A 395,932-nucleotide genomic window follows, 5' to 3' on the forward strand; every position below is an offset into this window, starting at 1 on the left:
CTGGTATCGGGATGGTTTGTTTTCTGTACAGGACGAAAGTTCCATGCTCGTCGCTGAAGCCGTTGCGCCGGAAGAAGACCAACTAGTATTGGATTGCTGCGCAGCTCCAGGTGGTAAAACAGCTCATATGGCTGAGAAAATGCATGATCGTGGTCGAATTATCGCTAACGATGTACATGCCCATAAGCGCCAGCTGATCCTGGATCAGGCGGAGCGTCTTGGTCTGAGTTGCATCGATGCTGTAACTGGAGATGCACTTGATTTGAACGAGCGGTATCCGGAAGCATCGTTTGACCGCATTTTGCTGGATGCACCATGTTCCGGCCTTGGTGTTATTCGACGCAAACCAGATGTGAAATGGACCAAATCCGTAGAAGATATCGAAGATATCGCCAGCTTGCAGCGTGTACTGCTTGATCGTGTTGCACCGTTGTTAAAACCAGGCGGTATTTTGGTTTATAGCACATGTACGATTGAGCCTGCTGAAAATGAGGATATGGTTGCAGATTTTTTGAATCGACATCCGGAATATCGTCCAGCAGAAGCATCCGTTTGGTCTGAATCGGAGACGGCAAACTTGAAGGTTGTAAACGGAGGCGTTCAGATTTTGCCACAATACGCTCACAGTGACGGATTTTTCATCGCACGGTTGACAAAAACAGCGGAATAACAGTTTAATAGAGCACGGAAGCATGGCCGCCGGGGGGAACTTCGGCGGATTTCTTTGTGATGGGACTTCGGCATAATGGTCAGGGAAATGTGATGACAGGGTGCGATGGCGGCATTGAGGTGTTATAATGCATGAAGTACAGATATCAAGGGTATACATGGATGTAACGTGGTCTTTGTGATAGAATAGGACGAATGGAACGAAAAGAAGGAAGCCAAACGAAAAGAAAAGAAGGAATAGGTGTGACAACAAAATGAAACCTTTTATATATGATTATTCTCTGGAACAGCTACAGCAATGGGCTGTTGAGAACGGGGAGCCGGCGTTTCGCGGTGGTCAAATCTTTGACTGGATTTATGTAAAACGCGTGAATGATTTCAGTGAAATGACAAATCTGTCCAAGCCATTGCGTGAAAAGTTGACAGAGCAATTTGAATTCGTAACACTTAAGGAAATTACAAAGTTTGAATCCAAGGATGGAACGGTTAAATTCCTCTTTGGTCTTCATGATGATCATGCCATTGAGACAGTAATCATGAAACATAACTACGGGAACAGCATCTGTGTAACCACACAGGTTGGATGTCGGATTGGTTGTACATTCTGTGCATCTACACTGGGTGGACTCAAGCGTAACCTTACGGCTGGGGAGATTGTTGCCCAGGTTGTGCAGGCTCAGAAAATTTTGGATGAACGCGGCGAGCGCGTAAGCAGCATTGTAATCATGGGTTCAGGTGAACCTTTCGAAAACTATGAAGCAACGATGACTTTCCTGCGCATTATGATCCATGAAAAAGGACTGAACATTGGTCAGCGCCATATCACGGTATCCACGAGCGGAATCGTTCCGAACATCTACAAGTTTGCAGATGAAGACACACAGATTAACCTCGCCATTTCGATCCATGCGCCGAATGATGCACTGCGTTCGAAATTGATGCCGGTTAACCGTCGTTTTCCTTTTGAAGATGTGATGGAGTCCCTCCGTTATTACCTGGCCAAAACAGGTCGGAGAATTACGTTTGAGTATGCACTTATTGGTGGCGTAAACGATCAGCCAGAGCATGCAGCAGAACTTGCAAGTGTGCTTAAAAACATGTTGTGCCACGTGAATCTGATTCCGGTTAACCATGTACCTGAACGCAAGTACGTAAGAACTTCGAGAAGCGACATCTTCAATTTTCAAAAGATTCTCTCGGAACAGGGTGTTAATGTAACCATTCGTCGTGAACAGGGACATGATATTGCTGCCGCTTGCGGTCAGCTTCGTGCAAAGCATATGGAGTTGAGGTGAGAACGTTTTGATCAAAACAGTTCATGTGAGCCATATCGGACGAGTGCGTTCGGTGAATGAAGATTCAGCCTGGATTCGTAATCTCGATACAGGATATATTCTGGGTATTGTTGCCGATGGCATGGGTGGACATCTTGCAGGGGATACGGCAAGCCGCTTGGCAGTGGAGACGTTGGTACAAGACTTGGGAACACTGGAGCCAGGTCTGTCGCATGCGTCTCTGTCTGCAGCTCTTAGCGATGCTATTTTGCATGCCAACGAAGTGATCTTCCGCACGGCATCCACAGATGACAAGTATCATAACATGGGAACAACGGTGGTTGCGGCATTATTGAACGATACGGAAGGTGTTATTGGACACATCGGGGATAGCAGAGCATACAAAATTGCGAACAAAGCTGTCATCCAGTTAACCGAGGACCATACACTGGTGAATGAATTGTTCAAAAATGGTCAGATCAGCAAAGAGGATGTGTCCCATCATCCACGTCGCAACGTTTTAACACGTGCGCTTGGAACAGATGCCGAGGTGAAGGTAGACCTGGATACGGTCAAGCTGGAGGAGGGCGAAGTTCTTCTCCTGTGCAGTGATGGCCTCAGTAACCTGGTCAGCAATGAGCAGATTATTCAGGTTGCCGGCAATCTGGAACTGGCATTGGAAGATCGCGCTGACCGACTGCTCCAGTTGGCTTTACTTGCTGGGGGAGACGACAACATCACGGTTGCCTTGTTTGAGTTGCAGAGGGATGGTTCCGTGGATACGGAAACGGGGTGTGAGTCATGATTGGGCACCAGCTAGGCGGACGCTATGAAGTGATTGAGCGTGTCGGCGGTGGCGGCATGGCTCTTGTGTACAAAGCACAGGATCTTCTGTTAAACCGGAATGTGGCGATTAAAGTTCTTAGACAACAGTTTGTGCATGACGAAGAGTTTATTCGCCGTTTCCGCAGGGAAGCACAATCGGCAGCATCGCTGTCTCATCCAAATGTAGTTAGCATTTATGACGTGGGGCAGGAAGATGACGTTCATTATATTGTCATGGAGTACGTGGAAGGCAAAAACCTGAATGAAATTATTAAAGAACGTGCGCCTCTGCAGGTGGACGAATCGGTGCGAATCGCTTCCCAGATTGCAGATGCTCTTGATCATGCACATCATAATCAAATCATTCATCGGGATATCAAACCCCACAATATATTAATTGGCCGGAATGGCCGAGTGAAAGTAACGGATTTCGGGATTGCCCGTGCGGTTACATCTACAACGATTACGCAGACGGGATCCGTAGTTGGTTCTGTACATTACTTCTCACCGGAGCATGCCAAAGGTATCGTTACTGGTGAGAAATCGGACTTATATTCTCTTGGGATCGTACTTTACCAAATGCTTACTGGGCAACTTCCGTTCCTGGGTGAAAGTCCAATCAGTGTGGCATTGAAGCATTTGCAGGAAGAGTTCGATGAACCACGCAAATTCAATCCATTGATTCCGCAAAGTGTGGAAAATGTCATCTTAAAATCCATGCGTAAAAATCCGCAGGAACGTTATCAGTCGGCCAAGGAAATGCAGACCGATCTGGAAACTTGCCTGATGCCGGAGAGACGTAACGAAACAAAGATTGATTTTCCGGATGAGGATGATATAGACCAGACTCGCGTTATGCCAGCGATCAAGCCTGAACCACGCGGAGTTACATCGACCGGTGCAATGCCTGTGATGGAGTCTGACGAAGAAACTGGCAAGGGTAAGGCAAAAGCGAAGAGCTGGAAGAAGCCAGCATTACTCATTTCATTAACCGTTCTTATTCTAATCGCCATGGTGGGTGTTGTATGGTATGTCAAGGGTATGCTGGTTGTACCTGAAGTAACCGTGCCTAACGTGATCACCCAGACGGAAGAAAAGGCTCGTGAAATGCTTGAGGAGAAAGGACTCGTCGTCAGTGATGAGGTCATTCGTCTGTACCAGGAAGGTGTTGAACCGGGTATTGTCTATGACCAGAGCAGAAAAGAAGGCGATGTTGTCAAAGAAGGTTCCGAGGTCCAGATCAGTGTTGGTGCAGAAAAAGAACTGGTGAAGATGATTGATGTCAAACAGGAGACTTATGATGAGGCTGTCAAGAAGCTGACTGCTCTTGGCATTAAGGAAGATCAGATTCAGCGGAAAGATGACTTTTCCAATGATGTGGCTTCAGGTTCTGTTATTTCCCAGACACCGGGTGTGAATGAGGAATTCGATCCTGCGATAGTTCAGATTGAGTTGACCGTAAGTAAAGGTACTGAAACGGTCAAAATGCCTGATCTAAAAAATCTTACCCGCAGTGAAGCCGAAGAAAAACTGAAGTCTGCTGGACTTGTACTTGCTCAGGTACAGGAAGAATCAAGTTATACGGTGGATCAGGGCAAAGTGACGCAGCAATGGCCTGTGGAAGCTGGCGCAGAGGTGAGTCCTGGCGATAAGATTACAATCTTTATCAGTACAGGGTATCCGCCTGAAGCGCTGAAATATCCTTTTAATATTAATGTATCACCCAAAGAAGAGGGCAAAAACAGTAAAATCCGTATCACATATGAAGACGCACGTGGCAAGAATCAGGAATGGGGAACTCGCACTGTGAACTCAACCCAGACCTTGACCATTCCACTTGTGCTGGCTCCGAATGAAAATGGGGCTGTGTCCGTATATCGTGATGGACAGTTCCTGGATACGTACCTTGTCTCCTACAGTGAAGCCAAAAACGGAACAGTGAATGTACCTTCCATTGATCCGGAACAAAGTACCCAGACGCCGCCAGAAAATGAGCCTGATCCAGGTGACGGCAGCGTTGATGAGGGCAGTGTTGATCCCAATCAGGAAGGTGAGCCTGACTCCACACCGGTGGATGGTGAAGGTGACAACGTAGATGAAGACACTTCTGCCATGAATAATGGTAAGGGGCACGGCAAGGAAAAAGAGAAGAAAAAGGAAGTCGTTAACGCATCAAGCCGTCCATAAGGGCGGCTTATGCTGGCGTCTGGAGTAAACGTACCACCATTTAAAGGAGGGCGACGGAGCTATGCCAGAAGGTATCATCGTTAAAGCGCTAAGCGGTTACTATTATGTCATGCCAGTGGAAGACAACGGGGTTCCTTCGGTTGAAGGTTCCGCCGTTCAATGTCGAGCCAGAGGTATCTTCAGAAAACGGGGAACATCACCGCTTGTAGGTGACCGCGTCAGCTACATGTTGACGGAGAACGGAGAAGGAACGGTAGATGAAATCCGGAAGCGTGAGACGGAACTCATCCGTCCTCCAGTGGCCAACGTAAGTTTGGCTGTTCTGTTATTCTCGGTGAAAGAACCGGATATGAACCTGAATCTGTTGGACAAGTTCCTTGTTCACATCGAGCAGGCTGGTCTGGATGCTCTGATTGTGCTGACCAAACAGGATCTGGCTGATCCAGCCAAAGACACGGTTGCTGAAGTAAAAGCATTGTATGAACAGGTTGGTTATGAAGTGATCTCCACAAGTTCACGTACCGGCGAGGGCAGTGAGCTGCTCAGAGATCGTCTCGCTGGTAAGATTAGCGTATTCTCTGGTCAATCCGGTGTAGGCAAGTCATCCATGTTAAATGCATTGATGCCCGGCCTGACGCTGGAGACGAGTGCAATCAGCATGCGTCTAGGACGAGGGAAACACACCACCAGGCACGTGGAGCTTATTCCATTGGACAATGGTGGGTTTGTTGCAGATACGCCAGGATTCAGCCAACTGGACTTTCTGGAGATCGGTGTGGAGGAACTCTCCACTTGTTTCCGGGAATTCGCCCAGTTTGCAGATCAGTGCAAGTTCCGAGGTTGTACCCATACACATGAACCCGGTTGTCGTGTGCTTGCGGCCAAGGAGGAAGGTCTAATCTCCGAAAGCCGATATCAGCACTATGTGCTGTTCCTGACCGAAATGAAAGATAAGAAGCGGAGGTATTAACATGATTAAGATTGCCCCATCGATATTATCAGCTGATTTTGCCCGCCTGGGTGCGGAAGTTGCAGAAGCCCAAGCAGCAGGAGGAGACTGGATTCATGTTGACGTTATGGACGGTCATTTTGTCCCTAATATTACGCTTGGACCTGCGATTGTGAAGGCGATCGCTCCACATACCAGTTTGCCGCTCGACGTGCACTTGATGATTGAGAATCCGGAGCGTTATGTTGAGGAATTTGCCAAAGCGGGTGCAGCGGTAATTACCGTTCATGCTGAGGCATGTGTGCATCTGCACCGGGTTATTCACCTGATCAAGGAGCAGGGAGTCAAGGCAGGAGTTGCCCTTAATCCGGGAACGCCAGCGTCTGCCATTCTCGAAGTTCTGGATGATGTGGATATGGTTCTAGTGATGACGGTGAATCCTGGATTTGGCGGACAGGCTTTCATCTCGGGAACCATGAACAAAATCAAGCAAATTCGTACCTGGTTGAACGAAAAGGGACGCCATGATGTACATATTGAAGTAGATGGCGGAATTGCAGCCGATACAGCCCCACTTGTGGTGGAAGCTGGAGCGGATGTGCTTGTTGCGGGGAGTGCCGTATTTGGCCGTGAGGATCGTGCTGCCGCGATTACTGAAATTCGCCGTAGCTACGGAGGCTGATCTATGACCCTCAAGGAGACACTGTGGACGATGGCTGCGAGTCTCGTGACGGGACTTGTGCTTGCTTTGTTTGCGGTTATTCAATCCCCGTTTAATGCCATAACGTCGTTAATCGGGGTGGGCGTTGTTATTATGTATTTCCGCAAATTTGATCGTACGGGACATCGGGTTACTTTTGTCATATTCAGCATACTGTATTATGTACTGAGTGTTTTCATGATCGCTGTCTATCAATATATTCCTGCCCAAACGTAAATGACCTGATCTTCGGGCTTGTCATTGTGGAATAGGGATCGATGGTTCCGCATAAATATGGTTACATGAGCAGGTTTCTCATGTAGCCTTTTTTGTCGTGTTTGAGGTAAAAAAGGCCTGAAGCATAGGATACGGCGGACGCATGAGCATGATGGGGAGGGTGAATTATGAAATTTTACACATTCAAACTGCCGAAGTTTTTGGGAGGGTTTGTAAAGGCGATTCTTAATACGTTTCAAAAGAACTGATCCGATTGATAAGGTAACAGGGAATACCGCCGCTTTGGCTCAGGCTTATCTGGAATTCGTACCTGCGAAGCGCCATGCGGCGGCCATTCACATGTTAACGAGCGTATTCAAGAATCCCTTTTTTGAATACCAAAAAAGCACCTGCAAGGAACAAGGTGCTTTTTGCTTACCCGATTTATAGTAGCTTTGCGTGATTATACGCGAGTCACTTTACCGGCTTTCAGTGCACGGGTGCTTACGTATACACGTTTTGGTTTGCCGTCAACGAGAATGCGGACCTTCTGAACGTTTACGCCCCAAGTACGACGGTTACGGTTGTTAGCGTGGGATACGTGGTTACCGGTGCCCGGTTTCTTACCTGTCACATAACATTTGCGAGACATAGATTACACCTCCTATCCTAAAATAACCAGTTGCCTTCAGAAACGAAAAGTCATTCCATAAGGACTAAATTGTTCTTCCTGATCATAAAGACCAGGCTTCAGTAGCTAATGGCGTTGTTTAAGCCGGCATGACCGGATCATTTCCATTACTTAACCTGCATAAAACAATACTTGAATATAATATCATAATCAAAAAAGCTTCGTCAACTGATCCAAAAACTTTATTTATTTCTCTTGTCTAATATAGTACAATGTTGAGTAGTCCATAATACAGTGGTGAACAGGCTGTTGCCGCGAGGAAGTCGGAGAATAAACCGTACCTAGAGGTCGGTGGTCTGCTTTTTGGCAACGCTGTGAGCTGCGGCATTCCATCTTTGGCACCAGTCTCCATGCGGCATTCATGCCGGCTCTTGATACCGGTGCATATCCGTATGCCCCGAAGTTAGGGTGCAGAGAGTGCAGGATATTGGTAGCCCGGCCGCCCAGACCGTTAATCCGGCTGACATGTTGTATTGTATGCCTGTGCCGGACAAGGTATGGACGAAGAATAACGCAGTCCGCGTTAGCGCATGAACAGACCAGACACATCTTGGTGCAAGGTGTTCGTGTATCAAGCTAGGAAGGGGAATTCTCACTTGAGTATACGTTCTTTAAATGGAACAGATTTCACCGCAATGGTACTCGCCGGAGCGGAACAACTTGGACAGCATGCAGAGCACGTCAATTCCCTGAATGTTTTCCCTGTGCCGGATGGTGACACGGGAACGAACATGAATTTGACAATGAGTGCAGGAGTTGCAGAGATTAAAAGAAAAAGTTCTGCCTCCATCGGAGAAGCTGCCGGTATTCTATCAAAAGGCCTGCTTATGGGCGCACGGGGGAATTCAGGAGTTATTCTGTCACAATTGTTCCGTGGTTTTAGTCGTTCAGCTGCTCCCTATGAGGAACTGAATACGCTCCAATTTGCAGCAGCCCTGCAGAACGGTGTTGACGCAGCTTACAAAGCAGTCGTAAAACCCGTTGAAGGGACCATTCTTACCGTAGCGAAGGAAGCGGCGAAACATGCCAATTACTACGCAAGACGGACGAATGATATTACTGAATTAATGAATGAAGTTTTGTTAAAAGCAAAAGAAGCACTGGCAATGACTCCGGAATTACTTCCTGTACTGAAACAGGTTGGTGTTGTGGATTCAGGTGGTCAGGGGCTTGTATATATCTACGAGGGCTTTATGGAAGTATTGCTGCAAAGTGACGGTGTGAATCGTACTTCGCTGAACAAAGAAGTAACCCCATCCGTGGCAGCATCTGCTTTGAAACCGGCTGCACCGACAGAAGTGGATATCAAGAAGCCTGCACAGCAGCAGGTGATTGCGCCGGAGATGCCTTTATCTGCTCAGGCGAGATTGGAAACGGAAGATATTGAATTCCTGTATGATATGGAATTCTTCATTAATCGTGAGCTTGGAGAGAACGCGGGAGTGGCATTTGATGATGAAGCATTCCGGAAAGCGTTGTCAGTTAATGGAGATTCGATCATTATCATTGCCGATGATGAGGTCATCAAAGTTCATGTCCATTCCAAAACACCAGGCGATGTGTTAAACCTGGCACTGCATTATGGGGAAATCACACAGATTCATATTCTGAATATGCGTGAACAGCATCGGGATCTTCTGACAGCAGGTATGGACATTGCTCCATCACCTGAATTGTTTGCAGAGATTCCACCTGAGGCAGCGCGCAGTATGGAAGAGGCCGTGCTTCCTGCAGATGAGATGGCACCGTATGGTTTTATTGCGGTATCGTCCGGTGACGGTATAGCAGAGATTTTCCAAAGTCTTGGCGTTGATGTTGTTCTGTCCGGTGGACAGACGATGAATCCGAGTACTGAAGATTTTGTAAAAGCCGTTCGTTCCATTGCTGCGGAGCAGGTATTTATACTCCCGAATAACTCGAATATTGTACTGGCTGCGGAGCAGGCACGTGAACTGCTTGAGGATGAGCGCCGAATTACGGTTATTCCAAGCAAGACCATTCCACAGGGAATGGCTGCTGCCTTTGCTTTCCAGGAAGATGAGTCTGCGGAAACGAACCGTGACCACATGTTGGAGGCAATCAGTCGGGTGCAGTCCGGTCAAGTGACTCATGCGGTTCGTGATACGCAATATGATGAATTGGATATCAAGGCGGGGCACTATATCGGTATTCATAACTCCAAGATTGTAGCGACGGATGAAGCCATGCTTCAAGCATGTGAAGGTCTGCTCAAACAGATGATGGAGAGCGGAGATGAAGTGGTGACGATCCTTGAAGGGGACGAAGCTGACCCTGAGGTAACTGCTGCCCTCGCTGCATGGCTTGAAGTACAGTATCCTGATGCTGAGGTAGAGGTCCATCGTGGAGGACAGCCTGTGTATTATTATTTGTTCTCCGTAGAGTCCTAATAAAGGTTGCTCAAAAAGTCATTTGTTGACTTTTTGAGCAGGTACTAATAGCACTCTAGCAAAGAGGAGGAGAGTCATGAGCCACAAGGTTGCGATAGTAACAGACAGTACGGCAGATATTCCAGAAGAACTCATCCGCAAATACGGGATTCATATTGTTCCGCTGCGCGTTCTGTTCGGTGAAGAGAACTATGCAGATGGCGTTGATCTGACTTCGGAACAGTTCTACGAAAAATTGAAGAAGAGTTCTGTGTTGCCTACAACTTCACAGCCCTCTCCAACCGATTTCATGAATGTATATCAAGCACTGCTTGATGAGAACCCTGAACGCCCGATTGTATCCATCCACCTGTCATCTGGCATGAGTGGTACCTACCAATCGGCGATGCTTGGAAAATCTTTGCTGGAGCGTGAGGGTGACATCACCGTGCTGGATTCGAAGTCAGCATCGTATGGATACGGTCTAATGGTAGTACAGGCTGCTGAACTTGCCGAACAGGGGAAGTCCTCAGTCGAAATCGCTGCTGCCATTGAAGGGATGCAACAATCTCGTAAATTGTTCTTTCTTGTGGATACTCTTGAGTATCTGCAAAAAGGCGGTCGAATTGGCAAAGCTTCAGCCATCTTGGGAACGCTGCTTAACATTAAGCCGATCCTGTCTATTGATGAAGAAGGCGTGATCTATGCAGTTGAGAAAGTCAGAGGTCATAAAAAAGCAATGGCACGCATTATTGAGCTGTTCCAGAAGGATCTTGCAGGCAAACGGGTTAACCTGGCGGTAGGTCATACCGCTGACCCGGGATCAGCAATCGCTTGTGCAGAGCAGCTGCGTGGTCATTTTACACTGAATGAAGTGATCTATACCAATATTGGAGCCGTAATCGGTAGCCATGTTGGACCTGGTGTCATTGCGATCTTTATGTGGCCTGTTCCGGAATGAGGGATTAGACATGAAATTGGAAGAAATATCAGTTAAGCAAATTAACGGCGTGAGTGCTCTCAAAGAGGGAGAGCTTCACGCCTTTGGCATCTCTACTGTTAAAGACTTGCTTGAATATTATCCGTTCCGTTATGAGGATTATCGTCTGCGTTCACTTAGTGAAGTGAAGGATGGGGACAAGATTACGGTCCAAGGACAGGTAATGGGTATTCCTGTATTACAACGATATGGTAAAAAGTCCCGTCTTACCTGTAAGATCATGACGGAAGAGTGGATGATTACAGCCACCTGGTTCAATCGCCATTTTCTTAAAGAACAGCTTACCCCCAATCGGGAGATTGTGATTACGGGAAAATGGGAACAAAAACGTATGCAGATGACAGTGACTGACTCGGAGTTCCCGGATAAAGGGGATGGGCGTTCAGGTACACTGCAACCTGTATATTCGGTAACCGGCAAGCTGACGCAACAATGGATGCGGAAAACGATCAATCAGGGATTAATTCAATTTGGAGATATGATTCCCGAGATTTTGCCCCAATCCTTGATGAACAAATACAGCTTGATGCCACGTAAACAGGCGATTGCGGGGATTCATCGTCCACAGGACAACCGGGAAGGCCAACAGGCCAGACAGCGGATGGTGTATGAAGAACTGTTTCTGTTCCAGTTGAAAATGCAGGCGTACCGTGCGCTCAACCGAAATCGCATGGATGGCGTGGTACATACAACGGACAATACAACGATTCGTGAGTTTGTACGGAGTTTACCATTTGAACTGACAGACGCTCAGAAAAAGGTCGAGCTTGAAATTCTGCATGATATGCGTTCGCCCTATGCAATGAATCGGTTATTGCAGGGTGATGTAGGATCGGGTAAAACGGTTATTGCGGCAATTGCGTTATACACAACTGTTCGATCCGGTTTCCAGGGGGCTTTGATGGTACCTACGGAGATTCTGGCGGAGCAGCATATGCGTTCACTGCAAAAGCTATTTGAACCGTTTGGGGTAACCGTAGGGCTGTTAACAGGCAGTGTAAATGGGCGTAAGCGTAAAGATCTGATCGCCTCGTTGCAAATGGGCATGATTGATATCGTGGTGGGGACACACGCCCTGATTCAGGAAGATGTTTTCTTCCGTGATCTGGGTCTTGTGGTGACGGACGAGCAGCACCGCTTCGGGGTGAATCAGCGCAGCGTTTTACGACGCAAAGGCTATAATCCGGATGTGTTAACGATGACGGCTACGCCCATTCCACGGACACTTGCGATTACGGCTTTTGGGGATATTGAGGTATCCACGATCTCAGAGCGTCCGAAAGGACGGATTCCAATCTCCACGTATTGGGTTAAACACGACATGATGGAGCGAGTGCTCGGGTTTATCTCCAGAGAAGTGGATCAGGGACGTCAGGCCTATCTGATCTGTCCCCTCATAGAAGAGTCGGAGAAGCTGGATGTGCAGAATGCGATTGATCTGCATGTGCAGATGCAGCAGAACTTTCCGAAATATCGCGTAGGTCTGCTGCACGGACGGATGACCGCTGCGGAGAAAGAAGAGATGATGCGTGAATTCTATAGCAATGATATTCAGTTGCTTGTCTCCACCACCGTGGTGGAGGTTGGGGTCGATGTGCCAAATGCCACGTTAATGGTCATTATGGATGCGGATCGTTTCGGTCTGTCCCAGCTGCATCAGCTTCGTGGTCGGGTGGGGCGTGGTGCCCATGCATCCTATTGTGTACTCATTGCGGATCCCAAGACAGAGGTCGGACAGGAACGCATGAAGGTCATGACGGAAACGGAGGATGGATTCGAGGTATCCCGGCGGGATCTGGACCTCCGGGGTCCGGGTGATTTCTTTGGTACAAAACAGAGCGGCTTGCCCGAGTTCCGTCTTGCCGACATGGTTGCCGATTTTGCTGTGCTCGAACAGGCCAGAGATGATGTATCCCAGTTGATTGAGGATGCGACCTTCTGGACCTCTATGGACTATACACCTCTGCGTGATTTCCTGCAGCAACAGCAAGTGTTCAAAGGTGATCTGATTGACTAAACCTTCCCAGGATAGCTGTTTTTTCGGTTGACCTTTGTAAAAAAAGACAAGTGTACAAGCCCTTCCGACATATGAATAAGAAGTGAGTTTATTCTTTGGGAGGTGCTGTACGTTTTGGGTTATCAACAATATGGAATTAGTCCGCAGCTGGTGGAGCGGATCAAATTAAAGATGAAAAATCCGGCTGTCAAAGAGCGTATCAAAAAGTTGATTGAGGGTGTGACCAAGTCTGATCTGCAAGATAAGGCTAAGGTCAGAAGGCTGGTCAAGTCTTCCGCAGTCATTATGAATGAGAATTTCTCTGCTGCACAGGAAGAGCAGTTTGTTGCGTTTGTGCTTGCACAGAAGATTGATCCAAACAATACGTTTCATTTGATTAAGCTGTGGGGGATGTTTAGGTAGGGATTCGATGTAATGTTGGGTGGGATAAAGAGAGTTGTTTACATGGGGGCACTACGAGTGCAGTACCATCTTCCGATCGCTGTTATCCCCGGATTTTCTGATTTACCCTTTCCAAGGGTAAAATCCGGTGATAAAGGCGAGCGCTTCGCTTCTTCAGATTGGTTCTGCACTCTCCGTTGTGGTGTAAACGAAAGTATTTTAGAAAGACCAAATTACATCGAATGATTGTATGGTAATATTAAGAAGGGGTGTTCCATGAAGTCATGTAGATGACATGATGGAACACCCTTTTTTTGTGTGGTGAAGAGCAGCAAGGATGAAGATAGTCTTAGTGCGCTTTCGATTGTGTTTATGTATTTTCATCTCTTGTACTCTTGCTTTTATCCTGTAAAGAGCTGATGAATATTAAAGTTATGATTAGAACTACAATGATAATGCTATTGGAAGGGAATTCTTTCAGAATGTAGTCCTGCACAAGTAAGATCAGGGTTGAGATAAATAAAATCAGTTGAAGGACAAGCCTTGTTGAGCGATCGGGTTGTTGACTTCGTCTGGAGACAGCATATAGGGTAACCCATATTAGACTAAGAAGAAAAAATGAACCCAGGAGTAAAATGGCAAGCATGCATAAACACCTTTCTGTAAATAAAATTCGTTAATAACTGGGATAACATGACAACTGATTAATTATATCACAGGAATTTCTGTATTTGTTGATTTTATGGAAATAGAAGGTGGTCGTTGACCTTTACATATGCCTCTTTTTATGATTTTCACAAGATGTACTTTGCTTTCCTCAAGAGTGAGCGGTAAACTGTTGCATACGAGATGTGTGTGAATCAGGCTTCATTTTATAGATGTTGTAATGGCATTACAATGAGACATATATTTATTTTGGAGAGATGTGGAGGAAGTACGATTGGAGATGTTTACGATGCTGCTGGGTTTATTTGAACGAGCGGCGCTGCTGATTATATTTTTATTCTTTCTGTCGAGGGTGCCGAGGTTCAGGCAGATTCTGCAAAAGGGGAATTTAAGGTGGCAGGAGTCTGTTGCGGTTACCTTGTTGTTCTGTGCTTTTGCCATCTTCGGGACGTATACGGGCATTAATGTTGAAGGTTCACTGGTGAATGTACGGATCATCGCCGTGTTATCGGGTGGTATTTTGTTTGGAGCGCCTGTGGGTATTATTACGGGGATAGTCTCCGGGTTGCATCGGTATTTGATCGATATGGATGGGGTCACAGCCATACCGTGTCTAATCACGAGTATCCTTGCAGGTCTGGTCTCCGGATATATACATAAGTATACGGCCAAGCCTAAGCGATGGATTATCGGTATTGGTGCCGGAATGATCTGCGAAGCGCTCACGATGTTATTCATCCTGCTATTTTCCTATCCCGATCCACTGGGTGCCGATATTGTTTCGAAGATTGCACTGCCCATGATCCTGGGTGAAGTTAATATTGGGCTGATTGTGCTCCTGGTGCAGAGTGTTGAAGGGGAAAAGGAAATGATTGCAGCCCGTCAGGCGAAGTTGGCACTGGAGATTGCGAACAAGACTTTGCCGTATTTCCGTTCCATCGATGAGGATTCTCTGCGCAAGATCTGCCATATTATTCAGGAGGATATTCAGGCTGATGCGGTTGCGATTACAGATACTCGGAATGTATTGGCTTATGTAGGATTTGGTGAGGAACGATATCATATTGGTAATGAAATTATAAGTGAGATGACCAAGAAGACGATCTCCAGCGGGGAGATTACAATCAGTAATGATGTCATTGATGAAAAAACACCGGATATCCACTCGCTGTTAATCATTCCGCTCAAAGAACGAGGAGACATTACAGGTGCACTCAAAATCTATTATCGCAAAGCGTACAAAATTACGTATCCTTTGCAAACGATGGCCGTAGGTCTGTCGCAGATCATCTCCACCCAGATGGAGGTATCACGGGTAGAAGAGATTAAGGCTGCTGCCAACAAAGCAGAGCTCCGCGCATTACAGACAACCATTCATCCGCATTTTCTGTTTAATGCGCTAAATGCAATTGCTTCGTCCATCCGAACCAAACCGGATCGTGCGCGGGAGCTGATTGTGAATCTATCCGGGTACATGCGTTACAATCTGGAGCTGTCGGATGAGTTAATCGATATTCATAAGGAACTGGAGCAAGTCCGAAATTATGTAGAGATTGAGAAAGCTCGCTTTGGCAGCCGACTTAACGTGATCTATGAGATTGATGAGGTCGCGGTGCATATTCCGAGTCTTGTTATCCAACCGCTCGTCGAAAATGCAATTATACATGGCATTCTCAAGGTGAAAGGACCCGGGACTGTTCGAATTCGGGTACAGGATTATCCGGAGTTTGTGCGAATCAGTGTCAGTGATACAGGAGCAGGTATTAGTGCAGATATTATTGAGCGCGTCTACCATGACCGTATGCCTGGTAACCAGATCGGGCTGTATAATGTGCATCGCCGGGTCAAGCTTATTTACGGACAAGGTGTAACCATTACACGGCTGGAACAAGGAACCGATATTTTATTTGATGTGCCCAAAGGAGATGTCGTAACAAGGTGATGATGGATCAATGAGAGCTCTTATTGTGGAAGACGAGATTCTGGCAAGCGAGGAATTAAATTATTTAATCCACGAACATAGTCAGATTGAAGTGGTGGATCGCCTTGAAGATGGGCTGGATGTACTGAAATTTTTGCAGGACCAAGAAGTTGACGTCATTTTCCTCGATATTAATATTCCCTCGCTGGACGGCATGATGCTGGCCCATCATATTGGGAAGTTTGCAACCAAACCCTATATTGTATTTACTACGGCGTATAAGGATCATGCAGCAGAAGCCTTTGAATTGGAGGCGTTCGATTATATTCTAAAGCCTTATGACGAGAAGAGAATCGCTGCGATGCTCCATAAGCTGGAGATGGCTTTCAAGCGTGATCATACGCCGATGGAGCAACATGTTGAGGATGGACAAGCCACAGCAGCGGACGAATCTGCTGCTATGCCGGGTGAACTGATACGGGATATGAATTCCCATACGGACAGAAGAATTAATCTGCTGCGGAATGACAATATTATTGTTACGGATACGGCAGATATCTACTATGCGGAAGCGCAGGAGAAAGTAACGAAGGTATATACCAAAAATGGGGAGTTCACCATGCCAGTGAGCATATCGGATTTTCACAGCCGTCTGCCTCAGGACACGTTCTTTCGCTGCCACCGTTCGTACGTTGTAAATCTGTCGCAAATCCGTGAAATCGTGCCTTGGTTCAACAATACGTATCTGCTCCGCCTGCGCGATCTGGAAGCCGAAGTACCCGTGAGTCGCGGGAAGGTCAAAGAATTCAGGCAACTCATGCGCATCTAGAAGCATTTCATTCCGCATCTGATGCAACTCATGCTCAAAACGGTGTAATGAATCCCCTTTCATGTATGATTAGCTTGTGAACGCATTCATGTATATGACATCGGCAAAGGGGAGATCACGATGAAAGCAGCAATTTCATCAGCTTCATCAACACCTGAAACAACATCTGCACCTACAAAAATGAACCGCTGGCTTATTGTTTTGGGGACCATCATTGTACAAATGGGTCTTGGAACCATCTATACTTGGAGTTTATTTAATCAACCGCTGTCTGACCGTTTCGGATGGGACGTCAGCTCGGTCGCGATAACTTTTTCAATTACCAGTTTTGCTTTGGCATTTGCCACATTGTTTGCAGGTCGGTTGCAGGAACGGTGGGGTCTTCAGCGCCTGATCCGTGTAGCCGGGGTTGTGCTTGGGCTGGGTCTTATTCTGAGTTCCCAAGTCACTTCGTTAACACTGCTGTACATTTTGGCTGGATTTGTTGTTGGTTTTGCAGATGGTACGGCGTACATTACGTCACTGTCTAATCTTATTAAATGGTTCCCTGAGCGTAAAGGTCTGATCTCGGGGATCTCGGTCGGCGCCTTTGGTACCGGCAGTCTATTGTTCAAATATGTGAACTCGGCATTGATTGGTTCCGTTGGTCCCGCTCAGGCATTTATGTATTGGGGCATTATCGTTCTGGTTCTGGTCGTTGCGGGATCATTCCTGATTCGTGAAGCTGTTGTTCGTGAACAGGCTCCAACAAGCAAGGAAGGGTCCAAACAAGTCGTAGCACGTCATGACTATACAGTGAAAGAGATGTTGCGTACAAAAGAAGCGTATATGCTGTTTGTTATTTTCTTCACGGCGTGTATGAGCGGCTTGTATCTGATCGGTATTGTCAAAGATATCGGTGTACAGCTTGCAGGTCTTGATGTAGCAACAGCTGCCAACGCAGTGGCCATGGTTGCGATCTTTAATACGGCAGGACGTATTATTCTCGGTGCGCTGTCGGATAAAGTAGGACGGATGAAAGTCATCGCTGGTGCGCTGCTGGTTACAGCCGTAGCTGTCATGACACTGAGTCTGGTTCCACTGACATTCGGGATTTTCTTCGCCTGTGTCGCGGCCGTTGCATTCTGCTTCGGTGGTAACATTACGGTATTCCCGGCGATTGTAGCTGATTACTTCGGACTGAAAAATCAGAGCAAAAACTATGGTGTGATCTATCAGGGATTTGGATTTGGTGCTTTGGCAGGATCATTCATCAGCGCCCTGCTGGGCGGATTCCATCTAACCTTCATTGTGATTGCTGTACTCTGCGCTGTTTCGTTGTTGCTCGCACTGATTATTACCCCTCCAGGTCAAGGTCGTCGTGCACGTCAACGTGAAAAACAGATGAACCTTAAGCCTTCATCACGAGCAAGCTAACAACATGCACCGGAAGTACGGAACAGAGAATATTTCTTCATCTTAAATAGCAAATTAAAAAACAAAGTAAACAAAGCGGTCTCAGTTGAGGCCGCTTTTTGGTATCTAGGGTATCAGATTGCCAGTCGGTTGACCTATTGGACGATCTGGTTGCCTGCAAGCGTGGTACCTTGTGTGCATTCCATCTTTCGCTTCTGTTATACTCTAGGTGAATTCAACAACACCAAGACCAAGTTATGTACCCCAGAGGAGGCATATCATGAAATTCATTAAATACACACAACCTGATTTTGATGATTATTATGCACTGGTATCCAATATGGAAGTGATGAAACAGATTACAGAACGTGTAATGCCGGAGCAAGAGGCGAGAACGCAATTCGAGTCCATGCTGGATTTTAATGAGCGTTCCACTTGTGGCCATTACCGGGTATTTAGTGAAGATGGTGCAGGTGTGGCGTATGCCAAATTGATTCCAGATCAAGAGGACCCGACCAGAGCAGAGATAGGGTACATGATCCTGCCTGAACATTGGGGCAAAGGCCAAGGCACGTCCATAGCGTCGCGGTTGATTATCCAGGCACAAGCCGCAGGCATTGGATCACTCTATGCCGTTATCGATCCGGCTAACGCTGCTTCCCGCCAGATCTTGACCAGACAGAACTTTGTATCCACCTGGACAGGTGATTACGATGGTCTTCCTGGTGAGATTATGGAGTTAGATCTTCAAATGAAGCGATAAAGAGGGCAGTCTGAGGGTAATCAGATAATATAAGGCATTTTGCATGAGATGGCTGGAAACGCATTACATCATGGGAGTTCACCCATGCACATTTCATGCAGGATGCACATATAGAGATGTGGAGGAGATGGCATATGAGCAATTCAACCATGGAACGTCTGAATGCGTTACTGCCGGAATGGCTGGAAACTAGTCGTCTGCATACCGGTCAGGGTAAGGTGGCTTCTTATATCCCGGAGCTTGTCAAAGCCTCTCAGGATGAGCTTGGTATACATATCATGGACGCCGAAGGGAACCATGTATCGGCAGGGGATTGTGGTGTCCCATTTACGATGCAAAGTATCTCCAAAGTATTTACCCTTATTCTGGCCCTGATGGATCATGGGGAAGAGGCCGTCTTCTTTAATGTAGGAAAAGAACCCACAGGCGACGATTACGATTCGATGATCAAGCTTGAATTGGTTGAACCCGGAATCCCGTTTAATCCTTTAATCAATGCGGGTGCAATTACGGTGTCCTCCCTCATTGCAGGTGACTGCAAGGAAGAGAAATCACGCCGCATTCTGGAGTTTTTCCGCAAACTGGCGAATAATGATCAGCTGGGCTATAACGAAGAGGTATTCCAGTCCGAATCGGAGAGCGGTCACCTGAATCGTTCACTTGGTTATTTCCTGAAGCATAATGGCGTGATCAAGGATGACGTGGAAGATGTACTTGCCGTGTATTTCCGTCATTGCTCCATTGAAGTCACCTGTGCCGATCTGGCACGGATGTCACTTGTTCTGGCTTATGATGGGACAGATCCGATTACGGGCAATGAACTTATTCCTCGCCGATATGTACAGATTGCCAAAACCTTCATGACGACCTGCGGGATGTACAATGCTTCAGGCGAATTTGCAATTGAGGTGGGATTGCCAGCCAAGAGTGGTGTATCCGGAGGCATATTGACCCTTGTACCCGGACAATTCGGCATAGGTCTAGTTGGCCCGGCGCTGAATCGCAAAGGGAACAGTATTGCCGGCGTGCATCTGCTCGAACGTCTGTCCAAGGAATTCGACTGGAGCTTTTTCTAGAAAGCTTTCTAAAAAAATAGAATCTACGATCATACGTAGCCGATGAATCACGTATCCGATATTTTGCTTCTTTTGAACGAAGTGAATGGTACGGATATGTCTCGTCGGCTGTTTTTGGTATTCATCAGAATGTGTAGGAAGGCAGTCCTGCATGGTAACGACCATGCTGCATCTATCATGGAACATCCACAACATCGAGGTGGGCATATACGCCCTCAGTGATTAATTCAGTCATTGGCTAGGGCCACATCTGTAATGAGGTTCATCTGAATATCCCGGGACCCATCTTCCATCAGTAGTCTGAGGGTACGGGCAGGACGGTCCAGCCGAAGCACCTGACCGGTGTAACGGATATCATCATGTTCGTGAAACAAGGCAATGGTGACCTTATCTCCAAGCATCATCGAGTTGCTGAGTAACCGGGACATTTCTTCCGCCGCCTGGGCATCCAGGGATGGGCGGGTGCGGGGAGCAAGTTGTTCCTGATGAAGAATGTAGGCTTCCCGGTGTTCGGGGAGCATCATGCGTGAGGACTCGAAGATACCGTTTTGCTGTAATTTTTTACTCATTTATAATGACCTCCAATTTTATGAGAACGTTCATGGGCTTGCGCGGACGAGCAGAGGGAGGATGCCCGCATAATGGCGGTATCTCCGTACCTGCGCTTGATATCATCTGTCGCACGTTCCAGTTCTCTTTTGCGTTCGCGGTCATCGAACCAGGACAGCTGCACTTCGGAATCGGGTACAAGTCCGGTCAGTGACACGCTGATGCGGCGGATGGGTAATCCGTCCCAATGGCGCAGGAACAGAGCTGCTGCTGCATCGTATACTTCATCCGTAATGTTGGTGGGTTCATTTACCTTCATCTGGCGGGAGAAACCGGTTGGCCGATCATAATCCTGTCCGCGACATCCAACTGAGACGACATGGCCCATGAGTGATTTGTCCCGGGAACGTCGACTGACGAGTTCCGCCAGTTCAAGCAGTACCACCTTGATATCTTCCCAGGAGTCATAGTCCCGGGGTAGCGTCATCTGATGTCCGATGCCCTGCTGCTGATGAGCATATGTCCCGGGTTTGACCGGGGAATCATCGATACCGCGGGCGATACGCCATAATACCTCGCCATTCACACCCCAACGTTCTCTCAGTCGGGATAGTGGAGTCTGGGCCAGATCACCGATCGTATGGACCCCCATCTTATAGAGATGCTGCGCCATGCGGGAACCGACCATGAACATGTCTCGGACGGGCTTCTTCCAGATGGTGGACGGCAGATCTTTGCGAGGCAGCGTGCAGATGCCACTGGGGACTTTTTTGGCATACAGGTCACAAGCCATTTTACTGACAACTTTGGTATCACTGATACCAATGCGAATGTACACACCCGTCTCATCCATCACTCTGGATTGAATGCTGCGTGCAATGGTCTCGGGACTGCCGAACAGATCCAGACTTCCGGTGACATCGAGAAACTGTTCATCAATACTATAGGGTTCTACCAAATCGGTGTAAGACTGAAGGATGCGCGTAATATGAAGGGACACCCGAATGTACTCGGCCATCCGCGGGCGAACGACAACAACATCCGGGCATTTGGCGAGTGCTTCACCCAGTCGTTCTGCTGTTGTAATTCCATAGGACTTGGCGAGTGGACAGGCCGCAAGAATAATCCCCGAACGGCGCGCCGGATCTCCCGCAACAACGAGGGGGCGGTCTTTGTATTCGGGATGTGCAGACTTCTCCACACTGGCATAGAATGACTGGCAGTCAGCCAGCATGATGACACGTCTGTCTTGGCGGGACATAAGACTTCTCTCCTTATTCGTGATGCTGGGCTCTTCTGTGAAGCGTCGACTATCTTCATTTCAATATCGATAATTAACAGTTTATTTACAGTATGGAACAAGTGTTCTTGTTTTATAAGCATATCCGACAATTCGAAATGCGGCAACCGGAATTATTTTGCAAATTGGACACAATTATGGGTTGGCTATATTAGAGGCAGTAATTAGGAAATAAGATGTGCTTTTTTACATTTAATGTGAGAGATCTGTGACCTCTGGGCGATGACCGGGCGTTCATTCAGCTTTTTGTAAAAGAGTTATAAATGGGCACAGTCCTATAGAGGGGGACTGATGTCCTTTTTTCATTTTCTGCATTTTTCAGAAAACCTTGATGTGACGCGGAATATCGCTGATGCGTTATCGGACTATAGTATCAATTTTGTAATCTTTATGGTTAATACTGTAAAAATGGCCGCAACTTTAAAAAGTGACTCGCGTTTAATGGGGTATGTGATCAAACGACAAACGTTGCCTGTACCCGCGTTGCACATAACAATAAAGGTTCCAGAATTGCAGGATCAGCAGGGTATTCAAACCATACAATTCCAGCAAATATTAGTGTTCGGGGATCACATGTATCCCGGAGGCGTCCCGGTACCAGTTGATGGTCCTTTTTACGAATCATGGGCAGAATGTTCCATTTCATGTTTGCTTCCATCAGCCTAGTTACAAATGCAGAGTCTTAGCGCTATAGTGAGAACTACACCGCTGACATCTCTACCAAGCGGACATCCGAAGCGGAATGATTCGTAAACTTCAGGTTGGACCATTCGCTGTTGAAGCAGGATGCATATTAGAGAGGTGAGCAATCTAACGACATGAGCAGACAAAGACGAAGACGCTGGTTATTAACGGTGTTGACAGGCGCAGTGGTGGTGACCGGTGGGATATTTGCCGGATGGCACTATATGCAACCCAAGCTCGTTACGTACACAGCGGAGAACGGCACGGAGATGAAATTCAAGACCGATGGAGACCGGTTCATGGAATATGGGTCGGATGGAACGTGGAGGGAGATGTTCGTCAAAGGTGTCAACCTGGGCGCAACTTCACCCGGACATTACCCGGGAGAATTCCCGCTGACCAAAGAGGATTACTTGCGATGGTTCCAGCAGATTGAGGATCTGGGCGCCAATGTAATCCGGGTATACACGGTTCACGAACCGATTTTCTACTCCGCATTGGTCGAATATAACCGCGGCCGGGAGCAACCGTTGTATTTTATACAGGGCATATGGTCACCTGAAGAAGAGTTGATTGAGAAGCAGGATGCCTATGCGGCCCATATTGAGCAGACGTTCAAACAGGAGATTGAAAAGGCAGTATCTGCTGTCTATGGCGATGCGGACATTCCTGCCAAGCAGGGAGAGTCCAGCGGCAAATACAAAACAAATGCAGGAAAATACTTGATGGCCTGGCATGTGGGGACGGAATGGGACCCGGCGATGGTAGACAACACGAACGCAAAACATGCGGACGTACCGCAGTACAAGGGAGCTTATTTCTCGGCAAGTCCAGAAGCGTCACCGTTCGAGAACTGGCTTGCAGAACTGCTGGATCATACGGCGGTTCTGGAGAAGAAGTATGGATGGGAACATCCGATGACCTTCACCAACTGGGTAACGACCGATGTGCTGGATCATCCCGGTGAGCCACTGTATGAAGAGGATCTTGTCAGTGTGGATGCTCGGCATATTCAGCCGGAGGCGTGGCAGGGAGGTTATTTTGCAGCTTACCATGTGTACCCGTATTACCCGGATCTGTTCCATATCGATAAAACACTTCAAACGATCAAGGATGAGAACGGGGAATACAACACGTACAAAAGTTATCTGCGCAAGCTAAAAGCCGAGTTTACCGATATGCCTGTAATGATTACAGAGTATGGCGTACCCTCTTCTCTAGGTATTTCCCATCTGGGTATGGGAGGACGAAATCAGGGTGGACATAACGAAGTAGAGCAGGGAGATATTGACGCGTCATTGACGCAGGATATCTATGATGAAGGATACTCGGGAGCGATTTTGTTCATGTGGCAGGATGAATGGTTCAAAAAAACATGGAACACCATGCCACTGGAAATCCCGGCTGATCGCCGTGCATATTGGCTGAACGTGCTGACAAACGAGAAGATGTTTGGTCTGCTTGCCATGGACCCGGGTAAACAGGAACAGTTGACCATCGACGGATCACTGGATGATTGGCAGGACCTGAAGGATGAAGAAGTCACCACCTGGCAGGGCCAAGTGGATGGCATTCAGGAAATGAAGATGACCCATGATGAAGCCTATCTGTATATTGGGCTGACCTTGGATCAACCTTTTGACCCGGATCAGACGGTGCTGCGAATTGGCACAGATACACTTGCTGGAGGCAGTCAGCCTGATACGTTACTCCCGGGCCGGACGCTCAGTGATGGTCTTGAGACAGTGATTACACTGGGACAGGAAAAGGAATCTCAGGTGGAGATCGCCAAGGACTATGACTTTAACCAGCGACTGTATGGCAAGGAAGGATACGACATGCTGCCAGATCAGCAGTCCGATTCCTCAGATCCGTTCCACCCATGGAATCTGGCCGTCAGCCTGAGGATGACACCGCCGGATACCCGATCTGCTCATCCATTCATGAATGAAAAGGTCGGAACATTAAAACGGGGGACGACGGCTCCCGGTCAGTCCGATACGGATTCATTAACGGCATGGCAGTATAACGGCAATCAGGTGGAGATGCGAATTCCCTGGATGCTGCTTGGGTTCGGTGATCCAAGTTCGCTGCAAGCGATCAACTATGGACCGCTCAAGAATGGACGTGAGTTTTCCACAGTTGCTGTGGAAGGTGTTACCCTCATTCCATGGTTAACGGACCGTGCCACGAAGAACATATCCTGGCCTGGGGGTGAACAGACGACACTGGACCTGAAGACATTGCCGGTATATAGCTGGCAGCCTTGGGAGCAGGTGCAGTATAGTGAGCGGCTGAAGCTAAGCTACGAAAAAATGAAGAAGAGCTACGGGAAAATTCCTAGTTTTCAGATCGAATAAATGAGTATAAAGGAGGACCTTTTCACATGTTTCCAAGTTTGGCTTTGGCCTATCTGTTTTTGTACATCTGTATCGCACTTGTTGTTGTAGGCGTCATTATATTGTTTGCCATGAAAATGTCCCACAATGGCAAACGACGCAAGACGGCGTTTTATGAATTGAAGCAGCGTGACTACTTCACCTATCTACAAACAGCCTTGACGGAGAATAGTCCACTCAAATTACCACCAGGCAAACTGGCTCCGCTGGAACGCAGAGTCATTCAGGACAGACTGATTGAATGGATTGACCAGTTCAAGGGTGAATATCGCGACAAATTAATTGCACTATGCCGTGAAGCAGGATTCGTAGAGCATGATCTGAAGGAATTGGGCCGTTTGCGTTACGGTCGCCAGATCGATGCGGCGTATCGCTTGGGTGGCATGCGTTGTCCCGAAGCCGTTCCGGGTTTGATGGAATTGTTGAAGGATGAGAAACCAGGCCCGATGGCGATTATGATTGGTCGTTCCATCTCCAGATGTACGACCCGACAAGGTGAACTGAAAGACATGCTGGCATTACTGTTAACCAAAGGTAAGTCCATTCACCATCTGGCAGCAGATATTCTGCTTGAAACGAGTCTGGATACAAGCAGAATTCTAATCGAATTGCTGGAAGATCGGAACCCTGATTTTGTCAAGGTCGGACTGGTTGCCATGTGGGGTCAGGCTGTACCTGAAGTGATGCCTGCACTCGACAGGCTGGTAGGCGCAGAACATCAGGATGTGCGTGCCGAAGCCGTGAAGCTGTATCTGAGCGCAAGTCCGGCGCTCCGGGATGAGACGATTCTGAAGCTGATCCAGGATACCGACCCGGAGGTTCGGGCCGAAGTGGTACAAGTGCTCGGTTCAAAACATGCATCTGGCAGCATTCCGTTGCTGCGCAAAGCGCTGCGGGATGAAGACTGGAGAGTTCGTTATAACAGTGCGGAGAGTCTGAGCAAGCTTGGCGAGCCGGGATTCGAAGCGCTGTGTCAGGCTGCGGTCCAAGGTACAGGTGCTGAGCGCGAGATTGCGATGCAGCAGATTGAGAGTACCATGCAGCACACGAGAACTGAGGACAGAGCTGTAGAGCAGATGATTGCACATAACAAAAAAAGACTGCTCTACGATCGCTATTTTGGCCCTGTACGCGAGAACAGAACCAGCAAAAAACGTACAGGTGTCGCTACGGTAGGAGGGGATTACACTGCTTAGGGATCTATTATTAATCTACGGCATGGTCGCAATCTACTATGTTGTTTTTGTAAATACGCTCTATTTTTCCATCTTGGCCTTATCATTCCGTAACATCTGGACGATCTTCCGGCGGTCGCATTATTCCAAATACAATACGTTGTCCGGCTCGGAGCTGGTGCCTTCGGTTTCCCTGCTGGTGCCGGCATACAATGAGGAACTGACAATTATTGAAAATGTAAACTGCCTGATGACGCTGAATTATCCAACATATGAAGTCATTGTTGTGAATGATGGCTCCAGTGATGCCACGCTCAAGATCCTGTTGGATGAATATCGTCTGAAGCCAGTACCCAATACAAAGATTCGGGGCAAGATTGCCTGTCAGAAAATTCGCGGGATCTACCATAATCCGGAGTTCCCTGATCTGTATGTCATTGACAAGGAAAATGGCGGTAAGGCCGATTCTCTCAATGCTGGGATCAACTTGTCTCATTATCCGCTGATCTCTTCCATCGATGCCGATTCGTTGCTGGAGAAGGACGCCCTGATCCGCATGGCACGCATGTATATGGAGAATCCGGAAGAGACAGTAGCCATCGGTGGAGATGTACGAATTGCCAATGGCTGCAAAATTGAAAACGGGGCAGTGCAGGATGTGTCGCTGCCACGCAAGATTTGGCCCATGTTCCAGTCGATTGAATATCTCAAAGCCTTCCTGGGCGGACGGATTGGCTGGAGTCACATGAACGGTCTGATCATTGTCTCCGGTGCCTTCGGCATGTTCCGTAAGGACGCTGTTATCGCTGTAGGTGGATATCGGGATGGTTATCCTGGGGAAGACATGAACATCATCATCAAGCTCCACCGTTATATGCTGGAAAACAAATTGAAGTATCGCGTTGCCTTCTGCCCTGAGGCCGTATGCTGGACACAGGCACCGGATTCCTACCGGATCTTGTCCAGTCAGCGCAAGCGCTGGGGCCGCGGGAATCTGAAGAACATGCTGGAGAATCGAGGCATGCTGTTCAATCCCAAATACAAAGTGATGGGTATGGTAACGATGCCGTATAATGTCATTTTTGAAGCACTGAACCCGTATTTCCGAATTACCGGACTGCTGGCTCTCGCTGGATACGTCCTTCTGGATATGACCCAGTGGCCGATCCTGCTCCTGTTCGGACTGTTGAACTTCGTGAGTGGTTATCTGCTGAGTGTAGGCGCACTTGTCCTGGAGGAGATTGCGTTCAAACGTTACAACAAACTCTCCGATCTGGTCAAAATGCTGGTCTACTCCGCGCTGAAATTCGTGGGTTACCATCAGCTGGGCGTACTGTGGAGATTGCAGGGACATATACAGTTCATGCAAAACAACAACTCATGGGGGACCATGACACGCCAAAGCTGGTCCGAGGATGAGAAAAAAACAAGCGAAGCTGCTTGAGCAAAGAGATCATGGTAAGTTGCAGCAATTTGTATAGATAATCGAGGAGAAGGGTGGAAAAGAACATGCCAAATACGGCGACATTGCAGCGTGAGGCTGCCGTTAATGTGTACCGAAGTGTAGAACAGGGATTGAAGGAAACGGGTGCCGAAACATGCGGCTTAATGTTCATCCATTGTGCAGGAAACACTCAACCTGAGCAGCAGGTCAGGACACATCTGGAGCAGACGAGCGAGTCTGCATTCCAGGTGTGGAAGGATGGGGCGACACAGGCGATTGCCGTCCTGCTGCCAGGCTTGTCACTGGATGAGGTTCATTATGAAGGGCTCCGGATCAAGCATGAGCTGCAAGAGACCCTCCCCGGTGCCGATCCACAGATTACACTGGCCAGTTTCCCGGAAGGGGAGTGCCCTTCGAAGGCAACCATTCAGCATATGGCTGAATCCTCGAAGCTCGTAGATTCATCGGAGATTCATATCTACACGCTGGACAATACGGCGGACGAGCCGGAACGTATTTTGATTGTGGACAATGATCCGACGGTACGTGAATTTCTTCAATTGCGACTGAAGATGCAGGGATACGAAACCTATGAAGCTGTCGATGGACTGGCTGCACTGGAGTTGATCGAGAAGGTCACACCAGACTTGGTGCTTACGGAGCTGAATCTGTATGGCATCGACGGTCTGCCGTTCATCCATCATATCCAGAACCTGGAGATGAAGCAGCCACCCAAAATTGTCGTGTTGACCGAGCAGCGTGTCGAGCAGACGATCAGTCAATGCTTTGCGCGCGGAGTGGATGATTACATGACCAAACCGTTCTCACCTGTAGAACTGGATGCCCGAATCAGACGCTGCCTGCATTAGAAGATAGATTAGAGCAACAGACAACCATCTATTTACTTGGATTTTAAGCACCACCAAATACACTACCCGGAGGGAATATCATGGAGAATCAACAATTCCACACATTACTGAATGCGATTGAAAATAAAGAAGCTGTACTCGGCGTTGTCGGGCTCGGTTACGTAGGACTTCCACTTGCTGTGGAAATGGTCAATCAGGGGTTCACGGTAATCGGAATTGATCTGGATGCGTCCAAAGTAGAAAGTATCTATCAAGGAGATTCCTATATTCACGATATTTCGTCTGATGAGTTGAAAAAAGTCATGCAAAGCGGTCGTTTCCAGCCAACGACAGATTACAGCATGCTGCGTGTGATCGACGCACTCAGTATCTGCGTACCAACACCGCTTAGTGAGAATCAGGACCCGGATACGTCTTATATCGAGACCGTTGTGGATCAGATCAAACTGCATATGAAACCAGGCATGCTGATTACGCTGGAGAGCACCACTTATCCGGGTACCACAGAAGAACTGATCCAGCAGCAGCTGGATAAGATCGGACAAGAAGCAGGTAAAGACTACTTCCTCTGCTTCTCGCCTGAACGTGTGGACCCGTCCAACGGACGTTTCACAACATTTAATACGCCAAAAGTGATCGGGGGCACGACCGAAGCATGCCTGAAACTTGGAACAGCGTTATATAGCAAATATGTAGAAACGGTAGTACCGGTATCTTCACCAAAAGTGGCGGAGATGTCCAAACTGCTGGAAAACACATTCCGCAGCGTGAACATTGCCTTTGTGAATGAAATGGCGATGATGTGCGACCGCATGGGCATCGATATCTGGGAAGTTATTGATGCTGCGGCGACGAAACCATTTGGTTTCATGCCATTCTATCCAGGCCCAGGCATCGGTGGACACTGCATTCCGCTGGATCCAATGTACCTGTCATGGAAGGCCAAAGGTTTCCGTTTCTATAGCAAATTCATTGAGCTGGCACAATCCACCAATGACAACATGCCATATTATGTGCTGAACAAAACGTCAACGATCCTGAACGAATACGCCAAATCCGTACGTAAATCCAATATTCTGCTCCTCGGTATGTCGTACAAACCGAATATTGCCGACCTGCGTGAATCACCAGGACTGGAAGTGTATGAACTGTTCAAGGAAAGTGGAGCTAATGTAAGCTACTACGATCCACATGCGGATTCCTTCCAGGACAAACATGGGGAGACCGTACACAGCGAAGTGTTCAATCTGGAGCAGTTCAAGAAGTACGATTGCATCGTGCTGATCACCAACCACAGCGATTTGCCTTACTTTGATATTGCCGAGATGGGTGTACCGATTCTGGATACACGTAATGCATTCCGTACGTACACACATCCGCATATCTACAAAATTGGTCACTCGGTACAGCATCCTGTGCTTGAACCAAGTGAAGCGTTGCTCGTCTGAGGAAATATATGAGGCAACGGGGCAAACTGGTGGGGATGGCGAAATGGGCCATTCTGGCTGTGGTGTTGTGCCTGCTGCTTCTGTCCTGGATGTTTAAGTGGTTCTCCACCGAGGAACACAAAGCGACCTGGCTGTGGGACGCGTCCATTATTGCAGAGCAGACGCCGGAGATTATTGCTTTTTCCAAAGAACAGGGCGTGGATACCATCTTCCTGCAAATCCAGGATGAGGTGCCTGATGCAACCTACCGCCAATTCATTGCGGCTGCAGGGAAGGCTGAGATTGCAGTGCATGGACTTAATGGTCATGCAGACTGGGCCTATGAAGAGAAGCGGGATGAAGGTCTTGCTTTTATCGAGCGAGTACAAGCATACAATGCAGCTTCGGCCAAGAATGAACGCTTCCAAGGCATTCAACTGGATGTAGAGCCGTATCAGCTGAAGCGTTGGGAGAACGAGGAGAGCAGCGTTATTGCAGAGTGGCAGAACAACATGAAGGCCTGGACAAAAGCTGGCGAGGAAGCCGGACTGTACATGAGCGCTGCCATTCCGTTCTGGCTTGATGCCCGCCAGTCGGCTGAAGGTGAGGGTACATTCAGTCGCTGGGTCATCTCCCACTTCGATGCGGTCGCCATTATGGCGTACCGGGACAGTGGGCAGCAGATGTATGATCTGTCCAAGGAAGAACTGGACGAAGCGGATGATCTCGGCAAAAAAGTCTGGATTGGAGCGGAACTCGCGGATACACACGAGGGGGATCATCTGACCTTTTTCCGTAAACCGGTTAGCAATATGAATGAAGAGATGGCAAAAGTGTTTGATTTGGGTTCCTCTCATTCCTCTTTTGCAGGTGTGGCTGTGCATCATTATGAAGCATGGTATGCCAAGGAGAATGGTATTCCGCTTGCGCGCAAGGATGAGAAGAAGGAATAGCATGAAGTCAACTTAAAAAGTTCCTGGTTTCGAGTACGTGCGTCAAGACTATAGTATAGAAGGAAGGCAAGTCCCGGTTAGATGGGGCTTGCCTTTTTTGGTGGTGGATTTATATACATTGAATTAAGAAAATGTACACTTGCCACTCCGATGACAGAACAACCTTCTGATCGCTGTTAACCCCAGATTTTTTTGATTCCTTTTATAAAGGGTAAATCCGGGGATAAAGGGGAGTTTATGCTTACGAAGCAGCTTCCACAGAAAGCTTTTAGCTCCGCTTCTTCAGGTTATTTCTGTCCTCTGCGTTCTCGTGTAAATGTTTAGTTCAATTTATATATGGGTTTTGCAGCAATTTAATGTGCAGGATATTAAACTCAGAAGTCCATTGCAATTTGGTAGAGGCGACATCTTACACAACCGCACACAAGGCGTGGTACACGAGACTGAAAAAAATAGACTGGGGAGCGAAAGTTCGCTCCCTCATTCTTTCGTGCTCTCCGCTGTACGATAGCGATTAGGTGGCAAGCCGACTTGCTTTTTGAACGCTTTGGAGAAGGAGAACAAGTCCGGGTAACCTACGGAATGAGCCACTTCGGTTAAGCTTAGCTGCGTCTGCACGAGCAGACGTTTGGCCTGATCCATTTTCAATTGCTGGATATATTGCACAGGGGACAGACCATAGGCTTTGCGGAACTGTTTGGCAAAATGGGTCCGATCCACACCCGCATGAGCAGACACACCTTCCACGGAGATGCCGCCTGCAAAATGAATGTCCATGTATTCCTTGCCTTTCTGAAGCCAGGGCGTGGCCGAATCTGGTTGCAACCCTTTGGTTGCAGGGGAACGGGCTATCCGGTCAAAGAGACTTAGAAACCGGGTGAGTCGTCCCAGATCACTTGCTCCATCCTGCGGTTTACGAACATCCTCCATGAACGAGCGCATGGCACTTGCAGTCTCAGGAGTCAATACACCTGAACGGTACGGTGAGTCGGGTGTAAGTCCGATTCGAGACAACAGCTCGGCTGCGTATGCGCCGTCAAATGCAATAAATATTTTCTGCAACGTATGCTCCGGGTCCGTCCAGTATTCATGCGTAACATGGGGAAACAGACAGAATGCATCCCTGGCCCGAAGGGCATGACGTTGTCCGTCCTGTATGAATGTACCTTCCCCCTCCAGCACAAACAGCAAATAATGATAAGGTGTGGTACGAGGTCCAATATGATAGTTGGTCTTGGCTATATTGCGGCCAATGCGAATAGGCCAGGCGCCACCAGCTTTCTCGAATTCAGATGGCGTGAAGAAAATAATATCCAAAAACTCATGGTGGTCCTCCTTCATGCTCTCGGTCATCAGGAACACCTCTTTAATGTATATAAGTATCGTTTTTAAATCCTAAAAGTTTCACTTATAACCTATTATACAGGTGGGTTTTATACATATTCAAGATCGGCAAGACCTAAATCGGAGAAAAGACCACAAAATGACAAAATGAAATTGCCGCGAAATGACATTGATCACAGACAAATCAATTGATATGATGTCCATACCTATTAAACCAAGTTAATTAATCGGCATTTGGAGCTTTCATACGAATAAAATGATCAGAAATTAGGCGCACTTTAAAAATAAGCTTCAAGAGATGCCAACGTAGTGGAGGGGACGAAATCGATTCTGAAGAAGCGAAGCGGTCGCCTGAAAGCTTTCTGAAAGAAAGCTACATCGGAAGCATAAGCTATCCTTGAATTTTTACCTTTAAAAAGGAGAATCAAAAAAATCTGGAGATAACAGTGATCGTAAGAACGATTCGTGACCGGAACGGACAAGTGGCAGAACAGTGAAACTATTTTCAACATGGGACTTTATTTATGTCATAGAAGGGATTGACTTTTGTGAGCGAACAGGAAGAAATGAAGTTTGGATGGTTTTTGCCTACAGCAGGAGATGGGAAGTATGTGGGGGTTGCCCCGGAGCGGGAGCCGAGTCTGGATTATCTGATCGATGTGGCACAGACGGCGGAGAAGGCAGGATTCGAATTTGTACTGATTCCGACAGGGGGAGCCTGTCTGGACGCATGGGTGGTTGGCTCGGCAGTAATGAGTCACACGAAGACATTGCGTCCCCTTGTCGCCATTCGTCCGGGTTTGGTTACACCGGTGCTTGCTGCACGCATGGGAGCGGCATTGGATCAGCTATCTGGTGGTCGCGCCATGATCAATGTGGTGACAGGCAGTTCTGTTCGCGATCTGGAGGAACTTGGCGATCCACTCGCACATGCGCATGATGAACGGTATGTGCGGGCGAGCGAGTATATGGAAGTCATGAAGCGTTCATGGACCCAATCGACGGGGCTGAATCTGACGGAATTTGCTGGAAGTGGCTCAAACTCTGGCACAGACGCAACCGGCGATTCCAATCCTGAATTCAACGGCCAGTATTACAACTTCAAAGGACCAATAGGCATGCCGGAGACGGTGCAAAATCCGCATCCACCATTCTATTTGGGAGGCAGTTCACCGATTGCCAAGAAGGTCGCTGTTGAGCATGCGGATACATTCCTCATGTGGGGTGAGCCTCATGACTGGATTCAGGAGCAGATCGAAGAGATTGAGGTCATTCGTCAGCAAGTGAAAGAGGAAACGGGACAGGATCGTCAGCTCCGTTACGGCATGCGTGCTCAGGTGCTCATTCGGGATACCGAAGAAGAAGCATGGGCAGCAGCTTGGGAGATTATTAGCAAAGTACCACCAGAAGCGATTGAGAAAGCCAAGGCTGCTTTTGCCGAGACGGATGCAACCAACCAACGCAGACAGAATGAGCTACGGGAACTGTCCGAGAAGCAGCAGTTTGTCGTAGGTCCCAACCTGTGGACAGGCTTGTCCGTTGTGCGTTCCGGCGGTGCGATCCTGATTGTGGGTACAGCAGAACAGGTCGCAGAGCGCTTGATGGAATATGGAGATCTCGGCGTTACAACGTTCATTCTGTCCGGTTACCCGCATCTGGAAGAGGCCGAAATCTTCGGACGAACCGTGATGCCAATCATTCGCGAGAAATGGAAAACAAGACAGAAGCAGCATTCCGTTACTACTAATTAAGTTACTGTTACTACTAACTAAATAGGTTCAACTAATCTTTTTATACGAAAACGGAGAGGACAGAAATAACGTGAAGAAGCGAAGCGTTCGCCTTTATCTCCGGATTTTTCCCTTTATAAAAGGAAATCAAATAAATCTGGGGATAACAGCGATCGGAAGGTTATTCTGTCATCGGAGTGCGTTCAGTATAAACATTCTTTAGTTAACATATCAATCACCCTCAGGAGGTCGTCTTTCATGAAAAAAAATAAAAAATTAATCCTGCCGCTCGTCAGTATGCTGGTGATGTCCATCCTGTTGTCAGCTTGCGGCGGCGGGGATAACGCATCATCTGGTGAGAAAGGCTCCTCAGGTTCAGGCAAGGTTACGATCAGCTTCATGCACTGGCGTGGGGAAGATGTGGAAGCACTCAACAAGACCATTGACACATTTGAAAAAGAAAATCCAAACATCAACGTGGAGATGCAGACACTGCCCTCCGATCAATATCAGTCCACCGTTCAATCCAAAATCAGTGACGGTTCGGTAGGAGATGTATTTGCTTCCTTCCCGGGTGCACAATTCGAAGCTTTCACCAAAGCAGGATTGTTCACGGATCTGAGCGGATCATCGTTCCTGTCGGCCTACAATCCGAAGCTGATTGAAGCAGGACAGCACGATGGCAAGCAATATGCGATCCCGTATCAACTCGTATATAACGATCCCATCTATAATGTAAAACTGTTTGAACAATACGGCTTGACGCCACCAACCGATTGGGAAGGCTTTCTGGCCCTTTGCCAGAAGCTGAAGGACAATGGCATCATTCCGATTGCCTTTGCCGGAGCGGACATTGGCCCAGGGCAGTTCATGAATACAATGGTGATGAACAACGCACCAAGTGACGACATTTTTACCAAAGTTGAAGCAGGCGAAGCCAAACTCACTGATGAGTTCTGGGTGAAAACATTGACACAAATCAAGGAACTGAACGATAAAGGTTACTTCCAGCAGGATGCACTGGGTACGAAGGACCCTGCGGCCGGCGCACTGTTTATTCAAGAGAAAGCAGCGATGCTGGCAAGTGGATCATATCAATTGGCTCAGAACAAGCAGCAGAATCCAAATTTGGAGCAAAAACTGCTTGCGCCAATTACGGTAAGTGCAGATCAAGCGAAGTATGAAGGGGTGCATACGACCACATTTATGCTCGCAGTGAACAGCAAGTCGAAACATCCGGAAGAAGCGAAGAAGTTCATCGAATTCCTGAGCAATCCCGAAGTAGCGAGCGAATACGCCAACCAGACGGGACAGAATGTAACGGTGAATGATGTGAAGTACGATACGCCTGAGCTTCAGGTAGCCGGAGAATGGGCAAGCAAAAAGACCGTGTTCCAGCCACGGTTCACCATCCTGAACGGAGATAATCAAAAAGCAGTAACCAACTCCATTCAAGCCGTGCTGAGCGGTACTTCTCCAGAAGAAGCAGCACAGCAGGCACAAGCGATCATTGATCAGCATATCGGGAAATAAACGATGAAAAACCGTCTTCAGCTATCCCTGTTTCTGATTCCCGGGTTGCTGCTGTACGTTGGATTGTTCGTATTTCCTACATTGACGGGGCTGTTCTACTCCTTTACGGATTGGGACGGGGTATCCCCGTCGTATGCATTTGTAGGGCTGGATAATTACAAGGACAGTCTCAGCAGCATCGTATTCCGCAAAGCCTTTGGCAATAACGTAGAGTTCATGTTAACAGTTGTTATTGCACAAACCTTTATTTCACTTGTACTGGCCCTGCTGCTGGTACGCAATACCAAAACACGCATTGTGCTTCGGGCATTGTATTTCCTGCCTGCAATTCTGTCCTCCGTATCGGTCGGGCTGATCTGGGCTTTCATGTATGATCCATCTATTGGGTTGATCAACTACGGACTGAATGAAGCCGGGATGAGCAATATCGCCCGTAACTGGATTGGTGATCCCAAGATCGCCATCTATTCCATCGCTGCGGTTCAAGTCTGGGCCCATGCCGGACAGATGATGATCGTATTCATCGCAGGTCTGCAAGGCATCCCGGCAGAACTGTATGAAGCGGCTCGCATGGACGGCGGCAGCAAATGGCAGGTATTCCGTACCGTGACCTGGCCACTGCTGGCACCTTCGGCAACGATTGTTGTGGCCTATACGACGATTCAGTCGTTCAAGGCATTTGACCTCATTTTCACCATGACGGACGGAGGCCCGAATTACGCAACTGAAATTTTGACCACATATATCTATCATACCGCCTTTGGCAGCTACTCATTTGGTCTGGCTTCTGCTGGTTCAATGATCTTCCTGGTGTTGCTCGCGCTCTTGACGCTGTTGCAGTTCAAGGCACTGCGTGCCGACCGGGTAAGCTATTGAGGTTAATGCTGGATCATTCATCCTGCAACCGGGGCAGAAGGGAGTTCACATGTTTTTAAAATGGTTCAATCGCCTGATCTTATTGGTGTACGCGCTGCTGATTCTGGTGCCGCTATACTTTGTATTCGTATCTTCGTTTAAAACAAGCAGCAACTTTTTCACCAGTCCATTCAGCTGGCCAGACCCGTTTACGTGGGATAACATCACTGGCATGTTCCGCAACCAGCCGATGTGGCAATATTTCGGGAACAGTCTGGTCGTGACACTTGGTACGGTTGCCATTGAGCTGCTGCTCAGCAGCATGATTGCTTATGCCATTGTCCGTTGGGGCGGCAGCGTAGGTAAAATCGTATTTGCGCTGTTCGTGGCAGGCCTAATTGTTCCTTCCCAGGTGAGCATGCTGCCAATCTATTCCCTCACGCGTACACTCGGGTGGTCGGACAGTCTGACGGGCCTGATTGTCGTATCTGCCGCAATGCTCATGCCTGTCTCTGTGTTCATGCTGACAGGTTTCATGCGCATGCTTAATTCGGATATTCTGGAAGCAGGCAGTATGGATGGAGCAAGCGAATGGAGACTCTACACGCGGATTGCACTGCCACTGGCTACACCTTCGCTGGCAGCAACGGCTACGTTCCTGCTCGTCATGGTCTGGAATGATCTGCTTATTCCAATGTTGATGCTCAGCAGTAAGTCCAAGCTCACTTTACCGCTCGCGCTTATGCAGTTCCGCGGGGAATACGTGACGAACTATCCGATGATGCTTACGGGTGTGCTGGTCACGGCCATTCCGATGATCGTGTTGTTCCTGCTACTCCAGCGATACTTTGTTGCAGGTCTGACAGCGGGTTCACTCAAGGGGTGAGGTATCGCAGAAATCGGAAGGAAAAGCTTATTTTGCATTGATTTCTGGAGCATTCTGCATAATAATGATCTAGTGTCAGAATGACTACATAGAGATCAAGGGAGCTATAAGTGATGAGCAAACTGGAAGTATTGCGGAATCCCAAGCAGCGCAAGCTGCTGTTCAGTGCCGGCATGAGCTGGCTGTTTGATGCGATGGAAGTTGGCATGATCTCCTTTATCGTGGCTGCACTTGCCAAGGAATGGAGTCTCAGTCCCGGACAAGTCGGCGTGCTTACGAGTATTAACTCCATCGGTATGGCACTCGGTGCTTTGCTTGCAGGTGCACTTGCGGACCGTTTTGGACGGAAAGCGATTCTGATGTGGACCTTGCTAATCTTTACGATTGCAAGTGGTCTATCTGCACTGGCGACTGGATTCGCCGTGTTGTGTGCACTGCGTCTGGTTGCGGGTATTGGACTGGGCGGAGAGTTGCCTGTAGCATCCACACTGGTATCGGAGTCGATGCCTACAGCGGAACGTGGACGTGCCGTTGTATTATTGGAAAGTTTCTGGGCTGGGGGCTGGATTGTATCGGCGCTCATTGCCAACTTTGTCATCCCGGAGTACGGATGGAGAATTGCCTTTGCCATCGGTGCACTTCCGGCGTTCTATGCACTGTATCTGCGTCGTGCCATTCAGGACCCGCCGCGCTACAAGAATCATACCAAGCTTCATAAAATCACGTTCCGCGAGAAAGTGGCTACCGTCTGGTCAGCACCACATCGCCGTACAACGTTGATGCTCTGGATTTTGTGGTTTACCGTCATTTTCTCTTATTATGGAATGTTCCTGTGGTTGCCTTCGGTTGTAATGGCAAAAGGATTTACGTTGGTTAAAAGCTTCCAATACGTGCTGATCATGACAATCGCACAGTTGCCAGGTTACTTCACCGCGGCGTACTTCATTGAACGTTACGGTCGCAAGTTTGTACTTGTGGTGTATCTTACGTTGACTGCGTGCAGTGCGATTGCATTCGGACTGGCAACAACGGAAGCGACGATCCTGGCCGCAGGAATCTGTCTGTCCTTCTTCAATCTGGGAGCCTGGGGTGGTCTGTACGCCTATAGCCCGGAATTGTATCCGACTTCTGTTCGTTCGACAGGTGTGGGGCTTGCCACATCCGTTGGCCGGATCGGTGGCGTACTTGCCCCATTAATGGTTGGTATGCTGGTTCAGCGTGAAGTGGCCATCAGCCTGATTTTCACGATTTTCTTCGTGACGATCCTCATTGGCGCTGCCGCTGTACTGTTCTGGGGCCGGGAAACGAAGGGGCAAGAACTTGCTGAGTAATTGTCAATAAATACAACGCAACTTTTGTACGGGTCTGCCTGCCTACGAAAATGAGGGCTGGATAAGCGGGATATGGTTGATACAAGAAGGGGCATGACCATGGTGTGACCATGGGCTCATGCCTCTTTTTGTTATGTTCAGCGTCGTTTTTTCACTGCGTCATCGGTCCGATAGACTTCATTTTTTCTATATCCTATAATGACACTCGGGATGTAGAGCCGTGAGGATTCAGGGGAAAGAAGTGGGATCTGGATTCAGAAAAGTGGAGGTAAATGGAATGATGAACAAGTATAAACAGATGGCAAAAATGAATGAAAAGATTCGTGCGAATAGCATAAATGGAAGTCGTAATAAAGTGATTGACATGGTGCGTGAACATATGAATAACGACATACATGTAGCGGACCGCGATAATAACAGTAATGGACGTAGTGAGATAAACGGAATGTATGATGTGTATGTTGTGGATGAAAGTAAACCCATGAAAGAGATGGAGGGCACCAATAATATGAATAACATGACGATTACGAGAAATATGGAGTATACAAGGAGCGAGAATACACGGATTAGAGCTGGTAATACGAATGAAGGATCTGATGCGCGGTCGATTGCTCACACTATGGAACCTATCACGGTCAGTCGGAAAATCACTCATGGGAAGGGGAGAACTGCTGGCAAAAGAGCAGGGCGGGTCAGCATGCTACTCGGTGCCTGCGCATTGACGCTGGGATTGACCGTGGCAGCGCCTTCTGCGGGAGCGCAGAAGCTGGAACAGGGCGTTCGCAGTGAGCATGTGCTGCAATTGCAGGAGCAATTGAGCGACTTGGGATACTTTGATGCCGGATTGACCGGATATTACGGAAAAATTACCAAAACCGCTGTCCGCAAGTTCCAGCAGGCACAGGGACTGAGTGCAGATGGCGTTGCAGGTCCCGCGACGCTGAACAGATTGAACAAAAAGGCCAAAGCCGAAGGCGAGACGCTACGCCAGTTGGCGAAGTTGATCCATGGTGAAGCGCGCGGGGAATCTTTTGAAGGGCAAGTCGCTGTAGGGGCTGTTGTCATGAATCGTGTGCATTCGGATTTATTCCCATCATCGATCTCGAAGGTCATTTTCCAGAAAGGGCAGTTCACGGCTATTGACGATGGACAGTTCAATACCAAGCCGACGGCGACTTCTTATAAGGCAGCACGCAAAGCATTAAATGGTGTTGATCCGACGAATGGAGCGCTGTATTATTACAATCCGAAGATTGCCACTTCGGTGTGGAGTAAGAGCAGGCCAACGCTTCTGACCATTGGGCAGCATGATTTTACGAGATGAGATAGTTTGAGTTATTAAATAGATCAAAGGCATCCTTTTAATAAAACAAGAAAACCCGGCTGTATGCTGCTTCTCTGCAGTTACGTGGCCGGGTTTAATAATTATTCTGTCGTGGAGAAATGGTATCTTAGCATTGAAGCAATTATAAGTTTAATATTACTTCTGAATCGTGAAAGGAATATTCAACGAAGTAGGCTCTACAATGGTTTCTCCAGTGTCATAGTCATAGATTCTATTAAAAACCAATTCAACGGATTCCAGCTTGTCAGGGTCATCGGTATATACCAAACCGTAATTCGTATTATCAATAACTACGCCATCATACTGATTATAGACATATGATTTTCTCATAAAATTGCGATTTGCGGAGATCGGCTTTCCCGTGTTTGGATGAACGGAGTTTAAGCCGTAAAAACCGATATTCTGATCCGTAGTATTTTCAACAGTGTAGAGAATATTAATATAAGTGATCTTGGAACCGATATCTTCTCGATTTAGAATGGAAATGTTTTTCTGTGAATCTTCAGGAATGTCACTGGCCTCTAATAATTGGGCATGAACAATATGAATGGTTAGTGGGCCACGTTCAAAACGTGTATTCAGGGGCACAGACTTTAGTAATTTCAGATTCCCGCCATAATCAAATATTCCTGTCTCTCCAGGTTTTGATAGTATCGGTGACACAACACTTTCAAATAGCTTGTTCTGAAGATTGCTGGCGGCCTGCTCGAATTGATCGAGTTCTGGCTCCCATCCCTTATAATTGCGTTCGGAGCGGAAAGGTTCTAAACCGGTTTCCATGACTTGTTCAGGGGAAGCATCCATAGGCTGTATTTGGTTGATTTCTAGTTGTGTAGAAGTTGCATAATTTGAGCTGCCTGAGCTGCCCAGAAGTGTGATAGCGAGCAGTAATTGAACAATAAACATAGGATGAGACACCCTTTCTCTCTAACAATATAATTAAATAAGATCATCAAGCCACCTAGTTGTTATCTGAAAATAACATGACCTGATATGGTATTCGTGGAATAGATTTACGGTCAAAGTAATAATAATCATAGCAAAATGGAGTATTGAGATAATGAGAATAACGACCTAACTTCAGGTAATAGAAGATTGACGAGTGGATATAGTGATTTAGATATAAGGAACCATGCGACAAAGTGGGGATTTCTGTTCGGTAAGGACCAGGGGCAGTTATGAGTGGATACATAGAACCATTTTAGAAGAATAACAATGAGATTTATCGGAGTAACAGATCGAACAGATTCTACAGGCTAGATCGATTGTGTTAGAATATAGGAATTATGGAAGTTGGAGGATTGCAGTGGGAATACATAATAAGTTAAGTGGAATTAGAGTCAAAAATCAATCAACTACTAAACAAAAAGCTCTCTCAATTGTAAGAGCGATAACGATCGGAGTAATTTTAGGTTTAGCAGCAAAGCTTGTGGATGCTCAGGGAGTTCACCCCGTATTTGACGCGATTGGTGGGCGTCTAGGTATTTGGATTTTTGTTGCCACACTTATATCTGTTTTTAGTCATTCGCCTAAATTAGCAGCAGTTAAGATATGCTCTTTTTTTGTTTCACTGCTAACCGTGTATTATCTATACACCGTGTTTTTTCTACATTTCGTTCCAATGAGAGAAATTGTTTTTTGGGGGATGTGTGCAGTAGTATCTCCAGTGTGCGCTTATGTGATGTGGTATGCACGTGGCAATGGATCTGTATCTAGTCTAGTTTTAGCTCTTCCACTCACAGCACTATTGTCCGAAGGGTATCAATTACGAGTCGCTTATTTGCCAGTGCATACTCATTATTATTTGATCCCAATACTTATGGGAATATATCTGATCATGGTCATTGTTTTACTATTTATTGTTCCTACGAGCAGACTTAAATTTTTTATTATACTACCAATATCTATAATGTTGTCTTTCATCATAATATATTTCAATGTTCTACGGCGGTTATTCGGTGGCTTGAATGGAGTGTTTTAAATCACTTTAGAGATTGTCAAACCAAGTGCCACATTTCCTCTGAGAACGATTTATAAGGGGTTTTCCAGCACGTAGGCATCTGGTCGTACACTACTGATCTCATTGTTAAATAGAAGGAGTGTCATATTTGAGAAAAAGATTATTTATAGGTTTATTATTGATTACAATAATCATTCTGGTGTTTTTTATGATGAAAGATCCGGTTCCCGTAGAAACTAGCAGGCATGTAAAATCTGTTGAACTAAAAGGTAATGTGTGCTTAGTTACCGTCAATAACCTTCAAAAGTCTACAGAGAGTACTCAAACAGAACATAAGTCATGCACAAATTTAAAAGAAGGAGATGCAATAAGCTACCAATCTCTAAATCAAGGTAAGTATTTACAGATCGTTTCAATTAATAAAGAACTAACAAGAGATCCTCTGTCAGGCTCAATAACTAAGAAGTTTGAGGAGGGTAGAAATATGTATATCTCCGTTGAATTACCTGGTGTAGGGGAAGAAATCTTCTTAATAGATAAATCGGACTGGAGAACAGTCAACATTAAATCGGATATTACTTTTTACTTGGATATTTGGGGACTTCCTATTCATTTAATTTAAGTCTATTGTCCAAACAATACATATCTGAAGACTCACCAGTTGCTGAAAGAAGGTATACGGCTACACAAAATGATAAAAGGGAGGTTTAGAAACATGGATAAAAGTACATTACTTGAACTCTCAAAGAAATTAGATTGTCAGTATGAAATAGGGATATGGTCCGAAACAATGGATTTTATGGAACGCCAAGAAAACGTTGAGAGTTTCTCTTTGTTTTTTAAAGAAGAACAATATAATTTGAGGATTCAGCTTAGAGAACTCAATAGAGTGACTACTAAAGAGATTTTCAATTCTTTAGTTCAATTTCTCCAATATAATTCAACGTTTTATGTAAGGGAAGATCACTTAGATGCTATACACTTTTATTTTCTTTCTTCAACAGATGCTTACAAAGCATTCATATTTCATGTTGTTATCAACTAATATTGTGAGACTAATATTACTTGAACTGGGGATGAGAAAAGATGAAACAATGGATGATCCATATAATACAACTTATATTATTAATTTCTTGTAGCACGAATGCTGAGGTAGACTCTGATAAAGAAAGAAGTAGTAATGGTTTGATTGGGGGAACAATGTATCAGGTTGAAAGCGATAAGTATTCCCATAATAATATTAGTATAGTTTATCCAAAGATAGTTGATTTTCCTAATAAAAAATATGTAGAGAATATTAATGTATTGATTGGAGAAGAAGCTAAGAGAATAATTAATCTATATCCACAAGAGAAAGATAACCTTGATATTAATTATCGAATTATGCTAAAAAGTAACGAATTAATTAGTATTCAATACTACGGTTCAGGATTTACTGAAGGAGCAGCCTATCCTTTGAATGTTTTTTACACATCGAATATTGATCTGAATAAAGGAACAAGAGTTAAATTAATGGATTTAATTGAGATTAACGAAGCTTTCGTAAAAGAGTTTAAGGAGGGAAAATACAAAAGTTATGATGGAAATTTAGATTTGTTTGATCATGGAGTCAATGAAGAAATCTTGAGTGGATATAATAGTGAAGATTTACTAAATTATCTTAAACACTCAGATGAATTGGATCAATTAAATGAATCAGGAACATTTAGCTATATTACTCCAGATTCTATTGGAATAAGTATTTCGATTCCACATGCGCTTGGCGATCATTTAGAAATGGAAATTAGTTTTTCGAATTTGATTAATAACATTAAAGAGGAAAATAAATTAATGTTGCAAAGTATAGGTGAGGAATAGAAAGAATATATAATTCTAACTACATGGGGGAATATGTCGAGGGACAAAATGTGGTCTTTTAAAATTCGCTAATTTAAATTTAAAGATAAGTAAGGTGTTCAAATATGATAATAAAATGTATCAATAAAGAAGGTAGTAATCTTGCAGAGAGCAGGATAACCTAAAGACTACACATCACTTTCACTTGTGATAGATAAGGAATATGTCGTATATTCAATGGCTGTGTGGGATACCTACCTCTATTATTTAATTAAACCCGATCATGAAGAGCCTGATTTGAATATTGATCCTGTGTGGTATCCCTATGAATGGTTTGAAATACTGGATCATACGATTCCTAAGATGTGGAGTTTTAGCCATAGTGCTCAAAGCGATGAAAATGACCTTTCATTATTATGGGGGTATAAGGAAATTGTAATAGATGATGAGCACGAACAAGGAATTATGGAGAGAAACAAGAAAGCTTTAGAAATATTTTATAGGCGAAAGATGGAAATGGATAAAGAAATGGAAGGATAATCGATTTCAGTTAAATGCGGATTACAATAGCCAAACAAGGAATATGAGGGATAACATAATGAGTAAATAAGAAAATCCTGAATTCATTGAAGAGTATAGAACTAGATGGGTAAGTGAGGGAGCTAACTGGTCTAGCTCATCGAAACCAAGAATATTGAGTTAGGATCTTGCAGTTCAGGTTTTTGATATATGAATAAAGTTGGGAGGATCATATGTGGACAAAACGAATATTATGGCTGAATTTATCATTAAAGGAAATCATTTCTAACCGAAGTTAATCACAGAACGGATTGGAATCGAACCATCTGGAACCTATATAAAATAGAGATTTGTATCGAAAGGAAACCTGTTGTTTTTTGGAGACGGACTATCAGGAATCTTTTGATATCAATCAGCAATTGAATCACATACTCAATCTTTTGGATCCACATATTGAAAAGTTAAAAACCTTGAGAATGAAGCATAGTTTGAATTTTCTGTTTAGCTTCTCGATCAGGATTATGCATAATGAGACCCCTGCGATTACTATCGAGCAAAAGGCAATCGGTATAGCCTATGACTTGAACGCAGAGTTTGATTTTGATTTGTATATTCTGTAGCAATGGAAACAAGTCATTATGAAAATACATACAGAGGACAATTATCCAATTATCAGACCTTGAGAGTGGTGTTCATTTTTTAAATAATCGCATGGAACTTGGAAAAATAATCAATCTTTGAATTATATTCATATACAGACAAAAGGGAAATGATTAAATGAATATTGGAGATATTGAGAAATTAGCGGATAGGTTACCTACAGAAGTTTTACTGTCTTTGTTCAGGAATGCTTTAAAAGATTTTGAAAATAAGATTCTTGATAAAAAAGTTTTTTTGTTAATCCTATCCGAATTAACAGATCGACAAATCATGACTTATGAGCTTTTAGAGGATAAAACTAGAAATGAGATGGATGTCTTAATGAGGAAGTTATGGAATACTAATTCCTACGAAGATGTAGACATCATACTCTCTATTGTTGTTAACCTTGGTTTAAAGAATTGTTTTATTAAAATTAAAGAGTCTATAAGTAAAGAAGATAATATAGATTTGATAATTTTAAACGAGATTAAAGAGACGATTATGGAGGTTGGAGATCATATTTCAAATCCGTACTATGACTTAGAAAGGTTTAAATCATCTAAAAGTGAGTTTTAGCTCATAAGATGGTAACCTGTGATATAAATTTATAGTTTTAATTTTGGGTCGTATCATTTCTCATTCGAAGATGCCATTAAACATTCTGATGGCTCTTTTTTTGTGACAGTAGGGCAGTTTATTTAGAATATGTGTACACCTACGGAGAGAGCAAATGGTACGAGTTACTTCTAATCTAAAATACTTAGATGAATTGATGATCCCTTTCTTGATAGGAATAACCGGGTACTTGACGTCACTCACTCACCATTTTCTTCATTACTTAACCTAATAGTACTTCAAGCGCTGAATATCATTGAAACCTAATACGAATTTACAAAGTATATATAAAGGAGGATATAATTAGTTGCTATTTATAAATTTGTACTCGGTTACATCCATAGAGGGGAGGACGAATATGCCATTTATTGGGGGAATCATTTTAATTTTTATCCTAGCATTTATTCTATGGGCATTAATGATCCCGCTATTCAATAAAATAGGTAGTAGAATTCTGAAGAAATACAATAAATTCAAACAAGAGGAGAATGTTGATGAAAAATTCAAAGACGTTTAGGGTAGGAGCGATCACGGTGGCATTGGTTATTATTGTGGGAGCGCTACTGGTGACCTTCTTTGTCACACGAATTCCTAACGGATATGTTGGGGTTGTCTATTCACCCAATGGAGGGGTAAAAGATAGTACACTGAGTCAAGGGTGGAAACTGGTTGGAGCGTTTGATAAAGTAACGAAATATCCGATCCGAATTCAAACGGTTGAATATAGAGACATTCAGATTGCAACTTCTGACGGGAAAAACATCACAATCGATTTTGCTTACAACTACCAGGTAGAGCCAAGTAAAGTATCTTCTATATTCAATACATTTGGGCCAATTAGCATTCAAGAAATAGAGGATACATATCTCAAAACACGTTTCCGTGACGCAGCTCGTAAAGGTATCTCCAAGTTTACAGTCATTGATGTGTATGGTGAAAAGTCATCTGAAGCTGGCGTCGATGTTCAACAACGTTTCTCTGATGACGTTAAAGAGTTAGGTTTTATTGTATCCAACGTTACTGTAGGTGTTCCTCAACCTGACGCCAAGACTCAGGAAGCCATCGATAAACGTGTCGAAGCTTCTCAAGAATTGGAACGCAAAACGACTGAACTTGAGATCGCCAAGAAAGAAGCAGAGCGCAAACGTGTAGAAGCGCAAGGTAATGCAGACAAACTATTGATTGAAGCAGAAGGTCAAGCTAAAGCCAATAAAGAGCTTCAACAATCCTTATCGAGTCAACTCGTTGAATATGAAACCATCAAGAAATGGGATGGAGCCCTTCCATATGTAAGTGGGTCCAACACGCCAATGATTCAATTGCCGACTACCAAAACAGAGCAAAATAGCGGCACAGGGAGCGTAACTCCCTAATTAGCGCTTGAAAATGCACTTAATACTTTCTCATCCAATTGAATTTATTGAATCTAATGAACAAGCCGGTCCAATTGTGGGCTGACTTGTTCATTTTTGAGTCTTTTTAAAGATACCGCAGGAGAAACTGTGAGCTTCACCATTGGATTCACTTAGCCAATCCTGTACAATGGATAACGACAATAACAACGGTAGATTAAGGATGGATCAGCACGATGAGAATTATCATATCACCCGCTAAAAAGATGAAGATCGATACCGATCTTATGGCTATCGCGCAGATGCCGCAATTTATAAATGAGTCAGAACAGCTATTGAGTTTGCTTCAAAAGTTATCCTATGACGAGCTTAAAGCGATGTGGAAGTGTAACGATGCAATCGCCGAACAGAACGTGGAGCGGATTCGAAATATGAATATAAAAGCAAATCTTACCCCAGCCATATATTCCTACGAGGGCATTCAGTATCAATATATGGCTCCGGGTGTTTTTCAACATGAGGAACTGGCGTATCTTAAGCAGCATTTACGCATATTATCCGGTTTTTATGGCATGTTGCGGCCTTTGGATGGGGTTACCCCTTATCGGTTGGAGATGCAGGGCAAGTTGCAAGGTCCTGGCTTCAAAACGCTCTATCAGTTCTGGGGTAGCAAATTGGCAGATCAGCTTCAAGCGGACAGCAACTGTATTCTGAATCTGGCTTCCAAAGAGTATAGCAAAAATATTTTGCCGTTTCTGAATGAGGAGACCCGGTTCATTACATGTGTATTTGGACAAATGGTCAATGGGAAGCTTGTTGAAAAGGCAACCCGGGCCAAAATGGCTAGAGGTGAGATGGTACGTTATATGGCAGAGCGTAAGATTACAGATGTGAAGGATGTAAAAAGCTTTGATCGGTTAGAGTTTGTTTTTTCAGAAGAGAAATCGGATGAGAGTACGTATGTGTTTATATATACAGAGGAAAAGTAGTTTGTATTATGTGAGCAGATTATAATGTTAAATGCTTTTTACTAAAAAGTCGCCATCCGGCGGCTTTTCTTGTATGCAGCAACCTTTTGAAAGATACTCTTACGAGCATCACTTACTACCGAAAATTGACTATTTAATCAGATTGATTCCAAATGTCATCGAAGTATAAAAGAAACAGTCCTTATCATTGAGGACTAAATTACTATTACCGCTTTATCATTTTTCTGGTCCTATGGTTTGCGCTTGGAACCATGATGCCGACCAGCGGTTACGCACTTTCGAATCCATGAACTTCCATAATAATGAACGAAAGTAGCCGTAGCGGTCTCAATACTTCTACGGAGGAGAGCGTAAAATATATTGTGTAAATAGAAAAAGGAAGACTCTTTCACAGCTTTCCCAAACCGATCTGGAGAAGTCTGTATCCGACGCATCTGATTGAATCGTTTAACAAGCAAATCAAGAAATACACGAACCGGAGAGAGCAATGTAATACTACTCTTACGAAAATAAATAAGGCTCATGGCCAAACACCATGAGCTAAACAAACCAAGTATAATCGAACGTAGCAGCTAGAAAAATGTTCTATAAGCAGAGCAATATCAGTGTGGAACTCCGCAGATATGCCGTTATTCACAGCGTGTTGTCCTTACATTTTTAAAGCAAATGTCCGCCAGACACTTCAATGTCCTGAGCTGTAACCCAGCCGAAATCATCGGACAATACATTCACAATGACCTTCGCAATATCTTCGGGTTGGCCTATTCTGCCAAATACAGATTGCTCAGCCAAAGGCTTGATGAATTCGGGATGCTTATCGAATACTCCATCGCCGAAATTGCTGTGCGTAGGACCGGGAGAAACGGCGTTGACCCGAATGTTGCGAGGTGCAAGTTCTTTGGCGATATAACGAGTCCATGTGGAGAAGGCTGCTTTTAACGAACCGTAGGCAGAGTAACCTGGGAATGATTGGTTTTTGGATGAACTTGTGGTATTAACGATGGCTCCAGCATCATCCATGAATTGCACGAGGTGTTGTGTTAGAAAAACCGGTCCTTTAAAGTTCGTATTAAGAATCTTATCGAAGTACTCTTCGCTCATCTCATTGAACATCATGGGTCCGCCAATACCTCCATTATTAACTAAGTAATCAAAAGTTGTTCTATCCCAAATGTCTTTGAGGCATTTCTTAACTTCCAGGGAGAAACCTTCGAATGTTGATACTTGCGTCAGATCCAACTTCAGTGCTGCAGCCCGAACTCCATTATTCTGCTCAACTTCCTTAACGACAGCTTCTGCCCGGTCCTTATAAGAATTGTATGTGAGAATCACGCTAATTCCGCGCTTGCCCAGTTCAAGAGCCGTCGCTTTACCAATGCCATTACTTCCACCTGTTACGATTGCAATTTTCATCATATCCACCCTTTCTTGTGATCGATCTGGACTTTATTGTAGTCTCCTCTGCTGAAATTATATAGATCTAATAAAACCTTATAATTGCCTAAAACCACCATGTTTAATTTTATGTAATTTTAATTTCCTTTGTTTTATATATAAGAAAAGCCTAAAAGTGCCGATTCATGTCGGTGTTGTGTTGAGGGATACAGAGTCGTCTGATAAAATAGGTGTATGAATAAAATTATGGATGAAATTATAGATTTAATGAAATATGCAGGTACTCGACCGATTGCAACGGAAGTGCCGGGGCTGAGTATGATTAAGGGAGATATACCCGCACATCAGCTTGCAGCGCTATACGAGCCGATGATTGGGTTTACGGTTCAAGGAACAAAGATTCTTTCAATCGGGGAGCGCAGTATTACCTTGGGGGGACCCTCATATTATGTTCTGCCGGTACATGTTCCCGCAACGGCGAGGGTATATCCAGACCCTAATGGCGGTCCTTACATGTCCCTTGGTCTTGCGTTGAATCAGAATGTCCTTCAAAGCTTATTAAGAGATCTGCCTGAAAATCTCATACCAACGTCATCGGAGCCGTTCGCAGCTTGTGAGATAGATATTGAATTTATGGAGGCATGGCTACGGTTATTGCGATTAACAAAGACAACAAGAGATATTCCAGCTCTTGCGCCGGCCTATGAACGCGAAATCCTATATCGTGTTCTGATGGGACCACAAGGGTGGTATCTGAGGCAACTGGGTATGCAGGAGAGTAATTTTTCGAAAATTTCTCAAATTGTAAAATGGTTTCGCGATCATTTTATGAGTCCAATAGACGTCGGCGAGATGGCAACCAAATCGGGTATGGCTATAAATACTTTTCACCGTCAGTTTAAAAGTGCAACAGGGTTAAGTCCTATTCAATTTCAAAAGCAATTAAGGCTGTTGGAGGCTAGAAACCTCATTGCATTTGAGGGTTATACAGTAGCCGGTGCCGCATATCAAGTTGGCTATCAGAGTACTTCACAGTTTAATAGAGAATACTCCCGTTTCTTCGGTTCATCTCCGGCTCGGGATACTAAGAAACTAAGGCTAATCGAAAGCGCGAGGGATTAGTTAGCTGCCTCTACTAACTTGATGGTAGTGGGGAAGCATATGGTGTACGAGAAAAGACGCAGGGATGTATATCCCTGCGCCTGATCAAGAATCAAATCCGTGTCCATCAATCCAGATTGGATAAGGGATTGAAGCCACTGCTTGTTTCCTCTGCTTTGTTCCACGCATCCTGGACTTCTTGAGACGCATTCTTCAAGGTCACCTGAGAAAATGTACTAACATAATTGTTAGCAGAAGAATGAGCTGTCACATCCAATTTAGGTGCGATTTGATTCGTATCCGAAGCTGATGAGCCTTTGGGCTTACTTCCCGTATTCCTCATGATAGAACCAGGATAGCCAATTCCTCCAATATTCAGATTACATCCTTCCTGTTAACGAACATTAATCCAAGCGGTCCACTGTGTTGGAATGTTAATGGAATAGACCGTACCTACAAATTGTCCTCCTGTGCTAGGTGCTTCATAAACCCAAGAATGGGCCCAAGCATCTACGACACGGTCACCGTCCAGATCAATAGCTTCAGACCAGTTGTTTGTCATTGTATTGCCGGCGAGTGTGCCGTAGTGACTGCTGTCATAACCGATCTGGAAAGTAATACACTGGATCCAAGCCCCGCCATGATCATTGGTCGTGGAGAGCGGGTTGTTATTAAAGCCGTAAATTTCTTGACCGCCATTAGGAGATACGACACCATATACATTAATGTGAGATACTTTCGGAGCAGGCGCAAACAGAACTGGACCACCCGCATTATCAGCCTTCTGCGATTCAAATTCAGCTTTAGCCGCTTTCACAGCTTCACGGAATTCTTTGGAATTAATAATTTCTTCCTTTGTCAACGGTTTGGCTTGAGTCACATCACCGTCTGCATAGGCAGCTACATTAAATGAAAGCACTAGAACAAGAATAAGAGCTAAACTAAACAATTTTCTCATAGCAATAAATTCCACCTTTCTTGTTATGGGTATTCTTTTACAAAAACATGCGGTTACGACAAATAGACCTGCTTGCAGATTAAAGCCTCGTGCCCTCCTCTCTTATGAAAATGGTAGAACTCTACAGGCTAGAAAACTCTATGAAGTAGGAATGTATATATAAAATGAATGCCTGCCAATGGTTATGTGTTGCAGACAAAATGTAAAACTCATTTATACGCATTGATATCTTAGCTATGATAGGCTTTGATACCCATCTTGAAAATATAAGATTCCAAAATAAATATTTAAATTGTAATATATTCCATTTATACAAACATATAGTACCCCTATCTATCACTTTAAGTCAAGTATTTCATTGTTTCTATTATTTATTAAATCATGCTGCTCATCGCAGTAAATTGCCATAGTATCCTTTAGTCGTCATATTGAAGGACAATCCTCAGGAACAATATATACCTACAAAGAGATCCTATGGGGCTGAAGGACGGATATAAATCATTCTGAGCGTAGATTCATGCAGTGAAATCAGGAGATTAGCCGGATGTAATTGCCATTAAACTTCTGCTAACATAGTTTTATCATATCTTAGATGAGCGGTGAAAGCGGATGAGTACGATTAAGGTGAATCCTGAGCAACTACATCATGTATCCAATCAGGTGGATCAGGCCAGACAACAGTTGGAGCATATTCGCAGTGATCTGACGAGACAGATCATGTTCGTTCAGATGATGTGGATGGGGGCGACGCAGGAGCGATTCTACTATGAGTTTGAACAGTCGCGTACTATATTGGATAAAGCACTGGAGAGTATGGTGGGCATCTCCAAGGAACTCAAGGAGATCGCTACTCGATTTGAGAATGTCGATGCTGAAAAGGTGAGTCTTGGAAGTGCTGTTGGCGCTGTGGGTGCGGGAGCAATGATGAAGACCTTGGGAAATGATGCGGGTACGGAGGATAAAGGCTACCGGATGGCGCAAGTCAATGTGTATGGGAAGCTGATGTGGATGCCTGTGAACGAGAATGGTGTTACGGATCAGGCTGCGCTCCAGGCATATAAGAAGGATCAGGGGCATTTGGATATCAATCGGATGCAAGCTACGGATGCTGAAGCGCCAGGAGAAGATATTTATGCGATGCAGATCAAAGCCTTTGAAAATGGAATTCATCCCTTCACAGGTGAGCCTGTATCCGATAAGTATGCTCAGATCATGTTGACTTCTCTGAAATTCAGCCAACTATTTATGGCATTTCAGATGGTTCGCGGGAGTATGCCGGGTGGCCAAGGGCCGTTTCGCGTACCTGCCTCTGATCCGGCTGTGGCGAAGATTAAAAAGAATCTGGAAGCGAGGAAAGCGAATGAGCAGAAGAAGGGTTCTGAGGGCAAGGGACAAGCAACTAAGACAGTAATAAGTGAACATGTAAGTGATGCGGAGAAATTGCAAAGGCCATATGCTCACCTAGTAAACGTTGATGGATTTAAGAGAGGTAGCAGACCTGGAGTATCTGGTGGTCATAATATGGACAAATTTAATGGGGCCTTACAAGAAGACGCAAATAAGTATGGACTGAGTGTTAAAAAGGATTATTTTATAGGTGAACCCAAGAAGCACAATGTCGAGGGGATCTACGAGGTGGAGTATCAAATTCCGTCCTTGAAACGAAGTGAATCAGATAAAAGTATTTTTGAACCGATAACGGACTCAAATGGAAATGTGCTTGGGAAGAGAGTGAATGATCCCAAAACAGTATATGATCCTAATATAATTTCTAATGAAAAAATGTATAATTGGGGAAAAGCAGCATTAGAGCCACAGATACAGGCTGGAAACGTGAAAAACGGGATAGTTAAAGGAGAACTAAATGGGCTGAAATTTGTGGGGTTCGTAGATGAAAAAGGGAACATAAAGAACTTTTACCCTGCTTTTTAATTAATATCGGAGGAGAGATATGATGTACAAAATTTTGACAACAAAAGCTGAAAAAGATAGATTAGTCGAATCTTATTTCTGGATTATTGATTTTCCGAGAGCTTTAACATACTTCGGAGATCATGAGAGACATGGTTATGGTTCAGGTCCACTGGAGGTACAATTTTCATCCTATCATATGCCAGAAGAGGAAGAGTATATTGGTGATCAGAAAGTGTGTTTTATTGGAGAGCCTCCAGCATACGATGAAGATGTAATGGCATTGATGGAGCATGATGAATTTTATAACTATTTGATGATTTACAGTGAGAAGTACGTGGAGGAGCACCCAGAAGCTAAACAGGATATTTATAATTTATTAGATGTGGTAAAAAAAAGATTGGGTTTACATTCTTAACTTACTAATTGTGAATCATATATCATTTGGAGGAACAACGAAAGTTCGTTTATCTTATATGTCCATAGTACTCATAGTCCAAGTATTGGCTGTACAGTTGGAAAGATATGCAAGCACTAAAAACGTTACCGTATGACCCCGATTGGTGTTATAAAAATCCGAAAGCTCTTCCCACCTGAATGTTGTGAGGAATGAGCTTTTTTTATGCAGAAAATAACCAAAGAAGATGATAGGACAGCAAATAAAGGTGCTGAATAAATTATTATGGGCTATATTGATATGATTATATCCTCTGTCCAATGTATTAAAAGATTGGAGATACGAACATGATTAAATATAGGTATACCATTGAATATAAAGAAGATTTCAACGAAGTTATCGTAGACTTAGGCATTGATTCATCTTTAAAAAATGGTTATCTGATTAGTAATTCTTTGGGCTCGGATATATTTGGAGACTTCGCAACGATCCAGGAAGAGATCGGAAACTTAATCGAATTACTGAAAGGGAAAATAACGTTATACGAAGGTGGAGGGAATGTGAACTTAATAAGATCTGACCAGTCTTTTACAACTTTTGAAGATATCTTTGCAGAAGAAGATGAAGAGGACAGTACATGTGAAATTGAGACGTTAGAATATGTAAAGATACTATTGTTATGGGCAAAAGAGATCTTTCAGTATAAAAGCCAGCGAGGCGTTATCTTAAAAGAAGAAGGGCAAGTAGCATTAGAGTGGTTAAACGAAAAATATATTGAGGTTTTAGTTTTGGGTCAAAAGATCGAGCGTATCAACAATTTGAAATTGATTGAATGAATGGTATGAACAATAGATCTGTAATATTTTGCGGAGAAAAGTGAAACTTTTCATTGCTCAAAAGTTACTGCAGTATAGCGAATTCGGAAAAACGTGTGCGAGTCAACGGTTAATACTATATCAAGTAAGTAATTAATAGATCCATTACATATACCTAGTTTGTTTCACTAAATGCGCGTAAGAACCAATTCATCTGCAATACTCAATGAGTTTCCCAATGGAATAACATCAAGAACGCGAAATTCACAATATAAGGAATATTAAAAGACAAAAAAGCCTAACCCCTCAGTATCTTGAACGAGGAATTTGGCTTATGGTCTTCAGCTTAAACAGTCGCGTCCGATGGGTGATTAAAATAATGATTTATTTATCCATGTATAATTAATGAATTTTAACATTTGCCCATTCATTTCAAATTCTTTATCACTAGTTTCTGTATGCTCGAATCCGTTTTGCTCTAAAACTTTTTGAGATGCTATATTGTTGGTGGTTGTTTTTGCCTTAACTTCTTTTATATCTAAATCAACTATTGTATTGAGTAATAATTTTAATGCTTTTTTAGCAACACCTTTTCCAGTGTGGTTTGTCCCACTCTATAGCCGAGAAATCCTATTTTATCGGAATTATCAATATCAATTAAATTTATTCTTCCAAGAATAGAGTTATTTTCGTCTTTTATTAAATAAAAAAAGGAGAGTCCTTTGACTTGTTCATCAAGCAGAGATTCATTCCTTACTTTAAAAACCTCAGGTATGTAATAATCATCTCCTCGAGACGGTACCATTTCCTCGAAAAAAATTCTGTTTTCAATTTCGAACTCATACAAGCTTTCAATATCTGTGTATTTTAACTTCTCAATTATTATATTCATGAACCCTTTCCTCCAATCAACTTTAATGCAAGATACTACGAATCTGCTTCTGTAAATTTAAATCTGCACCACGATTTCAATTTGTTCTAATTCCTCTTTTTGTATATGTTGAAAAATATTGAACTTAATGCAATTAAGTTTTTGTAAAGCAAGTATAACATTCCTGTTTCGCTATTTAACATTATTAGCGATTAATGGATATTAGAACTCCTAGTAAATTTGAGCAATTATTGGATGAACATTATGGAAACTTGGGCGCTGAAATGTGGGATTATATCAAGGGGCTTCTGGAACAAAACATGAGCAATTATATGAACGACGAATCTGCGGTTTTACAATTACCCGATGATGATGTACTGATTTCCCAATTGACTACAAGGAAATGGTCAATTACCAGTAAAGGGAAAATACTTCTTGAAAGCAAGAAGGACATGAAAATACGCGGTCTCAAGTCACCAGATAGAGCTGACGCATATGTTCTGACTTTTGGCGAATATTTAACAGAAGTCCCTCAGTGTCTATAATGCTTCCGACCATAGCAGGATTGTCATTAAAAAGATAAAGTTCTTTGGATCCTTGAGTAGGGTACTATAACTATAGAACAGAGATTGGTAGAAAAGCTGTCTTCTTACTAACCTAAAGAGAGGGCGGGGATTTTTCACATCCTCGCCCTTGCTGATATTGTTAAATTTACATTTCCTTATAAATTGTTCCTTTGTACTGTGCCTCCCAGTATGATCCATCGGGATAATTTACTTTTATAACAGTACTAGATCTAGTAAGAACACCACCATAATCGCCTTCATAATAAGTAGCTCTAAGTGGAACCATATCTTTTGTATAACTAGAAGTTGGGAATTTGAGAAAAACTTCCACTTCTCTTTGGAGTAATCCTTGGATCTCGATTTTAGGATGCAGAGAATTAGTTGACACTGAGTTTCCAGTCTCTAAAGCAAAGGCTGACAAGGGTAAAGTGCAGAATGCGGCAATAGCGGCTAATAAGATTTTTTTCTTCATTTTTTTCATCTCCTCATTTATTTTGGGTTACATTACAATTATACAATATATTTACATGTAAATATGTAACATATTTAACAATTTAATAGAATGGTATTTATTCTGATAAAAGTATTACTTCCACAGTATCCGGAAGTTGTTTATACGGGAATAAGGATACATGATACCGGTGAGTTGGGGTATGACAGATGGGTTGAATAAATTCATATCAGAAGAAGGACTTCCATATGAGGTTATTTCAATCATCAATGGATCATCTTCTTAGGATGAACATTATGGAAACCTAGGTGCTGAAATGTGGGCGTATATAAAGGGGCAACTGGAACAAAACATGAGCAATTATATGAAAAACGAGTGCGCAGTCTTACAATTACCCGATGATGATGTACTGACTTCTCAATTGACTACAAGAAAATGGTCAATGACCAGTAAGGGGAAAATACTACTTGAAAGTAAGAAGGATATGAAGAAGCGCGGATTAAAATCACCAGACAGAGCTGACGCTTACGTTCTCATGTTCGGTGAATATTTGCTGGGGGCACCTCAGTCTATAATGCTTCCGTCAATAAGTAGTGTGTCAATAAAAAGATAAACTGAAGATTAAATCTCCCAATCAAATAGTGGGGATAATAAAAAAAGAGCACAGCAGCACCTTCAAGGATTGTGGGATGCTTTGACCCCCGAAAGTGACGTTAAATTGACGATATGTTTGCAATCGAATGACCGTGAAACAGCTATACATTAGGCACATAGAGAGGTTAACCCCTCTCCGGTGTGCCTGCCCGTTATCGCAGCGGACTCGGCTGCGCTGTGGGAAGGCGTTTCCTTAGACGTGGATCGTCAAGGGTGCAGTGTGGGGATGGGGTTAGATTCCCCACAGCCGCTCCATCCGGGCGGGATATAAATACGGATACTTATATTATGGCCTACTGGCAGCAGTGGGGTTCAAGTCCTTGCAAGGCCAATGATCGTTTTTTTGTCTCATAGGTTATCTCTCTTTGATTGAGCCGTCCATGTTGGATGGTTTATTTTTTGTTGTACAAAAGGAGGAAAATGGTATATGTTGTCGAATCTTCAGTTGCAGATATCTTTTTGAAGAAAGGAAATAACAATGTGAAAAACTTTTTCCCAGGCTATTATAAACTTACCGATGATGAATTACATAAATTGTGGGAATATTGTAATTTTGTACTTGATGCTAATACTTTACTAAATCTTTTCAGGTATCCAAAAGAAACTAGTAATGTGATGTTAAAACTACTCGAAAGTATCAAAGAGAGGATTTGGATTCCTCATCAAGTAGCATTAGAATATCATAGACATTTGGAAGCAGTAATACACGAACAAAAAAACGAGTATGAAACACTTGAAAAAGAATGCATGTCAGAACTTCAAAAGCTTATATCTAAACTTAAAAAGTTACGACATTCTAACATAAGTACAAATTCTATGGTACAAACACTTGAACAAAGTAGTGCAATCATTCAAAAAGAGTTAGCAAACCAGCAAGAGAATCAACCAGATTTACAAGAGATTAAATTGAGAATTAACAATTTAATTGGAGAAAACGTTGGATTAGCATTTGATCAAGTTGAGTTGGATAAAATATTTGTAGAAGGATCTTATAGGTATGAACATAAACTGCCTCCTGGATATATGGATGGTAAGAAAAATTATTCCTATTTTCATAATGGTGTGAGCTACCAAGCTGCATACGGTGACTTGATTTTTTGGAAACAAATCCTAAGATATGCTGAAGAGAGTGAGGTAAACTCGATTATCTTAATAAGCGATGATAGAAAGGAGGATTGGATACTCGAAGTATCTGGTGAGAAAAAAGGAATCCATCCTTATTTGACGAATGAATTCAACAACCATAGTGGAGGTAAAACATTTAATTCATATAACTCTGTGCAGTTTATTAGTCAGGCTGAGAAATTTTTGGAGTTTGAGAGTAGTGCTACTGTAAGTGATGTCATAAAGGAAATAGAAACTGTTTATAAAAAAGAGGATTCTATTCAAGATAGCTTGAATTATTTTTCTAGCTTTTTTAAAAATAAAAATGATATACAAATACAGAATGTTAAAGATAGTGAAGCGCATTTTTTCAGTGATTTTATTGAGGTTAAATCGAGTGAGTCAAAAAAAGAAAATTCACATTTGTTTGAAATTCTCTTTCAATATAAAAATGAAAAGATCACACTAGGGGATTCTCTAACTAAATATTTTCCGACAGTTATAGAGCATGTTCTTAGTAGTGTTCTTCATGACTCCAATATAGTTGATTTTTCTTTTTCAGGTGATGAGATTTGTATTGCTGTGTTCTCAATGCCATATGATGTTAACGGATTAGGACTGCTTCTAGAAGATATAAATTCTAAACTTGAGAATTACTACCCTTCTGACTATGTTAAAGCATTACGTATATTCAAAAGAAGATAAATATATTTCTAGCCATTCATTAACGAATGGCTTTTTTATTGCAATAGAATAATTGTGTCTTTCCTAGAATGGGGAGAGGGTTCGGGTACGAATGACCCCGATATGTGACTATTTTGCGCCGAGAATCCCAATCGATTGTGAATATGAAGAGAGGGAATGAAGATGCCTAAATATGAGGCGTATGAGCTTATAAGGGGGTTACAGGAACAGTTACTCGCCGGATCAAGAGTAGATGCCGCCATTGCTAAAGATGGGATAATAGACATCCGTGTTGAGGAGAGAATTAAGCCTATTGGACTGAATTGGACGGTTGACATCTCCACCGATTGGAAGCTCGCGTTTCGTAGCAATCAAAGAGCCACCTGTACCCTGGTTTCGAAGATGCAACCCGGGCAATGCAATGATTGTGTATAGGGCAGATGGGATGGAGTAAAACAGTTCTGCTGTAGACCAGTTTGTCCCAAAGAGGTAAAATATCCCTTATGAGAATTTTACAAAAGAGAAGGGATGTTTTTTTAGTATGAGTTTCTTGAATGACAGAGCATTCATCGGTGCAATTATCGGTGCAATAGCATCACTTTTGGGTGGTTTTTTTGCATCAAAGTATCAATTAAAAAGAATGGAGAAGGCTGAAGATCTGAAACAGAAACAAAGGATCAAAGTAAGTTCTCAAATTATTTACGGAGATATTATTACCCTTGTGAAAGCAATGTTATATTATCGAAGAAAGGAGCATAAGATTGTCGGTTTTTATTTCGATTATTCCGCAGATTACTCCAACCATATTGATGTGTTAACAGAACGTATTGGCGGGGACAAAACCTACTTATTACGTAGAATATACGGTCATTTAGTTAACTTACACCATGCAACCATGGCCTCCACCATTAATTCAACGGAGATAAACCTACTTGCAAGTCCAGTTTACGAGGCGGCTTGCAAGTTGTTATATGGTAGCACGGGGAAATTTATAGGTCACACTGGCCATTTGTGGGAAACGCTAACTGAGGAGAATTACGATCATCTTACTGATGCGATGGAGCATAAAGTTAAAAATTTGATTGATGAGCTTGAGAAAATCAAATCTGAGTGCCTTTAATTAGGGCACTCTTTCTTTTGCTCTCATATGACGGAATATGAGCCGTTCTGAGCTTCTTAACATGAGAACGTCCGGGGGTTGGTTGCAGGGATCAGTCCTTTGGAGAGCGGAGAACAGCGTCTGAGTGAGTCTACGGATGCATATGATGGTCACCCAAACGTTGAAACCAACTCAACTCAAATGAGGGAGGTAATAAAATTTTTGTGTCGAATTATGGAAGATGGGAGGGATCTTTTTGGACATAGCAATAGTGGGTGCACTGGTATCAGGAGTGGTAGGGGTAGCAGGTGTTTTAATAGGTGGTATCTTGACCTATAAACTGAGTCACCGATCTGAGATGGTCTTGGTAAAAAAGAAGATCACAGTCGACAAGATTCAGGAAACGCAACGTGGCTTATATGTCATAGCCAGACAATTAGGACAATTGAATCTAGCTTTAAAAACAATCGAGAATAAAAGAATAAGTCAGGAAGAATTCCGAAAAATTTCTGATCAGGTTCAAGATGAGTGTGGCATCGTAATTCGTAATATACGTGTTAATGAAGTGTTTATTAAAGATTTTGTTAGCTTGATTGATGATCTTATAGATCAGACAAGTAAATTTAATGACCTAATCTATGATGCATATATTTATCCGGATAATCCAAATAAGAGAGATTATTACCCTGGACTATTAGAATACGAACATATAGAAACCTTGATTATGAAAGCAATGCTAACTGCTTTGGAGATAAAAGACAGTTTGGACAAGAAAATTGAAGCTGAATTGAAATAAGAAGCAACGAGAGGCGGCCTATGTGGGCCGTCTTTCATTTTTTATAAGCATTGGAGGTAGAAGTAATGAACATAAGAATCGTGCCGATCCATCAGATTGATGCTGCAGCCTACAACCCCCGCGTTGACCTTCAACCTGGGGATGTTGAATATGAGAAGTTTCGACGAAGCATAGAGGAATTCGGTTATGTTGAGCCCATCGTCTGGAACGAACGCACAGGAAACATGGTCGGTGGCCATCAACGGTATAAGATCCTGGTTTAATGAGCAAGGGCATACTGAGCTGCAGGTTTCTGTCGTGGATCTCGATGATCAACAGGAACGGCTTCTGAATATTGCTTTGAATAAAGTGCAGGTGATTGGGATGAAGATGCCCTATCTCAGTTACTTGTTAAGTTGCAGCAGGAAGGAGTGGACATTTCCTTGTCCGGGTTTGACGATGTGGACCTGAAACAGATGCTTGATGATATTGAGATCCCGAACTTTGAAGCAGGTACTTTCGAAGACCAAGGCGATTTGGGGGTATAGAGCTCAAAGCTTGTGACTTGTCCACACTGTGGGGAGGGATTTGAGCATGATTGATTTAAAGGTGGATTGGGCGACGTATGCAGCCGCAAAGTTTGCTTGCGAGAACTTCCACTATAGCCGAAGCTTACCTGCTGGAAAGTCGGTGAAGGTGGGAGCATGGGAGGGTGGCCAGTTCGTCGGTGTTGTTATATTCAGCCGTGGAGCGACTCAGAATATCGGTTCTCCATATGGCCTGACGCAGCGTGAATGCTGTGAGTTGACACGGGTTGCCTTAACCATGCATCAATCATTTGTATCGTAGATCCTTGCCAAAGCGATCCGGTTCTTGAAGGAGCAATCCCCCAATGTGGAGTTGATCGTCAGTTATGCCGACTTTGAGCAAAAGCATCACGGTGGGATCTATCAGGCGACGAACTGGATCTATGAGGGAAAGACGGACGGGGAGCATTATTTCATCATACGGGGCAAGAAGACACATCCCAAATCGATTCACAGTAAGTGCGGTACCAGTGGTCAACGCATCGATTGGATCCTTGGATGCCAATGCCGAATTGTACCGGACAGAGGGGAAGCACAAGTACCTGATGCCGTTGAACAAGAAGATGCTGCCAAAGATCATGCCTTTGCACAAACCGTACCCAAAATATAAAAGGGAAGATTCCTGTTTTCCAGGACGATGGAGATTCATTCGAAGTTTTGCGAAGCGGCGAACCCATTTTAGTTAGATTGATCTTTTAGAGAGAAGGAAAAGTTATATAGATCGACTGATGAAAACTATTAACATGCATTTAAACTTGTGTTATAATTTACCAAATATCTGAAAGGGATGAGAACTATGTAGTCGCATTAATTTTTGGTCCTCGAGCAAGATCTCCACCTTCTTCTTTGTATTAATAATGTAAGAAGAAATCAGGATGAAAATTGAGGAGGATCAGTATATGAGTAATTACATTTGGGCTGGAATGAAAGTTAGATTGCGTCCGGTATCACCAACAGACGGGGAAAAGTTTCATTTCAATGATCAAGATTCGGAGAATGCAAGATTATGTGACGAGTTACATTTTCCAAGGTCAGAAGAAGGTACAATCAGTTGGGCAGAGCATCAATCCAAAAACACTTCTCATGGCGACAACGTTTTTTTGGCTATAGAAACGCTTGATGGAACACTTATCGGGAGCATTTCTACAAACAGTTGTAATCTTCGATGTGGTACATTTAAATATGGAGTTTCGATATTCCGTGAGCATTGGCGCAAAGGTTATGCATCTGATGCTATTAAAACTATACTTAAGTACTACTTTGAGGAATTAGGATATGTGAAGGTGAACGCTCATGTGTATGCATTTAATGAGGGTTCTGTAGCATTGCATGAAAATCTAGGCTTCATTCAAGAGGGAAGAATAAGAAACATGATTTTTACAAAAGGACGGCACTATGACGAATATATCTATGGTCTAACTAATAAAGAATTCGATGAAATTCACACGTTAGGGAAGATATAGCAGTTCTTTGTACAGTTTCGTCAATTTGTTGGGCATGAATTCGGTACCATACCGTACTCTTGCCTTTTAGTTTTGTCTTAATGCGTTTGTTGTTGTAATAATCAATGTATTTGGATAGCTCTTGTTTAGAATGTGAGATATTTTCAAATTCCTTTACTTTAATTTCGACTCAATAAAAAACTAGCGGATTTTCCGCTAAATTCCCATCTCACCTCATCTCTTGAGTTACAATCTCCCTGAGGTGACCTTACCATGAAGGATAACATGTCAAACCTGATCGAGGATTTGTTTCACGGAAACCTGCGGTTGGACGAGTCAATTCATCCTGAACAAGCTGAGTATCAGGAGATCAATCGCCAGATATCGGACCTGATGCAGGACTACAAAACACAGCTTACGGGGAATGAATACGATGCCTTGGAACAACTGATCGACTTAATCGGACAATCCACGTCCATGTATGTGGAAGCCGCGTTTGAGCAAGGTTTTCGCACAGGCGGCAGACTGATGATTGAGGTTTTAGCTAAACCGTGAGTATTTACCTACTTCATAAGCCAGCGGCGGACAATACACAACAATTCAAAAATCCCCTCCTCCATTACCACCGCTTAGGCGGAATGGGGAAGGGGATTTTGCTTTTAAATTATTCTTATATCTTATTTACTTACATACTTACCGCGCACCAATATTCGTACCCGATGGCGTACCTGACCCAACTAAATCACTGCCGTTCGCAAGCTTCAGGAAATTGCCCAAGACAGGCGTTCCATCCGCGCTACGTGTTACCGAAGGCACGAGGGAGACAAAGTCGGCTGCGCTGGCGAGCAGGCCTTTGGCGTTCTCGCTTTTTTTGTTCTTCCACCAGACGTTGGTGCTGCTGACATCGGTTCCGCTTGTTTTGTCACTGGCGCCGCCTTGGAAGGACAGGTTGTTGGTGAAGATGTGGGTGCCTACATCAAAGGCAAAGTTGCTTTGCCCATTGTTCCAGGAGGTGTTATTTTTCATCTGGATCGAACCGGGATTGCTGTTGTAGGTGAAGCCGTGCTTTTTATTATTAAATGCAATGCTGTTCTCAACGATGTGATTCACGGCAATTTTCTCACCGCCCAGCTTGAAGCCGTTGCCATCGCTGTTGGAGGTGGAGGTGCCGTCTGATGTTGCCCCGTTCGCGTAGGCGATGCTGTTACGGATCGTGACCGCTCCAATGGCGCCTGTGTCCGTTTTGCTATACAGATCCCAGCCATCGTCCACGTTATAGGCCGCAATACAACCATCGAAGACATTGCCCGGGCCTACGGTCAGTTTGGCCGCAAAACCGTCTGCATCCTCGCCGTCATCCGGATCATAGTTGTTGTGGGAGTACGAACGAATCACTTCATTATATGCGGGCCATTCACTCTTGGCGGCTGTGGAAGCATAACGTCCCATTTGAATACCCGTATCCCGGTTGTGATGAGCTTCGATCTGCTCCAGGCGGTTGTAACTGCCCCCGATGAAGATGCCGTTATCGCCGGCACCCTTCACCTCAAGCCCTTTGACGAACCAGTAGTCTCCGAACATTTGCAGTCCACGATTGGTGGAAGCGAAGGCTTGAGCTGAGAAATCAAAGACCGGTTTTTCCGATCCATACGCCACCAGGTTTTTACGTTGACTCGATGTGCCGCTGTTGCCACGTTCAATGGTAATGGTCTGGGAGAAGTTATAGGTACCGCCGCGTAGATAGATCGTTTTGCCCGGTGCGATCTGGGTTAATGCGTTTACCAGTGACGTTGGACTGTTGATCGTACCCGGATTGCTGGCTGAGCCGTTAGGGGAGACATAGAGATCAACCGCAGCAAGTGTCATACTTGAGGTAGCGGAGGCTTCTGATGGGTTATTTTGCAAGCTGCTCTCGATCAGTTCCTCAGCACCTGCCGATCCACCTCCAATCAGTAAAAGAGGGAACGCGGCGCTCAGACAGATCTGGGCCATTTTCGATTTCAGTGAACGTTCGGATCGTACAGATGCATGAGTGGATGTGGATGGGAATAAATTCATTACGCAAACCTCCTTGGTTAATTGGAAATAGAATGAAGAGCATGTGGTAGACGAGTACCAGACCAAGATTAAAATGAAATAAGTCAGGCCCCTGGTCAGGTACAATCTCCAGGACACAGGTTTATGGTAAATGTTGTAAGAGTCATCATCAATAATCATCTGATCAGATGGAGTTATATGAAGGCAGGTCGGGCCTGGAAGCTTCCCATGCCTCTAATATCACTGGATTTATGTAATCTTCCTATTGGGTGATAGCTCTCATTTAACGAAGAATCATCTGAAATGAACGTAAAGAAACCCGCTTTTCCATCCTCAGAGCATCTGTTTTACCTTTGATCCACTCCTATGAACTTCATATAATTTAAAATAAATAACAACATACATCCTAAGTGAAGACTACACCCAAGTTAAATACGAAAAAGACCTGATCGTAGCTGCAACTGGCAACTTGACGATCAGGACGATGTTTAATTCTGGAATGCAATTTGCTTACTAAAAATACTCACCAAATATTTACACACATGCTTTAACCGTGTCAGGCTTATCAGTCTAAACGCGGTCCAGCTATCTTAATAACCATCCGTCTCACGACTGCGTTTCTCTGCTTGCTCCACGCTTGGTTCATGTTTCGGTTGGACTGTCGCACTATCATCGGTTGGTACAGAAGCCAATCCTTCAGAGACGCGCCGCCCGTAATCCGCATCAGCTTGGGTAAAATGTGAGATCATGCGCTCCCGGATATCCGGTTTGCATTGGGCCAATGCGCCGACCATGTTGCTGATCAGCTCATCCCGCTCCCAATCCTCGAATGCCCGATACGTATCACCTGCTTGTCCAAAGTCATTGGTACGCTCAATCTTCTCACGGACAAGTCGGCCTTCCACCAGTGGTTCATGTTCCTTGCCACGTGGGGCTGCTTCCTTTAAGCCACCAAGCGACGAAGGTTCGTAATTTACATGTGGATTCTGACCCGGCGCACGATCCACTTGATACTGCATCTGTCCGCCGCTCTGATTCGTGGCTACCCGATTTTTCGGTGCATTCACAGGCAGTTGCAGGTAGTTCGCACCCACCCGGTGACGCTGGGTATCCGAATAGGAGAAGGTGCGTCCTTGCAGCAGTTTGTCATCTGAGAAATCCAGCCCGTCCACCAATACACCTGTGCCAAATGCCGCTTGCTCCACTTCATTGAAATAGTCTTCGGGATTGCGATTCAACGTCATTTTGCCCACGGGTAGAAAAGGAAACTGATCCTGCGGCCACAGCTTGGTCGGGTCCAGCGGGTCGAAGTCCAGCTCCGGATGCTCGCCATCCTCCATCACTTGAACGCACAGTTCCCATTCGGGATAGTCCCCTTGTTCAATGGCATGATACAGATCCAGCGTAGCATGATTGAAATTCTGCCCTTGAATCTCGTTTGCATCTTTTTGCAGCAGGTTGCGAATGCCTTGATTGAGCGGTTCCCAGTGGTACTTGATGAGCACGCCTTTGCCGTCCTGGTTCACCCATTTGTATGTATTGACACCTGATCCTTGCATCTGGCGATAGTTGGCCGGAATACCCCAAGGGGAGAACAGGAACGTCACCATATGGGTCGCTTCAGGACTTAGCGAGACAAAATCGAAAAACCGCTCCATATCCTGTGCATTGGTCAACGGGTCTGGCTTGAAGGCATGTACCATATCCGGGAATTTGAGCGGGTCGCGAATGAAGAAGATTTTCAGGTTGTTACCGACGAGATCCCAGTTGCCATCTTCGGTATAGAATTTCACCGCAAAGCCGCGCGGGTCACGCAGCGTCTCGGGAGAATGCCCACCATGAATAACCGTTGAGAATCGAACGAATACGGGGGTTTCTTTTCCTTTTTCCTGAAACAGACGTGCACGTGTGTACTTCGATACCGGCTCATCACCAGCCGTTCCATACGCTTTAAATACGCCATGAGCGCCAGCCCCGCGGGCATGAACCACCCGTTCTGGAATACGTTCACGGTCGAAGTGAGTGATCTTTTCAAGAAAATGATAGTTCTCCAGCGTGGTCGGTCCACGGCTGCCCACCGTTCGTACGTTCTGGTTGTCTGTGATGGGGTGACCCTGACGGTCTGTTAATGTGTCTGCCGCTGTGTCTGAGGAATGCTCAGGTTGTGAAGACTGATGATCCATGGAGCACCGCCTTTCCTTATAGTGGATTCTTGTATATATTTTCCCTGTAGGCAGGTTCTATACATGGTGGCAACCAACGAACATCTATGCTACCTTTTGAAAAACCTATCCAATCGCCCCTCGAATTTCCTCGCAAAAAAAGCTTGTCACCAGCCTCGCCGCGTGCGATAATTAACTTTTGCCCTGCGGCCTTTTTTGAACGGAAAATGAAAGAGGACTGCGTCTAAGAATGGAGGCTGACCTAGGATTGTCTACACAACGTTATCCTTTTGCATATGATCCGGCTGAACCTTTTGTATCCCGTCTGGGAGAATGGGTTGCCGATGTTTTCTACGATATTTTGCCAGAGTCCGGCTTCGAGGTACGGGATGAACAGATTTTTATGGCGTACCAGCTCGAACGGGCCTATGGAGATAAAAAGACCATTATGGCGGAGGCCGGTGTCGGAACAGGCAAGACGTTAGTCTATCTGCTCTATGCGGTCTGTTATGCACGTTATACGGGCAAACCGGCTGTGATTGCTTGTGCCGATGAGTCCTTGATTGAACAGCTTGTGAAGCCTGGCGGGGATATTGCGAAGCTGGCTGCACATTTGGATCTGGAAGTGGACGCACGTCTGGGCAAATCCCCGGACCAATACGTCTGCCTGAACAAATTGAGTGCGGTGCGATTCGCGGATGAGGATGCGCCTGTTATTGAAGAAGTGCATGAGAGTCTGCCGGATTTTGTGAATACGCCAGGTACACTTCAGGCTTTCCATCCGTATGGTGACCGCAAACAGTATCCGCATCTGAATGATCGTCAGTGGAACAAAATCAACTGGGACCCGTTCCAGGATTGTTTTGTTTGTCCCAAAAGACAACGTTGCGGCCTGACGCTGTCGCGTGACCATTACCGTCGTTCCAAAGACATCATCATCTGTTCCCATGATTATTACATGGAGCATGTGTGGACCTATGATGCGCGCAAACGCGAGGGACAATTGCCACTGTTGCCTGACCACAGCTCAGTTGTATTTGATGAAGGACATTTGCTGGAAGAAGCAGCCCTGAACGCATTAAGCTACAAACTGAAACACCGCATCTTCGAGGAACTCGTGACTCGCCTGCTTGAAGGTGAGATTCGTGAATCCCTCGCGGAGCGTGTGGATGAAGCGATTGAGAGCAGTGAACGACTGTTTGCATTGCTGGATACGTATACGGTGGCGATTCCGGGATCGGAACGGAAAGAAGTTCGGGTAGAGCCGCCACTGCTGCGTGAGATTGAACGTCTGACGAGTGTGCTGGATGCGATCGGTGAGGAACTGGTATTTGAGAGTGGATTGTTCTCGCTGGATGGTTATCAGATGCGTGTCGTGGAAGAACATTTGGACATGATTCAGTCTGCACTTGCCTTGTTCCGCAAGGAAGATGGTTACATCTGTTGGGCGGAAGAGAGCGAGGATGAGACAACCTTATCGATCATGCCGCGTACCGTGAAGGAAATGCTGAACGAGCGGGTGTTCAACACAGGTATTCCAATCGTGTTCTCCTCTGCAACGTTATCTGTGGATAGTTCATTCCGTTATGTAGCGGACAGCCTGGGCATTGATGATTTTGTATCGTTCTCGGTGGCTTCCCCGTATGATTATGCGGACAAAATGAAGATGAAAATTACCAATGAAGCTGTACCGGGTCACCCGGAGAACGAAAATCGCATGCGTGATGCGGTGTCGTTACTCCAGGAGAGTGGAGGACGTGCGCTGATTCTGTTCCGTACGATGGAAGAACTACGGGCGTTCAAGCAGGACATCGTTCATGTACCTGAAGCAGAAGGTTTGCGCTTTATGTATGAGGGCGACCGGGAGATCAGTGATCTGATCGCGGCGTTCCAGCAGGATGAGGAAAGTGTGCTATGTTCCGTTAATCTGTGGGAAGGACTGGACGTTCCAGGCCCGTCATTATCCAATGTCATGATCTGGTCGCTTCCGTATCCACCACAGGATCCTGTCTTCAATGCAAAACGCAGTGCGTCGGCAGCACCATACGAAGAGATCGATCTTCCGTATATGCTCTTGCGTGTGAAGCAAGGTCTCGGACGTCTGATTCGGACAAGCACGGATTCCGGTTCCGCGGTCATTCTTGATGAATCGCTGTATACCAAAAAGGAAGCCAAAGACCGCATTGCGGCCCTTCTTCCTGAAGGTGTGGAATGGACAACCCTGACACACTAATTAGCTTACGTTAGATGTTCTTGCTTTATTTTTAATAGCAAAGTTTCTTACCCTAATAAGTTCTTGTTCTCTGCGGACTCACCATCCGTATGGGAGCAAGAGCTTATTTGTGTATTTTGATGGTTATTCCAATGGACAACTCTTCACTTTTTGTTAAAAAATACCCATGCTCAGATACCGTTCCCCGGTATCCGGCGCAATGCAGAGCACCCGGTGCCCCGGCCCCAGTTCCTTCGCGATGCGAAGGGAGGCCCACACCGAAGCCCCAGAGGAAGGGCCGAGCAACAGCCCTTCCCGGGCAGCAAGCTGCCGCATCGTATCCAGTGCGTCCTCATCGGACACCTGGATGATGGCATCCCACACGTCGGTATTCAGGATGTCCGGAATGAACCCCGGACTTGTACCGACGAGTTTGTGTGGTCCGGGCTCGCCACCGGACAACACCGGAGAACCTTTGGGCTCCACCGCATAGATGCGGATATCAGGCAACTGCTTGCGCAGTTCTTCCCCGGTTCCGGTAATGGTTCCGCCGGTTCCCGCCGTGGCAATAAAAGCATCCAGCTTGCCATCCATCTGCTGCATAATCTCGGGAGCGGTCGTGATCCGGTGAATATCCGGGTTCGCTTGATTCTCGAATTGCTGTGGAATGAAACTTCCCGGAATGTCCGCCTGAAGTTCTTTTGCTTTGCGAATCGCACCAGGCATCCGCTCCGCGGCAGGGGTGAGCACCACATCTGCGCCGTAGGCTTTCAGAATATTGATGCGTTCCTTGGACATATTGTCCGGCATGATCAGAATCGCTTTATATCCTTTGGCGGCGGCATTCATCGCAAGACCAATCCCGGTATTGCCACTGGTTGGTTCGATAATGGTAGCACCAGGGAGCAAGTGTCCCGCACGTTCAGCCTGAACGATCAGGTTATAAGCGGCACGGTCTTTGACGCTGCCGCTGGGGTTGAAGTATTCCAGCTTCACATATACATCAGCGGAGTCGCTGCCTGTGAGTCGGTTCAGTTTAACGGCAGGTGTCTGGCCGATCAGTTCGGTTACATCTGCCGCAATGCCTGTATGTGCGGGTGTTCCTTTAATCGAATGGGTATTCAAATCCATGAAGTACAACTCCTTGATTAATAAGACGTTGAGTGTATATCCGGTTGAAATTAATCTATGCCTTATTGGAATGGTTGGATATCTCTACTCCATCTTAATGAACACAACTGGCGACGGTCAACCCGTTTATTTGTCAAACCTGTTGTGTCAGATCCATCTGTAAATGGTAACTCAGCTCTTTTTTGACCTCATTACGTGCAAATGTCCAGAGCATATAGAACTGTTGCATGTATCCCCTGCACAAATATACGGTTTCAATGCCATCCTTTCCCCGCGTTTCCTCCAGAACTTTTACTCCACGGATTCTCATCTGTTTGCGCAGTTCCAGCATCTCCTTAAGTACTTCATTCTGAATGTGGGTGAGCGACAGAATATAGACCTCGGGCATTTTCAGAAGCAGCGTATCCAGCGTTCGAATATCCCGTTCCAGTACATCCAGCAAAAGCGTACGCACAACCATACCTTTGATCAGATGATGATCTTCGTCCGCAGGGGTTGGGGCAGAAGTGGAAGAGGCGGGCATATGTTCACTTCCTTAGTCATAAATATATCCTTCTAAACAGGAACAAATGTTCCTTTTATATTATAGTCAGCATAATCCTGAGTCATGCAGGTTTCAATCTGAAAATATTTACATTCTCTCTTTAAGGCAGTTTAAATTATATGAAAATCCTTGTGGAATAAGGCTCATAGGCAATTTTACCTTGTCGGAATACAGAACATAAGGGAGAATGTACTCCCCTTGTTTAGAGTTTGTTTATAGTAGCTCGTTATACTATCTTTAAAATTTCAATCCACAACGAAAGGAGTACTAATATTTAAAAAATACATATTTCAACGGATGTACGTCTGATGGGTATATGACCAAACTCGTTGAGTAGCTGGTGAGTAGATTTGTAAGGTTGAGACGGAGATGAAGTCGCGAGGGACAAGGATTTTATATGATGAGTGGAAGGACGATAGTGATGAATAAAAGATTACTGAGGTTTAAAAAAGTGCTAACCATGCTGATTGTAGCTGCATTAATTTTTGGAGGAATTCCAGGGTTTCAGGCGTTCGGTGTAGAACGTGCTTATGCGGCAAGTGGAACATGGGTGGATGTGGGAGGAGCTGGATTTACATCAGGGCAGGCGGAGAATATTACGTTGGTCTTTGATCGGGAAGGTACACCGTACACCATGTTTAAGGATGGAACCAAAGGCGGGAAAGCAACGGTTCTAAAATTCGTTTCTGGAGCATGGCAAACCGTAGGTCTTGCAGGTTTCTCTACGGGCGTGATCCATAACACCTCATCGCTCGCATTTGATTCTCATAATACTCCATACGCAGCTTATCAGGATGGGGATAATGATAGTAAAGCAACAGTTATGAAGTTCAACGGAACTCAGTGGGAGATTGTGGGTAGTGCTGGTTTTTCTGCAGGAGCGGCAGTTTACGTTACACTTGCTTTTAGTCCGGACGATACCCCTTACGTGGCTTATCGTGATCATGCTGCAGATACTAAAGTGACGGTTAAAAAATTAAATGGAAATCAGTGGGAGACCGTTGGAACTGCCGGCTTTACGACAGGTACTGCACTAGAGATGTCCAAACTTATTTTTGATGCTAACGGAATTCCATATTTTGCTTTTAAAGATTCAACCAATAATAAATTGACTGTCATGCAGTTTGCAGGTGGTTCATGGAAAAATGTGGGGAATGCAGCATTTACAGCAGACTCGGCATCATATCCTGCACTTGCATTTGCTCCGAACAATGTACCTTATGTTGCGTTTCAAGACGGTTCCAACAGTTATAAAGCAACTGTAATGAAACTGAATGGTAGCCAGTGGGAAGTGGTAGGGAACGTGGGCTTCTCAACAGGATCGACTTATAAACTGTCTTTAGCATTTGATCCCCAAGGCGTACCTTACACGGCTTTCAGAAATAGTGTGAACTATAGCATGGACCCGCAGGGTGTTATGATGAAGCTGGATGGCAATCAATGGACTATGGTTGGGGGCAAGCCATTTTCCGCAGGTCAAATAAACGAAACTTCACTTGCCTTTGGTCCAAATGGAATGCCCTATGTAGCTTATATAGACAACTCAAAAAGTAATAAGCTGACGGTCATGACACTCTCTACAGAACATTCAGTGACTTACAATGCCAATGGCGCAATCACTGGAAATGTCCCCGTGGACAACAATAAGTATCAAAAAGACGAAACAGTAACTGTACTAGATAACACTGGAGTGCTTGAAAAGGAAGATCATCAGTTCATCGGATGGAATACAGCGGCAGATGGTAGCGGAACCAGCTATAGCGCAGCAGATACATTCTTCATGAGCGATAGTGATGTGACATTGTATGCACAGTGGCAACCACTGTATGTAAATATTAGTTTTGAATCGAATGGCGGAACCGAGATTGACAATCAAAAGGTGAACTATAACAGCCCAGCAGTAAATCCTGATGCTCCTGAAAAAGCAGGTTATACGTTCTCGGGTTGGTATCAGGATAGCCAACTGCTTCAAGTTTTTGACTTCAATACGAACTTGACGCAAAATATTACGCTTTATGCGAAATGGATGTCATCTACAGCAACACTCTCCACCCTTACGGTAAGTTCAGGGCAGCTGACACCGGACTTTTCTGTAGATGAGCTTGATTATCGCGTAGATGTTGAATCTGACGTGACAAGTTTAGACCTCTCTCTAGGCAAAGCAAATGAAGAACAAATCGTACACGTAACAGGCGCTACAGGTGAAACCGTGACGGATGGGATATACACATACACAGTTACGGATCTGGTATACGGCTCAAACCTTGTTAACATTAATGTGCAAGCGGAGGACGGCACCAGTAACGACTATAAACTTAACATCAATCGAATGGACATCACCAATGCCAAATTGAGTGAAATAGCTCTACCTTCGATCACATTATCTCCGACATTCAATCCGGATGTGGAAATTTATGAAGCAACGGTCAATAGCTCCGTTGGTTCGACTGAAGTTAGCATTAAACCGGATCAAACTGGATCCACAGTGAAAATTAATGGTGTTAGTGGTAATAGTACAGTCGTGCAGTTAATCAGTGGCATCAATACAATTATTATTGAAGTGACTGCATTGGATGGAGTAAGCAAGAAAACATATACACTCAATATCAAGCGCAACAGTGATAGCTCAGGTGGATCGGGTGGCAATGGAAGCTCCGGGGGTTCCAGTTCTGGTGGAAGTGGTGCGGCTACACCAGTGACTACTCCCGTCGTAACTCCCCCAACTACAGGTGCTCAGGTACTCGTGAACGGTAAAACCGAGAATGCTGGAATTTTGACTACTACTGAAGTGAACGGACGAAAAGTTGTAACCCTTACAGTGGACGCAGTTCTCATTGGGCAGAAACTTCAAACCGAGGGCAACAAGGCTATCGTTACGATTCCCGTGACAGGTAATGCTCAAGCAGATCGGGTTATTGGTGAACTGACGGGCCAGACAGTCAAACTCATGGCTGACAAACAAGCCGTATTGGTGCTGCAAACGGATATTGCCTCATATACGTTGCCAGCACAACAGGTTAATATTGAGCAGCTCGCGCAGCAACTTGGCGTGGACTCTAACCATTCCTTGGAGAACATCAAGCTGCAAATTGAAATTTCACAGCCGACAGCAGCAGTCATACAGACAGCACAATCAGCAGCTCAGCAACAAGGATATACTCTTCTGGGATCACCAGTTGATTACAATGTAACAGCCACCTTCGATGGCAAGTCTGTGAGTGTGGATAAGTTTAATAGTTATGTATCGCGTACGATTGCATTGCCAGCGAACGTTGATCCTAACCAGATCACCACAGGTGTTGTCGTGGATGCAGAAGGAACTGTACGACATGTACCCACAAAAATTACACAGATCAATGGGGTATACCATGCACAGATTAATAGCTTAACCAACAGTGTGTATGCCGTTATCTGGCACCCGCATATGTTCACTGATGTGGCGCAACACTGGGCGGAGACCGAAGTAAATGATATGGGTTCACGAATGGTTATCGAGGGCATCACGGGCACAACCTTTGAACCGAACCGTGGAGTTACACGTGCAGAGTTCGCGGCCATCATGGTACGTGGATTAGGATTAAAACCTGGAGAACAGGTTAACTCTTTCCAAGACGTGAATGGAAGTGAATGGTATGCGGATGCTGTGAATACGGCGACTAGCTATGGATTAATCGATGGATATGAAGATGGAACATTCCGACCACAGACACAGATTACTCGTCAGGAAGCGATGGCAGTCATTGCACGAGCGATGTCAGTGACTGGAATGGAAACAGCCACATCTGCCGCGAACGTTCAGCAATGGTCTGATTATGCAGATGCTGAGCAGGTTGCAGTTTGGGCGAAAGAAGCAGTAGCATCCAGCATCTCCACTGGACTGGTGTCTGGACGTGGAAAAGATACCATTGCTCCGAATCAATCAATTACCCGTGCAGAAACAGCTGTAATTATACGCAGATTGCTTCAACAGTCCGGTCTGATTTAGATGGGTCCAGCTTATATGTGACGAATAAAACAGGCAGCGCGAGGTTATGCGTGGCCTGTTTTTCTTTTTTTGTTTACAGAACATATGTTCCTGTATTATAATTGGAAATAGCAAGTAGGGAAGAAGTAAGCTAATACATTCAACCTCGTCTTCTTGAATTTACTGAAAGTAACAATCGGGACAAGCCTGCTCCAAAATAAGGTATAATTTATGGGTTTTGCAGGAAACCTAAGGTCATAAACCAGATAAGTCTTATGCAATGCAGTTTTATTTTAGCGAAAATGAGCAACAAAAAAGCCCCTGCCTTGGGCGGGCGGGGCCTATGGAATACTGCCGATTCAGCGGCAATTGATGATGTGTTCAGAAATTAAGCAAGATATTGAGGTTTTTCGTAGAACGCCTCTTTTTCAAGGATGACCTTATAAGGTCTTTCCTTGCCCTTCAGGGAGGGCCCAATGGTAGTTAGCGGTACGGCCGGCTTGTGGAAACGATCTTCTTCCTTGGGTTCCGGAACCGGTCGTGATGATTCGGGCGCAGAACTGAGGCGTACCTTTTTTTCGCTGCCCCAGCGCTTGCTTATTTTTTTCGTTTCCGGTTTCATTCCGGTTCGCCTCCTAACAAATCGTTGATGGCGCTGAACAGTTGACGATTCTGTAGGTCAATCTGCTGAAATACCGCCTCATCCGCTTCAATATGTCCAATAATGTGAACAGTGATTACATACCTCTTGGCTACAGGATAGCATAGCAGATACTCTTTCTCAAGGTAATCATCATACAGGTTGATCTTGATTTTATTCTCCCGGTAAGAATCAATCACCAGGATGCGCTTGGGATCATCCGGTTGTTTGTCGTCGTTAGCGGACAAGTCATACTTTCTCCCCGGTTCTCCAACATTACCACATAATTGCTCAATATAACCACTGTCATCTGTACGGTATATGGCTGTGCCACGTACAGCAAATGGAGGATGAGAGACAAAGGCAGTACGAAGGGCATCGCTCATTCGCTCCAGCATCTTGGCATCTGCTTTGCGGGTACGCAGCAATTCCCTAAAGAACCGCAGCAACTTAAGCAGTTGTAACCGTGCTTCTCCCTCAGTGCGTTTATGCTTCTCAATGATGTTCTCCAATTCTGGATCACTCCAGCGTCCTTGTTCCTCAATACTGTCTGCGATTTTGGAACATGCCACGGACACGGCTGGTGCCCACTTTCCGTCAGAACGGATTTCATATACGAGTGGATTTAACCCCAGCAGATCTGTGGGCATACGCAATCCTTCGACCTTGGTTGTGTCCTTGATGTCTGTAATATCCTCCGGAAGAATGAAAAAAATACGTTTTCGTCCCAGACGACCCATAAACAGACCCATTTCCAGCATTGTATTATCCCGGACCGACGCGTAGTACTTCCCGCGAATTTTAGATATATCATCCGGATGAAAAATAAAAATGGCAAAGTCAGTTGTACGGACCTCTACTTCCAGATCGTCCATGGTGTAGCTGCTTGGATTAAAAACCCCGGAATACCAAGGGGTAACTTCGGCTGAAAAACGTAAGTTTTCGTGTACTGCGGCTGCAATCGGCTTCGCTTCCAGCGAGCAGCCAATAAAGACTCTTGGCTTTAACGTTTTCATCAATCCGCCTCGCTTAAACGGTAGTGGGATTCAATTGTTATATTATACCATAAACAGCAGAGTAAGTCTGGAAACGTCTGAACTGGACAAACAATAAGCCGATTACGTTTGCTATAGTGTATGTATGAAAGGAAAAGGATTCCTTTAAAAAGCGCAAGAAAATAAAAAAAGGCCCCAATTTGTCACAGTTGGGTGACTGACAGTTATTTTTGGAAGCTTTGGTCATAGAATAAAGGAGCAGGTTGCACCATTAGCAAGCATTGCTTAGCCTGGTGTCGCCGTATGACTGCTGGAGCAGTCCAGAGGCTGCTTTATGCCTGTTTTTGAGGGGTCCGCTGTTTAGACCCGGTCACGTTGGTGTTATATAATAGAAGAACAAGCAAGTTAGCTTTGGTGTTTAAACTGAATGAACTTGCAACTGCTGTAAGTTGGATTTACAATTTACACAGGAACGAAGAGTGCAGAACCCATCTGTGGAAGTGAAACGTTCGTCTGAAAGCTTTTTGAAAGAAGCCTGCTTCGAAAGCAAAAGCGATCGAAAGAGGGTACTGCAATTGAGTAGTAAGTGTACAATTAATGTTCAAGCTTATGCATTGTAATTATTTTTCAGTTTAACTAAGCACAGCTAACCACAACAGAACAGAAAGGATCAGGATACCATGAGTTCCCGAAGGACAATCTCCCCAAGGACGATCTGGAAACGTTACGATCTCTCATACACATAGCGCCCCTTGTAGAGTACATCAACCGGTTCAAAAAAACGGCTGACTCTGCGAAAGAGGGGATTGGAATGAATATTCGAAGGACGTACACGATGATTTCTTCCAGGCTTGCCTTTTGCAGGGTACGGTCGGTCTAAAAAACCAACCTACAAACTGCGAGGGAACCTGAATGAAGAGAACATCGTTAACCTTACAACACGTTAAAACAGAGGCGATCAAATTCGCCATTATGCTGCTCGGTACATTTATTTTAGCTTTTGCCTATTATCACATTAACTTTCAGAATCATTTATCGGAGGGCGGATTTGTTGGTCTGGCCCTGCTCGGAAAATACGCAACAGGTTTATCACCTGCCATCGGTATGTTGCTGCTCGACATTCCGGTTATGATTCTGGCCTGGTTCCTCAAAGGCTGGAAATTCATGATTCAGGCATTGCTTGGCGTCGGTGCATTTTCCCTATTCTATGACGGCTTTGAACGATACTCCACACTGGTATTGTCGTTTAACGGAAATCTGTGGATTCCGGCAGTCCTATCCGGTATATTGACAGGGGTAGGCGCGGGGATCGTGCTTCGATTCGGCGGAGCGACAGGCGGAGACGATATTCTCGCTGTGCTGGTTAGTCGCTGGAAGGGATGGAAGCTGGGAACAGTTTTCTTTGTCAGTGATGCTTTTGTATTGGGATTGTCGCTTTTCTTTCTTCCGGTAAAAGAAACTTTATATACGATTCTGGCCGTATGGATCGCCAGTAAAGTTATCACGTACGTTGTTAGTGTTCCGGCTCGCGGAACCGTGGCTACAACTTCGGCTGTGAAATTGCCGATGCCATCGGCTGCAGCCAAGGCAGTTAACGTTGCTGCTGTTTCACAACGGACTACGGTGGCTAGAGGGGTATCCCATTAACCATACGTTTCAGAATAACCACCAACCTGTATCGGGTTAAGATGGTTAACGTTTATACAAAAATCCCTTTTGACTGCTCTTCAGCAGCAAAAGGGATTTTGTTGTTTTTTGATTCATTCAAGACTTGATCGAAGAAGAGATCTGTCCATCCTGATTATGGATAATCGCTCGAATATTCTGTTTGCTACTGAGTTCTTTGGCCTTATCTACAGCCTCTGCCTTCGTATCGAATGTGGACAGATAGGTAGATTTTCCTTCTTCCTTGATGGCCCAGCCAGAGTCGGTAGGCACTACATGGATGTTGTCATGACTTTTGGACGAAGAAACAGGCTCAGAATGACGACGATCCGTGGAAGACGACTTTTTGTGGTCGGAATGATCGGAAGAAGATGTGGAGTCCGATTTCGAACTTTCCGGCACGGGATGATTTTCATCCCATTCTTCCGCCTTAGCTGTCGCTATGGCAATCGAGCGGCCTTCCTCATACCCGTCATCAAGCAGTGCATTGGCAATCTCAATGGCTTTGTGTCTGACACGTGGTTCCAGGTTCTTCATGGATACCGGATAATCCTGTTTATTCCAAGGCATATGAACTCCTCCTGTACAATAATGGATTAGTTGTATATTACCCTCTGAGGGGAGGGATAAACGATAAACAGGAAGGTGAGTAGGAGTGATTAACGATGATCCAGAAGGATCTCGTTCCTATACTTTTGCAAGCGGCAGGAGTATAATGCTGTCCAGGAAAGAAATAAGTTCAATAACAGGAAGATAAAGGAGTACATACATATGTTTAGTCTTAGTCTGGCAATCCCTATGTTGTTCACTATGCTGATTCATACCGCAGACAGCTTGTCGTATGCGCTCCGCCTTGGTGGTTTACGCACCCGCAGAATCGCGCTCGCCATTTCATTGGCAGGTATTTTGCTGCTGGTCTCTCGAACCTCGAATATGGCCCAGGGTCCAATGGTAGGTAATCTGGTGGATACCGCAACACGTGGAGCCAATCCACACTTTGCAGCACAGCTGCACTGGTTAATGGGTGCGGCAACAATTGGAACCGCATTAGCCATACTATGTTTCCCAACCATGGTTAAGCTGTCTTCGAGAATGGTCGTACATTTTGAACAAGCTGGTTCTATCCCTGCGATGGTTCGAGGTATGCTGAAGCGAAGCAAGATTAGAAATGCTGCATATTACATTACCCCGCCATCCTGGAAGATGGCCAAACGATTGGTACAGCATGGGATGCCAAGACGGTTAATGATGCTGAATGTAGCGGTAACCGCAATCTACACCACGGGTGTCCTGTCCAGTTTGTACGCAGCGTACCTTTATCCAGGGCAGGCTGTAGCTGCATCCCAATCGACCGGGTTAATTAACGGAATAGCGACTATTTTGCTAACCATCCTGATTGATCCGCGAATTTCCCTGCTCAGTGACCGATCATTACGTGGCGAGATCCGTTTGGATCGCATGAATCAGATTTATGGCTGCATGCTCGTATCTCGTTTATTCGGTACACTGTTGGCCCAGTTGTTATTAATTCCATTTGCGTACTGGATCGGTTGGGTTGTAAGTATGATGTGATAGAGGCTGGCCTTATCAGGAATGTATCCATACATCCCGAGGGCCAGTTTTTTTGTGAATTTTGGCTCAAAGTGATTCATAAAAAAGACAAAAAAACTCATTTTATATTGAAAATTTACATAATAAGTTATCAAAGTGCAAAATATTTAAAACAACAGTGGTATACTTGTTTAATATGGGTTATTATGAAATAGGCATTGGTTTTCACTTTAATTCCCAACATATAAGAATATTACATGATACATAATGTAACTATTCGGATAACTTCCAGTTTTTACCACAAAAAGGCAACCAGACGTCGTTCTCTTTGCTTCTCCTTTACAAGTCACTTATTCCAGGAATCAACCCTCTCATCAGATTTCACTAACATCGCAGTGAATATCACTTTGCGCATAACACAAAATAATGAACTTCATTAAACCGAACAGTCTGTTTTTTTGGGTCTTCAGGACCTGTATCCTCAACATAACTAAGAACAGAACGGCTATTTACATGGCGTTTTAGACCGAATAGTCAGTCTCCTAGCTTGTGAGTCATCCTTTTCTGGATGTTAATTCAATATTGGAGGGATATCTGCTTATGATCGTCATGATTGATAACTTTGATTCTTTCACGTATAACCTTGTGCAATACTTCGCTGATCTGGGTGAGAGCGTAAACGTGTATCGTAATGATGCCATTACGGTAAAAGAATTGGAAGAGATATCGCCGAATTATATCGTGATTTCTCCAGGGCCATCCAATCCATCTAACGCCGGAGTTTCTCTTGAAGTGATTCGATATTTTGCTGGGAAGATTCCAATTCTTGGTGTATGTCTTGGTCATCAGGCTATTGCTCAGGCATTTGGAGGAAAAGTGGAATCAGCAAAGCATCTTATGCACGGCAAAACCTCGGATATCTCGCATGATAACAAAACGTTATTTCAAGGAATGCCTGCCGTTCTGAACGTGGCAAGATATCACTCGCTTATTGTTAATCCTGATCTCCCGGAAGAATTGGAAGTCACCGCATGGTCCACCGATGGGGAAGTGATGGGACTCCGTCATAAGAAATGGAGTATAGAAGGAGTTCAGTTCCATCCGGAATCCATTATTACACCATCCGGCAAACAGATTCTGGCTAACTTTCTGCAGAACTGTTCTTACCAAAAGACGGAATCCGACTCAAGTTACGTTACGCTCTAAACTAACTTCTCAAGGAGGTATTCTTGAATGAATCAATCAGATGCCAATCCGTATATCTTATTTGATTTTGTAGGCGAGAATCGTTGTAAACAGCGCAAAATCTTCAGGAATCCTCTTGAAGTCATTAAAGCTACATCCATTGAAGAGGTAAAACCAGCATTGCGACAGATTCAGGACGCTGTGGATAAGGGATATTATGCAGTAGGTTATGTGTCCTATGAGGCTGCGCCAGCTTTCGATCCCGCTTTTCGAGTTCATTCAGATGTGGCTTTACCGCTCATATGGTTTGGTATTTTTGAAGGGTATGATACAGGTTATGCATCTTCATCTGATGAATATCGGATCTCAGGATGGGAACCAACGGTTACAGAGAAGACCTATCATCAGAATATACATAAAATTCACGAGGCCATCGCGCGGGGTGACACCTATCAGGTCAATTATACGATGCGTCTTCGATCGAAATATGAGGGTGACCCTTATGCTTTTTATACAAAGCTATGTGATGCTCAACAGGCCGATTACTCGGCCATGCTGCAACTCGGTGATATCAGTATTTTAAGTGCTTCACCTGAATTGTTTTTTAAAAAGAATGGAAATCAGCTGGAGACTCGTCCGATGAAAGGAACAGTGAAACGGGGATTCTATCAGGAACAGGACGACGAATTGGCTGACTGGCTGTATCAATCCCCAAAAAATCGGGCTGAAAATGTGATGATTACGGATTTACTCCGGAATGATCTTAGTGTTATTGCCGAGACGGGAAGTGTGCATGTCCCGAGACTTTTTAATATTGAAAAATATTATACTCTGTTTCAAATGACCTCTACCGTCACAGCAAATACCAGGTCGCACATACAGTTAGAGGATATGTTCTCAGCACTCTTTCCCTGTGGTTCCATCACTGGGGCACCGAAAATCAGCACAATGGACTTAATCTATGAACTGGAAGATACGCCAAGGGAGATCTATTGCGGATCGATTGGCATGTTGAGTCCGGATGGTTCATCGGTTTTTAATGTAGCGATTCGGACCGTATGGATTGATCATCAGCGAAATCAGGCTGAATACGGTGTGGGCGGAGGCATCACCTGGGATTCGACAGCTTCAGATGAATATGCAGAGGCCAAAACAAAAGCGTTAATGCTAACGGAACAAAAGCCATATTTTGAATTATTGGAATCGCTTCGATTGGAGAATGGGCAGTATTCCCTCCTGGATAGACACCTTGACCGGATGATGGATTCTGCATCCTATTTTAACTTTGAGGTGATTAGAGAGGATATTCATAACCAACTGACTGCTTATGCGAGCAAACATTCAACCGGTCTTCATAAAGTTAGAGTGTTGTTATCTCCTTTAGGACAAATTTCAGTTGAGAGCACGCCCCTTATTGAAACAAAAACAACACAAACGGTAGCTCTCGCGAAATCGCCAATTCTCTCCAGTCAGCGCTTCTTGTATCACAAGACCACGTATCGGAACATGTATGATGTTCATCGTATGGCGTGTGGAGATGGCTATGATGTTCTGCTGTGGAATGAGCATAGGGAACTTACTGAATTCACAACAGGAAATGTTGTCATTGAGCAACAGGGTAAAAAATATACTCCACCCAGAGATAGCGGATTATTAGCAGGCACATTACGAAATCAACTCCTGTATGACGGAGCTCTTGAGGAAAAGGTATTAACATACAGAGACATAATCGAAGCCACAAATATATGGCTCATCAATAGTGTCCGTGGGTGGATCCCTGTTGAAGTTTCACAGGAAAGTCTGGACCATTCGTTACATGAACTCACCATTACCTCAGGGCAGTGAAAGGAGAAACCGTTCGAATGTCATTTCATACTAGCCTCCAACGTTATATAAGACATGAGCTCCCGGTCCAACATCTTTCAATATCCATGCGGGCAATGACCTCTTCCGTGGCTTGGGATGAACATTGGAAACAACCGACTGCTTCCAGCGTATTGAAGAAGCAGGAACATTTCCAATATGGTCAGAGACCGAAGTTGTGGGATTCACAACCAACTCTTTCGGCAGGGGAGCCAGCAATTCTGATAGGCAAACCACTTGATTGTTCAGGATATCCTAAGACACTTCCTGAGGCTTTTGATCTGACCGTCAGGAATCATCCAAAGAAGAAATTATATTATAAGAAAGAAAATGGGGAAGTCCGAATATCAGATTATATGGAATTGTCTCAGGATGCTGAACGCATCCTTCAAGGACTGATTCAACAAGGTGTCCGGCCAGGGGAATCTGTCATTTTGCAAATTGAACGCATAGATCACTTAGTAACTGCACTCTGGGCTTGTATACTTGGCGGTATGAACCCAGCACCACTGAAGCCAGCTCTTCATTTGCCATCCGATCACGTGGAACATCACAAGCTGAAACAAGTGTGGAAGTTATTGAATTATCCACTCATTGTAGGAGATTCCGCGGGTACTTTCGAAGGGGCGGGCAAACGTGAAGAAACGGTAATTTCGGTAAATGAGCTGTTGCGGCATAACTGTTCCCAGGAAAGGCACATTAGTGAGCCCCATGCCCCTGTCCTAACCCTTTTTACATCAGGGACAACAGGTACTCCGAAGTGTGTCCGATATCATAATCACCAGATCCTTGCAAATATTTTAGGTATCAAACAACATCTGGGCCTGACCTCTGAAGAGGTTACCTTGAATTGGATGCCGCTCTATCATGCTGGTGGATTGTTAACCAATCATATCCTCGGAGTTGTGTTGGGCAGTGAGCAAGTGCTAAGTTCTGTTGAGCGTTTTTTGAATTCCCCCACTTCGTGGCTGGAAGATATAGAGGAACATCAAGTCACATTCACCTGGGCTCCTAATTTTGCCTATGCACAGATGAATCGGCATGAAGCCGTCCATGCCAGGCCATGGGACTTGTCATCTATTCGAATCATATTGAATGTAGGTCAGCCGATCTCGGCTCAGACAGGCAAAGAATTCCTTCATCAATTAGTTCCGTTTGGGCTAAGAACGGATAGCGTTGTTCCTGCATATGGCATGACTGAGTTTTCGGGCAGTCTCTGCTTCAGCAGAACGTTTGATCCTTCCGAGACAGGTGGAATTCAGCATATTGTTAAGGGGACGTTGGATAGCGAATTGATCTTTGCAGACTCCCCCAATACTGACGAAACAATAGCCTTTGTTGAGATCGGAGAGGTAATTCCCGGAATAAGTCTGCGTATAGTAAATGACCGCAATGTTCCGCTTCCCGAAGCTCATGTGGGGAGAGTTCAACTCAAAGGAGATTCAATTATAACGGAATACTTCAAGAACCAAGAAGCAACTAACAACGTGATTACGAACGATGGATGGTTCGAATCAGGGGATCTCGGTTTTGTTAAAGGTGGAATGTTGACATTAACAGGCAGAGAAAAAGATGTACTGATCATGAACGGCAAAAATCTATACAACTATGAGATTGAAGCCGTGATGAAGCAAGTATACGGTGTTGATGTTGACTACGTGGCTGCAGCAGGAATATCTGGTGGAGAGTCTGGCAATGATCAGCTGTTGTTATTTTATACACCTTGGAATGACGATGAAGGATTAAATCTGTTTGTCATTCAGGAGATGAGAGGAATCATATCGAGACAATTTGGCGTGAATCCGAGGTTTATTGTTCCAGTAAGCAAAAGGGAATTCCCTCGTACACCTACAGGTAAAATCCAGCGGTTACAACTTGTAGATCTACTACTCGATGGCCAATTTGATGAAACGCTCAACCGAATAGAATATATGCTGCATGAACGTCAGCAGGCTCAGATGATGATGGAAGAAGAGGTTGCAGCAACCTCTGTTGAACAGGCTGGTTGGGTACAAACAGAAGAAGATGATTCCGCGGGAGCACAGATCCAGCAGGGCAAGCTGTGCATTATTCACTACACATCAGAGCAGGATCATTGCCACGAGGCTTTGGTGTACACCAAAATACGTGAATATGTGAAGGACCATAATGTACTTTTTGACCGAATTGAAGTATACAGAAAACCTCATATAAGAGAAGGAGCATTGGCTTCTTCTAAGCACTATTCATTTCTAGAAAAGGCATTTCTATCGGTATTGGGATTGACCCAAGTGAGCAAGCATGATGATTTTTTCCTTCTTGGCGGGGACTCCCTTCGCATGACTCGTCTGCTCGCGATGATTGCTTCCGAGTATAAGGTGCGTATTCCGGTACAGCGTTTTTTCAGACAAGCAACCATCAATGCAATTCTTCAGGAATTGCAGAAAGCGGAACCGTTGAAGAGTCATATTCCTATCCCGGTACAGCAGCAACGAACAGCGAAACTTCCGCTTACATTGAAACAAAAAAGTCAATGGGTTCTGCACATGATTGCTCCAGAGAGCGCCTTTTATACCAATACTTTTTCAATTCACTTTACTGGTGTTTTTCATATATACAGACTTCAGAATGCTGTACAAGAACTGATTATGCGGCATGAGGCCTTGCGTGTTCGCTATGGTATTCAAGATGGGGAACCTTATCAATATGTTAAAGAGCTAGGATCTGAAATAGAAATTAGACGGATAGATCTTACTCAGCTTCAGGAAAATGAGAGGCATGTTGGAATCAGGATGGAGATTGATCGGGAAGCAAACTTGCGGTTTGACCTTGTGAACGATGCATGTCTTCGTATGTGTCTGATTGATTGCAGCCCGGACAAGCATATTCTGGTTGTGTCCATGCATCACATTATATCTGATGGCTGGTCAGTGGAGATTTTCACCAACGAATTGATGCAATTATATAACTCGGAGTTGGGAGATTCGCATCGAATGTTGTCTCCGCTTTCTGTCGCCTACTCGGATTACGTGCTGTGGCAATCCTCCATGGAGCAGGACAGTGATTCTCCTCTGTGGGAACTAAAAGAGTACTGGATCAATAAGCTAAACCGAACATTACCCATCATACAGGTACCATGTGATTTTCCATATCCTGAGGCCAGAACGTACAAAGGAAATACGATCGAACGTATCGTAGATTCCCAATTGACCTCCAGAACATTAGTGAAGGCAAATCGGTCAGGGGTTACACTCTTTATGCTCTTATTCGCCGTGTATGGCTACCTAATCCATCGTTTTAGCAGACAGTCCTATATTCCCATTGGTACCGTAATGTCCAACAGGACCTGTGCTGAGGTGGAGAATCTCATTGGATTTGTAGCGAATACCGTTATTTTACCCGTCGAGTTTAGTGATGATATGACGTTTGATGATCTGCTGGAACAAGTTAAAGGAATGTCCCTGGATGCTTATCAACATCAGGAAGTACCTATAGAAATGCTGCTACCTGACCTTTCGTATCATACAGCACCGGGATCAACACCGGGGTTTCAAGTCATGTTCACACTGCAAAATGAATTTACTCACCAATATCAGCTTCAGGACGTATCAGTACAGTTGATGATTGAAGCAGGAAGTACATCCAAGTATGACTTGATTCTACATGTATATGAACAGTCCGATATTCTTAGGCTGCGTATGGAATACAACACGGATTTGTACAGAATGGAAACCATCGAAAGGCTTCTTCAATTCTACATCACCATGCTGGAAGGGGTTGTTGAGCATTAAGCTGTCGAGTCTGAATAGATTGCCTGATACCGAGAGGCGTATACTTCTGGAGCAATTCAATGATACGAAGACCACATACCCGAGAGAAGCAACACTGATCAGTTTGTTTGAGGAACAGGCGAAACGATCTAGTGAACGGGTTGCCTTGCGCTATGAACATACGGAGATGACGTATGCATCATTAAATAATAAGGCCAACCGCTTGGCGTTATATCTTCGACAGCAAGGCGTGAAACCAAATCAGGTTGTAGGCATTTTGTTTTCACGTTCACCCGGAATGGTGATCAGCATTCTTGCCGTACTTAAGGCTGGTGGAGCTTACATGCCGATTGATCCCGAGTACCCGAAGGAACGTATTCAATACATGCTTGAAGATAGCAAAGCGCAATTCTGTATTACGGAAGAGCAGGAGTATCTGCCTGAAGAAATGTCGATTAAGCCAATTGTTCCAGACCTGCTGGATGACGATGGGAAAGAGGGCAACTACGTAACAAATCTGGAACAAGTGAATCGACCATCGGATTTGGCATACATCATCTACACATCAGGATCAACGGGTAAACCTAAAGGGGTCATGATTGAACATTCCAATGTGGTTAGGTTGCTTTTTAATGACCGAAACTTGTTTGACTTCACCAAAGAAGATGTGTGGACACTGTTCCATTCATTCTGTTTTGATTTTTCGGTATGGGAGATGTATGGGGCGTTATTGTATGGTGCCAGATTGATTGTAGTACCTCTGAATGTGACAAGGGAGCCAGCACAATTCTTATCATTACTACACAAGGAACAGGTCACCATTCTGAACCAAACGCCGACTGCCTTTTACCGAATTGCTAAACTGGAAGTACAGTCAGACTTGGATACACCGTTGGCTGTTCGAAAAGTAATCTTCGGTGGAGAAGCTCTTCAACCTATACAACTACTGGAATGGAAGAAGAAATATCCTCAAGCTCAACTCATTAATATGTATGGAATTACGGAAACAACGGTACATGTGACATATAAGGAAATGGAATGGGATGATATTCAAGGCAAAACAAGCAACATTGGGAAACCCATCCCTACGCTTCAAATTTATATTCTCGATGAACAGCGGGAATTGGTTCCGATCGGTGTGGAAGGGGAGATTTATGTTGGCGGTGAAGGCTTGGCTAGAGGATACCTGAACCGAGAAGAACTGACCGCCGAACGGTTTGTTCCCCATCCGTTTGCACCTTCGCAGCGGTTATATCGAACTGGAGATCTCGCCCGCTGGCAGATGAACGGTGAACTGGAATATTTGGGAAGGATCGATCACCAAGTGAAGATCAGAGGTTTCCGAATCGAGCTTGGTGAGATCGAAACCAGACTTTTGGAGATAGATGGAATACAGCAAGCAGTTGTCACGGTGAGGGAAGGGGACACAGGAGAGAGCGTTCTCTGTGCATATTATGTCTCCGAACGACTTCAGCAGAGCAAAGATTTACGAACAAGGCTGTCTCAACATCTGCCGCAGTTTATGCTGCCTGCTCATTATATTCAAATGAAGCGCCTGCCAATGAACCTGAGCAACAAAGTCGATATCAGAGCACTTCCTGCTCCTAGCGACAGTGTGAGTCCAATGGATGTTACCGATTTGATTATGCCAAGCCATGAACTGGAATGGCAGATGCTGAACATTTGGCAGGAGATGTTGGATAACCGCAATATGGGGGTAGAGTGTGATTACTTTGAGCTTGGCGGAGACTCCATTCGTGTAATTGAACTGATCAGCCGAATGAACAGAGAACTTGGACTTCATATCCAGATTGCTGATATGTACGATTATCCAACGATTCGTGAACTGGCTAGACATCGTGCTTCCCTTCATGCACCCGATAACGTTCGAAACGAGATTGAGATGGAGTTATTACAGATGCGTACAGAGTGGCTGGCTAACCCGACATTACGAGCCTTGTTACCCCCCAATGTGGAAGATGTGTATCCCATGAGCGATATTCAGCAGGGAATGGTGTTCCATTACATGAAAAATGAAGGTCTGGGTGTATATCACGATCAGTTTGTATATCAGATTCATAAGCATCGAATTCAGGCGCTGAATCTTCAAACAGTCATGAATGAACTCATAATCAGGCATCCCATTCTGCGTACTGGTTTCAATATTTCCGACTTTCCCGTACCTGTCCAATTTAGTTGTGAACGTATACATTTTGATATTAAGGAGGTTCTACTGGACAGTCTGGATAGCGAATCGATAGAACAGGAAATTCGGAATTATATGGAGCTTGACCGGAAGCGGCCATTTGATATCCAGCAAGCTCCGCTCTGGCGTCTGGTGATTTTCACCTCCCAGGAGGAGTCATATGTGGGGTGGATTTTTCATCATGCCATTCTGGATGGATGGAGCGTTGCCGTCTTTATGTCGGAATTACTGAATTTGTACGGTGCTCTCAAAGGAGGGGAAGTCAGTGCCTGATCCGTTAAAAACGAGCTACAAAGATTATGTTATAGATCAGATGGCCCAATCTAGAAATTCGTCCATTATGGAGTATTGGCGTGAAGAACTGGCGGATTATCGAAAATATTCATTCCCGGAACAGTCCGAGATTCATCATGGCAATTCAGTATCCAACTCAACAGTGACTCTCCTTCCATCGGAACTGTACAGTCAGTTAAAAGAAGCGGCACGTAATCAGCGTGTTACGGTTAAATCCTTGTGTCTGTCTGCATTCGTCACTTCATTATATATGTTGTCCTATGAGGATGATATCCTGATCGGGCTTGTCGAGAATGGACGTCCTGTCCATGAGGATGGAGCACGCATATTGGGCTGTTTCCTAAATACCGTTCCTATGCGCATGCAATTTGACTCTCTGGTGAAGTGGGGGGACATTACTCAAAATGTATATCATAAACAAACAGCACTCAAAAAGTATGGCCGGTTATCCCTTGTTCAGATTCTAAATGCAATTGGGGAGCAAAGTAGCCGAGAAAATCCACTATTTGATATCGCTTTTAACTATGTTGATTTTCATGTGTATGAGTCTGTGGAAAGAGGAATGTTTGAATTTAAGTCTTACAGCTATGAGAAAACAAACACTCTCCTTGATTTTAGTATTTCAGTAACTCTCGGTGAGTTGTCCGTCAAGATGGTGTCATCTTATCCAACAGCATTCACAGATCGGCTGCTTGACGTATATCTGAAGGTTCTTGGTTGCTTGATTGCCAAACCTGAACAGAAGATCGATACAGCCGATATTATCACGGAGGAAGAACAAACGTTACTCGAAACTTACAATGACACAACAGCCGAATATCCTTATGAGGCAACCGTTGTAGAACTGCTCGAGCAGCAAGTCATACAGCAATCTGAGCGAACCGCAATTGTCATGGGGGAGAAGCAGTTGTCATACCGAGAATTCGGTATGCGAGTGGATCAGTTTGCAATTCACTTGTTCGAATCTGGTGTTGAACCTGGACAGAATATTGGACTGATTTCAAGGCGGTCCATAGAAATGATAACGGCCATTTTCGCCATTTTGAAAGCAGGATGTACCTATATTCCGCTGGATCCGGAGTTCCCGACGGAGCGAATTCGTACCATACTTGCAGATAGTGATGTGGCTGTACTTGTTGCTGAGAAGGATCTGCTCATCAGCGACTATGAAGGCAAGCAGATCAACCTGATCAAGCAAGAACAGTTGCAGAGCGACTGCGAGCAGCAAGCTGTGGACATATTCACGAAATGCCACAGATCCGCTGAAGATGTGGCCTATATCATGTATACATCGGGGTCTACAGGTAAACCGAAGGGTGTACAAACGACACACCGTAACATTGTGAAGACCGTAATCAATAACGGTTTTATGGATATTCATGAAACGGACCGGATGTTGCAACTCTCCAACTATGCATTTGATGGTTCAACATATGAAATATTCGGTGCTTTACTTAACGGAGCTACGCTGGTGCTGATTCCCAAGGAAACCGTCCTCAACGTGTCGGAGCTTGCTGATACGCTGGAGCGTGAACGAATCACATCGGCTTTTATGACGGTTGTACTGTTCAATGCCGTTGTTGAGTGGGATGTTCAATGTTTGAAACATGTGAGAAGGCTTTTCTTTGGCGGAGAGGCTGGATCCAAAAAACATGTGGAGAAGGCTCTGCAGGCTTTGGGGAATGACCGGATTGCTAACGGATATGGTCCGACGGAAACGACCGTTTTTGCAGCGACTTATCTGGTCAATCAACGTTTGCTGGATTATAACACAGTTCCCATCGGAAGACCTGTTCACAATACCCAGGCTCATGTAATGAATCGAAAAGGACAACTTCAACCTGTTGGAGTACCTGGCGAGTTGTATATTTCCGGAGATGGACTTGCCCAAGGTTACCTGCATCAGGCTGAGTTAACCGAAGAACGCTTTGTAATCGGTTCTGCTGGAGAAAGAATGTACAGAACAGGCGACCTTGTTCGCTGGCTGCCGGATGGAAACCTCGAGTACATGGGAAGATTGGATCAGCAAGTGAAGATTCGTGGAAACCGGATTGAACTTGGCGAGATTGAGAGCAGGCTATCCAGGATTGAATCGATTCAGGATGCTGTGGTCATGACAGAGAAGGATGAGCAGGGACATACCTATTTATGCGCGTATATCGTCCCGAGTGATAACAAAACTCCTGTGTTGGACTGGAAAAAAGAGCTGAGGCAGACCCTGCCTGAATATATGGTTCCCAATACGTTCGTTACACTTGAAGCCTTTCCCATGACACTGAACGGTAAGCTCGATCGGAAGGCGCTTCCCAAGCCCACGAGAAGACAGACCAACCATTTCGTTGCTCCGGCTAATGTGTTTGAAGAGAAATTAGCTCGTATTTGGGAAGAGGTACTGGATATACAGAGCGTCGGAGTAGAGGAGCATTTCTTCGAAATTGGAGGACATTCACTTAAAGCTATGATGCTTGTGTCCAGAGTGCAGAAGGAAACTGGCGTAAAGGTTTCACTACAGGATGTATTCATCATGCCTACGATTCGGGAGATGGCCATGTGGATCATGGCAGCACGCTCGACAGACCAACCTGGAGAAGAACTTGTGCCCGTACCCTACAGGGACACGTACCCGGCATCTACTATCCAACAACGGATGTACATTGTTCAGCAAATGGAAAATGCAGGTGTAAGTTATAATATGCCTTTCCTGCTTCGGTTAAATGGCAAGCTGGATGTGAATGCCTTGGAGAGATCAATGCAGATGCTGATTCAGAGACATGAGGCATTGAGAACTTCATTCGAGTTACACCATGGTGAACTGCGGCAGCGTATTCACGGACCTGATCAAATATCTCTTGAACCGTTGCGCCTCGAAGAAGCTTCATTAGCAGAGACGGAGGAATCGGCTATCCAGTCGTTTGCTGAACAATTCATCCAGCCATTTGATCTGGGAGAAGCTCCTTTGTTCCGAAGAGGTTTACTTCGGATGAACGAGGAGTGTCATGTGCTAATGTTTGACCTACACCATATTATTTCGGATGCACGATCGATAGAGATTCTGATATCCGACTGGGTTCGGTTATATCAGGGGCAGTATCTTTTGGACCTGAGTGTGCAGTACAAGGATTATGCTGTCTGGGAACAGGAGAGATATCTTCAACAAGAGGCATATAACAAAAGTCAGGAGTACTGGTTGTCCTTGTACAAAATCGAAGTCCCTGTTCTTGAAATACCAACAGATCATCTGCGTTCGCCGATCCGCCGTTTTGAGGGAAGTCGTGTGAACTTAACGTTAGAGCCTACTCTCGTGAGACAATTAAAAGATGCGGCAATGAGCAATCAACAGACCTTATTTATGCTTATGATGGCATCCTATCAGATTCTGTTGTCCAAATATTCAGCTGCAGAAGATGTTACAGTGGGCACTCCTTTCACATGCAGAGATACCATCCAGCATGAACAAATGGTAGGCATGTTTGCCAATACGCTGGCACTTCGAAGTGAACCCAAGGCAGAACTGTCGGTAAGCGTATATCTGGAGAAGATAAGAGAAATTACGCTGGCAGCCTATCAATACGGCCGATATCCACTGGAAGACCTGATAGATCGCTTGTCACTGCCGTTTGATTCAAGTCGACATCCATTGTTCGACACGATGTTTATGTTACAGGATTCGGTAACAGCACAGATGCATATACCGGGACTTGAGGTCGAGTATGCAGAGTGGGATCATCATGCATCAAAATTTGACATGACATGGGTCTGCACATATTCCGAAGATGATATGACGTTATCGGTTGAATATCGAACGGATCTGTGGGAGTCACATACCGTAAAAGGGATGTTACAACATTATGTACATTTGTTGCAGCAGATCGTGGCTTTCCCGGAACTGAAAATCGGTGAACTGGAGCTTGTAACCGAATCTGATATTGCACAAATATATGAATGGAATAACAGCGATGCAGATTATCCCCAGAATGTTTCCGTGGCTGAGCTGTTTGAGCAGCAGGTTGAGCTCGGCAGCGCGAATCCGGCCGTCGTGATGGACGGGTACCGTGTTACGTATCGGGAGTTAAATGATCGCGTGAATCGTCTTGCACGATACCTTATTTCACATGGCGTTCAGCCTGGGCAACGTGTCGGGTTAATTATGGAGCGCTCCATTGAGGTCATTGTTGCAATGCTCGCCATTGTCAAGAGCGGAGCGGCGTACGTCCCTATTGATCCGAGCTTTCCAGCAGACAGGAAGACATTCATGTTGATGGATAGCGAGGCAAGGTGGTTGATTGCAGACCATCCTGATCAGATCCCCAACTATGAAGGTGAAGCTCTGATTTTTAATGAAAATATCTGGGCACACGAATCCAACCAGAATCCGGTTCATATCCGAAATAATGAAAATAACAGCGCATATGCCGAGTCTCCTGGACCGGAAGATCCCTTATATGTCATGTACACCTCTGGTTCCACCGGCACCCCCAAAGGGGTAATTACGACACACCGCAATGTGATCAAAACGGTAATTCATAATGGTTACGTGGATATCAGCCCTGAGGACCGCCTCCTACAGATATCTAATTATGCTTTTGACGGATCGACTTTCGACATCTATGGCGCCCTGTTACACGGTGCTGAACTAGTTCTTTTGAAACGCGAAGAGGTGCTGGATGGGAGTACACTCGCCACGGCCATTCGCAAACAACATATCACGATCGCTTTCATGACAACGGCACTATTTAACACACTGGTAGATCTGGATCCAGCATGCTTGAACGGGACTAGGAAAATTCTCTTTGGCGGTGAGAAAGTATCCAGGACACATGTCAAAAAGGCTGTTGATCTGCTTGGCAAGCATAGACTTGTACATGTATATGGCCCGACAGAAACGACGGTATTTGCCACATTTTACTCCATCGTATCTGGTGAATACATTCCAATTGGTCAGCCAACGAATAACACAAAAGTGTATGTGCTGAACCATGAAGGCAAGCGATTGCCTGTTGGTATTCCTGGCGAGTTGCATATAGGTGGACAAGGACTTGCCCAGGGATATTTGGGACAACCGGAGCTCACCCGTGACAAATTTATAGCTAGCCCATTTATTCCGGGAGAACGTCTATATCGGACTGGAGATTTGGTTAAATGGCTGCCGGATGGAAATCTGGAATTCATTGATCGAATTGACCAACAAGTGAAGATTCGTGGCAATCGGATCGAACTAGGGGAAGTAGAGGGACGCCTGCGTAAACTGTCAGGTATCCATGAAGCGATAGTGATGGCGGATCGTGACGATCAGGGTCATTCCTATCTGTGTGCGTACACATTACTTCAGGATGGAGAAGCCAAGCAGTCCTTTCAAGAACTGGTAACGATGTGGAAGCAGGAACTCAAGCAACAAATGCCGGAATATATGGTCCCAACCGTCTTTTCCATTTTGAATGAGATACCTCTTACTCCGAATGGAAAGATTGATCGGAAGAAACTTCCGAAGCCGACAATTGTACGAGGACAGCAATATGTTCCGGCAGAGAATCCGGTCCAACAGAGCTTGATTGAGATATGGGAAAGCGTTCTAGGCATTAAGAAGATAGGAATACAGGATCATTTCTTTGAATTGGGCGGACACTCTCTTAAAGCCATGTTACTAGTAGGCAAGATTCACCAGGAACTTGAAGTCAGACTTACCTTGCTGGATGTATTCCAGGCGCCAATTCTTGGGGACATGGCTGGATGGATTCAGAAGGCCGCTCGGAATCAGTATAGAGCCATTGAGCCGGCTCCGGTGATGCAGTCATATCCTGTTACATCGGTTCAGAAACAGATCTATTATGCCCAGCAATATGAAAACAGTGGAACAAGTTATAACATGCCGATGTTATTTGAAATCTCAGGAGCATTAGACACGGCTCGTCTGGAAGCATGTTTTAGACGGGTTATCGCACGTCATGAAGCCCTGCGGACATCATTCAATATGGAACATAGCGAATTAATTCAACGCATTCATTCGATAGATGAAGTGGATTGGAAGCTTGAAAGGTGGACTATGGATTCCTTGGAATCCTCGATCCAGGAATCTGATGGAACTGAAACAGATCCAATGTCTGGCGTGATGTCCACTTTTGTTAAGCCGTTTGATTTGGCCGTAGCACCGCTGATCAGGGCAAGTGTAATTGAATTCGATAGGGAACGGTATGTACTGGCCCTGGATACACATCACATTGTGTCTGACGGAGTATCTACTCATCGGATATATGATGAACTGTTTGATCTTTATCAGGTACGGGCACTTGATCCGATACGTGTTCAATACAAGGATTATGTAATGTGGAAGCAGAAACAGCAGACGAGCCGTACCTATGAGGAAGCACAGCAATTCTGGTTGGATCAGTACTCGGAATTTGAGAGTTCCGCAGAACTTCCAATGGATCGTGCACGTCCTGCCATCAGATCGTATCGGGGGGCATCCTATACATTTGGTTTGCCAAGTAAGAAGGTACAGGAATTGAAAAGAGCAGCTGCCGGTTACGGGGCTACTCCATTCATCCTTCTTTTATCGGTGTATGGCCTGATGTTATCTAAATATACGGGTGATGAGGACATCACCATAGGGGCACCGATTGCCGGACGAGAACATGTAGATGTGGAGCCCACTGTCGGGATGTTTGTAAACACGCTGCCTTTGAAGCTTAATCCAGCTGCTGATCTGACGGTTGGTGAATATATTCAGCATGTCAAAAAATATATGCTGGCAGTTCATGAACGTGGTATGTATTCTCTCAGTGATCTATTAGACAAACTACATTTTTCTTTTCAGCCGAACCGAAACCCCTTATTTGACACACTTTTTGTACTGCAGGATATGACGCTTCCCGCCAAAACACTTCAAGATATATCTGTTCGCAAATTGAACTGGCATGGACAGCAGGCCAAATTCGATATGTCCTGGGTATGGCATGAAGATGGGGATGAACTCGTGGCTGAGGTTGAATACAGTTCAGATTTATGGGATCGGGTTACCATCGAACAAATGACTCGTCATTATGTTTATTTGCTGGAACAACTATTGAATAGCATGGATACGAAACTGCGGGATCTGGAGCTGCTTACCCCGCTAGAACAAAAGTATTTTAGAGAGCTTAATAAAACGGATGCTGAATATCCAAGAGACTGGACTGTAACGGATGCATTTGAATCCATGGTATCAGAACAACCAGAACACGAGGCACTCCTGTACGGTACAGAGCGTGTGACTTATGGACAACTGAACGAACGCGTAAACCGGATGACGACATTACTCAAGCGACGTGGAATTAAGCCTGGTGACTACGTCGGACTGTTAACACATCGTAAACCGGAGATGATCATTGCCATCCTGGCGATATTAAAAGCAGGAGGAACGTATGTCCCTCTCGATCCCAAATTTCCTGAAGACCGGCTAACATACATTTTACGGGACAGTGGAGCACAGTGGCTCATCATGGAGCAGTATCAGACCCTTGATTCCTACACGGGAACAATCATCCCCCTGCTCGAACCGGAAGTTTATGCAGAGGGGAGTTCAATACAGACACCAATCTCCTATTCAGCAGAGCAGCCTGTCTATGTCATGTATACCTCAGGATCTACCGGGATGCCCAAAGGTGTGATAACGAGTCACCGCAATGTAGTGAAAACGTGTATCAATAACGGATTCGTTGAAATTGGGCGAGAGGATCGAATGTTACAATTGTCCAATTATGCATTTGATGGCGCCACATATGAAATTTTTGGAGCACTTCTAAATGGCGCAACACTCGTGCTTATGCCTGTTCAACATGTTCATGATGTGTCGTATCTTACACGCACATTGAGACAAGAGAGGATCACGAGTCTTTTCATGACAACCTCCCTGTTCAATACGGTAGTTGATTATGACGTAGACAGCCTGCGTGGTATGAGGAAACTGTTTATTGGCGGAGAAGCTGCCTCGGTGAATCATGTAATTAAAGCGTTGGATGTGCTGGGAGAACATCGGATTGTAAATGGTTATGGCCCGACGGAGACAACCGTATTTGCAGCAACGTATTCCATTGATGAGAGAGTAAGGGAAACCGGGCGTGTTCCCATTGGCCGAGCCATTCATAATACAAGACTTTATGTATTGAATACATGGGGCAAGCCCCAACCTGTGGGTGTTCCTGGAGAGTTGTACATCGGAGGCGAGGGTCTGGCTGCCGGATATCTGGGACAACCGGAGCTCACGGAAGAGAGATTTCTGGCCTGGCACATGGAAGGGGAAGATAGGGTCTATCGTACAGGAGACCTCGTAAGATGGTTAAAGGATGGCACCATTGAGTACTTGGGTAGATTGGATCAGCAAGTGAAAATCCGTGGAAATCGGATTGAGCTGGCAGAGATCGAGGAGCGCATCCTTGCTCTAAAAGAGGTCAACGAAACTGTAGTTACCGCATATCGTGATGACCAAGGACATTCCATGTTGGTAGCGTATGTTGTAATTGACCCTGCAAGTGTATTTGCCTTGAATGAAACGAAGAACAAACATCAAGCTGAGAACTGGAGAAGAATCTTAAAAGAAACACTTCCTGAGTATATGATTCCATCCATATTCATCGAGTTATCATCCTTACCGCTTACACGAAACGGGAAGCTGGACCGAAAAGTTCTGCCTAAACCTGACCTTGCTAGACTGTCTTCAAATTATGTGGCTCCCTCAACACCTACGGAGAAGGAACTGGCACAATTATGGACTGAAGTTCTGGATCTCACCCAAGCGGGCTTGCATGATCATTTCTTCGAAATGGGCGGGCACTCACTAAAAGCAATGGTTCTCTTAGCGAAGCTTCAGGAGAAATGGGCCATCCAATTAAGCATGCCGGATTTATTTAATGCTCCAACGCTGCAACAGATGGCCTCCTTGATTGACCAAGGGGACAAGCAGAATCATACTCGAATTCCGCGTGTCAAAGAACAAGACGATTATCCCGTGTCGTCGGCACAGAAGAGATTATATCTGGTGGAACAGTTCGAGGATACCGGGACAAGTTACAATATGCCCATGGTACTGAGGATGAACGGGAAACCTGATGTGATCCGGCTTGAGCTTGCGCTGAAAGGACTTATTCATCGGCATGAATCACTAAGAACCTCCTTCAGAATGGTTGATGGTGAGCTGCGACAGCACATTCATGACTTGAAGGACATGCATTGGGAATTGGAACTTAGAGCCGAACCTGAAACGCTTGCTGGTCTTGAGAGGAATGAACAGCTGGCTCGGTATATTGGCCCATTTGTCCGGCCCTTCGATCTGGGATGTGCACCCCTTATGAGAGCAGGATTATGTGTGCTTTCAGACATAGAATATGTGTTGGTCTTGGACATGCATCACATTGTTTCGGACGGAGTGACGACCGGAATTCTTTATCAGGATTTTATTCAGCTCTATCAGGGACATCCTCTTGATGAGATGACAGTTCAATATAAGGATTACACAGTGTGGATGAGTGAACAGAAGAGCAAGTCGGCCTACCTGATGAGTGAAGATTACTGGCTTAAGCGGTACGAGAAAGACATCACCGTGTTGGACATCCTCACAGAGGGTCGTCGCCCAAGTCGGCGACAATTCACAGGTTCTTCCCATACGATTGAACTGGGTCCTCAGCTGAGTGGCGCAGTGAAACAGTTGGCACAACAGACAGATGCAACACTCTTCATGGTCATGTTGGCAGCGTATAACATTCTTCTGTCCAAGTACACGGGGGAAAAAGATATTGTTGTGGGCATTCCGTTTGCGGGAAGGACTCATACGGATATCTCTTCCGTTGCAGGCATGTTCGTTAACACTTTGGCGCTGAGACAAGAATTGTGTGGTGATCTCCGGATTCACGAGTGGATCGGTCATGTGCGCAGGGACACGTTGCTGGCTTATGAACATGGGGAGTACCCATTGAATGAACTTATTGAGAAGCTGCAGATTACAAGAGATCCAGAGCGCAATCCGTTATTTGACACCATGTTTGTTCTACAGGATGCCAAGCCCCGGACGGTAGAACTGCAAGAGTTGCATATTGAACCTCTGGAGTGGACGAGTAACACTTCTAAATTCGATATGACTTGGGTAGTTCACGAGAATCAGGAATCTCTTAAACTGACCATAGAATATGCGACAGACCTTTACGAACATTCCCAGATGGAAAATATGGCGCTTCATTATGAGCATGTGTTAAGACAAATGTCCACCTCTCCGGACATATTACTGGACGAGATCAGGCTGATTACTCCTTCGGAAGAGCAGGAGATCCTGGGACAGTTCAACGACACTTACGCAGAGTATCCGCGTGATCGTACGATTAGCCAGCTGTTCGAAACCCAAGCGTCGCTTCGTCCCCATCATACGGCGTTGCACTTTTATGGGGAGACGTTAACCTACCAGGAGCTTCACCAGAAGGCTTGTCAGCTTGCCAGCTATCTTGAGCAGAGCGGCTTACGCCGTGGAGATGCTGTCGGCTTGTTGGCAGACCGTTCGATTGACATGATTGTGTCGATCTTGGGAATCTTGCGAGCAGGAGGCATATATGTTCCGCTGGATCCATCCTATCCGCAAGAGAGAATGATCTACATGCTGGAACACTGTAATGCAAGAATGCTCGTTGCTCCATCGGATAGACCTCTCCCTGGGTTCAAAGGGTTCGTGGTTCCACTGGAAGAGTCCAGTCGAACTCTATTGGAGAAAAACACATTATCTGTTCAATATGATGGTAATCCAACGACATTATCGGATGAAGCGACCATGCCAGCGTACATTATGTATACTTCGGGATCGACCGGATTACCGAAAGGTGTGGTCACTACACACCGAAATGTCATAAAGACTGCGATGAATAATGGATTTATCGATATCCGTGAACAGGATCGGATGTTACAGCTCTCCAATTATGCCTTTGACGGATCAACTTATGAGATCTTCGGTTCATTATTGAACGGGGCAACGCTTGTACTGATCAGCAGAGAGGACATGCTGGATATCAACAAGCTTTCCTCCATTATCAAGGGGCAGCGGATCACATCTGCCTTTGTCACTAGTGTACTGTTTAATGCGCTGGTCGATCATGATGTAACCTGTCTGCAACATGTGCATCGATTATTCGTCGGAGGAGAGGCACTTTCCAAATCTCATGTCATGCAAGCTCATCAATATCTGGGAGATGACCGGATCGCGAATGGGTATGGTCCGACCGAAACAACCGTTTTTGCAACGACATATAATGTTGGGCGTAATCTGGCAGGTCACGGTTCGGTTCCTATTGGAAGACCCATTCATAATACGAAAGCCTATGTACTCAATACGCAAGGCCATCTTTTACCTGTCGGTGTAGCCGGTGAACTGTACATTTCCGGTGATGGTGTAGCAGAGAAATATGTTGGGGATCTGGATCTGACGTTGAACAGGTTCATGGAAGATCCATTCTGTCCCGGTCAACGAATGTACCGGACAGGGGACAGAGTCCGCTGGATGCCTGATGGCTGTATAGAATTTCTTACACGGATCGATCATCAGGTCAAAATTCGCGGGCACCGAATTGAACCGGGAGAGATTGAGTCAAGGCTGATGCAGCATTCTGACGTACAGGAAGCGGTCGTTGTTCCTCGTCAGGACAGTACAGGACATTATCTGTGTGCTTATATCGTTTCAACGGAAGGATTCCAAGAAAAAGAGCTCAGAAAGTATGTTCAGCAGAGTTTGCCCGAATATATGGTGCCGTCGTATTTTGTACCGATTGCCAAGCTCCCGGTAACGCGTAACGGAAAGTTGGATCGAGGAGCCCTCCCGGCACCGGATCTGAACAGCATAAAAGGGGATTATCGTTCACCTGTATCTCAAGAAGAACAAATATTGGCCCAAGTCTGGTCAGAAGTACTGGGTGTGGAACGTGTGGGAATCGACGACAACTACTTTGTCCTCGGAGGAGATTCCATCAAATCCATACAGATTGCTTCAAGACTCACTCGTCATCAGCTCAGACTTCAGGTCAAGCATTTGATGCTGTATCCGACAATCGCGGAGTGTGCCGAGTTTTTGGAACCTTTGGAAACGAGGAAAGAGCAACGAGACATCATTGAAGGAGACATCCCTCTCACTCCAATTCAACAATGGTTCTTTGCACAGGGGTACAGCAACATGAATCATTGGAATCAATCCATGATGTTATACAACCGAGATGGGTGGGATACGGACACGGTAAATGAGGTGTTCCATAGACTTTGTGAGCATCACGATGCGCTACGTATCCAATTCGATATCCAGCCGGATGGTGTGGTACAGCGTGTTTCCCCAATAGACAAGGATAAGGATTTCCCTGTGGAAATACATGAAGTGGAAGCTGACTCTGATCATGCCCACCTTGAACGTCTTGCGACAGCGATTCAATCCAGGGTGAACCTGGGACATGACTTAATTCAGCTTGGTGTGTTCAGAACACCTGAAGGTGACCATCTGCTTATTGCAATGCATCACCTTATTATTGATGGTGTGTCATGGCGAATTCTGCTGGAAGATTTCCACTGCTTGTATCAGGCTATTCTCCTGGGTGACAAGACAGTGAGGTTGCCTGAGAAGACAGATTCCTATGCCTTCTGGAGTCGTGAACTCCAGAACTTAGCCACAGCGGAAGAGATGAAGCTCCAGCAAGCCTACTGGCACAAGCTATATCAGAAAGCACTACAGCTTCGCGATCATCACGATAAACCTGGTTTGCTCAAGCAAAGCAAAACAGTGACCTTGGAACTGGAACCTTACAGAACGAGCCAGCTATTGACTGAAGTTCATCGTGCGTATCACACCGAAGTTATGGATATTCTGTTGACGGCCCTCTCCATGACGTATGCAAAAGACATTGTTATCGATCTTGAAGGACACGGGAGAGAAGGCATACTGGACCATGTGAATACCACAAGGACCATAGGCTGGTTTACCACGATCTATCCTGTGCTTCTCCGTACAACTCATGAAGAACTTGGTGAAGCGCTGCGTCTTACAAAAGAAATGCTTCGTGGCATTCCTGACAAGGGAACCGGGTATTCAATCCTGAAATATCTGACTTCCGAGTTGAATTTGGAGGAGCCACCGTGTGATCCCGACATTGTCTTTAATTACCTGGGTCAATTTGGAGGAGACACACAAGGCGAGTCATTTATCATGTCATCCATGCCTATGGGCGAATTGATTAGTCCACTTAACCGAATGTCCCATTTCGAAGAGTGGAACTGTGTTGTTGATGAAGGGAAATTTCAACTAATCCTTCGTTATGATCCTTCAAGGTTGGATGAGAAAGAGGCTATGGAACAAGTAGCCAGCTATGGCTTGAATCTGGAGAAATTGATAGTGCACTGCCTGACTCGTGAAGCTGAGGAATATACACCCAGCGACTTTAGCGATGCAGACCTCACGTTGGATGAACTTGATGATATCTCGGATATCATTGGCAAGCTGTGAGTTTTCCGGAGATTCCTGAGAATGAGCAGGGGATCTCCGGTCTTCTTCGGCTATCTATAGATTTAAGGGGAGGACATAAGGGATGATGAACAAACCGGAAATTGCTGATATTTATCCATTATCTCCAATGCAAGAAGCACTGCTGTTTCATTCGCTTTACGACCAGGGAGATGTATATTTCGAGCAAATGATTTTTACGATTGAAGGATTCATCGATGTCAAGGCATTGGAACGCTCCATGAACAAAGTTATCGAGAGATATGATACGCTGCGGACGATCTTTATTCACGACAAAATCAACAAGCCAAGACAAATCGTGTTGCGAAACAGAAAAGTTAAATTGGAATACATTCAATTGACCGAGCCTGATCCTATAGAGCAACGGAAGATGATCCGGCAGATAGCGGAAGAAGATCGCCAGCGGTCTTTTGATTTGTCCAAAGATATCCTGCTACGCTTGCAAATGATCCAAACCGGCCCGGCGGCATACACGCTGATCTGGAGCAATCATCATATTCTTATTGATGGATGGTGCCTGGGTATCCTTTTTCAGGAGTGGTTCTCCCTCTACAAACAGGAGATTCACGGAATACCTGTACAACTTGATCGTGTTATTCCCTATAAACGATATATTAAATGGTTGGGTGAACAGCAGGAATTCAAAGCCAAAACCTATTGGAAGAATTATCTCGCTGGTTATGAGATCGGAGCGGACTTCCCTGCGGAAATAGCTTCGGGTTCAGCGGAACCACCGTTCATTCAGGAGATTACGTTTAATTTGGGCAAGGTGCTGACAGATCAATTAATGGATGTTAGCCGTAAATATCAGGTCACGATGAGCAGTCTTTTTCAGACATTATGGGGAGTAGTTCTTCAATACTACAGCAATTCGGACGATGTGGTTTTTGGAACCGTAGTGTCTGGAAGGTCGGCTACCATACCGAATGTGGAGAAAATTGTAGGTTTGTTCATTAACGCTGTACCCGTAAGAATAACGTCGAAGCATGAGAAACAGTCATTTGCTCAATTACTGAAAGAGACACACCAAAATGCCATTTTGTCCGAGGAGTTTAGCTATCTGTCTCTCGCTGAAGTGCAGGCGGAAGCAGGTCAGAATGGTCAGCTTTTTAATCATATCATGGTGTATGAAAACTACCCGTCCAGTGCCAGCATGTTTGATACCAAACAGTTCGAACTGGGATTTGATATTACTTCCATTGAAGCCTATGAGCATACCAATTATGATCTGAACATTTCCATAGGTCCAGGTGAGGAGATTCGGGTCAAGATCAATTACAACCAGCAGGTATATTCGGATTCTTTTATCGAGCGATTGTTTGTACACCTGAAGCAAGCCTGTCTAATCATCGCGCGAGAACCCGAGATAAGTGTTTCAGATATTCGTATCCTGACCCCGGAAGAAAACAATATGTTGGCGAAAGGAAACGAGACCACAGCAGACTATCCGAGGGACCAGTCCATTTCAGAATTATTTATTCGACAGGTAGAGTTATATCCTGATCATCCAGCGATTCAATTAGCTTACCAGACGTGGACTTATGCAGAACTCCATGCTCTGGTTGAAGATTGGGCCAAAGCTATACAATGGCATGGCATAAGGCCAGGAGACAAGGTAGGTCTGGTTGCCCGGAAATCCATGGAGATGATCGCAGGCATGTTGGCTATTATTCGGGCTGGCGCTGCCTATATTCCACTTGACCCCACATTTCCAGCCGAAAGATTGACCCATATGCTTCACGATAGTGGTGCACGATCCCTGCTTCGTTTCACTGAATTAGAATTGCCTAACTATGAGGGACATATCATAACCATGGATATGTTGATGATGCATGAGCGTTCATTCAACACAAACAATCACCAAGAGATTGATTTCTTATCGGGTCCACGGGATGCCGCGTACATTATCTATACTTCAGGTTCAACTGGAAAACCTAAGGGTGTAGTTGCAACTCATCAAAATATCATCAAGACTGTGCGAAATAATGGTTATGTGGAACTGAACTCCAAAGATCGGATTCTGCAAATTTCGAATTATGCTTTTGATGGGGCTACCTTCGATATATACGGGGCATTGTTGAATGGCTCGACGCTTGTACTGACTACTGAAGAACAGATGCAGAATGTAGCTTCGCTTGCCGATATGTTCACCAAGGAAAAGATTACGGTCGCTTTTATGACAACTGCGCTATTTAACACGATGGTGGATTGGAACCCGAGCTGTTTCAGCAAGGTAAGACATCTCCTGTTTGGCGGTGAGAAAGCTTCCATCAGGCATCTGAACAAAGCATTTGCTGTCTTGGGACCAGAACGATTATTGCACATGTATGGGCCGACAGAAACGACGGTATATGCGACATATTATCCAATTACGCTGCCTGATCTCGTACCCATAGGCAAACCAATCCACAACACGACTGCTTATGTTATGAACTCCAAACGTAATCCAATGCCTATTGGTGTGACTGGAGAATTATACATTGGCGGTGAAGGGTTGGCCAGTTACCTGAATGCTCCAGAATTGATGATGGAACGCTTTGTGGATAACCCATATGCTCCGGATGAGAAAATGTATAAAACTGGGGATTTGGTTAAACGTCTGCCTGATGGAAATTTGGAGTTTGTAGACCGTAAGGATCATCAGGTCAAAATCAGGGGTCACCGCATTGAGCTGGGAGAGGTGCAGGAGAAGATGAGGGCTCTTTCCGGAGTGGAAGATGTTCTTGTTACAACATGGCGGGATGCGCAGGGAAGTTCCAACTTAAGTGCATATATCATCCCTGTTCATTATGCAGATGCTCATGGCGAGCAGAATCAGCAAATTCAGGATTGGAAGATGGCGTTGAAAGCCCGCTTACCAGAATATATGATTCCTGCTGAATTTCAGATTCTCCGTGAATTCCCACTTAATTCTAATGGTAAAATCGATCGGAAAAACCTTCCTATTCCAAAGGTGATGGGTCAAACCAAAGATCAGCCACTGTCTGGAGATACCGAACAGAAGCTGGCTCAGATCTGGGAAGATATATTGGGCATTAAACCAGGTGCCGGGGATCACTTTTTTGAACTTGGGGGGCACTCGTTAAAAGCTATGATGCTGGTAGCCAAAATACATAAGGAGATGGACGTAAAACTTTCCTTGCATGAAGTGTTCCGTGCAGCAGTACTGCGGGACATGTCTGTATGCATTGAAAATTCTCGCAAAAGTGTATATAAGGCTATTCCTGCCGCGGAAAGACAGGACTCGTACCCGGTATCCGCATCGCAGAAAAGAGTGTATATTGCACAGCAGCTTGCTCCCTTGGAAACCAGTTATAATATGCCAATGGTACTGGAGATTGAAGGTAAGCTTAACCGGGATAAGCTTGAGAAGGCCTTCATACAGCTTATACAACGGCACGAGGTTCTAAGAACGCGTTTCATCTGGTCTGGTGAACACTTGCGGCAACTTATTCTGGAGCCTGCGGGATTAAACTGGAAGCTATTCGACTATGAAATGCAAGAACAACAAGTGGAGGTGCATCTCGGCAAGGATGCTATTGATGATAAGAAAACGATGATTGCCTCACATCTTGAAACATTTGTACAGCCATTTGATCTTTCAAGCGGTCCGTTGATCCGTGCAGCCCTTGCTGAAGTAACATCCGATCGAAGTCTCTTGTTCATTGATATTCATCACATCGTATCTGATGGTGTATCCACCGGAATCATTTATAAAGAACTGACCCGATTATACGAGGGTGAAGAGTTGTCACCCGTAAACTTACACTATAAAGACTACTCGGTATACGAACAGAATGAGCGAACAAGTCAGAGATATGAGGATAATCGGAATTACTGGTGTGCTCAATTCGAAGGTGAACTCCCGAGTACAGAGATTGTACCTGATTATATCAGGCCTTCCGTTCGATCTTATGAGGGGCATTCGATCTCATTTCAACTTGAATCTGAGCTCACGGATCGCCTAAAAAGTCTTGCTGCTAAGCATAAAACCACACTATATGTTGTCTTGCTGGCAGCCTATAATATCATGTTATCCAAATATACCGGAGAAGAGGATATTGTGGTCGGTTCACCCACAGCCGGAAGATATCACGAAGATGTTCAGCCTATGGTAGGCATGTTCGTCAATACGCTGGCTCTGCGTAATCAGGTCCCAGGTGAACTCACAGTGGATGAATTCATAGGTCGGGTGAAGTCCAATTTTGTTGAGGCGCAAGAGCATGGAGAGTTCCCTCTGGAGGACCTGCTTGAGCATCTTCAACTGTCAAGGGATCTTAGCCGGCATCCGTTGTTCGATACCCTCTTTGTACTGCAAAATATGGATATTCACCCAATCCAACTGACGGGGACTACATTTACTGCAGCAGAGTGGGACTGGAATCATGCCAAATTTGATATGACATGGGGATGCCAAGAGGATCGCCATGGCTTGAACTGGACAGTGGAGTATGCTTCCTCCATCTATAAAAAGTCAACCATTCTGAAGATGGTTGATCACTTCAAAAACATACTTGTACAAATGGGTGGTGCCCGCTTCATGAGGCTGAAGGAAATCCATTTGTTAACGAACGATGAGCAATCCGCTATGCTTGCTTGCAATGAAACTCAGGCAGAATACCCACGTCAATCCAGTATTTCGTCAGCAATCGAGGAGCAGGCTGCCAGAACTCCTGATCAGATTGCGGTCATGGATAAATATCAGAGTTTGACATACAGGGAATTCAACGAAGTGACAGATCTGTTTGCACGCGTACTGATGGAAAAAGGAATGAAGCAAGGAGATGTTGCAGGTCTGTTGACAGATCGTTCTCTGGGAATGATCATAGCTATTTTTGGGATTCTCAAGACAGGTGCTATGTATATTCCTATTGATCCTTCCTTTCCCGAAGAACGCAAGCGTTTCATTATGGAAGACAGCAAGGCCAATTGGCTGATCTCAGCCAATGAATTAACTCTAGCTGGATGTACAACACATCATCTGTCACTTGATGCAATACTTCAAGAGGCAGCAAGGACGAAGCAACAGTTCGGAAATTGGAAGTTGCCAGCAATCCCGCCGGAAGCAACAGCGTATATGATGTATACTTCGGGCTCGACGGGTAAACCCAAAGGGGTTATGACCAGTCATCGAAATATTATGAAGACAGCCATTCACAATGGCTTCAGTGAACTATCCCCTGCCGATCGGGTACTTCAAGTATCGAATTATGCATTCGATGGCTCAACCTATGAGATTTTTGGGGCACTATTAAACGGTGCATCACTCATATTACTCGCCAAACATACTTTACTTGATGCTGCCGAACTGGCCAGAACGATGGATGAACAACGAATTACGTCGGCCTTTATGACGACGACATTGTTCAATACCATGGTTGACTATGACGTTACGTGCTTCAAGCATGTGAGGAAACTGTTCTTTGGTGGAGAGAATGCATCGATTAAACATGTACTGAAAGCACTGGATTACTTGGGCGAGCATCGTGTTGTGAATGCATACGGACCGACAGAAACGACTGTTTTTGCTGCGACATATTCGGTTGAAAACAGTTTGCATCAACATACTCGGGTTCCCATCGGACGTCCGATACACAATACACGACTATATGTGCTTAATCGGTGGAGCCAATTGCAGCCTATAGGGGTTCCCGGTGAACTGTACATCGGGGGGGAAGGTGTATCAAACGGATATCTGAACCAGCCCGGTTTGACGGAAGAACGCTTTGTCCCAGACCCATTTGTCCCTGGAGAAACGATATATCGGACAGGAGATTTAGTGGTTTGGAGAGAGGATGGCCAACTGGAGTACTTGGCAAGAATGGACAATCAGATCAAAATTCGGGGCAACCGGATAGAACTCGGTGAGATTGAAACCAGATTGAAAGAAATTCCCTCCGTGAATGAAGCCGTGTTAATTGCACGCAAAGAGGAGCGTGGCGAGGGTTCCCTCCTTTGCGCATATGTAGTGCCCGAAGATCTTGCTGCGAAGCAGATGGACAGCTCCGGTCTGGTTTCTAAGTGGAAGGATGAATTGAGACATTCACTTCCGGAATATATGATTCCTGCATTTATTCTTATTGTGGACACCATACCGATGACATCCAATGGTAAGGTGAATCATGCTGCTCTTCCCAAGCCTTCGGCTAAATGGAAAACGACGGAGGTCATACGCCCTGAGAACCCGTATGAAGAGCGGTTGCAGCATATCTGGTCCGAAGTTCTCGGGAAGGATTTTCCGGGCATGTTGGAATCATTTCTCGATCTTGGAGGACACTCGCTTAAAGCGATGACCATGGTAGCCAAAATACACCAGATGTTTGATGTAAAGCTAAACCTTCAGGATATCTTCAGCCATCCTACCATTCGGGAGCAGGCAATGCTTATCCAGGGGAACGACAAGCTTCACAGGCATGTCTCCCTCCCTACTGTGAATCAGGATACAAGTTATAATGTGACTTCTGCTCAGAGAAGATTATATATCATTCAGCAAAATGAAAATATGGGTACCAGTTATAATATGCCCATGGTATTACGAATCGAAGGTCATCTGAATATTGAACGACTCGAAAACGCTCTGCTTCAGTTGATTGAGCGCCATGAGTCCTTACGAACCTCTTTCTTGGTGGAAGAAGATGAGGTTAGGCAACAGGTACACGCGCTGGACGAACTGGACTGGAAACTTACTATGACAGAAGTAAATAATGGCACATCACAATACGGGTCTTTAGATCATGACGAGGCGTCATGGGTTACATCATGTATTTTTCCTTTTGATTTGTCAGCTCCAAGCTTGTTTAGAGCTTATGTCCGCAAGCAATCGGATACGCAGCATCTATTATTGATGGATGTTCACCATATCGTTTCGGATGGGATATCAACAGCGATTATGTACGACGAGTTATTCAGAATATATGAAGATGAAGAGCTGCCGCTTCTGCAAAAACAGTATAAAGATTACGCTGCCTATGAGCAGCTACAGCGATCAACGGAAGCCTACAGTGCTGCTCGTGATTATTGGCATCGACTGTATGAGGGAGAGCTGCCGATATTGGACTTCCCTCTGGAGAATGTGCGTCCACGAGTACAGCGATATGAAGGAGCGCAGCATACATTCCTGCTGGGTGACGTTCTTGCGAAGCGCCTGACCGATCTCGCGGTGAGCCAGGATACAACCTTGTATGTACTGCTGTTAGCCGCATATTACATTCTGCTATCCAAGTATAGCGGACAGGAAGATATCATTGTGGGTACACCAATCGCAGGCAGAGATCATGTCGAAACGGCTTCCATGGTGGGGATGTTTGTTAAAACGTTGCCTTTGCGCAGCGAAATCAAGCCGGAACTTACGGTTGCAGGGTACATGGCATCATTGAAGCAGCGTGTACTGGATTGCTCCAATCATGCGCTGTACCCACTTGAAGAGCTGCTGGATCATCTGCAAATGGTCAGGGAGCCGAGTCGCCATCCCCTGTTTGAAACGTTATTTGTACTACAGAACATGAACATGGCTCAATTAAAGGCGGATCAGCTAAATATTGATCAGATGGAGACAACAACAGGGCGATCTAAGTATGAGATGACTTGGGCTGGACATGAGTTGAAAGAAGACATCTCCATGACGATTGAATATAATACCGACTTGTTTTCCCATGCTAGGATCCAACAAGTGTCTTCCCATTATGCGCATATTCTTGAACAGATGGTCAACGATCCCAATCTGAGTCTCAACGATATTGAATTGTGTACATTGGAAGAAAGCCTGTACTTTGAGAAGATTGAAGGACGAGTTGTTGAATATCCAAGAGAAGAAACAATACCAGTGCGGTTTGAAAAACAAGTGAGACAGCACGGAGATCGTCCTGCGTTGATCATGGGCTCCCTGAGCATGACCTATAGTGAGCTGGGTATGAATGTTAAACGGATGGCTGAAACGTTAAAACAGGAAGGGGTTCGTCCGGGAGACAGAGTCGGATTGTTAACGGACCGTTCTATGGGAATGATCGTATCCATTCTCGGCATTCTAAAATCCGGAGCCACATACGTTCCACTTGATCCGGGCTTTCCACAAGAGCGCATGGCCTTCATGCTTGAAGATAGCCAGGCACAAATGCTCATTGCTGAACAAGGTCGAGCAGTTCACAGCTTTTCTGGGAAAACGATGGTGTTAAATGAACAGTGGTGGAGTGGACCTTTTAATGAGGAGTTCGAGTCGGATCAAAAATCCCAACCGGATCATGCAGCTTATGTGATGTATACATCGGGTTCAACCGGGAAACCAAAAGGAGTCGTAACCACACATCGTAACATACTAAAAACTAGTATCCGGAATGGGTTCATTGACATGATGCCTACGGATCGGGTGCTGCAGTTGTCCAACTATGCTTTTGACGGATCGACTTATGACATTTTCGGAGCTTTGCTGAATGGTTCCGCGCTTATCTTGATTTCCAGAGAGGACATGCTGCATATTACAGAACTGGCCCGTACATTGGATGAGCAGCAAATTACAACTGTCTTCATGACGACGGCTTTGTTTAATACGCTGGTAGATTACGACTTGAGTTGTCTGAGACATGTGCGAAGACTGTTTTTTGGTGGGGAGCCCGGTTCCAGAAAACATGTCCTGAAGGCACTGGATTATCTTGGTCCCCATCGCATCATTAATTGTTACGGCCCAACGGAAACGACTGTTTTTGCAACAACATTTTCTGTGGACGAGAGTATGCGGGACAGAAGCAATGTGCCTATAGGCTGCCCAGTTCACAATACACAGGTATATGTGCTTAATCCGTGGGGAAAGAGACAGCCTATTGGGGTACCCGGAGAACTCTACATCGGGGGAGAAGGACTGGCACTGGGTTATTTGAATCAACCAGCATTGACGGAAGAGCGATTTGGTAAGAATCCGCTGAAGTCAGGAACAAGACTCTATCGTACAGGAGATTTGGTAAAGTGGTTACCTGATGGAAACTTGGAATTCCTGGATCGTTTGGATCAGCAGGTCAAAATTCGTGGCAATCGAGTGGAGCTGACAGAGGTCGAAAGCAGGCTTCTTGTATTGCCGGAAGTTAAAGAGGCGATGGTAACATCTGGACGGGATGAGCAAGGTCATTCCTTTCTCGCGGCATATATCGTTCCTCATTCGACATCTGAGTCCAGGCTGGCGGGTATTATTCGGGAACAGTTGCTTCACGATCTTCCAGATTATATGGTGCCTTCAACATACACCTTGCTTGACTCTTTTCCGCTTACCAGTAATGGCAAAGTGGATAAGAGAATGCTTCCGAATCCACAACCCCTGTTAACCGAAAGTTATGTTGCACCAACCAATCCGCTCGAAGCTGAACTGGCCGAAATTTGGACCAATGTTCTGGGGTTATCAAGAGTGGGCATTCGCGACCATTTCTTTGAACTTGGAGGACATTCTCTCAAGGCTATGTCTCTTATTGCCCAGATCCATAAAGCTTTTGATGTAAAGTTGACGGTACAGGATGTGTTTACCTACACTTCCGTGTTGGATCAGTCCAAGGTTATTCAAAAAGCTAGAGGGACCCATCGTTATGCATCGCTGCAGCCTGTGACGGTTCAAGATACCTATCCTGCTTCGTCGGCACAGAAGAGACTATTTTTCCTTCAGCATATGGATCAGCAGAGTACCAGCTACAACATGCCAATGATATTTGAAATTGAAGGTGAACTCTCTGCTGAGCGACTCGAGGAAGCATTTATCTCCCTGATCCATAGACATGAATCTTTGCGTACGTCTTTTGAACTTGTTCAAGGGGATCTCAGACAGCGTATATGGCCTGCAGCAGACTTGGAGTGGAGGATGGAGCGTGCACTGGCTGAACCGAAGGAAACAGCTACAGCTGATCCAAAGACGTACGTTCATTCGTTCATTCGCCCCTTCGATCTGACGGATCACAAGTCGCTTATTCGTGCAGGCTTGTTAAGTACTTCAGCAAATAAGCATATTCTGGTTGTGGATACTCACCATATTGTTTCTGATGGTACATCGACCGGTATTATCTTCAGTGAACTCTTTCAGTTGTATGAACAACAAAAGTTTGAGCCGCTTCCTGTTCAGTACAAGGAATATGCTGTCTGGGAACAGGAACAGAAGAACGCGGAAAACTATCGAAGCAGTGGCGAATACTGGCTAAATCAATTCCAAGGTGAACTCTCGGTGCTGAATCTTCCTTATGACAATTCCTATGGCAGAACGGATAGAGCTACTGGGGCACGAGTAGAGATGCAGCTTGGAGCCGAGCTGACTGAACAGCTGCAGATGCAGGCAGAAGAGAATAAAACAACGTTGTATACGGTAATGATGGCGGGCTATTCCATCCTGTTGTCCAAATATGTCGGACAGGAGGATATCATCATCGGAGTACCTACAGCCGGACGGGAACATGCAGATACTGCATCCGTGGTTGGCATGTTCGTGAATACTTTGGCATTGAGATTGAGGCCCGAGGGAGAGATTGAAGTACAGAGATACATTCAACAGGTTCACACCCAGTTGCTGCAGGGCTACGAACATGGGATGTATGCTCTTGAGGAGTTAATTGAACAGCTGGCGTTGCCCAGAGAACTGAACCGCCATCCACTATTTGATACGATGTTTGTGTTGCAGAACATGGAGCATTCATCACCTGAAGCGAGTTCGATCTCCATACGTCAGATGCCTTTTGAATCGAGTGAGCCCAAGTTCGATATGACATGGGGAAGTGTTGAGCACGCTGGAGGCCTGAGCCTAACTGTTGAATATAATGAAAATCTGTTCTCTTCGGAAACGATTGAGCGCATGATGCATCATTATGAACATATTTTGCAGCAAATGGTGATTCGCCCTTATGAGCACATCATGAAGATTGAGATGTGTACTCCGGAGGAAAGGCTGCACCTGGCAAGTCTCGAAGGAGAGATCGTAGATTACCCGAGGGAAGAAACGATAACACAGAGGTTTGAAAAGCAAGTGCTGCAATATGGGGATCGTCCATCCGTTGTAATGGGTACGGAGGAGATAACCTATGGAGAGTTGGAGATAAGGGCCAATCAGCTTGCAGAGATACTAAGACTGAAGGGAATCGCCTCGGGTGGCGTGGTAGGATTACTGGCTAATCGCTCCATAGGCATGATTGTATCCATTATGGGGATTTTGAAGGTGGGGGCTGTATACGTACCGCTTGATCCGACTTTCCCGGAAGACAGGTTAGCCTACATGCTGAGAGATAGCCAAGCCCAACTATTGATAACTGAAGTTAATCTGGGCGTACCTGATTTTCAGGGTCAAACGGTATTGCTAGACGAACGCTTATGGGGTGAAATGGCCAAGGAAAAGGTTATATCTGACCGGGTTGAAAGGTGGAATGCTGATTCACCTGCCTATGTCATGTACACTTCTGGATCGACTGGTGCACCCAAAGGAGTCGTCACCACACATCGGAATATTATGAGAACAAGTGTGAATAATGGGTTCATGGATATGGGGCCGGAAGACCGGGTTTTGCAGCTGTCCAACTATGCGTTCGATGGATCAACCTATGAAATATTTGGCGCATTGCTTAATGGGGCTGTTCTGGTGCTGATTCCCAGGGAGGACGTTGTACACACAGCTGAACTTGCCAGAACACTGAAAGAAGAGCGGATTTCCTCTGCTTTTATGACGGCTGCACTGTTCAATACCCTTGTGGATTATGATGTGACCAGTCTGACACATGTTCGCAAACTGTTTTTTGGCGGGGAAGCAGCCTCCCGAAGTCATGTTCTTAAGGCTCTGGATTATCTGGGTCCACACCGATTGGCTAACGGATACGGACCTACAGAAACGACCGTTTTTGCTGCAACCTATAATGTGGATGAAACGCTGAGAGATAGACGGAATGTACCTATTGGGCGTCCAGTTCACAATACCAAAGTCTACGTGCTTAACCGTTGGGGACAAAGACAGCCGATTGGTGTTCCAGGGGAACTCTATGTTGGTGGAGATGGTCTGGCCTTGGGATATCTCAATCAGCCTGCGCAGACATCAGAACGATTCATTGAAAGTGTTATTACACCTGGAGAGATCATTTATCGCACGGGTGATTTGGTCAGATGGTTGCCTGATGGAAATCTGGAATATTTGGATCGTCTGGATCAGCAAGTCAAAATTCGTGGCAATCGCATTGAACTTCCCGAAATCGAGGATCACTTGATATCACTACCTGAAGTGAGGGAGGCTGTAGTTGTTCCCAAACGGGACAAACAAGGCCATTCCTATCTTGTGGCCTACGTTGTACTGCAATGGGAAGAACAGACTGCACAGGAACAACTGGCTCATATCAGGCAAGAGTTAAGTTCAATGCTTCCACAGCATATGATCCCGTCTAGATTTGAGTTTCTGAATAATCTGCCGCGTAACTCCAATGGAAAAATAGATCGAAGAGCCCTGCCAGAGCCAGTCAATCAACTGACGAGAGGCTATTGTGCCCCCCAAAATGCGCTTGAACAGGATTTGGCATTGATCTGGGCAGAGGTACTTGGCATTGAACGTGCAGGTACAGAGGATCATTTCTTTGAAAACGGTGGACATTCACTGAAAGCCATGATGTTAAATACTCTTATCCAAGAGCAACTTCATATCCGGATAGATCTGCAGGATGTATTTAAGTATCCAACGATAAAGTTGTTGGCCGCTTACATCCAGCAGCAAGGAGCAGCCCTTTATCATGATGAATATGAGTCTATTCAGCCTGCACTTGAACAGAGCACCTATCCTGCAACACCTTATCAAGCTTACGGTTACGAAGCAAGCCAGGACAATAATCATTGGAATATGCCAATGGCATTTCATATCAAGGGAAGACTTCAGGCGAAGCAGCTGGAGAATAGTTTTAGGGCTCTGATTGAACGCCATGAAGCTCTGCGTACCTCATTGCACAATGAGGGAGGACAAGTGGTTCAGCGTATTCACCAAAGGACTCCTTTTGACCTGATTCAAGAGAACGTTGAGTCAGAGTCAGATAGAATACGTATCATGGAATCTTTTATTCAACCGTTCAATGCAGCTCGGCCACCACTTCTTCGTGCGAAGCTTCTCCATATGGGAGAAGAGGATCATGTGCTTCTGATGGATATGCATCACGCCATATCGGATGGTACATCCGTAGGCATTCTGATGCACGAATTGATTCAGCTCTATCAGGGGATAACGCTTCCGCTTGTCCAGTTACAATATAAAGATTATGCTGTTTGGCAAAAGGACAGGCTTGATCGGGGAGGATATGCAGAATCCCAAATCTTCTGGAAGGAAGTACTCCGCGGCTACCAACCTTTTACGGTAAATAGCGAACGTGTAAGTGACAAGGGCCTCACTTCTTATGTGGGAGATCAGATAGTTGTGAAGCTACCTGCAAGCCATCTCGCACAACTTAGAGAAAAGCTCCATGATTCAAGCTTAACGGACTACGCTATTTTATTTTCGGTATATCTGCTTACGTTGCATCAGAAGACGGAGAGTACGGACCTGATTGTAGGAACGTATGCATTTGGCAGAAGAAGACCTGAATTGCAGGACACGGTTGGGTTGTTTATTAATTCAATTCCCTTGCGAAATATAATATCAACAGGTGATACGTATCACCAATATCTTCTTAAGCTCCAGGCTAACCAAATAGATGCATTTGATCATCAGGATTATCCATTTGAAAAAATGATGGAAGATGCAGGTTTCTCCTCTGCACCTGATGGGGATTTGCTGTTTGATACCATGTTTAACCTTAACAATTTTGCTCAGCGCTCTGTAGAAACTTCTGAAATTCAGATTACTCCATTTAAGTATGAATGGAAGTTCAGTGAGTATGAGATCTATGTTACAGCTCAAAAAGTTGGAGAACATTTCAGTATCCACTTTGACTATCGGGTGGCAAGTTTCACCCGGAAGGATATGGAACATTTTACTAATCAGTATCTGAGGTTATTCGACCATATTGTGGAGAAGCCTCATATTCTTATTGATCATCTGAATCAGATGAACCATTGGAAAGATTCTGTGATACACTAATATAAACCATTCATAGGAGGAGAAAAACATGAGCAAATTTTTCAAATTCGGAGTTGTAAGGGACGAGGAAGTCCCCGAAGAGATCAATGAATTGGTGGAAGAAACAGAGAAACTGCCTGAGACGATTAGACAGGAATTAAGCGACGCTTTCAAAGAAGAAGATGAAGATTAAAACAAATAATTGTTAATAATTTTAGTTTTCATAATGTACCCTCTTGCAAATCTCAGGAAAATATGAGATATGTAAGAGGGTACATACATAAAGTGCATTGACGGAAAAATTTGGGTGTGATACTATTAGACTGAATGGTCAGTCTTTTGATGGAGGGGTCTTCAATCGAAGTCAAACGGAGAAAAGATGTTGCTCAGATCAAGAAAGATATCGCTCGTAACACCAAAGAGTTATTTGCACAAAAGGGATATAGTGCAACCTCTATGGAGGACATATGTACAATTAACAATCGAAGTAAAGGCAGTATATATTATCATTTCAAAAGTAAGGAAGAACTCTTCATGTATCTCATCAAACTCAATAACGAAGAGTGGATGGATTCATGGCTGGAAAAGGAACATCAGTATGAGACGTCCGTAGATAAATTGTATGGTCTTGCAGATCATTATGTTGACGATTTGGCGAATCCGCTCAATCATTCAATTAACGAGTTTGTCTCAGGTCAGGTGGTCAGTCAAGAGATGCTGGATGAGATGCTTTCCCTGATCCGAATTCCTTATATGACTTATGAGCGAATCATCTCGAAAGGGATTGAGGATGGCGAATTGAAACCTGAAGATCCACAAGACTTAATGCACATTATTAACGGTCTTTTTAACGGATTAAGCACACTTTATTATGAGAAGGATCTGACTGATATCAGACGACTCTACAAAAAAGGTATTGCCAGCATGCTAGTGGGCATCCAACAACTTCAACAATGAAAAGCTGATGTATAATCAGTTTTTCTTTTGAAAATTAATAAACCGGACAGTCGGTTTAAAGGGAGATGGAGAATGAGCACATTGTTCAGGAACAAAGCTTTTCTTATCGTTACGGGGTCTGATCTACTGCAAAATCTGGCTATATGGATACGGAATATGGCGATTCTCTATTATGTGATGGATCAAACCCAGGGCAACCCCATAGCGGTCTCGCTTATAACGGTCCTTGAGTACGCTCCGATTTTTGTTTTCTCCATCATTGGGGGTGCACTTGCTGATCGCTGGAATCCCAAACGTACAATGATATTGGGCGATATGCTCAGTGCATTATCCATTATCATGATTATTGCCGTCTTGTCTTCTGGTTATTGGCAGATTTTATATGTCGCCACTTTTGTATCCTCTATCGTTAGTCAGTTTTCACAGCCATCATCCGTGAAGATTGTGAAGCGAAATGTAGAAGAAGAGCATGTGCAGTCAGCAATTGCCATTACACAGAGTGGTCAATCTCTTTTCTTAATTCTCGGGCCTATCGTCGGAACTTTCATATATACCGTTATGGGGATTCAAACTTCGATGTATGCATTACTGATTCTGTTCATGACCTCCGCTATTCTTCTTACTTTTTTGCCGAAGGATTCCGTTCAGCGAGAAACGGACACCTCATTATTGGCGGATATCAAGGAGGGGTGGCAATATGTCGGGCAATCCCGTTCATTAAAAATGCTTAGTTTGGTATTCGTCTGTGTGGGACTCTCTTCAGGTCTTATCAGCCCACTTGAAATATTTCTGATCACCGAACGTTTGGGACTTGAGCAGACGTCATTACAGTTCCTGTCTGGTATATCTGGATTAGGTCTGTTAATCGGTGGGGGAATCGCTGCTGCTTTGAGTGGCAAGTTGAATCAAACGTTGACTTTAATGGTAGGGGTGCTGTGTCTGGCTGTAACCACGATGGGTGAAGTATTATCCAGTTGGTTCTGGCTGACTCTTGTGATAAGCTTCCTAAGCTCCATCAGTCTGGCTTTTATCAACGTCATTATCTCGACGTACTTAGTTACCCGGATTGATGAGCACTTGATTGGGAGAGTCAATGGTACCATTACACCATTATTTATGGGGGCCATGCTTATTGGATCTTCCATGGCAGGTGTACTCATGAATAACACATCCTTATTTATCGTCTATATCATCTCAGTTACCGTGATGATCTTGAGCATCCTTCCAGGTATGAGAATTCAATTTCGCAATGAGCAGACTGCTCCCGTGAACACATTGAATCCGGAAGTTGCTCATCAGGCAGTAGACTAGGAAATTGGAGGAAGTTCATGAATTGCATACATCTCATCTGCTTTCCTTATGCTGGGGGTTCATCCATGGTGTATTATCGCTGGCGTAATTACCTCCCTTCTCATATTCAGTTACATCTGGTTGAATTGTCCGGAAGAGGTCGAAGAATGAACGAACCTCTGTACACATCCATGGAACAGGCTGTGGAGGATGCCTATTTATCTATTCCATCCCACTTGTTCGAGGAGAAGATTGTTCTATTTGGATATAGTATGGGAAGCCTTATTGCTTATGAACTGGCTCATTACATCAAGGATAAACAGGGCAGAGATCCAGCGCATCTTTTTGTGGCTGCGAGAAAGGCTCCACATATAACCAATCATAAAAAAGCGATACATGCATTGCCTCACGATAAGTTTATACAGGAAATGCTTCAACTTGGCGGCATGTCACCAGAAGTATTCGAGAATAAAGAATTAGCGGAGATCTTCGTTCCCTTGCTCAGATCAGATCTGCAGATCGTTGAGAGCTACCAGTGGGCAGCGTCGAGAGCGCCGTTAAATACTGATATTACTGTTCTTGCGGGGGCTGATGACCTGATTCCCATGGAACACATGCATGCATGGAACCAAGTAACGAAAGGGAGTTGTACGCTAAGTGTCTATCCGGGGGACCACTTCTTTATTCATCAGCAATATAATCGGATCACGGAGCAGATCGCCCGTGTACTGAGCGAGTATCATGCATGACGAGAGCGTAAGCTTATCTGTTTAGTAAGGTGAAGTATTTTGCACCATAACTCAATCTCTATAAATAACAAAAAGCATGATCAAGTAGGGTCCCTATAACGTGAGTCTTTGACTATGGGGACTCCTACTTGTTTATTTAGAAAAGGAATGTATATGAGCATTTTGCATAAATCCAAAGAGTGACTTTTAATCAGCAAGATATAGATCGAAATGGTTCTATTCGTCTATAACTTCTAACCGGGAGCAAGTGGAATCGAATTATGCAAAATGCTGATATAAAAAGAGTAGCGGGATTAACCGCTACTCTGGTGTTAGATCTTAACTTATTGAAAAAGGACGGCGTACTCACCGTATCCTTCTTTTTGCAAGTCTTCTTTGGGTATAAAACGAAGTGCCGCAGAGTTGATGCAATAACGCATGCCACCTGCTTCGGCAGGACCATCGTTGAACAGGTGACCCAGGTGGGAATCACCCTCACGACTTCTCACTTCGGTACGAATCATGAAGTGGCTGAGATCGGTTTTTTCCTTGACGTTGTGGTCACGCAATGGACGTGTGAAGCTTGGCCAGCCGCAACCGGAATCGTATTTGTCAGTAGAACTGAACAATGGCTCGCCGGATACGATATCCACATAGATCCCGTCACCGTGGTGATCCCAGAATTCGTTATGGAATGCAGGCTCGGTCGCGCTGTTCTGCGTAACTTCATATTGAAGCGGCGTCAGACGCTCTTTCAGCCCGTCTTTGTCCACATTGCCAGACCAGTTGCGTTCGATGAAGTCTACGCGTCCAGAACCTTTGCTGTACCGTTTGTAGTGGGCAGGGTTCTTCCGGTGATAATTCTGGTGATGTTCCTCCGCTTCATAGAACGGTTTGGCTGGCAAAATCGGAGTGAAGATTGGTTTGTCAAAACGTCCGCTTTGTCCCAGCTCCGCTTTGGAAGCTTCCGCAAGCTGGCGCTGCTCTTCGCTATGATAGAAGATGGCCGTCTGATAGGAAGATCCGCGGTCATGGAATTGTCCGCCTGTATCCGTAGGATCAATCTGCTGCCAGAACAGTTCAACCAGTTTCTTATAAGGGAAGATGGCAGGGTCGAACGTAATTTGCACAGCCTCTACATGTCCCGTTGTCTCCGAGCAGACCTCTTCATATGTTGGATTCTCGGTATGTCCTCCTGTATAACCCGATACGATCTTGTGAATACCGGGCAGTTCTTCAAAGGGGGATACCATACACCAGAAGCATCCGCCTGCAAAAGTTGCTAACTCATGTGAATGTTTTTCCATGCTATAGTCACTCCATTTCTGATGAAGATTTAGTGCTCGTATTTGAGCTCCAGCAATCTACCATTTTATTAAAACTGGTTACCACAAGCATTGGGCTTGTTCTTCTATTATATCCTGAATTGGCAAGCCAACCAAGCGGGATTGAAAACAAAGCGGATCTGAATGGCTTGCGAATCCCATATTCAGGCTTTATTGCGTGACCGAAAGCGAAAGAAAAGCAATACGATAGTCATGACCACCAGATATCCCGCAAGGATGCCCAGGCTCAGCCAGATTGAGGTTTCAGCCTGTGCACCTGCATAGGCAAAAACAAAAATTGCGGGCATTTTGCCAATTGCTGTGGCGACCACGAAGATCCAGAATGGCGTATACGTTATACCTGCGTAGATATTAACGGCCATCTGAGGCACAACCGGCAACAGGCGCATCGACATGACACCCATGAACGGATGGGCTTCCATCCATGTGGTAAAACGGTTCAGACCCTTAATGCGTTCGAGGTACGATCTCGCCTGATGTCTGAAAATGGTCCTTGCTCCGCCATAGACAAGCATGGCAGCAAGTGTTGTGCCAAGCCAGCATATCCAGGCTGCTGTGGTCGTACCGTAACTGTAACCAAAGGCGATAATAACAAACTTATAAGGAATCACTGGCACAAGAGCAAACAATGTTGCCATGGCGAGTAACAGTGGGATGGACTGATGGAGATCGGTCCAGGCCAGCAGTTCATATCTGTAAATAAACGTGACTCCTGCAAGTAAAACATATAACAGAAGCCATAACCATTTTCGCAAAATCCCAAACGCTCCTTTCAGATCAGGCAGGTCTGGTCGTGTCCCGATCTGTACTGCTGTTCCTCATAAGTTTACCACGTTCGCCCATGGTCTGAACAATTCGTGCGAAGTCTGCTGCAATCACTGGCAAGTTGCTGTCCGAAGGGTTACACTATAGGACGTGGAAATATAGAACCGAACTGAAGGTGGAATGATCATCATGGAAACATCCCAACGTAAACGAATTGCAATTATCGGCCTCGGCGATATTGCACGTAAAGTATATTTGCCGCTGTTAACAGCTCATCCGAACGTGGAGATTGTAGGCATAATGAACCGATCTCCGGAGCCGGTCAAAGTCGCTCAGGAGGCGTATCGATTAGAAAGGGGAACAACGGATCTGAAAGAACTGTTGTCCTGGGACTTGGATGCGGTGTTTGTACATACAGCAACGGAAGCGCACTTTGACATTGTCATGCATTGTTTGGAACAGGGATTAGCCGTGTACGTAGACAAGCCGTTATCCTATACGCTTCGGGAGTCGGAAGAGATGACGGCTTTTGCGGAGGCACAAGGTCTGTTGCTGGCAGTGGGCTTCAACCGCAGATTCGCACCGATGTACCAAAAAGCGAAAGAATGGATGCAGGGTGGAAAAGGCTTCGACTCTCTGACAGTGACCAAACATCGTACAGGCATTCAGGATCGTCCTGCGGCAGAAACCATCTATGATGATCTCATCCATATGCTGGATCTGATGTTGTGGTATTCGGATCATAATGTGGAGTTGCTACATCAATGGATTCGGAAGAATGATCTGGACAGACTGCTGCATGCAACAGGAACGGCCAAGTTGGGCAGGACAGCCTACGGTCGATTCGATATGGTGCGTGAAGCTGGAGCAGATCTGGAGAAGATTGAATTGCACGGTGGTGGACGTTCTGTTGAAGTGGTGAATATGGACACGATCAGCTACATGGAACAGGGGAGTCTGGAAACCAAAGAAACGTTCGGGAGCTGGGACACCGTGTTAGCACGCAGAGGTTTTAGCGGAGCAGTTGACAATTTCCTGGCTTGTCTGGACTCGCCTGATGATTGCCTAATCAGTGCAAGTCATGTTATGGACAGTCATGAACTGGCTGAACAATTGATTCGCAAATAGTTGCAGAATACACATACGGAGGAATACAAGTCATGGATGAATATGAAAAGGAACGTAATAAACAGATCGAGGAAGCTGTTATTGAAACCTATAAGCAGGAAGAAGAGATGATGATCCTCGTATTTGCCCAGTGGTGTGTCAATAATGGTTTGGACCCGGAAGAGATGTACCGGCTAGCCTACCCGAATCAGCAGAGCAACGAGCGTTTGCAGCAGGTGCAGAAGCTGATTGTATCCAAGGAGGAAGCCGGTGAGATCCCGGATGATACGGTACTTGGCGTATTGTCCATGTTTGGCAATGAAGATCTGGCGATGGTTGTATCCGATGCCATAGCCGCGCGCAAATAAGTTCAACTTACGTATACTAGTATGATTACATCTGTTCCCGGTGAATGACGCGGAATTCCTTCGGGGACATGCCGAACCGGGAACGGAATACCCGATGAAAATAGGTATAGTTATTAAAGCCAGAAGACTCAGACACTTGCTCCAGGGTCATTGGACTGAAAATAATCCGTTCCCTGGCCATATTCAGCCGGACGTCAAGCGTGTATTGCATGATGCTTTTACCAAACGCTTCTTTAAAGAGATGAACACCCCGTGAGACACTGATGCCAATATGTGTTGCCACATCATCCAGCTTGAATAAAGAGGAAGCGTTTTCTTCAATGTAGTTCTTAATCTCATAAGCCACATAATTAGTGTTGGTTATCGTGGGATGCTCCGCGAGCAGACGATCCACTTCAAGACATAAAATCCGCATATAATAACTTGAGATTTCCGGATAAGGATTGGAGATGCGGCGCTGCTCCAGTACGAGCTGTCGAAACAGGACCAGGAGGCTTTCCGTCAGTTCAACTTTGATCCGGGTCGGCCGTTTGTGACGCTTCCACCACTCATCCACCCAGGAGCCATTAAAGAAGATGTGATAGTCGCCACTCTCCACCAGTCGTTCTCCCATCGGATTGGTTTCATTGTCTATTCTCAGCTCATAGGGCTCGTCAGGATCAAAAAGAAGCAGATCGCCCGCATCCACCAGGGACATGTCCCCTTCAATGCGTGCACGGCAACGTCCGTCTGTTTGCAGTCTTAACAGGTAGTTCTTCACCCCTTCAGGCTGTACCATAGCGTAGGGTTTACGATGAAATGAGAAGCCTGCTGTAAGAACTTGGCAGGAAGAATCTATAGGCATGGGCATACTCCTTGCAATTTGAAAATTATGACCAGATAGTTCATGTTTCGATCATATTATTCATTTTAATTGAACCTGAAAGGGAATACCATAGTATTAGATTTAAGGAACAGGAAACATCCAACTTAACTTATGTATCTCAACCATTCACACGCAGATTTTCACCATGCGTAAGGAGATGAACGTCACAGTGGAGAAAATGAAAGCAGGCATCATCGGGTGTGGTAACATCAGCGCCATCTACTTGGAAAATCTCAAAAACAACCCAGTCATTGAAGTGGTGGCTGTTGCGGATCTGATTCGTGAACGCGCTCAGGAACGGGCAGATGAATTTAATATCGCAAACGTTTACAATGTAGATGAGTTGCTGCAAAATAACGAAATTGAACTTGTGCTGAATCTTACGGTTCCTGGTAGTCATGCCATGACCGATCTGGCTGCACTCGAAGCAGGCAAACATGTGTATGCCGAGAAGCCGCTGGCAATTTCGCTTGAGGATGGTCGCAAGGTTGTTGAGCTGGCTGAGGAAAAGGGATTGTATGTGGGTTCTGCACCGGACACCTTCCTTGGTTCTGGCATACAGACAGCTCGTAAAGCCATTGAGGATGGGCTGATTGGCAAGCCAATTGCTGCGACTTCGTTCTTCATGGGTGGAGGACCAGAAGCTTGGCATCCTAATCCGGAGTTCTTTTATGTCGCAGGTGGTGGACCGATGTTTGATATGGGACCTTACTACCTGACCGCTCTGATTACGCTGCTTGGACCGATACGCAGAATCAGCGCCTCGGCAGGCATACAGATTGCAGATCGCAGAATTGGCTCCGGACCCAAGGAAGGTACAGCGCTGCAAGTAGAGACGCCTACCCATTTGGCAGGAACCATTGATTTCGCAGAAGGTGCCATTGCAACGATGATTACCAGTTTTGACATTCGCGGAGCTTCGGATCTGCCACGTATTGAAATCTACGGTACAGAGGGTACGCTGAGTGTACCTGACCCCAATTATTTTAACGGGGAAGTGAAGGTGCGCAGATACGGTCAAGACACTTGGGAGACGATCCAACCCGTCTTCGAAAGTGGACAAAACGAACGAGGCATCGGCGTAACCGAAATGGTCGAATCCATTCGTGCCGGACGCGAACACAAAGCCAGTGGCAAGCTTGCTTATCACGTACTGGAAGCCATGCATTCATTCCAGCGTTCTTCACTTGAAGGCAAGCACATACATCTGGAGAGCAGCTATGACGCTTTTGCAGTAACTCGCACAGTTCAGTCTGAGATTGAAACCGTGGAATCGCACTAGTACGAGTAACAATTCTCAATGCTTGTACTCTTTCGGGTGATGAAGAATAACCAGTATTCTTACGATCAATTTCAGGATAGAAACACTCTCGATTTTCCACACTAATCAAACAGGCATGTGATCTGAACGGTAATTGTATTAGTTCAATATTCATGAATTCAGCAATCATACGATATCTATTCCAGGGAGGAATCGCACTTGAAACTCGGCGTGTTTTTGGTACTATTCGGAGGACGTAAATTGGAGGATGCTCTTGATTATGTAGCATCCAAGGGATTAAAAGCGGTAGAGATCGGAACAGGCGGACATCCAGGCAATGCACACTGTAAGCCAGATGAGTTGTTAAGCAATCCTACAGCACTGAAAAACTTCAAAAATGCAGTGGAATCACGCGGTTTGACGATTAGTGCACTGAGCTGTCACGGTAACCCGCTTCATCCGCAAAAGGATATTGCCAAAGGATTTCACGATGATTTTGTCAAAACGGTAGAACTGGCTGAGAAACTGGAAGTGCCTGTAGTGAATACATTCTCCGGTTGTCCGGGAGACCATGAGGATGCCAAATATCCGAACTGGCCAGTTGCACCTTGGCCGAATGATTTCCAGGAGATCCTGAAGTGGCAATGGGAGAACAAAGTTATCCCGTATTGGACAGAGTGGGGTAAATTTGCAGCAGATCGTAACGTAAAAGTTGGATTGGAGCTGCACGGTGGATTCTCTGTTCATACACCAGCAACTTTGTTGAGACTGCGTGAAGCAGCAGGTGAAGTGATTGGAGCCAATCTGGATCCAAGTCACATGTGGTGGCAAGGTATTGATCCGGTTCAGGCCATTCACATCTTGGGACGTGAAGGAGCCATCCATCACTTCCATGCAAAAGATACAACGATTGATCCGGTAAACGTGAACAAACACGGTGTAACGGATATGCAGGACTATACCAATATGTTGGATCGGGCTTGGCAGTTCCGCTCGGTCGGTTATGGACATGATAACAAGACTTGGGCAGACATTATTAGTGCCTTGCGTCTGGTCGGATATGATTATGTAGTAAGTATTGAACACGAAGACGGTCTGATGTCGGTTGAAGAAGGATTCTCTAAAGCCGTGCAAAATCTCCAGCAAGTATTGATTGAAGAACCGCTGGGCGATATGTGGTGGGTTTAGAGCTACACTAGGGGGAAATTGAATATGATCAACGTCACCATTTGGAATGAATTTGTCCATGAGAAAATTCACGATGAAGTAAGGGAAGTCTACCCGGATGGTCTGCATCGAGCACTGGCTGACGGACTTGGCGGCGAAGGCTTTGCTATTCGTACAGCTACACTGGATCAGCCTGAACACGGATTAAGTGATGAAGTGCTGAATTCCACGGATGTGCTTATATGGTGGGGACATATGGCACATGATCGCGTAAGCGATGAGATCTCACAGAAGGTCGCGCAGCGAGTGCTGAACGGAATGGGAATGATTGTGCTCCATTCAGGTCACTTCTCCAAACCATTCAAAGCACTGATGGGAACCAGTTGCGATCTGAAATGGCGTGTAGCTGACGAGCAGGAAATTGTATGGTGTGTTAACCCGTCTCATCCGATTGCAGATGGCATTGAAGGCAAGATTATATTGGAAAAAGAAGAGATGTACGGTGAGTTCTTCGATATTCCAGTACCGGATGAACTGGTGTTTGTGAGCAACTTCCAGGGTGGAGAAGTATTCCGGAGTGGATGCACGTTCCGGCGTGGTGAAGGTAAAATCTTTTATTTCCGACCGGGTCATGAGACGTATCCGACCTATTACAAACCGGAAATATTGAGAGTAATCAGTAACGCAGTGAAATGGGCATATCCTGCCCGCAGCTTTAAGCCGGAATTTGGCAAGAGCGAACCTGTAAGACCATTTGGTGGCGTGCTGGTTTAATTCACTAACTCAATCGTGAAATGGAAATTATAAGTTATATTCAATAAGAACCCTTCTCCGAGTCAATGATGACTGTGGCAGTTGGGTTCTTTTTGGGTAAGATAGTACTATGGTGATGTTATACGATATTTCCCATGGTTACGACGCAGCGTGTAATGTATACTGGGATGTATGATCCATTTTGGATGTTATGCTTCTAAAATTTAAACTTTTTAGTTGCAGACGTTTTCTTTGAAGCTTAAATATGTTATTATGAAATATACTAACAAAATGTAAGTTGATTTGAGTGATCTCTAAAGAGGTGATTAATGTGGAAGGTCAAGACTTGCGGATGTGTCCGCGTTTTGAGACGGCGTTTTCTTTTTTGGGCAAGCGCTGGAATGGTTTAATTATTCAAACGTTGATGAGTGGTTCGAAGCGATTCAAGGATATCTCCAATCTGATCCCATCCATGAGTGATAAGATGTTATCCGAACGGATGAAAGATCTGGAGAGTGAAGGTATTCTGGTTCGTCACGTCTATCCCGAGACGCCGGTTCGTATTGAATATGAACTGACGGATAAAGGTAGAGCGCTCCAGCCTGTCATGAATCAAATTCAAGATTGGGCTGAGAAGTGGGTTGACTAACGTATAAGCAATATCACCCACTTTCGTTGCATGAATGACATAGACTCCTGATTTCCGTGGAAATCAGGGGTTTTTGTCTTAAGTATAACGTGGATTGGCGTTTTTCTCTTGGGCGGTGCACATGTTGTCATGAGTTGTAGTATAATCTATAGAAAATGGCCACAGACGGCCGGAGCGAAGGAGGCCCACTTGTCATGAGAGAAGAAAGCTTATCCCGTGAAGTACGCTACGGCAAGAAAGATATTGCAGAACTTGAGAGCGCATCCATTCAGGTCCATCTAATCTACAAAAAAGCTGCAGAGTTATTCAAGCGTACAGCATATTCCCGTTCGGTTAAGGATGATCTAGTCGAAGTGAATACACATTCTGTGAACAGCGATGGTCCGAGATTTGCTCCGGCGGTGCTGCAAAAATGGATTCAAACATCCAGGGGCTGGAAGTGTATCGGATGTGAATTGAGACAACCTGATTCAACGATGTCTCAGATGGAAGAAACAATCCATAAAAAGCGGTTGGTTCTGGATGTGGGAGAGGGTCGGTGGGTTCAGGCAGAAATGCTGATTCAGGCGGTTGTCTGGTCTCAATATGAGAAGATTCGAATGTTTGCACCATGGCTTGGTGATGAACCCTTTTATAGCGTTCAGGAACTGGATGTCATTGCCCGTTATATTGTACCAACCTATTTCTCGGAACGGCCTTTGCATGAGCAAGGGAAGGTATTCAAGGTACATCAACAGTATGGGCAGATTCCGTTGTATCAGGAGTATGTAGACGCACCTTCATGTTGCGTGCAGGTGGACGGTGGATTGCTTGAAGGGCGATTGCTGACAGGTGTATACGTGTCTGAGGAACAGTTCTTTGGACTTAATCCATATCTGAAAGATGGCGATGGAGGACGGACATACATGCAGGCTTGTGTCCAGTAACCGCATAAGCAATGAGATCTGAAAATTGATTAAGATTGGAGAGCCTGTGTGCAGGCTCTCTTTCTTGTACAAGCCCTATTTAGAGAGGACACCCTATAAAAGTAACGGCTTTGACACTTTTTTTTGCCGAAGGTTGTGCCATAATAGAGGTTATGGACAACAGGGTGAATGATTTTACGCAGGGTGGTGTTACCTACATGATGAAGAAAATCCCCGGTTACATAGGTGTATGTTTGCTCCTACTGGCGATCTTGGCTGGTTGTAGTGAGACACAGCCCTCTGAGCAGCCAATTGTCAAAGAGACAGAAACAGCGAATACAATTACAGTGGCTGTAGATGGCAGTACGTTTTTGCCTGATGCAACCAAGTCCATTAAGCGCGATTTTAGCGAGGGTTTGACACTCAAAAAAGCATTACTTAATAGCGGGCTGGTTGATTTTACGGCAGATGGCAAACGGATTCAATCCGTCGGTGAAGTGTCTCTGGATTCTTCGCTTAGCTGGGCTGTCAAATTGAATGGCAAGGATATTGAACAGGAAGATTGGGATATGGAGCTTCATGCCAAAGATGAAGTGATTATTTACGTGAAAGCCGCTGACAGTGGGGGAGATGGCGTTGCATATCAGACAACGTTACTCAAGGTTAGCGGTGGAAACATTATGCCAACCCTCAATCGTCAATATGCCGGAGTCTACGTTCAAGAGTGCACCGTTCGCGATGTGTTGAAGTCCAGCGGGATTGTAAGAATGTCGGAGAATAACAAATTCGTCGTTTCGGTCGAGAATGTCACACCTCGCATGAATGAGCGGTGGGTTATCATGGTGAATGACAAAGAATTAATGGAAAATGGGTTGGACATGAAATTGAATCCACGTGATGCGGTGAAGCTTGAATTGACCAATGCATCCTAAGTATACCAAGAAGCCCAATCTCTAATTAGAGAACTGGGCTTTTTGCATTTAAAATATATAAGCAACATCCGATCAGCATAATCAAATATTAAATACGACAGATCTCGTTCGGGCAAAGTTCACAGTGACAGATGCCTTGCAGCATCTTCAGATCTTTGATGACGATCATGCCGTTGTCATATTCGATTGCATCTTTCTTGCGCAGATCGCTTAACATGCGGTTTACACTTTCACGGGTAGCTCCAATCATATTGGACAGGTCCGTATGGGTAATTTTTTTGTGAATAATGACATGTTCTCCATGAGGCTCACCATACGAATTCGACAACCGAATGAGGGTGGAGCAGAGTGCCCCCGGTTTCCCATATAACATGAGATCCCGGAACTTGGTCTGTGTTAACCGGTGGTGGATGCCCATCCATTTCATAAAGTCTATCGCAAAGTCACAATGCTGGCAGATTAACATCTCCAGATCCTTATGCTCCAGTACACCGATTTCACTATCCTCTAATACTTCCGCTGAGAAGCTATGCTTAGAGCCAAAGAAGGGATCAGCCTGCCCGATCATATCACCGGATTGATACATGTACATGATCAGTTCCTTGCCTTCATCCGTGGATTTGGTGATCTGGGCACGACCCCGTTTCATATAATAAAGTTTGTCAGAGATGTCGCCTTCCCAGTACAGATGTGTACCTTCCGGATAAGTTCTATCTTTCATGGTAACCAGCAGATGGTTGAAATTCGCTTCCGAGAAACAGTTTGTATTACCGCGCTTTTCCAGTACAGTGGTTAGTTCTCTCATAAGTATCTCCCCTTTATGTCCATCGGACGACCTTCTGTAGTAAGCAGTAGCCTCCGAGGTTCGCCGCAAACCGTTGCCGTCCTGATCAGGGTCATCTCGGCCGGGAGGAAGGACGGTACAAATTGCGGTGGTTCAATTTTTAAGTTCAGTATATACCTAATCTTACCGTTTGAGGGGGAAGGAAAGGGGGCAAAAATGACAAAATTTCAAACATTGTGATTAAATTCACTTTTGATGGAGAGGATGAATTGTATAGCCCTATATTTTAAATAGGAAGCGAAAATGGTCTTATGAAGGACACTACAAAACTTAAATTAAATTTGTTATACTTTGTGAAAAAAATCACATATTTAACCTTTTACCCATGGTACGATGTGAATGTAAAGAAGAGAGACAAACCAATACGAACCTTTAGGAGGATGAGGGAGATGGCTGTAAAGAACGAAGTCGCCCCAGCAAAAGAACCGACAGCAGGTCAGTATATTCAAACGTTAATTGACAAAGCGAATAAAGCACACGCCGCATTCATGAAGATGGACCAGAAGCAGATTGACCGGATTGTGCAAGCAATGGCTCTTGCGGGGTTAGATAAACACATGATGCTCGCCAAGATGGCCGTAGAAGAAACAGGCCGCGGAGTATATGAGGATAAAATCACCAAAAATATATTTGCTACAGAATATGTGTATCATAGCATTAAATATGACAAAACGGTAGGAGTAATTGAAGATAATGAGTACGAAAGCTTCCAGAAAATTGCGGAGCCGGTTGGGATCATCATGGGGATCACCCCAGTAACGAACCCAACATCAACAACGATGTTTAAAGCACTGATCTCCATCAAGACACGTAACCCGATTATCTTTGGTTTCCATCCATCTGCACAGAATTGTAGCCGGGAAGCTGCCAAAATCCTGCGTGATGCAGCGGTGAAACATGGTGCACCAGCAGATTGTATTCAGTGGATTGATGATCCTTCCATGGATCGTACAAATGAACTGATGAATCACAATGATGTGGCTCTTATTCTGGCAACAGGCGGATCCGGCATGGTACGCGCAGCGTACAGCTGTGGTAAACCTGCACTGGGCGTAGGACCGGGTAACGTACCTTGCTTTATCGAGAAAAGCGCGGATATCAATCAGGCAGTAACGGATTTGATCCTGTCGAAGTCTTTCGACAACGGTATGATCTGTGCTTCCGAGCAAGCAGTCATCATTGAAGAACCAATCTTTGATCAAGTGAAGAAAAAAATGATCGCAAATGGCTGTTACTTTGTTAACAAAGATGAAGCAGCAAAATTGACGGCAGGTGCAATTAATGCTGAGAAATGTGCGGTGAATCCTGCGATTGTTGGTCAATCTGCGGTAAGCATTGCGAAGTTGTGCGGGATTGAAGTTCCGGCAGGCACCAAAATTCTTGTGGCCGAGATTGAAGGTGTAGGTACCAAATTCCCATTGTCGGCTGAGAAATTAAGTCCGGTACTGGCCTGTTACAAAGTTAAAACGGCAGCAGAGGGCATTGAGCGTGCAGCAGAAGTGGTTGCTTTTGGCGGCATGGGTCACTCCTCGGTTATCCACTCAACAAATGAAGAAGTGATCGGCAAATTCGCAGATCGTCTGCAAACCGGACGGATTATTGTGAACTCACCATCCACACACGGTGCCATCGGGGATATCTACAACACAAACATGCCATCGTTGACACTGGGATGCGGATCATACGGACGTAACTCGACTTCTTCCAACGTAACCGCTGTGAACTTAATCAATGTGAAAAGGGTGGCTCGCCGTACCGTGAATATGCAATGGTTCAAAGTGCCGAACAAAGTTTACTTCGAAAAAGGGGCAACGCAGTATCTTGCCAAAATGCCTGACATCACACGGGTCGCAATTATCACGGATGCCATGATGGTGAAACTTGGATATGTTGAAAAGGTAGAACACTATCTGCGTCAACGCCAAATGCCAGTAGCGATCGAAGTATTCTCTGATGTAGAGCCAGACCCATCCACAACAACGGTAGATCGCGGAACCGAAATGATGCGCCGCTTCCAGCCAGACTGCATTATTGCACTCGGCGGTGGATCACCGATGGATGCTGCGAAAGCGATGTGGTTGTTCTATGAATATCCGGACACGGACTTCAATGACCTGAAACAAAAATTCATGGATATCCGCAAACGGATCTACAAATATCCACGTCTCGGCGTAAAAGCGAAATTTGTAGCGATTCCAACGACATCCGGTACAGGTTCCGAAGTGACATCGTTCGCGGTTATCACAGATAAAAATCAAGGGAACACCAAATATCCGTTGGCCGACTATGAGCTGACACCGGACGTAGCCATTGTTGATCCGGAGTTTGTATACTCCCTGCCTAGAACAGCCGTTGCGGATACAGGTATGGACGTACTGACTCACGCAATTGAAGCTTATGTATCTGTTATGGCTAATGATTACACGGATGGACTCGCGATCAAAGCCATTCAACTGGTGTTCCAATACTTGGAGCAATCGGCACTGCAAGGTGACAAACTGGCGCGTGAGAAAATGCATAATGCTTCCACCATTGCCGGTATGGCGTTTGCCAATGCATTCTTGGGCATAAACCACAGCTTGGCGCACAAATGGGGCGGTCAGTATCACACCGCACACGGACGTACCAATGCAATCCTGATGCCGCACGTTATTCGTTACAACGCGAAAAAACCGACCAAATTTGCATCGTTCCCGAAATATTCGCACTTTGTAGCGGATGAGCGGTATGCCGAGATTGCCCGGATTCTGGGATTGCCTGCACGTACGACAGAAGAAGGCGTAACCAGTCTCATCAATGCCATTCGCAAACTGAACAAAACATTGGGCATTGAAGAATCGTTCCAGGAAATCGGATTTGATGCCAAAGACTTTGAAGCACATGTGGATTATCTGGCTGACCGTGCCTTCGAAGACCAATGTACAACCGCCAATCCGAAGTTGCCGCTGGTAACTGAACTGGCTGATGTATACCGCAACGCTTTCTACGGAAAGTTTGAATAACCTTAATTAGAACGAAGAGAATGCCTTACGGCAAGAAGATCAGGGTTCCCCGAGTGGGGAGCCCCGATTGCCGTCTTTCAAACCATAAAAAGAGGGCAGAAAAACAGAAGAGCGAAGCATCTGTTTTTCAGGAGTATTTTAAGATTTGGTTTGCTCCGAGCATAGAGGAGCAAAAGGGTTTTATAGAGGTTACACGGAATCCGTGATGTGGCCGTTTGAGCCAGATGTTCACACAACAGCAGAGGGACAGAAAAAACCTAAAAAGCGAAGCATGCGTCTTTAAAATAAATTTTGAACTTTATTGTTTTATCAGTTGAACTACACATGTACACGATAACGGAGAGGAGAGAAAAAACCTGAAGAAGCGGAGCGGTCGCCTTTATCAACGGATTTTCACCTTTGAAAAAGTGAATCAAAAAATCCGGGGATAACAGCGATCGGAAGGTTATTCTCTCCTTGTAGTGTCCAGTGTACACCACCTATGGTTCATTCTGCTTTTTTCAGCAAATTTAATTAATGAGCAACAATTGTAAGGTTGTTCTGACACGCAGTGATCCTGTGTAAAGATTCCGGTTCAATGGGACACAGCGCATGTGGAGTGAGTTAGTTCACTGACTTTGTGACAAAAATCACAGATGATGAAAGTGCCAAGTCGTATACTGAAAATGTAAGAAAAACATTCATACCGCGGTTCCGGTTCCCAAGTAGAGAGAACATGTTCCGGTTTATGTGAAACAATTCACATTAATCGCGGCTCTGGGCACACAATGCTACGAATGAAGCAAGATGTTATGTGTCCAGAAATCCAAATTAGTGGAGGGATTAAGATGTCGGTGATTGAAAAAGATGTCAAACAACAAACAGGCTGGAGAAACTTTACCAAAGGAACATGGACCAAATCCGTAGATGTGAATGATTTTCTGGCGCACAACTTGACTCCGTATTACGGCGATGAAGCATTTCTCGCAGGTGCAACCCAGAACACCAAAGAATTGTGGGATATCGTATCTGATCTGACCAAAAAAGAACGGGATAACGGTGGTGTCCTTGACGTTGATGTGAACACACCAGCGACGATTGTTTCACACCAACCAGGTTATCTGGATCAATCCAAAGAGCAGATTGTCGGTGTTCAGACCGATGCTCCGTTCAAACGTTCCATTCAACCAACAGGTGGAATCCGGATGATGATTGATGCATGTGAAGCATACGGCTTCGAATTGCCTCAAGGCGTCATTGATATATTTACTAACATTCGCAAAACACATAACCAGGGTGTATTCGATGCTTATACTTCCGACATGCGTGCAGCGCGTAAAGCAGGGATAATCACAGGTCTGCCAGATGCGTATGGCCGTGGCCGGATCATCGGTGACTATCGTCGTGTAGCTTTGTACGGAGTAGACTTCCTGATCCGTAACAAAAAAGGCGAATTGAACGCACTCGAAGTTGATGTCATTGACGAAGATGTCATTCGTCTGCGGGAAGAATTGTCCGAGCAGATTCGTGCATTGCAAGAATTGAAGCAATTGGGTGATATGCACGGGTTCGATATTTCCTTGCCAGCGACAACAGCAAAAGAAGCATTCCAATGGTTGTACTTCGGTTATCTTGCTGCCATCAAAGAACAGAACGGTGCTGCGATGTCCCTGGGACGTGTATCTTCTTTCCTGGATATCTACATTGAACGTGACCTGCAAGAAGGCCTTTTGTCCGAAGAACAGGCTCAGGAATTGGTTGACCATTTCGTAATGAAACTGCGGATTGTCAAATTCCTGCGTACACCGGACTACAACGAACTGTTCAGTGGAGATCCAACATGGGTGACGGAGTCCATCGGCGGTATGTCTGTGAATGGTGAAACACGCGTAACCAAAAACAGCTTCCGTTTCCTGCATACACTGCACAATCTGGGACCTGCACCAGAACCAAACCTGACTGTACTCTGGTCCACGAAACTCCCAGAAGCATTCAAAGATTATTGCAGCAAAGTATCCATTGAAACCAGTTCAATCCAGTATGAAAATGATGATCTGATGCGTCCAATCTACGGAGACGATTACGGTATTGCTTGCTGTGTATCGGCGATGAAGATCGGTAAACAAATGCAATTCTTCGGCGCTCGTGCCAACCTGGCCAAAGCTCTCTTGTACGCGATCAATGGTGGTCGTGACGAGAAATCCGGAGCACAGGTCGGACCTGAGTATCCTGCGATTACAAGCGAAGTGCTGGATTACAATGAGGTCATGAAACGTTTCAAACCAATGATGGAGTGGCTGGCGAAGCTGTACATGAACACCCTTAACGTCATTCACTACATGCACGACAAATATAGCTATGAGCGTATCGAAATGGCGTTGCATGACCGTGACATTGTACGTACGATGGCTTGTGGTATCGCGGGTCTGTCGGTTACAGCAGATTCACTGAGTGCAATCAAATATGCCAAAGTAAAACCAATTCGTAACGAACAAGGCATCGCTGTTGATTTCGAAATCGAAGGAGACTTCCCTTGTTACGGTAACAATGAAGATAGCGTAGACAGCATTGCTGTTGAACTGGTTGAGAGCTTCATGGGCATGATTCGCAAGCACAAAGCTTACCGTAACGCAATACCAACGCAATCCGTTCTGACGATCACTTCCAACGTGGTATATGGTAAGAAAACAGGGACTACACCGGATGGTCGTAAAGCGGGTGAACCATTTGCTCCAGGTGCGAACCCAATGCATGGTCGTGATAAAAAAGGTGCACTGGCATCCCTTGGCTCTGTAGCCAAATTGCCTTATGAACACAGTCTTGATGGTATTTCCAATACCTTCTCCATCGTGCCAAAAGCATTGGGTAAAGAGGAGACTACACGTAAATCCAATCTGACTGCGATGATGGACGGTTACTTTGGTCAAAACGCTCATCACCTGAACGTTAACGTATTTGATCGTCAGCAATTAATTGATGCGATGGATCACCCGGAAAATTATCCGCAACTGACTGTACGGGTATCCGGATATGCGGTTAACTTCATTAAACTGACTCGTGAACAACAGTTGGATGTTATCAACCGTACGTTCCACGGTTCGATGTAAGTGATTTGCAAGTAGAAGACCGCTAGAGCAAGGCATTCCAAATCATATTAAACGCACAGCGGATGCGGATACAGAAAGGAAGAGGCAGCATGGTTAACGGACATATTCATTCACTCGAAACTTTCGGGACGGTTGACGGCCCAGGCATCCGCTTTGTGCTTTTTATGCAAGGATGTCTACTGAAATGTCAGTATTGCCACAACCCTGATACATGGGCGCTGGATGGCGGAAAAGAAATGACACTTGAGGAGGTACTGGCTGAAATTGAGCCTTACCTATCCTACTACCGCAGCTCTGGAGGCGGACTTACGGTATCTGGCGGAGAACCAACGTTACAGGCCCACTTTGTAGGTGAAATCTTCAAAGAAGTGAAGCGCCGCTGGGGATTGCATACGACACTGGACAGCAACGGATTTAACGAACCGGAACGGATTCACGATCTGTTGGATCACACAGACCTGGTTCTGCTGGATCTCAAGCATATTGATGACGAGAAACATATCAAGCTGACAGGCAAATCCAATGAGAGAACGTTAAAAACGGCCAAGTGGTTATCGGAGCAAGGTCGGAAAATGTGGATACGCCACGTGTATGTGCCTGGTATTCATAACGAGGAAGAGGATCTGCTTAACCTCGGACGGTTTATTGGAACATTAAATGGCGTCGAGAAGTTCGAAATTCTTCCATACCATCAGATGGGGATCTACAAATGGGAAGCGCTCGGCAAAGTATATCCACTGGATGGTGTTCCTTCGCCAAGTGAAGAAGAAGTGGAGCGGGCGTATCGCCTGATCGAACAAGGTCGCCAGGAAACGGCTGGCGTGGCTTGTTCCGGTAAGTGATCAAAAGGTTGTTCTGTCATCGGAGTGGCAAGTGTAAATATTCTTGAGTTCAACGTATATACCAACCAAGCAGTCCTTGCGAACCTACTTCGCAGGGGCTGTTTTTGTTGCTCCTTAACATATGGCAAGGGTGATTATTGGTTCAGTGAAGGATTTTATCCCTCCATTGATGAATTGTCATCCTTACGATGTAAGCTCGGGCTTTTTATAATCAGAGTGTAAAGCCAAATGCTCAATATCTTGAGGAGGGTCAACCAGATGAAAAAAGGAATGACATTACTGCTTTCATTATTACTTATCACTTCATGGACTTTGGCGGGATGTGCAAGCTCAAGTAACGAGCCACAACAGGGCGCAGGCAATACACCAGTGGAGGAGACAAGTAAGGAACCGGTTGAGATGCTTCTCCGTCACACGCAGGTGGGAGCCGACAAACAGAAAAGACTGGCCATTCTGCAGGATGTTGTGGACAAAGTTGAAGGTGAGATACCCAATCTGACCTTTACGCTGGATGGCGTTGAATCCGATGTGAATCGCAAGGAGAAGCTTCGCGGGGAGATGGCGGCAGGTAACCCACCGGATATATTTGAACTGTTTGGTAGCCCGGATTCCAAAGTGTATGCCAAGGAAGGTATGCTGCTTGATCTGACCCCGATCCTGCAAGAACTGGGCATTCAGGACCAGTTTACATCCCTTGAACCGTTTACGTATGAAGGCAAAGTATACGGACTGCCGATTGGCGGTTCGGGCGAAGGTTTTTTCTATAATAAAGAGTATTTTGAACAAAAAGGATGGAAAGCGCCAACCACCATGGCTGAGCTGGATAATATACTGGCCGAGATCAAGGCTGATGGCAAAGTGCCGCTTGCTTCTGCATCCAAGGCAGGCTGGGTTCCGCTTATGTTAACGAACCACTTGTGGTCCCGCTATGCCGGGCCTGAGATTACCGCAAAGTTTGCAACAGGTGAAGCGAAGTGGACCGACCCGGGTGTTGTCCAAGGTTTTGCCAAACATAAGGAATGGGTGGATAAAGGTTATTTCAAAAAAGGTGAACTGGGCTTTGAGTATGCCGAATATACCACGCAATTTACAAGCGGAGAAGCGGTGTTGATGTATGACGGAACGTGGAAATCATCTGTATTCAAGGAAGGTCAGAGCGGTGAATCGCTCATTGGCAAGGTTGGATTCTTCAATATGCCTCCGGTAGAGAACGGCGCAGGCGATCAGACATCTTTGATGAGAGATGTGAACAATGGATACGGATTCTCGGCGGCAGTGGCGGATGACCCGCAGAAGCTGGAAGCCGTGAAAGCTTTTATCAAAAATTTTTACAATGAAGATATGCAGGTCCGTGGCCTTGTGGAAGATGGTGTGTTGCCTGCGATGAAGCTGGATGAGAAGGTGCTGACTGATAGCATTACCGATGATCTAATGAAAGAAATTGTGGCCGTGCTTAATGCGTCCCAGACGTCATTCCCGGCATTTGATGCACTCGTTCAGGCCGATGTGACGACAGAGATCAGCAATCTGCAAATCCAGAAGTTGATTGGTGGACAGACCACGCCAGAGAAAATGGCAGAAGAATTGCAAAAGGTGCAGGAGGAAGCGAACGCTTCCGTAGAATGAATCAATCCAAGCTGAAACTGCGATCGTTGAAGTGACTGAAGGAGGCTGACCATGAATACTTCACTCCGCAGCCCGTTAATCTATACGCTGTTTGTACTTCCGGCCTTAATTCTGTTTGTGATGTTCTTCCTATATCCCATTGGCAGCTCCTTATATTACAGTCTGACAAGTTGGAATGGGGTATCGACTGAGCCGCGTTTTGTGGGCTTATCCAACTATGTGAAGGCATTGACCGATGAACGATTTTGGATTTCCACACGGAATAATGGCTTTTTCATCGGATTTTCGGTACTGATTCAGGTACCCCTGATTGTCCTGTTTTCGCTTCTGATTGCCAATGTGAAAAGGCTAAAAGGTCTGTATAAAACAGCTGTTTTTTTACCATCCATCATGTCCACCGCCGTGATCGGTATCTTGTGGGGGTTCATCTATGAACCCAATATCGGACTGTTAAATAAAATTCTTCATGTGCTGGGCATCGATCCAATCTACTGGTTATCGGATAACCGATTTGCCATGTTGTCCATTTTGGTGACCAACGCCTGGCAGTGGACGGGGTTTTACATTGTCATGGTGCTGGCGGCCATACTGGCGATTCCCCGTGATCTGGATGAAGCAGCTGCAATCGATGGGGCAACGGCAGTGCAAAGAGCAATGCGAATTACGTTGCCGCTGATCCGGCCGATCATTTCAGTGGTGATCATGTTATCCATTGCAGGTGCCATGAAAGCAGCAGACATCGTGATTGTCATGACCAAAGGTGGGCCCGCTGGGTCCACCGAGGTTCTGGCCACATACATGATCAAATACGCGATTACCAACTTCAAATATGGCTATGGCAATACCATTGCAGTGCTGATCTTTGCTCTGACGCTTGTGCTCACCGCGGTGTATCAACTGCTGGTAGCGAGAAAGAGTGAGAAGGTGGAATATTGATGGCGAAAAACATAAAAAGCAGTATACCTCATGTGTTGTTAATGTTGTACTTGATTGCAATTTTGTTTCCCTTTTTATTTGTAATCTTCTCTTCCTTTAAGCAGGATAACAATGAAATTGCCCTGAATCCATTTGGTCTGCCTACAACATGGGAGTTTAACAATTACGTGGAGGCCTGGGTGAATGCAAAGATTGGCACGTATTTCTGGAACAGCCTGTACATATCGGTTTTGTCATCCGCATGTACGATTGTGCTCGGTGCCATGTTTGCTTTTGCCGTAACCCGGATGAGACACCGGAGATGGAGCCTGTTTCTGTACAGCCTGATTCTGGCGGGTATGCTTATTCCCAACAATGCACTCATGCTGCCGATCTATCTGCTTGTTCGCAAAATGGGCATATTGGATACACACCTGGCACTGATCGTGCCCTATGTGGCCAATGCGATCCCTTTTACCATTATTATACTGGCGGCTTTTATGCGTTCACTGCCTGGCGAAATTGAGGAAGCGGCGGTCATGGACGGCTTGAGGGCCCCGGGTATCTTTGCTAAAATAGTGATACCTCTTACGGTTCCGGCTATTGTTACCGTTTTTATCGTTAATTTCCTCGGCAACTGGAATGAATTTTTACTCGCCAACTATTTCTTATCCACCGATAAGTTGCGTACGCTGCCAGTGGGCATGGTCCAGTTTCGGGATCAATATCAGATGAACTATGCCCAGATGTCGGCAGGTATTGTATACAGTGTTGTACCTGTACTTGTGATCTACGCTATACTCCAGGAGAAGATTATTGAAGGCGTAACTGCAGGTGGTGTCAAAGGTTAATACCATGAACCAGTGGATAGGGAGAACGGGATATGAACTTGCGAATGAAGCTGGCCTTGGCATTTCTGCTGCTGATCATTGTACCGATGTGTGCGCTGGGCATTGGCATGTTTCTGGTCACATCACATACGATTGAGAAAAAATACAATCAACAGGCCGAATATGCGCTTCAGGCCATTAGTTACAATATCGAGAATGTATTTCAGCAGATTAATAATGTGACCGACAACGGGATAGCGACATCAGTTTTTCAAATGGCACTGAATGCCAAAGATCCGACCAAGCAGGATCTGGGAACCGGTAATCAGTTATCCCTGAATGCCAGCCAGCGCAATTTCCGTTCCCTTCTATATAATTATCCGTTCATCAGTTATGCCTTTTTATATGATTTGCGTTCGTCCGAGAACAATCAGATTGTCTCCATTTTCACCAAAGAAAATTTTCAAGCCCTTCCTTTTCAACAATTCAAAGTACATCCCTTATTCAATGAAATTCAGCAACTTAATGGCGTGCCCAAATGGCTTGCACCTTTGGAATATCCCGAATTAACCGGGGTAGAACCTGTCTTCACCCAGATCAGACTGGTCAAAGAACTCAGTTATTTTCAAAATATCGGCGTGCTTGTTGTTCAGATCAAAAAAGGAGAGATTGACCGGATTTTCCGTCACCTGCAAATCAGCGATTCGGCACAAGATACGTCTTTCCTGTTAATTAACGAAGAAGGGCTGATCGTCTATGATCCTGCGGGTCGGTATAACGGTGAGAACATGCAAAACCTTGGTGCTGAATCGGGCAGTTATGGTCCCGGCTTTAACAGCGTCAGAACGGTCTTTGACGGTAAGGAGAGCATCATTTCGCAATATCATCTGAAGAACTATAACTGGAGTCTCGTCAGTGTGACTTCATGGGAAGCCTTATCTGCGGAAACGAATGCCTTTGCAGGCTGGTCTGTCATTATTATTCTGTCGTGCCTGTTCGCCGCCATGATCTTTAATCTTTTTTTCATGAATCGTATTACGGGCAACATTGCTGTACTTGTAAGATTTATGCGTCGTGTGGATGATGGTGATTTTAATGCGAGGGTGGAAGGAAAAGGTTTTGACGAGATGCAGCTGCTTGCGCAAGGATTCAATGAGCTATTGGATCGTATCGGGGGATTATTCCGTCGTGTTCGTGCAGAGCAGGAGCAGAAGGCGCAGGCAGAACTACGTGTACTACAAGCCCAGATCAAACCCCATTTCCTGTTCAACACATTGGAATCAATCAATGGCTTGGCACTACGCGGTGAAGGGCGCAAAGTAAGCGAGATGGTGACCAGACTGGGCAATATGCTTCGGATCAGCATTCAGGATCAGGAGGAGATTCCGCTGGGTGAGGAAATAAGGCATTTGCAGAGTTATCTGGAGATTCAACAGTACAGGTTCAGTGATTTGTTCACCTATGAGATTGACATTCCACCCCATCTATACAGTTCAATTCTGCTCAAACTGACCCTCCAGCCTCTGGTGGAAAATAGCATTCAACATGGATTTGAGGGGATCACCTATCCAGGTGTACTGCGGATAAGCTCCTATGCAGAACGAGGTCAACTTGTGTTATGTGTTGAGGATAATGGGATCGGTATTCCCCAGGAAATGCTCGCACGATTTGAGTATATGGCAGCAGATCCGCCGGAAGATATGCTGGCGAAAGGGGCGGAATCATTATCGTCCATAACAGAACGCCGGGGATTGGGATTACGAAGTGTAGCAGATCGAATTCGTATTCAATATGGGGCCGGGTATGGCATATTTATATGTTCAGCACCGGGGTATGGCACAGTTATTCGATGCATCATTCCATTATATGAGCAGGAGGAAGCCGGATGAATCTGACTGCAATGCTGGTTGACGATGAGCTCCCGATTCTGGAGAATCTGAACTACATTTTACCCTGGGAAGAGATGGGGATTGAAATCACAGGTACTGCGAGAAGCGGGGCAGAGGCGTTGGGGAAAGTAACAGAAAGTCATCCGGACATTCTCTTGTGTGATATTCGGATGCCGTCCATGGATGGATTGGAACTCATTCGTTTGCTGCGAGAGCAGGGGGAAACGTGCGAGATTATTTTGCTGACCGGGTATCAGCAGTTTGAGTATGCTCGTACCGCTATTCAATATAACGTTCATGAATACATATGCAAGCCCATTGATTATTTGAATCTGGAACATAAACTGCGTGAGCTTGCCGGGCAGATCCAGAAGAGACGTCTGGAAAACGAATCACAACGTTATCGGAGCCAAGAGATGGAAAGCTGGATCAGACACAAACAGTTGATTGACCTGTTGCGAGGAGAGGCACCGTTGAAGATTGCCTATCCTGCTTCTGTTCCTGAATTTATAACAACTGCTGTAACGTATACGTTGCTACTTGTGGATGCGGTCGGATATTTTCGCCATTCTATCGGCTGGTCTGAGCTTCAACATGAGCGATGGCATGAGACCGTAAGTTCCAGACTTAGGGAAGTGGCAGAGAGAAGTGCGGGGAACTGTCAGATTCTTTCGACTCGCAAAGGTGAGTGGTGCATCCTGCTGGAGGCATCGGGTGAATGGCAACGTGGTTCAGAGGAACTGGCCCATCAACTGTGTCTCGAATTGAATGCGATATTATCCTTGGATTCAAGTTTGAAGGTCAGGGTTGTTCAAGATATTGTGCCCGTTAACCTGGAAAGTAAAATTCTGGAGCGATATCAGCATTGTCAAAAAATACTGATGTCCCATTCGGAGAGCGAAGACAGGGTGCTGAAGACGAGTTGTCCCGAAACCACCTTATCGTATGATCATACGGCCTCGAAAGGGGCTAACTCATGGATTACAAGAGAAGATATGGAGCTTGTTACTCGGTGGATTCGGCAAGGGAACAAGCAGGGGTTACGAGAAGTGTTGGATCGGCTTAAACAGCGAATGGGGAATTCAGAAGAATCCTTCAACAGGATAGATGAAACCAATTTTCGGTTTATGCTTGTACACATGCTTCGGGAACTGCGTGAAGTGCAGGCCATCGCTGAAGAACACGAAGTGAATTATTGGAATGCACTGCAAGGAGCGGTCTCCATGAGGGAGCTCCTTGAACTTGCAGAGGTCATCACCCATGCCTGTCAGAGCAAACAAACGCAGCCACGTCCTTCCGTATCGGAACTGATCCTGTCTGCATGTGAGTATATGGACGCACGACTGCAACAGGACTTGGGGATAGATGAAGTCTCCGATTGGCTCGGAATCAGCCCGGGATACTTCTGCCAGCTGTTTAAAACCCAAATGGGTGTTACTTTTGTGGAATACATGACCCAGAAACGGATGGAAAGTGCTGCTTTATTGTTGACTACAACCGAATGGAGCATTACAGCGATTGGGGAAGCAACAGGTTTCAAGGAGCGTCGTTACTTCTCCAAGGTGTTTCATAAACACTTTCACATGAAACCTTCCGAGTACAGACAGAGTAATCGAATGGGTTCGCAGTGACAAGGGAAACGAGAGGAGAGGTCGGATGAAACCCCTGTATGATCTGACGTTGGAGCAAAAGGTAGGCCAATTGTTGATGTGTGGATTTCATGGTCAGCACGCAGATGAACAGATTATTCACTTAATTCGTGACTATCACGTCGGGGGCGTCATTTATTTCCGGCGCAATGTCGAAAGTGTAGATCAATTGACACGGCTGTCCGCCGAACTGCAAGATCTGGCTGCCGAAGCGGGGGCCTTACCACTTATGATTTCGGTGGACCAGGAAGGTGGCATGGTTGCACGGATTGACAAAGAGGGAATGACTCAAGTACCGGGGAATATGGCACTTGGTGCGACAGGCAATCCGGAATATACCCTGACGTGTGCCCAAATTCTGGGGCGTGAGTTAAAAAACATCGGTATCGATATGAACCTTGCGCCAGTGATCGACGTGAATAACAACCCGCTGAACCCGGTCATCGGTGTACGTTCGTATGGTGAACATGCTGAAAGTGTGGCCGCTCATGGCGTAGCAGCCATCACCGGATATCAATTACAGGGCATAGCTGCTACTGCCAAACATTTTCCGGGACACGGAGATACCGCCGTAGATTCTCATCTGGGTATGGTTACGGTACCTCATGATCGAAACAGGCTGGAACGGATGGAGCTGCTACCGTTCCGCCGGGCGATTGAGGCCGGGGTCGATGCTATCATGACAGCTCATGTGATGTTCCCTTCGATTGAGCCCGAGCCCATTCCGGCAACGTTGTCGCATAAGGTGTTAACGGGCCTGCTACGTGAGGAAATGGGTTTTGAAGGCATTATTATTACAGATTGTCTTGAAATGCATGCAATATCCAAGCCATATGGGGTAGCTGAAGCTGCCGTTTGTGCTGTGGAAGCAGGAGCAGATCTGATTCTGGTGAGTCATACGTTGCAAGATCAGGTTGCTGCGCTGGAAGCCATTGTGGAAGCTGTTCGAACTGGACGGATCTCGGAAGAGGTTATTCATCAGGCGGTGGAACGCATTATGACATGGAAAAGAAAGCGCAGCGGTCAGCAGATGGATCATCTGGTTTCGTCGAAAACGAATGAAACGGTTGAAGCAGCAGCTGTTGAAACTGTTCATTGCGCTGAATCCACCAAACCCAGCGCTTCCAGCAATCGAAACGAATCGATGCTGTTCAAGATTGCTTCAAGCAGTATTACTATCGTTCATAATGATGGGCTGCTGCCGTTGGACCCGGAGAAGGACGTGTGTGTCATCTGGCCTGAAGTTGTGCAACGGACAGAGGTGGATGAACCATGGTCCCATACAGAATCACTTGGTATAGCGCTATCGCAGCTGCGAGGCAGCGTTCGTGAACACAACATTACAACTCAGCCCACTCATGCTGAAGCAGATCGGATATTGGCGGAAGTGTCGGAGAGTGAGCAGGTTATCGTATGTACGTACACATCGGCGGGCCAGCTTCCGAAAGGGCAACAGTATTTGGTTGAAAAGCTTAGTGAGAATCATTCGCTGATTGTCATTGCTCTGCGCAATCCATATGATCTGCTGGAGATTCCGAGGCCAGGAAGTTATGTATGTACGTATGAGAATACATCTACAGTCGTCAAGGCATTGTCCCATGTGTTAACCGGTGGACTGCAGCCAACGGGAAGTCTGCCTGTCCGTTTGTGCTAGACCTATTCAATCTATAAATCTCTCTGCGATATGGTGCTGATTGACCATATCACAGAGAGATTTTTTTGTTGGAAGTTGCGATTGGGTAATTTTGGGATCTGATGTCAAAAAGATAATTAATAGATAACTATTTTCATAGTATTTTCCTTCTATTAAAAGTTTACAATTCTCCTCTTAACTTTTTAGCAACTTTTCCCGGTCCGAAGCGTCTAATAATATGACTTTTTGAGGGGGATATTTATAAAATGGGAGCAGAAGGAGCCAAAGACAAAGAATGAATTTGAAGAAGAAATTGTCCATACTTACCGCTTTTGCTGTTTTTCAGGCGTTTGCAGTTATTCCTGCCAATGCACAATCAGCAGATCAGAGCGATACTACACCAGTGAATACAGCCAAAGTTAAATCCGTGGAGGTTGTGAAGAAAGAACAAACCATCGCGGAATCCGAAGTGAAATCCGGAACAAACACTCCAACATCAAATAATGAAACAACTGAAGAAGTGAATCCCGAAACCGAAACCAATGTTCCTACAGCAACAGAAGTAACTCCTGTTGATCCGGTAATGGAACCAACGGATGAAGAAGGTACAGCTGAGGAAACAACAGCACCTGAGCCAGTAGAAGTGGAGCAACCGTCTACAGGAAGTTCATCTGTTGCTGGAGGCGGGGGTGGAGACCTCACTCTTTATATGAACAGTAATAAAATGATGCAAGATGGCAAAACATATCTTGCCGGACAGCCCATGGCTGTTAAAAATGGTGTATCCTATGTAGCAATCCGTGCTCTCGTTGATCGGGTTGGCTATGATGTCAAATATGATAACACAACCAAAGAAACGATCATTATTAGTGGTGAAGATGAGCTGCGTTTTAAAACAAACAGCAAGATCTATACCGTTAATGGTGTGTCCAGAACGATGAAGGGCGCGGCTTATCAACAAAAAAATACATTCATGGTGCCGTTGACTTCAATTACACAGGCTCTGGACATTACGTATAAAGTCAATCAATCTGCCAAAACGGTTGTATTGAATCTGAGTACCAAACCAGTGGCAAGTTTCACGGTACAAAAAGAGGTCTTTGCCGGAGACCAGGTAACCTACACAACCAGATCCAGCTCTCCCAAGGGACTCAGCATTGTAGATGAGCGTTGGACAGGCCGTCAGGATACATTCGACCAACCAGGCGTATACACAGTAACCTATGCGGTCCAGGATTCAAGTGGTCAATGGAGTGATCCGTATTCGGTTACGATTAAGGTTGAAAGACCGAATCTGCCTCCTGTTGCGATGTTTACGACAGATAAAGAAGAATACAAAATGGGTGAGAAAATCACTTATATTGATCAAAGCACAGATGATGAGAACGCCATTGTAAAAACAGAATGGGATAACAATGCACTTGCATTCTTTGTTCCAGGACCAAAGACCGTAACGATTACAGTTACCGATAAACATGGTGCTAGCGATAGCTATACCAAGATGATCAATATTACGGGCGAAACGCTTTACAGTTTGACTGATTTCAATCAATTGTTTACACCCGTTGGTGAGAAGTTCACCTTTGATGGTGGCGGAGTACCGGCAATGGAGAAAGTTCCTTTCACGTATTATGATGAGCCGAGTTTGCTGATCCGCAGTAACAGTCCGGAAACGGTGAATACGGAAGGCATTGTGTACAAGGAATCCTCCTTTGGACAGACACGCTTCATGATTCACCATGTGAACAACACGGGCAAAAATGTGAAAATGTACGTTGTAGCGACTAACAATAATGCTTACACGGCGTCCATTGAACAACAAAACATGGGCTTTGCGGGACCGTCACCTTTTGCAACGGTAGCAGGAAAGCTGTCCATTGATCGTTGGTTCCAATCCATGCAGAATGGTACCGGACAAAAGAAAGTGTACATTCAGCCAGGAGAAAGCAAGCTGATTCTCAATGATCTGAGTGTACTCCCGATGAAACAGGGACAAGTCATCTCCTTGTATTCGGATGTATTCAGTGACTATGAACTGGATTACAACATTATCATGATTGAAGAAAACAAGGACCCGATGGAAGTGTTGTCGAGCCTGCCGGTTCTGGATCGTGATGGTGTTCACAACCGTGGTACCTATCCAAATGCAACACGAATCATTACGTATGATCAAGAAGTAGGGTCGAAGCCTTCACGTCTGCCACTTGGAGACAATGCAAGTGATCCGAACCTTGTGGGAACGGACCCTATGGCTTACACGGAAGCTTCCAACGCAGGTAACTTTGGTGTATTGTACAAAATTACATTGAATAATGTCGCTCCGCGCACGTTGATTTCATTCAACCCTCGTGGAGGCAGATACTCAGGTGTGGCACTCGTGAATGGACAGGTCGTTCAGATTTCCACAGGTAAATCTGTAACTGCACCTAATGAGCAAAGCGTTATGTATCGCACAGGTTCGTACGGCGAGAGTGTAACCATTCTCTTCTCGGCGGCACCAGGAAGTAACTTGCCTGTTAACCTGCTGTTCACGCCGCTTCCGGCTGAAAAGTAATATCATGAACATGCACGGACGGTTTGGAGTGAAAGCTTATATCATATATACCCGTTCACCCCAAAAGTCGCCCGAACGATTGATCATCTGAACCGTCAGGAAGGGACTCCATCCACATGCAATGTCATTAGCTCCAAGCTAAACGTAATGGCAATGCATGGGTATGGAGTCCTTTTTATGTGTTGTTGGAATGACCTAACCCGGTGGCTTCGTTGACTCTAATCGTAATTTGATGCATTATTAGATGTATACAGATGAGGCAAAATGCTCGTATGACAGGAGGTGCTTTAGATCATGCTGTCGACAGAACAGATTATTTCGACCATGTCCTCACAGGGGCTCCGCATTACCGATCAGCGGAAAACGCTGGCCCGGTTATTTGCCGAGTCCCCCGGGTATCTTACACCCAAGGACGTCTATGAATATATGGGTAAGACTTACAGCGGACTGAGTTTTGACACCGTATATAGAAACTTGCGGGTGATGCAGGAACTGGGTGTACTGGAACAGGTCATCTTCGAAGATGGCGTTAAATTCAAAGCACACTGTAGTGAAGATCATCATCACCATCATATGATCTGTCTGAAGTGTCAGAAGACATATCCTATTATTTTTTGCCCGATGCAGCTTGCGGATGCGCCTGAGCAATTTCAGGTTGTGGACCACAAGTTCGAGGTGTTTGGATACTGCAAGGACTGTGCTGAGCATGCTCCTGCCAAAGCAGCGTCGGGACATCATCACGCCCACGGGAAGCATTAACGATGAAGTTATCGCGCAGAATTGCTCAGGCACCTATTCGGGTGTACCGCAACTATATCTCTCCACTGACACCGCCAACATGTCGGTTCTATCCAAGCTGTTCGGCTTACGCCATGGAGGCGATTGAAGTGCACGGTGCGCTCAAAGGCTCGCTGCTAACAGCAAAACGTATTGCCAAATGCCACCCGTTTCATCCTGGTGGAGTGGATCTGGTACCACCAAAGGCGGAGAAGTCTACTCTGGTATCAGACTAACGTTATAACCGGAAGCATTCGGTGGCCTGGAGGCATGCCGGGATTGAACTTGAGGATGCTGTCCACTTGACAAAGGGGCCCGCATTTCAGTATATTTTTCCTATATGATTTCCAGTGAAGGGATAAGTACAGACACACCCCCAGTGCAGAGAGCCGGATGAGCTGAGAACCGGTCTGGGAGGAGGATGGAATATGGTCCCGGAGGAACCTCTTTCGAGCGTGCAGACAGTGATTTCAGAGCTGCTGTCGTAAGGCTGAGGCGTGATCCAGCGTTAATGGGCGGTCGAAGGACCGACAGAGCCTGTGTTTTGAGAAAAACATGGGGAATTTGGGTGGTAACACGTGAGAGCAACTCTCGTCCCATAGGGGCGGGAGTTTTTTGTGTTCTTTTTTAGTTGTTTTGGACGAACAGATCACATGAAGCAGGAACATTTGAAGGAGGAGAAGTCATTCATGGCTGACCAAAAAACATTTTATCTGACAACCCCGATCTATTATCCGAGTGACAAATTGCATATTGGGCATGCGTATACAACAGTGGCGGGAGATGCGATGGTTCGTTACAAGCGTTTACGCGGTTATGATGCTCATTATCTGACAGGAACCGATGAGCATGGACAGAAGATTGAGCGCAAGGCACAAGAGAAAGGACAGACACCACAAGCTTTTATCGACGATATCGTTGTGGGGATCAAGGAATTGTGGAACAAACTGGACATTTCCAATGACGATTTTATCCGTACAACCGAAGAGCGTCACAAAACCGTCGTTCAGGATATCTTTGACCGTTTGCTGAAACAGGGAGATATCTACAAAGGTGAGTATGAAGGCTGGTACAGCATTCCGGATGAGACGTATTACACAGAGACTCAACTGGTGGATGTAGAGAAAAATGAGAAGGGTGAGATTATCACGGCCAAGAGCCCAGATAGCGGACACCCGGTTGAATTGGTCAAAGAAGAATCCTACTTCTTCCGTATGAGCAAGTATGCTGATCGGCTGTTGAAATATTATGAAGAGAACCCGGGCTTTATCCAGCCGGAATCCCGTAAGAACGAGATGATTAACAACTTCATCAAGCCAGGTCTTGAAGATTTGGCCGTATCACGGACTACATTTGAATGGGGCGTCAAAGTTAAAGGCGATCCAAAACACGTAGTCTACGTGTGGATTGATGCGTTGTCCAACTATATTACAGCACTGGGCTACGGTTCATCCGATGCATCCCTGTATAACAAGTTCTGGCCTGCGGATGTGCATCTGGTAGGTAAAGAAATTGTTCGTTTCCATACGATTTACTGGCCAATTATGTTGATGGCATTGGATCTGCCTTTGCCGAAGAAAGTGTTTGCACATGGCTGGTTGTTGATGAAGGACGGCAAGATGTCCAAATCCAAAGGCAATGTTGTGGATCCGGTGACTCTGATTGACCGCTATGGTCTCGATGCACTTCGTTATTACCTGCTGCGTGAAGTACCGTTTGGTTCCGATGGTACATTTACACCAGAGAGCTTCGTTGAGCGTGTCAACTCCGACCTCGCGAACGATCTGGGTAACCTGTTGAACCGTACAGTTGCCATGGTAGACAAATATTTTGAAGGTAAAGCCCCTGCATTTGCTTCCAACGTAACTGAATTTGATGCTTCATTGGAAGAAGCAGGTCATGCCACGGTGGAAAAAGTGGAACAGGCGATGGAAAACCTGCAGTTTTCCGTAGCACTGACAGCGATCAGTCAGTTTGTCAGCCGCACCAATAAATATATTGATGAGACGCAGCCATGGGCGCTGGCTCGAGATGAAGCGAAACGTGATGAATTGGCATCCGTTATGGCTCACCTGATCGAAAGCTTGCGCATTGCTTCCATTTTGTTGCAACCGTTCCTGACGCGTGCTCCCCATAAAATCTGGGCACAGCTGGGTATTCAGGAAGGTGAACTTACGGCTTGGGATACAGCCAAGCAATGGGGACTGGTTCCGGCTGGAAACGCCTTGCAAAAAGGTGATCCAATCTTCCCGCGTTTGGATTCCGAACAGGAAATTGCTTATATCTCAGAAGCGATGACTGGCGGCCAAAAAGCAGCACAGCCTGAAACAAGTCAAGCAGATGCTGGAACTTCGGCAGCGGTTGAACCGGTAACTGCACCTGAAGGTACGGAAGAGATTGGTATTGACGATTTTGCCAAAGTTGAGCTGCGTGTGGCTCAAGTCATTTCCTGCGAACCTGTCAAAAAAGCGGATAAATTGTTGAAATTGCAGCTCGATCTGGGTTATGAGCAGCGCCAGGTTGTCTCAGGAATCGCGAAGTTTTATTCGCCAGAAGAAATGGTTGGACGCAAAGTCATCTGTGTGACTAACCTCAAACCGGTGAAACTTCGTGGTGAACTGTCTCAGGGGATGATCCTTGCAGCGTCCCATGGCGACCAGCTTACACTTGCTACAGTACCAGACAACATGCCTAATGGAGCACAAGTAAAATAAAATATAAATGAAGATATAAATACTGTCGTAACTATGACTCAAGGTGACCCGATGTAATTCGGGTCCTTTTTTTGTTGATATAATTCGCATCTGACGGGAAGAGAACAAGCATATACTGTTATGAACTCCGTACTTCAGGAAAGAATAATAGAACGGGATAGCTTGACAAGTAGGTTCAGGTTACCTATAATTCTTTCAGTAATGTTTACGATTAAGAGATGCGGAGTGAATCATAATGACATTTTATAAAGTGCAACATCAAGTTCAGGATAACCGGATAGGGAAGAAGAGCAAAAGAGGCAGCATGAAGGTACTGTGGACGGGTTTGCTTATTCTCACTTTGCTGGTATTGTCTGCGTGTGGGCAGGATAACTCCAATAGTGCAAAGATTGTGGAAGGCAAGGTTAACGTTGTGACGACATTTTATCCTGTATATGCTTTTACGACTGCCATCGGTGGTGAGGATGCCAATGTCATTAATCTGCTGCCAACAGGAGTAGAGCCACATGACTGGACTCCGAAGAGTCAGGATATTGTTAATACGTCCAAGGCACAGCTGTTTTTCTATAATGGTGCTGGACTGGAAGGATGGGTGCCCAATTTCCTGAAGTCGCTGAATGGCGATACTCAAGTGAAGTCTGTTGCCGTCAGCGAAGGGGTTACGTTGTTAACTGCTGAGGGTGATGATGGGCACGGTCACGGCGAAGAGCATGAAGACGAACATGCAGATGAACACACAGATGAGGCTACCAGTGAAGATGTCGCTGATCATCATATTGATCCGCATACGTGGGTTAGTCCGAAATCAGCCATGATCATGGCTGAAAACATCAAAAATAGTCTGGTCGAGGCAGATCCGGATCACAAAGCAGGTTACGAACAACGTTATGAAGCGCTTCGTACGAAGCTTGAGACGCTGGATCAGCGTTTTACAGATGAATTGGCTACCGTACCGAACAAGGAAATTGTTGTCTCGCACCAAGCGTTCGGCTACCTTGCGCGTGATTATGGATTAACCCAGCATGCCATTATGGGACTCTCCCCGGATGCTGAACCGACAGGACAGGATATTGTGAAACTTGCGAAACTGGTTAAAGATGAAGGCATTAAGTACATTTTCTTCGAAGAGCTGGTATCGGACAAATTGGCGAAAACATTGGCAAGTGAAGCAGGCGTGGAGACCATGGTCCTTAATCCGGTTGAGGGATTAACCAAGGAGCAGGCAACAAACGGGGATGATTATTTCACCCTGATGGAGAAAAATTTGCAAAATCTGCTGATCGCATTAAAATAAGATAGAATGAAGGATTCAGCTCAAAGAGTCTTTACCGTTCGCGGTGAAGGCTCTTAGGACGCTATGGATTCTTATATATAATGAAGGGCGGCTTTGCCATGCAGCAAATCATGCCACTATGTCATGATCCGATTATAGAGATCGAGAACCTATCATTTTCCTACGGGGACCAGCGAGTGATTGAGAATCTCAATTTTATGGCCCAGGAGCGGGACTTTGTCGGGATTATCGGTTCCAATGGGGCGGGTAAAACGACATTGCTGCGTATGTTGGTAGGACTTCTTCCTCCTGCGCAGGGAGATATCAAACTATTCGGACAGTCGATCCGCAGGTTCAAGGACTGGAACCGAATCGGGTATGTGCCACAAAAGAATGCATTTAACCCGTTGTTCCCTGCGACCGTTCGTGAAGTGGTCATGTCAGGTTTATACAATAACAAAAACATGTTCCGTCGTATGTCTCGCAAATGTCAGCAACAGTGCACGGATGCGATGCAGGTCATGCGGATCGAGGATCTTGCGAACAAACGAATTGGTCAATTGTCCGGCGGACAACAGCAGCGTGTATTTTTGGCACGGGCGCTTATTAATCACCCGGATCTGTTGATTCTGGATGAACCCACAGTAGGTATTGATGCTGAATCACAGGCCAGTTTCTTTGAACTGATTACGCATATGCATGAACATCACCGCATGACTTTTCTGATGGTGTCTCATGATATGGATCGGATGGAGAGTTATCTGGGTTCTGAAGCTGCGGTAACGAATGGCAAAATTAATTTCCATGTCCGTCATTCGCATGAGGTACAGGATTGTGCTGAGACCAATCTGCAACATACCACTGCACAGGTACGCTAGCCGTTTTTATGGCCCAATAGATTAGAGTAAGGCCGAAGGAGTCGTGTTTGTTTTGGAAATATTAATGAGTGATTTTTTTCAGCGTGCGCTGGCGGGAGGATTGTTAATTGGCATTACCGCTCCGTTAATCGGGCTGTTCCTGGTCTTACGTCGGTTATCCATGATCGGAGACACGTTGTCTCATGTGACCATTGCCGGCGTTGCACTTGGATTTCTGATTGAAGTGTATCCCATTGCGGTGGGCTTGATATTTGCCGTACTTGCTTCATTTGCGATAGAGAAATTGCGCAAAGCGTACAAGAGTTACGCCGAATTATCGATTGCCATTATCATGTCTGGTGGCGTGGCGCTGGCTTCCTTGTTCTTCACGCTGGGCAAAGGATATAATGCAGATGTCATGAGTTATTTGTTTGGCAGCATATATACATTAGACGCTACGGATCTGAAGCTGGTAGGTGTGGTTACGCTGATCGTGGTGATTGTAGTGGCATTGTTACATAAGGAATTTTTCCTGCTCAGCTTTGAGGAAGATGCGGCAGCAGTTACAGGGTTGCCAGTGAGAATTCTGAACATGTTAATCACTGTGATGACAGCACTTGTCATTAGCACGGCAATCAAGATTGTCGGTGCGCTTCTGGTGTCAGCACTATTGACCATTCCGGTAGCGGTCAGCCTATTGATGGCCAGAAGTTTCAAATCCGCCATTATTTTGTCCGTGATTATCGGCGAAATTGCCGTAGTTCTTGGACTGGTCGTAGCAGGCATCTGGAACCTCGCACCTGGAGCAACGATTGTATTATTGCTGATCATGATGCTGATTCTGACGATGATTGGAAAAAAAGGGTTCCGAGCCTGACGACGGAACGAGCAAGCACGTGAGCCCGGGGAAGGGAGACATCCGCTTCATGCCTGATGTTAATGTATGGATGGCTTTTGTAGCAGGTTTGGTCTCATTTATATCACCATGTTGTCTTCCGTTGTATCCGTCGTACCTCTCCTACATTACAGGTATGACGGTGCAACAATTGAAGGATGACCGAAATCAGCGAGAAGTCCGCTTTAAGACCATGACGCATACGCTGGCGTTTATTTTGGGTTTCTCGGCTGTATTTTATTCACTTGGGCTTGGTGCGGGACTGTTTGGCCAATTTTTCAATGATAACCGTGATTTGATCCGGCAATTGTCTGCGATTCTGATTATGCTTATGGGGTTATTTTTGCTTGGGGTGTTCAAGCCGCAGTTTCTGATGAAGGAACGCAAGCTAGACATGAAATGGAAACCAGCAGGTTATCTGGGCTCCTTTATATTTGGCATCGGTTTCTCAGCAGGCTGGTCGCCTTGTATTGGCCCTATTCTAACAGCGATCATTGCTATGGCAGCGAGTGAGCCCACAACCTGGCTGGCGCTGATTACAGGTTATACCGCAGGGTTTGCCATACCGTTCTTCGTTTTGGCCTTTTTCATCGGTTCGACACGCTGGATCTTACGGTATTCCAACGTCATGATGAAAATCGGGGGAGCATTAATGTTGTTCCTCGGGGTATTGCTTTTTACAGATCAGATGACCAAAATTACGATCTGGTTGCAGCAGATTACACCAGACTGGATGATTATTTAAACGCATGAAATGTTTTTGAATTTTATTATGTATGGATAGCAGGCTACATGAATTCAGAGTCTCTCTGGATCATGTAACCTGCTTTTTAATCGTTTGTTAGGAAAATTTATACCCGCATAACATTATGGACAGTCCCGTTTTTCGTTTAGGTGAAGTAATCAATATTGGCTAGCGGGAAATGTTCAAAGATGCGTTCCGTAATGAATTCGCGCAACGCATCCTGCTGGTCATCTTTATACACATACTTGTACTGGCCCCAGCGGCCCCATTTCATCTTGCGTTTCTCGATATCCATCTCCAGCTTGGTTTTAGGATATCGCTTTTCAATGGTCGCTTTGGCCGTTTTGGTAAAACGGTGCTGGATCATCTCAAACGTAAGATCCCTGGTTGCTTCCTCTGGAAGTGTATCTGCCAGCTTTTGTAACAGATCCGAATATCCTTCTTCCCAACCTTCATACCACATAATAGGAGCGATAATGAAGCCCAGGGGATAACCGGCATGTGCAATTTTACCAGCAGCTTCAATGCGTTCCTCAAACCTTGAAGTAGCCGGTTCAAAGTTTTTGATGACATAATCCGAATTAACACTAAACCGGATACGGGTATGACCGTTATGCTTAATGTTCAGCAACGGATCAACGTGATGATATTTGGTTACAAAGCGCAAGCGGCCATATTCTTCTTCCGCCATAAAGCGGATCAAGTCACTCAGATTATCCGTGATGTGCTCCAATCCTACGGGATCGGAAGTACAGGCCGCTTCAAAGCGCGTGATTTCAGGCGCGCGTTCATCGATGTATCCCTTGGCTGCCTGAATGATCTCTTCGGTATTGACGTAGACACGTACATAAGGTTTGGCGCCAAGTGTCGTTTGAAGATAACAATAATGGCAGTGCCCCATACAGCCTGTAGAGATGGGAATGGCATATTCCGCTGAAGGTTTCGACTGGTCAAACTTAAGTGTTTTACGCACACCGACGACCAGAGTACGTTTTGCCATCCGGTACTTTTCTTGTTCGGTTTCACCCGGCAAGTTTGTGATTCGGTTATGGGATGTGGTCATCTGATAAGGGATGTTTTTGGATGTCACCCATTCCATAATCCGTTTGCCTTTATCGTATTCCAACGCACCGGGTTCAAAATACACCAAATCGGGAATAAAGGGTTTAGTACCTTTTGCTTTACGAAGTGGCGGTGAGGCTACATTTGTACTCACGAAATCACTCCTTTCGATGCGAAACTTTGTTTAGTTTGCCTCGTTTGAGGAGAAGTCACGCCTGCCAATTACTTGTGTAACAGCACGCCCCGAACTGTGCAGGACTTGCCAATGCGTATTGATAACATGTATCATTATAAGATAGGGACCAGGCACGAATAGGGGCCGGTCAGAGAGAAAAGAGGGAAGCAGATGCCAACGCCCAGTATGGAAGATTATTTGGAGCGTATATACAAATTAATTGATGAAAAGGGCTATGCTCGTGTGTCTGATATAGCTGAAGGACTGGAAGTACATCCTTCATCGGTGACGAAGATGATCCAAAAGCTGGACAAAGACGAGTACCTGATCTATGAGAAGTACCGCGGATTGGTACTTACGCCAAAGGGCAAAAAGATGGGCAAACGTTTGATGGAGCGCCATCATCTGCTTGAGCAGTTTTTGACAACGATTGGTGTTCAGGAAGAGAATATCTATAATGATGTGGAAGGCATTGAACATCACCTGAGCTGGGACTCCATTACCTGTATTGAGTCTTTGGTAGAATACTTCCGTCAGGATGAGAGTCGGTTACGTGACCTCAAAAATCTTCAGGACGTCATGAGTAATACGGAGTCTTGATTTGCAGCAGTTAATTTAAATCGTAATATACAATGAATTGTACTTGTGATCAAAGGATGCTTCTTGCCGTTTCAATGGCAGGAAGCATTTTTTGGTTTGGTTTCACACCATAATTTGGTGATTATCGCAACTAAATAACCGCTAGGAGCGTCTATTAAACTAGTAGAATTTACCGCAAATTATAATGATTTTGGAGGACTGCACTAATGAATGTTCGTAAAGGATTGATGCTGCTGCTCATTTTTGTACTTGGATTACAGACAGCAGGTATGACGGCACAAGCCGCCGGGCAGAGGGAGATCGCTATTTTTCTGGACGGCAACCGCTTGGAATCGGATGTATCACCCTACATCTTGCCCAAAGTAAATGTAACAATGGTACCTCTACGTGTCATTAGCGAAGGACTGGGTGCGTCTGTGCTATGGTCTCAAGCTACTCGTACCGTGACCATCCAGAAATCTGATTCGGTCATTACGATGACAAGTGGACGCCAACAGGCGATCGTGGATAACACTGTGGTTGGTCTGGATGCATCGGTAGAATTAAAGCAAGGTCGGGTCATGGTACCTATTCGATTTGTCAGTGAGAACCTTGGCATTCGAGTGAATTGGAATCAGGCAGACCAGACCATTAATCTGTACACAGGAGACGAATCTGTCCCAACTCCTGAACCAACTCCGGCAACCCCGGCAGAGCCTGGAGGCACAGGCACTGTACCAGCATCTGAAGAGATGCGGGGAGCCTGGATCTCCACTGTGAATGGAGACTGGCCTTCATCCGGAGCCAAGGGGAATGCAGAGAAGCAAAAACAGGAATACACGAAACAGCTTGATACATTACAAGGCATGGGCATTAACGCTGTATTTGTCCAAGTGAGAGCCAACGGGGATGCGATCTATCCTTCTGGTCTGGTACCTTGGAACAGTGTGCTGACAGGAACACAGGGTAAAGATCCAGGCTATGATCCCCTTGCCTTCATGATTGAGGAAGCACACAAGCGGGGTCTGGAGTTTCATGCCTGGTTTAATCCGTTTAGAGCGACCAACTCAGCGAGTACAACGAACTTGGCTGCAAATCACATCTCCAAGCTTCATCCCGACTGGATTGTGAATGCATCTGGCAAAATGTACATTAACCCGGGTATCCCGGAAGCCAGACAGCATATTATTGATACAATCATGGAAGTGGTCAATCAGTATGATATTGATGGAGTACACCTGGATGATTATTTCTATCCATCCAATGTGACATTTAATGATGATGCAGCCTTCAAAACCTATAACACATTGAACACCAAAGACCGTGCTGAATGGCGTCGGGATAATATCAATCAGTTCGTCAAGCAGCTTGGACAGAGCATTCACCGCGTGAAAGCTAATGTTGAATATGGAATTAGTCCATTTGGTGTATGGCGTAACAAATCTGTTGATCTGACTGGCTCCGATACCAAAGCAGGAGTAACCGCGTATGATAGCATGAATGCAGATGTGCGGACATGGATTAACCAGGAGTGGATCGACTATGTCGCTCCTCAGGTGTATTGGAGTATGACACTTAGCGCAGCCAGATACGACAAAGTCGTGGACTGGTGGGCGAATGAAGTGGCTAACACAAATGTGAAATTGTATATCGGCCACTCTCCTTATAAGCTGGGTACACCGGAGATTGGCTGGCAGACCTCACAGGAGATCATCGATCAGTTGAACTACAACAAGAAGTATGGTTCGATCAAAGGGGACATTTTCTTTAGTTCACAGCACCTGACAAAGAACCCTCTCGGCGTGATTACCAAGTTGAAAGCCTACTATGGTCTATAAAACATTTTAACAATACAGTGATAAGACAAACCCTTGTTCTCATAGAGTGGCAGTAGAAATGTGGCTGCCTGGAGAACGGGGGTTTTTGGTGATGTTAATTAACGCGGTATTTGAAGGTGGAGGCGTCAAGGGAATTTCGCTTGCCGGTGCTGTGCAGGGTGCTCAAGATTGTGGCATTCAGTTCAATCGGGTGGCTGGCACATCATCTGGCTCCATTGTAGCTGCGCTGTTAGCGGCGGGTTACCGGGCCGAAGAGATGAAAGACATTATTGAGAAGACACCCTTTGTTTCATTGCTGCGTCGGTCCCCCATATTTAATACCCGATGGATCGGACCCGCAGCAAGGCTGTTCTTGAAGAAAGGACTGTATTCGGGAGAAGCGCTGGAATCATGGATTCGCAAGATGCTGGCACAGAAAGGGATTCGCACATTCGCTGACTTGCCGCAAGGCAAGTTGCTTATTACCGCATCCGATATATCCAATGGAACCATTTTGGTGCTGCCGGACGATATCCGGCGGTTTGGCATTGACCCTGCCAAGCTGGATGTGGCAAAAGCGGTTCGTATGAGTTGCAGTATTCCGTATTTTTTTGATCCGGTTGTCATACGCAAATCGCCAGTATTCTCCAAAGGCCTTTCTTTTCAAGATCAATTCGTATATGTAGTGGATGGTGGATTACTTAGCAATTTTCCGCTGTGGCTCTTCGATGGTGATCGTTCGGAACGAGGGGGAGACGTTATTCCGGTTGTCGGTTTCAAAATGGTGGGCAAGACGGAAGTGGAACCTGCCCGGATTAAAGGACCGCTAAGCATGCTTCAGGCCCTTGTGGAGACGATGCTTACAGCTCATGATGAACGCTACATTGAACAGATTAACCGATTTCGTACAGTGAAAATACCAACGCTTGGAATTAAACCAACGCAATTTCATTTATCGTTACAGGACAGCACGGCCTTATATCGATCAGGTGCTACGGCAGGGAGCGAATTTTTCAACGGGTGGAATATAAAAGTGTATGATGAACAGCTGGACAAACAAAGGAAAGAATTACGCAAAAAACAAGCAGAAGCTCCGCCTCTGATTCCAGTATAAACGTGAAAAAAAGCAATTCTCCGCATATTGGGAGAACTGCTTTTTTGTATATCAATAACTGTTAGTGGAATTTAGGTATATCTTCATCGCTTTTTCCTTTTTGTCCCTGAATCACTTGGAAAGGATAATCCTTGCGTTTCTTAGAAGAGCCGCTGCTTTTTCTGGCACTGGACTGTGCATTGACCTTAGCCATGGTTCGTGCCGATGGCTTGATCTTTGGTGATTTGGCTTTGTTTGCCCAGCGACGAGGCGGATATTTGTACAGCAGGAATACAGCTCCGAACACGACCAGAGGAATAATGATCCTGGATGGACTAGCATTTCCCAGCCAAGTCAAGACTCCAACAGCAGCTAGTGCGATGAACGTCCAAAATACGATTGCCTGCTTGTTCATATCATTCACCCTTTCACAGGATCGAGTGTTGCAACAGGTACTTCTGATGTAGCCGAGACATTGGCAAGCTTGGCATCCAACTCACGCATGCGGTTAAACGAAGCAATGGATACTTCTACCTGTTCGTTGGTTGGTTCTTTTGTTGTCAGCAATTGCAGCCACAATCCTGGATAGCCGAGATAACGCAGTACAGGAATATCACGTACGGAGTTTGTAAGTTTTAACAGTTCAAAAGAAATGCCTAGCACAACTGGCAATAACAACAGACGTTGGCCCATACGCTCCCAAAGGTTGTCGTATGTGAAGAGGGAGTACAGAAATACTCCAATAATGACAGTCAACATAATGAAGCTGCTTCCACAGCGGTAGTGCAACCGGCTGTACTTTTGCACGTTCTCCGGTGTCAGTTCTTCACCAGCTTCATGTGCGCTGATGACTTTGTGTTCCGCTCCATGATACTGGAAGAGACGTTTAATCATCGGCGTCTGTGAGATTAACCACAGATAGGCGAGTAACAGGATCAGCTTAATGCCGCCTTCCAGTAAATTATGCAAAAACTGATTGTCGAATGCATTTTTGAACAGAAAATTCTCGATTACAACAGGAAGCAATGTCAGCACAACTTTACCAAAAAGGAATGAAAGGATGGCTACGGCGGTCACACCAATGATCATGCTAAGACTCCAGCCCGAGCCTTCTTTCTCTTTTTGCTTGGCTTTCTCTTCCGGTTCCAGTTCATCATCAGCATAGGCGTCAGCAGAATAATTAAGATGTCTGCTACCTTTGACACTTGAATCTATAATGCTGACAATTCCGCGTAATAAAGGAATCCGCCGCAATTTGGTGACCCAGGACTTGTCTTGCTTGGGAACTTCCAGATACGTAATTTCGCCGTCTTTTCTGCGAACAGCTGTAACGTTGACATGTTTCCCACCAAACATTACGCCTTCAATGACAGCTTGCCCCCCATAGCTGACAGGCTTGGATTGTTGAGGCAAATTATTCACCTTCCTATTCTGTTCTAGGCCTTATCAATCAAAGGCAGTTTAATAACCCTATTGTATCGAATTTTACGACCAATTTCTAGTTTGTGAGTCAAACCTTGAAGGATGTTGTTAAGATTGTCCTGTTTTGAACATACTACCTCGTAGAATCAGACAGTAAATCCGGGGCATATTGCGGGATTATCAACTTAATATGAAGGAGAATATCAATGACAGAACGCAAGCATGAAGATACATCACATGATGAAGGTCAACGACCCAATGAGCGGCAGCAAAAAGACAAGGGCAGGCGAACTACCCAGAGGCAGGGTCAACCGCACTATTATACCAATCCATTTTCCTTTGCGTTGGAGCTTGGCTTCTTTGCCGGTTTTATATGGGGGGGGCTGCACTGGTTATTCTATCTGTTGCATTTTACAATTGTGCCGGTGGGATTTCTGGCCGAACCTTTTTTCAAACATGAATATATATATACAGCAGCAGGACATTTGACAGGATGGCTGTTTTTTATCGTTTTTTCCATCTTGGCATCCTTGCTTTATACGTTCACGATTAGAAAACTGAAAGGGCCTATACCTGGCATGGTGTATGGAATTGTCTGGTGGCTGGTTCTCTTTGTTCTGGTCGGGCCAAAACTGGGAATGATGAAGCCTTTGAACGTTTTAACGTGGGATTCGATCTTCACGGAACTCTGTTTCTTTTTGTTATGGGGGTTGTTCATTGGTTACACGGTAGCCATGGAGTACACGGATGAACGTAAACGCGAGCCGGAGCAAGCGGGGGCATAGCGCAAAAAAGCTTCTCAATCCGGCAATGGCTGTGTTAAAATAGCAGATGGTTATTTGCAGAGAGGGTGGAGCAGCGATGAAACGAATTATTGTGATCAATGGTCCGAACCTGAACATGCTTGGTGTACGTGAACCGGGCATCTATGGAACGCTTAGTCTGAAGGATATTGAGGACAAAATTCGCAGACAGGCTGATGAACTAGGCGTCTCCATCGCTTTTTATCAATCGAACCATGAAGGGGACATTATTGACCGCATTCATGCAGCTATGGGTGAAGCAGAAGGAATAATATTGAATGCCGGAGCATTTACCCATTACAGCTATGCTATCCGTGATGCAATCAATGCTGTAAAAATCCCTACGGTTGAAGTACATCTATCCAACATTCATGCACGAGAAGCGTTCAGACATCATTCAGTGATTGCAGCGGAAACAATCGGGCAGATTGCCGGATTTGGCGAAGTAAGCTATGAACTGGGATTGCTGGCTCTTGTGCGTCATCTGGACAAACAAACCTGAGCCGGGAACCCGGGAATGTGAGAGAAAGAAGGGTTACCGATGGAAAACAAACGAGTAAATAAGATGCGTGAAGCCATGCGTGAGCGTGAACTCAGAGCAATGCTGATTACAAACCCGATTAACCGTCGTTATATGACGGGCTTTACAGGTTCGGCGGGATATGTGCTGATTACGGAACAGGATGCTTTCTTGCTGACTGATTTCCGTTACATGGCTCAAGCGCCTCAGCAAGCCAAAGGATTCACCGTGGTGGAGCATGGAGCTAAACCGATGGATACGGTGCGTGAACTGCTTGCATCCGCGAATATCAAGGAAGTTGGCTTCGAGCAGGATAGTGTTACATTTGGCACGCATTCCGCTTATGCTGACGCACTTCAGTCTGTTGAACTGAAAGCAGTATCCGGGATCGTGGAACAACTTCGTATGTTCAAGGATGAAGAAGAGATCGCAGTTATGCAGAGAGCAGCAGATCTTGCAGATGCCACGTTCAGCCACGTTTTGCAGTTTGCAAAACCAGGCATGACGGAGCGTGAAGTGGATCTGGAGATGGAGTTTTTCATGCGCAAACATGGAGCAACGTCCTCTTCATTTGACACCATTGTAGCCTCGGGTGAACGTTCAGCCATGCCTCACGGTGTAGCGAGCAGCAAGGTCATCGGACAGAATGAGTTAATTACATTTGACTTTGGTGCACTTTTGGACGGATACTGTTCAGATCTGACACGTACCATTGCAACAGGTACACCTGTACCTGAACTGCGCAAAATTTATGACATTGTACTGGAAGCTCAGTTACATACGCTGGAGAACCTGAAACCGGGCATGACCGGACGGGAAGCAGATGCATTGGCTCGTGATATCATTGCAGGTCACGGATATGGAGATCAGTTCGGACATAGCACAGGCCACGGTCTGGGTATGGAAGTACATGAAGCTCCCCGCTTGTCCAAGCTTAGCGACGATGTATTGAAACCGGGTATGGTTGTTACCGTTGAACCGGGTATATATATTGACGGACTTGGCGGCGTGCGTATCGAGGATGACGTAGTGATTACCGAGACGGGTATTCATATTCTCACGAAGTCGGACAAGAAGTTCACCGTAATCGGCTAAATTACAGCCACCAGGGATATAAGACGATTTTTAATGTGTTATTTAAATTGAAAATAAGAAATTTCACCATAACGGAGAGTGCAGAACCGATCTGAAGAAGCGAAGCGTTCGCCTTTATCACCGGATTTTACCATTAATAATGGGATCAAAAAATCTGGGGATAACAGCGATCGGAGGATGGTGCTGAAATCGAAGTGAACGAGGTGGCCTTTCTAGGATTCATTTTACATATAACATTAACCCATCGTCTTATATCACCTACTTTTCAACCATATCAGGAGGGATTTTTTGTGATTTCAGTAAACGATTTTAAAACAGGCTTGACCGTGCAAGTAGACAACGATATCTATACCGTGCTTGATTTCCAACACGTTAAACCAGGTAAAGGTGCTGCCTTCGTACGCTCCAAATTGAAAAACCTTCGTAATGGTAACACGGTTGAAAAAACATTCCGTGCAGGCGAAACCATTGGCCGTGCCATCATCGAAAACCGCGGCGTATCCTACCTGTATGCAAGTGGTACAGAGCACACGTTCATGGATAACGAAACATATGATCAGTTCACATTGACTAGTGATCAACTGGAGTGGGAATTGAACTTCCTGAAAGAAAACATGGTCGTTAAGATCGTTAGCTACCAAGGTGAAATCCTCGGGATCGACTTGCCAACAAGCGTTGAGTTGAAAGTCATCGAGACTGAGCCAAGTGTTAAAGGTAACACTGCACAAGGTGCTACCAAAAATGCAAAAGTGGAAACAGGCTTGAACGTACAGGTTCCTTTGTTCATTAACGAAGGTGACGTTCTCCTGATTGACACACGTGAAGGTAAATACTCTTCCCGTGCGTAACTTTCACAAGCTGTAAGCTAATAAACGGTATTAACAACCCTTTGCCATTCCTTTGGCAGAGGGTTTTTTCGAAAAAAGATTAGCCTATCAGGCGCTTTCGTAATATACTGGGTTAAAGTCATTTCTCGTAGAGAATAATGACGATGGACATCAATTATGCATACTGCACAAGGTAGGGAGTGGATTTGCGTTGTCATTGTACGTCATGAAATTTGGGGGCAGCTCGGTCGGAGATACAGAACGCATGAAGCGTGTAGCCGGACGTGTTGTAGAAAAAGCTGATGAAGGACATCAGTGTGTAGTCGTGGTTTCGGCCATGGGGGATACAACAGATGATTTGATTGATCAGGCAAAACAACTGAATAGTGAGCTGCCTGCTCGTGAGATGGATATGTTATTGACAACAGGAGAACAGATTTCGATCTCTTTGTTATCGATGGCTATTCAAGCGCTTGGACGTAAGGCAGTATCATTTACAGGTTGGCAGGCGGGATTCCGCACAGAGCCGGTTCACGGAAAAGCACGTATTCATGATATTCAACCTGACCGTGTGAATGCAGCACTAGCCGAGGGCAATATTGTTATTGTTGCAGGTTTCCAGGGCATGACGGAAGACGGCGAGATCACAACGCTGGGGCGTGGTGGTTCGGATACAACAGCTGTAGCGCTGGCCGCAGCCATTAAAGCTGATGCGTGCGAGATCTATACGGATGTAGACGGAATCTATTCTACGGACCCGCGAATCGTCAAGGTTGCGCGCAAGCTGAAGGAAATATCGTACGACGAAATGCTGGAACTCGCTAATTTGGGAGCAGCGGTACTGCATCCGCGTGCAGTAGAGTACGCGAAGCATTCCGGTGTACCTTTAATTGTAAGATCCAGCTTTAACCATAATGAAGGAACGGTTGTGAAGGAGGAAGCAGCAATGGAACAAGGCGTAGTGGTTAGTGGCATTGCCTATGACAAAAACGTGGCTCGCATCAGTATTTTGGGTGTGCCGGATGTACCAGGAGTTCTGGCTGAAGTATTTGGTGCGCTTGCATCCAATCAGCTGGATGTGGACATTATCGTTCAGAGCGGAGTGATGGATGGCAAAGCGGACTTCTCGTTCTCTGTGGCACTGTCTGATCGTGAGAACGCATTACGTGTCATTGAAGGCCTTCACAGCCGTTTGCCTTACCGTGAGGTCACTTCAGAGGAGAACCTTGTTAAAATCTCCATTGTTGGCGCAGGTATGGTCAGTCACCCTGGTGTAGCTGCGAAGATGTTCAAAGTTATTTCCGCTGAAGGCGTGAGCATCAAGATGGTGAGTACTTCCGAGATCAAAGTATCTTGTGTCATTGATGGAGATAAGCTGCATGAGGTTATTAAGGCATTGCATACAGCATATGATCTCGACACTGCAGAGCAAGCTGTTATCGGCGGACCTCAAGATCGCAGATAAGGTGTTTCTGTGTATGTAAATTAGCAAAGGTGTACTGTTGCCAACGGGCAGCAGTACACCTTTTTTGGTTTTTTTCATAACCATTCTCACATCAACTTGAACATTTTTCCCCCACGTATCCCTTTATAAGGTTGCATACGGTTCCCTTCCCCCATCTCGGGAACACAATCCAGCAGGTTTAATTGAGAACAATACGAAATATCATGAATCCTGCCTAACTTTTCAAGCCTTCGTCCGCTAACAGATCTCTGCACCAGATCCGGGATGCTCTCCTGACTTTGGGATACCGCTTGATGAAGCAATATGCCGAGGTCGTTTAGTTGGAGGGGAGTAAAGGATTGACGCTGCAGTTCGTCAATGATACATCCAGCACACAAGCCGTCCTCCAGAGCAAATTCATCCTGGTTCCCCGCACATAACAGCAATACATCTCGTTGAAGTTCACATAGAACTGCTGCAACAGCCTGCACATTGAGTAATGAACCTGCGAATACATGTTTTCCCCTGGAAGCCTTGATCAAGGCCCGGGTTCCATCGGTTGTGGTAAGAATGATTGTTTTATCTGCAATGCCTGCGGTCATATATTCATAGGGTGAATTCCCCATCTCGAATCCGGTGATTTTTTTGTCAAAACGCTCCCCGCCTCGAATGCAATCTTTCACTTCCATTTGTTTGGCTTGTGGAACCGTCTCTACGGCAATCACAGCCGCAGCGTCATGCGCCAGAGCCGTAACAATCGTACTGGTCGTACACAATACATCAATGACCACTGCACTTCGCCCTGCAATATCAATGGTACGTACTTCATTCACATTGCCTATCACATCAACTCGCACTCCCCAACATCTCCTTTCTGTATCTGGGGATCGGTAGTTCAATTTTGAACCGGAATGGAACTGACCTATCTGCGATTAGTATATGCATGCACATATAGACGGGTGCCTAGAACAGAAGGTGGATCTATGGTTTCAACTCTCAACTGTATTCTGAAGAATTGATAGATTTCAGCGTCATAAATTAAATGTACAGGCATAAACTTGAGATATGAACAAGCGTCAGAAGTGTGAAGCAAATGATCTCAAGGTTGGAGGAGCCGACTCATGAAGGTGAACTGGAAGGAACTTTTTCCGGAACCAATCCGAACCATTCTCGGAAGAATGCCGCCCGCTCTATTGGAACAAGTGGAGGAAGTACGTATTCGTGAAGGCAGACCTCTGGAGATTAATGCAGACAACACATACCACTTCCTGACACCTCAAGGTTGTCCAACCGGGAATCCTGAAGAAGCGTATGTTCCTCAGAAAGAAGTGACGCACAGGTTGCTGGACCTGATCAGTAACCATTCACTCTATACATTGGAAGAGGAACTGCGCAAAGGGTTCATCACCATCCCAGGCGGACACCGAATTGGACTTGCTGGCCGAACGGTACTCAGCGGTGGGCGTGTCGAATACCTGCGCGACATCAACGGCTTTAACGTTCGGATAGCGCGTGAGGTACATGGAGTGGCTGATCGTATCCTTCCTTATCTTCTGGATATGAAGAGCGGACAGGTCCTGCACACATTGATCCTTTCGCCACCACAACAAGGGAAAACGACGTTGCTGCGAGATCTGGCGAGACAAATTAGCAGTGGTACAAAACTTACTGGGGGCAATGAACTGGTTCAAGGAATACGTCCGCGTCTGAAAGTGGGCATTGTGGATGAAAGGTCCGAAATCGCGGGTAGCTACAAAGGAGTACCTGGCTTCGACGTAGGTCCCCGCACAGATGTGATGGACGGTTGTCCAAAGGCTGAGGGCATGATGATGATGCTTCGCTCCATGTCGCCCGATGTCCTGATTGTGGATGAGATCGGTCGTCCGGAGGATGCAGAGGCGGTGATGGAAGCCCTGCATGCAGGAGTCTCTGTGATCGCGACTGCTCATGGCCGTGACCTATCGGAGTTGTCGGCCAGGCCCGCCCTCAGAACTTTAATTACGGAGCAGATGTTTCAACGATATGTCCAGCTGCAACGGACGAGCCGCGGCATGACCTTTCGGCTGGCTGATGGCAAAATGCGTGGATTGCAGCAGACCGGAGCAGGAGGTGAAGCCTTTGGTTAACATGCTTGGTGCAGTACTCATTCTGTTAGCCAGCACCCTCGCCGGTTTTTATAAGGCCAGACAGTATGCATTAAGACCGAGACAGTTGCGAGAACTCATTGCAGCCCTCCAGCGACTAATGACGGAGATTAACTATGGTCTCACTCCCCTTCCCGATGCCATGGGCAAGATGGGAGCCCAGACCAAAGAACCTGTAAAGACGCTGTTCCTTCATGCAGCCACACAGATGGAACCTCCCCATGGACTCACTGCCCGGGAAAGTCTTCAGTCAGGCGTGGATCTGGCGTGGGGAAGATCGGCCATGAAGGCTGACGAGCGGGAAGTCATGCTGCAATTAAGCTTCAGCCTTGGCACAAGTGACCGTCAGGATCAGACCAAACATATATCGTTAGCCATTCAACAACTAATGCATGAGGAATCCCGTGCCCAGGCCGATCAAATGAAATATGAACGAATGAGCCGAAGCCTCGGGATGCTTGTCGGAGCGTTAATCGTCATTCTGATCTTCTGAAATAGCCGGGATAGTGAGGTGCCAAGGTCATGAATTTAGAAGTGAACGCAATCTTTCAAATTGCGGGTATCGGGATCATCATTGCCATGATTCACACGGTACTGAAACAAATGGGAAAGGAAGATATGGCTCACTGGGTGACCGTAATCGGATTTGTCGTTGTATTGTTCATGGTGGTCCGTATGCTGGACAGCCTGCTACAAGAGATCAAATCGATATTTCTTTTTCAATGAAAAACGGTCATGAAGCCGGATGGTGGTGACCTGTGGAAATTATCCAAGTTGTAGGTTTGGCGCTCATCGCTACAGTGCTCATTCTGGTCATTAAGGAACAGAAACCGATGTTTGCCTTTCTGATTGCTGCTGCGACCGGCATTGTCATCTTCATGTTGTTAATTGGCAAGATCGGTGCAGTCATCGAAGTGTTGAAGCGGCTTGCCGAGAATTCAGGCATGGAAAGTATTTATCTGAAAACGGTGCTGAAAATTATTGGCATAGCGTACATTGCCGAATTTGGCGCACAGATTGTCAGGGATGCGGGCCAGGAGAGCATTGCGTCCAAGATTGAACTGGCTGGTAAGGTATTGATCCTAGTGCTTGCTATACCGATCATCAGCATTATTATCGAAACCGTCATGAAGCTGATGCCGGTGTAGAAGGGGCGTGCGGACTTCATATGAAATCAATGCATCATAAGCCGCAGTGGCGCCTTACGGTTGTGCTGATGCTCTGTTTTCTGTTTGGTATCCTGGGACAGGTTACTGCGACCTCGCCTTCCGGTGAGTGGATGAAGCAGCAGGCCGATCAGCTTCCCAAGGATCAGGTGGAGAAATACTGGGATCAACTGATGCAACAATACGGTGGTTTCTTCCCGGATGGGAAGACCCCTTCCTTTATGGATATGTTAATCCCCGGCAATGAAGGGTTCAGCCTGAAATCGGTATTTGTAGCGATAGGAACCTTCATGCTGCATGAAATTTTATATAATGGCAAGCTTCTGGTCACGATTGTGATGTTAAGTGTACTCAGCATGATTCTGGAGACTCTTCAGACCGCATTTGAGAAAAATAATATTAGCAAAATCGCCTATTCCATCTGTTATATGGTCATCATCATCATTGCAATCAACAGCTTCAGTGTGGCGATTGGATACGCCAAGGATGCCATAACCGGCATGATCAACTTCATGATGGCCATGGTTCCCTTGTTATTCACACTGCTTGCATCCATGGGGAATGTTATCACCGTCTCTGTGACACATCCACTCATCATTTTCATGATTCATCTGGTGAGTACATTGATTCACTTGCTGGTATTCCCGTTACTCTTCTTCTCAGCTGTTCTGCATCTCGTCAGTTCTTTGTCTGATAAGTACAAGCTGACACAGTTAGCAGACCTCCTGCGCAATATTAGTGTGGCACTGCTGGGTATCCTGCTGACGATGTTTTTGGGTGTAATCTCCGTTCAGGGAGCATCGGGATCGGTTGCGGATGGAGTCAGCCTGAAGGCCGCCAAATACATTGCAGGCAACTTTGTCCCTGTTGTGGGCAGAACATTTGCGGATGCGACGGATACGGTAATCACAGCTTCTCTACTTGTCAAAAATGCAATTGGACTCACCGGGGTGATCATCATTTTGTTTCTATGTGCCTTTCCGGCACTCAAGATCCTGGCTCTTGCCTTGATATACAACGTTACCGGTGCCATTATGCAACCGCTAGGAGACACCCCGATTGTAGGATGCCTGCAGGCCATCGGCAAGAGCATGATTTACGTATTTGCGGCGCTTGCAGCCGTCGGACTGATGTTTTTTCTGGCAATAACCATCCTGCTGACCGCAGGGAATCTGACTGTCATGATGCGCTGAATGTATGTTGGCAAGAAAGGGGATGGAAAGGATGGGGTGGCTGAGCAACTGGCTCCAGGAATTGATTATGATTGTTCTGCTGGCGACTTTCGTGGATATGCTGTTGCCCAATCGATCCATGGAACGTTATGTCAAGCTTGTGCTGAGCCTTCTCATCCTGCTGACCCTTTTATCACCCATAACCAAGCTGCTCAAAAGTGATCCGGTTGGCGAACTGAAACGGGCCATGTCTGCGATGGATGCTCCATCGGATGGCAATGCAACACTTGAACAGATTTTGGCTCAGGGCAAGCGGCTGCAAGCGGGTGAACAGGAACAATCCCTGCAATGGACAGCGAAAGAACTGGCTAACGTCATGAAAGGCCAGATTGAAGAAACAACAGGAGCAAGGGTTCAATCCGTAGAGGTACAGCTGGCGATGAGCAAATATGAAACCGAGATGGAAGCTGCCTCATCAGTCGAACTGCCAGTGATCCAGCGTGTGTTGGTCGAGATGGCAGGAGAGGGTGCTGAAGGAGAAGTGAAGTCAAGGCAACAAGGAGTCGCTGCCAATACACAACCCATATTCGGAACAGACACAGAAGCTGAGAAGAATGAAGCATCTGAAACATCTCAATTACAGCAGCCTATCCAGATCGGTCAGATTGAAGTGCCTGATGTACAGATTGATGTGAGTAAAGGGCAGCCTGATGAAAATGAAGCGTCTTCCGAGCCTGTTATACGTGATCAGGCAGATGAGACTAAGCAACAAGGTGAGACTTCCACAAGGTCCGAACATGCGGTGCAGATTATTACATTGTTGACTGAAAAGTGGGATGTTGATGCGAACAAAGTTCAAGTGAAAGAACCGAAAAGTGCTGAAGTTCTGTGAGAAGGAGGGTGTCCGATGAAGCAATGGTTCAAAAAGATGGAAACCTGGATGGGTGGCGGAGAGGGGGGAGCAAGGAGGAATCAAACCTTCCGCTGGCTGATTATCCTCGGTTTGATCGGCGTGGGAATCATGCTGTTCAATTCCTTCGTTAATGTCAAAAAAATTGATTCCGAAAATATCGGTCGGGAACCACCGGACCCGACAACATCCATGGCCTCCATACAGAGTGACCCGTCGGAACAGAATCCTTTCCAGGCGATCGAAATTGCATTTGAAGACAAAATCAAAGGTGTGCTGGAAAACATTGTTGGTGTGGGAACGGTTGATGTGATGGTTACCGTGGATTCCACAGAAGAACTGGTCGTTCAGCGAAATGTGAAAGATTCTCAGCAACTTACCGAAGAAACTGATGCTAGCGGGGGCAAGCGGCATATGACGCAATATACCCGTGATGGCGAGATCATTACGTACGAAGTTTCAGGGGATCAGACACCGATCGTGACCAAGAAGCTTAAACCGCAGATCCGTGGTGTGCTTGTGGTTGCGAGGGGTGCAGAGAACAAGGTTGTGAAGGACCTGATAACCGATGCTGTGGAAAAAGGACTGAATGTGGCAGCCTACCGGATCTCGGTTGTACCGCGCAAACAAGACTAATTTGGTTTGTTGAATCACATGATTCAATTCTCATAAGATTGAAGCCAATTTGAGGAGGAAGTTCTAATGAATAACAAACGTCAAACGGTATGGCTCGTTTCCATGCTGAGTCTGATGGTCATTTTGTCCGCGTATTATCTGTTCACTGAGGATTCCGGTCCAATCAACGCGCCAGTGGCTGATAGTCAGCAAGTCGATGGAATGAAGCAGGGGGAAGCGAAGGAGACGGCAGGCATTCTTGATCCTACAGAAGGTTTGGTTGTGAATGAAGTAGTGAATAGCGGCGAAGTTGAAAGTAATCCAAGTGCGTCTGGCGCTGTGGAAGAACCAGCGGCTACGGAAGGTAAAGAAGCTGGAAATACAGAGAAAACACCTGCTGTTGAACCAAGTGAGAATAAGGGTGAAGCAGGCAAAGAAACCGACAAAGGGGCAGCAGCTACACCGGAGACAGACGGTCAGGCGGCGGGCACTGCAACCAAGACAGATGAGGAAGTCCTCAAGGAAATGGAAGAGCAGAATACAGCCGCATCTGCGAGCAGCCAGTTCCAGAACTACCAATGGCAGCGTGAAGAGAGCAATAATCGTAAGTATGAGGAACTGATGACTGTGGCAGGTGACTTGAGTAAAACACCAGAGGAGAATGCCAAAGCAACGGAGCAGCTCCGTACACTGGAAGAAAAAGAAGCCAAAATCACAGGCATTGAGGAGACACTCTCCCAACAGTTCGCCAATGCGATCGTTCAAGAAGACGCCGACAAGTATAAAGTTGTGGTCCTTAGTGACAAACTGGATGTAAAACAGGCAGTATCGATTGTGGATCTGGTGATGAAAGAATTGGCGGTTTCACAGAACAAAATCAGTGTGCAATACGTCACAGAGCAGTAATCCAAATCATGGAAAAGCAGTCCCGGGAGCTGGTTCCACTCTCGGGCTCTTTCCATTTTTAATGATTATGATATAATACATAAAGCCATATGACCGTCCTAGTGAGACTGGCATGATGCCGAAGGAGTGAATAATGGAAATGTTTAAATTGAGTGAAATCAAAGAACTGATTAAACTGGTAGATGAAAGTTCCGTTCAAGAGTTGGAAATTGAAAATGAAGGATCACGGTTATCGATCCGCAAACCGGGCAAAACGGAGTATGTTCAGGCAGCTGCTGTGCAACCGCAAATGATTGCTGCTCCGCAAGTACAGCCGGCAGCAGTGGTAAGTGAAGCTGCACCGCAGGTCGATACTACAAGTCATTTACATAAAATTGTATCTCCTATGGTAGGTACTTTTTACAGAGCTTCCTCGCCGGAAGCGGGTCCTTTTGTGAGCGCAGGTGATAAAGTTGTTGAGAAAACAACGGTATGTATCATCGAAGCCATGAAGCTGATGAACGAGCTTGATGCTGACATCAAGGGAGAGATCGTTGAAGTGCTGGTTGAGAACGGACAGCTGGTCGAGTATGGGCAGCCCCTTTTCCTGGTGAAACCGGAATAACCGTTATAGCTGGTTAACAGCTAACCGCATGAGCTTCGAAGGAGGACAAAACGAAATGAAATTTCAAAAAATACTGATTGCGAACCGTGGAGAGATTGCGGTACGTATTATTCGTGCCTGCCGTGAAATCGGCATCTCAACGGTAGCCGTCTATTCGGAAGCGGACAAGGATTCTCTGCATGTTCGCCTTGCAGATGAGGCTTACTGTATCGGACCGACACTGTCCAAGGACAGTTATCTGAACTTCACCAACCTGATGAGTGTAGCTACTTTGACGGAATGTGATGCAATCCACCCTGGATACGGTTTTTTGGCTGAGAATGCTGACTTTGCAGAAATCTGTGGTTCCTGCAACATTACATTCATCGGGCCTTCACCCGAAGCCATTACCAAAATGGGAGACAAGGCTGTTGCCAAGCAGACGATGAAAGATGCAGGAGTGCCTGTTATTCCTGGATCAGACGGCCTTGTTGAAAATATGGATGAAGCCATCATGATTGCTAGAGATATCGGATATCCGATCATTATCAAAGCGACTGCTGGTGGCGGAGGTAAGGGAATTCGTATTGCCGAAGATGAAGAAACGCTGATTAAGCAGATTACCGCTGCTCAGCAGGAAGCACAAAAGGCATTTGGTAATGCAGGTGTGTATCTGGAGAAATTCCTGACAGGCATGAAACACGTGGAGATTCAGATCATTGCCGATAAACACGGAAATGCTGTGCATCTGGGCGAGCGTGATTGTTCTGTACAGCGTCGTCGCCAGAAACTAGTTGAAGAAGCGCCTTGTCCGATAATTAATGAAGAAGTGCGTACTTTAATGGGTGAAGCAGCAGTCCGGGCAGCCCTTGCAGTGGATTACTCGGGAGCGGGCACATTGGAGTTCCTGCTCAGCCCGAATGGCGAGTTCTATTTCATGGAGATGAATACACGTATTCAGGTAGAGCACCCGGTAACTGAGATGGTTACTGGCGTGGATCTGATCCGTGAGATGATCTCGGTAGCCGAAGGAAACCCACTCTCATTCCGTCAGGAAGATGTGGTTATCAATGGTTGGTCCATTGAATGTCGTATCAATGCAGAAGATCCGGACCGTAACTTTATGCCATCACCAGGCAAAATCGGATTCTACCTTGCACCAGGAGGTCCTGGTGTTCGTGTGGACAGTGCTGCTTATCCGGGTTATACCATTTCACCTTTTTATGACTCCATGATCGCAAAATTGATTGTGTGGGGAGCGAATCGAGAAGAGGCGATTGCCAAGATGAAGCGTGCGCTTGGGGAATTTGCGATTGAAGGCATATCTACAACCATTCCTTTCCATCAGAAATTGCTGGAGCACCCAACGTTCATTCGGGGTGACTTTGATATCAAATTTCTTGAGGAAAACGAGATTTAAAAGGTATATTGGGCTTGTTTGTCATAATGTAGCCCAAATGATATAGTATGTAATAATAAGAGCGCATGTCTCCTGCAAAGGATAAGCCCGCACCTCGCGGATGTTTGCAGGAGTTCCGGTAAAGCCGGACCGGAAGGGTTCTGAAGGTTGTATAACCTGAGTCCAGCGCCCTGACGGATGGCCGCAAACTTATCTCGCGAAAGGTGTGTTGAACAGTTATGAGTACACTACCGACTGAATTTGAACGAACGGATATCGGTGAAATCCAGATCGCACCTGAAGTTATTGAAGTGATTGCTGGATTGGCAACCCTTGAAGTGAAAGGTGTTGCAGGCATGAGTGGTGGATTCGCTGGCGGATTTGCTGAATTGCTTGGTCGCAAAAACCTTTCCAAAGGCGTTAAAGTTGAAGTGGGACAACGTGAAGCTGCAGTTGATGTTTCCGTAATTATTGAGTACGGATACCGTCTGCCACAGGTGGCTACGGAGATTCAACAGAACGTGAAACGTTCCATTGAGAACATGACAGGATTGAATGTGAATGAAGTGAATGTGCACATTCATGACGTTCAGTTCAAGAGCACCGAGAAAGTGGAAGAGATCGACCTGAACAGTCAACGTGTAAAATAAAAGAAGACAGATTCCCCCGGCATCTTCTGCCGGGGGTTATCCCCGTCTTGGACAGGTCTTCATGATAGCGAAAGCTAATTGACGATCTGATTTTTGCTAGTGAGCAGGTTAAGTCATGTTAGTGAGCAAGGGAGGCTGTGCAGTTCGTGGCTAAAATACTGGATCGGCTTCTGTTGTTTATATACAGCATAAGCGTTGGAGCAATATCGGCAGCCGTCATTCTTCTGATCAGCGGTGTGCTGCCTTACGAATTGAATTATCAGCAGGAACAAAACGTTATTGTTGCGTCGGTTATTGCAGCAGCGATTTTGTTTATCCTGAGTTTGCGGTTTTTCTACATCTCGGTTCGGCGTGAGCGTGCATCGTTGCCGTCTGTAGATCAACGTACTGAGTTTGGTGATGTACAGATTTCGATGGAGACGATTGAGAATCTCTGTTTGAAGGCGACTTCCCGTTTTCGGGGAGTACGTGATGTCAAGGCACGTATACGCGTGGTTGAGTCAGGACTGGAGATTATGATTCGTGCGGTAGTGGATGGCGAGACACCTATTCCTGCGCTGACTTCTGATCTGCAAAAGGCGATACATGATCATGTACAAGAGATTACGGGCATCCCGGTTTCTTTTGTCACGGTGTATATCGCTAATGTAACCCAGTCGCCTAACTACAAGAGTCGAGTGGAATGAGGTGAGTTTCACTGATGCTGTGGAAAGAGATTTGGGATAGTCACAGAGGCCGAATTACCGGAATTATCGGCGGCATCTTTTTTGGATTTCTTTATGTATGGATCGGTTTTTGGGATATGTTGTTCTTTGCACTCTTGGTGTTCATCGGTTATACGTTAGGCAGACGAAGCGATTCGAAGCTGGTTTCGTCCATTCCCTGGAGGGAGTGGGGACAATGGCTGGGCGATCGCTGGCGTCCGTTTAAGTGACCTACCTGAACCCTGCAATATGTTTCTTCCGAAAATAGAGCTGTAGTTTAGGTTGCCCGTTTTTTGGAGGAAACGTATTGCAGGTTTTTTTGTGAAAAGGGATAACAATAACAATACCGTGGAAGCCATTGGTCAATCCATTAAAGGATTTGATGAGATGGTTGCATGGATTATAAAATAAGCATGATGACGCTCCAAAAGGAGCGCTGCAGGAGGCAGGACATGAAAAGACGTTTGGCAAGGGAAATTGCAGTACAAAGTCTGTATCAGATGGAAATGAATGAGGTGGGTGCAGCAGAAGCTGTAAACATGTTGATCAATGAAGCCGCTGAAGATAATGAAACCGAAGTGGTTATCCGCGATGCAGATGTAATGCGTACTTATGTTACTGAGATGGTACAAGGCGCTTGGAACAATAAGGAAGCAATTGACGGATTGCTCGTGGATTATTTGAAAGGTTGGCAGATCAGCCGTCTTTCGCGTGTAGATCGCCAGATTCTACGACTGTCTACGTATGAAATGGTGTTCCGTGATGACATTCCGGCAAAGGTATCCGTCAATGAAGCGATTGAACTGTCCAAATATTTTGGTACAGAAGAATCCGGCAAGTTTGTCAATGGTGTACTTGGACGCATGATTCAGGAAGTTGACGCCATTAAAGCAAATTTGTCTTAAGTTATGATTAATTATAGTGTGTGTTCAAAAAGACCGGTTTTCGGTATCCTTCTTAATCAAAAGCGGGCTTTTTGAACAACCTCTAAATTTATATTCACATAAGGGAGAGAGAGTACAATGACAGCATCTATTATTAACGGTAAAGAAGTATCCCAAGAGATCCGCGCAAGCATGACAGCAGAAGTAAAACAGCTTAGCGAACAGGGGGTCATACCTGGTCTGGCTGTTGTGCTCGTCGGGGAAGATCCGGCATCCCAAGTATATGTGCGTAATAAAGAAAAAGCATGTCACGACCTCGGTTTCTACTCCGAAGTGCATCGCTTGGATGCAGATACGTCCCAAGAAGATCTGCTTGCGCTGGTGGACAAGCTGAACAATCAACAATCCATTAACGGAATCTTGGTTCAGCTCCCACTGCCGAAACATATCGAAGAGAAAGCGGTTATTGACGCAATTGCCGTGGATAAAGACGTAGACGGATTCCATCCAGTCAATGTTGGTAATCTCGTCATTGGAGACGATAGTCTGCTTCCATGTACCCCGGCGGGTGTCATTGAACTGATCAAGCGCACTGGATTGGAAATGTCCGGTAAACATGCGGTGGTTATCGGAAGAAGTAACATCGTTGGCAAACCGGTGTCGCTGTTGCTCCAACGTGAGAATGCAACAGTAACCATGTGTCACTCTCGTACTGCCAACATGAAAGAAATTACGCGTCAGGCGGATATTTTGGTGGTAGCCATCGGTCGTGCCAATTTTGTGGATGCTGATTTTGTAAAACCGGGTGCTGTGGTTATCGATGTTGGCATGAACCGTTTGGAGAATGGCAAACTGGCAGGAGACGTTGATTTCGAGAGTGTGAAAGAAGTTTCTGGTCCAATTACACCGGTTCCAGGTGGTGTTGGTCCGATGACAATCACAATGCTGATGCAAAATACATTGATCGCTGCCAAGCGCGCTCACGGATTGGCCTAGGGTTCTGTCTGTGGCAGATCAAAAGATCTACTCCATCAAAGACCTGAACCGATATATTCGAATGAAACTGGAATCGGATCAGGTCCTGTCGGACGTTTGGCTACGCGGGGAGATTTCGAACTTCACACATCACTCCAGCGGCCATATGTATTTTACATTGAAGGACAAGGACAGCCGGATTAAGTCGATTATGTTTGCTTCTCATAACCAGCGATTACCCTTTGTACCGAAGGAGGGTGCAAGGGTTATTGCCCGTGGTAATGTCTCGGTGTATGAACGGGATGGGCAGTATCAATTCTACGCTACCCATATGCAACCGGACGGGATCGGAAGTTTGTATCTGGCTTACGAACAGCTGAAGAAAAAGCTGGAGGATGAAGGGTTATTTTCACCTTCGCGCAAAAGAGAGATTCCGCGTTATCCACAGACCATCGGGGTTGTAACTTCACCGACGGGAGCAGCGGTACGGGACATCATGATTACACTCCAGCGTCGATATCCTTCTGCCAAAGTGGTTTTGTATCCTGTTCTGGTCCAAGGCAAAGGTGCTGCGCCTTCCATTGTTAAGGCGATTGGCAACTTGAACCGGATGGGAGAGGCCGATGTACTTATTGTTGGACGCGGAGGCGGTTCACTGGAGGAATTGTGGGCCTTCAATGAGGAGATTGTGGCAAGAGCAATAGTCGCTTCGGATATCCCAGTCATTTCTGCAGTTGGGCACGAAACGGACTTTACCATTGCCGATTTTGCAGCCGATTTGCGTGCGGCTACGCCAACAGCTGCTGCTGAGCTAGCTGTACCTAATCGAGCTGAGTTGCTCGATCAGATCGGACAACGTCAGCGCCAGTTACAACACAGCTTGCGTCAACGCGCTGTACATAATCGTGAACGGCTCGCAAGATTGCAGCGTTCGCCGGTACTTGTTCATCCAAGACGTACTTTGATGCAACACACGGAACGACTGGATATGATGCATCAGCGGTTATTGAGAACAGTGGATACGCGTATGAAATGGACGGGAGAGAAGCAGGAGCGTCTTCGGGCGGCACTGCAACGATTCAATCCTCGTGATCAGGTTAATGCAGCACGCCGAGAGAATGCGGCAGCACGCAGACAACTGGAACTTGCGATCAGATCCATAACCAGATCAAAGCAGCAACAGTGGAAATCATCAGTGCGGCATCTGGATGCGCTTAGCCCGCTTAAAGTCATGTCACGTGGATATAGCTTGGTCTATGACGAGCAGGAACAGCGATTGATCAAGTCAACGAAGGATGTACAACCTGGAGATTCGATTAAGATTAAATTAACAGACGGACAGCTGGACTGTCAGGTTTGGGGAATGAAGGAGGACGACAATACCCATGGCGAATGAACCGGAATTGAATTTTGAAGAAGCAATGGCGGCATTGGAAGACATCGTAGGTCAGCTTGAGCATGGTGATGTTCCGTTGGAACAGGCCATCGATCTGTTTCAACGCGGGATGAAACTTTCGCAACTTTGCGGTCTGAAGCTGGAACAAGTGGAACGTAAGATCGAGATGATCGTAGAAGAAGATGGAGAGCTTCGCAAGAAGCCTTTCGGAACTGCTGACGATGAGAGCGGTGAAGTCCATGAGTAATCGTCCTTCGTTTCAAGCATACCTCGAGGAGGTCACAGCTGAGGTGACAGAAGCGTTGAAACATACGCTTCCCGATCACTGGGATGTACCCCAATCGCTGACAGATGCGATGCAGTATTCACTTATGGCCGGAGGCAAACGCCTTCGTCCTCTTCTGGTCGTTGCTGCGGCGGAAGCCTTCGGTGCACAGCGTACAGCTGCAATGCCGGTAGCCTGCGCCGTGGAGATGGTTCATACGTACTCACTGATCCACGACGACCTGCCTGCTATGGATAATGATGATTATCGCAGGGGAAAATTAACGAATCATAAGGTTTATGGTGAAGCAACAGCCATACTGGCAGGCGATGCGCTGTTAACCCATGCTTTTTATAGTATTGTTCAAGCTGGACGCCGTAGTGGTGTGGCGGCAGATGCATTGCTGTCCATCGTAGAGGATATGTCCGAACTCGCTGGAGCAAGAGGTATGGTAGGCGGCCAAGTTGCGGATATGGAAGGCGAGCAAGGCATGACTGATCTTGCACAACTCCAATACATTCATTTACACAAAACGGGTGATTTGATTGTTTTCTCTCTCATAGCCGGAGCACGAATCGGAGGAGCAACGGAAGGACAATTGGAAGCCTTGCGTGTGTTTGGCCGTGATCTTGGCCTGGCGTTCCAGATTCAGGACGATATTCTCGACCTGACGGGCGACGAGCAGAAGATGGGCAAGAAAACACAAAGCGATGTGAATCAGCAGAAGGTAACGTACCCTTATTTTATTGGTATGGAGGCTTCTGTAAACGAAGTAAAATCTCTTACCCAATCTGCAAAAGACGCACTTGAAAGAGCCGAGTTACCTGATGCATCCCGATTGCTGGAGATTGCAGATTATCTGATGCGTCGTGACCATTAGATCTGACAGAACGGGCTGTTTCAAAACCTATACAACCGTGTAATAAATGTAATGTCCTTTTTCTGAGTGGATAGAAAAAGTCTGTCCCGAGTGGATGCGGGAATACATATGGAGAAGAATTCTAAATAACTTGCTGGCGAGAATGCTCGTTATCGGGAGTATAGTGCAGTAAATTATGATTCTTGTTCTTTTATGTTATAATGATTTAATGTTATTTGATTCATAATGTATATATCGATTTACAACAACTAAACAATCTAGGAAAGCGGGGAGATTCTCGTGCTGCTTCCACAAATTAAACAACCCAGTGATCTAAAGTCGATGTCTCAGGATGATCTTGCCCTTTTGTCGGCAGAGATCCGGCAGTTTCTGATTGAGAAACTGTCCGTTACAGGTGGGCATCTCGCACCCAACTTAGGCGTGGTTGAGCTCACGGTAGCCCTGCATTACTGCTATAACAGTCCAGCAGACAAAATGATTTTTGATGTAGGGCATCAGGCTTATGTGCACAAAGTTCTGACAGGGCGTATGGATCGCTTTGATACATTGCGTCAACATAACGGCCTGTGCGGTTTTGTTAAACGCAACGAAAGTGAACATGATGTATGGGAAGCTGGACACAGCAGCACTTCATTGTCCGCTGCGATGGGTATGGCTCTTGCACGTGATCTTAAGGGTGAGGACAACCAAGTTATCGCGATGATTGGTGATGGAGCGCTTACAGGTGGTATGGCTTTTGAGGCTCTGAATCATATCGGTCATGAGCAGAGAAAACTGATGGTTATTCTAAATGATAATGAAATGTCCATTGCTCCAAACGTTGGGGCCATGCATAAATATTTGAGCAAAATTCGTTCGGATCGTCATTATCTGAAAGCGAAAGATGATGTCGAGGGAATGCTTAAAAAAATTCCTGCAATTGGAGATCGGTTGGCCAAATCGGCAAGCTGGATCAAAGACAGTGTCAAATATATGATGGTACCAGGTGTTCTTTTTGAAGAACTGGGCTTCACGTATTTGGGACCGATTGATGGGCATGATATTCCCAAGTTGATCGAGACGTTTAAACAGGCGGATAACGTGGATGGTCCAGTCATGGTTCATGTCCTTACTACCAAGGGAAAAGGTTATCAGCCGGCAGAAGCCGATTCGCACAAGTGGCACGGGATTTCTCCGTACAAAATTGAATCCGGGCAAGTGCTGAAAGCAGTCGGAAAACCGATGTACACGGAAGTGTTTGGTCAAACATTGATTGATCTTGCGAAGCAGGATAAGCGGATCGTAGCGGTAACTCCCGCAATGCCTACCGGATCAGGTCTCATTCCTTTTAGTAAGGAATTTCCTGATCGCATGATTGACGTAGGGATAGCAGAACAGCATGCTGCGACCATGTGTGCTGCACTCGCTATGGAAGGTTTGAAGCCGGTCTTCGCTGTGTATTCCACATTTATGCAACGTGCATATGATCAGATTGTGCATGATATTTGTAGACATAACGCGAACGTGATGTTTGCCATTGACCGTGCCGGATTTGTTGGACCGGATGGGGAAACACATCAAGGGGTATACGATGTGGCATTCATGCGCCATATTCCAAATATCGTTCTGATGATGCCAAAAGACGAAAATGAATTGCGTCATATGATGAAGACGGCGCTTGATTATAATGAAGGTCCAATTGCTTACCGTTATCCACGAAACAATGTGGTCGGTGTACCTCTGGATGATGTACTTGTTCCGATTCCAATCGGATCATGGGAGCAACTGCGTCCATCGGAAGGTTATGCTGTCATCGCTTCAGGATCGATGGTGCAGCTTGCAGAAGAAGCAGCGGAGATGGTGAAGCGAGAAGGTATTACAGCAGGTGTAATCAACGCTCGCTTCCTCAAACCTCTTGACGAGCAAATGCTGCGAGATCTGGCTGTTCGAGGAACCAAATTGATTGTACTTGAAGAAGCATCCCAAGCAGGCAGCATGGGTAGTGCAGTTCTGGAGTTTTATGCAGAACAGGGACTGCATGATGTTCATGTACAATTAATGGGGATTCCGGATCGCTTCATTGAGCATGGCAGTATTAAGGAACAACGTGAGGAAGTGGGGCTTACCGTTGAGAATGTATGTGCTGAGCTGCGCAACATGGCTGTTCAATCATCTTACGGTATACCCAAAACACGTTTTCCTTCGTAAATTTACTTGATAGGAGAAAGACATGTCACTCCCGAAAGAACGAATTGATGTTCTGCTGGTTGAGCAGGGCTATTATGAAAGTCGTGAAAAGGCAAAAGCTGCAATCATGGCTGGACTGGTGTATGCCAATAATGAGCCGATCGAAAAGGCGGGCATGAAAATTCCAAGGGAAGCCGAGCTGAAAGTTAAAGGCTCGGTACATCCCTATGTCGGCAGAGGCGGATTGAAGCTCGAAAAAGCGATCCGCCACTTCGGCCTTGATATGAATGGACTGGTCATGCTCGACATTGGTTCATCCACCGGTGGATTTACGGATTGTGCACTACAACATGGCGCTTCTCACGTCTACGCGATTGATGTGGGTTATAATCAGCTTGACTGGTCTTTGCGTAATGATGAGCGGGTTACTGTTATGGAACGAACCAACTTTCGCTATGTGACTCCGGAAGATCTAACGGGACCCGTGCCGAACTTTGCGAGCATTGATGTGTCGTTCATTTCACTGCGAATCATTTTACCGCCACTCCTGGCTCTTTTGAAACAACCTGCAGATATCGTTGCATTGATTAAACCTCAATTTGAGGCAGGACGTGAAAAAGTAGGCAAGTCCGGTGTAGTACGTGATACGAAGGTACACAAGGATGTATTGCAGACGATGCTTCATTTTGCCAGTCAACTTGGTTTGCATCTGCAGAGTTTAACTTTTTCCCCGATAACCGGTGGAGAAGGTAATATAGAATTTCTCGCTCATTGGCGTCTGGAAGAACCAGAGGCAACACAACCAGAGAACGATCCAGCTTTACTTGATGCACTTGCGGAGCAAGTTGCCAAGGAAGCAGCTCATACATTTACGGGAAACTCATCATAAGATGGGTTTCTTTTCGCTGGAAAGGTGATTGGCGTAAAAAGGAAATCGTGAATGAACCTCGAATATGTCTTCGAGGTGAGCGATAATGGATGGTCAATATGACACAATCGTTATAGGTGTACTTGCTGTCTGTTTGATCTTGTGGCTGTTGTTCGGCTTGCGTAGTTGGGTGAACCGACCAATGCCGGTAAGCTTGTCTGGAATGCAATTAAATGTAAAGATTCAGGATTCCCCGGCATTGGACTTGCTTGAAGCACAGGGCTACGAAGTCATCGGTGGCAAGATGAAAGTCCCTCTGGCTTTTGAGGCCAATGAATCCGTTTATTACAGCAGATTATTTATTGATTATGTTGCAGAACGTGAGGATCTCAGATATCTGGTGAAAACGTCTCGTCGCAGACAGCCACTTGAAATGACCGGTCCTGCGCTAAGGGATCGTTTCCTCAATTATCTGTTGTTGTATCCTGGTTGTGAAGGATTGCTGTATGTTGACTTGGAGGATTCCGATATTAAGTTAATCAGGCTCATGGACTATCAGGAAGATGTGTATGATGGGGATGATCTGGATTAATATATAAGAATGAACATTGCAGGGCAAAGTCTGCGGCGAGTTACCATTGCTGCTTTATTGCAATACATTTAACTGGAGGCATGTATGAAAGGACAAAGGCACATCAAGATTCGTGAAATCATTAGTCAAAATGAAATTGAGACCCAGGATGATCTGGTTGAAGCACTGCGCAAATCAGGTTTTCAGGTGACTCAGGCGACGGTATCCCGGGATATCAAGGAGCTTCTGTTAATCAAGATTCCGATGGATGACGGAAGATACAAGTACTCTTTACCGACAGATCAACGATATAATCCGATTCAAAAGTTGAAGCGTGCACTCGTTGACAACTTCCTGCACATTGATCACACCAACAATTTGGTTGTGATGAAATGTTTGCCGGGGACAGCCAACTCCATTGCAGCTTTGCTTGATAATATTGAGTGGAATGAAGTCATGGGGACGATCTGTGGAGATGATACCATTCTGATTATCTGCCGGACTGAAGGTAACAGCGTGACCGTTATTGAACGCATCATGGGTTATATTGCTTAAAGTGCGTGTTCAAAAACATAATTTCTGAGTTAGTCATCCGGAGGTGTTTTTGCAGATGTTAGTTACGTTATCGATTCGGAATCTGGCTGTGGTGGAAGAAGTGGACGTTGTATTCCATCCGGGATTCCATGTACTTTCAGGGGAAACGGGTGCAGGGAAGTCGATTATTATAGATGCACTTGGCTTAATTGCCGGTGGACGAAGTTCAGCTGATCTGATCCGGTACGGATGTGAAAAGGCAGAGATGGAAGCCCTTTTTGAGATGGAACCAAGTCATCCGGTCTGGCAGACGTTAGAGAAGCTTGGTATCCATTGTGAGCCCGAAGAGCATTTGGTTATCCGGCGTGAGTTGAATACTCAGGGTAAGAGTACGTCCCGTATTAATGGGCAATTGGTCAATCTGACCATGCTGCGTGAAGTAGGCGAGAAGCTGATCAATATCCACGGACAACATGAACATCAGAGTTTGCTGCGCGCAGAGAGCCATCTGGGGCTTCTTGATACCTATGGCTCGGAAGTCATCGGACCTGTCAAAGCGAGGTACCAAGAGCGCTACAGCAAGTTTATCACGGCGGAAAAAGAACTGCGTGCGCTTCAGGAGTCCAGTCAGCGGGCATATCAACTCTTGGACATGTATCGCTTTCAGCTTGAGGAGATCGCAGCAGCAAGCCTTACACGAGGCGAGGATGAATTACTCGGGGAAGAACGGGTCAAACTATCCCATAGTGAGAAAATGATGGACAGTGTTGCTGGTGCATATGATCTGCTCAGTGGTCAACGCGGGCTTGAAGCTGTAAGCATTGCTCTTTCCAGAATTGAAGACATTTCTGGATATGATAGCAAAGGACTGCAACCAATTGTAGAGCAGCTGCAATCCGCATTTTATCAATTGGAAGATGCGACATTCCAGTTAAGGGATTACCGTGAGAAGATTGAATTTAATCCGGCAAGGCTGGAAGAAGTGGAGCAAAGGCTGAATCTGATTTCTGGCCTCAGACGGAAATACGGGGACAGTGTTGAACTTATTCTGAGTTATTATGATCAGATTAGCCATGAAACCGACCAACTGGAGAACAAGGACGAACGGCTGGAGAAATTGCGAGCTGAACGTGACAAAATGCTTAATCTTGTGATGGAGTCTGCTGAAGAACTCAGCAAGGTGCGTAAACAATGCGCCGAGGAACTTGCTGCACAGGTGGAAAGTGAGCTCAAGGATCTGCAGATGGAGCGAACCACACTGCGTGTTCAGATTACTCCATTCGAAGATCCTAAAGGCATTGAATGGAATGGACGCCGTATTCGTCTGAATCGTCAGGGTGCGGACAATGCGGAATTCCTGATCTCACCGAACCCGGGCGAGCCATTACGACCACTTGGCAAGATTGCTTCGGGTGGTGAATTGTCGAGAATGATGCTGGCGATGAAGAGTATCTTTGCGCGACATGACAGGATACCTGTGTTGATCTTTGATGAAGTTGATACCGGAGTTAGCGGTAGAGCAGCTCAATCGATTGCGGAAAAACTGTTCCGCTTGTCTTCAACTTGTCAGGTTTTCTCAATAACTCACTTACCACAAGTGGCTTGTATGGCAGATCATCAGTATCTCATTGAGAAACATGTCTATGATGGACGGACGATGACGCAGGTGGAATCGCTGTCAGACGAAGGCAGAGTGAAGGAATTGGCACGTATGCTGGGCGGCGTGGAAATTACAGAAAAAACGTTGCATCACGCACAGGAAATGCTGAATTTGGCGGAAGCCAAAAAAGGGTGAAACGAACGGCTGGCGTAATGATTGACAGTAATAAAAGCCTGGGGGCGAGGTTATCTTATAGGTACGCAATTGGCGACCACCTTTCGTCAAGCGAAAGAAGCAAAGGGAGTGTGACAGCCATTGAATTCCCCCCTCAGGAAGAAATTGCTAGGTCTTTTATTTGCCTTCTTTCTTTGTGTGATTAGCCAGGCGATTCAGCCTGTGCAAAGTTATGCTTCACTGCCGGATGAATTGCAGGTGTTTGCTGGCAGGCAAGCGGATGTCCGGCTCGCTGTACCTGCTGCTTCAAGCGCCGTTGTAGACCGTCCCGATATCGTTGGTTTGGATGATCAGGCAGCGATGCATGTTACCAGGCAACACCCTTTGCATCTTAACCCTCAACAGACGGGACATGCCAAATTAACGTTGAAGTTGTGGGGTAAAATTCCGGTCAAAACAGTCCATGTGAATGTGATACCGGATTTGCGTGTTGTACCCGGGGGTCAAACGATTGGCGTCAAAGTTAAATCGGCAGGCATTCTGGTGGTTGGTCATCATCTGGTCCATTCTGGGCAGGATGAGCGTGTATCGCCTGGAGAAAACGCAGGCATTAAGCTTGGAGATCTGATCACGCACATGGATGGTAAACGTCTTGATGGCGTGGCAGGTGTCTCTGAAGCCGTTGAACTTGCAGGTAAAAATAAAAAAGGTATTGATGTTGTGTTAAAACGTGGTAAGGAAACGGTTAAGACAAGATTGACTCCGGCGTATGACTCCGAGGATCAAGCGTGGAGGCTTGGTTTATACATTCGTGATTCTGCAGCCGGCGTTGGCACACTTACCTTCTATGCTCCCGATCAGGGCGTATACGGCGCACTGGGCCATGTCATCACAGATATGAACACACAAACATCTATTGTTGTGGGTAGTGGTCAGATTGTTCAGTCCAATGTGACGTCCATTTCAAAAAGTGAGACCGGTGATCCGGGTGAAAAACGTGCTCATTTCCTCAAGGAAAGCAAGATTTTGGGCAATATTGAACGTAATACGGCTTTTGGCATCTTTGGTAAAATGTCCGGAAATCCTGAGCACAGTCTCTATTCAAAAGGTATTCCCGTCGCTTTCTCTCATGAAGTCAAAGAAGGACCGGCCGAGATACTTACTGTAGTTGACGGTCAACAAGTTGAACGCTTCTCCATTGACATTGTCCATGTGGCAGATCAAACGGAGCCGGCAACGAAAGGTCTGGTACTTCGAATCACGGACCCGAAACTGCTGGATAAGACCGGAGGCATCGTTCAAGGGATGAGTGGCAGTCCCATTGTACAAAATGGTAAGTTGATCGGTGCAGTTACTCATGTATTCGTGAATGATCCGAAATCGGGTTACGGTTGCTTCATTGAATGGATGTTACAAGATGCTGGTGTGATGATGAAAAAGGAAAACACGAAGAACCTCAAGGCTGGATAAACAGCCCTGAGGTTCTTTTTTGTCGAACGGAAACATAATATATCGGATAATGAAATAAATTATTTATTATATAGGATCGAGAAAAAAAAATAAAGAAAAATAATTTTCGACAGGAGGAATTTAACTTGCTGTGTCGAAAATTTAACCTGTAAGGAAATGTACGAAACGATGTTTAATTTAAAGGAGGATACCGTTTTGCAAAAAAATGAGGTATTGCTGGCCGATGATAATCGTGAATTTACGAATTTGCTTGCCGAATATATATCTGAGCAGGAAGATATGGAAGTAACCGGTATTGCATACAATGGAGAAGAAGTACTGCAATTGCTGGAGCAAACTCGGGATGTACCGGATGTATTGATTCTGGATATTATCATGCCTCATCTGGACGGACTGGGTGTGCTTGAGCGCTTGCGCAACCTGAACCTGTCTCCACAGCCTAAAGTCATTATGCTTACGGCATTCGGACAAGAGAATATCACACAGCGTGCCGTGCAACTCGGAGCTTCCTATTACATTCTCAAGCCGTTTGACATGGAGGTGCTTGCGAATCGTGTGCGTCAACTGGTGGGAACACAGACCGCGATGTCCACAAGCAGCGGATCTTCCATGTTCATGAAATCCAATGTCGTGCCAATGGGCAAACACAAAAATCTGGATGCAAGCATTACGTCCATCATACATGAAATCGGTGTACCTGCGCATATTAAGGGATATCAGTATTTGCGCGAAGCCATCACGATGGTGTATAATAATATCGAAATTTTGGGAGCCATCACCAAAACACTGTATCCGGCGATTGCCGAAAAATTCAAAACCACGCCGTCCCGCGTCGAACGTGCCATCCGTCATGCCATTGAAGTGGCATGGACTCGCGGTAACATCGACAGCATCAGTCACTTGTTTGGCTACACGATCAACATCAGCAAGTCGAAACCGACGAACTCTGAGTTCATTGCGATGGTTGCAGACAAGCTGAGAATTGAACATAAGGTAAGCTGAACGGGTCAGGAGTAGTAAGCGGCGACTATAGTCTGGATTCAAATTTGATTCTAGCCAAATGGATTTATGGCGATCTATATCTGAATTTGTTCATTTCAGGCCGATAAACTTCTGTAATATAAGCCAACGAATACCGTCATTTATTGGATTTAAGATATCCAGTAACTGACGGTATTTTTGCATAACGCAAAAAAACAGATCATGTGAAAAAATTTTCTTTCATAAACTTTTACCTTCAGTTAACGCTTTTTCAAGTAGAAAGTGGTACGATGTGACCATTGACAAAGACCTACATATATATTTGGAAGGCTCGGATTAGATGCTACGAACAGAGGAGTAGAATAGTATGTTTACGCAAATGGGCGAGATTGCTGAACCAATTCCTGTAGTACAATCTGATACAAAATGTGATATCGTTTTTCATCTTTTCAAGTCCAACCCTAGTCTGGAAGGTATAGCTGTTATGGGGGAGAAGGGGGTGTCATTGATGATGCGGCCTCGTTTCTTTCAGCAGATTGGCACCCAGTATGGCTATAATCTCTATATGGGACGTCCTGTAGAACTGGTGATGAACACGCAGGCATTAGTCGTGGATTATTCGGAACAGATTACTGATGTCAGTGTCCTCGCCATGGACCGAGATGAAGGCGAAATATATGACCTTGTGCTGGTCACGTCAGGGGAACGTTTCTATGGAGCTGTGAGTATTCGACGTTTGCTGCTTGCTGTTGCTGATGTACGGGCTGAAATGGCGATATTTATGAACCCGCTGACTGGACTTCCAGGTAATCATATCATAAACGAAAGGCTTTCTCAGGCTCTTCAGATGGACCATTTTAGCGTACTGTACGTTGATCTCGATCAATTCAAATCCTACAATGATAGCTACGGCTTCAAAATGGGGGATCAGCTTATTCAGGCAACAGCTAACTTGCTTCGCAAGCTTTTTGTTCTTCCTGAAGCGTTTCTTGGACATATCGGTGGTGATGATTTTATTACAATCCTGAATCACCATGATTACCAACATATTAGTGAGGAAGTCATCTCAGGTTTTGAAGCAATGAAAAAGACGTTCTACAACGAACAGGATTGGCATCATCAATATGTTCTGGGGGAAGGACGTTCCGGGCTGAATCGGCCCATCCCTCTCGTGTCGGTATCGATCGCAGTTGTAACCAACAGCAAGCAACAATATGGAAACATAGATCAGATTATTGATGAGGCCACACGGATCAAAAAAAGTTGTAAAGCGATTGCTGGTAGCATCATCTGTGCAAATGATACCGTCAATAATCCGTGCTAGAAATAAAAATACACATACGATATTAAATAAATATACATTGATACGAGAACGCAGAGGACAGAGTGAACCTGAAGAAGTGGATCTGAAGCATTCTGTAAGAATGCTTCTTCGGAAGCTTAAGCTTCAACTTTATACCCATAACAGTAAAATACAGAAAACCGCTACGTATCAGGAATTAGTCACCTGTCATAGCGGTTTTTCTAGCATTGGATGCGTGCGGGTCAAAGGCTGTGTTTCGAAAAAAAACTTCAACCTCAATATGTATACATATAAGTTAGTTTAATTAGAGCGTGTCAGATTCGAATATCGACGGATGGATATGAGACGGCAGGAGATGCAGAAGCCGAATTTTGCGGGCCGTTTCCGGATTTCTGATCTGTGATTATACCATCAGATGAAATCTCCTTACTTTCCGTTTTCTTTCCTTCATTTACTTCCTGATCTTCTTCTCCAGATGTTGCAGAGATAGGAGTTTGTGCTGCCTCTTTAGGTGCGGGCTGATGGATCTCTTTCATTAGATCCCCAATCTTTTGATTGACCTTGCTCAACTGGGTGTTGATGTCCTGGACAACCTCTCGTTTTGCCTGAAAGACGGTGCGCTCTGCGTTTTCCAACATCATTGATTTGCCGGGATCGAGATCATTTTTAGGAGGATTAATCTCCAGAACAAGTCGGTCGAATCGGGTCTCTCCTTCAGTGGTCTGAATGGAGCCCTGCATGCGATCACGCAAACCGACCAGCTTACCCAATTGATCATAAGTCTGACTATGTTTGATTAGATGATCCAGTGAAGGGGCTTGTGTCTCATCGGTTGGTTTGGGGTGTTGCTGTTGAGTCTTTTCGGGCTGTCTTAATTTGTTTTTTTCCTGTAATTCCTCTGCTTTAATTTGGGCAATCTGGCTGTCGATCTGGGAGATGGAGCTTGTTAAGGATTTAATCCGCTGAGCTTTGGTTTTGGTATCCAATTCGTCATTAGTTTTTACCCCTTGCATTTCTTCATTGAGTCGGATCTTCTGCTGCATGAGTCCCTGAATTTCTTTATCCCGATTGGAGACTTGATTCCCGGGAGTGAAACTGCTTTTGGTTGCAGATGAGATTGAATTCATATCCTTTGTTCTCCTTCTCTCTTTATCATGGCTCTATTTACATATATCGGATGTTAAGAGAAGGATTTGAATAGTTTTTTTGTCTGATGCATTCATTTACGGCGGTTGTATTGCGTACTTCATCATAATAATTGATAATGGTTATCAATAAGTTAGTAGAGTATAGATACTATTTAAGTAGACGGAGATGGGTTAGCAAAATGTGGAATGATTATTATATCCTTTGGAACTATGCTGCGGTGAGCATAACAGATATCCGTTACATGGAACTCGGGGCATATGAAGAGATGAAATATAAATTTCCAACAAGTACCTTTATACTCACCATTCAGGGTGAAGCTGGAGTGACGATTGACAATCAAACGTATGAAGTGAGTCGCTTTTATGTTCTCCATGGGGGAAAAGGCAGTAAGTTGGTCATACAAGCAGGCGAATCTGGATTGCGCTTTTATTACTTGATGTACAAAGCAAACCTCCCTAATGGAGGGAGAAATGATCTGGGAAGGTTAATGGAGCGTGTGAATCCGTTCCAAATGAACTATGGCTTTACACCCGATATGCCAGCCATTTTATATGAGCAATTGAAGCAGATGCACTTTTTGTGGGATCAAAAGAACCCTATTCATCACTTTCAGGCCAAGAGTTTGTTCTATGCATTTGTGGAGCAGATTTCATCACAGATTCCTCGTGTGTCCAATCGCTATCCTAGTATTATGGATCAGGTCAGCAAAGTCATTGAAATTGTAGAGTCTTCCTACACCCAGCCCCTCACGCTTCATGCTTTGGCAGAAATGATTGGCACCAGCCCGAGAAGTTTGTCACGCAAGTTCAAGCAGTCAACTGGAACCAGTCCCATTGATTATCTGATTCAGTTTCGTTTGTTTAAAGCCAAAGAGATGTTGCTGCACACGGACGCCACGTTGGATGAGATTGCGGCTGGTATCGGTTACCCGGATGGATATTATTTGGGACGTATGTTCAAGAAACATACAGGTCTTTCTCCTTTGCAATTCAAAGAAAAGACCTCAGCATCCCTATATTGGCCTGATCTGACATCAGGCATGGCGCGAAATGACATTTTCAGAGGTGGAAGTGGAAGGTATGTTTATAATGATGGTGATAATCATTATCAATATAAGCATGGAGGGTCATTCAATATGAACAGACAGACAAGAACGGGAATGCTGCTGAGTATTCTACTAAGTCTTACATTACTGCTAAGTGCTTGCTCTACAGGAGTTGCCAGTAATTCAAGCGGGGATGCATCTGGAAGCAATAGTACTTCAGGTTCCACGAAGACAGTAACAGGGGAGAATGAAAGCAAAACATCGGAACCACGTACAATCTCAACAGTTAAAGGAGATATTACAATCCCCGCTGAACCTAAACGGATTGTGGTTGACTTGTATTTGGGAAGCCTAATTGCTCTGGGAATCAAACCTGTGGGTACACCCGAGTTGAACCTCAAGAATCCTTATTTTATCAAGTCACTTGAGGGTGTGGAAAATATTGGTGAATACGAAACCATCTCTCTCGAAAAGGTGTTGGAACTTGAGCCGGATCTGATTGTGACAGGTAATCCTGATTTATTTGATTCCTTTAGCAAAATTGCACCTACCTTGGTTATTCCATATGGCGAATTGAAAAACACCCACGAAGAGATTGCCTATTTTGGTGAAGTGCTGAATAAAGAAAAAGAAGCTGAGGCATGGTTAGTCGATTATGATGCAAGAATTGCAGATGCCAAGCAGCGCGTCGGTGAGGCTATTGATCCAGCAGCCGAAGTGTCGGTCATGCAGTTCAATGATAAAGGTCCGTTAGCTTTTGGTGATAATTTTGGTCGGGGAGGTCAGGCAGTCTACAGCGCGCTTCGTTTGAATCCTCCTGGAGATAAAAAAGAGATCTTAATGAAGGATCAACTGGTTGAAGTTTCATCGGAAGCGATTCCTGAGTTTGCCGGAGATTACATTATTTTAACAGCTGACAATTTGACTTTGGAAGAGTTGAAATTGAAACCGGTCTGGAGTTCACTGGATGCGGTTAAGAATGATCGTGTGTTTATCTGGAGCAAGGATCGTTCGTGGTACTTTGACCCGATTGCAACATTGGATCAAACAGAGGAATTGGCCGCGTGGTTTACGAAGATCTCTGAGCTAAAATAAGCGTAACAAGTGATTGATGAGATGAAATCCAATTCCACTCTAAAATACAGTTGATAATGAAAATTATTATCATTTATATAATGAAGGTATCAGTGAACCTCTGCTACGCATATGTTATTGGCTGTGTGGCAGAATGATGACCTTGTAAGGCCTTTGTTCCGGGTGAGGCTGGGATTGGAGAGTATTCGATGCAATTAGAAGAACAGATGAAATGCTGGAATCTTGCCGCTGTTAAGGTTCTGGATATACGCCGGATCGTTATGGAGGCAGGGGAACAACTGAGTTCCTATACACTTCCGGCAAATGGTTTTATATATACGATTCGAGGATCGGCTGTGCTTCAGTTAGATGGACAAACATACAAGGCAGAGCGATTTCATATGCTTCATGGGGCGAAAGGATCTTCACTGGATATCCAAACCCACGAAGATTTCGAATATATTTTGCTCTATTACAGAGCATTCCTTGCCTTTCCTAGTTATCGCCAAAAGTGGTTATTGGCACAGCCTGAGGTTGCACCGTTCTCATTGCAATATGGATTTACGCCAAATAGTCCACTTGGGCTGTTACGTTACCTCGATGAGCTTGAGGATGCATGGGCACAGTCTGAAAGTCTGGATCTGCTTCATACGAAAAGTTTATTTTACCAATTCATTCATGAAATGATGGTTCAGCTAACAGAGCAAGAGATCAAAACTGAGCTTGCTGACCCGGTGAAACAAACACTTCGTTACATACAGAAGCATTACAGGGAACAGGTCACGCTTGATTCTCTGGCTGAACAATTGAACTACAGCTCTCGTCATTTATCCATGCAATTCAAACGAAAAACGGGTTACAGCCCTATTGATTATTTAATTCAGACTCGAATCGCCAAGGCTCGTACTCTGCTTGTACGATCTGATGCAACACTGAGTGAAATTGCAGCAGAAGTGGGTTATTTGGATGTGTATTATTTTAGTCGTATCTTCAAAAAACATGTGGGAATCTCTCCGATCCAGTATCAACGAAAGATGAGAGAAGAAGGGAGAGCAGAGGATCGTCCATTGCAAATATCTGAATCGTCCATTGGCCGAAGATGGAAGTCGGGATATATTGATTATGAGAATCATTATCAATATATAGACGGAGGGTCCACACCAATGAAAAGAAGAAAAACAAGTTCAAATATGATTATGATTGCTTTATTGAGCATCACGATGCTGCTCTCAGCCTGCTCTTCAGGAACAATCTCACCAACAGCTGGCGAAGGAACGGGTGCCAGTTCGAATAACAGCAGTACGGCGATGTCATCAGATACAGGAAGCCAAACGAACAAAGACAATGAAACACGTACGGTCTCAACGATTAAGGGCGATGTGGTTGTTCCAGCAAATCCTAAACGGGTTGTTGTATTGTATCTCCAGGGGGATGTCGTCGCACTTGGAGTCAAGCCAATCGCTACCTCAGATGTATATGACGGGGCTGCATACAAGAGTGAGCTAGAGGGTGTAAACGCATTGGGTACCTGGTTTGAACCGAATCCTGAAGCTGTCATTGATCTTGATCCGGATCTGATTATTGTTCCTTCAGAAGAGACCTATATGTTATTAAAAGATATTGCACCTACGGTATATATTCCGTATGAGAAATTGACTACAGAAGAGAGACTTCATGATATAGCAAGTATCTTTGGCAAAGAGCAGGAAGCCAAGATGTTAATCACCAATCTCAACAACAAAGTCGAAGAGAGTAAAAAAACTCTTGCAGATGCAGGCATACTGGACAAAACGATCTCCATTGTAGAAGGTGGTTTGAAAGGTATGGTCATTGTAGAGAGCAAACAATTTGGGCGAGGATCTCAGGCGGTATATGAGTACTTGGAAATGAAAGCACCTGACGTTGTACAGAGCAAAATAGATGTGGTTTCTGACGAGGCCGGCTCCAATATCTCCATGGAAGTACTGCCTGATTATATCGGGGATTATGTGTTTCGTTCGGTGTATGAAGGGGCAGATAACTTGACGGATAATCCAATATGGAGCAGTATCCCAGCGATCAAGGAAGGTCGTCTAATTGAGATTGATTTTGATTTCTTTTACTATTCAGATATCTATTCAATCAATAAACAACTAGATTTTGTCGTTGAAAAGCTGTTGGCGGCTCCAAGAGCGCAATAGTAAAGAGCAGAGTTGTTCATAAAATTTTTGTACAAGAAATGTTTGTTTTTTAGCCATTGTATTTTGATAAGATTACCATTACACTAGGATTTAAGTGATAATGAGAATCGATATCAAATACTCGATGTTCTGGATCGAATTAACGGAGGTATTTTTAATATGAATCAGCAGTTGGAGCTTTATGATGTAACCATTATCGGCGGTGGCCCTGCGGGCATGTACTCTGCCTTTTATAGCGGCATGCGGGACATGAAGACCAAATTGATTGAGGCACGTGACAGATTGGGCGGTCGCATGTTATTTTATCCGGAGAAAATGATCTGGGATGTTGGGGGTGTGACGCCAATCCTCTGTGAGGATCTGATCAAACAATTGGAAGAACAGGCACGAACGTTCGAGCCGACGCTTGTTTTTGAACAACAGATCGAAGGATTCGAGCGTCAACCTGATGGCACAATTCTGTTAACATCTGCAACAGGTGAAAAGCACTGGACCCGTACCGTCATTTTGGCAATCGGATATGGTATATATAAAATGGCCAAGCTGGAGCTTGAAGGTGCAGACCGTTATGAGGTTAGCAATCTGCACTATACCGTGCAAGAACTGGAGCCATTCCGTGGTAAACGCGTGCTGATCTCGGGCGGAGGTGACTCTGCTGTAGACTGGGCGAATGAACTGGAAGCACTGGCTGAGCAAGTGACGGTTGTGCATCGTCGTGATCGTTTTGGCGGGTTGGAGCGTAATGTACTGCGTATGAAAGAATCCTCAGTAGATGTCCGTACACCTTATGCGGTAGAGACATTGCATAGTATGAGTGGCGATGTGATTGAACAGGTGACTATCTCACACGTGGACACAGGCGAAACTGAACTGCTTGAAGTCGATGCTGTCATTGTAAACCATGGCATGAAGAGTGACTTTGGTCCAATCCGGGATTGGGGACTTGATCTTGGTGAATGGCACGTCACTACAACGGAAAGATTACAAACTAATATTCCTGGTGTTTTTGCCGCAGGTGACTTTGTAGATTATGGAAGCAAACTGTATCTGATTGCGGGCACCTTTACGGATGCTGCCCTTGCGGTGAACAGTGCAAAGCTTTACATGGACCCTGAAGCGGAGAAAGTGGCTTATGTTTCTTCCCATAACAGCCGTTTTAAGGAGAAAAATAAAGCCCTTGGTGTTGTAGAAGAATAAAGATCTGCGATCGGTTATATTAAGATGACTTCGGGTTCATTCCGAAGTCATCTTTTTTGCATAAAATGGGTAATAAGAAGGCATAATTTTACCAGAAGCAAAGGCTGCCGAATTGTATATACACTACCAAATGTCTATAATAAGCCTGAGAAACATTAGAATAACAACTATATAAATTGAAATAATAATTTACACGATAACGGAGAGGACAGAAAAAATCTGGGGATAACAGCGATTGGAAGATTGTTCTGTCATCGTAGTGCCAGTGTAAATAAACTTTAATTCAACTTATATAGATACAATAACTAGATCAGAGTGGAGTGCAGCGTATGAAAAAGGGATCACAGCCACAACGAGGTTTCACCTTCATCCAGCGGTGGTTCAAACGATCTGATAAAAAAAAGATCAAATGGTCTGAAATATATCTCGCACTGGCAGGTGCGCTTCATCGCTTGTTGGTTGAAGGGCGGCGTGAACGTTCAGCAGCCAAACGGCTGCATCAGGACTTGCCCATTAACGTGTTGGGCGAGATGAAGCTAGAGCCAGGGGATATCGTATACACGCCAAGCTCGGAATCAACGTATTATGCCGGGCATATGGGCATTATTGGTCTCGACGGCAAAGTGTATCATGTGCACCCTTATGGGCCTGTATTTGCTGATTCATTAGAGTGGTATCTCACGCGGTTTTATGAAGGAGATCGCTTCATTGTATTCCGTTCCAGATTGAATGAGGCAGGTATGAAAGCAGCCGGTTGGGTACAGGACCATTACAAGCAGGTAAAATTCTACCGTTTGCAGACCAATCTTCGCAGTATTGAGCGTAATTACTGCTCCAAGTTTATATATCAGGCCTATCAGTTCACATCGGGACTGGATCTGTGGAGTCGCAAATTTACCCGAATGAATCAGGGGTATATCTACCCATTTCGAATTGAGCGCTCACCCGAACTGGACGTTCTGGGAACTTTTTATAAATAAGGCTGGAACCGACTAAAATGCTGTTCTTCCGAAAAAAAGGAAAGCAGGTTCTGTCGGTTTTTTTTATATGTGTAGAGATTAAAAACAGGAAAAACGCCCAAAACGTCGAATAGATTATGAGATAGGCATGTACAACTTGGAATCGTATACATAAAAAAGACGAGATGATTATTAGCCCAGAGCAAAAAAATGACTACGAAGTAGGCGAACAAGAAAGAGTGAAGCGAGATGAAATGGCCGGTCTTCTTACAACGATTCCGACAGAACAAAAACGTAGTGAAGTTATCGGACTATATCCCAAAAAAGGAAAGGAGGCACTACTGTTCCATATGCAAGAAAAACGTTAAATCGGTTGTGCATTACGCGGCTCCACAGGGAAATGTTTCAGGTGTATGCAGTTCTTGTAAGTCTTTGGCGGATGAACGAGGAATGTTCCCCATTTAATAAGAAGAGATGCGCTCAGGAAATAACAATTCTTTGATTTATGCGCGTTTTTGTAGTACATTAGCAAATGTATTCGAAGGAGGATTCTAATGTACTCAGGTAGACAAGACGATACTTTATACATCATGACCTACACCTTAAACAGCGGTATCAAGGGTACGGTTCCACTGTCTAATAAGCAGATTATTGAGTGGCTGGATTGCTACAGAAATGAGAAGCGCTTCGTGACCGAAATCGGCAAGGAGTTTTTTGGATTGAATGCAGGATTGGTAGCAGACTTCAAGGTTCAGAATCATTTATCAGACTATCAGCAGACCATAATGCCTACACAGCAGCAGGATAACCTGGAACGTTTGTCCAGTGCTTATAAATCAACCGAGTTATTAATGAAGATTGATTGTAAATGTGGCACGGCTTATGTGACGGAATCTCCATACAAACGCACAAAATGGTACTGCACAAAGTGTAAAGAGATTGTATTTTTGGATGCCAAAAAAGGAATGGTGGAAACGTCGCGTGGTGACGCTTACTACATGACCAACAAATATTTTGTTTCCCGTGACTAGCGGGAAGTGACTCTAGAAGCATCGCTGCGAAGCGGTGCTTTTTTGTACAATTGTTTGCTCTATAACAAAAAAGCCCCAGGGGGCCTTTTTGGAAGATATCAAAAATCTTTCAGCAATTATGATGAGCATTCAACTTTGTGAGGAGGAATGAAGCAGCAACGACAGCGTGGCTCGTAAGCTTCTGAATCGCCAATCATAACAACCGGGCCCAAAGTAACGGGCTCCCCATTGACGATACGTTGCGTAAAGGCTGCATCCGGGCTGCCGCATACCGCACAGAAAGCCGAGAGTTTCTCGATGTCATCTGCCATGGCAAGCAAACCGCCGACATATCCAAATTCCTTGCCACGGTAATCCATATTAAGTCCATCCACAATGACATGTTTGCCACAATACGCTAGCTCCGAGACCAGTTCCATAATGGCACTGCTGAAAAATTGTACTTCATCAAATGCAACAACATCAGCATCTATGGTTTGATTCATGATCATTTCTACGGATTCCGTGGTTAATTGCCGGGGAATGGAATGGGCAGGTAGTCGATAACCAATTCGGCTCACGATCTCGTCCTGGGCAAACCGATCATCCTCGGCTGGTTTGTAGGCTACCACCTTTTTACGGCCAAATTGAATTAATTTCTGACAACGGCGAATGAGCTCACCGGATTTTTCACTGAACATGGGTCCAGTAATTACGGTAATACGTCCTGTTTGCACGGTGCTGCTACTCCTCTCACATACGGGATTCTACAAAAAAAGCGACCATTACAGAGTACCACAAAATCTTTGGAAAGAGCCAGAACTAATCTGTGCAGCTTTGTGTTACTATATGGATTGTTAAGCCGTTGGTTCCGGCAGCTGTTAATAGGAGAGTTATGGGAAAGAGGTGTTTACGATGAGTGAAGCATTAACATCACTTCATGAGCGATATGAAAGTTTGAAAGAGCAGGCATTCCTGGATGAAGCAACGCAGGCATTATTTGCAGAACTGTTCGCAGAAGCGGAGCGACTGCAGGCAAGCAACCTGACGTTGCGCAGAACGATCTTGAAGTCTTCTTCCAAAGAATCACGTATGTCCACCAAACTGCGGGATGCCTTATACGAATGACCCGGAGATTACTCCGGGTCCTCTTCTGTCTTTAATTTGCGAGGGAATAGAATACCTGCTGTAATTCTGGCAATCATGGCAAAGGTGAGACCAATGCCTGCAAACATGTAGATTACGGTAAAGGCTTTGCTGAATCCGGTGGATGGCACAAATTCAGGATGTCCCACCGTAGTCAGGGTAACCGCACAGAAGTATAACGCATCGATCCAGTGCAGACCTTCAACACGAGTGTAAAACAAAGTGCCTGACAGCAACGTTGCTGCCGTTAACGCGAACAAAGCCAGAAACTTGGGGTCTTTGAACGCATGGAAAATGCCTTTGAGCAGTCGTTGTAACGTGATTAAAAATGATACCATGATGATCCATCCTGTCTATGTAAAGTAGGCGGTGTGTTATTTAAACACACAAAAAGCCCGGACTCATGGAGTCCTTCCGGGCGTCTCTGCTTTTTCGGGTACATTCTTGGAACGGAAACGGGGACCTACATAATTACGCTTGCGATCACGGAACAGGATCCAGCCTCCCAGAAAACTCATACCTGCGGCAAAAAGCACAAGTCCACCGCCAAAGGAAAGCCACTGGAACCCAGGTGAAATCAGTTCGTTCCCGTGTTCGGCATAATATAGGAACAGGGCATCTTTCATCATCAGAAAACCCTTCATTGCCATTAAACCGGGGATGACCAGAACAACAATCGCCATAAATCGTGCAAAGACCAATCTTGTATTCATGAGCATTATACCCTTTCTGCCAAAGTCGACATTAAATAAAGGTTACGCTTACAGATCATACCTCATTCCATCATAGCTTGGAATGCATAGGCTGTCCATGTGTGATTCTTTCAAACTTTGAGTTGACCGCTTAAGGAGAGTACAATGGCATATAGAAGGTATAAGTCAAACCATGATTCAAGCCATCATAAATGATATTGAAATTTGATTCATAGAGGAGAGCATGAGAGATGCCAATTACATGTGATGTTGCAATTCTTGGAGGAGGTACCGGTGGATATGTAGCCGCGATCCGGGCTGCACAGCTGGGGAAAAAGGTTGTTATCATTGAAAAGGACAAGCTTGGTGGAACCTGTCTGCATCGTGGGTGTATTCCGAGTAAAGCTTTGCTGAAAAGCGCGGAAGTATACGCCGAAATTCAGGAGAGCGAGACGTATGGTATCGAGACTAATGGAGCCACACTTGTATTTCCCAAAGTACAGGCGCGCAAGGATGCGATTGTGGAACAGCTTCATCAGGGCGTTCAATATTTGATGAAGAAAAATAAAATCCAGGTCGTACACGCGAACGGCCGCGTTATCGGACCTTCCATCTTCTCCCCGCAGAGCGGAGCAGTCGCTGTAGAGTTCGAAGATGGGGAAATGGATACGGTTGTGCCGACCAATCTCATTATTGCGACCGGTTCACGTCCACGCGTGCTGCCAGGCTTGGAACCGGATGGCAAGTTTATTATGAGCAGTGACGAAGCACTACGAATGGATGAGCTTCCTGTATCACTCATTATTGTCGGTGGTGGTGTGATTGGACTGGAGTGGGCATCCATGCTGAATGACTTTGGTGTAGACATCACGGTGGTGGAAGCAGCTGCTCATGTGCTGCCTGCCGAGGATGAGGATGTTGCCAGAGAAATGCAACGATTGCTAGGCAAGCGGGGTGTTCGTTTCCTGACAGGGGCCAAGGTTCTAACGGAAACGTATAGCACGGATGCAGAGGGTATCCAGATTGAGGTACAACTTGGTGACGATAAGCAGGAAACGCTGAAAGCGGAGAAAATGCTTGTCTCGGTTGGACGTCAGGCCAATGTCGAAAATATTGGACTCGAAAATACGGATATCAAACTGGAGCGTGGGTTCATCGCTGTAAACAAACAGTTACAGACCGGTGAAGGTCACATCTATGCCATTGGTGACTGCATCGGAGGTTTACAGCTAGCGCATGCCGCAAGTCATGAAGGCATTCTCGCTGTTAATCATCTGGCCGGCGAAACGGTACATGCTGTAGAATCCCATCGCATCCCGCGCTGTGTGTATACACGTCCGGAAGCAGCCAGCATCGGATTCACCGAGCGTGAAGCCAAAGAACGTGGCTTTGACACCAAAACAGGCAAGTTTCCGTTTCAGGCGATTGGTAAATCGCTCATTCATGGAAGCCGTGATGGATTCGTGAAGGTGATCGCAGATGCCAAGACGAATGATATATTGGGGGTACATATGATTGGCACTCATGTGACGGAATTGATCGCTGAGGCTTCTCTGGCTCAGATGCTGGATGCCACACCTTGGGAAGTCGGACAAACCATTCATCCGCACCCGTCTCTGTCGGAAATCATGGGTGAAGCCATGTTGGCGGTTGATGGAAAGGCCATTGGAATGTAAGCCAAACAGGCTTATGAGAAAGGTTCTTTCCTTTTTTGGGTAAAAGGGATTATAATAAGGTTAAGCCAAGTCTTAGTACCAGGTTATAAGATCGGGTAGTAAGAGTGGCACAGGCTCTGATTAAAAGGAGGTACCTCATATGAGTTCACAAGGTACTGCAGACGCGGTCCATCGGCATCAACAGCTGGGACTTAGCGATGGTGAAGTATTGGATATGTACAAATACATGCTGCTCGCACGCAAGTTTGACGAGCGTTGCTTGCTCTTGCAACGGGCTGGCAAAATTAACTTTCACGTATCCGGTGTAGGACAGGAAGCTGCGCAAGTAGGCGCCGCTTTTGGTCTGGATCGGGATCACGATTATTATTTACCTTATTACCGCGATTATGGCTTTGTACTCGCGGTAGGCATGACTCCGCGTGAGTTGATGCTGTCTGCTTTTGCAAAAGCGGAAGATCCGAATAGTGGCGGTCGGCAAATGCCGGGTCACTTCGGTCACAAAAAGCTGCGGATTGTGACGGGTTCCAGCCCGGTTACAACACAGGTTCCGCACGCTGTTGGGTTTGCGCTGGCTGCCAAAATGAAGAAGCAGGAATTTGTTTCTTTTGTTACGTTTGGTGAAGGATCAAGCAACCAGGGGGACTTCCACGAGGGAGCCAATTTTGCAGGTGTACACAAGTTGCCTGTCATAATTATGTGTGAGAACAATCAGTATGCGATTTCGGTTCCAATTCACAAGCAGCTTAGTGGTAAAATATCGGATCGTGCACTCGGTTACGGGTTCCCCGGACTGCGCGTAGATGGTAACGATGCGCTCGAAGTATACGCTGCTGTGAAGGAAGCACGTCAACGTGCCATAGCAGGCGAAGGACCTACACTGATTGAAGCAATGATGTATCGCCTCTCTCCTCACTCCACTTCTGACAATGATCTGGCTTACCGGACGAAGGAAGAAGTTGACGAGAACTGGAAGAAAGACGGCGTGCTTCGCATGAAGAACTATCTGATGGATTGCGGTATCTGGGACGAAGCCCGGGATGCGGATCTGGCTTCCCAGCTTGCGCTGGAAATGAAAGAAGCGACTGAATATGCAGACAACGCGCCATATCCGAAACCTGAGGACACTCTGACGCACGTTTATGCGGACAGCGAAGAAGGGGGACGGTAAGTATGGCAGTGATGGAATATATTGATGCAATCCGTCTCGCGATGAAAGAAGAGATGGAGCGGGATGAAAATGTTTTTATCCTCGGTGAAGACGTAGGGGTCAAAGGTGGTGTGTTCACCACGACCAAAGGGTTGCAGGATCAGTTTGGCGAAATGCGTGTCATGGACACACCGTTGTCCGAATCAGCTATTGCAGGTGTTGCCATTGGTGCAGCGATGTATGGCATGAAGCCGATTGCCGAGATGCAATATTCGGACTTCATGCTGCCGGCAACTAACCAGATCATTAGTGAAGCGGCCAAAATCCGCTATCGATCCAACAATGACTGGAGTTGTCCGATTGTCATCCGTGCGCCGATTGGTGGCGGAATCTTCGGTGGGTTGTATCACTCCCAATGTCCGGAATCGATTTTCTTTGGTACACCTGGTCTGAAAATTATAGCGCCCTACTCGGCATACGATGCCAAGGGACTACTTAAAGCGGCTATTCGCGACCCGGACCCGGTACTCTTTTTTGAAAATAAAAAATGCTATAAACTTATCAAGGAAGATGTGCCTGAAGATGATTACATCGTTCCAATTGGTAAAGCCAACGTACTTCGTGAGGGTGCGGATATTACGGTGATCGGCTACAGCCAGCCGCTGCATTTTGTCATGCAGGCTGCTGAGGAGCTGGAACGTGAAGAAGGCATTACAGCACACGTTCTGGATCTGCGCACATTGCAACCGTTGGATCGGGAAGCGATTATTGCTTCCGCTCGTCTAACAGGCAAGGTGCTGATTGTACACGAAGATAACAAAACGGGTGGTGTAGGTGCGGAAGTTGCCGCGATTATTAGCGAGGAATGTCTGTTTGAACTGGATGCACCGATTCAGCGTCTCTGCGGACCTGACGTGCCGGCCATGCCAATTAGCCCAACATTGGAGAAATTCTACATGCTGAGCAAGGACAAAGCCAAAGCAGCAATGCGTACACTTGCCGAGTTTTAATTTCGTTTTTTGGATCGTTTAAAAGTAAAGTTTGGAGTGATAATCAAATGGCTGAACGTATGAAATGGATCGAGGTCATAATGCCGCAATTGGCGGAATCGCTGGTCTCGGCTACCATAGGCAAATGGTTGAAAAAACCGGGAGACCGTGTGGAACAGTACGAGCCGATCTGTGAAGTAATCACCGATAAAGTCAATGCCGAAATTCCATCCACGGTGGATGGAATCATGGGAGACCTTTTGGTGGAAGAGGGCACAACGATTGCTGTTGGTGAAGCAATATGCCGCATGCAGGTCGCAGCTTCTGACGAAGAAGCGGCTGAGCAGGTAACACAAGTATCGCAGCAACAGGAGCAAGTGCAGCAACATGCAAGCCATACTCCTGTTGCCGCCTCAAATACAGCAGGACATGATCCCAACCAGCCGATGCGTAATCGGTATTCCCCGGCAGTTCAATCCTTGGCAGCAGAGCATGGCTTGAACTTGCAAAGCATCCAGGGTACTGGAGCAGGTGGTCGTATTACCCGCAAAGATGTGCTGGCATTTGTTGCACAGGGAGGTAACACAGCTGGATCATCTGCGTCTGCACAAGCATCATCTTCAGCGGCACAACATACAGCTTCTGGTGTGTCGTCTACTTCTCCATTCAGTGGAGTAAATCGTGGAAATGGAGAAATGGGTTTAACCGCTGGAGAAGCGATCTCAGCGTCCGATGCAGGTGTTCCTGTGAGACATTCAGGCATTCATCTAACCGAAAGCCCGAAAATTCCACAGATCGAAGTGGAAGGTGGCGGCCAGGGAAGATCGGAGTATTTCATCGATGTTACACCTGTGCGTAATGCCATAGCCCGGAACATGCGTCAAAGCGTATCGGAAATCCCGCATGCATGGACGATGATTGAAGTGGACGTAACAAATCTTGTGATGCTGCGCAATAAACTCAAGGATGAGTTCAAGCGTAAGGAAGGCATCAATCTGACATATCTGTCCTTCATGATGAAGGGAGTCGTTAACGCGATTAAAGACTATCCGATCATGAACTCGGTATGGGCAGTGGACAAAATTATCGTCAAACGGGACATTAATCTGTCCATGGCTGTAGGAACCGAAGATTCCGTGCTTACCCCCGTAATCAAACATGCCGATCAGCGAAATATTGCAGGTCTGGCCCGTGAAGTGGATGAACTGGCTCGCAAAACACGTGAAGGTACGTTGAAGCTGGACCATATGCAAGGTGGAACGTTCACGGTGAACAACACAGGTTCATTTGGTTCGATCTTGTCCCAGCCAATCATTAACTATCCGCAAGCAGCGATTCTTACATTCGAGTCGATTGTCAAGAAACCAGTCGTTATTAATGATATGATCGCTGTTCGTTCGATGGCTAACCTGTGTCTATCACTGGATCACCGAATCCTGGATGGTGTAATCAGCGGACGTTTCTTGCAACGTGTCAAAGAAAATCTTGAAGGATATACCATGGAGAGCAAGGTGTATTAAGTAAATAGTTGACGGGAAAGTGTATGTGCCGGAGGCCGTGCACTTTTCCTGCTGTTTATGGAAAAAGTGCTCATTTGTACATTGAACCTGAAGCAGAAGGGTGTGGGGAATCATGAGCAAGCCGCTGGATGTTGCATACATACCGATGCTTGATTATGAAGAGGCTTGGAACCGCCAGAAAGCGATTGTACAGCAATTGGACGAGGGCGAGGGAGCGGAGCAGATGCTGCTTTTACAGCACCCGCCAACGTATACGATCGGTTCACAAAATCATCCGGAGCATCTGCTTCTCAGTCCGGAAGAGTTGCGTGAGCAAGGGATTTCTTTGTTTCAAATTGACCGCGGCGGTGATATTACTTATCATGGTCCGGGCCAGTTGGTAGGTTACCCGTTATTGATTCTTGGACGGGATGAAGACTTGGATCTGCACGGATATTTACGGAAACTTGAGCAGGTACTTATGGATTATCTCGCAGACCAGGGCATCGAAGCCGGACGCAAAGAGGGTTACACGGGTGTGTGGATTGGCGATATGAAGATTGCCGCAATCGGCATCAAGTTTAATCGTTGCAAACACCGCCGCGGTTTCGTGACCAGTCACGGGTTTGCATTTAACATCAGCTCAGGCATTCAACATGCTGGTTTTCAGGGGATTGTTCCTTGTGGAATTGAGCAGTATGGCGTTACCTCACTGGAGGATATCACGGGCAACTCTTATACAGTGGAGCAGGTAGCACGCGAGATTGTTCCATACTTTAATCGCATTTTTCCATATCAAATCAATTGGGTCAGCGAAAAAGAAGCCCTTCAACGTCTGTAAACAGATCGTCGAAAGGCTTCGTGCTGCTATCCGAACAGTAACGGTTCGAGAGCGATGAAAAGGGTGGACCCGATCATGGCGATCAGCATGAGATAGATGATGATTTTGAACCATTTCTTTTTTTGCATGATGAGAGAACTCCTTTCAACATAAAGTAAACAAGCCATAGTAATTGTATTGTAACGTATCCACAAGAGGGAGGAAAGTCCTATGATTAAACAACAACGTGTTATCGATCAGTTCATGGAACTGGTGCAGATGGATAGTGAAACAAAAAATGAACAGAACATCTCGAAGGTTTTAAAAGAACAGTTTGCAGATCTTGGTCTTCATGTCTATGAGGACGACACCATGGAGCAAACCGGACATGGCGCGGGGAACCTCGTTATTACCTGGGAAGCCGAAGGAACAGATGGAGTTGCACCGATCTTTTTCACATGTCATATGGACACCGTAACGCCGGGACAGGGAATTAAGCCTGAACTGGGTGAAGATGGCTGGATTCGCAGTGATGGAACAACAATCCTGGGAGCAGATGACAAAGCAGGGATTGCGGCATTGTTCGAAGCGATTCGTGTGATCCAGGAAAACAAGATTCCTCATGGTAAAATTCAATTTGTCATTACAGTTGGTGAAGAGTCTGGACTGGTGGGTGCACGTGCCATGAATCCAAAGGATATCGATGCCGAGTTTGGTTATGCGCTTGACTCTAATGGAGCTGTAGGCACGATCTGTGTAGCTGCACCAGCCAGAGCTGAAATTCAAATGAGCATCTATGGGAAGTCCGCACATGCCGGCGTGAACCCGGAAGACGGGATCAGCGCCATTCAGGTTGCAGCCAAAGCAATTGCAGCGATGACACTGGGCAGAATTGATGATGAGACAACCGCGAACATTGGCAAATTCCAGGGTGGCTCAGCACTCAACGTGGTATGTGACTTTGTGCAGATTGAGGCGGAAGCCCGCAGTATTGTGCAGGAGAAAGTGGAACTGCAGGTTGCACAGATGCGTGACGCGTTGGAAACGACATGCCGCAAATACGGTGCAACGGCTGAATTCAGAAGTGAGATTCTGTATCCTGCATTTGGTTTCCATGATGAACACGAAGTTGTACAACTTGCACAGCGTGCCATCCGCAGTACTGGGCTGGAGACAAGTACATTTTCTTCCGGTGGTGGCAGTGATGCCAATATCTTTAATGGGTTCAACATTCCAACTGCGAACCTGGCGGTGGGGTATGAGGATATTCACACAACCAAAGAACGTATTCGTGCCGAAGATATTGTGAAGTTGTCCCAAGTGGTCGTGGCTATTATTCAGGAAACGGCAGCAAACAAGAAATAACGTGTACTTTTTAGACAAAAGTCCGAACCCGGTCTATATCGGATTCGGACTTTTTGCGAATTCATGTTATATTTCAAGGGAGAAGACTCGTTCATTTAGGGTCAAATTAAATGGATGGGTAAATGGATTAATGTCCCATTCATTTGCGTCCAGCGAGCAGATCAACTAACTTGGCATCCGGGCCCCACTCGCGCAACCATTGTTTGAGTATGAGCTGTACTTGCCGGGCTTGTCCTACCACGTGTACGGATTGAGGCGTCAAATAACTATTCATTGAAAGTCCCCCTGATTCGTTTATATTTGCTGTGAGAGTTCTATACGCTCACCATATGCCCAAAATCAGAGATTTATACATTAATCGAATATATAATCCAACGATATGGAGTTGAAGAACGAATGAAGCCAAACCAATCTGCCCAATCGATCCATGCAGCTCAACCTGCCAATCCAAAACTGGATGAAGTGACCGTATCCACCAAGCCAATCTTTGAGGGGAAAGTGATTTCACTTCAGGTCGACACTGTTAAACTGCCGAATGGCGAGACAGCTACACGTGAGATAATCCGGCACCCTGGAGCAGTAGCTGTACTCGCTCTGAATGGGGATCGCATGCTTGTAGTGGATCAGTATCGTCAGGCAATGGGACGCACCGAAGTGGAGATTCCTGCGGGAAAACTGGACCCGGGAGAAGAGCCGGAAGTTGCTGCCGCACGTGAATTGCGAGAAGAGACAGGATATGTGGCCAAGTCGCTGCGTCATTTGCGTTCATTCTACACCTCACCGGGGTTCGCTGATGAGATCATTCATCTTTACATCGCGGAAGAGTTGGAAGCCGGAGATATGGAACTGGACGAAGATGAATTCCTTGAAGTATCCGAGATTACACTGGAGGAAGCGTACGCTCTCATGGACGATAACCGGATTAGTGATGCCAAAACGATGATGGCTGTGTACGCGTGGGACATTTACAGAACGACAGGACGGTTCTAGGCATGCAAGAACAACTGGCAACGTCTGCGATGTGGGAGCCCTGTTATACCGACCTGCATATTCACATCGGACGAACCTCTCGTGGTGAGGCCGTGAAAATCAGCGGCAGTCGCGATCTGACATTTGAGAATATTGCCCGGGAAGCATCGGATCGCAAAGGAATTCATTTGCTTGGTGTGATTGATTGTCATTCTCCGGTTGTACAGATGGATATCGAGCAATTGCTGGAGAATGGCACCATGTCCGAGATTGAGGGAGGCGGTATTTCCTACCAGGACACGACCATTCTGCTGGGTACAGAGATCGAGCTGCGCGAGCCTGACATGCGTGAGTTCCATATGCTGGCGTACTTCCGTGATCTGAAAACGATGAAGTCCTTCACGGACTGGATGAAACGTTATATGAAAAATGTGAATCTCAGTTCTCAGCGGGTTTACGTCCCCGCCCTAGAGATGCAGTCTGAGATTAAGGCACGTGGTGGACTTATTGTGCCTGCACATGTGTTTACACCTCATAAAGGCATCTATGGCAGTACAGCCCCCCGTATGGGCGATGTGCTGGATACCCGTCTCGTGGATGCAGTCGAGCTCGGATTAAGCTCGGATTCATCCATGGCCAGTTATATTCGGGAGCTGGATCATGTCCCGTTCCTGACCAATTCGGATGCCCATTCCCTTGGTAAGATTGGACGGGAGTATAACGAACTGCAAGTTGCTGCCCCTTCTTTTGATGAATTCCGTATGGCACTCCAAGGAGAAGCCGGCAGGAGCATTGCTGCTAATTATGGACTGAATCCAAGGCTGGGCAAATATCACCGTACCTACTGTGCAGCATGTGGCAGTATTATGGACGATCAAGCGATGTCTGCAGAGCGCTGTCCTCACTGTGGCAGTGTGAAGTTGGTGCAGGGGGTGCTCGACCGCATTCTGACAATCTCTGATCGAGAGAATCCTCATGTCCCTGTAAACAGACCGGCCTATCATTATCAGGTACCACTGGAGTTCATACCCGGACTTGGCAAAGCCAAACTGCGCCAGTTACTGGACCATTTTGGTACGGAAATGAACATCCTTCATCGTACGCATGAGGAAGAACTTGCTGCGGTTGTTGGACCTGTGTTATCAGGCTTGATTGTTGCTGCACGGAACGGACAACTGGAGCTATCCTCCGGAGGTGGAGGAACGTACGGGAAGGTTGCATCTCAGGTGAGATTGTCAGAGTAGATCAGTGATCAAAAGGTTGTTCTGTCATCGTAGTGACCCATGTAAATTTTCATTATTTCTACTGATATAGCTTCACTTGACGTAGAGCCAATCTGGACAAGAAGTCATACAGGTGCATTCCGATTCATAAGAATGACTATGAGGATGTAACTGAGAATCCTTGCAGCATGATACCGGAAAGGGGACTCGTACCTGTATGCGCTCTTCCTACTTTACATTTAAAGGTCAGACTTCGTTATATGTATTCGTGGCTGTCTTGTTTCTGGTCGGCGTCATTTTTGGCGCGCTTATGGTGAACGCATTGTCTCTAGAGCAACGTCAGGATCTGGAGGGGTATCTTGGTAATTTCTTCATGACCGTGCAGCACAGTGCACAGGTGACTGAGACCGGGGCCTATTGGGACATCGCCATGCTTCATCTGAAATGGGTAGGTCTGATCTTTATTCTGGGTTTATCCGTCGTTGGACTGCCCGGTATACTGGTTCTGGATTTTCTGAAAGGTGTGCTCATTGGATTCACAGTGGGGTACCTGGTTGGGCAGTACTCCTGGAAAGGACTGCTGTTTGCACTGGTTTCCGTGGCACCGCATAATCTATTTGTCATTCCGATCCTCCTGATCTGCAGTGTGGCGGCGATGACGTTCTCGTTATACATCATTCGAAATCGTGTTTTGATGCAGCGAACACCTGGTCGACAAAGGCCCTTTGCTTCATATATCGTGTTAACTTTGGTCATGGCTGCACTACTGCTCGGCGTGGCGTCTTTTGAAACATGGGTTACACCTGCAATGATGCGCTGGGTCACGCCAATGTTACTACCGGCCTAACGTGCATTGCATAGTGTAAAATGTTGACTTTAATTACGCACTCCCCCTATAATGAAAAGAGTGGGTTAAGTTGCAGTGTGCAGTGATTTCCTAGGGGGAGGGAGAAAATGGAAGCACGGATTGATAAAATTAAGCAGCAACTACAGTCCCAAGGATATAAATTAACGCCCCAGCGGGAAGCCACCGTAAGAGTACTTCTTGAGAATGAAGAAGATCATCTGAGCGCAGAAGACGTATTCATGCTCGTTAAAGAAAAGGCTCCCGAAATCGGTCTGGCAACCGTGTACCGTACCCTCGAACTGCTGAGTGAGCTGCATGTTGTAGAGAAAATCAACTTCGGCGACGGTGTAGCGCGTTATGATCTGCGCGGAGATACATCCAAGCATCACCATCATCACTTAATCTGTGTTCAATGCGGAAGTATGGATGAAATACGTGAAGACTGGCTTGGACCGCTTGAAGAGCGTTTGGAGCGGGAATTCAACTTTTCGGTAGTAGATCACCGACTGGACTTTCATGGAATTTGTTATCGTTGCAAAGCTAAAAATGAACAGAAACCCAAAGATGAAGAATAACATAGCATATCTTCAAGCTCTCACCGGCGGTTTTGACGGGAGAGCTTTTTTGGCACCGGACATGATCTGGAGTTCACCTCGAATGGCATAAACTTGTGTTTATGGACATACCCTGATTCAAGGACATTACCGGATTTGAATCAGAAGGGGGATATACCCATGATTATATCAGTGCGGAGAGGGCTCCGTTTTATTCGATTTATTATATTTTTTGCTGCATTAGTTTATCTTTTCTATCATGTTCTGGATCTGTTCAATGGCTGGATCTCACCTGTGGACCAGTATCAGATGCCAACTGGCAATGCAATCAAAGTATTTCAGGAAACGGATTGGCCGGGTAATGGAGAAGGACGTCCTACGATGGCAGAGCGTCTCCGTTTGTTCTATTGGTACGGGGAGTAGCTTCGAACAGCCAGGGATGCAAATACGGGAGCAGTCTGCCAGAGCGGCAGATCTGTCAGTTGAGGAGCGTTGTACATGAAACAGACGATACACGCCTATGCCTTATACTTGGAAGATGATAAAGGGATGTCGAGCAGCACGCTTGAATCGTATCTCCGAGACGTGGACAAGTTCATTGAATTTGCAGATAAGGAATATGGCATACGTGAAGCCGATCAGGTCAGACGCACACATGTCGTCCTGTTTGCAGGTCAGCTCAAACAGGCAGGACGCGCCAATGCAACCATTGCCCGCAGCATCGTATCTCTGCGCTCCTACTTTCATTTTTTGATGCGGCGGGGGGATATTATACAGGACCCTACGTTTGATGTGGAAGCTCCCAAGGCGGACAAGACGCCACCACAGGTGTTAAGCATACAGGAGATTGAACAACTGCTGACAGCGCCTGATACTCGCTCACCACAGGGTGTAAGAGATCGAGCGATGCTTGAACTGTTATATGCGACAGGTATTCGGGTCTCAGAACTGATCGCGCTTGACATTCGGGATGTACAGCCAGGCATGCGCTTTATACGATGCGGTGGGGCGGGTAAGGAACGTATCCTTCCCATTGGTGCGCCTGCTGCACATTGGGCAAGTGTGTATTTGGAGGAATTCCGCAATAAGTTGCTCAAAACCGATTCGGACGAGCAGGCACTATTCGTGAATGTATCCGGCAGACGTCTAACCCGGCAGGGGTTCTGGAAGCTGCTCAAAAAAGCAGCAGTGGACGCGGGAATCTCGGAAGAAATCACGCCGCATACGCTGCGTCATTCGTTTGCGGCACACCTGATTGCGAATGGGGCGGATACACGTGCGGTTCAGGACATGCTGGGTCACGTGGAGCAGCCTGGACAACAATACGGCAATCACGGTCGTAAAACGATGAAAGAAATCTATGAAACCCATCATCCGAGGGCAAGATAGATTTTGACGCATGGCATTCACAAATAAATGCGGAACATTCGGCCGATTTAGGATAAAATAAATTGAATACATCTAAACGCCGTTATACATAAGCAGTTTGCATAAATTCGGATTGAATAGATTTTGCAAAATGCGTCTATAGACGGATCGTTTCAACTCAAGGAGGAACATACATCGCATGACAGCATTAAACCAACAAATGATTTCGGAAGCAGCATCTTATATTCAAAGCAAAAGCTCCATCAAGCCGGAAGTCGGTTTGATTTTGGGTTCAGGTCTTGGCGTACTGGCAGAACTGATTGAAGATGGTGTAAGCATCGCTTATCAGGATATTCCGCATTTTCCGGTGTCCACAGTAGAAGGACATGAAGGTGAACTATTGGTCGGAACCATTAAAGGTCGTCCAGTCGTGATGATGAAAGGCCGTTTCCACATGTACGAAGGATATGGTCCGGAATTGACAGCTTTCCCGGTACGGGTTATGAAAGAACTGGGTGTAAGTAGTCTGCTTGTAACCAATGCTGCGGGCGGCGTAAATACGTCGTATGAAGCTGGAGACTTGATGCTGATCTCTGATCACTTAAATCTCACAGGCAAAAATCCACTGATCGGACCAAATGACGCTGCACTGGGCGTGCGTTTTCCGGATCTGTCCGAAGCATATAGCCGCCGTTTGCGTGCGCTGGCGAAGGATACGGCCGCGTCACAAGGTTTTAACGTACGTGAAGGGGTATACGCAGGTATGCTTGGTCCGAACTACGAGACACCAGCAGAGATCAAAATGCTCCGTACATTGGGCGCAGACGCAGTGGGTATGTCCACTGTATCCGAAGTGATCGTGGCACGCCATGCAGGCTTGGAAGTACTTGGCATTTCCTGTATCAGCAACATGGCTGCCGGCATTCTGGACCAGCCACTGTCACATGATGAGGTGATGGAAACGACGGAGCGTGTTCGTGAGTCGTTCCTGGCGCTGGTATTGGCTGTAATTCCACAAATGTAAGCACGATTTGAGTAGATAAGGTTACCTCTTCGAATGAGAAATCATCGGGGGTAACCTTTTTTTGTTGTGTTAAACGTACGGTTATTCATTCATTGAGTGCATACGTTTTTTTTGCTTTGACCACAATTTCAATAAAAGTTCGGGAAATCATGCTTTACATGGAATAATTTACTGGAAACGGGCCGACAATGATTAGCAGTACATGCTTGGAACATGCAGTAAGCAAGTCATTTGAGGAGGTAACCTTGTGAAGAAAAGAATAATGGCATCGTTCATGACCCTTTGTATTCTGCTGTCCCTTTTGGCATCAACAGCATTGGCTGAAGAAACACCGAAGGCAGCGGGAGGAACGGATCTGGCCCCATCGGCACGTTCTGCGATCTTAATGGATGCAGACACCGGAACGGTCATTTATGAGAAAAACAGTCATGATCAGCTGCCTCCGGCGAGCATAACAAAGATTATGACCATGCTGCTTACGATCGAAGCGATCGACTCGGGCAAGCTGAAGCTGACGGACAAAGTAAGAACGAGTGAATATGCAGCTTCCATGGGCGGTTCGCAGATCTTTCTGGAGCCTGGGGAAGAAATGACAGTTGATGATATGTTAAAAGGGATCGCGATGGCTTCAGGCAATGATGCCTCAGTGGCTATGGCCGAGAAGATTGCTGGGTCGGAAGAAGCCTTTGTGCAGCTAATGAATGAGCGTGCGAAGGAGCTTGGCATGAAGGATACTCATTTTGCCAACTGTAACGGTCTTCCGGTTGATAATCATTATTCTTCTGCCCATGATATTGCCGTCATGAGCCGTGAACTGCTGAAACATTCCGGGATTACGAAGTACACCGGTGCCTATCAGGATTACCTTCGCAAAGATACGGAAAAGCCATTCTGGCTGGTGAATACGAACAAGCTGGTTCGTTTTTATCAAGGGGCAGACGGTTTGAAAACGGGTTACACGTCCGAAGCGAAATTCTGCCTGTCTGCAACGGCGTCCAAGGATGGACTGCGTGTCGTTTCCGTGGTACTTGGTGAACCAAATACCAAAACACGGAATAGCGAAGTGTCTTCGATGTTTGACTATGCCTTTAGTCAATATACGATGAAGGCTCTTTACAAGGCAGGGGATCTGCTGGGCAGTCTGAGAATCGAAAAAGGCGAAGTTGCCGAGTTGCCGCTGAATGCCACGCAAAATTATAGTGTGCTGATGCGCAAAGGAGCCAAATCCAACGACATCCGGCATGAATTGTTGGTTGCCAAAGAATTGAAAGCTCCGATCAAAGCCGGGCAAAGTATTGGTAAACTTGTGGTTTACCAGGGCAATGACGTAATTAAGGAGTTCGACATTCAGGCTCCGCAGGATGTGAATAAGGCGGGCTGGTGGAAGCTGTTCAAGCGGACAACATCCAACCTGTTTGACTAAACGGCGATTTCCGCGAGTTGCACGCATCCTTCGAACATATTTTGTAGTTAAATAGGGGTTTTCTTCTAGTTTTGTCGGGGGGCAGGAAAAGCCTTCGGAAGCGTAGAAATCCTTGTTCAAGACAGGGAGGAGAGTGAGCAAACGTGAACTTGCATGTGGAAATGGAACACCATCGCGGGATTCTGATTGTACGATTATCCGGGGAGCTGGATCACCATACAGCTGACATGGTACGGATGCAGATGGATGAAGCCATCCAGCGGAGACAAAGCGAGCATCTCGTACTCAGCCTGAAAGATCTGCAATTTATGGACAGTTCGGGTCTGGGTGTCATTTTGGGAAGATACAAGCTCATTAAGAATAAAGGCGGCAAGATGGTGGTGTGTGACGTTAATTCGCCGGTGTACCGTTTGCTGGAAATGTCGGGTCTGTTCAAGATTATGCCGATATACGAAAATGAGGGAACTGCTCTCTCAGGTCTGGAGGTCGTCTCATGAATGAAGGAACAGGGACAAATTTCATGAATCTGCAATTCGCGGCCAAGTCAGAGAATGAATCGTTTGCACGGGTAACCGTTGCTGCGTTTATCTCCCAGCTTGATCCAACGATGGACGAGCTCAGTGACCTGAAGACGGTCATTTCGGAAGCCGTGACCAACAGCATCATCCACGGATACAACAACAACGCCGAAGGTGTTGTGTCCATCCAGGCCGAGATTCGGGAAGACATGATTACGATTATTGTGGAAGATCGCGGTGAAGGAATTGAAGATCTTGAACTGGCCAAGCAGCCGCTATATACGTCCAAACCCGAACTTGAGCGGTCGGGCATGGGCTTCACCATTATGGAAAACTTCATGGATGAATTCGAAGTCAGCAGTGAGCCCGGCAGAGGCACCTCCATCAAGATGAAAAAAAGGATTGAATCCAAGAAAGCATTGTATAATTAGGGGTTGGTGTTCTTATGGATGCTGAAGTGAAACCATCTTCACAGACCTATTTGGACGATGCCGAGGTCAAACGGCTGATTGCGCTCAGTCAGTCGGGTGACCATGTTTCACGGGATACGCTGGTGAACTGCAACATCAGACTCGTCTGGTCCGTCGTACAGCGTTTTATGAACAGGGGATATGATCCGGAAGATCTGTTCCAGATTGGTTGTATCGGTCTGCTCAAGTCAGTGGACAAATTTGATCTCAGTTATGACGTAAAGTTCTCAACCTACGCGGTACCGATGATCATCGGAGAAATCCAGCGCTTCCTGCGGGATGACGGTACCTTGAAGGTCAGTCGTTCACTGAAAGAGATGGCGAATAAAGTCCGCAAAAAAAGGGACGAACTGTCCAAACATCTGGATCGTCTGCCAACGATCAAGGAAGTTGCCGCAGAGCTGGGAGTAACCCCGGAGGAAGTCGTATTTGCCCAGGAAGCGAACAAACCACCGACCTCGATCCATGAGACGGTATTTGAGAATGACGGGGATCCGATCACGTTAATGGATCAGATTGCCGACGAGTCTCAGGAACGTTGGTTTGACAAACTGGCGCTGAATGAAGCCATCGGTGGTCTCAGCGAGCGGGAGCGATTGATCGTCTATCTTCGGTATTACCGGGATCAGACCCAGTCCGAGGTTGCCAGCAGGCTGGGAATATCTCAGGTGCAGGTATCCCGTCTGGAGAAAAAAATACTGCAATCCATCCGCGACCAGATCGCGCAGTGATTCGGGGATTGCAACAACAATATTGGCGTTTATACACCAATATACGACAACTAACAACCTTCTATCGCGCTTTATGGCGAGGGAGGTTATTTGTTGTTAGAGAAATCAACTCAATATTCTCCTCTTTTAATTCATTCCCCTGCCCACTCCCCAGCATATTAATTACAAACCTATGGAAACGGGAGGACGAATGGTAGCGGAGGGATGGAATTGGTCAAAAGGAGCGAAGTGTGAGGACTCATCTAAGGATACATAAGCAACGTAGGCGGCAGATTAGACCTGAAGAAGCGAAGCGTTCGCCTTTGTCTCCAAGTTTCTAACACTTAGAAATCAATCAAAAGAATTTGGAGACAACAGCGATCAGAAGGTTGGTCTGCCGTCGGAGTGTCTGCGTGTATCCTCCCCGAGCAACAGCGACCAATGACGGATCCATCCCGCAGCGTCAACTCACCCTCCTCACGATCTTTTTCCAACCAATTTGTAATAAATTTGCACATTCTTCAAATACTAACCTAAATTACGCAGTAAAGGAGTGCTATGGATGTCCCAGACACCCACTCCAATGGTCTACGTTCGACTGCGCAGCCGTATTCGCATCCAGAGGGGCAGAGCAGTCAAGCTTGGAGACATTGCACATGTACTGACCTCTTCTGAAGACCAGGAGGGCAGGCTACTGGAGCTTGAACTTATACGCCCTGGACCGGAGGATGGCAATCTGATCCTCATTGATATATTACAGATTATTCCCCGAATTCGGCACATCTTGCCGGAGGTAAGTGTGGAACTGATGGGATCAGGTCATACGTTGGTTGAAGTCATCGCGGGAAATGGTCAACCGTCCAAGTCCCTGTTCATTCTGGTTTGGCTACTGCTGTTCTTTGGATCAGCCTTAACGATCATGAATTTTCATGCCGATGTGAACATGCAGGAAGTACAGATTCGAATTGTGGAGATGCTGACTGGGCATCGGGACGAACATCCCTATCTGTTCCAAGTGGCGTATTCCATAGGCATTGGATTCGGAATGGCAGTATTTTTTAATCATTTGTTCAAGAAAAAGTGGAATGAGGAGCCTACCCCGCTGGAAGTGGAGATGTTTCTATACCAGCAAAATGTAGATAAATATGTGGTGATTGAAGAAAGCGAACGGATGCATGAGCAGGAACGCAGGGAGATGAATGCGGATGAGCGTTCTTAATGGAGCAATCAGCATTGTATTGGGTGTTGCAGGGGGGATTGCCGTAGGAAGCGGCGTAATTGCGCTCATTCTGGTGCTCGATATGATTCCCAGGTTGGCTCAACTTACGCAATCGTATGACAAGACTCACTGGTACGAAGGAGCGCTAATAGGTGGTTCACTGCTTGGGACGGTGGCGGACTTCTGGCACTGGAAAATGCCTGGGGTGCTGTTGCTCAGCCCGATCGTTGGTTTGTTCTGTGGTGTGTTCATCGGTCTGCTCGCCGCAGCACTCACCGAGGTGCTTAATGTACTGCCCGTGCTAGCCAAACGATTAGGCATGAAACCTTATTTGTTTGGATTACTGCTAGCCATGATTTTGGGCAAAATGACAGGTTCCCTGTTTGATTTTTTTATATATCAGCGGTAACTCGTGGCCATAGGAGGATGGAAGATGGATGAACAAACAGAGCACACAGGCCAGGACAATAGCGAAGGTGTAACGGAAGAGATGTTACACAAGTCTGCTTATGAGATTCGGAAGGAAGAAGAGAAGAAAGCGTACAGTAAGAAAAAACAAAATGAGATGTCCGATAGTATTGAGGAATCCGTACAATATTGGCAGGAAAACGATGATATATCCCCTCGGATGAGTGAGAATAGATATACACTGCAACAGGTGCTGGGGCTCGGAGAATCGTTCGACGTGAATATGAGGGAAATGGTCCTGGGAGGCAAGCATGTTGGATTGCTGATGATCACCGGTTTCGCCAAGGATGAGATTTTGCTTGAAGTGTTGAAAAGACTGACCTATCTCACGCCGGATGACGTGTCCGGACATGCTCTCAAGTCGTATTTTGAATGTTACATTCCCCATATCCAGGTGGAAAAAGTCGAGAAGATGAGTGCGGTGATCAACAAGGTTCTTACCGGTATGAGCGCAATGTTCGTTGAAGGGGACCGTTCGGTTTTAATTATGGATACCCGGAGTTATCCGGTCCGTTCGCCGGAAGAACCTTCATTGGAAAGGGTAGTTCGCGGTTCGAGAGACGGTTTTACCGAAACACTCCTGACCAATGTGACCTTGGTGCGCCGTAGAATACGCGACCCTGGACTGAAATTTGAGATCATGCAGGTGGGGCGGAGAACTCAAACTGATGTCTGCGTGGTGTACATTGACGATATTGTGGATAAAGTGCAAGTGGATTCGGTCCGTGAAAAAATTCAACGGGTGGATATCGATGGTATTCCCTCCGCCGATAAACAGTTGGAGGAAGCGATTATCAACAAGGGATGGAATCCGTTTCCACTCGTTCGTTACTCGGAACGACCGGATGTTACAGCCTCCCATTTGCTGGAAGGACGAGTGGTCATTTTTGTAGACACATCCCCCAGTGTGATGATTCTGCCTACGACCTTCTTCGACCTGTGTGAGCATGCGGAGGAGAACAGACAGACGGCCTTGATGGGAACGTATTTACGATGGGTGCGTTTTGCAGGGATTCTCATATCGTTGTTTTTGCTACCACTATGGCTTCTGATGGTTATTGACCCTTCGATTAAACCGATGGGACTCGACTTCATTGGTCCGCAGGAAAATGTAAAGCTACCGCTGATTCTACAGTTTTTACTGATCGAACTTGGCGTCGATTTATTACGGATGGCAGCGGTTCATACGCCTACACCTCTGGCCTCGGCAATGGGCTTGATCGCGGCAATTCTAGTCGGGGATATCGCTGTCAAAACAGGATATTTTGTCAATGAGGTTGTACTGTATATGGCTATCGCAGCCATCGGCATGTTTGCCACGCCGAGTTACGAGCTTGGACTTGCCAACAGGCTGGTCAGGTTGGTTCTGTTAGTCGCTGTTGCGATATTCAAGGTTCCGGGATTGGTAGTGGGCAGTACATTGCTCATATTGGCGCTCACCATTCACCGATCGTACAATTCATCGTATCTCTGGCCTTTTATACCGTTTAATGCAAAGGCCCTGGGCAACTTTTTATTCCGGCTTCCGCTATTGGAAAATAAAAAACGTCCATCATTCAACAAAACCCGTGACAACACTAAAATGTCCGATGATCCGGACGGTGAACTGCGAAAAAGTAAAAAACACAAATGATCTTCCGAAAAATCCATTCATCTCGCTGCCTAATTTGATATACTGGTGTAAAATCATTGGAATAGCAACTGTTCCAGTATATAAAAAAGTGAGGAATGCAGATTATGTATTTACATGGTACAAGTAAGATAAATGCACAAGGACATCTGGAGATTGGCGGAGTTGATGCAACAGCTCTGAAAGAACAATTTGGAACTCCCCTGTATGTTGTGGACGAGCAATTGGTTCGCGAGCGTTGCAGAGAGTACATGGAAGCCTTCCGTGCTTCCGGATTGGGCTTCCAGGTCGCATACGCAAGTAAAGCATTCTGTGTAATGGCGATGTGTGCCCTTGCAGCTGAAGAAGGACTTTCCCTGGATGTTGTGTCTGATGGTGAACTGTTTACTGCACTGCAAGCAGGATTCCCGGCTGAGCGCATTCATTTCCACGGTAACAACAAAACGCTGGAAGAAATCGAAATGGCTCTGGATGCGGAGATTGGATGCTTTGTTGTTGATAACTTCAATGAATTGCATCTATTGCAGGCTGTAGCAGCGGACAAAAATCGTAAAGTAAACATTTTGCTTCGTGTGACGCCTGGTGTTGAGGCCCATACGCATGAATATATTTCCACAGGTCAAACGGATTCCAAATTTGGATTTGATATCGGCAATGGTACAGCATTTGAAGCGATTGACTTGGCTTCCAAGCAGTCTAACCTGGTATTGCTGGGTGTGCATTCCCACATCGGTTCCCAGATCTTCGAAGTTGAAGGTTTCCAGATGGCTGTTCAACGTGTTGCTGAATTTGCAGCAAGCGTATATGAGCGTCTTAATGTTGCTTTCAAAGTGGTTAACCTGGGTGGTGGATTTGGAATCCGTTATATCGACGGAGATACGCCGCTTGAAGTTGCGCAATACGTGAAGGCTATTACAGACGCAGTTAAAAATCATTTTGCCCAAATCGGTTATGCCGTACCTGAGATCTGGGTTGAACCAGGCCGCAGCATCGTGGGTGAAGCGGGAACAACGCTGTATACCGTTGGAACAAGCAAAGACATTCCAGGCGTGCGTAAATACGTTGCCGTTGATGGGGGTATGACCGATAACCCACGTCCTGCTTTGTATGAATCCAAGTACGAAGCTGTGCTTGCCAACCGTGCAAATGAGGCTGCTCAGGAAACGGTATCTGTTGCAGGTAAATGCTGCGAGAGTGGCGATATGCTGATCTGGGATCTGGACTTGCCAAAAGTGGAAAGTGGCGATCTGCTCGCTGTAGCTTGCACAGGCGCTTATAACTACTCCATGGCGAGCAACTACAACCGGATTCGTCGTCCAGCTGTTGTATTTGTCAAAGACGGTCAAGGAGATGTCGTCGTACGCCGTGAGACGTATCAAGATATCATCCAGAATGACCTTGTACCCGCGCGTATTGGCAAACAGCCCGTAACTCGCTAATTTGTCAAAAGATAATGCGTTTCTGCATTATTCAGGATATATGGGTTTTACAGTTGAAGCAGATGAAAAGGGCACTTCCTTTTTCATCTGCTTTTTGTGTATTTGAGCTAAATCATGAAAAAAATTGTTGTTTTTTTTGCGATCCAGTCATTTTCGGTGTACACTAAGAAAAGTGCTGTAAGGCTTGGCCCAGGGTCATGCATTCTGGCACCATTAACGATGGTCAATACGAAAGGAGTCATTTACATATGGCGAAACAAGCGAAAATTAAATTGGCAAACGGCGGAGAAGTTCTGATCGATCTGTTCGATCAAGAAGCTCCAAACACAGTCGCAAACTTTGAGAAACTGGCTAACTCCGGTTTTTACAATGGTCTTACATTCCACCGCGTTATCCCGGGCTTCGTAGCTCAAGGCGGATGCCCTAACGGTACAGGTGCAGGGGGCCCAGGTTACACAATCAACTGTGAAATCAACCCGAACAAACATGAGCGCGGAACACTTGCTATGGCACATGCTGGCCGTAACACAGGTGGAAGCCAGTTCTACATCTGCTACCAACCGCAACCACATTTGGATGGACAACATACTGTATTTGGTAAAGTAACTAAAGGTATGGAGTTCGTGGACGCTTTGGAAGGTAAAGACAAAATGGAGACTGTTGAAGTTGTAGAAGCTTAATACCTTCACCTTAACTAGATCCAAACATGAAGTGCTTCTTTTATAGAAGCACTTTTTTTATTTTGTACCATATTTGAAATGGCTGATAAGAAAGGATGAATGAACCTTGGATATGGTTACCCAGCTAAGCTTGTTAAAACAAATTTATAGTGAGCGTACGGTGTGGGATGAAGAACTGAAGGCATCGCGACATATCGTTCCGGATAGTCTACCCGTAAAGGATCGAGAAACGCTTGAGGCAGCTGGGCATGAACCGAATCGATTTAAACGTCCGCAGCATGATGAAACGATTACCGAGCTGAAGAAACTTGCAAATCAATGGACCGTAGAGGACGGCGCACAGGCTTTTGTCGCATCGATGTGGTCAGCACCCATGATCTGGCGCTCGTTGCTTACGGGTAAGCTTATTGCGAGCAGTATGCCCAGCCATGAACATACGCCATATCCATCATCGAGCACTTGTAAGATCTGCGGATTAAGCGTAGATCAAGCAACCGACACGACGTTGCAATGGTACTGGCGGATGATCAATGGAACACCTTTGGACGGTGATCCTTTTGGATATGTGTTGGCACTACGAGAGCTAGCTGCCGTGCAGGAGCTTCCAATACCCAATGAATACGACCGCTGGACATTCCGCGCAGTGTTAACAGTGCTACGCGAATTACCTCCCAAAACACGTTACAGCAAGGCAGCAGCAGCACTCAAGAAGCAACGCCTTTTGCCTACCCAAAAAGAATATGCCTACCGTGATTTGCTGGAGACGTTAGCTCTGATGGGCATATTGGATACGCCGGAACATCCCGGCATGATTACGGAATTCACTTCTTACATACAGCGTGACGAGCGTCCCAATGTGCGTGTTGAGGTACAGGCACCTCTGGCGTGGTGGGACTCCTCTGTAGGAATTAATGAGAACAACCTGAACAAAATATTCCATGATTTTGATCTGAGTAATATATCTCTTGCGGATAAGCCTGAAGAGAGCCCGCCTGTTAAGGAAACGATCCTGGGGGCATTGGAGAAGATGAGAAGTGTTCGCGGAAAAGTACCCAAGCCATCTCCTGATGCAGGTACCGGGGAGGTACAGTCTGGAGATGTGTATGCTGTTCGGGTCCGGGAAGGCGTATGGGTTACAGTGTATTGTCATGAAGTTAGAGACAAGCGTGTCATTGTCGAATATCTGGATGGTGTCTTTCCAGAGATGCCGGGAAAATCAGATTTGCATGGGACGTTTCGACCAAGAACGAGTGGACGCTGGCAATGCTCGGCTATCGCAATCGATTCCACAAGTTGGGTCAGAAGAGTGGCAAGAGAGTTCCCGATTCCTGACTCGCCCCTGCAAGAACCTGACCGCATTCCATTTCATAATGCCAAAGATTTGAAGCATATGGCGAGCTGGTGTTTTCCTGATATGTAGAATGATGTGATGGATCTGAGAAGGATGTAAACTAAAATCGTGTCTCTTCGTGAGATGCGGTTTTTTCTGTATCTTAGCTTATTAAAAGTTAGTATGTGACAAAAAGGAACAAAAAACAATTGATTTTTTGGCATTAAAGTGCTAACATCCAAGTAATAACGAAAGCAATCCTTCAGGGCAGGGTGCAATTCCCTACCGGCGGTGATGCAGGAAGTGTAAGGACACATGTCCAGCACTTGATGCAAAGTCCGTGACCTGTCTGCCTGTGGCAGATGGCTGATCTGGTGTAATTCCAGAACCGACAGTATAGTCTGGATGGGAGAAGGAGAGGTGCAGACCTAACAGGTTTGCATTCAGCAGGAGTATTGCTGTACAGTCACGATTTGTCATGTCTTGCACTGTGCAGGGAAGATCCGGACACGCCGGGCAGTTCCATACATATGCCACACGATAAGAGCTCTTTACCTGTAATTGATTTTCATTAAGGTATGTGTCTATTTTCACTTGCCCGAAATGAAGTTTTGGGCAACGTGTTGGCGTGCTGTATCCATATTACTCCTGCTGGTGACATTTGTCTCTCATCATCCCCATCGAACTGATTGTTCGACGGGGATTTTTTAATAAAATAGACTTTAAACCGCGGGGTGAACGGATTTGGAAATGATCAATGATGAATTTTATATGGCACTGGCATTGGATATGGCGGAACGAGCACAAGGACAGACGGGGATTAATCCGGTCGTTGGTTGTGTAGTTGTGAAAGAGGGGCGTATTGTAGGTCTGGGGAGCCATCTGAAACGTGGAACCGGTCATGCGGAGGTGCATGCACTTAACATGGCAGGCAGCGATGCAGAAGGAAGTACGGTATACGTTACACTTGAGCCCTGTAGTCATTATGGCAAGACGCCACCTTGTAGTGAACGCCTGATTCATGAAAAGGTCAAACGTGTTGTCGTATGTTGTGAAGATCCAAATCCGCAAGTATCCGGCAGGGGCATCAGCATGCTTCGTCAACAAGGCATTGAAGTGGAAGTTGGCGTACTGCGTGAACGTGGAAGACGCATGAATGAAAAATTCATTAAATTTATTACAACGGGTTTACCTTTCGTGACACTGAAGACAGCTACGACTTTGGATGGGAAAATTGCTACTCGCAGCGGAGACAGCAAGTGGATCTCCAACGAGTCTGCTCGTGAGATCGTGCATGCCCTTCGTCATCGTCACCAAGGCATTATGGTTGGCGTCGACACGGTGATCGCAGATAATCCGGAGCTTACAACCCGTTTGCAAGTGGAAGGCATTAGCCCGGTGCGCATTGTGGTGGATTCCAAGTTGCGTCTTCCTGTAGGTGCCAAAATGGTTAAGGATGGTCTTGCTCCAACATGGGTACTGACTACAGACGAAGCCAGTCCTGAAGCTGCTGAACGTTTGGAAGCTTACGGTGTTGAAATTATACGCTGTGGTCCCGGACCACGTGTGGATCTGTTAAACGGACTTAGCAAGTTGGGTGAACGTGAGATTGGTTCGATTTTGCTTGAAGGTGGAGGCACTCTCAATGGAGCCATGCTGGAGGCACGGTTGGTCGATCGACTGCTCATGTTTATCGCTCCGAAGATCGTAGGTGGTTATGATACACCTGGAAGTTTCCGCTTCGAAGGTGTGGAACGGATGAATCAGGCGATTCAATTGAATCAGTTGGAGATCGAAAAAGTTGGAGATAATATCAGCATTGGCGGTATTCCGGTGTGGCCTGAATAAATAAATGAATTTTAAAGAAACAATGTAGATTCTTTATAAATTAAAGAAGGGAGGCGGCAGCATGTTTACCGGTTTGGTGGAAGAAGTTGGTCAGATCCGGCGTATTGGTCGGAAAGGCGAAGCGATGGTCCTGAATATCGGAGCTTCCGCCATCATGGACGGTCTGAAGATTGGTGATAGTGTAGCAGTGAACGGCGTATGTTTAACTGCAACAACGCTGGAAGGCGGAGGTTTTACTGCCGACGTTATGCCTGAAACCTATCGCCATACCAATCTCAGTCAGCTGCAATCTGGCAGCAAAGTTAATCTGGAGCGGGCCATGCAATCTGGCGGTCGTTTTGGCGGACATATCGTTCAGGGCCATGTTGATGGTACCGGAGTGATTGGCGGTATAACACGTGATCAGAATGCGATTGTGTTTGAGATCAAACCTGATGATCACCAGTTGTTTAAATATCTGATCCCCAAAGGATCGGTTACACTGGATGGCATCAGCTTGACCGTTGTCCATACAACGGATACCGCATTCACGGTTTCCATTATCCCGCATACCATTGGTGAAACTGTACTAAATGTGAAAAAGACAGGGGATACCATTAATATCGAATGTGATATTTTGGGCAAATATGTGGATCATCTGCTCCAGTATGGGAGAGGGCATCGAGAGACGGGTGCTGGCAAGCCGCGCAGTATCAGTGAAGATTTTCTCGCCAATCACGGATTTGCATAAATAGAGAACAGAAATAAACTGGAGGTGGACCCATGTCAGAACAATCCATTCTGGATACGATAGAAGAAGCCATATATGATCTCATGCGTGGCAAACCCGTCATTGTTGTGGATGATGAAGATCGGGAGAATGAAGGCGATTTTATCGCTTTGGCCGAAAAGGCAACACCTGAAGTCATTAATTTCATGATTACTGAAGGTAGAGGTCTGGTCTGTGTTCCGATTACACAACAACGTGCGGACGAACTTAACCTGAAACCGATGGTTCAACAAAATACGGATTTCCATGGTACAGCCTTCACCGTCTCTGTGGACCACAAAGATACGACAACAGGTATCTCGGCACATGAACGCTCGATTACCGTGAAAGGTCTGATCGATCCTGAAGCGAAAGCTGGGGACTTCCGTAAGCCTGGTCACATGTTCCCGCTGATTGCAAAAGATGGCGGTGTACTTCGTCGTGCCGGGCATACAGAAGCGGCGGTAGATTTGGCCATTATGTGTGGTTCATATCCCGCAGGCGTGATCTGTGAAGTGATTAAGGAAGATGGCACAATGGCCAGACTTCCGGATCTGCAGGAGATTGCCCGCAAACATGATCTGAAGCTGATCAGTATTCAGGACATGATTCGTTACCGTAACGAAAAAGAGCAGCTGGTCCAACGTGAAGTGGCTGTACGTATGCCAACGGACTTTGGCGAGTTTCAAGCGGTGGCCTATACAAACGCTGTGGACAACAAGGAGCATGTGGCGCTGGTTAAAGGCGAAATAGATGGTTCCAAACCCGTACTTGTACGTGTGCACTCTGAATGTTTGACTGGCGATGTATTCCATTCCCATCGTTGTGACTGTGGTCCTCAGTTTGATGCGGCACTTAAACAGATTAACGAGGAAGGCAACGGCGTTCTGCTCTATATGAGACAGGAAGGTCGGGGCATTGGGCTCATCAACAAGCTCAAAGCCTACAAGCTGCAAGAGGAAGGTATGGATACTGTGGATGCAAACCTGAAGCTGGGCTTTGCTGCAGATTTGCGTGATTACGGGATTGGTGCCCAAATTCTGAAAGACCTTGGGGTTCGTCAGATCAGACTGCTAACTAACAATCCCCGTAAAATTAAAGGCCTGGAAGGATATGGACTTGAAGTTGTAGAGCGTGTTGCGATCCAGATGGAAGAAAACGAGGACAATACGGTATATCTTCATACAAAACAAGCCAAGCTGGGGCATATGCTCAAGTTTGATGATATCGAGCAGAACGAAGAGTAAATGCGTTGTAGAGGAACAAATTCCACCATGTAATTTATGGAAGTGATTCCTTCTGAATTAGTTACTTACATTAATATTATACCGTTAGGGAGATGACTTGAATGCCACAATTTTTTGAAGGACATTTAGTATCAGAAGGATCAAGATATGGAGTTGTTGTTGGACGTTTTAACGAATTCATCACAAGCAAATTGCTTAGTGGAGCACTTGATGCATTCAAACGTCACGGCGTTCAGGATGATGAAGTGGATGTAGCCTGGGTTCCAGGGGCGTTCGAAATCCCCTTGATTGCGCAGAAAATGGCAGAGAGCGGCAAGTATGATGCAGTGATTACCCTGGGAACCGTTATTCGTGGATCAACTACGCATTACGATTATGTGTGCAACGAGATGGCTAAAGGGGTAGCCGCAATTAACCTCAAAACAGGCGTGCCTACGATCTTCGGACTGGTTACGACAGAAAATATTGAACAAGCGATTGAACGTGCCGGAACCAAGGCGGGTAACAAAGGTTGGGATGCAGCTACCGCGGCAATTGAGATGGCAAACTTGACGAAACAGCTAAAATAGTGCTTATTTAATAGTAGTGCCCTGCTTTGCGCAGACGAACACGGGAAACCGGATTCGGACGGCTTAGCAGGGTTTTGTATTTTTCTGGCGGGAGGATTCGTCTAGTGACGGTAGTTACATACAAACTGGAGACTTTTGAAGGGCCTTTGGATCTGTTGCTTCATCTGATTGATAAGGCTGAAATTCATATCCAGGATATTCCCATCAGCGATATTACCGATCAATACATGGCGTATCTGCATTCAATGCAGGAACTGGAACTGGATATTACGAGTGAATTTCTGGTCATGGCTGCAACATTGCTGTCGATCAAGAGCAAACTTTTACTGCCCAAACCACCGGTAATTGAGGACTTCGAGGATTATGATTTTATGGAAGAAGAAGATTATGATCCACGTGCAGAGCTGATTGCACGTCTGATAGAATATCGCAAGTACAAGGGAATTGCGCGTCATCTGCATGAGCGGGAGTGGGAACGCAGCCTTATATTTTCCAAAGAGCCCGAGGATCTGCGCCCCTATATGCCCGTAGAAGCCCAATCGAACCCGGTTGAGGGTTTACACACCTCTGACCTGATTGCAGCATTTCAGAAGGCCCTACGCAAGGCTGAGAAGCGCACAACGGTCACCCGGATCAAACGAGATGAGATTTCGGTTAAGGACCGGATTCGGGATGTCATCGGCGCTTTGGAAAGTATGGGGCCGGGAGGCAGACTGTTATTCTCCAAATTGATGGATGAACATATCTATCGCCATGAGATTGTTGTGACTTTTCTGGCGGTGCTGGAACTGATGAAGATGAAGCAGATTGTCTGTTATCAGGAACGGATGTTTGAGGATATCGTTATGGAGTGGAGAGGGGAAACAAAGAATCATGGATTTTCCGAAATTGAAATCGATTATTGAAGGCCTGCTGTTTTTGTCCGGAGAAGAGGGGCTGAGCATCAAACAAATTGCCGAGATCGTCGACCAGCGAGTGGAACTTGTAACGGACGCGATTGAGGAGATGATTCATGAATTTTCACAGCAGGGACGAGGTGTACAGATTCTCAAGATCGCTGGCGTAGTTCAACTGGGCACCTTGCCTGAACATGCTATATATTTTGAGAAACTGGCGTACTCTCCAGCACGAACGTCCTTATCCCAGGCGGCGCTGGAGACGTTGGCTATTGTGGCATACCGGCAGCCGATTACCCGGGTTGAGATTGAAGAAATTCGCGGTGTGAAATCAGAGCGGGCCATTCATACACTTGTGAATAAGGATCTGATTATTGAAGTGGGACGAGCTGAGGCGATTGGACGACCCATTCTGTATGGAACGACCAAGTCATTCCTGGATTATTTCGGATTGGCTTCCATTAAAGATCTTCCGGAACCAGGCTTATTCGAAGATTCGGAAAACCTGGAGGAAGAGACACAACTGTTATTCAACAAACTGGATTTGCAACAACTGGAACCGGAAAGTGCTGATCCGGCGGATGATGCGAGTCAATTTGACAACGAAGACGATAATACGGATTCATCTTTTTAATTGGAAGTTCATACAAACCGACATCCATCAGTGGAGTCGGTTTTTTTGTGTAACAAAACTGAAATGGGATTTTTAGGTCAGACGTGAATTTTTTCCTATCCAGAGTGCCATACTAGACGAGAAAAGAATTGAGGGCTTGGAGGTAAGGCCTGTGTGGATTTGGCTTGGAGGAATCGGTTTGTTGTTCGCATTGCTGATTGCCGCAGTCCTCATCTCAAATGTTCATGTACATTTTACATTCAACAAACATAAAAGTGATGATTACGCCAATATTAATGTTCGTTTTCTCTATGGAATTGTGCGGATTAACTATGAGATCCCAAGTATTGTTTTTCGCAATATGAAGGAAGGTTTTCTGGTCAAGACCGAACAATCCATGAATCATTCCAGAGGGGAGGCACTGGGAAGCGAGCGGGTCAACAAACGCAAAGTCAAAAAGTGGGCTAAAGATGTGAAAATTATGCTTAGGGCGACGGATGCACTCAAGCTGTGGCTTAAGCAAACACTCACACGCGTACATATGACTCAACTGTCCTGGGCTACCCACATCGGCGTTGGTGATGCAGCATATACAGCGGTGCTGACGGGCTGGGTGTGGAGTATCAAGTCGATTATTATTGGTTTTCTCACCTATCAGATCCGCTTTGATGAAACACCCGTGCTCCAGGTTATGCCGGTATGGTCGGATGAAATGGAATTCAGAACGGAGCTTGATTTCAGAGTTAAAATTCGGATTACAGCTGTTTTGATCGCTGGAGTTACACTACTCACTCGTGTGCTTCAAGTTGAAGGCGGATGGCGGATGTGGTTCAAGCTTCTTCAGGAACTGCGCAGCAGGCATAAGGCGAAGCAAAAGAAAAAGCTTAGTGGGACAACACTATAGATGCCCATCTTAGCCGGTCTGATTTTGGGAATATGAGGTTGGGGTTCGGTGAATGTACTTAAAATGCATATTTACATAAGTCCCTTCAAGTTTGGGGATGATATGGTTAGATCAAACCTAGCTTACATTGAAACTGGAGGGAAATTAAATGTCAGATCATCCAATTCAAGGCTTAATGGAAACCGCAATGGAAAATATCAAGGCCATGGTGGATGTCAATACAATTGTTGGCGATGCAGTCGAAACACCTGATGGTACCGTGATTTTACCTATTAGTAAGGTTGGATTCGGATTTGCTGCCGGTGGCAGTGATTTTCACGTCAATGGAGAAAGTCATGGCAAAAGTGGTACTACAGGTACCTCTGCTGAACATGCCAGTTCAGCCAAAGTGGCTTCTCCATTTGGCGGCGGTAGTGGCGGCGGTGTATCCATACGTCCTATTGCGTTTCTGGTAGTAGGCAAACAGGGTGTACACATTGTACCACTCGATAATTCAACACATCTGTTTGAGAAACTCATTGACTCTACTCCTTATGTTCTGGATCGAATTCAAGGCATGTTCCAACGTAATACAACCTCAACGAATACAACAGGTGTACCGGTTACACCAGATCCATCAACGTATAGCTGAATCATTTCGTCCTGATCCCTCCCGCATCATGCGGTGAGGGATTTTTGCTGTTTGTATAGCGGGTGGTGAATGTTTTTTCGGAGGTTTTTGTATTCCATGAGACTTATGTCTGTGATCCGCCTAACCTAGACATGAAATAGGTTATTGAAGGGGGAACGTTAATGCACAGAGACACCGTTTTTATGGTTTTGCTTGGCTGGCTGTTATCTGCAGTCGTGTATTTGGTAGGAGGAATTGATCACCTGTTTATTGCAGTGACCATCTTTGTGGGGCTGGATTACATCACAGGGGTGCTGTCTGCATGGTACAGGAAGGAGTTATCCAGCAGGGTTGGATGGTGGGGGCTTGCTCGTAAGTCATTGACATTTGTTTTTGTCATTATTGCACATCAACTGGATATGGTTGCAGGCAATTCCAATGATTTTATGAGAGATGCAATGTTAATGTTCATTATTGGTACAGAAGGAATCAGTATATTGGAGAACCTGGGGAAACTGGGCCTGCCTGTACCGAAGTTTATCACTTCAGCTCTCTTTAAGCTTCGAGGCAATGAAGATCAAGTTGAAGACGAGGAGAAGGTGTCATGATACAGATCATCAAGGATTACATACCTGTGAATAAATACAGTCGAGCCGGACTGAAATTAAAAGCGAAACGTGGAATTGTGATGCATTATACGGCTTCTCCCGGAGCGCCCGCCAAAAATATTAGTAAGTACTTTGCAAGTTTGGCACAGCAAGATTTCAATAAGGTAGTGAAAAGCCGTTATGCAAGTGCACATTACTCGGTAGATCGAACGACGATTTATAACAGTCTCCCGGATGATGAACTAGCCTATCACTGCGGGAGTACAACATACACGAAGGAAGCTCTAACCAAACTTGGGACATATCCGAACAATAGTACAGTGGGTATTGAGATGTGTATTGAAAAGGATGGCAGTATTCATGAAGATACATTTAATAACGTTGTAGACCTCGCGGTATACCTAATCAGGGAACGGGGCTTTCCACCCGTCTTCTTTACACATAAAGAAGTGGTTGGATGGAAGGAATGCCCGTTGCCTTGGATTAAACAACCAGGTGAATATGAAAGATTTAAACAAGCAGTACATATAAAATTAAACCCACTACAAGAAATAGCAGTCACGGAGGATGATGATATGAATTCGGTTCTGGATTATGCACAATGGGCCTGGAATGAACTTGATCAGTACATTGGAGATGCCTACAACGACAAGGTGATTGAAGATTGGGCATGGGTAGAGAAGGTACGCAAGAAGAAGTTAACCTATGGAGAGCTGCTGTTACTGAAGGTTTTAATTGATGAGCGCAGACGTAAAAAGTCCTGACCCAAAGTACATCTCAGATAGAGGTTATGCCTGTCTGCTGGTTAACCAGGAGTTAAAGTGTGCTGGATCTTTCAAAAAATAAAAATATTGTACAATCACGATATGATCAGGATACTCAAGTTCATATTGGGTCTGAATCGAGGATTCATTGACGACTCCAATAACAGCGAGTTGATTTGTTTCGATCTCATGGGGTGTTGTGGGTGAGCTCATATAACCATCCTTTCGTATATTAAGTCAGAGTCAACAGGGGCGACGGAGATGTCCGTGGTCCCTAGATGACCTATACGAGACAGGATGAGGAAGGTTAAGCTGATCCGGTTCAAAACGGGTTAAAATTCATAAATATAATAAAGCAGAACCCCACATCGAATGTAATGTGGGGTTCTGCTTATGTAACTACTCTTTTGAGAACGTTTCAAGGGCCTCATCTGTAAGATGGAGTTCTGCGAAAGCCCTGCATATCTTTTGGAAAGATCTAATCGTATTTGTCTCGTACAACATCTCAATGGGATCAAAGCCCAACATAACAAGCGAATCCACAAGTTCTGTCTGATCTACTTCCGCATGGTGGAGCGCTTCAAGCATGGTTTCAATAACTACTAGAAATAAAATGGCTTTATTCACTGTCTCGATCGGTGTCCCCTCCTTTGTAATACTACTAGAATAAGCGGAGGAGGACGGAAAATAACGAAAAAGTCCAATTTCTTAGTGATGAATCTATTCAATCTAAAAGTGTGGAGAGAATAATTGGTTGATGTAAATTAAAATCTGATGATAAGCTCTCCCCTTGTATGTAAGATTAAGCTTTTTCGTTTACTTCGTGGATAATGGAATCAACTAATTCATCATCAATCAGCGTGCCAGCTTTTTCGAGTGCCAACAGAATACCTTGCGGTTGTTCAAAAAATACTGTAGAGAGAATAGGGGCAACCTCATCTAGATTAATCTTCTCAGCTTTGACCATACTGATCAAGGCAACCACGATCTCATGTCCCTCCACGTTACCTTCCATAAATCTTGTTCTTAGATGAGTTGCTACTATTTCGGTCTTTGACTGCGAGTACGCCATTACATTTCCCTCCAACGGTTTGAATATCTTAGCAGAGCTCCTCTTCATGCAAGTTTAAACCAGGTTAGATTAGGAGTTATCTTAACAATAATAAGGCAGATAGTTTAATTTATCAACAGCCACTAAGTCAATAAAATTGGATTGGAATCACCGTTTTATCCAGTAAAAAAGACCCGGCGAGGGTCATTTTTTGGGTCTGCCTTCCCAATAATCAGGGAATCCGTTGTAATCCCAGGCGTTCAGATTTTCGCTGTCGGCTTGAATCGCAACATCTGCTCCGGAACCAAAGTCAACACCTACGGTTTGCAGTTCTTTAGCCTTAATAACCAGTACCTTTCCGGGTGCACCTGCACATACTAGAGCAAGCTTCCAAGGTGTCTGTTGGTAAATATGTTCCATTTGTTTGGATGCGGTGCTCACATGAGACCACGAGGGGCAGTCCACCGTTCCCACGATGCTTGTCCACCCGTATCTCCGCTCCAGAACTTCTCGATATTGTTCGGCCTTGGCTCCGCAGAGCAGAATAGGCATGGTCTTAAATGTTTCATAGAATAACTTGAATCGGGCGATGTAATTATTCTCAAAAGCATAGAAGGTCTCCCGGGGTTCAACCTTGTAATAGGCAAGGCACATATCGAATAACGGTTTGAAATACCAGTGATCTGTCTGGATCAGATGTCCGACGTAATCCGCTTGTCGCAGGCAGTGTACGATAATTTCTCTCGCACTCGCATTGGGTAAGGTTATGCCGCAATAGGTAGGATCGTTCAACCAGCCGTAATGAGACTTGATGAAATCCATAGTCAGAACGGTGTCGTGAGCCAGAATGGTGTTGGAAGCATCCCCAAATCGAACAGAAGCATGGGCTTCTCCATCAGAGGCCAGTTGGAACCAGGTGCGGATTAAATCTACACTCCCCAGCATGCATGTCACCTTCTTCCCATGTGTGAATAATGGTTTCTTCAGTATACATATTCATCAACTCCTTCTGTATTAGAATAGGAAAAATGCCTCGTTCTCTCTCTTCTTTCGAGGAATCACTCCTTTTTTATTCCACGTGCGAAGGTTATTGAGGAACAGTCTAGACTAGATAAAAAGGAAGAGGGGATGGACTGTGAAAAACGTATTTATAGGTAGTCCTGTACGAAATCGGGCTTGGATTATGGAACGGCACTTGCAATCACTTGAGCAACAAGGAGTGCAGAAGCATTATATGTACATCCTGAATGATAGTGAAGATCAGACGGAGCATATCCTTGATCATCATCAGGTTCCTTATCTGACTCATCATCTGGGGAGAACATATGGTCATATGCGTGGACAATATTCCTATCAAAACCTGGCGTTGTTGAGAAATAAGCTTCTGGATGAGTTTCTGAAATCGGACTGTGATTATCTGTTCTCGATTGATACGGATATCATCATTCCTGAGGGTAGCCTGCGGCAGTTGATGGATAATGACAAGGATGTATGTTCCATGCTTATACGGAATCATCCTAAATTGAAGGCTCATAATGCCATGATCGGCGGAAAACATATCCCTGAATTCAAAGCGGGCATGTTCCCGGTAGATCTGACAGGTGCCGTATATTTGATTAAGCGCGAAGTGGTTGAAGCAGGCGTTCGATATGGTTCACATCCAACAGGCGAAGATGCTCCATTCTGTGAGCAAGCACGAAGACTGGGATTTGAACTATACGTAGACACCCGGCTGCGTCCCGTTCATGTCTACGCGGAAGGGGTGGAGTTGATTGCTCAATTGGCTGCTTCGTAGAAAGCAACGAGAAAATCCGGTTTTTGAAAGTATAGAAATGACGATTGTTTACCCGCCAGCACTTGACTGGAACCTCCTGTTCCAGCGACCCCAGCAATTGATGACGGCTTTCTCCCATATTCCGGGTATACGGGCCATCTTTATCAATGAAGAAACGTACAGAAAGCAGAGCCGTCCGATTGAAAAGTTAAATGAGGATCTGTTCCTTGTGCAGAAAGGTGTGAATTACGATCACCTGGTCAAAGGAAAGAAGGTACTCTGGTTCTCGAATCCAGGTCAGTACAATTATTCGGATGGACGGAAGTTTGATTTTACCGTATTTGATTACCTTGATAATTCGGCTGACGAATTTGCTGTGTGGAAATCTTATATACCGAAATGCTTTGACCGTGCAGATCTTATTGCCACGACTGCCAAGGTGATGTACGAGGCACATAAATATGACGGCAAACCAATCTTTATGTGCCCTAACGGGGCAGATTACCACCATTTTGAGAAAGCGCGGGCAATTCTACCGAAACCGGCGGACTTCCCTAAGGTTCATGATGGGCAAAAGGTTGTAGGTTTCCACGGGGCCATGGCATCGTGGGTCGACTATTCGCTGATTACTGCGATTGCAAATAAAGGGTATCATGTCGTTTTGATTGGAAACAATGTCCTCTATCAAAAAAACATTGTACATCCCAATGTGACTTGTCTTCCGCACAAAGATTATAAAGTACTTCCCGCCTACATTGCTCAATTCGATGTCTGTATCGTGCCATTCAAGCTGACGGAAATGATCCGAGGCTGTGATCCGATCAAGTATTACGAATATTTGTCTGCGGGCAAACCTGTGTTGACGACACGTATGGAGGAAATCGTTCATAAGTACAGCGATGTAACTTACTTTATGAATCAGCATAATTGCGGTGTGATGTTGGAGAAAGCCATTCGGGAGAATAGTGCTTCCAAAATAGCAGCACGAGTAAGAGTGGCTAAGTCTAATAGCTGGGATGGCAGGGCTATGAATGCCGTGAAGATGATTAATCAGGTCATGGGGGGCAGAAATCATGAAAAAGATATTTAAACGAATGTTTGGTAGCCAATCGACTACACCGACCATTGAACTTGCAGAAATAGAGATTGACGCGACGGAGTTCAATGTTACGACATACACCCCAAACATGGATACAACGATTGTGTATCTACCTGCGATCGATTTTCATAGTGAACGATTCGGGCGTCGACCGCAGCGGCTGTTAAAAGCACTCGCGGAAGTTGGCTACAATGTAATATATATCAACTCTAATGATGAGTTCTATCAGGTTGATGCCTTGGAGTATCCTCATCCAGAGCTTCCAAACTTTGTCGTAGCCCGTGTGGGTCAGAATGTACGTCCGCTGTTTCAGGGAGATCGCGTGATCTACTGGGTGAACGATAGCCGGCTGGTAAGTTCGGTCGAGACAGCATATCCTGATCTGGTCGTATTTGATTCGTTGACCGATCCGGAGCAATATGAGAAGCATAAACACAAGATGGAAGCTGTTGCTGACGTTGTCTTCATTACACCTGAGAGAATCTATGAGCATGGCAAATACTGCTCACATGTTCATCTGGTTACTGCCGATGAATTTGAGATCAAGGAACGTGCGGAACAGGTAGCGCAAATTATTGATGCTTTGCCAAACAGAACGGCCCCTCTAATGTAGGGGTCTTTTCTTTGATCTTTATAGGACTATTCCTTTTGCAAAGATGACGGGGCTAATCGTGCTTCAATATATTTCGTTTACATTATCGTTAGGGATTGAAGATAGCGTTCTACACTATAAAAAGCAGAGACGGCGAACAGCCAGACGGGTTAAACGAAATGGATCTCCCGATCATCAAGTCATTTAACCTGATTCCGGCTTAAGCAAGTCTCCGTAGCTAAAATTACATACTATCCTAAGGAGTGGACTGTTCAATGGCTAAAAAAATGATTATCAAAGGTGTAGGTACGTTTATGGCTAAACGCCTTCCAAAAGATCCGATGGGCGAAATTGAGGTAGTTACCCTGGGTACCCTGCAAGATCTGAAAATTGATCTTAACGTGGAGCTTGAGGACATCTTTGGTGGTGACGGTCTGTTCGCCATTGATGTACTGGTGAAGTCCAAATCGATTGAAGTGTCGGCAACAGATGCCAAATTCGATCTGGATGCGATCCAGCTGATGATGGGTTCAACGGTACAAGAACAAGTGAAGTCTTATGTATGGGTGCTGAATGAGCAGTCTACAGTGGTTGCAGGCGTTTCCAATTCCGGATTTGCGGAAGCCAAACCGAAGCATGCAAGTGATATCTATGGAAGTAACGGTGACATTACGGTTCGTCTCAAAGATTCCAACACGTTGCTGAAACAACTCACTACTAAAGGAACGGCCGTAGAACCCAATGCGTTCTTCTACGACGAAGCGAATGGTGTAGTTATTCTGAATGCTGCCCATATCGGTAAAGAGGTTGTGCTGAACTACAAACGTGATGAAATTGTAGACATGGTTGATCTGTTGGTTGATGAAGTTCCATTCCCGATCTCCGTCATCCATCACGGTACGTTCCAGCAAAAAGATGGTTTGTATGCAGGGGTTGAAACCGAGCTGTTCATGTGCCGTGCAAAAGGAACATTCAGCATCAATGCCCAGCGCGCTGCCGCTTCTGCATCTGCAATCTCCTTGCAGATTCTTGATCCTGAACGTGCTGACGGAAAAATTGGCAGTATCAAACGCTTCAGCGCACCAAGCAAGATCTAACATCTGAATAAGGTTGATTGCTCCTGGCAAGGTATCAAACGGCATCTGTGTCCTCCCCTACACAGTGCCTTGCCTTGCCAGGTTTTTTATTATATGGGGGATAATGTCCTGGGGAGGTCTTTAAATTCATGGAAACAGAACGAGAAAAAGCCGAGCGTGAGCTTGCGGAAAAGCTGAATGAGGAAGCGGCGCAACGAATCAAGGATGATCCGGAGAACAAACGAGTGTCGCCGGAGGAAGTGGAAGCGGCTGAGCGTGCATTTTTTGAAGATGATGAGATTATTACCCTGCGGGATCGACGGAAATATCGCATTCCGCCGTGTAACCTGAAGGATGCCCGCCGTCTGATGAAATTGCTGAAGACAGTGAATATCGATGCCATTATTCTTAACTTCATCCCGACGGAGAATGATGAACTGGACGAAAAGCGTCAGCAGGATTTATTTGATGTATTGGCGATGGCATTCAAAAACTATCCGCATATCGTGACCAAAGATGAGCATGGTGAGTATATCATCAATCGAGAGTATCTGGATGAGTACCTTGATCTGAACACAGCTCGCAAAGTCATTGATATGCTCATTGGACTCAATGGTTTAAAAAAGTAGAACGCACCGAGGGGGAGTCTTTGGAGGGAACCGAAATACGTGATACGGAAACACAGGAACCCGTTCACTGGGGAGAAATCTTCTTCACCCTCCATAAACACTGTGGGCTGAACAAGTGGGAGATTTGGGAGTACACACTCCCTCAGGTTGCGGAGCTGTGCAAGTCAGCGGAGAAATATATTCAATTTGAAGTTGAACTTATGACAGCACCTCTTCGCATGTTCGGTGGCGGTGGGGGCGAAGAAGTCGAAGAAGACGGGACCGTCAGACGTAAAAGAACCTTCAATGACGAGGACTACACGGAGATATCAGAAGATGATATCGGTATGCTTGCACAAGCGCTTGGAGGATAAGAGAGAGACATCCCGTTTTGCCTAAATGATGGTAGAACGGGATTTATGCATAAAGGCGGTGATTTTATTGACTGAAACACAAGGACAAGGAGACAAGCACTCCTTGACACAAGAAATATTAATGGATAGAGATCAATTAATTGGACAAAACGCAGCACTGAAAGGCAGCAACCTATCTGGTGTTAGCACGCTGGTTAAACGTGTGGAGACGATCAGAAGTGATATGCAGTCGCAAATGATTGAAACGCTGACTAACGATCTGGAGCACTTTTATCGTGGAGCATTCAGTGAAATGAAGGATGTGTCAGCAGCTGGATCACAGGAGTTGTTAGACTCCGTGATGAATACGATGAAATATATTTCAGCAGGTGAAACCAAGGGGTACTCATCAACAATGCTCAAGCAATCCCTTGACTCGTCACAGCAGATGGATCAACAGCTGAGCCGGGCCGACCAGAATTTCGAGGTCAGATCGTCTGGAATATCGGATGATAGTAGGCAATACACACAAGCCGGAACGGTCAAAAATCTGCAACAGATCGCACTGCAACATGGTATGGATCAGGAAGATGTAGGTCTAGCCTACCGTATTGGTTCTCGTAATTATGATCATGCCTCTGAAGCTGTCGCGTTTGCCGAAGAAGTAGCCAAGTTGCATTCGGTGAGCAATACGGATGTGGAACAGACGGCAACAAGCCTGGAAGCTCTTACCTTGGCCTCGGGAAGCAGTGGCTTTGATCTGTCCCAAGTCACAGACATGATGATCAGGGCTGCAACGATGTTGGATATTGGCATTCAGGACTTAATGGATATGATGCGTCAAACTCTGCCAATGGCCAGTAAGCCTCATGGGATGCTTGCACAAGAGGATGCATTAGCCAACTGGATTAGTCAGGCGGGATTGGCGGTTCAGGACAAAGGAGATATGATTCCGCAGCAGGCTTTTGCATCGAATCGAGTCATGTTTGATCTTCTTGCAGAACAATTGAAGACCGCGGATGCAAACACGTCGATCTATCAACGCCCCGGTGGTGGAGATCATCTGCAATTTCAACAAAGACAGGTTGAAATTGCATTTCAGATTGCAACGCATGAGGCGATGCAAGGATTGAAAGAAGAATTTGCCGAGCTGGGCGATTATCTGATCGCAGTCATGCGGTTAATTGGTGATCGTACGGGTGGCATTGTTGATCATATGGAACTCCTTAACCGAATTATGGATGAAGTCGGAGTTCAAGTTGCCTGGGATAAGTTCGGTGAAGTGATGAATGAAGGCGATCAGAAACGATATGCTCCCACAACATCAGATCCAGGGAAAGTCGAAAATACGGGAAGCGATGTTCCCGAGCGACTTCGAGTCACGGACGTGCAACGTGCTGGTGTAACGCAGGAAATGGATAGACAGCAGAGCCGTCTACAGACTCTGAATCATCGCAGAACAGAGATTCAGAGCAGGGCTGTGGCCAAGCAAGATGATGTACTTCAGGCTCAGACTAACCGAGGTCATCAACAAGAAATGTACAATCAGGCTATACAAGATGGGGATACAGCGGCTTCTTCCATTCATGCAGAAGAACGTGACGAAGCTGAGAAACGAGTCAAAACGTATAGCCGAGAACTTCTTCTGCTGCGAGAAGAAGTGCATTCACTTGATATTCAGATTGCAAAGACGAAGCGAAGTCTTGAGTTTCTAGGCCGAGAACTGGATGACACGAGTAAAGCAATGATGCAACTTGAACACCAATCTAGAATACTGATGATGGCGATGGATGACATGGATCTGGATGCAGTTGAACTACGCAACAAATTGTACTTCCTTAATGCTGAGTTTACATACGGTTCAACTGATGTTCAGCGCTACGAATCCGAGATTCAGAAGCTGCGTAAGCAGTCAACGTTATTGAATGATGTTCTCTCCAAACTGAGAGCCGAAGTCAATGAGTTGAATGCTTCTTTTAGACAGGGCATGATCGATGCTACAGCATACATATCCAAACTGAAGGAACTAGAACAAGTTCAACTTGCGAGCATGATGAGTGGTCCAGGAGGATTACTAGTTGTTCCAGGTGCAGGAAGCGGCGGATCTCCTGTTAAGGAGGACAAGGAAGATTCAGCAAACAAACCTTTTTTAGAGAGACATCAAGAATTTATTAATGACGTAATTAAGGATATGGCTAAATCACAGATTGAGGAAGTCATGGATTTTGGTTCAGACAAGAAGAAGAAGGACAAGCCCAAGCGGCGAGGGATTAAACAGAGATTCGAAGATATGAAAGAAGTCGGTAGTAAAAAAGCATTTTTTAACGGTCATGCACCTATTCGTGACAAGGATGGGAAAGTACTTCGAGGACCGGATAAACCTGACGGAACCCCTGGAGATATCCTTACCCAGCGTGATATTACGATTGAGCGTAAGAAAAACGGAGATATTCCAGGGAAATGGGCAAAGCTCGGCAAGTTGGGTAAGTCGATACTGAAGCCCCTAAAAGCCGTTCCTTATCTTGGCGCGGCCATGACCGCGGTGGATGTCGTATCCGGTCTAGTTGATCCCCTGAGCAATATGGGGAAATCAGAAGCAGAGAAGCAGAGTATTCGTGCAACAAATAAAGAGGAACTGGCCAAGGATTTTAAAGATATGGAGCAATCCTCATTTGTAGGTAAAGTGTGGAAAGGCCTTAACCTTGGAATGGATGCAGTTGTTAAGGGAGGAATCAGCAGCCTATTTGGTAACAATGCAACGAATAACAAGTTCGGGGACTACTGGAAGGGGTTCAAAGCGGTATGGTCCGAAAAAGGTGGAGACGCGGTCGAGAAGAAACTGGCCAAAGAGTATAACTACGAGCAAGAGAAAAAAGACGCTCAGGTTCAAATGGATAAAGAGTCAGGAAAGCCAACTGTTGATAACACTCAACAACAACCGCAGATACAATACATTCCACCCCAAATGCAGTATATTCCTGCTGCGGGCGGAATTGGGGCATTGGCTAATGGGTATAAGCCTCAGCCGCAAAGTAATGGCATTGATGAAATGATCGCCAAAATTAATCGTCAGCTGAACAAATCGACAAGTGACAACGAAACCAATTATCAAGTCACACGATCCCGTTTGTTGATTAGTGGTGTACGAGAAGATTCGGGTCAGATGCGTGCGCTAATGGAGAAATATTTGCAAGAGAATATCAAGTTCTTCGATAAGGCCATTGCAAGTTTACAGAAGACGTATGACAAGATGGCTGAAGGTAAGGAGAAAGATGAACTGGGTCTGGAGATCAATGAGAAGAAACAACAAAAGGCACAATCAGAGCTTGAACTGAATGGTGTCAAAAACAGCCAAATTGATGAGCTTAGACGCAAGATGAATGATCAGCTTGAGTTGACGCAGTTGGATTATGATAAACGAATGTATGATCTCCTGGCAGCTAATGGCGGTAAGGAAGATGCACCAGAATTAATTGCATTGAACAAATCCCGTGCATCTGAAATGAACTCACAAATAAGTTCGATCAAGCAAGAGTGGAAGAATCTGCTGAATAGTGGTGTGTTCAAACCAGGGTCCAATGAATACATGGATATTTTTAAACAGATCCAGTCCTTAGGTGTAGAACAGTCTAAAAATCTGGCTGAAATTAGCAAAAAAATGGATAAACCAATATCCACATTCAACATTCCAGCAGGTCTTAAGGTCATGGATTATTTTGATTACATGACCACGAGCAATACACATAAGAGTGTGATGGTTGGTTCGGGTGATGTTACGGTTCACGTGAACATCGATAATATGACAGGCAGCACAAAAGATGTGGAGAGACTGACATCTACGTTGGACAAGACACTGCGGCAGAACAACCCGGGTATGGTGAACTATATGGCCAGCAATGTAGGTGCAAGAATGGGAAGCAATCATATCCCGAGATAAAATAGGTAAGGAGGGCATCTGATATGACTCAGCAAGACCCGTTTGGCTTAGTAAATGACCGGTATAAAAGAAAGCTGTATGTAGATACAGGCATGAAGTTCGAGCCAGTAAACGGAAGAATTATTGATCCGTACTCTTCACCTTCGCCCAATCCGCAAGTGAGGGAAATTAAAATGATTAATGCTCCTTCGCATTTTCATCAGATGGGTGTGTCTTCGTACAAGGCGATCATTAACATTCTGTTTAAAGATAAGCAATCCTATCACGACTACGTCATGTACGTAGGCTGGACACACAAATTTTATGATGAGAAGGGCAATATCTATGTTGGTGTTGTAGAGTCCATCAAAGTTGACCCTATTTTCTATCATCAGGATACGATGGATAAGGATCAGAAGGGGTACAAGGTCGAGTTGACCATGACCCTGATCAAAAAAGATGGATATGACCGTAAAAGTGCGATACAGTTTCAGGATTTACAGACGACAGAAGGGAAGGACCACTGGGCAAGAGATTCCATTGAACGTTTGGCTGATTTGGGACTGACAGTTGTAACGCAATTGGATGGCACACCCATTCTATATTTCAGACCGGAAAACTTTATAACCAGAGCAGAGTTTGTTACTTTCCTGATGCGTACCAAGCGTCTGCTGGAACGAACAATTCGAGAGTAGGGTGACCTACTCTCTTTTCTGTCTATTCTAAAGATAGGAGGTGTTTATCATACGAAAATGGGTTGATGTAAACGAAGGGGACTGGTTCTATAACGATGTTATGGAAGCCACGAATATGGTTTTGGATGATGGTGAAGTCTTTGTTGCCGGGATCAACTACAACAAGTTTGAGGAAGGCAAGCCTTTTGTATATGAAGAAATCAAGGGGCAAGCGGGGCAAACCTCATTCAGTCTGCCTGTGCTGATTAAACCAACAGATGATAATCCACTGTATGTATTTATTGATGGTGTTCAAACCATCTACCAAACGGCTGAAACCAATAGTAAGGGATTAACGGATGTGGAGTTGTATACCGGTGTAAAAGCAGGACAGGTGGTGTCCTTCTGTAGTTATGGAGAGCCGTTGCTGGACAGTGCTTGGAAAAGGCCACCGGTGTCCTGGACTGGAGATCTGCCTAGAGCTGTACTTAGTGCAGCGGCGACCTATTTCTACGATCCATTCAGTCGCAATCATCAGGAATATTTGTATGCAGCAGGCCAACCGCTCCGCAGACTCAGTATTCCTTCCGAGGTATGGGCAGACACCATGGGAGATGCAGAGGCGGTAACCAAAATTGCAACCAAGGCAATTGGTTACCGAACGGATGTATATTGTGTCAGCCCGGGGGGATCGGTGTTTCTTCCTTTTAATCTGAACGGTGTTACCTGCAAATTCAATTATTGGACGAAGAATAACAAGTTCATGAGTGAAAATATCAAAGCGACAACCCTCAAACCAGCATACAACAATTGTTTTTTTCCTAATGCCATTATACAGCGGGGAGAAGCCTTCCATCTGATTAACAAGTTACGCAAGGTGTTCTATGCCAGATTTACGGACAAGGAAGCCCCTACGACAGGTATTAATCAGCCTATTACGGCATTTCAGGGTCAACGGGTGTTTAGACTTAACGGCAATTATCCGGCAGGTAAAAAGAAACTTAAAGTTACAGTGAAATTTAAAGACGAAAAAAAAGATAACGTCCAAGAAACACCGGGTTATTCGGAAATTGACAACCACACGGTTGTTTTTAATCAACCTTTGTCAGAAGGAGACGAAGTGACGTTCTATTATCTCAAAGATGTGAGCGAGAGGTTCGCAGACGTTGGCAAAGATTCGGCCATCTACTATCAGAACAAAGATGAGCGAGTCGTACAGAACAAGGATGCGTTCTGGAAAATAGCCGTCTCTGAGATGGAAGATGAAACATTTGCGAATAATGATCCACTCATTAATGGCATTCCGATCAAGAAAAAGATGGATGGTGCAGCGGTAGTCACGGATATGGGAAGACCTGTAGGTGGTACGGACGAGGAAGAGATATGGTTCCTTGGAAATTCCGCTATGACACGGGCTGAAGCCGCAGCTTTCCTGGACCGATTCATGAAATGGACCATCGAGCGATTCAAGTAAGGGGGAGATTACAATATGATTCCAATTTCGGATGAGGTTATGAATGTGCTATCCCAGCGTCTTAAGCTGGGGGAAGGGGCGCTTCCCAATATCCGGGTCGAAGTAGATCGGCTGGCCTTTATCCCGGGACGGACGGAAGAGTTCAGGCATATCGTAACCGAGCAGGTACCCATCATCAGTACAGAATCCGTTTGGGTGGATGAGTCGAGTAATGGTATATATAACGGTTCGACTCAAGCGAATGCTCAGGAGATTTGTTTTCCGATCAAAGGTAAAACGTTTATTACTACTCCTGTGACAGATAAATTTGGTAGTCCTCGTGATAGCGCGTCAAAAATTCACCGAGGCATCGATTTGTCAGAAAAGATCGGGACGCCAATTTTGGCTGCGTGGGCCGGAAAAGTAGTCCGTACATCCTTGAATAAAACAGAAGGTGCTGGTAATGCCGTAAATATTAGACATGCTAATGGTGTAATCACCAAGTATTTTCACCTGAAAGAAATTCTCTGTTCGGTAGATGATGAAGTAGCTCAAGGGGCTGTCATTGGAACGCTAGGCAATACAGGTGGCGTATATACCGGTGGGCATAAGGTGTCCCCGGCTGAACGTGCGGCGGGCAAGGGAAAACATCTACATTTTGAAATTTGGGAAGGAGTCAATCCAACAACGAGAACCGGAGAGGGAGGCAAGCCAGTTAATCCTGAATTGTATTTCAAGGGCCAGCGCAAGTTGCACGGAAATGCGAAAACAACATTTACTGATGTAAAGCCGGTTCAGGTCGAGGGATATCCCGGAGAGATTAAACTGAATGAGAAATTCGACAAACGCAACTGGCATGAGAAAGACGTTTATACAACCGGATTGAAATTTTCGGATTATGCCAAGATTGAATCGGGCTGGACTATGTTTGATTCAGGAGGCAAGTTGCTATACACCTTTGAAGGCAAAGCCGCTGTAGCTGAATTCGAGATTAACGTTACGAAACTGAGTATGCCGACACAAGGGCTGCTTAGTATTGGAATGGGGACTAATTTCAGTGATGCGGAAGGGGATTCTTTCGCTGTGGTGATTGATGGTAAAACGTATGCCTATGTGAATAAGTTTAACGGGGCATATGATCTGACCAAACTCACGGAATTGAATAATATTGTGATCCCTGCAAAAGCCAAGAGTATCAAGATTAAGGTGACGTATGGGGGCAAACAAAACTCCACTGTCCCAACCGGGTCTGTTCCTGCTTCAAGTAAGAAGTATAAAAAATTCGCCATTGATTATATTCGCATCCAAGAGTTGTTGCCTGCTCCGTTGAAGAATCAAAAGAGTGAAGAAGGGCTCGATCCATCTAAAGGATATTATCAAACGAACAGCTACACAGATTTTATCAATAATAGAAGGGTCGAAACGGATGTTATCCAGGTCGGGTCTTTTGTCTATATGGATACACAGGTTCTCCCCAATATCATTAGTGCCGAAATCGATGATCAATTTGATTCTGAAGCCCGGGAAGCACGGCTGACGATCTCCAATCCGAGAGGATTCTTCTCCCCTGATTATAATCCTGCTCATTTTCCCGAGCTTGGGGGCGTACCGTCTCCATGGTCTTATTTCGCAAACGGATTCCATATCGGGGTTCTGAGTGAAAACACACCGATACGCATATATATGGGATATGGTCAGCACATGATGCGGGTATTTACGGGACTGATTGACAAGGTGGACATCAATGGGGAAGGCTCCACGCTGGAGATTACGGCCCGAGATATGTACAAGCGCATTATCGAGAAAGTCATTTCCGAGAAAAAAGCCTATCCAGAGGTAGAAGAGATTGATAATGTGCCAGATCCGGTGCCGCCTGCAGCAGTTGGCACGGACCGGACATCATCCATTATTCAGGCTGCGCAGGCTCAAGCTGCAGCGTATGGTGTACCTGATCATAAGTTTTTGCTTGCGATATGCAGACACGAGACCGTTCTCGGAACACAGGGGAAGGGCAAAGAAGAGAACAACAGCTTTATTCTTGGATATGGCTGTCCTAGTGAGGGACCGTGTACTGAGAAATACGCAGGTATTCAGGAGCAAATGAAGCGCGGAGCAGAACGGATGTCCAAGGCACTGGCTTCCAGAGGGAAAAAAGTGACTTCCAAGGCGGATGTACTTTATTTCCATAATGGTGGAGACATTGCCCCCATGACCTGGAGTCAGGATCGGGAGAATTGGGTGGACAAGGTATGGACCTATTATCAGGAAATGCTCGCAGACCCGGCAAGCTGGACCATTACAGCAACCTCCACTCCGGCAGTTACACCAACACCCGCTCAGCCTGTAGAATTTGAAAAGCCGGCTTGGGTCAAATCAACCGTTGTACTAGATCTGGTTAAACATGCAGGTATGGTGGGTTGGAGGGCAACCAGTGAGGATCGCTCTTATCCTGACTACGTGATTGACGAGACCTATCTGATTGAGGTGAATCAGAAGACGGGCAGGGTCATTGTTCCCGTACCTGGTCAGGAAGGTGAGTTTGAAGTTAAGGACGCAAGTACAGTGCTGACACCGAACGGATGGCTTAATCCATTCATCGAGGAGTATGGCAGGACGTTTGAGCAATGGTCAGGCAAAGTTACGGAAGCCGTTCAGGAGGTAATCTCGGAGATTCCGTATCGTAGCTATTGTGACCGTTATGGTACATATCGATTGGAGCGCCTGAATTATGACAAACCGGTCGTGGCAGAGTTTTCCGAAAATGACAATCTGATCTCCATTACCAAATCTACGGATTGGTCCAGAGGAAGAAGTCACATCGTTGTTATCGACTCGAATAACAGTCAGAGTAGTTTCGTGGACAAGGAGATTTTGCTTGAACTCAAAGGAGAGATTCGAACCATGGTGCTGGCCGTTCCTTGGGCGAAAACGGTTGAAGCCAAAAGACAGGTGGCAGAGCGAGCTTTTTTTGACATGAAACGCATGTGCCGTACGCTACAGGTATCCATACCTGCGAATCCTGCGCTTGATCTGCTCGACAACGTTATTGTGACGGATAAAACGACCACCACTCGAGCTGTATATACGATTAAAAGTATTAAAACCAGTTATTCCGTCGACCGGGGTATGTTACAGGTCATTGATATGATGTGGGCAAGAAAGGGCGTGATGGTGTAATGGCCGGCATTGTAAATGAAAATATTGTATTTCCCGTGCTGGATCTCATCCACCGGGAACTTCGCAAATATAGCAGTATCTCCAATTCGAATGTTTCCCCTCTTGAAGGTGAGCCTTCCGTTACATTATATCGGGAGCACATGCAGGACCCGGACCGGGTGACTGGAGCAGATCTCTTGTATGAATCGGCATGGAAGGTTTCGATCTGGATGAAGTTTGGCTCAGAGGATGAGGAAGACTTTCCTTCAGGGGTGGGCTACTCCCACCCGGATTATGATTATTACAAGTATTACAGGCTAACGCAGGTGACAGCCCGTACATATGATGCATCTGGAGAGCCGATGTTCACTTACAATATTGCTCTAAATTATGATGACGAAGGACGCTTAACTGGAACGAGCGTAAGTCGTATATAAGATATAGGAGGTGGTTCCATGGCATTTAATGTATCTTACATCGCGGGTGGCGTCATCGACAAAGTGCGCGAGCTGCCGTACCCACACTTCAGTAAAAAGACGATCCCGTTCATTCGGGGACAGATGTTGGACATTCCGGCGGCGAAAACCACCAAGTCTGATACGTTCACCTTGGCGTATGACACAGAGTTTCTGAGCATTGCGTTTGCGGCGAGCCACTACTGTGTCGGCGATTACTGGGAGCTAACGATCGGGACGGAGAAGGTATGTCATACCATCTATACGAAGGAACTTCCCGAATCGGTTTCGATGGGGAACAGTTTTGGAATCGTCTACCCGATTCCGGCAGGAACGACTATCAAGTTTGATTTCGTAAGTGTGGTGGCTGAAGCGAAGTCGGTCTGGTACAACATCAAATTTTTGAGATAAGGAGGGTGACGATGGCACTGCAAAAACCGCAGACGAACTTTGCCGCTTATATTGACGGAGAGTCGGAAGCACAAAAATTGATCAACACGCTGGCCGATGAAATTGTAGGTGCTGATATTCCCAGAGTAGAGGGCGGGATTGACGCCAATCGCTGGGAGAAGGTATATGAATCTAGCGGAGCTGAATGGGTGACTTACAGTAAAAGTTATCACAAAGGCATTGTTGGCATGTACGCCCATTCTGACGGGAATCAGTACGAAGTTTACAAAATTCCGGATTGGACTGAGGCAAAAAGTCATACTGGAAATTCTGCTCTGGATAAAAGTGGGTGTTTATGGGAAGTAAGCCAAACTTACTTTGATGAGGTGCTGGAAGGCAAGACAGGACCTTCTCAATCTAATGTTGGAACCACTTTCGGTAACTATAAGACAGGTCGTAAGATTCAGGTCGTGCAGTTTAGTTATCAGGACAATCAGACTAATGAAACAAAGTATGTTGATGTTCCTGGTTGTTTGGTAACCGTTGTTGTAGATAATTCAGTTCCGGATGGGTACAGAGCATATCTGGTAAGACAGGTGATTGGAAACCTGGATGGCACAACAAAACTTTCGAATGAATGGAATCAATTTGAGATTGTGACAGAGATGCCTACGGATTGGGCATATGCACTTAAACTAGCACCTAAAGGGAAGTATCAATACAATCTATCTAGAAAAGTCAATCAGTATGAATACCCTCCTTACTGGAACTGGGGAAGTATTGTTGATAGTTTCTATGAACCTGTAAAGCAACTTTACAAGTTTGATGAACTATTTTATACAGCGGATGTACTGAACAATGTAACAGCTCAGACCGTAGTGAAAGCAACTCCCACAGTTCCCACAGGGATTCAGGTCCGAGATTATTATGTCATGTTTGAACAACCATCTCATGACTGGAATTACATTAACATCTACTATGGAGAGGGCTTTGAGGGGAATGTTGCTCAAGGAAGCCAGAGCGAAACGTATGATGGGATCTGTGATCCTGAAACCATAACGATCGGGAAGGCACCTACAGTAATTGACCAATTAAAGGCACATTATATGTATTTGAGGTGGAATGATTCATCAGCCATTAAACCTTTCATCCCACCATCCACCAAGTGGAAGTTGGATTATGACGGCAAGACAGAGATCGTAAGCCCGGCAGCTCGGTTTTTCCACGGCAGACATTCTACAACCTCGTGGTTGCCTAACAAAAAACGCAGACCGGATTACCTGGTAGCTTACACTTTATCGGTAAATAATGATCGAGTAGTTCTTGTTTTGGAGGGTGATCCTTCACCGAATATTCATAGCTATTACCGTAGTTTTGGATACATAGGCAAGATTGTTCCGTTCAATGATTATGACCATGGAGGTAACTTCGGTGTCACTGTAGGCATGGGTGATCTGCGAACAGATATGACAGGTTATACGAAAAATGATATTCTCACAGATCTTAATCCGGATCTCTATGCCAAATACGGTGAGTACACTTCAAATGGTATGGACTCCATGTCCATGTTGAAGACACGCAGTAATGTTTTGTTCCAGCGGTATTACCCGGCATTTATTTCGCATCTTCCGAACTATCCTTCTGTGGGTAAACTTCCCCCGGGCCTTGCTAAATTGATTGTAGATACGGATGGCTTCCAGAAATCTCTCTGGACAGGAAAGTATCATGCGAGTCCAATCTACCTTGTTCATCAGGCAGAAGGATATCGGGGTTATATGGACGGTGTAGTTGCGATATACGACCATAACCTGGTCAATCGCGATGAATTAATCGTAGATACAGAAATTCTGAAAGATCCTTCCAAACCTGCGCTGGGTACTTGGACAGAGGTTTACAAGTTTTTCAGTATCAAGAGTCCGTTGAATCTATTCAAACATTCCCCATCCCCAGATGTAATTACGATTGCATTTTTGAAAGAGATAAAATAAGGAGGATTACATAATGGCAAATTTTAAATATGTAGAAACAATCACTACTTCACAGGACGTGTTGACAAAACTGAAGGAGGAAGTTACAGGGTTTAAGAGTTTCCCATTTGAATCCACTGCAGGCGAGTCTCAGGAACAAAACTTGTGGGAAGTATTTTACGAAGAAAAGGACAGCAGTGACCGAATTCAGGAACTTATTCTTCGCGGGATCATGACCATTGGAACACAAGCAACACCAATTACTAAGCATTTCTATGTAAGTTTCATCAATCATGCTTTGGTACCACGCGTCGTTGCACCTGTTCCAGCCTATGAGGAGCATAGTACGTTGACTGTGCAGTTGCTTGAAGGATTCGAAGGCAGTGAACCAACCACACTACCGGTAACTACTCGCCCTACATTCAAGCTTACAGGACATCCGGTACTCTACCAATGGGCACTGGAAAACTACACACCAACAGATCGAAATAAAGAAAAACCTGTGTACATGTATGTGAATGTCATGAACAATCGTTTGGCGATGGTTCTTGTCGCCGACCCAGCAGTAAACTTCCTTGATTACAAAAAATCCTTCCTGTATGCAGGTGCATTGAAACCGTTCAAATACAACCTGAATGATGTAGACGGAAACGTCATGCTGACAGCCGGAGCGGTAATTGAAGAACCGGATATCTCTCAGATTGCCACAACAGGAACGTATTACTATGGTCAATATACCTCTGCAGGTAACAACACACTTCAGATGTTGAAAACCAAATCAGGCATTGAATTCCAGCAGCACTATCCTTCCTTTATCACGCAAGCTCCACCGAAAGGTAAAGCTTATCAAGATCCGGAATTGGGTGATACCGGTCTGGAACTGGAGCCACAGGGCTTCCAGGCTTCCAAATGGACGTCCAAATATCACTTGTCTCCGATCTACGTGGTTCATCCTTACGAGGGCTACCGCGGTCAATTCGATAACTGTATCGCGGTTACGAAGCATAATATCCTTCACCTGGATGAGTTAATTATTGATGTGGAGGGCAAGTCTTGGGACCAAGAGGTGTATCGTTACTTCGATACCGATACAGCACAGAATTTTATGAATCTGTCTGCCAACCAACGTATGGGTGTAGCTATTCTGAAGGAAGTCCGTTATACGGCGTAAGTTAAACTGAATCAAAGCTGAGTCGTATAGATTCAGTGAGAGGGAACTTTCTGAGACTCCACTCAGGGGTTCCCTTTTTTTAGTTGGAAGGGGGCAGTGACGTGAATCAAGTAGTCAACAAGTTTGATTTCACCGTTATAGATTACACGACAACTCAGTACGGTTACCTGTTTACAGTCGGAACTACAGGAAGCAGGCCTGAGGATTATCGATTTATATATATGCCTTACAGCCGGTATCCAAGTGTCTTGATGCTTGATTTCTACATGGCAAGATCGATCTCACATGGATTTAATCATCAACTAGTGGAAGCGATTCGCAAGGATCTGGAAGGAGAAGAACGATTTATTGTCCTAAGTGATGCCAAACAGGATAAAGAAGGACTTCTGCACAGTTCCATGGAAGGATCGAGCTCAGCTACCAAGCAAGGCGATGTCATGGAATTTTCATTCGAAATGGAGCGGTCTGCTTTAATTGAAGCTTTGGAGATGGATCATCGAGATGAAGGCCACAGGGCCGGAGGATTAAAGGATTCTTTCATTCATGAAGATATGTCAGAGGGCTGGCGTGTAGATAACGACAAAGAGCTAAAGATTGTCCGTAATTTAGGTCTAACGCGTAACTTTGTGAAGAATCTGGATAAGCTGGAGCCTGGAAAAATCAGTTTCAGGGTCAGTGAATATGGGATGATTGCGGACTATGCAGATAGCGCAGAGCAAGATAGCAGCTCTGAACTGGTGATTAAGCAGTTGATACACTCTGTTCGAAACGATAAACCCGATATGGATGTGGCAGAGGTTTTCGAGAAAGTGGAGAAAATCATTGGACGCCGGGCACAGAATGAATTTTTATTAGAAGCTATTCAAGACCACTTTAGAAGTACAGAGCTGGAGAGCAGTCTTCAGTCCCGGAAGGTTAGCAAACAAGATGTAGAATTTCTATATCAGGACCTGCTGGGTTTACGTGATGATCATAAAGAAACGGTTGCTGAACAAGCTGCCATGATGGGGAAAAGGGTAGATGATCATCAGCAGATATCCATTCTCTCTGATATGTCGACTGCTTATATACGTCGCTTTCAGGAAATAAAGTATATGCACCTTGATCGCACATTAGCCTTAGCCCAAAGAGTGTATAACACTTCACAATTGACACTCATGCAAACACTAGGGACAGCTATGCGAGAAACAACGTTTGCTGGAACAACTACAGGCAAAATTGTTCAAGCAATCAGAGACATTGAAGAGAACATGTTCCTATCACAATCGGATCAGGCTTCGCGTATTATTGAGCATGAATTGGCAACTCATGAGAATGTACTTGCCAAATTGAAGGATCGTCAGTATCCCACCGTTCTGCATACCGAAACGAGAAGTATGAGAGAAGTCCACAAGAAACTTTACTTTCATGATGATCTGAGTCAAAGCAACCGTAACCAGTATCGAAATGCGCTTCTATTTCGTTTGAGTGATACCTTGTGGCATCCGCTCCAAGCTCACAGAATGATAGACCAACATCCGGCAACTACTGCATCCGGTATCATGGTGGCATCCAGAGATATATGGACTATTTCGGATGTGGAAAGGCAGTTTCCTTGGGCTGTTCGGGATCAAGTGGAAGATATGGATGTCATAGGTGATTTGACAGCGGGACAAAGAGTTTATTTGGAGAAAATGTATATTGAGCATGAGCGTCCTAAGGCACGACGGATCTATGTGGTTCATAGTGAGGTGGACCGTCATGCGGATCAGGCTTATCGTGAAAGTACGGAGTACGGTTTTGTTTTCAGGGATTTGCAGGAGAGCAGAAGGGTCAGTAAGGTTCCCGGGTATGTGGAGAGGGAAAGCAGGCTTGGCAAACGAGTGGCTGCAGAGGCTCTAGAAATACTCAACAAGAAATTTGCTGGTGAAAGGGAAAGCGAGTTTGATAGCTATATTGAGAATAACTTCCATACTGCGAAAACGGAGAAAAGAAATCTGTACATCCCGAATAGTGAGGAAGGTGCTGCAAGAGAAAATTCCTTTGAAAGCTATGCGACCGGGTCGACAACGGCAGAGAGAGCATTAGCTCATGATTTGTGGTTACCTGAGTCCGAGGATCATTTGGCTGACAAGGAATTATTACGTTCGACCATGCTCGAAAAGCTAAATTCGTATGGAAAGAACGACGAACAGAAGCATGTACATCTGACTGAGAAACCAATTGTGCTACATAGAGAACGTAAAGAGTTGCATCTGGAAACAATCCTGCATTCCATCCGAGATCGAAGTCGACCAGCCATAGTTCGGGATGACCTTCTGGACAAACTGGTTGGAGGAGGATGGTTGGGGAATAAAGCATACCCTGGATATCTGGACGAGGAATTTATCGTAGGAGAGATCTTGGAGAACAGCCCGGCAGTCATTCTGGAAATGATGATGGAAGCTGTGAATAATGCCGACGCTTCCGTTTATTTTGATGAACCGTTTTTGGCTGGGGTTAGAGAGCGAATAGATGCATTAATCGATTGTGGAATCTTAACAGCTAACAAAGAAGGAACCAGATCAGGTATCATTTCCTTTAATTTCGAAGGTGCGAAGGAATCTCAGCTTGGTGATATCGGGACGGAACTTGCAGAAGCATCCAAAGAGTTGAACATGGCAGTACTTGAAGATGAACCAAGATCGGCTGAACTGGACAGACGTAATTCTACTTTAGAGACAGACGTTTTCGAGGGAGTAAAAATAAAGGAAGATCAGCATGGCGAAATTACGGAAGTCATTTACGGCGCAGATTTTAATGCAAGACCGGCTATTATTGAGTTTGAAGATTCATTAGGTTGGTTGGAACATGAAGGGGGACTATTCCCCGATGATCCAATGTATGAGGGAAGTCAAGTTGAACGTAGAGGACAAGCCTTTGATGAGCATGGGATAGGCGAAAAAGACAAACGGAATGGAATGGCTCTTGACCATCATATCGTGAGTTCCAACATGAACCGTGAGAGTGTGATTCATACCGAATTCAATATGGGCGGAGTTTCCCGCGAACGCTATGGCATGCTTGATGATGAATACACCATGGGTGGTACGAACTTGCGCCAGATGCTTCTCAATAGCGAATATGCTATTGGAACGTCGAAGACTCGTGAGGGATACGCGTATGATCAACAACCTATTTCTACTAATCCAACAAGAGAAGGTTTAATCAGTGGTGAGTACTCTATAGGCACAGCCAAGATTAGACAGTTGTATTTGAATGAGAGCTATTCTATTGGCATGATTGAGCCACGTCAGGCAGCTATGGATATCGATTACTCACTGGCGACTATGGAATGGAGATCAGCACTGCTCAGCGACGATTATTCCATAAGCAGCGCGAAATATCGAAATGGAGCAGCTGAGATTGGATATACGCTGGGTGCATCGTGGGCAAGAGAAAGTGCGATGGATATTGAGTTTAACGCAGGTATGCGGCAAGCTAGGGAATCGACTTTGATCAATTATGCTTCTGAAGCGATTAGGGTTGATCGAGATGGATCGGTTCAAGATGAGATATCTCTAGCCACTACTGTAATGAAATCTGCGAACCTGGATGATATGCTGACGGCTCATTCCATCATGCGCAAAGGGCAATTCAACGTGGAAATCCTCTCGGATAACATGAACAGATCATCTCTCATGCTGGAAGAAAACGAATCTGCAAGAATCTTGAAAGAGGCATCCGTCCATGAGTTGGAGAGTGAAGTTGTCAAGTTACGCTTGAGTGAATTGCATGGTGAGGGTTGGTATGGTGGTAAAGGGTTCAGAGATACCGACTTGGTCGAAGTGATCCATGATACGATAAAGAGTACAAAGGATTCGGTATTGGATCACGATGTGATCCTTGCCTACAAGCATACTCACGACGCTTACCTTCATGAGACAACGGATAGTACGATTGAAAAGCTTGCTAATCTTGAAGAACAACTGATAGCGGATAAACCGCAATATGGTTACATGGACCTCACGCTACCACTAGGCGGTACTAATCTGAAATATGCTGATGTTCCAGTGGAATCCGTAGGTGGGACGGGGCTCAGTTATGGAGATATACCTGTAGAGATTGTTGGTGGAACAAATCTGAAATACGGTGATGTTCCGGTTGAGATTGTTGGTGGAACTAACTTGAAGTATGGTACAACAGAGATTGTTCTCTCCGCGGATAAACCGCAGTACGGTAATATGGAAGAGAATCTGCTCGCTGACAAACCGCAATATGGATCTTTGGAAGAGAACATATATGGTCTGAAAAATGCCAAAGATTCCACTATGGATGAGCAAATTCATGCGTTTAAAAACGGTAAAGAAGTCGATTTGATCCAAACGCTTGAGTTCAATAAAGAGGATCGATCAGCATTCCTTCATGATAACCTTTTAGGGGTAAAAGCTGAAAGATGGGCCCATTCTCATGAGATGATCAATGATGTAGTGAAACTGCGAAATGGATCGCTGGATCAGGGCATGTTCTACGGAAACAAAGAATTTAATGAATCCATTATGGACACGGAACTGGTTGGCTTACAATATAAACAGCTGGACCTGATCCAAAGCGAATATGCGTATTTGAGAACGAGAGACGTACATATTGAAGATGAATCGTTCATGAGCTCCAGAAGTTCTTATGATGCGTATAACCATCAATTGGATTCTGGATTGAACATGTTAAGAAGCGCAACTCTGGAGTGGGAGCAACTTGCAGCTGAGAAAATGGATCGACATGGTCATTCGCATGAAATGGAACGTGGTGTTAGAGGTGAGCGATCCGGTGACCATTTCGATGGGATATACGGGACCACACTCCAGAGGTTTGCATTCTCAGGAGACGAGTTAAGTTACGGAAATAGTCTACCATACACAAGTTACGTTGTTAATGACGGCGAGAGCTTTGGCAGTAAGTTAATAGCCCCGGGTTATCTCAGTGAAGATGATATTAAAGGGATAACTGAGGAACGTGAATCCAGCATAGAAAGAGAGTTGCCGACTGGAACAGCGAACGCCAGGTTATCTGAAATTGAAGATCCTGATCCTCTCATGGCTTCATTTGAAGAACGCTGTTCTCAAGTCATCACAGGTTTTATTTTCGCTGAAAGACCTGAGAAAAGAGCAGAGTATCTGGAACAGTTGCACGCGTTCCTTCCCGAGAGAACAGCTCATCTTATGGAAATGTATCACGAAGCCAAGATGGAACCACGTGAGAGCTTCACACTGAATGATCATCCGGTGGCTGAACGTGAATCCGCGGATGCTTACATTCCAATGATGGACACCATGGCCCAGGGTCTCATATTCGATTACTCGGAAGATCTGCTCGATCGAGGGATGGATCCTGAAGATTGGGAAGGTGGTTTGGGTGTGCCGGAGGACTATGATCCGAATGATCCATTTAATGTGTACTATCCGTATTCCAAGGATATGGATGCGCTGGAATTATCCCAATCAGACGACTGGACTAAATTCGGTCAAGGCGATTGGGAGCGGGATCAACTGCTTGGAAAGTTTTATTCCAAAGAAGATACGAAGGACATCAGCGGATGGTACCGCAATAATTTCCTGGCTGAGACGTATAAGTTCTCAGTTGATTTCAAGGTAGATACAAGTACGGATGGGGATGGCGCAGGAATTATTTTTAAATACTTCGATGAACATAATTATTGGATGTTTATGGTTCACGGAGGAGACAGCGATAACAGTCTGGATATGAGAACACCGATGCAGCTATATAAAATCATTGCTGGCAACCCAACGGCAGTGGGTTCTCCGATGCAACCCTTCAAATGGGAGAAGGATAAATGGTATACATTGTCCGTGTCAGTGATGGAAAATAAAATCCAGATCTACACAGACTCAAAATTACAATATGATCTGACGGGCACCGATTAACTCGGTGCTCTTTTTGTCGTATAGAGAGATTGGGAGGTGATTGGTATGGGTCATACATTTGGTTTGTTCTCCAAATCACAAAAAGGTGTATTGTTCGCGAATATGAGAGCGAAGATTGCGGACGAGAGTTACAGCAACCCCAATAACCCTGCGTATTTACCGCAGAGTCCCAATGCACCGAGGAGTGAAACGGACCGGCATGGCGAAGAAAATAATCCTATTCTGGGTGATTCAGGGTACGGTCAGATCGGACGATGGCAGACGGTTCAATTGGATGCACTGGAAAACAGTATTGATCAAATCATTGAGCAATATCTGAAGGATAAGTCCTGGTATGCGAGTGTACGATGCCGTGAAGCACTGTGGAATATGTACCGCAGGATTGAATGGTGGGTAGAACAGCAGCAGCCTCCAGATAAAACACAATATCAGCGAGTACTGCAAATGGTGAAAGACTGTATTCACAAGATTCTTGAAAACGCCCAGAAGCCTGGGGGTAGTCATCATGGAGTGTCATTGCCAATCTGTCCGGCACCCTACTACCATCATTTTAGTGGGAATTACTTCAATCATTTTGATGCAACCGTATATGAGATTCCGCTCTTTTCGATGAAAAAGGACGTCCCGTTCTCGAATAAATTCCCTGATTTCTTCAGATATGTATCCTCAACGGAGGACCAGGAATGGGTAGCTGTTCACTCGGTAGGGCGAAATGAACAATCCGGTTCAGAGATGATCTTGAAACTGGATCTAGGACTTTTGGAGATTGGCAACTCATCCAAAATTACGTTTAACTGGCGTGTGAAACGTTATGGACAGATCAGGTTCAAGTACCTGGCTAGTGCCAAGCGCGGTAATGGCATGCTGTTCTATATTAATGGGCAGCAAGTCGGAGGTGAATGGAGCGAGAATAGCGGATGGCAGGAAGCTGCATTTACGTTGCAGCCAGGGCAGATGTACAAGTTCGACTGGCTAATTCGCAAAATGAGACCTGAAGTATGGCAGAACAATGGTATTTATATCAAGGATGTTGAAGTCGTTGAGATTGTGGATACACGTAAGCCGCCTGCTCCTTTGGATATTGATCTGGATGGGGAGGGAAATGATAGTGATTGGTATGTAAAGTCTTCAAAAAGCATTGCACAAGCCCATTTTCAAGCTCAGTTCATTACAGATGAAGAGCGAAGTAAGACGATGAAAATGGATTTGGATAATGAATGTGACGGTACTGTTTCTTTTGCTTACTTCATGGGAGTAGACAAAGAATCATATCCAACTAAAGATTATGAATTGTTTTTTGATGACATTTTTGAATCAAGAACTCAGCATGGAGAAAGCAGGCATGGTAGCCATGCTCAATCTATACACGGTGTAGAGTGGAATCTCAATGAGGAATATTCCGAAACAACAGCTAATCAAGCCAAGATTGAATACGAAATTATAACAGGTTCTGAGACGACTGTAGATTTAAGAGGTGTAGTTGAAGTTATATGTCCAACGTATGAAATTGATCATTGGGAGGCGTCGCATCATAGTCAGGGGATTGGGAATTTTCAGTGGCAGATGTCGGGCAGCCCGCCATGGGTAAGATCAGGAAATGTATTAAGACTGGATGAACCTATAGAAGGGGATATGATTGCTCAAACCGAAGTGAACTTGCAAGATGAGGGTTGGTTTTTGTTTAATTATTCTCATCAATTAAGAGCTACTGAATCGTTCGAGGTGACTGTAAATGGCATGCTTGAATACTATTCAACGATGCATAGCCAGGGGGAGCAGATACGAATTCCGCTAGAGGAAGGTTTAAACATTATCCAATTCTATATTCGAGATTATTACACTGAGCAGCCTTTCATCGATAACATAGAAAAATTATTCACGTACGGGAACAATACTGGCAATACCTATCGAACTGTAACTGATTTAGGTTCGTACGTTGATGTGACACGTGGTTGGGATGTAACAGATGCAGGTGCTAGAACTGAAAAAAATGGTGATACCATTAGATATAATGCAGAGCTAAATCCTGGAGCTAAGTTTAGCATTCAAGAGCATATGCGTATCTATCCAGCGATGGACTCTTCATACGATCCCGACAAGGGGAGTACAAGAGATTTTAACGTTTTTGAAGAGTTGTTTAATGAGGAAGGCAAGTACCATGAAGCATTGAGGTTCTCTGGGAATTGGGTGTGGAAAAAAATTGTGAACGGCGATGGGGTCATGTGGGCACAGGGGCATGATCAGGATTTTATATGTGATTTTGAAGCTCATTTAGTCAATTCCGGTTACATCTGTTGGCAATATGGAGGGCAATTTGATCCAGGAGAAAAATTGGAATTACAAATTGATGGTATCTCTGTATGGACAGGAAGTCAGTCGAATGAACGAGAAGGGACCAATTGCATGTATCCTCTACCCTCGGGGAATCATCAATTCCGATGGAGATACCGTGACGGTAAAAAATACACACCAGGTAACGGAGAAGGTAGTTCTGAAAACGGTTCGGAATCTTCCACTGGAACAGGTACGGGAACTGACCAGCAAGGTGGAGCAAAGAAAGATCCCTATGGAGTGAAGTGTTATACAGGAGATTCAAAAACGAATAACATCCAATACGCACAAAAATCATATGGAGGGCATTCGCCACGTGCTGCTAAGTTTGATGCAATTAATAGAGGAGAAGTTTACTCATCCTCTGGTCAAGCGTACGCATTGGGTGTTACTAAGCAAAATTCGACAATTGTTCGTACGTTTACTGCCCCTAAGATTGGAAGTTTCAACTACTCTGAATTGTTGACAGTCTATCCGGTTACCAAGAGAAGAGTATTTGAGAAAAGGACACTTGATAATAATATTGCTTTAATCAAGGGTGTTAATCCAATCACTAATTCTAACAATACAATTGACTATTATGCAATTGATGTTTATGGTACCAACAATCAAAGTACTGAATATGATCTATTTGGCCCTGATACAAAAACTATGACTTTTGATTTTTATTGTAAAGATTCTTTTGATATTAATTTTAAATATATATGTTACTTGTTCGATTGGCCTATTCAAGCTGCTAGATTCAGGGTTGCATATTATCCTAGGAATAATACTAAAGAAGTGAAGACAATTCTAGATCCTATTCAAAATATTGGAGATAAAGAAGGAAAATTCAACAACAAACATATTAAGAAAGAAAATTGGGCCCAAGCAGAAAAGTACAGTAAGAAAATATCAGTCAAGAATCCTGGTAACTATACATTAATTATAGGTCTTACTGATACTATTGAGGACCATGAAAGAGGAGTCAATCGTAATTACTTTTATGCAGCGATCAAAGATCTTGTTATCCGTACAGATGATCCTGATGGTATAAACAAAGACAAACTACTAAATCCAATATTGGTTGATACTTTGACTAATGTAAAAGTGCAGTGGTTTGATTTAACAGACGTAAAAAACAAATTTAATCCAATTAAAATATCCGTTGAAAATGGTCAAAAAGTTAGCGATTACATTAACAACCCTCCCTCATTAATACCCGGGCACAAATATAAAGTGGTTTACACACTTGTTAAAGATAAAACCTCAACCAACGCGACAGGTCTTGATGCAGGTGGATTTACATTAAGTGAAGGTAATTTTTCCGAGAGATGGCCTAACTACTGTATTGATGCAAGTGGAAACATGTTCCATGAAGGCAATTCTCCTCACCCAGGCGAGGAGCCATCGAATCCACCAGATACGACAACACCAGATGGTGGGAGTCATGCTTGGCTAGATGTTATTCGTCTATACCAGAATAACAGCAGAGCGTGTTCGGGGACGAAAATCGTTATTGACACCTTCGAAGAAGGACAATTTCTTCACTCCCGAGATGTGACGAATCAAGATGACACATTGGTTACCATTGAAGTGGAAAATACCTCAGATGAGAAGCGGAAGTATGAAGTTCAAGTTCGATTCGAGCGAGGATGCCCGGGAGATGGAGCAATGATTTGGGGAGGGAAACTGACTATTGATGATATTATCAAAGTTGATCCATCCTGGGCTGAGGTGACTCACTTTGAAGTTTGGAATAATAAACCGATCTGGATGGGCGGCTGCGATAACAGTAATATGTGCGTGAAAATTACACGTGAGGACGGAAAAGTGTTATGGGATGAAAAGTATTACGGTGACGGATATCGTGGCTTCGAACTGAATGATCTGGCTCCCAAACCTTATAGCAAATATAAAGTGGAGATTACAACAGATCAGAAGGGGCAGATCAGCGACTGGACAGGAAAACGATATTTGACCACCTTCCGGGTGCATGACTTCAAAGCCTACGAACGATGGGTGTGGGTACCTGAACCGTTTGATTGTCAACTGGATTTCTTCATTGATGATGAGCTGATCAAAACATTCACTCAAGAGGGTGGATACTATACATTTTCACATCCAGTGCCCAAAGGCAAACATGAATTCAAATGGGTGTTCACCTCGCTTCAGGAAGTGGGTACGCGTAGTTACGAATACGCTAATCTGGACTGGATGGAACTGACCAACTGGATCTGTGATGACGTCTATGTCATTCCTTACTGCGAAGGCGGTGGGGGAGACAAGTGTGTTGAAGCTCTTATTAAATGTCTGCTGGAAGTTTGGAAAGCGAGGCCTAAGATGTGTGTAATCGGTAAACGCATCTGGTTATTCACGTAAAGAAAGGAGGAGCTGTATGGGTGTTGCGAGATTGAAAGAGTCAGGCAGGATATATGAGGATGCGTTCGCAAGCTCTAACCTGGATTCCAAATGGGAAGTACTCCCTAACGATGCTACTCGCTATGAAGCGGGTAGTGGCAGTTTAGTGCTCAAACATGGTCAAGATCCACTGTATATGTTCTATAAACCTCTGACAGATGTGAAGCAATTCGTCATGGATGTGAAGAACAATTATAATCCCGATACAGAGGGATGTTATGGTGGGGTTATTGTTTTGGTAGACGAACATAATTACATGGAGATTGAAGAGTTTCTGGATGTGTCTTTGCCAACACCTTTGTTAAAGACCTACCCATGGATACGTTTGATTCGAGATTACAACTATTACACGGCGTATTGGTCGGATGATGGAGTGATTTGGAACATTATTGGTTCTGTAGAACTGGTGGGAGCTCCTAAAATTGGTCTCTATCTGAAGGGTGAAGGGGATCACCCGATGCATGTTCAGTATGTTCGAATCAACAAAGGAACATCTATTGCCGTAGATAATCTAACCAAAGGAACTGTGGTTGATCTAATCGATCTGAATGGTGTTGTGCTTGAGTCCAGGGTATGCCGATCTGAAGAAACGGTTGTACATTTTAACATGGATCGATATCCATATCCGTTTGAAGGCAATTTGGGGATTAGACTTCCGGATGGAAATCGGTTTCAGGCCATGGATTCTATTAAGTTATACAAGGGAGACCTAATGTATTTTGAGGTTACACCAGATTTATATTACAAAGAGTCAAATCCTGAAACAGGAGAAGATTTCGATGTGCTTCTTTATCCCAATACGGATCGGTTCCTAGGCTATTTAACAGCAGGTGGCTCTGCTACACAAGAAGTTCGGATGTTTGCCAAAAATCCCATGATATCTGGAGACTTTAAAAATGTAACGTTTGCGCTCACAAGCGGGACGGATAAAGTGCAGATTGCGCCTGATGTTGAAGGCATTCCTGGTTCCTTCAGTTACTCGATCACCGCGTTTACCATTTTGCCAGGAGCGTCCTATCGATTCTGGCTGCGAATGGAAAGGGAAGAATCTCAAGACAGGTATGCTTCTCAGGTCAAATTTTCGCTACAGATGTATTCGACATACATATGACTTAATCGTATTGGAGTAATTACGTATAGATCAATTAAGGCAAGAATGGAGGTGGTCAAATGTCAGTAAGAATTAACCAGTCTCATCGATCATCCGCCAAGAGTCATAAGGAATTAAGGGATATTGGGGCGCATACGCATGATGAGATTGATTCCTATCTTGCAGAGTTGGATGAAGCCAGAGGGGCTGCACTCAGTCTAGGTGAACGAATCACTGTCGTAGAAGAGTCTGCAAGTGATAGTCGAGATGCAGTAAAAGATCATGAACAGAGGATAGGCGATGTCGAGACTAAGGTTATTTCAAACAGCTCACGATTGGATGATGTGCAGCAGGATATTCTGACGGCAAGAGCAGATATCAATATCCTTTCCAAGGGTCATGCTGACCATGAGAAGAGATTGAGCCTCGCTGAGACGGAAATAAAAGAAGCACGTGGAGCAGAGGCATCCATAGATCATCGATTTGACACAATGGAGAAAGCGATTGAAGTTGTAGCAAAGCAACCCATTCAGGATCTCAGTGTTACCAACCCCACGTATCTAGATACTAATAACAGTGTTCAAGTTACGATTAATGCAGGACGAGCCAGTATCAACAAGGTTATTGTGGATCAGTTTACTCAGACATTTAGTATCCCGGACATTATGGCAAATACGACATATTATATTTTTCTTCATGAAAATGGGGTGTACTCTTACAGTTCAGATCAAGAAGAGCCCAAGGATGCCGTGATCATTGGTGGACTTGATGTCGGAGTTTCTCCAACAACTTCACTTACGGCTTTGGATTTCAGATATTTCTTAACAAAGGGTTCTATTGAAAATGACATGTCTGTATTGGGAATTCGTGTAGATGATCTGGAAAAAAACGTTGGTGAGCAGACGACAATAATTGCTACACATCAAACGGCGATTGAAGCGATGGAAGCTCAAATAGAAGCAACTGCTGAGGAGGTTGTGGTTTCAAGAGAAGATAAAAACGGCGTCGTCTATGATGCTCTTAAGGACAGGCTCGACAACATGCAGAGTCGTCTTGAACTCGCTGAGAGTCGAGGCACCATGGAGCATCAATCCGTATTCCATTTCACTTCTGCTCCTAACAGCAGGTTGTCGATGACTAGAGATTTTCAAGTGCCCCGATATGTGATTGGTTCGAATTCCGCAGAGGTATTTCTGGATGGAATTCGAATGGATGCAGGAGACGATTACATTGAATATAATGATACGCTGATACGATTTACTTTTGATGTGCCCAAGGAAGCCCGAGTAACGGTCATTGGTCGTGGGTCTATTATTAACACCACTTCGGTAACTGAATATACCTATTATCCAGACGGAAAAGTACATACCGAGAAGATTGATGGAGGGATTAACCGCACCATTGAGCACTTCTATAACGCGGATGGAAATTTGGAACGACAAGAGGTTACGGAGAGTAACGGACAGATTAAGTCCATTGAGTATCAGCGTGACATTACAGGTAAAGTACTGCGTGAAATCAACAATGGTGCAGAGTATTATGTGCTGCAAGGTGGTGCTACTTTCGATGACACGGATATTCGGAGGAGGCTTGTCTTTCTAGAAGGAAGTACACTCGAGCTTGATGTTGTGTATAACTACTTTTCTAATGGTGACATCGAGTCAGAAGAAGTGTTCTCCGTAGATTTGAAGCCGCAGCTATTGAAGAAAACATCGTTCACTTACAATGCAGATGGTACCGTTAAGACCGAGACCTTGATCTATGACGGCCAGGGAGTTCAGAAGGCGTTTGAATACGATGCCAGCGGTAACATCAAACAAGTAAAAATTAGAAAGGTTGTGATCTGACGTGACGAGGACCGTACAGGATGTGAAATTTGCTCTACATACCATTATGGATAAATTAGTGGGCAATCACTCAGAGCCATACAGTACAGAGGAAATTGAAATCCTGATTTTCGCTTTTGAAAGCAATATTCTGTTTGATAATGTGGCTCATAAGTTTCTGCCTTCACTTAAAGGGTTACCTGAAATTCAAGAGGCTGCTAGTGGTGTGGAGTCAGAGGGTGAAGCCGGGGACAAAGTGCAGTCTTACCATGAGAATCTCATAACAGAGAGAAGCGATATGGTGAAAACAATCTTGTTTGCTGTTATTAAGGAACATATATTTCGTGACATGAGTTTAAGATTCGGGACTTAAGGAGGTATTAGAGTGGCTGAGAACATTCTACTAAGCGCGCTACGAAGATACGAGTTTTATTCTTACTCGTCCACATTTATTTCAGAACTCTATAAAACAGTGAGCCAAGAGTTATATGGAGATACTAACTGGGAATGGGATTACAATACAACGAATGAATACTCGATTCCAAGAAGCTGGAATAGTACTAGTAGATTTACAGGAAACCAAGGCACAATAACGGCAAAAAATAAAAATGATCCAAGTTTGTTTTTTACAATAAGTATGAATATATCAAGATTTTATACTAATTATTATACTAATGACTACACACGGAGTTATTTACTTAGAACTGGATATAGAAACAATGGTTCAGTAGTTAAGCCTGATCTCTATACTGAAGTAGGCGCTGTGTCAGAAATACCATTAAATACATGCATCAATGAGGCCTATTCGAACACAAGCAATGCCCCGAATGTTTACTGGAAATGGAGCTTATTCAGCTCACAGCATTATATTTTTTTGTTAGGTGAGCCACAGAATGCTACTGACGTAGCGTATCCAGTAAGATTGTATCTTGGAAAATTGAAACCTTTCGAAAATGAGGACCCTTTAGTAGCTAACGATTTTGTAGGCGTTTTCGGACATTATCCTCTAGGGTTGAACATGTCGGACGACGAATTAAAGTATAGTACAGGGCGAGGCTATGTGAGAACATCAAGAAACGGCACTGCAAATGCTTTATATCACTTTTCAACAAGTTCCCAAGTCTCTTCTCCGGGTTTGGGTGGGAGGTACTTTGTTTCGCCCTTCTATGTATGGCATGAATCAGAAGGTGTGCGTGGAGAGTTTTATGGTATTCGAACAGCCGTTCTGAGGGATGCAGGTATGTATCCCGATGGCTCTATTCTAGATCTTGGAGACGAACGCTATTATGTTTTTCATGTTATGAATCAACAGCATCCATCAACACATCAAGGTTTTTATGCAAGCAATGGAGCTTACTACAATGGCCAACCCTACTTCTTCGATTCTCCCTTACTTCTCGGTGGTGGGCAGCGGGTGCTGCTTTTCGAAATTGAGAAGGAGGTGTAGGGTCATGACCATGATTCGCAGACACGAGTTTACCAGCACGCTAAGCTTATTTGCTTCAACGCTTGTTAACACATTGAAAGATGCACTCGATCCTTACTGGGATACCATACATACGGCCGAAACGACTTATGCTAACTGGGGAAATGCACTGCTGACCAATAAAAAAAATACATCCATGCGGTTTACCATATGTGTATGGGCGCATGCGAGAGGAGTCAACATTCGTTGGGGGCTGAAGAACCTCGGAAACAATGTGGCATCACCAGATCTATTCGTCAATCCGCCAGTAGACACGGATAAATTCATGTTGGAAACTCCCTTTTTGTGTCATAACGGACAGTACAATGTGAACTATAAGTGGTCTGTTATTACGAATGAGGATATTCTGTTTATCCATGGAGAGAGTCTGAACTATCCGGAAAGAGCTTACCCAGTACGAATATTCTTAGGTAAATGCCAGCCATTAGAGCAAGAAGACCCGGCGATTGCCAACAAATTTTATGGCATTTTCCCACATATGCCTTTATCCGCTTCAGATAACAACATATCAGATCAATATGATACGCCCAGAGGTGTCGTTATGTCTTCACGGAATGGAACGGAGTATGCATTGTACAACTTTGGAACAGAGTCGATTCCTTCTCCAGGTGTGGGTTCCAGATATTATGTTACACCTTTCATGGTCTATCATCCATCTGAAGGGGCCAGGGGGGAATTCAAGGGTATGCGTTCCATTGTATTTAAAAACACTGCACAGCATCCGGACGGATCGATCCTCGATCTAGGCAATGATGGCAAGTACTACGTATTTCATGTCGTAGATCAGGATTATCCGAATACAGACTATGGACGTTATTACTACAATTCGAACCAAGTTCCAGTGTATTCAAGACCGAAGTTCTTCCATGGTGCCAGACTGCTTGGTGGTGGGCAAAGAGCGTTACTTTTCCAAATATAGGAGGTGTCGATGAGGGATGGCTAATTTCACAGGTAAAGTGAAGATGAATGAATTATTCGCAAATATTGTTCAGGGATTTAAAACGATTGCGGGTTCTCCTTGGTCCGTTTTTTACGAGACAGCGAGTGTGATCGTGCTGAAATCGGTGGGCACAACCGGCTCAGATAAACTGTTCTTCAGACTAGAGGTTGGAAACACGAAGGGAACAATGGGAAACACATTGACCGTGAGTGTGGCAGAAGATGTGATGTCAACAGATGGTAGCATTCCTTTAGGCAGAGCCGAAGTGAAGAAGGACTTCCTGTGTCATACGAGTGCCGTTGATACGAATCTATTAATTGATTACCAAGTTTCAGTTCAACCCAACCGAATTATTATTTATTTGCAGGGGGATGTGAACTCGGTTACCGGTATATCCAATCTGGGTTACTTTGGAATTCTGAACAGGTATGCCACAGAGACGGATTCTTCAAGTTTGAGTGTAGGCCTCAGCTACAACGGGGATAACGGTATCCGGACGTTGCGTGATAAAGATAAACAGATGGTGAATAACATTTATGATGCTTACTCTGCCATGCTTCCTGTTAATCCAGGCTGGGGGTCTCTTTATCATCTTGCTCCGGTTATTATGTCTAATGGTGTGGAAGGCCCGAGAGGCGAGCTTATTGATATCTATGCGGTACCTTCTGCCGGAGTCTCTCATGGAGATGAGATCAAAGTGGGCACCAAAACATATAAGGTATACTCTCTGTCGATTGGTGGGCAGAGCTTCTTATCAGGAGCTACGGTTGCTGTCCTGATGAATTAAGGTGGTGAATGGACATGGCTATACATCAAGGGAATGTTGTAGGGACCGCAGAGAGCGGTTCTCTTTTTACCCAGAGTAAGGCGGCAGTTCTCCATAGCATTGGATACGATCTTGATGCTGTTCCGTTAACCATTGAGGGTAAGGAAATGGTCTATACATTAGGAACGGTATCCACTACGGCTGAATTAATTGACATCTACCGTTGGGGTACATGGAGGATGCTGGACAACCATAATGATCTTTTGATTGGATACGTTACGGATAAATATATTTATGGGCCACGAACCAGAGTTGGAATTCCTAATGAAAAAAATATGATACTGAAGCATAAATTTTTGACCCAATCCAGTGGAGCAGGTTTAATTCGAGACACCATAAGAGGCCTAAAAACAAAACAAAATTTTGAGGGGCTTGAATGGTGCATTAAGGTCAAAATTCCTGTCCAGCAAGCGGGGTTAGTGGGGAAAACGTGGGGGGATTGGTTATCCAGCGGAAGTGGTAACACATCTGGCAATCATCTTCGTCCACGACGGTATCCGGATACGCATATTCCTAGAAGGAGGGAAGACTCTTGAACAGGACATGGAAACTGATGGAGGAGATGAGAAAAGTGCTATTGCCAGTATCGTTTGCCCAAAGAGTTGAATATGTTGGCGGTGGGGCGAAGGCAATGATTGATATTCCCATGGAGCATCCTCGATTCATGATCAAAACGATCAGGGTCATTCCGTCCAGAGAAACGAATGTGGAAGTCCATGTGTTGAATAGCGCGGGTCCACATCCAGAAGTTCTCTATTTCAACAATGCCCAATACTCGACGGGGAATTTTATGGAAGGGATTTACGATATGATCGATTTGCCATATGAGGACGTAGATGGGACCTCAACACTTCACTTGTCGTTAAAAAATCTGGGAACAGATGTGGCCAACTTCGATGTTGAGGTTGTTGGTTTGACTACGAGGTAGGAAGGGGATCACCACATGGATATTGTTTCATTCAGCAAAGCTGCCAAAGTAGAACGTGAAGTTAAACAAGCCAGGGATTCTTATGCCTCGCTTGATGGCAGACTGGACGCGGTGTCAGTAGGAAACGTGGTTTCAGTCAGACTCAGAACAGAACTGCCGACTGTGGGTGAGGAAGGAAGATTGTATCTGGTACGGCAAGACTCAAGCAATCAAAATGAATCAACGACCTATACATACACCAACGGGGAATATGTAAAGGTTGGTGGAGATCGAGTTTCGAACCATCCGGAGAATGGAACCATTAATCTTAATGGAACCAGAACGGTGATCTATAACCATCCTGATACACACAGTGCTGATATGGTAACAGATGGAACTCATAACGTTATCATGACTCTGGACGAACGTGAAAAATTGTCCAACATCGAGCGTGAGGCCAATCATTACACACATCCTGATACACATAGTGCCGATATGATCAGTGATGGCGAAACACATGTGAGCATGACTTGGGGTGAACGTAAACGCCTTCATGTCATGGATCCGTGGGAATCGATCAGCGACTTGGTGGATTATACAGATGTGGTTACATATTTTGCTTTTGATAAGCAGGGAAGAGTTATTCGACAAGTCGTTACGGACAATTACACCGAGCAGCTGGTTAGAGAACCTGTACTGACGATGCCGACTTCTTCAGAAGGTTACGCTCAGGCTGATTCCTTCTTGGTCTTTTCCATTGGTGAGATATATCGATATGATGGTCTGGACTTCGTGCAGCTTCCAACTTTAGTTGATGTCATTTATCAGTATGATGGTGAGGGAAGATTGGTGGAGAAGTCTATCGCCAGAATGGGAACAACACCTGTTCAAACCAACTTCCAATATATATATGATTCATTCGGCAATCGTATAGCGGTTAAGAAATACTAATAGGGAAGGATAGCATATGCTGTCCTTTTTTTCTTTTAACAACGAATAACATCGAAATAATTTTTATTTCACATCAACGTATGAAGATTAGCATTAACACTTGGCTGGTCAAGGCGTATAGAGAAAGTAGTATGAGAACGTAATAATTCCGGGAGGTAGTGTACGATGAATATTGAACTGACGGCTCATTTCTTTTTCAAGGGAAGCGGAAAGAAGAAAACGGTGAACTGGATAGAAGATAATCCTAGATTACAACAGAAGGAGAAAGATTCGGATAAGGTCGTACGCGAAATTCCGTTAACTGCGGATGAGGTTAAGCAAGAATATCGCCGACTGTTCACCAAACACAAAAATGAGGGGAAATCGATCACGTTAGAAGATACAGATGATGTGGTTCATATCATTGATCTTACGGATGTGCGTAATATTGAATTGACTTCTAAGGAGGCGAATACAGATGCTGTACAGGCTGACCTTCGCTCTGAATGATGAGGAAATTGTCACTACCGAGATGACTTCGGATAAGGAGGATCTGGTGGGAGCAACGGAAGAAGCATTCGATTGGATTGAAAGAGAATATGGAGCCAATGTCGCTTTGAACCTGGTTGCGTTTAGCCTGCTCAAAATAGACCTTACCAATGAAATGATTAATTAAGCGTTCTCGCTACTTAATGTTAGCTTATTAGCACCAACTTCTAATTTATTTGAAAACTTATAAAATATAGTTAATAAAGTGATATACCCCAAGCCTAGTTCTGGGGTCTATTCCTTTTTCATGAAAAGTTGATAGTGACTTGATTTAATGCATCCATTGAAACTTGTCTTGTACAAGCAGTTTTGATTAAACTAGGTTGAATTCATATGTTCAAGGGCAGTAGAAGGGATCAGGATGATTGGCAAGGAGGGATGGGACATTGAGATAAAAGACTTGGAAAGAGAGCTCGCAAAGCTGGCATCCAGAATAAGAAAAGATTTTACTGAACGCGGGCCGGTAGATACCAGAGTCTCTATCATGAATCATTTTATCATCTTAAAGTTTACAGCAAAATTCACCAAGCCTGAAGCATTCATGCTGGAACATATGCAATCACACTCAAGTCAAATTTTCGCTGAATACAAGATGAAGCTTGCACATATGATGAGAGAACATTTCAACCCCGTTTTCTCCTATATCAATATGGGTCTGAAGATCGAAGACATCGAAACAACATTTTTTGGCCATGATTTTGCAGAGCAGATCACAGTCTTCAAGATGAACAAGGATGTTGAAGTGCTGCTGAAAAACGATGAGATAAACATGCCTTAAGACCTATTAATTATCGTTTAAATACTAGAGAGGTTCTTAGGAACTAATTTTATTGTTGACAATATCCTACATATTTCCTTATACTACCCTTATGGCGATTGAATAGATTAATAATCTTGACGAAGCCTATAACCTTGTTAAAGAACTTGAAGGCCATATCTTCGGTAATTGGGACGAAATAGATGTCAGACCAAGACCGACACATTCCACCATTTTGGTATTTTCCAGTGGTGCGCTCTGTGTTGGTCTTTTTGTTTGTATAAAATGCTGCTTTACCTTTCACCGTATACTTCGTATATAGTCCGTAAAAGGCCTATAAGCGAACGAAATAAATAAATGTTGCGAACATTAGTTCGCATTTGTTATTCTGAATGTAATAGGATGGGAATGGGGAGGCGGATCAAAGGGAGGTTACTTGATCGTATGTATGTAATAGGCTTACTTAGCTTCAATTCAATGTAACAAGACTACATATGGGATATGAGATTTCTGGGAGCAATAGCGAGAATGTAGAGTAAGATCACGCTGGATAGCAAATAGATTGTGAAGAAAGAGTACGAACAACTAATAATTAAATAGTTAATGGGGGAAATGTATAATGTCTGCTACAACTGCTATGGGTTTTGATGATTTATTTGAGATTGGGGATATAGACATGTTCCTGAATAAAGCGCAGGAGAAGTGTCGCCACAAGCTTAGAGGGAAAACATTTGCCGGGATGGAGAAAGAAGATGTGACCCAGGAGATTATGATCAAATTAGTTAACTCCCTGGACAAGTATGATGCAGAAAAAGCTAAAATGTCGACGTTTGTTGATCATCTTATCGAGAATAAAATCAAAGACATGTATCGCAAGTGCATGTCTGAGAAAAATCTCAGTGTGGTTAATGCTGCACAGATCATGTGCACGGATCAAGGTGGTGGTGATGAATCGGAGAGCTCCGATATCGCATTAGCGCTTGGTCATACTGGGTTTGCTTATGAGAATTTTGAGTTTGTCACAGATATTATGGAGAATATGAAGCTGGACGAACGTGAGAAGCAGATCTTTAAACTCCGGACTTCGGGGTATGAATTTGTAGAGATTGCAGGAATGTTAGGTGTATCCAAGGCACGCATATCGCAGTTATGGAAAGCGATTCGTGAGAAATACGAAGCATTGTAGTCATAAGTGGCAATTAATAGCCTAAGTTTGATGAAGATTGATTCAGTAACCTACATAGAATAGAGAGAGCACCCTTAACTGGGTGCTTTTTTATGTCGTATAGAGAGACTAGTACAGAGAGAAAGGTGGAACAAGATGCTTAGTGTGGTGGTTTTAGGATTTACTGTAGAACGTCTAGAGGGATATACGGATATCGCTTGGGCAAGTCATGATTCTTCGACAGCTTCTGATTTAAACAACAGGGAGTATGCCTTGATCATTGAGCAAGTAGTCGTACAAGCTGATGCCGTATTGGTTAATCTGGATATGCATCAATTGACCGCTACTGATATTGTGATCATGCATCTTGCTTATATACATAAAAAACCGATCATAGGTGTAGGTTTCAGGCCATTGGAGCCTGTTATTGAAGATTTTGTCGCCAAACGGGTGACTGATCTGGACACGGCTGTACTCCATATGCGCACAAACTATATGGTCCTAAGCAGCGGTACAAATACTTCATCTGCACCTTCAATTAAACTCCCGCTCTGACAACACGTATAGAGAATGTAAGGGTAAGAATATGTACTCAACTTTAAATTAATGGAGGAATAATTCAATGACACATATGATCAAAGCAAAAGAAGATAAATTAACGGAAGAAATCGTAGCAAGTACGATTGGAAAGTATATCCACGCACCAACCAATATGCATGAGGTCCAGACGCCAACCGGAGCAACAACCCAGGCTAACGTATGGTTTGCGGGCAGTGTAGCTGGTTACGAAAAAGCCGTTATTGGATTCAACTATGAAGAGGGTACCTTTCATGAAGAACCACAAACATTTTATAACGTTCATTTAACAGATGGTATGGGCTACATTCTGACAAGTGCTTACGAATTGGAGATTCTTGAACTAACCGAAGAGGAGTTTAATCAACTCATTGAAGAGAAAAAGGAAGAGGAACAAGATTTACCAGGTGAAGAGCAATGAAGGTGTTAAATTATGCCTCGGATCTAGCTGTAAAAACGTTTGTGTCCGCTAGCGCTGCAGGTGTGGAAGAATTGATCAACGCATGGATGTTATCCAAACCAAACACATTCGTTAACGGACTGGAGTTTACCTCCACTGTTAATCCATCCACCAGTAAGTTGGAATTTGCAGCAATCATCGTATACCAGCCAAGTGAACAAGACCAATCCTAACTTATATATGAGATTATTCCTTCTATAATATACAGGTTTACAGTAAGGAGGTGGGCGAATCTGTTGCTCACTTTAGAAAGAATAGTAGGTATTGTTATTGCGGTGGTGGTATTAGCTTCGCAATATGAGAGTCTATCAGCATCAGGAAATTACAAACGCGCCGACGAAAAAATAATTGACTCCAAGAAAGTGAAACATGCAACGGAAGCAGAGCAAGTAAAGCCATTAAAGCATGAAAAACAAGAAAAACAAGAGAAACAAGTTAAAGAAGCATCGGTTACTTCTGAACACATACCAATGACGGATATGCTTGAGCAGTATGTAGAACTCCACCATGAGAAAACGGTGAGCCGGGCAAAGCTGCTGAAGTATGTGAAGTGGGTAGTCCAATATACGAAGGATACGGATATCGATCCCGTCTGGATTCTGGCTATGATGTGGCAAGAGAGCCGAATGTTAGAGGAAAGTGTATCATCCCATGGAGCGATTGGTCTACTTCAGATTCTTCCTAGCACAGCGAAATCGTTTGGAGTGAAGCAACAGGAGCTACATCAGCCTGAAACAAATATCAGGACAAGCATTATATACTTGAGATATCTCATGGATAAGTACGATGGAAATCTTCGTACAGCAACCATTGCGTACAATCAGGGAGAAGGCAATGTAGCTAAGGGAAAGGCTCGCCCCTGGTACTACAATCAAGTAAAGGAACACCATAACAAGATGCTTGAAATAATGAAAAAAGGTCAACCAACATCAGTTAACAATGGAATTTGAATACGATAAGATCAATTATCAATTATACATAGGGAGATCCAAATGGGAAAATTTCCAGAACATATTAGCACGAATTTAAAAGTAGACAAGAAGCATTACACCATGGATGACGTAGAAAATATTGAACGTTGTAAGCTCGATGAATATTTCCTCGGGGATTGTATTCTGGTCAATGAGAACCTGATTTGGCACTCCGTTCATAAGTATATTGGAAAGCCCGAAATGATTATTAAGAATCATTGTGTAGAGAAGGACGATATTCTTCAACTGGGACGTTTGGGATTTATCAAAGCGATTAGGGCATTTGATACGGGGCGTGGCGTGAAATTTAGCTCGTTTGCTGTCACTGCAATTGTCAGAGAAATCCGATGTTTTCTAAGAGATAGTGCAAGCATTATTCGTCCAACTCGTACAGCTACGGAATTAATTAATCGAATCAATAGACTTGAGCACGATATGGGCTATCTGCCACCAGCACATGAAATTGCATTGTTACTGGATGAGGAAGTAGAGAAGATCAATAAAGCACTTCAAGTGGGGAAAGGCGTAAAGTACCTGGATGAGCCTGTAGGTGCTGATGATCAACAATCTCAATCCGTGACGTTGATGGATACCATCTATAGCGGGGAGAACATTGAAGAAGGTATTCTGGACAAGCTATATGTAGATGCGGTTATTGATTCGGTTAAGCGTAAGCTTAGTGAAAAAGAAGTGACTGTACTGAAGCATCGTGTAGACGGATTTAATCAAACTCAGACCGCAGATATGGAAGATATTAGCCAGATGAGAGTCTCTAGAATCATGCGAAAAGTAGCTAAAATGCTGGATAAACCGGATCAGGCGTGATCGGGTCACAGCCTTTTGTATTATATATAACATCTCATACATAGTGTCCCTCCCCCATTCCAGCGGTGAGGGATTTTTGCTGTTTTTGCCTCATGGGACATACTCCAAGTTGTCCGAACATAAGATAGTACAAGATTCCAAGTGACCCGGAGGAATGAATTGATGCGAAAAATAACGAAAGTTCTTGCATGCATGCTTATCCCTGTCTTCTTGCTTACTTCATTAGGGGTTACTCGAGCCCAGGCAACCATTCAAGGTCCGTCTACACATGCACAAAGCGCTGCGCTCATTGATGTCACATCAGGCCGGATCTTATATAGCAAGGATGGGGATAAGGAACTGCGAATTGCCAGTTTGACCAAAATCATGACGGCGATTGTAGCGATTGAACACAGCAAGCTGGACGAGAAAGTGAAAGTGTCCCCCACGGCATTTGCCAAAGAAGGATCGTCTCTCTATCTCAAGTTAGGTGAAGAGATGACACTCGAGAACATGTTGTACGGGCTAATGCTCCGTTCAGGCAATGACGCGGCCTCTGCAATAGCGGAACATGTAGGTGGTTCGGAAGAGGGGTTTGTTCTGTTAATGAACAAAAAGGCGGAGCAAATCGGCCTGACACATTCCCACTTTATGAACCCTCATGGACTGGATGCAGAAGGGCATTATTCCACAGCCAATGACTTGGCCAGATTAACGGCATATGCGTTGCACAATCCGGTGTTCAAACGCATCGTAGCCACGGAAGACAAATCTGCTCCGAATCCCAATGAAAGCTGGGAATATTCCTGGCACAACAAAAATAAAATGCTGCGGATGTACGAAGGTGCAGATGGAGTGAAAACCGGCTATACCAAGAAAGCTTTCAGATGTTTGGTCAGCTCGGCTACACGTAACGGACAGCAGCTTGCCGCGGTAACACTGAATGATGGCAACGATTGGAACGATCATGCTCGGATGCTTGATTTCGGGTTTGAATACTTCCCATTGGTAGAGATCGCGAAGCAAGAACAGCCTGTGCAAAATACAGATGTTGTTACAGGCCGGGGATTTTGGTATCCACTGGCTGAGAGTGAGAAAAGTTCATTGACCAAAAAGTTGATTCTGTATGAAAATCGCGCCCAGTCGGAAACGGATGGTAAGGAACAATCGAAAGACCCTACGTTTGGATTGGCAGGACGTATCGATATGCAACTTGACGGTAAACTTGTTGGCTCGATTCCTGTATATCGCAAAGGCAGTTATATTCCCCCTGAACCGAAAACAGAAGAGGCAACGATGGGTGGAATCGGTGATGTCTCTTCCTGGGCAGCTGCATGGCGTGCCGTGTTAAGCCACCTGTTGTCTCCTTAGCTAAATCGCCATTGAAGGGAGGATATAACAAATGATCAATTTAATTTGGTTGCTTATGATTTTAATCGGATTTGCTTTTGCAGCCGTCAACGGCAATATTGAAGTGGTCACGCAAGCCGCTTTCGACGGCGCGTCAACTGGAGTCACGGTCTGTTTTGGACTGATCAGTGTGCTGGTGTTCTGGATGGGCATGATGAAAATGGCTGAGGATGCCGGTCTCCTGACCCGGATTGCCAAGCTGCTTGGTCCGGTTGTAGGCTTCCTGTTCCCTGATGTGCCCAAAAATCATCCGGCGATGGGTTATATCCTCTCCAATATGAGTGCCAATCTACTGGGACTCGGAAATGCAGCTACACCGATGGGAATCAAAGCCATGCAACAACTGCAGGAGCTTAATCCGGATAAACAAACTGCATCTCCTGCCATGTGCACTTTACTGGCTCTGAATACGGCTAGCATTACGATTATTCCGACAACGCTGATCGCCATCCGCTTAAACTATCATTCCGCCAATGCAACAGAGATCGTGGGAACAACATTGATGGCTACCATTATCGCTACACTTGCTGCTATAATCGCCGATCGCTGGTATCGGAACAGGGCTTTACACAAACCGCCGCGTATACAGAAAAGTGGCAATCCCGGCATGAAAGGATGAGCACCTTTGTTAACCTTCATCAACTGGATCTCCGTCTGGGCCATCCCGGTTATTATCGCGTTTGTTCCATTATATGCGTTTACCAAAAAGGTCCCGGTTTACGAATCCTTTGTTGATGGGGCCAAGGATGGATTCTCTACTGCAATCAGTATTATTCCGCATCTCGTAGGCATGATGGTCGCCATTAGCGTATTTCGTGCCTCGGGTGCACTTGATTTTGTGATTAGCCTATTCACTCCGTTGGTGTCCTGGATGGGTGTTCCAGGCGAAGTATTGCCACTCGGAATACTGCGTCCTTTAACTGGGACAGGCTCCCTGGCGTTTACAACCGATCTGATCAAAACCCATGGCCCCGACTCCATGATTGGACGTATGGCATCTACGATTCAGGGGAGTACAGATACCACGTTATATGTGCTGACTGTCTATTTTGGGGCTGTAGGCATAAGGAACGGTCGGTATGCACTCAAAGTAGGGTTGTTTTCCGATGTCGTTGGTTTTATTGCTGCCCTCGCCATTTGTTTGCTCGTTTTTTCTTAAACGATATCTCCTTTCCTTCCGATATATTAGATATGCTAGAATAATAGCGGAGGAGAGTGAGACATGCAGAAGAGTTGGAAACGAATGCTCCGTGTCGGAATGTCAGGCGTGCTTGCCATTGCAATGCTTGCAGGGTCAACAGGGCTGGCGGCGGCTCAAGCCGTTCAGACGATACATTTTACAGGTTACTTCGACAAACAGCTGCGTGCACAAATGGCAGTCACAGCGGATTCTTTTCCAGTCGTGAATGTACGTTTGGTCAAACAGGATGAACCCGATATGGTATATTATGATGTTGGTACCTCGATACTGATCTCGAAGGATGAAGTGCTCACGAATTACCATGTCGTTCAGAGTTTTGCTGAATTGTCTGATGGTGATGAAGGTACACTGACTGTTGCAAGTCCGGGTTCCCTTAGTAAGCCTGTAAAGGCAAAGATTATTAAGACAGATCCGGTGACAGACATGGCGCTGCTGAAGCTGGACAAGGAAATAGACGCCCAACCGGTCACATTTGCAAATGCGAGGGATAACCAACTTGTCTATACGATTGGATTCCCCAAAAATCCTGCTGGTGATCTTGTCATCCTGGATGAAGATTTTCCTGCAACCTACAATACGATAGCCAAAAGCAGGGTGTTCAGTTCCCAAGCCTCGGATGTTCCCGGTAAGAAGGGAATCGGCAGTATTGTGAAATCCATGGCACAGGGTAATTCAGGTGGCCCTGTTCTGGATCAGAACAACCGGGTCATTGGTATGATGACATTTGTGTACGGTGGACGTACCTATTATATTACTTCCAAAACCTTGCAGTCTTTCATTAAAGACAGCGCTACGCCTGCCAAAAAACAGGTTGCAGTTGCCGGCAAAGTTTCCAATTAAATGGTTTAAGGAAAAGGCTTATCTTTACGCTATCTGTGTTCAACAGGTCGTGTAAAGGTAGGCTTTTTTTGCGTCAATCTCAAGGGGGAAGGTGGCCTAAAATGGATATTCGTGTCGCCAGTTTGCAAAATCCTTGGATTATCCTTGTGATTTCCTTGCGTGATGGGTATCATTAGTGTGAGGTGACATGACAAACATGGAAAGATTACAAAAAATTATCGCACAGGCAGGCATTGCATCCCGCCGCAAGAGCGAGGAACTAATCCTGTCTGGCAAAGTAGAAGTTAACGGGGAGGTCGTAACCGAACTGGGTACAAAAGCGAACCCCGAAGAGGATATGATTACGGTTAATGGAAAACCAATCCGCAGTGAGAAAAAAGTGTACTTGATGTTGAACAAGCCAAAAGGCGTAATCACAAGTGCATCTGACCCGGAAGGTCGGAAAATTGTATCCGACTACCTGAAAGGTGTTAAGGAACGTGTATACCCTGTGGGTCGTCTGGATTATGACACAGAGGGCTTATTGATCCTTACCAATGATGGTGAGTTCGCACATTTGTTGACGCATCCTAAACATCACGTACCCAAAACGTATCATGCAACGGTTAAAGGCGTGCCGCATGGTTCGGCTCTAGAAAAATTAAAGACAGGCATTATGCTGGATGACGGCATGACTGCGCCTGCCGAGGTGGAGTACAAAGATGTGGATACAGCGGCCAATGAGTCGGTGATCTCCATTACGATCTATGAAGGGCGTAACCGTCAGGTTAGACGCATGTTCGAGGCGATCAACCATCCGGTAACCCGGTTGAAACGGATCTCGTTTGGTGGCATTTTGCTACAAAACCTGAAACGTGGTTTGACACGCAATCTGACCAAAGAAGAAGTTAACAACCTGATTACCCTCGCACAATCAGAACCAGCCAGAAAAATGAAAAAAAGGTAATGTGAGGACACATAATTTTCATAAAACCGCCGCAGTTTTGTGACGAAATTCGCTATAATTGTTCATAGGATGTTCACAGTTGTCCAGTTCAATAATATGCGAGTGTTAGAGTCACTTAAAAGGGGAGCAGCACATGGGGAAATCAAGAAGAACGGTGCAAATCGTCATTTTGACATTGATCCTGGTGTTGGGCGGATATGCGATTACGACATCGGTATCTGGCTCGAACGGCAAGCCAAAGGAAGGGGACAAGTCTCCTTCTTTTGAACTGCTGGGCCTGGATGGTCAAGTTCATACGTCTGACGAGTACAAAGGAAAAGCATTGGTGATCAATTTCTGGGGCACCTGGTGTGAACCTTGTGTTAAAGAAATGCCTGCACTACAGGCACAAGCTGACAAATGGAAGGACAAGGGAGTACAATTTGTCGGAATTAATGTTGGAGAAGACCAGATGACCGTGGATAATTTTGTTCGGCAGGTTGGGGTTACATTTCCAATCATGTTAGACCGTGAGAAAAACTCGGTTCGTGATTTCGGGATCTCTCCGATGCCAACAACATTTTTTGTATCCGACACCGGCAAAATCTCTACCATTCATATCGGGCAACTTGATTTGGACACACTTGACGCTCAAATTTCGCAACTGGCGAAGCAGCCCTGACAGGAGGTCTATTCGTGTTCCAAAATACCAAATGTGAGTGCGGACACCAAAATCCGGTTGGCACTGTACTATGTGAAGCATGTGGGAAACCACTACTGGAGTCTGAAGCTAAATCGACTGAAGTGCTGGAAATGCGTTACGATGGCATGGCGCGCCGTTCACAGCGTAGTAATCCCAACATCATTGATCGCATCTGGAACTTTTTTTCATCCGTCAAAATTGCTGTCTATATGATTGTGTTAACGCTTGTAGGCTCTATGCTTGGCACGATCTATCCGCAAGAAAGTACATTTCTAAATATTGATCCTTCAGTGTATTACAAAGAAACATACGGTCAGTTGGGTCATATCTATTATCTGTTGGGTTTATCCCATACATACGAATCCTGGTGGTTTATCTTGCTATTGGTGATGATTGGAGCATCATTGGTGATATGCAGTCTGGATCGCGTCCTACCGCTCTACAAAGCACTGAATAAACAGAAAATACGTAAACACAGGCAATTTCTGACGAGACAGCGTCTGGTGTACCAAGGTCCTATCGAAGAGGCACCAGAAGAATGGATTAAGAAAGCGGTTACGCCGCTGAAAAAGAAAGGCTACCGCGTGCATACTCAGGGTGATGCTTTACTCGCCGAGAAACAGCGATTCAGTCGATGGGGCCCATATGTCATTCATATTGGACTCATTATATTTCTGCTGGCGGTGCTTGCACGAGGGCTGCCTGGCCTGAATCTGGATGAGCATGTTGCTTTTCCGGAAGGTGAGATCAAAAAGATACCGAATACGTCGATGTATCTGAAAAACGAACAGTTTAATGTTGAATTTTACAGTGAGGAAGAAGTACCGGAGCAATTCCGTAACCTGAACAAGACCGTTCCAAAACTGTTTGAAACAAAAGTTGTTTTGTATGAATGTACAGCAGATTGTTCGGATCTTTCAAAAAAACCTCAATTAGCTGAGGTGGCCAGACATGATGTTCGTGTGAATCATCCCTTAAATTATAACGGTCTGAAAGCATATCAGTTTGATTATGATCTAACACCCACCATTCGGTCCGTAACGCCGGATCTGATCAATACAAAGACTGGTGAAGTATATGGGGCGATTAAGATTGATATGGTCGATACCAAAAAAACATTTGAAGCGGGCCCTTATGAACTGACCGTGAAGGAAAAGTTCATGGACTTTGGATTGGATGAGAATGGACAGCCCAAATCAATATCGCCTTCACCTAATGCACCTGCTTTTCTATTTCTCATTAAGGGACCGAATCTGCCGGAAGAGGGGATACAATATCTTTATTTTGCGAAGCAGATTGATAAACAACGGTTTCAGCAGGATGCAATTAACCAACAGCTAATTGGAACAGAGATTCTTTTACAGTTGGAAGTGGACAGCATGGACAAGGTTGATATTATTCAATCCGTAAGTTATCTCAATATACGCGTAGATAAAGCAATGCCTTTTGTGTGGGTAGGAGCCGGCATTGTCATGTTGGGTCTGGTCATGGGATTTTATTGGCATCATCGCCGCATCTGGATTCGTTTTGATGATCAACAGCTTACCTTGGGTGGACATACTAACAAAAACTGGTTTGGCTTCAGGCGTGAAGTGGCGGCTGTTTTGAAACAAATGAATTTGGAAGTGGAAGAGAAGTCGTTGGATAACGGGGGGAACCAAGCATGAATTTATTGGATTTCAGCAGCGACGCATTTATCGTAGCTTTCTTTCTCTATTGTGCCGCATTCTTTTTATATGGTGTTGCGGTAATGGGCAAAAAATGGAGCAATCGTGATCCTCTGGCGCATATGAATCGCTGGGGTAAACGAGCTTTCATTGCCTCGACTGTCGCTTTGGCGGCACATCTTGTATTCTTTGCAACCCGATGGGCTGGGGCAGGGCATATTCCTGTTAGTAACATGTACGAGTTCATGTCTTTTCTGTCCATGATGATCATGGTTGCATTTATCGTTGTATACGCCATATATCGGAAGTCGTTACTGGGTTTGTTTGCCTTACCACTTACCATCATTATAATGGCTTATGCTGCTGTATTTCCTCAGGAGGTACAACCGTTGATCCCGGCACTTCAGTCCATCTGGCTGAAAATTCACGTGACGTTGGCCGCACTTGGTGAAGCATTCTTCGCCGTGGGTTTTGCCGCAGGGTTCATGTATTTGCTCCGTACTGTTGATTTTAGTGGTAAGGACAAGTCTTCAAGACGTCAACGAGGATGGGTTGAATTCACCCTGGTTACGATCGTTGTCGTTATTGGATTTATAGGAACGGTATTTGCCTTTCGTGCAGCTGGCTATGAGGCGGTTTTTGTGCAGAAAACGGTCAGCATTGACACGCAGGTACAGGAAAATAGTACAATAGAGAAAGTGAATTATCGCATGCCTCCAATTTTTGCGCCATATAATAGCGAAGTGGAGAGCATGACACCGTTTCTTGGCATGAAAAAACCTTTACTTGAGACGCCTTCCTGGATGAACGGCGTAAATGCCGGGCGTAAGCTGAATACGGTGGTTTGGTCACTTATTGTAGGTCTGATCCTGTATGGAATTGTACGACTTCTTGTGCGCAGACCCCTTGGACAAGCGTTACAGCCAATGATGGATGGAATCGATGCCGATGATCTGGATGAGATAAGTTATCGTGCGATTGCCATCGGTTTTCCAATATTTACACTGGGAGCATTAATCTTTGCCATGATCTGGGCTCAGATTGCCTGGAGTCGTTTTTGGGGTTGGGACCCTAAAGAGGTGTGGGCGTTAATTACATGGCTATATTATAGTGTGTACCTGCATTTGCGTTTATCCAGAGGTTGGCAAGGCCAAAAGTCTGCATGGCTTGCGGTTCTTGGTTTCCTGGTTGTCATGTTTACGCTGGTTGGGGTGAATCTGATCATTGCCGGATTGCATTCGTACGCTGGAGCGGACTAGGACAGACTCGTCTTGCAAAGGTTGGGTTTAGAAACGGGAAACACAAACGTACCTTTTTATTGAAGGGTATTCAAATATTGTTCGCCAGATCGAACATAATAGAAGTGATCAGGAGTTATTGCAAAGGGGCTGGAGAGGCATGGCTGAACATGAGAATCGAATACTGGTCGTGGATGACGAAGAGAGAATCCGCAGACTTTTGAAAATGTATCTCGAAAAAGAAGGTTATGAAATTGATGAAGCTGAGGATGGGGAAACTGCGCTGCGTAAAGCAACAGCAGGGGACTACGGACTGATTTTGCTTGATGTGATGTTACCGGGTATGGATGGAGTTGAAGTGTGTACCCGTCTTCGTCAGGTGAAATCAACGCCGGTTTTGATGCTCACTGCAAAAGGTGAAGAGATTAACCGGGTTCAAGGCTTCGAAGTTGGCGCTGATGACTACGTAGTAAAACCATTCAGTCCGCGTGAAGTGATCTATCGTGTCAAAGCGATTTTGCGTCGATCTTCCGCGACAGCTTATCTCTCGAAGGAGAGCAATTCGAGTAATAACATCGTGTTCCCACATTTGGTTATTGAGCATGATGCCCACCGGGTCACGGCTGGTGGTGAAGAGATTAGCCTTACACCAAAAGAATATGAATTGTTGCACTACCTGGCAACATCTCCAGACAAAGTGTTCTCCAGAGAAGAATTGCTCAAAGATGTATGGAACTACGAGTTCTTTGGCGATCTTCGTACCGTGGATACGCATGTGAAGCGTCTTCGCGAGAAACTTAACAAGGTATCGCCAGAGTCGGCGGCCATGATTACGACGGTGTGGGGTGTCGGTTATAAACTGGAAGTACCGAAGTAGTTTAAGTTTCTGGAGATCGCTGGTCGGGAAGTTATGGATCACTATTATCTGCCTTGTGGGTTGTGTACTTATAGCGCTGGGTCTTTTTTTGCTGCCCTACATTGATACGAACTTTGCAGAATCCGAGTCCAGAGATATTAAACGGTTGTTCACCTATATCTGTATTATCGGATTCAGTTTAACTACCTTTTTTGCATTGTTCCTATTCACCAAAATAACGCAGCCTATGCAGCAATTGATTCAGGCAGCCAATGCGATTCGCAAAGGCAACTACGGAACACGTCTCTCCCTGGTAACGAGTGATGAGATTGGTGAATTGGCCAATACTTTTAATCATATGGCTGCCCAACTGGAAGATAATATTCGAAACCTTAACCATGAGAAGGAACATTTGGCGAGTGTGCTTCGAAGCATGACCGATGCGGTGGTTACATTTGATGGTGAAGGCAAAGTTATTCTGACGAATCCGCCAGGAGAGAAGATCATGCAGACTTGGTATGATCTGGATTGGGCGAAAGTGGACGAAGGAAAAGATTCTGAACAGTTTGACAAGTCTTCACGTGATGTACCTGAGCCCCTTCTTCCATTGTTCAGAATGGTGATGGAGCAAGGTGGGGACCAGAACTCCAATGTTCATGTACAGCAAGGCGTTTGGTCTGTCCAGATGGCACCGTTGTATGCTGACAGTGTTGTCAGAGGCGCTGTGGCTGTCTTGAGAGATGTAACAGAAGAAGTGCGTTTGGAGAAAATGCGGCGTGATTTTGTGGCTAATGTATCTCATGAAATACGAACTCCGCTATCCATGATGCAAGGTTACAGTGAAGCCCTACTGGACGGTATGGCAAACTCACCGGAAGAGAGCGAAGAACTTATCCAGGTTATTCATGATGAGTCCCTGCGAATGGGCAGATTGGTCAAAGACTTACTTGATCTGGCTCGGATGGAAGCTGGACACACGGACATGGTGATGAAGGAAGTTGACCTTGGGGAACTACTTGAGCGTGTATACCGGAAGTTCTCAGTGCGGTCGAAAGAACAGGGAATTCAACTGCACTTCGAATGTGAACAGCCAACCATTGAACTTCAACAGGCAGATGAGGATCGACTTGAGCAGGTCTTTACAAATTTGCTGGATAATGCCTTCAGGCATACGCCGACTGGCAAAAATGTAATGATCTCGGCAGAGCGGGTCACTTATCTTCGTGCGCCATTCGTTAGAGTTTCAGTGAAGGATCAGGGTGTAGGTATCCCTTCATCCGACTTGCCATTTATTTTCGAACGATTCTACAAAGCAGACAAGGCTCGTGTTCGGGGAGAAAGTGTAGGTACAGGGCTTGGGTTAGCGATTGTGAAAAATATTGTTGATGCGCATCAAGGAATGATTACCGTCAACAGTGTGCTTGGCGAAGGAACAGAGTTTATTTTACAATTTCCCTTGGATTCATCGAAATAGCCTGATTTCATACAAAAAGTGCGGAAACACCCTCTTACGGAGGGTGTTTTTTGTTGAAGAGTACCGTTTAATCTTGTTCAACGTGGAACATGATTTTTTTTTATTTTTGACTAAAAAGAGTGTCCAAGATAATTTTCCTTCCTATGTTACATAAGCTTGAAAAGCAAGCAAGATAGAGGAGGATTGAGTTAAGCATGTCCGATGATCGAAAAAGGGTCAATATTAAAGCTTTTCTGGAAGGTAGATCTTTTAGAGCGGGCTCTCCGTTTATTCCCATAACCACTAAAGAACTGGAGCAATTTGAGTCCATACTGCGTTCTCTCGCTGTGACTATTCCAGCTGCACTCGGCCAGCCGACTTCAGCCAATATACTAGCATTACAGAATGGATTACGCCCGTTACTTACATTTGTAAATGAATCCGGATTTCGTGCCGGGGTAAAAGCAGAATTACAAGCAGTACTGGAATTAACGATTGCAGGCTCAGAGGTTATTCCTGTTCCTTTAATTAATCTCGCAGGTAACTTGCAACATTTACTAGATGATTTATTGAGTGTGACGTTACTTCTTGAAGTGCCACCTGTAGAAAAAGATAAATTCGTGGGGTTAATCCGTTCGATATCGTTATCCTTAAGTCGGGCGACGACAACTCTTGGAAACGGAGGAGCTACTGGACCAACTGGCCCACAGGGAGTTCCAGGAGTACCAGGTGTACCAGGAGTACCAGGTGTTCCCGGGGTGAAAGGTGCTACTGGACCGGCAGGAGGAATTGGACCAATCGGCCCAGTAGGACCAGTTGGCCCAGTTGGCCCACAGGGAGAACAGGGTCCGGCAGGAGCACCTGGTGTAGGTTTAAACAATATTACCGGATATGATTCAGCACTTGGACCGACATACGCTCAGGGTCAGGTAGTAAGTTATGAGGGGAATCTTTATGTTGCTAATGTAAACGGTCCGTTGGGTATACCCGGGAGTTCCCCGGATTACACTCTTTTGTTGGCGGAAGGAACGACCGGAGCTACAGGAGCAACCGGAGCTGGTTTAACGGGTGCATTAACATTTGATCCAGCGCTTGCTCCGGGTTATCCAGCCGGTCAGATAATTACGTATAACGGGAGTACGTACATTACAAGTGTTGCTAGTCCTTTAGGAACACCTGGAACTTCGTCAGATTATACATTAATTGCGGCTGCGGGGAACACCGGTGCAACTGGTGTAGGCCTAACTGGAATAACTTCTTTTGATCCGGCTCAATCCCCGACATATCCAACCGGTCAGGTTGTTACGTACAACGGGAGTACTTATATTACGAAAGTTGCAAGTCCTGGAGGAGTACCAGGAAGCTCACCGGATTACACGTTGCTTGCGGCTGCGGGAGACACGGGTGTAGGAACGACAGGAGCAACCGGGGCCACAGGCGTAGGTTTAAGTGATATCGTGCCATTCGATCCGGCATTAGCACCAACCTATCCCGCTGAACAGATCATCATATTTGGGGGAAGTACTTATATTACCAATGTGGCATCACCAACAGGTACACCCGGCAATTCACCAGATTATACACTGCTAGCAGGATCTGGGGTTACAGGTTCGACTGGAGTTACGGGCATAGGCCTTGATGGTGCAGTTACGTTTGACCCTGCATCAGCTCCAACGTATCCAGCAGGACAGGTCGTAACGTTTAATGGAAGTACGTATATAACGAATGTGGCTTCTCCTACGGGTACTCCTGGTACTTCACCAGACTATACATTGCTTGCAGGTGCAGGACCCACAGGAGTCACGGGTTCATCAGGTGTAACGGGAGCTACCGGGGCAGGATTAACAGGCATTTTGCCATTCAATCCAGTCGTGGCTCCAACGTATCCAGCCGGTCAGGTTGTGACGTTTAATGGAAGCACATATATAACCGATGTAGCCTCACCAACGGGAACGCCGGGGAATTCACCCGATTACACATTGCTTGCTGGAGTAGGAGCGACAGGAGTGACGGGAGCCACTGGAGTCGGCGTAACGGGAAGTACGGGAGTTACAGGAGCGTCCGGGGGAACAGGAGCGACAGGCGTAGGTTTGAGTGGTATCGTGCCATTTGATCCAGCGGTGGCTCCAACATATTCAGCCGGCCAGGTTGTCACGTTGAACGGCAGTACGTATATTGCGAATGTAGCCTCACCAACGGGAACGCCGGGTACATCGCCGGATTATACGTTGCTTGCGGGCGCAGGAGTGACGGGTGTAACGGGAGTTACAGGAGCAACCGGCGTTGGAGTGACGGGGAGTACCGGAGCGACAGGTGTAGGTTTGAGTGGTATCGTGCCATTTGATCCAGCCGTAGCCCCAACGTATCCAGCCGGTCAGGTTGTGACGTTCAACGGCAGTACGTATATTGCGAATGTAGCCTCACCAGTGGGAACGCCGGGTACATCGCCAGATTACACGTTAATCGCAGGAGCAGGAGCTACAGGCGTCACGGGAGCTACAGGAGTCGGCGTAACAGGGAGTACGGGATCAACAGGTACCACTGGTGAAACGGGAGCGACGGGAACGGCAGGTTTGACCGGTGCAACTGGAGTTACAGGAGCCACCGGAGTTGGCATAACCGGCAGTGCGGGATTAACAGGGGCAACAGGTGAAACGGGAGCAACGGGAGCGACGGGAACCGCAGGTTTGACTGGTGCGACTGGAATTACAGGAACCACGGGAGTCGGCGTAACTGGTAGTACGGGATCAACAGGTGAAACGGGAGCAACGGGAACGGTAGGTTTGACCGGTGCAACTGGAGTTACAGGAGCAACTGGAGTTACAGGAGCCACCGGAGTTGGCGTAACCGGAAACACGGGATTGACAGGGGCAACAGGCGAAACGGGAGCAACGGGTCTCGCAGGTTTGACCGGTGCGACTGGAGTTACAGGAGCCACCGGAGTTAGCGTAACCGGGAGTACGGGATTGATAGGGGCAACAGGCGAAACGGGAGCGACGGGAACCGCAGGTTCAACCGGTGCGACTGGAGTTACAGGAGCCACTGGAGTTAGCGTAACCGGGAGTACGGGATCAACAGGGGCAACAGGCGAAACGGGAGCGACAGGAACCGCAGGTTTGACCGGTGCGACTGGGGTTACAGGAGCCACAGGTGTAACCGGTGCAACAGGAACATCTGTAACATCTAACTCAGCTTTTGCTGAGAACACAAATGGTACGATTGTTGTAATATTGGGTGGTACACTCGTTCCATTACCGAATAACCAAAATATTGGCACAGGTATAACCGTCAATGGGGCAAATGACACCTTCACGCTTGCCAATGCAGGTCGTTACTATATCTCATATAAAATAAACCTGACAGCTGCACTTGCTATCCAATCTCGGGTTTTACTTAACGGTACAGCAATTCCAGCGAGTGTAGTATCTCCAGTACTTTCTCTTAGTCAGCTGCAGTCTGACTTCATGGTTACCGTCACCGCTGGTTCAACAATACAGTTACAATTATTCGGGCTTATTGGCACAGCTATTCTTTCACCTCCGGGGTCTACACTAAACATTATTCAGTTAAGTTAATCGCTCCGACAAAAAAGACGGGAACCACGAGGCTCCCGTCTTTCTTTATGCATTTAAGATTAATTATTCCAGCACGATTTCAACAGCAGTATTGATCTCAGGCAGCGCAGCAAGCTGCACAAGCACATCTTTTGGAACAGCTTTATCTACGGTCAGAATCATGATCGCTGCACCACCAATAATTTTACGTCCAACCTGCATGGATGCGATGTTGACCTCATTTTGTCCAAGCAGTGTACCCACACGACCGATAATACCTGGTTTATCGTTATGGGAGATCAAGATTTGATGACTTTCCGGAGCGATATCTACCGGGAATTTGTCCAGACGAACGATACGCTCTCCATAACCTGCAAGCAATGTACCCGCTACACGGCGTTCCTCAGCATCCTGAGTTGTAACCAATGTTACGGTAATCAGGTTAGTGAATCCTTTGGTTGCGGAGGTTTGGCTTACAACGACATTCAGATCACGGATTTTGGCCAAATGCATTGAGTTGACGATGTTGGCTTCCCCACCCAAATGTCTGGCAAGAATCCCCTTCACAATGTAACGCGTAAGAGGAGATGTATCTACTTCAGAAAGTTCACCAGCATAGTCGATCCGAATCTCCTGCACTGCATTTTGTGTAATCTGTGCTGCAAAACTACCCAACGTTTCACCCAATTTGAAATAAGGCTGCAATTTGTTCATTACAGTTGGTGCAACAGCCGGCATGTTAACTGCGTTTTTGAATGGTTCATTGCGCAAAATATGAAGAACTTGTTCAGATACGTCAATCGCTACATTTTCTTGTGCCTCAACAGTGGATGCACCAAGGTGAGGTGTGACAATGATACTAGGGTGATTCAGGAATGGATGGTCCTGAGCAGGTGGTTCACTTTCAAATACGTCAAATGCTGCTCCGGCAACAATTCCTTCGTCAATGGCTTCCACAAGTGCCATCTCGTCAACTACACCGCCACGAGCACAGTTGATGATACGCATCCCTTTTTTCATAACTTCGAATTGTGGGCGTGAAATCATGTGCCGTGTTTCCGGTGTTAATGGCGTGTGAACGGTCATGAAGTCCGCATTGCGAATGATATCATCTACACTAGCCAGCTTCACTTGCAGCTTCTCGGCACGCTCCTCCGTGAGGAACGGGTCGTATGCAAGAATGTCCATTCCGAATGCTTTGGCGCGTTTGGCAACTTCGCTACCGATCCGTCCCATACCCAGTACACCCAGCGTTTTATTTCTTAATTCCACACCCAGGAAGGTTTTACGATCCCACGTACCCTGAATAGTCTTGGCGTATGCCTGAGGAATGTGTCGGGCCAATGCCATCATCATGGCAAACGTGTGCTCACAGGTTGTGATGGTATTGCCATCGGGTGCGTTAATAACGATGATACCGCGCTGTGTAGCAGCTTCCAGATCAATGTTATCTACACCAACACCTGCACGTCCGATCACCTTAAGGTTGGTACCAGCCGTCATAATACGATCTGTAACACGAGTCTGGCTGCGAACCAAGAGGGCATCATAATCACCAATAATGGCAACAAGTTCATCTTCACTAAGACCGGTTTTCTTCTCAACAACAACATCATTTGCATCCACCAGTTGCTGGATACCCAGATCACTGATTGGGTCCGACACTAACACTTTGTACATGGTTTCTTCCTCCTTAGGTATGTGTATCTATATCGTCAAGGTCTGACCTCAGCGAAGAGGTATTCCTTAAAACCAGATTGGTTCTTCCGCCCAACAACGCGGTGTCGCAGCAGAGGGGGAAGGTGTAACAAATAGAGTGATCCCACAGATATCCTTTAAAATAAATCAAAAAACTCTCAATCCACATACTGCTTGCGCAATAAGGGACGAGAGTTGTCGTGGTACCACCCTAATTCACCGCCGTTTCGCAACGACAGTCTTAGCGGTCAATGAAGACCGAAGAGGATAACGGGTCTAAACCGATTGCACCTACTCCAATTTCAATGCAATAACTCAGGAGCGCTCAAGACCATTTGCCTGCCACCGATTCACACCTACCATCGGCTCTCTGTAAGACGAAGCAACGTCTTTTTTCCATCATCGTGTTTAACGTGACTAATTTTTTCATAATGTATCATGGCTGACATGAGCATGTCAATAGGCTTAAATGTTTTAAATTGTTTTGCAGATGTCTTTCTATTCACGCGAAAAGTAAGTCACCATAAGTAATACAATAGTAACTGAACATACCACAAGAAGAGGGAATATCTTCTGTTTGGTGAACCGGATTTTACTGCTTTAATGAAGTAATGGCACTGACATGAAACCAGGACTTGGGGCAGGCCTTGAACCAATTTGGTTTTTTGGCTATCATTTAGTATACTATCCGATTGGACAACGTAACTGTTATCCGTCAAATTTAACTCAAGAGGACAGACGCATCCGATGAAAAAATTCAAGTTTCCCAAGTTCAAGATTCAGAAGGCTGAGCCACAGCAGCTTACCGAGCGTTTGCTTTTAATCAATCTATACTTTACACAAGGTCTGACACTGATTATCGGAGTTGTGTGGATCTTGTTGCAAAAACGAAACTTGTTAGATGTTCTCGCATGGCCTGACAATTACCAATTTGTATGGTGGGGTCTAGGTCTTGCTGGCATTATGCTTGTTATGGACTTGGTACTGTCGTATGTTATACCTCAGGAAAGCATGGATGACGGTGGAATTAACGAGATGCTGTTCCGTGGGCGTCCGATCTGGCACATTGTATGCATAGCAGCCATTGTTGCTGTGTGTGAGGAATTATTATTCCGTGGAGCCATCCAACATGCCATCGGTCCTTACTGGACAAGTATTTTATTTGCAGTTATCCATATTCGTTATTTGCGCCACTGGATTCCAACAGGCTGGGTGTTTGTCTCAAGTTATGGATTGGGTTGGATTTACATGCAATCCGGCACATTATGGGCGCCTATATTATGTCATTTTATTATTGATTTGGTGTCCGGATTAGCGATACGTTTTCGGAGGGGATCATGAATCAGCCATTAAGTAGAATGAAGACATATGGCAGTCAGCGCCATCGTCAATCGGATAAAAAAGAGAAATCCGAGCAACAGGTGGCTTCTCAAGTAAGCATAGTTGCTGAAACGGCAGCAGCTGCTGAGGTTGGCGGAATTACACCAATTACTTCCGTTTCTTTACCTAGATCACAGCGCAAGCCCTATACAGAAAAGCTGGAAAGTCCAGTACTTCCTCAAAGGGCACCATCACGCTCCAAAAAAACGCCAAAATCATCGGAAGAATCGATCCCCGAAGCGGGTTCGCTTCCTACACGAACAGAATTACATCCTTCACGTCGTTTAAAATTGAGCAAGAGGTTTGTCAATTCACTCATTTTTATTTTTGTCCTGCTAACAATTAGTCTGGTGTGGTGGGGAGTGAAAGGGGCACCCGCTCTGAACACGTTCCTTCCCTTGCCGTGGTAATGTTAGTACTCGCAGGATTAGTCATTTTGATGGGAGTTTTGTTACTCTTTCATATGTGGCGTGAAGCCCATGTTCATCAAATGATTGAAGAAGAGGTTGAAGTTCCTCATCTGCCAACATCCTTTGACGGGGCCACGATTTTGTATGTATCCGACACTCATAAGCGCAAGCTGAAGCAGAAGGATCTGGAACACTTTAAAAACAAGGTGGACTGGGTTCTGATTGGTGGGGACGTTGCAGAAAAAGGAATCTCATGGTCTCTGGTTAGACATAATATGAAACTTTTATCGAACATTGCTCCTTCTTTTATCGTGTATGGAAACCATGACAAGCGAGCTGGTACCGCTCAACTTGCTCGAATTTTCCGAGAATCGGGCGTTCAGCTCCTGCAGGATCATGTGGAATATCTGCAACGGGGCAGCGACAGATTAAGCCTGATCGGTATAGATTATCGATCCAAACAGGGTGATGGTTTGCTACAGCAGATTGGCGACCATTTTTGCAAGATTGCTATCGTTCATGATCCTTTGCAAGCTCTTCGCTTGGAGCAAAATGCAGATCTTATTTTAAGTGGTCACACACATGGCGGACAATTGGTATTACCATTTTTTGGACCTGTGTTCCTGAGCAAAGCGTATCGTCCCATATCGAATGGGTGGTACTCCCTGAAGCGCAATCCGGAGGACGTTCATCAAGAAGGCAAAATGCTGGTTAGCAGAGGTTACGGTACGAATCATCTTCCTCTCCGACTAGGTTGTCCGGCGGAGATGCATATCATTACGTTAAGAGTGCCCGCAAAAAAAACACTCACAGAGAAACAGCCTTGATCCATTGGATCAAGGCTGTTTAACTTTTGAAGCGAGAATAGGGATTAACGGGCTTCCAATTCTATTGCACGCGGATCTACAAAGGAGTAGCCTTTCTTTTCAAGCTTGGTCAGCAACTCATCCAATGCTTCAACCGTCCATGGCAATTCATGCATCAAAATATTGCTTCCCGGATTTAACTGGTCAAGTACATTTTGAATGACTTTTTCCGGTTTGTCTTTGGTGCTTTTATCCCAATCGAGGGAACCATTAGACCATGTCATATATAACATGCCATTTTTCTTCACAGCAGCCTTCAGTGCATCATTACCCGACCCAAAAGGTGGACGGAAGAATTGAGGTTCCTCACCAATGGTATCCTTCACTATTTTTTGGACATCTGTAACCTGTTTTGCCACTTCAGATTTAGACATTTTTTGGAGATCCTCATGATCCCAGGCATGATTGCCTACAATCTGCCCCCGTTCATGTATGAGTTTGAGCAATTCCGGATGACTTTTTACCCGATATCCATTGACGAAAAATATCGCTTTAGCGTTATGTTTATCTAAAGTGTCGATTAGTGAAATAATCATTTTTTCTTCTTTGGGTCCATCATCAAACGTTAACAAGACCACTTTGCTAGGGTTTGAATCATCATTTGGTTTTATATAATAATTTTCATTCATATGATACGTCTTTTCCACTTTTTCTTCTGTAGAAACCTTCTCAGAGGTATCAGGTTTTTCTTCTGTCACAGTTGTATCTTCCGTTGAAGGTTCCGGGTCACGGGTTACGGGTTCTCCCGTTTCAGTTGGGTTAGAATTACTTTGCTCTTCTTGAATCGTGGTGGGTCCGCCCGCTGTGGAATTTTCGGATGTTTTTTCTTCGGCTACCCCACAGGCTGACAGCAGCAAACTTGCAGCAATAATCAGTGAGGCTGTATGTCTAAACATGATCTCAACTCGCTTTCCTGTATTTATGCGGAATGAGATCGCTCACTACCGCAAACACTAAATATGATTTTAACACTTGAAGGAGGTTGGTGTAATGAAGACGTCATCCTTTTTTTGGGGCATTGTAATTGGTGTTGCAGCCAGTTCATGGTTGTCCAAAGGCAGATTGCCCATGATGTCATCGGGTTCATCACGAAATATGATGGATCAGGCAAAACATAAGATGATGGAAATGACGTTCCCGGGTATGGATGGGTTCACAAGCAAGCAAAATCAACATGGTGAACCACAGAAAAATCCAGCAGCAAAGAGTACAAGAGCTATCACACCGCAGGAAAAAGAAGCGAATATGAGCATGCTCAAAGATTTTATTCGCACCAATCCGGATGTAAAGCATGAAGTTGAACAAATTTTAAGCCAAACAAACACAACAGTACCGGGTTTATAAACCAAAACCTCCAATTAGAATCATCCACAGTCTTGATTTGCTGTGGAATGATTCTTTTTTTGTCGATTTTACTTCGTGCATTTAGAGGTATAAAATGATAACATAACTACATAGATTTATTTTCAGCACATATTGTTTTGTGCTTCATAATCTGTTATAAGACTTGCTTATAAAGGGGAGATCCTGTATGAAAATAGAACGACTAAGTCACGATAAGATACGGATTTTCCTGACCTTTGACGATCTGAGCGAGCGCGGAATACAAAAAGAAGATATGTGGCAGGAAATACCCAAGGTTCATGAACTGTTCACTGAAATGATGGACCAGGCCTATTCCGAACTTGGATTTGATGCCACAGGTCCACTTGCTGTCGAAGTATTCGCACTTCCCGCTCAAGGGATGGTTGTCATTGTCACACGTGGAAAATATGATCCGCAACAATATGGTTCAGGTCATGAAGATGATCTTCCTGAAGAAGTATATGAAATGGAAGTTACACTCGAGCAAAGCGATTCCATCGTTTATGCATTCAAGGACTTTGAAGTGCTCATTGAAGCTGCACATATGTTGCGTCAGCATGTTACGGATGCTGGGAGACTTTATTCTTATAAAGACAAGTGGTTCTTGCATTTTGAGCCAGATGAGGTAGATTCCACCAAACATGCGGCATTGATTGCTTTGCTTGCTGAATTTGGTGAAGGCTCTTCAATGACTCCTGCAGTTATGGAAGAGTATGGTAAAGTTGTTATTCCTGCACAAGCGATTGATGTTATCTGCACCCACTTCAAACGCCAGGATTAATCTCTAGTTGTAATCGCGTCTTTAGTCAGAGGAGGGAATTTCGGTGCTTTTGTTTTCGGTCTTAGCGGCAGCAGTTGCTCCGGGTCTCGCCTTGTTAACATACTTTTACCTGAAAGACCGTTATGATTATGAGCCACTTCATATGGTGTTGCGGGTTTTCCTCATGGGGATTCTGATGGTACTGCCTGTGATGATCATTCAGCGTGGCATGATGATGTGGCTTGGGGATAATCCTTATCTTGAGGCCATTCTGATCTCAGGTGGTGTGGAAGAATTCGTCAAATGGTTCGTACTTTATCATATCATCTATAATCACACCGAATTTGATGAACCGTATGACGGGATCTTATATGCAGTTGCTGTTTCACTTGGATTTGCCACAGTTGAGAATGTGTTGTATGCCTTTGCGGGGAATGCATCCGTCTCAGCCATGTTCCTCCGGGCACTGCTCCCTGTTTCAGGGCATGCTATGTTCGCAGTAATCATGGGCTATTACATGGGCAAAGCCAAGTTTATCGGTGGCAAGAAAAAGCGGTTGTACCTGGTTCTTTCCCTAGGATTACCTTTTTTCTGGCATGCATTGTACGATGTCATCATGAACACCATGGTGAATCATTGGTTGTGGTTTATAGCGCCGCTAATGGCGGGCCTGTGGTATGGGGCAATGGGTAAAATCACACGCGCCAATAACCGTTCTCCTTTTCGTTTTGTGAAGCGGGAGGAAGAGGTTAAATTATAAAAATACGGACACACTGGTGGACATAAAGCGCATATTGCGCCTATGGCTCCGGTGTGTTTTTATTTTGCGGATAAACTCCCGGGGAATGACCAATAGAAACGGAGATCAACTGTGATGAGAATTAAAATTAAAATCAGATGCAAACAATGTGGTGAACGTTTTACATTACGAGGCAAGAAAGAACGGGGCCGGATTGAGACGGGATTCAAGCAGTGCCTTTGTGATAACAGAGACCAGTTCGAAATTGAAGAAGAGGGCATGGCAACCGGGATTCAGTTGAATTAAAAGGAGGACTCAAACAGTACTTTAGCAGCCTGCTTGTGTAAGGACTGGAAATCGCATGCATAAGAGATCTTTCTTCGATCCACAATAGAGGTAGTGGTTTAGAAGAAAGGAGACTCTACCGATGTATAAACGTTTAAGTTCAGTTATGTTTCCGATATTTGCAGTTCTGCTGGTTGGTGCGCTTGTGTGGGGTTATCAGGAGAATCAGGAGAAGAATGCAATTCTGATCAAGGCAGAGAATCAATATCAGCGTGCCTTTCACGATTTATCTTTTCATATGGATAAATTACATTCGGAGATTGGCAACACCTTGGCAGTTCATTCCACATCGCAGGGGATGCATCGCAAAGGTTTAATGAATGTATGGCGACTCACCAGTGAAGCGCAGAATGAGATCAACCAACTGCCACTCACCATGCTGCCATTTAACGAGACAGAGGAATTTCTCTCGCGTATTTCCAACTTTGCCTATCGGGCGTCGATGCGTGACTTGACGAATGAACCGCTAAGTGAGAAGGAAATGAGCAACTTGAAAAAGCTGTATCAGAATTCATCTGAAATTACCAAGAATCTGCAAGATGTACAGCAGAAAGTTCTGACGGACCGTTTGCGCTGGATGGACGCGGAAACTGCCATGGCAACACAAGAGCAAACAAAGGAAAACACGATCGTTGATGGTTTTCGTACGGTGAACAAAAAAGTGCAGGAATACCCGGAGCTTGATTGGGGGCCTTCCGTATCCAATATCTATGCAAAACGAACCGTCAAGAAACTGGACGGTGTGCCGGTGACCAAAGAACAGATCCAGAGCAAGGCTGCAAAATTCTCTGATGCGGACAGTAGCAAAATCATAGTGCAGGAGAACGGTAAGGGAACGGATTGGGAGTCGTATACTGCGACGGTCAATCATGCCAACAATGGCAAACTGATGATGGATTTCACCCGTAATGGGGGGATGCTTATCTCTTACAGCGATACACGTCCGATTGGAACCAAAAAAGTATCTCGTCAGAATGCCATGGCAAAAGCAGATCAATTTCTAATAAATAAAGGTTACAAAGATATGAAGGCTGTAAACTACGACGAATATGGGAATCTGGGTAACCTTACTTATGTGCGTAAACAAGGGGATACCTTAATCTATCCTGAGAAAATGTCCGTTCGTGTAGGACTGGATACAGGAGAAGTAACCGGATTCCAGGCGAGTGACTTTGTTTACGAACATAATGACAAGCGCAAAATTCCGAAAGCAACACTTTCAGAGCAACAGGCACGTAAAAAGCTCAACTCGGACTTTGAAGAAAATTATGTACGTAAATCCCTGATTGAGAATGATTACAGCAAAGAAGTATTGTGTTATGAATTCGGAGGGAAAATAAACGGTTCCCGTTACCGGATATACATTAATGCGAATACAGGAATAGAAGAAGCGGTTGAAGAGATCAAACCGGTTAATGCAACCTCATAAAAAGATCTATAATCTCAATTTTATTTTGAGTGAATAATTGCGGCAGACCACGATGTGGTCTGTTTTTTTTCTTGTTCAATGTGAGAAAGGTCATGGTATAATAGTCCTTGTACATACGAAGATAAATACATAAAGTGGCGGTGAACAGCTTGTTTCCTAAAATAAATGAAATTTTATACATCCAGATTGCTTCTGCAGATGAAAAAGAGGAACACAAAGAGTACAAATCACGCATTGCAGATATGGATGACAGCAGTTTTTTGATTGAGGTCCCGATTCAGCAAGGAAGCAGCCGCCTAAAAAGGCTTTTTTTTGGAGAGGAATTGTCTATTTCATATATTACGGGGGATGGGGTCCGGCATTATTTTAATACCTATGTCACTGGCTTTGAAGAAGATGTGGTTCGTCTGGTTCGTATCCGAAAACCGCTTCCGAGCGATATATCCAAAATACAACGTCGTAGCTATCTTCGTGTTCATGCAAATCTCGAATTGGCCATCCAGAGTGAAGATCTGACCCGTGCCGTCGGATTGACTGAAGATATTGGCGGCGGAGGATTGTCCATATATGGCGAAACGGGGTTCTCAATTGCTGAAGGTCAAAAATTGAAATGCTGGTTGCTTGTTCCATACCGGAATTCAACCATTGAACATGTGAATTTTGAAGCTGAAGTTGTGCGAATCAAAACCCTGGATACCGGCAGACAGTTATGCATGCTAAAATTTGTGCAGATCTCGGATTCGGAGCGCCAGAAAATTATCAAGTTTTGTTTCGAACGGCAACTGGATTATCGCACGAAATAGGAATGTTGTGGCATAAAGAGAGGGAACTGCGGGTACCGTAATGAAAAAAACGGAGGTAATGCCATGAATCATCGTCATGCAGCCCGCAGATATGAACGACTTTATTATGTGTTGTCCAGGCGAATGGAACGAAGGGTTACGATTCTGATTACAGCCCTTCTAATCCTGCTTGTGGTGTATCAATTACTGCTGTTGGTACCAGGCTTCAAAAAGAATTTGACCACGATTGACCGCCTGGAAGGTACACCGATTCAAGAGCAGTGGCTAAATGATTACGAACATCCGTGAATTTGTCTGTTTTTGCATCCATGTGTAGAGTGTGGTATAATTTTCACGATGCAGGCAATGCCTGTTTTTTTATTGAGGTTTATCGTTTGAGGAGGAATGCCCCGTTGGCAAGCCAGAACACATCAGAGAACGGGAAAATGAACGTTGCAATTGACGGACCTGCCGGTGCCGGGAAAAGCACGGTGGCCCGATTGGTTGCAGAGGCGCTCGCGTATATATACGTCGATACAGGCGCAATGTACCGTGCGGTAACCTTGCACATGCTTCGGAAAGATATTGCGCCGGAAGAAGTGACACAGGTACTTCAGGAAGCCCAAAAGCTGGTCATTGATTTACAACCGGATCCCGACGGACAGAAAGTGTTCTGTAATGGGGAAGAAGTAACCTCGGAAATCCGCTCCCGTGAAGTGACGGGAATCGTGTCTCGATATGCGCAAATCGAGGGGCTGCGTACGCAATTAGTGGATACTCAGCGGCAAATGGCTTTGCGCAAGGGCGTCGTCATGGATGGACGCGATATCGGAACGACAGTACTGCCCGATGCGGAAGTGAAAATCTTCATGACTGCCAGTGTGGAAGAGCGTGCGCTTCGCCGCTTCAAAGAACTGGACCCCTCTGAAGGACTGACGTTGCAACAGCTGGAGCGAGACATTGCCACCCGTGACAGATTGGATGAGAATCGGGAAATTTCCCCACTGCGTTGTGCTGAGGATGCGATCGTCCTTGATACAACGGAGATGAACATTCATGAAGTGGTTGACAAAATCGTATCTTATTGCACAATGGTCAGAGGAGAGATCGGTCTATGATTTACACATTTTGCAGCACATTACTGCGGATCATTTACACCATTCTTTTCCGCTTGGAGGCCGTTGGACGGGAGAATATCCCGAAAGAAGGCGGCGTACTTTTATGTTCCAATCATATTAGTAACTTCGATCCTCCAACTGTTGGTATCAAAATTCGCCGTCAGGTGCGCTTCATGGCCAAAAGCGAATTGTTTGAAATTCCGGTACTCGGCCGAATTATTAAAGCCGTAGGCGCTTTTCCCGTGAAACGTGGAGGTGTCAGCAAGGAATCCATCAAAACCTCACTCAATATTTTGCGTGATGGTCAAGTGCTTGGAATCTTCCCCTCGGGAAGCCGTCACAATGATGGAGGTATCGGCAAAAAAGGAGCAGCGAGTTTTGCTCTCCGCAGTGGCGCTACAGTTATTCCTACTGCTATTATCGGTAACTACAAAGTTTTTCGTAAGATGAAAGTTGTATATGGAGCACCAGTAAGTTTGGACGAGTTTAAGGAAGACCCATCTGGAGAAGCTCTGGAGAAGGCAACTGAAAAAATCATGTCCAAGATTAACGAAATGGTGCAAACGGGCGTGCCAAGCAAGTAATGGCTTCGTCGGTAGCTGAGTGCATGTTTCCATATTTTTGAGGGAGACTAAAGTTTGAGCACTCAGTGATGAAAGTGTTTTGAACTCTGCTATAGGCAGGTTTGAATATAATGGGGTTTTTGAATTGAGGAGGGTATTTGACATGTCGGAAGAAATGAAAAATCAAGAAGCAACCCAAGATGAGTTGGATCAATTCGTTTCCTTGAAAAAAGGAGATACCGTAAAAGGAACCATCGTCAAATTGGAAGATAACCAAGCCTATGTGAGCATTGGATATAAATATGACGGTGTCATTCCAATTCGTGAACTGTCTTCATTACATGTAGACAGCGCGTCTGATGCAGTAGAAGTTGGACAAGAAGTTGAAGCTAAAGTTCTTAGCATCGACGACGAGAAAGAAAAACTCGTTTTGTCCAAACGTGCAATCGACAGCGAAAACGCATGGGATCAATTGCAAAAGCATTTTGAAGACCAAGACGTATTCGAAGTTGTTGTAGGTGATGTTGTTAAAGGCGGTCTGGTAGCAGACGTGGGCGTACGTGGATTTATCCCGGCTTCCATGGTTGAACGCCATTTCGTTGAAGACTTCAGCGACTACAAAGGACGCACACTGCGTGTTAAAGTGAAAGAGATCGACCGTGAGAACAACAAAGTGATCCTTTCCCAAAAAGACGTATTGGAGCAAGAATTCGAAGCAAACAAAGCTACAGTAATGGCTGGTTTGCAAGAAGGTCAAGTGATCGAAGGTACAGTACAACGTTTGACTCAATTCGGTGCATTCGTTGATGTGGGCGGAGTTGACGGTTTGGTTCACGTATCCGAGCTGGCTTGGACTCACGTTGAAAAACCATCCGACGTTCTGTCTGAAGGTGATAAAGTTAGTGTGAAGGTGCTGAAAGTTGACCCTGAAAAAGGCAAAATCAGCCTGAGCATGAAAGCTGTTCAACCAGGTCCTTGGGAAACAGCTAGCGAGAAATTCAATTCCAGCGATATCGTAACAGGTGTTGTAAAACGTCTGGTTGACTTCGGTGCATTTGTTGAAATCGCTCCTGGTGTTGAGGGACTTGTGCATATTTCGCAAATCTCCCACAAACACATCGGCACTCCTCATGAAGTGCTGAAAGAAGGACAAGAAGTTCAAGTTAAAATTTTGGACATGAACCCTTCTGAGCAACGTGTAAGCTTGAGCATCAAAGAAACAGAAGAAGCTCCAGCTCAACCACAAAAATCAGAAAGACCTGCAAGAAACAACGCTCCGCGTGAAGAAATCAACAATCCAAACGTTTCCTTGAACAATCAAGGTATGAGCACTACGCTCGGCGAACTGTTTGGTGACAAACTCAGCAAATTCAAATAAGTTAACAATGCATGGTTCTAAGTTATATACTGCATATTTTGCTGAATAACAAAAGCAAGATCGGCGAGCCCCAGGCGGGTTCGCCGATTGTTTTTATTGCAAGTAAATTGGCATGAAACGTTAGCCAAGACATATCTTTTTTGCTATGATGAGTATCGTAAGTATGGACAGGAGGAGTGGAATGTATGGCAAGACCCGTTGTGGCAATTGTCGGACGACCGAATGTGGGTAAATCCACCATTTTTAATCGGATCATCGGCGACAGACTGGCCATTGTGGAAGACAAGCCGGGCATTACCCGTGACCGCATATATGGAATCGGTGAATGGAACGGTAAACCATTTAGTATTATTGATACAGGTGGTATCGAAATTGATGGTGAAGATGTAATCTTAAAATCGATTCGGATGCAAGCAGAGCTTGCTATTGAAGAAGCGGATGTTATTGTATTCATGTGTGATGCAAAAGCAGGGATTACGCAATCGGATGAAGAGGTAGCGGAGATGCTCTACCGCTCAGGCAAGCCTATTGTTGTAGCCGTTAACAAAGTGGATAATATCGGACGAAGTGAGCTCATTTATGAGTTTTATGGATTTGGATTCGGTGATCCCATCGGTGTATCCGGAAGTCACGGTACAGGTGTAGGTGATTTGCTTGATGCTATTGTGGAGAAGTTGCCAGAACTTGAGGAAGAGACTTACGATGAAGATGTCATTCGTGTAGCTCTGATCGGACGTCCTAATGTGGGTAAATCTTCACTGGTGAACGCTATTCTTGGAGAAGAGCGTGTCATTGTAAGTGATGTGGCTGGAACGACTCGGGATGCAATTGATACACCTTTTGAAAAAGACGGCCAACGTTACGTGTTGATTGATACAGCAGGTATGCGTAAGCGTGGTAAAGTATATGAAACAACGGAGAAATACAGTGTCATGCGTGCCATGCGTGCGATTGAGCGTGCAGATGTTGTTCTGATTGTCATTAATGGCGAAGAAGGCATTATTGAACAGGACAAGCATATCGCAGGCTATGCATTCGAAGCTGGTAAAGCGTCATTGTTTGTCGTCAACAAATGGGACGTGGTAGAGAAGCATGACAAAACGATGAAAGAGTTTGAGAGAAAAATACGGGATCACTTCCTGTTTATGACTTATGCTCCGGTTGTATTCTTGTCAGCCCTCACAAAACAACGCTTACAAAAACTGTTGCCGGTGGTGCAACGCGTAGCAGAGCAGCATTCATTACGTGTGCAGACCCATCTGCTTAACGATGTGGTATCTGATGCAGTTGCAATTAACCCTCCGCCAACAGATAAAGGACGGAGAATGAGAATTAACTATGTGACTCAGGTTGCAGTTAAACCGCCGACCATGGTTATTTTTGTGAACGACCCTGAGTTGATGCACTTCTCTTACGAGCGCTATCTGGAGAATAAAATCCGTGCGGCGTTTGATTTCGAAGGAACACCAATTCGCATATTTACTCGGAAGAAGTCCGACGAAAGTTAGGGGAGAAGTGTGTGATTTTACAAATCGCAGCGATTGTACTGAGTTATCTGCTCGGTTCGATCAGCTTTAGTGTCCTCCTTGCAAAAGCGATACGGGGGATCGATATTCGTCAGCACGGAAGCGGAAACGCAGGAGCTACCAATACGTTGCGTATTTTGGGTAAAGGACCGGCAATTGCTGTTCTGTTACTTGATGTACTTAAAGGTGTTGCAGCTGTATGGATTGGAATCTGGCTGAGCGAAGGTTCTGCCTGGATTCCCGCACTCAGTGGTATAGCAGCCATTGCAGGACATAACTGGCCGCTCTACTTCCATTTTCGTGGAGGAAAAGGGATTGCCACAGCCATTGGTGTCCTGGTGAGTCTTGCTTTCCTACCTGCGTTATGTGCTGGGGTTATCGCTATTCTGTCTATTGTATTGACACGATATGTCTCATTGGGGTCTCTGATTTTTGTAGCATTTACACCCATCTTTATCATGGTATTACCCGGATATTCAATGAATATCTTCTGGGGGAGTCTGATTATTTGTCTGTTTGCGTTCTGGAGACATCGTACCAATATTGCGAAGCTCGCCAAAGGACAGGAAAATAAATTGGGATCGAAAAACCCTGGAGGGGGTAAACGTGTTGTCTAAAAAAGTTGCTGTTCTGGTCGCTGGGAGCTGGGGAACGGCTCTGGCCAGTGTACTCGCTGCTAATCAGTTGGACGTGATGATGTGGACACGTGGTGAAGACCAGGCTAACGAAATCAATAGCAAGCACACCAACACTCGCTATCTTCCGGATGCGGAGCTTTCACCACGGATTCAAGCAACCACGGATATGGAAGCTGCGGTGGAAGGCGCTATAGCTGTGTTAATTGTTGCGCCTTCTTCAGCCATGCGTGCAGTTACGAACCAGCTTAAGGTTTATTACAAACCTGAGATGTTAGTCATTCATGCAACCAAAGGTTTTGAGACAGAAAGCCTCAAACGGATGTCCACCGTCATTTCAGAAGAGCTTGAATGTGAAGAAGGTCGTCTTGTTGTTCTTTCTGGCCCAAGTCATGCGGAAGAAGTGGTGAAACGTTGTCCAACGACAGTGGTTGTAGCTTCACTGGATAAGGCATCTGCAGAGTCTGCCCAAGCTTTGTTTATGAATGCTTATTTCCGAGTTTATACGAATCGGGACATGATCGGTGTTGAGCTGGCAGGCGCATTCAAAAACATTATTGCGCTTGGTGCAGGTATGTCCGATGGTCTTCAATTTGGTGATAATGCCAAAGCCGCTTTGCTAACACGTGGTCTGGCAGAAATCACACGTATTGGTGTTGAGATGGGAGCAAATCCACTAACGTTTTCGGGACTTGCCGGAATCGGGGATCTGGTTGTAACGGCTACAAGTCAGCACAGTCGGAACTGGAGAGCAGGTTCCATGTTGGGCCAGGGACAGAAGCTGGATGATGTTTTGAAGTCCATGGGCATGGTTGTAGAAGGTATTCGAACTACGCAAGCTGCCTATTTCATCTCGCAAAAATACGGCGTGCAAATGCCGATTGCGGATCAGTTGTATCACGTTTTATTCCAGGAGAGACAGCCGCGTGATGCAGTTGAAGCCTTAATGGGACGTGACCCGAAGACTGAAATGGAAGTCATGAAGCTTGAAACCTGGGAGCAGTGGCATTCCTGATTGTAATCAGCCTAAACGTACCTTGTGAAATAAGAAGCTTATTCACCTTTTCTGTCGCGGACTCATACTATACACATGAGTATTGCCGGAGGAGGGGAGACGAATGGGTAACAACATTTCCAAAGATGCGCTGAATGCAATCAACAAGAAAACGGGTAAAACGATAACAGAAGGTGCCGTCAAAAAATTGGCAAGCACGGTGAAACCAACGACGATTCAGAATGAAGCTCAGTTGCGCCAATTGATCAAACAAGTATCCGCCATGGCGAAAGTTCCGGTATCTGAGGATACGGTTAAGGATATTGTGAGTGCGGTCAAAAAAAGCGGATTGAATCCGAGCAGTATGGAATCGTTAATGAAAATGATGATGAAAAAATAATAGATCACGCCTGCTTGTGCAGGTGATCCAGTAAGACAAAAAGACGAGTCGGCTCCTGTCGGCTTGCTTTTTTGTCTTTTTTTTGGAAAGTTGAGCTGGATTTCGTGTTATAATGGTTGCAATTGTCACAGTGTCAGTGATGAATATTGGACTGAAGGGGAGACTGCTGGATTATGAGCGCAATGGACAAGATGTGGCTGTCTTTGGTCGCCATCCTCATTATGGGACTATCTGTATTCCTGATTACGTTTGCTCGTGCCAAAACAAAAGGTATTGTACGGGGGATTCTTTCCTTAATTGCATTTTTGATTATGCTGATTGGCTTTTTCGGTGGAATCGCTTCTCTGACCTGATTTCCTATGCCTGAAGGATAACATCCGCATAAGCACATCATAAGAACTGACACAATGAACACGGATGAGGGGAGTGTGAGCCTATGGGGCCGCATGATACGGAGGGTCGGACAGAGCGTTATCCGGAATTACACGCGGCTTTGCTGGAAACGGCCAAAGCCTGGAACACACAGCCACAGACATGGTTGCTTGGAGGAAGTTGTGGGTTGTTACTTCAAGGGGTGGAACTGCAACAGGCTCCCAGAGATATTGATATCTATGCGGATGTTGCTGCTGCTAAGGAACTTCACCGAATCGCTCCGGGGGAAATGCTTGACGAGCCTACAGTGGATAAAACAGGACCTTATGCTTCTCTGCTAAGCCACTATCAGGTGGGTGAATGTGCGCTGGAACTGGTGGGTGGTTTCGAAATATGGGCTCGCAAAAGTTGGTACCGTATCGAGATTGAACATGTACTCGCTCCGCATGCACCAGTAGCACAAGTGGGTTCATACACTCTGCGACTGATGCCGCTTGCGCATGAGCTGTTGTTTAATCTGCTGCGAGGTCGAGAAGATCGTTATGTACCCATTGCGTCACAGATGCGTCAGCATCCACATGCACATCAACCTATAATGATGCTTTTAAGTCAACAAAATGTATGGACAAGCCGCTTCAGAGCAGAAGTGGAAGAACTTGTTGGCTTTACATGGTCACCGTAGGTTGAGGGAGGAAAATAATGGACTATAAAGTTACTTTTTTACCCATGAACAAATCGATAACGCTCAAACCAGGGGCAACACTTCTGCATGCAGCACGACGTGCCGGAGTTAAGATTATGACCCGATGTGATGGTAAAGCGGCTTGCTTGATGTGTAAGGTGAATGTGGACGAAGAGCATCGGGCGGAACTGTATCCACCAACTGATGCAGAAAAGCGGAAGCTGGGTTCACTGTTGGAAGCTGGTACACGATTGTCCTGTCAGGCCAAGGTGTGTGGAGCACTATCGGTTCATGTTCCAGAGGACCCGCTGAAGGCAGCCATTCGGAAACAACTGGAACGTCAGCAACAGGAAGATGACTGGTTCTGAGCGTTATGAAATTGATTCTCTAATGAGTTATTCAAGGAGGACATGGATGATTAGGAACAAGCCAAAATGTGTTGAAGGAAGCGGGCGGCAGCGTCTGAAATATCAGATGGGCGGTCTGCTGTTATTCCTGTTGTTTGCATTTACAGCAAGTGGCTGTATGTATCCATCGCAGAGCAATTCAGACCCTAAGATAGCTTATCGGGAAAGTGTGAGCCGTATCCAGAGTGCGGTAGAGGCATTCCAGCAAGATGAGGGGATTTTACCAATCATTAATGCAGATATGGAAACGCCAAAATATGAAAAGTTCAGAGTGGATCTGCCCAAGTTGAAACAACTGGGGTATCTGGATGAAATACCGGGAACCGCATTTGAAAGTGGTGGTAGCGCTTACTTTCTTATCCAGGATGAAGAAGTAAATCCCACCGTTAAAGTGATGGACCTTCTGACCGTACAGAAAGTGAATGATGTGCAGCGAATGGTTAATCAATATAAGTCCGTACATAACAATAAGCTGCCAAGTAGGGAAGAACTGTATCCGGGGTTATATGCTGTGGATATGGAGCAAGCGGCACAGGCAGGTACTCCTTCCATAACGTTGAATAGTGTGTATTCCGGTCAGGCGTTACCTTTTATGATGGATGATGAAGGACAGGTCTATGTAGATTATGCTTTTGACATTATGCAGGCCGTGGAGAAGTCTGACGTGTCTCCAGTTGAGACAGAAGATGTTCGGGATTTTCTGTTGGAGCACTCCTACTTCGTACCCGTTAAATCGGTTCCCTATGCTTGGCAAAATAATGCGCCGATTGCCCAGCCCATAAAATAAGCATGGTTGACATTCAACTGATCTAGCTGAATGATTACCATGGCTCTAATGGTTCAAAAAGAGATATTCCAAATAAGGGATATCTCTTTTTTTCTTTTGTCAATATGAGCAGTAACGGTCATAAAAGCTTCACGGATCACATAAAGTAGATTGAAATAAAGACGCGCAGTCCGAGATCGGGGGATTCTCCTAATGTCATCACCATAAGATAAAAAAACAAAAATACGCGTCATATTGCCGCATACGGATACATAAGATGATACTAGTCCAATTGCATGTACGAGTTAACGCCGCTCTCGCCGGTTTCATCAGAATGCAACGTTCGGCGGCGGACGACTTCCGGGCACTCACAAAGGCGGCTCTACCGTTGCAGGGATTTCAGTCTTCTGATTGAAAAAACGAAGCGGATGCTCTTTAGCATTTTTCCTTCGGAGTAATTTAGGGAGGGGATTTCATTGGAGAAAGTGGACATTTTTAAGGACATAGCTGAGCGGACCGGAGGGGATATTTATCTCGGGGTTGTCGGCGCAGTCCGGACGGGAAAATCAACATTTATTAAACGATTCATGGAAACGATCGTATTGCCTAACATCACAAGCGAGGCTGATCGTGCCCGTGCAGTGGATGAACTTCCACAAAGTGCAGCAGGCAAAACCATCATGACCACCGAACCAAAATTCGTACCAAATAACGCAGTCCAGATCAAGGTGGCAGAAGGACTCGATGTCAATGTACGCCTTGTGGATTGTGTAGGTTACGCGGTGGAAGGAGCCAAGGGATACGAGGATGAGAATGGTCCACGCATGATCTCCACGCCTTGGTTCGAGGAGCCTATTCCATTCCAGGAAGCCGCAGAGATTGGTACTCGCAAAGTCATTCAGGAGCATTCCACACTGGGTGTTGTGGTCACAACAGATGGCACCATTGCCGAAATTGCCCGCAGTTCCTATGTGGAATCCGAAGAACGGGTTATTGCAGAGTTAAAAGAAGTGGGTAAGCCGTTTGTCCTGGTCATCAACTCCACTCGTCCTCGCAGTGAAGAAGCCCTGCAATTGCGTAGTGAACTTGCTGCCAAATACGACATTCCGGTGATGACACTCAGTGCTGCGACCATGACGGAAGATGATGTGACGGGTGTACTTCGCGAAGTGCTCTATGAGTTCCCTGTGCATGAAGTGAATGTAAACCTGCCGAGCTGGGTTATGGTGCTGAACGAGACTCACTGGCTGCGCAGCAACTATGAAAATTCTGTACGGGATACCGTCAAGGATATTCGCAGACTTCGTGACGTCGATCGGGTTGTCGCTCAGTTCATGGAATATGAATTCATTGATCGCGCAGGCCTAAGCGGCATGAATATGGGGCAGGGTGTAGCTGAAATTGACCTGTACGCTCCGGATGAACTGTATGATCAGATTCTCGTTGAAGTGGTTGGCATCGAGATTCGCGGCAAAGATCATCTGCTGCAATTAATGCAGGAGTTCTCGCATGCGAAGAGAGAATACGATCGCTTCGCAGAAGCACTGGAAATGGTCAAAACGACTGGATACGGCATTGCGGCTCCATCTCTCGCAGAGATGGCTCTGGATGAACCTGAGCTCATTCGTCAGGGCACCAAATTTGGCGTTCGCCTGAAAGCAACGGCACCGTCGATTCACATGATCCGGGTTGATGTGGAATCGGAGTTTGCTCCAATCATCGGAACGGAGAAACAAAGTGAGGAACTGGTAAGATACCTGATGCAGGACTTCGAGAACGATCCGATCAAGGTATGGGATTCAGACATGTTTGGCCGTTCACTGCACTCCATCGTGCGAGAAGGGATTCAGGGCAAGATTGCCATGATGCCGGATAATGCAAGATACAAATTGCAAGAAACGCTGGGAAGAATCATTAACGAAGGTTCAGGTGGCTTAATCGCTATCATTCTGTAAGACATCAAAAGACCGTAAGGGGCATCCCCTCACGGTCTTTTTTATGTGATTTCTTTATTTTGGATGAAATGGATGTAAAGATTAAAGTTTTCGAAAAAACTTAGCGAGTTTTAGCTTTAAATTGCTAAAACCCATTTACATACTAGGGATTAGCCGTTATATTAATATTCAACTATTGTGATCGAGATCACAGAGAGTGGACAGGGGGAGACAGAGATGAAAAGAAAAGAGACAAAATGGGTATGGTTGAGTGTGTTGTTAGTATTTACATTGGCGCTGTCCGCTTGCGGAATCAAAAAGGAACCAGCAGCAACTCCGGCTTCGGGTGCATCAGATGAAACACCAAAAACGGAAGCAGTTACAGGCCCTCTAAGCGGCAAGCGTATTGCACTTATTATGGAGTTTAATACAGGTACTTTCTCGCAGCAATATGTACAGGGTGTGAAAGAAGAAATCGAAAAATTCGGTGGAGAACTGACAACCTTTGTTGCCGATAATGACAAAGCAAAGATGGTATCCTTGCTTGATAGTGCAATTAATCAGAAATTTGATGCCATTCTCACGGATCACGGGGATTCCCTGTTAGAGCCAGGCGTGAAGAAGGCAGTAGAACAGAACATTCCAGTGGTTGTGTTCGACGCAGCGATTAGTGTTCCAGGAGCTACAGTGCTGTCGCAGGATGACCAGAAAATGGCTGAGTTGACGCTGGAGCAAATGAAAAAAGATATCAATGGACAAGGCAACATCGTTAAAGTATGGGTAGCTGGTTTTGCACCGATGGAACGCCGTCAGGTTGCATACGGTGAATTCATGAAAGCAAACCCCGACATCAAGGAAATAGCTACATTCGGTTCAGCACAGAACCCGGCGCTGGATACTCAAGCCAAAATGGAAGCTATCCTCAAGCAATATCCAAAAGGTGAGATTACAGCTGTGTGGGCTGCATGGGACGAGTTCGCCAAAGGTGCAGCACGTGCCATTCAACAAGCTGGACGTGACGAGATCAAAGTGTATGGTATCGATATGAGTGACGAGGATCTGCAAATGATTCAGGACCCTAAGAATCCTTGGGTCGCTTCTGCTGCAGTGGATCCAACGGATATCGGTCGTGTCCAAGTCCGTTATGCTTATCAGAAACTGAACGGGGATGAGACAGAAGATGCAGTTGTTCTTAACCCGGTCTACGTTCAACGTGAAGCCCTGCCAGATAAACAAATCTCCACTTCAGAGCTGTCAGAGTTCGTTGAAGGTTGGGGTGGCAGCACACAAGGAATCAAGGACTGGATGAGTGAATACGGAATTACTGCTAAATAAGCAGCGTATGGGAAGCGCGCCGCAAGGCGCGCTTTTTTCAAACATACTGAAGGTATGTGGGCCTGGATGAAAAAAAGGGATGCTCCCGGAAGGGAACGATTGGAGGTTAACATCATGAGCACTGCACCGATTCTGCTTCAAATGGAACATATCCACAAGCAGTTTTCAGGTATTCCTGCACTGAAGGATGTGGATTTCTCTGTAAAAGGCGGGGAGATTCATGCGCTGCTCGGTGCCAATGGTGCCGGTAAGAGCACGTTAATGAAAATTTTGTCCGGTGCCTATCCATTGGATCAGGGAACGATTCAGTTGAGTGGACAAGCGCTTCATTTAAGTTCTCCGGGAGACGCGAAGGCAAGTGGGATTCACTGTGTCTATCAGGAAGTGGATGCGGCACTGGTGCCACAGCTGACGGCTGCGGAGAACATCATGTTGGATCAGCTGGCTTCATCTGCCGGGGGTTGGTGGAAAAGCCCGCGGAAGCTGCAACAGCGCGCGGTTGAGGCGTTGAAGCAATTAGGGGCGGACATATCCGTTCACCAAAAAGTGGCCGATCTGACGCTTGCAGAAAAACAAATGATACTGCTCGCACGGATTTTGATTCAGGATGCCAAGGTCATCATTTTTGACGAACCTACTGCACCGCTGAGTCAGGAAGAAACGGATGCATTTTTCCGGATTGTACACCTGTTGAAGGAACGGGGTGTAGCCTGCATTTTTATTACCCATCGTCTTGCTGAAGTGACGGGTCACTGTGATCGCGTTACGGTTATGAGAGATGGACAACATGTATTTACCAGTGAAGCAAAGGGACTGACGATCAATGATTTGGTTACTCAGATGCTGGGCAAACCGTTTGAAGAAGAATTTCCGAAGACGGAAGCGCCCGTGGGGGAGCTGCTATTGGAGGCACGTGGGCTTCGTCGTGGAGTGAAGGTCAAAGGTGTTGACCTTTCTGTACGCCGAGGTGAAGTTCTCGCTGTGGTGGGTCTGGTAGGCGCGGGTAAAACGGAAAGCTCTCGATTGCTGATTGGTGCAGATCGGCTGGAGGGAGGCGAGATCCGGCTTAACAACCGTAATCTCCGCCTGTCTCAGCCTGCGGATGCGGCGGCTCTCGGAATTGTTTCTGTACCGGAGGAGCGACGTAAACAAGGTATCCTGATTCAGGAGAACGTGGAACGGAATTTAAGTTTACCTTTGCTAAGCCGTCTCAGTACATTAGGTTTCGTAAGCCGCAAGCGGGAACGTCTGAATGCAGAGTCATTGGTAAAACAGCTTGGAATTAAAACATCGTCCGTGAAGCAGGAAGTAAAATATCTAAGCGGTGGTAATCAGCAGAAAGTAGCCATTGGTAAATGGCTTAATGCGGATGCGGATGTATTTATATTTGATGAGCCAACCAAAGGCGTAGATATTGGGGCAAAAAGTGACATTTTCCGCATCATCAATGAACTGGCTTTGGCGGGCAAGGGAGTAATTTATTTCACCTGTGAACTGGATGAAGGCATGGGAATTGGCGACCGAATTGCTGTCATGTGCGAGGGTGTTATCGTAAAAGAGTTCAAACGAGGCGAGACTAACCAAGAACAGCTGCTATACTATGCAAGCGGTGGACAAGAGGTGCAATCATGAAGGATAAATCACTGGATTTTGCGTTCCGTTATGGGGCGATTATAGTCATCATAGGTGTTATTGCATTTTTCGGCATTAAATTGCCTTATTTCTTTACGTACAGCAACTTGACCGATATTTTGGGCTCGATTTCAATCGTTACGTTTGTAGCGATTGGTGTTACGTTATCTCTCATTGTTGATGGATTTGATCTCTCGGTAGGGGCGACGGTCTCATTGACCACTGTCGTTACTGCTTCGTTAATGATTTGGTATCAACAGCCACTGGCGATTGTCATTATTGTACCACTGATTATCGGGGCTGTTATTGGTTTACTGAACGCTTTGCTCATTGTAAAACTGCGCATTCCGGATTTGCTGGCAACCCTTGCCACGATGTACATTATCGGAGGTATTCACAAAACGTATGCACAGGGATATACCATTTACAATCATATGCAGTTCCCTGACGGGAGCAAAGCTGCGGGAGAGATGGACCCGACATTTCTGCTTATAGGGCAGGGTAAATGGCTGGGTATGCCGATATCAGTTATCCTGCTGCTTATTGCAGTAATAGGTGTGCATATCTTTTTGACGTATACGAAATATGGGCGCCAAATGTACATTACAGGCGGGAATGAGGAAGCTGCAAGGTTGTCTGGAATCAAGGTGAAAAAGGTGCGTACACTCGCCTATGTAGCCGCTGGAGTGTTTGCAGCAATCGGTGGTATCATCTATGCTTCCAAAGTAGGATCTGGGCAAATTGATGCCGGATCACCGTTGTTAATGGAATCGGTAGCCGCAGTATTTGTCGGTTTCTCTGTATTTGGCGCGGGTAAACCCAATGTCATCGGAACCTTCATCGGTTCGGTTCTGATTGGTGTTCTTGTGAACGGGTTAACGATGATGAACGTACAGTATTTCACGCATGATATTGTAAAAGGTGGGGTTCTCGTGCTTGCCCTGGCGGTTACATTTTACGTCTTAAACCGCAACCGGACTTGAAATTGTGGGCTGTCTGTATTAGTATGAAATTTGTTCGGCGTCTGAAATGCCCGTGGTTTCAGGCGACATTCTGCCGAAAATGACTGTTGACCGCAGGCGGAGATTTGTGTTCATCGCTCAAGATGTACGTAGATTTTTTGCGTATGAACGTATATTTCGCTATAAAACGGAAACACAGTATAACATTCAGGACATTGATACAGGAGGTGAAAAACAAATGAACAAATCAGACTTGATTACACACGTATCTGAAGCGACTGAATTGTCCAAGAAAGATGTAACGAAAGCGGTTGATGCCGTATTCGAAGCAATCTCTGAGGCTCTTCAAAGCGGAGATAAAGTACAATTGGTTGGTTTTGGGAACTTCGAAGTTCGCGAGCGCTCTGCACGTAAAGGACGCAACCCGCAAACAGGTGAAGAAATCGAAATTCCTGCGAGCAAAATTCCTGCATTCAAACCAGGTAAAGCGCTCAAAGACGGAATTAAATAAGATTTCTACATATTCCATATGTCGACAAAAAGACCGTGACTTGTTCACGGCCTTTTCTTTTGCCCTTTAACGATGATTCCTGCGGCTATCCGAGTGCTCAGGATCATTCGGTTGCCCGGTATAAGCAACCAGAATCAGTTCTTCGCCAGCAGCTGCAGACAGATGCTGTTCGATTTCCTTTAACTGATGAATATGCTCGTCTGTAAGTGCGGCAGGGGTGTACTTCATGCAGATTCTCCTTTCTGTGGCTGTACAACTATAGTATGACCCGAGGGTAGCCGATTCTTGCGGTTCATTCATATAAGGTGCAGGTTGACAAATACATCAATCTTAATCATCATTAACGCTATCGAACTAAAGAAGGGGACATGCGTGATGGATCATCCAACCGGCAATGATTATATTGTAATTAAGGCAGAGGAAAATGGTGTCCAGGTGATCGGATTAACCCGAGGTCAGGATACACGTTTTCACCACACCGAGAAATTGGACAAAGGTGAAGTAATGTTTGCCCAATTTACCACCCATACTTCTGCTATTAAAATCCGGGGCAAAGCCACGCTGATTACCAAGCATGGACAGATTGAATCGGAGTAATGGACAGATTGAATACAATCAAATGAAGATTGCAGGCATAGCCTGCTTTTTTTCATTGTACAATGAGGTATGAGCCTTTACCGGACAGACTACACTAACAGGTAAAGGCAGGGAGGCGTATATGAAACCGCGGATGATTGTTACTGCTTCAATCCTGGCAACGGTTGCGGCGGTCTTTCTGCTTGTTGCGATACAAACCTTACATATGCGTACATGGGGCGGGGAAAACGTACAACCTGTCTCTGCATCACATCATCCAGGTCAGCTAACGAATGATAATCTGGTTGATGTCTTAAGCTCCATGCAACTATCTACCCCCATTGCAAGAGTGGAGTGGAAACAGTCCATTTTGACACTGGACCTCAAAGTTAAAGGAACGGGTACAAGTTACACTGAAATCTATGAGAATATGGCAGCTGTGGCGGATCTGGGCTTTCGGAGTCTGGATAACGTGGATCAGGTGCTGCTGCGTGTGATGGCAGAAGATGAATGGATGCATAAACGACATCTGTTACTTGCTGCCGATATTCGGCGTGGAGAATGGCCCCTGTATGCAATTGAAACATTACGGAACTGGAAAAGTGCGACCTTTTCAGATGAATTGAAGGACTGGTTTCATTTGATGGAGACCGAACTCTGGAAGAAGCAATTCGAAATGACAAGTCAGGGGTAATAGAATAGCAGGATTCAGTGCGTGCCCGATCAACATATGCTATAATATATAAGATTGTAGTGCAGAAATGGTTTAACAATGTTAAGGCTCGGAGGCTGAGAATGAATTCATATCGCGTACCCCAACTAGCAAAGAAATATACGGATTACGACATGATTCGACAACATACGGAAATCCCATCATTTCCGGATAGCCGGGCACGTCTGCTGCAGGTATTTGTGGGCCGCACAGACGAAAAGGTGCATCAAGAGTTATATGCTCTTGCCACTTCGCTCGTTCAGTTGGCCATGGATACGCATGATCGAATCGATACGATTTCCGGTGAGCGGAGAGAGCAGGAGATGCGTTCACGCCAGTTGAATGTACTCGCCGGGGATTATTTAAGTAGCCGTTTTTATCAATTGCTCGCCCAAGCGGGCAGAATTGAAATGATTGGCAAACTCAGTGGTGCTGTATCCGGAGTGAATGCACGCAAGATGACGCTGTATGAACGGATGAAGAAGCTTCTCGTTTCGGCTGACGAATACTTGCGTGAAACGGTACAGCTGAGGATGCAGCTGTTTCTTTCATTTACAGGCATGATTCAACATAACGAAGAGACATTATGGAACAGCCTGTTGACCGAATTCAGCTCCTGCGAAACGATCGTGGAAGAACTGAAACGGATGAATGACGAAAAACAATATCTTCACAGCTATGCATACTGGCACATATACGAGCAAGGTAATGACGATGAGCGCAATGTGTTGCGTCAGTCTGAGCCGGATGCACGTGCATGGAACGCTATGGTGCTGAAGCATAGGGTTGGTGAGGTTTTGCTGGACAAGCTTCGCGAGTGTACACACCGCATTCAACTGTTGTTGCAAGACGAGGAAGGGCGGAAGGGTTTGCAGGAGATACATGCAATTCTTGAGCCTTACTTGGCATATTTGCAGCCTTCACATGCGGCAGTAAGGGAAGATTGAGGGGGAGACAGACGAATGGGGAGCGGAGAGACCAAACCGAAAGAAGAGTATGTCCATTCGGTTTTTCAGAGTATAGCCGGAAAATATGATGTCATGAATGATATCTTAAGTTTCCGCAGGCATAAGGCTTGGCGCAAATTCACCATGAAAAAGATGAATATGTCCAAAGGTGACACCGGTCTTGATTTGTGCTGCGGCACATGTGACTGGACGCTTGCTATGGCAGAGGCAAGTGAAACGGGGCACATGCACGGACTTGATTTCAGCAGCAACATGCTGGAAGTTGGCCAGACAAAGATCAATGCGGTGCAGCGTCAGAAGCAGATTACCCTGACACAGGGAAATGCCATGTCACTTCCTTTTGAAGACAATTCATTTGATTATGTGACCATCGGATTCGGACTACGCAATGTACCTGACCTCAGACAAGTGTTGTCTGAAATGAAACGTGTGGTCAAACCGGGCGGTATGGTTGTGTGTCTGGAATTGTCCAAGCCAACATGGCAGCCGTTCAAAGGCATTTATTATTTTTATTTTGAGAAGGTTTTACCGAATCTTGCCAAAGTGTTTGCTAAAAGTTTTGAGCAGTACAAATGGCTGCCGGACTCTCTGGCCATTTTTCCGGGAAGGAAGGAACTGGCAGACATTTTTGAAGAAACTGGATTACAACAAGTGCAGGCCTACCCTCTGACCGGAGGTATTGCGGCACTGCATATTGGAACCAAGGAGAATCAGCATGTTTAGGAAAATTCGCATCTTTTTAGAAATGATCAAGATTGAACACACGCTTTTTGCTTTACCCTTTGCATTTATGGGGGCCATTCTAGGCTCCATGGTAGTGAATGATACCTTCCCAAGCTGGATGCAGATCATGTGGGTATTGCTTGCGATGGTCGGTGCACGTAGTGCAGCATTCGGTTTGAACCGGATCATTGACCAAGCGATTGATGGCAAAAATCCACGTACCGCAATGAGAGCAATTCCGGCCGGACTGTTGAAAAATGGGGAAGTTGTTATATTTGTCATTATCTCATTTATACTGTTATTCTGGGCCTCATCCAATCTTAATGTATTATCCATGCAGTTGTTACCCATTGCTGTGTTTATGCTGGTACTGTACTCGTATACCAAACGATTCACATGGTTATGCCACGTCGTTCTTGGAATGACGATTGGTTTGGCACCACTTGGTGGCTGGGTGGCTGTAACAGGGACGATGGATTGGACAGCGATTGTGCTGTACGTTACGATTGTATTCTGGACAGCGGGCTTTGATATCATCTACGCTTGTCAGGATCTGGAATTCGATCAGGGAGAAGGCCTTCATTCCATACCTTCCCGTTTTGGCCTGGTCAAATCATTGCAAATCGCTAAGTTCTTCCATGTGATTACTGCCATTGGTTTTCTTGTTTTATTGTTGATAACAGATCTGAGCTGGTGGTATGGCGCAGGCATGTTGGTAACGTATGGTATTCTTTTCTATCAACACTATATTGTATCGCCTAATGATATGAGCCGTGTTCAAACGGCGTTTTTTACCATGAACAGTTTGCTTAGTATAATCGTATTTACGTTCACTCTGATTGATCTGGCGGTGAAATAAATGGTGCAGCAGCCGGACAATAAACGACTGGTTGTCGGAATTACCGGAGCGAGTGGCAGCATATATGGCATTCGATTAATTGAAACGCTGCTTGATTTGGAATATAACGTTCATCTGGTCATATCCAATGCAGGGTGGCGTGTACTGAAAGAAGAATTGGACTGGGATGTGACGAATCGGGACGCGGTGCTGGAAGAAAAATTCGGCAACCGTGCCGGTTCTCTGATCTATCATCCTGTGAGTGATATAGGGGCCTCCATTGCAAGTGGTTCCTATCTGGCCGATGGCATGATTATCATGCCATGTTCTATGGGAACTCTGTCCTCCATCGCGCAGGGATCGTCGGATAATCTAATGTCCCGTGCAGCTGATGTGATGATGAAAGAGGGAAGAACATTGATTCTGGTGCCACGTGAGACGCCTCTTCATGCAATCCATCTGGAGAACATGCTGAAGCTTTCTCGTCTTGGTGTACGAATGATACCGGCAATGCCTGCTTTTTATTACAAACCTCAGACGTTGGATGAGTTGATTCTGTTTTTGGTGGGGAAAGTGCTGGATAGCTTGCGGATCCCACATCAACTGTTTACAAGATGGGGAGAACCGGATGAAAGGGGATAACGACTGAGTTCGATACAAGGCTGTTTTTTGCCAAAGTGTTGCTCGGTTTATTTGTCCCCCGATCCCCGGGGTATTGGTGAGTGCTGATGGTGATTCTTCATGAACCACAGTCTTGACCCATGCTCCGGCAACTTCTGTATTTTGTTTCAGAACAAGTCGCAGAGTTTAATTCCCGGGTGTCGGCCATGACATTTGGAGAAGAAGATCACGTTAGATTTCCTTATAGAAAAACACAAGCAAGAACGGTAAGCCGGGTTTTTCGTCATGCCTGCAGGCCCGACTTGCTGGAGGGGAAGGTAAGCATGGATTTATGGACTGACAATACGCTGATACGGGTGAACGAATGAAACTATTGGATATTTTCGGGTTGTTAAAAAAGGACATGGATTACATTGAGAAAGAGTTGTATCGCAGTGTTCGAGGAGAACAGAAGCTGCTGAGTGAAACGTCGCTTCATCTGCTCAAAGCAGGAGGAAAACGGTTGCGGCCCGTTTTTGTATTACTTGGCGGGAAATTTGGTACATACGACATTGAACGTCTGAAGCTGGTCGCGGTTCCGTTGGAACTCATTCATTCCGCGTCCCTCGTTCACGATGATGTGATTGATAATGCGGAGACACGCCGAGGCAAACCCACGGTGAAGTCAAAATGGGATAATCGGATTGCCATGTACACTGGAGACTATATCTACGGTAAGGCACTTGAAATGACTGCCGGATTATCCGATCCAGCGATTCATCGTATCCTTGCCAAAGCCATGGTACAGATGTCCATTGGTGAAATGGAGCAAATTCGCGACTTTTTCAATACGGGACAAAGTGTTCGTAACTATCTGCTGCGGATTCGCCGCAAGACGGCACTTCTGATTGCAGTTAGCTGTCAGTTAGGGGCATTGGCCACACGTGCGCCTGAGCATGTATCTTCCCTGCTGTATACGTACGGATACAATGTGGGGATGGCTTTCCAGATTCAAGATGATGTACTTGATCTGGTAGGTACCGAGAAACAACTTGGCAAGCCACCTGGCAGTGACATGAAGCAAGGGAATATCACGCTTCCTGTACTTTATGCCTTAGAAGAATCCGATCTGCGGGAACCTTTGCTTCAGGAGATTTCCCGTGTCCAGCATGAAGATGGACGGGCAAGTGCATCGGATGCAATTGGAATGATTCGCCAAAGTCAAGGAATTGCTAAAGCAGAAGCCCTTGCTGACCGATATATGAAGAAAGCGCTCGATGCTCTCGATCAGCTACCTAACATCAAGACGACCAAAAACCTGCGTGATATCGCTCATTTTGTGGTTAAACGTACGCATTAAACTTGGTATGATCTTCGACTCTCAGATCGCTCATACCCAAAGATGAACATAACTGTGAGATTCCTCATTGGGAGGATTTGGACATATATGTTACAATCAGAGGGATTGCGTTTACATAGTGATTAACTTTGAACCGTGAGTGAGGAGTGAGCTGATGGATCGTACATTTTTGATGGTGAAGCCGGATGGCGTGCAGCGTGGATTGATCGGTCGAATTATTAGCCGTCTGGAAGACAAGGGATTTAAGTTGGTGGCAGGCAAATTGGTGCAGATGTCTGAGGATCAGGCAAAACGCCATTATGCTGAACATGAGGGTAAACCATTTTTCGATGATTTGGTTCGTTTTATCACATCTGGGCCTGTATTTGCCATGGTGTGGGAAGGGGACGATATTGTGACGCTTGCGCGCATCGTCATCGGAAAAACTAATGTGAAGGAAGCAGCTCCGGGTACCATTCGTGGAGACTTCGCCAGCCACACACCACACAATCTGATTCATGGGGCAGATTCACCGGAAAGTGCTTCCCGTGAAGCAGCAAATTTCTTTGCTTCAGATGAACTGGTGGTATACGACAAGAGCATCGCAGCCTGGTTGTAATTATTAGCCAAAAGGGTGATACACGATGCTGGAGCAAGAACAACTACTAGACCCGGATTACACCGGATTCATTCGTAAAATCAAAGAGAGCACAGGCATTGATCTTGCTCAATACAAGGAAGGCCAGATGAAAAGAAGGCTGACCACACTTCGCAACAAAAACGGGTTTCATACATTTTCTAACTTTTTTGATGCTATGCAGAAAGATAAATCATTGTTCTACGAATTCCTTGATCGTATGACCATTAACGTGTCGGAATTCTGGCGTAATCCCAATCGTTGGGAAGTGCTGCGGGACGAGATCCTGCCTGAGCTGCTGGGATCCAAACGTCGTGTCAAAGTCTGGAGTGCAGCCTGTTCAACAGGTGAAGAACCTTACACACTCGCCATGATTCTGGACACGATGGGCATTTTGAAGGAAAGCTCTATTACGGCAAGTGATCTGGATGAAGGTGCATTGGCCAAAGCCAAGGAAGGGCGTTATATGGAACGCTCGCTTAAGGATGTGCCAAAGGAAACGGCGAACCGTTACTTCAAGCAGGATGGCTTGGTATACCGTATTGATGAGCAACTTAAAAATTCGATCAAGTTCATGAAACAAAATTTGCTGGTGGACCGATTTGACGATGGGTACGATCTGATTGTGTGCCGGAATGTCATGATCTATTTTACCGAGGAAGCCAAAAACCTGTTGTATCACAAATTTGCAGCAAGTTTGCGTCCAGGCGGTATTTTGTTTGTGGGCAGTACGGAGCAGATCTTCTCCCCGGGACAATACGGTCTGGAGACAGCAGAGACATTTTTCTATCGGAAAAAATAACGATAATGGTTGTTCAGCCGTCTGAAGCACATGTACATGTGTTCAGGCGGTTATTTGTATACCAAGTACAACAAAGAGCCGACTTTCTTGTCAAAGCCGGTCAGCTATACTATAATAAGCAAAGAAATTATGGGATTTTAGCAATGTGAAGTTTAACAGTTTAAAGGGGGAACGTATTATGAGTTTACGCTATTTAACCGCAGGGGAGACGCACGGACCCCAATTGACCGCTATTATTGAAGGATTGCCAAGTAATTTGACGATTGATTTTGAAGAACTGAATTTCCAGCTTCACCGCCGACAAAAGGGATATGGCCGTGGACGCCGGATGCAGATCGAGAAGGATCAGGCGAATTTCGTTGGTGGTATCCGTCACGGATATACAACAGGTGCTCCGGTAGCACTGGTTGTTCAAAATAACGACTGGAAACATTGGCAGAATATTATGAATATTGAGCCGATTGAAGGCAGTGACGAAGAGAAACGTCGCGTTCATCGTCCTCGTCCGGGACACGCTGATCTGAACGGTGGACTCAAGTACAATCTCAAAGACTTGCGTAACGTATTGGAGCGCTCCAGTGCACGTGAGACAACGGTACGTGTGGCCTGTGGTGCCATTGCACGTCAATTCCTGGCTGAATTCGGAATCAAGGTAGCTGGACGTGTACTTCGTATTGGTGAGATCGAAGCTCCTTATCAGGACCTTCCGATTGATGAACTGATCGCTGTGACAGAAGCTTCATCTGTACGTGTTACGGATGCTGAGACAGAGAAGAAGATGGAAGCCTACATTGACCAGATTAAACAAGAAGGTGATTCCATCGGAGGAATCGTGGAATGTATCGTTGAAGGTGTACCTATTGGTCTGGGTAGTTATGTTCAATACGATCGCAAGCTGGATGCACGAATTGCTCAAGGCGTAATGTCCATTAATGCATTCAAAGGTGTAGAGATTGGTATCGGATTCGAAGCCGGAGTCATCCGCGGATCACAGGTGCATGATGAGATCATGCATACGGATGAACGTGGCTACCACCGGGCAACGAACCGTTTGGGTGGATTCGAAGGTGGTATGACGAACGGTATGCCAGTGGTTGTACGTGGTGTGATGAAGCCGATCCCAACGTTGTATAAGCCACTGCAAAGTGTCGATATTGATACAAAAGAAGCATTTACGGCTCAGGTTGAGCGTTCAGACGCTTGTGCTGTACCAGCCGCGAGTGTCGTGATGGAGCATGTTGTAGCGTGGGAAATTGCCAAGGCATTCCTGGAGAAATTCGGCGGGGATTCCATGGAAGAGATCCGTGCTAATGTTGCCAGCTATAACGCTCAACTGGAGAATTACTAATATGCGTCAGCTGACGGTACAGTTGGAGGAACGCTCATATCCGATTCTGATTGGTAGCGGCCTATTGGCACAAGCCCCTCAATATTTTGAGCAATATGGCTTAACCAAAAAAAGTCCGTTACTCATCATTACAGATGAAAATGTGGCTCCCAAATACTTGTCAGGTTTGGAGCAAACGCTGCGTACGGCTGGTTATTCAGTCGTATCGGCGGTTGTGCCCTCTGGCGAAACATCGAAATCCCTTTCGGTGTACCAGGATATGATGACTGTTGCTATTGAAGGCAAACTGGATCGGAGTTCTGCGATTCTGGCGCTAGGTGGTGGTGTCGTAGGCGATCTGGCTGGCTTTGTTGCCGCTACATATATGCGTGGAATCAAGTTTGTTCAAGTACCTACAACGATTTTGGCGCATGACAGCAGTGTAGGCGGCAAGGTGGCTGTCAATCATCCGCTGGCTAAAAATATGATCGGTGCATTCCACCAGCCCGAGCTTGTACTTTATGATGTGGACACACTTCAATCCTTGCCGCCACGAGATGTTTCGGCAGGTTTGTCAGAGATGCTGAAGCACGGGCTGATCCGTGATGAGGCTTTTGCACATTGGTGTGAGGAGCATGCGGAAGAGTTGCTTGCGCTTAATCCGGAAGCACTGGGATACGGCTTGGAGCGCGGGTGTGGTATTAAGGCAGAGATTGTATCCAGAGACGAACGTGAGAATGGAGAACGTGCGTTGTTGAACCTGGGACATACGATTGGTCATGCCATTGAAGCGATTGCCGGTTATGGAGAATTCCTGCACGGAGAAGCGATTTCCATCGGTATGGCTGGTTCAGCATTGCTGGGTGAGAAGCTCGGTGCGCCAGCAGGGCTATATGATGATACAGTCCGCATGTTGCGTTCACTTCGCCTTCCGACAACGATGCCTGCGCATCTGGACACGGATGCATTAATGGAAGCGATGATGCATGACAAAAAGTTCCGTGAAGGTCATATGGTGTTCATCGTTCCTGATCGGATTGGGGCTGCAAGAATTGTGAAGGACGTTCCTGTATCGGCAGTTCGGGACGTCATTGAATTGCTCAGGAAGGGAGAATAACAGCAATGGTCACACGGGGAATTCGCGGGGCTACAACAGTCACGCAGAACAACGAAGAACAGATTTTGAAGGAAACAGCTGTATTGTTGCAGGAGATCGTGGATCGCAATGAGATCCAACCGGAAGATATCTGCAGTGTGTGGATTACATTAACTGGGGATCTGGATGCTGCGTTCCCGGCAAAAGCGATCCGCCAGCTGGATGGCTGGGAGCTCGTACCACTCATGTGCGCACTGGAGGTTCCGGTTAAAGGTGCCTTGGCACAGTGCATTCGTTTCATGGTGCATGTGAATACGAACAAAGCTCAGAATGAAATCAACCATGTATATCTGAACGGAGCACAGGCATTACGTCCGGATTTGGCAGCACCTTCTGGCTCATAAGTAATTGGGTTGTCAAACGGAACATAATGATGTATAGTGAGAACCAGTTGAGTAGAGTAGAGATTGAGCTGAGAGCAGCTGAGCTAGTTGAGTATATAGCAGAGTCCAGTGGGTGGTAACCGGGGCAACAGAAACCGGTCAACTGATTCACGGTACGTCGTGCTACGGAATAGGTAACAGGAGCAGGGAAAACAAACGTGTCATAGGACATTTTGTTTTGATATATTTTGTTATAAACACAATTAATGTACATTCCTATATTTCACAAAATATTGGAATGATTAGTTGAAGTGTTATAACTGAATTTATTTACCCGATTGGATGATGTGAGATGCATCCATTCAACGACCTGTGAATAATCCGAGAGCGAAGTATAGGGACTTGTTATTTATGAAACATCACCCTGTTAAATACAGCTTATAACCAAACCTCTACCTGATGGTAGAGGTTTTTTTCATTGTATATTAAATCGTTTCTTCTTCCCCTATAAGTTCAACTAATCTTTTACACAATAACGAAGAGGACAGAAATAACGTGAAGAAGCGAAGCGTTCGCCTAAAAGCTTTCTGAAAGAAAGCTACATCGGAAGCATACACTATCCCCGGATTTTCCCTTTAGAAAGGGAATCAAAAAAATCTGGGGATAACAGCGATCGGAAGGTTGTTCTGTCATCGGAGTGCTCAGTGTAACCTCTTTAGTTGAACTTACCTAAATCTGAAAGGACGTGATCTGATGATAACGCCAAACGTTAATCAAGTACTGAAAATGTCGAATGAGTATAATCTGATTCCGGTAGTCAAACGGATTCTGGCAGATATGGAGACGCCGATTCGAATATTCCGCCGTTATGCTGACAACGACCGGGCATTCCTGTTGGAAAGTGTAGAGGGGGGGATCCAATGGGCGAGATACTCGTTCATCGGTACAGATCCGTTCCTGATGATTTCGGCCAAGAAGGGTCGGATTGTTGTAGAAGAAGCGGGGAAAACGCGTGAATTGCCAGGCAAACCGATCGAAGAACTGAAAGCACTGCTGCGTAAGTATCGCAGTCCCAAAGATGATGAACTGCCACCATTCACAGGAGGGGCAATCGGTTTCTTCGGATATGATCTGCTCTCCTATTATGAGAAGCTTCCGGCTCACGCGCTGGATGACCTGAATATGGATGACATTCGTTTTATGTTCTGCGACCAGATTATTGTGTTTGACCATGTGAAGCAGCAGATGCTGCTCGTCGGTAATGTACACGTCAAGGACGGTGCAACGGATGATGAGATACGTCAAGCGTATGAAGTGACTTCGGAGAAGCTGGAGCAGGCCGCAGAACGCTTGCAGCAGCAAGGACCAGGGGAGAACCTGAATCCGCGTTCCATTCCGGGAGATGTGGAACTGGGGGATATTCGCTCCAACCTCACGAAGGAGCAATTTATCGGTAATGTGGAGCAAGCCAAAGATTACATTCGCGCAGGGGATATTTTTCAAGTGGTATTGTCCCAGCGTTTCCACATTGATACGGAAGTTTCTCCACTTCACGTGTATCGCGTGCTTCGGACTCTGAATCCATCTCCCTATATGTACTATCTCAAAATGGATGATGAGATTATCGTGGGTACTTCGCCTGAAGCGCTGGTCAAAGTGGACGGGAATCGTGTGGAGACACGTCCGATTGCAGGCACACGTCCAAGGGGAGCAACAGAAGCGGAAGATCGTGCACTCGCTGCTGATCTGCTTCAGGATGAGAAAGAACGCGCGGAGCATCTGATGCTGGTTGATTTGGGTCGTAATGATCTGGGCCGGGTATCCAGCTTCGGCAGTGTGAAGTGTGACATGTTCATGGAGATTGAACGGTATTCTCATGTGATGCACATGGTGTCCAACGTTACGGGCGAGCTTAGAGAAGACAAGGACTTTTTCGATGCGTTCCTCTCATGCTTGCCAGCAGGTACCGTATCCGGTGCACCGAAACTGCGTGCAATGGAGATTATCGCTGAACTGGAGAAAGAGGCACGGGGGGCCTATGCAGGAGCAATCGGATACCTTGGTTTCTCGGGTAACATGGACTCCTGTATTACAATTCGTACGATTATTTTCAAAAAAGAAAAAGCATATGTACAGGCCGGAGCGGGAATCGTATGGGATTCTGTGCCTGAGAAGGAATATGAGGAAACAGTTAACAAAGCTAAAGCTTTGCTCAAGGCGATTCGAACAGCAGAAGCTATGTTTCCTGCCAAAGAAAAGGACAACACGTTGAGACTGGCGAATGCAGACTACTTTGTCACACCAGCGGCCGCTAAGAACTGAGAGAGGAGAGACCGGAGATGAACATAAACCCAATAATGAATGAGAACCCTGTAACTCCGATTGCTGAGATTACACGCGAGGATGGTATGAAGAATGGTTTGGCAAAGATTTTGGAGGGCAGCCATCTGGAGCAAGCCGAAGCACGAGATTTGATGTACTCGATTATGAGAGGTGAGGCAACGCCGGCTCAAATCGGAGGTTTGTTAATGGCGCTGCGCATGAAGGGGGAAACGGTGGATGAGATCACCGGATTTGCTGAAGCCATGCGTGGTCAGGGCGGACGAATTCTCACCGATGGCAGCGGTTTGCTGGACACTTGTGGAACAGGCGGATCGGGAATTCATAAATTCAACATTTCCACCGCATCCGCGATCATTGCTTCGGCTGTTTCGGTTCGGGTCGCGAAACACGGCAATCGTTCTGCTTCAGGGAAAGCGGGAAGTGCGGATGTACTAGAGGCACTCGGGGTAAATATCCATCTGAACGGGGAGCAAGCCAGACAATGTCTGGATGATATCGGAATCTGTTTCTGTTTTGCTCAGGTATATCACCCTTCCATGCGACATGCGGCTGGACCGAGGAAAGAACTGGGTGTTCGGACCATTTTCAATATGCTCGGACCGTTAACGAATCCTGCGGGAGCAGATCGCCAATTGCTTGGTCTGTATGATCGCTCCCGGACGCCGATGATTGCTGAAGTACTGAATCGTCTTGGTCTCAAAAGAGCGTTGGTCGTGGCCAGCCATGATGGTCTGGATGAAATCAGCATCTCAGCGCCAACTCAGGTATCTGAACTTCGGAATGGGGAAGTGCACACTTACGATATTGATCCACGTGATATGGGTTTGTCTCTGCATCCGCTCGAAGCGGTACTTGGAGGAGATGCGGCACAGAATGCCGAAATTATTAAGAGGATCTTCCAGGGCGAGCAGAGTGCCTACCGTGATGTCGTTTTGTTGAACGCCGGAGCGTGCATCTATGTATCCGGTCTTGCAGATAACATTGCTGAAGGGGTGACACTTGCCGCAGAAGCGGTAGATTCGGGCAAAGCTGCCGCGAAGCTTGAACAGTTAATTCATACAACGGAGGCGTACAGTCATGTATCTTGATCGAATCGTTGCAACCAAACATAAAGAAGTTGAAGTTCTGGCACAGACATTTAACATGGATGAAGCTATTCAAAAAATCGAACAACTACCTGCAACCCGGGGGTTTGAACAAGCATTATCGAATGGACGCAATCGTAAACTCGGTCTTATTGCTGAAGTAAAGAAGGCGTCGCCATCCAAAGGGTTAATTCGTCCGGATTTTCATCCGGTAGAGATTGCTGTTGCTTATGAGCGAGCCGGTGCAGACTGTATCTCCGTATTAACGGATGTGTCGTATTTTCAAGGGAGCAACGAGTACTTGCAGGCGATTCATCAGGCGGTGAACATTCCGCTATTGCGCAAGGATTTTATTATAGATGAACGACAGATTGCCGAGGCAAGATTGCTGGGTGCGGATGCGGTATTGCTGATTGCCAGCATTCTGACACCAGAACAGATTCGTAAATATCTGGAATTTGCCAAAAATCTGGGGCTGGACGCCTTGATTGAGGTCCACGATCGGACAGAGCTGGAGCAGGTATTGGAGATTCCTCAGGCAACCCTTGTGGGCATCAATAATCGTAATTTGAAAACATTCGAAACGAGTTTGAATACAACTCTGGATTTGATGGAATTGATTCCAAGTGGTGTCACCTTGATCAGCGAAAGTGGTATTGACGGCCCGGAATCAACAGTACCTTTGATCCAGGCCGGTGTTCACGGTATTCTTGTAGGTGAGCACCTCATGCGCAAGGATGATGTCGAGGCAGCTGTATATGATCTGATGGGACCCAAATGATGAATACTTCCATACACGATGGCACAGGCGACAGTAAGTCAGAACTGAGAAAGCCGCTGCCAACGGTCGTAAAAATATGTGGACTTCAGGACGTTGAAGTGCTAAAATCGATGATAAACTTGCCTGTGGATTACATTGGTGTTGTTTTTGCCAAATCACGCCGACGAATTGAACCCGAGCAGGCTGCTGCATTAAGAACGGTGTTGTTCGAATGGTCTGCCTATGATCGGCCGAAGCTTGCGGGTGTATTTGTGAATCCTACGCTCGAAGAGCTGGAACACATTATGGAGATTGCTCACCTGGATGTGATTCAACTGCATGGACAGGAGTCTGCGGAATTTTGCCAGCAGGTGAAGCAGCGGTGGAATGCCGAAGTATTCAAGGTTTTTTCTTTTCCAAAAGATGAAACGGGTCCGGAAGCGGATGATGCAGCCATAAGGGCTCTTGATGCTTACGATAAATTCGTGGATGCGATATTGCTTGATACCCATGATCCTCTATACGGAGGGGGCTCCGGGAAAACGTTTGCCTGGGAGAGAATCCCTGCCTATGCTGAATGGGCGAAAAGGCGCAAAATTTCTCTGTTCGTTGCAGGAGGTTTGCACCCGGACAATGTACAAGAACTAATACAAACATATGCACCTTTCGGCGTCGATGTATCCAGTGGCGTTGAGACTGAAGGTGTGAAGGATATGGTCAAAATTACAGCATTCGTAGAAAGGGTGAAGCAGGCATGACACATCAATTGCCGGATCAACACGGGCGTTTCGGTCACTTCGGAGGCCGCTTTGTACCTGAGACACTAATGAACGCACTTATTGAGTTGGAGGAGGCATATAGCCACTTCTCTGAAGATGAGGAATTCAACAAGGAACTGAACTATCTGCTGAGCGAGTATTCTGGACGTGAAACGCCATTGTATCATGCAGAGCAATTATCACGCCGATTGGGCGGACCGAAAATTTATCTGAAACGCGAAGATCTCAATCATACAGGCGCACACAAAATTAATAACGCCATTGGACAAGGTTTACTTGCCAAACGGATGGGCAAAAAGAAAGTTATTGCCGAAACGGGTGCCGGTCAACATGGTGTTGCAACGGCAACCGTAGCCGCATTGCTTGGACTGGAATGCAAAGTATTTATGGGCGAAGAAGATACAGAGCGTCAGCAGTTAAACGTATTTCGGATGAAGCTGCTAGGCGCAGAAGTGATTCCGGTTACTTCCGGAACACGGACACTGAAGGATGCCGGTAATGAAGCGCTTCGTTACTGGGTCAGCAATGTGGAGGATACGTTCTATGTGCTTGGATCAGTGGTTGGACCTCATCCATATCCAATGATGGTTCGGAATTTCCAACGTGTGATTGGTGATGAGACCCGTCGTCAGATTCAGGAAATCGAAGGACGTTTGCCGGATGTAATTGTTGCAGCTGTCGGTGGAGGAAGTAATGCAATCGGGATGTTCTATCCATTTATAGGTGATCAGGATGTGAAACTTGTTGGCGTTGAAGCCGCAGGCAAAGGGGTCGATACCGAGTATCATGCAGCGACGATGACCAAAGGTACGCATGGTGTATTCCAGGGATCCATGAGTTACCTGTTGCAGGATGAGTATGGACAGGTTCAGCCAGCGCATTCCATCTCGGCCGGACTTGATTATCCGGGTGTTGGTCCGGAGCATTCCTATCTCAAGGATATTGAACGGGCAAAATATGTACCGATCACGGATCAGGAAGCACTAGATGCCCTGCAACTCCTCTGTCGGACGGAAGGAATCATTCCTGCTCTGGAGTCTGCACATGCGGTTGCCCAAGTTGTTAAACTGGCGCCTGAACTCACAGCAGATGATATTGTCGTCATTTGTCTGTCGGGACGTGGAGACAAGGACGTTGAATCGATCATGAAATACACGGGAGGTGACTTGGGATGAATCTGATGGACCAGACCTTCCAGCAATTGAAGCAACAGAATCGCACGGCACTTATTCCATTTTTAACCGTGGGAGACCCGGATGTGGATACAACGATTGATATCATCAAGGAGCTTGAACAGGCCGGAGCGGACATTTTGGAACTGGGTGTTCCCTATTCCGATCCACTGGCAGATGGCCCAGTCATTCAACGTGCTTCCGAACGTGCGCTGAAAAGCCAGATTACCATACGTACTGTTATGGAAACCGCTGCAAAAGCTCGTAAGGCAGGTGTGAAACTGCCGTTTGTACTGTTCACCTATTATAATCCGGTATTGCAGACCGGACTGGATGTATTCTTTGAAGAATTGGTCAAACACGATATTAGTGGCATGATTATTCCGGATCTCCCGATTGAGGAAGCGGAAGAGATGCGACAACGCGCAAATCGTGCCGGTGTACATCTGGTGCCGCTTGTTGCACCTACATCTAATGCACGGATTGAGCGGATTGTGAAGGGAGCCAGCGGTTTTATCTATTGTGTATCTTCCCTTGGAGTAACCGGAGAGAGAGCCTCTTTCTTTGATGGCGTAGAAAGCTTCATTGAGACGGTGAGAAGTCTGACAGACCTCCCAGTAGCGGTAGGTTTCGGTATCTCCAGTCATGAGCAGGTGGCACATTTCTCCCGCATCTGTGATGGTGTTGTTGTAGGTAGTGCCATTGTTCGTCAGGTGGAAGATGCAATTCCTCTGCTTGAAAATCCGGATACGCGTGAAGCAGGACTGTTGCAAATTCGCAACTTTGTGGCACAATTAAAGGGATAGGGATGTCCTGAAAGTACATCCTTTGGACACGTGAGGTACATGCTGATTCGTGTCTACCATTATTTCAATAACAGGAGGCGGTCGGGTTGAAACCGAAATCCCAGATTGTCAATCTGCCTGTGTACCAGCCGGGCAAACCGATTGAAGAAGTGAAACGTGAACTGGGGCTTGAACAAGTCATCAAGCTGGCCTCCAACGAAAACCCGTACGGCAGTTCTCCTGCCGCCCTGGAAGCCATTACGAGAGAAATGAGTAATATAAGCATATACCCAGACGGTAGCTCAGTTGAGCTGACGGGAGTTCTTGCCAAGCATCTTGGCGTGGAACGGAATAACTTAATATTTGGTTGTGGTTCCGATGAGATTATTGCTTTGATCACGAGAGCTTTCTTCTTGCCCGGTGACGAAACCATCATGGCAGATCAGACATTCTCCGTATACAAAAGCAATGCAGATATTGAGGGTGCCGTTACCATCGAAGTGCCTCTGAAAGATGGAACACATGATCTGAGTGCGATGCTTGCGCAAATCAACGACAAAACCAAAGCAGTATGGGTGTGTAATCCAAATAATCCGACAGGTACAATTATCTCCGAGCAGGAACTTACAGCCTTTATGGACCGCGTGCCTGCTCATGTGATGGTCATACTGGACGAAGCTTATTATGAATTTGTAACCGATGAAGCATATCCGCAAAGCGTACCATTGATCGAACGGTATCCAAACTTGGTCATTCTGCGGACATTCTCCAAAATTTACGGTTTGGCTTCGCTCCGCATCGGATATGGCATTGCACGTCCCGAAATTATTGATTTGATTAACCGTGTACGTGAGCCGTTTAACACCTCCCGTTTTGGACAGGTTGCAGCAACGGCTGCACTACTGGATCAGGATTTTGTTCAAGAGTGCTCAAAGCGGAATGCAATGGATCGGGATTTCCTGCAAAATGAATTTACACGGTTGGGATTGTCCTATTTCCCTTCACAGGGTAATTTCATTATGGTTGATCTGAATATGTCTTCGGCAACGGCGTTCCAATCCTTGCTCAAACAAGGCATTATTGTTCGACCAGGATTCAACCTATACCCAACTTACATTCGTGTGTCCGTCGGAACATCAGAGCAGAACCGTGCATTTGTCACGGCACTGGAGAACACGCTGGCTGAGAAGGCGGTAGCACGCCCTTAATACTGGCGATGAAAGAGTGAGGACCCATGAAACTAAAAATTGCAATGATTGGTGTAGGACTCATCGGCGGTTCACTTGCGCTCTGCTTCAAAGGCAAACCAGGTGTAACCGTGATGGGCTACGCCCACTTGGACGAACTGAAGGACAAGTACATAGCGAGCGGTGTAGTGGATGATGCTACGCTCTCTCTGGAAGAAGCGGTAGAAGATGCCGACTTTATTTTTTTGTGCGTTCCCGTAGGTTTGTTAGAATCCTATTTTGAGAAGCTCTCCAAGCTGCCATTGAAAAAAGGATGTATCATCACGGATGTAGGAAGCACTAAGGCTTCCATTGCCGCCTGTGCAGAGCATGTGCGGCTGACTGACGCTTACTTCATTGGTGGTCATCCTATGGCAGGATCGGAGCGTGCGGGCGTAGATGCGGCCTCAGCCGTGTTGTTCGAGAATGCATACTATGTCTTAACCCCTTCAGAACATGTACCTGAGGAAGCCTACAGTAGCTTGTCTGAGCTGCTTGCATATACGCGGGCACAGATCGTGCGTGTGGAACCTCTGCTGCACGATGACATCGTGGGGGCGATTAGTCATCTGCCCCATGTTATTGCTGTAGCGCTGGTGAATCAGGTGCGTGAATATAATGAGTCGAACCCGCTGTATAAAATGCTGGCTGCAGGTGGTTTCCGGGATATTACCCGGATTGCGTCCAGTGATGCGATTGTATGGAGGGATATCTTGCTTAGCAACCGTGATGTACTGCTGGGCCTGCTTAAGGATTGGAATAGCCAGATGACGGCCTTTACGGATATGCTGGAGCATAAGAACGGTGAAGGCATAGAAGAAGCATTCCGTCAGGCCCGAGAGTTCCGCAGTGTATTGCCCGAACGACGCAAAGGCATGATTTCGCCGTTATTTGATCTGTACACGGATGTACAGGATGCACCGGGTATGATCGGTAAGATCGCAACTGAGCTTGGGGCGAATGACATCAACCTGAGCAACTTGGAGATTATCGAAAACCGGGTGGATGTGCCGGGCATTATGCGACTGTCTTTCCGTCAGGAAGAAGATATGGAACGAGCCAAGACATTATTGGATTCCTTAGGTTATCAAGTGTGGATATAAAACGAGAAAGAGGGCGAAAGCCCTCTTTTTTTTTTTGTGAGGTTAAATTGGAGTTGTTATTTGATTTTCGTCACAGATCGAAGAGGGGAATATACAGGATATATGTAAATATCAACATGTAAATATCTTTTAAAGACAAAAAAAAGACCGCTTACAAAAGCGGTCATTGCTCACGTGGAGCAATACAGTTATTGGATAGGAGTGGAGAGAAACCATACTGTACCCTTATTATATGTATACGTTTTCATTTTGTCAACACTTTAAGTAAAATTGTTTGAATTAATTATATCTTTCGGTAATTCAGGATAATAACTCCTTTTTTTTGGCTGCACTAGTTCAAAAAAAATATCACATTTTTGTAACCTTTTCAGTATGTCGTCCGTCTATATAAGAAGGCTTACCAAAAAGGCTCTAAATGAAGTCATGAACGTGAAAATGACTGCATATGAATGACAGGTCGGGTTCTGTGGATAGCAATGGATTTGCCAGGATGATGCAGACCGTTGTACAATAAATACTGTTAATGTAGAAACGTTGGGGAAATTGCCATTACATAGGGGAATTTGGCGGGAAGGCCAGTTATGGTGCTGAACGCTGTTTATATGCGGTGAGAACCGCAACTTTTTTGTGCCTGTTCGGTAATACATGGATAGAGTCGAACGGGGAGAAGCACATGGATGGGCGAGGAGGGGTCGCACTCAAATGACGGATTCCCAGTTGATTCGAGAGATCAAGGAAGGTAACCTGGAGTTATATTCCGAGCTGATGAGTCGTTATCAGCGTAAAATACTGGCTTTCGTATATCATATGTTGAAAAGTTCCAATATGGAGCTGCTTGCGGAAGATCTCTGTTCTGAGACTTTCTATAAGGCGTTCCGCAGTCTGCACTCTTTCCGTGAGGTGGATGCCTCATTCTCAACTTGGTTATATACCATTGCGAGAAATACGGTACTGAGTGAGCTTCGCAAACAGCGCAGCGGAAATGTCCCACTTGAAGAGAGCGGGATTGTCCCCGTTGCTCCTTCGGAGAATGCACCGGAGTATGCTGTACTGCGCAGCGAGCGGGTGATGCTGGTTAGAGATGCGATTAACAACTTGCCAGAGAAGCAACGTTCTGCGATTATACTCCGCGAGTATGATCAACTAGACTACCAGGAGATTGCGAATATTCTTGGGCAGAGCGTCAGTTCTGTGAAATCGCTATTATTCAGAGCAAGATCAAGCGTAAAAACTCAATTGGAACCTTATTTCTTCGAACCGGTGTACGAGCCATATGAAGGGATGAAGAACCGATGAATTGCAATGAAGCCCAGGAACTGTTTGCACTGGTCTGGGACTTGCCGGAAAATCATCCTCAGCGGATTGCATTTCATGCTCATCTCGCTGGTTGTGAAGAGTGCTCCGAGCAGTTTGAGGTCTGGGAAGAAGCCCAGATCTTGCTGCACAGCATCCCGGTTCCAGTGACAGAACAACAGGCAGAGAGAGTGAACCGTAACGTTATGGACCGGATCTATGCGGAGTCTCCATGGCTATTGCCGGAAGAGGCAAAGGTTAATCGTTTCTCTGCTGTAATCCGCAAGCATATGTCTTTGTGGATTGCCGCGTTCCTGGCTATTTTTTTATGCAGCTTTCTGTATATGGCAATGTTTAAGCCAGACGTATCAGAAGCTGAGCAAACCAACGTTGTTGCTACGGGTATTCTGGAGACAGGGGTTGCGGGAAGCGGACCATCTTCGTCTGGAATGTATCAGTACAACATGACTGGAGCGGACAGAGGAAGCATCATAGAACCGTTTGTTGTGAGCATGGGACCTGCTTATCCTCAGTATTGGATGGCCCTGTCTTTACTTGCAATAGGCATGGCTTTATTTTCTCTTGGACGTATGCATCGAACAACGAATAAACGTAAACAAGGTGCGAGTGCATAGGTGTTAACCTTTCGTTCGCCGTGTGGAGAAATGAGGGATGTAAGTGCGAATCGGGCTTATTCGTCACGGTCTTACAGACTGGAATGCCGCGGGCCGTATACAGGGGCAGACTGATATACCTCTGAATGGAGAAGGCCGTAAACAGGCAGAGCAACTGGGAAGACGACTGTTGACGGAAGAATACCAGTGGGACTATATCATCACAAGTGGATTATCGCGGGCACAGGAAACAGGCGAGATTATCTCTAAGCTGTTGAATGTACCTATGCTTGAGCCGGACGCACGGTTGAAAGAAAGGGCTTTTGGTCAGATTGAAGGTCTGACTTCAGAAGAACGGATTGCCCGTTGGGGCAAATCGTGGGACACATTGGACCTAGGACAGGAGCAAATAGCGGATATCCAGACTCGTGCACTGGCATCTGTGGAAGATCTATGGTCTGCCTATCCGGACCAAAACGTGCTCATTGTCACTCACGGAGCTTTTCTGGCCAACCTGTTAACAGCCTTGTTTAAAGATCGGTATACGGAACGTATTGGAAACCTGTCACTGACGATCCTGGAAAAGGAACGTGAAGACTGGAGTCCGCTGTTATATAATTGTACAAGACATCTGTCTTTGGACACAGCGAAACAACCTGAGTAATCCAACTTGGGTTGTTTTTTTGCGTTTTGTGGGGGGAATAAAGACTTTATATGATTTCAATCCTCTCATTTTTCTTCTGATTGACCAACTTAGGGCATAGTATGATTAACAAATTCATTTCATAATTCACTAAAGATATTATGAAATGGATTCAAACATAAAAGATTTCCAAAAAGAGGTTTAGATTATGGGAATTCCGTCAACGATGTTTACAAAACCAATCTATTTCAGGCTCCGAATCAGCAGCCGAAGTAGTTAACGGGCGAGGCGATGGACCCATGAATCTAGCGGATATGCTTACTTTTGCCGATATTGGCCAGCTTAATCGAATAGCAGACTATTACCAATGTGAATGCAAGCCTAACTCCAAACATGAACTCATCCAGAGTATTCTCACTACGTTGGGCAGCAGACCCTTTTTTGAGCAGCAGGTACGTCAACTGAATCAAGCAGATCAGCGCTTCTTGAACAACTTGTTGTTTGATCCTCGCCAGTATTATGGAATGGAAGAACTCATTGCCATAGCCCGTCAATCGATGGACAAAAAGGAGAGTGAGGCTGGCGCCAGTCCACGTGATCTCATCGTTCGCTTCAATAAGAGTGGATGGTTGTTCAATGGCACAACGCAGCAGACCAGGTATTTGTATCAGGTGCCCCAGGATCTGAAATTAAGATTCAGGGATGTGTTATCCACACATCTGCGAGCAGGGATTACCAAAACAACGGAACCACCCATGTATCGGGATGAGTATCATCTCTTAGCAGATGATCTCAAGTTGTTCCTGCAGTTTATCCAACAGCACGAAATTGCCCTTAACGCTGAAGGCATGATGTACCGGCGCTCTCAACAGCAGATTATGGAGCATCTGCACATTAGTGAGGAATTGGTGGGCAAAGGCGGTTGGAGATTCGGATATGGCCGTTCGTTCAAGGATTACCCGGATCGTTTTGCACTTCTCTATGACTATGCATTTCACCATCGGCTGGTTCGTGAGGAGCAAGGCATGCTGAAGTTATCACCAGCTGGAGAAGACAAGCTGGGGGCTGAGAAAACAGCCGAAATGATACAGCTATTTAGGTTTTGGTTAAGATTGTATAAAGGGGCTATTCCCAATCTGTCCTCTATTGTGTATTGGACAGGCGAATGTGCCTTGGAATGGTCAACCTCTGAGTCGCTGTTTCGTCAGATCGGTCCATTCATACAGCCGTTCTATTATGATACGGCTGAGGCCATCTATGATAACAGAATTGTTAAAATGATGTTGCATCTTGGCATGGTCCGTATTGGGGAACATGAGGAAGGCCGGACGATACAAATGACAGCCTGGGGTTCACGTCTTGCTGCATCCTGTCGCTCCATTACAGGAGACATCACACCTATTATGTTTGACAAGTGAAGGACAAGTTGCTAAAATCACTCCCAAATTAAGGAGTGATAATAATGATAATTCCATACAAAGGTCTAGAACCTCGGTTACACTCTTCGGTATATATGGCTGAAGGTGCTAAACTGATTGGTGATTTGAGAATGGGAGAAGAATCTTCCGTCTGGTTCAATGCAGTCCTGCGGGCGGATTTGGCTCCTATTATCATTGGAAAGCGCTGTAATATTCAAGATAACGTTGCAGGGCATGTCAATACTGATCAACCTTTGATTTTGGGAGATGATGTTTCAGTAGGACATACAGCGATCATACATGGTTGTCGAATTGGAACAGGATCATTAATCGGCATGGGAGCCATTCTGCTGAATGGAGCCGACATTGGCGAATATACGCTGATTGGAGCCGGTTCAGTTGTTACTGAGAATAGTGAAATTCCGCCCTATACTCTTGCTTTGGGGACACCTGCCAAAGTGATACGTGAGCTGACTGATGCCGATCTGGAGCGGATGTCGAGAACTTCACTGGGTTATGTTACCAAGGGGAAAGAATATAGGAGCTCTTAAATCCGTTTTGGAGGTGCATCCTATTGGATAAAATGAAAGTTACGTATGAAGTCATGTTGGGGCTGGCAGCTGAGATGGTGTGGGACGAAGCGCTTCGCAAACAGCGGAGCGAGAAGCTCTATTTGGAAATCGATAAAGCGTTAGCTACCGGAGACGAAGTAGCTTTCCGGAGTCTGACGGATGAACTGAGGACCATAAACTGATGGGCTAAATATATCCTTTCTGAGATAAAAGGGAATACGCAGATGCGTGTTTCCTTTTTTGATATGTGAAATTCCAAAATGAATGTCTGGATTTATAAGATATGCTCATATATAATATGGGAATAAAATGGATAGAGAGGGGATATAGGGAATTGAAATTCAGTGAGATGACTCAAGACAGCTGGGCTGAACTGCAACTCTATCTGGATACATGCCTTATTCCATACACAGCTCTTAGCGGTGAGCAGTCGCCGGTTGAAGTTACCGAGGCATTGGAGCGGCTGAGAGATTTTCTGGATCTGGTCGAAATTCCTTTCAAAGGGAGAATCATGACTTATCCAGCCTTTCATTATGCTAATCCGGAATTGTCAATGACATTAAATTCCTTGTCCGCACAGCTTAAATCTTCAGGATTCAAATATGTGGTTATTATGTCATCAGATAGTCAATTGGATGGTGGGGAAATTCCCTCTGCTGATCTGGTTCTGAGTCGTTCCGTATTAACTCATGAGGTCGGAGAAGATGGGATTGCGAGATTTGTAGGAGAAAAGATACGAGAGTTGTGGAAAAAATAGTTTTTGAGGACAAATGTGACAATTTACCAACAATTTTTTAATAACGCTTACAATTGAACCTTAAAAATGTGTGACAAATTCTTGACGGTGTTCTAGGGCTACTATATGATTATGTATGTTCTAGTAAGTCGTGGAATTTATGAAAATGAAAACGTTTGAGAGAGTTGGCTGAAAAAGGGGGTTGGAGACAGTATGAGCAGTGAGCATGACCACCACGAAGCTTCATTGAAATTGCCAAGCCGCATGGAGATGTCACGCAGGCAGTTTTTGACGTACACGCTTGGTGGAGCTACAGCCTACATGGCCGCCGGTGCAATCCTTCCTATGGTCCGTTTTGCGGTGGACCCGATTTTGCAACATAAGGGAGAAGGCACCTCTGTCAAAGTAGCTGAAATCAGCAAAATTACGAATGAGCCTCAAGAATTCACCTTTGAACTTAAACAACAGGATGGTTGGTATCTGAGTAATGCATCGTTAGTGGCGTGGATTCGCAAAGACGAGCAGGGCAAAATTTATGCACTCTCACCTATCTGTAAACATCTGGGATGTACAGTAGGCTGGAACAGTGACAAGCAGTACCCTGACGAGTATCATTGCCCCTGCCATGGCGCGCACTATGACAAGGAAGGGAAGAATCTTGCCGTAGCCCCCAAACCGCTGGATGAGTACGTAGTCAAGGAAGAGCAGGGTTGGGTATATCTGGGCGACATTGTTCCGAACACCCGAGTGAATTAGGAGGCGTGAACGCAGATGTTTAAAAATGTCTATGACTGGATTGACGAGCGTCTCGACATCACGCCAATCTGGCGGGACGTTGCGGATCATGAAGTTCCAGAGCATGTAAATCCGGCTCATCACTTTTCCGCATTCGTGTACTGCTTTGGTGGATTGACGTTCTTTATTACCGTTATTCAGATTCTGTCAGGCATGTTCCTGACCATGTATTACGTACCTGATATTATCAATGCCTACGCAAGTGTGGAGTACCTGCAGACCAAAGTAGCTTTCGGCCAAATTGTTCGCGGCATGCACCACTGGGGAGCCAGTCTGGTTATCGTAATGATGTTCTTACATACGATGCGTGTGTTCTTTACAGGCTCTTACAAGGCACCGCGTGAAATGAACTGGGTTGTCGGCATGCTGATCTTTTTCGTCATGTTGGGCCTGGGGCTGACAGGGTACTTGTTGCCATGGGATAACAAAGCCTATTTTGCAACAAAAGTAACACTGGAGATTGCCAATACGGTTCCTTGGCTGGGACCGATTATTAAAGAATTCCTGCAAGGCGGTACGATTGTCGGTGCACAGACACTAACCCGATTCTTTGCCCTGCACGTATTCTTCCTCCCCGCTGTGCTTCTGGTGCTTCTGGTCGGACACTTTATCATGATCCGCAGACAGGGCATTTCGGGACCACTATAAACGAAAGAAGGGAGGAATCGCAATGGCTCACGGACATAAGAAGGATGATGAGGAAAAGGTTATCTTTGTCGGTGATTCACGGGTCCGTAAAGGTGCGGGATTCATTACCCCGCCTGATTACACGGCGTATCCTGGCAAATCCGAAGCCTTTATTCCGAACTTCCTGCTGAAAGAATGGATGGTTGGTGTCGTTGTATTGGTGGGGATTCTGGTTCTAACGATCTCAGAACCTGCACCTTTGGGATACCCGGCTAATCCAAGCGCATCCGTAATTCCCATGCCGGACTGGTACTTTCTTTTTCTGTATCAGTACTTGAAGTATCCATACGCATCGGGCGATTACGTTCTGCTCGGGGTACTGGGGGTCAGCGGAGTCGCTTTTGGAGCTTTGCTGCTGGCGCCATTTCTGGACACAGGCAAGGAGCGGCGTTTCTATAAACGCCCAATTGCTTCATCACTGATGATTTTGTCGGTCATTTCTGTATTCTACCTGACGAATGTAGCGTGGACGCACTACGAGCATGAGTTGGAAGCGAGTGGACAGAAGCCTGAACATATTCAACGTGAAGAAGAAGCGCTGGAGAGGCGTGAACAGGGGCTTCCACCCGTTTCGAATGCACCCGGACAGCAAGAGGAAGTTGCGATCGTTGAACAGGATGATCCTGCAATGGAAACATACAAGAAGGCCGGGTGTATTGGCTGCCATGCGGCTGATATGAAGGGTGCAAGTGGACCTTCACTTCGGGGTGTGGGTGACAAGCACAGTCAGGAAGAGATTCTGACTATTATCAAAGAAGGTTATAACGAGATGCCTGCGATGTACGACCAAGCGATTGCTCAAGGTGTTACAGATGAAGAGATCACTCATCTGACCGAATGGCTTGCGAAACAGAAAGCAGAACAGTAAAATCGAAATAACCAATGAAACCTGATCGTTTATGCGGTCAGGTTTTTTGAAGTGTTTTTTGGACTGCACTGTATCGTGTGCAATATATGAAGAAGGAAGGGGCAGGGAACGTGGCTTTATCGTTTTTCTGGAGTAGGGAATTTCTGACCAATCGTTATTTCCTGTGGCTATTATTTTGGTGTAATGCGGTAGGCACGGTATACGGATACATCTGGTATGGAGAGCAAATGAAATTGACGCTGGCTGAGCAACCGGTGTGGCAGATCGTATTTGTGCCGGATAGCCCAACAGCGAGTTTGTTTTTTACTTTAGCGTTGTTATGGATCTTGTACCCACCACAGTCCATCATAATCAAACGGATCGGACATGTGATTCAGGCGCTTGCCGTGGTCACATCTGTGAAATATGGCGTATGGGCCGTATCCATTATTTTCGCTGGCTGGATGCAAGGCGGTACACAGCACTGGCAAGACTGGATGTTGATTGCTTCGCATAGTGCGATGGCCATTGAAGCTCTGATTTATGTACGCTTTTTCGGCTTCCGGTGGATTGCCCTTGTCGTTGCAGGTCTCTGGACGCTGTTGAACGATACGATGGATTATACATATGATATTTACCCTTGGTTACCCGCTTCCCTCTATGATCATGTAGATGGTGTGCGTAACTTCACTTTCGGGCTGACGTTGGTGAGTATTCTGTGTGCCTGGTTTGCGCTCAGACAAGCGAAACGAACCTGATATCAGATCTTCTGCTTGTTCTAACGAACGGTCCCCCGCCATACATTGGTGGTGGGAGGGATGTCCATGAAGAGAACGTTCGGGACCAAAACTGGCTTATTGGTGGTATCGTTCATGGCTCTGCTGCTTTGGACGAACTTAGCATATCGTGTATCCGCGCAAAGTGAAGCAATGAAATCGATTTCAGATCAGCAAGTGTCCACAAGCAATTCAATTGCACAACTTAATGAGGAAGCAGCCCTATTGTATCGTCAGGCGCTCGAGAATAATATTGAAGAAGTACGAGGAAGCATTCTGCGTATCAGTAAAAGTCTGGAGCATATCTCCTTTGAGGGACAAACAACAGTCGAGGGCATTCACGCCTTGTCCGAAACCGTAGTTGAAGTAAAACAAGCCGTTGTGAAGGTGAAAAATGACGATGCTTCTCTTCAGCAGTCCTCTGCCAAACTCAGACTTGCAGCAGATAGTCTCGCGAATCCAACCAAGCCTTTATGGCTGCAGTATTATAAAATTGTGAAAAACGATCTGGATGCTTTATCCGCTGCTACAAATCAAGGGCAAACTGCGGCCGTACTGGCAAACCGCTACACCGTTTTGGAGGAGCATTATGAGACAATTCGTCCTGCCGCACTGATTCGCCGTGAACCGTATGAAATTGCTCAGATGGACGCCTGGTTATCTCATACCAAAGGGCTTACCGCTGCAAAGCAGCCTGATCTCGCTCAGTTAAAGAGTATGGTCGGCCACGGAGAGGAACTGGTGAACCAGTTATTTGGTCGCGAAAAAGACGAGAGTGCCTTTGTACCGTTTGTACAGGGCCCTGATCGCAGGGCAGCTGGGCTGCTCATTAGTTCGGTTATTGTTGCGACGTTAAGTTATGCCGGATATCGTAAATATCGTGCACATCAGCAGGGGATTTTTCCTTTTCGGCGCTAAGTGGATATGAACGTGATGGTGTTGTATTTAAAAAAAAGACCTCTGTTCGCATAAACAGCCACGCTAATGGCTCTTCATGTGAACTGAGGTTTTCTTATAGTTCGCACAGTAGGTCAGCTTTCTTTGAAACCTTCTCCATGTACATCGTGAACATCACTGATGATGACAAAAGCTCTGGGATCAATGGAACGTACAATGGTCTGCAGACGTCTGAACTCTTGCCTGGAGATCACGCAGTAGGCCATATGTTTGGCCTGTTTGGAGTACGCACCAATGGCTGGAATCAGAGTAACGCCGCGATCCATATCCCGTGTGATTTGGTCCGCAATCTCGGGTGCGTGGTCACTAATAATCATAAATGCCCGGGCAGAATAGGCACCTTCCTGAATAAAGTCGATGACTTTGGAAGCGATGAATACAGCTACAAGCGTATACAGAATTTTTTCTTTGGGGATGTAGATGAGAGAGAGCCCGATAATGACAAAATCGATGCCCAGTAATACTCGTCCCATACTCCACCCATACTTGCGATTGAGAATACGAGCAATGATGTCTGAACCACCCGTCGTTCCACCCCAACGAAATACGATGCCAAGACCGGCTCCAAGGGTGACACCTGCATAAAGTGCCGCTAACAGTAAGTCATTCTCGGTATGTAATGGTTCAATCCAACCCAGATGAATCAACTTCTCAAACAACCATAGAAAAACGGTCAATGCCCCGATTCCGATACCCGTATAGATCATCTGTCTGCCGCCCAAAATTTTGAGCCCGATCAGGAAGAGGGGAACATTAAGAATCAGGGTCGTAAGTGAAGGTGAGATGCCGAAAGCATAATTGATCAGCACCGTAACCCCGGTGAGACCACCTTCCATAAGCTGGTTGGGGATAATGAAATAGAGGAGCCCAAAGGCATATAAGGCTGTACCCAGCAGGATGGGAAGAACCAATTTAACTTGAACCCAGGTTTTGGCAGTGCTCATAAGATCCCTCGCTGTTGATAAATTAGAATGAAGAAGCGTTCATTCCCATCCTAGTATACCTGTTTATTGATTCTTTAAAAATGATTTGTCGCTGATGATGGTGGAAGTGAATCTAAATAACTGATATTATTAGGAACAAATACGACATCATTTCAAAAGGAGAATCCGTTCTCATGGAGAAAAGCATCGCAGAAATGCAGCGTGAGGTTGATCAGTATATCTCCCAATTCAAGGAGGGGTATTTCAGTCCCCTGGCCATGTTGGCCCGGATGTCTGAAGAGGTCGGGGAGCTTGCCAGGGAAGTGAATCATGAGTTCGGCGAGAAACCGAAGAAATCTTCCGAAGCAGCCAATTCCATTGAACTTGAGCTTGGAGATATTTTATTTATCACGATTTGTTTTGCGAACTCACTGGGAATTGATCTGGCTGAGGCTCACGACAAAGTCATGCATAAATTTAACACCCGCGATGCCAATCGGTGGACTCCCAAAAACACCGATTAGGCGTAGATTACATATGCTGTACCATCACCCGATCGGGGAGGGTCAGCTTAATGATGAAACCGGAAGAATATATACAGCAGGCTTACCGCTGTATATTGCAAAATGATTTTGAGCAGGCGATTCGCTGGTTCGAGTCAGCCATTCACGCTCATCCAAAACATGCGGAGCTACATTATCGCTGTTCCATTACACACGCCCGCAGCAAACATCTCATTCCAGCGCTTGAATATGCGCGTAAGGCGGTTGAATTGTCGCCAGGAATAGAAGAGTATATTTTGCATCTGCAGACATTGGAAGCGAAACAATTGACCTCCAGAGCGAAGTTGCTGTTGGAGCAGGCGGGTAATGCAACACAGGAGCGCTATGTGGAAGCGTCAACGCTTCTGCAAGAAGCGGTCAAACTTGATCCGCTTTCAGTGGAAGCTCATGTGATGCTTGCGCTTGCTTACAGTGATTTGAATGAATTTGACTATGCAATTCAGGCGCTGCGTGAGGCCATTTTGCTGGACCCACAGAATGGGCAGCTGCATCAGATGTTACAGAAAATCAAGCAACGTATGAAATCCATTCAATAAGAATTCATTTTTGCAAAGATTTCTTTTGAGTTGAAATGGATTCAACGATATGAACCAACATAGCGAGGAGATGCAGTCAATATGAGTGAAGTAATCAGAGTTGCCGTGATCGGAGCGGCTGGCCGAATGGGCCGTGAAGTTGTGAAATTGGTACTTCAGGACCCGGAATTGGAGCTTGCAGCGGCTGTCAACCGCTCCGGAGCAGGCACGGATGCAGGAACCCTTGTTGGTTTGCCGGAGTGTGGGGTGCTGGTGACAGATGATATCGAAATGGCGTTTGCTGAAACAAAACCCCAGGTTATGGTTGATTTTACAGTGCCGCAATATGCTTTTACACATACCGAGATTGCGATCCGTCATGGAGTTAGACCTGTCATGGGGGTTACCGGCTTTACGCCGGAGCAGATTGAACAGTTGGACAAGCAATGCCAGGACAAAGGTATCGGTGGCCTTATTGCCCCTAACTTCTCGATCGGTGCCATTCTGATGATGCGATTCGCAGCACAGGCTGCCAAACATATGCCGAATGTGGAGATTATCGAATACCACGGGGATCAGAAGCTGGATGCTCCTTCTGGAACAGCGATCAAAACTGCCGAACTGATTGCTGCCAATCGGGAAGAACTTCGTCAGGGTAACCCGAATGAGGAAGAAACCATTGAAGGGTCACGCGGTGGTTATTACAATGGCTTCCGAATTCACAGTGTACGATTGCCTGGTGTATTCGCACAGCAGGAAGTTGTTTTCGGAGACTATGGACAGTCACTCAAAATTCGGCATGACTCCTACGAGCGCGCAGGTTATATGCCTGGTGTTAAGATTGGTGTGCAAAAGGTTATGGAATATACAGGAATGATCTACGGATTTGACCACTTTATCGACTAAAGGAGATTGTCATGTTAAAAATAGCATTTATCGCCCATGATCGTAAAAAAGAAGAGATGGTTAATTTCGTGACGGCATATGAGCCTGTTTTTACGGACCATCAATTGTATTCTACAGGAACCACAGGCCTTCGTATTATGGAAGGAACGTCTCTGAAGATTCATCGATTCGAATCAGGCCCATTGGGCGGAGATCAACAGATTGGAGCTTTGGTTGCGCAAAATGAGATGGATCTGATTATTTTCCTGCGTGATCCACTGATGGCACAACCTCACGAGCCGGATATTAATGCGTTGTTACGTCTTTGTGATGTGCAGGGAATTCCACTTGCTACCAATATCGCAACCGCTGAGATTCTGGTTAAGGCTCTGGATCGTGGCGATTTTGCCTGGAGAGAGCTGGTACATAAATACAAGCCGGAGGCAGGGTTAAATTCGGGTGATTCCGAATGAGTCTGGATATTCTCATCTTTGGAGCACATGCGGACGATGCGGAGATCGGTATGGGTGGTACGATTGCCAAACATACCGCTGCTGGCTTAAAAGTAGGCGTATGTGATCTGACTCGTGCTGAGATGTCTTCCAATGGAACAGTAGAGCGCAGAACCGAGGAAGCGGAGCAAGCCTCCCGCATCCTCGGTCTTTCGTGTCGAACGAATCTGGGGCTTCCTGATCGCGGCTTGTATCTTACGCCTGAACATGTACAGGCGATAACGGCTGAGATACGGCGTCACGCCCCTCGGATGGTATTTGCTCCCTATTGGGAAGATCGTCATCCGGATCACGTCAATTGCAGCAAGCTTGTGCAGGAGGCTGTATTTAACGCGAAGCTTCGGAACTACATGCCGGACATGCCTGCCGTGCAAGTGAAAGAACTTTATTTTTACTTTATTAATGACATTGGACCTACGGATTTGATTGTAGATATTACGGAACACTATGAGCAAAAAGAAACATCATTGCTCTCTTATCGTTCCCAATTCGAACTGGGAGACGGGGCGGTCTCTACGCCATTGAATCAAGGGTATATTGAACGTGTAAGAGCCCGTGATTCCTTGCTTGGACAACGCAGTCTTATCCCGTTTGCAGAAGGTTTTGCTACAATTACACCTTACGTGGTTCATCACTTTGGCCCTAGCGCCCAATAAACGATTTCACATTTTACGTGTTAATGAGACGAATCGTTTCATTATTCCGTTGCATTATATCAACCTGCATGAAGCGGGAGATCAAAGGAGCGTCCACCGGATGGATAAAAAGCTAAAAATCGGCATCACCTGTTATCCGTCCCTCGGCGGGTCTGGCGTTGTCGCAACGGAGCTGGGCAAATTGCTTGCAGAACAGGGGCATCAGGTCCATTTTATTGCCAACAGTATCCCGTTCAGACTGGGTTCATTCCAGAAAAATATTTTTTATCACGAAGTTGAAGTCAATGATTATTATGTTTTCCGTTATCCTCCGTATGATCTGTCCCTGGCAACAAAGATGGCTCAGGTGGCTAAGTCACAGCAGCTGGATCTGCTGCATGTTCACTATGCTGTGCCACACGCAGTGTGCGCCTTTCTTGCGAAACAGATGGTCGGAGACGGCCTGAAAGTAGTGACGACATTACATGGAACGGATATTACGGTTCTGGCTCAGGATGAATCTCTGAAGGATCTCATTCGGCTTGCCATTAATGAAAGTGACGCGGTCACTGCGGTATCCAAAGATTTGATTCGGGAAACGGTTGAACTTCTGGATATTCAGCGTCCAATCGATCTGACCTATAATTTTATTGACAAACGAATATATTATCCGCGGGATGCTGCCAGTCTGCGAAGAGACTTCGCTGCGCCTGACGAGAAAATATTGATGCACATTTCCAACTTCCGACCGGTGAAGAGAACTCAGGATGTGGTAGAGGTCTTCCGTCAGGTACAGGAACAGGTTCCAGCCAAACTGTTATTTGTAGGTGAAGGGCCTGATTTGCCGAAGATGCAATGGAAAATTAATGATCTCGGCTTAAATGATAAGGTTCATTTCCTTGGCAAACAGGATGATATTGCTCAGGTCATTTCTATGGCAGACGTGTTGATGCTTCCATCGGAGAAGGAAAGTTTTGGACTTGTGGCGCTCGAAGCAATGGCTTGCGGCGTACCCACGATTGGTTCACAAGCCGGAGGAATTCCGGAACTGGTGTTACACGGTAAGACGGGATTCTTATCCGCGATTGGGGATACACAATCCATGGCCGAGAACACCATCCGTTTGTTAACAGACGATCGTTTGGCGGCGGAGTTTAGGGAAGCGTGTCTTCAACGCGCACATCACGATTTTTGCAATGATGCCATTCGGCATGAATATGAACAGATTTATTACCGGGTGCTGGGAAGGGAAGTTCCGAACTTAAAGCCGGTTTGCGGTTAGTCAATTGGTTTGACGAAATTATACTGTGCATACCACAACAGGCAAGAGAAGAGGTGATATGTGGTGGTTCAATGGACACAGGTAGATCGTGAAATGGCAATTCAAAGTGAGAATGTACTCACAACATTAAACAAACATGACTACAAGGCATATTGGGTAGGTGGTTGTGTTCGTGACGAATTGATGGAACGAGTAGTAGACGACATGGATATCACGACATCTGCTTCTCCCCAACAAGTCATGGAATTGTTCGACGACTGTATTCCTACCGGTTTGCAGCACGGAACGGTTACCGTTCGTTCTGGCGGTTATTACTTTGAAGTGACCACGTTTCGAACAGAATCTGAATATCAGGATAACCGCAGACCTGCTGCGGTTCAATTTGTTCAGGATATCAAGGAAGACTTACAGCGGCGTGATTTCACAATGAACGCTCTTGCCATGGACGTCACTGGGTCAATCGTTGACCCGTTTGGTGGGCAGGACGATATCAAGGAAGAGCGAGTCAGATGTGTAGGTTCTGCGATGGAACGATTTGGTGAAGATGCACTGCGGATGCTCCGCTGTGTCCGGTTTGCTTCAGTATTTGATTTCAAAATTGCCCATAATACGTGGAAGGGTCTTGTAAGGCAGAAAGAGCTGCTTCAACATATAGCGATGGAACGGGTACGGACCGAGATGGTAAAAATGATGTCGGGACCGCATCCATTAAGAGGGTTGGAGCTGATATACAGAAGTGATGCACTTGTGCATATCAAAGTGCCAGTAAACTCGGCCCGATTCAACAAGAAGTTGTTATCCAATCTGGAACAGTTGTCAGGTGAGCATGTGTTGCTCCGCTGGTCACTCATTCTGATTGCTGGCGGATATAGCAAGGATGAAGCAGACGTATTATTACGTCAGTGGACATTCTCCAATGAACACCGTGCTCGTATAACAGGAGTCCTTCAGGTGGAGCAGTTGATTCATACTTCCGTTCAGGAGCAGAAGGATACGGTTAGTCTTCGTTCCGATTGGATCGTTACTGTTCTGGCTTGTGGTGTTCAAGCTGCGGATGATTGGCTTCAAATACAGTCTGTACTGCCAGCAAGGTGGCGGAATCAGCCCGAACAGGCAGAAATGCAGGCTGTTTTGGTTCAAGAACTTGCAGCTCAATGGAGTCAATCGATCCCTGTGCATGACTTGAAAGAGCTGGACATCACAGGGGAACAAGTGTTGCAAATGGTGCAACGCAAAGGCGGGCCTTGGCTGGGTCAACTGATGAAACATTTGTTAAGAGAAACGGCGATTGGAACGATAGCGAATCAGCATGAAGCGCTAAGTGCAGAAGTGAAGCGGGTGGTTCAAGATGACCAAGCATGAAGATCTGTTACATATGTTGTTAAATGCAGAAGGACGATTCGTATCGGGTGAAGAGATTAGTCGTAATCTGTCCATCAGTCGAACTGCTGTATGGAAACATGTGAACAAGTTGCGAGACATGGGTTATGAGTTCGAAGCGGTATCCCGCAAAGGATACCGTCTGGTAACGAAACCGGACAGTATTGACGCCACTGCCCTCCAATTGGCACTGGATACAACCGTATTTGGCCGTAAGGCTGTTCTGTTGACCTCGACCTTGTCTACACAAGGGGATGTTCTGAAACTAGCTGAGCAGGGGCAAGCTGAAGGCGCTGTGGTCATCGCGGAAGAACAAACAGGAGGAAGAGGACGTTTCGGTCGACAGTGGTTCTCTCCCCCGGGTAAAGGAATCTGGATGAGTGTGCTGTTGCGCCCTGATCTACCTCTTCAGCATACGCCGCAGCTCACTTTGTTAACAGGAGTGGCTGTATGTCGTGCCGTTCGAGCTTGCACAGGAGCTGATGCAGGCATCAAATGGCCCAATGATCTGTTGATTGATGGACGTAAGGTATGTGGCATATTGCTTGAATCCACGGTGGAAGATCATGAAGTCAGATACTGTATTGCAGGTATAGGCGTTGATGTGAACTTTGATCCAGAGGATTATCCGGAAGATCTGACCGCAATCGCTACTTCGCTCAAGATGGCGACGGGGCAACCTGTTGATCGTACCAAACTTACGGCTGCCATTTTAACCGAGCTGGAACAGTTGTATTTTTTGTATCAAAAAGAAGGATTTGGTGTGATCTCAGCTCTATGGGAGGCCCTGTCCGTATCGATGAATCGAGAGATTACAGTGACGAATCCTCATGGCATCATTGAAGGGAAGGCAATCGGTCTTGACCCTTCAGGAGCACTCCTTGTGGAAAAGCACGATGGAGAACATACACTAGTCATCTCTGGCGAGGTCTCCTGGAAATCGTAAACAATTTGTCGAATTTTCACTGGTAAAATGAACATAAGACGTGAAGTTTGAGCAGAACTTTGGTATACTGTGTTCGTGAGGCGATATCGGCTAATGCAGACCGAATTGCACTCCCGTAACAGTAACCTTTGTTCTGCTTTGATGTGTTTGATATAAGCAGACCGCAGTGCAAGAATGAAATACGTATAAGTGAGTTGTTGGATTCTGCTCTGAGCCGAAGAGGACCGAGACAGAAGGGACGATCGCAAGTGACTCTTTTTTGACTTTTCGGGACTTTTTAGTGGAAAACTAAAAGGTTTTTTTGTTGCGTTTTATTTGAAAAGAAGAAAGGAGCCATGAGAGAAAATGGCAAACAAACAAGCGATGAACATTGTGAAAATGAAAAAATACAAGCAGGATGGCGTGCCGCTTAGCATGATTACGGCTTACGATTATCCAACAGCGCTCCTCGCAGAGGAAGCAGGTATTGATCTGATTCTGGTTGGTGATTCACTCGGTAATGTAGTACTGGGTTATAATTCGACGCTTCCGGTGACCATCGACGACATGGTGTACCACACACGTTCCGTCGTACGCGGTGCTGAGAAAACGTTTATTGTAGCTGATATGCCTTTTATGACGTATCATGGCAGCGTGGATGAGACGCTTAAGGGTGTACGTCGACTGATGCAAGAGGGGCATGCCCATGCGGTCAAAATGGAAGGCGGAGTCGAGATTGCGGACACCGTCAGAGCGGTTGTGCAAGCAGGTGTGCCTGTTCTTGGACATATCGGGCTGACACCTCAATCGGTTAATCAGATCGGCGGTTACCGCATTCAGGGCAAGGATGCAGCGGATGCGAAACGTCTGATGGACGAAGCCAAAGCCCTGGAAGCTGCTGGTGCGTTTGGCATTGTGCTTGAACTGGTGACGGAAGAAGTTGCACGGGCGATCTCGGAGGAATTGTCCATCCCAACCATCGGAATTGGTGCAGGACGGGGCTGTGATGGTCAGGTTCTGGTATTCCACGATGTCGTTCAATACGCCTCTCCGTATACGCCCAAACGTTTTGTCAAAACCTATGGAGATGTGGGTACACTAATCCGAACCAGCATCGAAGCTTACGTGAAAGAAGTTAAAGATCGTTCATTCCCGGCCGAAGAGCATGTATTCAATGCTGCGGATGGTGTTCTGGACCAACTGTACGGACAACGCAAGGAAAAGGTGGGGAGTAACTCATGAAAGTATTACGGACAATCGCAGAGTTAAGACAGGAACTAAGCTTGAAGCGTCAAGCGATTCGGTCCAATGCGTCAGTGGTAGGGCTGGTACCGACAATGGGTTATCTTCATCAAGGGCATGCAAGCTTAATGCAGGTAGCCAGACAACAGAGCGATATCGTGGTATTAAGCATATTTGTTAATCCGATTCAATTTGGCCCTAATGAAGATTTTGACAGCTATCCGCGCGATGAAGCCAGAGATGTGGAAACAGCACGTTCACAAGGAGTGGATATCGTATTTATTCCCTCCGTTGAAGAGATGTATCCACAGGCAACACAGACGACGGTATCTGTCTCCAAACTGACAGAGCGCCTATGTGGCGCTTCCCGTCCAGGACATTTTGATGGAGTAACGACTGTTGTCTCCAAGCTCTTCAATATAGTACAACCACAGCGTGCATTTTTTGGTATGAAAGACGCTCAGCAGGTTGCAGTCATTCAACAGATGGTGAATGATTTGAATATGCCTGTGGACATTGTACCCTGTCCGATTGTTCGCGAAGAGGATGGTCTTGCTCTCAGTTCACGTAATGTCTATCTTAGCGCAGAACAGCGTACACAGGCCTTGGTTCTGTCGAAGGCACTGCGCGCAGCTCAGGAAGCTGCAGATACAGGTGTAGCGATAAACGCCGCAGATATCCGTCGTATTCTGCGTGAGCAGATTGCAACCTCACCGCTTGCAGTGATTGACTATGCGGAGATTCAGGCTTTTCCAAGTCTGGAGCCGCTGTCCGATCTGGAAGAAGTTCAAGGTCGTGATGATCTGCTTATTGCACTTGCGGTAAAATTCGGAAAAACAAGATTGATTGACAATATAAGGTTGCAAAAATCGGAGGTACTGTCCCATGTTTAGAACACTCATGAAATCCAAAATTCACCGGGCTACGGTAACGGAAGCCAACTTGAACTATGTGGGTAGCATTACCATAGATGAAGACTTGATGGAAACATCCGACTTGATGGAAAACGAGAAAGTGCAAATTGTGAACAACAACAATGGTGCACGTCTGGAAACTTATGTGATTCCAGGACCGCGCGGAAGCGGGGTTATATGTCTTAACGGCGCAGCTGCGCGTCTGGTGCAACCTGGAGATAACGTCATTATCATTTCTTACGCCATGATGTCGCAAGAAGAGGCAAATACTCACAAACCAACCGTTGTATTTGTAGATGGACAGAATAAACCTGTACAAACGATGAAGCAGGAAGTCCACGCAACAATTATGTAATCGACTGGTAAGGAGAATGAAATCGGCCCTTGAAGCAAAAAATGAGTACAGGTCACTGCACTAATCCATTTTTTCAAGGGTGGGGATGCAACGATGTTCCAGCATGTTTTCGCAGAAATGAACGACATGTTAGATGAAATTATCAAGAGCTATCCTTCCGCTGAAGGCCTGAACAAACAAGAATTGCTGCAAAAGTGGAACTTGCTCAAGCGGATGAGTGACGGAATGCTGGATGAATGGCTGATGTTTGAAGAAAAGATGAGCCAGGTGAGGGAGCGGGAGATGGATAAGCCTGCTTCCCTTGAGCCGGAACAGGAAGCTGTCACCGCTCTGCCTGAACTCCATCTGGAATGTTTCAGTCGAGGTCAGGGTTATTTCAAATTACAGATGTATCCGCAGGCGATCATGCAGTTCTCCCGGGTTGTGACCGACCATCCGGAGAGTGCATTGACTCGTTTTTACCTGGCGCTCGCGTATCTGAATCTGGAACAAATGACGGAAGCCGGGACACATTTGCAGCAGATTATGTACCTTAAGGGTTCACCTCGCTTGAAGGGACTTGTATGTAACGCCCTGGGCTGTATTCAAGCCAAGCTTGGTAATCCGGAGGCTGCATGTTCACTCTTTGCACAGGCCCTTCAGTATGACCCGACATTGACCGAACCACTGTACAACATGGAAGCATGCAGGTTGAACAGGGGAAAATTGCAATATGCTAATCAGCTGACGACCCTTCATTAAGCGGGAATTCGGCGACAAAAAACGGTGTTCCCTCCTTTGGCATAGCGGCGGGGACACCGCTTTTTTGTCAGTTAATTTTCAAATCCCCTTTTTTTTGCTATGCTGTAACATAGACTGAATGGAAGGGATCGTACATTGCAATGAAATTTGCCGTATTGGATTTCGAAACAACCGGCACGCAGTCCGACGGTGAGATTATACAGGCCGGACTTGCCATCATAGATCATGACAACAGCATAACTCAAATATATAGTTCCTATGTGAACCCTGGTGTCCCGATTCCCCCGTTTATTTCGGGGTTAACGGGTATTACCGATGAAGATGTGGCGGACGCTCCATCACTCGAAGAGATGATGATGGAGATGGTGCCGCTGCTTAACGATGTGGTTCTTGTTGGACACAACGTTGCTTTTGATTTTCACTTTTTGCAGAATGCTCTTGACCGTTGTGGTTATCTGCCCTTCACGGGCCGTATTCTGGATACCATTGATTTTCTGAAGATTACATTCCCATCACTGGGTTCTTATCAACTCGGTTATGTTTCTTCTGAATTTGGATTTCAACATGATCGACCTCATCAGGCAGACAGTGATGCACTGGCGACAGCCTATGTGCTGCTCAAGTGTCTGGATGAGTTAAAGGAATTACCGCTCATAACAATTCAGCGGCTCAGTGACCTGTTTGCACCAGAAGACAGTGACTTGGGCTGGTTCCTGGACGGGATGCGCAGTGAGAAGGAAGCAGAGCCGATTCAGGATCTGGACGGACATACCTATTATCGGCAGCTTGCTCTTAATGTAAGTGATTGGACTGATATTGGTGCACCGCGTGATGAGCGAGAGGGTAACCCCCTCGATGGCGTAAGCTTCGAACAATTTATGGATCAGGTTCGGGAGAACCTGAAGGATACGCTGGATCATTATGAAGAGCGTGAAGCGCAGACTCAGATGTTCAGCAGTGTAAGGCAAGCCCTGGATGAAGAGAAACATCTCTTGATCGAAGCTGGAACAGGTACCGGTAAATCTCTGGGTTATCTGTTGCCAGCGATATACGAAAGTGTGAAACAAGAACAGAAAGTTATGGTCAGCACGCATACGATCAATCTGCAGGAGCAATTGAGAGAGCGGGACATTCCAATGCTGACCCAAGTGGTTCCGTTTCCGTTTAAAGCTGCTGTCTTCAAAGGACGTGGACATTACCTGTGCCTGCGCAAATTCGAACACAAAATCAATAAACGAGAATTCGCCACACCCAAAGAGGATTATTTCACAGCCGCTCAGATGATTGTATGGCTTACACAGACCGAAACTGGAGATGATGAGGAGCTTAACCTTAGCGGGCGCGGAGGCGACTTCTGGGAGACGGTACAGAGCGAATCCGAATCCTGTCTGGGAAGATCCTGTCCATGGTTCCGCAAATGTTTCTATCATCGCGCCAAACATGAGGCCGGGTTGTCCGATATCGTAATTACCAATCACTCCAAATTGTTTACCGATGTGAAAGCAGCGCATCAGTTGTTACCAGCCTATGAGAGTCTTGTAATCGATGAGGCCCATCATCTGGAAGATGTAGCCGGTAAACATCTTGGAATGCACATGAAATATTTCACGCTGGTTCATACACTGACCCGTCTGTTTAAAGACAGTCGTAATGGACAACTGCCTATGCTTCGTTCGCAGTTATCCGGGCATGAAAATTCGGTGCAATGGGGCTCCATGGTGGATCAGATGTTCCCGCTGGCTGTTGAGGTTAAGGAACTGTGGGATCGTATGAGCGATGCCTTGTTCGGTCTTTTGCCTGAACGAAGTGATGCTTCACCGGGCGAGACAGGGCAATTTTCCCTGCGTCTGAAGGCATCTCAGAAACCTGCGAAATGGCAAGAGTTGCAGGATCTGGAGAACCAGATCTATGTGACTCTGGGTGATTTGGTTCGCAAAGGGGACAAATTGCTGCTTGAGGTGAAAGAGGATCAGGATGATTATCAATCGGATAGTCTGATTACGGACATTACAGGACTGCTGAAAGATCTGACCACATTGAAGGAGAATCTGCGATTCTTCATGCGTATGGATGATGCCAAAACGGTGTACTGGATGGAAGCCAGCGGTCAGTTCCGGAGTAAATCTCTCCAGCTGTATGCCGTACCTGTAGATGTCAGTGCACAACTTAAGGATTTGTTTTTTGATAAAAAGAAAAGTGTTGTGCTTACATCGGCTACGCTCTCTGTGGATAAGTCATTCCAGTTCATGATTGAGCAGCTTGGCTTGCAGGAAGCCTCCGAGAATAATCGGCTATTAACATCGATGCTGCCATCACCTTTCAATTACCGCGATCAGGCACTTCTGGTGATTCCGCGTGATTTCCCAAGTGTGAAGGGCAGTGTGGGGGATGCGCACTTTGTTAATATGCTGGTGCAATCCCTCGCAGAGACGGCAATTGCCACGCGTGGACGCATGATGGTTCTGTTTACTTCATACAAGATGCTGCGACAGGTCTATGATCCGTTGAAGGAGGCACTGTCCGGTAACGAAATCTCACTGTTAGGCCAAGGTGTGGACAGTGGAAGTCGTTCCAAATTAACTCGCAGGTTCCAAGATGCCAAAGCAACGGTACTTCTTGGCACAAGTAGCTTCTGGGAGGGTGTAGATATCCCTGGAGAAGCGCTGACCTGTCTCGCTATTGTAAGATTGCCTTTCCAGCCGCCGAATCACCCGTTGGTGGAAGCCAAGAGTGAGTTGCTTCAGGAACAAAAGAAAAATCCGTTCATGAAACTGTCCGTGCCGCAAGCGGTCATTCGTTTCAAACAGGGATTTGGCCGATTGGTGCGTACAGCAAAGGACAGAGGTATTGTCATTGTTTATGATACACGGGTGATTGAAGCGTACTATGGTAAATTCTTTTTATATTCATTACCAGGTCCCAAAATGGAGCATATGCTCACGGAGCAGATGGTTCCACGAATTACCGAGTGGTTAGAGAAACCAGCTAGCCAACAAGAATAATGATTGTTTTGTTCGTTATATCATTGCATGACACGATCGTTTGGCGTTAAACTTTATGAGATATTTCCGTATCCGATTAAAGCAGTTGCACGTAAGAACTTATAACCTAAATTACAAAGAGCATTCTGTATAAAATGTCACGTCTATCTTTCAGTGTATACAGAATGCTTATCTTTTCATCTATTATTTAATCGTGGTCTTAGTAAGGGGGAGCAAGAATGAAATCGGATAAAATTTCGGAAGCGGTGGTACGACGTCTGCCTGTATACTTGCGTTATTTGAGCGAGCTGCATCAGCGCGAGGTGGCTACTGTTTCTTCTCAAGAGCTTGGACAACGGCTGGATCTGAATCCGGCCCAAATTCGAAAAGACCTGGCTTACTTCGGTGATTTTGGTCGTAAAGGGATCGGGTATGATGTATCCTATTTGATCGAGAAAATTCGTCACATTCTCAAAATTGATCAGCAAATTAATGTAGCTCTGGTAGGCGCGGGTAACCTCGGACAGGCCTTATCCAACTACAACGCTTATCTGAAAGACAACATGAAGATTGTTGCTGTATTTGATGCATATGGACCGAAGATTGGTAGTCAAATCAATAGTTTGACGGTAAAACCAATGAATGAATTGACAGAAGCGGTTCAAACGGATAACATCCGCATCGGAATTATTACCGTTCCGGATACGGAAGCTCAAAATGTAGCCGATCAGCTGATTGAATCCGGAATTGAAGCAATCCTTAATTTTGCACCAACAATTCTAAAAACACCGCCGCATATCCGCATTCACCATGCCGACTTTACAACGGATCTGCTTAGTTTGGCCTACTACTTGGAGACTGGAAAGGACGACGAGGAAGATGACAACAAATAGATGGGTAATTCATAATGGCAAATTTGCCGTTAATGAAGGCACAACATGGAATGTGGTTCAAGGATACATGGTTGTTGAGAATGACAAGATTGTGCATATTGGTGAGACATTGCCGGATGGAGACGAAAATTGTGCCAAAGTGGATGGAAAAGGATTGTTCTTCCTGCCGGGTCTGATCAATACGCATGGTCATGCAGCGATGTCGTTGCTTAGAGGGCACGGAGACGATCTTGCGCTGCAAGTATGGTTGCAGGAAAAAATGTGGCCGATGGAAGCAAAAATGACTTCAGAAGACGTATATTGGGGAACTTCGCTATCGGTGCTTGAAATGTTAAAAGGCGGAACTACAGCATTCCTGGACATGTACGATCACATGGATCAAGTGGCCAAAGTTGTGGAACAATCCGGCGTTAGAGCAGCACTGGCGCGCGGTGTAATCGGGCTGTGCTCTGAAGAAGAGCAATTGCGGAAGCTGGAGGAGTCAGCAGCGTTTGCACGGGAGTGGAATGGACAGGCAGATGGTCGCATTACAACCGTAATCTCGCCACACGCACCATATACATGCCCTCCTGACTACATAGAGAAGCTTGTACAGGTCGCGAATGACCTGAACCTTCCTCTTCATACACATATGTCGGAAACGCTTCGTGAAGTGGAACAGAACGTGACAGACTATGGATTGCGTCCTGTAGCACATCTGGAGAAACTGGGCTTTTTCTCCCGTCCATCCCTGGTTGCACATGCGGTACATCTGAATGACGAAGAGATTGAGATTCTGGCTCGTCATGATGTGGCCGTATCCCATAACCCGGGAAGTAACCTGAAACTCGCTTCCGGTGTTGCGCGGGTACCTGCGTTGCTGAAAGCAGGAGTTACCGTGTCACTTGGAACAGACGGACCGGCAAGCAACAATAACCTGGATATGTTTGAAGAAATGCGATTGGCTGCATTGATCCACAAAGGTGTGTCTGGTGATCCGACTGCCGTGCCAGCGGGCGAAGCGTTACTACTCGGAACTTCATATGGTGCTAAATCCATCTTCCTGAACAATACCGGTGCGCTTCAGGTCGGCATGAAGGCTGATTTCATCGCCCTGGACATTGAACAGGCACACTTCTACCCACATACAGACCTGATCTCACATACGATTTATTCGGCCTCTGCCAAAGATGTGGAGCACGTATGGGTGGATGGGAAACAAGTGGTTAAACATGGCGAATGTCTGACGCTGGATGAAGAACGCATTTTACGTGAGTCTCAATTGGCATTTGATGGTTTGCTTGCTCGTTAATTGCATTGCGGAGCATCATAGGGAAAGGAAGTTCGGCTTTTGAAGAAAAAAAAGAAGTGGATATGGATTTCGCTGCTTGCACTGGTTCTGATTCTGTTTGGACTTCAGCGTTATTATGTGTATGTCACACAGGATCAGCGCAAGGAAGAAGCGCTCGCCATACAGGCAGCACAGGAGAAACTGGGCATTACATCTTATGATGAATTGCGTAAATACATCTGGGGAGATAAAGAAGGCTCTGACAACATCTACTGGACCCTGATCGGCAAAAACAAGGATAACCAGGATGTTATGGTCTGGGTTAAATTCGATGCAAACAATCAACCTGCTACAGGTGCTAACGCTATACACAGTGAACTGCTGCAGAATGGCATGTCCGAAGCACAGATACGCAATCGCTTCAGTTCCGAAGTTCCTGCTGGTGAGATTAAACGAATCATGCCCGGAGTTGTGAATGGAATATATGTGTGGCAAGTGTATTATAAAGACGGTACGCATAACCACTATCGGTTTTATCGTTTTAGCAATGGAGAACAGGTGGACCTGGTCTACACACTCCCGAACAGCTAGAACAAATAGATTAACTAAGCTAGAGAATGAAAGAAACGAAAGAACCGGCAGACGGATATCCGACTGAACCGGTTCTTTGTGTTGCCTGTGAACAGTTTTGATTTAAATAGTTAAAATTAATAATTTATTCATATTTTCGCCTTCGAAATTGTATATACGATGTGATATACTCAGATATGTACTCAAAGATACATTCAAAACAAATAGTCCTGTCGAAAATTTTCGCAGGAGTCAATGTGCACATATTCGTATTATATCAATAAGCCAGTAGGTTAGGCTAAAATCTGGGAGGGTAATTCATTTGAAGCTAAAAGTATTGCCTATTGCTTTAACTGCCGTCATTTCAGCCGTTGTGTTGTTTGGAGGTTGGTTTGTGTATCGTCAGGTGGCCGTGCAGAATCCGATTGAAAAGATGGTTACCCAGTACGATGGAGTCAATGATGTTCAATTAACTATTAACCGCAATGACGTACAGTTGAAACTGGATCTGCAACCCGATGTTGATTTGGGCAGACTGGTACAATATATTCACAAAGAAGGACAGAACTTGATTGGAACACGTTCACTAAAGTTGGATGTTGTGGATCATTCCAGTGAAGCACTGGAGAGTTGGTGGGGGGATGCGATGTTTACCGTAGCTCAGGCGATGGAGAACAAGCAATACACCGAGATTACACCAACGTTGTCGAAGATGGCGACAAATGGAATAAAGGTAAATACAGCGATGGATGACAACAATGTATATGTCAGTCTCAGAGACGGAGATGCCAGCAAGTTTATTATTCTGCCGCGTGTGCCCGGTCAGATAGGAGTGTGGCCTAATGCCTAAGTGGACAAAAGAAGTTGCCATTGGATTTTTTCCCGTGTTGATTATTTTTCTTGCTTTTACTGGTGTTAATATTGTTCCGATCCTGATTGCAGCGGTATTTGTCGGAGCTTTGCTGTTCATGATGCAAATGCGGGGCGGGATTACAGTAGGCGCTGCACAGGAACGTAAACGGAAGAAAAAAGGACCTTCCAAGCTTACTTTTGAAGAAATTGGAGGTCAGGACAGTGCCAAGCAGGAGTTGCGTGAAGCGCTGGACTTTCTTATCAAACATGAAGAAATTCGCAAGTTCGGGATTCGCCCATTAAAAGGGATTTTGCTGACAGGCCCTCCAGGGACAGGGAAAACGCTGATGGCCAAAGCTGCTGCCCATTACACTGATTCTGTTTTCGTAGCTGCATCGGGCAGTGAGTTCGTGGAAATGTACGTTGGTGTGGGTGCCAGCAGAATTCGGGATTTGTTCAAGGAAGCGAGAACCCGTGCCACCAAGGAAAATAAAGAAAATGCCATTATATTTATCGATGAAATCGATGTCATCGGGGGGAAACGTGAAGGCGGTCAACAGCGCGAGTATGATCAGACGCTGAATCAGCTCCTGACGGAAATGGATGGAATCTATTCTTCCGATACGCCAAGGATACTGGTTATAGCTGCAACGAACCGCAAAGAAATGCTCGATAGCGCCCTTACGCGTCCGGGACGTTTTGACCGCCACATTCAAGTGGACTTGCCTGATAAGAAGGGCAGAAAGCATATTCTGGAACTGCATGCGGTGAATAAACCTCTGATGAAGGAAGTTAATCTGGAGAAGACAGCCGAAGAATCGTATGGTTTCTCCGGTGCGCAGCTCGAAAGTGTTATGAACGAAGCGGCAATATATGCTATGCGGGACGGGCTGTTAAACATTGAACAGCGGCACTTGTCCCTGGCTATTGATAAAGTCATGATGGGTGAAAAGACAGATCGTGAGTCCAGTGTGGAAGAAAAGAAAAGGGTCGCCATTCATGAATTGGGACATGCCATTATGGCTGAACTTGTTCGTCCAGGCAGTGTAAGCCAGGTCGCACTTAGTCCACGTGGACAGGCTCTCGGATATGTACGTCATAACCCGCAACAGGAACAGTTTCTTTATACCAAGCGCTTTCTGGAAGAGCAGATCATGATTGCACTCGGAGGAGCAGCTGCGGAGGAAATGTACTACGGTGGACGTTCGACAGGTTCACGCAATGACTTCGATCAGGCAACCAGTGTTGTGCAGACGATGATGGCTTCCGGGTTGACTTCACTTGGGATTGTGAACATGGATATGGTCACAACGGAGGAACTCATGCGAGAGAATAAATTAATCCTGCAAGAACTGATGGAACAGACAAAGCGGTTGCTTGAAGAACAACGGACAATTTTCGACAATTCACTCGACATCTTGATTCGTGAGGAAGTATTGTCTGGCGAACAATTTCGTTGTCAATTTCGTGACAGTGCCCTTTTACCAGCATAATTTATTTATGCTGGTTATTTTTTTTTACATTTCACTCGTGCTAAGATATTATTATATGTTGGGTCGAAATTTGTAATTTTCGGCGAACAGGGTACAATAGAGAAATAGAGAACCGAAAGGATGGAGCAGAACCATGTTTTTCAAAAAAATAGGAGTTGTCGGCGGCGGTACGATGGGGCAAGGTATTTCCCAGATGCTCGCAGCCAAAGGACTTGATGTGCTTCTCGTGGAGCATACAACACAAAAGCTGGATCATGCATATGACATGATCGAAACCAATCTGGATAAACAACTGGAGAAATGGGCGATTACAAAAGCGGAGAAGAAATTGATTCTTTCCCGTATTACCAAGGTAGCTCATTTAGCTGAACTTGGAACTTGCGACATGGTCATTGAGACGATTTCAGAGGATCTGGATGCGAAAAAAGCAGTATTCAGCCAACTGGACCAAGTTTGCCCAAGTAATGTCATTCTGGCAAGTAATACATCCACGCTGAGTTTGACCGAGCTTGCAAGCTCGACCAAATACCCAGAGCGTGTTATTGGTATGCACTTTATTCACCCGGTATCCCGGGTTGATCTTGTAGAGATTATTCGTGGACTGAAAACTTCGGATACAACATTCGAAGAGACCAGACGTTTTGTTGAAGAAGTAGCGGACAAAAAAGGAGTCATGATCTATGAATCTCCTGGATTCGTAACTTCCCGTTTGATCTGCCTGTTGATTAACGAAGCGTTGCATGTATTGCAAGAAGGTGTTGCATCTGCTGAAGATATCGATGATGCAATGCGTATCGGATACAACTTCCAACATGGACCACTCGAAATGGCTGACCGTTTCGGATTGGATTCTGTTGAAGCTGCACTCGAAAGAATGTTCCGTGAATTCGGAGAATTGAAATATCGTCCTTCCACGGTCCTGAAGAAAATGGTGCGTGCAGGACACCTGGGTGTCAAAACAGGCGAAGGATTCTTCAAGTACGACAAGGATGGTGACCGACTGTGAAAGTACTCGTAATTAATGCGGGGAGTTCCTCGCTCAAATATCAACTGTATAATATGACTGACGAATCTGTCCTGGCTAAAGGTCTGGTAGAGCGGATCGGAATGGATTCCTCCATTCTGACGCACAAACCAACAGGCCGTGAGGATGTTACAGAAGTTAGTGAAATTTTGGAACACACAACAGCAATCCGTAAAGTCATTGATATTTTGACTCACAAAGAAAATGGCGTACTGGATTCTGTAAGTGAAATTCAAGCTGTTGGACACCGGGTTGTTCACGGTGGTGAAGCATTTAAAGAATCTGCACTGGTAGATGATGCAGCCAAAGCTGAAATTCGTCGTTTGTTCGACTTGGCTCCACTTCATAACCCGGCAGCAATGATGGGTATTCGTGCGGCTGAAGCCAATATGCCGGGTGTTCCACAGGTTATGGTCTTTGATACAGCATTCCATCAAACGATGCCTGAAAAAGCCTATCTGTATGCCATTCCGCGTGTACTTTACAAAAAATATAAAGTACGTCGTTACGGCGCACATGGTACTTCCCATGATTTCGTAAGCAAGGCTGCTGCGGAGTATCTGGATCGTCCAGTGGAGGATCTGAAAATCATCACTTGTCACGTGGGTAACGGCGGCAGTGTAACAGCAGTTAAAGGTGGCGTATCCGTGGATACTTCGATGGGGATGACTCCGCTTGAAGGACTGATGATGGGAACGCGTTCTGGTGACCTTGACCCAGCCATCGTACCTTATGTTATGAACAAGGAAGAACTGAGCGTAAGCGAAGTGAACTCCATGTTGAACAAACATAGTGGATTGCTTGCAATCTCCGGAATCAGCAGTGACATGCGTGAGATTACAGAAGGTATGGAGAATGGTGATGCCAACTCCACACTTGCTTTTGAGATGTACGAATACCGTCTGCGTAAATACATTGGTTCATATGCAGCTGCTATGAACGGTGTAGACGTGATTGTCTTTACGGCTGGTGTAGGTGAGAACTCCGTTGTTCTTCGCCAAAAAGTATGTGAGCAACTCACTTATCTGGGGGTTGAACTGGATGAAGCGCTGAATGCCATTCGTTCTGGCGAACCGCGCCGGATCACAACAGCGAATTCCAAAGTGGATGTTCTCGTTGTGCCAACTAACGAAGAATTGGTCATTGCACGTGATACACACCGAATCGTATTGAATTCTAAGTAATCTAACTGTAAAGTAAATATAGAATGACAAGGAAGTGCAGAGGACAGGCATACGCCTGCCCGCTGCATTTTCAAATTCAGGAATCAAGGGGAGATATGTGCATGAATACGAATTGTGTAATTCGTAATGTGAACGAGCATGTGGGCGAAACCGTAACAATCGGTGCCTGGATTAACAACAAACGTTCCAGCGGTAAAATTCAGTTTTTGCAGCTGCGTGATGGAACCGGATATATTCAAGGGGTTGTTGTAAAAAGTGAAGTCAGTGAAGAAATCTGGAACAATGCCAAGAGTCTAACTCAAGAAAGCTCATTGTATGTTACAGGTATTATTCGTGAAGAACCTCGCAGTGCGTCCGGTTACGAGATGACTGTTACAGGGGTTGAGATCATTCACCTGACTGAAAACTATCCCATCACACCTAAAGAGCACGGTGTTGATTTCTTGATGGACCATCGTCATCTGTGGCTTCGTTCTACGAAGCAACGTGCAGTTATGGTGATTCGTGCAGAGATTATTCGCGCTGTTCAGCAGTTCTTTGATGGTAACGGATTCACACAAGTTGACCCTCCGATTTTGACACCATCGTCTGCGGAAGGTACCACGAACCTGTTCCACATCAAATACTTTGATGAAGATGCTTATCTGACGCAAAGTGGTCAATTGTACATGGAAGCCGCAGCCATGGCGCTGGGCAAAGTATATTCCTTTGGTCCAACATTCCGTGCGGAGAAGTCCAAAACACGTCGCCACTTGATTGAGTTCTGGATGATTGAGCCGGAAATGGCATTTGTAGATCACGAGGAAAGTCTGCGTGTGCAAGAGAAATTTATTGCTCATGTCGTTCAATCCGTGGTGAAAAACTGCCGTGCAGAACTGGAATCCATTGGTCGTGATGTATCCAAACTCGAAGGCATTGTAGCGCCATTCCCAAGAATTACGTATGATGAAGCGATTGAGTTCCTGCATGGACAAGGCTTTGATATTCCTTGGGGAGAAGACTTTGGTGCACCACACGAAACAGCGATTGCTGAGAAGTACAACACACCCGTCTTTATCACACATTACCCTGCAGGAATCAAAGCTTTCTATATGAAACCAGATCCGAATCGTCCAGAAGTTGTTCTCTGTGCGGATATGATTGCACCAGAAGGTTACGGAGAGATTATTGGCGGTTCTCAGCGTATTGATGATCCGGAATTGATGCAACAACGTTTTGAGGAGCACAATCTCTCGGATGAAGCTTACCAATGGTATCTGGATTTGCGTAAATACGGATCGGTTCCTCACTCCGGTTTCGGTCTGGGATTGGAGCGGACGGTAGCATGGATCTGTGGATTGGATCATGTGCGTGAAACAATCGCATTCCCACGTATGCTCTATCGTCTGTACCCTTAATGCTTAACCGAGGAGCGTCTATGGAAGACACCACATCCAAAGCTTGGTTGGATGGAGCAGCTTATGGCATGACTTCGGGTACAGCTCATCTGCCGTATGCCTTGTTACGTTATTATCACCAGCTTGGCCTATCAGATGCAGAAGTACTTCTTCTGATTCAACTGCTAGGGTTCCGTCAGGCGGAGTTCAATGAGTTTCCCACGCTTGAAGAACTTGCAGGGCGCATGGGACTTGCACCTGAGGGTATCGCCAGAATGTTGCAACGTCTGATGAGGGATGGATATATCGCTATCGATGAGCATCGTGACGAGGAACGTGACATCCAGTACGAGCGATATGACTTACATGGATTATATGCTAAGCTTGCAGCGTGCACTGCCGAAGAAGTGGCTGCATTCCGCGCGGAGCAGCAGAGCAGCAGTAAAGCACGTCAAGATTCGAACAGTGTTCAAAAAGAAGAGGAAGAACGGAACATGTTCTCCATCTTTGAAAAAGAATTCGGACGTCCGCTCTCTCCAATGGAGTGTGAGACGATATCCAGCTGGTTGGATCAGGATCGTTACCAGGAGGAATTGATTCTAATGGCTCTGAAGGAAGCGGTTTTTGCAGGCAAAGTACATTTCCGTTATATCGATCGAATACTGCTTGAGTGGAGCCGTAATCGTGTCAAGACCGTTCAAGACGCGAAGGCATACACGCAGCGGTTCCGTAACGGTGGACGTTAATACCAGTGTAGACAGGACAAGAAACAGGCCAGAAGTCATTCTGTGCCTGTTTTTTTTGGATTACAGATTGCATGAGTGATCAGTGACATCAGCCTTTCAGGTAATGAAATTTCTTTTTTCACAAAAATTTGATGGATCACGCAGGGGTTAACACACAAGCTGTCGTCTATTGTATTGGAGAGGAGGGGAGAGTTATTGATGAAGCGCGCGTAATCGAACAAATCCGTCAAGGAGATACATCGCAGATGCGTACTCTGATTGATAAGTATAGCCAGCATGTATATCATGTGGCCTATTCCGTACTCCGGAACGATCAGGAAGCACAGGATGCAGCTCAGGAGGCGTTCATACAGATGTATAAATCTCTCCCCGACTATCGCTCCGAAGGTTTCAAAACGTGGTTAACCCGAATTGCCTTTCACAAAGCGATTGATGCCAAACGCAAGCTGGGCAGGCGAACAGCTGAGGATCTGGGTGGAGAAGAAAAAATAATAAACATACCCGGACGGGATGAAGACGTTCTTACCCGTCTCGTTCGTGAAGAACGTCAGGATCAACTTCGTGAGCGAATTAATCAGTTGCCTGCTCAGCACCGTGACATTATCACTGCGTATTATCTAAGCGAAAAAAATTATGAGCAGATTGCCAGTGACGCACAGGTGGCTGTGAAGACCGTGGAATCCCGTTTGTATCGTGCCCGGCAGTGGATTCGAAAACATTGGAAGGAGGATGATTGGCGTGAGTAAACAGGAGAAGTATACCGCTGAGCAATGGACGGATTATATTGAAGGCCATATGAGTGAAACTCAAGCGAACCAAATGGAACAGCTTCTGATGAAAGACCCGGATGCGATGGACAGTTATCTGGAAGCACTCGGCATCCATGAGGAACTGCCTCCGCTACATGACCCGACAGGGTTTGCGGATTCAGTCATGCATCGGATTGAGGGTATTCAATCCTCCAAGGTACAACGCAAATCCCGTGCTGGACGAAACCGGCGCTGGCTTGAACATAAAGTGTTCCATTACGCGGTAGCGGCCTGTTTGACATTGATCTTCCTCTCGTCTGGACTTTTTGACAAGGTAGCACCATATCACAAGTTCCAGGAAGGCGACCACAGAGGGTCTTTTACGGAGAAATGGACGGAGGCAGCCACAACATGGCTGGATAACTTCAAGCCTAAACCATAAATAGTTTCGCATTGCCTGAAAAGAAAGGATGACGACTGTGCACTCAGATCGTAACAAATTACTCGCATTTCTATTAAACCTGATACCCGGTCTTGGTTTTATGTATTGGGGTCGAGCCACAAGAGCCGTGATCTATCCATTGCTTTTCTTCGGAACAGTTGTTGGCTCATTCATGATAGCAATGGTCTTTAATGAACAAGATTTAATGATTATCGGTGGACTTTTTGCCGCTTTCTTCTGGGGAATCAGCATGCTGGACATCATCATTGTGCTCCTTCGTGCGCCTTCTGCCCGAGATGCTCATTACAGGGGATACGGAGCACATTACGGGCCACAACATCCAGGAGCAGCCTATCAGGGAGTACACATGGGTCAGCAAGGGCCTATGGAGCAGATGAATGAAGAGGAGCTGCATCAGCATCCTGGTAGTGAATATGGTCATCATGAGGGTCCCTATGGTCAACCCATGTATCGAAAAGGCAGTGAGGGTGAACGATTCTTCACCATTTTGCTCTCATTTGTTCCGGGATTGGGCCACCTTCATCTGGGATTGTTGCATCGTGGGTTGTCCTTCCTGATGGCGTTTTTTGGTTCATTTGCCATGATGGTTTTTGTAACATCAATCACTAATGAATCGGTGTTTTTAATGTTCCTGCTCATACTGCCTGTAATATGGGTATACTGCATGTTTGATGCGGTGCAGCATGTCCATCGCAAGCAGGCTGGTGAAGTGCTGCAGGATCGGACATTATTCGAAGAATTGGAAATGGGCAGAGTAGCCGGTAGACGTAGCAAAGTGCTTGCAACGCTGTTATCCGCTTTTCCGGGTGCGGGCCATCTCTATCTGGGATTGCAAAAAAGAGGCATACAACTCATGTTCCTGTTTCTTGCAAGCATCTATGTGCTGGACCTGCTTCATTTATCGCTGTTCCTGTTCATGATTCCGTTGATCTGGTTCTACAGCTTCTTTGACGGCTTACAGTGCTCCAGTCGCTATGGACGCGAGCCTTTGGTTGATCAACCGATCTTCAAGGATTGGGCCCGCCATCAGCGTCTGATAGGATTCGGAATTGCAGCGCTGGGTCTGTATTATCTCGCGATCCGACTTGTCATTCCAAAGCTGAATGAGCTGTTCCCAAATGACTTTATGACGTATGAGATCCGTTCCTATTTGAACACCGTCATTGTATCCTTGCTGCTCATTTTTGGTGGCTTGAAGCTGTTGTTTGGCAAGCAGCGGGGAGCAGGTACAAATCATGCGGTTCATCGGAATGAAGAACAAACAGATAGCCTCTTTTTATTCAAGGATTCGGATGATCGGCTGTAATTTACGATCCAAGTTGGATTAAAAATGACTTACACTGGCACTATGATGACAGAACGACCTTAATCTCTGTTATCCTACAAACCAAAAAACACGCCAAGGGCTATGTATACCAGCCTCAGGCGTGTTTTTGGTTATGCAGCTTTGATTTTGAATAAATGATTGCTATTTCGTAACACCCTTCAGCAGAAGTTGACGGTACATCACTTCGAATAAGAATTCGAAAGCTTCCAGATGACGTTTCGCTTCAAAAGCATTTTTGCCCCACACGTATATGCCGTGATTACGAAGCAAGATTCCTGGCACTTTGGCATCCAGTACATCCGGTACCAATTCCGCAATGGACGGAATGTCTGCAAAATTAGGCAGAACGGGAACACGAATCTCCGCATTTTCTTCCCAGATGTTGAAAGCCTTAATCAGTTCGATGCCTTGAATCGGCACGTGACCCTCTGCTCCAAAGAATTCGCTAATCAGGTTGTTAAACACGGTATGCACGTGGAATACAGCACCGCAGCCGGTCAAACGATAGATTTCACAGTGAATCAACGTCTCGGCACTTGGTTTCAACGTTGTTGTTTCGATCGCTTTGCCGTGCTTGTCCACAAAAAGAAAGTCTTCCGGTGTGCGCAGAGATTTGTCTTTGCCTGAGGCGGTAACCGCAAAATAAAATTGCTCCGGGTCAAAATCTCCTACACGCATCGACAGATTGCCACTTGTTCCGGGGAACCAGTTACGACTGGCGAACAGTGCTTTAATATCAGCCAGTTCTTCAAGGACCTGACGTTTGTGTTCCAATGTAATCTTTTCAAAACCCATCGTTTACAGCACTCCTTGTGTTTGCTTCTGTTTCATATCTTCGATGATATCGTAAAAGGTAGCGAATGGCACATGGTCCACACCAAGTTCAATACACTTGTCTGTCAAAATGGAGCGGGAGTAGACGAGATCGGCGATCTTGGCGCCTTCAAAATCCGTCAGACTGTCTCCAATGAGAATTCGATTATACTGTTCTTCCGGGAAGGTACGAATCACTGTTGTTTTGCACATCCCACAGCCGTTCTCACACGGAGGTTGGCAGGGATTTGGCCATTCAATCCGAATGGTTTCACCCGAGAAGTCAGCTCCGTTGCAATAGACATGATCCTTAGGTATATCGAATGGCGCGAGTAAGGGTTCGATAAAAAAGTCCATGCCACCGCTGGTCACATTGAATTCGATACCTTCGCTGCGAACGTAGTCAAGAAACTCGCTGAATCCTTCACGGATTCCCGCTTGTCCAAGCACAAATTCCACAATTTCATCTTTCCGGGAAGCAGGCAACAGAGCAAACATGGCTCCAACACCTTCACGCAGTGAGATGTTCTGCTCAATCGTGTCTTTCATTATGGCTTCAATGCCCTCAGGCTTGAAATGTTTCATGATCGCTACAATATTGTCCGAGAGGGTAATCGTACCGTCAAAATCACAGAAAATGACTGTTTTTTTATCACTTCTCATCGTTCGCCACCCCACAGATCCAGTGCGCTTTTCAGTTCCGGATGCTCGTTTGCATACTGAGCAAGTGGAATGGAACGCTGAGCTGCCTCAATCGCTTGGATGAATGCACGTCCGCCTGCTTCAGTCCCCATAGGATGCCCATGAATACCGCCGCCAGCATTAACGATGACATCCGTGCCAAAGTCGCGCAAAATAAGTGGTACAAGGCCTGGATGGATACCGGCTGAGGGTACTGGCATACTGGTTCTAACAGGCAAATCAGCTGTCAGTAATTGCTCTGTGATTGCCATATTTTCTTCCTTCGGCATCGTTACTGATCCATAAGGAGAAGGGAAGAGCACCAGATCGGCACCCGCAAGACGCATCAACTGGCCAAGTACAACCGAAGCCGATATGCCGTAATGTGGTGAAGGATACAGTGCACCTGCAAGTGCAGGGTGAGCCATAATGGGCACACTGATATCTGGATCACTGCTGAGTTCATGCAGGACATCATATCCGTAGGACAAGACGTTGAACAACAAGGCATTGGCTCCTGCGCCGATGGCGCGTTCAGCTTGCTCTTTCAGACGAGATGTAGGCCCCGTGAGATTGGTTGCATACAGAAGTTTCTTGCCAGTCTCCTGGCGTGCCTGTTCTGCAGCTTTCATGCAGACCTCGACTCTTTTTTCGATGGGGGTCAATTTATTCTCGAACAGAATCTCATCGTCCTTGATCAGATCAACGCCCCCAAGGGCCTGACGAATAAATTGTTCACGCAGTTCATCTGCATTTAGCCCAATAACTGACTTGAAGATACTCATTAACAGTGGACGGTCGTGTACACCAAGCAGATCACGAACACCAGTCAGTCCAAACTTGGGTCCAGGGAATGCACTAAGGAAACCATCCGAGAAACCAAGTTTTGTCAATTTGATCCGGCCATCCATTGAAATTTTGCCAAAGACGGTCACGAGCAGGGCAGGGATGTCACGACTGAAGTTGACATCAGGATATCCGATAGTAATATCGGCGTAACGCTCACCCGTAGCCATTCCATCAGCTTCATGTACTTCTACGCTTATTACTTCACCCAGATGTTTCTGCATCGCTTCACGCTGGGCTTGCGGTAACTCCGTCCAGCTGCCCACGGTCATGCCAATCGCGATGGACTGAGCCTTCTTGCGAAAGTCTGCATGGTCATCATGCAGACGATATGTGGCTGTGCACATGTTATTCATTTTAAATCCCCTTCCAAAGCAGCTCCCATCTCCCGTGAGCGCTCTGCACAGCGGTTGACGGCTGCGATTACATTTTCAAAGAAATCTCCTTCATCCAGCGTTTTCAGTGCTGCCTGGGTTGCCCCTCCCGGGGATGTTACATCACTACGAAGCTTCATTGGTTCCAAGCCGGTTTGTTGCACCATACGTGACGCGCCCAACACCGTCTGAACGGTGAGATCACGAGCTTGCTGGCTGGATAAACCACCACGAATACCTGCGGCAATCATGGCCTCCATTAAATAGTATACATAAGCAGGGCCGCTTCCGGAAATCCCTGTGAGCACTTCGAGTTTATCTTCAGGCACGATGGTCACGATACCAACCGCTTCAAACATAGTCATCACTATACTGCGCTGTTCATCCGTAATCTCCGCAGAGAAGGCAAGACCCGTTGCACCGAGTCCAATGGTACTGGATGTATTCGGCATGGTTCTGGCGATTGGCTGTTTACGACCGAGCAAGGACTGCATTGTGCGGATCGATAATCCGGCAATGACAGACACGATCAGTTGATCAGGTGATAACAACGGACCGAGTTCACGCAGCGCTGCGGCAGCATCTTTCGGTTTCATACAGAGTACAATGACCGGAGTGGAGGCAAGATGATCCAGAGATTGTGAAGCCGTTCCGGTATGTACTGCATAACGGGTGCTGAGCTCCTCCTGACGTTTCTGGTTGCTGCGGTTCAGCATCGTAATATCCTGAGGACGAACGACTAGGCGGGAGATCAGTCCGCGCACGATGGCCTCAGCCATCGCGCCTGCTCCGTGGAAAGTAATCTTTTGTTGTAGTAACGTCTGTTGCTCTTGACTCATATTTATCGTTCCTCCTATATAACTGGTGCTGAGATATTATTGACGAATCTGTCCATTGCCTGTAATCCGATATTTGGTTGACGTCAGTGCTGGCAGTCCCATCGGTCCACGAGCATGAAGTTTCTGGGTACTGATTCCGATTTCGGCTCCATAGCCAAATTCAAATCCGTCGGTGAAACGTGTGGACGCATTGTGATAGACGGCTGCTGCATCCACATCATGCATGAACCGCTCTGCATGGGCTGTATCCCGCGTTACGATACACTCGGAATGTTTGGTTCCATAATGTGCGATGTGCTGCATCGCTTCGTCCAGACTCTCGACCACACGGATATTCAAAATATAATCGTTGTACTCGGTCGCATAGTCTTCCTCGGTTGCCTCAAGGGCAGAAGGGACAAGACGGCGCACGGTGTCGCAACCTTTCAAGGCCACATTGGCCTCACGGAATTGCTCGGCAAGAGCAGGCAGATGCTCTTCCGCATATGCCGCATGCAGCAGCAACGTTTCCATGGAGTTACATACGGAAGGGCGTTGTGCCTTGGCATTGATGGCAATTTCGGCTGCCATAACCGGATCGGCTGATTCATCCACATAGGTATGACAGATGCCCGCCCCAGTTTCGATAACAGGTACGGTTGCATTGGCAACCACATTACGGATGAGGGAGGCCCCGCCGCGTGGAATGATGACGTCCAGCAGTCCGTTCAACTTGAGCATTTCATCTACGGAAGCACGGTCTGCATCTTCAACCAGTTGCAAAGCATCAGCAGGCATGTCTGTCGTTGTGAGTGCCTGATGCAGCACCTCGACAATTTTACGATTGGAGGACAAGGCTGAGGAGCCGCCGCGCAGAAGGACTGCATTACCTGTTTTGAGACATAATCCGGCTGCGTCTACAGTTACATTTGGACGAGCTTCATAGATGATACCAATCAGGCCAATCGGCACTCTTAATTTTTCAACATGCAATCCGTTTGGACGGGTGAATGTTTCCAAGACTTCACCGACTGGATCAGGCAGATCTGCAATCTGACGTAATCCTTCAGCAATTCCAGCAATGCGCTCCTGATTAAGTGCGAGTCGATCCAGCATGGATTCCGGCGTGCCTTGTTCTCTGCCGCGTTCGAGATCTTCAGCGTTTGCCGTAATGATGGAATCCGTCTCTTTAATCAAAGCATCTGCCATGACACGCAGGGCCGTATTTTTCTGTTCTGTATTCAATCGGTTCAGCTGTGGAACCGTGGCTTGGGCTTTGCTGGCTTTTTCTCTCACTTCACTCATCATAATTCCTCCTCATATATAAAGTTGAGTATTTCAACCACTATATAACTTCTTGTTTATTTTAACGTAATCCATTCGTCTCTATGAATAACCTCAAGCCTATGGATGCTGGCGAGTTGTTTCATCACTTCGCCACTGGGAAGTCCGGCAATGAGTCGAAGCTGGTCATCATCATAATTGACAATACCGCGACCAAGCAGGGTTTCATCCATTCCGATGACCTCTACAACGTCTCCTGCATGAAACGTTCCCAGTACCCGCTTGACTCCTACAGGCAGAAGACTATGCCCCCCATGGACAAGGGCCTCTTCGGCACCGTCATCCACAACGACGGTTCCCAGTGGAGTAGACATGAAGCCCAGCCACTGCTTTTTACGGGATAGGGAGGCGAGTCGTGTCTCAAAGTAAGTGCCTTTGCCCGTGCCATCAACCGCCTGCTGCATATCTCCAGGTTCTTTCACACTTCCTACAAATACGGGTACGCCTCCACGTGTAGCAACCTTGGCTGCATCAACTTTGGATCGCATTCCGCCTGTGCCAACCGATGAGCCTGAACCTCCGGCAAAAGCGTAGATCTCAGCCGTTATTTCGGGGATACGGTCGTAACGTATGGCAGACGGATCTTTACGCGGGTCTGCGGTGTACAGGCCGTTGGTATCCGTAAGTATGATCAGATGTTGTGCCTTCACCAGGTTCGCAACCAATGCGGACAACAGATCGTTATCACCAAACTTCAATTCGTCCACCGATACGGTATCGTTCTCATTGAAAATCGGAATCACTCGCTGTTTGAGCAGCTCCTCCACGGTCATACCTGCATTCCCCATACGTTTACGACTGTGAAAGTCTGTACGCGTTAACAGAATTTGTGCCGTAGTAACGCGGTGCGCTGCAAAAGCCTGTTGATATGCCTGCATCAATAATGCCTGCCCAACGGCCGCTGCAGCTTGTTTCTCATGCAACTGTTTAGGCCGCTGAGGGTAACCGATCTCCCGGAATCCGGCAGCTACCGCTCCAGAGGTGACCAGAAGTACTTCATGACCCTGATCAGCCAATGCTGCAATTTCTCCGGCAAAAAAAGTGATCGCACTGCGATCCAGACCGCCTTCTTCCGTGGTAAGCGAGCTGCTTCCAATCTTAACTACAATACGTGAAGTCATGGTTTCACTTCCTTAAACATGATTAATTAGTGCTTCTGGAGCAGGCTTTAGCGGGTACAAAAAAAACTCCCGCCCTTTAGTTAAAAAGGACGAAAGTTTGTTACTTCCGCGGTACCACCTTTATTGATGATCAGATCATCCGGCTTCATGCCCTGTAACAGAAGGCACTGTCCTGTACGTAACAGGCCGCTCAGGGGTAGGTTTCAGAGAAGTGCCGCGGTAAATTCTTTCAGCAGGGTGGAATTTACTCTCTGGGCGCGACTGATATTCTCTTACTGGTCCCGTCATCACGTTTCGTTCAATATTTCTTATAACATACCATGGAAACTTGGCATATGCAAAGGGGTTATGGTCCTGTAAATTACTTGAATAAGTTCAGCTTGCCAATCCGTTCCACAGCTTCGCGTAATCGGTTTTCATCACTTAGCAGTCCTGCGCGCACATAGCCTTCACCATGCGAACCAAAACCAATACCTGGAGCTACGGCCACCTTGGCTTCCCGCAGTAACAAGTCTGCAAATGAAGCAGAGGTATAACCTGCCGGTACAGGTAACCAGCTGAAGAATGAACCTGCCGGTTTAGAAGCTTGCCAGCCAATCGAGGTAAGAGCGTCATAAAACGCATTACGACGAGATTCGTAACGTGAAACCAGCGAAGTGACACATTCCTGAGATCCAGTAAGTGCTTCCGTTGCCGCAGCTTGAATCCCACCGAAAAGACTGACATAGATATGATCCTGAAGCAGATTAATTTTAGAGACAATCTCTGCATTACCTAGCGCGAATCCAACGCGCCATCCAGCCATATTGTACGTTTTGGATAACGTATAGAACTCAATACCCACCTCTTTGGCACCGGGAGCTTGTAGGAAACTTACTGGACGATGCCCGTCGAAACCAATCGCCCCGTACGCAAAGTCGCTGGCAACGACGATTTGATTTCGAATGGCAAATTCAACTGTATCTTCGTAGAACGAAAGAGGTGCCGTTGCCGAAGTTGGATTGTTGGGATAGTTAAGGAACATCAACTTGGCCTTCTCCCGATCTTCGGCTGTAACAGCTTCATAATCCGGCAGGAATGCATTGGACTCCAGCAAAGGCATAAATGACATGTTTGCTTTGGCGAGTGCAACACCGGACCAGTAATCCGGGTAGCCTGGATCGGGAACGAGAACGGTGTCACCGGGGTTAAGCAGGACCTGAGGTAACTGAACCAGTCCTGTTTTGCCCCCGAACAGAATGGCTACTTCAGTCTCGGGATCCAGATCAACGTTGTAATCTTCCTTATAACGTTTGGCGACAGCTTCCTTCAGGAAAGAGTACCCTCTAAAAGGGGAGTATTTATGGTAGAGAGGATTTTCAGCCGACTCTTGCAGTGTTTTCACAATATGGGGTGGTGTAGGTGTATCCGGGTTCCCCTGACCCAGATTGATCACATCATGTCCACTTGCGATTTCACGATTTACATTTTGAACAAGGGTAGCAAAAAATTGGGTTGGTAGCTGTGTCATTACATCAGAAGTTGGTATCGTAAAGGCTGAACGAGCAGTTGTTTGGTCTGAATGGGTCATTATATTTATCACTCCGGTTATTAAATATGGCCAATAGTTCTCATTAATTTATCACGCCAATCCCGAGCTGTATAGAGGGAAATCCACTTGATTAGACAGTACATAGGAGCAAAGTACGGAGGATTGTACAAAACTGAAAGTGACCATATCGTTTTGTCCATTGAGCTCAGAGAAGCCTTGTTTTATGATAATATCCGATAATGATAATCAATATCATTAAATTATATTGTACAATGCACATGATACAGGGGGAGAAATAGCAATGAAAAAGGGCATACGAAATACGGCAGTACTATTTACGATTACATGGTTATCCATTCTGCTATTGGCTTGTGGAAATCAGGCTACAACACCTGCTGCCGGCGCAGAGGATTCCAAAACAGCCACAGAAACCACAGAAACCACGACTGCGGCGGAAGAGACCAATGAGGGTGAGACCCGGGTATTCAAAGATTGGACTGGGCATGAGGTAGAGGTCCCTGTAAATCCGAAGCGAGTCATCTATCATGGAGAAGTTACCGGGGATTTGCTCGCACTTGGTGTTGTTCCTGTAGGCATACTTCGTCAGGATGGAACTGTATACGATGATCAGGTTGCTCAGGCAGAGGATGTAGGATTTCCGATCAGTGTAGAAAAGGCGCTAGCCTTGAATCCCGATCTGATCATTTTCTCGAACAGTGATGAGGCACAATACGATCAGATCTCAAAAGTTGCACCTACGGTTACATTTGATTCGTTTGGATCAATAGAAGATCGTATGCGTATCCTTGGCGACCTGTTGAACAAAAAGCAAGAAGCCGAGGATTGGATTACGAATCATCAAAAAGCAACAGAAGAGATGTGGAAGCAACTTCATGAGAACGGATTGAAAGAAGGGGAGACTGCTTCGGTATTCACCATGTATCCCGGAAATCGTCTGTTTGTCATGGCGGGTGCAGGATTGCCACAGTTGTTATATGGAAAAGACGGGCTGAAGCCAACTGCGGAAATTCAGAAAATATTGGATCAAGACATGGGATTTGCAGAGATTTCGACTGAGAAATTATCTGAAATTGCCGGTGATCGGATATTTATTCTGGATCCTGTAACCGACGATGCAAAACAATCCACCAAAGAATTACTGGATAGTTCAATCTGGAATAATCTGCCTGCTGTAAAAGAAGGAAACGTGTATCGATTTGATATCGTAAAAGCTTCAAGTGATGCCCTTTCCAGGGAGTGGCTGCTACAAGAGCTGCCAAAACAGATGATCCAATAATTGATGATAAGTTCGTAAGGCGCAATTAACATCTTTGAGTAATGCAGATTTAAAAGTAAAAGGAGCCTTCAACCTTTCGTTGAGCGCTCTTTTTTTGCTGATTAAAGTCATAGCTGGATTATTGACTATCACTCGCTTATAATCAGACCATACAGAATTATTGATAATCATTCTCATTTTAGAAAAACGAGGTGAACCGACATGCAGGCTTTGGATGCCGATGGGGGAGCGTTGTTCTTCTCAGCATTCATGTTTCGGCTGGATCATCTGGTACGAAGAATTGAGCTGCCTGAACAGGTGATGCTGGAAGTTGCTTGCGAGAAACATGCGTTCCTGATCTGCGAGGAAGGGGAGGGGCGTTTATATATTGGAGATGAACAGTATCCGTTTACTACGGGATGTGTTTATCCGCTTTCTCCGGGAGAGGGCTACCAGATTGAACATCGCAATGACTCGGAATTGAAATATTTCGTGATGAACTTTGATGTTATTCATGTGTTGACGGGTGATCCGGAGCTCTATACTCGCCCCGTATTTGTGCATAGAAACCAATTGAATGGCTATCCATATGCTCCGTTAAGTGGGCTGTTGGAACAGATGTATATCATTCGGAACTATAAAACAGACGCCGAATACAGTCATCTGAATGCACAGTTCCAAAAATGGATGGAGATGATCATTACCCGGTACACTTCTCCAAAGACGGAGCAGAGTATGGAAGCAAGGCTACACAGTACAATTCAGTATGTGGACGACCACTATGCTGAAGAAATCACTGTACAGAAACTGGCACGTATTGCGGAGATCAGGCCTGTGCAGTATACGACCCTGTTCAGACAACTCACAGGCCACAAGCCACTCGATTATGTAAATCATGTACGTATTAAACATGCCAAGGAATGGCTTCGCAAATCGGATGAACCACTTCGGGATATTGCGAGCCGGGTGGGGTTTAAGGATGAGTATTATTTCAGCAGGCGTTTTCGCCAAATGACCGGATTATCTCCCCGTCAATATGACAGATCTATTCGGCAGCAGACGTTGGTACAAGATTGGTTGGGGCATGATGTGAATATTCCAGTAAACCCGGAGCGAATAATGTATTACGGAGATTCGGCTGGGGATCTGCTGATGCTGGGCATTCAGATACTGGGAGATCAGACCTATGACGCGGTTGCGCCGGTTAATGTGGAAGCAGCTGTTCAAATGAAGCCAGATTTGATTATTTTTGATAGTAACAACGAACAGCAATATGAACAACTTTCCCGTATTGCACCAACACTCGCATACAATTCACATGCCATGTTGGAAGAGCGAATGCGCAGATTGGGCAATTGGTTTTGCAGACAACCTCAGGCTGAACAATGGCTAACCTCCTATGCGGAGCGTACTGAACATATGTGGGCGAAGATCCATACAGCAATTGAAGCCGGGGAAACGGCATCTGTATTTACATACCACCGGGGTGCACGATTGTTTGTTATGGGCAATATCGGGCTGGCGCCACGACTATATCATCCCATGGGTTTCAGGCCAGTTACCAAAGTGAAGGAAGCACTGGCGGCGGGCAGAGCCTATAAGGAAATTTCGGCTGAAGCAGTGCAACAGTACGCCGGGGATCATGTATTTGTTATGCTGCCTGAGGAAGTCGTGGCAAGACAGGCTACAGAGATGCTGATGAAAAGCCCCAGTTGGAGTGCCCTTCCGGCTGTGCAGAATGGACGGGTGTATCCTGTGGAAGAGTCGACCTGGAATGTGGGTGATGCGCTAACGAGTGATCGATTGCTGACCCTGCTGCCTGAATTGTTGTGTGCAAGTTCATAACAAAAACAGGCTTGCAGTCCTCAGGAGGATCAAGCTATGATAGCAGGTATTACGGTTCAGAGGAGTGCTTGTCATGACAGAAAAACAACAGGGAGAAATGCGTGTAGCCCTGATTCAGGGTGATATTCAGCTCGGAGACCCTGAGGCTAATCATAAACATATGCAGTCGTTGCTTGAACGTGCGGTAGAACAATATCCGGATCTGGGGCTGGCTGTGCTACCTGAGATGTGGAATACCGGATACGCGTTGACGCAAATTCATGAACTCGCTGACCCGGAAGGCCAGAAATCTCGGGAATGGCTGTCTGCTTTTGCTCAGAAACATCAAATTTCCATCGTTGGCGGTTCAATTGCCGAGAAACGGGATGGTCAAATATACAATACAATGTACGCGTATGATCGTGATGGAAAACAGATCACACGATACGATAAATTACATTTGTTCCGTCTGATGGACGAGGAGAAATATTTAAAGCCTGGAGCGGAGCCTGAAATCTTTGAATTACAAAACGGTCTTACAGCGGGTGCTTCGATCTGTTATGATATCCGCTTCCCGGAACTTGCCCGGACACTGGCTTTAAATGGTGCCAAGGCGTTGATTGTACCGGCTGAATGGCCGAAGCCCCGCCTGCACCACTGGCGTACGTTGCTTACGGCAAGAGCGATTGAGAATCAGATGTATGTGATCGCTTGTAACCGTGTGGGTAAAGGGGGAGAGACCGAGTTTTTCGGGCATTCCCTGATCATTGATCCTTGGGGTGAGATTGTCGCAGAAGGTGGCGAAGAGGAAGAGATCGTGACCGGAATTATTCGCCCTTCCTTGGTGGATGAGGTTCGCGGGCGTATTCCCGTATTTGAAGACCGGCGACCTGGTATTTATTTTGGCGAATAATAATAATTGAAATAAAATTCTTCATAAAAGTGTTTATTCTTCCATGACGCGGGTAATGATAACTATCCCGTTACCAAGGAGATGATCAATCAATGGACAACCATGTGAAAGATACGCTCAGGAGACTGGAACAGGATAACACAAGGGAAGATCACTTAAGGGCATTCTTAGAGAATGGAGCAGGAGGCTTATCACCCCCTGATTCAACTGTTCAGGACGAAGGCCGTGTAATGAATCAGCAAAACAGGCTGACAAGCGATCGTAATTTGCGAAAATAAACCACCAGACATGAAATTTTCTTATGTATGTTTCTACGTTAACATTATAAATTAGCATTAAAGTTTAACAACTTAATAAGCAACATTGTACTCTAACCAGTTACTGTGATTGCGATGTAAGAACTTTATCCTGCGGATGCGGGAAACGAATATATGACAAAAGCTTGGCCCATAAGGGTCAAGCTTTTGTTTGGGTTCAATGTGAAATGTCCTCATACCCATAGGAGTAATTTTCTTAGTCTCCCTTTGACAATTCGGCCACAGTTTGTTGAAACGTATGGATGAATGCTTCGGCTGCCTTCGACAGTACTCTGCCTTGACGATAAGCCACAACAAGTGTTCTGCTAGGAGTTGGCTCAGCAAGCGGGACGTACACAGGCACGAATTCACTGCGCGGCGCACGGGCAATGAAGCGTGGAACCAGTGTAATGCCCATGCCAGTGGCGACCAGCGACTGAACAGTTTCAATATTGGTGCTCTCAAACACAACTTGGGGATCAAAACCGGCCTGCTCACAGAGATCAAATGTAAGTTTGCGGAACCCTTGTCCTTTTTTCAATACAACAAAGGGTTCATTCCGAAGCTCTTCAATTCGCACAGGAAGCGGATTCTCCGGATCTGCCCTGCGTGCCAGAGGGTGATTCGGGGGAACCGCCAGATCAATCCGTTCTTCGCCAATGGTTACATAAGACAAGCTTGGTTCTTGTAAAGGAAGAGATAACAGACTTAGATCAGCTTTGCCGCTTGCTGTCAATTTCTCAAGCGTAAGCCCAGAGTCTTCCAACAAGGTGACTTCAATCTCGGGATACGCTTGTTGGAATGCAGGAAGCACATGTGGGAGAAGATGTGAACCCGTGATTGGCATGCTGCCCACAACGACTTTGCCTTTGCGAAGCTGGGAGATGTCTGACATTTCCTGACGTAATAACTCCATGGCATCTACGATCTTCTGAGCTTGCTCAACAAACGTTACACCGGCATGGGTTAACTCTACGGTACTTGTATTACGCTGAAACAACAGTACGCCCAATTCTTTTTCCAATTTGGATAATTGCTGGCTTAATGAAGGCTGGGCAATATGCAGCTTCTCTGCTGCCCGGGAGAAATTGCGTTCGGCCGCAATTTGCAACGTATATTGAAGTTGTCTGAATTCCATCGTCATTGGTCATTCCTTTCGTTATGCCACCATTATATCACTACAGATGAAGAAATCATTCTCTTTGCCTTAACTACCGGTAAACTCATATAGCAGGGAAGGGCTTCTTTATTTTGTATAAAAGCATTGACAGCGAAGAAGCAGGAACGTACTATAAGACTTATGTGATAATGATAATTGTTATCAATTGAAACCTTTGCGATGAGCAGTGGTTTATTTGTCTTTCTCTCATTATAGGTTAAACCTATTACATCTATAGATATTATATCTTGGAACAATGAAGGACAGGGTGATATATTTATGTCATTCAAGAGCTTCAATTTTTAAAGGAAACAGAGGCTCTTCCAAGGACCGAACTTATAATGAGGTGAAAATGATGAGTAAAAAAACGATGTTTGAGAAAATTTGGGAAAATCACGTGATTCATCAAGAAGAAGGCAAACCAAGCATTCTGTATATCGATCTGCATCTGGTGCACGAAGTAACATCTCCGCAGGCATTTGAAGGACTTCGATTGAGCGGACGTAAAGTTCGTCGCCCTGAGCTGACATTTGCAACAATGGACCACAACGTTCCAACCAAAGACCGCTTCAATATTACAGATCCAATCTCCAAACAACAAATTGATACACTTTCGCAAAACTGCCGTGATTTCGGCGTGAAATTGTATGATCTGGACACTATTGATCAAGGCGTTGTGCACGTTATGGGACCTGAACTTGGTCTGACTCACCCGGGTAAAACGATTGTATGTGGTGACAGTCATACATCCACACACGGTGCGTTTGGCGCACTGGCATTCGGAATCGGAACAAGTGAAGTTGAGCACGTTATGGCAACTCAATGTTTGCAACAAGCAAAAGCCAAAACGATGGAAGTTCGTTTTGTCGGCAAACGTAACCCGGGTGTAACCGCGAAGGATATGATCCTCGCAGTTATCGCCAAATACGGTACAGACTTTGCAACAGGTTATGTTATTGAGTACACAGGCGAATCCATCCGTGAGTTGAGCATGGAAGAGCGTATGACGGTCTGCAACATGTCCATCGAAGGTGGAGCAAGAGCAGGATTGATCGCTCCGGACGAAACAACATTCGAATATCTGCGTGGACGTGAATACGTACCAGCGGGTGCAAAGTTTGATGAAGCTGTAGCAGGTTGGAAACAGCTTGTAACCGATGAAGGTGCGGAGTTCGACCATGTGGTTGAAATCGATGTGGAAACATTGATTCCGCAAGTAACTTGGGGAACAAGCCCAGGTATGGGAACCGACATTTCTTCGAAAGTTCCTGTTCCGGCTGAATTGCCTACAGAAAACGAACGCAAAGCGGCTGAAAAAGCGCTTGAATATATGGGACTTGAACCGGGAACACCAATCGCCGAGATTCCAATTGACTATGTATTTATCGGTTCTTGCACCAATGGTCGGATCGAAGATCTGCGTGCGGCAGCAAAAGTGGCTAAAGGTCACACGGTATCCAGTCAGGTTACAGCAATTGTTGTACCAGGCTCAGGACGTGTTAAAATTCAGGCTGAACAAGAAGGATTGGATAAAATCTTTACAGAAGCCGGATTTGAATGGCGTGATGCGGGATGCAGCATGTGTCTGGCAATGAACCCGGATGTATTGAAGCCAGGACAACGTTGTGCTTCGACTTCCAACCGTAACTTTGAAGGACGTCAAGGACGCGGAGGACGTACACATCTGGTATCTCCGGCAATGGCAGCAGCAGCAGCGGTTAAGGGTCACTTTGTTGACGTACGGGACTGGAACTTCAAAACGGAAGCAGCGATCTAAGCTATAACAGACAGAAGGGAGAACGTTTAATATGGAAGAATTCAAAACATTACAAGGCATCGTTGCACCGGTAGACCGGGTCAATGTCGATACAGACGCAATCATTCCGAAACAGTTTCTGAAACGGATTGAACGTACCGGATTTGGACAATTTTTGTTCTACGAATGGCGTTTCGATGAAGAGGGCAACAATAATGCTTCCTTCGAAATGAACAAACCTCGTTATGAAGGGGCATCCATCCTGATCTCACGTGCCAATTTTGGCTGTGGATCTTCCCGTGAGCATGCGCCATGGGCAATTATGGACTATGGATTCCGCTGCGTCATCGCTCCATCTTTTGCAGATATCTTCTATAATAACTGCTTTAAGAATGGAATCCTGCCAATCAAGTTGTCAGAAGAGCAAGTTGAAGACTTGTTCCAACGTACAGCTACACATGAAGGTTATGAGATGAATGTAAATCTGGAAAACAAAACGATTACCGATGCATACGGACTGCACATTGATTTTGATCTGGATGAGCATCGTCGTCAATTCCTGTTGCAAGGACTGGATGATATCGGTCTCACTCTTCAACATGACGATGAAATCGCTGCGTATGAGCAACGCCACGCGGCAAAACTGTTTGGTTAATCGCTAAAGTATGGTATAGCAGAAAGCTTCTGCCTCGCCAAAGGAACTTTGTTCCTGTGGATGAGACAGAGGCTTTTTGTAATTTCAGAAGTAAATTATCTTAATCAGTCATCTATACACACAACTCTTGATTCTTCTTGGTGGAATATTTCAATACGTAATCTTCCTCATTATTCACTTCTAGAGAAGCAATTTTGATTGGAGTATAATCCAAACGCGTCTATCTTTGAGTACAATTGTGTGAGTATCCGCTTCCATCTTAAAGAGTACGTTGATCTAATGATCCGTTTTTTTTGTAATATTACCTATTCCGATATATGTATACTTTTAAGTTACATTAATAGGTGGAATATCATCAATTTATGACATCACTGATACGAAATCGATACACATTCATGTAAAAGAGACTATGTTCTTAAATATGATCTGCTTTTTTATCTTATTTCCGACTGAATATGACAACGTTGTAACCGGATGAAGGGACAATATCTGATAAACTGATTAGTAGATTATGGAAGGTTACATAGACTCATTGATGTTACGCTGTGCAGAGAATCAGGTCGGATGTTCAAAAGACAATAAGAATGGTGGATGAGGTATGAAAAAATGGTCCGCAGCAGTCGTTTTTCTTCTGTTCCTATGTTTATTTCCAGTCATGGCCCATGCAGACACCACTCCCTCGATTGTACTCGACGGTGTAACCATTAACCAGCAGACGGGAGCACCTGCCGAAAATATCGGAAAAACGGTCATGGTTCCGATTCGAATTGTATCCGAGAATCTGGGTTATAAGGTGAAGTGGGAAAAAGCAACCCAGTCAGTCCAGGTTCAAAAAGGAAACAGCACGATTCTAATGACTGCTGGTAAAGATGCAGCTACAGTGAATGGAAACGTGGTGACTCTGGATTCGCCTCCACTGATCAAACAGGGAACAACGCTTGTTCCGTTACGCTTTGTTGGAGAAGGCATGGGTCTGCGTGTTGGTTGGGACAATGGAACCAAGACAGTAAGCCTATATAGTGTTCCTCCCGTAGTTGGAACAGAAGGTGACAGTGACCCCGTCGAGGCTCCTGTACCGGATGGTCTGACAGAGCTTCAAGGGATCAGCTTCAGCGGAGATCGCTTGATTGTAGCAACAAACGGTAATATCAGTCCCAAAGTATCCAGTCTGGGTGGGCCAGACCGTATTATTGTTGATCTGCCTTCAGCCACATTCTCTCAGGAATTCATTCAGGGACAAGCCACTAACGCGGATGGTAGTGGACAGATTCTTGTTACGGATTCATCGTTAGTTTCCAAAGTCCGGTATGCCATGTTCAGTAAATCACCTTCTACCGTGCGCGTCGTTCTGGATCTGAGTCAGACGGCTACAGCCAAATGGTCTGTTGGAGATAACAATGTCTTGCTCGTTGACCTTACAGCCACGAGTGGAGAGCCTACAAGCCAACCGGCCGTACCTACGAATGACGGCAAAACCATTGTGGTTATTGATCCGGGACATGGTGGTCGTCAATCTGGTGCAGTAAGTTTGTCAGGAGCCTATGAGAAGGATTTCAATCTGGCTGTAGGGCTAAAGGTACAGGCCATCCTTCAACAATACAACAATATTCAAACGGTCATTACACGCCAGGATGATACAGAGCTTTCGCTCAAACAACGAGTGGATATTGCTGAATTGAATCAGGCAGATGTTTTTGTGTCCATTCATGGAAACAAATTCACAACCCCCGTACCAAACGGCGTTGAAACGCTTTACAGTCGCAAGGAAAGCAAGACTTTGGCTGATACTCTTCACAAATATGTATTGCCGATAACAGGACTCAAGGATCGTGGGGTTAAAACGGCTAGTCTACATGTGACCCGTGAAACAACCATGCCTGCTGTGTTGCTTGAATTAGGTTTTTTAAGTAACCCTACAGATGAAGCAGTCATGCTGACAGAAGAATACCAGGACAAATGTGCACAGGCGATTGTGGACGGAATCGTTGAATTTTTGGGACTGTAAAGTGAATTGTGCGCAAATATGAAGGTTAGGATAGTACGTTGTTTAGAGATGTGTATTTGATAAATAAGGAAAAAATAAGACATTAAAATGTAAAAAAAGCTTGATCTGACAACGTTTTTTTTCTGTTACGTTGGAATATATTCGCAACTTTTGAGAGTGAGGGGCGTCTAATAGGTGTCTGGTAATGCCCAAACGGTCAGTCGGAGTTGGAAAATGACAACATGCGGCAAAAAAATATGAGAATGGTAGGGGTGAAGGATGAAGAAGTTCGGTTTTTTGGTACTGTTATTTGTCTTTGGGCTCGTATTCCCGGGCTATAGTCATGCAGCAACAGACACGAAAATTATCCTAGACGGAAAAGAAATCGTACAGCCATCGGATACAAAGGCGGAAATTATCAACAGCAAGGTGATGGTTCCGATCCGGGTTGTGTCCGAGAATCTTGGGTATAGCGTGGAGTGGAGGCAGCAAACGCAAACGGTGACTATCAGCAAAGACAACACTGCCATGCAGATGATTGTTGGACAGAAGACGGCAACGGTGAACGGCAGTAACGTAAACCTGGATGCCCCGCCACTCGTGAAAAACGGTACTACACTCGTCCCTCTCCGATTTATTGGTGAGGAAATGGGACTTAAGGTGGGTTGGAACAACACCACGAAGACGGTAACATTAGTTACCCAGAATTCAGGTTCCGGAAACGGGACAACCACTCCTCCGAACTCTGGCAATAATGGCGGGGGATCGGATCAGGAAGGTCTTGTACTGGTGAACGGCATCAGCTTCAGCGACAACCGCTTCATGATTGCAACAAGCGGAAGTACGAAGCCGAACGTCTTCACGATGACAGGACCAGATCGAATCGTTATAGACTTGCCGAATACCGCATTTGCTGATTCGTTCAGTGAAGGACAGGCTCTAGACAGCAACCAGAATGGACAACTCGTCGTTAGCGGCTATCCGGATGTGTCTAAGATTCGTTACTCGTTATACAGCAACAGTCCATCTACACTTCGTTTTGTGATTGATCTGTCCAGTTCGAAAGGGTACAGTGTGCAAAATGATTCCGGACTGATCATGATTAACCTCGACAATCAAAGTGGTACACCTGCTCCTCCAGTTGGTAATAATGGCAAAAAAGTTGTCGTTATCGATGCAGGTCACGGAGATCATGATCCTGGGGCAATCGGTGTAACGGGTAAACGTGAAAAAGACTTCAATCTGGCAATGGCTCTGAAAGTGGAAGCCTTGTTGAAAAAAGAATCCAAAATTGACGTTGTGTTAACGCGCAGCGATGATACATTCTTGGCATTGAAAGAACGTGTGAAGATTGCACAAGACATAAAAGCGGATATCTTCATCTCCATTCATGCTAACAGTGGCCCTACTGCTGCGAACGGTGTAGAGACATTTTATACACGCTCCAACAGCAAAGCACTTGCTACAGTGATGCACAAGTATCTTTTGCAGTCTTCCGGACTGAAAGATCGTGGAGTGAAAACGGCAAGTCTCCATGTTACCCGTGAAACGACAATGCCAGCAGTTCTGCTGGAAGGTGGATTCCTTAGCAATAAGAGCGACGAAGCAGCCCTGTTCACGGAGAGTTTCCAAAACAGTGTAGCCAAAGGTATTGTCGCAGGAATCAAGGAGTATCTGGGAATTCAATAAGGGACAAGCCCTTATGTTGAGGAGGCGGAGTTAGAATGAACAAGAAAATATGGATTGCAGCCTTGCTGGTAACGGTTATGGCAGTTGCTGCTGGATGTGGAAGCAAGCCAACAGCTGCTCCGAATCAGACGCAAGGCGCAGGAACTGAAAACAATGTGACCGAGGTTGAAGGCGAAACAATTACCGAACCGGTAACTGCTGAACCTGAAGAGAACACAACACCTACAGAATCCACGGAAGGCAGTTCGGAGGAAACAACTACAACTACTCCGCCAAGCGAAACGTCTACGGATAAGCCCGCAACTTCCGATAGTAATGAAAAGAAAACGATCACTGTATTCTACACGGATGAAGAAGAACTGGAGTTGCACAAAGCTTCGGCAGAGATTTCATACGCATCGGATGATGCCAAATATAAGGCTGCCTTTGAATCACTGCAACAGAGCAAAGACAGTAAACTTGTTCCACTGTGGTCTAAAGAAATTGAATTGAAGTCTGTTCAGTTCAAGGATGGGGCTCTTACGCTGGATATTCATATGCCAGATACGGCACGTCTTGGAGCAGGTGGAGAATCTTATGCGTTGGATGCTCTAAAACAAACATTCTTCCAGTTTGATGAAGTGAAATCACTTGATTTACTGGTGGATGGTCAACAGACCGAGAGTCTGATGGGCCATGTGGATCTTGAACATCCAATGACAAGATCCGAATAGGCTGTACAGCATGCTGTTGTACCGTGAATCCAGGGAATATGGGTCGTTTTACATGAGAGAGGGGAATCATAGGTGACTTTTAAATATAACAATCCATCACACTCTAAAAAAGTAGTATCAGCCGTGCTTGCAGGCATGATGGCCCTTAGCGCCGGCGGAGCTGCCATGGCAGCAGAATCAACAGAAACAGGGCAGGGTCAGACTGCTGCAATAACAAATACGGCTGCACCAGCTGGTTTGTTCAGTGACATCAAGGTCGGATACTGGGCTGAGAAACATGTATACAAACTGGCATATCAAGGCATTCTTCTCGGTAACAACGGCCTGTTTCGTCCAGGAGACGCGGTAACACAGCAAGAAGCTGTAACGATGGCAATCCGTTTTATGAATCAAGAGGACCAGTTGAATACCGACACGGCTGCGGCATTACCGACAAACATGGAAGTGGGAAATTATTTCAAGCCATATGTCGCGCTGGCACTTCAACTGGGACTGATTGACAAAACGGAAGAATCAACGGTGGATGTATCCAAGACCTCCTGGGGGCAAAAGCCTGCTTCACGGGAATGGATTACGAAATTGTTAATCCGCTCATTGGACAAGGATGCTGAAGCAAAGGCACAGAACAATCAATCTACCGGATTTGCTGATAATGCAAGTATCTCCGAAAGTGGTAAAGGTTATGTCAATCTGGCTGTTAGCCTGGATCTGGCCAAAGGTGTGGAAGGTAACAAATTCAATCCAACCGGTTCCGTAACCCGTGCTCAACTCGCTACTTTCTTCAGTCGTGGCGAATCGTTAACGGATACGAAGTACCCGAACACATCCACGGGTTATGTGACTGGATTGAAAGATGGGCAGATCACGCTGGTTGTGGACGGCAAAGCCGTTAACTTCGCAGTGAACAGCAGTACGCCTTACTTTACGAAAGACAGTGAAACTCGTGCTTCATCCACAGATGTGAAGCTGTATACAAAAGTTATGGTTGTAGGTTCGGCAGGTGGGGCTTCCTATGTGGAAGTCGTTGATGCTACACCACAGGTGGAGAGCGTTGAAGGTACATTTGCACGTTCATTGTCTGGTAATAAAATTGGTATCTTTGTGGGCGAAAATTACGAAACGTACAGTTATGATGAGGCAACTGCATTCATCGATCAGAATGGTAATGCAATCAAACTGTCCGATATTACGGCAGATAGCATCATCGAAGTACAGCGCGAGACGTTCTCGGCTGACAAAAAAACAGTAGCGATTCGTGTGAAATCCGGCATTGTTAACAAAAGTGACAATGGTGTAATTGCTGAAGTATCCACTTCTGGAAAAACAATTAAACTTGTCAATGCAGCGGGTGCTACCGAGCAATTTGCATACAATGACAACCTGCTTATCACATATCAAAACCGTATCCTGTCAGTGGCAGATCTCAAAGCCGGCAGTGCCGTGAAATACACCGTTAAGGACAGTGTTCTGCAAACGATCGTATTATCTCAAGGTGTGGAGCAATCTGTACGCGGGACATTGGTTGAAATCGGTGGTAACCAATCCACGGTAACGTTCAAACGTGAAGGGGGTTCACTTGAGGCAAAACTGCTGACTGAGAAGCCAGAAGTCATTATCAATGGCATTCAGGATGCAACGCTGAATGATCTTATCACGGATGCAACGAACGGGGATCAGGTGGAGTTGACATTGAACTCTGACGACCAGGTAACGCGTATTCAGGTCATTGGACGCCAAATGGAGCCTATGAACGGGGTAACGGTAGTATCTTACAATAGTAAAACAAAGGTACTTACCGTGTTAGATAACAACAAAAAACCGTTTGTATTTACATTGGATGAAAAAACCAAGCTGGATTACAATACAACCAAACCTACACTGGCTGGTCTGGAGTCACTCTTAAATGATGGTCGCAAATTGGATCTGACCTATGTGGGAACACGTGCATTGTCCGTTAAAGTGATTTACAAGTATGAAGGTACGATCAGCAACATTGATACTTCTGGCAAGAAAATCAGCTTGTTGTCCGGTAATCAGACAATTACAGTGCCTTATTCTGTGGTACCTACAGTTGAGATGTATAACAAATCCGGCGCAAGTCTGGGAGATCTGAAGATTGGTGACAAAGTTACCGTAACGCTTGGAGCAAACCAGGATGTCGTGCAGAAGATTGCACTGAACACTGTAGCTCAATTCGAAGTGGTTGCCTTGGAAGCAAATAGTCGTATTCGGGTAAAATCCGATCTGTTGACAAGTCAGTTCTATGTGGATCAAGCGGTACTGACAGGAGAGAGTGGTCAAACGATCACGCCTTCACAATTGACAGTAGGCAACCTGATCAATGTAACGTTTGAAGGAGCTACGCCAAAAGCGGTTCAAGTTGTGAAGCGTACGCTGGCTGAAGTTACAGCGGTGGATGCTTCATCCGTAACGCTCAAGCAGTTTAACGGCCAGACTGAAACCGTGCCTGTTAGCGGGTCGGTTAAAGTCGTAAAATCCGGCTCCACATTAACTTCACTGACGAGTCTTACGGTCGGAGATCGTGTTGAAATGACAAAAGATACGGATAATTCAACACGATTCAGAGTGCTGACTGTCATGAGTAAACAATTCTGGTCTTATGATGGTGTTGGTAACCAGATCTTGGTTAAACGGGAGACGACAGCAGACACAAACTATCGTTTTGCACTCGGATCAAGTGTATTTGTTCACCAGGGTGACAATACTTTAAGCGTGCAATCTCTCAGAGATAATGATAATATTGTATTGTATCTCCTGAACAATGTTATTCTGGAGATTCAAAAACAGTAATCGTTTCTTTTCGAGGATCAAAAGAATGACCGTCTTGATACGGGATCTTTCCCGCATCAAGACGTTTTTTTTGCAAGCTTTTTGAGGTCCCCGCAAAGTATTCGGATGAAGCTTCGAAGTAAGGCTCCGCAGCGTGGAGTCATTTTGTGGGAGGTAGCTCTTCATGAATGCAGCGACGGTTAGGCATATACTCGAAACTATGGAAGCAATGTTTCCTGATGCACATTGCGAATTAAATCACAGCAATGCATTTGAATTGACGGTAGCTGTCCTTTTGTCTGCCCAGTGCACTGATGAAACGGTGAACAAGGTAACCACAGATTTGTTCCAAAAGTACAAAAGCCCAGCGGATTATCTGGCGGTTCCTCTCGAAGAGTTGGAACAGGATATTCGGCGAATCGGTTTGTACCGGAACAAGGCCAAGCATATTCAGAACATGTGCCGAATTTTAATAGAGCAGTATGGCGGTGATATACCGCAGGAACATGATCAGCTTGTGACGCTGCCAGGTGTCGGGCGGAAAACCGCGAATGTAGTTGTTTCCAATGCGTTTGGAGTACCGGCAATTGCGGTAGATACTCATGTTGAACGTGTATCCAAGCGGCTGGGGCTTGCTGGTTGGGATGACTCCGTACTTGAAGTCGAAAAGAAACTAATGAAGCGCGTACCCCGGGATGAGTGGACTTTAACTCACCACCGGTTTATATTTTTTGGACGCTACCATTGCAAGGCACAGAACCCTGCGTGTCATATCTGTCCATTGTTGGACATATGCAGGGAAGGGAAAAAACGTATGAAAACGTCCCAAATCAGGAAAGATAAGGAACGTGTCATCACCCGAAAACGAAAAATAAATTAATGAGCAGAAAAGGATGAATAATCATGAAATGCATTTCCGTGTATACTGACAATTTTGAGGCCTTCTCCGATATTTTTGAACAAATCGTTGAACAGGAAATGGCTGAAAATGAAGAAAAAGAAGTAGAAGGCATCACAGTAAGCCATTCTGGCGACGTGCCTGAACATTATCTGGAGCGTATGTCCGTTAAACCAGAAGTTGTTGTTATGAGAGACAAAGGCAGAGACATCACCATTCTGCAACATGGACAAGTATTTGAAATCTTGCTGCCTTCCATGGAGAACGCAGTTTCCTAAGAAGTGATAACACTGTAGGGTCTGTTGTATCAATGTCATGAGGATTGTTGTGGTTTAAGTGATCGCATCGCATTCATGCAACAGACACTTGGCTAAGCATTTTGCGAAATGCTAAATATAGAACCTATTAGAGATAAAACCGACTTGTTCGGTTTTATTTTTTTATATAAGCAGGGTAGCTGTCATGTATATTCCATTCCAACCGTTCAAATTTAAACTTGATAATGTTAAAATAAATGTTGTAAAAGAGATAGACGTCGAAAGGGATATCAAATTAGAGGAGCCAGGGGGAAGGCCAGTCATGTCCAGAACAGATTACCCAAAAGAAATGGCCAGACCTTTGCTTCCGCTGCGTGAAGCGATGGAGCAGACAGGGGACCATACGGCTGTACAGGCTTTAACGGATTTAATCAGCAAGGCAGAAACGAAACATCTGACGATTGCGTTCTGCGGTCATTTCTCTGCAGGCAAATCAAGTCTCATCAACAGTTTGTGCGGTAAACGGGTACTGCCTTCAAGTCCCGTACCAACAAGTGCGAATGTGGTATCCATACGTAATGGTAAGCCGAGAGCGCTTATTTATACGACTCCAAACGTAAGCGCTGACAATGGAACCAGCACACTTGAAGTTTCTCCAGAAGAATTGGAGGCGTATTGCAAAAATGGCGGAGCGTACAGCTCAATTGAGGTATGGGATGATATTCCGCTGCTGAAAGACGATGCTGTCCTGCTGGATACACCAGGTGTGGATTCAACAGATCGTGGGCACAGCCTCGCGACCCATTCCGCGCTACATCTGGCGGATGTGGTCTTCTATGTTATGGACTATAATCATGTCCAGTCCGAGACGAACCTTTCATTTGCCAAGAGTCTGTCCGATTGGGGCAAACCATTGTTTTTGATCGTGAACCAGATCGACAAGCATCGGGAACGTGAGCTTTCTTTTGACCACTATGCCGAAGGTGTCGAAGCCATATTTACAGCCTGGGAAGTCAGATATGACGGACTGTTGTTCACTTCCCTCCGCGACAAGCAGCATCGCTACAACCAATGGGATGTGCTTCCGGAACTCATTGGACATATGATGCAAGAGAAGGAAGCGTTAATTGCGCACAGTTTAGCAAGTTCGGCCAGTCATGTAACGGAGCAACATTTGACGAGAGAAGCGGAGAAACGTGAAGACGAAGAAAATTCTCTGTTGGATGAGATCGGCGGCAAGGAAGGAATTGAGCGTTTGGAACGGGAGCTGGAGCTTCTGGATCAACAAGCAGCAGACATTCGTACCGGGCCATCGCGAGTGCGTGAGAAATTCCGGGCAGAGCTTGAGCCTCTTCTCGCGAACGCAAATCTTACTCCTGCGGATATTCGTACGTCGGCTGCTGCCTATTTGGAGAGCCGAAAGCCGGGTTTCAGGGTAGGCTTATTGTTCTCAGGCGGCAAAACCGAGCAGGAGAAACAACGCCGCTCTTCTGAGCTGGTGCGGTTATTACAGGATCAGGCTTCCGGACAAGTTGAAGTACATATTCGTACGATGCTTAGGCAGCTGGGTGAATCCCATCAGCTATGGGGAGCAGAGTGGGAGCAGGCGCTCAATACGGAGCTTCCTGCTGTAGATGAAGCAATGCTGGAGATGAAACGTAGTGCCAGTGCTGAGGTATCTCCAGAGTATGTGATCCAGTTCAGCAAAGATGTGCGGGGCGAGATTGAGACCCGCTATCGCAGGTCGGCCATGATGCTGGCCGACCGCATGCTTGAAGCGCTGGGCGCGCGAGGCGAAGCCGCGCTCCAGGCGCTGGACGCCAGCCGCGCAGCGCTGCTGGCGCAATCCGCGGCGGCGGCGCGCTACACGGCGCTCCAGCGCAGCGCCGCCGCAGAGGCAGCAGGGCTGCGCAGCCTGCTGCCCCATGCGGGCCCCCTCCCCTCCGGGCTATTGCCGGAGGTGAAGGGCCCGGATGTGCCCGCGGTGCCTGAACCGGGTGAAGCTCCCGGTTCGCATGCGGGCACTTCAACGTGTGGGGCGGCGCAGCCACAGACGTCAGAGGCACCGCCGCAGCAGCGCGCAGC

Annotated in this window: 347 protein-coding genes, 2 pseudogenes, 1 riboswitch and 2 other annotated features (1 of these 352 only partly in view); of the genes and pseudogenes, 302 read left to right on the forward strand and 47 right to left on the reverse strand. The window is 45.6% G+C overall.

Annotated elements, in window-relative coordinates:
- The 8 genes from rsmB to spoVM form a co-directional block, all read left to right on the forward strand.
- Window positions 1-670, forward strand: partial view of a 16S rRNA (cytosine(967)-C(5))-methyltransferase RsmB gene (gene rsmB, locus ACE3K2_RS01990; RefSeq protein WP_421886077.1) — the end only. The gene continues 848 nt to the left of window position 1, outside the view; only the last 670 of its 1,518 coding nucleotides appear in the window; the start codon falls outside the window, past its left edge; the stop codon is at window positions 668-670.
- Window positions 671-923: 253 nt separating this feature from the next.
- Complete coding sequence (gene rlmN / locus ACE3K2_RS01995; protein ID WP_036614609.1) at window positions 924-1,964, forward strand: 23S rRNA (adenine(2503)-C(2))-methyltransferase RlmN; 1,041 nt, start codon at window positions 924-926, stop codon at window positions 1,962-1,964.
- A gap of 7 nt (window positions 1,965-1,971) precedes the next feature.
- A complete protein-coding gene (locus ACE3K2_RS02000) occupies window positions 1,972-2,748 on the forward strand; it encodes a Stp1/IreP family PP2C-type Ser/Thr phosphatase (protein ID WP_421886081.1) in 777 nt (258 codons plus the stop codon).
- Complete coding sequence (pknB, locus tag ACE3K2_RS02005) at window positions 2,745-4,955, forward strand: Stk1 family PASTA domain-containing Ser/Thr kinase (protein WP_421886084.1); 2,211 nt, start codon at window positions 2,745-2,747, stop codon at window positions 4,953-4,955. Before ACE3K2_RS02000 ends, pknB begins: the two co-directional genes overlap by 4 nt.
- 61 nt (window positions 4,956-5,016) lie before the next feature.
- Window positions 5,017-5,925, forward strand: coding sequence for a ribosome small subunit-dependent GTPase A (gene rsgA, locus ACE3K2_RS02010; protein WP_062835353.1), 909 nt, complete (start codon window positions 5,017-5,019; stop codon window positions 5,923-5,925).
- A gap of 1 nt (window position 5,926) precedes the next feature.
- Entirely contained in the window at window positions 5,927-6,586 is a 660-nt protein-coding gene (gene rpe, locus ACE3K2_RS02015; protein WP_017687456.1) for a ribulose-phosphate 3-epimerase, read from the forward strand.
- 3 nt (window positions 6,587-6,589) lie between these two features.
- Entirely contained in the window at window positions 6,590-6,841 is a 252-nt protein-coding gene (locus tag ACE3K2_RS02020) for a hypothetical protein (RefSeq protein WP_091014322.1), read from the forward strand.
- 167 nt (window positions 6,842-7,008) lie between these two features.
- A complete protein-coding gene (gene spoVM / locus ACE3K2_RS02025) occupies window positions 7,009-7,089 on the forward strand; it encodes a stage V sporulation protein SpoVM (protein ID WP_019424875.1) in 81 nt (26 codons plus the stop codon).
- A 194-nt stretch (window positions 7,090-7,283) separates the two neighbouring features.
- On the opposite strand, the gene rpmB is transcribed toward spoVM, so the two are convergent.
- Entirely contained in the window at window positions 7,284-7,472 is a 189-nt protein-coding gene (rpmB, locus tag ACE3K2_RS02030; protein WP_017687459.1) for a 50S ribosomal protein L28, read from the reverse strand.
- A 635-nt stretch (window positions 7,473-8,107) separates the two neighbouring features.
- Between rpmB and ACE3K2_RS02035 the strand changes: the two genes are divergently transcribed.
- The 9 genes from ACE3K2_RS02035 (at window position 8,108) to glsA (ending at window position 19,946) form a co-directional block, all read left to right on the forward strand.
- On the forward strand, window positions 8,108-9,919 hold the full coding sequence (locus ACE3K2_RS02035; protein WP_421886088.1) for a DAK2 domain-containing protein: 1,812 nt from the start codon (window positions 8,108-8,110) through the stop codon (window positions 9,917-9,919).
- 76 nt (window positions 9,920-9,995) lie between these two features.
- Complete coding sequence (locus ACE3K2_RS02040; RefSeq protein ID WP_421886092.1) at window positions 9,996-10,859, forward strand: DegV family protein; 864 nt, start codon at window positions 9,996-9,998, stop codon at window positions 10,857-10,859.
- A gap of 10 nt (window positions 10,860-10,869) precedes the next feature.
- Window positions 10,870-12,915 (forward strand): ATP-dependent DNA helicase RecG, encoded by a 2,046-nt coding sequence (gene recG / locus ACE3K2_RS02045; RefSeq protein WP_421886095.1) that lies wholly within the window; start codon window positions 10,870-10,872, stop codon window positions 12,913-12,915.
- A 114-nt stretch (window positions 12,916-13,029) separates the two neighbouring features.
- Complete coding sequence (locus ACE3K2_RS02050; protein WP_421886098.1) at window positions 13,030-13,317, forward strand: stage VI sporulation protein F; 288 nt, start codon at window positions 13,030-13,032, stop codon at window positions 13,315-13,317.
- A gap of 934 nt (window positions 13,318-14,251) precedes the next feature.
- Window positions 14,252-15,904 (forward strand): LytS/YhcK type 5TM receptor domain-containing protein, encoded by a 1,653-nt coding sequence (locus tag ACE3K2_RS02055; protein WP_421886865.1) that lies wholly within the window; start codon window positions 14,252-14,254, stop codon window positions 15,902-15,904.
- Window positions 15,905-15,914: 10 nt separating this feature from the next.
- Window positions 15,915-16,712 carry a LytR/AlgR family response regulator transcription factor gene (locus ACE3K2_RS02060; RefSeq protein ID WP_421886101.1) on the forward strand — a complete coding sequence of 266 codons (798 nt, stop codon included), beginning with the start codon at window positions 15,915-15,917 and terminating at the stop codon, window positions 16,710-16,712.
- Between the two features lie 180 nt (window positions 16,713-16,892).
- On the forward strand, window positions 16,893-18,128 hold the full coding sequence (locus tag ACE3K2_RS02065) for an L-lactate MFS transporter (protein WP_421886869.1): 1,236 nt from the start codon (window positions 16,893-16,895) through the stop codon (window positions 18,126-18,128).
- 259 nt (window positions 18,129-18,387) lie between these two features.
- Window positions 18,388-18,870 carry a GNAT family N-acetyltransferase gene (locus ACE3K2_RS02070; protein WP_421886104.1) on the forward strand — a complete coding sequence of 161 codons (483 nt, stop codon included), beginning with the start codon at window positions 18,388-18,390 and terminating at the stop codon, window positions 18,868-18,870.
- Between the two features lie 134 nt (window positions 18,871-19,004).
- Window positions 19,005-19,946 (forward strand): glutaminase A, encoded by a 942-nt coding sequence (gene glsA, locus ACE3K2_RS02075; protein ID WP_421886108.1) that lies wholly within the window; start codon window positions 19,005-19,007, stop codon window positions 19,944-19,946.
- Window positions 19,947-20,173: 227 nt separating this feature from the next.
- Here the strand turns inward: glsA and ACE3K2_RS02080 are convergent, their stop codons facing one another.
- The 3 genes from ACE3K2_RS02080 to ACE3K2_RS02090 all read right to left on the reverse strand — a co-directional run bounded on the left by ACE3K2_RS02080 (window position 20,174) and on the right by ACE3K2_RS02090 (window position 22,441).
- A complete protein-coding gene (locus tag ACE3K2_RS02080; RefSeq protein WP_421886111.1) occupies window positions 20,174-20,515 on the reverse strand; it encodes a YolD-like family protein in 342 nt (113 codons plus the stop codon).
- Window positions 20,512-21,756 carry a DNA polymerase IV gene (locus ACE3K2_RS02085; RefSeq protein ID WP_421886114.1) on the reverse strand — a complete coding sequence of 415 codons (1,245 nt, stop codon included), beginning with the start codon at window positions 21,754-21,756 and terminating at the stop codon, window positions 20,512-20,514. The genes ACE3K2_RS02080 and ACE3K2_RS02085 overlap by 4 nt, the downstream gene beginning before the upstream one ends.
- Before the next feature lie 493 nt (window positions 21,757-22,249).
- Window positions 22,250-22,441: a hypothetical protein gene (locus ACE3K2_RS02090; protein WP_421886117.1), complete on the reverse strand. Its 192-nt coding sequence runs from the start codon at window positions 22,439-22,441 to the stop codon at window positions 22,250-22,252.
- A 172-nt stretch (window positions 22,442-22,613) separates the two neighbouring features.
- Here ACE3K2_RS02090 and ACE3K2_RS02095 point away from each other — a divergent pair, with 172 nt between their 5' ends.
- The 6 genes from ACE3K2_RS02095 (at window position 22,614) to ACE3K2_RS02120 (ending at window position 30,746) form a co-directional block, all read left to right on the forward strand.
- Window positions 22,614-24,839, forward strand: a complete 2,226-nt coding sequence (locus tag ACE3K2_RS02095; protein WP_421886120.1) for a hypothetical protein — start codon at window positions 22,614-22,616, stop codon at window positions 24,837-24,839.
- Between the two features lie 26 nt (window positions 24,840-24,865).
- Window positions 24,866-26,074 (forward strand): HEAT repeat domain-containing protein, encoded by a 1,209-nt coding sequence (locus ACE3K2_RS02100; protein ID WP_421886122.1) that lies wholly within the window; start codon window positions 24,866-24,868, stop codon window positions 26,072-26,074.
- 22 nt (window positions 26,075-26,096) lie between these two features.
- Window positions 26,097-27,497: a glycosyltransferase family 2 protein gene (locus ACE3K2_RS02105; protein WP_421886125.1), complete on the forward strand. Its 1,401-nt coding sequence runs from the start codon at window positions 26,097-26,099 to the stop codon at window positions 27,495-27,497.
- 65 nt (window positions 27,498-27,562) lie between these two features.
- Window positions 27,563-28,366: a response regulator gene (locus ACE3K2_RS02110; protein WP_421886128.1), complete on the forward strand. Its 804-nt coding sequence runs from the start codon at window positions 27,563-27,565 to the stop codon at window positions 28,364-28,366.
- Window positions 28,367-28,446: 80 nt separating this feature from the next.
- Window positions 28,447-29,814 carry a nucleotide sugar dehydrogenase gene (locus ACE3K2_RS02115; RefSeq protein ID WP_421886131.1) on the forward strand — a complete coding sequence of 456 codons (1,368 nt, stop codon included), beginning with the start codon at window positions 28,447-28,449 and terminating at the stop codon, window positions 29,812-29,814.
- 8 nt (window positions 29,815-29,822) lie between these two features.
- On the forward strand, window positions 29,823-30,746 hold the full coding sequence (locus tag ACE3K2_RS02120) for a hypothetical protein (protein ID WP_421886135.1): 924 nt from the start codon (window positions 29,823-29,825) through the stop codon (window positions 30,744-30,746).
- Window positions 30,747-31,226: 480 nt separating this feature from the next.
- Here the strand turns inward: ACE3K2_RS02120 and ACE3K2_RS02125 are convergent, their stop codons facing one another.
- Window positions 31,227-32,099, reverse strand: coding sequence for an AraC family transcriptional regulator (locus tag ACE3K2_RS02125; RefSeq protein ID WP_421886138.1), 873 nt, complete (start codon window positions 32,097-32,099; stop codon window positions 31,227-31,229).
- Between the two features lie 557 nt (window positions 32,100-32,656).
- Between ACE3K2_RS02125 and ACE3K2_RS02130 the strand changes: the two genes are divergently transcribed.
- The 6 genes from ACE3K2_RS02130 to ACE3K2_RS02155 all read left to right on the forward strand — a co-directional run bounded on the left by ACE3K2_RS02130 (window position 32,657) and on the right by ACE3K2_RS02155 (window position 39,749).
- A complete protein-coding gene (locus tag ACE3K2_RS02130) occupies window positions 32,657-33,841 on the forward strand; it encodes an LLM class flavin-dependent oxidoreductase (protein ID WP_421886873.1) in 1,185 nt (394 codons plus the stop codon).
- 237 nt (window positions 33,842-34,078) lie between these two features.
- Complete coding sequence (locus ACE3K2_RS02135) at window positions 34,079-35,353, forward strand: extracellular solute-binding protein (RefSeq protein ID WP_421886141.1); 1,275 nt, start codon at window positions 34,079-34,081, stop codon at window positions 35,351-35,353.
- A gap of 3 nt (window positions 35,354-35,356) precedes the next feature.
- Window positions 35,357-36,229, forward strand: a complete 873-nt coding sequence (locus ACE3K2_RS02140; protein ID WP_421886144.1) for a carbohydrate ABC transporter permease — start codon at window positions 35,357-35,359, stop codon at window positions 36,227-36,229.
- A 49-nt stretch (window positions 36,230-36,278) separates the two neighbouring features.
- Window positions 36,279-37,094 (forward strand): carbohydrate ABC transporter permease, encoded by an 816-nt coding sequence (locus ACE3K2_RS02145; RefSeq protein WP_421886147.1) that lies wholly within the window; start codon window positions 36,279-36,281, stop codon window positions 37,092-37,094.
- A 113-nt stretch (window positions 37,095-37,207) separates the two neighbouring features.
- On the forward strand, window positions 37,208-38,425 hold the full coding sequence (locus ACE3K2_RS02150) for an MFS transporter (protein WP_133385462.1): 1,218 nt from the start codon (window positions 37,208-37,210) through the stop codon (window positions 38,423-38,425).
- Between the two features lie 697 nt (window positions 38,426-39,122).
- Complete coding sequence (locus ACE3K2_RS02155; RefSeq protein ID WP_421886876.1) at window positions 39,123-39,749, forward strand: cell wall hydrolase; 627 nt, start codon at window positions 39,123-39,125, stop codon at window positions 39,747-39,749.
- 156 nt (window positions 39,750-39,905) lie between these two features.
- On the opposite strand, the gene ACE3K2_RS02160 is transcribed toward ACE3K2_RS02155, so the two are convergent.
- The gene (locus ACE3K2_RS02160) at window positions 39,906-40,676 is read right to left on the reverse strand and encodes a hypothetical protein (RefSeq protein WP_421886150.1); all 771 of its coding nucleotides are present in this window, start codon (window positions 40,674-40,676) and stop codon (window positions 39,906-39,908) included.
- Window positions 40,677-41,076: 400 nt separating this feature from the next.
- Here ACE3K2_RS02160 and ACE3K2_RS02165 point away from each other — a divergent pair, with 400 nt between their 5' ends.
- The 9 genes from ACE3K2_RS02165 to yaaA all read left to right on the forward strand — a co-directional run bounded on the left by ACE3K2_RS02165 (window position 41,077) and on the right by yaaA (window position 47,683).
- Window positions 41,077-41,751 (forward strand): hypothetical protein, encoded by a 675-nt coding sequence (locus ACE3K2_RS02165; protein ID WP_421886153.1) that lies wholly within the window; start codon window positions 41,077-41,079, stop codon window positions 41,749-41,751.
- Between the two features lie 127 nt (window positions 41,752-41,878).
- Window positions 41,879-42,352: a hypothetical protein gene (locus ACE3K2_RS02170; RefSeq protein ID WP_421886156.1), complete on the forward strand. Its 474-nt coding sequence runs from the start codon at window positions 41,879-41,881 to the stop codon at window positions 42,350-42,352.
- A 93-nt stretch (window positions 42,353-42,445) separates the two neighbouring features.
- Window positions 42,446-42,775, forward strand: coding sequence for a hypothetical protein (locus ACE3K2_RS02175; RefSeq protein WP_421886159.1), 330 nt, complete (start codon window positions 42,446-42,448; stop codon window positions 42,773-42,775).
- Window positions 42,776-42,816: 41 nt separating this feature from the next.
- The gene (locus tag ACE3K2_RS02180; RefSeq protein ID WP_421886162.1) at window positions 42,817-43,587 is read left to right on the forward strand and encodes a hypothetical protein; all 771 of its coding nucleotides are present in this window, start codon (window positions 42,817-42,819) and stop codon (window positions 43,585-43,587) included.
- A gap of 216 nt (window positions 43,588-43,803) precedes the next feature.
- A complete protein-coding gene (locus tag ACE3K2_RS02185) occupies window positions 43,804-44,106 on the forward strand; it encodes a GNAT family acetyltransferase (protein WP_421886165.1) in 303 nt (100 codons plus the stop codon).
- Between the two features lie 329 nt (window positions 44,107-44,435).
- Complete coding sequence (locus tag ACE3K2_RS02190; protein ID WP_421886168.1) at window positions 44,436-44,705, forward strand: DUF4279 domain-containing protein; 270 nt, start codon at window positions 44,436-44,438, stop codon at window positions 44,703-44,705.
- A 157-nt stretch (window positions 44,706-44,862) separates the two neighbouring features.
- Entirely contained in the window at window positions 44,863-45,303 is a 441-nt protein-coding gene (locus ACE3K2_RS02195) for a hypothetical protein (protein ID WP_340984703.1), read from the forward strand.
- Between the two features lie 533 nt (window positions 45,304-45,836).
- The gene (locus ACE3K2_RS02200; RefSeq protein WP_421886171.1) at window positions 45,837-46,715 is read left to right on the forward strand and encodes an SPFH domain-containing protein; all 879 of its coding nucleotides are present in this window, start codon (window positions 45,837-45,839) and stop codon (window positions 46,713-46,715) included.
- Between the two features lie 215 nt (window positions 46,716-46,930).
- On the forward strand, window positions 46,931-47,683 hold the full coding sequence (gene yaaA, locus ACE3K2_RS02205; RefSeq protein WP_421886174.1) for a peroxide stress protein YaaA: 753 nt from the start codon (window positions 46,931-46,933) through the stop codon (window positions 47,681-47,683).
- Window positions 47,684-48,340: 657 nt separating this feature from the next.
- Here the strand turns inward: yaaA and ACE3K2_RS02210 are convergent.
- Window positions 48,341-49,099 carry an SDR family NAD(P)-dependent oxidoreductase gene (locus ACE3K2_RS02210; RefSeq protein ID WP_421886177.1) on the reverse strand — a complete coding sequence of 253 codons (759 nt, stop codon included), beginning with the start codon at window positions 49,097-49,099 and terminating at the stop codon, window positions 48,341-48,343.
- A gap of 213 nt (window positions 49,100-49,312) precedes the next feature.
- On the opposite strand from ACE3K2_RS02210, the gene ACE3K2_RS02215 reads away from it, so the two are divergent.
- Window positions 49,313-50,200: an AraC family transcriptional regulator N-terminal domain-containing protein gene (locus ACE3K2_RS02215; protein ID WP_421886180.1), complete on the forward strand. Its 888-nt coding sequence runs from the start codon at window positions 49,313-49,315 to the stop codon at window positions 50,198-50,200.
- A gap of 373 nt (window positions 50,201-50,573) precedes the next feature.
- On the opposite strand, the gene ACE3K2_RS02220 is transcribed toward ACE3K2_RS02215, so the two are convergent.
- Window positions 50,574-51,137 carry a DUF4879 domain-containing protein gene (locus tag ACE3K2_RS02220; protein ID WP_421886182.1) on the reverse strand — a complete coding sequence of 188 codons (564 nt, stop codon included), beginning with the start codon at window positions 51,135-51,137 and terminating at the stop codon, window positions 50,574-50,576.
- Between the two features lie 609 nt (window positions 51,138-51,746).
- Here ACE3K2_RS02220 and ACE3K2_RS02225 point away from each other — a divergent pair.
- From ACE3K2_RS02225 to ACE3K2_RS02235, 3 genes are all read left to right on the forward strand, one after another.
- Window positions 51,747-53,069 (forward strand): WXG100 family type VII secretion target, encoded by a 1,323-nt coding sequence (locus tag ACE3K2_RS02225; RefSeq protein ID WP_421886185.1) that lies wholly within the window; start codon window positions 51,747-51,749, stop codon window positions 53,067-53,069.
- Window positions 53,070-53,088: 19 nt separating this feature from the next.
- A complete protein-coding gene (gene cdiI / locus ACE3K2_RS02230) occupies window positions 53,089-53,466 on the forward strand; it encodes a ribonuclease toxin immunity protein CdiI (RefSeq protein WP_421886189.1) in 378 nt (125 codons plus the stop codon).
- A 326-nt stretch (window positions 53,467-53,792) separates the two neighbouring features.
- A complete protein-coding gene (locus tag ACE3K2_RS02235) occupies window positions 53,793-54,281 on the forward strand; it encodes a hypothetical protein (RefSeq protein WP_421886192.1) in 489 nt (162 codons plus the stop codon).
- A 350-nt stretch (window positions 54,282-54,631) separates the two neighbouring features.
- Here the strand turns inward: ACE3K2_RS02235 and ACE3K2_RS02240 are convergent.
- Together ACE3K2_RS02240 and ACE3K2_RS02245 are read right to left on the reverse strand one after the other, a co-directional pair.
- Window positions 54,632-55,152 (reverse strand): annotated as a pseudogene (locus ACE3K2_RS02240) (GNAT family N-acetyltransferase).
- A gap of 690 nt (window positions 55,153-55,842) precedes the next feature.
- Window positions 55,843-56,169 (reverse strand): hypothetical protein, encoded by a 327-nt coding sequence (locus ACE3K2_RS02245; RefSeq protein ID WP_017687516.1) that lies wholly within the window; start codon window positions 56,167-56,169, stop codon window positions 55,843-55,845.
- A gap of 1,053 nt (window positions 56,170-57,222) precedes the next feature.
- Between ACE3K2_RS02245 and ACE3K2_RS02250 the strand changes: the two genes are divergently transcribed.
- The 7 genes from ACE3K2_RS02250 to ACE3K2_RS02280 all read left to right on the forward strand — a co-directional run bounded on the left by ACE3K2_RS02250 (window position 57,223) and on the right by ACE3K2_RS02280 (window position 62,514).
- Window positions 57,223-58,611: a PIN-like domain-containing protein gene (locus tag ACE3K2_RS02250; RefSeq protein ID WP_421886196.1), complete on the forward strand. Its 1,389-nt coding sequence runs from the start codon at window positions 57,223-57,225 to the stop codon at window positions 58,609-58,611.
- A gap of 520 nt (window positions 58,612-59,131) precedes the next feature.
- Window positions 59,132-59,710, forward strand: coding sequence for a hypothetical protein (locus ACE3K2_RS02255; RefSeq protein WP_421886199.1), 579 nt, complete (start codon window positions 59,132-59,134; stop codon window positions 59,708-59,710).
- Window positions 59,711-59,945: 235 nt separating this feature from the next.
- Window positions 59,946-60,485: a hypothetical protein gene (locus ACE3K2_RS02260; protein WP_421886202.1), complete on the forward strand. Its 540-nt coding sequence runs from the start codon at window positions 59,946-59,948 to the stop codon at window positions 60,483-60,485.
- A 65-nt stretch (window positions 60,486-60,550) separates the two neighbouring features.
- Complete coding sequence (locus ACE3K2_RS02265; RefSeq protein ID WP_421886205.1) at window positions 60,551-60,748, forward strand: hypothetical protein; 198 nt, start codon at window positions 60,551-60,553, stop codon at window positions 60,746-60,748.
- Between the two features lie 310 nt (window positions 60,749-61,058).
- Window positions 61,059-61,313, forward strand: coding sequence for a hypothetical protein (locus ACE3K2_RS02270; RefSeq protein ID WP_241230732.1), 255 nt, complete (start codon window positions 61,059-61,061; stop codon window positions 61,311-61,313).
- 24 nt (window positions 61,314-61,337) lie between these two features.
- A complete protein-coding gene (locus ACE3K2_RS02275; protein ID WP_421886208.1) occupies window positions 61,338-61,661 on the forward strand; it encodes a hypothetical protein in 324 nt (107 codons plus the stop codon).
- A 289-nt stretch (window positions 61,662-61,950) separates the two neighbouring features.
- Window positions 61,951-62,514, forward strand: coding sequence for a GNAT family N-acetyltransferase (locus tag ACE3K2_RS02280; RefSeq protein ID WP_340984714.1), 564 nt, complete (start codon window positions 61,951-61,953; stop codon window positions 62,512-62,514).
- A 25-nt stretch (window positions 62,515-62,539) separates the two neighbouring features.
- On the opposite strand, the pseudogene ACE3K2_RS02285 reads toward ACE3K2_RS02280, so the two are convergent.
- A pseudogene (locus ACE3K2_RS02285) lies at window positions 62,540-62,671 on the reverse strand (IS3 family transposase); the annotation flags it as partial.
- Window positions 62,672-62,766: 95 nt separating this feature from the next.
- On the opposite strand from ACE3K2_RS02285, the gene ACE3K2_RS02290 reads away from it, so the two are divergent.
- Entirely contained in the window at window positions 62,767-63,048 is a 282-nt protein-coding gene (locus ACE3K2_RS02290; protein ID WP_421886212.1) for a DUF6809 family protein, read from the forward strand.
- Window positions 63,049-63,186: 138 nt separating this feature from the next.
- Here the strand turns inward: ACE3K2_RS02290 and ACE3K2_RS02295 are convergent, their stop codons facing one another.
- Complete coding sequence (locus ACE3K2_RS02295) at window positions 63,187-64,551, reverse strand: right-handed parallel beta-helix repeat-containing protein (RefSeq protein WP_421886214.1); 1,365 nt, start codon at window positions 64,549-64,551, stop codon at window positions 63,187-63,189.
- 569 nt (window positions 64,552-65,120) lie between these two features.
- Window positions 65,121-66,713 (reverse strand): catalase, encoded by a 1,593-nt coding sequence (locus ACE3K2_RS02300; protein WP_421886217.1) that lies wholly within the window; start codon window positions 66,711-66,713, stop codon window positions 65,121-65,123.
- 229 nt (window positions 66,714-66,942) lie between these two features.
- Between ACE3K2_RS02300 and ACE3K2_RS02305 the strand changes: the two genes are divergently transcribed.
- Window positions 66,943-68,925, forward strand: coding sequence for an ATP-dependent DNA helicase (locus ACE3K2_RS02305; RefSeq protein ID WP_421886220.1), 1,983 nt, complete (start codon window positions 66,943-66,945; stop codon window positions 68,923-68,925).
- 153 nt (window positions 68,926-69,078) lie between these two features.
- On the opposite strand, the gene cysK is transcribed toward ACE3K2_RS02305, so the two are convergent.
- Both cysK and ACE3K2_RS02315 read right to left on the reverse strand, forming a co-directional pair.
- Window positions 69,079-70,035, reverse strand: coding sequence for a cysteine synthase A (gene cysK, locus ACE3K2_RS02310; protein ID WP_421886223.1), 957 nt, complete (start codon window positions 70,033-70,035; stop codon window positions 69,079-69,081).
- A gap of 133 nt (window positions 70,036-70,168) precedes the next feature.
- On the reverse strand, window positions 70,169-70,558 hold the full coding sequence (locus ACE3K2_RS02315) for a hypothetical protein (RefSeq protein ID WP_421886227.1): 390 nt from the start codon (window positions 70,556-70,558) through the stop codon (window positions 70,169-70,171).
- Window positions 70,559-71,000: 442 nt separating this feature from the next.
- On the opposite strand from ACE3K2_RS02315, the gene ACE3K2_RS02320 reads away from it, so the two are divergent.
- Window positions 71,001-74,564 (forward strand): S-layer homology domain-containing protein, encoded by a 3,564-nt coding sequence (locus ACE3K2_RS02320; protein ID WP_421886229.1) that lies wholly within the window; start codon window positions 71,001-71,003, stop codon window positions 74,562-74,564.
- A 367-nt stretch (window positions 74,565-74,931) separates the two neighbouring features.
- Here the strand turns inward: ACE3K2_RS02320 and ACE3K2_RS02325 are convergent, their stop codons facing one another.
- On the reverse strand, window positions 74,932-75,165 hold the full coding sequence (locus ACE3K2_RS02325) for a hypothetical protein (protein ID WP_017687536.1): 234 nt from the start codon (window positions 75,163-75,165) through the stop codon (window positions 74,932-74,934).
- Window positions 75,162-76,199 carry a nucleotide-binding protein gene (locus ACE3K2_RS02330; RefSeq protein ID WP_421886232.1) on the reverse strand — a complete coding sequence of 346 codons (1,038 nt, stop codon included), beginning with the start codon at window positions 76,197-76,199 and terminating at the stop codon, window positions 75,162-75,164. Before ACE3K2_RS02330 ends, ACE3K2_RS02325 begins: the two co-directional genes overlap by 4 nt.
- Before the next feature lie 891 nt (window positions 76,200-77,090).
- Between ACE3K2_RS02330 and ACE3K2_RS02335 the strand changes: the two genes are divergently transcribed.
- Window positions 77,091-77,825, forward strand: coding sequence for a YitT family protein (locus ACE3K2_RS02335; protein ID WP_421886235.1), 735 nt, complete (start codon window positions 77,091-77,093; stop codon window positions 77,823-77,825).
- 117 nt (window positions 77,826-77,942) lie between these two features.
- Here ACE3K2_RS02335 and ACE3K2_RS02340 read toward each other — a convergent pair whose 3' ends face one another.
- On the reverse strand, window positions 77,943-78,413 hold the full coding sequence (locus ACE3K2_RS02340) for a DUF2188 domain-containing protein (protein WP_421886238.1): 471 nt from the start codon (window positions 78,411-78,413) through the stop codon (window positions 77,943-77,945).
- A 201-nt stretch (window positions 78,414-78,614) separates the two neighbouring features.
- Here ACE3K2_RS02340 and ACE3K2_RS02345 point away from each other — a divergent pair, with 201 nt between their 5' ends.
- The 11 genes from ACE3K2_RS02345 to ACE3K2_RS02395 all read left to right on the forward strand — a co-directional run bounded on the left by ACE3K2_RS02345 (window position 78,615) and on the right by ACE3K2_RS02395 (window position 119,220).
- The gene (locus ACE3K2_RS02345) at window positions 78,615-79,415 is read left to right on the forward strand and encodes a lipid II flippase Amj family protein (protein WP_421886240.1); all 801 of its coding nucleotides are present in this window, start codon (window positions 78,615-78,617) and stop codon (window positions 79,413-79,415) included.
- Between the two features lie 579 nt (window positions 79,416-79,994).
- Entirely contained in the window at window positions 79,995-80,600 is a 606-nt protein-coding gene (locus ACE3K2_RS02350; RefSeq protein ID WP_421886242.1) for an anthranilate synthase component II, read from the forward strand.
- Between the two features lie 27 nt (window positions 80,601-80,627).
- Window positions 80,628-82,424, forward strand: coding sequence for an aminodeoxychorismate synthase component I (pabB, locus tag ACE3K2_RS02355; RefSeq protein WP_421886244.1), 1,797 nt, complete (start codon window positions 80,628-80,630; stop codon window positions 82,422-82,424).
- Window positions 82,425-82,441: 17 nt separating this feature from the next.
- Window positions 82,442-86,212, forward strand: a complete 3,771-nt coding sequence (locus ACE3K2_RS02360) for a condensation domain-containing protein (protein ID WP_421886247.1) — start codon at window positions 82,442-82,444, stop codon at window positions 86,210-86,212.
- Entirely contained in the window at window positions 86,202-88,670 is a 2,469-nt protein-coding gene (locus tag ACE3K2_RS02365; protein WP_421886250.1) for an amino acid adenylation domain-containing protein, read from the forward strand. Before ACE3K2_RS02360 ends, ACE3K2_RS02365 begins: the two co-directional genes overlap by 11 nt.
- Window positions 88,663-102,177: an amino acid adenylation domain-containing protein gene (locus ACE3K2_RS02370; RefSeq protein WP_421886252.1), complete on the forward strand. Its 13,515-nt coding sequence runs from the start codon at window positions 88,663-88,665 to the stop codon at window positions 102,175-102,177. The genes ACE3K2_RS02365 and ACE3K2_RS02370 overlap by 8 nt, the downstream gene beginning before the upstream one ends.
- 82 nt (window positions 102,178-102,259) lie before the next feature.
- Entirely contained in the window at window positions 102,260-116,245 is a 13,986-nt protein-coding gene (locus tag ACE3K2_RS02375) for an amino acid adenylation domain-containing protein (RefSeq protein ID WP_421886256.1), read from the forward strand.
- Window positions 116,246-116,273: 28 nt separating this feature from the next.
- Window positions 116,274-116,417, forward strand: coding sequence for a hypothetical protein (locus tag ACE3K2_RS02380; RefSeq protein WP_421886259.1), 144 nt, complete (start codon window positions 116,274-116,276; stop codon window positions 116,415-116,417).
- A gap of 149 nt (window positions 116,418-116,566) precedes the next feature.
- The gene (locus ACE3K2_RS02385) at window positions 116,567-117,181 is read left to right on the forward strand and encodes a TetR/AcrR family transcriptional regulator (protein WP_100527643.1); all 615 of its coding nucleotides are present in this window, start codon (window positions 116,567-116,569) and stop codon (window positions 117,179-117,181) included.
- A gap of 72 nt (window positions 117,182-117,253) precedes the next feature.
- Window positions 117,254-118,492: an MFS transporter gene (locus ACE3K2_RS02390; protein WP_421886263.1), complete on the forward strand. Its 1,239-nt coding sequence runs from the start codon at window positions 117,254-117,256 to the stop codon at window positions 118,490-118,492.
- Window positions 118,493-118,509: 17 nt separating this feature from the next.
- Window positions 118,510-119,220, forward strand: coding sequence for a thioesterase II family protein (locus ACE3K2_RS02395; protein ID WP_100527165.1), 711 nt, complete (start codon window positions 118,510-118,512; stop codon window positions 119,218-119,220).
- A 323-nt stretch (window positions 119,221-119,543) separates the two neighbouring features.
- Here ACE3K2_RS02395 and msrA read toward each other — a convergent pair whose 3' ends face one another.
- Entirely contained in the window at window positions 119,544-120,506 is a 963-nt protein-coding gene (msrA, locus tag ACE3K2_RS02400) for a peptide-methionine (S)-S-oxide reductase MsrA (RefSeq protein ID WP_421886266.1), read from the reverse strand.
- A gap of 182 nt (window positions 120,507-120,688) precedes the next feature.
- Window positions 120,689-121,300: a TVP38/TMEM64 family protein gene (locus ACE3K2_RS02405; protein ID WP_421886269.1), complete on the reverse strand. Its 612-nt coding sequence runs from the start codon at window positions 121,298-121,300 to the stop codon at window positions 120,689-120,691.
- Between the two features lie 199 nt (window positions 121,301-121,499).
- Between ACE3K2_RS02405 and ACE3K2_RS02410 the strand changes: the two genes are divergently transcribed.
- On the forward strand, window positions 121,500-122,438 hold the full coding sequence (locus ACE3K2_RS02410) for a Gfo/Idh/MocA family protein (protein ID WP_421886272.1): 939 nt from the start codon (window positions 121,500-121,502) through the stop codon (window positions 122,436-122,438).
- 32 nt (window positions 122,439-122,470) lie between these two features.
- Window positions 122,471-122,785 carry a hypothetical protein gene (locus tag ACE3K2_RS02415; protein WP_421886275.1) on the forward strand — a complete coding sequence of 105 codons (315 nt, stop codon included), beginning with the start codon at window positions 122,471-122,473 and terminating at the stop codon, window positions 122,783-122,785.
- 25 nt (window positions 122,786-122,810) lie between these two features.
- Here the strand turns inward: ACE3K2_RS02415 and ACE3K2_RS02420 are convergent, their stop codons facing one another.
- Window positions 122,811-123,629 (reverse strand): AraC family transcriptional regulator, encoded by an 819-nt coding sequence (locus tag ACE3K2_RS02420; RefSeq protein WP_421886278.1) that lies wholly within the window; start codon window positions 123,627-123,629, stop codon window positions 122,811-122,813.
- A 190-nt stretch (window positions 123,630-123,819) separates the two neighbouring features.
- On the opposite strand from ACE3K2_RS02420, the gene ACE3K2_RS02425 reads away from it, so the two are divergent.
- The 6 genes from ACE3K2_RS02425 to ACE3K2_RS02450 all read left to right on the forward strand — a co-directional run bounded on the left by ACE3K2_RS02425 (window position 123,820) and on the right by ACE3K2_RS02450 (window position 129,317).
- Window positions 123,820-124,932, forward strand: a complete 1,113-nt coding sequence (locus tag ACE3K2_RS02425; protein ID WP_421886281.1) for a Gfo/Idh/MocA family protein — start codon at window positions 123,820-123,822, stop codon at window positions 124,930-124,932.
- A 198-nt stretch (window positions 124,933-125,130) separates the two neighbouring features.
- Window positions 125,131-126,099 (forward strand): sugar phosphate isomerase/epimerase family protein, encoded by a 969-nt coding sequence (locus ACE3K2_RS02430; protein WP_091028762.1) that lies wholly within the window; start codon window positions 125,131-125,133, stop codon window positions 126,097-126,099.
- Between the two features lie 24 nt (window positions 126,100-126,123).
- Window positions 126,124-126,852 carry a ThuA domain-containing protein gene (locus ACE3K2_RS02435; RefSeq protein WP_421886284.1) on the forward strand — a complete coding sequence of 243 codons (729 nt, stop codon included), beginning with the start codon at window positions 126,124-126,126 and terminating at the stop codon, window positions 126,850-126,852.
- 331 nt (window positions 126,853-127,183) lie between these two features.
- Window positions 127,184-127,480, forward strand: a complete 297-nt coding sequence (locus tag ACE3K2_RS02440; protein ID WP_076333333.1) for a winged helix-turn-helix transcriptional regulator — start codon at window positions 127,184-127,186, stop codon at window positions 127,478-127,480.
- A 194-nt stretch (window positions 127,481-127,674) separates the two neighbouring features.
- Window positions 127,675-128,406, forward strand: a complete 732-nt coding sequence (locus ACE3K2_RS02445) for a hypothetical protein (protein WP_421886287.1) — start codon at window positions 127,675-127,677, stop codon at window positions 128,404-128,406.
- Window positions 128,407-128,603: 197 nt separating this feature from the next.
- Window positions 128,604-129,317 carry a hypothetical protein gene (locus ACE3K2_RS02450; RefSeq protein ID WP_017687552.1) on the forward strand — a complete coding sequence of 238 codons (714 nt, stop codon included), beginning with the start codon at window positions 128,604-128,606 and terminating at the stop codon, window positions 129,315-129,317.
- Between the two features lie 88 nt (window positions 129,318-129,405).
- On the opposite strand, the gene ACE3K2_RS02455 is transcribed toward ACE3K2_RS02450, so the two are convergent.
- Window positions 129,406-130,122: a Crp/Fnr family transcriptional regulator gene (locus ACE3K2_RS02455; RefSeq protein ID WP_076333276.1), complete on the reverse strand. Its 717-nt coding sequence runs from the start codon at window positions 130,120-130,122 to the stop codon at window positions 129,406-129,408.
- A 428-nt stretch (window positions 130,123-130,550) separates the two neighbouring features.
- Here ACE3K2_RS02455 and adhE point away from each other — a divergent pair, with 428 nt between their 5' ends.
- From adhE to ACE3K2_RS02540, 17 genes are all read left to right on the forward strand, one after another.
- Window positions 130,551-133,163 (forward strand): bifunctional acetaldehyde-CoA/alcohol dehydrogenase, encoded by a 2,613-nt coding sequence (gene adhE, locus ACE3K2_RS02460; RefSeq protein WP_421886290.1) that lies wholly within the window; start codon window positions 130,551-130,553, stop codon window positions 133,161-133,163.
- Between the two features lie 827 nt (window positions 133,164-133,990).
- Window positions 133,991-136,249 (forward strand): formate C-acetyltransferase, encoded by a 2,259-nt coding sequence (gene pflB, locus ACE3K2_RS02465; RefSeq protein WP_421886293.1) that lies wholly within the window; start codon window positions 133,991-133,993, stop codon window positions 136,247-136,249.
- Between the two features lie 89 nt (window positions 136,250-136,338).
- A complete protein-coding gene (gene pflA, locus ACE3K2_RS02470; RefSeq protein WP_421886296.1) occupies window positions 136,339-137,091 on the forward strand; it encodes a pyruvate formate-lyase-activating protein in 753 nt (250 codons plus the stop codon).
- 258 nt (window positions 137,092-137,349) lie between these two features.
- Window positions 137,350-138,717 (forward strand): ABC transporter substrate-binding protein, encoded by a 1,368-nt coding sequence (locus tag ACE3K2_RS02475; RefSeq protein WP_421886299.1) that lies wholly within the window; start codon window positions 137,350-137,352, stop codon window positions 138,715-138,717.
- 51 nt (window positions 138,718-138,768) lie between these two features.
- Window positions 138,769-139,653, forward strand: a complete 885-nt coding sequence (locus tag ACE3K2_RS02480; RefSeq protein ID WP_421886301.1) for a carbohydrate ABC transporter permease — start codon at window positions 138,769-138,771, stop codon at window positions 139,651-139,653.
- Entirely contained in the window at window positions 139,653-140,483 is an 831-nt protein-coding gene (locus tag ACE3K2_RS02485) for a carbohydrate ABC transporter permease (protein ID WP_339297362.1), read from the forward strand. Before ACE3K2_RS02480 ends, ACE3K2_RS02485 begins: the two co-directional genes overlap by 1 nt.
- A gap of 32 nt (window positions 140,484-140,515) precedes the next feature.
- Window positions 140,516-142,351: a cache domain-containing sensor histidine kinase gene (locus tag ACE3K2_RS02490; RefSeq protein WP_421886303.1), complete on the forward strand. Its 1,836-nt coding sequence runs from the start codon at window positions 140,516-140,518 to the stop codon at window positions 142,349-142,351.
- A complete protein-coding gene (locus ACE3K2_RS02495) occupies window positions 142,348-143,982 on the forward strand; it encodes a response regulator transcription factor (protein WP_421886306.1) in 1,635 nt (544 codons plus the stop codon). Before ACE3K2_RS02490 ends, ACE3K2_RS02495 begins: the two co-directional genes overlap by 4 nt.
- Window positions 143,983-144,007: 25 nt before the next feature.
- On the forward strand, window positions 144,008-145,654 hold the full coding sequence (nagZ, locus tag ACE3K2_RS02500; RefSeq protein ID WP_421886308.1) for a beta-N-acetylhexosaminidase: 1,647 nt from the start codon (window positions 144,008-144,010) through the stop codon (window positions 145,652-145,654).
- Between the two features lie 274 nt (window positions 145,655-145,928).
- Window positions 145,929-148,187: a stalk domain-containing protein gene (locus tag ACE3K2_RS02505; protein WP_421886311.1), complete on the forward strand. Its 2,259-nt coding sequence runs from the start codon at window positions 145,929-145,931 to the stop codon at window positions 148,185-148,187.
- Window positions 148,188-148,481: 294 nt separating this feature from the next.
- Window positions 148,482-148,946, forward strand: coding sequence for a Fur family transcriptional regulator (locus tag ACE3K2_RS02510; RefSeq protein WP_421886314.1), 465 nt, complete (start codon window positions 148,482-148,484; stop codon window positions 148,944-148,946).
- A gap of 2 nt (window positions 148,947-148,948) precedes the next feature.
- Entirely contained in the window at window positions 148,949-149,200 is a 252-nt protein-coding gene (gene yidD / locus ACE3K2_RS02515) for a membrane protein insertion efficiency factor YidD (protein WP_421886317.1), read from the forward strand.
- A gap of 453 nt (window positions 149,201-149,653) precedes the next feature.
- Complete coding sequence (gene metG / locus ACE3K2_RS02520) at window positions 149,654-151,678, forward strand: methionine--tRNA ligase (RefSeq protein ID WP_421886320.1); 2,025 nt, start codon at window positions 149,654-149,656, stop codon at window positions 151,676-151,678.
- Window positions 151,679-151,913: 235 nt separating this feature from the next.
- Entirely contained in the window at window positions 151,914-152,972 is a 1,059-nt protein-coding gene (locus ACE3K2_RS02525) for a metal ABC transporter substrate-binding protein (RefSeq protein ID WP_421886322.1), read from the forward strand.
- Window positions 152,973-153,070: 98 nt separating this feature from the next.
- Window positions 153,071-153,829 carry a metal ABC transporter ATP-binding protein gene (locus tag ACE3K2_RS02530; protein ID WP_421886325.1) on the forward strand — a complete coding sequence of 253 codons (759 nt, stop codon included), beginning with the start codon at window positions 153,071-153,073 and terminating at the stop codon, window positions 153,827-153,829.
- Between the two features lie 52 nt (window positions 153,830-153,881).
- Window positions 153,882-154,685, forward strand: coding sequence for a metal ABC transporter permease (locus tag ACE3K2_RS02535; protein ID WP_047843633.1), 804 nt, complete (start codon window positions 153,882-153,884; stop codon window positions 154,683-154,685).
- Between the two features lie 49 nt (window positions 154,686-154,734).
- Complete coding sequence (locus tag ACE3K2_RS02540) at window positions 154,735-155,448, forward strand: cytochrome c biogenesis CcdA family protein (RefSeq protein ID WP_421886328.1); 714 nt, start codon at window positions 154,735-154,737, stop codon at window positions 155,446-155,448.
- 145 nt (window positions 155,449-155,593) lie between these two features.
- On the opposite strand, the gene splB is transcribed toward ACE3K2_RS02540, so the two are convergent.
- Window positions 155,594-156,664, reverse strand: a complete 1,071-nt coding sequence (gene splB, locus ACE3K2_RS02545; RefSeq protein ID WP_421886331.1) for a spore photoproduct lyase — start codon at window positions 156,662-156,664, stop codon at window positions 155,594-155,596.
- A 192-nt stretch (window positions 156,665-156,856) separates the two neighbouring features.
- Here splB and mntR point away from each other — a divergent pair, with 192 nt between their 5' ends.
- The 3 genes from mntR to ACE3K2_RS02560 all read left to right on the forward strand — a co-directional run bounded on the left by mntR (window position 156,857) and on the right by ACE3K2_RS02560 (window position 160,195).
- Window positions 156,857-157,285, forward strand: a complete 429-nt coding sequence (mntR, locus tag ACE3K2_RS02550; RefSeq protein WP_062835284.1) for a transcriptional regulator MntR — start codon at window positions 156,857-156,859, stop codon at window positions 157,283-157,285.
- 206 nt (window positions 157,286-157,491) lie between these two features.
- A complete protein-coding gene (locus ACE3K2_RS02555; RefSeq protein ID WP_421886334.1) occupies window positions 157,492-159,102 on the forward strand; it encodes a family 10 glycosylhydrolase in 1,611 nt (536 codons plus the stop codon).
- Window positions 159,103-159,193: 91 nt separating this feature from the next.
- Window positions 159,194-160,195, forward strand: a complete 1,002-nt coding sequence (locus tag ACE3K2_RS02560) for a patatin-like phospholipase family protein (RefSeq protein ID WP_421886337.1) — start codon at window positions 159,194-159,196, stop codon at window positions 160,193-160,195.
- Between the two features lie 61 nt (window positions 160,196-160,256).
- Here ACE3K2_RS02560 and ACE3K2_RS02565 read toward each other — a convergent pair whose 3' ends face one another.
- Both ACE3K2_RS02565 and ACE3K2_RS02570 read right to left on the reverse strand, forming a co-directional pair.
- Window positions 160,257-160,589, reverse strand: a complete 333-nt coding sequence (locus tag ACE3K2_RS02565; protein WP_421886339.1) for a hypothetical protein — start codon at window positions 160,587-160,589, stop codon at window positions 160,257-160,259.
- 5 nt (window positions 160,590-160,594) lie between these two features.
- A complete protein-coding gene (locus ACE3K2_RS02570; protein ID WP_062835280.1) occupies window positions 160,595-161,587 on the reverse strand; it encodes a DUF1385 domain-containing protein in 993 nt (330 codons plus the stop codon).
- Between the two features lie 215 nt (window positions 161,588-161,802).
- Between ACE3K2_RS02570 and ACE3K2_RS02575 the strand changes: the two genes are divergently transcribed.
- The 5 genes from ACE3K2_RS02575 to ACE3K2_RS02595 all read left to right on the forward strand — a co-directional run bounded on the left by ACE3K2_RS02575 (window position 161,803) and on the right by ACE3K2_RS02595 (window position 166,306).
- Window positions 161,803-162,381 carry a YqhR family membrane protein gene (locus tag ACE3K2_RS02575; RefSeq protein WP_421886342.1) on the forward strand — a complete coding sequence of 193 codons (579 nt, stop codon included), beginning with the start codon at window positions 161,803-161,805 and terminating at the stop codon, window positions 162,379-162,381.
- Between the two features lie 76 nt (window positions 162,382-162,457).
- Entirely contained in the window at window positions 162,458-162,901 is a 444-nt protein-coding gene (aroQ, locus tag ACE3K2_RS02580; RefSeq protein WP_421886345.1) for a type II 3-dehydroquinate dehydratase, read from the forward strand.
- A gap of 39 nt (window positions 162,902-162,940) precedes the next feature.
- On the forward strand, window positions 162,941-164,014 hold the full coding sequence (locus ACE3K2_RS02585; RefSeq protein WP_421886348.1) for a M24 family metallopeptidase: 1,074 nt from the start codon (window positions 162,941-162,943) through the stop codon (window positions 164,012-164,014).
- Between the two features lie 290 nt (window positions 164,015-164,304).
- Window positions 164,305-164,862 (forward strand): elongation factor P, encoded by a 558-nt coding sequence (gene efp, locus ACE3K2_RS02590; protein WP_017687580.1) that lies wholly within the window; start codon window positions 164,305-164,307, stop codon window positions 164,860-164,862.
- A gap of 190 nt (window positions 164,863-165,052) precedes the next feature.
- The gene (locus tag ACE3K2_RS02595) at window positions 165,053-166,306 is read left to right on the forward strand and encodes an aspartate kinase (RefSeq protein WP_421886351.1); all 1,254 of its coding nucleotides are present in this window, start codon (window positions 165,053-165,055) and stop codon (window positions 166,304-166,306) included.
- A gap of 86 nt (window positions 166,307-166,392) precedes the next feature.
- Here ACE3K2_RS02595 and ACE3K2_RS02600 read toward each other — a convergent pair whose 3' ends face one another.
- Window positions 166,393-167,142, reverse strand: a complete 750-nt coding sequence (locus ACE3K2_RS02600; protein WP_421886356.1) for a 2-phosphosulfolactate phosphatase — start codon at window positions 167,140-167,142, stop codon at window positions 166,393-166,395.
- A 264-nt stretch (window positions 167,143-167,406) separates the two neighbouring features.
- Here ACE3K2_RS02600 and spoIIIAA point away from each other — a divergent pair, with 264 nt between their 5' ends.
- From spoIIIAA to ACE3K2_RS02730, 26 genes are all read left to right on the forward strand, one after another.
- Complete coding sequence (gene spoIIIAA / locus ACE3K2_RS02605; RefSeq protein ID WP_421886359.1) at window positions 167,407-168,411, forward strand: stage III sporulation protein AA; 1,005 nt, start codon at window positions 167,407-167,409, stop codon at window positions 168,409-168,411.
- Window positions 168,404-168,922, forward strand: coding sequence for a stage III sporulation protein SpoIIIAB (gene spoIIIAB, locus ACE3K2_RS02610; protein ID WP_421886362.1), 519 nt, complete (start codon window positions 168,404-168,406; stop codon window positions 168,920-168,922). Before spoIIIAA ends, spoIIIAB begins: the two co-directional genes overlap by 8 nt.
- A gap of 29 nt (window positions 168,923-168,951) precedes the next feature.
- Window positions 168,952-169,155 carry a stage III sporulation protein AC gene (gene spoIIIAC, locus ACE3K2_RS02615; RefSeq protein ID WP_017687585.1) on the forward strand — a complete coding sequence of 68 codons (204 nt, stop codon included), beginning with the start codon at window positions 168,952-168,954 and terminating at the stop codon, window positions 169,153-169,155.
- 32 nt (window positions 169,156-169,187) lie between these two features.
- On the forward strand, window positions 169,188-169,577 hold the full coding sequence (gene spoIIIAD / locus ACE3K2_RS02620) for a stage III sporulation protein AD (protein WP_017687586.1): 390 nt from the start codon (window positions 169,188-169,190) through the stop codon (window positions 169,575-169,577).
- Window positions 169,578-169,645: 68 nt separating this feature from the next.
- Window positions 169,646-170,788 (forward strand): stage III sporulation protein AE, encoded by a 1,143-nt coding sequence (gene spoIIIAE, locus ACE3K2_RS02625; RefSeq protein WP_421886879.1) that lies wholly within the window; start codon window positions 169,646-169,648, stop codon window positions 170,786-170,788.
- Window positions 170,789-170,819: 31 nt separating this feature from the next.
- A complete protein-coding gene (gene spoIIIAF, locus ACE3K2_RS02630) occupies window positions 170,820-171,659 on the forward strand; it encodes a stage III sporulation protein AF (protein ID WP_421886366.1) in 840 nt (279 codons plus the stop codon).
- 15 nt (window positions 171,660-171,674) lie between these two features.
- Window positions 171,675-172,313, forward strand: coding sequence for a stage III sporulation protein AG (gene spoIIIAG, locus ACE3K2_RS02635; protein ID WP_421886369.1), 639 nt, complete (start codon window positions 171,675-171,677; stop codon window positions 172,311-172,313).
- Window positions 172,314-172,379: 66 nt separating this feature from the next.
- A complete protein-coding gene (locus ACE3K2_RS02640) occupies window positions 172,380-173,198 on the forward strand; it encodes a SpoIIIAH-like family protein (RefSeq protein WP_421886372.1) in 819 nt (272 codons plus the stop codon).
- A 139-nt stretch (window positions 173,199-173,337) separates the two neighbouring features.
- Window positions 173,338-173,802 carry an acetyl-CoA carboxylase biotin carboxyl carrier protein gene (gene accB / locus ACE3K2_RS02645; protein ID WP_036614903.1) on the forward strand — a complete coding sequence of 155 codons (465 nt, stop codon included), beginning with the start codon at window positions 173,338-173,340 and terminating at the stop codon, window positions 173,800-173,802.
- A gap of 55 nt (window positions 173,803-173,857) precedes the next feature.
- Window positions 173,858-175,201: an acetyl-CoA carboxylase biotin carboxylase subunit gene (accC, locus tag ACE3K2_RS02650; RefSeq protein ID WP_421886376.1), complete on the forward strand. Its 1,344-nt coding sequence runs from the start codon at window positions 173,858-173,860 to the stop codon at window positions 175,199-175,201.
- 218 nt (window positions 175,202-175,419) lie between these two features.
- Window positions 175,420-175,830: an Asp23/Gls24 family envelope stress response protein gene (locus tag ACE3K2_RS02655; protein WP_017687593.1), complete on the forward strand. Its 411-nt coding sequence runs from the start codon at window positions 175,420-175,422 to the stop codon at window positions 175,828-175,830.
- Between the two features lie 146 nt (window positions 175,831-175,976).
- Window positions 175,977-176,516, forward strand: a complete 540-nt coding sequence (amaP, locus tag ACE3K2_RS02660) for an alkaline shock response membrane anchor protein AmaP (protein ID WP_017687594.1) — start codon at window positions 175,977-175,979, stop codon at window positions 176,514-176,516.
- Between the two features lie 14 nt (window positions 176,517-176,530).
- Window positions 176,531-176,764 carry a DUF2273 domain-containing protein gene (locus ACE3K2_RS02665; protein ID WP_421886379.1) on the forward strand — a complete coding sequence of 78 codons (234 nt, stop codon included), beginning with the start codon at window positions 176,531-176,533 and terminating at the stop codon, window positions 176,762-176,764.
- A 222-nt stretch (window positions 176,765-176,986) separates the two neighbouring features.
- A complete protein-coding gene (gene nusB / locus ACE3K2_RS02670; protein ID WP_421886381.1) occupies window positions 176,987-177,439 on the forward strand; it encodes a transcription antitermination factor NusB in 453 nt (150 codons plus the stop codon).
- A gap of 117 nt (window positions 177,440-177,556) precedes the next feature.
- Window positions 177,557-178,414, forward strand: coding sequence for a bifunctional methylenetetrahydrofolate dehydrogenase/methenyltetrahydrofolate cyclohydrolase FolD (folD, locus tag ACE3K2_RS02675; protein WP_421886384.1), 858 nt, complete (start codon window positions 177,557-177,559; stop codon window positions 178,412-178,414).
- Window positions 178,415-178,424: 10 nt separating this feature from the next.
- Window positions 178,425-179,789 (forward strand): exodeoxyribonuclease VII large subunit, encoded by a 1,365-nt coding sequence (xseA, locus tag ACE3K2_RS02680; RefSeq protein WP_421886387.1) that lies wholly within the window; start codon window positions 178,425-178,427, stop codon window positions 179,787-179,789.
- Window positions 179,779-180,036, forward strand: a complete 258-nt coding sequence (gene xseB, locus ACE3K2_RS02685; protein WP_017687599.1) for an exodeoxyribonuclease VII small subunit — start codon at window positions 179,779-179,781, stop codon at window positions 180,034-180,036. Before xseA ends, xseB begins: the two co-directional genes overlap by 11 nt.
- Window positions 180,029-180,934 (forward strand): polyprenyl synthetase family protein, encoded by a 906-nt coding sequence (locus ACE3K2_RS02690; protein WP_421886390.1) that lies wholly within the window; start codon window positions 180,029-180,031, stop codon window positions 180,932-180,934. The genes xseB and ACE3K2_RS02690 overlap by 8 nt, the downstream gene beginning before the upstream one ends.
- 279 nt (window positions 180,935-181,213) lie before the next feature.
- On the forward strand, window positions 181,214-183,121 hold the full coding sequence (gene dxs / locus ACE3K2_RS02695) for a 1-deoxy-D-xylulose-5-phosphate synthase (protein WP_421886393.1): 1,908 nt from the start codon (window positions 181,214-181,216) through the stop codon (window positions 183,119-183,121).
- A 22-nt stretch (window positions 183,122-183,143) separates the two neighbouring features.
- The gene (locus ACE3K2_RS02700; protein WP_421886396.1) at window positions 183,144-183,989 is read left to right on the forward strand and encodes a TlyA family RNA methyltransferase; all 846 of its coding nucleotides are present in this window, start codon (window positions 183,144-183,146) and stop codon (window positions 183,987-183,989) included.
- Between the two features lie 85 nt (window positions 183,990-184,074).
- A complete protein-coding gene (locus ACE3K2_RS02705) occupies window positions 184,075-184,560 on the forward strand; it encodes a hypothetical protein (RefSeq protein WP_421886399.1) in 486 nt (161 codons plus the stop codon).
- 84 nt (window positions 184,561-184,644) lie between these two features.
- Window positions 184,645-185,094: a transcriptional regulator AhrC/ArgR gene (ahrC, locus tag ACE3K2_RS02710; RefSeq protein ID WP_017687604.1), complete on the forward strand. Its 450-nt coding sequence runs from the start codon at window positions 184,645-184,647 to the stop codon at window positions 185,092-185,094.
- Between the two features lie 55 nt (window positions 185,095-185,149).
- A complete protein-coding gene (gene recN / locus ACE3K2_RS02715) occupies window positions 185,150-186,868 on the forward strand; it encodes a DNA repair protein RecN (RefSeq protein ID WP_421886402.1) in 1,719 nt (572 codons plus the stop codon).
- 120 nt (window positions 186,869-186,988) lie between these two features.
- Window positions 186,989-188,317 (forward strand): SpoIVB peptidase, encoded by a 1,329-nt coding sequence (gene spoIVB / locus ACE3K2_RS02720; RefSeq protein WP_421886405.1) that lies wholly within the window; start codon window positions 186,989-186,991, stop codon window positions 188,315-188,317.
- A gap of 195 nt (window positions 188,318-188,512) precedes the next feature.
- Window positions 188,513-189,319: a sporulation transcription factor Spo0A gene (gene spo0A, locus ACE3K2_RS02725; protein ID WP_421886409.1), complete on the forward strand. Its 807-nt coding sequence runs from the start codon at window positions 188,513-188,515 to the stop codon at window positions 189,317-189,319.
- Between the two features lie 346 nt (window positions 189,320-189,665).
- Window positions 189,666-190,622, forward strand: a complete 957-nt coding sequence (locus ACE3K2_RS02730; RefSeq protein ID WP_421886413.1) for a diguanylate cyclase domain-containing protein — start codon at window positions 189,666-189,668, stop codon at window positions 190,620-190,622.
- Between the two features lie 293 nt (window positions 190,623-190,915).
- Here the strand turns inward: ACE3K2_RS02730 and ACE3K2_RS02735 are convergent, their stop codons facing one another.
- Window positions 190,916-191,728, reverse strand: a complete 813-nt coding sequence (locus ACE3K2_RS02735; RefSeq protein WP_421886416.1) for a hypothetical protein — start codon at window positions 191,726-191,728, stop codon at window positions 190,916-190,918.
- A 200-nt stretch (window positions 191,729-191,928) separates the two neighbouring features.
- Here ACE3K2_RS02735 and ACE3K2_RS02740 point away from each other — a divergent pair, with 200 nt between their 5' ends.
- From ACE3K2_RS02740 to ACE3K2_RS02760, 5 genes are all read left to right on the forward strand, one after another.
- Window positions 191,929-193,890 carry an ABC transporter substrate-binding protein gene (locus ACE3K2_RS02740; RefSeq protein WP_421886419.1) on the forward strand — a complete coding sequence of 654 codons (1,962 nt, stop codon included), beginning with the start codon at window positions 191,929-191,931 and terminating at the stop codon, window positions 193,888-193,890.
- A gap of 188 nt (window positions 193,891-194,078) precedes the next feature.
- Complete coding sequence (locus ACE3K2_RS02745; protein ID WP_421886423.1) at window positions 194,079-196,049, forward strand: AraC family transcriptional regulator; 1,971 nt, start codon at window positions 194,079-194,081, stop codon at window positions 196,047-196,049.
- Between the two features lie 159 nt (window positions 196,050-196,208).
- Window positions 196,209-197,246, forward strand: a complete 1,038-nt coding sequence (locus tag ACE3K2_RS02750) for an NAD(P)/FAD-dependent oxidoreductase (protein WP_421886426.1) — start codon at window positions 196,209-196,211, stop codon at window positions 197,244-197,246.
- A 329-nt stretch (window positions 197,247-197,575) separates the two neighbouring features.
- Window positions 197,576-198,226: a hypothetical protein gene (locus ACE3K2_RS02755; protein WP_421886429.1), complete on the forward strand. Its 651-nt coding sequence runs from the start codon at window positions 197,576-197,578 to the stop codon at window positions 198,224-198,226.
- Window positions 198,227-198,759: 533 nt separating this feature from the next.
- Window positions 198,760-199,236 (forward strand): hypothetical protein, encoded by a 477-nt coding sequence (locus ACE3K2_RS02760; RefSeq protein ID WP_017687614.1) that lies wholly within the window; start codon window positions 198,760-198,762, stop codon window positions 199,234-199,236.
- 116 nt (window positions 199,237-199,352) lie between these two features.
- On the opposite strand, the gene ACE3K2_RS02765 is transcribed toward ACE3K2_RS02760, so the two are convergent.
- Window positions 199,353-199,952 carry a thymidine kinase gene (locus ACE3K2_RS02765; protein ID WP_421886432.1) on the reverse strand — a complete coding sequence of 200 codons (600 nt, stop codon included), beginning with the start codon at window positions 199,950-199,952 and terminating at the stop codon, window positions 199,353-199,355.
- Window positions 199,953-200,130: 178 nt separating this feature from the next.
- On the opposite strand from ACE3K2_RS02765, the gene ACE3K2_RS02770 reads away from it, so the two are divergent.
- On the forward strand, window positions 200,131-200,343 hold the full coding sequence (locus ACE3K2_RS02770) for a hypothetical protein (protein ID WP_421886435.1): 213 nt from the start codon (window positions 200,131-200,133) through the stop codon (window positions 200,341-200,343).
- 8 nt (window positions 200,344-200,351) lie between these two features.
- Here the strand turns inward: ACE3K2_RS02770 and ACE3K2_RS02775 are convergent, their stop codons facing one another.
- Together ACE3K2_RS02775 and ACE3K2_RS02780 are read right to left on the reverse strand one after the other, a co-directional pair.
- The gene (locus tag ACE3K2_RS02775) at window positions 200,352-200,699 is read right to left on the reverse strand and encodes a potassium channel family protein (RefSeq protein ID WP_192133999.1); all 348 of its coding nucleotides are present in this window, start codon (window positions 200,697-200,699) and stop codon (window positions 200,352-200,354) included.
- Between the two features lie 63 nt (window positions 200,700-200,762).
- Window positions 200,763-201,080, reverse strand: coding sequence for a DUF2627 domain-containing protein (locus tag ACE3K2_RS02780; protein WP_421886438.1), 318 nt, complete (start codon window positions 201,078-201,080; stop codon window positions 200,763-200,765).
- A gap of 224 nt (window positions 201,081-201,304) precedes the next feature.
- Here ACE3K2_RS02780 and lpdA point away from each other — a divergent pair, with 224 nt between their 5' ends.
- From lpdA to lipB, 5 genes are all read left to right on the forward strand, one after another.
- Window positions 201,305-202,729: a dihydrolipoyl dehydrogenase gene (lpdA, locus tag ACE3K2_RS02785; protein WP_421886441.1), complete on the forward strand. Its 1,425-nt coding sequence runs from the start codon at window positions 201,305-201,307 to the stop codon at window positions 202,727-202,729.
- 139 nt (window positions 202,730-202,868) lie between these two features.
- A complete protein-coding gene (locus tag ACE3K2_RS02790) occupies window positions 202,869-203,897 on the forward strand; it encodes a thiamine pyrophosphate-dependent dehydrogenase E1 component subunit alpha (protein WP_421886444.1) in 1,029 nt (342 codons plus the stop codon).
- 2 nt (window positions 203,898-203,899) lie between these two features.
- On the forward strand, window positions 203,900-204,886 hold the full coding sequence (locus ACE3K2_RS02795) for an alpha-ketoacid dehydrogenase subunit beta (protein ID WP_062835245.1): 987 nt from the start codon (window positions 203,900-203,902) through the stop codon (window positions 204,884-204,886).
- Between the two features lie 47 nt (window positions 204,887-204,933).
- Window positions 204,934-206,385, forward strand: a complete 1,452-nt coding sequence (locus tag ACE3K2_RS02800) for a dihydrolipoamide acetyltransferase family protein (protein WP_421886447.1) — start codon at window positions 204,934-204,936, stop codon at window positions 206,383-206,385.
- A 112-nt stretch (window positions 206,386-206,497) separates the two neighbouring features.
- Window positions 206,498-207,205 (forward strand): lipoyl(octanoyl) transferase LipB, encoded by a 708-nt coding sequence (gene lipB, locus ACE3K2_RS02805; RefSeq protein WP_421886450.1) that lies wholly within the window; start codon window positions 206,498-206,500, stop codon window positions 207,203-207,205.
- A gap of 26 nt (window positions 207,206-207,231) precedes the next feature.
- Here the strand turns inward: lipB and prli42 are convergent, their stop codons facing one another.
- Entirely contained in the window at window positions 207,232-207,333 is a 102-nt protein-coding gene (gene prli42, locus ACE3K2_RS02810; protein WP_017687624.1) for a stressosome-associated protein Prli42, read from the reverse strand.
- 82 nt (window positions 207,334-207,415) lie between these two features.
- Here prli42 and ACE3K2_RS02815 point away from each other — a divergent pair, with 82 nt between their 5' ends.
- A complete protein-coding gene (locus ACE3K2_RS02815; RefSeq protein ID WP_421886453.1) occupies window positions 207,416-208,549 on the forward strand; it encodes a M20/M25/M40 family metallo-hydrolase in 1,134 nt (377 codons plus the stop codon).
- Window positions 208,550-208,688: 139 nt separating this feature from the next.
- Here the strand turns inward: ACE3K2_RS02815 and ACE3K2_RS02820 are convergent, their stop codons facing one another.
- Window positions 208,689-208,823, reverse strand: coding sequence for a Z-ring formation inhibitor MciZ (locus ACE3K2_RS02820; protein ID WP_421886456.1), 135 nt, complete (start codon window positions 208,821-208,823; stop codon window positions 208,689-208,691).
- A 122-nt stretch (window positions 208,824-208,945) separates the two neighbouring features.
- Here ACE3K2_RS02820 and ACE3K2_RS02825 point away from each other — a divergent pair, with 122 nt between their 5' ends.
- The 27 genes from ACE3K2_RS02825 to ACE3K2_RS02955 all read left to right on the forward strand — a co-directional run bounded on the left by ACE3K2_RS02825 (window position 208,946) and on the right by ACE3K2_RS02955 (window position 233,228).
- Window positions 208,946-209,539: an NUDIX domain-containing protein gene (locus ACE3K2_RS02825; protein WP_421886459.1), complete on the forward strand. Its 594-nt coding sequence runs from the start codon at window positions 208,946-208,948 to the stop codon at window positions 209,537-209,539.
- Window positions 209,540-209,541: 2 nt separating this feature from the next.
- Window positions 209,542-210,762 carry an endonuclease Q family protein gene (locus ACE3K2_RS02830; protein WP_421886462.1) on the forward strand — a complete coding sequence of 407 codons (1,221 nt, stop codon included), beginning with the start codon at window positions 209,542-209,544 and terminating at the stop codon, window positions 210,760-210,762.
- A gap of 196 nt (window positions 210,763-210,958) precedes the next feature.
- On the forward strand, window positions 210,959-211,588 hold the full coding sequence (gene spoIIM / locus ACE3K2_RS02835; protein WP_017687629.1) for a stage II sporulation protein M: 630 nt from the start codon (window positions 210,959-210,961) through the stop codon (window positions 211,586-211,588).
- Between the two features lie 107 nt (window positions 211,589-211,695).
- A complete protein-coding gene (locus ACE3K2_RS02840; protein ID WP_090922447.1) occupies window positions 211,696-212,163 on the forward strand; it encodes a Fur family transcriptional regulator in 468 nt (155 codons plus the stop codon).
- Window positions 212,164-212,322: 159 nt separating this feature from the next.
- Window positions 212,323-212,565 carry a DUF4227 family protein gene (locus tag ACE3K2_RS02845; protein ID WP_017687632.1) on the forward strand — a complete coding sequence of 81 codons (243 nt, stop codon included), beginning with the start codon at window positions 212,323-212,325 and terminating at the stop codon, window positions 212,563-212,565.
- A 75-nt stretch (window positions 212,566-212,640) separates the two neighbouring features.
- Entirely contained in the window at window positions 212,641-213,531 is an 891-nt protein-coding gene (locus tag ACE3K2_RS02850; RefSeq protein WP_421886467.1) for a tyrosine recombinase, read from the forward strand.
- A gap of 178 nt (window positions 213,532-213,709) precedes the next feature.
- Window positions 213,710-214,534, forward strand: a complete 825-nt coding sequence (locus ACE3K2_RS02855; RefSeq protein WP_062835238.1) for a purine-nucleoside phosphorylase — start codon at window positions 213,710-213,712, stop codon at window positions 214,532-214,534.
- A 247-nt stretch (window positions 214,535-214,781) separates the two neighbouring features.
- Window positions 214,782-215,957, forward strand: coding sequence for a D-alanyl-D-alanine carboxypeptidase family protein (locus tag ACE3K2_RS02860; RefSeq protein ID WP_421886470.1), 1,176 nt, complete (start codon window positions 214,782-214,784; stop codon window positions 215,955-215,957).
- Between the two features lie 143 nt (window positions 215,958-216,100).
- Complete coding sequence (gene spoIIAA, locus ACE3K2_RS02865) at window positions 216,101-216,454, forward strand: anti-sigma F factor antagonist (RefSeq protein WP_017687636.1); 354 nt, start codon at window positions 216,101-216,103, stop codon at window positions 216,452-216,454.
- Window positions 216,451-216,906, forward strand: a complete 456-nt coding sequence (spoIIAB, locus tag ACE3K2_RS02870) for an anti-sigma F factor (RefSeq protein WP_421886473.1) — start codon at window positions 216,451-216,453, stop codon at window positions 216,904-216,906. Before spoIIAA ends, spoIIAB begins: the two co-directional genes overlap by 4 nt.
- Window positions 216,907-216,920: 14 nt before the next feature.
- On the forward strand, window positions 216,921-217,676 hold the full coding sequence (gene sigF, locus ACE3K2_RS02875; RefSeq protein ID WP_036607856.1) for an RNA polymerase sporulation sigma factor SigF: 756 nt from the start codon (window positions 216,921-216,923) through the stop codon (window positions 217,674-217,676).
- A 541-nt stretch (window positions 217,677-218,217) separates the two neighbouring features.
- Window positions 218,218-218,874 carry a stage V sporulation protein AA gene (locus ACE3K2_RS02880; RefSeq protein WP_421886476.1) on the forward strand — a complete coding sequence of 219 codons (657 nt, stop codon included), beginning with the start codon at window positions 218,218-218,220 and terminating at the stop codon, window positions 218,872-218,874.
- Window positions 218,861-219,283: a stage V sporulation protein AB gene (locus ACE3K2_RS02885; protein WP_421886479.1), complete on the forward strand. Its 423-nt coding sequence runs from the start codon at window positions 218,861-218,863 to the stop codon at window positions 219,281-219,283. The genes ACE3K2_RS02880 and ACE3K2_RS02885 overlap by 14 nt, the downstream gene beginning before the upstream one ends.
- An 81-nt stretch (window positions 219,284-219,364) precedes the next feature.
- A complete protein-coding gene (locus ACE3K2_RS02890) occupies window positions 219,365-220,975 on the forward strand; it encodes a spore germination protein (RefSeq protein WP_421886882.1) in 1,611 nt (536 codons plus the stop codon).
- A gap of 104 nt (window positions 220,976-221,079) precedes the next feature.
- Entirely contained in the window at window positions 221,080-222,411 is a 1,332-nt protein-coding gene (gene lysA / locus ACE3K2_RS02895) for a diaminopimelate decarboxylase (RefSeq protein ID WP_421886482.1), read from the forward strand.
- Between the two features lie 248 nt (window positions 222,412-222,659).
- Complete coding sequence (locus ACE3K2_RS02900) at window positions 222,660-223,091, forward strand: peptidylprolyl isomerase (RefSeq protein WP_253438709.1); 432 nt, start codon at window positions 222,660-222,662, stop codon at window positions 223,089-223,091.
- Window positions 223,092-223,203: 112 nt separating this feature from the next.
- Window positions 223,204-224,511, forward strand: coding sequence for a hypothetical protein (locus ACE3K2_RS02905; RefSeq protein WP_421886884.1), 1,308 nt, complete (start codon window positions 223,204-223,206; stop codon window positions 224,509-224,511).
- A 164-nt stretch (window positions 224,512-224,675) separates the two neighbouring features.
- A riboswitch (FMN riboswitch) is annotated at window positions 224,676-224,842 on the forward strand.
- Window positions 224,843-225,165: 323 nt separating this feature from the next.
- The gene (ribD, locus tag ACE3K2_RS02910) at window positions 225,166-226,269 is read left to right on the forward strand and encodes a bifunctional diaminohydroxyphosphoribosylaminopyrimidine deaminase/5-amino-6-(5-phosphoribosylamino)uracil reductase RibD (RefSeq protein WP_421886485.1); all 1,104 of its coding nucleotides are present in this window, start codon (window positions 225,166-225,168) and stop codon (window positions 226,267-226,269) included.
- A 61-nt stretch (window positions 226,270-226,330) separates the two neighbouring features.
- Complete coding sequence (gene ribE, locus ACE3K2_RS02915; protein WP_421886488.1) at window positions 226,331-226,999, forward strand: riboflavin synthase; 669 nt, start codon at window positions 226,331-226,333, stop codon at window positions 226,997-226,999.
- A gap of 32 nt (window positions 227,000-227,031) precedes the next feature.
- Window positions 227,032-228,264: a bifunctional 3,4-dihydroxy-2-butanone-4-phosphate synthase/GTP cyclohydrolase II gene (locus ACE3K2_RS02920; RefSeq protein WP_421886491.1), complete on the forward strand. Its 1,233-nt coding sequence runs from the start codon at window positions 227,032-227,034 to the stop codon at window positions 228,262-228,264.
- A 101-nt stretch (window positions 228,265-228,365) separates the two neighbouring features.
- Window positions 228,366-228,833: a 6,7-dimethyl-8-ribityllumazine synthase gene (ribE, locus tag ACE3K2_RS02925; protein WP_421886493.1), complete on the forward strand. Its 468-nt coding sequence runs from the start codon at window positions 228,366-228,368 to the stop codon at window positions 228,831-228,833.
- A gap of 104 nt (window positions 228,834-228,937) precedes the next feature.
- A complete protein-coding gene (locus ACE3K2_RS02930; protein ID WP_076328266.1) occupies window positions 228,938-229,738 on the forward strand; it encodes a segregation and condensation protein A in 801 nt (266 codons plus the stop codon).
- Complete coding sequence (gene scpB, locus ACE3K2_RS02935; RefSeq protein WP_421886496.1) at window positions 229,707-230,363, forward strand: SMC-Scp complex subunit ScpB; 657 nt, start codon at window positions 229,707-229,709, stop codon at window positions 230,361-230,363. The genes ACE3K2_RS02930 and scpB overlap by 32 nt, the downstream gene beginning before the upstream one ends.
- A gap of 151 nt (window positions 230,364-230,514) precedes the next feature.
- Window positions 230,515-231,246: a DUF2953 domain-containing protein gene (locus tag ACE3K2_RS02940; protein WP_421886499.1), complete on the forward strand. Its 732-nt coding sequence runs from the start codon at window positions 230,515-230,517 to the stop codon at window positions 231,244-231,246.
- 148 nt (window positions 231,247-231,394) lie between these two features.
- On the forward strand, window positions 231,395-231,877 hold the full coding sequence (gene ytfJ, locus ACE3K2_RS02945; protein WP_421886502.1) for a GerW family sporulation protein: 483 nt from the start codon (window positions 231,395-231,397) through the stop codon (window positions 231,875-231,877).
- Window positions 231,878-232,038: 161 nt separating this feature from the next.
- Window positions 232,039-232,464 carry a phage holin family protein gene (locus ACE3K2_RS02950; RefSeq protein ID WP_421886504.1) on the forward strand — a complete coding sequence of 142 codons (426 nt, stop codon included), beginning with the start codon at window positions 232,039-232,041 and terminating at the stop codon, window positions 232,462-232,464.
- The gene (locus ACE3K2_RS02955) at window positions 232,461-233,228 is read left to right on the forward strand and encodes an N-acetylmuramoyl-L-alanine amidase family protein (protein ID WP_421886508.1); all 768 of its coding nucleotides are present in this window, start codon (window positions 232,461-232,463) and stop codon (window positions 233,226-233,228) included. Before ACE3K2_RS02950 ends, ACE3K2_RS02955 begins: the two co-directional genes overlap by 4 nt.
- A 24-nt stretch (window positions 233,229-233,252) precedes the next feature.
- Here the strand turns inward: ACE3K2_RS02955 and ACE3K2_RS02960 are convergent, their stop codons facing one another.
- From ACE3K2_RS02960 to ACE3K2_RS02970, 3 genes are all read right to left on the reverse strand, one after another.
- Window positions 233,253-233,441: a hypothetical protein gene (locus ACE3K2_RS02960; protein WP_421886511.1), complete on the reverse strand. Its 189-nt coding sequence runs from the start codon at window positions 233,439-233,441 to the stop codon at window positions 233,253-233,255.
- Between the two features lie 589 nt (window positions 233,442-234,030).
- The gene (locus tag ACE3K2_RS02965; protein ID WP_421886514.1) at window positions 234,031-234,300 is read right to left on the reverse strand and encodes a hypothetical protein; all 270 of its coding nucleotides are present in this window, start codon (window positions 234,298-234,300) and stop codon (window positions 234,031-234,033) included.
- Window positions 234,301-234,483: 183 nt separating this feature from the next.
- Window positions 234,484-235,224, reverse strand: a complete 741-nt coding sequence (locus ACE3K2_RS02970; protein WP_421886516.1) for a GT-D fold domain-containing glycosyltransferase — start codon at window positions 235,222-235,224, stop codon at window positions 234,484-234,486.
- Between the two features lie 190 nt (window positions 235,225-235,414).
- Here ACE3K2_RS02970 and ACE3K2_RS02975 point away from each other — a divergent pair, with 190 nt between their 5' ends.
- The 45 genes from ACE3K2_RS02975 (at window position 235,415) to ACE3K2_RS03195 (ending at window position 290,749) form a co-directional block, all read left to right on the forward strand.
- Complete coding sequence (locus ACE3K2_RS02975) at window positions 235,415-236,074, forward strand: glycosyltransferase family 2 protein (protein ID WP_421886519.1); 660 nt, start codon at window positions 235,415-235,417, stop codon at window positions 236,072-236,074.
- Complete coding sequence (locus ACE3K2_RS02980; RefSeq protein ID WP_421886522.1) at window positions 236,052-237,143, forward strand: glycosyltransferase; 1,092 nt, start codon at window positions 236,052-236,054, stop codon at window positions 237,141-237,143. Before ACE3K2_RS02975 ends, ACE3K2_RS02980 begins: the two co-directional genes overlap by 23 nt.
- Window positions 237,127-237,765: a hypothetical protein gene (locus tag ACE3K2_RS02985; protein ID WP_421886525.1), complete on the forward strand. Its 639-nt coding sequence runs from the start codon at window positions 237,127-237,129 to the stop codon at window positions 237,763-237,765. The genes ACE3K2_RS02980 and ACE3K2_RS02985 overlap by 17 nt, the downstream gene beginning before the upstream one ends.
- Window positions 237,766-238,019: 254 nt before the next feature.
- Window positions 238,020-238,841 carry a hypothetical protein gene (locus ACE3K2_RS02990; RefSeq protein ID WP_421886528.1) on the forward strand — a complete coding sequence of 274 codons (822 nt, stop codon included), beginning with the start codon at window positions 238,020-238,022 and terminating at the stop codon, window positions 238,839-238,841.
- Window positions 238,842-238,969: 128 nt separating this feature from the next.
- On the forward strand, window positions 238,970-239,449 hold the full coding sequence (locus ACE3K2_RS02995) for a hypothetical protein (RefSeq protein WP_278294327.1): 480 nt from the start codon (window positions 238,970-238,972) through the stop codon (window positions 239,447-239,449).
- A 20-nt stretch (window positions 239,450-239,469) separates the two neighbouring features.
- The gene (locus ACE3K2_RS03000; protein WP_223199730.1) at window positions 239,470-239,802 is read left to right on the forward strand and encodes a hypothetical protein; all 333 of its coding nucleotides are present in this window, start codon (window positions 239,470-239,472) and stop codon (window positions 239,800-239,802) included.
- Window positions 239,803-239,905: 103 nt separating this feature from the next.
- Window positions 239,906-243,718: a hypothetical protein gene (locus ACE3K2_RS03005; protein WP_421886533.1), complete on the forward strand. Its 3,813-nt coding sequence runs from the start codon at window positions 239,906-239,908 to the stop codon at window positions 243,716-243,718.
- Between the two features lie 23 nt (window positions 243,719-243,741).
- The gene (locus ACE3K2_RS03010; RefSeq protein WP_278294332.1) at window positions 243,742-244,392 is read left to right on the forward strand and encodes an S-layer homology domain-containing protein; all 651 of its coding nucleotides are present in this window, start codon (window positions 243,742-243,744) and stop codon (window positions 244,390-244,392) included.
- A gap of 115 nt (window positions 244,393-244,507) precedes the next feature.
- Entirely contained in the window at window positions 244,508-245,845 is a 1,338-nt protein-coding gene (locus tag ACE3K2_RS03015) for a hypothetical protein (protein ID WP_421886535.1), read from the forward strand.
- Between the two features lie 15 nt (window positions 245,846-245,860).
- Entirely contained in the window at window positions 245,861-249,001 is a 3,141-nt protein-coding gene (locus ACE3K2_RS03020; RefSeq protein WP_421886537.1) for a M23 family metallopeptidase, read from the forward strand.
- A complete protein-coding gene (locus ACE3K2_RS03025) occupies window positions 249,001-249,417 on the forward strand; it encodes a hypothetical protein (protein ID WP_278294337.1) in 417 nt (138 codons plus the stop codon). Before ACE3K2_RS03020 ends, ACE3K2_RS03025 begins: the two co-directional genes overlap by 1 nt.
- An 18-nt stretch (window positions 249,418-249,435) precedes the next feature.
- Window positions 249,436-249,846, forward strand: coding sequence for a hypothetical protein (locus ACE3K2_RS03030; RefSeq protein ID WP_278294338.1), 411 nt, complete (start codon window positions 249,436-249,438; stop codon window positions 249,844-249,846).
- Window positions 249,847-249,857: 11 nt separating this feature from the next.
- On the forward strand, window positions 249,858-251,813 hold the full coding sequence (locus tag ACE3K2_RS03035) for a hypothetical protein (RefSeq protein WP_421886539.1): 1,956 nt from the start codon (window positions 249,858-249,860) through the stop codon (window positions 251,811-251,813).
- A gap of 13 nt (window positions 251,814-251,826) precedes the next feature.
- Window positions 251,827-252,963: a hypothetical protein gene (locus ACE3K2_RS03040; protein WP_076328285.1), complete on the forward strand. Its 1,137-nt coding sequence runs from the start codon at window positions 251,827-251,829 to the stop codon at window positions 252,961-252,963.
- Window positions 252,964-253,064: 101 nt separating this feature from the next.
- A complete protein-coding gene (locus ACE3K2_RS03045) occupies window positions 253,065-258,863 on the forward strand; it encodes a hypothetical protein (protein ID WP_421886542.1) in 5,799 nt (1,932 codons plus the stop codon).
- Between the two features lie 45 nt (window positions 258,864-258,908).
- A complete protein-coding gene (locus ACE3K2_RS03050) occupies window positions 258,909-263,555 on the forward strand; it encodes a hypothetical protein (RefSeq protein ID WP_421886545.1) in 4,647 nt (1,548 codons plus the stop codon).
- 16 nt (window positions 263,556-263,571) lie between these two features.
- On the forward strand, window positions 263,572-264,705 hold the full coding sequence (locus tag ACE3K2_RS03055; RefSeq protein WP_421886547.1) for a hypothetical protein: 1,134 nt from the start codon (window positions 263,572-263,574) through the stop codon (window positions 264,703-264,705).
- Between the two features lie 59 nt (window positions 264,706-264,764).
- On the forward strand, window positions 264,765-266,531 hold the full coding sequence (locus ACE3K2_RS03060) for a hypothetical protein (protein WP_421886549.1): 1,767 nt from the start codon (window positions 264,765-264,767) through the stop codon (window positions 266,529-266,531).
- Window positions 266,532-266,553: 22 nt separating this feature from the next.
- Window positions 266,554-266,883, forward strand: a complete 330-nt coding sequence (locus tag ACE3K2_RS03065; protein WP_421886551.1) for a hypothetical protein — start codon at window positions 266,554-266,556, stop codon at window positions 266,881-266,883.
- A 12-nt stretch (window positions 266,884-266,895) separates the two neighbouring features.
- Window positions 266,896-267,957, forward strand: coding sequence for a hypothetical protein (locus ACE3K2_RS03070; RefSeq protein WP_421886554.1), 1,062 nt, complete (start codon window positions 266,896-266,898; stop codon window positions 267,955-267,957).
- A gap of 4 nt (window positions 267,958-267,961) precedes the next feature.
- Window positions 267,962-268,915: a hypothetical protein gene (locus ACE3K2_RS03075; protein ID WP_421886558.1), complete on the forward strand. Its 954-nt coding sequence runs from the start codon at window positions 267,962-267,964 to the stop codon at window positions 268,913-268,915.
- A gap of 16 nt (window positions 268,916-268,931) precedes the next feature.
- Window positions 268,932-269,723 carry a hypothetical protein gene (locus ACE3K2_RS03080; protein WP_421886562.1) on the forward strand — a complete coding sequence of 264 codons (792 nt, stop codon included), beginning with the start codon at window positions 268,932-268,934 and terminating at the stop codon, window positions 269,721-269,723.
- Window positions 269,724-269,737: 14 nt separating this feature from the next.
- The gene (locus ACE3K2_RS03085; RefSeq protein WP_421886565.1) at window positions 269,738-270,298 is read left to right on the forward strand and encodes a hypothetical protein; all 561 of its coding nucleotides are present in this window, start codon (window positions 269,738-269,740) and stop codon (window positions 270,296-270,298) included.
- Window positions 270,295-270,690 (forward strand): hypothetical protein, encoded by a 396-nt coding sequence (locus ACE3K2_RS03090; protein ID WP_421886567.1) that lies wholly within the window; start codon window positions 270,295-270,297, stop codon window positions 270,688-270,690. Before ACE3K2_RS03085 ends, ACE3K2_RS03090 begins: the two co-directional genes overlap by 4 nt.
- 15 nt (window positions 270,691-270,705) lie before the next feature.
- Window positions 270,706-271,620 (forward strand): hypothetical protein, encoded by a 915-nt coding sequence (locus tag ACE3K2_RS03095; protein WP_421886570.1) that lies wholly within the window; start codon window positions 270,706-270,708, stop codon window positions 271,618-271,620.
- A gap of 165 nt (window positions 271,621-271,785) precedes the next feature.
- The gene (locus ACE3K2_RS03100; protein ID WP_421886573.1) at window positions 271,786-272,109 is read left to right on the forward strand and encodes a hypothetical protein; all 324 of its coding nucleotides are present in this window, start codon (window positions 271,786-271,788) and stop codon (window positions 272,107-272,109) included.
- Entirely contained in the window at window positions 272,078-272,275 is a 198-nt protein-coding gene (locus ACE3K2_RS03105) for a hypothetical protein (RefSeq protein WP_421886576.1), read from the forward strand. The genes ACE3K2_RS03100 and ACE3K2_RS03105 overlap by 32 nt, the downstream gene beginning before the upstream one ends.
- Before the next feature lie 234 nt (window positions 272,276-272,509).
- Window positions 272,510-272,926, forward strand: coding sequence for a Na-translocating system protein MpsC family protein (locus ACE3K2_RS03110; RefSeq protein ID WP_421886579.1), 417 nt, complete (start codon window positions 272,510-272,512; stop codon window positions 272,924-272,926).
- Window positions 272,927-273,524: 598 nt separating this feature from the next.
- Window positions 273,525-274,091 carry a sigma-70 family RNA polymerase sigma factor gene (locus ACE3K2_RS03115; RefSeq protein WP_421886581.1) on the forward strand — a complete coding sequence of 189 codons (567 nt, stop codon included), beginning with the start codon at window positions 273,525-273,527 and terminating at the stop codon, window positions 274,089-274,091.
- A 135-nt stretch (window positions 274,092-274,226) separates the two neighbouring features.
- A complete protein-coding gene (locus tag ACE3K2_RS03120; protein ID WP_421886583.1) occupies window positions 274,227-274,625 on the forward strand; it encodes a hypothetical protein in 399 nt (132 codons plus the stop codon).
- Between the two features lie 67 nt (window positions 274,626-274,692).
- The gene (locus ACE3K2_RS03125) at window positions 274,693-275,067 is read left to right on the forward strand and encodes a hypothetical protein (protein WP_421886586.1); all 375 of its coding nucleotides are present in this window, start codon (window positions 274,693-274,695) and stop codon (window positions 275,065-275,067) included.
- Complete coding sequence (locus tag ACE3K2_RS03130) at window positions 275,064-275,279, forward strand: hypothetical protein (RefSeq protein ID WP_421886588.1); 216 nt, start codon at window positions 275,064-275,066, stop codon at window positions 275,277-275,279. Before ACE3K2_RS03125 ends, ACE3K2_RS03130 begins: the two co-directional genes overlap by 4 nt.
- A 63-nt stretch (window positions 275,280-275,342) precedes the next feature.
- Window positions 275,343-276,056 (forward strand): lytic transglycosylase domain-containing protein, encoded by a 714-nt coding sequence (locus ACE3K2_RS03135; protein WP_421886591.1) that lies wholly within the window; start codon window positions 275,343-275,345, stop codon window positions 276,054-276,056.
- A 42-nt stretch (window positions 276,057-276,098) separates the two neighbouring features.
- A complete protein-coding gene (locus ACE3K2_RS03140; protein ID WP_421886594.1) occupies window positions 276,099-276,902 on the forward strand; it encodes a sigma-70 family RNA polymerase sigma factor in 804 nt (267 codons plus the stop codon).
- 162 nt (window positions 276,903-277,064) lie between these two features.
- Complete coding sequence (locus ACE3K2_RS03145) at window positions 277,065-278,252, forward strand: D-alanyl-D-alanine carboxypeptidase family protein (RefSeq protein WP_421886597.1); 1,188 nt, start codon at window positions 277,065-277,067, stop codon at window positions 278,250-278,252.
- Window positions 278,253-278,283: 31 nt separating this feature from the next.
- The gene (locus ACE3K2_RS03150; protein WP_421886600.1) at window positions 278,284-278,910 is read left to right on the forward strand and encodes a nucleoside recognition domain-containing protein; all 627 of its coding nucleotides are present in this window, start codon (window positions 278,284-278,286) and stop codon (window positions 278,908-278,910) included.
- 6 nt (window positions 278,911-278,916) lie between these two features.
- The gene (locus tag ACE3K2_RS03155; protein WP_421886602.1) at window positions 278,917-279,450 is read left to right on the forward strand and encodes a spore maturation protein; all 534 of its coding nucleotides are present in this window, start codon (window positions 278,917-278,919) and stop codon (window positions 279,448-279,450) included.
- Window positions 279,451-279,513: 63 nt separating this feature from the next.
- Window positions 279,514-280,332 (forward strand): S1 family peptidase, encoded by an 819-nt coding sequence (locus ACE3K2_RS03160; RefSeq protein ID WP_421886605.1) that lies wholly within the window; start codon window positions 279,514-279,516, stop codon window positions 280,330-280,332.
- A gap of 196 nt (window positions 280,333-280,528) precedes the next feature.
- Entirely contained in the window at window positions 280,529-281,278 is a 750-nt protein-coding gene (locus ACE3K2_RS03165) for a pseudouridine synthase (protein ID WP_124116190.1), read from the forward strand.
- A gap of 133 nt (window positions 281,279-281,411) precedes the next feature.
- The gene (locus ACE3K2_RS03170; protein WP_339307281.1) at window positions 281,412-281,939 is read left to right on the forward strand and encodes a redoxin family protein; all 528 of its coding nucleotides are present in this window, start codon (window positions 281,412-281,414) and stop codon (window positions 281,937-281,939) included.
- Between the two features lie 14 nt (window positions 281,940-281,953).
- A complete protein-coding gene (gene resB, locus ACE3K2_RS03175; RefSeq protein WP_421886608.1) occupies window positions 281,954-283,627 on the forward strand; it encodes a cytochrome c biogenesis protein ResB in 1,674 nt (557 codons plus the stop codon).
- Window positions 283,624-284,886 (forward strand): cytochrome c biogenesis protein CcsA, encoded by a 1,263-nt coding sequence (gene ccsA, locus ACE3K2_RS03180; RefSeq protein WP_421886612.1) that lies wholly within the window; start codon window positions 283,624-283,626, stop codon window positions 284,884-284,886. The genes resB and ccsA overlap by 4 nt, the downstream gene beginning before the upstream one ends.
- Before the next feature lie 139 nt (window positions 284,887-285,025).
- Complete coding sequence (locus tag ACE3K2_RS03185; protein ID WP_017687664.1) at window positions 285,026-285,742, forward strand: response regulator transcription factor; 717 nt, start codon at window positions 285,026-285,028, stop codon at window positions 285,740-285,742.
- A gap of 55 nt (window positions 285,743-285,797) precedes the next feature.
- Entirely contained in the window at window positions 285,798-287,195 is a 1,398-nt protein-coding gene (locus tag ACE3K2_RS03190) for an ATP-binding protein (RefSeq protein ID WP_339308551.1), read from the forward strand.
- Between the two features lie 194 nt (window positions 287,196-287,389).
- The gene (locus tag ACE3K2_RS03195) at window positions 287,390-290,749 is read left to right on the forward strand and encodes a BclA C-terminal domain-containing protein (RefSeq protein ID WP_421886615.1); all 3,360 of its coding nucleotides are present in this window, start codon (window positions 287,390-287,392) and stop codon (window positions 290,747-290,749) included.
- Window positions 290,750-290,812: 63 nt separating this feature from the next.
- On the opposite strand, the gene serA is transcribed toward ACE3K2_RS03195, so the two are convergent.
- The gene (serA, locus tag ACE3K2_RS03200; protein WP_169482427.1) at window positions 290,813-292,408 is read right to left on the reverse strand and encodes a phosphoglycerate dehydrogenase; all 1,596 of its coding nucleotides are present in this window, start codon (window positions 292,406-292,408) and stop codon (window positions 290,813-290,815) included.
- A 199-nt stretch (window positions 292,409-292,607) separates the two neighbouring features.
- Window positions 292,608-292,838: a binding site (T-box leader), on the reverse strand.
- A 335-nt stretch (window positions 292,839-293,173) separates the two neighbouring features.
- On the opposite strand from serA, the gene ACE3K2_RS03205 reads away from it, so the two are divergent.
- Genes ACE3K2_RS03205 through ACE3K2_RS03215 form a run of 3 tightly spaced genes read left to right on the forward strand, consistent with a single transcriptional unit; the run spans window position 293,174 to window position 295,043 of the window.
- Window positions 293,174-293,767, forward strand: a complete 594-nt coding sequence (locus ACE3K2_RS03205) for a CPBP family intramembrane glutamic endopeptidase (RefSeq protein WP_253438667.1) — start codon at window positions 293,174-293,176, stop codon at window positions 293,765-293,767.
- Window positions 293,764-294,216 carry a hypothetical protein gene (locus ACE3K2_RS03210; RefSeq protein ID WP_421886618.1) on the forward strand — a complete coding sequence of 151 codons (453 nt, stop codon included), beginning with the start codon at window positions 293,764-293,766 and terminating at the stop codon, window positions 294,214-294,216. The genes ACE3K2_RS03205 and ACE3K2_RS03210 overlap by 4 nt, the downstream gene beginning before the upstream one ends.
- A gap of 29 nt (window positions 294,217-294,245) precedes the next feature.
- A complete protein-coding gene (locus ACE3K2_RS03215) occupies window positions 294,246-295,043 on the forward strand; it encodes a metallophosphoesterase (RefSeq protein ID WP_421886887.1) in 798 nt (265 codons plus the stop codon).
- Between the two features lie 44 nt (window positions 295,044-295,087).
- Here ACE3K2_RS03215 and ACE3K2_RS03220 read toward each other — a convergent pair whose 3' ends face one another.
- Window positions 295,088-295,978, reverse strand: a complete 891-nt coding sequence (locus ACE3K2_RS03220) for a polysaccharide deacetylase family protein (protein WP_421886622.1) — start codon at window positions 295,976-295,978, stop codon at window positions 295,088-295,090.
- A 94-nt stretch (window positions 295,979-296,072) separates the two neighbouring features.
- Here ACE3K2_RS03220 and ACE3K2_RS03225 point away from each other — a divergent pair, with 94 nt between their 5' ends.
- The 23 genes from ACE3K2_RS03225 to ACE3K2_RS03335 all read left to right on the forward strand — a co-directional run bounded on the left by ACE3K2_RS03225 (window position 296,073) and on the right by ACE3K2_RS03335 (window position 315,717).
- Entirely contained in the window at window positions 296,073-296,426 is a 354-nt protein-coding gene (locus ACE3K2_RS03225) for a hypothetical protein (RefSeq protein ID WP_421886625.1), read from the forward strand.
- 187 nt (window positions 296,427-296,613) lie between these two features.
- Complete coding sequence (locus ACE3K2_RS03230) at window positions 296,614-297,228, forward strand: genetic competence negative regulator (RefSeq protein WP_338587613.1); 615 nt, start codon at window positions 296,614-296,616, stop codon at window positions 297,226-297,228.
- A gap of 43 nt (window positions 297,229-297,271) precedes the next feature.
- Complete coding sequence (prsW, locus tag ACE3K2_RS03235) at window positions 297,272-297,967, forward strand: glutamic-type intramembrane protease PrsW (RefSeq protein WP_421886628.1); 696 nt, start codon at window positions 297,272-297,274, stop codon at window positions 297,965-297,967.
- Window positions 297,968-298,081: 114 nt separating this feature from the next.
- Window positions 298,082-298,252 carry a hypothetical protein gene (locus ACE3K2_RS03240; protein ID WP_165980215.1) on the forward strand — a complete coding sequence of 57 codons (171 nt, stop codon included), beginning with the start codon at window positions 298,082-298,084 and terminating at the stop codon, window positions 298,250-298,252.
- A 121-nt stretch (window positions 298,253-298,373) separates the two neighbouring features.
- Window positions 298,374-299,720, forward strand: a complete 1,347-nt coding sequence (ypeB, locus tag ACE3K2_RS03245; RefSeq protein ID WP_421886631.1) for a germination protein YpeB — start codon at window positions 298,374-298,376, stop codon at window positions 299,718-299,720.
- Between the two features lie 149 nt (window positions 299,721-299,869).
- Complete coding sequence (locus ACE3K2_RS03250; protein ID WP_421886634.1) at window positions 299,870-300,523, forward strand: flagellar brake protein; 654 nt, start codon at window positions 299,870-299,872, stop codon at window positions 300,521-300,523.
- Window positions 300,524-300,586: 63 nt separating this feature from the next.
- Window positions 300,587-300,811 (forward strand): hypothetical protein, encoded by a 225-nt coding sequence (locus ACE3K2_RS03255; RefSeq protein WP_421886637.1) that lies wholly within the window; start codon window positions 300,587-300,589, stop codon window positions 300,809-300,811.
- Window positions 300,812-300,915: 104 nt separating this feature from the next.
- Window positions 300,916-301,620 (forward strand): (d)CMP kinase, encoded by a 705-nt coding sequence (gene cmk / locus ACE3K2_RS03260; RefSeq protein WP_421886639.1) that lies wholly within the window; start codon window positions 300,916-300,918, stop codon window positions 301,618-301,620.
- Complete coding sequence (locus ACE3K2_RS03265) at window positions 301,617-302,204, forward strand: lysophospholipid acyltransferase family protein (RefSeq protein WP_091018056.1); 588 nt, start codon at window positions 301,617-301,619, stop codon at window positions 302,202-302,204. The genes cmk and ACE3K2_RS03265 overlap by 4 nt, the downstream gene beginning before the upstream one ends.
- 142 nt (window positions 302,205-302,346) lie before the next feature.
- Window positions 302,347-303,561 carry a 30S ribosomal protein S1 gene (rpsA, locus tag ACE3K2_RS03270; protein WP_062835205.1) on the forward strand — a complete coding sequence of 405 codons (1,215 nt, stop codon included), beginning with the start codon at window positions 302,347-302,349 and terminating at the stop codon, window positions 303,559-303,561.
- A gap of 185 nt (window positions 303,562-303,746) precedes the next feature.
- Entirely contained in the window at window positions 303,747-305,069 is a 1,323-nt protein-coding gene (gene der / locus ACE3K2_RS03275; protein WP_076209907.1) for a ribosome biogenesis GTPase Der, read from the forward strand.
- Between the two features lie 11 nt (window positions 305,070-305,080).
- Entirely contained in the window at window positions 305,081-305,704 is a 624-nt protein-coding gene (plsY, locus tag ACE3K2_RS03280; RefSeq protein WP_421886643.1) for a glycerol-3-phosphate 1-O-acyltransferase PlsY, read from the forward strand.
- Entirely contained in the window at window positions 305,697-306,737 is a 1,041-nt protein-coding gene (locus ACE3K2_RS03285) for an NAD(P)H-dependent glycerol-3-phosphate dehydrogenase (RefSeq protein ID WP_421886645.1), read from the forward strand. The genes plsY and ACE3K2_RS03285 overlap by 8 nt, the downstream gene beginning before the upstream one ends.
- Window positions 306,738-306,840: 103 nt before the next feature.
- A complete protein-coding gene (locus ACE3K2_RS03290) occupies window positions 306,841-307,116 on the forward strand; it encodes a stage VI sporulation protein F (protein ID WP_017687687.1) in 276 nt (91 codons plus the stop codon).
- A gap of 173 nt (window positions 307,117-307,289) precedes the next feature.
- Entirely contained in the window at window positions 307,290-307,469 is a 180-nt protein-coding gene (locus ACE3K2_RS03295; RefSeq protein WP_017687688.1) for a DUF2768 family protein, read from the forward strand.
- An 83-nt stretch (window positions 307,470-307,552) separates the two neighbouring features.
- Window positions 307,553-308,170 (forward strand): hypothetical protein, encoded by a 618-nt coding sequence (locus ACE3K2_RS03300; RefSeq protein ID WP_421886649.1) that lies wholly within the window; start codon window positions 307,553-307,555, stop codon window positions 308,168-308,170.
- Window positions 308,171-308,187: 17 nt separating this feature from the next.
- Window positions 308,188-308,538, forward strand: a complete 351-nt coding sequence (locus ACE3K2_RS03305) for a 2Fe-2S iron-sulfur cluster-binding protein (RefSeq protein WP_421886652.1) — start codon at window positions 308,188-308,190, stop codon at window positions 308,536-308,538.
- 46 nt (window positions 308,539-308,584) lie between these two features.
- Complete coding sequence (locus ACE3K2_RS03310) at window positions 308,585-309,364, forward strand: hypothetical protein (RefSeq protein WP_421886655.1); 780 nt, start codon at window positions 308,585-308,587, stop codon at window positions 309,362-309,364.
- A 455-nt stretch (window positions 309,365-309,819) separates the two neighbouring features.
- A complete protein-coding gene (spoIVA, locus tag ACE3K2_RS03315; protein ID WP_091018048.1) occupies window positions 309,820-311,298 on the forward strand; it encodes a stage IV sporulation protein A in 1,479 nt (492 codons plus the stop codon).
- 216 nt (window positions 311,299-311,514) lie between these two features.
- Window positions 311,515-312,612: a sugar ABC transporter substrate-binding protein gene (locus tag ACE3K2_RS03320; RefSeq protein WP_421886658.1), complete on the forward strand. Its 1,098-nt coding sequence runs from the start codon at window positions 311,515-311,517 to the stop codon at window positions 312,610-312,612.
- Window positions 312,613-312,726: 114 nt separating this feature from the next.
- On the forward strand, window positions 312,727-314,244 hold the full coding sequence (locus ACE3K2_RS03325; RefSeq protein ID WP_421886662.1) for a sugar ABC transporter ATP-binding protein: 1,518 nt from the start codon (window positions 312,727-312,729) through the stop codon (window positions 314,242-314,244).
- On the forward strand, window positions 314,241-315,227 hold the full coding sequence (locus ACE3K2_RS03330; protein ID WP_062835197.1) for an ABC transporter permease: 987 nt from the start codon (window positions 314,241-314,243) through the stop codon (window positions 315,225-315,227). The genes ACE3K2_RS03325 and ACE3K2_RS03330 overlap by 4 nt, the downstream gene beginning before the upstream one ends.
- A 217-nt stretch (window positions 315,228-315,444) precedes the next feature.
- Complete coding sequence (locus ACE3K2_RS03335; RefSeq protein WP_024630670.1) at window positions 315,445-315,717, forward strand: HU family DNA-binding protein; 273 nt, start codon at window positions 315,445-315,447, stop codon at window positions 315,715-315,717.
- A gap of 66 nt (window positions 315,718-315,783) precedes the next feature.
- Here the strand turns inward: ACE3K2_RS03335 and ACE3K2_RS03340 are convergent, their stop codons facing one another.
- Window positions 315,784-315,945 (reverse strand): hypothetical protein, encoded by a 162-nt coding sequence (locus ACE3K2_RS03340; protein WP_421886666.1) that lies wholly within the window; start codon window positions 315,943-315,945, stop codon window positions 315,784-315,786.
- A 147-nt stretch (window positions 315,946-316,092) separates the two neighbouring features.
- Between ACE3K2_RS03340 and mtrB the strand changes: the two genes are divergently transcribed.
- From mtrB to ACE3K2_RS03500, 32 genes are all read left to right on the forward strand, one after another.
- Window positions 316,093-316,314, forward strand: a complete 222-nt coding sequence (mtrB, locus tag ACE3K2_RS03345; protein WP_017687697.1) for a trp RNA-binding attenuation protein MtrB — start codon at window positions 316,093-316,095, stop codon at window positions 316,312-316,314.
- Window positions 316,315-316,435: 121 nt separating this feature from the next.
- The gene (locus tag ACE3K2_RS03350) at window positions 316,436-316,987 is read left to right on the forward strand and encodes a hypothetical protein (RefSeq protein ID WP_421886669.1); all 552 of its coding nucleotides are present in this window, start codon (window positions 316,436-316,438) and stop codon (window positions 316,985-316,987) included.
- A 101-nt stretch (window positions 316,988-317,088) separates the two neighbouring features.
- The gene (locus ACE3K2_RS03355; protein ID WP_421886671.1) at window positions 317,089-317,952 is read left to right on the forward strand and encodes a heptaprenyl diphosphate synthase component 1; all 864 of its coding nucleotides are present in this window, start codon (window positions 317,089-317,091) and stop codon (window positions 317,950-317,952) included.
- A gap of 15 nt (window positions 317,953-317,967) precedes the next feature.
- Window positions 317,968-318,696 carry a demethylmenaquinone methyltransferase gene (locus tag ACE3K2_RS03360; RefSeq protein ID WP_421886674.1) on the forward strand — a complete coding sequence of 243 codons (729 nt, stop codon included), beginning with the start codon at window positions 317,968-317,970 and terminating at the stop codon, window positions 318,694-318,696.
- On the forward strand, window positions 318,689-319,555 hold the full coding sequence (locus tag ACE3K2_RS03365; RefSeq protein ID WP_421886676.1) for a UbiA-like polyprenyltransferase: 867 nt from the start codon (window positions 318,689-318,691) through the stop codon (window positions 319,553-319,555). Before ACE3K2_RS03360 ends, ACE3K2_RS03365 begins: the two co-directional genes overlap by 8 nt.
- Window positions 319,556-320,176 (forward strand): UbiX family flavin prenyltransferase, encoded by a 621-nt coding sequence (locus tag ACE3K2_RS03370; RefSeq protein WP_421886679.1) that lies wholly within the window; start codon window positions 319,556-319,558, stop codon window positions 320,174-320,176.
- A gap of 343 nt (window positions 320,177-320,519) precedes the next feature.
- Window positions 320,520-321,494, forward strand: a complete 975-nt coding sequence (locus ACE3K2_RS03375) for a polyprenyl synthetase family protein (protein WP_421886682.1) — start codon at window positions 320,520-320,522, stop codon at window positions 321,492-321,494.
- A 154-nt stretch (window positions 321,495-321,648) separates the two neighbouring features.
- Window positions 321,649-322,092 carry a nucleoside-diphosphate kinase gene (gene ndk, locus ACE3K2_RS03380; protein ID WP_421886684.1) on the forward strand — a complete coding sequence of 148 codons (444 nt, stop codon included), beginning with the start codon at window positions 321,649-321,651 and terminating at the stop codon, window positions 322,090-322,092.
- Between the two features lie 25 nt (window positions 322,093-322,117).
- Entirely contained in the window at window positions 322,118-322,912 is a 795-nt protein-coding gene (locus ACE3K2_RS03385; protein WP_339307322.1) for a protein-glutamate O-methyltransferase CheR, read from the forward strand.
- A 178-nt stretch (window positions 322,913-323,090) separates the two neighbouring features.
- Window positions 323,091-324,260: a chorismate synthase gene (gene aroC / locus ACE3K2_RS03390; RefSeq protein WP_017687707.1), complete on the forward strand. Its 1,170-nt coding sequence runs from the start codon at window positions 323,091-323,093 to the stop codon at window positions 324,258-324,260.
- Between the two features lies 1 nt (window position 324,261).
- Window positions 324,262-325,356 (forward strand): 3-dehydroquinate synthase, encoded by a 1,095-nt coding sequence (gene aroB, locus ACE3K2_RS03395; RefSeq protein ID WP_421886687.1) that lies wholly within the window; start codon window positions 324,262-324,264, stop codon window positions 325,354-325,356.
- Between the two features lie 5 nt (window positions 325,357-325,361).
- Window positions 325,362-325,739 (forward strand): chorismate mutase, encoded by a 378-nt coding sequence (gene aroH, locus ACE3K2_RS03400; protein WP_047843558.1) that lies wholly within the window; start codon window positions 325,362-325,364, stop codon window positions 325,737-325,739.
- Between the two features lie 732 nt (window positions 325,740-326,471).
- Window positions 326,472-328,040 carry an anthranilate synthase component I gene (trpE, locus tag ACE3K2_RS03405; RefSeq protein ID WP_421886692.1) on the forward strand — a complete coding sequence of 523 codons (1,569 nt, stop codon included), beginning with the start codon at window positions 326,472-326,474 and terminating at the stop codon, window positions 328,038-328,040.
- 68 nt (window positions 328,041-328,108) lie between these two features.
- The gene (gene trpD, locus ACE3K2_RS03410; RefSeq protein ID WP_421886889.1) at window positions 328,109-329,149 is read left to right on the forward strand and encodes an anthranilate phosphoribosyltransferase; all 1,041 of its coding nucleotides are present in this window, start codon (window positions 328,109-328,111) and stop codon (window positions 329,147-329,149) included.
- The gene (gene trpC / locus ACE3K2_RS03415; RefSeq protein ID WP_421886695.1) at window positions 329,139-329,927 is read left to right on the forward strand and encodes an indole-3-glycerol phosphate synthase TrpC; all 789 of its coding nucleotides are present in this window, start codon (window positions 329,139-329,141) and stop codon (window positions 329,925-329,927) included. Before trpD ends, trpC begins: the two co-directional genes overlap by 11 nt.
- A complete protein-coding gene (locus ACE3K2_RS03420) occupies window positions 329,927-330,664 on the forward strand; it encodes a phosphoribosylanthranilate isomerase (protein ID WP_421886891.1) in 738 nt (245 codons plus the stop codon). Before trpC ends, ACE3K2_RS03420 begins: the two co-directional genes overlap by 1 nt.
- Complete coding sequence (trpB, locus tag ACE3K2_RS03425; protein ID WP_215076005.1) at window positions 330,661-331,860, forward strand: tryptophan synthase subunit beta; 1,200 nt, start codon at window positions 330,661-330,663, stop codon at window positions 331,858-331,860. The genes ACE3K2_RS03420 and trpB overlap by 4 nt, the downstream gene beginning before the upstream one ends.
- A complete protein-coding gene (trpA, locus tag ACE3K2_RS03430; protein ID WP_421886698.1) occupies window positions 331,857-332,663 on the forward strand; it encodes a tryptophan synthase subunit alpha in 807 nt (268 codons plus the stop codon). Before trpB ends, trpA begins: the two co-directional genes overlap by 4 nt.
- An 86-nt stretch (window positions 332,664-332,749) precedes the next feature.
- Entirely contained in the window at window positions 332,750-333,850 is a 1,101-nt protein-coding gene (hisC, locus tag ACE3K2_RS03435) for a histidinol-phosphate transaminase (RefSeq protein WP_421886701.1), read from the forward strand.
- A gap of 26 nt (window positions 333,851-333,876) precedes the next feature.
- The gene (locus ACE3K2_RS03440; RefSeq protein ID WP_421886704.1) at window positions 333,877-334,971 is read left to right on the forward strand and encodes a prephenate dehydrogenase; all 1,095 of its coding nucleotides are present in this window, start codon (window positions 333,877-333,879) and stop codon (window positions 334,969-334,971) included.
- Between the two features lie 702 nt (window positions 334,972-335,673).
- Window positions 335,674-336,267, forward strand: a complete 594-nt coding sequence (locus tag ACE3K2_RS03445) for an RNA polymerase sigma factor (RefSeq protein WP_062835180.1) — start codon at window positions 335,674-335,676, stop codon at window positions 336,265-336,267.
- On the forward strand, window positions 336,264-336,899 hold the full coding sequence (locus tag ACE3K2_RS03450) for an anti-sigma factor family protein (RefSeq protein WP_421886707.1): 636 nt from the start codon (window positions 336,264-336,266) through the stop codon (window positions 336,897-336,899). The genes ACE3K2_RS03445 and ACE3K2_RS03450 overlap by 4 nt, the downstream gene beginning before the upstream one ends.
- Window positions 336,900-336,942: 43 nt before the next feature.
- A complete protein-coding gene (locus tag ACE3K2_RS03455) occupies window positions 336,943-337,542 on the forward strand; it encodes a histidine phosphatase family protein (RefSeq protein ID WP_421886710.1) in 600 nt (199 codons plus the stop codon).
- A 278-nt stretch (window positions 337,543-337,820) separates the two neighbouring features.
- Window positions 337,821-338,939: a hypothetical protein gene (locus ACE3K2_RS03460; protein WP_421886712.1), complete on the forward strand. Its 1,119-nt coding sequence runs from the start codon at window positions 337,821-337,823 to the stop codon at window positions 338,937-338,939.
- A gap of 44 nt (window positions 338,940-338,983) precedes the next feature.
- Complete coding sequence (locus ACE3K2_RS03465; RefSeq protein WP_421886716.1) at window positions 338,984-339,490, forward strand: gamma carbonic anhydrase family protein; 507 nt, start codon at window positions 338,984-338,986, stop codon at window positions 339,488-339,490.
- Between the two features lie 23 nt (window positions 339,491-339,513).
- Window positions 339,514-339,693, forward strand: coding sequence for an IDEAL domain-containing protein (locus ACE3K2_RS03470; protein WP_017687723.1), 180 nt, complete (start codon window positions 339,514-339,516; stop codon window positions 339,691-339,693).
- A gap of 152 nt (window positions 339,694-339,845) precedes the next feature.
- Entirely contained in the window at window positions 339,846-340,268 is a 423-nt protein-coding gene (locus ACE3K2_RS03475; RefSeq protein WP_421886719.1) for a DUF2487 family protein, read from the forward strand.
- Between the two features lie 192 nt (window positions 340,269-340,460).
- Window positions 340,461-341,003, forward strand: coding sequence for a ubiquinol-cytochrome c reductase iron-sulfur subunit (locus tag ACE3K2_RS03480; RefSeq protein WP_017687725.1), 543 nt, complete (start codon window positions 340,461-340,463; stop codon window positions 341,001-341,003).
- Between the two features lie 15 nt (window positions 341,004-341,018).
- Complete coding sequence (gene qcrB / locus ACE3K2_RS03485) at window positions 341,019-341,690, forward strand: menaquinol-cytochrome c reductase cytochrome b subunit (RefSeq protein WP_017687726.1); 672 nt, start codon at window positions 341,019-341,021, stop codon at window positions 341,688-341,690.
- Between the two features lie 22 nt (window positions 341,691-341,712).
- Window positions 341,713-342,597, forward strand: a complete 885-nt coding sequence (locus ACE3K2_RS03490) for a menaquinol-cytochrome c reductase cytochrome b/c subunit (RefSeq protein ID WP_091018012.1) — start codon at window positions 341,713-341,715, stop codon at window positions 342,595-342,597.
- 110 nt (window positions 342,598-342,707) lie between these two features.
- Window positions 342,708-343,334, forward strand: a complete 627-nt coding sequence (locus ACE3K2_RS03495) for a DUF1405 domain-containing protein (protein WP_421886723.1) — start codon at window positions 342,708-342,710, stop codon at window positions 343,332-343,334.
- Between the two features lie 66 nt (window positions 343,335-343,400).
- Window positions 343,401-344,270, forward strand: a complete 870-nt coding sequence (locus tag ACE3K2_RS03500) for a sporulation protein YpjB (RefSeq protein ID WP_421886726.1) — start codon at window positions 343,401-343,403, stop codon at window positions 344,268-344,270.
- 113 nt (window positions 344,271-344,383) lie between these two features.
- Here the strand turns inward: ACE3K2_RS03500 and ACE3K2_RS03505 are convergent, their stop codons facing one another.
- Window positions 344,384-345,253 carry a YitT family protein gene (locus ACE3K2_RS03505; protein ID WP_253438555.1) on the reverse strand — a complete coding sequence of 290 codons (870 nt, stop codon included), beginning with the start codon at window positions 345,251-345,253 and terminating at the stop codon, window positions 344,384-344,386.
- Between the two features lie 173 nt (window positions 345,254-345,426).
- On the opposite strand from ACE3K2_RS03505, the gene ACE3K2_RS03510 reads away from it, so the two are divergent.
- From ACE3K2_RS03510 to ACE3K2_RS03630, 25 genes are all read left to right on the forward strand, one after another.
- Entirely contained in the window at window positions 345,427-345,756 is a 330-nt protein-coding gene (locus tag ACE3K2_RS03510) for a nucleotide pyrophosphohydrolase (RefSeq protein WP_017687732.1), read from the forward strand.
- A 50-nt stretch (window positions 345,757-345,806) separates the two neighbouring features.
- The gene (locus ACE3K2_RS03515; RefSeq protein WP_421886729.1) at window positions 345,807-346,331 is read left to right on the forward strand and encodes a tetratricopeptide repeat protein; all 525 of its coding nucleotides are present in this window, start codon (window positions 345,807-345,809) and stop codon (window positions 346,329-346,331) included.
- Between the two features lie 81 nt (window positions 346,332-346,412).
- Window positions 346,413-347,216: a 4-hydroxy-tetrahydrodipicolinate reductase gene (gene dapB / locus ACE3K2_RS03520; protein ID WP_017687734.1), complete on the forward strand. Its 804-nt coding sequence runs from the start codon at window positions 346,413-346,415 to the stop codon at window positions 347,214-347,216.
- An 11-nt stretch (window positions 347,217-347,227) separates the two neighbouring features.
- Window positions 347,228-347,668, forward strand: coding sequence for a methylglyoxal synthase (gene mgsA / locus ACE3K2_RS03525; RefSeq protein WP_017687735.1), 441 nt, complete (start codon window positions 347,228-347,230; stop codon window positions 347,666-347,668).
- The gene (gene bshB1 / locus ACE3K2_RS03530) at window positions 347,665-348,363 is read left to right on the forward strand and encodes a bacillithiol biosynthesis deacetylase BshB1 (RefSeq protein ID WP_421886733.1); all 699 of its coding nucleotides are present in this window, start codon (window positions 347,665-347,667) and stop codon (window positions 348,361-348,363) included. The genes mgsA and bshB1 overlap by 4 nt, the downstream gene beginning before the upstream one ends.
- 100 nt (window positions 348,364-348,463) lie before the next feature.
- Window positions 348,464-349,624, forward strand: coding sequence for an N-acetyl-alpha-D-glucosaminyl L-malate synthase BshA (gene bshA, locus ACE3K2_RS03535; protein ID WP_421886736.1), 1,161 nt, complete (start codon window positions 348,464-348,466; stop codon window positions 349,622-349,624).
- 63 nt (window positions 349,625-349,687) lie between these two features.
- Window positions 349,688-350,986 carry a CCA tRNA nucleotidyltransferase gene (locus tag ACE3K2_RS03540; RefSeq protein ID WP_421886739.1) on the forward strand — a complete coding sequence of 433 codons (1,299 nt, stop codon included), beginning with the start codon at window positions 349,688-349,690 and terminating at the stop codon, window positions 350,984-350,986.
- Window positions 350,973-351,950 carry a biotin--[acetyl-CoA-carboxylase] ligase gene (locus ACE3K2_RS03545; RefSeq protein WP_421886742.1) on the forward strand — a complete coding sequence of 326 codons (978 nt, stop codon included), beginning with the start codon at window positions 350,973-350,975 and terminating at the stop codon, window positions 351,948-351,950. The genes ACE3K2_RS03540 and ACE3K2_RS03545 overlap by 14 nt, the downstream gene beginning before the upstream one ends.
- Window positions 351,951-352,295: 345 nt before the next feature.
- Window positions 352,296-353,171 carry a 3-methyl-2-oxobutanoate hydroxymethyltransferase gene (gene panB, locus ACE3K2_RS03550; RefSeq protein ID WP_339307347.1) on the forward strand — a complete coding sequence of 292 codons (876 nt, stop codon included), beginning with the start codon at window positions 352,296-352,298 and terminating at the stop codon, window positions 353,169-353,171.
- Window positions 353,168-354,064, forward strand: a complete 897-nt coding sequence (gene panC, locus ACE3K2_RS03555; RefSeq protein ID WP_421886746.1) for a pantoate--beta-alanine ligase — start codon at window positions 353,168-353,170, stop codon at window positions 354,062-354,064. The genes panB and panC overlap by 4 nt, the downstream gene beginning before the upstream one ends.
- On the forward strand, window positions 354,057-354,440 hold the full coding sequence (gene panD / locus ACE3K2_RS03560) for an aspartate 1-decarboxylase (RefSeq protein ID WP_017687742.1): 384 nt from the start codon (window positions 354,057-354,059) through the stop codon (window positions 354,438-354,440). Before panC ends, panD begins: the two co-directional genes overlap by 8 nt.
- A gap of 93 nt (window positions 354,441-354,533) precedes the next feature.
- A complete protein-coding gene (locus ACE3K2_RS03565; RefSeq protein WP_421886749.1) occupies window positions 354,534-355,181 on the forward strand; it encodes a tetratricopeptide repeat protein in 648 nt (215 codons plus the stop codon).
- Window positions 355,182-355,321: 140 nt separating this feature from the next.
- A complete protein-coding gene (gene dinG / locus ACE3K2_RS03570; protein ID WP_421886752.1) occupies window positions 355,322-358,183 on the forward strand; it encodes an ATP-dependent DNA helicase DinG in 2,862 nt (953 codons plus the stop codon).
- 218 nt (window positions 358,184-358,401) lie between these two features.
- Window positions 358,402-359,055, forward strand: a complete 654-nt coding sequence (locus tag ACE3K2_RS03575) for a redox-sensing transcriptional repressor Rex (protein WP_421886754.1) — start codon at window positions 358,402-358,404, stop codon at window positions 359,053-359,055.
- Window positions 359,042-360,346, forward strand: a complete 1,305-nt coding sequence (locus tag ACE3K2_RS03580) for an amidohydrolase (protein ID WP_421886756.1) — start codon at window positions 359,042-359,044, stop codon at window positions 360,344-360,346. Before ACE3K2_RS03575 ends, ACE3K2_RS03580 begins: the two co-directional genes overlap by 14 nt.
- 39 nt (window positions 360,347-360,385) lie before the next feature.
- Window positions 360,386-360,916: a DUF5590 domain-containing protein gene (locus ACE3K2_RS03585; protein ID WP_421886759.1), complete on the forward strand. Its 531-nt coding sequence runs from the start codon at window positions 360,386-360,388 to the stop codon at window positions 360,914-360,916.
- A gap of 301 nt (window positions 360,917-361,217) precedes the next feature.
- Entirely contained in the window at window positions 361,218-361,745 is a 528-nt protein-coding gene (locus tag ACE3K2_RS03590) for a hypothetical protein (RefSeq protein WP_339166301.1), read from the forward strand.
- Window positions 361,738-363,240 (forward strand): AAA family ATPase, encoded by a 1,503-nt coding sequence (locus ACE3K2_RS03595; protein WP_421886762.1) that lies wholly within the window; start codon window positions 361,738-361,740, stop codon window positions 363,238-363,240. Before ACE3K2_RS03590 ends, ACE3K2_RS03595 begins: the two co-directional genes overlap by 8 nt.
- A 133-nt stretch (window positions 363,241-363,373) precedes the next feature.
- Window positions 363,374-364,246, forward strand: coding sequence for a 3-hydroxyacyl-CoA dehydrogenase family protein (locus tag ACE3K2_RS03600; protein ID WP_062835158.1), 873 nt, complete (start codon window positions 363,374-363,376; stop codon window positions 364,244-364,246).
- The gene (locus ACE3K2_RS03605; protein WP_421886765.1) at window positions 364,243-365,448 is read left to right on the forward strand and encodes an acetate/propionate family kinase; all 1,206 of its coding nucleotides are present in this window, start codon (window positions 364,243-364,245) and stop codon (window positions 365,446-365,448) included. The genes ACE3K2_RS03600 and ACE3K2_RS03605 overlap by 4 nt, the downstream gene beginning before the upstream one ends.
- Window positions 365,449-365,549: 101 nt before the next feature.
- Window positions 365,550-366,845 carry an asparagine--tRNA ligase gene (gene asnS, locus ACE3K2_RS03610; RefSeq protein ID WP_017687752.1) on the forward strand — a complete coding sequence of 432 codons (1,296 nt, stop codon included), beginning with the start codon at window positions 365,550-365,552 and terminating at the stop codon, window positions 366,843-366,845.
- A gap of 20 nt (window positions 366,846-366,865) precedes the next feature.
- Window positions 366,866-367,570, forward strand: a complete 705-nt coding sequence (locus ACE3K2_RS03615) for a DnaD domain protein (RefSeq protein ID WP_421886768.1) — start codon at window positions 366,866-366,868, stop codon at window positions 367,568-367,570.
- Between the two features lie 245 nt (window positions 367,571-367,815).
- Window positions 367,816-368,316 carry an RNA polymerase sigma factor gene (locus ACE3K2_RS03620; RefSeq protein ID WP_421886771.1) on the forward strand — a complete coding sequence of 167 codons (501 nt, stop codon included), beginning with the start codon at window positions 367,816-367,818 and terminating at the stop codon, window positions 368,314-368,316.
- On the forward strand, window positions 368,309-368,761 hold the full coding sequence (locus tag ACE3K2_RS03625) for a hypothetical protein (RefSeq protein ID WP_421886774.1): 453 nt from the start codon (window positions 368,309-368,311) through the stop codon (window positions 368,759-368,761). Before ACE3K2_RS03620 ends, ACE3K2_RS03625 begins: the two co-directional genes overlap by 8 nt.
- A 28-nt stretch (window positions 368,762-368,789) precedes the next feature.
- Complete coding sequence (locus ACE3K2_RS03630) at window positions 368,790-370,088, forward strand: multi-tm2 domain protein (protein WP_421886777.1); 1,299 nt, start codon at window positions 368,790-368,792, stop codon at window positions 370,086-370,088.
- 162 nt (window positions 370,089-370,250) lie between these two features.
- Here ACE3K2_RS03630 and ACE3K2_RS03635 read toward each other — a convergent pair whose 3' ends face one another.
- From ACE3K2_RS03635 to ACE3K2_RS03665, 7 genes are all read right to left on the reverse strand, one after another.
- Window positions 370,251-370,904, reverse strand: a complete 654-nt coding sequence (locus ACE3K2_RS03635) for a methylthioribulose 1-phosphate dehydratase (protein WP_421886781.1) — start codon at window positions 370,902-370,904, stop codon at window positions 370,251-370,253.
- A 3-nt stretch (window positions 370,905-370,907) separates the two neighbouring features.
- Entirely contained in the window at window positions 370,908-371,585 is a 678-nt protein-coding gene (locus ACE3K2_RS03640) for a 2-hydroxy-3-keto-5-methylthiopentenyl-1-phosphate phosphatase (protein ID WP_421886784.1), read from the reverse strand.
- Window positions 371,582-372,805 carry a 2,3-diketo-5-methylthiopentyl-1-phosphate enolase gene (locus ACE3K2_RS03645; RefSeq protein ID WP_421886787.1) on the reverse strand — a complete coding sequence of 408 codons (1,224 nt, stop codon included), beginning with the start codon at window positions 372,803-372,805 and terminating at the stop codon, window positions 371,582-371,584. The genes ACE3K2_RS03640 and ACE3K2_RS03645 overlap by 4 nt, the downstream gene beginning before the upstream one ends.
- Window positions 372,802-373,662 (reverse strand): pyrroline-5-carboxylate reductase, encoded by an 861-nt coding sequence (gene proC, locus ACE3K2_RS03650; RefSeq protein ID WP_421886789.1) that lies wholly within the window; start codon window positions 373,660-373,662, stop codon window positions 372,802-372,804. Before proC ends, ACE3K2_RS03645 begins: the two co-directional genes overlap by 4 nt.
- A gap of 36 nt (window positions 373,663-373,698) precedes the next feature.
- The gene (locus tag ACE3K2_RS03655) at window positions 373,699-374,946 is read right to left on the reverse strand and encodes a glutamate-5-semialdehyde dehydrogenase (protein WP_421886893.1); all 1,248 of its coding nucleotides are present in this window, start codon (window positions 374,944-374,946) and stop codon (window positions 373,699-373,701) included.
- Window positions 374,947-375,002: 56 nt separating this feature from the next.
- Window positions 375,003-376,106 carry a glutamate 5-kinase gene (proB, locus tag ACE3K2_RS03660; RefSeq protein WP_421886792.1) on the reverse strand — a complete coding sequence of 368 codons (1,104 nt, stop codon included), beginning with the start codon at window positions 376,104-376,106 and terminating at the stop codon, window positions 375,003-375,005.
- Between the two features lie 82 nt (window positions 376,107-376,188).
- Window positions 376,189-376,403 (reverse strand) — a binding site (T-box leader).
- A 64-nt stretch (window positions 376,404-376,467) separates the two neighbouring features.
- Window positions 376,468-377,676: a pyridoxal phosphate-dependent aminotransferase gene (locus ACE3K2_RS03665; RefSeq protein WP_421886796.1), complete on the reverse strand. Its 1,209-nt coding sequence runs from the start codon at window positions 377,674-377,676 to the stop codon at window positions 376,468-376,470.
- A gap of 262 nt (window positions 377,677-377,938) precedes the next feature.
- Here ACE3K2_RS03665 and ACE3K2_RS03670 point away from each other — a divergent pair, with 262 nt between their 5' ends.
- The 3 genes from ACE3K2_RS03670 to ACE3K2_RS03680 all read left to right on the forward strand — a co-directional run bounded on the left by ACE3K2_RS03670 (window position 377,939) and on the right by ACE3K2_RS03680 (window position 381,650).
- Window positions 377,939-378,934: an ABC transporter substrate-binding protein gene (locus tag ACE3K2_RS03670; RefSeq protein ID WP_421886799.1), complete on the forward strand. Its 996-nt coding sequence runs from the start codon at window positions 377,939-377,941 to the stop codon at window positions 378,932-378,934.
- A 201-nt stretch (window positions 378,935-379,135) separates the two neighbouring features.
- The gene (locus ACE3K2_RS03675; protein ID WP_421886803.1) at window positions 379,136-380,758 is read left to right on the forward strand and encodes an ABC transporter substrate-binding protein; all 1,623 of its coding nucleotides are present in this window, start codon (window positions 379,136-379,138) and stop codon (window positions 380,756-380,758) included.
- A 73-nt stretch (window positions 380,759-380,831) separates the two neighbouring features.
- Window positions 380,832-381,650 carry a carbon-nitrogen family hydrolase gene (locus ACE3K2_RS03680; RefSeq protein WP_421886806.1) on the forward strand — a complete coding sequence of 273 codons (819 nt, stop codon included), beginning with the start codon at window positions 380,832-380,834 and terminating at the stop codon, window positions 381,648-381,650.
- A 513-nt stretch (window positions 381,651-382,163) separates the two neighbouring features.
- Here ACE3K2_RS03680 and ACE3K2_RS03685 read toward each other — a convergent pair.
- The gene (locus tag ACE3K2_RS03685; protein WP_421886809.1) at window positions 382,164-383,084 is read right to left on the reverse strand and encodes a LysR family transcriptional regulator; all 921 of its coding nucleotides are present in this window, start codon (window positions 383,082-383,084) and stop codon (window positions 382,164-382,166) included.
- A 376-nt stretch (window positions 383,085-383,460) separates the two neighbouring features.
- Here ACE3K2_RS03685 and leuC point away from each other — a divergent pair, with 376 nt between their 5' ends.
- The 9 genes from leuC to ACE3K2_RS03730 all read left to right on the forward strand — a co-directional run.
- On the forward strand, window positions 383,461-384,882 hold the full coding sequence (gene leuC / locus ACE3K2_RS03690; protein WP_339308556.1) for a 3-isopropylmalate dehydratase large subunit: 1,422 nt from the start codon (window positions 383,461-383,463) through the stop codon (window positions 384,880-384,882).
- 31 nt (window positions 384,883-384,913) lie between these two features.
- Window positions 384,914-385,516 (forward strand): 3-isopropylmalate dehydratase small subunit, encoded by a 603-nt coding sequence (gene leuD, locus ACE3K2_RS03695; protein ID WP_091028995.1) that lies wholly within the window; start codon window positions 384,914-384,916, stop codon window positions 385,514-385,516.
- 598 nt (window positions 385,517-386,114) lie between these two features.
- Window positions 386,115-387,521, forward strand: a complete 1,407-nt coding sequence (locus tag ACE3K2_RS03700) for an N-acetylmuramoyl-L-alanine amidase (RefSeq protein ID WP_421886812.1) — start codon at window positions 386,115-386,117, stop codon at window positions 387,519-387,521.
- 258 nt (window positions 387,522-387,779) lie between these two features.
- On the forward strand, window positions 387,780-389,189 hold the full coding sequence (locus tag ACE3K2_RS03705; RefSeq protein ID WP_421886815.1) for an N-acetylmuramoyl-L-alanine amidase: 1,410 nt from the start codon (window positions 387,780-387,782) through the stop codon (window positions 389,187-389,189).
- Window positions 389,190-389,224: 35 nt separating this feature from the next.
- On the forward strand, window positions 389,225-389,902 hold the full coding sequence (locus ACE3K2_RS03710; RefSeq protein ID WP_421886817.1) for a GerMN domain-containing protein: 678 nt from the start codon (window positions 389,225-389,227) through the stop codon (window positions 389,900-389,902).
- Between the two features lie 72 nt (window positions 389,903-389,974).
- A complete protein-coding gene (locus ACE3K2_RS03715) occupies window positions 389,975-392,713 on the forward strand; it encodes an S-layer homology domain-containing protein (protein WP_421886820.1) in 2,739 nt (912 codons plus the stop codon).
- A gap of 163 nt (window positions 392,714-392,876) precedes the next feature.
- Window positions 392,877-393,572 carry an endonuclease III gene (gene nth / locus ACE3K2_RS03720; protein WP_421886823.1) on the forward strand — a complete coding sequence of 232 codons (696 nt, stop codon included), beginning with the start codon at window positions 392,877-392,879 and terminating at the stop codon, window positions 393,570-393,572.
- A gap of 23 nt (window positions 393,573-393,595) precedes the next feature.
- Window positions 393,596-393,868: a hypothetical protein gene (locus tag ACE3K2_RS03725; RefSeq protein WP_017687779.1), complete on the forward strand. Its 273-nt coding sequence runs from the start codon at window positions 393,596-393,598 to the stop codon at window positions 393,866-393,868.
- 301 nt (window positions 393,869-394,169) lie between these two features.
- The coding region (locus ACE3K2_RS03730) for a dynamin family protein (RefSeq protein WP_421886826.1) at window positions 394,170-395,932 on the forward strand (1,763 nt) is incomplete at its 3' end.

It is taken from the genome of Paenibacillus sp. (genome assembly GCF_048976745.1).
In the GTDB taxonomy this organism is placed as follows: domain Bacteria; phylum Bacillota; class Bacilli; order Paenibacillales; family Paenibacillaceae; genus Paenibacillus.

Bases quoted from the DNA above. Each gene is read 5' to 3' on its own strand.
- ACE3K2_RS02525 (WP_421886322.1), top strand. From the start codon at position 151,914: ATGACATTTTATAAAGTGCAACATCAAGTTCAGGATAACCGGATAGGG.
- ACE3K2_RS02505 (WP_421886311.1), top strand. From the start codon at position 145,929: ATGAATTTGAAGAAGAAATTGTCCATACTTACCGCTTTTGCTGTTTTT.
- ACE3K2_RS02315 (WP_421886227.1), bottom strand. From the start codon at position 70,558: ATGCCCGCCTCTTCCACTTCTGCCCCAACCCCTGCGGACGAAGATCAT.
- qcrB (WP_017687726.1), top strand. From the start codon at position 341,019: ATGTTTAAAAATGTCTATGACTGGATTGACGAGCGTCTCGACATCACG.
- ACE3K2_RS02905 (WP_421886884.1), top strand. From the start codon at position 223,204: ATGGTTACCCAGCTAAGCTTGTTAAAACAAATTTATAGTGAGCGTACG.
- rpe (WP_017687456.1), top strand. From the start codon at position 5,927: ATGATTAAGATTGCCCCATCGATATTATCAGCTGATTTTGCCCGCCTG.
- recG (WP_421886095.1), top strand. From the start codon at position 10,870: ATGAAATTGGAAGAAATATCAGTTAAGCAAATTAACGGCGTGAGTGCT.
- ACE3K2_RS03580 (WP_421886756.1), top strand. From the start codon at position 359,042: ATGACAACAAATAGATGGGTAATTCATAATGGCAAATTTGCCGTTAAT.
- ACE3K2_RS02250 (WP_421886196.1), top strand. From the start codon at position 57,223: ATGGTATATGTTGTCGAATCTTCAGTTGCAGATATCTTTTTGAAGAAA.
- dapB (WP_017687734.1), top strand. From the start codon at position 346,413: ATGAGTGAAGTAATCAGAGTTGCCGTGATCGGAGCGGCTGGCCGAATG.
- ACE3K2_RS03125 (WP_421886586.1), top strand. From the start codon at position 274,693: ATGACACATATGATCAAAGCAAAAGAAGATAAATTAACGGAAGAAATC.
- ACE3K2_RS02090 (WP_421886117.1), bottom strand. From the start codon at position 22,441: ATGAAATGGAACATTCTGCCCATGATTCGTAAAAAGGACCATCAACTG.
- ACE3K2_RS03360 (WP_421886674.1), top strand. From the start codon at position 317,968: ATGGGGAGCGGAGAGACCAAACCGAAAGAAGAGTATGTCCATTCGGTT.
- ACE3K2_RS02475 (WP_421886299.1), top strand. From the start codon at position 137,350: ATGAAAAAAGGAATGACATTACTGCTTTCATTATTACTTATCACTTCA.
- ACE3K2_RS03110 (WP_421886579.1), top strand. From the start codon at position 272,510: ATGATTGGCAAGGAGGGATGGGACATTGAGATAAAAGACTTGGAAAGA.
- ACE3K2_RS02200 (WP_421886171.1), top strand. From the start codon at position 45,837: ATGAAAAATTCAAAGACGTTTAGGGTAGGAGCGATCACGGTGGCATTG.
- ACE3K2_RS02885 (WP_421886479.1), top strand. From the start codon at position 218,861: ATGAGCGTTCTTAATGGAGCAATCAGCATTGTATTGGGTGTTGCAGGG.
- ACE3K2_RS02390 (WP_421886263.1), top strand. From the start codon at position 117,254: ATGAGCACATTGTTCAGGAACAAAGCTTTTCTTATCGTTACGGGGTCT.
- ACE3K2_RS02055 (WP_421886865.1), top strand. From the start codon at position 14,252: ATGCTGCTGGGTTTATTTGAACGAGCGGCGCTGCTGATTATATTTTTA.
- leuD (WP_091028995.1), top strand. From the start codon at position 384,914: ATGGAAGAATTCAAAACATTACAAGGCATCGTTGCACCGGTAGACCGG.
- ACE3K2_RS02225 (WP_421886185.1), top strand. From the start codon at position 51,747: ATGAGTACGATTAAGGTGAATCCTGAGCAACTACATCATGTATCCAAT.
- ACE3K2_RS03365 (WP_421886676.1), top strand. From the start codon at position 318,689: ATGTTTAGGAAAATTCGCATCTTTTTAGAAATGATCAAGATTGAACAC.
- folD (WP_421886384.1), top strand. From the start codon at position 177,557: ATGACAGCATCTATTATTAACGGTAAAGAAGTATCCCAAGAGATCCGC.
- ACE3K2_RS02080 (WP_421886111.1), bottom strand. From the start codon at position 20,515: ATGAGTAAAAAATTACAGCAAAACGGTATCTTCGAGTCCTCACGCATG.
- ACE3K2_RS03290 (WP_017687687.1), top strand. From the start codon at position 306,841: ATGGGTAACAACATTTCCAAAGATGCGCTGAATGCAATCAACAAGAAA.
- ACE3K2_RS02555 (WP_421886334.1), top strand. From the start codon at position 157,492: ATGAATGTTCGTAAAGGATTGATGCTGCTGCTCATTTTTGTACTTGGA.
- ACE3K2_RS02495 (WP_421886306.1), top strand. From the start codon at position 142,348: ATGAATCTGACTGCAATGCTGGTTGACGATGAGCTCCCGATTCTGGAG.
- ACE3K2_RS02920 (WP_421886491.1), top strand. From the start codon at position 227,032: ATGTCAGAACAATCCATTCTGGATACGATAGAAGAAGCCATATATGAT.
- ACE3K2_RS02970 (WP_421886516.1), bottom strand. From the start codon at position 235,224: ATGCTGGGGAGTGTAGATTTAATCCGCACCTGGTTCCAACTGGCCTCT.
- ahrC (WP_017687604.1), top strand. From the start codon at position 184,645: ATGAAAGGACAAAGGCACATCAAGATTCGTGAAATCATTAGTCAAAAT.
- ACE3K2_RS02450 (WP_017687552.1), top strand. From the start codon at position 128,604: ATGATGAAGAAAATCCCCGGTTACATAGGTGTATGTTTGCTCCTACTG.
- ACE3K2_RS02575 (WP_421886342.1), top strand. From the start codon at position 161,803: ATGACAGAACGCAAGCATGAAGATACATCACATGATGAAGGTCAACGA.
- ACE3K2_RS02410 (WP_421886272.1), top strand. From the start codon at position 121,500: ATGGAAACATCCCAACGTAAACGAATTGCAATTATCGGCCTCGGCGAT.
- ACE3K2_RS02295 (WP_421886214.1), bottom strand. From the start codon at position 64,551: ATGAATTTATTCCCATCCACATCCACTCATGCATCTGTACGATCCGAA.
- spoIIAB (WP_421886473.1), top strand. From the start codon at position 216,451: ATGAATGAAGGAACAGGGACAAATTTCATGAATCTGCAATTCGCGGCC.
- ACE3K2_RS03050 (WP_421886545.1), top strand. From the start codon at position 258,909: ATGGGTCATACATTTGGTTTGTTCTCCAAATCACAAAAAGGTGTATTG.
- ACE3K2_RS02880 (WP_421886476.1), top strand. From the start codon at position 218,218: ATGTCCCAGACACCCACTCCAATGGTCTACGTTCGACTGCGCAGCCGT.
- ACE3K2_RS02160 (WP_421886150.1), bottom strand. From the start codon at position 40,676: ATGTTTATTGTTCAATTACTGCTCGCTATCACACTTCTGGGCAGCTCA.
- trpB (WP_215076005.1), top strand. From the start codon at position 330,661: ATGACACATCAATTGCCGGATCAACACGGGCGTTTCGGTCACTTCGGA.
- spoIIM (WP_017687629.1), top strand. From the start codon at position 210,959: ATGCGCTCTTCCTACTTTACATTTAAAGGTCAGACTTCGTTATATGTA.
- ACE3K2_RS03330 (WP_062835197.1), top strand. From the start codon at position 314,241: ATGAAGGATAAATCACTGGATTTTGCGTTCCGTTATGGGGCGATTATA.
- ACE3K2_RS02440 (WP_076333333.1), top strand. From the start codon at position 127,184: ATGTGTCCGCGTTTTGAGACGGCGTTTTCTTTTTTGGGCAAGCGCTGG.
- spoVM (WP_019424875.1), top strand. From the start codon at position 7,009: ATGAAATTTTACACATTCAAACTGCCGAAGTTTTTGGGAGGGTTTGTA.
- ACE3K2_RS03230 (WP_338587613.1), top strand. From the start codon at position 296,614: ATGAAAATAGAACGACTAAGTCACGATAAGATACGGATTTTCCTGACC.
- ACE3K2_RS03010 (WP_278294332.1), top strand. From the start codon at position 243,742: ATGACTCAGCAAGACCCGTTTGGCTTAGTAAATGACCGGTATAAAAGA.
- ACE3K2_RS02955 (WP_421886508.1), top strand. From the start codon at position 232,461: ATGATACAGATCATCAAGGATTACATACCTGTGAATAAATACAGTCGA.
- ACE3K2_RS02960 (WP_421886511.1), bottom strand. From the start codon at position 233,441: ATGAGCTCACCCACAACACCCCATGAGATCGAAACAAATCAACTCGCT.
- ACE3K2_RS02360 (WP_421886247.1), top strand. From the start codon at position 82,442: ATGTCATTTCATACTAGCCTCCAACGTTATATAAGACATGAGCTCCCG.
- ACE3K2_RS02100 (WP_421886122.1), top strand. From the start codon at position 24,866: ATGTTTCCAAGTTTGGCTTTGGCCTATCTGTTTTTGTACATCTGTATC.
- ACE3K2_RS03325 (WP_421886662.1), top strand. From the start codon at position 312,727: ATGAGCACTGCACCGATTCTGCTTCAAATGGAACATATCCACAAGCAG.
- ACE3K2_RS02855 (WP_062835238.1), top strand. From the start codon at position 213,710: ATGACAGCATTAAACCAACAAATGATTTCGGAAGCAGCATCTTATATT.
- ACE3K2_RS03370 (WP_421886679.1), top strand. From the start codon at position 319,556: ATGGTGCAGCAGCCGGACAATAAACGACTGGTTGTCGGAATTACCGGA.
- pflA (WP_421886296.1), top strand. From the start codon at position 136,339: ATGGTTAACGGACATATTCATTCACTCGAAACTTTCGGGACGGTTGAC.
- ccsA (WP_421886612.1), top strand. From the start codon at position 283,624: ATGAATTTATTGGATTTCAGCAGCGACGCATTTATCGTAGCTTTCTTT.
- metG (WP_421886320.1), top strand. From the start codon at position 149,654: ATGGCTGACCAAAAAACATTTTATCTGACAACCCCGATCTATTATCCG.
- ACE3K2_RS02180 (WP_421886162.1), top strand. From the start codon at position 42,817: ATGAAACAATGGATGATCCATATAATACAACTTATATTATTAATTTCT.
- mtrB (WP_017687697.1), top strand. From the start codon at position 316,093: ATGGATCATCCAACCGGCAATGATTATATTGTAATTAAGGCAGAGGAA.
- ACE3K2_RS02140 (WP_421886144.1), top strand. From the start codon at position 35,357: ATGAAAAACCGTCTTCAGCTATCCCTGTTTCTGATTCCCGGGTTGCTG.
- ACE3K2_RS02385 (WP_100527643.1), top strand. From the start codon at position 116,567: ATGGAGGGGTCTTCAATCGAAGTCAAACGGAGAAAAGATGTTGCTCAG.
- ytfJ (WP_421886502.1), top strand. From the start codon at position 231,395: ATGTCAGATCATCCAATTCAAGGCTTAATGGAAACCGCAATGGAAAAT.
- ACE3K2_RS02780 (WP_421886438.1), bottom strand. From the start codon at position 201,080: ATGCTCATGAATACAAGATTGGTCTTTGCACGATTTATGGCGATTGTT.
- recN (WP_421886402.1), top strand. From the start codon at position 185,150: ATGTTAGTTACGTTATCGATTCGGAATCTGGCTGTGGTGGAAGAAGTG.
- ACE3K2_RS02850 (WP_421886467.1), top strand. From the start codon at position 212,641: ATGAAACAGACGATACACGCCTATGCCTTATACTTGGAAGATGATAAA.
- ACE3K2_RS03100 (WP_421886573.1), top strand. From the start codon at position 271,786: ATGAATATTGAACTGACGGCTCATTTCTTTTTCAAGGGAAGCGGAAAG.
- ACE3K2_RS02700 (WP_421886396.1), top strand. From the start codon at position 183,144: ATGTCACTCCCGAAAGAACGAATTGATGTTCTGCTGGTTGAGCAGGGC.
- ACE3K2_RS03195 (WP_421886615.1), top strand. From the start codon at position 287,390: ATGTCCGATGATCGAAAAAGGGTCAATATTAAAGCTTTTCTGGAAGGT.
- ACE3K2_RS03635 (WP_421886781.1), bottom strand. From the start codon at position 370,904: ATGGGTTTTGAAAAGATTACATTGGAACACAAACGTCAGGTCCTTGAA.
- ACE3K2_RS02375 (WP_421886256.1), top strand. From the start codon at position 102,260: ATGATGAACAAACCGGAAATTGCTGATATTTATCCATTATCTCCAATG.
- ACE3K2_RS02815 (WP_421886453.1), top strand. From the start codon at position 207,416: ATGATTAAACAACAACGTGTTATCGATCAGTTCATGGAACTGGTGCAG.
- ACE3K2_RS02280 (WP_340984714.1), top strand. From the start codon at position 61,951: ATGAGTAATTACATTTGGGCTGGAATGAAAGTTAGATTGCGTCCGGTA.
- ACE3K2_RS03655 (WP_421886893.1), bottom strand. From the start codon at position 374,946: ATGAGTGAAGTGAGAGAAAAAGCCAGCAAAGCCCAAGCCACGGTTCCA.
- proC (WP_421886789.1), bottom strand. From the start codon at position 373,662: ATGAGTCAAGAGCAACAGACGTTACTACAACAAAAGATTACTTTCCAC.
- ACE3K2_RS03220 (WP_421886622.1), bottom strand. From the start codon at position 295,978: ATGTTTAGACATACAGCCTCACTGATTATTGCTGCAAGTTTGCTGCTG.
- ACE3K2_RS03545 (WP_421886742.1), top strand. From the start codon at position 350,973: ATGACCAAGCATGAAGATCTGTTACATATGTTGTTAAATGCAGAAGGA.
- ACE3K2_RS02445 (WP_421886287.1), top strand. From the start codon at position 127,675: ATGAGAGAAGAAAGCTTATCCCGTGAAGTACGCTACGGCAAGAAAGAT.
- trpE (WP_421886692.1), top strand. From the start codon at position 326,472: ATGATAACGCCAAACGTTAATCAAGTACTGAAAATGTCGAATGAGTAT.
- ACE3K2_RS02040 (WP_421886092.1), top strand. From the start codon at position 9,996: ATGAGCCACAAGGTTGCGATAGTAACAGACAGTACGGCAGATATTCCA.
- mgsA (WP_017687735.1), top strand. From the start codon at position 347,228: ATGTTAAAAATAGCATTTATCGCCCATGATCGTAAAAAAGAAGAGATG.
- ACE3K2_RS03120 (WP_421886583.1), top strand. From the start codon at position 274,227: ATGCTTAGTGTGGTGGTTTTAGGATTTACTGTAGAACGTCTAGAGGGA.
- ACE3K2_RS03340 (WP_421886666.1), bottom strand. From the start codon at position 315,945: ATGAAGTACACCCCTGCCGCACTTACAGACGAGCATATTCATCAGTTA.
- ACE3K2_RS02120 (WP_421886135.1), top strand. From the start codon at position 29,823: ATGAGGCAACGGGGCAAACTGGTGGGGATGGCGAAATGGGCCATTCTG.
- ACE3K2_RS02135 (WP_421886141.1), top strand. From the start codon at position 34,079: ATGAAAAAAAATAAAAAATTAATCCTGCCGCTCGTCAGTATGCTGGTG.
- ACE3K2_RS02800 (WP_421886447.1), top strand. From the start codon at position 204,934: ATGGCTGAACGTATGAAATGGATCGAGGTCATAATGCCGCAATTGGCG.
- ACE3K2_RS03460 (WP_421886712.1), top strand. From the start codon at position 337,821: ATGAATCTAGCGGATATGCTTACTTTTGCCGATATTGGCCAGCTTAAT.
- ACE3K2_RS02565 (WP_421886339.1), bottom strand. From the start codon at position 160,589: ATGAACAAGCAGGCAATCGTATTTTGGACGTTCATCGCACTAGCTGCT.
- ACE3K2_RS03575 (WP_421886754.1), top strand. From the start codon at position 358,402: ATGAAATCGGATAAAATTTCGGAAGCGGTGGTACGACGTCTGCCTGTA.
- ACE3K2_RS02455 (WP_076333276.1), bottom strand. From the start codon at position 130,122: ATGAGAGAACTAACCACTGTACTGGAAAAGCGCGGTAATACAAACTGT.
- ACE3K2_RS03150 (WP_421886600.1), top strand. From the start codon at position 278,284: ATGATCAATTTAATTTGGTTGCTTATGATTTTAATCGGATTTGCTTTT.
- xseB (WP_017687599.1), top strand. From the start codon at position 179,779: ATGGCGAATGAACCGGAATTGAATTTTGAAGAAGCAATGGCGGCATTG.
- ACE3K2_RS03040 (WP_076328285.1), top strand. From the start codon at position 251,827: ATGGCAAATTTTAAATATGTAGAAACAATCACTACTTCACAGGACGTG.
- lysA (WP_421886482.1), top strand. From the start codon at position 221,080: ATGTATTTACATGGTACAAGTAAGATAAATGCACAAGGACATCTGGAG.
- rlmN (WP_036614609.1), top strand. From the start codon at position 924: ATGAAACCTTTTATATATGATTATTCTCTGGAACAGCTACAGCAATGG.
- ACE3K2_RS03035 (WP_421886539.1), top strand. From the start codon at position 249,858: ATGGCACTGCAAAAACCGCAGACGAACTTTGCCGCTTATATTGACGGA.
- ACE3K2_RS03145 (WP_421886597.1), top strand. From the start codon at position 277,065: ATGCGAAAAATAACGAAAGTTCTTGCATGCATGCTTATCCCTGTCTTC.
- ACE3K2_RS03255 (WP_421886637.1), top strand. From the start codon at position 300,587: ATGAATCATCGTCATGCAGCCCGCAGATATGAACGACTTTATTATGTG.
- ACE3K2_RS02185 (WP_421886165.1), top strand. From the start codon at position 43,804: ATGGCTGTGTGGGATACCTACCTCTATTATTTAATTAAACCCGATCAT.
- ACE3K2_RS02220 (WP_421886182.1), bottom strand. From the start codon at position 51,137: ATGAGAAAATTGTTTAGTTTAGCTCTTATTCTTGTTCTAGTGCTTTCA.
- ACE3K2_RS02105 (WP_421886125.1), top strand. From the start codon at position 26,097: ATGGTCGCAATCTACTATGTTGTTTTTGTAAATACGCTCTATTTTTCC.
- ACE3K2_RS02215 (WP_421886180.1), top strand. From the start codon at position 49,313: ATGAATAAAATTATGGATGAAATTATAGATTTAATGAAATATGCAGGT.
- ACE3K2_RS03700 (WP_421886812.1), top strand. From the start codon at position 386,115: ATGAAAAAATGGTCCGCAGCAGTCGTTTTTCTTCTGTTCCTATGTTTA.
- ACE3K2_RS02965 (WP_421886514.1), bottom strand. From the start codon at position 234,300: ATGGCGTACTCGCAGTCAAAGACCGAAATAGTAGCAACTCATCTAAGA.
- ACE3K2_RS03055 (WP_421886547.1), top strand. From the start codon at position 263,572: ATGGGTGTTGCGAGATTGAAAGAGTCAGGCAGGATATATGAGGATGCG.
- ACE3K2_RS03685 (WP_421886809.1), bottom strand. From the start codon at position 383,084: ATGGAATTCAGACAACTTCAATATACGTTGCAAATTGCGGCCGAACGC.
- ACE3K2_RS03025 (WP_278294337.1), top strand. From the start codon at position 249,001: ATGGCCGGCATTGTAAATGAAAATATTGTATTTCCCGTGCTGGATCTC.
- ACE3K2_RS02665 (WP_421886379.1), top strand. From the start codon at position 176,531: ATGCTGTGGAAAGAGATTTGGGATAGTCACAGAGGCCGAATTACCGGA.
- ACE3K2_RS02770 (WP_421886435.1), top strand. From the start codon at position 200,131: ATGAGTGAAGCATTAACATCACTTCATGAGCGATATGAAAGTTTGAAA.
- accB (WP_036614903.1), top strand. From the start codon at position 173,338: ATGTTTAAATTGAGTGAAATCAAAGAACTGATTAAACTGGTAGATGAA.
- ACE3K2_RS03075 (WP_421886558.1), top strand. From the start codon at position 267,962: ATGACCATGATTCGCAGACACGAGTTTACCAGCACGCTAAGCTTATTT.
- ACE3K2_RS02435 (WP_421886284.1), top strand. From the start codon at position 126,124: ATGATCAACGTCACCATTTGGAATGAATTTGTCCATGAGAAAATTCAC.
- ribE (WP_421886493.1), top strand. From the start codon at position 228,366: ATGCCACAATTTTTTGAAGGACATTTAGTATCAGAAGGATCAAGATAT.
- ACE3K2_RS03640 (WP_421886784.1), bottom strand. From the start codon at position 371,585: ATGAGAAGTGATAAAAAAACAGTCATTTTCTGTGATTTTGACGGTACG.
- ACE3K2_RS02585 (WP_421886348.1), top strand. From the start codon at position 162,941: ATGGAAAACAAACGAGTAAATAAGATGCGTGAAGCCATGCGTGAGCGT.
- spoIIIAG (WP_421886369.1), top strand. From the start codon at position 171,675: ATGAAGCAATGGTTCAAAAAGATGGAAACCTGGATGGGTGGCGGAGAG.
- ACE3K2_RS03080 (WP_421886562.1), top strand. From the start codon at position 268,932: ATGGCTAATTTCACAGGTAAAGTGAAGATGAATGAATTATTCGCAAAT.
- ACE3K2_RS02345 (WP_421886240.1), top strand. From the start codon at position 78,615: ATGTTTAGTCTTAGTCTGGCAATCCCTATGTTGTTCACTATGCTGATT.
- ACE3K2_RS02210 (WP_421886177.1), bottom strand. From the start codon at position 49,099: ATGATGAAAATTGCAATCGTAACAGGTGGAAGTAATGGCATTGGTAAA.
- ACE3K2_RS02415 (WP_421886275.1), top strand. From the start codon at position 122,471: ATGGATGAATATGAAAAGGAACGTAATAAACAGATCGAGGAAGCTGTT.
- ACE3K2_RS03225 (WP_421886625.1), top strand. From the start codon at position 296,073: ATGAAGACGTCATCCTTTTTTTGGGGCATTGTAATTGGTGTTGCAGCC.
- rpsA (WP_062835205.1), top strand. From the start codon at position 302,347: ATGTCGGAAGAAATGAAAAATCAAGAAGCAACCCAAGATGAGTTGGAT.
- ACE3K2_RS03505 (WP_253438555.1), bottom strand. From the start codon at position 345,253: ATGAGCACTGCCAAAACCTGGGTTCAAGTTAAATTGGTTCTTCCCATC.
- ACE3K2_RS03015 (WP_421886535.1), top strand. From the start codon at position 244,508: ATGGTTTTGGATGATGGTGAAGTCTTTGTTGCCGGGATCAACTACAAC.
- bshB1 (WP_421886733.1), top strand. From the start codon at position 347,665: ATGAGTCTGGATATTCTCATCTTTGGAGCACATGCGGACGATGCGGAG.
- ACE3K2_RS02485 (WP_339297362.1), top strand. From the start codon at position 139,653: ATGGCGAAAAACATAAAAAGCAGTATACCTCATGTGTTGTTAATGTTG.
- ACE3K2_RS03265 (WP_091018056.1), top strand. From the start codon at position 301,617: ATGATTTACACATTTTGCAGCACATTACTGCGGATCATTTACACCATT.
- ACE3K2_RS02990 (WP_421886528.1), top strand. From the start codon at position 238,020: ATGGCTAAAAAAATGATTATCAAAGGTGTAGGTACGTTTATGGCTAAA.
- ACE3K2_RS02890 (WP_421886882.1), top strand. From the start codon at position 219,365: ATGTTACACAAGTCTGCTTATGAGATTCGGAAGGAAGAAGAGAAGAAA.
- ACE3K2_RS03480 (WP_017687725.1), top strand. From the start codon at position 340,461: ATGAGCAGTGAGCATGACCACCACGAAGCTTCATTGAAATTGCCAAGC.
- ACE3K2_RS02350 (WP_421886242.1), top strand. From the start codon at position 79,995: ATGATCGTCATGATTGATAACTTTGATTCTTTCACGTATAACCTTGTG.
- spoIIIAE (WP_421886879.1), top strand. From the start codon at position 169,646: ATGCTCTGTTTTCTGTTTGGTATCCTGGGACAGGTTACTGCGACCTCG.
- ACE3K2_RS03205 (WP_253438667.1), top strand. From the start codon at position 293,174: ATGAAAAAATTCAAGTTTCCCAAGTTCAAGATTCAGAAGGCTGAGCCA.
- ACE3K2_RS03665 (WP_421886796.1), bottom strand. From the start codon at position 377,676: ATGACCCATTCAGACCAAACAACTGCTCGTTCAGCCTTTACGATACCA.
- ACE3K2_RS03440 (WP_421886704.1), top strand. From the start codon at position 333,877: ATGAAACTAAAAATTGCAATGATTGGTGTAGGACTCATCGGCGGTTCA.
- msrA (WP_421886266.1), bottom strand. From the start codon at position 120,506: ATGGAAAAACATTCACATGAGTTAGCAACTTTTGCAGGCGGATGCTTC.
- ACE3K2_RS02490 (WP_421886303.1), top strand. From the start codon at position 140,516: ATGAACTTGCGAATGAAGCTGGCCTTGGCATTTCTGCTGCTGATCATT.
- ACE3K2_RS02655 (WP_017687593.1), top strand. From the start codon at position 175,420: ATGAGTACACTACCGACTGAATTTGAACGAACGGATATCGGTGAAATC.
- ACE3K2_RS03385 (WP_339307322.1), top strand. From the start codon at position 322,118: ATGCTGGAGCAAGAACAACTACTAGACCCGGATTACACCGGATTCATT.
- ACE3K2_RS03450 (WP_421886707.1), top strand. From the start codon at position 336,264: ATGAATTGCAATGAAGCCCAGGAACTGTTTGCACTGGTCTGGGACTTG.
- ACE3K2_RS02300 (WP_421886217.1), bottom strand. From the start codon at position 66,713: ATGGATCATCAGTCTTCACAACCTGAGCATTCCTCAGACACAGCGGCA.
- ACE3K2_RS02640 (WP_421886372.1), top strand. From the start codon at position 172,380: ATGAATAACAAACGTCAAACGGTATGGCTCGTTTCCATGCTGAGTCTG.
- ACE3K2_RS02110 (WP_421886128.1), top strand. From the start codon at position 27,563: ATGCCAAATACGGCGACATTGCAGCGTGAGGCTGCCGTTAATGTGTAC.
- ACE3K2_RS02730 (WP_421886413.1), top strand. From the start codon at position 189,666: ATGTTTACGCAAATGGGCGAGATTGCTGAACCAATTCCTGTAGTACAA.
- aroB (WP_421886687.1), top strand. From the start codon at position 324,262: ATGCGTCAGCTGACGGTACAGTTGGAGGAACGCTCATATCCGATTCTG.
- bshA (WP_421886736.1), top strand. From the start codon at position 348,464: ATGGATAAAAAGCTAAAAATCGGCATCACCTGTTATCCGTCCCTCGGC.
- ACE3K2_RS02245 (WP_017687516.1), bottom strand. From the start codon at position 56,169: ATGAAGAAAAAAATCTTATTAGCCGCTATTGCCGCATTCTGCACTTTA.
- ACE3K2_RS03565 (WP_421886749.1), top strand. From the start codon at position 354,534: ATGTTCCAGCATGTTTTCGCAGAAATGAACGACATGTTAGATGAAATT.
- ACE3K2_RS02060 (WP_421886101.1), top strand. From the start codon at position 15,915: ATGAGAGCTCTTATTGTGGAAGACGAGATTCTGGCAAGCGAGGAATTA.
- ACE3K2_RS03500 (WP_421886726.1), top strand. From the start codon at position 343,401: ATGAAGAGAACGTTCGGGACCAAAACTGGCTTATTGGTGGTATCGTTC.
- ACE3K2_RS02235 (WP_421886192.1), top strand. From the start codon at position 53,793: ATGATTAAATATAGGTATACCATTGAATATAAAGAAGATTTCAACGAA.
- ACE3K2_RS02130 (WP_421886873.1), top strand. From the start codon at position 32,657: ATGAAGTTTGGATGGTTTTTGCCTACAGCAGGAGATGGGAAGTATGTG.
- lpdA (WP_421886441.1), top strand. From the start codon at position 201,305: ATGCCAATTACATGTGATGTTGCAATTCTTGGAGGAGGTACCGGTGGA.
- ACE3K2_RS02330 (WP_421886232.1), bottom strand. From the start codon at position 76,199: ATGAAAACGTTAAAGCCAAGAGTCTTTATTGGCTGCTCGCTGGAAGCG.
- ACE3K2_RS02020 (WP_091014322.1), top strand. From the start codon at position 6,590: ATGACCCTCAAGGAGACACTGTGGACGATGGCTGCGAGTCTCGTGACG.
- ACE3K2_RS02070 (WP_421886104.1), top strand. From the start codon at position 18,388: ATGAAATTCATTAAATACACACAACCTGATTTTGATGATTATTATGCA.
- ACE3K2_RS03095 (WP_421886570.1), top strand. From the start codon at position 270,706: ATGGATATTGTTTCATTCAGCAAAGCTGCCAAAGTAGAACGTGAAGTT.
- adhE (WP_421886290.1), top strand. From the start codon at position 130,551: ATGGCTGTAAAGAACGAAGTCGCCCCAGCAAAAGAACCGACAGCAGGT.
- ACE3K2_RS03240 (WP_165980215.1), top strand. From the start codon at position 298,082: ATGAGAATTAAAATTAAAATCAGATGCAAACAATGTGGTGAACGTTTT.
- ACE3K2_RS03620 (WP_421886771.1), top strand. From the start codon at position 367,816: ATGCGTACTCTGATTGATAAGTATAGCCAGCATGTATATCATGTGGCC.
- ACE3K2_RS03465 (WP_421886716.1), top strand. From the start codon at position 338,984: ATGATAATTCCATACAAAGGTCTAGAACCTCGGTTACACTCTTCGGTA.
- ACE3K2_RS03305 (WP_421886652.1), top strand. From the start codon at position 308,188: ATGGACTATAAAGTTACTTTTTTACCCATGAACAAATCGATAACGCTC.
- ACE3K2_RS02305 (WP_421886220.1), top strand. From the start codon at position 66,943: ATGGAGGCTGACCTAGGATTGTCTACACAACGTTATCCTTTTGCATAT.
- ACE3K2_RS02065 (WP_421886869.1), top strand. From the start codon at position 16,893: ATGAACCGCTGGCTTATTGTTTTGGGGACCATCATTGTACAAATGGGT.
- dinG (WP_421886752.1), top strand. From the start codon at position 355,322: ATGAAATTTGCCGTATTGGATTTCGAAACAACCGGCACGCAGTCCGAC.
- rpmB (WP_017687459.1), bottom strand. From the start codon at position 7,472: ATGTCTCGCAAATGTTATGTGACAGGTAAGAAACCGGGCACCGGTAAC.
- ACE3K2_RS02995 (WP_278294327.1), top strand. From the start codon at position 238,970: ATGGAAACAGAACGAGAAAAAGCCGAGCGTGAGCTTGCGGAAAAGCTG.
- ACE3K2_RS03630 (WP_421886777.1), top strand. From the start codon at position 368,790: ATGACGACTGTGCACTCAGATCGTAACAAATTACTCGCATTTCTATTA.
- spoIIIAF (WP_421886366.1), top strand. From the start codon at position 170,820: ATGGGGTGGCTGAGCAACTGGCTCCAGGAATTGATTATGATTGTTCTG.
- ACE3K2_RS03295 (WP_017687688.1), top strand. From the start codon at position 307,290: ATGAGCGCAATGGACAAGATGTGGCTGTCTTTGGTCGCCATCCTCATT.
- ACE3K2_RS03160 (WP_421886605.1), top strand. From the start codon at position 279,514: ATGCAGAAGAGTTGGAAACGAATGCTCCGTGTCGGAATGTCAGGCGTG.
- ACE3K2_RS03420 (WP_421886891.1), top strand. From the start codon at position 329,927: ATGAATACTTCCATACACGATGGCACAGGCGACAGTAAGTCAGAACTG.
- leuC (WP_339308556.1), top strand. From the start codon at position 383,461: ATGAGTAAAAAAACGATGTTTGAGAAAATTTGGGAAAATCACGTGATT.
- cdiI (WP_421886189.1), top strand. From the start codon at position 53,089: ATGATGTACAAAATTTTGACAACAAAAGCTGAAAAAGATAGATTAGTC.
- ACE3K2_RS02760 (WP_017687614.1), top strand. From the start codon at position 198,760: ATGTACTCAGGTAGACAAGACGATACTTTATACATCATGACCTACACC.
- panD (WP_017687742.1), top strand. From the start codon at position 354,057: ATGTTTAGAACACTCATGAAATCCAAAATTCACCGGGCTACGGTAACG.
- mntR (WP_062835284.1), top strand. From the start codon at position 156,857: ATGCCAACGCCCAGTATGGAAGATTATTTGGAGCGTATATACAAATTA.
- trpA (WP_421886698.1), top strand. From the start codon at position 331,857: ATGAATCTGATGGACCAGACCTTCCAGCAATTGAAGCAACAGAATCGC.
- ACE3K2_RS02900 (WP_253438709.1), top strand. From the start codon at position 222,660: ATGGCGAAACAAGCGAAAATTAAATTGGCAAACGGCGGAGAAGTTCTG.
- ACE3K2_RS03105 (WP_421886576.1), top strand. From the start codon at position 272,078: ATGCTGTACAGGCTGACCTTCGCTCTGAATGATGAGGAAATTGTCACT.
- panB (WP_339307347.1), top strand. From the start codon at position 352,296: ATGGCAAACAAACAAGCGATGAACATTGTGAAAATGAAAAAATACAAG.
- ACE3K2_RS03490 (WP_091018012.1), top strand. From the start codon at position 341,713: ATGGCTCACGGACATAAGAAGGATGATGAGGAAAAGGTTATCTTTGTC.
- ACE3K2_RS02380 (WP_421886259.1), top strand. From the start codon at position 116,274: ATGAGCAAATTTTTCAAATTCGGAGTTGTAAGGGACGAGGAAGTCCCC.
- ACE3K2_RS03210 (WP_421886618.1), top strand. From the start codon at position 293,764: ATGAATCAGCCATTAAGTAGAATGAAGACATATGGCAGTCAGCGCCAT.
- nusB (WP_421886381.1), top strand. From the start codon at position 176,987: ATGAAAAGACGTTTGGCAAGGGAAATTGCAGTACAAAGTCTGTATCAG.
- sigF (WP_036607856.1), top strand. From the start codon at position 216,921: ATGGATGCTGAAGTGAAACCATCTTCACAGACCTATTTGGACGATGCC.
- ACE3K2_RS03215 (WP_421886887.1), top strand. From the start codon at position 294,246: ATGGGAGTTTTGTTACTCTTTCATATGTGGCGTGAAGCCCATGTTCAT.
- accC (WP_421886376.1), top strand. From the start codon at position 173,858: ATGAAATTTCAAAAAATACTGATTGCGAACCGTGGAGAGATTGCGGTA.
- pflB (WP_421886293.1), top strand. From the start codon at position 133,991: ATGTCGGTGATTGAAAAAGATGTCAAACAACAAACAGGCTGGAGAAAC.
- ACE3K2_RS03510 (WP_017687732.1), top strand. From the start codon at position 345,427: ATGGAGAAAAGCATCGCAGAAATGCAGCGTGAGGTTGATCAGTATATC.
- ACE3K2_RS03445 (WP_062835180.1), top strand. From the start codon at position 335,674: ATGACGGATTCCCAGTTGATTCGAGAGATCAAGGAAGGTAACCTGGAG.
- ACE3K2_RS02150 (WP_133385462.1), top strand. From the start codon at position 37,208: ATGAGCAAACTGGAAGTATTGCGGAATCCCAAGCAGCGCAAGCTGCTG.
- ACE3K2_RS03615 (WP_421886768.1), top strand. From the start codon at position 366,866: ATGGAAGACACCACATCCAAAGCTTGGTTGGATGGAGCAGCTTATGGC.
- aroH (WP_047843558.1), top strand. From the start codon at position 325,362: ATGGTCACACGGGGAATTCGCGGGGCTACAACAGTCACGCAGAACAAC.
- ACE3K2_RS02775 (WP_192133999.1), bottom strand. From the start codon at position 200,699: ATGGTATCATTTTTAATCACGTTACAACGACTGCTCAAAGGCATTTTC.
- ACE3K2_RS02740 (WP_421886419.1), top strand. From the start codon at position 191,929: ATGTGGAATGATTATTATATCCTTTGGAACTATGCTGCGGTGAGCATA.
- panC (WP_421886746.1), top strand. From the start codon at position 353,168: ATGAAAGTATTACGGACAATCGCAGAGTTAAGACAGGAACTAAGCTTG.
- ACE3K2_RS02795 (WP_062835245.1), top strand. From the start codon at position 203,900: ATGGCAGTGATGGAATATATTGATGCAATCCGTCTCGCGATGAAAGAA.
- ACE3K2_RS02690 (WP_421886390.1), top strand. From the start codon at position 180,029: ATGAGTAATCGTCCTTCGTTTCAAGCATACCTCGAGGAGGTCACAGCT.
- ACE3K2_RS03680 (WP_421886806.1), top strand. From the start codon at position 380,832: ATGACAGAAAAACAACAGGGAGAAATGCGTGTAGCCCTGATTCAGGGT.
- ACE3K2_RS03600 (WP_062835158.1), top strand. From the start codon at position 363,374: ATGTTTTTCAAAAAAATAGGAGTTGTCGGCGGCGGTACGATGGGGCAA.
- ACE3K2_RS02095 (WP_421886120.1), top strand. From the start codon at position 22,614: ATGAGCAGACAAAGACGAAGACGCTGGTTATTAACGGTGTTGACAGGC.
- ACE3K2_RS03300 (WP_421886649.1), top strand. From the start codon at position 307,553: ATGGGGCCGCATGATACGGAGGGTCGGACAGAGCGTTATCCGGAATTA.
- ACE3K2_RS03060 (WP_421886549.1), top strand. From the start codon at position 264,765: ATGTCAGTAAGAATTAACCAGTCTCATCGATCATCCGCCAAGAGTCAT.
- ACE3K2_RS03320 (WP_421886658.1), top strand. From the start codon at position 311,515: ATGAAAAGAAAAGAGACAAAATGGGTATGGTTGAGTGTGTTGTTAGTA.
- ACE3K2_RS02340 (WP_421886238.1), bottom strand. From the start codon at position 78,413: ATGCCTTGGAATAAACAGGATTATCCGGTATCCATGAAGAACCTGGAA.
- rsgA (WP_062835353.1), top strand. From the start codon at position 5,017: ATGCCAGAAGGTATCATCGTTAAAGCGCTAAGCGGTTACTATTATGTC.
- asnS (WP_017687752.1), top strand. From the start codon at position 365,550: ATGAATACGAATTGTGTAATTCGTAATGTGAACGAGCATGTGGGCGAA.
- scpB (WP_421886496.1), top strand. From the start codon at position 229,707: ATGGATTTTCCGAAATTGAAATCGATTATTGAAGGCCTGCTGTTTTTG.
- ACE3K2_RS02270 (WP_241230732.1), top strand. From the start codon at position 61,059: ATGATTGATTTAAAGGTGGATTGGGCGACGTATGCAGCCGCAAAGTTT.
- ACE3K2_RS02115 (WP_421886131.1), top strand. From the start codon at position 28,447: ATGGAGAATCAACAATTCCACACATTACTGAATGCGATTGAAAATAAA.
- ACE3K2_RS02335 (WP_421886235.1), top strand. From the start codon at position 77,091: ATGAAGAGAACATCGTTAACCTTACAACACGTTAAAACAGAGGCGATC.
- ACE3K2_RS03675 (WP_421886803.1), top strand. From the start codon at position 379,136: ATGCAGGCTTTGGATGCCGATGGGGGAGCGTTGTTCTTCTCAGCATTC.
- ACE3K2_RS03725 (WP_017687779.1), top strand. From the start codon at position 393,596: ATGAAATGCATTTCCGTGTATACTGACAATTTTGAGGCCTTCTCCGAT.
- yidD (WP_421886317.1), top strand. From the start codon at position 148,949: ATGAAGTTATCGCGCAGAATTGCTCAGGCACCTATTCGGGTGTACCGC.
- ACE3K2_RS03130 (WP_421886588.1), top strand. From the start codon at position 275,064: ATGAAGGTGTTAAATTATGCCTCGGATCTAGCTGTAAAAACGTTTGTG.
- ACE3K2_RS02750 (WP_421886426.1), top strand. From the start codon at position 196,209: ATGAATCAGCAGTTGGAGCTTTATGATGTAACCATTATCGGCGGTGGC.
- ACE3K2_RS02840 (WP_090922447.1), top strand. From the start codon at position 211,696: ATGGAAGCACGGATTGATAAAATTAAGCAGCAACTACAGTCCCAAGGA.
- ACE3K2_RS03375 (WP_421886682.1), top strand. From the start codon at position 320,520: ATGAAACTATTGGATATTTTCGGGTTGTTAAAAAAGGACATGGATTAC.
- ACE3K2_RS03595 (WP_421886762.1), top strand. From the start codon at position 361,738: ATGCCTAAGTGGACAAAAGAAGTTGCCATTGGATTTTTTCCCGTGTTG.
- ACE3K2_RS02420 (WP_421886278.1), bottom strand. From the start codon at position 123,629: ATGCCTATAGATTCTTCCTGCCAAGTTCTTACAGCAGGCTTCTCATTT.
- ACE3K2_RS02265 (WP_421886205.1), top strand. From the start codon at position 60,551: ATGAACATAAGAATCGTGCCGATCCATCAGATTGATGCTGCAGCCTAC.
- ACE3K2_RS02125 (WP_421886138.1), bottom strand. From the start codon at position 32,099: ATGACCGAGAGCATGAAGGAGGACCACCATGAGTTTTTGGATATTATT.
- serA (WP_169482427.1), bottom strand. From the start codon at position 292,408: ATGTACAAAGTGTTAGTGTCGGACCCAATCAGTGATCTGGGTATCCAG.
- ACE3K2_RS02790 (WP_421886444.1), top strand. From the start codon at position 202,869: ATGAGTTCACAAGGTACTGCAGACGCGGTCCATCGGCATCAACAGCTG.
- ACE3K2_RS03310 (WP_421886655.1), top strand. From the start codon at position 308,585: ATGATTAGGAACAAGCCAAAATGTGTTGAAGGAAGCGGGCGGCAGCGT.
- ACE3K2_RS02480 (WP_421886301.1), top strand. From the start codon at position 138,769: ATGAATACTTCACTCCGCAGCCCGTTAATCTATACGCTGTTTGTACTT.
- ACE3K2_RS02985 (WP_421886525.1), top strand. From the start codon at position 237,127: ATGAAAAAGATATTTAAACGAATGTTTGGTAGCCAATCGACTACACCG.
- ACE3K2_RS02755 (WP_421886429.1), top strand. From the start codon at position 197,576: ATGAAAAAGGGATCACAGCCACAACGAGGTTTCACCTTCATCCAGCGG.
- ACE3K2_RS02320 (WP_421886229.1), top strand. From the start codon at position 71,001: ATGAATAAAAGATTACTGAGGTTTAAAAAAGTGCTAACCATGCTGATT.
- ACE3K2_RS02745 (WP_421886423.1), top strand. From the start codon at position 194,079: ATGCAATTAGAAGAACAGATGAAATGCTGGAATCTTGCCGCTGTTAAG.
- prli42 (WP_017687624.1), bottom strand. From the start codon at position 207,333: ATGCAAAAAAAGAAATGGTTCAAAATCATCATCTATCTCATGCTGATC.
- ACE3K2_RS03165 (WP_124116190.1), top strand. From the start codon at position 280,529: ATGGAAAGATTACAAAAAATTATCGCACAGGCAGGCATTGCATCCCGC.
- spoIIIAA (WP_421886359.1), top strand. From the start codon at position 167,407: ATGAAGGTGAACTGGAAGGAACTTTTTCCGGAACCAATCCGAACCATT.
- ACE3K2_RS03515 (WP_421886729.1), top strand. From the start codon at position 345,807: ATGATGAAACCGGAAGAATATATACAGCAGGCTTACCGCTGTATATTG.
- trpC (WP_421886695.1), top strand. From the start codon at position 329,139: ATGTATCTTGATCGAATCGTTGCAACCAAACATAAAGAAGTTGAAGTT.
- ACE3K2_RS02325 (WP_017687536.1), bottom strand. From the start codon at position 75,165: ATGAAACCGGAAACGAAAAAAATAAGCAAGCGCTGGGGCAGCGAAAAA.
- yaaA (WP_421886174.1), top strand. From the start codon at position 46,931: ATGAGAATTATCATATCACCCGCTAAAAAGATGAAGATCGATACCGAT.
- ACE3K2_RS03355 (WP_421886671.1), top strand. From the start codon at position 317,089: ATGAATTCATATCGCGTACCCCAACTAGCAAAGAAATATACGGATTAC.
- ACE3K2_RS02560 (WP_421886337.1), top strand. From the start codon at position 159,194: ATGTTAATTAACGCGGTATTTGAAGGTGGAGGCGTCAAGGGAATTTCG.
- spoIIIAC (WP_017687585.1), top strand. From the start codon at position 168,952: ATGAATTTAGAAGTGAACGCAATCTTTCAAATTGCGGGTATCGGGATC.
- ACE3K2_RS02175 (WP_421886159.1), top strand. From the start codon at position 42,446: ATGGATAAAAGTACATTACTTGAACTCTCAAAGAAATTAGATTGTCAG.
- ACE3K2_RS03085 (WP_421886565.1), top strand. From the start codon at position 269,738: ATGGCTATACATCAAGGGAATGTTGTAGGGACCGCAGAGAGCGGTTCT.
- ACE3K2_RS03705 (WP_421886815.1), top strand. From the start codon at position 387,780: ATGAAGAAGTTCGGTTTTTTGGTACTGTTATTTGTCTTTGGGCTCGTA.
- pknB (WP_421886084.1), top strand. From the start codon at position 2,745: ATGATTGGGCACCAGCTAGGCGGACGCTATGAAGTGATTGAGCGTGTC.
- ACE3K2_RS03710 (WP_421886817.1), top strand. From the start codon at position 389,225: ATGAACAAGAAAATATGGATTGCAGCCTTGCTGGTAACGGTTATGGCA.
- ACE3K2_RS03115 (WP_421886581.1), top strand. From the start codon at position 273,525: ATGTCTGCTACAACTGCTATGGGTTTTGATGATTTATTTGAGATTGGG.
- ACE3K2_RS02735 (WP_421886416.1), bottom strand. From the start codon at position 191,728: ATGAATTCAATCTCATCTGCAACCAAAAGCAGTTTCACTCCCGGGAAT.
- ACE3K2_RS02820 (WP_421886456.1), bottom strand. From the start codon at position 208,823: ATGAATAGTTATTTGACGCCTCAATCCGTACACGTGGTAGGACAAGCC.
- ACE3K2_RS03335 (WP_024630670.1), top strand. From the start codon at position 315,445: ATGAACAAATCAGACTTGATTACACACGTATCTGAAGCGACTGAATTG.
- ACE3K2_RS02540 (WP_421886328.1), top strand. From the start codon at position 154,735: ATGCCTGATGTTAATGTATGGATGGCTTTTGTAGCAGGTTTGGTCTCA.
- pabB (WP_421886244.1), top strand. From the start codon at position 80,628: ATGAATCAATCAGATGCCAATCCGTATATCTTATTTGATTTTGTAGGC.
- aroQ (WP_421886345.1), top strand. From the start codon at position 162,458: ATGAAACGAATTATTGTGATCAATGGTCCGAACCTGAACATGCTTGGT.
- ACE3K2_RS03170 (WP_339307281.1), top strand. From the start codon at position 281,412: ATGGGGAAATCAAGAAGAACGGTGCAAATCGTCATTTTGACATTGATC.
- ACE3K2_RS03670 (WP_421886799.1), top strand. From the start codon at position 377,939: ATGAAAAAGGGCATACGAAATACGGCAGTACTATTTACGATTACATGG.
- ACE3K2_RS02255 (WP_421886199.1), top strand. From the start codon at position 59,132: ATGAGTTTCTTGAATGACAGAGCATTCATCGGTGCAATTATCGGTGCA.
- ACE3K2_RS03645 (WP_421886787.1), bottom strand. From the start codon at position 372,805: ATGAATAACATGTGCACAGCCACATATCGTCTGCATGATGACCATGCA.
- ACE3K2_RS02395 (WP_100527165.1), top strand. From the start codon at position 118,510: ATGAATTGCATACATCTCATCTGCTTTCCTTATGCTGGGGGTTCATCC.
- ACE3K2_RS02530 (WP_421886325.1), top strand. From the start codon at position 153,071: ATGCAGCAAATCATGCCACTATGTCATGATCCGATTATAGAGATCGAG.
- ACE3K2_RS02085 (WP_421886114.1), bottom strand. From the start codon at position 21,756: ATGTCCCGCCAAGACAGACGTGTCATCATGCTGGCTGACTGCCAGTCA.
- ACE3K2_RS02145 (WP_421886147.1), top strand. From the start codon at position 36,279: ATGTTTTTAAAATGGTTCAATCGCCTGATCTTATTGGTGTACGCGCTG.
- ACE3K2_RS03020 (WP_421886537.1), top strand. From the start codon at position 245,861: ATGATTCCAATTTCGGATGAGGTTATGAATGTGCTATCCCAGCGTCTT.
- der (WP_076209907.1), top strand. From the start codon at position 303,747: ATGGCAAGACCCGTTGTGGCAATTGTCGGACGACCGAATGTGGGTAAA.
- ypeB (WP_421886631.1), top strand. From the start codon at position 298,374: ATGTATAAACGTTTAAGTTCAGTTATGTTTCCGATATTTGCAGTTCTG.
- ACE3K2_RS02845 (WP_017687632.1), top strand. From the start codon at position 212,323: ATGATTATATCAGTGCGGAGAGGGCTCCGTTTTATTCGATTTATTATA.
- ACE3K2_RS03185 (WP_017687664.1), top strand. From the start codon at position 285,026: ATGGCTGAACATGAGAATCGAATACTGGTCGTGGATGACGAAGAGAGA.
- ACE3K2_RS02825 (WP_421886459.1), top strand. From the start codon at position 208,946: ATGAAGCCAAACCAATCTGCCCAATCGATCCATGCAGCTCAACCTGCC.
- nagZ (WP_421886308.1), top strand. From the start codon at position 144,008: ATGAAACCCCTGTATGATCTGACGTTGGAGCAAAAGGTAGGCCAATTG.
- ACE3K2_RS02830 (WP_421886462.1), top strand. From the start codon at position 209,542: ATGCAAGAACAACTGGCAACGTCTGCGATGTGGGAGCCCTGTTATACC.
- ACE3K2_RS02290 (WP_421886212.1), top strand. From the start codon at position 62,767: ATGAAGGATAACATGTCAAACCTGATCGAGGATTTGTTTCACGGAAAC.
- aroC (WP_017687707.1), top strand. From the start codon at position 323,091: ATGAGTTTACGCTATTTAACCGCAGGGGAGACGCACGGACCCCAATTG.
- ndk (WP_421886684.1), top strand. From the start codon at position 321,649: ATGGATCGTACATTTTTGATGGTGAAGCCGGATGGCGTGCAGCGTGGA.
- ACE3K2_RS02950 (WP_421886504.1), top strand. From the start codon at position 232,039: ATGCACAGAGACACCGTTTTTATGGTTTTGCTTGGCTGGCTGTTATCT.
- ACE3K2_RS03140 (WP_421886594.1), top strand. From the start codon at position 276,099: ATGGGAAAATTTCCAGAACATATTAGCACGAATTTAAAAGTAGACAAG.
- ACE3K2_RS02155 (WP_421886876.1), top strand. From the start codon at position 39,123: ATGCTACTCGGTGCCTGCGCATTGACGCTGGGATTGACCGTGGCAGCG.
- ribE (WP_421886488.1), top strand. From the start codon at position 226,331: ATGTTTACCGGTTTGGTGGAAGAAGTTGGTCAGATCCGGCGTATTGGT.
- proB (WP_421886792.1), bottom strand. From the start codon at position 376,106: ATGACTTCACGTATTGTAGTTAAGATTGGAAGCAGCTCGCTTACCACG.
- ACE3K2_RS02705 (WP_421886399.1), top strand. From the start codon at position 184,075: ATGGATGGTCAATATGACACAATCGTTATAGGTGTACTTGCTGTCTGT.
- lipB (WP_421886450.1), top strand. From the start codon at position 206,498: ATGAGCAAGCCGCTGGATGTTGCATACATACCGATGCTTGATTATGAA.
- nth (WP_421886823.1), top strand. From the start codon at position 392,877: ATGAATGCAGCGACGGTTAGGCATATACTCGAAACTATGGAAGCAATG.
- ACE3K2_RS03350 (WP_421886669.1), top strand. From the start codon at position 316,436: ATGAAACCGCGGATGATTGTTACTGCTTCAATCCTGGCAACGGTTGCG.
- ACE3K2_RS02510 (WP_421886314.1), top strand. From the start codon at position 148,482: ATGCTGTCGACAGAACAGATTATTTCGACCATGTCCTCACAGGGGCTC.
- glsA (WP_421886108.1), top strand. From the start codon at position 19,005: ATGAGCAATTCAACCATGGAACGTCTGAATGCGTTACTGCCGGAATGG.
- cysK (WP_421886223.1), bottom strand. From the start codon at position 70,035: ATGGATTTGAATACCCATTCGATTAAAGGAACACCCGCACATACAGGC.
- ACE3K2_RS02195 (WP_340984703.1), top strand. From the start codon at position 44,863: ATGAATATTGGAGATATTGAGAAATTAGCGGATAGGTTACCTACAGAA.
- ACE3K2_RS03030 (WP_278294338.1), top strand. From the start codon at position 249,436: ATGGCATTTAATGTATCTTACATCGCGGGTGGCGTCATCGACAAAGTG.